Origin of the sequence: Streptosporangium becharense, assembly GCF_014204985.1 — a bacterium.
GTDB classification, from domain to species: Bacteria; Actinomycetota; Actinomycetes; order Streptosporangiales; family Streptosporangiaceae; genus Streptosporangium; species Streptosporangium becharense.
This window is the reverse complement of the sequence record NZ_JACHMP010000001.1, coordinates 1,662,752-2,124,124: the sequence shown is the minus strand read 5'-3', so window position 1 is coordinate 2,124,124 and position 461,373 is coordinate 1,662,752. Positions and strand designations below refer to the sequence as shown.

Genomic DNA, 461,373 nt, shown 5'->3' with positions numbered 1-461,373 from the left:
GAGACGGTCGTCAGGACGGTCCGGCCGGTCAGGTCGGCCGTGGCATGGCGCGGTACGCGGAAGTCGGAACGGGTCAGGACACGCCCGTCGAGCGCCTGGCCGAGCCGCCGGGCGGTGCGGTAGACGACGTCACCCTCGGGCATGACCCGTCACCGCCGCCGGGCGCGGAGGGCGGCGGCATGCCGGGCGCCCGCCGCGGTGACCGTGCCGGCCCCGATCGCCTGACCCGCCGCGCCGGCCGGGGCCACCGCGGTCACGAGGACCGTCATGGTCGAGGGGACCGCCATGGTCAGTCCCACGCCGCGGGGTCGGCGGCCAGATCGCGGACCCGGGCGGGCAGGAGGCCGGTGGCCACGTTCTCCAGCGTGACCTCCTCGAGGATCGCCCGTTCGCTGGCGCGCAGCGCGATCCAGACCTGCTGCAGCGACTCGGCGGGGCCGCGGTAGCCGACGTGCTCGGGGCGCTCACCCCGCACGTTGGCGAGCGGGCCGTCGACGGCGCGGATCACGTCGGCGAGGCTGATCTCGGATGCCGGGCGGGCCAGCACATAGCCGCCCTCGGGGCCGCGCTGGCCGCGTACCAGCCCCGCGCGGCGCATCTGGAGCAGGATGTTCTCGAGGTACTTCGGAGGCATGTCCTGCTCCTTGGCGAGCTCGCCCACGGTGGTAGGTCCGTCGCCGGCGGCGGCGAGTTCGGCGGCGGCACGCAGGGCATAGTCGACACGAGCAGATAGACGCATGTAACCGATTATCCCGCCTGCTATTGGTCCTTTACCCGCCAGGGCCCGGACGGGCCGGGCCCTGGCGGACGCGAGACCTCGGACGGGCCGGGTCTCGGCGGACGCGAGAGCCCGGCCGGCGCCCACGGCGGGAAGGGGCTGCGGGGGGCGCCCACGTGGCCTCCCGTGCCCCCTTCGCAGGGCTAAACTATCAGGAAGCTTTATTAATGAATACCACCGCTATTCTTGCTTGAATGTAATTGCGGCGGGAAACGGCGAACAAGAGAGCATGCGTATGGAGCGACGTCCTGGCGTACCCAGGTTGCTGAGAGAGATCAACGACCGAGCCGCGCTGGAGTTGTTGCTCGCCTCCGGACCGCTGACCAGGGGGCAGATCGGGGAGCTCACCGGTCTGTCCAAGGTGACGGCGTCCCAGACGCTCGCCCGGCTGGAGGAACGCGGGCTCGTCGAGGTCGCCGGAGAACAGGCCGGAGGACGCGGCCCCAACGCCGCGCTTTACGGGGTCATTTCCTCCTCCGCTTATGTGGCGGGCCTCGATGTGGGCCCGGAATTCGTCACCGCCGCCATCGCCGATATTCACGGGGACATCGTGGCCGAGGTGCGCACCGCGCCGGATGGGGACGACGACCTGGTCGCCCTCGTGCACGGCGCGCTCGTCAAGGCGTGCCGGACGGGCAAGGTCGCGCTCTCCAAACTACGGGCCGTCGTCATCGGCACCCCGGGCGTGGTCGACCCCCGCACCGGAGACGTCCGGTTCTCCTTCGATCTGCCGGGCTGGCACGAGGGCATCCACGAGGCCCTCTCGCGTGACCTGCGCCGCGATGTGAAGATCGAGAACGACGTGAACCTCGCCGCCGTCGCTGAACGCACCCTGGGAGCCGCCCGGGACGCCGATGATTTCGTGCTCCTGTGGGTGGGGCGTGGCATCGGCCTCGGCGTCGTGCTCGGCGGTCGGCTCCACCGTGGCCGGTCCGGCAGTGCGGGTGAGATCGGTTACCTGCCGGTGCCGGGTGTGCCGCTCGCCGAGGACGTACGGGCCGTCCCCGGCAGGCTTCCGTCGCTCGCCGGAGGACTCCAGTCGCTGGTCAGCGCCGAGACGATCGTCGAACTCGCCGGCACCTACGGTTTCGCGGGGGGAAGCGCCGCCGAGTGCGTCGCCGCCGCGGCCATGGCGGGAGAGCCGGGGGAGCCGTTGCTGGACGAGGTCGCCGGTCGGCTGGCGCTGGGCGTGGCGTCGGTGTGCGTCGTGCTCGACCCGGGGCTCGTGGTGCTCGGCGGCGAGATCAGCCAGGCCGGGGGCGAGGTGCTCACCTCCCGCATCGAGGAGGCGGTGGCCCGGATCTGCCCGGTCCGGCCGCGGGTGGTGGCCAGCGAGGTCACCGGTAACCCGGTGCTGCGCGGCGCCGTCATCGCCGCGCTGGAACAGGCCCGGGAGGAGATCTTCGTCTCCTGAGCACCGTCCCCCCGGCCTTTCCTCATGAGTGCCGTCCTCCCGATGCCGTTTTCCCGGCCCGTCCTCGTGCGTACCGTCCGCCCCGGGCCCGTCAGACGCCGAGCAGCTCGGCGGCGGCCTGGGCGTTGGCGCGAGCGGCGCCGTAGGTGGCCAGATAGGTGACGCCCGCGGGACGCCAGATCGGCAGGCCCATCTCCACCACGGTGGCGTCCGGGCGGGAGGCCAGCAGCGCGGAGACCGCCGACCGGCTCGTCTCGTAGCGGTGGGCGTCCTTGACCACGACGATCAGGGACCGGCCGGTGGCGCGGCGCAGGATGCCCGGCAGGTCCGCGGCCTCGGGCCTGACCCGGACCACCTCGGCCCGCGACGGCAGCGGCGTGAAGCCCCACGGCACGTCGCCGACCGCGATGGTCGGTGGCGTGTCCATCTCGACCACCAGTGGATCGATCATCCGGGAGACCGGTCCGGTGAGGCGGACCGCGCGGCGGGCGGCGGCGAGCCCGATCATGCTCCCTTCGCCTTCGCCGCTGCGGGAGGCGCCGAACCAGGCGCGCAGACGGGCCACCCGCTCGGCGGCCTCCTCCAGGCGGGCCGCCGGCAGTCGCCCGTCGCCGACGGCCTCGACGATCGCGTCGGTGATCCGGCGGACGTCGTCCGCGGTGGGAGTGGGGCCCAGGCAGAGCAGATCGGCTCCGGCGGCGAGGGAGAGCACCGCGCCGCCGGCCAGACCGTAGGCGCCGGCGACCGCCCCCATGTCGAGCGCGTCGGTGACGACCACGCCGTCGTAGCCGAGCTCGCCGCGGAGCAGACCGGCGACGGCGGCGGGGGAGAGCGTGGCGGGCACGTCGCCGGTGACGGCGGGAACGCGCACGTGAGCGGTCATGACGGACCTGACCCCGGCTTCGACCGCGGCGCGGAACGGCACGAGTTCGCGCTCGTGCAGCAGCTCCCGGGAAACGTCGACGAGCGGCAGCTCCAGGTGCGAGTCCTGCCGGGTGGCGCCGTGGCCGGGGAAGTGCTTGACGCAGGCGGCCACCCCGGCCGACTGCAGGCCCTGCACGGCGGCGACGGTGTGCCGGGCGACGAGCGCCGGGTCCGCCCCGAACGAGCGGGTGCCGATCACCGGATTGTCGTCGGCGGTGTTGACGTCCGCGGACGGGGCCATGTCGAGGTTGACGCCGCAGCCGGCCAGCTCGTCGCCCATCGACCGGTGGACACGCCGGGTCAGCTCGATGTCGTCCACCGCGCCGAGTGCGGCGCTGCCCGGATACGGGCTGCCCACGTGGTACGCGAGCCGGGTGACGTCGCCGCCCTCCTCGTCGAGCGAGACGACCGGGTCCCCGGCCTCGCGCAACCGGGCGGTGAGGGCGGAGAGCCGGGCGGCGTCGGCGACGTTGAAACCGAAGAGGGTGACGCCGCCGAGGCCGTCCTGCAGGCCCCGCAACACCCAGTCGGGGGCCTCGGTGCCCTGGAACGCGGCGAGCAGCGTGCCGGCCGCGAGACGGCGCAGTTCCCGGTCGCCGCGGCCCGCGGTGAGCTCAGACATGTGGTGGGTGTTCCTTACCTGGGGTCGGGTGAGGTGTCGGATGTGAGAAGGGGCGTCACGGCCCGGGGCCGGCCGGTGCGGGCCGCGTACGCCGCCAGGGCCCGCGTACCGCCGTCGCGGCGCCCGGGTCCGCGTTCGTCGTCACGGCCCGGGGCCGGCCGGTGCGGGCCGTGACGACGCCGGTGGGGTCAGCCCTTGACGGCGCCCGCGACGAGACCGGAGACCATCCGCCGCTGCACCAGGAGGAAGAAGACGACGACCGGGATGGTCATCAGGGTGGAGGCGGCCATGATCGCGCCCCAGTCGACCGATCGCTGGCTGACGAAGTAGCGCAGCGCCACCGGCATGGTGAAACCGCTCTGGTCGCTCATCAGCGTCAGCGCGAAGACGAACTCGTTCCACGCGGTGATGAACGAGAAGATGCTCGTCGCCACGAGGCCGGGGGCCACCAGCGGGAAGAGCACCCGCCAGAAGGTGGTGAACCGGCTCGCGCCGTCGATCCAGGCGGCCTCCTCCAGTTCCTTGGGAACCGCCGCCACGAAGGTGCGCAGCATCCAGATGGCGAACGGCAACGTCAGCGCGACGTTCACCACGATCAGGCCGAGGAGCTGGTCGTACAGCCCGGCCCGGCGGATCATCATGAACAGCGGGATGAGCAGTGCCTCGCCCGGCACCATCTGCACGATGAGCAGCAGGATCAGGAACGAGGTGCGTCCGCGGAAGCGGAAGCGGGCCACCGCGGTCGCGGAGAGCAGGGCGAAGACCGCGCCGACCACGACCGTGCCGAGCGCCACGATGGCGCTGTTGAGCAGGTAGCGCCAGACGGAGTGGCCCGCGACGCCCTCGGTGAAGACCCGCTCGACGTGTTCCAGCGTCGGGTCCGTCGGGAACGGGATGAACTGGGTGGTGAAGATCTGCTGGTTGCTCTTGAAGGCCGTGCTCACCATCCAGTAGACGGGGAACACCGCGAACACGAACACCGCGACGGCCGCGGTGTTGAGGCCGATCCGGCCGAGCCGCTTGCGGTTGCTGAGCTGCCGCCGCGTCCTGGGACGCGCGGGCGCCCGAAGAACGGTCATCGCACGTCCTCCGTTTTCACGATCTGGCGGACGTAGAAGAAGGTGATGACGAGCAGGATGACGGTCAGCACCACCGCGATCGCCGCGCCCATGCCCATCTTGACCGGTGCGCTGAACGCCTGGGTGTAGGAGAACAGCGACAGGTTGAACGCCTCCCGGTTGGACGTGCCCCCGGCCAGCACGAAGAGCTGGGTGAAGACCTTGAAGTCCCAGATGATCGACAGCACCGTCAGCACGGCGAAGACCGGCTTGAGCAGCGGGAACGTGATCCGCCAGAAGATCCGCCACGCGGAGGCGCCGTCGACCCGGGCCGCCTCGTACAGCTCCTGGGCGATGCTCCTCAGGCCCGCCAGCACCGAGACCGCGATGAACGGGAACGACGCCCAGACGACCATCAGGATCAGGATCACGTAGATGCTGACCGGGTCGTTGAGCCACGGCTCGCCGCTCCAGTCGGCGCGGCCGAACAGCAGGGTGGACAGCCAGTCGGGCAGCGCGTTGAGCGCCCAGTTGATGACGCCCGACTCCGCGTCGAAGAGCCAGCGCCAGATGATCGCGCTGGCGATCTGCGGGGTGGCCCAGGCGGCCATGATGCCGACGACGAGGAAGGTCGACATCGCCTTGCTCAGCTTGTTCAGCAGCAGGCCGACCAGCGTGCCGAGGATGAGGGTGAGCGCCACCGTGACGGCGGCGAAGACGACGGTGTTGCGGAGCGAGGTCCAGAACAGCTCCGTCTCGAACAGCTTGGTGTAGTTCTCGAAGCCGACGGACTCGGCCGGCGCGCCGCGGACCTCACGCAGCCCCACCTTCTGGAAGGACATGACCGCCATCTGGAACAGCGGGTAGAGCAGGAGCCCTCCGATGACCAGCAGGCCCGGTACGAGCAGCACGTAGGGGATCACCCAGGCCGGCAGGCCCCCCCGCTTGCGCGGGGGCGTGTCGTCCCGGTGCCCCCGCGCCGGGGCGGGGGAGGCACCCCCGCCCCGGGCGATGGTTGAGGTGTTCGCCATGGTTACTGGTTCAGGATCTCTTCGAGTTCCTTGTTGGCGTCGGCCAGCGCGGTGTCGACGTCCTTCTTGCCCTCGATGACGGCGCGGGCCGCGCTCTGCAGGACGGCCTTGGTGTCGTTGGCCTCGGCCCAGTTGGTGTCGTTCGGGAAACCCTTAGCGATCTTGAAGGTCTCGGCGAACGGCGCCTGCACCGGGTCCGTGGCGTACTCGCTCAGGGCCTCCGGGTAGAGCGGCAGCAGGCCGCCCTCCTTGGCGTAGCGGGTGCCGAACTCCTTGCCGGCGGCCAGCTTGAGGTACTCGGCGGCCAGTTCGACGTTCTTGGCGTCCTTCCAGATGGCGATGTCGTTGCCGCCCTGGAAGGCCGGAGCCGGGCCGCTGCCGTCCTTGGACGGGACGGAGAAGAAGGCCATGTCCTTGTCGGCGATCTTGCCGCCGCTCTGTTCCTTGATGGTGGTCAGGTCCCAGGCGCCGGTCACGTACATGCCGACCTTGCCGTTGGCGAAGCGGGTGGCGATGTCGGTCGAGTTCTGGGTGAGGGCGGACTTGCGGGAGATGCCGTGCTTGGCGACCAGGTCGGTGTAGTACTGGAAGCCCTCCTTGAAGCCGGGCTGCGTCAGTTTGCCGACCCACTTGCCGCCCTCGAAGGCCGCGAAGTCGCCGCCGGCGGACCAGACGAACGGGGAGAGCGACATGTTGGCGTCGGCGCCGCCGTTGAAGGCGAAGCCGTCGACGTCCTTGCCCTTCTTCTCGACGATCTTCTTGCCCGCCGCGACGAGGTCCTCCCAGTTCTTGGGGGTCTCGATCTTCAGCTCGTCGAACCAGTCCTTGCGGTACAGGACCGCGCGGGTGCCGCCGCCCCACGGGGTGGCGTAGATCTTGCCGTCGACCGTCTCGTAGCTCCACAGGTTCTGCGGGATCTGCTGGAAGTCGGGGTGGCTCTTGACGATGTCGGTGATGTCGGTGAGGGCGTCCTGCGCGACCCAGGCGGCCACCTGGTCGTTGCCGAACTCCGTGACGTCCGGGCCGTCGCCGCCGGCGAGCGCGGCGGTCCACTTGGCCTGCGCGTCCGGCCACGGCACCCACTGAAGCTTGACGTCGGCGCCGGTGAGCTCCTTGAACTTGGCGTTCAGGTCGTTCATGAACGCTGTCTGCTTGGAGTCGGGGGCGCCCAGGCGCCAGACGGTCAGCGTCTGGCCGGCGAACTTCGGTCCGGAGGCCGGTGCCGACGTGCCGGCGTTCTGCGCCGGCGCGGTCTCGGCGCCACCACAGGCGGCGAGACCCAGGGCGAGGGCGGCGGTGACTGCCGTCGTGGTGGCGATTCTCGCGAACTTCACTGGAGTTCTCCCTTTCAGGCTTTCGCCGGGATCTTTCGCTCGTCGGTAATCGGCTGGGGTCCCCCGTGACCCTCTGGACTCAACTGGGAGCGGTCAGAACTGCCGCGGCCCGTGGGGCAGATCGCTTGCCCCTGGGCCGACCATGGTTAAACTAACAAGAAACTTTCTTAAAAGAAACGATCGTTAGCGGATCGTGACGGGGAGGGGCACCGTGTCCAGACGTCCGGGGACGCCTCGGCTGCTGCGTCAGCTCAACGACCGTGCGGCGCTGGAGCTCCTGCTGTCCGTCGGTCCGCTCACCCGGTCCGAGCTGGGCGAACGCACCGGTCTGTCCAAGGTGACCGCGGGACAGCTCCTCGCCCGCCTTCAGGAACGCGGCCTCGTCACGGTGGTCGGCGAACAGGCGGGCGGACGGGGACCGAACGCGGCCCTCTACGCCGTCGTGCCGTCGTGCGCGTACGTGGCGGGCCTCGACGTGCTCCCCGACCGGATCGCCGCGGGCGTCGCCGACATCACCGGTGAGATCGTCGCCGAGGTCGCGGTCGACCCGAGCGGCCACGACGACCCGGTACGGCTCGTGCGAAGCGCGGTGCGCAAGGCGTGCGCGTCGGCGGGCATCGGCGCCGACCGGCTGCGCGCCTTCGTGATCGGCACCCGTGGCGTCGTCGACCCCGGCACCGGTGACGTCCGCTTCTCCTTCGACCTGCCCTCCTGGCACGCGGGCGTGCTCGCCCAGCTCCGCCGGGACCTGGACATCCCCGTGACGATCGAGAACGACGTCAACCTCGCCGCCCTGGCCGAACGCGCGCACGGCGCCGCCCGGGACGCGGACGACTTCGTACTCCTGTGGGCCGGAGTGGGGCAGGGCCTCGGCGTCATGCTGGGCGGCCGGCTGCACCGCGGCGCCACCGGCGGCGCCGGTGAGATCGGCTGGCTCCCGGTCCCCGGCGAACCGCTCCCGACCCAGGTGAACGAACCCCAGTCGGGGTCGTTCCAGCGTCTCGTCGGCGGCGACGCGGTGACCGGCCTGGCGCACGCCCACGGCATCGTCCCCGCCCTGGCCGCGGCTCCCGCCCCCGCGGGCGGCCTGTCCGCGCCGGCCCTGGCCGCCGGCTCCGGCTCGGTGGGTGACTACGTCCGCATGGCGGTGGACGGGGGAGCCGACGCGTTCCTGGAGGAACTGGCCGGGCGGCTGGCCGTCGGGGTCGCGGCCGTCGCCGTGGTGCTCGACCCCGGGTTGATCGTGCTCAGCGGCGACGTCGGCCGGGCCGGGGGAGAGGCGCTCGCCGTCAGAGTGGAGGAGGCCGTGGCCCGGGTCTGCCCGAGCCGTCCCAGCGTTGTGATCACCGAGGTCCGGGGCAATCCCGTGCTGCGTGGCGCCCTGGTCTCGGCCCTGCAGCAGGCACGGGAACAGGTGTTCTCCGACACGGTGTGACGCCTCGGGGAGGGCGGCGTCTCCGGGACGGTGTGACGCCTTGGGAAGGGCGGCGTCTCCGGGACGGAGGCGTCTGGGGGAGAATTGCCGTCATGCGCGACATCGTTCTGATCTCCGACCCCCGGGTCGTCTCGATCCCCGTCGAGGAGTCCGGTGAGCCGTTGATCGACGTGCGGGGGCGGCTGCGTACGGACGGCCGGCTGGCCGATCCAGAGGGGGCGTTCGCCCACCTGCGGCAGGGCCTGCTCGCCCGGCTGGAGCAGGCGCAGGAGCACCTTCCCGACGGCTACCGGCTGCTGGTCGTGGAGGGGTACCGGCCGGTGACGACGCAGCAGCGGATCTTCGACGAGTACTCGGCGGAGCTGGCGGCGCTGTATCCGGACATGCCGCCCGACGAGCTCCGTGCGGCGGCGAGCCGCTACGTCTCGCCCGTCGAAGTCGCCCCGCACACCGCGGGCGCGGCGGTCGACCTGACCCTGTGCGCCGAAGACGGGTCCGAGCTCGACATGGGTACCCCCGTCAACGCCACCCCCGAGCAGAGCGACGGCGCCTGCTACACCGACGCCCCCGGTCTGTCAGCCGAAGCACGCCACCACCGCAAGCTGCTCGGCGTCGCCCTGGAGGCGGCCGGTCTGGTCAACTACCCCACCGAGTGGTGGCACTGGTCATACGGCGACCGCTACTGGGCCATGACCGTCGGGGCCTCCGGCGCGCTCTACGGCCCGGTCACCCGCTGACCGACCCGCGGATCGGACGGCGGTGCCGCACGAATCGGCGGCTCCAGGACGAATTCGCGGCATCGGGACGGGATCGCGACCCTCAGAAGGAGCCGCGGTGCTTCAGGAAGAAGCTGTGGCTTCAGGACGGGGCCGCGGCGCTCAGGACGGGGCCGCGGTGACCGGCGAGGTCGGCCTGTCTCCGACCTTGAGCACCAGGATGGCGATGTCGTCGTTGGGCAGGCCGGACTGGAACGTCAGTATCTCGTCCATCAACCGGGCGGCGATGCTCGCCGCGTTCCCGCTTCTGGCGGCGACCAGCACGTCCTGCATCCTGCCCTCACCGAACATCCCGTCGTCGCCCCGCGCTTCGACGACACCGTCGGTGTAGAAGACGATGACGTCCTCCGGGAGGAGGTCGATGTCGATGTCGGTCAGGCTGACCTTCTTCAGGATGCCCAGCAGGGTTCCGGGACGGCCGATCCTGCCCAGCCCGTCCCCGGAGATGTGCACGGGGGAGGGATGACCGCCCAGGGAGAGGGTGAGGTGGAAGTGGTTCTGCGCGTCGTGGGAGATCTGTGCGTACGCCGCCGTCAGGAACCGGCCCGCCTTCTCTCTCAGCAGCACCTGGTTCAGGCTGGTGAGGATCGCCGCGGGGCTGTCCTCCCGGAGGGGTGCGGCGCGTAGGGCGTAACGGGCCAGGCTGGTCACCACGGCCGCCTCCACCCCCTTGCCGCATACGTCCCCGATGGCCAGTGCCCAGCCGCCCTCGGTCTCGTGCATGTCGTAGAAGTCGCCGCCGACCTCGTCGCCCCGGCCGGCGGGCCGGTACATCCCGGCGACGTCCATCCCGGGGATGCGGGGCAGCGCCGGTGGGATGAAACTCTTCTGCAGGGTCTGGGCGAGCTCACGCGCCTTCGCCTCGGACTGCTCGGCCCGCTGCCGTGCGCGCAGCAGCTCACGTTCGTACTCCCGGCGATCGGTCGCGGCGAACACGCAGATCCGGACCAGCTCCGGCCGGTGCGGCGTCCTTTCCTTCGTCACCGCGTTGAGCAGCACCGGCAGCCTGGTCCCGTTCGCGCACCTCAGGTCGATCGCGACCTCCCGGACCACCGCCTGCATGGCCAGGAGCGGAGCGAAGTGCGTCTCGTAGAAGATCCGGTCGCCGATCGGCAGCAGGTCGTGGATCCGGGCCCGGCCGACCAGTTCCTCCCTGGAGTAACCGGTCAGGGTGAGTATCGTGCGGTTGGCCCGGATGATCGTCCCGTCGACCCGCGTGGAGAGGTAGCCGCACGGCGCGTCCTCGTACAGCTCCTCGAAGTCGTCCTCGGCCATGCCCGCCTCATCACGCCCGGTCATCGGTCCTCCGGTTACAGGAACGCCTTGATCGCGGTGACGGTCTCCTCCGGGGCGCTCAGGTTGGGGCAGTGGCCGGTCGCTCGCAGCCGCACCAGCTCGCTGTCGGGGATCGCCCGGTGGACGTACTCACCCACCTCCACCGGGGCGATCACGTCGTCGGAGCACTGCAGGATCAGTGAGCGCACCGGGACCTTGGGGAGGTCCGCCCGGCAGTCGGACAGGAACGTCACCCTGGCGAACCGCCTGGCGATCTCCGGGTCGGTGCGGCAGAAGCTGTTGGTCAGCTCGTCCCCCAGCTCCGGGCGGTCCGCGTTCCCCATGATCACCGGAGCCATCGCGCTCGACCACCCCAGGTAGTTGCTGTCGAGTGACTCCATGAGTTCCTCGATGTCGGCGGTGCTGAAGCCGCCGACGTAGTCACCGTCGTCGATGTAGCACGGTGACGGGCCCACGAGCACCAGTTGGTCGAACCTGTGCGGCTCCCGGATGGAGGCCAGTGCGCCGACCATCGCGCTGACCGAATGCCCGACGAAGACAGCGCCGGTCAGATCCAGTTCCTCGCAGATGTCGATGACATCCTGGACGTAGCCCTCAAGGGAGGAGTAATGCTCGGGGGAGTAGGCGGAGACGACGGAGTTTCCGGCTCCGACGTAGTCGAACAGGACGATCTTGTATTCGTCCGTGAAGGCGGGGGTCACCAGGCGCCACATGTTCTGGTCACAGCCGAACCCGTGGGCGAAGATCATAGGCTTCCCGTCGGGACGGCCCGAAACCTTGACGTTGTTACGAACTGTGACATCCACGCTGGCTGACCGCCCTGTCGTCGGGAGTGCTCCACCGAGATGATCTTTATGTGATCACGCAGGGTGATGTCGAGCAGGTCCTTTCATGCCCAATTCGGTTGGACAGTAGGAGGGTACCCGCTCTTCCAGAAAAGGATGTTATTCACATAATTTGCCATCTTTGTCAGTTTTCGAGGGGTATCACGAAATCCATGGAAGTTCAACGCGTCCAAATGACGTCTCACCCCGGATTCGACGATCAAGCTTTTGCAGGCTGCGGGCATCCCGCAGGGCACTCCCAGCGTGACCGCGGACCGGCTCCGAGGCAGCCGGCCTTCGAAGCGCGTCGTCCTCCGCGGCACACCGGCCTACGACACGCGCCTGGCCTTTGAGACGCCCCCGACCTGTCCGCGGGCACGGTCAGGCGCGCAGACGCAGGCCCCGCGGGGTCGGATGGAACCCGGCGGCCTCCAGAGCAGCGGCCAGGGGTGAGTCGTTGATGGCGGTGCCGTCGGCCCGCTCCACGGTCAGCTTGCCCAGAGCGCCGTCGCGCACAGCCAGCGCCAGGGCGTCGACGGCGGGCCGGAGACGGTCGTCGTCGGCGAAGGACAGCAGGGTCTTGCCACCACGTTCGACGTAGAGCGCCAGGTGCCCGTCGACCAGCACCACCAGGGCGCCCGCCTTCCGGCCCGGCTTGTGCGACACGTCACCCGGATGGGCGGGCCACGGCAGGGCCGCGCCATACGGGTTGGCCGGGTCGGCCGCCGCCAGCACCACCGCCCGCCTCGCGTCTGCGACCGGCCGCCGTGGGCTCCACGGACCGGCGGCTCCCATGGCCGCGTCCCATGAACCGGTCCCCGGCGCCGTATCCCACGAATCGTCCGGCGACGCCCCGCGCCGCGGATCGGCTTCCGCTTCCGGCGCCGTCTTCCCCGGGTAGGTCTCCGACGTCCCGCTCCACGGGGTGGTCGTGGGTGTCCGGCTCCATGGGTCGGCCGCCGGTGTCCTGGCCTCCGGGCCGGCCGTCGGTGCCGCGTTCCCGGGCGGGGCGGAGGCGGCGCGCATCCGGTCGACGGCACCCGGTAGGGCGAACTGGGCACCCCCCAGCCCGTCGACGAAGTAGCCCCTGCGGCATCGGCCGCTCTCTTCGAAGGCACGCAGCACCGGGTAGACCGCGGCGAACCCACCCGCCAGCCGTTCGGCGACGACCGCGCCCTTGGTCACCACGCCGTGCCGTTCCAGCAGCACCTCCGCCTGAGCGTGTGCCCGCTGGGTCGCGTCGTCCGCCGGGCTGGGCAGCAACCACCAGCGTCCGCCGACCGTCGGCGGTCCGCTTCTGGTCGGCAGCACCGCCCGCCGTCTGCGCGTGGCGGCGGGACGGTGCGCGGGGCGTCCCGTGCCGAGCACCGCCCGCAGTGGCGCCAGCGTGTCACCGGTGATCCTCCCTGACCACACCAGATCCCACACCGCGGCGACCAGCACCCTGTCGTCCAGTACCGAACCGGCCCGGACGGCCAGTTCCCGGAAGAACAGCGCACCCCCGCCGCCAAGGGCCTCCAGCACCGCCTCGTGCACCGGCGTCATGGTGACGGCACCCGGTTCGGGCATCAGCAGCGGCGCGGTCTCGGCGAAGTAGAGCGCCACCCAGCCGTCACCGCCCGGCAGTGACCCCTGCCCGGCCCAGACCACCTCGCCGGAGGAGGTCAGCTCGTCCAGCAGTGAGGGGTCGTAGCCGGACACCCGCGAGGGCAGCACCAGGGTCTCCAGCGCGGAGGCGGGCACCGCCGCCCCCTGCAACTGCTCGATCGCGGACACCAGAGCGTCGACCGGCGGCCTGCCTCGCTGCGGGGAGCCGCTGATGCCGTGCCAGGCGGGTGTGAAGGCCGCAAGGGTCTCCGGCGAGACCGGCTCCACCTCCTTGCGGAGTCTCGCCAGCGACCTGCGACGGAGCATCCGCAACACCCCGGCGTCGCACCACTCCTCGCCCCGGCCACCGGGCCGGAATTCTCCGCTCACCACCCGCCCCGAGGCGGCCAGGCGGCGCAGCGCGTCGGCGACGACCGCCGGGCCGAGGCCGAAACGGGCCGCGGCGGTGTTCGCCGGGAAGGGGGCGCGGGTGCGGGCGTGCCGGGCGAGCAGGTCGCCCAGCGGATCGTCGACCGGCTCCAGGAAAACGTGCGGCACCCCCACGGGCAGCGGCACGCCCAGCGCGTCGCGCAACCGGGCGGCGTCCTCGATCGCCGCCCATTGCTCCTGCCCGGCCACCCGAACCCGGATCGCCCGCCGGGACTCCTCCAGCGCGGCGAGCCACGCCGGGTCACCCCCGCGGACGCTCACATCGTCGGCGAGCAGCGGGCCGTGCGAGCGGAGCAGGTCGGCCAGATCCTCGGCGTCGCGCAACGGCCGGTCGAGCCTGGCCAGCTCGCGGTCGGTGTCGGCGATCACGTCGGGGTCGAGCAGTTCGCGCAGGTCGGCCTGGCCCAGCAACTCGGCCAGCAGGGTCGTGTCGAGGGCGAGCGCCTGAGCGCGCCGCTCCGCCAGCGGGGCGTCTCCCTCGTACATGAAAGCGCCGACGTAGTCGAACAGCAGCGACGCCGCGAACGGCGACGCCTGGGAGGTCTCAACCTCCACCAGCCTGACTCGCCGCGCAGAGATGTCCCGCATGAGCCGGACCAGCCCCGGCACGTCGAAGACGTCCTGCAGGCACTCGCGCATCGTCTCCAGCACCACCGGAAACGACCCATAGCGCCCGGCGACGGCCAGCAGGTGCGAGGCCCGCTGCCGCTGCTGCCAGAGCGGAGTCCGCTTGCCCGGCGTGCGGCGCGGCAGCAGCAGGGACCGCCCGGCGCACTCCCGGAACCGCGCCGCGAACAGCGCCGAGCCGCCGAGCTCCTCGGTGACGATCTGCTCGATCTCGTCCGCGTCGAAGACCGCCACGTCGGACGGGGGATCGGAGAGGGTGTCGGGGATGCGCAGCACGATCCCGTCATCGGAGTGGACGGCCTGCACGTCGACGCCGTAGCGCTCCCGCAGCCGCCGTCCGATCGCCAGCGACCACGGTGCGTGCACCCGTGCCCCGTACGGGGAATGGACCACGACCCGCCAGTCGCCCAGCTCGTCGTGGAAACGCTCGACCAGCAGCGTCCTGTCGTCCGGCACGTATCCGGTGGCCTGGCGCTGCTCGGCCAGGTAGGAAAGCAGGTTGGCGGCGGCGAAGTCGTCCAGCCCGGCCGCCCTGACCCGGTCCAGGGCCCCGGTGCCCGCACCCGCCGCCGACATGTCGCGCAGGAACGCGCCGATGGCCTTGCCCAGCTCCGCGGGACGGCCCGCGGTGTCGCCGTGCCAGAAGGGAAGCTTGCCCGGCTGTCCCGGGGCGGGCGTGACCAGGACCCGGTCGGCGGTGATGTCCTCGATCCGCCAGGAGGTCGCGCCCAGCACGAAGACGTCCCCCACCCGCGACTCGTAGACCATCTCCTCGTCCAGCTCACCGACCCGGGACGCCTTCTCGCCGACCAGGAAGACTCCGAAGAGCCCACGGTCGGGGATCGTGCCGCCGTTGGTCACCGCCAGTCGCTGCGCGCCGGGACGGCCCTGCAGGGTGCCGGTGACCCGGTCCCAGACGATACGGGGCCGCAGCTCGGCGAACTCCTCGCTCGGGTATCGCCCGGCGAGCATGTCGAGCGTCGCCTCCAGCGCGCTCCTGGGCAGCGTCCGATAAGGGGCGGCGCGGCGCACAACGGTCTCCAGCTCGTCGACCGTCCATTCGTCCAGCGCTGTCATCGCCACGATCTGCTGGGCGAGTACGTCGAGCGGGTTGCGTGGATACCGCAGATCCTCGATTTCACCGGTTCTCATCCGCTCGGCCACCACGGCGGTCTGAACCAGGTCACCGCGGTACTTGGGAAAGATCACGCCCCGGGAGACCGCCCCCACCTGGTGCCCGGCCCGGCCGATGCGTTGCAGACCGCTCGCCACACTCGGCGGTGCCCCCACGCAGGCGACCAGGTCGACCGCGCCCATGTCGATGCCGAGCTCCAGGCTGGAGGTGGCGACCACGGCGGGCAACCGCCCCGACTTCAGCGCCTCCTCGATCTGAGCGCGCTCCTCCTTCGAGACCGAGCCGTGGTGGGCCCGCACGATCTCCGGGACCACCCCCTTGGCGGCTCCGGCCTGAGCCATCATCTCCGCCGGGGTCGCGGTCGAGGCGGGCGGGACGGGGAACCCGCCCGCCCAGTGCACCGGCCCGCCCTCCGCCTCCGCGGCACCCTCGGCGGCCTGCCCGACTCCCGTGGAGCGGCCGGACGAACCGCCCTCCGGGGCCCGCCCCCGTGCTCCGGCCCCCGCGTCGACGTCGGTCTGCCCGGTGCCGGGGGACCGGCGCTCCCAGGCCAGCTCGTTGAGGCGAGTGCACAGCCGTTCGGCCAGCCGCCGCGAGTTGGCGAACACGATCGTCGACCGGTGACCGCCGATCAGGTCGAAGAGCCGCTCCTCGACGTGCGGCCAGATCGAGCGCCTCGCCGGAGGCTCGATCAGCCACCGGTCTTCGTCGGGCACGTCGGCGGGCGAAGGGGAGGGAACGGGGGCGTCGAGCTCGGTCATGTCCTCGATCGGCACGACGATGTCGACCTCGATGGTCTTCTCCGCGGGCGGCTGAACCACCACCGCCGGTCGCGATCCGCCGAGGAAGGCGGCCACCTCGCTGACCGGGCGCACGGTGGCCGACAGGCCGATCCGCTGGGCGGGCCGCTCCAGCAGAGCGTCGAGCCGCTCCAGGCTGAGGGCCAGATGCGCGCCGCGCTTGGTGGCCGCCACCGCGTGCACCTCGTCGACGATGACGGTCTCCACCTCACGCAGCGCCTCACGGGCCTGGCTCGTCAGCAGCAGGAACAACGACTCGGGGGTGGTGATCAGGATGTCGGACGGCCTGGTCGCGAACCGGCGTCGCTCCTCGGGCGAGGTGTCACCCGACCGGATCGCCACCGTTATCTCCGGCACCGGGAGCCCGAGCCGCCGCGCGGTCTGCTTCACCCCCGCCAGGGGCGCCCGGAGGTTGCGCTCGATGTCGACGGCCAGGGCCTTGAGCGGCGACACATATAGGACACGGCACAGCCTCGTGGGCCGGTCGTCCTTCGCGCGTGGGCGCCGCCCGGCGCCTTCCGCCCGCCCGGCCGCACCGCGATGCGCGCCGCCGTCACCCGCGCCGTCACCCCCGGTGCCACCGCCGCCCGTGCCGCCCTCACCGGTGCCGCCACCGGTATGAGCCCTCTCGACGTGATCGGCCGCGAGCCGGTCGAGCGACCACAGGAAGGCGGCCAGCGTCTTGCCCGATCCGGTCGGCGCGACCACCAGTGTGTTGTCGCCCCGGGCGATCGACGCCCACGCACCCTCCTGGGCGGCGGTGGGGGCGGCGAACGCCCCGGTGAACCATTCCCTGGTCACCGAGGTGAAATGGTCGAGCGCCCCGTCCGTGTTGGTGGTCTCCTCCATCGCTGGCCTCCTCGCCCCGACTCGACCGGCCACCGGCTGACCGCCCCATACTGCACGGTCCCACCGACAGAATCGCCCGGCCCCGCAGGCGGGGATCCGCCACACCCACCTGCGGCGGAACCGTGCCGGGTGGTCCGGGGGAAAACCCGGCCGGGGCGATACCGCCATCATGGCCTGACGTTCAAGATAGGTTGGCTCCCTCTCGTCACGGAGATAGAGCCTGACGAACACACGATGCATTGAGCGGTGAACGACGATGAGCATCGACTATCCGGCCATCGAGGCGACACGCGAGCGGATCAGGGCCCAGCACCTCAGGGAGCATCGGCCGCCCAGCAGCGCCAGAGGGCTGCACCATTTCGCGCTGATCTCCTCGGACGTCGAGGCCACGATCGCCTTCTACCAGGACCTGTTGGAGTTCCCCCTCACGGAGATCTTCGAGAACCGTGACTACCGCGGCTCGAACCACTTCTTCTTCGACATCGGCAACGGGAACCTGCTGGCCTTCTTCGACTTCCCCGGCCTGGACCTCGGCCCCTACAAGGAGATCCTCGGCGGGCTCCATCACGTCGCCATCTCCGTCGACCCGTCCACCTGGGAGCGCCTGCGCGGCAAACTGGAGGCCGCCGGCGTACCCCACCAGGTCGAGAGCGGCGCCTCCATCTACTTCGCCGATCCCGACGGCGCCCGTCTCGAACTGCTCGCCGATCCCCTCGGCGAGATGTACGGATCCCACGTCATCTGACGGTGCGACCGTGGTGAAGCGTCTCCCGTGTGCGCTCGGCCGGTCATCCGGCCCCGTGGTGTTCCCGGCCGGTCCGGCGGCCCCGGGCCGGAGGCGCTCGTCCGCGCTCACCGGACGCGGCGGACGGCCGCCGCACACCGGGGACGGACCCATACTTGGGTCATGCGCCTGTCCGAGTTCTGGAGACGGATGAAACTGCACTTCGGTGACCAGTACGCCGAGTCGTGGGCCCGTGACTACGTCATCGCCGAACTCGGGGGCCGGACGGTCGTCCAGGCCCTGGCCGACGGGATCGGGGCCAAGGAGGTCTGGCAGGCCGTGTGCAAGGTGACCGAGGTCTCCCCCAAGCTGCGCTGAGTTTTCCCGGCCGGAGCCGAGTTCCGCTGTGCGCCGTGTGCCGGGCCGCGGGACGCTCCGGCGTCGGCACGGCCCGGTCGGAGCGATCCGGCGAGGCGGGTCTTTCACGTGCGCGGTCCTCACGCAGGTCCCGCATGACCGTCTTCCGGACCGTCGCCCCCCGGGGCGCCGGGAGAGTCGGGAGGGCCGTCTCCCGCGAGGCCGTCCGCCGGGTCGAGGAGCCTGCTGATCATCTCGGCTGTGTGCGCGGGATCGGCGGCGTCCTGCTGACCGTCCGGTGACCACAGGAAGAACCAGCCGTCCATCGCGGGGGTGGCGAAGACGACCGTCTGCCGGAGGCTCCCCGGATGCCACACCCATAGGACGGGAGCGGTGGCTCCGACCTTGCGGCTGGTCAGCCCCCGGTGCCGGAGTTCGGCCGCCAGGGAGTCGAGATGGACGAGACGCTGCTGCAGGAACGCGTTCGGCACGCCGGGCACCTCGGAATCGTTTTGCCCTCAGGATCACCTCCGGGCGGGCGGGCGGCAACGGATCCGGGGGGTGCTTGAGAATGTCGTCCGCGAGACGAATCCGTTGCCCCGGCGGTACGAGGCGGCCCGCGGGCGGGATCCGGTCAGGAGTCCGACCGGCGGGCACCGGACCCCGCCCAGGGTTTTCGCAGGAGCCGTCTCCGGGTCCCGGCGAGGGTCGCCTTCGTGTTCCGGCGGGAGTCCGCGCCGGGTTCCGAGGTCCGTCGGGCCCGGTGTGCCGACCGGCGGCGATCGAACAGTCGTTCGGCTATATTGAACAGGCCACCACTCCTGGCGTGCCCTCCCGAAAATGTCGGTGGCACACCGTAGCTTTCTGGCAACCGATCCAAACCGCGACCTCCAGGGGGGCTCCCATGGCATCCAACGACCGCGAGAAGGCGCTCGAGACCGCGCTCGCTCAGATCGAGCGGCAGTTCGGCAAGGGGTCCATCATGCGCCTGGGCGACGAGACCCGGGCGCCCATCGAGGTGATCCCCACCAGCTCCATCGCGCTCGACGTGGCACTCGGCATCGGCGGGTTCCCGCGGGGCCGCATCGTGGAGATCTACGGCCCCGAGTCCTCGGGTAAGACGACGGTCGCCCTGCACGCCGTGGCCAACGCCCAGCGCGCCGGCGGCATCGCCGCCTTCATCGACGCCGAGCACGCCCTCGACCCGGAGTACGCCCAGAAGCTGGGCGTCGACACCGACGCTCTGCTCGTCTCCCAGCCCGACACCGGTGAGCAGGCGCTGGAGATCGCCGACATGCTGATCCGCTCCGGCGCGGTCGACCTGCTGGTCGTCGACTCGGTCGCGGCCCTCGTGCCCAAGGCCGAGATCGAGGGCGAGATGGGCGACAGCCACGTCGGTCTTCAGGCCCGCCTGATGTCCCAGGCGCTGCGCAAGATCGCCGGTGCGCTCAACAGCACCGGCACCACCGCCATCTTCATCAACCAGCTCCGCGAGAAGATCGGCGTCATGTTCGGCTCGCCCGAGACCACGACCGGTGGAAAGGCGCTGAAGTTCTACGCCTCGGTCCGGCTCGACATCCGCCGCATCGAGACGCTGAAGGACGGCACCGAGGCGGTCGGCAACCGCACCCGGGTCAAGGTCGTCAAGAACAAGATGGCTCCGCCCTTCCGGGTGGCCGACTTCGACATCCTCTACGGGGTCGGCATCTCGCGTGAGGGCGGCCTGATCGACATGGGTGTCGAGCATGGCTTCGTCCGCAAGTCAGGCGCCTGGTACACCTACGAGGGCGACCAGCTCGGCCAGGGCAAGGAGAACGCGCGAAACTTCCTGCGTAACCACCCCGACATGGCCAACGAGATCGAGAAGAAGATCAAGGAGAAGCTCGGCATCGGTCCGCGCCTCGACAACCCCGCGACCCCGCCGGCCGCACCCGCTTCCGCCGCCGCTCCGGCTCCCGCAGCTTCCGGCCGCGGTTCCAAGGCGGCGGCCAAGCCGGGTGACGCCTGATCTCGGCTGAGCGATGACAACGGGTCCTGATCCCGGTCCGGCCGGTGCGGCCGGATCGCGAGACTGGGGTGCCTGGCCCGATGAGCCGGAGACGGCTTCGCGATCCAGGGTGACCCCGCGGTCTGAGGCGGCCTCTCCCGGTACGAACCGATCTCAGGAGCCAGGCGCAAGCCGGTTCCAAAGACGCCGGGAGAGCAGGCCGCTCCGGAAGGGCACACCAGGCGCGGAGAATGTGTCAAGTGCGGAAAACGCGCCGCGTCTGGGAGACATACCCGGTTTGAGAAGTGCTTCGAGTTTGGGAGGCATCCCGGGCCTCGAGGGCGGCTCAGACGCGGAGGGTGCTTCGAGCCTGGGCGGTGCTCCACGCCCGGATGGCATGCCGGGCTCGACGGAAGACAGGCCACGAGAAGGAAAGGCTCGCTCGTCCCGGCGCGGGACCCGCCGATCGCGGGGCGGCTCTCCGGGGTTCCTGCCCGACGGCCCGGCCGACGAGGGGTCCGCGGCCGGCCGAGGGCCGGATGCCGACCCCCAGGCGGTGGCACGGGCGATTTGTCTGCGGCTGTTGACCATGGGTCCGCGCACCCGGGCCCAGCTGGCCGAGGCACTGCGCAAGCGTGAAGTGCCGCAGGAGGCGGCCGACGCGGTGCTGGAACGCTTCTCCGAGGTGGGGCTCATCGACGACGAGGCGTTCGCCGCCGCATGGGTGAGTTCACGTCACGCCGGGCGTGGCCTCGCCCGCAAGGCGCTGGCCTCCGAGCTTCGCCACCGCGGTGTGGACGAAGACACGGTGAAGGAGGCGGTCGAGCAGGTCGACCCCGAGCAGGAGGCTGAGACGGCCCGCCGACTGGTGGAGCGCAAGCTCCGTGCGACGCGTGGCCTGGATTCCGCGGTCAGAACCCGCCGGTTGGCCGGCATGCTCGCCCGGAAGGGATACGGCCCCGGATTGGCCTTTCGTGTGATTCGAGAGGCTCTGGAGAACGAAGAGACGGAAGACCCCTCAATCTCCGCTGACCTGGACCATCCGTTCGACTGACTCAAGGCAGCTGACGCAGGTCTTTGCTTGCTCGTTACCTCTCTGACGCTTAACCTCAACGGCAGTGAGGAGTTACTCCGCGCCGTGCGGATTGTCATAGCGGTGTATTACGGGCAAGTAGGTTTGGCGGATAAGGAGGGGAGCGGCAGACCGGTTGGCGTAGCCGGTGTGCGGTCTCGCCTGGATTGACATCTGTCCTGATGGTGCCGCCGCTTGAGCTTTCCGTGCCGTGTGTGTGACACCTCGTGTGCTTGATATTTGCGACGCGAGGAAGGTGGGCCACGCATGGACCCCGGTGTGGTCGTCATGTTGGCAGTGGCGGTTGTGGCTCTTGCCGTGATGACGATAGCCGTTTCGGTCGTGCTCCTGCGTCGTGTCGGCGCAACCGGCGGCAGGCTCAAAGGCCCTACCGTTGAGCAGGAGGCCCAGTTCCAGACCTTGCTCGACGAGGCCAAACGTGAGGCGGACGAGATCCGCGCCAAAGCTGAGGGCGACGCCGAAGAGCTTCTGCGCCGTTCGGAGGCGGCGGTCGAGGCTGCGGCCGAGACGCGTAAGGAGGCCGAGGCCGAGGGCCGGGTGCTGAAGTACGAGCTCAAGGAGCTCCGGGCCGATCTCGAACGCCGGGAGCATCGACTGGCCGAGCGCGAGCAGCGTCTCGACGAGGAGGCCAGGCGCCAGGCCGAGCGGGCCCGCAAGCTCGCCGAGACGGAGATCGAACTGGCCGATCGCCGTGAGGAGCTCGAACGGGTCGCCGAGGAGCGCAAAGCCGTCCTGGAGCGGGTCGCCGGCCTCACCGGCGACCAGGCCAAGGCGGAGCTCGTCCGGGAGATCGAGAACCAAGCCAAGCGCGAGGCCGCCTTGATCGTCCGGGAGATCGAGAGCCAGGCGCGTAAGGAGGGGGAGAAACGGGCCACCAAGATCGTCACGTTGGCGGTGCAGCGTGTCGCCACCGAGCAGACCGCCGAGTCCGTGGTCAGTGTCCTCCACCTACCGGGTGACGAGATGAAGGGCCGAATCATCGGCCGGGAGGGGCGTAACATCCGCGCCTTCGAGTCCACCACCGGGGTCAACCTGATCATCGATGACACGCCTGAAGCGGTGTTGCTGTCGTGCTTCGACCCGGTTCGCAGGGAGACCGCGCGACTGACCCTGGAGAAGCTGGTCCTTGACGGCCGCATTCATCCGCAGCGTATCGAGGAGGCTCACGAGCGCAGCAAGGCAGAGGTGCAGGAACTCTGCGTGCGCGCCGGTGAGGACGCCCTCATGGAGCTCGGCATCACCGACATGCACCCTGAGTTGATCACTCTGCTCGGCCAGCTGCGCTACCGCACGTCCTACGGCCAGAACGTGCTCGGCCACCTCATCGAGTCCGCGCACATCGCGGGAATCATGGCGGCCGAGCTCCGGCTCGACGTGCCGCTCCTCAAACGTTGCACGCTTCTGCACGACATCGGCAAGGCTCTCACCCACGAGGTCGAAGGCAGCCACGCGCTCATCGGCGCCGAGATCGCCAGGCGGTACGGCGAGCACGAGGATGTCGTCCATGCCATCGAGGCCCATCACAACGAGGTGGAGGTCAAGACCGTCGAAGCCGTCCTGACTCAGGCCGCCGACGCGATCAGCGGCGGCCGTCCGGGGGCCAGGCGTGAGTCGCTGGAGGCATACGTCAAGCGGCTGGAGCGCCTGGAGGAGATCGCCACCTCCTACGACGGGGTCGAGAAGGTGTTCGCGATGCAGGCCGGCCGGGAGATCCGGGTCATGGTGAAGCCTGACGCGGTCGACGACATCCAGGCCCAGGTGATCGCCCGTGACGTCGCCAAGCAGATCGAGGAAGAGCTGACCTATCCCGGTCAGATCCGCATCACCGTCGTCCGTGAGTCACGGGCCACCGAGTTCGCCCGCTGACCCCGGTTCGTCGTGCTCGGTACCGGGGTTCGTCGCCTCTGGCTCTGGTTTGCCGTCTTTGGGCTGGGGGTTCGTTGTTCTTGGTTCTGGGTGTGCCGTCCCTGGCCCTGATTTGCCGCCCTTGAGCCAGGGGACGTCGTTCTCGGCTCGGGGGTGTGCCGCCCGCGGCCCTGGTTCGTCGTTCTCGGCTCGGGGGTGTGCCGCCCGCGGGTCCGGTTCGTCGTTCCTGGCCGCGGTCGCCCTTCCCGGTACCGCTCGGTGGTCCTGGTCCTGTCCGCCGCTACTGACCCACGCTTCGGCATCGTCGCTCCGGCACCGCCGAAGCGTGACGAGACCACTGAAGCGTGACGAGACCGCCGGATCTCAGCTGTGGAAGATCTGCTGGTAGAAGGCGAGTTCGGTGGCCAGGGCGGCGCTGCGGGTCTCGGCACGGCGGAATCCGTGCGCCTCGCCCTCGAACGTCAGATAGGTGCAGGGCACTCCGCGCTCGGCGAGGGCGTCGGCGAACGCCTGCGACTGGGCCGGAGGAACCACGGGGTCCGCGAGGCCCTGGAGGAGCAGCATCGGGCAGGTGACCCCCCCGACCTGGGCGAGAGGCTCACGTGCGGCGTACAGGGCGGGGTCTTCGGGGCCGATCAGCCATTCGACGTAGTGCGACTCGAAGTCATGGGTGGTGGTGACGAACGGCGCCAGCGAGCTCACCCCGAAGTAGGAGACGCCGCCGGCGAACACGTCGGACGCGCAGCAGGCAGCCATGACCGTCCACCCGCCCGCGCTGCCGCCCCGGATCGCGATGCGCGCCGGGTCGGCCAGGCCCTCGGCGGCCAGCCATTCGGCGGCGCCGACGGCGTCTTCGACGTCGACCACGCCCCACTGGCCCTTCAGCCGCTCGCGGTAGGCGCGGCCGTATCCGGTGGAGCCTCCGTAGTTGACGTCGAGCACGCCGATGCCCCGGCTGGTGAAGAACGCCTTCTCCAGATCGAGCGCTCCGGTGCTGTGGCCCGTCGGCCCACCGTGCACGAACACGACGTACGGCGGGGCGCCCGTGCCGCGTGCCCGCGGGTGTGTCGGCGGATAGAGGTACGCGTGCACGAGGCGGCCGGACCGGCTCTCCATCCGCAGGGCCCGGGGGCGTGGCAGGTAGGCCGCCTCGGGCAGCTCGTCGACATCACGGCGGAGCTCCTCCACCTGCCCGGTGCCGAGGTCGATTCGGACGACCGAGCGGGGTGACGTGGGACCGTACCCGATCCCGGCGATGGCGCGGCCGTCGGTGGCCAGCACCGGGAGCCAGCCGTCGTAGCGGACGTCGAGGTCGCGCAGCACGCCGCGGTCGGGGTCGAGGACACCCAGGCGCAGGTCGCCCTGTCCGTGCAGGACCGCGAGCCTGCCATCGGCCAGCTTCGCGTACGGTGCGCCGCCGAGTTGCCACAGTGGTCCGGCGAACTCCTCCTCGGCCGGGTGGAGGGCCTGCGGCGGGGAACCGTCGATCCCGGCCCGGTAGAGGTTCCACCAGCCCGACCGGTCGGAGACCAGGTAGAGGGTGTGGTCGTCTCGCCAGCTCGGTGCGAGCACCGACTCACCGGGACCGCCCGCGATCGTCCGGCAGGCGCCGTCGGCCAGGCGGAACACGCGCAGCTCGGTCCCGTTCCACGGCATACGCGGGTGATCCCAGCAGACGAACGCCAGGTGTGCGCCGTCAGGTGAGATCGCGAGGGAGGCGTAGAAGTCGCTGCCGCCGACCCGTTCGCGTGGTTCCCGCCGGGCCGCGTCGTCCCCGCTATCTGCACCCTCCGCTGCGTCTCCGTCGTCTCCGGCGTTCCGGTCGTCTCCGACGGTCTCGCCGTCGCCGCGGTTCCCCTCGTCCTCGCTGTTCCCGTCATCCCCGCCGTCCTCGGCGGGCAGCGGAATCGACACGATCGAACGGCTCACCGTGCCGTCCGGGTGGTGCCGTTCCCGTACACACCAGATCTGCCCGTCGTGGAGGATCATCTCGGCGTACCGGAGCGCGGCGGGCTGGTCGGGCTCCGGCGTGAGAGGGTGCGGCTCGCCGTCGGAGGGCAGCAGGTAGAGGCGCTGATCGGTGAGGTTGGCGAACACCACGCCCCGGCCGGGCACGACGGCGTACGACTGCCCGCCGTACTCGTGGACCCTGGTCCTGGCGCTCCAGGGTGCCCTGAGCAGTTCGCGGCGGGTGCCGTCGGCCCCCCGGTGCATGATCGTGGTCCGGCCGCCCTCGGCGGGGCGGTCTTCGGTCCACCAGACCTCATGGCCGAGCACCGTCGGGAAGCCGAGGTGCAGCCCGGAGCGGGCGACGTCGGACGTGGAGACCGGCGAAGGCCAGGTGGCGTACGGTAGGACGACCTGCTCGGGGGACATGGCGTAATCCTGCCTGATAACCCGGCGTGTGTCGCCGGTATGACGCTCACATCGAGCGAGACTCGTGGCCGGTGGCCGGAGCAAGTGCAACAAACCCGAGCGAAGGGGTGTCCCGGTGTCCGCCCGGATTCCCGCGGCTGTGGCGTGGATCCGCCACAGGCCGCACGAGCCTCCCCGGCGCCGCCGTTGCCGTTCGCGGCCGATCTTCCGCGGCTCGGAGGACGTGTCCTTCCCGGCCCTCCCGGGTGGGGCGGCAAGGGTGCCCCACCCGGCTGTCCCGCCCGGTCATGACGCTGTCACATCGTGGGTCTCTTCGGATGTCCTTCGACCGCGTCCGATGAGTCGGGATGGACGATCGGCTGGGCGATCGCTTCGACCGCGCTCGGTGAGCCGGGGCGGGCGATCGGCTGGGCGGCCGTCTTCCTGCTGCGGCGGCTGCGCCGCTCCAGCCAGACGGCGACGGCGCCCACGGCCAGGTTGATGATGATGTAGACGATCGCGATGACGATCACCGACGGGATGATGTTGTTGAAGTTGGAGGGCAGCACCCGTGCCCCCGCGTTCAGCAGATCTTCGAAGGACACGATGAAGCCCAGGGCGGTGTCCTTCAGGAGCACGACCAGCTGCGCGACGATCGCCGGCATCATGGCCGTGACCGCCTGCGGCAGCAGGATCATCCACATCACCTGGCTCTTGCGCAGGCCGATGGCGAGCGCGGCCTCCCCCTGCCCCCGGGGGACGGCCAGGATGCCCGCCCGCACGATCTCCGCCAGCACCGAGCCGTTGTACAGGACCAGGCCGACCACCACCGCGGTGAAGGGCGTCACGGTGAGCCCGAAGATCGCGCTTCCGCCGAACATCACCGCGAAGATCATGATGAGCAGCGGGATGGCCCGGAAGAACTCGACGACCGCCCCGGCCGCGAGGCGGATCACGGCGTGTTCCGAGAGCCGGGCGATGCCGAAGACGAACCCGAAGGGCACCGCGATCAGGGAGGCGACCGCGGCCGCGGCGAGGGTGTTCAGCAGGCCGGGCACGATCAGGTTGACCCACACGTCGCCGCGGAGGAAGGGCGTCCACAGCGCGGGGTCGAGCTGTTTCTTCTCACCGAGCTTGGTCACCATCACGTAGACCGCGAACAGCACGGCGAGGATGACCAGGACGGTCAGTACGTTGTTGCGTATGCGTGCCCGGGGGCCCGGGACGTCGTAGAGGACGTTCATGGGATCGGAGCCCTGGACGCGTCTGCGCGCCGGCCGCCGTTCGCCGGTCACCGCGGTCATCGGATCACCGCCAGGCGCTTGGAGAGCCAGCTGAACAGCAGGCCGGTGGGCAGGGTCAGGACCAGGAAGCCCAGCGCGAACCCGCAGAAGATCGGCACGACCGCGTCACCATGCCTCTCGAACAGCGCCTTCATCGTCAGGGACGCCTCGGTGACGCCGATGGCCGCGGCGATCGTGGTGTTCTTGGTGAGCGCGATCAGGATGCTGCCGAGCGGGGCGACCACCGCGCGGAACGCCTGCGGCAGCACGATCAGTCTCAGGTTCTGACCGAAGGTGAGCCCGATCGCGCGGGCCGCCTCGGCCTGGCCGACGGGCACCGTGTTGATGCCCGCCCGGATCGCCTCGCAGACGAACGCCGCCGTGTACGCCGACAGGCCGATGATGGACAGCCACATGTAGTTGGTGGACAGGCTCGTGGAGAACGAGACCTCCAGCACCGTGCCGAGGCCCAGCCCGCAGAACACGATCACCAGCGTCAGCGGGGTGTTCCGCACGACGTTCACGTACACCGTGCCGACTCCGCGGAGCACGGGCAACGGGCTGACCCGCATCGCCGCGAGGATCGTCCCGAGCACCAGCGCCACCGCCCCGCTGGCGAGGGTGAGCCGTATCGTCAGCCAGAAGGCCTGCAGGATGACCGGGAATTCGTCGATGAGTGCCTGCACTCATTCCTCCAGTGGTCACCGGCCGGGGCGTCCGCGAGCCCCGGCCGAGGGGTGACCGGATCAGTAGCGTTCGACGGCCGGCGGGTTGGCGAAGAACTTCCCGAACTCGCCGAAGTTGGCGTCGACGGCCTTCTTCCAGCTGCCGTCCTGGAACATCTTCTCGATGGCCGCGTTGATCTTCTCGCGGGTGTCCTTGTCCTCCAGCTTCACGCCGACGCCGTACTTCTCCTCGGAGAAGGTCTTGCCGACGAGGCGGAACTTGCCGGGCGACTGGGCGGCGAAACCGGCCAGGATCGTCGCGTCGGTGGAGATCGCGTCGACCTGCTTGTTCTCCAGCAGCGGCAGGCAGGCGCCGTAGCCCTGCTGCTCGGTGAGGTACTGGTCCTTCCACGCCGCGCCGAACTTGTCCGCCAGGCGCTGGGGCGACGACGAGCCCTGGGCACCGCAGACCTTCTTGTTCTTGAGGTCCTCGACACTGTTGATCGTCGTGTCGTCGGCGCGGGTCAGGATGTCCTGGCCGGTGACGAGGTACGGCCCGGCGAAGGCGACCTTCTTCTTGCGGTCGTCGGTGATCGAGTAGGTGGCGATCACCATGTTGACCTGACCCTGCTGGATGAACGACTCACGGTTGGCCGAGATGGCCTCCTTGAACTCGACCTTGTCGTCCGGGTAACCGAGTTCCTTGGCGATGTACTTGGCCACGTCGACGTCGAAACCCTTGAAGGAGCCGTCCGGCTGCTTCTGGCCGAGCCCCGGCTGGTCGAACTTGATTCCGACGACGAACTTGTCACCGCCACCGCCGCTGCCGCCGCCACAGGCGGAGAGGCCGGCGACCGCCGCGGCTGCCACCACCACGGCTCCAATACGACGCATACGCATTTTCGCTACCTCGTTCTTTCCTCAGGGGTGAGCCGTCAGTGAGTGAGGATCTTGGAAAGGAAGTCTCTGGCCCGGTCGGTCCGGGCGTTGGTGAAGAACTCGTCGGGAGTGTTCTCCTCCACGATCTGACCCTCGGCCATGAAGACCACCCGGTTCGCCGCGCGGCGGGCGAAGCCCATCTCGTGGGTGACGACCATCATGGTCATACCCTCCTGGGCCAGGCCGATCATCACGTCGAGCACCTCCTGGACCATCTCCGGGTCCAGCGCCGAGGTCGGCTCGTCGAACAGGATCATCTTGGGATCCATGGCCAGGGCACGGGCGATGGCCACGCGCTGCTGCTGACCGCCGGAGAGCTGCGCGGGATACTTCGACGCCTGGGCTCCGATGCCGACCCGTTCCAGCAGTTCCATGCCCCGTCGCTCGGCGACGTCCCTGGCGGTGCCGCGGACCCTGATCGGCCCGAGCGTCACGTTCTCGAGGATCGTCTTGTGCGCGAACAGGTTGAAGGACTGGAACACCATCCCGACCTCGGACCTGAGCCTGGCCAGTGCCTTGCCCTCCGCCGGAAGCGGCCTGCCGTCGAAGACGATCGTGCCCTCGTCGATCGTCTCCAGCCTGTTGATCGTCCGGCACAGGGTCGACTTGCCTCCGCCCGAGGGGCCGATGACCACGAGGACCTCGCCCCGGGAGATCGTCAGGTTGATGTCGCGCAGGACGTGCAGGCTGCCGAAATGCTTGTTGACACCTTCCAGCACGACAAGTGGAGTCTTGTCCCCGTTCTCCGTCATGCTGCACAACGTAATTCTGTAAAGGCCACCTCGGGCTAACCCTGGGGTACCGATCAGATCACGGCCGTCTCACGCCTTGGTCATCGAATCTGGCTCAACGCGGCCGGGTCGAGGGTGAGCTTGAACGGTTCGGTCAGGTCGACGGTCGTTCCTGCGGCCACGCGATGAATGAGCTGGTATTCGCCGGCCTCGTCAAGTGAGTACGTGAAAATCACCGGAAGCTCGTCGGATCCCTGTCCACGGAACGGCCGCATCTCGACGCGCCAGAAGTGAGGGATGCCAGCCTCGGCATATTTGGCGTGTTTGACGGTCCGGTCGGTGGCAGTGGTGGACTTGGAGACGATCTCAACCACCAGATGGACCCATTCGGGCAGGGCGACTTCGGCTCCGTCTTCGAACGGTGCCAGCTCTACCACCATCAGGTCGGGGATCACCCCGGGCTTGTGGTCAAGGAGGAGGCCCGTCGCGGTGACGGGGATCATCTCTTCCGGTGCCATGGTCTCCAAATAGGTCTGGAGCCGGTCTCCGATGCGCTGATGTCTGAACGGTGGGGCGGGGGACACGATGAGGCTCCCGTCGATGAGCTCGTAACGACCGCCGTCATCGCGGGAGTTGAGCTCGAACCACTCTTCGACACTGAGCTCACCGGGCGTCTCCCAGACGCTCGTTTTCGGCGCCGCCTTCTTGTGCGGCTTCCTGGCCTTCACGGGCGCCTCCGAGGTCTGCATGAGCATTGCCATCGTGGCTCACCACTCTCAGCGGTCGGACGAGTCTCATTCTCGCATGTGGCTCTGGAGCCCCAGGTTAGCCACACCTTTCACTCTTCGTAACTGATTCATCACTGAATCCTCGGAAGGTAGGCGTCGTCCCCGCGGCTCGGCGGAGCGCCTACCCTTGTCTGTGAGATGACTGCCACCGTGGAGAGCGCCCGCACGTACGAGGTACGTACCTACGGGTGCCAGATGAACGTGCACGACTCCGAGCGCCTGTCGGGCCTGCTGGAGGACGCCGGATACGTTCCGGCCGCACCGGGCGAGACGGCCGACGTGGTCGTGTTCAACACCTGTGCCGTGCGGGAGAACGCCGACAACAAGCTCTACGGCAATCTCGGGCACCTGCGACCCGCGAAGGTGGGCAACCCCGGCATGCAGATCGCCGTGGGCGGCTGCCTGGCGCAGAAGGACCAGGGCGAGATCGTCCGCAGGGCACCCTGGGTGGACGTGGTGTTCGGCACCCACAACATCGGCTCGCTGCCGGTGCTGCTGGAGCGGGCACGCCTCCAGCAGGAGGCCCAGGTCGAGATCAGGGAGTCGCTGGAGACCTTCCCGAGCACGCTGCCGACCAAGCGGGAGTCCGCCTACGCGGCATGGGTGTCGATCTCGGTGGGGTGCAACAACACCTGCACGTTCTGCATTGTGCCGTCGTTGCGCGGCAAGGAGAAGGACCGTCGGCCGGGCGACGTGCTCAACGAGGTCCGTACCCTCGTCGGCCAGGGCGTGCTGGAGGTCACCCTCCTCGGCCAGAACGTCAACACCTACGGGGTGGAGTTCGGCGACCGGCTCGCCTTCGGCAAGCTGCTGCGGGCCTGCGGCGACGTCGAGGGCCTGGAGCGGGTCCGCTTCACCAGTCCGCACCCGGCCGCGTTCACCGACGACGTCATCGCGGCCATGGCCGAGACGCCCAACGTGATGCACCAGCTCCACATGCCGTTGCAGTCCGGCTCCGACCGGGTGCTCAAGGCGATGCGCCGCTCCTACCGGGCCGAGCGTTACCTGGGCATCATCGAGCGGGTCCGTGCGGCCATGCCCGACGCGGCCATCTCCACCGACATCATCGTGGGTTTCCCCGGCGAGACCGAGGAGGACTTCCAGGCCACCCTGGACGTGGTGCGCGCCTCCCGGTTCGCCAACGCCTTCACCTTCCAGTACTCCATCCGGCCCGGCACCCCCGCCGCCACCATGGACGACCAGGTGCCCAAGGAGGTCGTGCAGGAGCGCTACGAGCGGCTCGTCGCCCTGCAGAACGAGATCTCCTGGGAGGAGAACCGCCGGCAGGTCGGGCGGACGGTCGAGGTGCTGGTCGCCGAGGGTGAGGGCCGTAAGGACGAGGCGACCCACCGCATGTCCGGCCGGGCCCCCGACAACCGCCTGGTCCACTTCGCCCCCGGCGCCGAGGTGCCGCGTCCGGGCGACATGGTGAGCGTCGAGGTCACCTACGCGGCACCGCACCACCTGGTGGCCGACGGGCCCGTGCTGAGCCTGCGCCGCACCCGCGCGGGCGATGCCTGGGCGGCCCGGCAGGGCGTCGCGGCGGGCACCGGTCCGGGAGTCATGCTCGGTATGCCCTCCATCGGGCGTCCCGCGCCGCTGCCCCAGGTCTCCGGCTGCTCCGTCACGCGCTGACGACTTCGCGGTGGCCGGAGCCCGCCCCGGCGGCCTTCTCGGCCGATCTCGCCGGTGGAGGCCGCGGCGGCCGGTGCGGCCCGGTTCCGTCGCCGGGCGGGGCCGGGGCCGGCGGCTCCGTTAGGCTGACCGCGTGCTTGTCGCCGCAGCCATCTGCCCGCATCCGCCGCTGCTGATCCCCGAGCTGGCCGGTGCCGCGGCCCCCGAGCTGGATGATCTCCGCGCCGCCTGCGCGACGGCGGTGACGGCGCTGCGCGAGGCGGCGCCCGACGCGGTCGTCGTGGTCGGCGGGGCCGACCGGACCGCGACGTACGACGCGGACGCCGCCGGGAGCCTGGCGCCATGGGGCGTCGACGTCCGCGCGGGCGAGGGGGAGCCGGTCCTGCCGCTCTCCCTGACGATCGGCCGCTGGCTCCTCGACCGGGAGGGGCCGGCCGCCTCGGCGTTCCACGCCGTCTCCTTCGACGCCCCGCCGCGGGAGTGCGCCGTCCTCGGTGAGCGGCTGGCGGGCACGGCCGGGCGGGTGGCCATGCTGGTCATGGCCGACGGCTCGGCCCGCCTCACCGAGAAGTCGCCGGGTTACCTCGATCCCCGCGCGGAGCCGTACCAGCGGGCCCTCGTCGAGGCGCTCGCCCGGGGGGAGGTCCCGCCGCTCGACCCGGATGAGGCCGCGGAGCTGTGGGTCGCGGGCCGCGCGGCCCTGCAGGTGCTCGGCGGAGCCGGCGCCGCCCGGCGGGCCGAGATCCTCTACGACGGCGCGCCGTACGGCGTCGGCTACGTCGTCGCCCGCTGGAGGTGACCGTTGCGGCGGGGGACGGGAACGCGGAGCAGGTCCCGGGCCAGGACGATGTCCCCGTCGTCGCCGCCGAACGCCTCACCCGCCTCCGCCAGGAACCGGGGCTCGTCGCGGGCGTCGTACCGTTCGGAGATGTGGGTCAGCACGAGACGGCGGGCACCCGACTCGGCGGCGACCCGGCCCGCCTGCGCGGCGGTGAGGTGGCCGTACCGGGAGGCGAGTGTCGACTCCCCGGACAGGAACGTCGACTCGATGACCAGCAGGTCCACCCCTTCGGCCAGGGCGAAGACCCCGTCGCACAACCGGGTGTCCATGATGAAGGCGGCGCTCTGGCCGGGGCGGGGTTCGCTGACCTCCTCCAGGCGGACGACGGTCCCGTCGGGGCCGGTGACGGCGCCCGCGCGTTGCAGCTCGCCGACCCGGGGGCCGTGGACCCCGCGCTCCCGCAGCCGTTCGGGGACCATCCGGCGCCCGTCCGGCTCGTCCAGGCGGTAACCGTACGACTCGACGGGGTGGGAGAGCGGCCGGGCGGTGAGCGTCACCGGCCCGGCGTCGAGACGGGTGAGCTCTCCGGAGACCGGCCGTTCGACGATCACCGAGGTGTCCGCGAAGACGGTCGCGTGGCGCAGCCGGCGCCAGTACGTCTCCCCGCTCGCCGGATAGGCCGCCTGGACGGTGTGCGTGACGCCGTCCCGGGCGATGCGCTGGACGATCCCCGGGACGCCCAGGCAGTGGTCGCCGTGGAAGTGTGTGACGCAGATCCAGGTGACGTCGTGGGAGCCGACGCCGGCGTGGACCATCTGGCGCTGGGTGCCCTCCCCGGGATCGAACAGGAAGCCCTGGCCGTCCCAGAGGAGGAGGTACCCGTTGTGGTTACGGTTGCGGGTGGGGACCGCGCTTGAGGTGCCGAGGACGACGAGTTCGCGAAGGGACACGAGGCCCATGGTAGGAACGGTGGCGTTCGGGAGCGTCCCGACGCGGTTGGGGGAGATGGTCGTCGCCGTGACCGAGGACGGCGTGGTGAGCGTCTCCTGGGGCGGTCTGGACGACTTCAGGGGGCGGGTGCTGGGCCGGCTCGGCATGGCGGAGGTCGACGACCCCGGCAGGACGGCCGCGGTCCTGGGGGAGCTGGGCGACTACTACGCGGGGCGGCTGCGGGTCTTCAGCGTCCCGGTCGACTGGCGGCTGACCTCGCCGGTGCAGCGCAGGGTGCTGGGCACGTTGCGGGAGACGGTCCCCTACGGCAGGGCCGTCACCTACGGGGAACTGGCCGCCCGCAGCGGGACGGGCGTCCCGGCGCGGGCCATCGGGTCGATCATGGGGGCCAACCCCGTGCCGGTCATCGTGCCGTGCCACCGGGTGGTGGCGGGGAACGGGCTCGGCGGGTTCAGCGGGGGTGAGGGCGTGGAGTCCAAGCGGTGGCTGCTGACCCTGGAGGGATACCTGCAGCCGACGCTCGACTGGGACTGACCCGGCCCGCGCGAAGGCCGGTTCCGGCGCGACGGCGCATCGCCCTGCTCGACCGCCCCCGGTGACTTGGCAGACTTGTCCCCGTGTCTCAGCCACCTGTCATCGCCGTCGTCGGCCCCACCGCCGCCGGGAAGTCCGACCTGGCCGTGGATCTCGCTCTCGAACTGGGAGGCGAGGTGATCAACGCCGACTCCATGCAGCTCTACCGCGGCATGGACATCGGAACGGCGAAGCTGCCTGTGGCGGAACGGCGCGGGGTGCCCCACCACCTGCTCGACATCTGGGACGTGACCACGACGGCCAGCGTCGCCGAGTACCAGGCGCTGGTCCGGCCGCTCATCGACGATCTGCGGTCCAGGGGGGTCGTGCCGATCCTGGCGGGCGGGTCCGGGCTGTACGTACGGGCCGCGCTCGACAACCTGGAGTTCCCCGGCACCGACCCCGAGGTGCGGGCCCGTCTGGAGGCCGAGGTCGGCCGCGTGGGCACGGCCCCGCTTTATGAGCGGTTGCGCGAGCGTGACCCGAGGGCCGCCGAGACCATCCTGCCGAGCAACGGCCGCAAGATCGTCCGGGCGCTGGAGGTCATCGAGATCTCCGGACGTCCGTTCTCGGCCACCATGCCCTCCTACGACGCGGTCTACGACAGCGTCCAGCTGGGGGTGGAGGTGCCGCGGGAGGTGCTGGACGTCCGGGTCGAGGCCCGGGTCGGGCACATGTGGGAGGCCGGGCTGGTGGACGAGGTCCGTGTCCTCGCCGCCCGGGGTCTCGCCGAGGGCCGCACGGCCAGCCGGGCGCTGGGTTACGCCCAGGTGCTGCGCTTTCTCGACGGCGAGTGGACGGAGAAGGAGGCGCGTGACGAGACCGTCCGGGCGACGCGCAGGTTCGTCCGCCGCCAGGAGTCGTGGTTCCGCCGCGACCCCCGGGTGATCTGGCTCCCGCAGCTGGAGCCGCGCCTGCTGGATCGCGCGCTCGCCGTGGTACGCCGCTGATCCGGACGGGGGAACCGGTTGCCGGAGCGCGCCGCCCCCCGTTCGCCGGAGCGCGCCGATCCGGACGGTGCTCCGGTGGCCCGCGCCGGCGAGCCGGTGGGTCGGTGGGCGGGATGACGTGCCGGGGGCCGCGACCAGCGTGGATAGAGTTGGGGGATGCGATTCGCAAAAGGCCACGGCACCGAGAACGACTTCGTCATCCTTCCCGACCCCGACGCTGAGCTGGAGCTGTCGGCGACGTTCGTGGCGGCGGTGTGCGACCGTCGCGCGGGGATCGGCGCGGACGGCGTGCTGCACGTGGTGCGGACGAAGCTGAGCGCCGAGGTGGCCGACCAGGCGGACGAGGCGGAGTGGTTCATGGACTACCGCAACGCCGACGGCAGCCTCGCGGAGATGTGCGGGAACGGGATACGGGTGTTCGCCCGCTACCTGGTGGACACGGGGCTGGCCGGAGCGGGCGAGTTCGGCGTGGCGACCCGTGCGGGGGTCAGGCGGGTGCGCCTGGAGGAGAGCGGTGACGTGAGCGTGGACATGGGCCTGCCCCGGGTCCTGGGCACGAGCCGTACGAGCGTGTCGGGGCGTGAGTACGAGGGGCTCCACGTCGACATGGGCAACCCCCACCTGGCGTGTGTGATCGGTGACCCGGTGGCCCAGCTCGACCTGGGGCGTCAGCCGGTGTTCGACCCCGAGGTCTTCCCCTCCGGGGTCAACGTCGAGCTGCTCAACCCGGTCGGTCCGCGCCGGATCGTGATGCGGGTCTTCGAGCGGGGGTCGGGCGAGACGCGGTCCTGCGGCACCGGCACGGTGGCCTCGACGGTGGCGGCGGCGCACCTCGCCGGGGAGTCCACCGGAACCTGGACGGTGGAGGTGCCGGGCGGCACGGTCACGGTCACCCTGGACGAACGCACCAGCCATCTCACCGGCCCGGCGGTCCTGGTCGCCTCGGGCGAGCTCGATCTGTGAGGACGCCGTACGGCCGGACAGTTGCCGAATGATGTTCTTTCCGGCAATGCTGGGTTCCTTCAACAGACCTAGGAGGCCCGCATGGTCGATCCACAGGTGACGGCGGCAAGGGTGAAGGCGCCGATCGGGGCGCTCGGCGGCGGTTTCATGATCTCGCGGGAGGCCAAGGCGCTGTGTGAGCGAACCGGCCTGCCCGCCCGGGCGATGTACTTCCGGGGACGGTGCGGGGTGCTCGGCGAGGTGTCCGCCGACGTCGTCCTCGCCGCCACTGTCTTCTTCCCCGCCGAGCACGTCAGGGAGAACTGGGAGGCGGGCCGCGCACTGCCGGTCGCCGAGGCCGTCGAGCTCTACGCCGGTGCCTGCCATGACTGGGGAAGGCGCCGGTTCGGCTCCTTCGCGGGCGCCGCGCGCCTGGCCGAGCTGCTGCAGCCGGTGGTGGCAGGCGCCGACGTCCTGGGCGCCCCGCTCTTCGCGGGCTGGCGGGAGGTGCCGCTGGCCGACGATCCCCCCGCCCGCGCCGCCCAGCTGCTGCACCTGGTCCGTGAGCTGCGCGGCGGACTGCACGCGGTGGCGGTCCTGGCCGAGCGGCTGTCCCCGCTGGAGGCCACGCTGCTCGCCGCTCATGACGGCACTCCGCTGGGCCTGTCCACGGGCGAGACCATGGCGCGGTTCTTCTCCTGGCCCGAGCCGTTTCCACAGCCGGGACCGGAGGCGGCCGAGCGCCGCAGGCGCGCCGAAACGCTCACTGACGTGCTGATGGCGCCCGCGTTCTCCGTCCTCGGCGAGGCGGACTCGGCTGAGCTGGTCGAACTGCTCGACAGGGCGGGATAGCCGAGTCGTTTTGGGCACGCCCGCCGACCTGGCAGACTGACGTCTCATGGACGTGGACATCTGGGCCTGGGTCGGCGACACCCAGCGGCAACTGCACGAAGCAGGAAACACCGGTCTGGCCATGGCGATCGGAGACGTGCCGGCGCAGGCGCTGGAGGGCCGTTACCCGCAGCTCGACGTGATCGCCCCGGCGATCGCACAGCAGGCGGAGGGCCTGCAGCTGCCGTGGCTGGAGTTCTACGCGCGCTACTGGCACCTGATCGGCCGCATCGGCAACCGCGCGCAGGGCGCCGTCGCGATCGCGGACGCCGAGACGCTGGCGGAGTTCGCCGAGCGCGACGACGTCCGCGACTGCCCGTCCGCGCCCGGCGCCGTCGTGGCGTTGGCCATCGCCCAGGCCAACACCGACGGCCCCGGCTATGCCGCCGACCGGGTGGCCGCGCTTTCGGCCCTCGACGTCCCGCCCTCCTCGCCCGCCTTCGCCGCCGTCGCCGAGCAGCAGGTCGCGGCACTGGTCGACGCCGGCCGGGTTCAGGAGGCCATCGCGCACGCCGAGGCGGCCGTGGAGGCGCTGGGCGGTGCGGGCCGCGAGGCCAGCTGGGAGCTGGGAGCCGCCTCCGCCCGCGCGCTGCTCGCCGCCGGTCGCACGGAGGACGCGCTCAGCGCGCTCGACTCCGCGAGCGGCTTCAAGCCCGACGACCCGGTGGCCAAGGAGCACCGGGAGGGTGTGCTCCGCGCTCTCCTGCTCGCCACCCTCGGCCGGGTACAGGAGGCCGTCGACGCCCTCCCCGACCTCGACGTGGTCGGCGACCACCCGCGCGTCTGGGTGGAGTGGTCGCGTGCGGTCCACAAGCTCGCCGGGTCGGAGCAGATCACCAACAGCTGGCAGCTGGGCCGGGTGATCAAGCAGTGGATCGACTACTTCGCCATGATGGGCGGCTACCGCGCTCGCGCCGAGCTGGCGCTGGTCGCCGGTCACCTGGCCGTGGCCCGCAAGGGCGTCTGGCAGGCCCGCCTGCTGGCCGACCTCGCCGAGTCCGCCGTGGGCGAGCTGCGGAGCCCCGGCGATCTCGCCGAGCGGATCGCCGAGCTGCGCACCGCCGCCGACCAGACCGTTCCGCTTCCGGCGCCGGGTCCCGACGCCGAGCTGGTCGCCTACTTCGACGCCGCCGACGGCTTCAACGCCGACCCCGAGCGCTGGGTGGGCTGGCTGGCCCCGCTGTCCGGTCAGGACTTGGAGGCCACCCGCCGCCACACCACCACGGTGGGTTTCCTCGGCTACCCCGCCAAGGGCGTCGACATCTACTGGGCCATGCTGGTGGAGTCCGGTGAGATCGAGACGGCCGACCCGCAGGACGTCACCTACCTCACCGGTCTGCTGATCGAGGCCCGCCAAGACGAGCGGCTGGAGCAGATGGCCGAGCGGCTTCCCGCCGCCCAGCGTCACATGGCCCTGGGCCGGCTGCACCGCGCGCGCGAGCGCTGGGAGCAGGCCGCGGCCGAGGGCGAGGCCGCGGTCGCCGCGGGTGTGGGCGTCGAGGCGAACCGCCTGTGGTCGGCCGCGGTGCAGCAGCTCGGGGACAACGCCAAGGGCGCCGCCATCCTGCGGGACGTCCTCGACTCCGAGGAGATCGAGCACCCGGACATCTGGCGGATGATCACCATGGCGACGGCGGCGGAAGACTGGGAGACGGTGCGTCTGGGGGCCGCCAAGATCGGAATGCCGCTGCAGTCGGCCGAGGGGCCGATCGAGGAGGACATGGGCCTGGTGCGCATCATCCTGCCCGCCCCCGACGGCAGCCAGCGTCAGGTCCTCAGCCTGCGCACCGGCCCGGCGACCGCGCGCCTGGCCATCCCGCAGCCCCCCGGGATGGACTACAACGCCGGCGACCTGGTCGTCTTCGAGCCGCAGCTGCTGGAGCCGATCCCGGAGAGCGCCGAGGAGCAGGAGCACTTCGTCCCGCCGTTCGCCGCGGTGAGCATGCTGCGTCCCGGCGGCTACACCAGCTGGTTCTTCGACGGAGCCGCTCCCAGCGAGGCCGACTGGACCGAGTTCAACGACGTCCTGGCCGAGCGCGGCTGGCCGATGTGGGTCTACAGCGACGAGAACTACAAGGTGACCCACCCGAGCACGGGTGAGCCGCTGCCCGGCGTGTTCGGCTGGATCGCGGTCCCGCCGGAGGTCTCCCCGGTCGAGGTCGACGCGCTCCTGGACGACGCCACCGAGCGCTGGGTGCACCCGCTGGCCTGGCTCGACCTGGCCAAGGCCGTCGACATCGAGGTGGAGCGGCACGAACGGATCGTCAAGGAGTACGGACTGTAGGACCGCGCGCGATCCGCGCCACGACGCCACGACGCCCGCGGGGATCCCCGCGGGCGTCGTGGCGTCATGGCCCTAGAATCTCATTCGGTGCGTTCTGCGGATGAGGGAGGCCCGGATGCTGGAGCGGTTCCGGCTGGACGGCAAGGTCGCGATCGTCACGGGGGCCTCCTCCGGGCTCGGTGTCGCGTTCGCCAGGGGGCTGGCCGAGGCCGGTGCGGACATCGTGATCGGTGCGCGCAGGAAGGACCGCCTGGAGGAGACCCGCGGCCTGGTCGAGGAGACCGGCAGGCGGTGCGTCGCGCTCGCCACCGACGTGTCCCGGCCCGAAGACTGCCAGGCCCTGGTGGCGGCGGCGGTCGCCGAGTTCGGCACGGTCGACGTCCTGATCAACAATGCCGGCGTCGGCACGGCGGTGCCCGCGCTGAAGGAGACACCCGAGCAGTTCCGTCAGGTCGTCGACGTCAACCTGCACGGCACGTACTGGATGGCGCAGGCGTGCGCCGGGGTGATGCGGCCGGGTTCGTCGATCGTCAACATCGGCAGCATCCTGGGCGAGACCACCGCGGGCCTGCCGCAGGCCGCCTACAGCGCTTCCAAGGCGGGGGTCGTCGGCCTCACCCGTGACCTCGCCCAGCAGTGGACGGGACGCCGCGGCATCCGGGTCAACTGCCTCGAACCCGGTTTCTTCGCCTCGGAGATGACCGACCAGTACGCCGAGGGCTATCTGGAGTGGCAACTGCAGCATCGGGTGCTGATGAGGCGGCCCGGCGACCCGGCCGAGCTCGTCGCGGCGGCGATCTTCCTGGCCTCCGACGCCTCCTCGTACGTCACGGGCGCGGTGATCCCGGTGGACGGGGGGATCCTCATCACCTGAGCCGCACTGTTTCCTTCCCCGGCGCGGCGGCATGCGGCTTTTAAGATTGAGAAAGTTTTCTGGGGTAATTTGCCGCTTCAGATGTGAAAAACGTGGGCGGGGAGGGCGAGGGTGCGGGCTGCGCTGGAACGAGGTGCGGTCGCCGCGGTGATCGTGCTCGCGGTGGCGGGCTGCGGCCCGGAGGGCGGTTTCGGCGGCGGTTTCTCCGGCGGAGGCGGGAGCGGCTCCGGGAAGTCCGCGCCTGCCGCATTGAAGGAGCTGGAGAAGCTGGAGGTCAAGGGCCGGGCTCCGATGACCGGGTTCGACCGCGACGAATTCGGCACGGCCTGGGCGGACGTCGACAAGAACGGCTGTGACACCCGCAACGACATCCTCCGCCGTGATCTGGAGGAGGAGACCTTCAAGAAGGGCGACGAGTGCATCGTGCTGACGGGTGTCCTCCACGACCCGTACAGCGGCAAGACCATCACGTTCGAGCGCGGTGCGCGGACCAGCATGGCGGTTCAGATCGACCATGTCATCGCGCTCGCCGACGCCTGGCAGAAGGGTGCGCGGCAGTGGTCCACGGCCAAGCGGAAGGCGCTGGCCAACGACCCGCTCAACCTGCTCGCGGTGGACGGGCCGTTGAACAACCAGAAGGGGGCCGGGGACGCGGCGACGTGGTTGCCCCCGCGCCGCGCCTACCGGTGCCCCTATGTCGCACGTCAGATCGAAGTGAAGGCCAAGTACGGCCTGTGGGTGACGGCCGCGGAGAAGGACGCCATGAAGGCCGTGCTCACCTCCTGCTGAGCGGCCCGGCCGGGCCCGCCACGGGACGGCCGGGCCCGTCCCGTCAGTCCTCGTAGTCGCGCTCGAACGCGACAACCTTCCCGTTCTTCACCGACACGTGGACCTCGTACTCCCAGCGACCCTTCTCCAGCTCCACCTTCCAGGTGCGGTGACCGCGCTCCCACTCACGGTCCACATCGGTCACCCGCGCGCCGGGAACGCGTTTCTCGGCGATCTGCACCGCCCTGCGGGAGGAGATGCCCGCCGTAGCGGAGGTGCCGGTCGCGCTGCCGGCCGTGGTGGTGCCGGTCGTGGCGCCGGTCGTGCCCGCCGCGTCGGCGGCGGTCTGGGCGGTCTGGGCGGCGGCGAAGGCGGGTCCGCCCCCGCCGGCCAGCAGGGCGGCGGCTCCAAGGGACACAACGGTGATTTTGGCGATGTGCTTCATGCGCCAAGCTTTTCGGTGATCGTGATAGGACCACGCTAAGAGACGGTTAACCCGCGGTGTGCCCGTACGACGTGCCCCGGAGCACGGTGCCGTACGCATCCGGAGGCGGCGGGACACGAGGCGGCGGGCGGGGAGACACCCGGCGGCGGGGCTACGCCAGCAGCATCCTCAGCCGGACGCGTGAACCCTCCGGTCTCCGCTCGATGGTGAACTCGTCGCAGAGCTGTCCCATGAGCCACAGGCCGAAGCCGCCCGACGCGCCGACGGCCGGCCGCTCACGGCATGTGTCGCCGGGACGCAGCAGGCCGCAGCGGTCGACCACGTCGACGGTCACGTACCTCTCGTCGTGCCACACGGTCACCGTGCCCTCGCCGCCCCCGTGCCGCAGGACGTTGACGGTGGCCTCGTGAGCGGCCAGGAGCAGGTCGTCCAATCGCCTGCCGTTCAGCCCCGCATCCGCGGCGTGGTGCGAGATGTTGCCGCGCAGGGTGCTCAGTTCACGGCTGATGGCCCATCGGTGGCGGATCCGGGTGTCCACACGCCCTCCCTCGCAGCGCCATGGCCGGCATCACATGACGGGTGGCCGCGGTCGCCCATGCGGGTGTTCCCAGTGCTCCATGCCAGGGCCCCTACCCGCGATACCGGCCGTGACGCACCACCGGCGTGGCCGGGCGTACCGGCGGCGCCGGATCAGGCCGGAGAGACGCCGCGGTCGCCCACCAGGCGCCGGGCGACCTCGTGCACCTTCAGGTGGGAGGTCTGGGAGACCCTGCGCAGTTCGGCGAACGCCCGGTCGGCGTCACACCCCAGAGCCTGCATGATCATGCCTTTGGCCTGTTCGATGGGCCAGCGGCCGGCCAGGACGGCACGTACCCGGCGGACCTGCCGCCGGGCGGCGTCCGACGTGTCGAGGGCGGTGACCAGGGCGGCGGCCTGCCCGGCGAGGACGGCGAGCGTGCCGGCCCCGCTCCCACCGGATACGGCCGGCCGCAGACCGTATGCGGCCACCACGACGGTGACGTCCGGCCCGCGCGCGGCGACGGCCGTGCAGGTGCGGACGCCGTGACGCAGCGACGCCAGGGAGTGTTCCGGCCAGCGCCGGTCACGGAGGGTGTCGCCGACGTGCACCGGGCCGCCCTCCGCCCGCGCCTGGGACAACGGGCCGCCGAAACCGGTGTCGCTCTCGGCGATCTCCCCCAGGTCGGGGTGTGAGGCGACCAGCAGGCCGGCCGGCCCGCCGGGCCCGCCCTCCCCGTCGCGCCACATCGCGACCGCGGCGCCACAGCAGGACACGGCGTCGCAGACCTGGTCGGAGAGGCCGCTGAGCAGCGTGATGGGTGTGGCGTCCGGTTCTCCGTCGTCGGCGCGCATGTCCTCGGCCTCCCGTCCCCGCGGTGGCAGTGCTGACCAGGAATGAGGCACCTACCCCCAGGGAACGTGGTCAGACCAGGAAAGCGGTGATGGGGGAGCGTGAACGGTATGACTGATCCGGATGCTCTCGGCCGGGAGTGCCGCCGCCTCCGGGCACGCCTGGACGAGTTACGGAGCTCCTGGCTTCTCGCACGGGGCGGCCCGGAGACCGAGGCGATCGCTGAGGCGGCGTTCCTCGAACTGGACGCCGTCTGCGAGGCGCTGCGGGCATCGCGGGAGAACGCCGGCGAGCCGTCGGCCGAGATACCGCCCGCCGAGCCGGTGGCGGAGCGCGACAGGCGGCTGCTCCGGGCCGCGTTCATGCAGTCGCCCGTCCCCGCTCTGCTGCTCGAGGGGGAGGAAGGCGTCGTCACGTGGGCCAATGACGCCGCGCTCGGCCTGCTCGGCCAGTCCCGCGCCTACCTCGGCGGCCGTCCGCTGGCGGTCCTGGTGGACCTCAGGACCCGCGCCGCCTTCCGGTCCGCCCTCACCGCGGTGGCGCGCCTCGGTGGACGGCGAGAGCTGGACGGCCGGCTCGTCACCCGCCTGCGACCGGTCCACACGCGGATCCTGCTGACCAGGCTGGAGGCCCACGGCGCCGACCGGCCCCAGATCCTGGTGACGGCACCGGGGACGGTGCCCGCCGAGTCCGCCGAGTCCGCTGGTTCTTCGTCGCGGCCGCTGGACGACATCGTGTCGCAGACCCGCCGCGCCGATCTCCTCGGCTCCGTCGCCGGTGTCCTCGCCGACGCGGGTCTCGGTGCCCGCGACCTGCTCGACCGGGTCGTCGAGCTGCTCGCCGGGGAGTTCGGCGCGTTCGCCGCCGCCGACGTCGTGGCGGGGGAGGAACTGCGCAGGGTGGCGGTGCACGGCGGCGGGGAGGGGGAGAAGACGCTGTGGCTGACGGAGACCGGCCGGGGCATGCTCGACCTCCCTGGCCGGGTCCGGGCGACCGGCCGTACGGTGATCAAGCCTCACTTCGACGACGCCCGGATGCTGGGAACCGACGGTGAAGGAGTCCCGGTGGCGGCCCGGCTGGACGCGGTCTCCCTGGTCTGTTCCCCACTGGGAGTGGGCGGCGACGCGCCGGGTGTCGTCACCGTGGTCTGGCCTGCCGCGGCCGGCCCGTGCGCCATGGCGGAGGCGGCGCTGGTGGAGGAGGTCTGCGCTCTGACCGGGCGGGCGTTGCGCTCACGTCCCGGCGGACCGGGATGAGCCGTCCCGGGCTCGCGGCGGGGTCCGTCGGCCGGGGCCCACGGCGGTTACGCTCCGCCGTCCGGCCGTGGGTTCCGCCGGGGTCCGTCCGGAGGCGGGCACACCGGACTCCGGGGAAATCTCGCAGGAACCCGCATGCCCGCTCCGGAAGGGGGTAGTGCCAGCTTCGGCTGACCAGACATGCCATCCTTGTCCGTCCGTCACCGCTGCGAACCGGCGCCCGGTGTCGCAACGGTGCCCGGCACACCCTGGTGTCCATCCAGGTGGGAACGGTGAACCGCGCCGCGTGGCGACACGCCCCGGCACCGCTTTCGCCGTACGCGCCTTCCCGGCACCCGACGTCGCCCGTCGTCCACGCGGCGCGTGAGACGCCCGCACCTTTGGCGACGGCCGCGTACGTCCGGTCGCGCGGCGGCATGGTCCACGTCCTGTGGCGGGGGCCGGCGGGGGCGTCACGGTGCGAGCCCGGCAAGGACCCGAAGCAGGACCATCAGAGGAGCTGTTCGTGACCTTCAACCCGTTGCAAGAACGCGGCATCCCGCTGGACCGGCAGTTGCGCAACTGGAGTGAGCTCAACGTCACCCCGATCGATCCCGACCACGTCGACCCGTACACCCGGTGCCGGATCATCGCCATGAACGGCATCGAGGTCGAGGCGATCCTCTTCAGCCACCAGTTCACCCGGCGCTGCCCCGACCCGGCCGTCAAGCAGCAGCTGGCCCAGGTCCGCTACATCGAGGCGCAGCAGCAGAAGGCGGTCAACTGGCTCCTGCCGGGGCTGGCCTCCGTGCTGGAGACCACGATCGCCTACGAGCAGGTCGCGGTCGACCTGACCGCCTGGGTGGCGCGGATGGAACCCGACCCGTACCTCAAGCAGGCCTACCAGTTCGGCGTCCTGGAGGACTTCGACCACCTGTACCGCTACGCGAACCTGTACGAGATGATCGAGCACCGCAAGGCGGAGAAGATCGTCGACAACCTGACCGAGGTCACGCCGGGCAGGCCCACGTACCTCCACCACCGTCATCCCATCGACAACCTGCGCCAGCCCTACGACAAGACGGCCACCGAGCCGATCTCCAAGCTGCACGCCCTGACGATCATGGCGGCCGAGCAGCAAACGATGAACTTCTACATGAACGTGGGCCCCACCTACATGGAGCCGATCGCCCGGCAGCTCTACCAGGAGATCGGTCTGATCGAGGAGGAGCACGTCACGCACTACGAGTCGCTGGTCGATCCGGGGGAGACGTGGTGGGAGCAGCTGCTCGACCACGAGTACAACGAGTGCTACCTGTACCACTCGTTCATGGAGACCGAGTCGGACCCGAAGGTCAGGGCGATCTGGGAACTGCATCTCAACATGGAGCTGGAGCACCTGCGCCTGGCCGCCGAGCTGTTCAAACGGTACGACGGCCGTGACCCCCAGGAGGTCGTCGCCCCGGCCCTGCCCGCGCCGGTCACCTTCGAGCCGAACAAGGCCTACCTCCGCGAACTGCTGGAGACCCAGATCGACTTCACCACCATCGGCACCGGCTACGTCCAGGAGGCGCACGAGCGGTTCGAGCAGCTGCAGGCACAGATCCACGGAGGCGAGGCGCCGCCGAGCGAGCGGGTCATCGACGAGAACCGCGCCAAGTCGGGCCGCGAGTACCGGCTGGAGACCGAGGGGCCGCACCCGGTCCCCAGCCTGCGCGCCGACCGTTAGCGGGACCGGGGCCGCCGGCCGGAGGGGTCACTTCCGGCCGGCGGCCCTCCGGTTTCCCGCGCCAAAGGTGCCTCCGGTTTCCCGCGCTGAAAGTGCCTCCGCGGTCTCCCGCGCCAAACATGGGGCCCACCGGTTCGCCGTGCTCAACGTGGGGGACGGCCCGCCGCCGGGGAGACGGCGGGCAACAGGACGGCCACCTCCGCCCCGCCCTGCGGGGACGTCCCCAGCCGCAGCGAGCCGCCCGCCGACTCCGCCGTGCGGCGGGCGATGTCCAGGCCCAGCCCGGTCGATCCCGCGCCGCTCTCGCCGCGCTCCAGGGCGGTGGACGTGGCGAAGCCCGGCCCGGCGTCGGAGACGGTCAGCAGCGCGCCGTCGGTGGCGGACTCCAGCCGCACGGAGAACGACGCCCCTTCGGGCGTGTGCGCGAAGACGTTGCCGAGCAACGCGTCCACGCAGGCGGCCAGGTCTCCCGCGGAGACCGCGACGGGCAGCGGACCGGGGGCCAGGTCGAGCGTGAAGTCACGACCCTGGTCCTCGGCGAGCACGGACCAGAAGGCGACCCGGGCCCCGGTCACCGCCGCCGCGTCGCACTCGGCCCGGCCCTGGGAGCGACGCCTGGCCTCGTTGATCACCGCGGTGACGGCGCGCTCCAGGGCGTCCACCCTGGCCTCGATCCTGGACGCCTCCTCCGGGTCGGCCAGCGACTCGGCCTCCAGCCGGAGACCGGTCAGCGGGGTGCGCAACCGGTGGGACAGGTCGGCGACGTTCTCCCGCTCCTCGTCGAGCAGGTCGGTGATGCGTCCGGCCAGGTGGTTCAGGGCCAGGCCGACCGCGTGGACCTCCGGGGGACCCTCGGGCACGGTCCTGGCGGACAGGTCTCCGGCGGCGAGCCGGTGGGAGACCGCCGCCAGCGACATGATGGGCCTGATCACCGCGCGGGCGAGCCGGTCGCCGACGAGGATGCCCAGCCCCACCAGGGCCAGCCCGAGCGCCGCCAGGCCGATCCACACCTGGGTGACGCCCCTGGTCAGCAGGTCGTCGCTGAGGAACACCCGGACCACGGCCGTGCCGCCCGGAGCACCCCGTACCGCGACCAGGATCTCCCGCCCGCCCGGGGCGGTGGCGGTGACGCTGCGGCCCCGGGCGGCGAGCCGCACGGCCGCGGAGCGGGGGGCCGGGGCGCCGACCACCTGCCCGCCGGGCAGGAAGACCGTGACCGGGTGCGCCAGCTGCTCGGTGGTCAGCTGCAGGGTCTCGGCGTCCAGCGCGCCGACCGCGGCAGCCACGGAATCGGCCTCCGCCTGGGCCTCGCTCACGGCGCCGCTTTCGGCGACCGTGCGGACCAGCAGGGCGAGCGGGACGAGCAGGGCGACCAGCACCAGGGAGGTGGTGGCCGCGACCAGCAGGGCGAGCCAGCGCCTCATGCCGGGGCGGCCAGCCGCACGCCGACGCCGCGCACGGTCTGCAGGTAGCGGGGCTCCTGGGACGTCTCACCCAGCTTGCGGCGCAGCCACGACAGGTGGACGTCCACTGTCTTGTCGGCACCCCCGTACGGGATCTGCCAGACGTGGGTGAGCAGCTCACGTTTGGTGATCACCTCGCCGGCCCGCGCGGCCAGGTAGTGGAGCAGGTCGAACTCCCGGGGGCTGAGGTCCAGCGGCGCGCCGTCCAGGGTCGCCTCCCGGGTGCGCGGGTCGATCCGCAGCCCGCCGACGGTGACCGAGCTGTCGGCCCGGCTCTCCCCGGCGCGCCGCAGCACCGCCCGGATCCGGGCATCCAGCTGGGCCGCGCTGAACGGTTTGACCACGTAGTCGTCGGCCCCCTCGTCCAGCAGCCGGACCATCACCGTGTCGCCGTCCCGCGCGGTCGCCACGATCACCGGGACCCGGCTCACCGCGCGGATCATGCGCAGCAGGTCCAGCCCGTCCATGTCGGGCAGTCCGAGGTCCAGCACGACCAGGTCGGGCCGTTCCTCGACGGCGAGCCGCAGGCCGTCGAGGGCGGTGGGTGCGGACGACACGGCGTGGCCGCGGTCGCGCAACCCCCGGGTGAGCGAGGTGCGGATCGCGGCGTCGTCCTCGATGAGCAGCACGTTCGACATCGGATGCCACGTTAGCCCGCCCAGGAGCCACGTCGAAAGCGCGTTATCCGCCCCTTAACCGTGTCTTATCGTTGCGGGTGGCACAGTGGACGCGTGCGCAGGCGTCTTCCCCTTGTCGTGGCCGGATGGCTGGTCACCGGAGTTCTCGCGACCGGAGCGGGAGTGGCGGTGACCAGCGGGCTGAGTGAGCCCCTGACGGACGGCGGCCTCCGGCCGCTCTCCGCGGCCGAGGTCGACGAGGCGCTCCGTCTCGCCACGTCACCCGCCGCGTCCGCCGTCCCCGGCGGCACCGCCGCGTCCACGCCGGGTCCGGGCGGCCCGGCGGGCACCGACGCTCCGACGACAGCTCCCTCCTCTCCGACGGCCGCGTCCCCCTCGGCGTCCCCCCCGGTATCTCCCTCGGCGTCCCCCTCAGTGCCCCCTTCGGCCGCCCCGCCCGCCGCGTCACCGTCCGGCAGGAGCCGGGCGATCGACACGCCGGGCGGCAGCGTGATCGCCCGGTGCGAGAACGGCCTGGTGACGCTCCGCTCCTGGAGGCCGGCGCAGGGCTTCCAGACCGATGACGCCGAGCGCGGCCCGGCCCGGCAGGTGCAGGTCGAGTTCGAGGCGGAGGAGAGAGACGTCCAGGTCGAGATCAGTTGCTCGGCCGACGGAGTCCCCGTCCACCGCCTCCAGCCCTGACGGGCCACGGACCACGGGTCGCGGACCGGTCCGGGGGGCCGGGACCGTCAGCCGCGGTCGTCGGGTTCCCACTCGCGGCACCCGGCGCTCCCCGCGCCGGGTGGGGGCGGAACGCCGGACGCTAACCGACCGGTATCCCCAGCCGGAAGCCGTTGCGGTCGCGGACGACGCCGCCGGACGCCTCGCCGATGGCCAGGGCGAGCCGCTCGGCCTGCTCGACCACGGCCGAGGTGATCGGCCCGTGCGCCACCGACACCTCGTAGTCCACCTCCCCGTCCTCGCCGCCGCAGAAGGTGATCTCCAGAGGGTTCCGGTCTGCGGACAGCAGAGTGATGTCGAACCCCGGCACCGTCCTGGGACGCGCACCCGGCAGCAGGCCGGTCAACCGCTCCAGGGGCAGCGCGCCGCCGGTGACGGTGAACAGGTCGGGAGAACGCGCGGGGTGGCGCGGGCAGCACAGGCCACCGAGCCGCTCGGCCAGCCCGGCCACGACGGTGGCGGGGTCGGTCTCGCGCTCGGTGCCCGGAGCGTCCACCACGTAGGCGACCGGCCAGCCGACGGGCAGCCCGGTCAGGAGCGCCAGTTCGCGGCAGACGGAGTAGGGGCCGCGCAGCCGCACCCCGTCCCCGGTCCTGATCGCTCCGCCCTGTGACGCGGCCTCGGGGCTGCGTAGCCGGACCGCCTCCAGCACGTCCTGGGGCGTGACAGAGGACGGCAGCAGCAGGGTGGGGCCGCGCCGGAGCCGCCTGGCGAGCAGAAAATCGAACACTCCCATGACGCCGGAGTCTTCCAGCGCCGACTTGCATGTCACTGGTATCCGGCCGGACACGTGTCCGTCCGCTCTTGTGGCGGGCTTGCGTCGCAGGTGGGCGGACCATTCAGGGCCGCGGGCAGGCGGACCGTCCCGGGTCGCGCGCGGGGTGACCGGCCCGGCCTGCGGGCGGGCGGCGCTTGCGGGCCGTGGGACGCGGGCGGCGCTTGCGGGCCGCGGGCGGGTGAGCGCGGGACGCGCGGCGAGGAGCGGACCGGCCGCCCCGGGCCTCAACCCGCCGGACCGGCCGCTCCGGGCCTCAACCCGCCGGACCGGCGGGGCCCAGCTCCGCGCCGAATTCGCGGGCGATCCGGCGCATGCCCTCGGCGAGATCGAGGCGGTCGAGCGCGTCGATCCGCTCGGCCGGGCCGGACACCGACATCGCGGCCACCGTCCGCGACCCGTCGCGTACGCCCACGGCCAGGCAGTGCACGCCCAGCTCCTCCTCGCCGAGGTCCATCGCGTACCCGTTCTGACGCACCCGGGCCAGCTCGGTCAGCATCGAGGGCAGGTCGGTGATCGTGTTGGCGGTCCGCCGGGGCATGCCCGTCCGCTCCACCAGCGACGCCACCTCGGCGTCCGGCCGGTCGGCCATCAGGACCTTGCCCACCGCCGTGCTGTGCGGCAGCACCCGCCTGCCCACCTCGGCGAACATCCGCAGCCGCCGCGGGGAGGGGACCTGGGCGACGTAGACCACGAAGTCGCCCTCCAGCACCGCGAGGTTGGCCGTCTCGCCGGACAGCTCGACCATCCTCGTCAGGTACGGCTGTGCCCACACGCCGACCATGCGCTCGGCCACGCCGCCGAGCCGGACCAGCGCGCCTCCCAGGGCGTAGCGGCGGTCGGACTCCTGGCGCACGTAACCCCGCACGAGCAGCGTGCGCAGCAACCGGTGGATGGTCCCGTACGGCAGGCCGGTGCTCGCCGCGATCTCCGACAGGGCCGCCTCCCCGCCCCGCTCGGCCAGCGCCTCCAGAACGTCCAGTGCCCGGTCGACCGACTGCACCCCGCTCATCCGTCCCCCTCTCTCCCGGTGGTCCCGGGCTCGTGAACCCGTCGTGTCGCCGTGCCCGTCGTGTCGCCGTGCCCGTCGTCCCGTCCGCTCACGGCACCTTCGCCAGACCGCGCAAGGACGCGTCGAGCACCTGGGCGGTGTGCGCCACCGGGATCGGCGCGACCCCCCGGCGGCGGATCGCCGCGGAGATCTGCATGGTGCAGCCGGGGTTGGCGGAGACCAGCAGACCGGCGCCGGTGTCGAGGACCCGCTCCGCCTTGCGGTCGCCGAGATCCCTGGCGGTCTCCGGCTCGAACAGGTTATAGGTCCCCGCCGAGCCGCAGCAGATCGACGACTCCGCGATCTCCCTCAGCTCCAGGCCGGGGATCGCGGTGAGCAGCGCGCGCGGCTGGGAACGCACCCGTTGCGCGTGGGCCAGGTGGCAGGCGTCGTGGTAGGCCGCGACGACCGGCAGCGGGTGCCGTTCGGCCACCGGGCCCAGCTCGACGAGGTACTCCGCCAGGTCGACGGTCCTGATGGCCCGGGCCCGGTCCGCCCACGCCCCGCCGAGGATCTCCGCGTAGCCCTTCATCGTCGAGCCGCAGCCCGCCGCGTTGACCACGATCGTGTCCACGCCCGCCCGCTCGAAGGCGGTGATCGTCCGCCTGGCGAGGCGCACGGCCTGCTCCTCCCGCCCGGAGTGCAGGGACAGTGCCCCGCAGCAGCCCTGCGACGCGGGGACGACCACGTCGCAGCCCTCCATCGCGAGCACCCGGGCCGTGGCCGCGTTGACCTGCGGGAAGAACTCGCCCTGCACGCATCCGGTGAGCATCCCGACCGTGGCCCTGCGTGGCCCGCGTGCGGCGATCCTGCCCGGCAGCCGCACCCGTGCCCGCACCGGCGGCGCGAGGTCGGCCATCGCGGCCAGGGACGGGCTGATCCGTTCCAGGCCCGGCGCGAGACGGCGGCGCAGCCCCGCGCTGAGCCGGAGCGGCAGCCGCAGCGCCCGCAACCGCCGGGGGTAGGGGAGCAGCTGGAACACCGAGGCCCGCAGCATCCGGTCGCCGGGCCGCCTGCGGTGCGCACGCTCCACCTCCGCCCGGGTCTGCTCGATCAACCGGTCGTAGCGCACCCCGGACGGGCAGGCCGGCACGCACGCCATGCACCCCAGGCACGCGTCGAAGTGCCCGGCCATCTCCGGGGTCAGCGGTGTGCCCTCGACGTGCTGCTTCATCAGGTGGATCCGGCCGCGCGGGGAGTCCATCTCCTCACCCCACAGCACGTACGTAGGGCACGAGGGCAGGCAGAACCCGCAGTGCACGCAGTCGCCGATCAGTTTCGGGTCCATGCCGGCTCCCTCCCACGGGCCATCGGCGGACGCATGTCAGATCCCGCCCACGAACCGGCCGGGGGACATCCGCCTGCCGGGGTCGAACCGCTCCTTGATCCGCCGCATCAGCGGTTGCGCGCTCGACGGGCCCCAGCGGTCGACCCCGTCCGCGAGTCCCGGTGGCGCGGCGAGCACCGTCAGGCCGCCGCCGAACGGGTGCAGCCCGGCGCGCACGCCCGTGACGAGGCCGGTGAACGCCTCCCGGTCCATCCCGGCCGGGAAGGACATCCGGAGCACCGCGGAGGCCGCCGACCCGCGCACGCGCGCGGGCAGCCCGTACGCGGCGATCACCCGCAGCGCGTGGTGCGTGCAGGCGGGCGGGACCCGCAGTTCGAGCAGCGTGTCCTCACCCGGCGCCGCCGCCCACCATTCGGGCGCCTCGGTGCGCAGCCACGCCGTCCCGTACGCGCTCATCAGCTCGCGCAGGGCCTCCGCCCGCGCGCCGGCCGACACGCCCTCGACGAGGACGGCCACGGTGAGGTCGTGTCGCGGGCCCGGCCAGTCGATCTCGATCGCGCTCGGCTCGGCCTGGGCCGACGCCAGCGCCGTGACCAGGCTGTCCAGCCGGCCGAACCCGTCTGATCCCGGCGGGAGCCCGCCCGGCCGGTACGCCTGCCCGCCCGGGGTGCCGCCGGTCCGCGGCGCGGGCAGGTCCACGCCGGCCCAGCGGCGGTCGGCGGGCACCGGATGGAGGCGGAAGGTCGCCTCGGTGATGACGCCGAGTGTGCCGTACGAGCCGGTGAAGAGCTTGCCCAGGTCGTAACCGGCGACGTTTTTGACGACGGCGCCGCCGGAGCGGGCGACCGTGCCGTCGGCCAGCACCACTGTGACGCCGATCAGCAGGTCTCGGGCGGTGCCGTAACGGAACCGGCGGGGCCCGGCGGTCGCGGTGGCGAGCGTGCCGCCGACGGTACCGCCGACGGTGCCGGCGCGCGGGACGCCGTCGAGGGCGAGCTCCTGGCGGGACCCGGCGAGCATGGAGTTCAGGGTGCCGAGGGCGAGCCCGGCGCTCACCCGTGCCACCAGGTCTCCGGCGGAGTGCTCGACGACCAGGCCGTCGCCGAACGTCAGCCCGCGGGTGTCGAGGAGCAGGTCGCACCGCTCGGGAGGGTTCCCCCAGTCCAGTTTGGTCCGGTCACCGGCCGGCACCACCGCGAGGTCGCGCGCCGCCGAGACGCGCATCAGCGCGGCGACCTCCCCGGTGTCGCGGGGGGAGGCCACCCAGCGCGGGGCGACCCCGGCCACCGCGTCACCGGGGGCCGCATCCCGGATCACCGCCCCCGTCGCGCGCAGCGCCTCCATCGCCTCGGGTGCCTCCGGCGGGCCCCCGGTGCCCGTCGCGTCCGTCACGCCCATCAGAACTGCTCCGCCAGCCCGGCCTCGACCAGCGGGTGCGCGCCCCTGCGTACCCCGGGCGCCTCCCCGCACAGGCGCGGGGTCGGGAAGACCTTGCCCGGGTTCGACAGGCCGCGCGGGTCGAAGGCGCAACGGACGAGCTGCATGGTGTCGAGGTCGTCCGCGGAGAACATCTTCGGCATGTAGCGCGCCTTGTCCACTCCGACACCGTGCTCACCGGTGATGGATCCGCCGTGCTCGATGCACAGGTCGAGGATCCGCCCGGAGACCAGTTCGGCCCGCTCGGCCGCACCGGGCTCGGCGTCGTCGAACAGCACCAGCGGGTGCAGGTTGCCGTCGCCCGCGTGGAAGACGTTGGCCACCCGGATGCCGTACTCGTGGGAGAGCCGGTCGATGCTCGCCAGCACGCCGGGGAGCGCGGTGCGGGGGACGACCCCGTCCTGGACGATGTACGCCGGGCTGATCCGGCCCACCGCGGCGAAGGCCGACTTGCGGCCTTTCCAGATCGCCGCCCGCCGCTCGGGGTCGTCGGCGACGCGCAGCTCGAACGCCCCGGCCTCCCGGCAGAGCCGCGTCACCTCGCCGAACTGGTGGGCCACCTCCTCGGCCGGGCCGTCCAGCTCCACGATCAGCACGGCACCCGCGCCTTCGGGATAGGCGCAGGCCACCGCGGCCTCGGCGGCCTCGACGGCGAGGGCGTCCATCATCTCGATCGCGGCGGGCACGATGCCGCCGCCGATGATCGCCGAAACCGCCCGGCCGCCCCGCTCGACGTCCTCGAAGGCCGCCAGCAGCGTGGTCACCGTCTCGGGTGCCCGGCTCAGCCGCACGGTGACCTTGGTCGCGATGCCGAGGGTTCCCTCCGAGCCGACGAACGCTCCCAGCAGGTCGTAGCCGGGGCCGCTCTCCGACAACTCCACGATGTAGCCGTCGGGGGTGACGATCTCCAGGCCGAGTACGTGGTTGACGGTGAAGCCGTACTTCAGGCAGTGGGCGCCGCCGGAGTTCTCCGCCACGTTGCCGCCGATCGTGCAGACCTGCTGGCTGGACGGATCGGGTGCGTAGTAGAAGCCCAGGCCGCGCACCGCTTCGGTGATCGCCAGATTGGTGACGCCGGGCTCCACCGTGGCCCGCCGGTTCGGCAGGTCGATCGAGAGGATCCGCCGCATCTTCGCGGTGACGATCAGCACCCCGTCGGAGCGCGGCAGGGCCCCGCCGGACAGGCCCGTCCCGGCGCCACGGGCGACGAACGGCAGATCGTGCTCGTTGCAGATCCGGACCACGCCGGCGACCTGCTCGGCGGTGTCCGGCAGTACGACGACGCCGGGGGTGACCCGGTGGTGGGTCAGCCCGTCGCATTCGTAGGTGCGCAGCCGGACGGGATCGGTGATCACCGACCGGGGGCCGAGGAGCTCCTCGAACCTGCGGGCCGGCCCGTCCAGCGGTCTGATCGACATCGTTCCTCCTCGGATGTGCGGGGCCGCCCGGCGGCCCCGCACCGGTTCTTCCCGGGTGCCGTTCCCCGCCGGAGCCGGCGCCCGGGAAGGAGCGTTCGTGTCACGGCATGCGCGCGTAGGCGGGGAGAGTGAGGAACTCCGCGAAGTCGTCGTCGAGGGCGACTTCCTTGAACAGGGCGACGGCCTGGTCGTAGCGGGTCTCGTCGTAGCCCGGCTCGGCCTTGATCCCGGCGAGTTCCTCGTCGATGATCCGCTCGACCAGTTCCCTGGTGACCGTCTCGCCGGTGTCGGCGAGCTCGATGCCGTTGTGGATCCACTGCCAGATCTGGGAACGGGAGATCTCGGCGGTGGCCGCGTCCTCCATCAGGTTGTGGATGGCCACCGCACCCAGCCCGCCCATCCAGGCGGCCAGGTAACGCAGGGCCACGTCGACGTTGTTGCGCAGGCCCGCCTCGGTGATGTCACCGGGGGTCTTGGAGACCGCGAGCAGGTCGGCGGCGGAGACGGAGACGTCCTCGCGCAGGCGGTCGAGCTGGTTGGGCCGGTCGCCGAGGACCGCGTCGAAGACCTCGCGGCAGACCGGGACCAGGTCGGGGTGGGCCACCCAGGAACCGTCGAAGCCGTCGCCCGACTCGCGGGTCTTGTCGGCGGTGACCTTCTCCAGGGCGACCTTGTTGATCTCGGGGTCGCGGCGGGAGGGGATGAACGCCGCCATACCGCCGATGGCGTGGGCGCCCCGCTTGTGACAGGTGCGGACCAGCAGCTCGGTGTAGGCGCGCATGAACGGGGCGGTCATCGTCACCGCGTTGCGCTCGGGGAGCAGGAACTCCCGGCCACGGGTGCGGAACTTCTTGATCACGCTGAAGAGGTAGTCCCAGCGGCCGGCGTTGAGCCCCGCGGAGTGGTCGCGGAGCTCGTAGAGGATCTCCTCCATCTCGAACGCGGCCGGGTAGGTCTCGATGAGGACGGTCGCCCGGATCGTGCCCTGCGGGATGTCGAGCAGGTCCTGTGCCCGGACGAAGACGTCGTTCCAGAGACGGGCCTCCAGGTGCGACTCCATCTTCGGCAGGTAGAAGTAGGGCCCCTTGCCCTTGGCCATCTGCCGCTGCGCCGAGTGGAAGAAGTAGAGACCGAAGTCGACGAGGGACCCGGACAGCGGGGCGCCGTCGAGCGTGAGGTGTTTCTCCTCCAGGTGCCAGCCGCGGGGGCGGACCACGATGGTGGCCAGTTCGGCGTCGGGCTTGAGGGTGTAGCTCTTCCCGCCGGCGGAGAAGTCGATGGTCCGGTCGAGCGCGTCGCGCAGGTTGATCTGACCGTTGACGGTGTTCTCCCAGGTGGGAGCGTTGGCATCCTCGAAGTCGGCCAGCCAGACCTTGGCTCCCGAGTTGAGCGCGTTGATCGTCATCTTCCGGTCCACCGGGCCGGTGATCTCAACCCGGCGGTCGACCAGGCCTGGCGCGGGCGGGGCGACGTGCCACTGCGACTCGCGCACGTGCCGGGTCTCCGGCAGGAAGTCGAGGGTGCCGCCCGCCGACAGCTCCGCCTGCCGTGCCTGGCGGGCCTGGAGCAGCTCCACACGCCGGAGGCCGAACTCCCGCTGGAGGGCGGCCAGGAAGGCCAGGGCCTCCGGCGTGAGGATCTCGTCGAACCGGTCGTGCGAGGGGCCGTTGATCTCAACGCTGTCCATGAGCTCTCTTTCCATAGAGTGGAAAAATAGTTCTGAATTGTGGAATCGAAGCTACTTTACGGCTCCTCGCCGGTCAAAGAACAGGGGCTTCCTCAGGGCAGTCTCGGGGGCTTCCCGGATGATCGGCGGCAGGAGCTCGTGGACAGTGGGACATGCCCCGCGCGAGGGGCCCGCCGTGACGGGAAGCGACAGGGAAGCGAACGGCTTCCCGAGAACCGAGGATTGAGCGCATGAAGAAGAACCTGCTCGTCGCCGGAGCGCTACTGGGCTCGGTGTCCGTCCTCTCCGGCTGCCAGTTCGGCCTGGACTTCCGCGAGCGGGAGCAGGACGTCATCTCCTACGACGTCACAGACAAGGTGACCGTCCTGGACGTCGACAGCGGCGCGGGGGACATCGTGGTCACCGAATCGAACCGGTCCGGCGTCCACGTCACCGAGACGATCCACTGGCGCGGCAAGCGGCCGGTCACCGCGCACCTGGTGGACGGCGACCGGCTCAACCTGCACTACCGCTGTGACGGGTCCGACTGCTCGGTCGACTACAGGGTCGAGATCCCGCCGGGCCTGGCCGCCACGCTGAACAGCGGCTCGGGAACCCTCACGCTGCGCGACCTGAGCGGAGAGGTCACCGCCGTCAGCGGCTCCGGCGACATCGACGCCTCCGGGCTGCGCGCCAGGCGGTTCCGCGCCGAGGCCGGATCCGGCGACGTGGAGGCGGGGTTCAAGGAGACGCCCGACCACGTGGAGGTCGAGACCGGTTCCGGTGAGGCCACGGCGTATCTGCCCGGCGGGAAGTACGACGTGACCCTCGAAACCGGCTCCGGCGACAAGACCGTCCAGGTGACCGACGACCCGTCCTCGCCGCGCAAGATCACGCTGCGGACCGGCTCCGGCGACGCCGGGGTCCTGCTGAGCTGACCCCCCGGCCCTTCCCCCCGGGGGGTCGATAACCAGATGATGGCCGGGGGGTTCGCGTGGCACCATCGGAGGGAAGAGACCGGGGGTGCTCGCGCGTTCACTCATATGAGAAGAACGTGTTACGGACAACCATTTGAATGGGAGCGACGACATAGACACTCGTGAGCCGCTGGACATCGACCGATTCGACGACCTGCCCGACATCGGCGAGATGGAACTGGCCGAGCGCCAGGCGTTGCGCCGGGTGGTGGGGCTCTCCACCGAGCTGGAGGACGTCACCGAGGTCGAGTACCGCCAGCTGCGACTTGAGCGGGTCGTCCTGGTCGGTGTCTGGACCTCGGGTACGGCGATCGACGCCGAGAACTCACTCCTGGAGCTCAAGCTCCTCGCCGAGACCGCGGGTTCCCAGGTGCTGGAGGGTGTGATCCAGCGCAGACAGAAGCCCGACACGGCGACCTACATCGGCTCGGGGAAGGCCCTGGAGCTCGCCGACATCGTCTCCGCCACCGGTGCCGACACCGTGGTGTGCGACGGCGAGCTGAGCCCCGGCCAGCTCCGCCAGCTCGAGGAGGTCGTCAAGGTCAAGGTCATCGACCGCACGATGCTGATCCTCGACATCTTCGCCCAGCACGCCAAGAGCCGCGAGGGCAAGGCCCAGGTCGAGCTCGCGCAGCTCAACTACCTGCTGCCGCGCCTGCGGGGCTGGGGTGGCAACCTCTCCCGCCAGGTCGGCGGACGCGCCGCGGGCGGCGTCGGCATCGGCGGCCGCGGCCCCGGTGAGACCAAGATCGAGCTGGACCGCCGCCGGATCCGTGAGCGCATGGCCAAGCTGCGCCGTCAGATCGGCGAGATGACCACGGCGCGCGAGACCAAGCGGGCACGCCGCCTGGCGCGCGAGATCCCCGCCGTGGCCATCGCGGGCTACACCAACGCCGGCAAGTCCTCGCTGCTCAACCGGCTGACCGGGGCGGGTGTGCTGGTCGAGGACGCGTTGTTCGCCACGCTCGACCCGACGGTCCGCCGGGCGCGCACGGCCGACGGCCGCCCGTTCACGCTGGCCGACACCGTCGGATTCGTCCGGCACCTGCCGCACCAGCTCGTCGAGGCGTTCCGCTCCACGTTGGAGGAGGTCGGCGACGCCGACCTGATCCTGCACGTGGTCGACGGCTCGCACCCCGATCCGGAGTCGCAGCTCGCAGCCGTGCGCGAGGTGTTCGCCGACATCGAGGGCGCCCGCGACATCCCGGAGATCGTGGTCATCAACAAGGCCGACGCCGCCGACCCGGTGGTGCTCGCCCAGCTGACCGCGCGGGAGAAGCCCGCGGTCGTGGTCTCGGCCCGCACCGGCGCCGGGATCGAGGAGCTCCGGGCCGTCATCGAGCGGGAGCTGCCCCGCTTCGACCAGGAGGTCAAGGTGCTGGTGCCGTACCAGCGCGGAGACCTGATCTCCCGGGCGCACCGGGAGGGCGAGGTCCTCGACGTCGAGCACACCGAAGACGGCACGATCCTGCACGCCAGGGTCCTGCCCGGTCTCTACGCCGAGCTGGAGCGGACCGCCAAGCCGGTCGAGACCGTCTGATCCGATGCCGTCCGGCCCGCACGCCGGCCGCGCCGCCCCCCTGGGGAGCGTGGCCGGCGTGCGGGCCGCGGTGTCCGGAGAATCCGGCTCAGCCGGCCGCCTCACGACGGAACATGACCAGCGCCACGTCGTCCTCGCGGGCGCCGAACCGCGCGATCAGGCGGTCGCAGAACGCCTCCAGGTCGCAACCGGTGTCGTCCGCCAGGCGGCGCGCGATCTCCAGGCTCTCGTCCAGCAGCTTGTCGCGGTCCTCGACGAGCCCGTCGGTGAACATCAGCACGGAACCGCGCTCGGGCAGCGTCAGCGAGTCGACCCGGTAGGTCTCCTCGGCCACGCCGAGCAGCAGGTTGCCCATGTTGTGGTAGACGGCCTCCCCGGTGCCGATGAGCAGCGGCGGGATGTGGCCCGCGTTCGCGATCTCCAGCTCGCCGGTCGCCGGATCGAGCAGGGTCAGGCACACGGTGGCGGTCATGCCCGGGTGGTAGCACCGCAGCACGTTGTTGAGCAGGGCCATCGACGCACCCAGGTCCGCGTTCGCGATGACGGACGCGCGCAGCGCGTGCCGGAGCTCCGCCATGACCGTGGCGGCCAGCAGTGAGTGCCCCTGGACGTCGCCGATGGCGATGAGCACCCGATGATCCAGTTTCAGGACCTCGTAGAAGTCGCCGCCGACCTCGACGTTGTCGACCGCGGGCTGGTAGCGCCAGCTGATCGTGAGCCCCGGGATGTCGGGAATCCGGGCGGGCAGCAGGCTGCGCTGCAGGGTGAGGGCGATGGTGTGCTCCTCGGTGTAGGCGCGCAGGGCGTCCACGGTGAGGGCCAGGGCCTGGCCGAGCTGGCGCAGGATGTTGATCTCGTCCTCGTCCAGCGGCGGGACCGCGTCGATCCCGAGGTAGACGGGCGGCCTGCCGACCTTGGTGCGGCAGAGCACCGACATGACGTCGCCGCTGATGTCGGCGTCCGGCACCAGCTTCAGCCACTCGTCGATCGACGTCGTGAAGACCCGGGTGCCCGCCGCGCCGTCCAGGGACATCGCGCTCAGCCTGGTCAGCGTCTCCGGAGGCGCGACCTTGGAGACCGCGGTGTCCGCCGCGGGGCGGGCGCTGAACCTCCGGGTCCGGCCGTCCGGCGGCAGGGCGAGGGTGCCGGCGGTCCGCCCGAGGATCCGCGAGGTGCCCTCGACGGCCGTGGCGAGCAGGTCGTCGAACGTCTCGGCGGCGTTCATGGCCAGCGTGACCTCGGTGAGCGCGGTCAGGCGGCGGGCCATCCGCTCGGCCCGCTGCCGCGCGCGGTAGTACCGCAGGGTGGCCTCGACCGTCGCCGCGAACTCGTCCGGCTCGACCGGCTCGGCCAGGTAGGCGTCGGCTCCCCGTTCCAGGCCCTGTGCCCGGTCGGCGGGGGTGACGGCCGCACCGGAGATCTGGATGACCGGGATCGACGACGTCGTCTCGTCGGCCTTGATCTGTTCGCAGACCTCGTAGCCGGTGATGTCGGGCAGCCGTACGTCGAGGACGACCAGGTCGGGCTGGAGCTCCCTGACCTTGGCCAGCGCCTCCACGCCGCCGGTGGCCTGCACGACCTGGTGACCCGCGCGCCGCAGCCAGCTGGACAGGATGTAGAGCTTGGTCGGCGTGTCGTCCACGACCAGCACCGTCGCCTCGTTCTGCTGGCTCTCACTCATCGCCGAGCCCCAGGGCGATCCTGACCGCCTCCAGCAGGCCGTCGCGACGCAGTCCCTGCTTGGGGAGGACCAGGCGGGCCCGGCCGGGTGACTCGTCCGGCGCGCCGGTCACGACGATCACCGGAACCTCCTGCAGCCGCTCGTCGTCGGCCATCCGCGCCATCAGGGCGGTGCCGTCCAGCCGGGGCATGAGCAGGTCGATCAACGCCAGGTCGGGCGGATCCCCCGCCATCGTCTCCAGCGCCACCAGGCCGTCGGGGGCCTCGTCGACGTGCCGGGCGAACCCGGTGAGCATCCGCCGCACCGTGGCGCGGAACTCCTCGTTGTCGTCCGCGACGAGCACCCGGTCGACCACCGGCTCATCGCCGTGGTGGTACGGCAGCCGCAGGGTCACCGTGGTGCCGCGCCCGACGGTACTGGTCAGCTGGAGGGTGCCGCCCAGCGCCTCGGCCAGCCTGCGCGCGTACGGAAGACCCAGACCGGTGCCCCTGGCCCGCACCGGGACCGGGACCGGTCTGGGCACCTGGAAGAACTCCTCGAAGACGCTCTCCAGGTGCTCCTCGGGGATACCGATCCCGGTGTCGCTCACGCTGAAGATCACATCCTGGGTGGCCGCGTCGAGGCACACCTCCAGCCGCACCTCGCCCTCCTCGGTGAACTTCAGCGCGTTGGACAGGAGGTTGCGCAGGATCCGGGTGAGCATCACCTCGTCGACGACGATCTCCGGCGGCGCCTGCGACACCTCCATGGTCAGCGTCACCCTGTCGCTGCCGGTGGTCGGGCCGAGGGCCATGCGCAGCTGCTCGGCCAGCACCACCGGGTCGACCGGGGAGGGCTGCGGGTCGAGCCGCCCCGCCTCCGCCTTCGCCATGTCGAGCAGCTCGCTCACCAGGCCGAGCAGTGTCTCGGCCGAGGAACCGATCAGCTGGATCTGGTGGCGCTGCTCGTCGGCCAGCGGTTCCCCGCCGGGCCCCACCAGGAGGCGGACCAAGCCGATGATCGAGTTGAGCGGGGTGCGCAGCTCGTGGCTGACCGTGGCCCAGAACCTGTCCTTGCTGGCGCTCGCCGCCCGCAGTTGCGCCGACTTCTCGTCCAGCTCCGCGTAGAGTGCGACGACGCCGCGGTTGGTCTGCTCCAGCTCCTCCGACAGCTGGTTGTAGAGCGCCATGACCCCCTGGTTGGTCTCCTGGAGCTCCGTGTTGAGCTGCAGGACCTCCTCCAGGGTCGCGGCGAGCTCCTGGTTCTGCTGGCGCAGCTCGTCGAGGGCCGTAGCCGGTGTCACCTTGGCCAGCCTGGCACGCATCTCCTGCGCGGAGGGCGTCGGGCGGCCCTGCGGAAGCCGTTTGACCATGCTTATTCTTCCCCCGGCGGGATCAAGCCTGATCAGGTCGACGAGACGTCCCGCCAGCATCACGCCGTCAGCCGAAGCGATGTCGTTCTTCGCCGGGAAGTCGATGGTGACGAGCAAACCTTCCCTCCCCAGCAGGAAGGCGACCGAGGCGCCGTCGGTGCCCTCGCCGAGCAGTTCCCTGCCGATCTCGCTCAGCGCGGTGGCCACCCGGATCTGGTCCTGGGCCTCCAGGCCGACGGTCTCGGCCACCTCCCGCCCCAGCTTACGCATGGCGAAGATGTCCTGGTCATCCCGGATGTGGATTCTGATCAGCTCGTCGGCGTTCATACGCCCGGCCTCAGGGCGACCACGCAGGCGTCGTCTCTGCGCGTTCCGGCGTCGCGCAGCAGTGTGGCGGCGATGACGGAGGGCAGCCGCGTGACCAGACCCGGATAGGTGGTGATGTCCCAGCGCTCGGAGAGCCCGTCGGAGTGGAGCACGACGACGCCGTGCGGAGGCACCGTGTACTCGTACTGCCGTAGGGTCCTGGCCTGGTGGCCCGCGATGCCCGGGACCGAGACCATGCCCTGCCGGCCGTCCTGGTGGACGATCCACGCCGAGACGTTGCCGAGACCGGCGAAACTCGCCTTTCCCGCCGCCCTGTCGACGCGGGCGACGGCGACGGCGCCGCCCCTGGTGTGGTTCAGGCCCCGGTGGATCCGTTCCAGGAGGGCGACCGGGGTGGGATCGGTCTCGGCGTGCTCGGCGAAGATCCGCGCGGCCTGCTGGGACGCCTGGGCGGCCGCGCCGCCGTGGCCGAGCCCGTCGCAGAGCATCGCGGTCATCGTGTCGCCCGTCTCGGCGATCACAAAGGCGTCGCCGCAGACGCTCTCCACGCCGATCGGCCGGGTCACCCCGCTGGCCAGCGAGGCGGGATGCGGGGAGTCGTGCGCGACGAAGTACATGCCGAGCACAGTGCCCCGGCCGGGTATGGAATGAACCTCATAACCGCTGGCCATCCGGGTGATTCCCCCCAGCCCGATGCCGAGGGTTCCGGTCGTGGAGTAGCCGTCGCGCAGGGCCCGGGCCACGTCTCCCATTCCCGGCCCCCGGTCGACCGCGAGGACCTCCACCGCCGTGTCCAGCTCAGGGTGCGGCCGGATCAGCATGATGCCCTCGACCGCGTGCTTGACGAGGTTCGACGCCGCCTCGCTCACCGCGACCGCCACCCGGCCGACGTCCTCCTCACCGAACCCGCGTCGTCCGGCGAGCGCCACGGCCGTCCGGCGCAGCGCGCCGATGGCGCTGGCGTCCTCGGCGCGCACCCAGACGTCGTTCTGCGAGCGGATCAACGTGCCCACTTGGTCACCGTGATCCGGGTGCCCTCACCGGGGGCCGAGGTCAGGTCGAACTCGTCGACCAGACGGCGGGAACCGCTCAGCCCGAGGCCGAGGCCGTTGCCGGTGGTCCACCCGTCGGTGAGCGCCTGCTCGATGTCGGGGATGCCGGGCCCGTCGTCGCTGAACGTGAGCTTCAGGCCCCTGCGCAGGCCGTTGTCCACCACCTCGATCCGCACCTGCCCGCCTCCCGCGTAGACCAGCGCGTTGCGCGCCAGTTCACTGGCCGCAGTAACGATCTTGGTCTGGTCGATCAGGGAGAGCCCGATGTTCACCGCGGCGGTCCTGACGTTCTGGCGGACCAGGACGACGTCGCCGTTTCCGGTGATGGGCAGTTCGCCGGAAGCCGTCACTGCGAGGCCGCGACGATCTGCGAGTTCTCGATCTGGTTCAGCAACGCGACGCCCTTCTCCAGATTCAGCGCCGTGCGTACGCCGCCGAGGGAGAGGCCCAGCTCGACGAGGGTGATCGCGACCGCTGGCCGCATGCCGACGACGATGGTCTCGGCGTCGAGCATGCGGGAGATCGCCGCGATGGTGGCCAGCATGCGGCCGATGAACGAGTCGACGATCTCCACCGCGGAGATGTCGATGATCACGCCTCGCGCTCCGGTCTCGACCACCTTCTCCGACAGGTCCTCCTGGAGCACCAGCACGCTCTGGTCGTGCAGGTCGATCTGGATGGAGACGATGAGGACGTCACCGAGCTTGAGGATGGGGACCCGGTCCATCATTCCTCCACCGTCCGCATGGCGATGCGCGACTGCCTGCCCTTGAGGAACTGTACGCCGCTGGCCCGCAACGTGTGGGCGAGGGCGTCGGCGAGCGTGGCCTTGGTCACGATGTCGCCGAACTCGATGCCCAGGGTGACGATGGTATGGGCGATCTGCGGGCGGATACCGGAGATCACGCACTCGGCGCCCATCAGCCGGGCCGCGACCACGGTCTTGAGCAGGTGCTGGGCCACCTCGGTGTCCACGGCGGGCACACCCGTGATGTCGATGACGGCGTGCTCGGAGCCGGTGTCGACCAGCGTCTGCAGCAGCTTCTCCATGACCACCTGGGTCCGGGCCGAGTCGAGCGTGCCGACCAACGGCACCGCCACGATGCCCTCCCACAGCTTCACCACCGGGGTGGACAGCTCCAGGAGCTGTTCCGCCTGGTCGGCGATGATCTTCTCCCGGGTCGCCGAGTAGGTCTCGATGGTGAAGAGCCCCAGGTCGTCGATGACGCGGGAGAACCAGATGAAGGCCTTGGCCGCCTCGGGGGAGCCGTCGTCCTCGATCACCCCATGCAGTGCCTCCTTCAACCCGAAGACCACGATCGCGGTGTCGGTCGGGGTGAAACCCTGGCGCGCGCGTGTCTGGGAGAGTTCGGCGAGCAGGCCGCGCAGGTCGCTGAAGTCGCCGGAGTCGCCGAGCGACCGGCGCAGCGCCTGGTAGATCTCACGGAGCTGACCGGGCAGCCCGGCCCGGTCGGCCTGGCCGCCGGCCGAGTTGCCGGCGATCTCAAGCCATCGCTTGAAAACGCGGTCCTCCTGTTCGTGAAGGAGTTCTTCGATGCGACGCCGGCCGGCGTCCGCGTGGATGGACAAGGTGACTCCCATGCGTGCGACCTGTCGAAATCTCGCACGAAAGCGTACACGGGACGCCCTGCTTGAGACCTTCGCCCGCAGGCCGGCGACCGCGATCCGGCGGGCCCGCAGGCGCGGAGGAGCGGACGAGGCCGACGTCGCCGGACCCCGAGCGCCCCGTTTTCCAGGCTAAATCGATCATGGGTGATGCTTCAACACCTCTCCTTGTGCGATGGAGGGTGTCTGATGTGCACTGTGAGTCTTGCGAAGTGCGCAAACGACCATAAAAACGACAGTGGTCGGCCTAGGTTTAGATTGCTACCATAAGGCAAATCTAGTGAGATGTTACTACTCAAGTTGCTCTGGCGACCGCCGTTGTGGGCGGGGAAAAAGGGGCTTGAGCTGCGAAAAGGCACGTGGTCTCGGATATGGCCGCCAGGCCGACGGGTGGGGCGTGGTCGTGGTCGGGCGGCGTTCTTCTCAATTAGCCTGTACAACCGGCTCGCTTGTGAAATAACGTAACTGAACTGAAATCGCCCGATCATGATCCTGGCGATACTGTCGCCGCACACAGATACGCGGATGAGAGCAGGAGACCCCCGATGCCGTCCGGATTCAGAACGGGCCTGACGGGTGCGGTGCCCGGCAGCGTCTGGGTCCGCCGGCTCCATCCGGGCATGGTCCCTTCCCGAGCGTCTTCCCCTGCGCACAAGGCGGTGATGCGGTGACGGTCCGCCTTCTGACCAACATCGGCCGGCTCTGGACTGGAAACGACGTATTCAGTAACGCGGCGATCCTCGTCCACAACGACCGGATCGCCTGGGTCGGCCGCGCCGCGGACCTGCCCCAGAGCGTTCCCGGCGTCGTGGACGACATCGTCGACGTCGACCATGTGGAGAACCTGGGCGGTGCGCTGGTCACCCCCGGCCTCATCGACGCCCACACCCACCCCGTCTACGCCGGCAACCGCTACGCCGAGATGGCGATGCGATCCGGCGGCTCCACCCCGTCCGCGATCACCGCGGCGGGCGGCGGCATCGGGTCCACCGTCACGGTGACCCGCGGGACCGACCCGTGGACGCTCTGCAACGGCGTCCGCGAGCGGCTGCGCGCCTGGCTGCTCAACGGCACCACCACGGTCGAGGCCAAGACCGGCTACCACCTGACCCGCGACGGGGAGCTGGCCGACGTGCGGCTCCTGCGCGAGCTGGAGAAGGAGCCGATGATGCCGCGGGTGCACGTGACCTTCATGGCCGCGCACGTCGTCCCGCCGGAATACTTCGGCCGCCAGCGCGACTACGTCGAGGCGGTGGGCGCCTGGTGCGCCGACGCCGCCGCGGCCGGCGCCGACAGCGTCGACGTCTACTGCGACGAGGGTCACTTCACCGCCGAGGAGGCCCACTGGGTCCTCGCCTCCGGGCGTAGCGTCGGCCTGCTGCCCCGCGTCCACGCCGGCGCCTACAGCCGTCGCGGCGCCGTCCAGCTCGCCGCCGAGCTCGGGTGCGCCTCGGCGGACCTGCTCCACCACACCACCGACGAGGACATCGCCGTCCTGGCCCGCTACGGGGTGCCCGCCGTGGTCTGCCCGGGGACCGCACTCCAGCGCGGCAGCCTGCCCCCGGTCCGCCGGATGCTCGCCCAGGGTGTCACCGTCGCACTCGGCAGCGACCACAACCCCGGCCACTGCGGGATCACCTCGATGTCACTGGTGATCAGCCTCGCCGTGGCGGCCTTCGGGATGAGCGTCGGCGACGCCCTGCGGGCGGCGACCCTCGGCGGCGCCACCGTCCTGGGCGTGCCCGACCGGGGCGTGCTGACCCCCGGCCGGCTGGCCGACATCGTCCAGTGGGACGCCGACCACGAAGGCGCCTTCGCCTGGGCCTTCGGTCTCAAGCCGCGCCGCGTCTGGCGCGGCGGCACCCCCGTTCAATAACCCGGCCGGGATCGCGGGCGACTCGGCAACCCGGCCGGGATTCCGCGTGGCCTGGCGCTCCCGGCGTCGGCCGGCGCGGGAGCGGACGGGACCGCCCGTCGCCCGGCGTCGCCGGGATGAGCCGGTCGCCGGGCCCTTCCCGGGGTGATCCCGGCTGGATAACCTCTGGACATGTCCCCGTCGGTCACTGTTGTCACGGATTCCACCGCTTACCTGCCACAGGAGGAGGTTTCCCGCCTCGGGATCGTCGTGGTGCCGCTCCAGGTGATCGTGGGCGGCAGGCCGTTCGACGACGTCGTGCCGCTTGACGGTGTCGCCCGAGGTGACAGTGCCGCGCGGAGCCGGGGTGGCAGTCGGGCCGACGGCAGGGGCGTGATGGAGGCGCTCGGGGAGCGCGGACCGGTGACCACCTCCAGGCCCGCACCCCGGCGTTTCGCCGACGCCTACGCCGAGGCGGCGGCCCGGGGCGCGACCGGCGTCGTCTCCGTTCACCTGTCGGCGGAGATGTCCGGCACGGTGGAGGCCGCCCGCATCGGGGCCGCGGACTCTCCCGTACCGGTCGAGGTCGTCGACAGCAGATCGATCGCCATGGGGCTCGGTTTCCCCGTCCTCGCCGCCGCGGAGGCCGCCGCCGCGGGGGCGACCCGGACCGAGGTCGCCGACGCCGCCCGCCGGTGCATGGAGTCGGTCCGGAGCTTCTTCTACGTGGACACCCTGGAGTACTTGCGCAGGGGAGGCCGCATCGGCGCGGCGGCGACCCTCCTCGGGTCCGCCCTGATGATGAAACCGCTTCTGCACATCTCCGGCGGTGTGGTCGTCCCCCTGGAGAAGGTCCGCACGGCCGGGCGTGCCATCGCCCGGCTGGAGGATCTCACGGCCGAGGCCGCGGGCGCCGCCCCGGTGCGGGTGGCCGTCCAGCATCTCAGGGCCGAGGCCCGTGCCGAAGCCCTGGCCGCGCGGCTTCCCCGGCGCATTCCCGGCCTCACCCGGGTCACGGTCGTCGAGGTCGGCGCGGTCGTCGGTGCGCACACCGGTCCCGGCATGCTGGGGTTGACCGTCTCGCCGGCGACCTTCTGACGTCCGGGGCTCCCGGCTGCGCGAGGCCGTCTCCGGCGGAGCCCGTTTCCCTTACCCCGCCGCCCCTCTCTCCCGGAGCCCGTGCTTCTCCGGTGCGGCCCCGTCTCCTCGCGGGGAGCCCGTCCTTGCGGGGAGCCCGCCTTTCCGAGGGCCCGTCCTTCCGGGAAGTCCGTCCTTCCGGGGAGCCCGTCCCTCTCCCACGCGGTCCGTTCTCCTTCCCGGGAGCCCGTCCTCCTCCTGTGCGCTCCTTCTCGCCGGCCCGGTTGTCCACAGCCGCGCCACGGGCCGGCGTGTTATCCCCAGAACCGGGTTCGGGGCAGAGCTGCCCGATGATGGAGACCTAACGTCCTGGGGGTGCGGACCACAGGCCAGACCACTGAGCGGTTACGAGCCGAGTCGCGGCTCCGGATCCTCATGGGGCACGACCGTTTCTCCGTCATGTCGTCCCCGCGTCTTCCGGCGCATCCTTCCCCGGCCGATCCGCTGGAGTTCCCGGCTGATCCGACGGGGGATGACACCGTCCGTCCCGGTCCCGGTTCTGAGACCGGCCCTGGTCCCGGCTCCGGCTCCGGTCCCGGCTACGGTTCCGACTCCGGCCGTGGTGCCGGTTCGGGGGCCGCTCGCCTGAGCCGCCCCGGCGGCATCCGGCCAGACGGCACGCTGCCCCCGCTTCACGTCGTCCGTCCGGCCGGGCCGGGGTTCGAGCCCCGCGACCACCGGCCAAGCGTCCGCGATACCGGATCCAGCCCGGACCGGGAAGAAAATTCGACGGGCCCGTCTCCCGTCATGTGGCCGGACGGCTTGCGGGAGGCCCCCTGGCCGGCCGCGGGCATGCGTTCCACGCCGATGCCCCCGTCGTTCGAGAAGCTTCGCGGGGTCGTGACCGGCCAGGGCGGGCTGCGCGCGGTCATGGCCGACCACGATGGTGCGCTCGTACCCGGCCGCCCCGGGCTGCGCATCCTCATGATCGTCGCGGTCGTCGCCATCGTCGCCGGAGGGGCCTACGCCTGGTGGGCCCAACCGCAGCCCGAGCCCCTGACCCCGCCCGCGCCGCTCTCCGGGCCACCGCTTCCGGCGCCGCTCACCACGCCGGGAGCCCACCCTTCGTCCGCCGCCGAGCTGACCGTTCACGTCACCGGCAAGGTCCGCCGCCCCGGGGTGATCACGTTGCCCGGCGGGTCCCGGGTGGCCGACGCGGTTCGGAAGGCCGGAGGGCTCCGCGGCAGGGCCGCCGCGGCATCCCTCAACCTGGCGCGCAGGCTCGTCGACGGTGAGCAGATCGTCGTCGGAGCCCCCGGGGGCGGCGGGGCCTCCGGTCTTCAGGGTGCTCCCGGCCCCCTCGACCCCGGCCTCACCGGGGCATCCGTCCCTACGGACCCCGCCGGGGTCATCGACCTGAACACCGCCACTGTGGAGCAGTTGGAGCGGTTACCCGGGGTCGGCGAGGTGCTCGCCCGCCGTATCGCCGAATACCGCGAGGCCCACGGCGGTTTCCGAACGGTGGATCAGCTTCGCGACGTCAGCGGCATAGGTGATCGCAAGTATGCCGAGATGCGGGAGAAGGTCCGCGTATGAGGTGCCCTCCCATCCGGGAACGGACATCCGGATATGTAAGGCGTGCCCTACAGGCCGCTATGACAGGGGCCCAGGTGTCCGGAACACCGGGCGAAAGCGCTGCCGTGAAAAGGGGCGGGGCCACAGGGGGAGACGGCCCCGGGCCGGAGGGCGGCGGCGTAGGAGGTGGAACCGCAGGAAAGGGCGGAACCGCGCACGCCCTTCATCTGGTGCCACCGGCCGCCGTCTCATGGGTGACCGCCCTCGTGCTGCTCGGTTGCCCGGCCGGTGCTGGAGCCGCCGCCGCGGCGGTCATGGCCGGGGGTGCGCTGGCCGTGGCCGTCACGGTGCCGGCCACCAGGATGAAGGGCCTTCGCACCATGGTGCTCGCGGTGCTGGTGTGCGCGGCGGCGGTCGCGGGGTCGGTGGCCTTCCGGGTTTACGCCGTCACCACCGGGCCGGTGTCCGAACTCGCGGAGAGACGGGCCTCCGCCATGGCCGAGGTCGTGGTGACCGACGACCCCCGGGAGGTGACGAGGAAGAGCGGGCCGATACGCCGGGAGAGCTTCGTGGTCCCCGCACGGGTCGAGTCCGTCGAGACACCGGCGGGCCGGGTGACGCTCCGCGTCCCGGTTGTGCTGTTCGTCTCCGGAGGGGAATGGCGCCCCTTGCTCCCCAGCCAGCGGATCGCGGTCAGCGGGCGCTTCGCTCCGGCCGACCCCGGAGAACTGGTCGCCGGGGTGGTGCTCGTCCGGGGCGCCCCGAGGGTCCTGAGCGGGCCCTCGTGGGAACAACGCGCGGCCGAGGCTCTCAGGTCCGGGCTGAGAGAGGCCGCCGGGGTGCTGCCGCCGGCACAGCGCGGGCTGCTTCCCGGCCTGGTGGTCGGAGACGTGTCCCGTATGGACGATCAGGTCAAAGCCGATTTCAAGGACGCCGGGCTCACTCACCTGCTCGCGGTCTCCGGCGCGAACCTGGCGATAGTGGCCGGGGCTGCGGTCGCGCTGGGCAGGGCGGCAGGGCTGCCTCTCGCGGCGCGCGCGGTGCTGGCCGTCGCCGCCATGGTGGCCTTCGCGGTCGTCGCGCGTCCCTCGCCCAGTGTGCTCAGGGCACTCCTGATGGGCGGTGTCGCCGCCGTCGCGCTCGGCACAGGCCGTCGGCGTGACGGTGTCGCGGCCCTGTCGGTGACGGTCCTGGGGTTGATCCTCTTCGTCCCCGGCCTCGCCCGGTCGTACGCATTCGCCCTGTCGATGTTCGCGACGGCGGGAATCCTGGTTCTCGCCCCTCGCTGGCGCGACCGGCTCTCGGCCCGCATGCCGCGATGGCTGGCCGAGGCGATCGCCGTCGCGGCGGCGGCGCAGGGAACCGTCACCCCGGTTCTGGTCCTCATGTCAGGACAGCTGGCACCGGTGGCGGTCCCGGCCAACCTGCTGGCCGGTCCGGCGGTCGCACCCGCCACCCTGCTCGGATTCGCGGCGGCACTGGTCGCGCCCCTGCACATGGGGCTCGCCGAGTCGCTGGTCCGCCCAGCAGGGCTGGCCACCGGATGGATCGTCACGGTCGCCGAGTACGCCGCCCGGTTCTCGCTCGGCACCCTTCCCTGGCCGGGCGGCGTCACCGGCCTCGTGCTGCTGGTCGCCGCGTTCCCGGTTGCGCTGCTCGTGCTGCGGCACAGGTGGTCACGCCGGATCACCCTGGCCCTCCTCGCCGGCGCCGTCGCCGCCGCGACGGTGGCCGTGCCTCTCGTGGTCCGCTGGCCGCCTCCCGGATGGCTGCTGGTGGCGTGCGACGTCGGTCAGGGAGACGCCTTGCTGGTCGCCGCCGGCCCCCGGCGGGCCGTGGTGGTGGACACCGGGCCCGACCCGGTGCTCATGGACCGGTGCCTGCGCTCCACGGGGATCGAGGAGGTGCCGCTGATCGTTCTCACCCATCCGCATCTCGATCACGTCGGAGGGCTCGCCGGGGTCTTCCGGAGGCGCCGGGTGGGGGCGGTGGTGGTGACCCCGCATGGCGCCGATGGGCGGGAGAACGCGGCGTTGAACGCGGACCTCACCCGCCGCCGCGTCGTCGCGTGGGCGGCACGCCCCGGTACGAGCTGGCGGTTCGGTCCCTCCGAGCTCACGATCATCGCTCCGGGGCCCGAGGCGTCCCCGCCGGGGGCGGGGGAGGGGTCGGCCGCCAACAACGCCAGTGTCGTGGTGTACGCGAGGTGGGCGGCCGGAGCCGCGCTGCTCAGCGGTGACATCGAGACCGAGGCCCAGGAGGAGTTGGTCCGACGCGGGCTGCCGCCCGCTGCGATCCTCAAGGTGCCCCATCACGGCTCCGGGCGGCATGATCCAGCTTTCTTCGCCGCGGTCGGCGCCCGCGCGGCGCTGATCAGCGTGGGCGCCGACAACGGGTACGGCCATCCCGCCTCCTCGACTCTGGCCCTGCTTCACCGGCTCGGTGTCCGCGTCCACCGGACGGACCTGTCAGGCGATCTCGCGGTGGTGGCTCATGCCGGATCGCTGGCGGTCGTCTCCCGAGGCCGCCGAGGCTCGAAGTGAGACCGCCGAGGTCAAGTGACGGATGGATATGGGCGAAGGGGAGCGAAGCGGACGGTGGTGACGGGGGGGACGGCGGACGGGGTGCCGATGACGGGCTCACCGAGGTCAGATCCCGGTGCCACGATGGCCGGGGCGTAGTGCTCCCGTCCTGTGGCATACTTACCGTACGTCGTACGGTAGCTAGTACGTGCAATGCGTCTGATCTCACAGACGTGATCGGCCTGACGGCAGGTGCATCGGCGAGATGTCGTCCACGAAGGAGCGAAGAATGACGGAAACGCAGGGGTCCCCGTTCGGCAGCGGTTCTTTCACCCCCACCGCGGAGGATCTGGCGAGCGTCGAGGCGTGGTTCGCCGAATACGACGCCCACAGTGCGAAGGTCGACGTCGAGCGCATGGCCGACATGGCGATGTTTCCGCTCAACGTGGTGACGGACAGCCCCGGAGGAGACGGTCTGGCCGCGCAGTGGACGCGTGAGCAGTTCATGCGCACGATGGCGCAGGCTATGGGCGGCGCTGAGACCGGCGACGGCGAAACCGGCAGGGGTGAGACCGGGGGCGGCGAAACCGGCAGGGGTGAGACCGGGGGCGGCGAAACCGGCGGTGGTGAGACCAGGGAGAGCGAAACCGGTGGCGGTGAGACCGGTGGAATGGAGATGACGTCGACGCGTACACCGCACTTCCTGACCGGGAATCTGGTCGTCGTCGTCACGGACGCCACGGTGACGATGAACGGTCAGACGTACGACATGCGTTACGCCGACCTGCTCGTGAAATCCGGTGGCCGGTGGGTCTTCCAGACCATGGTGCAGGGAGGCTGGGCCCACGTCTGGAACGCGGCGCCACAAGAAGCCTGAACAAGGACCGCGGGGTGGGCCTCATCGCCACATGAGCGAAGGGGCCGGCCTGCGTCGCGCGAGCGCCGGTGACATGGACCGTAGCGGGACGCCGAGACCGTAACCGGACGCCGATGTCGTGCGCCACGGATGCGGCCATGTGCCGCGGACGTGGCCTGTGCCACAGGTGTGGTCATGCGGCGCCGGTGCTGCTTCGGGGGCCGGTGCCGAGGTGCCGATGGGGCGTGGTGGATGCTCGCGGGGCTGATGTCTGCGGTGTGGGTGGTGTGATCTTCACCGCAGGTGTGGTCATGCGGCGCCGGTGTCGCGGGGCACCGGCGCGGTGCGATGTCGTCGTGTGCCGTGATCCCCGGATGCCGGGGCGGCGGGACTCAGACTCCGGTCGTGGCCGGACGGCGGAACTCGGTGTCCACGTCGGCGGCGTAGACCGAACGGCTGCAGCGCGCGCAGCGGTACACGATCGGGCCCTCGTCAAGAGACGTCCCGCAGCGGGGACAGGCGTGGCGGCAGATCACGGACTTCGTCATTCTTGATACCTCCTCTACTGAGGAAAGGGTGCCCCGCCGCACCTGCAATCGGATTGCGAACGGCTTGACGGTTGGGCCCCTGCCGCCGAGACGTGGCATGCTGCTCGACATGGCGGCAACCGACCTGGCACCCGTGACCCTGATCCTCGGTGACGAGGAGCTGCTGGCCGACCGCGCGGTGAGTGAGGTGGTCGCCGTGGTCAAGGCCGCCGATCCTGCTGCCGAGGTGCACGACCTGCCGGGAGCCAAGGTGGAGGCGGGAGAGCTGACCCGGATGACGTCGCCCTCGCTGTTCGGCGACAGGTCGGTGGTGGTCATCCGTTCGGCCCAGGACCTCGGAAAGGACGTCATCGCCGAGGTCGTCTCATACTCGGCGCGTCCGGCCGAGGAGACCGTCCTGGTCCTCGTCCATCCCGGAGGGGTCAAGGGCAAGGCCCTCGTCGACGGGGTGAAGAAGGCCGGTGCGCGCGTCGTCCCCGTGGCCAAGCTGACCAAGCCGGCCGAGCGGCTCGCCTTCATCAAGGCTGAGCTGAGGCGGGCCGGGCGCACCATCGGGGCCGAGGCCGCCGAGGCGCTCCTCGACGCGGTGGGAAACGACCTGCGGGAGCTCGCAGCAGCCTGTAGCCAGCTTGCCTTCGACACTCCGGGCAAGGCCATCGACGAGGCCGCCGTCGCCCGATACCACCGGGGCCGGGCCGAGGTCAGTGGTTTCACCGTGGCAGACTCGGCCGTGGAAGGGCGCCTCGGTGATGCCCTGGAGCAGTTGCGCTGGGCCCTCGCCACCGGAACGGCACCCGTCCTGCTGGTGAGCGCGGTCGCCGGGGGCCTGCGTTCGCTGGCGAAGGTGGGCGGCGCGCCGCGTAACCTGCGGGGCGCCCAGCTCGCAAGTCATCTGGGCATGCCGCCCTGGAAGATCGAGCGTGTCCGGCGGCAGCTGAACGGCTGGGGGCCGGAGGGGCTGGCCCGCGCGCTCCAGGCCGCCGCGACCGCCGACCAGCAGGTGAAGGGCGGCGGCGCCGACCCCGCCTACGCGCTGGAGCACATGATCCAGACCGTGGTCGCGAACCGCACCGGAAGTTAGGTCGTAGGGGCTTGGCGGTCGCACCGGGAGTTAGGTCGTAGGGGCTTGGCGGTCGCACCGGGAGTTAGGTCGTAGGGGCCTGGCGGTCGCACCGGGAGTGCGCTCGACCGGCGTCGTGCCCACGCCCCGCACGCAGGTCATGGCTCCGCGCGTGGTCATCCCATGGCATGGCGTGATCCGCCGCCATGCTCGTTCATCTCATGGCATGGTGTGGTCCGCCGCCATGCGGGGTGACACGCCGGATCCCGGAGTCATCGGCTCCGCGTCGTCTCATGTCCGACGGGAGATCTCCGGGCGTCGATCGTCCGGGCGGACCGGACGCGTGCGGGGCCTGAGCACCGGCGGCGCCGGAAGCTGGCCGAGAACGGTCGCGGTGAGCGCCAGGGCGAACCCGGTGAGCTGGAGCGGGCTGAGCGCCTGCCCGAGGGCCAGCCAGCCGAGCAGCGCCGCGGTGAGCGGGCTGAGGGCCCCGAGCAGGGAGACCCGGAGGGCGGGCAGCCGGGCGACGCCGCGGAACCACAGGGTGTAGGCGACGGCCGTGCCGACGAGTCCCAGCCACAGGTAACCGCCGACGGCGGCTCCGTCCAGCGTGGACGGCATGCCCTCGACGACGAAGGTCAGCGGGGCGATCAGCAGACCACCCGCGGTGAGCTGCCAGCCGGTGAGGGCCAGGTCGCTCACCCCGTCGGGCTTGCCCCACATGCGGGTGAGGACGAGTCCTGCGGCCATGCCGGCCGCACCGAGAAGACCCGCGGCGACGCCGACGGCGTCGAGGGCGGCGTCGGCTCTGAGCACCACGAGGCAGACGCCGGCCGTGGCTGCGATCCCGGCCAGCACACGATGAACAGGGACGTTCTCACGGAGCGCGGCGCGGGTGAGCGCGGCGACGATGAGCGGCTGGAGGGCGCCGAGCACCGCGGCGACGCCGCCGGGTAGCCGGTAGGCGGACAGGAAGAGCAGGGGGAAGAACATGCCGATGTTCAGCGTCCCCAGTACGGCGGCCCGCCACCACCAGCCGCCCCCGGGGAGCGTCCGGGTCACCGCGACCAGAAGCAGCCCGGCCGGTAGCGCCCGGACCAGGGCGGTGAACAGTGGACGGCCGGGAGGCAGGAACTCCGTGGTCACGGCATAGGTAGTGCCCCACACCGCCGGGGCCAGGGCGGTGACGGCCACGAGGCGCGGGGTGGACATGAGGGCTCCTTCAATAGCTCAACACAAAGTAACTTACCATCGAGATATTTAGCGTCAAGCTATAGTGTGGGCATGACGGAGGACCCGGTCGACCGGATCGTGCAGCAGTGGCAGCGGGAACGACCGGATCTGGAGCCATCCCCGATGGGGATCTTCGGGCGGATCTACCGCATAGCCCGTCTCATGGGCGACCGGATGGAGGCGGTCTACGGGTCCTACGGCATCGGCCGTGGCGAGTTCGACGTCCTCGCCACACTCCGCCGAGCCGGTGAGCCGTACACGCTGTCCCCGGGCGCGATGACCGCCACGCTCATGCTGACCTCAGGCGGTATGACAGGGCGGCTGGACCGGCTGGAACGGGCGGGGCTGATCGCCCGCAGCCCCGATCCCGATGATCGCCGAGCGTTGCGCGTCAGCCTGACCTCCGAGGGGCTGCGGCTCATCGACGAGGCCGTGGCCGCAGGGCTGGGTCCACAGCATGAGACGCTGGCGGTGCTCTCGCCGGAGAGGCGGGAACTCCTGGCCGGCTTGCTCAGGGACGTGCTCGGAGAGCTTGAGCGGCCTCGGGGCGGCGCGGCCCGGTGAGGACCTGCCGGCGTGGTATCCCCGCGGAAGGACGCCGGAGCGAGCGGCGGGGAAAGCAGGCGGAGTAGCCGACGGGCAAGACTGCCGGAATGAGCGGCAGACGAAGCGGCCACTCCGACGGGCAAGACTGCCGGAATGAGCGGCGGGCGAAGCGGCCACTCCGACGGACAAGGCCGCCGGGGTGGCCGACCGGCAACCGGAGTGGCCGACCGGCAAGCGGGGTGGCGGCTGTCGGGCAGAGCGGCCGGGGTGGTCGACCGGTAACCGGAGTGGTCGGCGGCTGGAGCGACCGGAGTGGTGGCTGTCGGGCAAGGCGGGCGGGCGAAGCAGGCGGGGAAAACGCCTGGGAAAAGCAAGAACGCCGCACCCTCAGAGGGTGCGGCGTCCGCAGAACCCGGACTACTTGGCGACCGACAGGGCGGCCACGCGCTGGGCGATCGCCGACTTGCGGTTGGCGGCCTGGTTCTTGTGGATGACGCCCTTGCTGGCGGCCTTGTCGAGCTGGCGGGCGGCGGCGCGCTGGAGCACCAGGGCCTCGTCGACGTTGCCCTGCTCGGCGGCCTCGCGGAACTTGCGGATGGCCGTCTTGAGGGAGGACTTGACAGCCTTGTTACGCAGCCGGGCCTTCTCGTTCTGCCGGTTGCGCTTGATCTGGGACTTGATGTTCGCCACGAAGAAGCCTCGGTGAATGTCGTCGGATGGGGCGCGCGGGCAGAGAGGGCGCGCCACACGCAGTTGACTAGGCTACCAACTGCCCGAGTCGTCGCTCAAATCGACGAGCCGCGCAGAGGGATGCTCGACAACTGTACCCTGCGCTCCCTGTGACGTGAGCCGTATTCATGGCTTGAACCAGAATTCCCGATACTCGTCCCAGTCCTCCTCGGTGGCCGCGAAGTCGACGTAGAGCGCCAGGCCGAACCGCTCGCGCTGCCTTCCGTACGCGGTCAGCGCCAGCCTGGCGCCGCGGGCCGCGTCCTTGACGCTCTCCGCCTCGTCCCCCCATCCGACGTCGTGGTCGTGATAGGCCGGGGCGCCGATGAGCAGCGTCTTCTGCTCGGGGACGAGATCGAGCGCGAGCGTGCCCTGCCGCACGACGTAGCCGCCGTACATGGCGGGGAACGGCAGGTAGGAGTCGTAGGTCATGATCGCCACCTGGTCGGTCAGGCTCGCCACCTGGCGGAAGTAGTCGGGCGACCAGTACTTGTCGTGACCGATGACGGCGCGGGCGACGGGGCGGGTGAGCGGGAACGGCTCGATCTGCGGGGTGGAGGTGGACAGCAGGCCGTCGCCCACGACCGCGCGGGTCTTCGCCAGCAGGTCGAGGAAGTCGGTGTCGCCGTCGCCGATCGGCTCGAAGTTGTAGTGGACGCCGTCGAAGCCGAGCGCCATGATCGCGCGGGCGCCGTCCAGCACCCGCTGCCGGGAGGCCGGGTCGTCGAGGTCCAGGACCCCGTCGACCTTCTGCCCGAGCCAGGCCGACACCCTCACCTCGGGCAGCTCCGCGCGCCACCACTTCAGGAAGTCGGCCGCCTTCGGATGATTGGCGGCCGGCAGTGCCCCGTCGGAGTCGAACGGGCCCGAATGGAGGTACACGTCCCTGACGCCCGTCTTGCGGAGTCGCTCCGCGAGTTTCCGTACGTCCTTCTCGGTGCGGCGGCCGTCCACCCACGCGTGGCCGAGCCACAGGGCGTCGTGACCGGTGGTCTTCGCCCAGGAAGCCGGTGTCCCGGTAAACTGCAGGGTGAGGGTGGCCACGGCCACTCCGGGAAGGGCGATGAGCAGGGCCGCCACCATCGCGAGAAAACGCAGGCCACGTCGTGCTCTGGTCCGGGCAATCACCTGGACATGTCACCATGGAAGACGGCTGGTATGCCAGCCATAGATCGTCATTCATCCCGTCGAAACGGACACCGGTGCGCATTCAGCCTGGCCAGACCGATCCCGCGGTGATCCGCAACTTCTGCATCATCGCGCATATCGACCACGGAAAGTCGACCCTCGCCGACCGCATGTTGCAGATCACCGGTGTGGTCGACGACCGCTCCATGCGTGCCCAGTATCTCGACCGGATGGACATCGAGCGCGAGCGCGGCATCACCATCAAGTCGCAGGCGGTCCGGCTGCCGTGGAAGGTCGGCGACACCGAGTACGTCCTCAACATGATCGACACGCCCGGCCACGTCGACTTCACCTACGAGGTCTCCCGGTCGCTGCAGGCGTGCGAGGGTGCGATCCTGCTCGTCGACGCCGCGCAGGGCATCGAGGCGCAGACCCTGGCCAACCTCTACCTGGCCATGAACGCCGACATGACGATCATTCCGGTCCTCAACAAGATCGACCTTCCCGCGGCCCAGCCGGAGAAGTACGCCGCGGAGATCGCGCACCTCATCGGCTGCGAGCCGGAGGACGTGCTGAAGGTCTCCGGCAAGACCGGTGTGGGCGTCCGCGAGCTGCTGGACCACGTGGTCGCCAGCGTCCCAGCGCCGGTCGGCGACGCCGAGGCGCCCGCCCGCGCGCTGATCTTCGACTCGGTGTACGACACCTACCGCGGTGTGATCACCTACGTCCGGGTCGTCGACGGCCACCTGGGCAGGCGCGAGCGCATCCTGATGATGTCCACCACCGCGGCCCACGAGACGCTGGAGATCGGCGTCATCTCGCCGGAGCCGAAGATCGCCGACAGGGGGCTGGGCGTCGGCGAGGTGGGTTACCTGATCACCGGCGTGAAGGACGTCCGCCAGTCGCGGGTCGGCGACACGGTGACCTCCGTCGCGCGACCGGCGGCAGAGGCCCTCGGCGGCTACGAGCACCCCAAGCCGATGGTCTTCTCCGGCCTCTACCCGATCGACGGCGACGACTACCCCGAGCTCCGCGAGGCCCTGGACAAGCTCCAGCTCAACGACGCCGCCCTGGTCTACGAGCCGGAGACCTCCGCGGCGCTGGGCTTCGGCTTCCGCTGCGGCTTCCTCGGCCTGCTCCACATGGAGATCGTGCGTGAGCGCCTGGAGCGGGAGTTCAACCTCTCGCTCATCTCCACCGCGCCCAACGTGGTCTACCGGGTGATCATGGAGGACGGCAAGGAGGTCACGGTCACCAACCCGTCGGAGTTCCCCACCGGCAAGGTGGACAAGGTCTTCGAGCCGGTGGTGAAGTCGACCGTGCTGGTCCCGTCCGAGTTCATCGGGGCGATCATGGAGCTCTGCCAGAACCGCCGCGGCAACCTCCAGGGCATGGACTACCTGTCCGAGGACCGCGTCGAGATCCGCTACACCATGCCGCTCGGCGAGATCATCTTCGACTTCTTCGACCAGCTCAAGTCCCGCACCCGGGGCTACGCCTCGCTCGACTACGAGCCCTTCGGCGAGCAGGAGTCCGAGCTGGTCAAGGTCGACATCCTGCTCCAGGGCGAGGCCGTCGACGCCTTCAGCGCCATCGTCCACAAGGACAAGGCGTACGCCTACGGCGTCGAGATGGCCAAGAAGCTGCGCGAGCTCATCCCGAGGCAGCAGTTCGAGGTGCCGATCCAGGCCGCCATCGGCGCCCGGGTCATCGCCCGGGAGAACATCCGCGCCATCCGCAAGGACGTCCTCGCCAAGTGCTACGGCGGTGACATCTCCCGTAAGCGCAAGCTGCTGGAGAAGCAGAAGGAGGGCAAGAAGCGGATGAAGATGGTCGGCCGTGTCGAGGTGCCGCAGGAGGCGTTCGTCGCGGCGCTGTCCACCGAGTCCTCCGCCGACAAGGCCAAGAAGTAGCCGGCGCGCGAACGTGCGTGCGGGGCCGCGGATCCGGGATCCGCGGCCCCGCGGTGTGAGCGGTCGGCTCAGCGCAGGACGCCGTAGAGCGCCGAGGTGAGCGAGGCTTTGGCGTCGTCCTGGTCGACGGACCACAGCATGGAGCCGCCGAGCCCCTTCAGCCGGATGTACGCGGCCTTCTGGACCAGCGAGGCCGGGTCGTCGTAGGACCAGAACTCGTTGCCGTCGTAGAGCCAGAGGGAGCCGGTGCGCAGGTCGCGGTAGCGCTTGCCGGGCTTCTTCGCGAGGACCTCGTAGTCTTCGCTGCCGGGGGCGTGGGTGCCCGGCGCGGGACCGGTGGCGGTTCCGTACAGGCCGTTCCTGCCGCCGGTGACACCGGTCCAGCCCTGCCCGTACGCCGGGACGCCGACCACGAGCTTCCTGGCCGGGGCGCCGCGTGCCAGGTAGTCGCGGACGGTCTGGTCCACGCTGTACTTCACCGGGTTGGGGTCGTGCCGGTCGGTGAACAGGTTGCCGTTGTGGCCGGTGACGGTCTCCCACGTACCGTGCAGGTCGTAGCCCTGGATGGTGGCGAAGGTGAGCTGCCTGAACACGTCGCGGACCTCGAAGCCCGCGTCGATCTTCGCCGCCGCGGCCGGCAGGAAGGCGGTCAGTTCGGTGCGCCGGTCGAACTCGTTCATCTGACGGCGCAGTTCGGTGACGAACAGGGTGAAGTTGCGCTTGTCCTCGGGCCGGATGACGTTGCCCTCGGCGCCGGCCGAGCCCGGCCATTCCCAGTCGAGGTCGATGCCGTCGAAGACGCCCGCGCCGGTGCCGGGTGCGGTGCCGGGCAGGTTGCCCCGAAGCCACAGGTCGATGCAGGAGGTGGCCAGCCTGGCACGTCCCTCGGGGGTGAGCACCGCGTCGGAGAAGTACTTCGAGCCGGTCCAGCCGCCGAGCGAGATCAGCACCTTGAGTCCGGGGTGCTTGGCCTTGAGCTTTCTCAGCTGGTTCAGGTTGCCGTTCAGCGCCTGTCCCTCGGCGTCCGCGACGCCGTCGACGCTCTGCTCGGCGGGCACCGGGCGCTGCCAGTCGGCCCACGCGTCGGCGGAGACGCAGTCGCCCGCGGCGTCCACGAAGCCGAAGGCGTAGTTGATGTGGGTGACCTTGCCGGCGGCGCCGCTGGTGTCCATGTCCTTGACGTGGTAGTCGCGGGCGTAGACGCCCCACTGGATGAAGTAGGCGACCCGTTTGAAACGGTCGCCGTGGCCGGAGGCGGCCTGGGCGGGGGCGGGGGCGGACAGCGCCGCGAGACCTGTGGCGAGGGTCACCGCGATCACATGACGGAGGAGTCTCTGCACGGGCTTCTCCACTGCTCGGGATAGCAACTTATAGGAAAGTTTCCTGTAAGTTTTCCCGGATCGTAGACCTGGCCGATCGGGGCGTCAACGGTCCGCGACGTTCCGGCGGACGGCCTCCCGAGCGCCGGCTCCCGGCGTACCGGGCATCACCGCGAGAGCGGCAGACTTGGGGACGTGCCATCCACACTTCCCGACGGGGACCCCGTACCGGCCTCGGGCGAGCTTCCGGCGAGCGCGCTCGAAGGGCTCGGCGGACGTCCCTTCGGCTTCTACGTCCACGTCCCCTTCTGCGTGACCCGCTGCGGCTACTGCGATTTCAACACCTACACGGCCGCCGAGCTGGGACCCGGCGCGTCGCGGAAGGACTACGCGGACACCGCGATCGACGAGGTGCGGCGGGCGCGGGCCAACCTCGGGGAGGCGGACCTGCCGGTCGAGACCGTGTTCTTCGGCGGCGGCACCCCGACCCTGCTGCCCGCTGCGGACCTGGTCCGGATCCTGGACGCGATCGGCGAGGAGTTCGGGCTCGCCCCGGGGGCGGAGGTGACCACCGAGGCCAACCCCGAGTCGGTCGATCCCGCCTACCTGGCCGAGCTGCGCGCCGGCGGGTTCAACCGGGTGAGCTTCGGCATGCAGAGTGCCCGCGAGCACGTGCTGCGGGTGCTCGACCGCCGGCACACTCCCGGTCGTCCGGCGCGGGCCGTCCGGGAGGCCAGGGACGCGGGGTTCGACCACGTCAACCTCGACCTGATCTACAGCACGCCGGGGGAGAGCGACGACGACTGGCGTGCCTCGCTGTCCGCCGCGATCGAGGCGGGGCCCGACCACGTGTCGGCGTACTCGCTCATCGTGGAGGAGGGCACCGCGCTGGCGGCCAGGGTCAGGCGGGGCGAGCTCGCCATGCCCGACGACGACGTGGCCGCCGACCGCTATCTCATCGCCGACGCGATGCTGGCCGAGGCGGGATTCGAGTGGTACGAGGTCTCGAACTGGGCGACCTCGGAGGCCGGGCGCTGCCGGCACAACCTGCTCTACTGGACCGGTGGCGACTGGTGGGGGGTCGGCCCCGGAGCCCACAGCCACGTCGGCGGCACCCGCTGGTGGAACGTCAAGCACCCCGCGGCGTACGCCCGGCGCCTGGCCGCCGGGGTCTCGCCCGCGCACGCGCGTGAGGTGCTGACCCCGCAGGACAGGGCGGTGGAACGGCTGATGCTGGAGCTGCGGCTCGTCCGGGGCTTCCCGGTGCGGGATCTCGAACGGCCCCCGGTGGTCGCCCGCGCGCTGGCCGACGGCCTGCTGGAGACCGAGGCGTTCAAGGACGGCCGCGCGGTGCTCACGCTACGCGGCCGGCTACTGGCCGACGCCCTGATCCGCGACCTCACCTGACGCCCGCCGGCGCCCGTGAGGCCGACGCCCGGGATCAGCTGACGAAACGGATGTTCATCGGATAGCGGTACCTGTCTCCCCGGTTGGCCGCCACCGCGGCCATGACCGTGAAGACGAGCGACCCGATCCAGACGAGGGGGAACAGCAGGAAGCCGATGAGCAGGAACGCGAGGAACATCGAGACGAAGTAGGCGATCATCAGTGTGATCTGGAAGTTCAGCGCCTCGGCCGCCTGGTCGCGCACGTAGGGGGAGTCGTCCTTCCTCATGAGGTAGATCACCAGCGGTCCGAGGAAGGAGGTCAGCAGGCCCAGCAGGTGGGCGATCATCGCCATGGTGGTGTCATCGCTGCCGGGCCGGGGGCCGTACCCTCCGGCGGGCGCCTGCTGGCCGTAGCCGTAGCCGTAGCTCGCCGGCTGGGCGTACGGGTCGGGCTGCGGGTATCCGGACTGGTAGGCACCGTAACCGCCCGCGTCGTAGGAGGGCTGGGCATCGTAGCCCTGGTTCGCCTGGGGGTAGCCCTGGCCCGGCTGGGTGTGGCCCTGGAACCCCTGGCCCGGTTGGGTGTAGCCCTGATTCTGCTGGGTGTGGCCCTGGCCCGGCTGCCCGTAATCCTGGAACCCCTGGTTCGGCTGGGTGTGGCCCGGCCCGGCGGGGTGCCCGGGATCCTGGACCGGTCCGCCGTAGCCGTAGCCGTAGCTCTGGCCGGGCTGGGTGTGACCGGACTGGGGGTGGCCGAACTGGGTGTGGCCGGGCGACGGCTCGCCGGCGCGGCGTGCCTGGTCGTCCGCCGGTGAGGTTTCGGGATGCTCGCTCATGGCCCCTCCTGGGGGGTTAAGGAATCAATGATCTTCATCGGGAGCCGTCACGAAGTCGATCAGCTCTTCGACCGGGCCGAGGAGTTCCGGCTCCAGGTCGGCATATGTCGTGACTGCTCCAAGAATGCTGCGCCATGCGTCGCCAGGTTCGGCGTCCCAGCCCAGGGCGGCGATGACACCCTCTTTCCAGGGTATGCCGCGCGGCACCGACGGCCAGGCCGCGATGCCGAGCGTACGGGGCTTGACCGCCTGCCACACGTCCACGAAGGGATGCCCGACGACCAGCACGTGGGGTGAGGAGACCCGGGCGGCGATCCTGCTCTCCTTCGAGCCGGGCACCAGGTGGTCGACGAGCACGCCCAGGCGCCGGCCCGGCCCGGGGCCGAACTCCTCGACGATCGAGGGCAGGTGGTCGACGCCTTCCAGATACTCCACGACCACCCCCTCGACCCGCAGGTCGTGACCCCAGACCTTCTCCACGAGCGCGGCGTCGTGCACGCCCTCCACGTAGATCCGGCTCTCCTGGGCGACCCGCGCGCGCAGGCCCTCCACCGCGATGGAACCCGAGGCGCTGCGCCGCGGCGCGCGCGGCGCGGCGGCCGGCCGCACGAGTGTGACCACTTTGCCCTCCAGGAGGAACGCGGCGGGCTCCAGCGGGAACACCCGCCGGCGCCCGAACCGGTCCTCCAGGGTGACGGCCTCCTTGTCGCACGCCACCACGGCGCCGCAGAAGCCGCCGTCGGCATCCTCGACCACCAGGTCGAGCTCCGCGGGAACCTGAGGGATCTTCCCTTTCAGGGGACGCCGCCAGTCTCCCGCCAGAACGTCACGCTCGTACATCACCGACCGCCCACCGTCTCGTACCAGGGATCATGTGGACGGTAGCAAAGGCGACCGTCAGCTACCGTACGGACGGGTCTGCCCCCACGGTCCCGCCGAGTGGGCGGGGGCCGCCGCGGCGGCCTGGCGCTTGCGTGCGCGGCTCCGCTTGACCAGTACGACGATCGTCACGACGATCGCCAGCAGGATGCCCACCAGGGGGATGCCGAACCCGGCGACGACGCCCGCCACCGCACCGGTCACGAACTCCCGGCCCACACCGAACTTGGTGGTGTCCGCCTGGTCCGCGACGCAACGGACCTGGTAGTCGCCCGCCTTGTCGATCCCGATCCGCAGCCCCTGCTCCCAGACGACGCCGTTGAGCGTCACGGTCTGCGTGCCGACCGACTTCTCCAGCCGGGGCTTGTCGGCCTCGCTGGCGCCCTGGAGCGAGCACTCGTACTTGGTCGGGGCGGAGGTGGATATGTAGATCGCGGGCTTGTTCGCGGGGTCGAGCGAGACCGTCACGGTCTCGCCGGAGGCGAAGGACTCGGTGGGGGCGGCGTCGGCGACCGCCTTGACGAGGCCGACGCCGCCGCCGACGATGGCGACGATCCCGATGATGACGCTGACGATCGCGAGGAACCAGGCGCCGAAGATCCAACCGAGGCTGGGCTTGACCTTCGTCGCGGCGGGCGTTCCCTGCGGAGTTCCATAGTTGGGCGGGGGGTATCCGCCGTAGGACGGGCCGCTCGAGTACTGCTGACCGTACGGCTGCTGAGGGGCGCCGTAACCAGGACCACCCGGGGTGCCACCCGGGAAAGATCCATAATTATTAGACATACACCAATGGTGACGTGTGGTACTTGGATCGCGATAGCAGTTGACTTGCCAACGACTTGGCCCGGTCGTCCACACCTCCTGCTTATCGCGCCTTCCGGGCGGGGGCCGTACACTTGGCACTCGGGAACACAGAGTGCCAGGCCTCGTGTTTCCCCTTCGGACGCAGGCAGGAGGTGACCACGTTGGTCGACGACCGGAAGCTCGCCGTGCTGCGCGCCATCGTCGAGGACTACGTGTCCACCAACGAACCGGTGGGGTCCAAGGCTCTCACGGAGCGGCACAACCTGGGCGTGTCGCCGGCGACCATCCGCAACGACATGGCGGTGCTGGAGGAGCAGGGCTACATCGCCCAGCCCCACACCAGCGCGGGCCGGGTGCCCACCGACAAGGGCTACCGGCTCTTCGTCGACAGGCTCTCACAGGTGAAGCCGCTGTCGAGCGCCGAGCGGAGGGCCATCGAGAGCTTCCTCGCCGGCGCGGTGGACATCGACGACGTCGTCACGCGCACGGTGCGGTTGCTGGCCCAGCTCACCCGGCAGGTCGCGGTGGTGCAGTACCCCACGATGAGCAACTCGACGGTACGGCACGTCGAGCTGGTGCCGCTGAGCGAGCGCCGGCTGATGTTCGTGCTCATCACCAACACCGGCCGGGTCGAGCAGCGCGTGATCGAACTGCCCGACGCCGTGGACGACAACCGCGTCGCCCACCTGCGGGCGGTGCTCAACGCGTCGCTCGACGGCTGCGGGCTCACCAGCGTTCCCGACAGGGTCGCCGACCTGCCCGGCCGCCTGCCCCCCGAAGACCGGCCGCTGGCGACCACGATCCTCTCGGTGTTGCTGGAGTCACTGGTGGAGCGGCGCGACGAGAAAATCGTCTTCGCCGGGGCGGCCAACCTCGCCGGAGGCGACTTCACCGTCGGGCTCCGCGAGGTCCTGGAGGCACTGGAGGAGCAGGTCGTGCTCATGCGGCTGCTCGACGAGACCGCCGGCCAGTCGTCGGTGACGGTGCGGATCGGCTCGGAGAACCCCTACACCGGGCTCCGGGGCACGTCCATCGTCGCCGCCGGGTACGGTTCGGGGGACAAGCAACTGGCCCGGCTCGGTGTGCTGGGTCCGACGCGAATGGATTATCCGGTCACGATGGGCGCGGTGCGCGCGGTGGCACGCTACGTCAGCCAGATCCTGGCTGCATCCTAAGAGGTCAACGAAAAGTGGCTAAGAGCGACTACTACGGCACCCTCGGGGTGCGCCGCGACGCCAGTCCGGAAGAGATCAAGAAGGCGTACCGCCGCCTGGCGCGCGAACTGCATCCCGACGTCAACCCCGACCCCGAGACGCAGGAGCGCTTCAAGGAGATCACGCAGGCCTACGAGGTCCTGTCCGACTCCGGCAAGCGCCAGATGTACGACATGGGGGCCGACCCCTTCTCCCCGGGCGGCGGCGCCGGCGGGTTCGGAGCGGGTTTCCCGTTCAGCGACATCATGGACGCCTTCTTCGGCGCCGCGGGTGCCGGCGGAGGCCGCGGCCCGCGCTCCCGGGCCCGTCGTGGCCGCAACGCCACCATCAGGGTCGAGCTCGACCTGAACGAGACGGCCTTCGGCACCACGCGTGAGCTGGTCGTCGACACCGCCGTGGTCTGCGAGGTCTGCTCGGGCGCCGGGGCCGCTCCCGGCACCCACCCCGACACCTGTGACATGTGCCACGGCCGCGGCGAGGTCTCGCAGGTCACCCGCTCCTTCCTCGGGCAGGTCATGACCTCCCGGCCGTGCCCCCAGTGCGGCGGCTTCGGGTCGATCATCCGTCACCCCTGCCAGGAGTGCTCCGGCGACGGCCGGGTCCGCACCCGGCGGACGATCAAGGTCCGTATCCCGGCCGGCGTCGAGGACGGCACCCACATTCAGCTCGCGGGCGAGGGCGAGGTCGGCCCGGGGGGCGGCCCTCCCGGCGATCTGTTCCTGGAGATCGTCGAGCGTCCGCACGAGATCTTCGAACGTCGCGGCGACGACCTGCACTGCACCGTGCAGATTCCCATGACCGCGGCGGCCCTCGGCACCACGCTGACCATGGAGACGCTCGACGGCGCCGAGGAGCTGGACATCCGGCCCGGCACGCAGTCGGGGCAGACGATCCCCCTCTACGGCCGGGGCGTGCAGCGTCTCAACGAGACCGGCCGCGGTGACCTGATGATCCACGTCAACGTGGAGACCCCCACCCGCCTCGACGCGGCCCAGGAGGAACTGCTGCGGGAGCTGTCCCGGCTCCGTGGCGAGGAGCGACCGCCCGGCAGGTTCGCCCCCGGCCAGCAGAGCTTCTTCTCCCGGCTGCGGGACGCCTTCAATGGTCGCTGACGGCCTCGCCGGCCCCGGCGGGACCGGCGGCCGATGACGGTCCCGGTCTTCCTGGCCGACCCCGCCGACCTGGCCAGGGCGGAGTTCGCCTTCGGCGGCCCCGAAGGACGTCACGCGGCGGCCGTACGCCGGCTGCGGGCCGGGGAACGGCTCGACCTGACCGACGGGGCCGGCACCGTCGCCGAGTGCGTGGTGCTCGACGCGGGCAGAGACTCGCTCCGGGTCGAGGTGCTGCGCCGCTACGACGTGCCGGTGCCCAGCCCTCGCCTGGTCGTCGTCCAGGGGCTTCCCAAAGGCGACCGGGGGGAGCTGGCGGTGGAGATGATGACCGAGGCCGGGGTCGACGTGATCGTCCCGTGGGCGGCGGCCAGGTGCGTCACCCAGTGGAAGGGCGAACGGGGGGCCAAGTCGCTGGCCCGCTGGCGTTCCACGACACGCGAGGCGGGCAAGCAGTCGCGCCGTTTCCACCTGCCGGAGGTGACCGAGCCCGCCACGACCGCGGCGGTCGCCACGCTGCTGTCGGCGGCGGCGCTCGGCGTCGTCCTGCACGAGGAGGCGTCCGCTCCGCTCTCCACCCTGCCGCTTCCCGTCGGAGGCGACATCGTCGTGGTGGTCGGCCCCGAGGGCGGGGTCAGCGAGGAGGAGATCGCCGCGTTCCGCGCCGCCGAGGCGGTGCCGGCGCTGCTCGGGCCCACGGTGCTGCGCACCTCGACGGCCGGGGTCGCCGCGGCAGCCGTCCTGCAGGCGCGTACGGGGCGTTGGTGAGGCGTACGCCCGGCGGGCCCGGTGGGCCCACCGGGCGGCCGGCCGGAGCCGGCACGGAACACCGCTGACGGCCCGGCGCGCGGCCCGGGCCTAGCCTCCGACCGGGGTCGGGGCGCCGTCCTCGACCGGCAGCGGCGGCGACGAGTCGTCCGGTGACGGGCAGTCGTCGGACGGGCATCCGCTCGGAGAGGGGGTGGTCGGCTCCGTCGGCGTCGGCGCCGGTTCGCCCTCGTCGCACCGCGCGGTGGGCCCGGCCGGTTCGGCGGGCTCGCCCTGCACGGCCGTGGGACAGGGCGTGGGCGTCGGGCTGGGTGTGGGGGTCGCCCTGGGCGTCGTCGGCCTCGGACTCGGCGACGTGCTTCTGGTCGGTGTGGGCGACGGTGTGGCCGACGGCGCGTTCGTGGGCCTGGAGACCGCCGGGAGCGGGGTCGGGGCCGGCGGCGCCGGAGGCCGTGAGGTGGCCGACAGGTCGGGCGGGGTCGACTCGGTGAAGTTGACCTCACCGGTGCTGACCTCGGGGATCACCTGCTCGCGGAGCTGGGGGACCACCATGACGACGGTGGCCGCGACGAGAGCCGCTCCCGCGACGGAGGCCCCGACGCGCCACCACATGAGGTTGCGCAACCCGCGTCGCTCGATGCGGGCGCGAATGATCTCCAGTCCGTCCGGGGAGGGAACGACCGAGTTCGCCTCCGCGTTGAGCGCACGGCGGAGCAGCTCGCCGTACTCATCCGGGGAGTCGGTCATGACAGTTGCTCCAGTGCAGTCCGTAGGGCGGCCATGCCGCGAGCCGTGTGACTCTTGACCGCGCCCTTGCTGATGCCCATGGCGTGGGCGATCTGCGCCTCCGACAGGTCTCCGTAGTAACGCAGGACCAACGCCTCCCGCTGGCGTGTGGGAAGGCCGCGGAGCGCCTCGATCACGGCGGAACGCTCGAACTCGCCGATCGCCCCGTTCTCGGCGCTCGGCGCGTCGGGCATTCCCTTGGGCGCGTACTTCTCAACGACCGCCCGGTGCCGCAGCACCGAACGTGATCGGTTGACGACCGACTGACGCAGGTAGGCCAGTGCCTTGTCGGTGTCACGCAGGCGGCGCCAGGCGCCGTGGATGGCGACGAACGCGTCCTGCACGACCTCCTCCGCGGTTGCCATGTCGCGGACGAGCAGCACAGCGAGACGCACAAGAGACCGGTAGTGCGCGCTGTAGAGCGCGGTAACGGCCATGTCGGCATCCCATCCGACGGGCACCGCCCCGAGCGACCTGTCGGCCACGAGGGTCTCGGTGGTCACATCAGTGGGACGCTCGGCCTTCCCCGAGGGTTTACGCTCTTCCGGTTCATTAGGGGGCATGACCCAGTCGTGTCCTCGCCAGGCGGCCTTATCGCGCTGCGCGCAACGGTCTGTCGTTGGTTGAAGTTTTGCACACCCACCATATCCATGCGGATCTTTGTATGCGGACGGGGAACCATCACCGATTCACAACGGCCTCGGCGATAAGGTGCGTGCATGGTAAGTGAAACGAACTGCCTGTTCTGCAAGATCGTGGCCAAGGAGATTCCGGCCGAGGTCGTCCACGAAACCGACCGCACGTTGGCATTCCGCGACGTCAACCCGCAGGCGCCCACGCACGTCCTGGTGATTCCCAAAGATCATTATCCGACCGCCGCCGCCCTGGCCGCCGCCGACGACGGTCTGGCCGACGAGGTCCTGCAGGCCGCGCATGCCGTCGCCGAGCAGGAGGGCGTCGCCGAGCCGGGTTACCGGCTGGTGTTCAACACCGGTCTCGGGGCCGGTCAGACCGTCTTCCACGTGCACGGACACGTCCTCGGGGGACGCGACTTGACGTGGCCGCCCGGGTGAAAACCCGCAAGCATGATTGCGAGGATCGCGGATACGATGGCGTAGAAGTCCGACGCCTATATCTGGAGGCGAACAGGCCGTAAGGCCCGCCCATGTCCGAGACACACGATTCCAGCAGAACCCCACTGAAGTCCAACAGCCCCAGCCGGACACAGGCGAAGGTGGTGATTCCGGACGATCAGTCGATGGTCAGCCTGCTGGGCTCACGCGACGAGCTGCTGCGCGTCATCGAGGGGGCCTTCCGCGCCGACATCCACGTCCGGGGCAACGAGATCACCGTCACCGGCAGCCCCGAGGAGAGCAGCACGGTGGTGCGTCTCTTCGAGGAGATGTCCGAGCTGGTCCGCGGAGGCGCGCAGCTCACGGCCGACGCGGTCGAGCGCAGCATCGCCATGCTGCGGATGTCCTCCGATCGTCCCGCCGAGGTGCTCTCCCTCGACATCATCTCGTCGCGGGGCCGCACCATCCGCCCCAAGACGGTCAACCAGAAGCGCTACGTCGACGCGATCGACAAGTTCACGATCGTCTTCGGCCTCGGTCCTGCGGGCACGGGGAAGACCTACCTGGCCATGGCGAAGGCCGTCAGGGCCCTCCAGGAGAAGAAGGTCAACCGGATCATCCTCACCCGCCCCGCGGTGGAGGCCGGTGAGCGGCTCGGCTTCCTGCCCGGCACGCTCTACGAGAAGATCGACCCCTACCTCCGCCCGCTCTACGACGCGCTGCACGACATGCTCGACCCCGATTCGATCCCCCGGCTGATGGCCGCGGGCACGATCGAGGTGGCCCCCCTCGCCTACATGCGAGGTCGCACGCTCAACGACGCCTTCATCATCCTCGACGAGGCCCAGAACACCTCGCCGGAGCAGATGAAGATGTTCCTGACGCGGCTGGGCTTCAACTCGAAGATCGTCGTCACGGGCGACGTCACACAGGTCGACCTGCCCAGCGGCACGCTGAGCGGCCTGCGGGTCGTCCAGGAGATCCTCGACGGTGTGGGCGACATCCACTTCAGCCGTCTGACCAGCGCCGACGTCGTACGCCACAAGCTGGTGAGCGACATCGTCGACGCCTACGGGCGCTACGACGAGGCGCAGCGGGAGAACGCGGCGCAGCCGATCAAGGGCGTCGTCAAGCGCCCCCGGGGGAGAACATGAGCGCGACCGCGGCACTCGGTCGCGGTGAACGAGGAGCGGTGAGCGACCGATGAGCGGGGAGCGAGCCCGACGCAGTGCGTGGAGTGGGTCGCGAGGTACGAGTGGGCCGCGGAACGAGCGAGGAGCGGTGAGCGACCGATGAGCGGGGAGCGAGCCCGACGCAGTGCGTGGAGTGGGTCGCGAGGTACGAGTGGGCCGCGGAACGAGCGAGGAGCGGTGAGCGACCGATGAGCGGGGAGCGAGCCCGACGCAGTGCGTGGAGTGGGTCGCGAGGTACGAGTGGGCCGCGGAACGAGCGAGGAGCGGTGAGCGACCGATGAGCATCGAAGTCAACAACGAGTCGGGTGCCGAGGTCGACGAAGGTCTCATCGTCGCGCTGGCCGGGCACGTGCTGGAGCGGATGGGCATCAACCCGCTGGCCGAGCTGTCGATCCTGGTGGTCGACGAGGAGGCCATGGCGGTGCTGCACGAGCAGTGGATGGGTGAGCCCGGCCCGACCGACGTGCTCGCCTTCCCGATGGACGAGCTGCGTCCCGGGGCCGGTGCGGGAGCCCGGCAGGAGGGTGACGCGCCCGCCGACCCGGCGCTCCTGGGCGACGTGGTGCTCTGCCCGCAGGTGGCGGCCAAGCAGGCGGCCGAGGCGGGGCACAGCACCGAGGCGGAGCTGGAGATGCTCTGCACGCACGGCATCCTGCATCTGCTCGGCTACGACCACGCCGAGCCCGAGGAGCACAAGGAGATGTTCGGCCTGCAGGGCGAGCTTCTGGAGTCGTGGCAGGAGGTGCGCACCCAGCGGTGAACCTCGCCAACGGGTGGTTGTTCTCAGCCGTCGTCCTCGTGGTGGTCGGCGGTCTGATCGCCAGTGCGGAGACGGCCCTGACCCGTATCTCGCGGGTGCGGGCGGAGGAGTTCGTCCGTGAGGATCGCCGCGGCGCGGTGCGCCTGCAGGCCATCGTCGCGGACCCGCCGCGTTACCTGAACCTGCTGTTGCTGTTGCGGCTCAGCTGTGAGCTGCTCGCCACGGTGATCGCCACGCTGCTCTTCATCGACTGGCTCGGCGATCGCGGCTGGGCCTACACCGCCGCCGCGGCCGTCATGATCGTGATCAGTTATGTGATCGTCGGGGTCTCCCCCCGCACCCTGGGCCGCCAGCACGCGGAGCCGATAGCGCTGGCCAGTGCTCCTGTGGTGTACGGGCTGACCAGGATCTTCGGTCCCCTGCCGAAGCTGCTCATCCTGCTCGGCAACGCGGTGACCCCGGGCAAGGGCTTCCGGGAGGGGCCGTTCACCTCCGAGGCCGAGCTGCGTGACCTGGTCGATCTGGCCGAGGAGCGCAGGGTCATCGAGCCCGACGAGCGGGAGATGATCCACTCGGTCTTCGAGCTCGGCGACACCCTGGCCCGGGAGGTCATGGTGCCCCGCACCGACATGGTGTTCATCGAGCGCGGCAAGACGTTGAACCAGGCCTTGTCGCTCGCCCTGCGCAGCGGCTTCTCCCGGATCCCCGTGGTCGGTGAGAACGAGGACGACGTCATCGGCATCGTCTACCTCAAGGACGTCGCGCGCCGGGTGCAGGACGCCGGTGACGACGGACGCGCCGCGCAGGTGGAGTCGATCATGCGTCCGGCCACCTACGTGCCGGAGAGCAAGCCGATCGACCAGCTGCTGCGGGAGATGCAGGCCCGCCACATCCACCAGGCCATCGTCATCGACGAGTACGGCGGCACGGCCGGCCTGGTGACCATCGAGGACATCCTGGAGGAGATCGTCGGCGAGATAGCCGACGAGTACGACCAGGAGGTTCCCCGGGTCGAGCAGCTGGACGACGGTTCGGTCCGGGTGACCGCCCGGCTCCCGGTCGGTGACCTGGCCGATTTGTTCGACATCGAGCTTGAGGTCGACGACGTCGAGACCGTCGGCGGCTTGCTGGCGCACGCGTTGGGCCGGGTGCCGATCGCCGGATCCCAGGCGGTGGTGGAGGGGCTGAGCCTGACGGCGGAGAGCCTCGCCGGGCGCCGCAACCGGATCGGCACGGTTCTCGTCACCCGGACCGCTCCGGCCGAGCCCGACTCGGTCTCGGCCTCCGCCGAGCAGGGGTAGTCGTTGTCTCCGTCCGCGGGCCGCGCTTTTCCCGCAGTCGTGTCGTTGCGGGCTTTCCGGGTGGGAGGGGGAGGCTCGCCCGGTCGTCCGCGGAGCGGAGGACGGCGCGGGAGCCTCCCCAAGTCGTCTTCAAGTGGCCTGCAAGCGGGGTACGCCATCGTCGTCACTGGCACCCGGTCGCGCGGGTGTCAGTGGGGGGTTCCGGACGCCGGGAGGGGTTCGCGGTGTCGGAGCCGCCTCGCGGGGAGAAATGAGTTACGCAGGGCTCCGAGGCTGTCCTGCGTCGCTCGCTTGAGGGTGTTCTCGACCGTGAAGTGCGGTTGGGGGCACCCTTAGGCGTTTCTGGATGATTGCCGTTTTTGCCGAGCGGGAAGAACGTCGATCGGTGAGGGTGGGGTGCCTCGTACATGACATCGGGGGAATGGTCATGACGCGAATGATGGGTATTGTCGCTTTTCTTCCTTTATGTGGTTTTCTCGCGGCGATCTGCGCGGGATGCGGCGGCGGGGCCGGATACGGGGGCGGCGCCGACGCGAACGCGGAACGGGCCCGGCTGCGCGGACTCCTCGGCGAGGCGCGGAACCTGCCCGACGGATTCTCGGCCCGGCCGCGCGACGGGTGGCGCGCTCCGTTCCGGTCCGCCGACGAAGACTGCCGACTCGTCCTGGACGCCGCGGCGGCCGGGTCGGCGCAGGCGGTCGCGGGGGTACGGGTGGCCGTGACCTACCAGGGTGACCGGGTGGGGGAGCTGGCGGGGGTCGGCCTGACCTCCTACGCGGGGGACACCGCCGAACGGCGCTTCGCCGAGCTGACCAGGGCACTGGGCGACTGCGCCGTCGTCAAGGGGGGCGTAGCGGGCCGGAGCACCACCTTCACCGTCTCCCCGCTCGACCTGCGCGGAGTGGGCGGTGACGTGCAGGCGCGGCGGTTGAGCGGCCGGTTGAACGGATACCCCTACGAGATGCATCTGGTCTTCGCTCTCAGCGGCCACACCGTGGTCTCGCTCGTGCACACCGGGATGGCCGCCGTGGACGTCGAGCGCACCCGGCAGCTCACCCGCTTCCTGGTCGGCCGGACCGCGGCCTGAGGGCTCTTGAGGCGTCTTGAGGGCCTCAGGTGCAGCCAGGGGGGTTCAAGAGGCGCCGAGGGGTGTGGGGGTGCTTGAAAAGCCCGGAGAGGCCCGGAGAGGGGCGTCCGCCGGTTCGCGGCCGATCCGGCGCGGCCGATGTCGATCCGGTGCGGTGCGGTGCAGGCGACGTGGCGCGGGCGACGTGGCGCGGCCGAGCCCGTGCCCCCGTCGCCGTGGCCGGTGGGGGCTGAATACCCTTGGACTGTGAGTGACGCGACCCTCGACCCCGAGGACAACAAGATCATCGTTCTGGCCCGATCCGCCCGTGCCCGCAACGGTGCCGCGGAGGGTGCGGCCGTACGCGACGAGACCGGCCGGACGTACGCGGCGACGAACGTGGCGCTGCCCTCGTTGACGCTTTCGGCGCTTCAGGTCGCCGTGGCGATGGCCGTGTCCAGCGGTGCCGAGTCGCTGGAGGCCGCGGCGCTGGTCACCGCGGGGGAGGGGCCCGCCGAGGCCGACGCGCGGGCGGTCAGGGAGATGGGCGGCACTACCCTGCTGGTGGCGGGCCCCGACGGCACGCTGCGCCGGGGCTGAGCGGGCACGCTGCGTCAGAGTCGAGGCCGGTATCGGGGACAATGGGTGACGTGAGTTCCTCAGCCGCTGATTTCCATGCCGGATTCGCCTGCTTCGTCGGCAGGCCCAACGTCGGCAAGTCCACGCTGATGAACGCGTTGGTCGGCACCAAGGTGGCGATCACCTCGTCCAAACCGCAGACGACCCGCCGGGTCATCCGCGGCATCGTGCACCGCCCCGACTCCCAGCTCGTCATCGTCGACACACCGGGCCTGCACCGCCCCCGCACCCTGCTCGGTGAGCGGCTGGACAGCCTCGTGCTGTCCACCCTCACCGAGGTGGACGTGATCGGCTTCTGCGTGCCCGCGAACGAGCCCGTCGGCAAGGGAGATCGGTTCATCGCCGAGAAGCTCGCCGGCGTCAAGAAGACGCCGGTCGTCGCCGTGGTGACCAAGTGCGACCTGGCGACCCGTGACCAGATCGCCGCGCAACTGCTCGCGGTCTCCGGGCTTGCCGAGTTCGAGGATGTCGTCCCGGTGTCGGCGCAGTCGGGGGAGCAGCTCGACGTGCTGTCCGGCGTGCTCGTCCGGCACCTGCCGGAGAGCCCGCCGTTGTACGAGGGCGGGCAGCTCACCGACGAGCCCGAGCAGGTGCTCGTGGGCGAGCTGATCCGCGAGGCGGCCCTTGAGGGCGTCCGCGACGAGCTGCCGCACTCGATCGCGGTCGTCGTCGACGAGATGCTGCCCAGGGAGGGTCGCGACGACCTGCTCGACATCTACGCGCACATGTTCGTCGAACGGCCGTCGCAGAAAGCCATCGTGATCGGGCACAAGGGCTCCCGGCTCAAGGAGGTCGGCACCCGCGCACGCAAGCAGATCGAGGCGCTTCTCGGCACCCGGGTCTACCTCGACCTGCGCATCAGCGTCGCCAAGGACTGGCAGCGCGACCCCAAGCAGCTGCGCCGCCTCGGCTTCTACGACTGACCGGCGGGTGGCGTCCGGCGTTCCCCCGCCTCATCCCCGCCCCCCGCCTCCCGGTTCTCCACGACCGGCCGGCACCGGACCTCCCCCGGCGCCGGCCGGTCGTTCTGTTCTCCGCATGTGTCCGCGACGTCTCGCGCACTTGTTTTCGACTGAACAGTTGTTTACTGTACTGAACATGTGTTCAGCACGTGACGAACGGACCGCGCGGGCGATCATCCGCGACCGGGCCCTGGAGTTGTTCGCCGCCCACGGGCCCGCCCAGGTGACCGTCCGCCGGATCGCGGCGGCGGCGGGAGTGTCACCCGCGCTCGTCATCCATCACTTCGGTTCCAAGGAGGGGTTGCGCGCCGCGGTGGACGAGCACGTCTCCTCGATCTTCGACGGGTTGCTGGAGCGGGCGGCCGGCGGCGGGCTCGACACCTCCGACGGGGCGTCCTTCGCCCAGGCGCTGCTGCGGGAGCTGCCGCCCGGCTCGCCCGTCCCCGCGTACCTGCGCCGGCTGTTGTTGTCGGACGACCCGGCGGGCACCGGGGTGTTCCGCCGCTGGTTCGAGGTCAGCCGGGCGACGGTCGAGGAGCTCGCCGCGGCCGGGGTCATGGCGCGGGGCCGGGATCCCGAGGTCCGGGCGGCCTTCGTCATGGTCAACGACCTGGTGCTGCTCCTGGTCCGCGAGCAGCTCGCCGACGTGCTGGGCACCGATCCCCTCGGGCCGGAGGGAGCCGCCCGGTGGGCCGAGGAGGCGCTGGCCGTCTACCGCGACGGGCTTTTCACCCGTGAAGGAGAACCGGAATGAGAGTTCTGATCTGTGGGGCCGGGATAGCCGGTCTCACGCTGGCCTGGTGGCTGCGGCGGGCGGGCGCCGAGGTGACCGTGGTGGAGAAGGCGACCGGGCCGCGCAGCGACGGCTACATGATCGATTTCTTCGGCTCCGGCTACGACGTGGCCGAGCGGATGGGAATCCTCGACGCCCTGGGCGAGGTGGCCGCCGACATCACCGAGCTGACCTACGCCGATCGGCACGGCCGGCGGAGCGGCGGCCTGTGTTACGCCTCCTTCACGGCCATGCTCGACGGCCGGGTGTTGAGCCTCATGCGCGGCGACCTGGAGGCGACCCTGCGCTCGGCGCTCGACGACGGCACCGAGATCCGGTACGGCACCAGCGTCTCGGCGGTCCGCGACGTCCCGGGCGGGGTGGACGTCGAGCTGACCGACGGTGACGTGCGCCGGGCCGACGTGCTGGTCGGCGCCGACGGAATCCACTCCGTCGTACGGAGACTGGTCTTCGGCCCGGAGGAGGGGTTCCTGCACCCGCTGGGCTACCACACCGCCTCCTACCTGTTCGATGACGCCGAGCTGGCCGAGGAGGTCGGCCGCCGGTTCCTGCTGGTGGGTGTGCCCGGTCGTCAGGCCGGGCTGTACCCGACGCGAAGCGGCGCGCTGGCGGCATCCCTCGTCCACGCCTCAGCCGCGACGGGGCCGCCGGCTCGCCCGCGCGCCGAGGTCCTGGCCGCCTATCGTGGACTGGGCCCGATGATCGACCGGGTGCTGGCGCACTGTCCGGAGGACCCCTACTACGACCGTGTCGCCCAGATCCGGATGCCCGGCTGGAGCAAGGGCCGGGTGACTCTGCTCGGTGACGCCGCCCACGCGGTGTCGCTGATGGCGGGGCAGGGCTCGTCGATGGCGATGGGCGGGGCGTACACGCTGGCCACCGAGCTGCTCGGGGCCGGCGTCGAGGCCGCCCTCGACCGCTACGAGCGGCGGATGCGACCGTTCGCCCTGGACAAGCAGCGGAGCGGACGCAACACCGCCGAATGGATGGTCCCGCACCGGGCCTGGCGGATCACCGTGCGCAACCGCCTGTTCGGCCTCGCCGAGCTGCCCGGCGGGACCGCCGTCATGGGCCGCGGGCTCAAGCGCCTGGGCTCCAGTGTGGTCACCGCGGCGAAATGACCTGCAAGGCCCCGGTCCGGAAGGCCCCGGTCCGGCGGCCGCAGGTCCGAAGGCCCCGGTCCGGGAGCCGCCGCGGCTCGGCGGCGGCTCCCGTGGAGCGGTGAGGACCGGGGTGGTGGTCCTCACCGGAGTGCTCAGCGCATCCGGAAGGTGGTGAGCACCGCCGCGTGGTCGGAGGTCCACGCGTTGTCGGCATGGCCGGGGACGGGGGCCGGGGTGCCCTCGACCAGGGTGCGGGAGTCCAGCACCCGGAGCCTCCCGGCGTAGTGCACGAAGTCGATGCGGTCCTGCGGCTCGGGCTCGCCCTTGTGGCCGTCGTGGCCGTAGCCGCCGGTGAAGGTCGGGTAGACCGGCGACCAGGTGGTGCCGGGGGCGGCGACCGGGTCGGGGTGTGCGACGCGGAAGGAGTCCTTCAGACCGGCCTTCTCCGGCAGCACCGAGGCGGGCCAGGGCACGGAGCCGTACCCGCAGCGCCGGACGGTGTCGGTCCAGTCGAGGTGGGACGGGGCGTTGAAGTCGCCGACCAGCAGGACCGGAGTCCGCCGGGCGGCGGCCAGGTCGGCCTTCATCGCGCCGAGGATCGCGGTGATCTGCGGGGTGCGTCCGGAGGAGACCTCGTTGGCCAGCAGCTGCTCACGGGTCATCTTGCCGAAGCAGGCGTCGTAGGGTCCGTAGGGCGAGTGGCCGAGGTGCACGTTCCAGACGGAGACCTCCTGGTCGCGCCGGTCGTCGAGCCGGACCCTGACGTTGACCGCGGGCAGGCCCGACTCCGACGGCAGCGGACCGCGACCGGTGATCGGATAGCGGCTGACGACGCCCAGGTCGGGCCCCGCCTGGAAGTGGTCCCAGCCCAGCGCCTCGGCCAGCTCCCTGGCCGAGGTGGAGGAGGTCTCCTGCATGCCCACCACGTCCACGTCGTGGTCGAGCAGGAACTTCAGCTGCTTGTCACGGGAGCCGTTGACCCGGCTGCCGCCGTGCCAGAGGTTCCAGCTCATCGCCTTGAGCTCGGGCACCAGCCTGGTGCCCGGCACCTTGACCTCGATCGTGGCGGTCGCCGACGTGACCTGCCCGGCGCCGTTGCGCGCCTCGATCCGCACGGCCGCGGGGCGGAGCGCGTCAGACACGCGCGGGGTACCGGTGACCGAACCGTCCGTGCCAACCGTCACCCAGCGGGGCCCGGAGACCTTGTGGAACGTCAGCCCCGCGGTGTCGCCGCGGACGAGCCCGCCGACGGTCGCCGCGTACGGCTTCAGCGCGCGGGCGTTGCGCAGCGGGATGTCGTCGTTGACGAAGCGCGGGGGCCGGGGGTCGGTGAGCTTCAGCTTGACCGGCCGGGCGAGCCAGGCGTAGCCGTCCTTGGCCAGGGCGTAGGCGACGTAGTCGCCGGGTTCGAGGCCGTCGGTGGGCAGCGTCGCGGTGCCCGACCCCTTGGGGATGTAGACCCACTTGAGGGAGGAACCGACGTAGGTCTCATTGACCGGGCCGTTGCCGGGGTCGGTGTACAGGCCGATCCAGTTCTTGGGGTCGGGTCGGGGGGTGGAGTAGGTCAGGGTGATCGGCTCGCCGACCTTCACCGATGCCGAGGCGAGGCTCAGCGTTCCGTCCGCCTCGGCCGTGGCGGGGGTGATCGACAGGCCGAGTGCCAGTACGGCTGTCGCCACCATGAGTGACCGGCGCATCCAGGCTCCTTGTGTGGTTCTTGAGGCGGGACAAGCCTGGAGTGCTCCGGTGAAGACGTGGTGTATGACAGCTGTCGTTCTTATTGCGCGCACCGGAAAGCTATTGCTGCTGCTCACAAGCTTTGTAGCGAGCCAGTTGTCTGTACAGGTGCGCGCAATCTGGCGATGCTGACCGGTTTTCGTGCGGGTCCTGATGGTTTGTGGTTCACCGTCTGGTCCGGTTCTCCCGGGCGGGAGAACCGTTCGATCACTTGTTGGTGAAGGGTCTCCCCTTCGCCGCCCGCGGCGGCATAGCCTGCCTGACAAACGGAGTCCGGGGGTGTCATGACGGAGAAACCTGCGGACGGGGGAGCGCAGACGGAGGAGGCCGCGGCCTCCGGGCGGAGACCGGAGCGGGAGCCCGGCTCCCCGTCCGGTGCCGAGGCGGTCCGGCGCGAGCGGGGGCGTGAGCCCGACGACCGGTCGCGGTACGAGGACGACGAGTACGGGCACGAGGACGACGACCGGCGTGACCGGTGGCGGGACGACGATCATGAGTACCGCACCCCGGAACCTCCGGGTTCCGGGGTGCGTCCGCGTCGTGTCCGCCGGTTCCGGTTGGCCGCGTGGGTCATGTTGATCCTCGCCGCGGTCGTCGTCGGTGTGTCCGTGGTCTGGGTGAACGGCCCGCCCACCGAGGCGGAGCTGCGGGAGAAGGCGGGCCTGTTCAACAAGGAGAGGCTCCGGATCGGCGTGAAGTCCGACACCCCGGGCATCGCCCTGCAGGAGCAGGGCGGTCGGCGGATCTTCGAGGGCTTCGACATCCAGATCGCCTACATGGTCGCCGCGGATCTGGGATTCCCGCCGGACAAGGTCGACTTCCTGGCCATCGAGACCGAGGACCGGGCACGCATGCAGGCGCTGGACGACAACGGGCGGTTCGTCAAGGTGGACCTCGTGGTCGCCACCTTCAGCGTCACACCCGCCCGCAAGGCCGACCCGTCCGTCGGCTTCTCCACGCCCTACCTGTTCACCGAGCAGTCGGTGGTGACCACGTCCGACCACCCCGGCAGCATCACCTCGCTGGGACAGCTGGAGGGCAAGAAGGTGTGCACGCTCGGCACCTCCACCTCCGAGAGCGAGTTGTCCAGGGCGACCCGGGCCGTCATCACCGGCAAGAACCTGCTCAGCGACTGCGTACAGGGGCTCAAGGACGGCGAGTTCGACGCGGTGACCACCGACGCGGCACTCCTGGCCGGGTTCGTCGCGCAGTCGGACGGCAAGCTCCGCCATCACGACATCGCGCTGGAGAAGACCGAGATGTGGGCGGTCAACGTCGGCTCCAACAACGCGCTGCGCACCCTGGTCGACCTGTCGCTCTACCGCTCCTACGCCGACCCCCACGACCAGCGCTGGGAGCAGGCGTACCGGACCCACCTCGATCCGCTGCTGTCGGCCAGCCCGCGCGTGAACGTGGCGCAGGCGGAGCAGCCGTGTGCCCTCCCCCCGCCGGTGCGCCGCTGGCCCTGGGAGCGGACTCTCCCCGTCCAGGAGTGCCCGTCCCGGTGAAGACCGACCGGGGCCGGGAGGACGACGCGCGGGAGGGGGACGGGCGGAACGACCCGCCCGCCGGGCGCGTCAGGCGGGTCAAGGACGCGCCGAGGAACCAGGAGTGGCTGCTCACGCTGCTGCCCGCCTTCCCCCTCGTGCTGCTGGTGATGCGGCTGTGGTACGCCAGCAGGCAGGACACCCAGACGCTGCTCCTGCTCGTGCAGACCATCAGTCCGCTGGGCCTGCTGAGCGCGGTCCTGCTGACCACCGTGTGGGTCCTGCCCGCGCTCGTCCTCGGCGGACGCCTGCTCGGCACCCTGCACTGGCTCAGCACCGGCCGCTCCTCGTGGCTGGTCCGCGCCGCCGAGCGGCTTCCCGGCTGGGTCGTGGTCCTGAGCGTCGTCGTCGGGCTGTGCACCTGGCAGCTGCGCTTCCTGCCGACGCTGGCGATGATGTCGCTGGCCGTGGCGGGCCTGACGGTGCGCGACCGGTATCCCGGCCACGAAGGGCTCCGGGCGGTCGTCTGCTACGCGCTGCCGGTGGCCGTGGCGGTGCTGTCCTACGTGCTGCTCTGGCCGGCCGTCGTCGCCGCGTTCACCGCGCGGGACGTGGCCACCGCGATCCTGCTCACGCTCCCGCCGGGGCTCGGGGTGCTGCTGACCGGCCCGGTGCCCGGGGCGTCCGCCGGAGTGCTGACGCACGGCATCGCGATCGGGATGTCGGTGATCACGCCGTTCCTGGTCGGCGTGGTGGTGATGAAGGCGCCGATCCTCCCGCTGATCGCGTTGCAGATCGAGGAGAGAGAAGCCCAGGAGGTGGTCGTGGGCTACCTGGTCGCCAGTGACGATCAGATGTCCACGGTTCTCGGCCGAGAGGGTGCCGTACGCTTCATCTCGAACGACCGGATCCGGTCGAGGGTGCTGTGCCCCGACCCCGGCGAGGTGCCCAGGACGTGGGTGAACCTGCACGGCTGGTACGTCGAGCAGAGCGTGCTGTCCTGGCTGGCCCCGACCGCGCAGCCGGAGCCGGTGGACCAGCGGTGCCAGGGCCGCGCCGTCGACGACCCCGTGTCCGGCTGACGCCCGCCGTCGCCCGGCCCGCCGTCACCGCCCGCCTCGCCGTCACCGCCCGCCCTGCCGTCATCGCCCGTCCGGCCGGCTGAGGCACGCCGCCGCGTGGCTCGCCGGGCGGCTACTGCCGGTAGCCCTCGACCTCGTCGATGGGGCGGGGAGCCGCGGCGTCGGGGTCGTCACCGAACTCGCGGCGTGCGCGACGCTGCCTGAGCAGGTCCCAGGCCTGGTCGAGGGCTTCTTCGATGTTCCTGATCCGGTTGTTCTCCTCGTGGGAGGAGATCGAGTGCGCGGCGAGCCTTTGCCGCAGCTCCCGTTCCTCGGCGATGAGCTCATTGATGTGGGTGAGGATGTCGCGATCCTTCATATCCGTTCCCCCTGTCAGAGTTCTTTTGGACTGTATCGGATCAGCCGCGGCCGCCTCCGGTAGGCCGGGTCGGGCGTGCCACCGTCGCGCAGGTGACCCTTCCGGCTATGGCCGAGGCCGACGGAGACCGGCGGAGACCAGCGTGTTCCGCTATGTGAGACCGCGGCTCAAGCATCGGAAGGCGTCTGCTAACGTGCTATGCATGCTGCGCGGGCTGCTTCTTAGCTGCCGCGACGAGGGCCTGTAGAGGCCGGCCCCCTCGTCGCGGAGCGAGTCATGCGCGTCGGCCGCGATTGTTTTCCAGTCGAGGAGCCTTGCATGTATTCGCAGCAGCAGCCCAGCCCCATGCCGTTCCACCGCTATCAGCCTTTCCAGCCGGTCAAGCTGACCGACCGCACCTGGCCCGACAAGGTCATCGACAAGGCCCCCCGGTGGTGCGCGGTCGACCTGCGTGACGGCAACCAGGCGCTGATCGACCCGATGGACTCCCACCGCAAGCTCAAGATGTTCGAGCTGCTGGTGAAGATGGGTTACAAGGAGATCGAGGTCGGCTTCCCCGCCGCCTCGCAGACCGACTTCGACTTCGTACGGCAGATCATCGAAGAGGGCCTGATCCCCGACGACGTCGTGATCCAGGTCCTGACCCAGGCCAGGGCCGAGCTGATCGAGCGCACCTTCGAGTCGCTGCGCGGGGCCAAGCAGGCCATCGTGCACCTGTACAACTCCACCTCCACCCTCCAGCGCCGGGTCGTCTTCGGCCAGGACCGCGAGGGCATCACCGCGATCGCGGTCGAGGGCGCCAGGCTCTGCAAGAAGCTGGCCGCCGAGATGGACGACACGGAGATCTACTTCCAGTACTCCCCGGAGTCCTTCACCGGCACTGAACTGGAGTACGCCGTCGAGGTGTGCAACGCGGTCAACGACGTCTGGCAGCCCACCCCCGATCGCAAGGTGATCGTCAACCTGCCCGCCACGGTCGAGATGGCCACCCCGAACGTCTACGCCGACCAGATCGAGTGGATGAACCGGCACCTGGCCTACCGCGACTCGATCGTGCTGTCGCTGCACCCGCACAACGACCGGGGCACCGCCGTGGCCGCCGCCGAGCTGGGCTACATGGCCGGGGCCGACCGGATCGAGGGCTGCCTGTTCGGCAACGGCGAGCGCACCGGAAACGTGTGCCTGGTCACCCTGGGCATGAACCTCTTCTCCCAGGGCGTCGACCCCGAGGTCGACATCTCCGACATCGATGAGATCCGCCGGATCACCGAGTACTGCAACCAGCTGCCCGTGCACCCCCGCCACCCCTGGGGCGGCGAGCTGGTCTACACCGCCTTCTCCGGTTCCCACCAGGACGCCATCAAGAAGGGCTTCGAGCACCTGGAGCGCGACGCCGCCGCCGCGGGGGTCCCGGTCGACGACTTCACCTGGGCGGTGCCGTACCTGCCGATCGACCCCAAGGACATCGGCCGCACCTACGAGGCGGTCATCCGGGTCAACAGCCAGTCCGGCAAGGGCGGGGTCGCCTACATCATGAAGGCCGACCACCAACTGGACCTGCCACGCCGCCTGCAGATCGAGTTCTCCCGCACCGTCCAGGCCCGCACCGACGCCACGGGCGGCGAGGTCAGCCCGGAGCGGATGTGGGAGATCTTCACCGACGAGTATCTGCCGAACCCGGCCAGCCCGTGGGGCCGGCTGGGCCTGCTCGCGCACCGCACCACCTCCCGGGGCGACGGCGAGGACGCCATCAGCGCCGACCTGCGCGTCGAGGGTGAGATCCGCGAGGTCGAGGGCGTCGGCAACGGCCCCATCTCCGCCTTCTGCGACGCCCTGTCCAAGGTCGGCGTCGAGGTGCGCGTCCTCGACTACGCCGAGCACGCCCTGAGCGCCGGAACCGACGCCAAGGCCGCCTCCTACATCGAGTGCGAGATCGACGGCCGGAGCCTCTGGGGCGTCGGCATCGACGCCAACACCACCACCGCCGCGCTCAGGGCCGTCATCTCCGCCGTCAATCGCGTCAACCGCGCCGACCACTAGGAGACCGCGGGAGACCACGGCCGCGACGCGGCCACCGCAAGCCCACCGAGCTGCGCCGCCCGGCACGACCTGCCGGAGTCACGGCGCCCGACGACAGCCCACAAGGCATCCGTGTCGTGCACCCGACCGCGTCCGCGTGAACCTCGCGCGGGCGCGGTCGCGTCATGGGTGAACCGGTCGCGTCATGGGCAGGCCGGTCGGCTCATGGGCGGGCCGGTCGGCGAGAGATGATCTGGGTGAGCGACACGGCGGGAGACGACCGCCGTGCCGCGTGTGACATGGCCCGGATATGGAGAGGCGCGGCATGAGCGGACGGCGGGGCAACTGGGCTGGCAACATCACCTACGGCGCCGCGCGGTTCCACCGCCCCGGCAGTGTCGAGGAGCTGTGTGAGCTGGTCGCCGGGAGCCGTGCCGTGCGGGCGCTCGGCACACGGCACTCCTTCAACGAGATCGCCGACTGCCCCGGCGGTGACGCCGTCTCACTGGACGGTCTGCCCGGGGCGCCGGAGCTCGATCCAGCACGCGGCACGGTCACGGTCGGCGCCGGGACGCGCTACGGCGAGCTGAGCCGGTGGTTGCACGGCGAGGGCCACGCGCTGCGCAATCTCGGCTCGTTGCCGCACATCTCGGTCGCCGGTGCCTGCGCCACCGCCACCCACGGTTCCGGTGACGCGAACGGCAACCTGGCGACCGCGGTGGCCGCCGTCGAACTCGTCACCGCGGACGGCGAACTCGTCACCCTGAGCCGGGAGAAGGACGGCGACCGTTTCGCCGGAGCCGCGGTCGCCCTCGGCGCGCTGGGCGTCGTGACCCGGCTCACCCTGGACGTGGTCCCGGCCTTCGAGGTGCGGCAGTACGTCTACGAGAACCTGCCGTGGGAGAGCCTGGAGGAGCACTTCGACGAGATCACGTCCGCCGCGTACAGCGTGAGCCTGTTCACCGGCTGGCGCGGCCGGGTGATCGACCAGGTGTGGGTGAAACGGCGTGCGGGCGACTCCGGGGTGTGGGAGCCCACACCCCGCTGGCTGGGTGCCGTCGCCGCCACCGCCGACCTGCACCCGCTGCCGGGCATGCCCGCCGTCAACTGCACCGCCCAGCTCGGCGTGCCCGGCCCGTGGTACGACCGGCTGCCGCACTTCCGCCTGGACTTCACCCCCAGCAGCGGGGAGGAGTTGCAGTCGGAGTACCTGCTGCCGCGCCGCCACGCGCTCGCCGCGCTCCGCGCGCTGGACGGGATCAGGGACGTCGTGGCTTCGGTGCTGCAGGTGTCGGAGATCCGCACCGTCGCCGCGGACGACCTGTGGCTGAGCCCCGCGTACCGGGAGGACGTGGTGGGTGTCCACTTCACCTGGAAGAAGAACTGGCCGGCCGTGCGCCGGGTGCTCGGCGTGGTGGAGGAGGCACTGGAGCCCTTCGAGGCACGCCCGCACTGGGGCAAGCTCTTCACGACGCCCACGGGGATGGTGCGTTCCCGGTACGCGCGGCTTGGCGACTTCCGGGAGCTGGCGGTCGAGTACGACCCGGCGGGGAAGTTCCGCAACCCGTTCGTCGACGACCTGCTGTTCGGCGGGGAACACCGGGGTTGAGGGCGTGCCGGTGGTCGTCTCACCGATGGCGCCGGACGCCTCCCGCGATGCGGCGAGGGAAGGGGCCGGACTGCGTTGGGCGGCACCGGAAGGTGTCGGGTTCGTGCCGGAGACCGTGAGGCTTCCCGCCGCGAGGCTTCACTCGCCGCCGGGGGTGACGGTCAGCCGAAGGCGCCGTCCTTCACGGCCGTGAGGAACGCACTCCATTCGCCGGAGCCGAAGACCAGGACGGGACCGTCCGGGTCCTTGCTGTCGCGGACACCCCGGCGACCGCGGGAGAGGGAGGCGACCTCGACGCAGTTACCGCCGTCGGGCCCCGACAGGGTGGACCTGCGCCATGTGGTGGAGGTGATCTCCTGGGTCAGTTCGTCCATCGCGGTAGCGTCTCCTTGATCAGCTCTAGGGACTCGCGCTGTGACAATGCTTCGGAACGAATCCCCTCATATCTATATATCAAGGTGCGGACATCTTCTGGTCGTTCCGTCACCCGGCTCATTACTCCGGCGGATTCGACATATGCCGTGTCGAAGGCACCCTGCGTTTGTGCGATGGCGAATCCTCCGGCGAGGCCGGTCGTCGAGTAGGCGTTGAGGGGAAGAACCTGAATGGTGAGCCGGGGAGTCTGCCCGGCCGCAAGGAGGTGCTCCAGTTGGGCCGCCATCACCCTGGGGCTCCCGATCGGGCGGTGGAGGACCGCTTCGTCGATCACCACCCAGAAGAAGGGCGGTCTGGGACGTCTGAGAATGGACTGACGTTCCATCCGGGTGGACACCTGCTCCTCGACCTGCTCGGGAGTCACCCCGATCTCGCCGCTGAGAATGGCCCTGGCGTACTCCTCCGTCTGGAGCAGGCCCGGCATGATCAGCGGTTCCCAGGTGCGCAGCGCCTCCGCCGTCGCCTCCACGTCGAGCCACGGACGGAACCAGGGCGGGGCCGAGGCGTGGCTGACCATCGGCCAGAGCCGCATCAGCGCTCCCTCCGCCTCCAGTGCCTCATCGCAGTGCCGGGCGAACTGCTCCGACGGTGACCGTTTCGCGGTCTCGATCATGCTGATCGTTCCCACGGAGTAGGGTACGGCCTTCGACAGCCGGATCTGGGACCACCCCCGGGTCTTGCGGTGCCTCCGCAGTTCGAAACCGAAAAGGGCGGTGGGGGAATCGGATGGGCACAGGTCGCTTTCCTTCGGCATTCCGCCTCCCGGGGGAATCGGCGTTTCAACATGCCTTTCACCGAAACTGTTCATAGCTGATCGAATTCGATCCGCTACCGAATGTGGCGACTGTTTGGGATCGCCGGAGGGTCAACCGGGGAATGTCTCCCCGAATGGATCTCCAAGTGGGTGAAGCCATGAAAACGGCGAGTCCGGGGCCGAGGATCGTCGGCCGGATCGACCTGCCCGGTGTCCGCGAGCCGGTCCCGCGTGCCCGTTCCGAGGTGCGCGGGTGGCTCGGGGACGACCATCCCGCGATCGACGACGTCGTGCTGGTCACCTCGGAACTGGTGACGAACGCGACCAGGCACTCCGGCGCCGGGGCGGGTGATCTCATCGGTCTCACCGTCACCGCGACGGCGGACGTCGTCCACGTGGAGGTCGGCGACCCGGGTTCGGCGTTCTCCGCGCCTCACGTCCGGAGGGCGGCGGACGCCGAAGACGGTCGCGGCCTGCTGATCGTCCGGGAGGTGGCGCTGGAGTGGGGGACGCGCGAGCGCGGGCGGGGTGAGGGCCGCACGGTCCGGTGCATCGTCCGGGCTGTCCCCCTCGACCACGTGCCCGCCTGCGGATCGGCGGCCGGTCAGGGGCGCCGACGGTCCGGTGCACCGTCCGGCGGGACGTCAGGGCACGGTGACCAGACCGCGGTTGATGGCCTCCTCACGGAGACGTTTCAGCGGGATCGCGACGCCGTCGCGCTCGATCCGCCAGACGTCCCAGCCGGCGCACGCCCTGGTCCCGGCGACCGCGGCCCCGGCGGCCGACAGGGAGGGGAAGGGCTGTCCGGTGTCCAGCCGGATCGTCCCGTCCTCCTCGACGGTCGCGAAGTGGACCTCGCCCTTGACCGTACGGAAGATCTTGGCGTTCGGCGGTATCAGGCCAGCCGCGATCAGGTCGGTGACCTCGACGCCGTAGCGGCGGCGGGCAGTGGGGCGTTCGGCGGGAACCCCGATCACCGGCAGCCGGAACCCGAGTCTGTCCGGGTTCCAGATCTCCTCGCAGAGGAGCCGGTAGAGGTGCTGCCGCAACTCGATCTCCCGGACGCCGAACTCCGGGCAGGGCCGGAACGCGCTGTCCAGGCCTGAGGCCTTGAGATATTTGGTGAACGGTGTGTTCCGCAGGCGGCTCTTGGGGTGCAGGGAGGCCGCGAGCCTGTTCTCGGCGTAGTAGTGCTCCAGCTTGCGCTCGTAGGGGTCGTCCCGGAAGCTCGCGTTGACCGACTTGGGCAGCAGGAGCAGGGCACCGAGGCGGTTGCGCCGGAGATGGAACTCCGCGGTGGTCTCGACCTCGGCGCGGTAGCGCTCGAAGCGGTTGGCCCAGATGTGCTCGATCTCGTAGTCGCGACGTCCCTGGAGGAAGTCGTAGTCGTGGTCTCCCCCCTCGCACGCGCGCTGGACGTGGGCGGTCATCCGCGCGAGCAGGTAGCGGACCAGGCGGCGGTTGTTCGCCCGGAGCCCGAAGGAGACGATCTCCCGGAAGTCGTACTCCAGCAGGGAGGTCTCCCGGCCGAGGACCGCGGCGACGTCGTCGGCCGTCCGGCAGATCCGCAGCAGCGGGATCAGCCGCCGGACGATCTGGTCGAGGTCCCGGCGCTGCACCGGCAGGTTGTTGACGCACCGGCGCACGTAGACGAGATCGAGGAACGCCGCGGCCATCGAGCACTTCTGGAGGAAGACCGCGTCGGTGTCGTCGGGGGAGACGACGGAGAGCAGCAACGTGAACTGGTCGTCGATGCCGTTGTACCCGTTGAAGAAGACGGCGGCGAGGTCGGGCCGGTAGTCCTGGCGGGCCCGGAGCAGCACGCAGTAGCGCTCGGAGACCTCGGTGAGCCGCTCGACGAAGTCCCGGGCGCCCGCCGGGTGGTCGAGGCCGAGCTGGACCTCGTTGCGAAGGATCCACTCGTGGGCGGCCCGCCCGATCTCGGCGGCGTCCGCGGACGCCTCGTCGAAGTGCGCGTACCGCGCCAGGAGGAAGGAGCGGACGTAGGCGCTGGGTGTGCCGGCGTCGGGGGAGTCCGTCTCCGCGGTGGTGAGGCGGGCCAGCATGTCGGCCCACGCCCTGCCCAGCTCCTCGCGTGCCCGCGGGCTGACCCGCCGGAACAGGTGGCCCTTCAGCAGGTCGACGTGGCTCAGCCGGAGCCCCCGGTCGTTCATGGACACGAAGATCTCGCGGCCGTTCTCCTGGTCGAGGGCCCGGATGCCGACCAGGCACACCCGGTCGAGCAGCCACCGGACGAACGGGACCAGGGCCTCGTCGCGCAACCTCTCGGGGAAGTCCTCGTCGATCTCCCTGCTCCGGTCGTGCAGGTTCCGCACGGAGACGTGGGCGTCCTCGGGCAGCGTGAAGCCCTTCAGCCCGTTCCAGTCGGTGACCAGGGAGTTGAGCAGCTGCGCGCGGGCCAGCTCCTCGGAGCTGCCGACCTTGAAACTCCGTTTGCCGTGCCGGGCCGTGTAGGTGAGCCCCTCCAGTTCGTCAGCGTAGATCCACTTCTCCTGGTCGAGCAGCAGCTGCCGGAGGTAGATCAGCAGGAGGTGCAGCGTCGTGACGCGTTGCTGGCCGTCGACGAGGAACGTGCGGCCGTCGCTCTCGTGGTAGACGTAGGGGCCGAGGAAATACGGGGCGTAATCGCCGACCTCGTCGTTTTCCCGTAAGGGGTCCCACTGGTCGAGGAAGCGCCGGCTGAGGTCGTCGATCAGTGTGCCGACCTCGTGACGGGTCCAGGTGTATTCCCGCTGGTAGTAGTCCAGTGCGAAGGAATTCCGCTCGAAGAGCGCGCGGACCGTGACGCCTTCGCCGTGAATGGGACTGTCCACCATGGAATCGGATACGCCTCTCACCTATGGGGAGTGTCCCTCTGCGGGCCGATTCATTTCATCTATCACGTCAGACGCGAAAACGGCGTGAATCCCATAGAAGTCATCGTCTGATCGCGGACCATGCGTCGCGGACCGTGCGCCATGGACGGTGTCGCGGACAGCGCTGCGGCACGGCTCTTCCGCGCTGGAAGCGGTCATGCCGCGGAGTCGTCGCGGGGTCTACCGGGCGGGCAGGCCCAGGGCGGCGGCGTGGCAGCGCATGGCGTAGTCGAAGGCCGCGGCGCGGTCGAGGATCGCGTTGTCGAACTGGCCGAAGAGTTCGAAGCTGATCCAGCCGAACAGGCCGGTCCAGGCGTTGAGGGCGAGGACGATCACCTCGTCGGGAGCGCCGGGGATCATCTCGCGCACCCGGGCGGCGTCCTCGGCGAAGGACGGCGGGGTGGGCGGATGGGGAGCCGGCGGGTTCAGGGTTCCGGCGTGGAGGGCGTCGGCGACGATCCGGCCGTAGACGAGGGTGTCGCGGGTGGCCGGGCCGACGGTGTCCTGCGGGGCCTGGTAGCCGGGGACGGGTGAGCCGTACAGCAGGGCGTACTCGTGGGGGTGGGCCAACGCCCAGTCGCGTACGGCGTGGCAGACCGCCAGCCACCGGCCGGCGTGGTCCTCGCGGGGCAGGGCGGCGTCGGCCTGCTCCACGACCTCGCCGACGGCGTTGTAGCCGTCGATGATCAGGGCGGTGAGCAGATCGTCCCGTGACGGGAAGTAGCGGTAGATCGCCGAGGAGACCATGCCCATCTCCCGGGCGACCGCGCGCAGCGACAGCCCGGCGGCGCCTTCGGCGGCCAGTTGCCTGCGTGCGACGTCGGTGATCTCACGGGTCAGCTCGGCCCTGACCCGCTCTCGCGCGGTACGGCTCACACTCATGGCCCGACCTTAGCAGAGCGCTGAGAAAAAACGAGAGCACTGCTCTTGACGAACGGTGCTCCAAACAGAGAGCATTGCTCTCGAAAGGGAACGGCAATCTCCAAGGAGCTCCCGTGACGGTGCCCGTCTCGAAGGAGACGGGACTCTCCTCGACACGGACGGCACTCCCCTCGAAGCAACGGAAAGGAAGAACACCCATGACCAAGCACGTGATCGCGGGCGCCGGACAGGTCGGCTCCCAACTCGCCGGGCTGCTCGCCGGACAGGGGCACGAGGTGGTCCTGATCAGCAGATCGGGATCGGGGCCCGACCTGCCCGGGATCCGGCGGGTCGCCGCCGACGCGGCCGACCGGGAACGACTGACCGGCCTGACCCAGGACGCCGCCGTCCTCTACAACTGCGTCAACCCGCCCTACCACCGCTGGGCGGGCGACTGGCCGCCGCTCGCGGCCTCACTGCTGGCGGCGGCCGAGGCCACCGGCGCCGGATACGTCATCCTCGGCAACCTCTACGTCTACGCCGCCCCCGACGCGCCGATGACGGAGGACGACCCGCTGACCCCGCCCAGCGTCAAGGGCGGAATCCGGGTCCGCCTGTGGGAGGAGGCCCTGGCGGCGCACCGGGCCGGGCGGGTCCGGGTGACCGAGGTGCGCGCCTCCGACTACTTCGGGCCGGGCTGCCTCGACCAGTCGCACCTGGGCGACAGGTTCGTCCCGAAGCTCCTGGCCGGAAAGCCCGTCCGCTTCGTCGGCGACCCCGCCCAGCCGCACAGCTGGACGTACGTGCCCGACGTCGCGCGGGCCCTGGCCGCGGCCGGTGCGGACGACCGCGCCTGGGGCCGGGCCTGGCACGTCCCGACGGTCGACCCGATGACGATACGCGAGGTCGCCGAGCGCCTGTGCGCGATCGCCGGGGTGCCGAACCCCGGGGTCCGGGCCATGCCTCATTGGCTGCTGCGCGCCGCGGGCGTGTTCTCCACGATGATCGGCGAGATAGAGGAGATCCGGTACCAGTTCACGCGTCCCTTCGTCGTCGACTCCACCGCTTTCCGATCCGCCTTCGGGATGGAGCCGACCCCGATGGACGAGGCGCTGGCCGAGACGGTCACCTGGTGGCGCGGACGCCTGGCGGCGGCGGCCTGAGCGGTGCCGGGACTTCTCTCCCGCGCAGGTCGCGCTGCGTGCGCTGAGCACCCGGTTGCGGGGGCTGCACCTCGACAAGGGCCGGCCGAGCCTGCGCGACCTCGTGACGCGGATCGACGAGCAGATCGGTGAGGACGCGGTCGGTCCGACCACGGTGCGCACGGTTCTGTACGGCACCGCGGTACGGCCGGTCACCGAGGCGTCGGTTGCCGGAGCACCGGACGCGGTACCCGCGTGGCGCCGGGCGGCGCGCGCCGTACGCTTCGGGTATGAAGATCGCCGTCATCGGCCTGGGGGACATCGCGGAGAAGGCGTACCTGCCGGTCCTCGCCGCGACCCCCGGCCTCGACCTCCACCTGTGCACCCGTGACCGCGCCACGCTCGACCGCCTGGGCGACGCCTACCGGGTGGGACGCCGGTTCACCTCGGTGGCCGGCGTGCTGGACGCGGGGGTCGAGGCGGCCTTCGTGCACGCGGCCACCGGTGCCCACGTCGAGGTCGTGGAGCCGTTGCTGCGGGCGGGCGTCCACGTCTACCTGGACAAGCCGATCGCCTACACCTTCGCCGAGTGCGAGCGCCTGGTCCTGCTGGCGCGGGAGACGGAACGCTCACTGTTCGTCGGGTTCAACCGCCGCAGGGCCCCGTCCTACGCGGCCCTGCGCGACCTGCCGCGCGACCTGGTGATCATGGAGAAGAACCGGGCGGGCCACCCCGACGATCCGCGGATCGTCGTCTACGACGACTTCATCCACGTCGTCGACACGCTCAGGTTCCTGGTCCCCGGTGAGGTGCGGCACACCGGCATCCGCACCCGGGTGGTCGACGGCCTGCTGGAGCACGTGACACTGGAACTCTCCGGTGACGGTTTCACCGCGTTCGGCGTCATGAGCAGGGTGAGCGGCAGCGCCGAGGAGACCGTGGAGGTCATGGGCGGCGGCGTCAAGCGCCGGGTGGTCAACCTGGCCGACGTGATCGACCACACGGGCGGCGAGACCCTGACCCGCCGCGGCGACTGGACCCCGGTCGCCCGGCAGCGCGGCATCGAGGGGGCCTGCCTCGCGTTCCTGGACGCCGTCCGCTCCGGCGCCGTCGTCGACGCCGGCGACGCCCTGGTGACCCACGCGATCTGCGAGGACATCGTCGCCGCCTGCGCGGGGGAGACCTCGGCCGGATACGACCCCGTCTGAACGGGCCCGTCCGGCCGGTCCCGTCCACGACGCGGCGGCGCGGTGGGTCAGCGCTGGGCCAGGTACTCCCGGCCCAGCGCGCGCAGCCGGTCGTGGGCCGACTCGTAGACGGCGGGTCCGCCGAGGACGGACTTGGGGAGCCGGGCGACCATCGTGTAGTTGGTGTCGCAGACGTTGCCGACCGGGGCCTCGCCGATCTGGCTGACCAGCTGGTAGGCGTCCAGGACGTCCAGGCCGGTGAGGTAGGCGGCCCAGGTGACCAGGTCGTGCTGGCTGATCCGGTAGGCGTCCTCCAGCGGGCGGGCCGAGCCGGTCGACATGAGGTGGGCGTCGTCCTCCATCCGGGGCCACGGGGTGATCACACCCTTGATCAGCTCCACGGCGACGACGGTGTTCATCGCCGTCTCCACGGCCGTGCCGCACACCTCGCCGTGCCCCTGGCGGGCGTGCCCGTCGCCGATCGCGAACAGCCCGCCGGAGACGTTGACCCCCAGGTAGACGGTCACTCCGGCGCGCAGTTCGGGGGAGTCCATGTTGCCGCCGTGGGCGTCCGGGGTGATGGTCATCCGCGCCTCGGACGCCCCGGGTGCGACGCCGACCGTGCCGTGCATCGGGTCGAGCGGGAGCTCGGCGGTGAAGTCGCTCCTGCGGGCGTGGTAGCGGACCACCCCGGCGGCGACGTCCACGTCGTAGAGCCAGACGACCTCGTCCAGCGGAGGGGTCAGCATGGCGGTGGTGTGGGTGCCGGTCAGCGCGCCGAAGTGCGGGAAGGTGGTGGAGACCGCCCAGTCCCTGGCGGGTTCGACGCAGACGAGGTGCAGCGCCAGCGTGTCGCCGGGTTCGGCGCCATCCACGTGGAAGGGGCCCGTCACCGGGTTGAGGTAGGGGAAGTCGCAGACCCGCGAGGGCAGGTCGTCGACCGAGGTGACCCGGCCGGCGAAGCAGTCCTCGGTGTACATCTCGACGATCGTGCCCGGCTGGATCCGGGCGACGGCGGGACGCCCGCCGAAGGTGTAGGCGAGTTCCTCCGGCTTCGGGCGGTAGGAGACGACGTTCATCGGGCACCTCCACGGGGATCGGACGTGCCGGACGGGTCCGGGGCGTCGGTGAGCCCGGCCAGGGTGGGCCGGTGGCCCGACGCGTAGGAGACGGCGAGCAGGACCAGCCCGATGCCGAGCCAGAGCAACCCCAGCGTCTGGGCCGCGATGCTGGCGTTGATCACGACGTAGACGAGGATCGCGAAGCCGATGACCGGGGCGATCAGGTGCCGCCACCAGTCGCGGCTGCCGCCGCGTACGACGTAGTGGACGACCACCGAGACGTGCAGTGCGAGGAAGGCGCTCATCGCGCCGAAGTTGACCAGGCTGCTGATCAGCGGGATGCCGTCCTCCCGGGTGGTCAGGTAGAGGCCGACGACCAGGGAGACGGCGGCGACCATGAGGGTGGCGTTGACCGGCACCCGGTGTTTGGCGTCGACCCTGGCCAGGAAGTGGGGGAGCTGGCGGTCGCGGGCCATGGCGAACAGCAGGCGGGAGGTGGCCGCCTGGGCGACCAGGGAGTTGGCGAAGCCCCAGGCGATGGCGGTGGCCACCGCGGTCAGCACCCCCAGCCAGGGGCCTCCCGCGAACGCGGCCATGTCGTAGAAGGCGCTGCCCTGCGGGTCGCCCTCGGCCAGCAGCCGGCTCCGGTCGGGGGTGAGCAGCGCGGCGATCCAGGTCTGGGCGATGAACAGCACCCCGGCGAGGACCAGCGCGGCGACCATCGAGGCACCCAGCCGCCGGGCGGTCTCCCGGCTCTCCTCGGCCAGCATCGAGATGCCGTCGAAGCCGAGGAAGGAAAGGACCGCGATCGAGACCGCGCCGAAGACGAGCGGCCAGGAGAACGTCGAGGGGTCGAAGAGCGGGCTGAGCGCGCCGGCCTGAGACCTGCCCCGGGCGATGGCGGCCAGTCCGACCACGATGAAGATCGCCAGGACGATGAGCTCGCCGACCAGCATGATCTTCGTGACCCGTGCGGTCATCTGGATGCCCGCGTAGTTCACGATCGTGTTCAGCACCACGAACGCCACCAGCCATCCCCAGACCGGGATGAAGGGTACGAACGACGCCATCGCCGCGCTCGCCACGAGGTACAGCAGGGCGGGCACCAGCACGTAGTCGAGCAGGATCACCCACCCGGCCAGGAATCCGACGGGGACCGCGATGCCGCGACCGGCGTAGGTGTAGACGGAACCGGCCATCGGGAACGCGCGGGCCATCTGCGCGTACGACAGGGCGGTGAAGGCCATCGCGACCATGCCGATGGCGTAGGCGAGGGCGACCATGCCGCCGGAGGCCTGGAAGACGCCGCCGAAGATGCCGAACGGCGCGATCGGCACCATGAAGATCAGGCCGTACACGAGCAGGTCGGTGAAGCTCAGGGACCTGCGGAGTTCCTGCTGGTAGCCGAACTGCTCAAGGGAAGGCTCGGTGGTCACGGCACCGCCTCCTCGAAGAGGGCCTCTCGAAGTAGGTGCAGCCGTACCCAGAGCCCGGGGCTTCAAGGGAAAGAGCCTTCCTCGAAACCTTTGGCGGAAAATGACGAGGGCCGGAGCCGGGCGCCGTCCAGCGCCCGGTTCCGGCCCGCCGAGGTGCCTCCCGGCTCAGCGCATGCGACGCGGGTCGTCGTCGACGTCCCCCTCGACGTCGATGCGTTCCTTGCGGACCTGTCCGGAGACGGTCTGGTTCTCGGTGACCTCTTCCTTGGTCATCCGGACCTGCTCGACCGGCACGGCCTCGGTGGTGACCACCGGCCGCTCCTCGTGCAGCGTCACCTCGTGCTCGGACTCGGTGATGTCCGGACCGCTCAGCGCGTCGCCCCGGTTGGCGTCGGTGATCGGCTCACGCTCGATGCGGACCTCCTCCCGGGTGACCGGTACGGTGACCTGCTCCTCGTCGGTGACGACGTACTTGCGCAGCCGGGCCCGGCCCGTCTCATGGGTCTCGGTGCCGGCCCGCAGCTGCTCCTCCGAGCGGGTCATCGCGTCGCCGGACGCCGTACCGCGGCCCATCGAGGTGGTCTCCCCGGTGATCCCGGTTCCACCGGCCATCGGCGCCTGGCCGGCCATCTCGCCCGCGCGGCCGAGACGCTCCTGCTCCCGCAGGCCGCCGGAGTGGGCCCAGCCGCCCTGGCCGGGCTCGTTGGCCTGCTGCCACGACTCTTCCCAGCTGAGCTCGTAGTAGCGGTAGAGCTCGCGCTCCTCCTCCGCCGACAGGTGCCCGCCCGACTCGACGTCGACGTTCGGGGCGTTCTTGATGCGGGCCTTGTCGTAGCCGACTTCGACGTGGTCCTCGACCACGTTGGCATCGCGGATCGGGACGAAGGTCTCCTTCATCCCGAAGAAGCCGGTCTTCACACACAGCCACTCGGGCCGGCCGGTGGCGTCGTCGAGGTAAACGTGCTTGATCTCGCCGACCTTGTCGCCGTCGCGGTCGTACAGCGGGTGGTCGATGACCATGGGAATCTGCTCTCGCGTGATCATGCTGTCTCCTTCCGGGTGAAAGCCCTGACTGCCATACCGCTGAGGCGACGGAGGAAACCGAACTTAAGAGATAAAGTGCTCAACTCCTGATAAATGGCATTTTTTACGGCATGGTGCAGGCGTTGCCGCCGCCCGATAACCGGGCGGCGGCGTCAGGAGTTCGGGAGTACGGCATCACGCGCCGGCGCCACCGACCCGGACCCCGGGGCACCGGGATCCGGGGCCCGGTAGCACGGATCCCGGGGCACCGGGAGCACCGGGCCGGGCGGCGTCAGGAGTGCGGCGCCGGGCGGCGCCGGTGCTTGGAGACCCGCGGTGTCAGGAGCACAGGCCGCGCAGGCGGTGGGCCTCGGCGACGCGGCCGACGCCGACCAGGTGGGCGGCCTGGCGCAGGGTGGTCCCGTGCTCGGCCGCGACCGCCGCGACCGTGTCGGAGGTCTCCTCCACCAGGCGGCGCAGCCTCGCGTCGATCTCCTTCGCGCTCCAGGAGCAGGCGTGCAGGTTCTGCTCCCGCTCCAGGTGGGAGACGATCACGCCGCCGGCGTTGGCCAGGATGTCGGGGACCACGGTGGTGCCCGCGTCGGCGAGGATCACGTCGGCCTCGGGGGTGACGGGGCCGTTGGAGCCCTCCACGACCAGGCGGGCACGGACCCGGGGGGCGTTCCCCGCGCTGACGGCCTCCCCGGTGGCCGCGAGGACGAGCACGTCCACGTCGAGCTCCAGCAGATCCTCACGGGACAGCGAATCGGCGTGCCGGTGGCCGCGGACTCCGCCGTTCTCGTCCGCCCACGCCGACAGGGCACCGACGTCCAGGCCGGAGGCGGCGGCAACGGCGCCGGTGCCGTCGGAGACCGCGACCACGCGGCAGCCCGCGTCCGCGAGGTGGCGCGCGGCGCGGGCGCCGATCCTGCCGAAGCCCTGGACCGCGACGGTGCGGCCCTCGGGGGAGCCGGGCAGGGCCTTGAGCGTCGCGGTCGCCAGGCCGCGGGAGGCCGCCTCGGTCCGGCCGCCGCCCGGCGCGACACCGGTCACCGCGCCGCTCGCCGGGTGGCCGCCGGCCGGGTAGCCGTCCAGGAGCCAGGTCATGGTCCGCTCGTCGGTGCCGAGGTCGGGGGAGGGGACGTCCTGCTCGGGGCCGAGTACCGGCAGGATCTCGCCGGCGTAGCGGCGGGTGAGCCGTTCCAGCTCGCGTCCGGTCAGCCCGGCCGGGGTCACGCACAACCCGCCGGCGGCGCCGCCGTACGGGATGCCGACCAGCGCGCACCGCCAGGTCATCGCCATGGCCAGCGCGGTGATCCGGTCGAGGTCGGCGTCGGGGTGGAACCGGACGCCGGTCATGGCCGGGCCGCGGGCGGTGTTGTGCTCGACCCGGAAGCCCCGCACCACCTCCATCCGGCCGTCCTCGCGGCGGACCGGCACCGAGACGGTCAGCGCGCGGCGCGGGGTGGCGAGCATGGTGCGCAGGCCGTCGTCCAGCCGGAGGCGGTCGGCAGCCTGGCCGAGACGGGACAGCGCGGAGTCGAGGGCCTGCCGGCCGGGGGAGACGGTGGTTGCCGGCGTCGTCGACGGCACCGTGAGCGTCATGGAAGGAACCTCCGTACAGTGGGCGGAGCGCCGTTGCCCCGCCCGGGGGCGGATCGTCATGATCAGGCTAGGTCCGGTTCTTTGCCCGGAGGGACGGGTCGTGTTTCGTTCTGGTGACTGACCGTCATGTGACCGGCTTCTGGGTGTTCCCCCACTTCGAGAGTGATGTGTTGTTATCAAAGTGGGCTTCCGGGCACTGTTGGGGAATGCGCCAATATGGCGGTATCCGCGTGGGATGTCCGCCGGTGTGTAGTGGCTGAGGGGATGGACGTGCCGGAACTTGTGGTCGGTCCGATGCTGCGTTACGTGGATGAGACGAGCGCGTCGGTGTGGGTGGAGACCAGCGAGCCGTGCCAGGTGGCGGTCGAGGTCGGCGGGGTGCGTTCGGAGGCCCGGACGTTCACCGTGCACGGTCACCACTACGCCCTCGTCGACGTGGAGGGCGGCGGAGCCTACCGGGTCACCCTGGACGGGGAGACCGTCTGGCCGCTGCCGGACCACCCGCCCAGCCGCATCCGCCTCCTCGGGCCCGGCGGTCCGGGAAAGGTGCTGTTCGGCTCCTGCCGGACCAGCGTGCCGCACGACACGCTCCACACCCTCTCCCACGGGGTCGACGTGCTGCGTTCCTACGGGTGCAGCCTGATGGAGCGGCCCGAGGACGACTGGCCCGACCTGCTGCTGCTCCTCGGCGACCAGGTCTACGCCGACGAGCCGTCCGCGGAGATGCTGGAGTTCGTCAGGAACCGCCGCCAGGAGGAGCCGCAGAGCGAGGTGGTGGACTTCGAGGAGTACGCCGAGTTGTACCGGCAGGCATGGACCGACCCGGAGATCCGCTGGATGCTCTCGACCGTCCCCACCGCGATGATCTTCGATGACCACGACCTTCGCGACGACTTCAACACCTCCGCCACCTGGCGCGAGCAGATGGACCAGGTGCCCTGGTGGCGGCGACGGGTGATCTCCGGGCTCGGCAGCTACTGGGTCTACCAGCACCTGGGCAACATGTCGCCGCAGGAGCGCGCCGCGGACGAGGTGCTCACCAAGGTGTGCGCCGCGGAGGGCGACGCGGCGCACATCCTCGACGCGTTCGCCGAGCACGCCTACCAGGTCCCCGCCGACAGCCGGTGGAGCTACGCCCGCGACCTCGGCGACACCCGCCTGGTCATGCTCGACTCCCGCTGCTCCCGGCAGCTCGATCCCGCCGACCGGCGGATGCTCGACCCGGTGGAGTGGGAGTGGCTCACCGACCAGCTCCGCAGGGGCGGCGCGGAGCGCTTCGTGATCGGCTCGTCGGTGCCGTTCCTGCTGCCCGCGGGCATCCACCACATCCAGACCTGGAACGAGGCCCTGGCGCGTGGCGCGTGGGGCAGGCTCGCGGCCCGCTGGTCGGAGATACTCCGCCAGGCGGTCGACCTGGAGCACTGGTCCGCCTTCCGCCGCTCGTTCGACGACCTGTCCAGGCTGCTGGCCGGGCTCGGCAAGCCGGTGATCATCCTCTCCGGCGACGTGCACTACTCCTACGTCGCCAAGGCGGACAGGTTCCCCGTCTACCAGCTGGTGTGCTCGCCGATCCGCAACCCGCTGAGCCGCACGCTCCGCTTCGCCAACATCGTCGCCCAGTTCGGCATCGCCACCCTGGTCGGCGGCTGGGTCGCCCGTCTGGCGCGGATCCCCAAGCCCCTGTTCAAGTGGCGGATCACCAACGGCCCGTGGTTCTCCAACGCGATCGCGACCCTGTCCCTGGACGGCGGCCCGGTCGTGGCCCGCTGGGACACCGCGACCGCCTCCGAGGTCTCGGAGATCACCACGGTGGAGCTGCCGGAGGTCTCCCCGGCCCACTGACCGGCCCCGCGGCCCGCGGCCGTCGTCCCGTGGGGCCGTCGTCCCGTGGGGCCGCTCGTCCCGTGGGGCCGCTCGTCCTGCGGGGCCACTCGTCCGATGGACCGGCCCGGCCCGGCCCGGCGCTCGTCGTCCCGGCGCACCCGGCGGCCCCGCGGAGTCCGCTCCGCGGGGCCGCGGGACGTCAGGCGGAGAGCTCCGCGAGGACGTCGGCGAGCCGGTCGACCGCCCAGGAGAGGTCCTCCTCGGTGACGACGATCGGCGGAGCCAGGCGGATGGTCGAGCCGTGGGTGTCCTTGGCCAGCACGCCGTGGCGCATCAGCGCCTCGGAGACCTGCCGTCCGGTGGCGAGGGACGGGTCGATGTCGACGCCCGCCCACAGGCCGCGGCCCCGTACGGCGACCACACCCCTGCCGACCAGGGCGTTCAGCCGCTCGTGCAGGACCGCCCCCAGCTCCGCGGCCCGCCTCTGGTACTCGCCCGTGCCGAGCAGGTCGATGACGGCGGACGCGACCGCGCAGGCCAGCGGGTTGCCGCCGAAGGTGGAGCCGTGCTGGCCCGGCTTGATCACGCCGAGCACGTCGGCGTTCGCGGCGATCGCCGAGACCGGGACGACGCCGCCGCCCAGGGCCTTGCCCAGCACGTAGACGTCCGGCACGACGTTCTCGTGGTCGCAGGCGAAGGTGTCGCCGGTGCGGCCGAGCCCGGACTGGATCTCGTCGGCGATCATCAGGATGTTCTCCGCGGTGCACAGCTCCCGCACCTGGGTGAGGTAGCCGTCCGGCGGCACCAGCACGCCGGCCTCGCCCTGGATCGGCTCCAGCAGCACCGCGACCGTGTTGGCGTCGACCGCCTCGCGGATCGCCTCGATCGAGCCGTACTTCACGACCCTGAAGCCGGGCGTGTAGGGGCCGAAGCCGTCGTGGGCGTCCGGGTCGGTGGAGAAGCTGACGATCGTGGTGGTGCGGCCGTGGAAGTTGTCCTCCATCACGATGATGTTGGCCTGATCCGCGGCCACGCCCTTGACCTCGTAGCCCCACTTGCGGGCCACCTTGATCGCGGTCTCCACGGCCTCGGCGCCGGTGTTCATCGGCAGGACCATGTCCTTGCCGGTGAGGTCGCCGAGACCGGCCGCGAAGGCGGCGAACTGGTCGTGGAAGAAGGCGCGGCTGGTCAGCGTGAGGCGGGCCAGCTGTGCCTGCGCCGCCTCGATGATCTTCGGGTTGCCGTGCCCGAAGTTCAGCGAGGAGTAGCCGGCCAGGCAGTCCAGGTACCGCCTGCCCTCCACGTCGACGACCCAGGCGCCCTGCGCCTCACGGATCACGACCGGGAGCGGGTGGTAGTTGTGCGCGCTGCGGCGCTCGCTGAGCTCGATCAGCTCGTTCGTGGTGGTCATCCGATACTCGCCGTTCCTTGGTTCTCGGCCGTCCCGCCCGGCCCTTGCTCTCGGCCGGATGCCCGGCCCCCTGCTCCTCGGCGCCGCTCGGCGCTCCCCGGTCGTGCCGGTCGTCAGTCCCTGATCTCCAGGGTGCAGCACTTGGGCCCGCCGCCCGCCTTGCGCAGCTCCGACAGGTCCACCGGGATGACCTCGAAGCCCTGGCGCTTGAGTTCGAGCTGGAGGCCGGCCGCCTCGGCGTTGATCACCACGTTCCTGCCGTCGCTCACCGCGTTGAGGCCCAGCACGGCCGCGTCGTCCTCACTCGCGATCACGGCATCGGGGAAGAGGTTTCGCAACACCTCCTGGCTGCTCGGAGAGAAGGCTCCCGGGAAGTATGCCACGTTATGTCCGTTTAGCGGGAAGAGTGCGGTGTCCAGGTGGTAGAAACGCGGGTCCACCAGGTGCAGCGTCACCACGGCCCGGCCGAGGAACTCCTGGGCCTCCCGGTGCGCGGTGACGTCGGTACGGAAACCGGTCCCGGCCAGGATCAGGCGGTCGAGGGTGAGGAAGTCGCCCTCGCCCTCGTTGGTGAAGGTGGCCTCCAGGGCCCGGTCGTAGCCGTTGGAGGTGAACCACTCCAGGTACGCCGGTCCCTCGGCGGCGCGCTGCGGATGGGTGAACCGAGCCCCGTACACCCGGCCGCCGACGACCAGCGCGCCGTTCGCGGCGAAGACCATGTCGGGCAGGCCCTCCAGCGGGTCGATGAGGCTGACCCGGTGCCCCAGCTCCTCGTAGGTCCGCTTGAGGGTCTCCCACTGCCGGACCGCCGCCTCGCGGTCGGCACCGGCCTCGGGGTCCATCCAGGGGTTGATCGCGTACTCGACCGCGAAGTGGTCAGGCCGGCACATCAGGTAATGCCTCGTCATGGATAACCCCGCAGAGATACGTCGTGATGATGGCGTGGAGGTGGCCGCCATCGGCGTACCGGTGGCGGCCACCACAGCCTAGGAACGGCATTCCCGCAGGCCAAGAGCCTGATCTTGCGTGACTGCGCAGGTCTTTTGCGTCTTTCAGAGGATGAACGCGGATTCGTTGTGCGGGCCGATGAAAGGCTCGTGCCGCGAGGTCACCAGCGGCGCCTCGATCAGCCGGGAGAGCACGATGGAACTCTTGGTGCGCACCACGAACGGCTCGGCGGCGATGCGCTCGATGACCCGCTCCACGTGCCGCACGTCGGTGGCCCGGATGTGCAGCAGCGCGTCGGCCTCCCCGGTGATGGTGCACGCGGAGACCACCTCGGGATGGCGGCCGACGGCCACGCCGATCTCCGCAGGAGAGGTCTTGCCCGCGCAGAACAACTCCACGTACGCCTCGGTGGTCCAGCCGAGCGCGGCGGGTTCCACCCGGGCGGTGAACCCGGTGATCGCCCCCGTCTCGCGCAACCGGTCGACGCGGCGCTTCACCGCCGACGCCGACAGGCCCACCCGGTGCCCGATCTCCGCGTACGTCGCGCGGGCGTCCTCGACGAGCGCCTTGATGATGTCACGATCCAGCCGGTCCAGTTCCACGCTGCTTTGTAACACACGGAAAGGGCCGCGACGGTCGTCGCGGCCCTGTGGTGCCCGCCCCGGAGCGCCGGTAAGCGCTCGCGGGCGGGCGGGGTGCCCCGGAACGCCGGGGCCCGGGTGGTCGGGGTGGCCCGGATCAGGTGGGCTGGTCCTCGCCGACGGCCTGCTCCTGCGCCTCCTCGGGGGACGCCTCCAGGTCGTCGCCGGCCTGGGCGAGCGCCGACTCCTTGTCCAGGCGCACCCAGCTCGTCACGCTCTCGACGGCGAACAGCACACCGAGGTAGAGGGTGAGCGCGGCCAGCACCCAGGTCAGCACGCCCAGCGCGGCACCGGCTCCGATCAGCAGCAGCCGGAGCTCCCAGCCCAGGCCCGCCTGGAACACCCAGGGAGCCGGCCAGATGCTCTGGCGCGTCCGGTAGACCGTGTCGTAGGTGTGGTAACCGATCACGTAGAGCAACACGAACAGCAGCCACCGGGGGGCGTCGGCGGCCAGGCCGACCAGGATGATGGTGAGGAACTCGGTGCCGCGGATGAGCGGCGGCACCAGCCAGTCGAGCTTGCCCAGGTGCGAACGGGGGGCGGTGGGCAGCACCAGCACGACCATGACCAGCACCGGGACGAGCAGGACCGGCCCGTTCGTGAGGATCCCGGCCGCCGCGATCGCGACGATCGCCAGCAGCGCGGCGAGCGCGGCCGGCACCGGCGGCAGCCCTGGCCCGAGCTTGCCGCGCAGCGCCATCACCAGCGGGCCGTCGTCGCGGTAGGCCAGCAGGCGCGCGGTCTGCACGCGCAGCCGCTCCTCGTACGGATCCGGGACGGGCGGGGTGGTCTGCGGCTGGGTGATCATGCGAGGGACCTCATCAGGCGGCCGGTGAGCGAGTAGACGGCGCCGACGGCGCCCCAGGTGATCAGGACCAGGAAGGTGACCCTGGCGTCGAACAGAGCGCTGACGATCGCGATCGCGGCGAAACGCTCACCGATCGGGAACACGATCATCTTGCGGGCCCAGTGGACGGTGCGGTACTTGCCGGCCTTGCCCCACATCTTCAGCAGGCTGCGGATGCCGCCGGTGTTGCGGGCCATCTTGCGCTCCTCCAGCGCCTGGCGCAGGCCGGTGTCGGGGCTGACCGACAGCGGCACCGAGGGCAGCGGCGACGGAGGCTTGCGCCGGTTCGCGGCACCGTAGGCGAAGTCGAGCAGGTGCCTGATGGACTGCACGGAGAGCGCGATCAGCGCCAGGACCCAGACGTCGCCCACACCGGAGACCGCGGCGCCGACCGCCAGGCCGGCGAAGACCACGTACTCCTTGAAACGGTCGAAGGTGGCGTCCAGCCAGGCGCCGAGCACACCGAACTTGCGGGCGTACCGGGCGACCTGGCCGTCCACGCAGTCGAACACGAACGCGAAGTAGATCAGCACGCCACCGGCGATCATCCCGGCCCGCTGGCCGGTGGCGAAGCACAGCGCCGCCGCCACACCGAGGGCGATCGAGATCAGCGTGACCTGGTTGGGCGTCAACCCCCGCCTGGCCGCCCAGCGGGCGATGAACCGGGAGTAGGTGCTGACGAAGTACGTCGTGAAGAAACCGTCGGCGCCCTTGACCGCGTTGTTCAGCCGCGCGCGGTCCTCGTTGAACGTGGACATCTCGGCGACCGCCTCGGCGGCCTGCACCGGGTCGGAGATCCGGCGGAAGAACAGGTCGCGGCGGCCCCGGACGCCGACCGAGACGCCCCGGCGCACCAGGCAGAGCACCAGGAGCTGGACCAGGTCGTCGTCGGGGCCCAGCAGGTGGGCCATGTCCGCCAGTTCGCGGCAGGCGTCGGCCAGGGTGGCCGCGTGCTTGTGGTGCAGGTGCAGCGGGCCGAGGATGACGGAGTTGGGCCGGGTCACGGCGTGGAAGGCCGAACCCACGGAGATGACACGGGACTTGCGGGCCCGCACCCGGACCGGCAGGCCCTCCAGCCGGCGGTCGCCGATCTCCGGCAGCGCCTCGTCGATCGGGACGTCGGCGACGACGGTGTCGCCGTTCTCGTCCTCCTCGCGGGGCTCCTTGGTGATGAGCGCGAGCGCTCCGCGCTTCGACTTGGTGATCTGGTAGATCAGCTCGTCGTGGATCAGGGAGTTCGTCGGCAGGAAGAGCAGGTTCTCCGTGGAGTGCTCGATCGCGTCCGCCACGGCGCGCAGATCGCCGGCCAGGTCGGAGGTCGTGACGAGCTGGCCGGGAAGTCCCCGGTAGAACGTGGCGTCACCGGAACGGACGATCGTCACCGGTGACGGATCGATCGAGGCGATCTGGCCGTGCAGCTTGCCGATCACCGTGGGACAGCCGGGAAGCGCGGGCAGGGTCAGCGCGGCGGGCGGCGCCACCTGGCCGGGAGCGATATCAGGGCTGGGCGATGAGCCCAGCAGGACCACGCGGGGCATGGCACCCTTTCGAGCGGAGACGGGCGTGAGGCGGTAGAACGCGGGCGGGATTTCGCCAGGAGCCAAAGTTTAGTGAGTTTTGGGTGAACAACACGCACCGGTGATCCATCCGTGTCGCTTGATCATGATTCCACCGATGCCACGCGGGCCGTCCCACTAGACTGGGCGGGTGAGTCTGTACCGGGACGACGGCATCGTGCTGCGCACCCACAAGCTGGGCGAAGCCGATCGGATCGTCACCGTCCTGACCCGGCGCACGGGCAAGATCCGGGGCGTCGCCAAGGGCGTCAGGCGTACGACATCACGATTCGGCGCACGCCTCGAACCGTTCACCCACGTCGACGTCCAGCTCCACACCGGCCGCACCCTCGATGTGATCACCCAGGCCGAGACCATCCGCCCCTACGGCGAGTCGCTGGTGGCCGACTACCCGCGCTACACGGCGGGCGTCGCGATGCTGGAGACCGCCGACAGGCTGGTCATGGGGGAGAAGGAGCCCGCGCTCCGCCAGTTCCTGCTGCTGGTCGGCGGCCTGCGCACGCTGGGCTCGGGGGAACACGAGCCCAGGCTCGTCCTGGACGCGTTCTTCCTGCGCTCCCTCGCCGTCGCCGGATACGCCCCGGCCCTGGAGACCTGTGCCCGCTGCCGGACGCCCGCGGTGCGGGCCTTCGCCATCGTGGCCGGCGGCGTGGTCTGCGGAGCCTGCCGCCCGGCGGGGGCCGCCGTGCCGGAGGGGGAGACCCTGGCCCTGATGACGGCGCTGCTGAAGGGCGACTGGGCCACCGCGGACGCCTCCGCGGCCCGGCACCGCGCCGAGTGCAGCGGTCTGGTGGCCGCCTATCTCCAGTGGCACCTCGAACACGGCATACGCTCTCTCCGACACGTAGAAAGGGAGCTCGCCACGTGAACGTCCGCCCACCCGCCCCCCACCCCTCGGGCGCCACCCCGCCCCCCATCCCCCGCGGCCTCGTGCCCCGGCACGTCGCGATCGTGATGGACGGCAACGGCCGGTGGGCCAAGCAGCGGGGCCTGCCCCGCACCGAAGGCCACAAGGCGGGCGAGGCGTCGCTGTTCGACGTGATCGAGGGTGCGATCGAGCTGGGCATCCCCTACCTGTCGGCCTACGCCTTCTCCACCGAGAACTGGAAGCGCTCCCCGGACGAGGTCCGCTTCCTGATGGGCTTCAACCGCGACGTCATCCGCCGCCGCAGGGACCAGCTCCACGCGATGGGGGTGCGCGTCCGCTGGGCCGGCCGCCCCGGCCGGCTCTGGAAGAGCGTCATCCAGGAGCTGCAGGACGCCGAGCGGATGACCGAGGGCAACTCCACGCTGACGCTGCAGTTCTGCGTCAACTACGGCGGCCGTGCCGAGATCGTCGACGCCGCGCTGCGCCTGGCCCAGGACATCGCCGAGGGACGGGTCAAGCCCGGCCGGGTGAAGGAGGAGACCTTCGCCCGCTACCTCGACGAGCCGCAGATCCCCGACGTCGACCTGTTCGTGCGCTCCTCGGGGGAGCAGCGCGTCTCCAACTTCCTGATCTGGCAGACGGCCTACGCCGAGATGGTCTTCCTCAACCGGCTCTGGCCCGACTTCGACCGCCGCGACCTGTGGGAGGCGTGCGAGATCTACGCCAGGCGCGACCGCAGGTACGGCGGCGCCGTACCGAACGCCGTGCCGAGCGCCGCCCGGGACACAGTGCCGACCACAGTGCCGACCACAGCGGCGGACGCCGCGCCTGGCGCAGCCGCCCGCGCGTAGGCGGCTCGGACACGACTGCGGGCCAGGACCGGTCTCGGCCTACCGTTCAACTGTCGGAGCCTCGCCGCCGGTCCGTCAGGCGCGGCGGCGGGCCCGGTAGGCGGCCACGTGCATGCGGTTTCCGCAGGTGCGGCTGTCGCAGTACACGCGGGAGCGGTTGCGCGACTCGTCCACGAAGACGTGCCCGCAGTCGGGGGCCGAACAGGTGCGCAGGCGTCCCCACTCGCCCTCGACGAGCAGATGGGCGAGGGCGACCCCGAGGTCGGCGGCCAGGTGCTCGTGGAGCGAGGCGCCCGGGGCGAAGTAGTGGACGTGCAGGGGGTGACCGTCGTGCTCGGTCAGCCGGGGTGTGATGCGGGTGCTGCTCAGCAGGGTGTTGAGCCGGATGACCGCGGTGGCCTGGTCGGGGGCGGTGAAGACCTTGTGGAACGCCTCGCGCAGGGTCCGGATCTGGGTCAGGTCGGTCTCGCCCAGCACCTCGACGCCGCTGACGTGGTGCCGTTCGACGAACGCGCCGAGCTGTCGCAGGTCGGTCAGGGTGTCTTCGCCCCCGGTGGACGGCGAGGTGTTGATCAGGTCGACCACAGTGGCGAGTGAGTGCACCATGTCATGTCCGAATGGCATGTTGACTCCTGTCGAAGAGTTCTCGCGTGGGGGCGCGTACGGCGTATCACCGTGTCGGAAGCGTATCTCTCCCGTGGACCGGTCGGGCTCTTCCACACGTGCGCATCGTCGCATCTCCGCACTTGCGGAACATGACAAGTCGCCTTTATTTGCTTTTATCCGCTCAATCTCGCTGTTACGGTCATGCCGTAGCCGCTCGTCGCGGCAGGAGGAGCCCCTTCCGCCCGCGTCGGCCGGGGGTCACTCCTCCCGCACCCGCCCCGGATCAGGCGGAGCCCGCGGCGCCGGCCGCGCCCGGCGACCCGGACGGCTCGGCGGTGGTGGAGCAGCCGGCGCAGGTGCCGAACACCTCGACCGTGTGGGTGATCTCGGTGAAGCCGTGCTCCGTGCCGACCGCCTCGGCCCAGCGCTCCACCGCCGGCCCGGCCACCTCCACCGTCCGCCCGCACTTGCGGCAGACCAGATGGTGGTGGTGATGACCGCTGGCGCACGCCCGGTAGACCGACTCCCCGTCGTCGGTCCGCAGCGTGTCGACCCGTCCGGTCTCGGCCAGCGCCTGGAGCGCCCGGTAGACGGTGGTCAGTCCGATCTTGGCGCCTTCCGCGCGCATCTCCGCGTAGACGTCCTGCGCGCTGCGGAAGCCCTCGCTCTGCTGGAGGACCGCGTGGACGGCATCACGTCTGTTGCTCATTGGTGGACTCCTGAGGTCGGCTTCGGCGTACGAATCTACCGAGCCCGAGGGCGAGGACGAACCCCGCCAGGGCGACGATCACGATGATCGCACCCGGAGGCACCTCCACGTAGAAGGAGGAGGTCAGGCCGCCGACCGTGGCGATCATCCCGAAGACCATGGAGAGCAGCATGGTGCTCCTGAACCCCCGGGTGAGCTGCTGGCTCGTCGCCACCGGCACCACCATCAGGGCACTGACGAGCAGCAGCCCCACCACGCGCATGGCGATGACCACGGTCAGCGCGGCGGTGACGGCGATCATCAGGCTGAGCAGGCGCACCGGCAGGCCGCTGGCCCGGGCGACCTCCTCGTCCTGGCAGAGCACGTAGAGCTCCCGGCCGAACACGGCCACCACCCCGAGCACCGCGACCGCCAGCAGCCCGATCACCCACACGTCCTCGACGGTGACGCTGCTGATCGAGCCGAACAGGTACGACATCAGGGTGGCGTTGCTGCCGCCGGGGGCCAGCGAGATGAGCAGCACCCCTCCGGCGATGCCGCCGTAGAACAACAGCGCGAGCGCGACGTCGCCGCTGGTCCTGCCCCGCGCGCGGACCAGCTCGATCGCCACGGCGCCGAGCACCGAGACCGCCACCGCGGTCAGCACCGGGGCGGTGCCGGTCAGGAAGCCGAGCGCCACCCCGGTCAGCGCGACGTGCCCGATGCCGTCACCCAGCAGGGCCAGGCGGCGCTGCACGATGAAGGTGCCGATGGCGGGGGCCGCCAGGCCGACCAGAAGCGCGGCGATCAGTGCCCGCTGCATGAAGTCGAACCGCAGGAGCTCGATCATGACGCGGGCCTCCAGTCGAGCGGGCTCGCCGGCTTCTCCTCGGCGTGCGGGTGGACGTGGTCGTGGCCGGGCAGCGCGTGCGTGCCGACCGCGTGCGGCGGCGGGCCGTCGTGACAGACGCAGCCGTCCCGCAGGACCACGGCGCGGGTGATCAGAGGCTCCAGCGGGCCGAGCTCGTGGGCGACCAGCAGGACCGTCTTGCCCTGCTCGACCAGCGAGGTGAGGGTGTCGGCGAGCAGTTGCTGGCTCGCGGCGTCGACGCCCGCCGTGGGCTCGTCCATGACGAAGGTGTCGGGTTCCCCGGCGAGGGCACGGGCGATGAGCACCCGCTGCTGCTGCCCGCCGGACAGGGCCTGGACCGGGTCGGAGGCGCGGTGGGCCAGGCCGACGGTCTCCAGCGCGCGCGAGGTCGCCTCGCGGTCGGCGGCGCCGGTCGGCCGCAGCCGCCGCTGCCGGGCGATCCGGCCGGAGGCGACGACCTCCCGGATCGTGGTCGGCACGCCGCCGCCCACCGACAGCCGTTGCGGCACGTAGCCGATCCGCCACCACTCGCGGAACCGGGCCGGGGGAGTCCCGTACAGGAAGGTGCCGCCGCCGGACAGCGGGACCAGGCCGAGCAGCGCGCGGATGAGGGTGGACTTGCCCGACCCGTTCGCACCGAGCACGGCCACGGCCTCACCGGGCCGGATGGTCAGGTCGATCCCACGAAGCACCGGACGGCGGTCCAGGTGGACCTGGCCGCCGTTCATGGTGAAAACAGTCTGGGTGGATGTCACAGATGGCCTTTACGAGCAGCTGAGCGCCGCCTTGAGTGCGGTGAGGTTCTGGCGCATGGCGGACAGGTAGTCGCCGTTCGCCGGCTTGCTTTCGACCGGGTCGAGGACCGCGGTCTTGGCACCGACCTCCTGGGCGAGAACCTCGGCGACCTTGGGGCTGACGAGTGTCTCGGTGAAAATCGTAGTTACTTTCTCCTCCTTGGCGATTTTCGCCACCTCCGCGAGACGGGCGGGGGAAGGCTCGGCGTCCGGGTCGATGCCGCTGATGCCGATCTGGTGGAGCTTGTAGCGGTTCGCGAGGTAGCCGAACGCGGCGTGGCTGGTGACGATCGCGTCCGAGGCGCACGTGCCCAGCCCCTTGGCCAGTTCGCCGTCGAGGGTGTTCAGCTCGGCCGCGGTCGCGGCGGCGCGGTCCTTGTAGCCCTGCGCGTGCGCGGGGTCGGCGGCGGCGAGCTTCTCGCCCAGCTGGGTGGCGACCGTCGCGAAGCGGGCCGGGTCGAGCCAGATGTGGGGGTCGTAGTCCACGTCGTGCGTGTGCTCCTCCTCACCCTCGTGCCCGTGCTCCTCCTCGCCCTCGTGGGCCGCCTCCTCGGCGCCGTGCTCGTCGTGCCCCTCCTCGGACGCCGGGAGGGTGGTGACCGCGGTGGCGGCGTCGAAGCCCCGGTCGGCGGCGTGCTGTTCGACCGCCTCGTCCACGGCGGGCTGGACACCCTTGATGTAGACGATGAGCCTGGTCTTCTCCAGCCCGGCCACCTGGACCGGGGTCAGCTCCAGGTCGTGCGGCTCGACTCCGGGCTCGGTCAGGCCGGTGACGGCCACGTCAGGGCCGCCCACCCGCTCGGTGAGCCACTGCAGCGGATACATCGCCGCGGTGACGCCGGTCTTCCCGGGCGCCGCCGACCCTCCCGGCGAGCCACCGCCCTGCGCGGCACCCGAGTCGGTGCCGCAGGCGGCGGTGGCGGTGAGGACAGCGGTGACGGCGAACACGCCTGCGGTACGCATGCGGATACGTCGGGATGACTCGGACATCATGCCGACCAGTATGCGGGTAAATGAAAATGGTTGTCAAAATCGCAACCCATCACCTTTGTCCGAATCAGACTCGGCCGATGTCGCACCCGGGGCGGGCGGGGACGGGATACGGGGTGGGTGTGCAGGAGACGCAGGCGAGGCGTCGGCGGAGGCGAGCAGGGTGTGAGCGCGGCACCACGGAGAGGCGGTACCCCGAGGAAGGGTCAGAAGGCGCCGAAACGGTCGGCGGCCACCAGGATCAGGAAGGTCAGCAGGGCGACACGCATGATCCGCCCGCCGGTGCCCAGCGACGGCCACGACATGTAGGCCAGCCAGCTCACGAACGCGATCACCGGTAGCACCGCGAGGCCGCCCCAGAAGGACGACACCGCGAAGGCCGCCAGCATGAGCGCCACCAGCACCGCCGGGGCGATCCACCGGGGCAGCTGGAACAGGAAGACGAGCGGGGCCGCGCTGCGCAGCTCGATCTTCCGCCGCAGCCCGGTCGCACCCGGCGTGAAGAACTGCTCGCCCGGCGGCAGCGGACGCCGGCCCTGCCGGGGACGGCCGTCCTGCCGGGGACGGCTCTGTGCCAGCGGGTGTGCGGGGCGCTCCCCGCGCTTGTCGGCCACGGTCCGAGCCTAACCCGCCGGGCGGGCTCTGGCATGCTGGGCGGATGCTTGCTCTCATCCGCTACTCCGTGCCGCAGGACCGCACCGAGGAGTTCACGGCCCGGGCGTACGAGATCGTCGACGCGTTCGCCGGGCAGCCGGGGTTCGTACGCGGCCGGGTGTCGAGGTCGGTGGACGAGCCGGAGCTGTGGGCGCTGGTCAGCGAGTGGGACGGCGCGGGGTTCTACCGCAGGGCACTGAGCGCGGCCCGGATGGTCATGTATCCGCTGATGACGCTGATGGTCAACGAGCCGAGCGCGTTCGAGGACGTCGACCGTCCCTGAGCCGCCGGGCAAGCTTTGCCGGGTCGAGGCCCCCATCATGGTTTATGGGCATGTCCCGCCCTCCCGACTCCCCTAAGCTGGATGCCCAGTCAATTCCTCGCCGACCTCCAGCCGGATGGAGATTCCCTTTCATGGCACGCCGTACGGACATCATGGACACCATCGTCAGCCTCGCCAAGCGACGCGGGCTCGTGTACCCCTCCAGCGAGATCTACGGCGGCCTGCGCGCCTCGTGGGACTACGGTCCACTGGGCGTCGAGCTCAAGAACAACGTCAAGCGCCAGTGGTGGAAGGCCGTCGTGCAGGGCCGCGACGACGTGGTCGGCCTCGACTCCTGCGTCATCCTCGCCCGTGAGGTGTGGCAGGCCAGCGGCCACGTGGAGACCTTCACCGACCCGCTGACCGAATGCCAGTCGTGCCACAAGCGCTTCCGCGCCGACCACCTCGAGGAGGCGTACGCCGACAAGCACGGCAAGCCCCCCGCGGGCGGCCTGGCCGACATCACCTGCCCCAACTGCGGCACCAAGGGCGCCTTCACCGAGCCCAGGCAGTTCAGCGGCCTGCTCAAGACCTACCTCGGCGCGGTCGAGGACGAATCGGGCCTGGCCTACCTGCGGCCGGAGACCGCCCAGGGCATCTTCATCAACTACCTCAACGTCCAGCAGTCGGCGCGCCGGAAGATCCCCTTCGGTATCGGCCAGATCGGCAAGTCGTTCCGGAACGAGATCACCCCGGGCAACTTCATCTTCCGCACCCGCGAGTTCGAGCAGATGGAGATGGAGTTCTTCGTCAAGCCGGGCACCGACGAGGAGTGGCACCAGTACTGGATCGACGAGCGTTTCCGCTGGTACACGGACCTGGGCATCAACAAGGACAACCTGCGCATCTACGAGCACCCGCAGGAGAAGCTGTCCCACTACTCCAAGCGGACCGTCGACATCGAGTACCGCTTCAACTTCACCGGCAGCGAGTGGGGCGAGCTGGAGGGCGTCGCCAACCGCACCGACTACGACCTGACCGCGCACGGCAAGGCGTCCGGCACCGACCTGAGCTTCTTCGAGCAGGACACCGGTGAGCGCTACGTCCCGTACGTGATCGAGCCGGCCGCCGGTGTCGACCGGGCCACCCTCACCTTCCTGCTCGACGCCTACACCGAGGACGAGGCGCCCAACGCCAAGGGTGTCATGGAGAAGCGCACCGTGATGCGCCTCGACCACCGCCTCGCGCCGGTCAAGGTCGCAGTGCTGCCGCTGTCGCGCAACGCCGACCTGTCGCCGAAGGCCAAGGACCTGGCCGCGCGGCTCCGCCGCCGGTGGAACGTCGAGTTCGACGACGCGGGTGCGATCGGCCGTCGCTACCGCCGCCAGGACGAGATCGGCACGCCGTTCTGCGTTACCGTCGACTTCGACACCCTCGACGACCAGGCGGTGACCATCCGTGAGCGCGACTCGATGGCCCAGCAGCGCGTCGCCCTCGACCAGGTCGAGTCCTACCTGCGCCAGCACCTCAACGACTGACCCGACGGCGACCGGCCCCGGCCGGCCCGCCCGGTAACCCGATCCGACCGTATCCGCCCGGCGGCTCACCACGAGCCGCCGGGCGGACGCGGTTCGGCCCGGCTTGCGACGGCCGGTGGCCCCTGTCACGGGGCCGCCGGCCGTCGTCTTCGCCCCCCCGTTCTCCCTGTCCTTCTGGTCCTCCTGCCCCCTTCTCCGCTGTCCGCCTGCGCGGAAGCCTTCTGCCCGCCCGCGCTGGAAGCCCCGTCCGCCTGCGCGGAAGCCTTCTGCCCGCCCGCTCCGGAGGCCCCGTCCATCCGCGCCGGAGGCCGGATCCGGCGGGCGGTGCGCGGCCCCGGACGAGCGCTGAACCTTCCGTGAACGTGTTTGAATGCTGAGACAATTGGTTTATACCAATTGGTATAAACCAATTTTTCGTCTGATGGATATGGTTGCGGATTTGACGGTTATTTGAAGTGGATTAGACCGGTATGTAGGCTCTGAGCTGCGAAGATGCGATGTCCATCGGTGTGTGCCGTTTCGGTATCTTCTTTATCGGTAGAGTCCGAGAGAGGCGGAACCAGACGTCGCTTGAAGTCGCAGAAGGAGCAACCGTGCCCAAGTACGTTTACGACTTCACCGAGGGCAACAAAGATCTCAAAGATCTGCTCGGCGGTAAGGGGGCGAACCTCGCCGAGATGACCAATCTCGGACTGCCGGTGCCCCCCGGCTTCACCATCACCACCGACGCGTGCCGCAGCTTCCTGGCGGACGCCGCCTTCCCCGACGGCCTGGAGGAGGAGATCTCCGAGCATCTGGCCGCGCTGGAGGCCCGGATGGGCCGCCGGCTGGGCCAGGCTGACGACCCGCTCCTGGTGAGCGTGCGCTCCGGAGCGGCCTTCTCGATGCCGGGCATGATGGAGACCGTCCTCAACATCGGCCTCAACGACGACTCCGTACGCGGACTGGCCAAGCAGGCGGGCGGCAACGAGCGCTTCGCCTGGGACTCCTACCGTCGTCTCATCCAGATGTTCGGCAAGACCGTGCAGGGCATCGACGGCGAGCTGTTCGACGACGCCCTGGAGGAGCTCAAGGACGGCCGCGCCGACCTCGACCTCCAGGCGGCCGACTTCCAGCGCCTGGTCGCCACCTACAAGGACATCGTCCGCGCGCAGACCGGCGAGGACTTCCCCGCCGACCCCCACCGGCAGATGAACATGGCGGTCCGGGCCGTCTTCGAGTCCTGGAACGCCCCGCGGGCCGTCCTCTACCGCCGCCAGGAGCGCATCCCCGCCGACCTGGGCACGGCGGTCAACGTCTGCTCCATGGTCTTCGGCAACTGCGGCATGGACTCCGGCACCGGGGTGGCCTTCACCCGCGACCCGGGCACCGGCCACCAGGGCGTGTACGGCGACTACCTGCAGAACGCGCAGGGCGAGGACGTGGTCGCGGGCATCCGCAACACCATGTCGCTGCAGGAGCTGGAGGGCATCGACAAGCCCGTCTACGACGAGCTGCTGCGCATCATGGACACCCTGGAGAACCACTACCGGGACCTGTGCGACATCGAGTTCACCGTCGAGCGCGGCAAGCTCTGGATGCTCCAGACCCGCGTGGGCAAGCGCACCGCGGGCGCCGCGTTCCGCATCGCGGTCCAGCTCGTCGACCAGGGCGTGATCGACCTCGACGAGGCGGTGACCCGGGTCTCCGGCGACCAGCTCGCCCAGCTCATGTTCCCCCGCTTCGCCAAGGACACCGGCGGCACGGTGATCGCCAAGGGGATGAACGCCTCGCCCGGGGCGGCCGTCGGAAAGGCCGTCTTCTGCACCGAGCGGGCCGTCGAGCTGGCCGGGCGGGGGGAGGCCGTCATCCTGGTACGCCGCGAGACCAACCCCGACGACCTCGCCGGGATGATCGCCGCCCAGGGCGTCCTGACCAGCCGCGGCGGCAAGACGTCGCACGCCGCGGTGGTCGCCAGAGGCATGGGCAAGACCTGCGTGTGCGGCGCCGAGGAGCTTGAGGTCTCCACCAGGGAACGCAGGTTCACCGCGCCCGGCGGCGTCGTGGTCTCCGAGGGAGACGTCATCTCCATCGACGGCTCCAGCGGGCTGGTCTACCTGGGCGAGGTGCCCGTGGTCCCCTCACCGGTGGTGGAGTACTTCGAGGGCACGGGCGACCTCGACGACGAGCTCGTCCGCGCCGTCGACCGCATCATGTCCCACGCCGACGCCCGCCGCCGGCTGCAGGTGCGCGCCAACGCCGACAACGCCGAGGACGCCGCGCGGGCCCGCAGGTTCGGTGCCCAGGGCATCGGACTCTGCCGGACCGAGCACATGTTCCTCGGAGAGCGCAGGCAGCTCGTCGAGGACCTGGTCCTGGCGTCCTCCGACGAGGAGCGCGAGCGCGCGCTCGCCGCGCTGGAACCGCTCCAGCGGGCCGACTTCACCGAGATCTTCCAGGCGATGGCGGGCCTGCCCGTCACGATCCGCCTGATCGACCCGCCGCTCCACGAGTTCCTGCCCGACTACACCGAGCTGGCGGTGAAGGTCGCCCTCGCCGGCGACGCGGCCGAGGAGAAGGACCGCAGGCTGCTGGCCGCGGTCAAGCGGCTCCACGAGCAGAACCCCATGCTGGGCCTGCGCGGCGTGCGGCTCGGCCTGGTCATCCCCGGCCTGTTCGCCATGCAGGTGCGGGCGATCGCCGACGCGGCCGCGGCCGTGCCGGGCGCCCGCGCGGAGATCATGATCCCGCTCGTCGGCGCGGTCCAGGAGCTGGAGCACGTCAGGGACGAGGCACGGCGGATCCTCGCCGAGGCCGGAGTCGAGGCGCTGGTCGGGACGATGATCGAGGTGCCGCGCGCGGCGCTGACCGCCGGGCAGATCGCCGAGGCCGCCGAGTTCTTCTCCTTCGGCACCAACGACCTCACCCAGATGACGTGGGGCTTCTCCCGCGACGACGTCGAGGCGGCGTTCTTCTCCAAGTATCTGGAGCTGGGCGTCTTCGGCGTCTCCCCGTTCGAGACCCTCGACCGTGACGGCGTCGGCAGGCTCGTCGCCCTCGCCGCGGAGGAGGGTCGCAGGACCCGCCCCGACCTGAAGCTCGGCATCTGCGGCGAACACGGCGGCGACCCGGCCTCGGTCCACTTCTGCCACCAGGTCGGCCTGGACTACGTGTCCTGCTCGCCGTTCCGCATCCCGGTCGCGCGTCTGGAGGCCGCCCGCGCGGCTCTGGTCTGCGCGGGCTCCGACACCCGCTGATCTCTTCTGTCCCGTCGCGGGGCCCCGGTCTCCCGGCGCGTCCGGAACCGGGGCCCGCGTTCTTTTCGGGGCGCCTCCCCCGCGCAGGGCACCGGGGCCGTACCCTGCGCGGACCGCCGATCCGGCGGAGGGCACGCGCCGGTGAGGCCGGTCGCCACCCCCGCGCAGGGCTTGTGCTGGTCAACAGGTGTTTTCCCACCGTTCGGAATGATCACCGGCATCGCGGATAAAATCAGGGCACTTATGCATGGCTACGACGAGCGTGATCAGGCCAGATGGGTGCCGGAACCACCCGGCAACCCGCGCAGGAGCCCGTTCGGGCGTGACCGGGCCAGGGTGCTGCACAGCGCGGGGCTGCGGCGGCTCGCGGCCAAGACCCAGGTCGTCGGCCCGGGGGAGACCTTGGGCAGCGGTCACCACGTCGCCCGCACGAGACTGACCCACTCCCTGGAGTGCGCGCAGATCGGCCGGGAGATGGGCGAGGCCCTCGGCCGCGACCCCGACCTGGTGGAGACCGCCTGCCTGGCCCACGACCTCGGCCACCCGCCGTTCGGGCACAACGGGGAGGCCGCGCTCAACGAGCTGGCCGCCGGGTGCGGCGGCTTCGAGGGCAACGCGCAGAGCCTGCGCCTGCTGACCCGGCTGGAGGTGAAGGTCCTCACCGAGGACGGCCGCAGTGCCGGGCTCAACCTCACCCGCGCGTCGCTGGACGCCGCCGTCAAATACCCGTGGACCCGGGAGCGCGGTCCCAAGTACTGCGTCTACGCCGACGATCTTCCGGTCTTCGAATGGATCAGGGAGGACGCGCCGGCGGGGCGGGTCAGTTTTGAGGCGCAGATCATGGACTGGGCCGACGACGTCGCCTACTCGGTGCACGACCTGGAGGACGCCCTCCACTCGGGCAGGGCCGAACTGGAGGCGCTGCGCGACCCGGCGGAGCGCCGCGAGATCTGCGCCGTCACCCGTGACTGGTACGCGCCCGACGCCGACCCCGGAGAGCTGGAGGAGCTGTTCGGACGCCTGGTCGCGCAGCCGCTGTGGCCCCGCCACTTCGACCGCTCCCTCGCCGGACTCGCCGCGATCAAGGGGCTCACCAGCGCGCTCATCGGCCGTTTCTGCAGGTCGGCGGAGTTCGCCACCCGGGAGGCGTACGGCACCGCCGCCGGTCGCCACAGCGCCGACCTGATCGTGCCTCGGGCGGCCCGGCTGGAGTGCGCGCTGCTCAAGGGCGTCACCGCCCACTACGTGATGACCAGGGACGACCACCACGCCAACCAGGCCAGGCAGCGTGAGCTGATCCACGACCTCGCTCACCTGATCATGCTGGGCGCGCCCGGCACCCTGGAGCCCGCGCTGCGTTCCGCCTTCATCCGGGCCGCGGGCGACGCCGAGCGGCTCCGGGTGGTCGTCGACCAGGTCGCCTCGCTCACCGACACCTCGGCCGTCGCCCTGCACCGTGAGCTCTCGGGACGCTGAGACGGTCGGCTCGGTGCCCTGACGCTGAGCCGGCCGCCTCGGCGCCGGCACGACGTCCTTGACGGGACGCCGGCTGACGGGACGCCGGCTCACCCGCCTGGGGCAGCCGCTCCGAGACGGCCCGTCCGGCTCCGGTGCGGAGGTCCCGGGAGAGGCCGGTGCGGCCGGGCCGTCAGTCGCCCCCGTTCAGCGGGATCTGCTCGGGCTGGCTCGGCCTCGGCTTCGGCTTGGGTTTCCGGGTGGGCCCGGGGGTGGGCTGCGGTTTGGACGCGCACAGGGTCACGCACCCGGGCGCCGCCCCCGTCCGCTTGCGCACGGCCAGCATCGCGGCACGCGGGGAGAACGTGGGGTTGCCCTCCCGCCAGGCGTCCAGGTAGTCCCACGGCTCCACCATGCCCCGGCGCACCCACCACAGCGACGGGTCGGCCTTCCAGGAGATCGCGAAGTAGAGGTTGCTCGCGGTGGAGCGGGCATTGCCCGAGTTGCCGATCCGGCCGAGAACCTGGCCCGCGTTGACCTTCAGGCCCGGCCGGACGCCCTCGGCGACGGTGTCCAGGTGGCCGCCGAGGTAGCGCACGCCGTCGTCGCCGATGACGGTGACGAAACGGCCCTCGCGGTCCGCTCCGCGGTCGGTGGACGGTTTCCACCGGTTCTTGACATTGACCTCGTCGACCACGCCGTCCACCGGGGAGACGAACGAGCAGCCCTTGGCCGCCCAGATCGTGGTCTTGGGCAGCACCAGCAGCCGGCGCTCGTAGGTGACCCGGCAGTCCTTCACCGGGAAGACGTAGGTGTGGTCGGAGACCTTGGGCGGCGGGACCCGCACCGGCGGGTCGGGCTTGGGCCGGTCGACCGCAGTCGGCGGGGCGGGGGTCTCCGAGGTTTCCGCGGTGGGGGTCTCCGAGGTCTCCGGGGTGGAGGTCGCCGGGCTCGTCGCGGCGACCGTGCCCACTGTGCCCACTGTGCCCATTGTGCCCGCCGTGTCCACCACACCCGCCGCGCCTGTGTCCGGCCCCGGGGACGGCGTGCCGATGCCCGCCACCCCGATCGGGGACGCGCAGCCCGCGGTGACGAGCACCGCACCGGTCACGATGGCCAATCGTGCTGTATGCCCCGATCGCATGATCTCCACCCGCATAAGATTATCGAGAATGCGTCTTTACCTTTGTAACCGACCTGGTGGTTGGTCATGACCTCTTCGGGAAAGTCGGTGTTCCTCCTGTCACGTCCGTCTCCGTCGTACCGCCCCGACCTGTCGGAGGCCGGGGCTAGACTCGCCGCGTGGCAGGCCGGATCAGTGACGAGGACATCGCGCTCGTACGAGAGCGCTCACCGATCGCCGACATCGTGGGCGAGCACATCCAGCTACGCAACGCGGGCGGCGGCAACCTGAAGGGGCTGTGCCCCTTCCACGACGAGAAGAGCCCCTCGTTCAACGTCACCCCCGCCCGGGGTTACTGGTACTGCTTCGGCTGCGGTGAGGGCGGCGACGTCATCACCTTCGTCCGGCGCCTGGAGCACCTGTCGTTCGCCGAGGCCGTCGAGCGCCTGGCCAACCGCGCCGGCATCCAGCTCCGCTACGAGCAGGGTGGTTACGTCCCCGGCCGCGAGCAGGGCGAGCGCAGCCGCCTCATCGAGGCCCACCGGGCGGCGGCGGAGTTCTACGCCGCGAAGCTGTCGGCGGCCGAGGCCGCACCCGGGCGCCGGTTCCTGTCCGAGCGCGGGTTCGAACGGGTCGACGCCGAACGCTTCGGTGTGGGTTACGCCCCGGCCGAGTGGGAGGCGCTCGCACGTCATCTGATGGCCCGGGGGTTCACCGCCGCCGAGCTGATCAAGGGCGGGCTGGCCAAGGAGGGCCGTCGCGGCCCGATCGACCGCTTCCGCGGCCGGCTGGTCTGGCCCATCCGCGACATCACCGGCGACGTCATCGGATTCGGCGCCCGCAAGCTCAACGACGCCGAAGACGGGCCGAAATACCTGAACACCCCGGAAAGTCCGCTGTACCGCAAGAGCGAGGTGCTCTACGGGGTCGACCTGGCCAAGCGTGAGATCTCCAAGCGTTCCCAGGCCGTGATCGTCGAGGGCTACACCGACGTGATGGCCTGCCACCTCTCCGGTGTGCCGACGGCCGTGGCCACCTGCGGCACCGCCTTCGGCGAGGAGCACATCAAGGTGCTGCGCCGGCTGCTGCTCGACCAGTCGGGGTCCCGCGGCGAGGTGATCTTCACGTTCGACGGCGACGCGGCGGGCCAGAAGGCGGCGTTGCGGGCCTTCGCCGAGGAGCAGAAGTTCGTCACCCAGACCTTCGTGGCCGTGCAGCAAGACGGTCTCGACCCGTGTGACCTGCGCCTCAAGCACGGCGAGGCGGCCGTGCGCGACCTGGTCGCCAGCCGGGAGCCGCTGTTCGCGTTCGCCATCCGCAGCGTCATCTCCCGCTATGACGTCAGCACCAACGAGGGCCGGCTCTCCGCGCTCGACGCGGCGGCGCCCATCGTGGCCGGGATCAAGGACCGGTCCCTGCGCCAGCTGTACGCCGTCGACCTCGACCGCTGGCTGGGTTTCAACAACGAGCGCTTCGTCGTCGACCGGATCGCGGAGATCTCCGCGACGGCGGCGCCGGCACGCCCGCAGCGCCCGGCCGGACCGCGCCGGGTCGCCGACCTCACCGATCCCGGCGTCCGCACCGAGGCCGAGGTGCTGCGACTGGCCGTGCAGCGTCCCGCGCTGCTCGGAGCGCGCTTCGAGGCGATCGGAGCGGAGGCGTTCACCCTCCCCGAGCACGTCGCGCTGCACAGGCTGATCATCGACGCCGGCGGCACCGCCGCGGCCGGACCGGGCGGGCGAGAGTGGGTCGACCGCCTGCTCGCCGAGGCCGACGAGTCGCTGCGCGGCATGGTCACCCGGTTCGCCGTGGAGGAGCTCCGGGCCGACCTGACGAGCGAGGAGCGGTACGCCTCGGCCATGCTGGCGGCCCTGGAGATGATCTCGGTGACGCGGGCCATCGAGCAGTTGAAGTCGCGGATGCAGCGCACCAATCCCGTCGAGGAGCAGCAGGAGTACAACCGCCTGTTCGGTGAGCTGGTCGCGCTGGAACAACAGCGGCGCGTCCTTCGGGAACGCGCCGCCGGGAGCTGACGGCGTAATTCTCTTTGATATCCGCGGCTCGATTCCGCCAAACCCCGAAAAGGTCTCGATCCGATAATGATCGGGATCTTACCTTGGGTGACAAAAATGGGTCTGCCATTTAGCGGTGCCAATACAGCAGACTGTCCCTCGTGGGTGCATCGGTGCTGCCAAGTGGGCCGCCATCGGTAGACCAGGTGGCCGACCTCGTTGCGAAGGGAAGGGAGCGCGGCAGCGTCACGGTCGACGACGTGGCCGCCGCTCTCGACAGATCCGAGCTGCCGTCCGACGCGCTCGAACGCGTCGCGCGCATGCTCGCCGAGCACGGAGTGGAGGTCCTCGAACCCCAGGGGGACGAGGAACCCGCCCGCGCCGATGAGGAGGATGTCGGTAAGAGGGCCCCGACCAGCGATCTCGTCCGCATCTACCTGCGGGAGATCGGCCGGGTGCCGCTGCTCACGGCCGAGGAGGAGGTGGAGCTCGCCAAGTCGATCGAGGCGGGACTGTTCGCCGAGGACAAACTGACCGGCGTCGCGTCGCGCATGGTCTTCCCGGAGTTCAAGGAGCTCGTCTGGCAGGGAGCGCGGGCCAAGCAACGGCTGATCGAGGCCAACCTGCGGCTGGTCGTGTCGATCGCCAAAAGATATGTGGGACGGGGGATGCTGTTCCTGGATCTCATTCAGGAGGGCAACCTGGGGCTCATCCGCGCGGTGGAGAAATTCGACTACACCAAGGGTTACAAGTTCTCCACTTATGCCACGTGGTGGATTCGTCAGGCGATCACCAGAGCCATCGCCGACCAGGCGCGTACCATTCGCATTCCGGTGCACATGGTCGAGACGATCAACAAGCTGGTGCGGGTCCAGCGGCAGCTCCACCAGGATCTCGGTCGCGAACCCGTGCCCGAGGAGATCGCGCTGGAGATGGACCTGCCGATCGAGCGGGTGATCGAGATCCAGCGGATCGCCCAGGAGCCGGTCTCGCTCCAGTCGCCGATCGGCGAGGAGGACTCCGACCTCGGTGACTTCATCGAGGACGCCGACGCGGTCGTGCCGATGGAGGCGGCGGCCTTCATCATGCTGCAGGACCAGCTCGACGACATCCTTGCGACGTTGTCGGAACGCGAGCAGCGCATCATCCAGCTGCGCTTCGGGCTCGCAGACGGGCATCCCCGTACCCTGGAGGAGGTCGGCCGGGAGTTCGGCGTGACCCGCGAACGCATCCGGCAGATCGAGTCCAAGACCCTGGCCAAGCTCCGCCACCCGACCAGGGCACAGATGCTCCGCGACTACCTCGACTGAGGCGGCGAGCCGAGCGGACCCCCTCCGCCGAGGCGGCGAGCCGAAGGGCGACATCGCGCCGGTGAGCCGAAGGGCGACGACCAGACCGGGTTCCGGGTCGTCGCCCTTCGGCTTGTCCGGGCGGAACCTCCGGGTGGAACCTCCGTGGAACCTCCGCGGAACCTTCACACGGAACCTCCGGGTGGAACCTCCGCGGAACCTCCGGGTGGAACCTCCGCGGCACCTCGGGGCGGAACCTTCGCACGGAACCTCCGGACGGAACCTTGGGCCGGGAGCCCATACCACGTCTTCCTGAAAGCCACCCTGGTTGACGCTGTGAAGTAAGGGAAGGCTAAGTTAGGGACGCCTAACCGATATAGGAGCCTTCATGTCCCCCACCACCCGCGCACTCGCCACCTGCGGCGTTCTCGCTCTCGCCATCACCGCCTGCAGCTCGGCCGACGACGGAGCCGACGGTGGGTCCGCGAGCGGCAGCGGCAGCGCCGCCGTCGCCCCCCAGGCGGCTCCGACCGGCGCGGTGACCGAGACCGTCGACGTCGCGGCGACGGACACGACGTGCGTCGCCGCCAAGACCGCCCTGCCCGCCGGCGTCGTCGGCTTCAAGCTGAAGAACGACGGCAAGGAGCCGACCTGGCTCTACCTCTACCGCGCCGACAAGACGGTGGTCGGCGAGCGCGCCAACATCGCCCCCGGCGCCAGCGGGGACCTGGTCGTGGAGCTGCCGGCGGGCACGTACCAGCTCGCCTGCAAGCCCAACCACGAGGGCGACGGCATCCGTCAGGAGATCACGGTCTCCGGTGAGCTCGCCGCCCAGACCGACCCTCGTGTCACCCGCGCCGTCGACGAGTACCGCGCCTATGTCGAGACCCAGGTCGACGACACCATCGCCAAGACCGAGGACTTCGTCGCCGCGGTGAAGAAGGGCGACGTGAAGAAGGCCAAGGCCCTCTACGCGCCGAGCCGGGTCGGCTGGGAGCGGATCGAGCCGGTGGCCGAGGCGTTCGGTGACATCGACCCCAAGGTCGACCTGCGCGAGGCCGACCTGGAGGACGGCCAGAAGTGGACCGGCTGGCACCGCCTGGAGAAGGCACTGTGGGAGGCCCCGAAGACGGTCAAGAAGGAGGCCGAGTACGGTGACGTGCTCCTGGCCGACCTGGACGCGCTGAAGAAGAGGCTGCCCACCGCGGAGATCACCGCCAGCTCCATGGCCAACGGCGCCAAGGAACTGCTGGACGAGGTGGCGACCGGCAAGGTGACCGGCGAGGAGGAGGCGTTCTCCCACACCGACCTGTGGGATTTCAAGGCCAACGTCAACGGCGCGTTCAAGGTCTACCAGCTCCTCACGCCGATCGTGATGGAGCGGAACCCCGGGCTGGTCACCACCCTCGACACCGAGTTCGCCGAGCTCGACGCGCTGCTCGCCAAGTACGGCAAGGGCGACGGGTTCGTCTCCTACACCGAGCTGTCCAAGGAGCAGGTCAAGGAGCTCGCCGACGCCGTCAACGCCCTCGCTGAGCCGCTGTCCGGCCTGGCCGCGGTGGCCGCGGGCTGACCCGCCCGCGTTCCCGCACGTCCGGATCACACGTCCGGGCTGTGAGCCCTGGTCGTGAACCCGGACTGCGCGTCCGGGCCGCCGGGCCACCGGGTTCCGAGCTCCGAGAGAACGAGAGAGAAGAGGGGGACACATGGCCGATCTCAGCCGGCGCAGGCTGCTGACCGGTGCAGGCATCGCCGTGGGTGCGGGGGCCGCGGCGGTCGCCGGCGCGGCGTTGGTGAACCAGGACCGGCCCCATCCGCGGGCCGAGCCGGTCCTCGCCGCCGCCTCGGGCGGGGTGATCCCCTTCCACGGCGCCCACCAGGCCGGCATCGCCACCCCCGTCCAGGACCGGCTGCACTTCGCCGCCTTCGACCTGAGCACCGACTCCCCGGAGAAGGTGGCGGCGATGCTTAAGGCGTGGACGGCGGCGGCCGTCCAGATGACCTCCGCGCAGGAGGTGGGCCGAGGGGCGACCGGGGCCGCGCTGGCCCCGCCCGACGACACAGGTGAGGCCATCGGGCTGCCCGCCTCGCGGCTGACGCTGACGGTCGGGTTCGGCCCCTCCTTCTTCGACCGCCTCAAGCTGCCCCGGCCGGCCGGGTTCGAGGAACTGCCCCGCTTCCGCGGTGACAGGCTCGACCCGGCCCGCAGCGGCGGTGACGTGTGCGTCCAGGCGTGCGCGGACGACCCTCAGGTCGCGGTGCACGCCGTGCGCAACCTCGTACGCATCGGTTTCGGCACCGCCTCGGTCCGCTGGTCGCAGCTCGGTTTCGGCAAGACCTCCTCGACCACCCCGGAGGCGCAGACCCCGCGCAACCTGATGGGGTTCAAGGACGGCACCAACAACATCGCGGCCACCGACCGCAAGAAGTTGGACGACCACGTCTGGGTGGGAGACGAGGGGCCGCAGTGGCTGCGCGGAGGCTCGTACCTGGTCGCCCGGCGCATCCGCATGCACATCGAGACCTGGGACCGCACCTCGCTGAAGGAGCAGGAGGACATCTTCGGCCGCACCAAGCGCGAGGGCGCCCCCTACGGCGGTACCCGCGAGCACGACCCCGTGGCGGTGGAGAAGCTGCCCGCCGACTCCCACGTCCGGCTGGCCCATCCGGACTCCCTGGGCGGGGTGACGATCCTGCGCCGGGGTTACTCCTTCACCGACGGCACCGACGGTCTCGGACGTCTGGACGCGGGCCTGTTCTTCCTGGCCTACCAGCGTGACCTGAACAAGGGTTTCATCCCGATCCAGCGCGCTCTGGCGGCCAAGGACCTGCTCAACGAGTACATCCAGCACGTCGGTTCCGGCGTGTACGCCTGCCCAGGCGGGGTCGCGTCCGGCTCCTACTGGGGGGAGGCGCTCCTGAACCAGGCCTGACGCGCCGCCCCGGTCACCGGTCGGCTCCAGTCACCACAGCCTCATTTGCGGCGTATTCGGGAAAACGGGGCTGTTCTGGTGGCCTGTGGAGGCGCAAACTGGGCGAATGGAGGCGCGAGCAGCGGTGGACGACGCCGCTCTCGGGCGTGAGGCCTGGTCCGTGCTCACCGCGAACTGGACGGGGTCCGCCACCGTGCCCGCCCCCGGCCTCTACCCCCACCAGTGGAACTGGGACTCGACCTTCGTCGCGATCGGCCTGGCCCGCTGGGACACCCGCAGGGCCGGGGCCGAGTTGGTCAGCCTGCTGGCGGGGCAGTGGCGTACCGGGATGGTCCCGCACATCGTCTTCCGCCCGGCCCACGCGGAGGGGTACTTCCCCGGCCCCTCCGTCTGGCGTTCGGAGGACCACCCGGATTCGCCCCACGGTGTGCGCACCTCCGGGCTGACCCAGCCGCCGCTGCACGCGTTCGCGCTGTGGTGGGTGTGGCGGTACGCGACCGACCGCGACACGGCCGCCGCCCTCGTACGGCGCCTCTACCCGATGCTGGCCGCCCAGCACGGCTACCTCGCCGCGGCCAGAGACCTCGGCGGGGGCGGGCTGGCCGCGATCGTGCACCCGTGGGAGTCCGGGATGGACGACAGCCCCGCCTGGGACGCCCCGCTCGCGGCCCTGACGCAGGTCCACCGGACCCACCGGAGCGCCGGGCCGCCCGGACGTCACCCCGGCAGCAACCCCGACCGCTACGTCTGGCTGGTCCTGCGGTACCGGGACGCGGGCTACGACCCGGCGTACCTGAGGCAGGAGCATCCGTTCGCGGTCGAGGACCCGATGTTCAACGGGATCTGGCTCGCCTCCTGTCAGGCCCTCGTCGAACTGGCGCCGGTGGCCGGCGCGGATCCGGGGCCACACCGGGAGCAGGCGGAGCACATCCGGTCGGCGCTGCTGGAGCGGCTCTGGGACGACGGAGCCTTCCACGCCCGCGACCTGCGCGGCGGGCGGCTCGTCCCGGTGTGCACGGTCGGCTCCTTCGGCCCGATGCTCGACCCGGGGCTGCCCTCCGAGAGGGTGGCACAGCTGGCGCGGGTGCTGGAGTCGCCCCGTTTCATGGGCGCCGCCGGATATCCGGTGCCGAGCTGTGAGATCCGCGCTCAGGAGTTCGACCGGTCGTGCTACTGGCGCGGGCCGTCCTGGGTGAACACCAACTGGCTGCTGCGGCGGGCCGCGGCCGTGCACGGCCTGACGACGCTCGCCCACGTGCTCGGCACCTGCACCCTGCGCCTGGTGCGGCAGGGGGGCTTCCGCGAGTGCTTCGACCCCTTCGACGGCAGCGGCCGGGGCAGCCGTGACTTCTCCTGGTCGGCCGCGCTCACCCTCGATCTGCTCGCGGGCGACGGCGGATGATGCACCGGACCGCCGGGCACGGGGCGACACGCCGGATGCCGGGTGATGCGGTGGGCATCGGCGGTGTGCGCCGGACGTCGGCGGTGCGGTGGGCGTCACGCCGGACGTCGGCGGTGCGGTGGGCGTCGCGCCGGGCGTCGGGGCAAAAATGGAGCAAGGCGCCGGATAACGTTGGGACATGAGGCTCTTCAACCGCATGCCCGCCGAGGTCCGCGCGGCGGTCGACCCGGCCGACCGGGTGCTCACCTACGCCGAGGGGCCGGACGGCTATGTGATCGCCGCAGACCGGGCCCTCTACCTGGCCGGGACCCGCATGCCCTGGTTCCACGTGGACCGCGGCGTGTGGGACGAGGAGGGGCTGACGGTCGTCACCACGGACGGCCGATCGCACCGGGCACGCCTTCCCGAACCCGGGCGGGTCCCGGAAGCCGTGCGGGAGCGGGTGACCGCCTCGATCGTGGTCAGCCAGTACGTCCCGCTGGACGCGCGCGGGGGAGTGCGGCTGGTGGCGCGGAGGGCGGAGGACGACCGGCTGGTGTGGGAGTTCGTCTTCGACTCCGGCCTCGACCCGGACGATCCGGGGTTGCGGGCCACGGCCGAGCAGGCGCTGGAGGAGACGCGCCGCAGTTTCGGGGTCTGACCGACCCGCGGGCCCGCGGATGGAACGTTCCGCGGGCCCACAGCGCCGGTCGGTAGCCGGTCGGTAGCCGGTCAGTAGGGTGCCGGGGTGGTCTTCTGGCCCTCCGGCCAGCCGGTGCCGCTCTCGTCGTGCTTCTCGGTCTGCCAGTCGTCACCCGAGCGCATGAACGACAGCCGGTTCTTCGCCACGTCGCTCACCTTGGCTCTGGCCACGCCGGTCGCCCGGGAGACCTTGGCGCCCACAAGGCCGGCGGTCTCCTGGATGGTGGGGTTGTCCGACACCCGCTGGGCCATCCGTTTGATCTCCTCATAGCGCTCCCGGCCGGCGCGGCTCCCCAAGATGTAGCCGATCGCGAGACCCACCCCGAACATCAGTCGATAACGCATGTCCACCTCCACAAGCAGGCTCCGCCGACCTTGATCCTTCATCATCCGCGGAGTGCAGTCGACTCGGGACTACCCCGGAGTATCGATGCGACACGCACCCCCCGAGTGCGCTAATCTATTCATGCGCCGCAAGGAACGGGGAGAAACCCCGCCGAACAGCGCAAACGCACGATCCCGTGTAGCTCAATCGGCAGAGCAGCCGGCTGTTAACCGGCAGGTTATAGGTTCGAGTCCTATCGCGGGAGCCAGTCTGAAGGCCCCGGGAGCCCAGCTCCCGGGGCCTTTCGCGTCTCCTGCGCCGGTTCCGGGGACAAATCCCGGTGAATCCCGGAAAATAGGGGTCGCCGCGCGCGGTGTCCCTCCGATCGCCCTGTGTGATCCGGTGGGCCGGACACGCCGGTGCGCGTTCGCCGCGGACCACAACGAGCACAGCGGGGAAGGGCCGCTGTGCCCAGGGCACCGTGCCGCCCGGAACGGCCGTCGTGCCCGTGAGCCACCTGGGTGGTTGTTGCAGTGCTGACCTGGCGGAGATCACGGCACGGCGGGCCGGAAGCGGTTCGCGGCGTCCGTACGGAGGGGCCGGAGCACGCGGTGCCTCCCGTCGACATGACGGCGGCCGAGGACTATCTGAGGCTCTTCCACGCGGAGAACCCCGGCGCGGGGGACCTACGTTCGCGCCTGCGCGAGGTGCGCGCGGAGATCGCGCGGACGGGGACGTACACCCACACCCCCGGGGAGCTGACGTTCGGCGCCAGGGTGGCCTGGCGCAACAGCGGCCGGTGCATCGGGCGGCTCTACTGGCGCTCGCTGCGCGTACGCGACCGGCGGCACGTCGACACGCCCGAGGGCGTCGCCGTCGAGTGCGTCAACCACCTGCGGGACGCCGCGCCGGGCCGCCGGATCCGTCCGACGATGACGGTGTTCGCCCAGGACCGCCCCGGGGCACCGGGCCCGCGGATCTGGAACGAGCAGCTCATCCGGTACGCCGGGTACGCCATGGACGACGGGTCGATCGTCGGTGACCCCCGCTACGCCGACTTCACCACGATGGTGGGCAAGCTCGGCTGGCCGGGCGGTCCGGGGAGTCCCTTCGACGTGCTTCCCCTGGTGATCTCGATGGGCGACGGGCCGCCGCTGTTGTCGACGATCCCCGGCGACGCCGTGCTGGAGGTCGCGCTCTCCCATCCCTCCCACCCCTGGTTCGCCGAACTGGGGCTGCGCTGGCACGCCGTGCCCGCGATATCCGGCATGTGCCTGGAGATCGGCGGTGTCTGCTACCGGTCGGCGCCGTTCAACGGGTGGTACATGGGCACCGAGATCGGTGCCCGCAACCTGGCCGACGCCGACCGCTACGACCTGACGTCGCTGATCGCCCATAGGCTGAACCTGGACACTGGCACGGAGCGCTCACTCTGGCGTGACCGCGCTCTGGTGGAGCTGAACGTGGCGGTCCTGCACTCCTTCGACCGGGCGGGGGTGACGATCACCGACCACCACACCGAGTCCCACCGTTTCCTGACCCACCTGGAGCGTGAGGAACGAGCCGGACGGGTCTGCCCGGCCGACTGGACGTGGATCGTGCCACCCATGTCGGGCTCGGCCACGCCGGTCTTCCACCGCTACTACGACGACGTGAGCCTGTCGCCGAACTTCACCTACCACCCCGACTCGCTGGAGCGGGCCCTCGGCCGCTGGGACGCGCCGGGAGGGTGATTACGGCAAGCGGCCGGGCGGAACCGGTCCGGCGTCTCGGCGAGTCCGGTACGGGATCGGGGGCCGGTCCGACGCCCGGGGACCCCGGTACGGGATCGAGACCGGTCCGACGCCCCGGCGGACCCCGATACGCCGCGCGCTGTCGCCGGAGGGAGAAAAAGTGTAGAACTATATTCTGCGGCGTTCCGGTCCGGAACGCCGGACGGGGACGCCCCCGCACAGGGCGAGGGCTCCCAGGAGGGAGTCGGGATGCTGGACCTGGTTCTGCCGTCCGTCGAACAGGGCGTGCTGACGCTGACGTTCAACCGGCCGGACCGGCTCAACGCCTGGACCGACGAGATGGGGCGACGCTACTTCGACCTGCTGGCCGAGGCGGAGAAGGATCCCGAGGTCCGGGTGATCGTCGTCACCGGCGCGGGCAGGGGCTTCTGCGCCGGAGCCGACTTCCAGACGCTCCACGCCATCCAGGACGGCTCCTACGACTCCCGGCCGGACCCGCGTCCCACGACCTTCCCGGCCACGATCCGCAAGCCGGTCATCGCGGCGGTCAACGGTGCCTGCGCCGGCCTCGGCATGGTCCACGCCCTGGTCTGCGACCTGGTCTTCACCGCGGCCGAAGCCAAGTGGACCACAGCTTTCGCCCGGCGCGGCCTGATCGCCGAGTACGGTCTGTCGTGGATCCTGCCCCGGTTGGTGGGACAGGCGAAGGCGATGGACCTTCTGCTGTCCGGCCGCACCTTCACCGGTGCCGAGGCGTTCGAGCTGGGGCTGGCCGCCCGGTCGGTGCCGGGGGAGGGGCTGCTCGCCGAGACGCTGGCCTACGCCCGTGAGCTCGCGGTGTACAGCTCTCCGGCCTCGATGGCCGTGATCAAACGCCAGGTCTGGGGTGACTGGCGGCGCAGCCTGGAAGAGGCCGAGTCCGCGGCCGTCCGCCTGATGGCGGAGTCCTTCTCTCGGCCCGACTTCGCCGAGGGCGTCGCGAGCTTCGTCGAGCGCCGCGCCCCCGAGTTCCCGCCCCTGTAGGCCCGGCGCACCCGCGGCGCGCAGATGTGCCGGGCTCGGGTGGTCCGGGCCGGTCGGCGAGGGACGCGGATCCGGGGTGTGAGGCTCGGGTGGTCCGGGCCGGTCGGCGGGGGCCGCGGATCCGGGGTGGGCGGGCCGGGCTCAGGTGACCCGGGCCAGCCAGTGGGGCGCCGCGGATCCGAAGGGGGCGGCACCGGCGCCGACGGCCTCCAGCAGCCGGTCGGCGGCGGCACGGGCGTTCTCGACGACGTCGGGCGGGTAGGCGTACCGGACCCGGTGCTCCTCGAACTCGTCCTCGTCGTCGAGGAAGACCCGGCCGTTCCCTCGCATTCGGATCACGTCGAGGTCCAGATCGACCATGGTCACCTCGCCGTCGCTCCACCGCGGCACGGTGGAGACGTCGCAGTAGATCTCGACGTCGTTCGGGGCGGCGTTGAAGACGGCGGTCCACCAGCCGTCTCGGGGGAAGAGCATCACGAACGCGTAGGGCCATACGACCGGGGGCCCGTCACCCTTGTGGCCGCTGGAGCCGGCCACGCAACCGGTCCAGACGCCGTGTTCGTCCTCGCCGAGCAGCAGGCCGCGGTGGTGCCAGTGCAGCGATCCGTCGTACTTGCGGTAAACCACTCTCACGCTCTCGTGTGACATGCCCTGACCATACGGCTTGACAATGATCCATGTATTTCCTACCTTATAACTAGGTTAAGAGCGTCAGCGTGAGGCCCGGCCGGCTGACCGGCGTCCCTCCCACCACGGCGGGACGCCCCGGGAAGACCTGGCGGCACGGCAGGCGTGCCGCGAGTGCGCGGACCCGTCACGGGGCCACCGAGGCATGCCTGGAGCGACGACATGTCAGAGATCACACTGAACACGGTCCCCGCCTTCCTCGGCACCCGCGGCTGTCGCCGTCCGGGCCTCCCGTCCCCCCTCCCCGGGAACGCCGGTTCCGGCGCGGTCCCCGTTCCCGGGGAGGGGGGCGGTGCCCGGCGGCTCCGCGGCGCGCCGCTCCACGCAGGCCGGGACGGGGCCCGCCGCAGAGCGGCCGCGCTATGACCGCCTCGATCGCCGTGATCGGCGCCGGCCCCGCGGGCACCTGCCTGGTGGAACAGATCTGCGCCAACGCCTCCGGACTGCTCGGCCTGCCACCGCTGGACCTGCACGTCGTCGACCCGCACCCCCCGGACGAGATCCGGGGCCGGGAGCGGACCGATCTGTTACGGGCGGCTCCCCGCGGGGTCCGGGTACACGTGCACGTCACCCGGGCGGTCGACCTGGTCGACGTCCCCGGCGGGCAGGCGGTCCGGTTGGAGGACGGCCGGACGCTCGACGTCGACGCCGTGATCCTCGCGGGGGAACACCATGACCCGACCTCCGCCCGGCAGGAGCACGGGCCAGCCCCGGTCGGGCAGGGGGACGGGCGGACCTCGGTCGGGCAGGAGGACGAGCCGGACGCCCGGATCGCGTGCACCGGCCCGGACCGTCCGCCCACCCCACACGCGGCGAACCTCGACCCGGACGGGATCCCCGCCGGCGAGCCGGTGATCATACGCGGTCTGGGGGCGGCTTTCACCGACCTGACGACACTGCTCACCTCCGGTCGCGGCGGACGCTTCTCCCGCGAGTACGACGGCGAGCTGGTCTACCTGCCCAGCGGGCGGGAACCCCTGCTCCACACCGGGTCGCACCGCGGAGTGCCGTACCGTGCCCGGACCGGCCGTCTCCTTGCGGGCGCCCGCCCGCCGGCGCCTCGCTTCCCCACCGTGCGGACGGCGGGTGACGGGCCGTGGAACTTCCGCAGGGACCTCTGGCCGCTGGTCGCCAAGGAGCTGACCTTCGCCTACTACCACGAGCTGATCACCGCCCATCCCGAGCGGTCCTGCCTCGCCTGGCCGGGATTCGAGGAGGCGTTCGCCGCGGAGGAGTGGCGCAGTCCCGAGATGCGCAAGCTGATCCGCACGGCCGTTCCCCGGCACCGGGACCGGCTTGACCTCGAGCGCCTGGACCGGCCCCTGGAGGGCATGCGGTTCGGTGACGCGGCCGGGCTGCAGAAGTGGATGCGCGGCTACCTCGCGGCCGACCTGGAGCGGCGCGCCGACCCCGGGCACAGCGCCGACCACGCCGTCGTCCTGGCCCTGTTCCCGGTTCACGGTGTTCTCGCCGCGCGGGGCATCCACGACCCGTGGTTCCAGAGCTTCTTCGACCACGTCACCGGCGGACCGCCCGGCTCCCGCCTGGAGGAACTGCGCGCGCTGGTCAGCGCGGGCGTGCTCACCTTCCTCGGCGCCGGCCTACGCGTCGAGCACCACGAAGGACGGTGGCTGGCGCAGAGCCCCACCGTGCCCGGCACCGTCCGGGCGGAAACCTTGATCGAGGCCCGATCGTCCGTGTCCGGCGTGAGCGGGGCCCGATCGTCCGCGTCCGGCGTGAGCGGGGCCGCCGACCCGCTGATCGCCTCCCTGCGGGGGCGGGGCGAGGTCACGGAGGAGTCCGGCCTGCTCGGGGTGCGTCCGGCCGACCATCGGGTGCTCGACCAGTCCGGCATCCCCCACCCTCGCAGGTTCGCCTTCGGCCCCCGGACCTCCGGCGGCCCGGCCGACGACGGCTTCACCCGCCCTGGCACCGACGCCCCACTCCTCCGCCACACCGACGCGCTCGCCCGGATCGTATTGTCCGAAGCCGTCGGCACCCACCTCCACCACGTCGCTTGACAGTGAGCCTGACCGCGAGGACGCGGAGGTGCCTCCCGGCGGTTCAGGCCCGTCAGGCCCGTCCCCTCCCGCGCCGTCGCGGCCGTCCCGGCGGGAGGGGAGGCATTCCCGGCCCTGCGGCGGCACCGCCCGGGAACCGGTGTCCGGGACCGGAACCGGCCCGGCCCCGGTGCTCCGGCCCCGGTGCTCCGGCCCGCAGGCCGGAGAGCGCGTCAGGCGACGCCTGACTCGGCGGCCCGGCTGGGCAGATTGTCGCCGGAACCGGTCCGACTGGACGGGTCGTCGGAACCGGCCTGGCTGGCCGGGGCGCCGGGACCGGTCCGGCCGGGCAGGTCGCCGTCCGTGCCGGTCCGGTCGGGGTGGTGGTCCTCCGCGTCCCTCATGCCGAGGTCGCGGATGTCCGGCAGCAGCAGGACGCCCAGGGAGGAGATCGCGATCACGGCCGCGGAACCGTACAGGGTGACGGCCGTACCCGCCGCGTCGGCCAGCGGACCGGCCAGGGCCATGCCGAAGGGCATCAGCCCGAGGGAGAGCATCCAGTCGTAGGCGGACACCCGTGAGACCGCCTCGGCGGGGATGTGCTCCTGCACCGCGGTCTCCCACAGCGGAGCCATGAACGCCAGCCCGCCGGTCATCATCCCGTACGCCGCCGCGACGACCAGCGCGGGCGCCCCAGCGGCGAGCGCGACCAGCGGCAGCGCACCCAGCGCGAGACCGATGTTGGCCGCGGCCAGGGGCCTGCGGGGCCTGACGCGCAGCACCAGGAGGGCGCCGCACAGCGCGCCGATCGTGCCGCCCTGCACGATCGTCCCCCACGCCAGCTCACCGCCGAGGCTGCCGACGGCGATCACCGGGCCGACGGTGATCAGCACACAGCGGCCCAGGTTCCACAACGAGTGGCCGATCAGGTTCGTCCAGTACCAGCGGTGGCGGCCCAGCTCCAGCCAGCCGTCGGCGAGCTGCCGGACGAACGGCTCGTGCGGTGCGGCCGGAACCGGCGGGATCCGGAGCCGTCCCAGCAGCACGGCGCTGACCGCGTACGTCACGGCGTCTAGCAGGAGTGCCCAGCCGGGCCCGGCGGTCAGCGCGATGGTGGTCGCGATGCCCGGTCCGAGCAGCATCGCCCCGCGCTGGGCGATCGCCATGAGCGCGTTCGCCCGGGGCAGGAGCTCGGGCGCCACGGTGGCGGGCACCAGACCGGTCGTGGCGGGCAGGAAGAACGCCGAACCGGCGCCGGAGACGGCGGCGAGCACCGCCAGGTGGACGATGTCCACCGTGCCGGTGACCAGCTCGATGCCCATCACGGCGTGGGCGATCCCGCGGACCACGTCCGCGGTCAGCATCACGCGATGGCGGGGGAGCCGGTCGGCCCAGACTCCGCCGGGGAGCATCAGCGTCACCGTGGCGACCGACTGGGCGGCCAGCACGATGCCGAGGTCGGTGGCGGAACCGGTCGCCTTCACGATCGCCAGCGCGAGGGCGACCGCGGTGATGGCGTCACCGACGTGTGAGAGCGTCTGGCCGCTCCACAGCAGCAGGAACCGGCGGTCGCGGAGGGGCGCCCAGATGTCTCTGAGAGGGGTCATGGGGTGAAAATTTACTACGAAATAAGAATATATGCATCCATAATAAAATGATCTTCGTCATGGGCCGGGCAGGGGAGGGGCGGGCGAGGGCGAGAGCGGTGCCGGGACGGCCGTTACGCTGTGGGCATGGCCGAGCCGGACTCCATCGACCGACACATCGCGCACTGGTCACGCGAACTGTCCGACCTCGACCCCCAGGCCGAGGGGATCATCACGCGCATGCAGATGCTCATGCGCCTGCTCAAGCGCAAGGAAGAGGCCTGGCTGACGGCGAGTGGGTTCAAGCCGTGGGAGTACAAAGTGATCCACTACCTGGTCGCGGCGGGGCCGCCCTACCGGGCGACGCCGTCCCGGCTGGCCGAGTGGCTGGACACCCACCCGGCCACGATGACCAACCGGCTCGACCGGCTGGAGCGGGCCGGGTACATCGAACGTGCCCACGACCCCGGCGACCGCCGCCGCCTCCTCGTCGCACTCACCGACGCGGGACGCGCGGTGTGGGAGGAGCGCATGGCCGAGGGCGACCGGTCGGAACGGGCCCTGCTCTCCGCCCTCGACGCCGGCGAACTCGAACTGCTCGACGGCCTGCTGCGCCGGATGGTGCGCGCCGCCGAGGCCGACGGCACACCGCTGATGCCCGATTGGTCTGCGGACCGGAAACCGACCGTCGCCCCTCGGGAGTGACCTCGGAAGGCTGCGGCGCCCCCTCTCCACGACCGGCTCGTCATGCCGGAGGCGGGGGACAGGGCCCTCGGGCCGGTCCTCGGGCCGGCCCGTGAGGTCGGGTTCTCGGACCGGTCCGCGGGGCCGGGTCCTTGGGCCGGTTCGCGGGGGCGGGCCCTCGGGCCGGTCCGCGGGGCTGGGTTCTCGGGCCGGTCCGCGGGTCGGCGTTCCTGGACCCCTGGACCGGCCGGTGGAGGTACGGCTCTCAGGTCAGCCGGCGGGCTCCCGCCGCCGGGGTCGCCGGGTAGATCTCCGGCGCGGCCCAGCCGCGTTCGGCGTAGGCGCCGGTCACCGACTCCCGCACCGATTCCACCCGGTCGTCGGCCACCAGCGCGATCGCCGACCCGCCGAACCCGCCGCCGGTCATCCGCGCACCACGGGCACCACCCTGCACCGCCGACTCCACGGCCACGTCCAACTCCACACAGGAAACCTCGTACTGGTCGCGCAGCGACAGGTGGGAGGCGTTCAGCAGGGCCCCGACCTCGCGCACCGCCCCGGCCCGCAGCAGCCCGATCACCGCCTCGACCCGGTGGTTCTCCGTCACGACGTGCTGAACCCGTTTGCGCTCGTCACCGCCCAGCTTCGCCAGGGCACCCGCCAGGTCGGTGACGTCGCGCAGCGCGTCGACGCCCAGTCGCTTGGCGGCGTTCTCACAGTCCTGCCGGCGGCGGGCGTACTGCCCGTCGGCGAGTTCGTGATGAACCCCGGTGTTGATGATCAGCAGCTGGAGGCCGTGCTGCGCCAGGTCGAACGGGATGTTCCTGGTGCCGAGGCTCCGGCAGTCCATGAACAACGCCTGACCCTCCTGCGCGAGGGCCGAGGCCGCCTGGTCCATGATCCCGCAGGGCATGCCCACGAAATCGTTCTCGGCCTTCTGGGCGGCGAGGGCGACCTCCATCTTGGACAGGCCCAACCCGTACAGCTCGTTGAGCGCCGTGCCGACGACCACCTCCAGCGCCGCGCTCGACGACAACCCCGCTCCCTGCGGAACGTCCCCGTCGATCACCACGTCCGCACCCCCGGCCCGGTGCCCGGCCTCACGGAGCACCCAGAACACGCCGGCGGCGTACCTGGCCCAGCCCTCGGCCTCGTCGGGGGACTCCAGGGTCACCGGGGCACCCGTCTGCAGCGACCGCAGCCGGACCACTCCGTCCTCGCGCGGTGACACGGCCGCGGTGACCCCCCACGGCACCGCGAAGGGCAGCACGAAACCGTCGTTGTAGTCGGTGTGCTCCCCGATCAGGTTGACCCGGCCCGGAGCATGCCAGACGCCCACCGGCTCCGCGCCGTACGACTCCCGGAAAGCTTCAACAACGCGCATGATCCAACACTCCTCAACAAGGTCCTACATCAGGGTAGCGAGTCCATCGGAGGGCGGTCCCGCCGTCCTCCCCGGATTCGACCCGTCAAGGTCACATCTTGAACCCGGCACGCCCGGCGGATGTGCGAATGCCACGTACCTTTGGTTGAATGCCCCAGTACGGCGTGCACGAGGGGCGGTAGCTCAGCCGGTTAGAGCAGGGGACTCATAATCCCTGGGTCGCGGGTTCGAGTCCCGCCCGCCCTACCTCTTGTGAACTGCGGATATACAGTTTTCTTGATCGATTTCGTGTCTGCTTCGGTGTCTGATGGACACGCGGCGGGCGCACGATGGTCCACTGCTGGCCCATCGGACGACTCCCCGTTCCACTGTGGTCATTGATCAGTTTCAGATGTGGACCGGGGCATGATCGCGGCCACGGCCTCGGCGGCGGCCTTGGGTACCTCCAAGAAGATGTGCTGGTAGTTGTGGACGGTAGGCCAGGCGCCGAACTCCTCAAGCATCTCCTGCCACTGCCCGCCCGTCCTGAACCGCCAGATCACGCCCTCGAACTGCTGTCGCAGCCGCTCGAGGTACGGGCCGAACCTGTCGATCGGCAGGTAAGGCTCGATGAACTCCCACTCCTCGTCCGTCAGTTGGACCCGCGTCATACAAGATGACCTACCGGGTCAGGTGCCGCCACAAGGGCGAACTCCCCGATTGATCGCAACTCGATGCGCACCCTAGCCGAGGCCACGGGCATCACCACGCCCGTCCTGTTCTAGCCGCCAAGCGCTCGACGCGAGGCTGACTTTCGCGAACTCGATGGTGTTCCCGAGGTCCCCGTATCCATGGCCGTCCGCACTCTCATCGGTGATGGCCTCGCCGGACCCATCTGGCTGCCCTGCGGATCGCAAGGACCACGACAGCGGCTGGCCGAGCTGGGTAAGGTCTCGTCGTGCCCCCGACGTGCTGAATTCGTTGATGCACTGAATGGCGGGACACACCGACGAGCAGGGGAATTCAATGTGATGGTAGGCATACAATCCGCACCTGTGTGATGTGGGCATGTGACGGTGGTGCTTTATGGGCGAGTCGGCCCTGTCATCGCATCATGCGAAAGGGCTGTGAGCGGCAAGAGCTGTTCATGAGGGGAGGTCAAATCAGTTTCATAGAACGCATCGGTGGCCATATTATGGCAACACTCCTGATGGATTGGTTCGCGGTTGCCTGGTATTCATTCGCATGGCCTCGCTATGAGGTTGTTCAGGAGATCGCGGGAAGTGAATTCGGCTTTGCGTATTGATGATAATCAGACTCTTCGTGGAGGCCTGTTCCTTATCGTTTTGGATCATAAAACGACTCCCTGTCGTCTCTCAAGTCTGTCATCCTGGTGAGCCACCCTGCGGTGTCCAGACAACCGGGTGAGGAGGTGGGGTTGACGTGCAAGATCCTGTTCTTCGCTGAAGGAGATTCCTCCATGACTGACAGCAGGAAGAAGATATCCGCTTTTGAGGAGCGGTTAGTTGCGTGTGCCGACGAGCGATCCTTCAAGGTCTCGAAGAATCCGACGCTGTACTATATCGAGCTTGAACACACCAGCAGGAGCCGGGTTGTCTATCTCGACCGCCGTAAGGCGCTCCTCAATGCCATTGCAGTATCCGTTTCGCCTGAGAGTGACCTCGGATGTTTGGCCTCCATCCCGGGACTCGTCATTCCCGTAGAATTTCGCCATGGCTCCGGTATGACCAGGTTCCCCAAGCGTGCGAACAAGGGGGAGAGGCCCATCCACTATGGATATCTGATTATTTGTGCGGATATCGGCGCCTACGGTCGGCTACTCAAATGGGTGGCTGACGAAGGGGCGGACACCGACTGATCGGTTTCCAGCGGCCGGAGAGCGCGTCTTCTCAACGGCCGCCAGCTTGGACGCGGCCGCCCAGATCATCGAGAAGCCTGTCGAGCAAGGGCCGGAGGTGTGGGGTGCCGAGGGTTTTCAAGATGCGGGGCACGTTCACTCCGACACCGGTGAGCCTTGCGATCGGAGCGCCGTCGAGGCGGCGCAGGACGACATGGTCCGGCTCGATGTCCCGGTCGGCGGCGAAGAGGATGTACGCGGTGGAGGTCTCCTCCCTGTTCGCCGCCTGGCCGTAGACGAAACTCTGGTAGAGGTCGGCTGATGCGATCGTCCGGTCGCCGTAGAGCTTGTATTTGACGTCGACCGGACGCCGCCAGGCACTCGGGCCGTGTCCCCGAATGAGCTGGATGTCCGGAGTGATCGAGGTGTAGTGACGGCCGTCGGGACGGCTGATGCTGCGCGACAGGCTCTCCTGCGCATGCACAGCGACGCCGGTACGGTGCGTGGCCTCGCGGAGCAGCCGCGTGGCGAAGGCCTCGAACAAGCTGTTCATATCCAGCAGGAAAGTGCGAGATGACGGCCCGGCGGTGGAGAAGAGATCGACGAACCCGGGCGCCTGCAGTAGGAGCAGCGCCCATCGGTGTGCCTGGCGGTAATGCTCGTTGTGACGGTGGTAGACCAAGTGCTGCGCGGCTTGGCGCGCGTCGAGACTTTCCGCGGTGCAGGCTGCGGAGAAGTCGCTCGCCACGCGGCGAGCCCGGGTTCGTACGGCTCTGTCCCGAGCGGTACGGGCGGCCATGTGGAGGGCGGCCACGCATACTTGATTGTCGAGGATGTCGCCGTCGAACTCATCGAAGCGGCACTCCAGCGCATCCAGACGGCCGAACCGGCGCAGTACCTGCCGATCGGCGAGCAGACGGCCGCGCATCGCGGGCAGTGTCTCCTGCCGCCGGACGTAGTCGCGCCGCAGCCCACGCCGTACCAGCCCCTCGCATTCGAGCGTCAGCAGCAGGCAGATCAGATCTCGCAGGTCGTGCCCGCTGTCCGGAAGGTCGCGCAGGCGGTCCACCTGCCGGAACGCTGGCAAGCCACTCGCATAGTCGAGCATCTTCAGCACGGCCAGCTCGCGGCCGACCAGCTTGGGGCGAATATGGATCGTGACGCAGTCTAGGGCGACGACTCCTACGTGCGAAGTCGCCTCTACTTCCAGCTTCCCGCTCGCCAGCCAACGTAGTTTCAGCCGACCTCCGAGAACGTCGGAATCGGCCGCCGCCCGGTCGGCAGGACTCGGTGTCAGACCGCTGATAAAGATCTTCCGATACTCGTCCACGACCTCGGTTCTCATCAGCCGCCCCCGTCCACCTGCAGTTCGGCGTAGAGCGCATCGATGAGTTTCTCGTCGTCGATGTCGTTGATGCGGTGCTCGACGTCGTCGACGATCTCAGGCCCGAGAAACCGGACGAGCATGGAGTAGTCGTCGTAGGCGTACTCCTGCAGCAGAGGCAGCACCTCGTTATGGATCACGGCGGCGAGGGTGGCCTCGTCCTGTACGGGTTTCCCGTCGAGGAGAAAGAACGAGTGGCCGATCTGACGCTCACGGCCCAGTTCCTTGAGCACGCGGCGGTTGAGCTCGTCGAGCAGGTCACCGAGGTCGATCTTGCCTATGAAGGAGCCCTGGAGCAGGGCGGCGTCCGGAAGCAACTCCTCGAAGGCGAACCGCCTGCGCAGCGCGGAGTCCAGCAGCCGGATGCTGCGGTCCGCGGTGTTCATCGTGCCGAGTAGGTAGACGTTCGGCGGGACGCTGAAGTCCTCGCCGCTCTGTGGGAGGACCACGCTGAGGCCGCGTTTGTCCTTCTCCAGGAGAGTGATCAGCTCTCCGAAGATCTTCGGTATGTCGCCGCGGTTGATCTCATCGATGAGCAGCAGATACGGATGGTCAGGATCTTGCTCTGCGGTCCGGCAGATGCGTTTGAAGACACCGTCCACGAGGGACAGATGTAGGCCTGAGCCCTGGCCTTCGACTGGACGGAAGCCCTCGATGAAATCCTCGTAGCCGTACGCCGGATGGAAGGTCACCTGGGTGAGGTGGCCTGCCGGTCGCCCGTCGCGCCGGGACAACTCGGCCGCCAACTGGTGGATGGAACCGCCGTCGGGGTCGGCGTCGGACTCCAGTCCGAGCTTCTCCGAGAGCCACCAGGCGGCGAAACGTAGGGAGGTGTACGTCTTACCGGTGCCCGGCGGGCCGAACAGCACGAGTTGCCCCTTGCGGGTAAGCGCTGTGGCGAGCCTGGAGAGCTGCGGATCCGCCTGCGGCACCACCGGGCCGTTTCCTCGTCCGGGGACCGGTTCCTTCCGAGTGCCGGTTCCCGCTTTAATGATCTTCCATAGGCGGGTCGGCACGCTGGCCACGGTGACGACACCCCAGCGGTTCTCCGGCCCTGGAAGCGTCTGGGCATAGGAGATGTCCCACTCCACGGCCACCGTATGCCGGAACTCGGGGCGATCCTCGCGCCAGGCGTAGCCGGTTTCGGTGACGTGTCCGACGGCGAGAACCTGTCGGATGCCCTTGTTGGCGACGATCAGATCACCGGGCTGGAGCTGGGTCAACCGCCACAGTTCCCGAGCCTTCGTTGTGATCTTGGATTGCTTGTCCTTGTACTCCTTGCCGTAAGTCGTTCGGAACGCTTCGAGGAAGTCGTCCTCCGACGGGTAGGCGGTGAGGTCTCCGACGCCGTCCCAGCCGACGCAGATGTATCCGCCCTCCAGGCACTCCTGCCAGTACTGCGCGTCCGGCCCAGGTGCGATCTTGACTATGGCCGCGCTCTGCCTGGGATCGCTCCACCAGTACAGGAAGCTCGCTATCTCTCTGCCGTGCCATCCACGGAAGTGATCGATCTGGTCGACCAGCTGTTTCAGTCGTGCATGGGCCTCGAACGGTTCCAGCTTCGAGGCATCCTCGCCCGACAGCAACGAGATGAAGTGGCGGACGTGCTCCCGGCCGTAGATCGGCAGCATGCGGTCCGGGAAGTGGACGTAGAGGGTCTTCGCCGTCAGGCTGGGGCCCGAACGGAGCGCTTTGATCCCGTTGACCGCCGCGATCTCGCCTTTCTCCGCCAAGGCGAACGCGTCGAGGAACCCTTGCCGTAGATGTGTCCACGCCTCCTGCTCGTTGTCGAAGGCGGGGTCGTGGTACCAGCGCTGGTCCTTCTTCTGACGGAAGATCATGTGTTTGCGGGCGCTCCCACCGCCGATGCCGCCCAGTCCTGCGGTGCCGAACTCCATCTGGTAGCAGAAGGTGTTCCTGTAGTCGGCGACTCCGAGTGCATACCGTTCGAGTGGCATGTCGGCCCAGGCCGTGAGAGGAAATTCTTGGCGGACCCGCTCGAGCTCGGAGACGGCTCTGGAGACATCGTCCACGGCGGTGGACCGGTCGAAGGCCACAAGGGCCTCGGCCAGGGTCATGCGAATCGGACGCCCGTCCTCGGTCATCGGGACCTCCCTCAAGATGCAGTCGTCACAGGCGTCGGTGATCGGTTCCCCGACGCCGTTGAGCAAACCGTGTACCCGGGCGAACTCCCGGCGGCTGTCCCGATCGCTCGACGGAGCGGAGTCGAGGAGACGGCGCCAGGTGAGACCGTCGGGATCGTCGTACAGCCGCCAGCCGGACCGGTCGCCGCCCCGCAGATGCCGACAGTCCTCGCTGTGGTGCATGCTCTTGCCGCTCCTGGAGCAGATGACCTTCCGCGGTGATGGTGCCAGCCTGTAGTTCCTGCCTCCGTACTCGATGATCTCGGGCATGGCATTGGGCATCCGGGCTCCAGGTCGGGGGAACGAGGCGGCCTACGGTGCTGGGGCCCGTTTGCCGTAGGGGGGGCGGGCGTCACTACGATGATCGATTCTCTCTGTAAGAGATACATCACCGGCCGCTGTGGGCGATGGATAAGCGGAAAACTTCCACCATCGATGGGAACTGCTCCTGGAGGTATGGGGGCACGGCGTTTTCAGAGGGTGAAGCGGTGATGCAGGGCTTTGAAGGCTCCTTGGCCGAGCGGGCTCCGAGCATCAGCGTCGATCATCTGGCAGATGAACGGTTTGAGCTCGTGAGACACGCAGGGCAGTCAGCGGGCCGTCAGTTGCGAACCATTGGGAGCCACCGTTGGATCAGGTGCCGGGGGATAGCGGCATCGACATGCCACAGCCTCCTCGTCCCGCACCAGCCAGGACGTATGCCAGCAGCGCGTACCACGCCCTTGAACTCGTCCTTCTCGTTGAAGGGGACGTGTATGTAGAGCCGTCCGTCCAGCACATCGCCCGCCCTGACGTCGGAAACCCGACCGGATTCAGGCCCGGCAGCAGGCGGTACCTGCTTCCAGGTGCGAGCGGGGCGTTCCATCCGCGCGCGGTCGACGATATGACGGACCTGTCGGCAGGAGGATGGGTCGGTGATCCGCATCATCAGGTCAGTGGCGCCCGTGTTGGCGAGGAGGTTGAGTGAACCGTGCCAGAGCACGGTGTCGTCGACAATCATCACTTTCTCGTGCATGCGCTCACGTATGGCGACCAGGCAACCGGCCGCCTCCAGTTCCCGTACCAGATCGCGCCTGCGCGGGTCATCGGCCTGGTCCCGGGTGTGGATGGTGACTTGGACCCCCTCACCGATACGCGGGGTGAGGTGCCGCAACCATTTGCCGACAGGAACGGGGTCCAGGAAGGCGCAGTAGATTTCGATGCTGCGCTGAGCCCGTTTGATGTCCCACTCGACGGCGAGGGGTACCTCGTCGGCGGGAAAGAAAGCAGGCCGGGCCAGGTCGTCCTCGCTCAGCCCCGCCAGATCGGCCGCACCGCGGAAAGGTACGAGGTCGTCGACCGAGAGTATCTGCGCATGCCGCTCCAGGTGGGTGAGCATCCGGGAGGCTTCACTGCCCGGACTGAGATTGTCGTGGAGGAACCGGGTGTCGGCCACGACGACGAGATGGTCCTGCGCTCGACTGAGGGCCACGTTGAGCAACCGGCAGGTGGAGGATGACAGCCCTGTCCCCTCGTAGAAGTAACCGAGTCTGTCGCCTGCTCCGGCGACGGTGTCGATCACTACGAGGGGACGCTGGCTGCCCTGGAAGCGGTGGACGGTGTCCACCAGCCCTTCGTAGCTCTCGCCGAACCGGTAGGACAGGCTGTTCCGGAGCGCCTTCACCTGATCCCTGTACGGAGCGATCACGGCCAGCCGGTCGGCAGGCCGCTCTCCGGCGACGAGGTCCACCCATTTGCGAGCGGGCAGGACCTCGTCGTACTGCAGACCGCGCACGAGCTCGTGAATGACCGCTTCATGCACAGCGTTGATCTTGTGCCCGTTGCGGCGGCCCTTCGGATTGGGCAGGCGGCGGGGGGTAGTGTCGACGAGAACCAGCGGCCCGTCAATCAGCGGTGAAGGTGGGAGGAGATCGCTGCGGTCACCACGTGCGGTGTGCAGGGGCGCGTCAGGGTAGGCGACGATATTGACTATCTCGCATATCGACGGGCGCATGCGGTACTGCGTGTCCAGGCAGACCATCCGGCGGTCCTGGCGAGCCGAGCCCGATGGATCCACTAGCCCGGCCGCGGTGAAGACATCGCGGTCCATCCAGAGCCCGGCGTGCTGCCTGTCCTCGGGTAGGGCGTACTGATCGCCGGACGCCCTCGTCACCGCAGGAAGTTGCCGGAAATCGCCGGCGACGATGACCCGCCGGGCGGCGAGCCCGGCGGCGCACCATGCCGAAGGAGTGTTCACCATGCCGACCTCGTCGATGACGACCGCGTCGATCGAGTCGAGCAGTCTGCGAGACTGCAACGCCTTGGCGACGGTGGTGCCCATGACACGGCAGTTGGCCCGGACCACTTCGGTGATCTTCCGCTGTTCCTGTTCCAGCGCAGTGAGCTGCTGCTGGAGGCTCTCCACGGCGTTCCGGAGAGGACCGGCCGCGGGAACTCCTCTCAGCCGGCCTTGCAGCGCGGCCAGTTCCGGTTCGAGCCTGGCGATCTCGACGGTACGGTTTCGCTGGACGGCCTCCGCGGCGTGCAGTTGCCGGTCGAGCGCGGCGATGGCGTGCTGATACTCCCGATGCGCGCGGTTGAGGTCGTCGAGTTGGGCCTGCTTCTTCTTGGCGAAGAGCCCGTAAGGGGAGCCGATCTCGCGGATCCGCTGTTCGATTCCGCTGAGGGAGACTTGCCCGGTCTGGATCTGGTGGTGCAGAGCTACAGCATGCCGTCCGGCCTCATCGCGTTGGGTGCTCAAATCCCGCAGTTCGCCCGAGACATACTCGGCCTCGGTGTGGAGGGCGAGATCCTGCCGCGCCGAGTCCAACAGCTCGCGTGTCCCGTTGATCTGGGCAGTTACGGCGTCGGCAAGCCGTGCGACGATCCGTCCAGTGCTGATTTGCTCACCGAACTTGGTGGACAGGGAAGTGAGCTCGATGTCTCCGGCGCGCTGCACGAGCCCCGTGTCGAAGCCCTCGTCATCGGAGAGCAGGTCGCAGATCCGCTCCAGCGCCTGATCTACGGCCACCTTGGTCGGTGCAACGAAGAGCACCCGCATCCCCTGCCGGTAGCAGCCCTCGACGATGGAGGCGACGACATCGGTTTTTCCAGTTCCCGGCGGTCCCCAGATGAAAGTGAGCTCACTACCGAGGGCCTGCTCGATCGCCTGCCGCTGTCGAGGGTTAAGCCTACGTGCGCGGTATTCCCGGATGAAATGTTCTGGAGTGGTGCAACGGCCGATATTCGGGCGTCCCTGACCCAATATCCAGCCCGCAGTAGTGAGATTGACCAGGCCGTCGCTCTCACCAGCCGACTCCACTCGCTCGGCGAGGGCTTCCATCCCCGCCGACTCGTCTTTGCGTAGCTGAGCGTTACCCGGCTGGCTGCCTAGATCGGCCGAGGTGCGGACCGTGATCTTGCCGTCGGCCATCCGTACGGCTTCGGCACTCGCCCACGGGTCGCGGGAACGTGAGAGCCGGACGAGTAGCTTCTCTCCGGAGAATGTGTCCTTCCAGCTCCTGCAGGAGAACAGATACTCCTGGACCTCCCCGTCGTCTCCGACCTTGCGTCCAGCGGTCAGGGATACCCTCTCTCCGTCACCGTCGCTGCGGAGCTCAGCGTTGATCTCCAGATGTACGGCCCGTAACAGATCATCGATGGGAAAAGGTTTCTGCCGTGTGCTTGTCATCGCGCTCCCTCGGAGGTAAGGAGATCGGCGTGTCCATGATCGGAAACTTACCCTTTTCGGGCAGGGGATGAAGAGTACTGCTTTTGCTGATGCTCAGCAGGGTCGTCCACTGAGGTTGAACTCGGGGTGCCATAGGTCTTGATGTACCTGACTACCGGGTACATCGGCACCATGGGGTATGTCCAAGGCGGAGAACTGTCCGCCGAGCGAAGAGCGTTCCGCGAAAGGCTGCGGCTACAGATAACTGAAAGGTTCGTCCGAGAGGAATCCGGCACGGCCGTCGCCTGGGACCTGCGGATCAATATCCGATCCATTCGGTGCTGAAGAAAAGATTGAGACCGGCAGGCCGGAGCGCTGCGCTTGCACGGGTCGGTCCCCCTACCCTGGCTCGGCAAGCGGCAACTCGCCGCGCAGGAGCAAGAACTGATCGAGGGGCCGATCGCGCATGGTTGGCCGGATCGGCACTGGACCCTACCTCGTGACCTGCAGAAACGTCCCTATTTGAAACCCTGGTGCTCGCCCCGGCGGTGATCCCGGCTGGAAGCGCCTCATTCCAACGAGTCTTGGAAGGGCTGATCATCACAGGGGGAGCACAGGTGGGAAACATGTCGCCTTTCCGGATCCGCCTCCGCAGAATGGGTGCGGAGGGCAGAAGAGGAGAGCGGCCGTGGTGGCGCAATCAGGAGAGGTGACCACGCTCTGGAGACCAGCCGGGCCGGAGGAGCTGGAGTTGGTGCGCCGGTCGGGGTGGCGCAGGTGGCCGCCGCGCCTGCCGGAGCAGCCGATCTTCTATCCGGTGTTGAACGAGGGGTACGCGGTGAGGATCGCCCGGGACTGGAACGTCCCGTACTCGGGCTCCGGTTACGTCACCCGCTTCCGGGTCGACAGTGGCTTCGTCGCCCGTTACCCGGTCCGGCAGGCGGGCGGCAGGGACATCCTGGAGCTGTGGGTGCCGGCCGGGGAACTGGAGGAGTTCAACGACCACATCGTCGGCCTGATCGAGGTCGTGCACGAGTTTCACCAGGTAGGGAGCGGGCCGTGACGGGCGCCGTCTCCTGTTTCGAGCCGGAATGAGGGAGACCACGCTCATGACCGGCCTCCGAAGTGCCGCAGGGGGGCAGGCCCGATGACGACGGGCGGCGGCCGGAGGCGGTGCGAGGGCCGGCTCGCGATGGGTACGCAGAGATGACCGAACCCACCGCGAACACCAGGGGGAATGTCATGAGCAAACCGGTTCTCGAACCGGCGGCGCAGGAGATCGCGGACACCACCTCGAACCCGCCGTTCCTGTACGAGCTGGGTGTGCAGGGTGCCCGTAAGGTCCTCGACGACATCCAGGCCGCGCCGGTCGACAAGCCCGAGGTCGACGAGAAGTGGATCACGGTGCCGGCCGAGGTCGGGGACGTACGGGTGCGGATCGTCAGGCCCCCGGGGGCGGACGGCGTGCTACCGGTCGTCCTCTACGTCCACGGAGGCGGGTGGATCCTCGGCAACGCCGGCACCCACGACCGGCTCGTCCGCGAGCTCGCCGTCGGCGCGAACGCCGCGGTCGTGTTCGTCGAGTACGACCGTTCCCCGGAGGCCCGGTATCCGGTCGCGATCGAGCAGGCGTACGCCACCGCACAGTGGATCACTCGGCACGGCGCCGGCGAAGGGCTCGATTCCGCCCGCCTCGCGGTCGCCGGTGACTCGGTCGGCGGCAACATGACCGCCGCGCTGACCATCCTCGCCAGACAGCGCGGTGACGTGACCTTCGTGCACCAGTCGCTGTACTACCCGGTGACCGACGCCGCCCAGGACACCGCCAGCTACCGGGAGTTCGCCGACGGCCCGTTCCTGACCGCCAAGGCCATGGCCTGGTTCTGGGACGCCTACGCCCCCGATCCCGGGCAGCGTGCGGAGATCACCGCTTCACCGCTGCGCGCGAGCCTGGAGGAACTCGCCGGACTGCCGCCCGCCTTCGTCGTCGTCGACGAGAACGACGTGCTGCGTGACGAGGGCGAGGCCTACGCCCGCAAGCTCACCGAGGCCGGGGTGGTGACCACCAGCGTGCGCTACAACGGCATCATCCACGACTTCATGATGCTCAACCCCGTCCGCACGACCAACGCGGCCACCGCCGCCGTCGAACAGGCCGTCCACGTCCTCCGTAAGGCCCTCGGGAGCGCTTGACGGCGTCCGGGAGGTTCCGGCCCACGTGCGGTGGGGCCAAGGGGGCCCTGCACCCTTGGCCCCGCCGTCCGGGCACCGTCTACACGTGGGGAAGCAGGGCCGCGCCCGGGAAACGGGGAGATCCAGAAGAGCGAACCGTATCGGGGGGGGCGGGACCACGCTCGGGGGAACGGTGCCGGAGGTGACGTCCGCTCAGCCGCCGGTCCTGACGTAGCGCATGAACTGGTCCTCGTACTCCTTGGCGTTGGTGCTGGTGGCGAGCACCCGTTTCACCTGACCCTTGAAGTCGATGACCACGGCTTCATGGACGGAGCCGCGCTTACGCCAGGCGACGATGTGGTTATCGTCGTACCAGCCGATGACCCGCTTGGTCGCGAACGGGATCCGGGCCTTCGGCTCACCGTCGGCGACGGTGGACCAGGTGCAGATCTCCTGTTCGGTCCCCTTGCAATAGGTCATGATCAACGTGCCGGACGGGTTGACCTCCTCCGCTTCGACCGGGAGCGGGGTACCCGCGTCCAACAGAGTCTGCAGGATGGTGCCCTGCGGGTCGTAGAAGCGGATGCGCTGGGTGTCGCCGTTGATCGCCCAGGTGCCGATCGCCTTGCCGTCGCCCCGCCAGAAATAGGCCCAGTCCCCGACGTCCTTCTCCTTCACCCGGACGACCTTGGCCTTCTTCGTGGCGACGTCGATGACCGCGAAGCCGTAGGGCTTCGGCGGGGCGTTGTTCTCGCCCGCCTCGAGCAGGGTCAGCAGACCCTTGGTGCCGTCCGGTGACCAGTACGGGTAGAGCCCGTAGACCGGTGACTTGGCGATCTTCACCTTGCTCTCCGCGCCGGTGCCGTGGTCGACGATCGTGACGACCTCGTAGTTGTCCGTGCTGTAGTAGAAGTCCGTGGCGAGGGCATGGGTGCCCGCCGGGTTCGGCGTGTAGTGACGGTACTTGTCGCTCTTGACGAACTCGTCGGTGTCGGTCTTGCGGACGTAGAGGTTGTTGGTCTGTCCCGTCAGGATGGTGTAGGAGGCCAGCTTGATCGGGTCCTTGTCGCTCTCGTGGACGGTGAGGGAACTGCCTGGAAGTTTGATCTTCCGGTCCGCTGGGGGTATCGCGGGAACGGACGGGGTGGGCGTGGGGGTGGCGGTGGGGGACGTGGTGACCCTCTTCGTGTCGGAGGCCCGTGTGTCCGTGGCTCCGTTCCGTACCACCAGCGTGATCGTCACCGCGACGAGGGTGAGCGCGAGCCCGGCGCCGACCACGGCCCAGATCCGGCGCATGCGCCGACCGCCGTCCGGCCTGGGCCCGTGCCCCACCGGATAGGTCGTCTCGTGCGGCACGAACCCGTGCGGCAGCGGGTAGCCGCCGGAACCGGCCTGCGGGTAGCCGCCGAGGCCGGCCTGGTGCGGCGCCGCGGCCAAAGGCCCGCTCTGGTGGGGGTGGTTGTCGAAGCCCGGCTGGTAGGACACGCCCTGCGCTGCGGCGGGATAGGTCGCATGACTGTCCGGGCCGGTCTGGTACGGCGGGGTGGCCTGGTACGGGGAGGCGGTCTCGTATGGCGGGGTGGCCTGGTACGGGGAGGCGGTCTGGTATGGCGATCCGCTGTGGTAGGGCGATTCGATCTGGGCGTCGGTTCGGGGACCGGCCTGGTACAGGGAGGCGTCCGGACCGGTGTGCTGGGCCGCCACAGCCGACCCTTCGGCGAGGATGCCCTGCGACGCGGCCGGCAGCGCCGAACCGGTGCTCGCCCCGCCGGTCATGCCGCTCGCCCCGGTGGCGTGGCCGAGCAGCCGCATCAGCGCCTCGCTCGCGGTGGGTCGCTGGGCCGGGTCCTTGGCCAGGCAGTGCCCGACCAGCTCGCGCAGCGCCGGATCGGTGATGGCCGACAGGTCCGGGGTCAGGTTCATGATCCGGTTGAAGATCGCGGCCAGGCTGTCGGTGCCGAACGGCGGCGACCCGGTGGCGGCGAACACCATGGTGCAGCCCCAGGCGAACATGTCGGCCGGTGATCCGGCGTTGTCGCCGGCCAGTTGTTCGGGGGTCATGTAGGCGGGGGTGCCGATCGCGGTGCCGGTCAGGGTGGAGGTGCGGTCCAGGGCCTTGGCGATGCCGAAGTCGATCACGCGGGGGCCGTCGGGGGCCAGCAGCACGTTGGAGGGTTTGAAGTCGCGGTGCACGATCTCGGCCTGGTGGATGGCCACCAGCGCGGTGACGGTGCCGATGGCCAGCCGGTGCAGCGCCGAGCCGGTGCGCGGGCCCTGGCCGGTGACCACCTCCTGTAGCGTCGGCCCGTCGATGTACTCGCTGACGATGTAGGGGCGTTCGTGCTCCACGCCGGTGTCGAGCACGGCGGCGGTGCAGAACGGGGAGACCCGCCGGGTGGTGCTGACCTCGCGGACGAAGCGTTCCATGGCCTCGGCGTCCTGGGTGAGGTCGGCGCGCAGCAGCTTGACCGCGACGCGGGCTCCGGTGGGGGACTCGCCGAGGTAGACCGTTCCCTGGCCGCCCTCGCCGAGGCGGGCGGTGAGTCGGTACTCCCGCACGTGCTCGGGGTCCTCGGGCCGCAGAGGCGCAAGGTCCGGCATAGTGACACCCTCCCGTACAGACATTCAGCCCCCCGTTTTCCGGGGAAAAGATGATGGTTCATGCGTGGTGGCCGACACCGCTGATGGCATCTGCCTCGCCGGCCGTGTCGGTGGAACGGGCGGTGAGCGGGACCATTCTCCCTGGTCTGACCTGATTCGCCCTCGACCGCCGTGGCGCAGGGTGCTCGTCGTCCCGGTTCCCCCGCTGCTCACCCGGGTGGAGGCGGGCGTCTGGTTGCGCGGAGGCCGGTTCCGGCAAGAAGCCATGACCCCCATGAAGCCTCCTGTGTCTCAGCGCTGGGAGTCCAGATTCACAGAACGCACTTGTGTCTCACTTGTACGTGACCCGGAAAGCACCCTGCCCCGGACGAACGCTGCCCGGTGTGAACACCGGCGCTCGGCCGGGCTCGTACGACACCCGGTTCGAATCCCGCCGGAGGGGGTGGGGTCACGCGTCCGGGAGATCCCGGAGTCCACACCGGAGACCTCCACGTCCTCCCCGGGAAAGTTTCGGGTCGCGCATGAAGTGCTCTGCCGGGTTTCACCTGGGCGGACGGTGTTCCGACGAGGCGGGTGGCCCGGTGCCGGCGAGGCCGGGTGAGATCCGGCGCTTGACCCGTACCTTCCTTGGGGCGTACAAGTGCGAAAAGAGTTGGATAGCGCTTTCCCACACTTCGTCCCAGCGCGTCGCCACGGATCCGCCTTCGCGTTTCGCCGGAGGCTCGGCCGCGTCCGGAGCCCCTCGCCAGGGGGCGGCGGACCGGCTCCTGCGGCGCCTGGGGACACCGCTCGCCGGGGCCACCGGCCGGTCGGCGTGTGCTCGCAGAGTGCGGCCACGTCGGCGTCGCCGGTTCCGGTCCTGGTGTGAGGCCATGGTCCGGCCGAGCCGCAACGTGGTCGGTCGGCGCCGACGGAACTGGAGGTTCCACAGTGCGAAGAAGGAAAGGCCGCAACACCGGCTCGTTGTTCGTCGCGTTCACGGTGACCGTCGCCGTCACGGTGCTCGGAGCGCTGGCGCTGCTGGCGGTGCCCAGCGCGTTCGCCGCGACGCTGTTCGGCGACGACTTCGAGGACGGCAACGCCACAGGATGGTCGAAATCCGGGGGAAGCTGGTCGGTGGCCGCCGACGGCTCCCAGGTTTACCGGCAGTCCGGCACCGGCGCGGACGCCAGGGCGGTGGCCGGTGCCGGATGGTCGAACCAGGCGGTGCAGGCGCGGGTCAAACCGACCGCGTTCAACGGCAACGGCAGGTACGCCGCGGTGCTGGCCAGGGCCCAGAGCACCAGCAACTACTACTTCCTCGGGTTGAGCAACGCGGGTTCGGTCATCCTGGGCAAGCGGGCCGGTGGTGGTCCGACGACTCTGGACTCGGCTCCGGCGACGGTGACCACAGGCACCTGGTACACCCTCAGGCTGGAGGTGTTCGGCTCGACGCTGCGTGGCTTCGTCAACAACGTCGAGGTCGTCTCGGCGACGGACACCGCCTTCGCGTCCGGCAAGGCCGGCCTGGCCGGATACTACGCGAGCGCCTCGTTCGACGACGTGCTGGTGACCGACGTCGGCGGGCCCAGCCAGACGCCGACGGTCACCCCCACGGTCACCCCCACCGTGACCCCCACGGTCACACCCCCGCCGGGCTCCTGTCCCACCTCGGGGACGCCCACCGGGTTCGCCTCGGCGAACGCCTGGGGACAGAACGGCACCACGGGAGGCGCGGGCGGACCGACCGTCGAGGTCGACACGGCGAGTGAGCTGATCTCCGCGATCGGCCAGAGCGGACCGCTGAACATCTGCGTACGCGGGACGATCACGGTCCCGGCCGGGATGCACAACGTCGCCTCGGACAAGACGATCGTGGGCGTCGGCTCGGACGCCGGCATCAGCGGCGGCGGGCTCAACATCGGTCTGCCCCTGGACAACACGATCACCTCGCCGCCCGCGAACGCCGTGCACAACGTCATCATCCGCAACCTGTCGTTCCGCAACGCGACCGACGACTCGATCAACGTGCAGATGTTCTCCCACCACGTCTGGATCGACCACAACGACCTGTGCTGCGGCTACGACGGGCTGCTGGACATCAAGCGCGGTTCCTCCTACATCACCGTGTCGTGGAACCACACGCACAAACACACCAAGAACATGCTGCTCGGCCATGATGACGGCAACGCCGCGCAGGACGTCGGCCAGCTGAAGGTCACCTACCACCACAACTGGTTCGACCAGACCCCGCAGCGTAACCCGCGGGTGCGGTTCGGGGAGCCGGTGCACGTGTTCAACAACTACTACTTCTACAACACCGACACCGGTGTGGCCTGCCAGGCCAACGCAGGCTGCATGGTCGAGGGTAACTACTTCGACCGGGTCGAGGAGCCCGTGACCAACTCCTACGCCGGGCCGGACGGCAGGTGCGTCGCGCGCAACAACGTGTTCGTCAACGAGTCGGGCCAGCCCGACTGCAGTGGCAGCGTGCAGGAGCCCAGCACCTACTACAGCTACACGCTGGACGACCCGAACTCCGTGAAGGCGATCGTCACCGCGGGGGCCGGGGTCGGGAAGATCGGCGGCTGACGGCCCGGAGGTAGGTGAGCGTCTCCCGGTGGGCCCGCGGGCCCGTGGACCCGCGTGGGCCCGTGGACCCGGCCCGCGGGCCTGTGGACCCGGCGCGCGGGCCCGTGGACCCGGCGCGCGGGCCCGTGGACCCGGCGCAGGGGCCCGGCAGAACCGGCCGGCCCCTGCCGGGAGACGCTCTCCCCCGCCCGCCCGGCGCGGATCCGTCCTCACTTCCATCGGCACCTTCCACGCCTCCGGTCACGTCGTCACCGGCGCCGTCTTCCCACCGCCACCAGGGGCTGGCCGCGTGGCAACGGCAGATCATCCGCCTCACCGTCCAGGGCTGACCAGCCGGGAGATCGGTGGGCGGTTTTCCTTTTTCCCGCACGGTTGATTTACGCGTTTATCATAGATTTTCGTGAATTGTGGCCGTTGTTGGGGGCCGGTTCCGTGGCCTCATGAACGTGCAGGACTCCGGGAGACGTGTACGGCCGCCCCGTGACTTCGCCGGTGCGGCGGATTTTGTCGGAGGCGGCGTTCACACTGGTCGACGTCTTTCCATTCCTTCCGGAGTTCCCCCGGAGTCGTTTTCCGGACGCTCCCGTTCGGAGCCCCCCTTCTGGAGGTCGCGATGGCGAAACGTAGGTCCCCGGCACGGAGACGCGGCACCCGCCGGAGCCGGAAGCGCGAGGTCAGCCCACTGTGGCTGGTCCTCCCGGTGGTCGTCCTCCTCGCGGCGCCCAGGGTGCTCGACGTCACCACGTCGGCCTGGACGACGCTGCTCGCCGCCGTCGCGGGACTCGCCGTCCTGTCGGCCGCCGCCGTCGTCGCGGCGCGGCGCATGGGCGCGGCCTACCGCAGGGACGCGCTGCGACGCGCGCAGCTCGACCGGCTGGATCCGCGGCGGTTCGAGGAACTGGCCGCCGAACTGCTCCGGAGAGACGGTTTCCGTGGGGTCCGGGTCGTCGGCGGGGCCGGTGACCGCGGGGTGGACGTGGTCGGCGTCGCGCCGGACGGCCGGTCGTACGCGATCCAGTGCAAGTACTACACCCGTGCCGTCGGCCCCGGCTCGGTGCGTGATTTCGTGGGCGCCCTGCAGGCCAGGCCGTATCAGGGGCACCGAGGCGTCCTGGTGACCTCGGACCGTCTCAGCGCGCAGGCGGCGGCGACGGCGCGTGAGCACGACATGGTCGTCGTCGACCGCGACCTCCTGGCCGACTGGTTGCTGGGCGCCTACCACCTCGGTTCGCGGCGGAGGTCGTCGCCGGCCTGGCTGGTCCGGCTGCGTCGTGGCCGTGCGGCACGGGAGCATCCGGAACCGGAGCCGCTCCCGTGAGCCGGCGACGCGGGTGCGGGTGACCGGGCTGAGGCACGGGACCGCTCCGGAGCGCCGGAGCCCCGGAGCGGCGCAGCGGCGGAGCCCCGGCGTGTCGAAGCGTCAGAGCGCTGCAGCCCCGGAGCGCTGCAGCCCCGGAGCGCTGGAGCGCTGGAGTTGTTGGAGGGTCGGAGTGGCGGAGCGGCGGAGTGTCGAAGCGTCAGAGCGCCATGTAAGTCAATATTGCCGTATTTATGAAATGCGACTCCGGCGCATTGTGGTGATGCTCGCACCTTAATGCTATTTCTCCTTATGGAAGGATGAATCTGGACATAAAGAAAGTCGTCGTTGACAGTCCTGTGAGGGTGCGACATTTTGTCGGAGGAAGTTCCGGCAATTTGTTTTCCGTCGCCTGCCCCGCTGCGCACCCGGTGTCGCGAGGCGCCGCGGTCACCGTGGTGCGCGGCATTCGGGTTTCGCGGTTCCGGCGGTGTCATGGATCCGCTGAAAGGAATTCGTACGTGAAACATTCTCGTGCGCGCAGTCGCGCACTGGCCTGTCTGGCGATGTTCCCCCTGGCTGTGGCACCGGTCGTGGGCCAACCCGGCGTCGCGTCGGCGGTGTCCGGTTCCGCGGAGGTGGTGTCCGGTTCCGCGGGAGTGGTGTCCGGTTCCGCGGGAGTGGTGTCCGGTTCCGCAGGGGTGGTGTCTAGCGCCGCGGGGGCGCCGTCGGCTCCCAGGGTCGTCTTCGCGGAGGACTTCGAGAACGGTCGGGACGCCACACCGATCCTCGTCACCGGCTACACCGGCGCGGCCCCCCTCAACCAGACCTACACCGCCGACCCCGCGTGGCTGGCCAACTGCAACGGCTGGCTCGTCTCGCAGCAGGCCCCGGCGGCCGTTCCTCCGGCCACCGGCTGTGGTGGGTGGTGGGCCACGGTCAAGCAACTGGCGGGTTCGCTCGGCCAGTGGGCGGGCGGCGACCAGGCGACCAACCATGCCGTCACCGCCTTCACCCATGCCGACCCCGGCGTGGGCAGGATCCAACTGGAGACCGGCTCACCGGTAGGAGTCGGCGCAGGTAAGCGGTTCCTCACCTTCTCCGTCGACGCCGCCGAGGTCAACTGTCACGGCAACCACGCCAAGCTCGGCTTCCACCTGCTCGACGGAGCCACCGCCATCCCGACCTTCACCACCCCCATCGAGCCGTGCGTCGACTCTGAGACGGTGCTGAACGGCATCTCGGTGGGCACTTACACCAGTGACGCCCCGGTGCTCTTCGGCGGTTCCGCGGTCGGGCTTCGGCTGGTCAACCTCCAGGGCAGCGGTTATGGCAACGACGCCGCGTTCGACAACGTGCGCGTCCTCGACGTCACCCCCCGGCTCGGTCTCGGGTTCGCTCCTGTCTCCGCGGAGGTGGGTGACCCCTCCACGTTGACGTTCACCGTCACCAACACCAGTGAGCTGGCGGTCAAGAAGGGGTGGGCGTTCACCGAGAACCTGCCCGCCGGTCTCAAGGTGACGGGAGCCGCCCCGGTGACCGACTGCGCGGACGCCGCGGTGACCGTTCCCCCGGACGGCGCGAAGATCACCGCGACCGGAACCCTCCCCGAGGGCAAGGCGTCCTGCGCCGTGAAGGTGCAGGTGACGGCGGCACGGGCCGGCACATACCCCGTCTGTCCCGACGACCTGAGTGCCATGGCCGGGATCGATCCGCCGGAATGCGCCGAGGTGACGTTCGTCCCGCCGATCCTGGCCTTCGACGCGCACGCCCACGGCGGCAGCCTCACCACCCCGCTGGTCACCGTCCCGCCGCTCGCCCCGTCCGACCTCACCTGCGTCACAGGTGCCGGCGCCGACGACGCCACGCTGGCCACCGCCACGCTGCCCGGCCTCGGCTCGCTGGGAGTGATCACGACGAAGGCGTCGGGCCAGATCGACGCGGACGGGCTCCGCACCGCCGCGGCCACGGCCAAGACGGCCCGGATCCGCCTGCTCAACGGTCTGGTCACCGCGGACGAGATCACCAGTACGGCGAAGGCCCGCAGTGACGACTCCGGTGATGTGACCACCACGGGCGAGGTGGATCTCGTCAACCTGAAGGTGAACGGGGTCTCCATCACCGAGCCCGGCGTCAGCCGTACGATCGAGATCCCGCTGGTGGCCAAGGTCGTGATCAACGAGCGGGTGGCCACCGCAGGCGGCGACGGCATCGCGGTCAACGCCCTCCGCATCCGTACGGTGGCCGGTGTCGACCTCGTCGTCAGCCACGCCAGGGCCTCGTTGACCACGCCAGGGCAGCCCTGTCCGGCCCTCTGACTCCCTGGTCCCTGACTTCCTGCCCTCCCTGCCCGCTGACCCTCTGAACCTCTGCCCTTCCTGACCCTCTGACCCCCTGACTGTCCCGTGCGTCCACGGGCCCGCCCGCGCAGAGCGCGCCGGCGGGCCCGTTCATGTCGAGTGTGGTGGCCGGCCTGCCCGCGTTGGGAGCAGTGACCGGCATGTCCACGTCGAGTGCGGTGGCCGACCCGTTCATGGCGAGACGGCACTCACCCGCTCATGGCGAACAGGTCCGTCGGCATCGGCCGGGCCTGCGCGCTTGTGCACGCCGTCGGCGGAGCCGACGACACGGACGGCGGGTTGTAAGGAATCTTCGCTACATTGGCCACCGGATACCGGCCCGGCCCGGACCGGTTCCGTGGGGATCCGTAGCGCAGTGGTCGTCGTGCCACCCTGCAAAGGTGGAAGACGCCGGTTCGAATCCGGCCGGATCCCACGGCTCCTCGGGGAGCCCGTAACGCAGTGGCTGTCGCATCCGCCGTCCTCGGCGGGAGCACATGAGACGCTGGTTCGCCCCCGTCCGGGCTTCATCCCAGGAAGGACGGATGGACGAAGAGAGCGTCTCGGCGGTCATGCGGATGCTCGGTGAGGCGCGCAGGCTCCCGGCGGACGATCAGGACCGTCTCCGGATCGAGCACACGGCCCTCTCGCTGGTCCGCGACGGGCAGCGACGCCGCAAACGGGAGCGTGAGCGCGCACTGCGGGAGGCGGACGCGGCGGTGCTGGCCGCGACCGCGATGGGCTCGCCGGACCGGGTGGCCGACGCCCCCGTCGGCGGGTCGCCGGAAAGCAAGTGGCAGGAAAGCGGGTTGCCGGAAGGCGGACTCCGGGAAAGCGGGTCGGCGGAGAAGGCGCCGTCGGAAGACGGGCTGCGGGGAGGTACGGCGCGGGAAGGAGGGCCATCGGAAGGCGGACTCCGAGGAAGCGGGTCGGCGGAGGAGGCGCTGTCGGAAGACGGGCTGCGGGGAGGCACGGTGCGGGGGGACGGGCCGTCGGAAGGCAGGGCGGGGGGAGGCGGGTGGCAGGGGCGGCTGGGCAGGGCACGGCGCTGTTACATCTGCAAGGGCCCGTTCGACCAGGTGGGCGGCCTGTACCACCAGCTCTGCCCGCCGTGCGCCGCCTCGAACGCGGCACGCCGCGCGGCCCGCACCGACCTGCGGGGACGGCGTGCCCTGGTGACCGGAGGCCGGACGAAGATCGGGCACCATCTCGCGCTGAAGATGCTCCATGACGGTGCACACGTCACGGTGACCACCCGGTTCCCCTGCGACGCGGCCCGGCGTTTCGCCGCGGCCGGTGACTGGGACGGGCGCCTGGAGATCGTCGGCATCGACCTGCGCGACCCCCGGCAGGTCGTCGCGCTCACCGACCGTTTCCTGACGGCCGGTGATCCTCTCGACATCCTGGTCAACAACGCCGCCCAGACCCTGCGCCGCCCACCGGCGGCCTACGCGGCCCTGGTCGAGGGGGAGCGGCGCGGGCTGCCGCATGGAGCGCCGGTGTCGACGGCGCCCGGCTTCACTCCGCTCTTCGAGAGGTCTTCGGAGTTCCAGAGGTTCCCGGGGGTCGAGGGGTCTCCGGGGAAGGCGCCGGTCGTTCAGGACGGGGTACGGATCGTCCAGGGCGGAGGACCGGTCGTGTGGGATGGGGCACCGGTCATGCGGGACGGGTCTCCGGTCGTTCGAAATGGGGGACCGGTCGTGCGGGACGGGGTGCCGGTCGTTCAGGACAGGGTACGGATCGCCCAGGGCGGGGGACCGGTCGCGCGGGACGGGTCTGCGGCCTTCCCGGACGCGTCCCAGGTGCCGGACGTCTCGGGTCTGCTCCCGGACACCTCCTCACGGAACTCGTGGACGGCCCGGATCGGGGAGGTCGACCCGGCCGAACTGCTGGAGGTCCAGCTGGTCAACGCGGTCGCGCCGTTCCTCCTGATCGACCGGTTGCTGCCGCTGCTGCTGAAGGCTCCCGCGCCGCGCCGCTACGTGGTGAACGTCTCGGCGGTGGAGGGCCAGTTCACGGTGGCCAACAAGACCGGCCGCCATCCGCACACCAACATGGCCAAGGCCGGGCTGAACATGCTGACCCGTACCAGCGCCGCCGATCTCGCACGGCGGGGCGTCTACATGTGCAGCGTGGACACCGGCTGGATCACCGACGAGATCCCCGGGCCGATCCGCGACCACCTCGACCGCAGGACCCCGCTGGACGTGATCGACGGGGCCGCGCGCGTCTACGACCCGATCGTGCGCGGCGAGGCCGGCGACCCGGTCCACGGGGTCTTCCTCAAGGACTACGCGGAAGCACCCTGGTGACCGGGAACAGAGCCGCGAGCAGTAGCCGGGAACAGGGGTGTCCCCCCGGTCAGGGCGTCAGGAGTTCCACTGTGCCGCGCTCGCCGTCGACCCGGATCCTGGCACCGTCGCGCAGGCGCATGGTGGCGTTGCCCGTGCCGACGACGGCGGGGATCCCGAGCTCCCGGGCGACGATGGAGGCGTGTGACAGGGGTGCCCCCATGTCGGTCACCACGGCGGCGGCGCGGGGGAACATCGGGGTCCAGCCGATGTTGGTCAGGGTCGTCACGAGGATCTCGCCGGGGGCGAGACGGTCGCCCTCCTCGGGGGTGGCGATGACGCGGGCCACGCCCTCGACGACACCGGGCGCTCCGGGGAAGCCGGTCACCGTGTCGCTCACCGGGGTACCGTCACCGCGGGCGTCGAAGACATCGCTGCGCCGGGCGGGGTCGGCCGCCCAGCGGACCGGATCGAACCGGCCGACGATCAGCATGGGGTACGGGGGCAGGGCGGCGTAGCGCTCGTAGGTCGCCCGCCGGATCGCCACCCGGGCCGGCGGCGGGGCGTCGCCGCCGCGCAGGACGGCGAGGATCTCCTGGATCGACAGGAAGAACAGGTCATCACCGTGGCCGGTCAGCTCCCCGGCCCGCAGAACGAAGGCACGCAGTGCCCAGAAGGCACGGACCACCTCGGAGCGGGCCGTCTCCCGGTCGCGGACGATCGCGTTCCACCGCTTCACCAGGTCGCGCGTCTTCGCCGCCCTGCCGGGACTGCGCCGCTCGAACCGCCGCCAGGCCGCTTCCCGGGCCTCACGCTGACGCTCCAGCAACGCGCCGGTCCGTTCCCCGGACACGGTCGACGCGGCGAGTTGGGCGTCGATCCACGCGGGGTCCTCGCCGGGGCGGGGGAGGGAGACCTCGAACTCGTGCGGGCCGCGATGCCCGTAGTCGCGGGCGAACGTCTCCCGGTCGATCTCACCTCCGGCGAGTTTCCGCAGGCCGATGATCGGCCCGAGGCTGGCCAGTTCCCCGTCGGCGCCGACCCCGGTGAGCATGGCTTCGGCGTCGGTCTCGCCCACCATCTTGCGCAGTCTGTCGCGGGTCATGACCAGGGTGTTGCCGCCCTGTCGTCCGGCGGCCTCCAGCACCCGGCAGGACTGGACGTAGTAGGGCAGCAGTTCCTTCTCCCACAGTTCGGCCAGCTCACCCGGGGTGCCGGCGGCGGCGATCCGCTCGCGCAGCTCCGTGTTGCGCCGCCGTGCCGTGGCGAGGAAGGCGGGCATGTCCCGGAGGGTGGCCGTCACACGCCTGCGCAGGGTGACCACGGTCGGCAGCAGGGCCTTGACGATCCGCCAGCGGGAGACGGGCAGCAGCGGCACGTCGAGGCCGGGGGGTAGTTTGCCGAAAACCTGCTCGACCGCGCCGAGCCGCCCTCCCATGCCCACCGCCCGCGCGACGGAGACCACCACGCTGAGGTTCATGTAGAAGCGTCCGCCGATGTTGCCGACCATGGGAAACCCGGGGATCGGCAGGGACGCCATGGCCTCGCCGATGAAGATCTGGACGAGTGACCATGTGCACGGCGTCATCACGTCGGGGATGGCCTCGCCGAGGTTGGAGCCGGTCCACAGGTAGTCGCCGATCAGGCTGTCGTTCCACTCCTCGACCGGCTGCCTGAGCCCGGTGATCGGGCGGGCCTGCACCACGGCGAACTTCCCGTCGCGCAGTGTCCACTCCACGTCCATGGGGGTGCCGTACAGTTCCTCGATCCGAGTGCCGAGCCGCGCGAGCCGCAGGGCCCGGTCGCGGTCGAGCACGGGGCGGCGGCGCAGTTCCTCGGGCACCGGTTCCTCCCGTGTGCCGCCGGGGACGCGGACGGTCATGACGGCCTTGTCACCGACGTGTTCCTCGACGATCTCGCCGCCGGGCCCGCCGACCACGACGGTGTCGGGCGTCACCTGCCCGCCGACGACGGCCTCGCCCAGGCCCCACGAGGCGTTGATCACCACTCTGCCGCGGTCCCCGGTGACGGGGTCGGCGGTGAAGAGCACGCCCGCCGCGTCGGCGGGCACCAGTTCCTGCACCACCACCGCGATCGCCACCTCGTCCTGCGGGACGCCGTTCGCGGACCGGTAGGCGATGGCGCGCGCGGTCCACAGCGACGCCCAGCAGCGTTTGACCGCGTCCGGCAGGGCGTCGTCCGAGACGTTGAGGTAGGTGTCCTGCTGCCCGGCGAACGACATCCCGGGAAGGTCCTCGGCCGTGGCGGACGACCGCACGGCGACCGGCACGTCATCGCCGAGCCTCGCGTACGCCGCCCGTATCTCCCCGGCGGTCTCCGGCGGCATCTCGCGGTCGGCGAACAGGGCGGCGATGTGCGCGGCGGCCCGGTCCGGGGGTGAACCGGCGACGGCCTCCATGATCAGGTCGTGGAGGCCGTCGCGGGAGACGAAGTCGCGGTAGGCGTCCGTGGTGACGTGGAAGCCGGCGGGAACCGGCAGGCCGGCGCGGGCCAGCCGGGCCAGCGAGGCGCCCTTGCCGCCCGTCAACGCGAGATCGGCCGCCTCGTCGGCGAGGGGGAGGACCTTCATGTCGCACCTTTCTCGGAGCCGAGGGACGCGTGCAGCTTCCGCCGCGCGGCCTCCACGGCGATGTCGACGTACTCCAGGGTCGCCCGTTTGATCATGTGGGCTCCGTCGGGCGGGACGGTGACGCCGGACTCCACCGCCCGGCTCGCGGCGTCGGCGAGCAGCTCCGCCAGCCGGTCGTCGGAAACCCCGTGACCCTCCGGTGTCATCCGCGGGGCGAGCAGGAACCCGTACATCACCGAGGTGAGCACGGTCACGTGCTCGGCGGGTGAGAGGTCGGTCCGCAGCGTGCCGTGCTCACGCAGTACGCCGAGGTAACGTCCGAGCCCGGCGCTCGGCTCGGTGTCCGGAGCGCGGTCACGCTTGTCGCGGATGAGCCTGCCCAGCACCTCCGAGTCACCCAGGACGCTCGCGCGCATCAGCGGCCGTCGCATCAGCTCGGAGGCGAACAACCGGAGCAGCTCGCGGAGCGTGCCGGAGCCCTCCTCCAGCCGCCGCCGCACCTCGACGAGCATCTCGACCCGTTCACGGCGCAGCAGCGCGGAGAACATCTCCTCGCGTGTCCGCCAGTGCAGGTAGATCGTGCCCTTCGCGACGCCGGCCCGCCGGGCGATGTCCTCGACGGTGGTCTTGTCGTATCCCCAGCGCAGGACCAGGTCACCGGTGATGTCGAGGATCCGGTGCGCTCGCGCGAGCCGGTGGGAGGGATCTCGGGGTGGCCGCCCCGCCTTCCTGGCCTGTGCCGCCATGTCTCATCCCCCGTTTTCCATAACAATGACCAGATATCATCATACGGTCATTTAATTGAACCACGGGAGGCGGTCCCCGTCTTCCGGTGGTGAGCCGGGGCCCCGGGCCGTGGTCAGGCGCGGGGTCTGAGCTGTCGCAGGGTGTAGCCGTCGCCCGCCGGGTCCAGGGTTCTGGTGGCCTGCTTGAAGAGATACTCGGCTCGCTCGTAGGACAGGCGGCGGCGGCCCGTCTCCGGGCACAGGTCGGCCCGCGCCGGCATCCGGGCCGGGCCGGGCCGCCGGTCGGAGAGGAACAGCGGACCCCGGGCCCGGCCGGCCACCAGGAGAGGGAGGAGCCGGGCGGTTCCGGAACGCCAGCTCACCCGGGCGTCGTCCGCGCCGCCCCGGCGGCCGTCCAGATCCAGGTCCTCGACGTTCAGGGACAGCACCGCGGTCACCCTGGCCGCCGACTCGTGCAGGAGCCGCCACAGGGTCCGTTCCCGCAGGGACAGACCGGGGCGGTTCCACAGCGCCTCCAGCTGCGCCGGGCCGATCGGCTCCGTCCGGCCGCGGGCCTCGGCGCGCCGGTCGAGCTCCGCGGCGAGGTCGTCCAGGGACGCCCAGGCGCCGAACGACCGGACGGCCGACCGGTGCCGGTTCCAGGTGGCGGCAGCCACCCCGCCCCAGGCCGTCGCGAACACCCGCGCCACCTGGCCGGCGGTGAGGGACGCCAGCGGTGTCTGATCGCCCAGGCTCAGGCGCAGCCGCCGCAGGGTCTGCCCGTACGACCGGATCGTCCCCGGGTCCAGATCGTCGCGTCCCAGGAAGTCCTGAACGGCCCGCGCGAGAGTGACTCCCGGCGCACCGGGGGCGGAGATCTCGTCCGCGCGGCGGCGCAGGAAGGCGCGCTCGGCGACGTTCGCGGTGAGAGACGCGGCCCGCTCGAACTCCAGCCGTGCCTCCTCGTGCCGCCCCAGCCGGATCAGGAGGTCACCCCGGACGCCCGGGAGAAGGTGGTAGTCGCGCAACGCGGGGTCGGCGGTCAGGGAGTCGGCCAGGGCGAGCCCCTCCCGGGGGCCGTGTGCCATTCCGACCGCCACGGCCTGGTTGAGCCGCACGACCGGCGTCGGCAGCAGCCGGGCCAGCGCCTCATATAGGGCCGCGATCCGCACCCAGTCGGTGTCGTCGGCGGTGCGCGCCTGCGCGTGGCACACGGCGATCGCCGCCTGCAGCACGTACGGGCCGGGGGTGCCGCCCACCTCCCGCGCCCGCAGCATCGCGGTGAAACCTCGGCGGATGAGCAACTGGTCCCAGCGTCCCCGGTTCTGCTCGTGCAACCGGACGGGCTCGCCCGCCGGCCCGGTCCGCGCGGCCGTGCGGGACGCCTGGATCTCCATCAGCGCGACCAGCCCGTGCACCTCGGCTTCGTGCGGCGCCAGCGCGGCCAGCATCCGGCCCAGGCGCAGCGCTTCGAGGCAGAGCCCCGGCCGCATCAGGTCGTCCCCGGACGTCGCCGAATACCCCTCGTTGAAGATCAGGTAGATGACCCCGAGTATCGACGACAGGCGCTCGACCACCTCCGAGCCGTCCGGCAGCTCGAACGGCACCCGCTCCTCGGCCAGGATCCGCTTCGCCCCGGCGACGCGCCGGGCGATCGTCGGCTCGTCGACCAGGAACGCCCGCGCGATCTCCGCGGTCGTCAGGCCGCCGAGCAGACGGAGCGTCAGCGCGACCCGTGCCTCGGTCGGCAGCACGGGATGGCAGGAGACGAACATCAACCGCAGGACGTCGTCCTGCTCGGCCTCCTGCTGCCGTTCCAGCTCGTGGGCGAGCTGCCCCTGCTTGCGCTCCAGACGTTGCGAGCGCCGGATGTGATCGACGGCGCGGCGTTTGGCCACGGCCGTCAACCAGGCGCCGGGGTTGTCCGGGACCCCCGACCCGGGCCACTGTTCGAGCGCGGAAACGAGCGCGTCCTGGGCCAGCTCCTCGGCGAGGCCGACATCGTGCACCATCCGCGTGAGCCCGGCGACGATCCTGGCCGATTCGAGTTTCCAGACCGCGTCGACCGTGCGATGGACCTCCTCCGCGGCAACCGTCACAGCACCGATGACAGCACCACCCCCGCTCGCCCGCAAACCGGGGCGGTGCCGCCGGTGGTGCCGTCAACGGTGCCGGTACCACCGTCAGCGGTGCTGTCAGCGGCGTCGGTACCCCGTCAACGGTGCCAGCACCACCGTCAGCGGTGTTGTCAGCGGCGTCGGCGGTGCCCGGTACCCCGTCAGCGGCGTCGGCGGTGCCGGTAGCGCCGTCAGCGGTGCCGCTGACGGCGCCGCCGGCGGTTCAGGGGCCGAAGACCTGCCGCATCACGCTCTCGCCATCGCCGACGATCCTGCGGAAGCGGCGGCCCAGCTCGATCGCCTCCTCCTTGGAACGGACCTCGACCAGCGCGAAGCCGGCCACGGCCTCCTTGGCCTCGGCGAACGGCCCGTCGGTCACCGTGATCTCCTCGCCGGAGGACGTGATGCGGACGCCGCCCGGTTCGAGGCCGCCGGTGGCCAGCAGGACGCCCGCCGCGGTCAGCTCCTCGACGAACTTGGCCATCTCGGCGTACAGGTTCTCGTCGGGGACGGTGTCGGACGCCATGGACATCATCAGGTAGCGCATGTGGTTTCTCCTTTTCCTTCTTCGTTCTGCCTACACGTCGAACGAACGATGTGACAGGGAATGCCGCAGTTCCCGGTCAGCGCCGGCAGGGGCGGGCGGTCCGCCGGGCCGTGGAGCGGCGATCGGTCACGTGGGGGACGACGTCCGGTGCCCCGTCACCTAGATTTCCCGGCTCAGCCCCGCCCGGTTCCGGCGCGGGCAGGACGCAAGGGAAGGTCTCATGTCGGTACTCTCCGATCCGCTCAGGTTCCGCCGGTCGGCGGCCGGGCTGTGTCTCATCGCCGCGCCGCTCGTCTACGTCGTGGGGATCGTGGTGGATCCCAACCTCCGGCTGGGAGGGGTGGAGGAATCCCTCGGGATCTACGGCAGATATCCGGAGCAGGTCTCCGTCAGCGCCTCGCTGCTCCACTGGAGCTGGGTGCTGCTGATCCCGGGGATCATCGGAATGATCCATCTGATCCGGCGCCGCGCCGTGGTCTTCGGTCACATCGCCGGCGGCATCGCGCTGCTCGGCATCGTGAACCTCTCCGGACTGATGCTGGGCGACTTCTTCTACTCCCGGCTCGAACGCGACCTGCCACCCCAGCAGGGGGCGGACCTCGCCGACCTGGCGTTCGCCGACCCGGGGGTCCTGATCGCCTTCCAGATCCCGGCCTTCACCGGGTTGCTGGGCCTGCTCCTGCTCGGCCTGGCCCTGGCGTACGAGGGCCAGGCACCGTGGTGGGCGCCTGTCGCGATGGTCGTGGGAAGCATCGGCGCCACGGTCTTCCCGATCGGCACGGTCGTGGGCGGCCTGCTCTACCTGGCCGGCTCCGGCGTGATCGGGCTGCGGATGCTGAGGATGAGCGACGCCGAGTGGGCCGGGGAGGCCGCTCCTCAGCCGGTCTCCGTCGCGGTGCCGAGCGGGAACCGGGCGGCCACCCGGTAGCCGCCACCGGGGAGGGGGCCGGCGGACAGGTCGCCGCCGTGCATCGCGGTCCGTTCGCGCATGCCGATCAGACCGTGTCCGCCTGTGCCGTGTCCGCCCGTGTCGTGTCCGCCTGTGCTGTGTCCGCCTGTGCTGTGTCCGCCCGTGTCGTGCGCGGTGCCCGGAGCGGGTCCCCCGCCTGCGCCGTCATCGGTGACCTGCACGTTCAGCTCGTCCGGGCCGTAGTCGACGACGACGTCGGCCCGGCCGGCGCCGGCGTGCTTCAGCACGTTCGTCAGGGCCTCCTGGATCACCCGGTAGGCCGACAGGTCCAGTCCGGGCGGCAGGGGCCGCGGCTCACCGATGATCCGGAGACGCACGTCCGGCCCGGCCTCCCGGACATGCGCGACAAGCCCCTCCAGGCGGCTCAGCCCCGGCCGGACGGTCTCGGGGACGTGGTCGCCGGCCTCGCGGAGCACCCCCAGCATGAGCTGGAGTTCGCCGACCGCCTCGCGTCCGGCCTGCTCGGCCGTGAGCAGCATGTCCCGTTCCCGTTTCCGCTCCCGGTCGTCGTCGAGCAGCATCCGCACCCCGCCCGCGTGCAGGGTCATGACGCTCACCTTGTGCGAGATGACGTCGTGGAGCTCCCGGGCGATCCTGGCCCGTTCCTCCGCGACCGCCCGCCTGGCCCGCTCCTCGCGTTCCACCTCCAGCCGGGTGGTGCGCTCGGCGAGCCGTAGCGTCTGGTCGATCTGGCGGCGCAGCAGGATGCCGCTGCCGTACGCCACGCTCATGAAAACGGCACTGATCAGCACCTCGGCGATGTCGTTCGTCTGCAGCGTCTGCAGGTAGGCGTACGCCGTCAGCACGCACCCCAGGCCGACGCCCCCGCGGTAGCTGCGCAGTTCCACCGTGCTGGCCACGGTGTGGACGAGGATCAGGGTGGAGTAGAAGTGCCAGGCGGCGTAGTAACCGGTGCCGACGGCCTCCCGTACGGCCAGGCCCACCGCGATCAGCGTGAGGAGCATGGCGATCGGGGACCTGCGGCGCAGCAGCACCGCCGCCGCGGCGGCGACGGCTCCCGCCGCCATCGGCACCGGGTGGCCGATCTGCTCCTGCCGGCCGAACGACTCCACGAGGCCGGCGACTCCCACGGCGAGGGCGAGGAGCAGGTCCAGCCAGGTCGGACGCCAGTCGCCGAGCAGTCTCCTCAGCACGGCCGTTCGCGCCGCCGGTCACGCTGCCCGGCCCGGACGATCCCGGCCTCGTAGGCGAACACGACGGCCTGAGTTCGGTCCCGGAGGTCGAGTTTCCGCAGGACCCGGGCGACGTGGGTCCTGACGGTGGCCTCACCGATCTCCAGCTCCCCGGAGATCTCCAGGTTGGACAGGCCGCGGGCCAGCAGGCGCAGCACGGCCAGTTCCCGCTGGGTGAGCGCGGCCAGCTCGGGCGGGGCGGCCGGCTCGTGCAGGGCGGCGAACGAGGCGATCACCCGGGTGGTGGCCGCCGGGTCGATGAGCGCGTCACCCGAGGCCACCACCCGTACCGCCTCGATCAGTTGCTCCGGCGGTGAGGTCTTCAGCAGGAAGCCGTTCACTCCCGCGCGCAGTGAGGCGCGCAGGTTGTCGTCGGTGTCGAAGGTGGTGAGCATGATGATCTTCGGTGGGTGCGGGTCCGCGAGCAGCCGCCGGGCGGCGTCCAGCCCGCCCAGATGGGGCATCGCGATGTCCATCAGCAGCACGTCCGGACGCAGCCGCCGGGTGACGGCCAGGGCTTCCTCCCCGTCGGCGGCCTCCCCGACGACCTCGATGCCGGGTGCGGTCTCCACGACCATCCGTAACCCGGCGCGAATCATGGCCTGGTCGTCCGCGATGACCAGTCTGATCATCGTGAGCGGTCCCCCGTCCTACCCGGCATGACCGCAGGCTACCGAGATCCGCCGTGTACCGGCGACCCTCCGCGTAGGGGGCGGGGGCCGGGAACGGGTCCGCCGCGCGGCGGATGCCTGGTCAGCCGTGTGACGGGTGCCTGGTCAGCCGCGTGACGGGTGCGCCTCCGCCTTTTCATCATGTTGAACGTCTGTTTTGCGAAGGTGGGCGAGGGCGTCGATACGATCGACAGAGATCGCCGGGAGACCGGCTCCGCACGGGCGGCCGGTGCGCCGGGCGGTGAACCCGCGCGGACGGCCGATGCGCCGGGCGGCGAGGCGGCCGAGCGGGCGGACGGAGCGGTCGAGCGGGGCGGGCGGGGGCCGGGTCCGGACCCGCGGCCCGCCGATGGTTTCGCACCGTGCCGTGTGGTGACCGCGACGGCCCCGGCGGAACCACCGAGGAGACTCCAATGGACGAAGCCAGGCTTCAACAACTCGTGGAACAGGTCGTACTCGACATGGGAGCCGCCTACGGCGCGGCGACGGTCATACTCGGCGACCGGCTGGGCCTGTGGCGGGAGATGGCCGGGGCCGGGCCGCTCAGCGCGGGGGAACTGGCCCGGCGGACCGGAACCAACGAGCGTCTCATCGCCGAGTGGCTCGCCGCCCAGGCCGCCGCCGGATACGTCTCCTACGACGACTCCCAGGACGGAGGCGCCTACACGCTGACCGAGGAGCAGGCGACCGTCTTCGCCGACGAGTCCAGCCCGGTGTTCATGACCGGGCTCGCGGAGATCGCCTCCTCCGTCTTCCGCGACGAGGACAAACTGGTCGAGGCGTACCGGGGTGACAAGGGCATGGCCTGGTCCGACCACGACCGCGCACTGTTCCGCGGGACCGAGCGGTTCTTCCGGCCGGGGTACGCGGCCAACCTGCCGACCAGTTGGATCCCCGCCCTCTCCGGTGTCGAGGAGAAGCTGGCCGCCGGTGCCCAGGTGGCCGACGTCGGCTGCGGGCACGGCGCCTCGACCATCGTGCTGGCCCAGGCGTACCCGAACTCGCGCTTCACCGGTTTCGACTACCACGGGCCCTCCGTCGCGCGTGCCCGCGAGCTGGCCGACCAGGCCGGGGTGGCCGACCGGGTGGCGTTCGAGACGGCCGCCGCCGACGACTACGCCGGAACCGGCTACGACCTGGTCTGCCTGTTCGACTGCCTGCACGACATGGGCGATCCCGCCGCCGCGCTGCGGCACGTCCGCTCCACCCTGGCATCCGACGGCGCGGTGCTGCTGGTCGAGCCGTTCGCGTACGGGCGGCTGCCGGACGACCTCAACCCGGTGGGCCGGCTGTTCTACAACGCATCGGCGACGATCTGCGTGCCCAACGCCATCTCGCAGGGCGGCGTGGAGACCCTGGGGGCCCAGGCCGGGCAGGAACGGCTGTTCGCGCTGGCCCGGCAGGCGGGGTTCACCCGCACGCGCCAGGCGGCCGCCACCCCGTTCAACCTGGTGCTGGAGCTGAAGGCCTGACCTCCCCGCAGGTGGACACCGGCGGGGGAGCGGGATGCCGTGCGGTCCCCGGCCGGTGCGGGCACCTGCGCGTGCGCCGAAGGCCACTGCCCGGGTGGGCGCCTAATGTTGAATATGTCGATGTCTAATGAAAAAAAGGCGGTCATGACGCATCCGGCCTCCGTCCGCCCATACGTGAGGCGCGACGGCGAGGGCGACACCTTCTGGTTCCTCGGCAGCCTCGTCACGGTCAAGACCACCGGCGCGGAGACTCACGGCCGCCTCACCATCGCCGAGTTCGTCAACCCGCCCGGCTTCTCCCCTCCCCTCCACCGTCACCTGGCCGAAGACGAGCTGTTCTACCTGCTGTCCGGGGTGGCGACCTTCCACTGCGACGGCGAGACCTTCACCGCCGGCCCCGGTGACCTGGTGTTCTTCCCGATGGGGCTGCCGCACAGCTTCGTCGTCGGACCCGACGCGCCTCTCCGGTCGTTGCAGATCACCACGCCGTCCGGCTTCGAGCACTTCGCCGCCGCCGTGGGCGAGCCCGCGTACGAGCGGCGACTGCCGGGCCCGTTGCCCGTCGACCCCGCGGCCCTCGGCCACGCCGCCGCCCGGTACGGGATCGAGGTCCTGGGCCCGCCCCCCGAGCCTCCGCCGGGCCGCTGACCCGTCCGTCCGGCGGAGCCTCCCGGACCGGGCCCCGCACGCCACCGCGTTCTCGTCGTACGGCCCCGCCGAACCCCCGTAGGGTGGGGCGGAATTGCCGGATTCGGAATCGATGGCGGGAATCGTGGGTGGTTGGGAAGGAACTCCGGCGGTGCTCGCCGGCCGGTACCGGCTGGACGAGCTGATCGGCCGTGGCGGGGCCGGCGAGGTGTGGCGCGGCCACGACCTGCAGCGGGACTGGCCGGTGGCGGTCAAGCTGCTGTCGCTGGAAGCGGCCGACATCTCGATGCGTGAGCGGTTCGCCGGAGAGGCGCGGACCGCGGCCCGGGTCGTCCACCCCAATGTGGTGGCGGTCTTCGACGTGGGCGAGCACGAGGGCCGGCCGTTCCTGGTGATGGAACTGCTGACCGGCCGGGACCTCGCCGCCGAACTGGCCGAGACGGGCCCGCTGAGCGTCGTGGAGGTGTGCCGCCTCGCCGGGCAGGCCGCGCTCGGCCTGGACGCCGCGCACCGGGCCGGGGTCGTGCACCGCGACGTCAAACCGGCGAACCTGTACCGCACCGCGAACGGCGCGCTCAAGGTGGTCGACTTCGGCACGGCCCGGGTGGCGACCGCCGCGGCGATGCGGCTGACGTCGGCGGGGAGCGTCATCGGCACGGCCGCCTACCTGTCGCCCGAGCAGATCCTCGGTGAGCCCGGCGACGCGGCGTCCGACCTATACTCGCTCGGCTGCGTGTGCTACGAGCTGCTGTGCGGACGGCCCCCGTTCACCGGCCCGGCGGGGGAGGTGCTCTCCCAGCACGTCAGCGCCCGTCCCGACCCGCCCAGCCGATACCGTCAGGCCATTCCGGCGGAGCTGGAGAGGCTGGTGCTGGCCCTGCTGGAGAAGGACCCCGCGCGACGCCCCGCCAGCGCCGAGGTGGTCCGGCAGGTCCTGGCCGGCATCGGTCACCGGCCGGTGCCGCCCGCCCGTGACGCCACGCTCAGGCACCCACCGGGTTCCTTCCCCGCTCCGCCCGCGCCGCAGGGGCGGCCCGCGTTCCACAGGGAGTCCGTGCCACCGGCGCCGCCCGCGCCGCAGGGACCACCTCCGCCATCGGGACGACCGGCGCCGCAGGGGCGGCCCGCGTTCCACAGGGAGTCCGTGCCACCGGCGCCGCCCGCGCCGCAGGGACCACCTCCGCCGCCGGGGTCGCCTCCGCTGCCGAGGTCGCCCGCACCGCCGGGGCAGCCTTCCGCACCGGCTCCCGCGCCGGTGTCGTCCGCCTCCTCGCAGGGGGCCGGACCGGTGCCCGGGGACGGTACGGCGGTGTACGGTACCGGGCCGCGCCCGGCGGGACTCGTGGACGGGATCCTGCGGGGAGGCCCGGGGAGAAGACAGATCGGAATCGCGCTGGGTGCGGTCGCCGTGCTCGTGGTGGTGGTGGTGCTGTGGGCTTCGGCGGGGTCGGACCCGGACGGCGCGGCCACCGCCGCGACATCTCCGGTGACGGCGTCCGCCCCGCCGTCCTCCGCTCCACCCCGAACCCCGACCCCAACCCCGACCGTGACCGTGACTCGGACCCCGACGCCCGTCCCGACCCCGGCCTCTCCGGTCCCCACCCCGGTGGCGACCGGGTGGCAGGCCCGGCTGGTGGCCTTCAGCCAGGCCGTCCTCAAGCAGGAACACCAGAGAGGCATCCATCCCGAGGTGGCGCGGAAGGTCCGCGAGCGGATCGTGAAGATGGCCTGGCACATCCAGAAGGGGGAGGAGAAGGGCGCCCGCAAGGAGTTGCAGAGGATCGCCCGGGAACTGGCCGAGGCACGGCGCAGGGGCGAGCTCGCCCCGCACGGACCGCTGATCGACTTCCTCCGCGCCTTCGGCTTCTCCCTCCAGGGGGACGACCGGGACCGCTGGCGGGGCGGCCACGAGGACGACGAGGACGACGAGGACGACGACTGAGTGGCCCTGTTGTCATGCCGCCGCCGCAGCCGCAGCCGCTGCCGCCGCAGCCACGGGCTCGGGCTCGGGTGTGGGCGGCGCCGCCTGCGGGGTAGGGCTGCCCGTATGAGCGCAGAATCGAAGGACACGCTGGCCGACCTGGACCCCTTCGACCTCTTCGACACCGAGGCGGCCCGGCTGGATCGGTATTTCGCGAGTCTCGGCGACGAGGAGTGGAACCGCCCCTCGCGGGCCGCGGGATGGTCGGTCCGCGACGTCCTCGCGCACCTCGCCGGGGAGGAGCTTTACAACCACGCCTGCCTGGACGGCGACCTGGCGGGGTTCACCGCGCTGCTCGAACGTGAGGGGATCGCCGGTTTCAGCGACTTCAACGAGTGGTGTGTGCGACGCCGCCGGGATCTCCCCGTCGGGGAGGTGCTCGAGGAGTGGCGGAGGGAGAACGGGGAGACCCGCGAGCGCATGCGGGCTCTCGGTCGCGACGCGTCGCTGGAGACCTCCGCCGGGCCGTACCCGGTGGGCCTGCAGACCTTCCACTACTACTCCGAGTACGCCACCCACGCCGACGACGTGGGAGCCCCCGTCGCGGAGGACGAATACGACGAGCGGGCTTGGCGGCGGGCCCGCGTGGGGGCGTTCGTCCTGCGGGAACAGGGGTCGCAGGCCCAGGTCGAGCTGACCGCCGACGGGGTGTGGGTGCACGCGGCCGGTACGAGCACCCAACTGTCCGAGGCCGCGTTCGTCGAGGCGACGGTGGCCCGGCTGCCAGAGGACCACCCGCTCGATCGCGGGCTCAGGGCGGTTCTGCGCTGCCTGGCCTGAGCGCGCCGCCTGGCCTGAGCGACCGCGGGGACGGTACTCCCCGGCACTCCCCGATCTCGATCGGCCTGTTCTTGACCGGCCTGTTCTTGAGCGGCCTGTTCTCAACCGGCGGGCCTCCGGCCGTGGCCGGGCCGTCCTTCTCCGGCCCGGCTCCCGTCCGATCGCTCCTCCGCCCCGTCCCGCTGCCCCGGCTCCTGCGTTTCCCCTCCCTGCTCCCGCTGACCGTCTCGTGGCTGGGCCTGCCGCCTGTGGCCCCGGTGCAGGGTGCCCGCGTGAGCGCGCTCCTCGGGGTGCTCGCGCACTCTGCGCAGGCTGACGAGGACGGTGACCAGCAGCACCACGAAGATCACACCGAGCGAGACCGGAGTCGGCACCTCGGGAAAGGACTCCGAGACGTCCTGGTGCAGGAAGGCCAGGATGAGCTTCAGACCGATGAACCCGAGGATCACCGCGAGACCGATCGACAGGTAGACCAGGCGTTCCAGCAGGCCCTCGATCAGGAAGTACAGCGCTCGAAGTCCGAGCAGCGCGAAGGCGTTGGCGGCGAAGACGACGAGTGGGTGCCGGGTGACGCCGAAGACCGCGGGGATGGAGTCGAGGGCGAAGAGCAGGTCGGTGCTCCCGATGGCGAGGAAGACCACGAACAGCGGTGTGGCCATCCGCTTGCCGTTCTCCCGGACCAGCAGCCGCCCGCCGCGCATGTCGTCGGTCATCGGAAAGATCTTGCCCGCCCGGCGGACCAGGGGATTGCGGTCGATGTCGGGGTCCTCGTCGCGGTGCCGGACGAGCTGGACCGCCGTCCAGATCAGCAGCAGGCCGAACACCACGAACGTGAAGGAGAACAGGGAGATGGCCGCCGCGCCGATCACGATGAGGACGGTGCGCATCGCCAGGGCGGTGGCGATGCCGAACAGCAGCACCTTCTGCTGGTACTCCGGCGGCACCGAGAACCGCGCCATGATGATGACGAAGACGAAGAGGTTGTCGACCGACAGGCTCTTCTCGACCATCCAGCCGGCGAAGTACTCCGTCGCGAGCCCGGCTCCGGCGACCCACCACAGCACCAGCCCGAAGACTATGGCCACGCCGATGTAGAAGACCGTCCACGCGGTGGCCTCGCGCATGCCCACCGCGTGCGGGCGACGCGCCGCCACGACGAAGTCGAGGACCAGCAGTGCGACCACCACGCCGCTGACCACGATCCACGCGCCCGCCGAATCGATCGTCATCCGCGTCCCCCTTGCCGCCGAGACTCCTCGCCGTACCCCTGGCGCGCACCCCCACACCCCCGTGCCCGGGGGTGCGGGGGTGCTCTCCGAGCTCAGGACGTACGGGGGGGCGGAGCGGTCGGCACGGGACGGGTTCAGCGGGCGGCGCAGCCGATGAACGCCGTCGCGATGGCGGCCCGGTCCGAAGCCGCCGGCCACGGCGGGCCCGGCCTGATTCAGCATCGAACACCTCCGGTGTGAGGCCCTGGGCCTCCGGCGCCGGGGGAGCCGGATCTTGCGGATCTCGAACTCCATCGCATTTCTCAAGCTGGGGTGTTGCGACGCCCCTTAGAAAGGGGCCATCGCGGAGGGGGGCGATTTTCGTGTTCCTGAACGCTAGGGCGTGGGTGTGGTGGCGGCGAGCAGGGTGCGCAGGCGGGTTTCGGCCTTCTGGACCGCTGCGGTGAGGGCATCCGCGTGGGCTTCGGGGAGATCGTCCCTTGGCGCAGCTGGTGGCGGTTGTACCGCTCCCACGCCCGGCTGTTGACTGATCGGGGTCGGCCGTCACGCCTTCTCCTGCGAGTGAGGGTTCACGCGATCTCGCTGCAACAGCCATAGGTCGCGAAACAGTCCGGGCCGGGCCGTCAGCTCCGTGAACGTCCCCCGGTCGATGACGCGTCCGGCTTCCATGACCACGATCCGGTCGGCGACCATCGTGTTGGACAGGTTGTGAGTGACCAGGACGACCGCCCGGTCCTTCGCGAGCTCGCGCAGCCCGGTGAAAATCCGGTGCTCGGCGCGTGCGTCCAGGTCGGAGGTGGGCTCGTCCATCACCAGCAGACCGGCGTCGCGGTGGATCGCGCGGGCGCCCGCGATGCGCTGCCACTGGCCCGACGACAGGGCCACCCCGCCCCACCATTCGCGGGCCAGCAGCGTGTTCAGTCCGCTGCGCAGCACCGCGATCACCGCGTCGGCGCCGCTGGTGACCGCCGCGCGCCGTACCGCGTCGTCGGCCTCGGGGCGGGGCTGGCCGAGGGTGATGTTCTCCCGGGCGGTCATCGGCCAGCGGGCGAACTCCTGCGGCACGACCGCGCACTGCCGCCACAACGCGTGCGGGTCCAGGTCGCGGGTGCTGACACCGTCCCAGGTGACCACCCCGGCGGTGGGGAGGTTGAGGCCGGACAGCAGTTTCATCAGGGTGGTCTTGCCGGAGCCGTTCTCGCCGACCACGGCGACGATCTCCCCTTGGCGGACCTCGAAGTCCACCTCGTGCAGGGTGTCCTGGTCGGCCTCGGGGTAGCGGTAGGTGACCTGGTGCAGGGCGACATGCCGGGGACGGCCCGGCACGATGCTTCCGCGATCCAGCCGCTGCCCGCCCGCCTCGGCGATGAACTCCTCCCAGTCGTCCAGGTACCGGCCGGTGCGCATCAGGTCGGTGCCGTAGCCGACGATGCCGTGCAGCCCGCCGGCGGCCGAGCGCAGCGCGAACACCAGCGTGCCGGCGACGGCCGCGCCGATGGCGCCGGTGCCGAGCAGCACCATCACCCCGGCCCACATCAGCGCGGCGGCCAGGCCGCTGACGGCTGATCCCAGCAGGCTGATCTTGGCGCGCTGCCAGGCGGCCTCGTCGACGGTGCGGTCCACCCGCGCGCCGCTGGCCCGGTACTTGTCCAGCAGGTAGGGGGCCAGGGTGTCGGTGCGGATCTGGTCGGCCTGTTCCTTGTGGGACAGGTGCCAGCGCAGCATGCTCAGCATCCGCCGGTCATGGAAGGTCCGCAGCGTCGCCAGGTAGGTGACGCGCTCGCCCGCGACCGACGCCAGCGCCTGCGGCACCGCGGTCAGCACCAGCAGCGGCAGCAGGATCGGTGCCAGCGCGGCGACGACCACGGCCGCGGCGGCCAGCGTGGCCGCCGAGGACACCAGGTTCTGCGACTGGCCGATCATGTCGCGGCTGACCTCGACACCCCGGTCGGCCTTGTCGTAGCGGTCGTTGAACCCGGGATGGTCGTAGGCGGCCATCTCGGCGCCGGTGGCCGCGTGGAGCATGCGGTACTCCGCCTCCCGGGAGATCCGCGGACCGAGCCGGTTCGACAGTGCCTGGATCGCGATCCCGAGCACCGCGCGCAGCCCGGCAGCCCCGGCCAGCACCGCCACCGACGGCAGGGCCGCGACCAGGTTCGCGAGGTCGTGGGCGGACTGGATCAGCGCGCTGAGCGCCGCCGTGGTGGCGAACAGGCCGAGCGCCTCCAGCAGGCCGGAGATCACCTGGCAGGCCAGCAGGGCGATCGTCGAGCGCCGGTCCACGGCCCAGGCCAGGGCGAAGGAGCGGCGCACCAGCGCCGGCAGGCGGGCGGCCAGGCTGCGCCCGGTCAGGTGCCGGGCCAATTCGGCGGTGTCGCCGCCACTGAAGTTGAACGTCAGTTCTTCGCCGTGCTGCCGGGGGGTGACCTCGTTGTCGGTGACGGCTGTCTCGTCAGCCACGTCAGCGGCTCCTGTTCCAGTGTCGGGGGTTGACCGGTGGGGGCGAAGGCGCGGTGCGCCGCGTCGGCGAGGTGATCGCCAGCGGTGGGGGTGGTGGGGCAGAGCCGTTCCGTGGATTCCCGGTGCCGGCGCCGCGGGCCTGCATAGGTGCATCACCTCTCTTGATGGTGACGGTTGGTGCTCGTGATTGTGCTGTGGGTAACGGTCTCAGATGGCGCCGACATTTTCCTCGCGCGCCGGAGGCGGCACAGGCTGTCCGGCCATAGGCTCCACGCCCGGACCAGGTCTTGCTGTCCTCCCCGGTGCCGTGTCCACGCAGTAGCTCACCGCCGGACCGTGGGGCTCGTCGTCGGTGATGTGGTGGACGCGGGTGGCAAAACGAGTGATCGGCCGCGGCGGCTGGATCAGGGTGCGCAGGACCGGCTGCGGCACCGCCTGGTGGGCGTCGCCGCCGCCCACGTCCAGGACCCGCTGCGGTTCGGCGGGCAGGTGCTCACGCAGCGCGCGGGCGACCAGGGCGTGACGCAGCGCGCCGCGCAGCGTGCCGGCGTGGCGGGCGTACCCGGTGGCCAGGTCAGCCCCGGAGTCCGACGTCCAACTGTTGGTCACGATGCCTCCATGAGATCGATCAAGGGGTTGAACACGTGCGGATGCTGTAACACCAGCCGGATCGACAGGTACCGGGTCCGCAGCAGGTTCCGTAGGAGAAGAGCCTGCGGCGTGTCGGGCAGGGTGCCGTCGCGGATCGCGCCGCGCAGCGTGAGCGGGTGCGGCAGACGCGCTTCGAGCTCCCCCAGGTCCACGAAGCCGCCGCTGTGCCAGGCGTGGAACCGGTCGGTGGTCATGGCCTCCCACACCACCGTGTCCCGCCACGTGCGCTCGGGCCCCTCGACGGTGACCGGGTGCGGCACCCGGCACAGGTGCGGGCCGGGCAGCGGCGGCGCGACAGGGCTCGTCACGCACGCCCCGTACAGACCGCGACGGCACCGTATCGCGTGCAGGTGCCCAGCGAAGGTCACCGCCAGCCCAGCGTCGGGTAGGGGGACGTCGGCGGGGATGACGGTCATCGCGGCGGCCCGGGAGCGGCGGGCTGCGGCGAGCACGATCCACATCGCTGTCACCGGGGCGGACGCCGGGTAGCAGAGGCGCCGCTTACCGCTGGTACCAGGATCGCCGTCGGCGCGCTCGGCCCGCGGGGCGACGGCCTGGGTCTGTTGCCCGACACGGACGCCGACTGATCCGCCGGAGCCGGCCGGCGGCGCGCCTTTGGATGCCCGCCGGTCTTCCCGGGAGCGGTGAGCGCGGTTCGCCGTCCGGTGTCCGGTGTCCGCCGTGGCCCAGCGGGGTCCTTCCGTGGTGCGTCCGGGGCCGGTCGTGGCCCACCAGGGTCCCTCCGTGGTGCGTCCGGGGCCGGTCGTGGTTCCGGTTTCCCGCTGGATGTACAGAATGTACGTTCCCTGTTGTGATCGGCACCGTGACAGTCCTTTGCGGGCCCGGTCGTCCTGGGGCGACCCGGGCCGGCTCCGCTCCGTCCGCGCGACGGCGGCGGATGGAGCGGGGGATCTCATGACGTCCCGTCCCGCCCCGTACGAGCCCGTGCTCGCCCTCGTCCCCGGCGACCCGGAGCCGCTGGCCGAGGTGATCCACCGCGAGTACCGCGACCGGCTGCTCGTCCGCGATCTGGCCGCGGTGCTGGCCGACAAGCGGCCGGGCCGCCGGCTGCTCCCGATCTTCGATCTCCTCCCGGTGCGGACGGACGTGTGGGCCGAGCTGCAGGCATGCCTGCTCCAGGAGTTGGTGCTCCGCGGGATGCGGCTCTCCCGGGTGCCCGCCGCGGTGCGGTGCGCCGAAAGACTCCGGGAACTGGGCCACCCCCTGGCCGGGCTGCCGCTGAAGCGGAGCAGGGGCGAACGCCGGTTGAACGTGCCCGTGTACGACGCCCCCAGGTGGGATGGCATCTGGACCGTCCACGTGCCCGAGCCTTCGGAACCGCCCGACGTCTCGGCCCTCTCCACTCGTCCGACCGGCAGCCCCGACCGGAAGAAGGCCGCCGCCGCCCGTCCGGAGGACATCGTCGACGGCGGCGACCCGAAGCTGATCGTCGCGGCGGTCGCGCACTGGGGGCCCACCCTCGCGACGTTGATGAGGCTTCCCCGGCACGTCGCCCCGGCGGACCTTCTCGCGCCGATGGCGGTCAACCGGTTCCTGCCAGGGGGGCTGCGGGAGGGGGTCGTGCTCAACGGCGTGCGGACCGGCCTGGAGTCGGTGGTGGCCGACCTGCTCACCGCGGCCTACCGGAACGCCACCTACGAGGTGGGGCTGCGCGGCGGCTACGGCAGGGTGGCGGTCTGGCGCTCGGTGGCCGGTCTGGTCGGGGCCCCCGGGGACGCGTCCGTGCACCGGGTCAACGAACTGGCGGCCCGCTGGCACTGGCTGGCGTTCCGGGTCACGCGGCGGGAGCGCTACTGGGTGGACCAGGAGCTCGCCGTCGGCGCGCTCAGCCCGCGCGGCGACCGGCTGGGCCTGCTGATCGCCCACGACACCGACTGACCTCCGGAAGGAAGGCGCCGCCGCGACGTCTCCAGCGGGATGTGAGCGTTAACAGCCACGAGTGCCCACCATTCAAACCGTGTGTGGGCGGTGACGTCAAGAGCCCCTTGGCGACGATTCCCGCGTGATCGGACCGTAATGTGACAGGAGCTTGACGAGAGGGCTTGTTAACGCTCACAGTCGGTGCGAAGCCATCGTGAGGAGATCCCGTGAGCCCGAGCCAGGACCGCCGCCAGCCGGTGATGGCCGACGTGGCCGTGCGTGCCGGCGTGTCGCACCAGACGGTCTCGCGGGTCCTCAACGGCCACCCCAACGTGCGCGCCGAGACCCGCGACCGGGTGCTGCAGGCCATCCAGCAGCTGGGCTACCGCCGCAACATGGTCGCCCGAGCCCTCGTCACCAGGCACACGCGCACGCTCGGCGTGGTCAGCTTCGACACCACCCTGTACGGCCCGGCCAGCACGGTCTACGGCATAGAGCGGGCCGCCAGGGCGGCGGGCTACTTCGTCAGCATGGTCAGCCTCCGGACCATCGACCGGGACGGGGTGCGCGACGCTCTCGACTACCTGGCCGAGCAGGGGGTCGATGGCGTCGTCGTGGTCGCGCCGCAGCGCTCGGCGGCCCAGGCGCTCACCGGCATGCCCACCGGTGTCCCCGTCGTCGCCGTCGAGGGCGGCCACGCGGGCGACGTGTCGGTGGTCAGCGTCGAGCAGGTCCAGGGTGCCCGGCTGGCCACCCGCCACCTGCTCGACCTCGGCCACGAGACGGTGTGGCACGTCGCGGGGCCCTCCGACTGGCTGGAGGCCGAGGGGCGGATGCAGGGCTGGCGTGCCACGCTGACCGCGGCGGGCCGCCCGGTCCCCGAGCCGCTGCCCGGCGACTGGAGCCCGCGCTCCGGATACCTGGCGGGGCTGCGCCTGGCGGAGACCCCGGGCGTCACCGCGGTTTTCGTGGCCAACGACCAGATGGCTCTCGGGACGCTCCGGGCCTTCGCCGAGCGCGGGGTGCGGGTACCCGAGCAGATCAGTGTCGTCGGGTTCGACGACATCCCCGAGTCCGAGTTCTTCACGCCTCCGCTGACCACCGTCAGGCAGGACTTCGGGGCGGTAGGGAGGTACAGCATCGAGGTGTTGCTGCGGCAGATGGAGGCGGGGCCCGGGTGGTCCCACGAGCGACACGTCGTGCCGCCGGAGTTCGTGGCCAGGGCCAGCACCGCCGTGGCCCGTTCATAGGCCGTCGCGGGCCCCGCGGGGAGGGTGCCGCATCGAGTATGTGATGTTAGCGCTAACAAGAGAGGACCCCCACCGTGTTCAAGAGGATGTCGGCGCTGTTACTCATCGGCGCCACCGTGCTGACCGTGGCCGGCTGCGGCAGCGGAGGATCGAGCGGCGCCGCGGGCGACGGAAAGATCACCATGGGGTTCGCCCAGGTGGGTGCGGAGAGCGGCTGGCGCACGGCCAACACCACGTCGGTGCGGGAGGCGGCCGGGAAGGCGGGCATCGAGCTGAAGTTCTCCGACGCCCAGCAGAAGCAGGAGAACCAGATCAAGGCGATCCGCTCGTACATCCAGCAGAAGGTCGACGTCATCGCGTTCTCACCGGTGGTGGAGTCGGGCTGGGACACGGTGCTGAAGGAGGCCAGGAACGCGAAGATCCCGGTCATCCTCACCGACCGCGCCGTGGACTCCACGGACACGAGCCTCTACAAGACCTTCCTCGGTTCGGACTTCGTGGAAGAGGGCCGCAAGGCCGGCAAGTGGCTGGTGGAGGAGTACGGGGACTCCAAGGACCCGGTGAACATCGTCGAGCTGCAGGGCACGACCGGTTCGGCTCCGGCCAACGACCGCAAGGCGGGTTTCGCCGAGGTCATCGGAGCGGACCCGAAGTTCAAGGTGGTCGCCTCGCAGACCGGTGACTTCACCCGGGCCAAGGGCAAGGAGGTCATGGAGGCGTTCCTGAAGTCCAACCCGGACATCGACGTGCTGTACGCGCACAACGACGACATGGGACTTGGTGCGATCGAGGCGATCGAGGGTGCGGGCAAGGTCCCCGGCAAGGACATCAAGATCATCACGATCGACGCGGTCAGGGACGGCATGCGGGCCCTGGCCGACGGGAAGATCAACTACATCGTCGAGTGCTCCCCGCTGCTCGGCCCGCAACTGATGGACCTGGCCAAGAAGGTCGTCAAGGGCGAGCAGGTGCCCGCCCGGGTGGTGACCGAAGAGACCACCTTCACCCAGGAACAGGCCAAGCAGGCCCTGCCCACCCGCCAGTACTGACCTTCCGGCGGGCCGCTCCGGGCGAGAGCGCGGAGCGGCCCGGCCCCGTCGAGGAAAGGGACGCCGCATGGCCGCACCCGATCCGATCCTGCGGGTGAGCGGGATCTGCAAGCAGTTCCCGGGCGTCAACGCCCTGACCGACGTGGACTTCCGGCTCCTGCCGGGTGAGGTGCACGCGCTGATGGGGGAGAACGGCGCCGGGAAGTCGACGCTCATCAAGGTGCTCACCGGCGTCCACGACGTCGACGCCGGCGAGATCGAGCTGGCCGGGACGCGGGTCGCCTTCGCCGGCCCCCTGGAGGCGCAGCGCGCCGGGATCAGCACCGTGTACCAGGAGGTCAACCTCTGCGCCAACCTCTCGGTCGCGGAGAACATCTTCATCGGCCGCGAACCGCGCCGCCTGGGCCGCATCCGATGGAAGGAGATGCGCCGCAGGGCCGCCGAGCTGCTGGCCCGGCTGGAGCTGGACGCCGACGTCTCGGCGCCGCTGGCGGCGTGCTCGCCGGCCGTGCAGCAGATGGTCGCGATCGCCAGGGCGGTGGCCGTCGACGCCAGGGTGCTGATCCTCGACGAGCCGACCTCCAGCCTGGACGCCGGGGAGGTCGCACAGCTGTTCCGGGTGATGCGGCGGCTCAAGGAACAGGGGATCGCCATCCTGTTCGTCTCGCACTTCCTCGACCAGGTCTACGAGATCTCCGACCGGATGACGATCCTGCGCGACGGCAGGCTCGTGGGGGAGTACCTCACCGCCGAACTGAGCCAGGTCGAACTGGTCGGCAAGATGATCGGCAAGGAACTCGCCGACCTGGAGCGGCTCGACGGCAAGCCCAAGGAGCCGAACGAGGCCGCCGTGCCCGTCGTCGAGGCGCGGGGGCTCGGCCGGGCCGGGGCCGTCGAGCCGTTCACCCTCGCCATCCACGAGGCCGAGGTGGTCGGGCTGGCCGGGTTGCTCGGCTCCGGCCGCACCGAGGTCGCCCGCCTGCTCTTCGGGGCCGACCGCGCCGACACCGGCGAGGTGGTGATCGACGGCACGCCGGTGCCGCTGCGCACCCCGCGCGCCGCGACGGGTCACCGGATCGCCTTCTGCTCCGAGAACAGGCGCACCGAGGGGCTGATCGCCGACCTCACCGTGCGGGAGAACATCATCCTCGCCCTGCAGGCCGCGCGCGGCTGGTCCAGGCCCGTCCCGCGCCGCCGCCAGGACGAGCTGGTCGAGAAGTACGTCCGCGCACTCAAGATCAACCCGCCTGACCCCGACCACCTGGTGAAGAACCTCAGCGGTGGCAACCAGCAGAAGGTGCTGCTGGCCCGCTGGCTCATCGTCGAGCCGCGCCTGCTCATCCTCGACGAGCCCACCCGGGGCATCGACGTCGGCGCGAAGGCGGAGATCCAGCGGCTGGTCGCCGAACTGTCCGACGGGGGCATGGCCGTGCTGTTCATCTCCGCCGAACTGGAGGAGGTGCTCCGGCTCAGTCACCGGGTCGCCGTCCTGCGCGACCGGCGGCTGGTGGCCGAACTGCCCAACGATGCCGACCTGACCACCGACGTCCTCATGCGGACGATCGCGAGCGGAGCCCGTTCATGAACGCCGCCCTCAGGCACCGGCTGTTCTGGCCGGCCCTCGTCCTCGTCCTGCTGATCCTGCTCAACGTGCTGTTCACCGACGGCTTCCTGTCGATCCAGATGCGGGACGGCCACCTGTACGGCAGTGTGATCGACATCTTCAGGTTCGGCGCTCCGCTGATCCTGGTCGCCCTCGGCATGACGCTCGTCATCGCGACCGGCGGCATCGATCTGTCGGTGGGCTCGGTCGTGGCCGTCTCCGGGGCGCTGTCCTGCCTGTGGATCAGCGGGCTCGACGACCAGGACAGCGTGGGCGGCGTCCTCGCCGCGGTCGGCCTGGCACTCGCCCTCTCCCTGGTGCTGGGGGCATGGAACGGCCTGCTCGTCGCCGGGGCGGGCATCCAGCCGATCATCGCGACGCTGATCCTCATGGTCGCCGGGCGGGGCCTGGCCCAGCTCATCGCCGACGGGCAGATCATCACCGTCAACAGCGACCCGTACAAGCTCATCGGCGGCGGTTACCTGCTGACGCTGCCGTTCGGCGTCATCGTCGTGCTGGCCGTGCTGGCGCTGACCGCGTTCCTCACCCGTCGCCTCGCCCTCGGCCTGCTCGTCGAGTCGGTGGGCGGCAACGCCGAGGCCAGTCGCCTGGCGGGCATCCGCTCACGGGGCGTCATCGTCATGGTCTACACGTTCGCCGCCCTCTGCGCGGGCATCGCCGGGTTGATGATCAGCTCGAACGTGTCCAGCGCCGACGGCAACAACGCGGGCCTGTGGATCGAGCTCGACGCCATCCTCGCGGTCGTGATCGGCGGCACCTCGCTGTCGGGAGGCCGGTTCTCGCTCGGCGGCACGGTGCTGGGTGCGCTCATCATCCAGACGCTGACCACCACGATCTACTCCATCGGCGTTCCGCCGGAGACCACGCTGCTGTTCAAGGCGCTCGTGGTGACCGTCGTCTGCCTGCTGCAGTCCCCGGCCTTCCGCGCGAAGGCGTTCCGCCGCCGCGGGCGCCCGCGGGCGACGCGTCCGGCGGCCGGGGAGAAGGCGAGGGTCCCGGCATGAGGCCCGCCGCCACCGCGCCGGAGAGCGCGGCGTCCGTCACCGTGCCGGAAGGCCCGGTGTCTGTCACGGTGCCGGAGGGCACCGTGTCCGTCACCGCGCCGGAGAGCGCGGCGTTCGTCACCGTGCCGGAAGGCCCGGTGTCTGTCACGGTGCCGGAGGGCACCGTGTCCGTCACCGCGCCGGAGAGCGCGGCGTCCGTCACCGTGCCGGAAGGCCGGGCGTGCGTCACCGCGACGGCGGGCCCGGTGTTCGCAGGCGCCGAACCGAGGAGGAGGAACCGGTGACCACCATCCCGCTGACCGGTGGTCGGCAGATCCCGCGCAAGTACCTTCCCGTGCTGGTCACGGCGGCCTTGTTCGCCGCGATGTTCGTCGCCGGCGGCATCCGCTACGAGGGTTTCGCCACCGGCCAGATCGTCCTCAACGTCCTCATCGACAACGCGTTCCTGCTCGTCGTCGCCGTCGGCATGACGTTCGTGATCCTCACCGGCGGCATCGACCTGTCGGTCGGCTCGGTCGTCGCGCTGTCCACGATGATCTCGGCGAGCCTGGTCACCGGCCTGGGGTGGCCGCCGCTGCCGGTGATCGCGCTGGTGCTGGCCGCCGGGGCGGCGCTCGGCTTCGCGATGGGTGCGATCATCCACTACTTCGAGATCCAGCCGTTCATCGTGACGCTGGCCGGCATGTTCCTGGCCCGCGGCCTGTGCTACACGATCGGCACCGACTCCGTCCCGATCACCGACGAGACCTTCACGGCGTTCGCGCAGACCCGGCTCGACCTGGTCGGTGAGGCGTGGATCTCGCCCAGCGTGGTCATCGCCGTCGCGGTGGTGCTGGTCGCGGCCTATGTGCTGCACTACACCCGCCTGGGCCGCAACGTCTACGCGCTCGGCGGCAGCGAGCAGTCGGCGCTCCTCATGGGGCTCCCCGTGGCCCGGACGAAGATCGCGGTCTACACGATCAGCGGTCTCTGCTCGGCCCTCGGCGGAGTGCTTCTCTCCTTCTACATGCTCTCCGGGTACGGCCTGCACGCGGTCGGCATGGAACTCGACGCGATCGCCGCGGTCGTCATCGGCGGCACGCTGCTGACCGGAGGATCGGGCTACCTGCTCGGTACCGTGCTCGGTGTGCTCGTCCTCGGGCTGATCCAGACGATGATCAGCTTCGAGGGCACCCTCAGCTCCTGGTGGACCAAGATCTTCATCGGCCTGTTGCTCTTCGCCTTCATCGTGCTCCAGCGCCTCGGCGCGGTGCGCCGTCCCTGACCCCCACACCCCGGTGCGGGGGCGCCCGCGCCGGGATCCAGATATCCAGGAGTTCTATGTGAACGCTAACAACAACAGTTACGTGGTCGGAGTCGACTTCGGCACGCTGTCGGGCCGCGCCGTGGTGGTGCGCGTCTCCGACGGCGCGGAGGTGGGCACCGCCGTGCACGAGTACGCCCACCGGGTGATCGAGGACCGGTTGCCGGGCACGGGCACGCGCCTGGGGCCCGACTGGGCGTTGCAGTCACCCGAGGACTGGCGCGAGGTGCTGCGCGTCGCGGTGCCCCAGGCGGTGGCCGCGGCCGGGATCTCCCCCGAGCAGGTGATCGGCCTGGGGACGGACTTCACCGCGTGCACCGTCCTGCCGGCCACCGCCGACGGGACGCCGCTGTGCGAGGTCGAAGGGCTGACCGCCCGCCCGCACGCCTGGCCGAAGCTGTGGAAGCACCACGCGGCCCAGCCGCACGCCGACCGGATCAATGAGGTGGCCGCCCGCCGCGGGGAGGCGTGGCTGCCCCGCTACGGCGGCAGGATCTCCTCGGAGTGGGCGTTCGCCAAGGGCCTGCAGGTGCTGGAGGAGGACCCGGAGGTCTACCGGCGCGCCGAGCGGTGGATCGAGGCCGCCGACTGGATCGTCTGGCAGCTGACCGGGGTGGAGACCCGCAACGTGTGCACCGCCGGGTACAAGGCGATCCACCAGGACGGCGCCTACCCCTCCGAGGACTTCCTGGCCGAGCTGAATCCCGCGTTCGCCGCCTTCCCCGCCAAGCTCGGCCGGGAACCGGCTCCGCTCGGCGGCCTCGCCGGGCGGCTGACGTCCCGGGCCGCCGGGTGGACCGGGCTGCCCGAGGGGATCGCGATCTCCGTGGGCAACGTGGACGCGCACGTCACCGCCGCCGCGGCCGACGCGGTGCGGCCCGGCCAGATGGTGGCCATCATGGGCACCTCGACCTGCCACGTCATGCCCGCCGAACGCCTCGCCGAGGTGCCGGGCATGTGCGGGGTGGTGCGCGACGGGATCGTGCCGGGGCTGTGGGGCTACGAGGCCGGGCAGTCGGCGGTCGGCGACATCTTCGCCTGGTTCGTCGAGACGTCGGTGCCCGGATCGTACGAGCGCGAAGCCGGACGGCGCGGTCAGACCGTGCACGAGTACCTGACCGAGCTGGCCGCCGCCCAGCCGGTCGGCGCGCACGGACTGGTCGCGCTCGACTGGCTGGGCGGCAACCGCTCGGTACTGGTCGACCACGACCTGTCCGGCGTCGTCGTCGGCCAGACGCTGGCGACCCGGCCCGAGGACACCTACCGGGCACTGATCGAGGCCACCGCGTTCGGTGCCCGCATGATCGTGGAGACCTTCGAGGCGTCCGGGGTGCCGGTCGGGGAGTTCGTCGCCGCGGGCGGGTTGATCAGGAACCGCTTCCTGATGCAGGTGTACGCGGACGTGCTGCGCCGGCCGATCTCGGTGATCGGCTCCGAGCAGGGCTGCGCTCTGGGGTCGGCGATCCACGCCGCGGTGGCCGCGGGGGCGTACGCCGACATCACCGAAGCCGCCGGCGCGATGGGCAAGCGCACCGAGGCGGCGTACCTGCCCGACCCCGCACGCGCGGACGTCTACGACCGGCTGTACGCGGAGTACCGCCGGCTGCACGACCACTTCGCCGACGGGGCGATGCTCCACGGCCTGCGTGCCCTGCGCAACGAGACGAGCGCGCCGGCGGGCGGGACGGGCACACCGGTGAACGAGACGATCGAGGAGAACGCGTGACCGAGCGCAAGCCGCTGAGCGACGCCGTCGGGAGACTGCGGGAGACGGTGTGCCTGCTCCACCGGGAGCTGGTGCGTTACGACCTGGTGGCCTGGACCGCGGGCAACGTCTCCGGCCGGGTGCCCGGGGAGGACCTGTTCGTCATCAAGCCCTCCGGCGTGTCGTACGACGAGCTGACCCCCGAGTCGATCGTGGTGTGCGACCTGGACGGAGAGCTGGTCGAGGGTGAGCTGTCACCGTCGAGCGACACCGCCGCGCACGCCTACGTCTACCGGGCGATGCCGCACGTGGGCGGGGTGGTGCACACCCACTCGACGTACGCCTCGGCCTGGGCGGCGCGCGGGGAGGCGATCCCGTGCGTGCTGACCGCGATGGCCGACGAGTTCGGCGGCGAGATCCCGGTGGGGCCGTTCGCGCTGATCGGCGGCGACGACATCGGCAAGGGCGTCGTCGCCACCCTGGAGAACCACCGCTCCCCGGCGGTGCTGATGCGCAACCACGGCGTGTTCTCCGTCGGCCGCGACGCCCGCGCCGCGGTCAAGGCCGCGGTGATGTGCGAGGACGTCGCGCGCACTGTGCACGTGGCCCGCCAGCTCGGCGAGCCGCTGCCGATCGCCCAGGCCGACATCGACAGTTTGTACGACCGCTACCAGAACGTCTACGGGCAGAGGAGTCCGCGTTGAACCCGCAAGAGCGTGAGATCTGGTTCCTGACCGGGAGCCAGGGACTGTACGGCGAGGAGACCCTCGCCCAGGTCGCCGAGCAGTCCCGCCGGATCGCCGGGGAACTGGGCGGGCGCCTGGCGTTCCGACTGGTGTGGAAGCCGGTGCTCACCGACGCCGCCGCCATCCGCCGCGTCTGCCTGGAGGCGAACGCCGACGACTCCTGCGTCGGCGTGATCGCCTGGATGCACACCTTCTCCCCGGCGAAGATGTGGATCGCCGGCCTGGACGCGTTGCGCACCCCGCTGCTGCACCTGCACACGCAGGCCAACGTGGAGCTGCCGTGGGCGTCGATCGACATGGACTTCATGAACCTCAACCAGGCCGCCCACGGCGACCGGGAGTTCGGCTACATCCAGTCGCGGCTCGGCGTGCCCCGCAAGACGGTGGCCGGGCACGTCAGCGACCCCGTGGTGGCCGCGCGGATCGACGCCTGGGCTCGGGCCGCGGCCGGACGCGCCGAGGTGGGCTCGCTGCGGCTGGCCCGCTTCGGCGACAACATGCGCGACGTCGCCGTCACCGAGGGCGACAAGGTGGAGGCCCAGCTCCGCTTCGGGGTCTCGGTCAACACCTACGGCGTCAACGACCTGGTCGCCGCGGTCGAGGCCGCCGCCGACGCCGAGGTCGACACCCTGGTCGCCGAGTACGAGGACACCTACAAGGTCGCCTCCGAGCTGCGCGCCGGCGGGGAGCGCCACGACTCGTTGCGTTACGCCGCCCGCATCGAGCTGGGCCTGCGCCACTTCCTGACCGAGGGCGGCTTCGGGGCGTTCACCACCAACTTCGAGGACCTGGGCGGGCTGCGCCAGCTGCCCGGCCTCGCCGTGCAGCGGCTGATGGCCGACGGGTACGGCTTCGGCGGTGAGGGCGACTGGAAGACCTCGGTGCTGGTGCGCACGCTGAAGGTCATGTCCGCCGGGCTGCGCGGCGGCACCTCCTTCATGGAGGACTACACCTACCACCTCGCCCCCGGCCAGGAGCTCATCCTGGGTGCGCACATGCTGGAGGTCTGCCCCACCATCGCCGCGGCGGTGCCCTCGTGCGAGATACACCCGCTGGGCATCGGCGACCGGGAGGACCCGGTGCGGCTGGTCTTCGACGCCGAGCCGGGGCCCGCCGTGGTGGTCGGCCTGGCCGACATGGGGGAGCGCTTCCGGCTGGTGGCCAACGAGATCGACGTCGTCGCTCCCGCCGAGCCGCTGCCCAACCTGCCGGTGGCCCGCGCGGTGTGGCGGCCCCGGCCGAACCTGCGCACCTCCGCCGAGGCGTGGCTGACCGCCGGAGGCCCGCACCACACCGTGCTGTCGGCCGCCCTCACCGTCGAGGAGCTCACCGACTTCGCCGACATGCTCGGCGTCGAACTGCTCGTCATCGACGCCGGCACCACCCCCCGCCAGTTCGCCAAGGAGATCCGCTGGAACCAGGCGTACTACCGCCTGGCGCAGGGCTTCTGACCCGCCGCCGCGCCCGCCGACCGGCGGGCGCGGCCCCCGGGGCGGCCGTCAGGGTGCGCGCGGAGGCGCGGTGGAGGCACGGACGACGAGTTCGGCGCCGACGACGTAGCGGCGCGGTTCCAGCTCCTGGCCGCCGACCGACCGCAGCAGCAGTTCGGCGGCGAGCCGACCCAGCTCGCGGGCGCCCGTGTCGACGACGGTGATCGCCGGGTTCCACCACTCCAGCAGCGGCGTGTCCTCGAACGCGACGACCGACAGCGCGCCCGGCACCTCGACACCCGACCCGGCCAGCACCGGCAGTGCCCCGTAGGCCGCTCCGTTGCTGCCCAGCACCAGCGCGGTCGGCGCCGGTTCCACCGCCAGCAGCCCGCGCATCGCCCGTGCCCCGAACGCCCCCTCGGACGGGCCCCGGCATACCAGCGCCGGGTCGGGGGTCACTCCCGCCTCGGCCAGTGTCTGGACGAACCCGGCGTAGCGGTCGTGGCCGGCGGCGGTGCCCGGTGGGCCGCCCACGAAGGCGATCCGCCGGTGTCCCTGGGCGAGCAGGTGACGGGTGGCCGTCACCGCCCCCTCGCGGTCGGCGGCGAGCACGGCGGGCCCCCGGGAGCCCTCCGCCCCCCGGATGAGGTCTATCACCGTGATGCCGGCCGCCCGCAGCTCGTCCACCCCCTTCACGTTCTCTCCCGTGCCCGCGATCAGCACGCTGTCGACCCGGTGGTCGCGGAGCAGCCGCAGGCAGTCGGCCTCCACCGCCGCGTCGGCGTCGGTGACGCAGAGCAGCGCCTGGTACCCCGAGGCGCGCAGGTGCCGCTGCACCGCCTCCACGACCGTGTGGAAGGTGGTGTCACCCAGGTCGCCGAGCACCAACCCCACCAGTCCGGAACGCCGGGTGCGCAGGCTGGCGGCGGCGAGGTTGCGCCGGTAGCCCATCGATCGGGCGGCCCGGGAGACCCGGCGGCGGGTGCCCTCGGAGATCTCCGGGGAGCCGGAAAGCGCGCGGCTCGCCGTGCTCACCGACACTCCGGCGGCTGCGGCGACGTCACGGAGCGTGGCGGCCATCCCTTCCCCGTTTCCTCAAGCCCTCTGTCCGGCGGTCCGGTCCCCTAAATGATCATTTCGGATGATACGACCCTTGTGGCCCGGGGTCACGGTGCGAAGGCGCGCGGCACCCCGGTCGCGGGCCGTGCGATCCCGGGCACGGGGCCGCGGGATCCCGGGCGTAGAGGTCGTGCGATCTCGGGTACGGGGTCATGGGATCCCGGGTACGGGGTCATGGGATCCCGGGTACGGGGCCGCGGGGTCGCACGCCCCACGGGGCCGGATGATCCGGGGCATGGAGCCGAAGCCGACCCGCGTCGGCCGGCCCGACGTCATGCAAACGATTCCGTTTACCTCTTCCATGTATGGGCGGGTTTGGATAAAACAAGCAGGTGGCAGCGGGTGACAGGACTCGCAATCGTTTCCGGAAGACGCGGGCAGGGGGAGCCGACGTGGGGCAGGACGAGCTCGTACGGCACGGGCGCCGGATGCCGGGCACGGGGGACACCCCCGGGGCGTGGGAGCGGCACGCCCGGCCGGACCGCCTCCCTCCGGGCGGTCCCCGTGACTGAACCGGCCGGGCACGTGGAGATCCTGATCGACGGAGTCCCGATCAGCGCGCGTCCCGGCACGTCGCTCGCCGCGGCGATGATCGCGGCAGGTCGCTGGCACCTTCGTGCGCACCCGGTCACCGGCGTCCCCCGCGGGCCGTTCTGCGGCACGGGCGTGTGCTTCGAATGCGAGGTGCGCGTCGACGGCCGGGACGCCCGGCGCGCGTGCATGGTCACCGTGACCGGCCCGGCGACCGTGGAGACCGGCATGGGCACGCGCCCGTGACCGGCCGGGACGCCGGGCAGCCGGCGCTGCGGGCGGACGTGGCCGTGGTCGGCGGTGGCCCGGCGGGGATGGAGGCCGCCCTGCGGTGCGCGCAGGCAGGGCTGGCGGTGGTCGTGCTCGACGAGCACGAGGAGCTGGGCGGCCAGTACTTCCGGCGGCGGCACCCCGCGATCCGGGAGGTCCACGGCGACCACCGGCCGGAGGGCACCGTGCTGGCGGCGGCCGTGCGGGAGTCGGGTGCGCGCGTGCTCACCCGGCACGCCGTCTGGGGTGTCGACGGCCGGGACCTCCTCGTGCACGACGAGGAACACGACCGCGCGCTGCGGGTGCGGGCCGCCCACGTCGTGGTGGCGACCGGCGCCTACGAGCGGGTGCTGCCCTTCCCCGGCTGGGAGCTGCCCGGCGTCGTCACCGCCGGGTTCGCCATGCACCTGGCCACCGTGGACCGCGTCGCGGTGGGCGAGCGGGTGCTGCTGGCCGGGTCCGGGCCGTTCCTGCTGCCGGTCGCCTGCGCTCTGCTGGAGGCCGGCGCACGGGTGGCGGCCGTGGTGGAGGCGGGCAGGCCGTACCGTCCCGCGGGGCCGGGGGTGCGCGGCGGCGTCGAGGTGATGCGGCACCCCGCCCGCCTGGCCGAGCTGGGCGGTTACCTCACCCGGCTGGCCAGGCACCGGGTGCCGCTCCTGCAGGACCGTCTCGTGGCCGAGGCCGTCGGCGGCACCCGGGTCACCCGGGTCCGCACCGTGCGGACCCGCGGCGGGGGCGACCGCGAGTTCGAGGTCGACGCGCTCGCGGTCGGCTTCGGCTTCCGGCCCTCCACCGAGCTCGTGCGGCTGCTCGGTGCCCGTACGACCGTCGACGCCCGCACCGGGGACGTGGTGACGGCGACCGACGACGACGGCGCGACCAGCGTCCCGGGCCTGTACGCCGTGGGCGAGCTCGCAGGCGTCGCCGGAGCGCACGCGGCCCGGCTGCGCGGCCGGCTCGCGGCGATGAGGATCACCGCCGCCGCGGTCGGCGAGACCCCGGCGGACGGGCGCGAGCGCGAGCGGCTGCGGCGGAGGCTGCGGCGGCTGGTCGCGTTCGCGACGCTGACCGGGCGGCTCTACCCGCCGCCCGTGGAGATGGTCGACACACTCCCCGACGAGGTGCACGTCTGCCGCTGTGAGGCGGTCACCGCGGGCCGGGTGCGGGTGGGGGCCCGGACCGGTCTGCACGACGTCCACGCGCTGCGGAACTGGAGCGGGGCGGGCATGGGCATCTGCCAGGCCCGCGAGTGCGGCACGGCACTGTGGCGGCTGGCCGGCGCGAGCGGCGCGACCCCCCCGCTGCCGGCCAGGATGCCGGTCAGGCCGGTCCCGGCGGGTGTGGTCGCCGACATGGAGGGCGGCCGGGCGGGTGATCCGCCCGGGAGATGAGCGGCCGGCCGGTCTTCCGGGGGAGGGACCGGGCCACCCCTCACGCGGCCGGGAGGAGGAGTGGCCGGCCGGTCTTCCGGGGGAGAGGCGGGCACCCCACACGGCCCGGCCCGGGGGCTGGAGGGGGAGCGGTCAGCCGGTCTTCTGGGGGAGGACCGGGCCCTCGCTGGCCTGGACGAGGACGAACCCCTGCCCCTGGAAGGCCAGCTGGGCGGCCTCCCCGCTGCCGCGTCCGATGAGGGCCCCCATCTTCATGGTCCGGTTGACGCCCACCTGCAGGTGCGCGCTCCAGCACACCGCCGACTGGCCGTCGACGAAGGTCGGCATGCGGGAGGTGTCGAGCAGCACGGGGGAGCCGTGCGCGGTGACCGCGACCCAGCCGGTGCCGCTGACCGTGGTGTTGAACAGGCCGCCGGTGGCCATGCCCGCACCCTGCACCCGCTGGATGTCCCAGGTCAACTGGGGGTCGAAGGCCAGCAGGTTCGTGCCGTTCACGGTGAGCGCCTCGTTCTCCAGGTAGAACAGGTGCACGTCCTGAGCGTTGTCGGCGAGGAACAACGGGCCCTGCCCGCGGACCCGCATCAGCGGCGCGCCTTCGCCGGTGACCATCTTCTTGAACATCCGCCCGACTCCGCCACCCTCGTAGTCGAAGTCCATCTGCCCCTGGAAGGCGACCATCGAGCCCTGCCGCGCCAGCACCTCACCGTTCAGCTGCACCAGCAGCATCTTGGAGTTCTGCAGGACGAAATGGCCGGGAGCCGTGCCCTGGTCGAGGTTGCCGAAGAAGGAACTGCGCATGGGGATATGCCTCTCGATGTCGAGGTGGTCGTACGGTCAATGACGAACCATACGGTCGCGTAGTTCCCGCCCCCTCCCCGCCCCGCGGAGGTGCGGGACAGGGGACGGGCGTCGCCGCCCCCCGACGGCGGTGCAGTACGATCGGCCGGTGCCCGAACCGGGAGGCGGAGCGTGCGCGGACGCCCTTACGTACTGCTGAGTTGCGCGATGTCCGTCGACGGATACATCGACGACGACACGCCCGAACGACTGCTTCTCTCCAACGACGAGGACTTCGACCGGGTCGACGCGGTCCGCGCCGGATGCGACGCGATCCTGGTCGGGGCGGGCACGATCCGCCGCGACGACCCCCGGCTGCTGGTCCGTTCGCCCGAACGCAGGCGGGACCGGGTGGCGCGGGGCCTGCCCCCGTCCCCGGTGAAGGTGACCGTGACCGCGTCCGGCGACCTCGACCCGGCCGCCGCCTTCTTCGCCGCCGGTGACGCCGACCGGATCGTCTACACCGGGTCGGGGGCCGCCGCCCCGCTGACCGCGCGGCTCGGTGGGACGGCCACCGTGGTCGACGCCGGCGACCCGGTCGACCTGGGTCGGGTCCTGGGCGACCTGGCCGGGCGGGGGGTGCGCCGCCTGATGGTCGAGGGCGGCACCTCGATCCACACCGGCTTCCTGCGGGCGGACCTCGTCGACGAGATCCACCTGGTCGTCGCCCCGTTCTTCGTCGGCGACCCCGCCGGCCCGCGCTTCGTCGCCGGCGGCGGCTTCCCCCGGGACCGGCGGCGGCCCATGCGGCTGGCGGAGGTCCGCCCGATGGGTGACGTCGTACTGCTGCGTTACCTCATCGACTGATGCGCCGCCTGTGGGGAGGAACCGGATGAACGATCACGACTGGCTTCGCCTGGCCTGTGACCTGGCGCGACGCTGCCCGCCCTCGGAGACGGCCTTCTCGGTGGGCGCCGTGGTGGTCGGCGCCGACGGGCGGGAGATCTCCCGCGGACACTCGCGCGAGGGCGGCGACCCGCACGTCCACGCCGAGGAGTCGGCGCTCGGCAAGATCCCCCCGGGAGACCCCCGGCTGCCCGGCGCCACCGTCTACAGCAGCCTCGAACCGTGCAGCAGGCGCAGTTCCCGCCCCCGGACCTGCACCCGGTTGATCATCGACAGCGGTGTCCGCCGCGTGGTCATTGCCTGGCGGGAGCCCCTGATCTTCGTCGACTGCCACGGGGCCGAGGAACTCGCGGCGGCCGGGGTGAGCGTGGTGGAGCTTCCCGAGCTCGCCGCCTCGGCCCGCGAACCCAACGCGCATCTCCTCGCGGGCTGAAGGTCCCCCCGGTACCCGCCCCTCTCCCGTACGCCGGTGTGAACCACGCAGCCCCCGCCGTCATCTGAAAGAGTGCGCCGCCCCGCGCGTACGGCACCGGCGGACACCGGCACCGGCACCGATGCCGGTGCCGGTCCGGTGCCGGACTCCGGGGCCGGCGACCCCGCAGGACGCCCGCACCGAGGAACAGGACGGCACCCCCGATGAGCGACCTCCCCCACGTCACAGACCTGTTCGACCCACGGGACCTGGAGGCCGCGATCGCCTCCGGGTACGTCCGCAGCCGATCTCACCCGTCGGAGCCGCTGCGGATCCTCAACTACACCGAGAAGGCCCAGGTCGACCGGGCCTGGAACGCGGTCACGCTGGCCTGCCGCGGACTGATCCTCGACGCCCGCGACCGGGTGGTGGCGCGGCCGTTCCGCAAGTTCTTCAACTACGGCGATCCGCTGGCGGGGGAGCTGGACCTGTCGGCCGAGGTCGTCGTGGTCGACAAACTGGACGGCTCGCTGGGTGTCCTCTACCCGACGTCGGCGGGCCCGGCCGTGGCGACCAGGGGTTCCTTCACCAGCGACCAGGCCACGCACGCCACGGACCTGCTTCGTGCCCGCTACGGTGGATTCGTCCCGCCGGAGGGGCTGACGATCCTGTTCGAGATCGTCTATCCGGGCACCCGGTTGGTCTGCGACTACGGCGACACCGACGACCTGTTCCTCCTCGGCGCGGTCGAGACGGCCACCGGCGCGATCCTGTCGCCCTCCGAGGTCCCCGGCTGGCCCGGCCCGTCGGCGCGGGTCCTCGCCGCCCCGTCGCTGGCCGGGGCGCTCGCCCTGCCGCCCCGCCCGGGTGCCGAGGGGGTCGTCGTACGGCTGGTCGAGACCGGCCGGATGGTGAAGGTCAAGCAGGCCGACTACCTGGACCTGCACCGGGTCCTCGCCGGTCTCAACGCCCGGGTGGTCTGGGAGGCACTCGACGCGGGCAGGACCGTGGCGGACGTCTGCGAGGACCTGCCGGACGAGTTCCACGGCTGGGTCGCCGACCTCGCCGGGCGGCTCAGGCGCGAGACCGACGAGATCGTCGACGGAGCGCGGGCGGCCCACGAGCGGATCCTGGCCGGGTTGCCGGAAGGCTGGGGCCGGGGCGACTACGCCGCCGCGGCGTCGGGGTCGGAGTTCCGGCAGTGGCTGTTCATGCTCCTGGACGGCAGGGACCCGCGTCCGGCCGTCTGGCGGTCGCTGCGTCCTTCGGGGGACGACCGTCCCATCCACCTCGGCGGGGAGACGGCGTAGACGGCGGAGCGGCCGGGGAGACGGCGTAGACGGCGGGGCGGCGCCCGTGGGGGGTGTCCGGTTCCGGTGTCCCGAAGCCCTGAAAGCGGCCGGCGGGAAGTTTTTCACGTCCGGGTGCTATAAGGCGGCGCGCATCGGATAGCGGACTCCCGTCACGTCTCCCGGACGACTCCGGCCGGAGCCGCCCCAGGAGACTGTGACGTGCTCAGGATGAGAAGACCCGCCGAAGGATGGGGGATCACGATGACCGAGACCGATCCGGAGATGGACGATCCTCCGGCCCAGGTGCCGGACGACAGGCAGGACGCGGGGGGCGACACCGCGCCGGGCGGGGACCGCGAGGGTCCGCCGGCGCAGGTTCCCGACGACCGCAAGAGCGCTCCCGGCTCCGGGAACCAGTGACGCGTCCTTCCCCGCGCCGGGGGAACCGGTGACGCGTCCTTCCCCGGGCCGGGGGAACAGGAGAGCGGGGGCCGCCGTGCGGCGGCCCCCGCTCCGGCTCCGGACGCGTGTGACCCGACTGACCCGTGCGGGTCAGTCGGAGGTCACAGCCTCCATCAGGTCGCCGACCGGGGCGTCCGGCAGCGCCTTGGCGACATCGGCCAGAGCCACCATCCCGACCAGGCGGTGACCGTCGATCACCGGAAGCCGGCGTACCCGGTGCGAGGACATCGTCCGCAGGATCTCGCGGGCGTCGTCGTCGGCGCCGATGGTGACGGCCTCGCCCTGGGCGAGGTCGCCGGCGTGGGCGGTCTTGGGGTCCTGGCCCCTGGCCAGCACCTTCACCACGATGTCCCGATCGGTCAGCATGCCCTTGAGCCGGTCGTCCTCACCGCAGATGGGCAGGGCGCCGACGTCCAGGCGGGCCATCTTCTCGGCCGCGTCGAGGACCGTCTCATCGGCCCTCACGCACTCGGGATCCGGTGTCATGATCTCGCGCGCGGTTGTCATGCTCGCTCCTTTCGACAGGTGTGGATCGACGGACGCAGAGTCGTTCCGCTGCCCCCGACCGGCGGATTGAAACCGCCCCCGGGGACGGGGTCAGCCCTCGACTCCGGTCGCGTGGTGCGGGGCTCCGACGGGTTTGGACTCCGGGGACCCGCGCTGGCGCAGGTAGACGGAGAGGACGACCATCGACAGCACGGCGAGGAACTCCGACTGCCAGTTCTGCAGGGTGCGGTTCCAGAAGTCGGCGGACACGACGTACTCGCCCCAGCTGACCGGGTCCTGCAACTGGGCGAGCTGGTCGGTGTTGTAGCCCGCCACACCCGCCACCGACTGGGCCAGCCACGACAGCAGGAAGATCGTTCCCATGACCAGGCCCAGCGAGTTGCCGTACAGGCCCTGCCGCAGCCCGTACGTCCGGGCCCAGGACGGGCTGTCCTTCTCGGCGTGCCGCCCGACCTGCTGTTCGGCGTCGCTCTCCCCGCCTTCCTTGCCGGGCTCCTTCGACTCGGGGGAGCCGCGCTGTACCAGCCAGACCGTGGCCAGGATGAACAGCAGGAACTGGAGGTACTCCGACTGCCAGTTCTCCGCGACGTCGACGGCGAACTCGGAGGAGGTGACGTAGTCCGTCCAGGAGACCGGCGCCCCGCCCTCGGCGATCTGCCGTTCGTTGGCGACGGCGTGCCCCGCGACGGACTGGCCGGCCAGGGCGAGCACGAACGCGACCAGGAAGAACAGGCTGAGCGCGTTGTCCTTGATGAAACGTCTCATTGCGCTCCCCTACCGGTGCAGCAGGCCGATGGTGAAGAAGTAGGCCAGCCCGATCGTGATGATCGTGAGGGTCGTGACGAACATGACGCGCATCTTCAGGTCCTCACCTCACAGTCGTAGGGAAGGTCACCGCGGGACCGGCACCCCGCACCGCGTACCAGCCAGCCGGCGGGGAAGCGATGCAGGAAGACGGTGTCGCGGGTCAACCTCACCTGGGCCTCGTCCCCCCAGACCTGGACGCCCAGCACCTCGCCACCCGGCAGGTCGAGCTGGGCGACGGCGGCGGCGCAGGTCTCGCCGCCGGTCCGCAGGCTCTCGGCCGCCTCCGGGGCGAGCAGCGCGCAGGCCCGTTCACCCTGCCCGCCCTCCACCGCCCCGTAGAACCGCAGGGCCGCCTCCCGCGCGGGGACGTCGTCAGCGGAGGCGCAACCGGTCAGAGACGCCGTCAGCGCCGCGACGGCCACCAACCCGTTTCTGATCTTCATCCGCCTTCCCTACCCCCACCGGCGCGGATGTCACATCCCGGCCGTTCCCGCCGTGCGAGCCGACACGGGCGAGACGTCCGCGACGCGGTGGAGCAGGAGGTCCCAGTCGGCCAGGAAGCGCTCCAGGCCGTAACGTCCGAGGGCGGCGGCGCGGGCGGCCTCACCCGCCCGCCGGGCGGCGCCGGGGTCGGCGACGAAGGCCCGCAGGGCGGCGGCGAGGGTGCCGACGCGGGTGGAGACCACCCCGGCCTCCGGCGGGACCGCCTCCACGGCCTCGGTGGTGGCCGGGGCGACGACGGGCATGCCGAGCAGCATGGCCTCGATCAGCGACAGGCCGAGCGAGGTCCAGCGGTAGGGGTGCAGGTAGACGCGGCGCCGGGCGAGCTCGGTGTGCATCGCCGCCTGCGGCGGGTTCTCGAAGGTTCCCACGGGCACCCCCAGATGCTCCGGCAGGCCGGTGACCCCCATGCCGAAGACGTCGAGGGGGGCCGCGGCGGCGAAGGCCGGCAGCAGGTCCGTCCCGGCGACGCGCCCGCGCCGGACGGGTTCGTTGACGACGACGCCGGCCCGGGGCAGCTCACCGGTGTAGCGGTGCCCGGGGTCGACGACCCCGTGCTCGATGACGTGGACGGGGGCTCTGCCCGAGTCCCAGAACAGCGCGTTGAAGTGGGTGACGTGCACCAGCGGGATGTCGGCGCGGCCGGCCAGCGGGTGCCGGGTGCGGGGGACGTCCCCGGCGGGGGTGTTGTGCTCGACGTAGACGGCGGGCACGTCACGCCCGGGGACACGCCCCAGCCAGGCGCGCGCCAGCTCCTCCTCGTGCGGGCGTTGCAGGACGACCACGTCGACGTCCTCGCCGGCGAGCCGGTCCCACGGCACCTCGCGTACGGTGCCGGGCCACGGGTAGGTCAACGCCCGGCCCCGGCCGTCGGGCCCCCGGCCGGGCACCAGCGGAACCAGGTAGTCGTGGCGTCCCCGGACGAACGCCGTCGTCCACGACCCGTGCACGTGCCACAGCAGGATCCTCACGCCGTCCTCCCGCCGCCGGGGCCGTACCCGGCCGGTTCCGCGGCGCCCGCGCCGCCCCGGGCCGGTGCTCCGGCGGCGGGACCGCGTCCGGGCGGGTTTCCGCCGGCCGCGCCGTGCCGGGCCGGGGGGGCCGCGTCCAGGATCAGATCGACCGCGGCGCGCAGGTCGCGTGCCACCTCGCCGGCCGCCGAGACCTCGTGGGCGAGGGTCAGGGGGGTGGGCACGAGGATGCCCCGGGCCCCGGCCGCGCGGGCGGCCTCGACGTCGCGGCCGATGTCCCCGATCACCACGCAGTCGCGGGCGTCCACCCCCAGCGACCGCGCCGCCGCGAGCACCAGCCCCGGGGCGGGCTTGCGGCAGCCGCACCCGTCGTCCTCGCCGTGCGGGCACACCGCCCAGACGTCGAACGGCCCCAGGAGCTCCTCCACCCTGGCGTTGACCGCGGCCACGTCCGCGGCGTGGACGAGTCCTCTGGCCACCCCCGACTGGTTGGTGACCACGCCGGTCGGCACACCCGCCCGGCGCAGCCGCGTCAGCGCGGGCAACGCGCCGGGAACAGGTTCCACCCGGGCCGGGTCGCCGTTGTACGGGACGTCCGCGATGAGGGTGCCGTCCCGGTCGAAAAGGACGGCGGCCGGTCGTTCACGACCCATCGCCGAGCACCTCCTGTCCGTGCTTCCCCGTGCTTCTGCCGTGCTTTCCCGTGTTCCCGGGCTTGCGCCGTGCTTCCCCGTGTCCGCGTGTTCCCGCCGCCCCCCGGCCGGTGTCGCCGCCGTGTCTTCTCGTCCCCGCCGGCGGCGGTGTCCGCGATACCCGGCGGGCCGAGTCGGCAAACTCCGGAAAAATTACGGAGAGTGACAAAGTCTGGGCTAAATGCCGTGTAGCAGGGATTATGTCCGTTTTCTCCGTTTGAGAAGCGCTTCTCTCGGTAGTCACTAGGTATCGGATGAGAGGTCAATCCATGAGATTTCTCGGGATCAACGCGATCTTCCACGATCCGGCCGCCGCCCTCGTCGTCGACGGCGAGGTGGTCGCCGCCGCCGAAGAGGAACGCTTCAGCCGCCGCAAGCACGGCAAGCGTCCCGTCCCCTTCTCGGCCTGGGAACTGCCGGAGCGCGCCGCGGCCTGGTGCCTGGAGGCGGCGGGCCTGCGGCCGGAGGACCTGGACGCCGTCGCCTACTCCTACGATCCCGCTCTCGTACGACCGGACGGGCCCGGCCAGGACGAGCGATGGGAGGACCTGCGCACCGCCTACGCGTGGCGCGCGCCGTCCTTCCTGGCCACCGCCCTGCCGGGCCTGGACGCCGCCCAGGTCCGCTATGTGCCGCACCACGTCGCGCACGCGGCCTCGGCTGGCCTCGCCGCGCCGTACCGGGACTCGGCGGTGCTGGTCTGCGACGGACGCGGCGAGGCGGTCTCGCACCTGGCCGGGCACTACCGCGACGGCGAGCTGACGATCCTGGCCACGCAGGAGCTGCCGCACTCACTGGGCCTGATGTACGAGGAGATCACCGAGCACCTGGGCTTCCTGCGCTCCAGCGACGAGTACAAGGTCATGGCCATGGCCTCCTACGGCCACCCCCGCCACCTGGGAGAGTTACGCGAGCTGATCCGCTCCGACGGGGAGGGCGGGTTCCGCGTCGAACCCGTCGACTGGGGCGGCTACGCCAAGGCGTTGCGCGCCGGTGAGCCCTGGACCGAGGAGCACGCCGATCTCGCGGCGAGCGTGCAGCGCCGCCTGGAGGAGGTGCTGCTCGACCTCGCGCGCTGGCTGCACGGCAGGACCGGCGACCGCCGCCTGACCATGGCCGGCGGCGTGGCGCTCAACTGCGTCGCCAACACCCGGCTGCTGGCCGAGGGCCCCTTCGAGCACCTGTGGGTGCAGCCGGCCGCCGGGGACGCCGGCACCGCGCTGGGCGGGGCACTGCACCTGGCCCGCGCCTTCGGCGAGCCCGCCGCGCCGATGCCGGGCGCCGATCTCGGCCGCGGGTGGACCGAGGAGGAGCTGGCAGCCTGGCTGCGGGTGGCGCGGGTGCCGTACGAGCGCCCCGCGGACCTGCCCGCCGCGGTCGCCGCGGAGCTCGCCGCCAACGGGATCGTCGCCTGGTTCCAGGGGCGTAGCGAGTACGGCCCACGGGCGCTGGGGAACCGCTCCCTCCTGGCCCATCCCGGATACGCCGCCAACACCGAGCGGCTGAACGACGTCAAGGGCCGCGAGCAGTTCCGCCCGGTCGCCCCGATGGTACTGGCCGATCGCGCCTGCGAGATCTTCGAGCGCGGCCCGCTGCCCAGCCCCTACATGCTCTTCGTGCACGACGTGCGTCCCGAGTGGCGCGAGCGGATCCCCGCCGTCGTGCACGTCGACGGCACCGCCAGGATCCAGACCGTGGACCGGGCCGGCGACCCGCTGCTCGCCCGGACGCTCCAGGAGTTCGAGCGTCGCACCGGTCTTCCCGTGGTGGTCAACACCAGCCTCAACACGGCGGGACGGCCCATGGTCGACGATCCCCGGGACGCGCTGGAGTGCTTCGGGTCCTCGCCGGTGGACCTGCTGGCGCTGGGGCCCTTCCTGATCCGCAGGGGGGAGCTGTTCACCTCATGATCACCGTGGTGGTTCCCACGATCGGCCGGGCCGGCCTCGCCGCGACGCTCGCGGCGCTGGATGAGGACCTCGACGTCATCGTGGTCGACGACCGGCCGGGCCGGCGAGGGGCCGACGCACCGCAGGGAGCCGGCGCGCCACGCGGGTCCGACGCGCCGTACGGGTTCGGTGCCCCGCACGGGGCCGGTGCGCCGGCGGACGACCCGGTCGCCGCCGCGGTCGCCGCCGCACCCCGGATCCGGGTGCTGCGCTCCGGAGGGAGGGGACCGGCCGCGGCGCGCAACGTCGGATGGCGGGCCGCGCGCACCCCCTGGGTCGCCTTCCTGGACGACGACGTGGTGCCCCGGCCCGGCTGGGCGGACGCACTCCGCGCCGACCTCGCCGGCCTGCCGGAGGAGGTCGCCGGCAGCCAGGGACGGATAGAGGTCCCGCTGCCGCCCGACCGGCGTCCCACCGACGCCGAACGCAACACGGCCGGTCTCGCCGCGGCTCACTGGATCACCGCGGACATGGCCTACCGCCGGTCCGCGCTGGAACGCGTCGGCGGCTTCGACGAGCGCTTCCCGCGCGCCTACCGGGAGGACGCCGACCTGGCGCTGCGGATGCTCGCCGCCGGGTACCGGCTGGTCAGGGGGGAACGGGTGACGCTGCACCCCATACCGGACGGCGGCCTGTGGCACAGCGTCCGCCTCCAGCGAGGCAACGCCGACGACGCGCTGATGCGCCGCCTGCACGGCCCGCACTGGCGGGCCGCCGTCCGCGCGCCGGGGCGGCTGCGCAGGCACGCCCTCGTCACCGGGCTCGGCGTGCTCGCGCTCGGCGCCGCCGCGCTGCGGTCACCCCGGACGGCCGCCCTGGCCGGGGCCGCCTGGGCGTTGCTCACCGCCGAGTTCGCCTGGGCCCGCATCGCCCCCGGCCCCCGGACCGGGCGGGAGATCCGGTGGATGGCGATCACCTCGGCGGTCATCCCGCCGGTCGCGTGCGCCTACCGCGTCCGCGGCGAGCTGAGGGTCAGGCGATGACCGGCCCGGCCGGGGACGGTGCCGCAGGGGACGGTACCGCCGGGGCCGGCACCGTCCTCGTCGCCCGCCCGGACAACGCGGGCGACGTCCTGCTCGCCGGGCCGGCGATCCGGGCGGTCGCCGCGGGCGCGCGCGAGGTCGTGCTGCTCGCGGGACCGCACGGCCGGGCCGCGGGTGAGCTGCTGCCCGGCGTGTCACGGGTGGTGGAGTGGCGGACCCCCTGGATCGACCCGGCCCCGCCGCCGATGACCGGGTCGCATGTTCTGCGCCTGCTGCGGATCGTCCGGGAGGCGGCCCCGGAGCAGGCGCTGATCCTCACCTCCTTCCACCAGTCGCCGCTGCCGCTGGCCCTGCTGCTGCGGCTGGCGGGGGTGCCGAGGATCGCCGCCATCTCGGCCGACTACCCCGGCTCGCTGCTGGACGTGCGGCACGTGGTCGACGAGGACGCGGACGTGCCGGAGGCCGAGCGCATGCTCGGCCTGGCCAGGGCGGCGGGATTCGACCTGCCGCCCGGCGACGCGGGCGGCCTCGCCGTGCGGCACCCGCTGCCCGAGGTCGGCCACCTGACCGGCCCGGCCGGATACGTCGTCGTACACCCCGGGGTCTCCGCCCCCGCCAGGTCGTGGCCGGCGGAGAGCTGGACCCGGGTGGTCCACGACCTCGTCCGCGCGGGCCGGCGCGTCGTGGTAACCGGCGGCCCCGGTGAGCGGGCCCTCACCGCCAGGGTCGCCGGCGGCGCCGGGCTGTACGGGCTGTCACCCGGCCCCGCCTTCCCCGGTGGCTGGCCGGCCGGCGGTCCCGCCCGCCTGCCCGGCTGGCCCGGCGTCCACCCCGGCGGGCCCGCTCCGGACGGCGGCCCGGCCGGGACCGGGACGGCCGTCGCACCCGGGCACACACCCCAGGAGGCGGGGCGGGAACTGGCCGAAGTCCTCGGGGACGCGACGGGGCCCGCCGGCAGGTCCGTCGTCGACCTGGGCGGACGGACGGACCTGGCAGAGCTGGCCGCGGTGCTCGCCGGGGCCGCCGCGGTGGTCGTCGCCAACACCGGCCCCGCCCACCTCGCTGCGGCCGTCGGCACTCCCGTGGTCAGCCTCTTCGCCCCCGTGGTGCCGGCCGGGCGCTGGGCACCGTACGGCGTGCCGGTCGCGCTGCTCGGCGACCAGCAGGCCCCCTGCCGGGGGAGCCGGGCGAGGGTGTGCCCCGTCCCGGGCCACCCGTGTCTGTCATCCGTGCCAAGCACCCAGGTCGTCGAGGCGGTGAACCGCCTGACGTGCGTGAAGGAGGCCGTCACATGAGGATCGCTCTGATATCGGAGCACGCCGATCCCCTCGCGACCATCGGCGGCGTCGACGCGGGAGGGCAGAACGTCCATGTCGCGGAGCTGGCCGCGGCACTGGCCCGGCGGGGGCACGAGGTCGTCGTCCACACCCGGCGAGCCGCCGCCGACGAGCCGGAGCGGGTGCCTCTGGGGCCGGGCGTGAGCGTGGAGCACGTGCCGGCGGGTCCCGCCACCGCCCTCCCCAAGGACGAGTTGCTGCCGTACATGCCGGAGTTCGCCGAGCACCTCACGCGCAGGTGGGCGGTGAACCCGCCCGACGTGGCCCACGCCCACTTCTGGATGAGCGGCCTGGCCGCGCTGTCCGCCGCCGAGGTCACCGGGGTGCCGGTGCTGCAGACCTTCCACGCGCTGGGCACGGTCAAGCGGCGCTGGCAGGGGGCCGCGGACACCAGCCCGGACCGGCGGATCGCCGCCGAGGCCGACATCGGGCGCCGGGTCCACGCGATCGTCGCCACCTGCACCGACGAGGTGAACGAGCTGCTGCGGATGGGCGTGCCCGGCGACCGGATCACCGTCGTGCCGTGCGGCGTCGACCTGGGGCTCTTCCGGCCGGAAGGTCCCGCCGCACCCCGCGGGGCACGGCGGCGCGTCCTCAGCCTCGGCCGGATGGTCCCCCGCAAGGGCGTGGACACCGTCGTGCGGGCCATGCGGCACCTGCCGGACGCCGAACTGGTCGTCGTGGGCGGCGAACCCGGCGACGGGGAGGTGGCGCGGCTGGCCGCCATGGCCGCCGCGTACGGGATGGCGGACCGGGTCCACCTGATCGGCAGCGTCGGCCGGGCCGAGGTGCCGGCGCTGATGCGCTCGGCCGACGTCCTGGTGACCGTGCCCTGGTACGAACCGTTCGGCATGGTCCCGCTGGAGGCGATGGCCTGCGGCGTGCCGGTGATCGCCTCCGCGGTGGGCGGTCACCTCGACACGGTCACCGGGTGCGGTGTGCTGGTGCCGCCGCGCCGCCCGAGTGCCCTGACCCGGGCCCTGCGCGACGTGCTGGACCGTCCCGGGCTGCGGGGATCGCTCGCGGCGGCCGGGCTGCGGCGTGCCCGGTCCGGATACGGCTGGCCCCTTGTGGCCGAGCGCACCGAGGCCGTCTACCTCGACGTGCTCACCGGCCGCCGGGCGGGTGTCGCCGCGGCGGGGGGGTGACCGTGCACCCGCATCTGTCCCGCCTGGCCAGCGCGCTCTCCGCCGTGGACGCCAGCACCCCGACGATCTCCGTCTGGGGACGCAAGCTCGCCGCCGTGCTGAGCGGCGGCGGCAGGCTGCTGGTCTGCGGCAACGGCGGTTCCGCTGCGGAGGCCCAGCACCTGACCGCCGAACTGGTCGGCCGCTACCGCGACGACCGGCGCCCGTACGCGGCCATACCGCTGCACGGCGACACCTCCTCCCTCACCGCGATCGCCAACGACTACGGCGCGGAGGAGGTCTACGCCCGCCAGGTGCGGGCCCACGGGCGGCCCGGCGACGTCCTGCTGTGCCTGTCGACCAGCGGTTCCAGCCCGAACGTCCTGGCCGCCGCGTTCGCCGCCCGCCAGTGCGGCGTCACTACCTGGGCACTGACCGGCCCGGCGCCCAACCCGCTCGCCGGGATCTGCGACGACGCCCTGCCGGTCCCCGCCCGGGACACCTGCACTGTGCAGGAGGTGCACCTCGCGGTGATCCACATGCTCTGCGAGTCGGTCGAGGAGGTCCTGCGATGAGGCTCTCAACCACCGGCCCGGGGACGGTGCGCCGGTGAGCGGCGCCGGCCCGATGGTCGTCATCGGGGACGCGCTGCTCGACGTCGACGTCGAGGGGGACGCCGACCGCCTGTGCCCGGACGCGCCGGTTCCCGTCGTGGCGGGCGGGCGCGAGTTCCGCCGTCCCGGCGGCGCCGGCCTCGCGGCCGTCCTGGCCGCCGGGGACGGTGCCGAGGTGGTCCTGGTCACCGCCGTGGGCGACGACCCGGCCGGGCGGAGCCTGTGCGGCATGCTCTCCGGGCGGGTGGAGGTGGTGCGGCTGCCGCTGCGCGGCAGCACGGTCACCAAGACGAGGGTGCGTGCCCGCGGTCAGACGCTGCTGCGGATCGACACCGGCGACGGGCGGCCGGGCGGCGTCCCGGACGCCGCCACGGCCCGCCGCGCCGCCCGGCTGCTGAGGAACGCGAGCGCGGTGCTCGTGTCCGACTACGGCCGCGGTGTCGCCGACGTGCTCGGGCCCTTCCTGCGGGACCTCCCGGTGCCGCTGGTCTGGGACCCGCACCCGCGCGGTCCGGCACCGGTGCCGGGGTGCGCGCTGGTCACGCCGAGCGAGTCGGAGGCGAGGCTGCTCAGCGCCCGGCCGTACGCCTCGCCGGGGCAGACCGCGCGCCACCTCGCCCGCCTGCTGCACGCGCGGGCGGTGGCCGTCACCCTGGGCGAGCGGGGAGCCGTGGTCGCCGGACCGGGCGGCCGGTTCGCCCGGATACCGGCCCCGGCGTGCCCGGCGGGGTCCGACGCCTGCGGGGCGGGCGACCGGTTCGCCGGTGCCGCGGCCCTGGCGCTGGGCTCGGGTGCGACCGCCGAGGACGCCGTCACGGCCGGGGTCCTGGAGGCCGCCCGTTTCGTGGCCGCCGGCGGGGCCGCGTCCGTGCGCGACCCCGCCCCCGCCGTCCCCGCCGTCCCCGGTGACCGCCCCCGCACCGCCCTGGAGGTCGCCGGCCTCGTCCGGGCCACCGGCGGCAGACTGATCGCCACCGGAGGCTGCTTCGACCTGCTGCACGCCGGGCACGTCAGCCTGCTGCGCCGCGCCAGGGCACTGGGCGACGCGCTGATCGTCTGCGTCAACTCCGACGCGTCGGTCCGGCGGCTGAAGGGGCCCGGCCGTCCCGTGGTCGGTGAGCAGGACCGGGTCGAGGTGCTGCGCGCGCTGGAGTGCGTGGACGCGGTGGCGGTCTTCACCGAGGACACCCCCGAGGCGCTCATCGAGCGGCTCAGGCCCGACGTCTGGGTCAAGGGCGGCGACTACGACGCCCTCGACCTGCCGGAGGCGGAGAGCGTGCGGAGGGGCGGCGGGGAGACCGTGATCCTGCCGCAGGTGTCCGGGCGCTCCACGACCAATCTGATCGCCGCCGCACGGGCGGCCAGCTGACCCGGGGAGAGACACCCATGCTCGGAAACATCCTGATCACCGGTGGCGCGTCGGGTCTCGGCCGGGCGTGCGCGCTCACGGTCGCCAAGGAGGGGGGCCGCCCGCTGGTCGTCGACGTCAACCCGCCCGACGACGGCGTCGACCACGTGATCGCCGACCTCGCCGACCGGGCGGACGCCGAGCGGGCGGTGACGGAGCTGGCGGAGCGGGCGGGCGGCCTGGACGCGGTCGTGACCGCGGCGGGCGTCGACGCCTGCGGGCGGCTCGCGGACGTCTCCGCCGACGCCTGGGAGCGGGTGATCCGGGTGAACCTGCTGGGCACCGCCTCGGTCGTCCGGGCCGCGCTGCCGTACCTGACCGCCTCCCGGGGCAGGATCGTCACCTGCGCCTCCACCCTCGGCGTGCGGGCGGTGAGCGACGCGACGGCCTACTGCGCGTCCAAGTTCGGCGTGGTCGGCTTCACCCGTGCCCTGGCCGCCGAACTCGCCGGCCGGGTCGGGGTGACGCTGCTCATCCCGGGCGGCATGCGCACCCACTTCTTCGACGACCGGGCCGAGCAGTACCGGCCGGGCCCCGACGCGCGCCTCAACCAGCCCGAGGACGTCGCCGCGGCCGTCGTCTTCGCGCTGGGCCGGCCGGAGGGGTGCGAGGTGAGGGAACTCGTGGTGTGCCCGGCCACGGAGACGTCGTGGCCGTGAGCGCACGGGGGCCGGTCCTGCTGGTGCTGCGCGGGCTCGGCCTGGGTGACCTGCTCACCGCGGTCCCCGCGCTGCGCGGGCTGCGGCGGGCCCACCCGGGGCACCGGATCGTGCTGGCCGCCCCGCGTGCCCTGACGCCCCTGCTGCCGCTGACCGGCGCCGTGGACGCGCTGCTCGACGTGGCGGGGCCGGGCCCCGTCCCGGCGGGGCCCTCCCCGGACATCGCCGTCAACCTGCACGGCGGCGGCCCGCAGAGCGTCGCGGCACTGCACGCCACCCGCCCGGGGCGGCTGCTCAGCCACGCCCACCCCGGCTTCCCCGGCGTGCGCGGCCCGTCCTGGCGGCGTGACACGCACGAGGTCCGCCGCTGGTGCGACCTGCTCGCCTGGTACGGCGTCCCCGCCGACCCCGCGGACCTGGCACTCGCGCCGCCACCCGGACCGGCCGTCCACGACCGGACCGCGGTGCCGTCCGGCGGCGCCCGTCCGGTGGTGGTCCACCCGGGAGCCGCCTTCCCCGCGCGCCGGTGGCCCGCCGACCGGTTCGCGCGGGTGGCGGCCGGACTGCGGGAGGCAGGGCACGAGGTGCTGATCACCGGGAGCGCGGCCGAGCGGCCGATCGCCGAGGAGGTGGCCGCCCGCGCCGGACTGCCGGGGGAGTGCGTGCTCGCCGGTCGCACCGGCCTGGGGGAACTGGCCGCGCTGGTGGCGGGGGCCCGGCTGGTCGTCTGCGGCGACACCGGGGTGGCCCATCTGGCGACCGCGTTCGCCACCCCCTCGGTGGTCCTGTTCGGGCCGGTGGCGCCGGCGCTGTGGGGGCCGCCGCGGCGGGGGCCGCACGTCGTGCTGTGGGCCGGGCGTTCCGGCGACCCTCACGGTGACCGCCCCGATCCGGGCCTGCTGGACATCGGCGTCCGGGACGTCCTGGACGCCGCCGCCGATCTGCTGGAGGTACTCAGATGAACGCGCAACGGGTCGTGGTCACCGGCGGAGCCGGGTTCCTCGGGTCGCACCTGTGCGAGCGGCTGGTCGGGGAGGGGGCCGAGGTCGTCTGCATGGACAACTTCCTGACCGGGTCGCCGCACAACGTGGAGCACCTCCTGGGGCGGCCGTCGTTCCGGCTCGTCGAATGCGATCTGACGGGTTTCGTCCACGTCGTGGGGGACGTGGACCTGGTGCTCCACTTCGCCTCCGCGGCCTCCCCCGTGGACTACATGCGGCTGCCGATCGAGACGCTCAAGGTGGGCAGCCTCGGCACCCTGCACGCCCTCGGGCTGGCCAGGGAGAAAGGCGCCCGCTTCCTGCTGGCGTCCACCAGCGAGGTGTACGGCGACCCGCTGGAGCACCCGCAGCGGGAGACCTACTGGGGAAACGTCAACCCCGTCGGCCCGCGGAGCGTGTACGACGAGGCCAAGCGCTTCGCCGAGTCGCTGACGACGGCCTACCGGAACTCCCGGGGGGCCGACACCGCGATCGTGCGGATCTTCAACACCTACGGGCCGAGGATGCGGCCCCACGACGGCCGGGCCATCCCCACCTTCATCCGCCAGGCCCTGGGCGGCGAGCCGATCACCGTGGCCGGCGACGGGACGCAGACCAGGTCCGTCTGCTACGTGGACGACACGGTGGAGGGGATCCTCACCCTGGCCCGCAGCGGTTTCGAGGGCCCGGTCAACATCGGCAACCCGGCGGAGATGACCGTCCTCGCTCTGGCCGAGACGATCCGGGACCTCGTCGGCTCGCGGTCGCCGATCCGGTTCGTCGAGCGGCCGGTGGACGATCCCGAGGTCCGCCGCCCCGACACCTCGCTGGCCGCCGCGCGCCTGGGGTGGCGGCCCCGGGTCGACGTCGTCGAGGGGTTGCGTCGCACCATCTCCTGGTTCGCGCGGGAACTGCGCGGGCCCGGGGAACTGGTCGACCGCTGAGGAGCCCGCCCCGGGCCCCGGGAGGGGGGTGGACCGCTGAGGAGCCCGCGCCGGGGCGGGGGCTCAGTCCCCGCCCCGGTCGTCGGCGCGGACGAGCCGCAGGAACGCCTTGAGCCCGGCGATCACCTCGTGGTTGTCGGTGAGGCCGTCCACCGTGTCCTCGAAGCGGCGGGCGAGGCCGGTGATCCGGCGCTCCAGGGCCTCGTCGCCGGTCCGCAGGTCGGCGCGGAGCACCTCGGTGTCCTGCCGGAGACGTTCGACGGCCTCGGTGAGCGCGGCCGTCTCGGTCGCCAGGCCGTCCACCTTCGCGACGAGGGAGACGACGTCCTCGCGCGGGTGACGGGCCTCGCTCATCAGGGTGGCGACCCGCTCGCGCTGGTGGGACAGATAGGCGCCGGCGGGCCGGAAGAACGTGCTGAGCAGGTAGAACCCGACGAAGTAGTAGCCCACGTCGGCGCCGGAGAAGTAGGTGATGACGGCGAGGACGGCGGCCGAGACGAGATGGCCGCCGACCGCGAACCGGCGCATGCGCCGGGCGATCTCGGACGCCTCGGCCTCGTGCCCCTCAGGCACCTCGATCCCGCGCTCGCGCGACACGTGGATCTCGTGCACGACCTGGCGCGCGCCGAAGTAGAGGTTCCACGGGACGGTGAGGAGCACGATCAGCCAGATGAGGCTGATCGCGCCGAGCGCCAGCGACAGGAGGGTGGACAGGGGGACGTCCGCGTACACGAGCAGCCACCCGGCCACCACCGTGGTGACCAGCGCGACCAGGAAGATCCACCATTTCATGACGAGAGTGTCCCGCAGGCCGGGGACCCGGGGGAGAGGACGGGAACTCAGCCCCGGCTGGGCGTTCCTACTCAGATCGCCCGTTCCCGCTGGGATCCTCCCGCCCTTGCCCGGGTCCTGTTCCTGCCCGGATCCTCCCGCCCTTGCCCGGGTCCTGTTCCTGCCCGGATCCCCTGGCCCTCGCCCGGCTCCCCCGCTGCGGGGGCGGTCAGGCGGTGGCGAAGGACTCGTCGACGGTGCCCGGGGCCAGGACGTGCTCGATCACCATGACGGCGGCGCCGACGACGCCCGCGCGGTCGCCCAGCTCGCTGGCGGCGATCGTCAGGTGCTGGGTGGCCAGGGGGAGCGAGCGGCTGTAGATGACCTCGCGCAGGCCCGCGAGGACCTGCTCGCCGGCCTCGGCGATGTCGCCGCCGACCACGATGACCGAGGGGTTGAAGAAGTTGACGATGGAGGCGAGCACGTCGCCCACCTCCCGCCCGGCCTGCCGGATGAGCTGCACGGCCCGGGTGTTGCCGCCGCGGACCAGGCGGATCACGTCGCGGCTGTCACGGGCCTCCACCCCGTCGGCGCGCAGTCTGGCGGCCAGTGCGGCGCCGCCGGCGACGGCCTCCAGGCAGCCGACGTTGCCGCAGCGGCAGACGGTGTCGAGGGCCGACGTCACACGGATGTGCCCGATGTCGCCGGCCGCACCCTGCGCTCCCCGGTGGAGCCGGCGGCCGCTGATGACCCCGCAGCCGATACCGGTGCCGATCTTGATGAAGATGAGGTGGTCCGTCGCCGGGCGGGCGGCCCAGTGCTCGCCGAGGGCCATGATGTTGACGTCGTTGTCGACGAGGACGGGGGCGTCGAACCGCGAACCCAGCCATTCGGGCACCGGGAAGCCGTCCCAGCCGGGCATTATCGGTGGGTTGACCGGTCGTCCCGAGCTGTGCTCCACCGGGCCGGGGAGCCCGACGCCGACGCCGCAGACATCCCGCCGGGTCCGGCCGGTTCCGGCGAGCATCTCCTCGAACGTGCGGTGCAGCCGGCCCAGCGTCTCCTCCGGCCCGCGGTCGACGGCGATCTCCGCACTGTGCTCGGCCAGGATCTCGCCACCGAGGTCGGTGACCGCCACCCGGGCGTGCGTGGCGCCGAGGTCGGCGGCGAGGACGACGCGGGCGCCGCGGTTGAAGGCGAAGGCCACGGCGGGGCGGCCTCCGGAGGAGACGGCCTCGCCGGCCGGGAGGATCCACTCCCGGCTGACCAGGGCGTCCAGGCGCTGCGTCAGGGTGGACCTGGCCAGCCCGGTCAGCTGGACCAGCTCGGCTCTCGTCCTGGGCCGGCCGTCACGCAGAATCCGTAGCAGCACCCCCGCGCCGGCGTTCGAGCCGTTCCCCTCGCGAACCATGTGCCCAGTCAACACCGCCTGTTTTGGCGGCGTCAAAACGACTTACGCTTACCGCCCACCCCTGTTACGCCTGGTAGTCACCCGCTTTTGGTTGATCATCGCCGTATTCAGGCCGGCGGACGCCGGAAGAAGGCGGCCACCGCGTACGGGTCGACGGGGTCGGCGAGCAGCGCCCGCATCTCCTCCGCGCGCGCCGGATCGACCTTGAACGGGTGGCCGAACACGTGCGGGCCCGATCCGTCGCCCAGCAGCCTGGTCAGCATCAGGTCGCCGGGCACGGCCTGCCGGGAGAGCAGCGGGTCGCGGAGCGTCACCCGCTCCTCACCCTCGCCCACGGTCACCTCCTCCCCGGTCACCGCCACGACCTCCCACAGGCGCAACGGTGTGCGCCGCCACGACTCCAGCAGCTCCACCTCGTCGTCGCGCAGCCACTCGGCCCGCGCGTCCAGGAACTCGCCGACCACGTCGTGCTCGAACAGCGCCAGATCCGCCAGCGCGGGCTCGGCCACCCGGACGCTCAACCCGACCAGATCCTCGATCAGGCGGCGGCGGGCCGGCCGGTAGGCGTAGACGAGCAGCTGCCGGAACAGGTGCTCGGCCCGTTCGGGCAACGGGGCGCCGGGCTCGGTGCGGCACGCGGCGTACTCGGCGGCGTCCCGCTCGGCCGGGGCGAGCTCCGGGGCGAGGGACAGCGCCTCGGAGACCAGCCCGGACGCCTCGAACGAGCGGCCCTGGCCCTCGGCCGACCTGGCGAGCAGCAGCAGCGCGGCCGGTTCGGTGCGGGGAAGCGCCTCGGCCAGCGCCGGGCCGAGCGGTTCGCGCTCCACCTCGTCGGCGATCCGCTCCAGCACGGCGTCCGACCGGGACAGGTAGGTGACCGCCTTGGACAGGTCCGCACCCTCGCCGTAGGTGCGCAGCGCGCTGCGCACCAGGGCCAGCCTGATGACGTCCAGCGGCGCCAGGCCCGCCACCGACTCCGGCTCCCACGGGGCGCCCACGATGCCCACCCGGCCGCCGCGCAACTCCAGCGAGGCGCCCGCCAGCAGCGGGGCCAGTGGCGGGAGCGGGTCGGCGAAGGTCTCCGGCGCCTTCATCAGCAGTTCCAGGACCACCACGTCGATCGGTACCCCGGGGCTGGGCTCCAGCCCTTCGGCGAAGGCGCGCAGCGTGTCGAGAGCCTGCTCGCCGAACTCCTGCACCACCCGGAGCGCCCGCTCGGCGGGGACGTCGTCCAGTGCGACGACCGACAGCTCGAAGGCGCCGCCGCGCAGCCGCAGCGCGACCGCCTGCTCCGGCTCCACTCCGGCCAGCCAGCCCTCCGGCCCGGTCAGCACCGGCTCGCCGGTCTCGACCGAGGTGCGCACCCGCCCGCCGCCGGCCAGCGGCACCCCCGCGCCGTCGGCCAGTCGCGCCCACAGCCGCAGGTCGTCGGCGGCCAGGAGGACCCCGTCCGCCAGTTCGGCCCGGGTGACGAGATGCGTCAGGACCGCACCCTCGCTCAGGGTCAGAAGCTCGTTCATCCCCCCATTCTTCTCGACCCCGGGGTGTGACGGAGCCCGGCGCCGGGGGAGCACCGCGGTGCCCGGTCCGCCGTCAGCGGGAGGTGCCCAGGCCGGGGTTGTCGGCCAGCCAGACGGCGTACCGCCTGCTGCGCCGCACCGCGTCGGCGTGCGCGGCCTTGGCGTGCTCGAAGATCGACGGCGCGGCGCCCGCGGCGGGTGATTCCGGGTGCCAGCCGAACAGCTGCCGCCAGCGCAGCGGAGCCCCGGCGAGCGGCACCAGCCGCAGCCCTTCGGCGGGCTGGAAGGTGGCCTGGCAGAGGGCGGCGGCCCGGCCGACCTGGGCCAGGTGCATGCAGGTGGCCACGTCCGTCTCGTAGATGGTCCGGGGTGTGAAGCCCGCGCGGGCGCAGGCCGTGGCGAAGCAGTCTCCGAAGCAGCTGTCGCCGGGAGTGACCGTCCACTGCTCGTCGGCCAGCTCGGCCAGGTCGACCTCCGCCCGGCGGGCCAGCGGGTGGTCCTCGTTGAGCAGCACGAAGACCGGGTCGATGCCGACCGTCAGCCACACCACCGGCCCCTCCGCCGGAGGCAGGCTCTCCCCGCAGGCGCCGGTGAACACGAAGTCGAGCTTGCCGAGTATCACCATGCCGGTCAGCTCACGGGCCGACCAGGAGGTGTGCGTGCTCACCGGCGTCGACGGCCAGGCGGTGGCCAGGCGGTCCATGAGGCCGCCGAGTATCGGCCCGTTGGTGGCGCCCAGGCGGTATCGGGGGATGTCGGCGTTGGCGTTGGCCAGCCGCCGCGCCTCCTCCTGGAGCTCCCTGGCGGCCGGGAGCAGCACCATCGCCCTCGACAGGACGAGCTCGCCCAGCGGGGTCGGTCGTGCGCCTTGGTGGTCGCGGTCGAAGAGGGTTCCGCCGAGCAGCCGCTCTATCCGTTTGAGCTGTGCCGTCAGCGCGGGCTGGGCCAGGCCGAGATGACTGGCCGCCTTGGTCACGCTGCCGGCCTCGGCGACCGCGCGGACGATCCTGAGGTGTCGGAGCTCAAGGTCCATCGGGTTCGCGCGGAGGGAACCGCCCGCCGTGGCCGGCGGGGCAACCCGCGCTCCCTCCCTTCGGGTTGTGTCGGCGCGGGCCGATGGCGGTGGCTGTCGGCGGGGCGGAGACGAACACGGCGATCACTGTTTCGCGCAGGGCGGGACACGCCCCTTACGAGGCCGCAGGGGCCACTCTGTGAGCAGCCGCTCTCTTCAAGGGACGGAGGAGCCACACCGGGAAGGTAAATCCACGGCGGTATGCCTGCAATGCAATCAAGTAAGGAAATTTGACCTAATTTTGTGTAGTCGTCGGTATCGGAATTGCGGACCGATGAAAGGCGCTCTTTCGGCCATCCGGCCGTTCATTCCGGCGAAACAGCCGGGAAAGGCCAGGTGGGGCGAGTGAGGGGGTGGGTGGGCCGGGTTCGCGGCCGCTGGCCTCTGTGACGCCCGTGACGCCCGTGACGCCCGGCGGGGTGACCCCGCAGGCCGCCGTCATGGCCGGCGGGGTTGTCGTACGCCATCGGTCACCTGCCCGGCCACACGGCGATCACCGACGCCGGGGGCGACCGCCGCCGGGTGCCGTGAGGCCTTCCAGCTGGGATGCCGGGGAGGGGGCGCCGGACCGGTTGTCGATCTCGGTGTGCGGCACCGCGGGAGGCTCGTCCACCCGGATCGCCCGCAGATAGTCGTCGAACCGGTCGAGCTTTCCCGCGTCCCGGGGCAGCCCCCTGGCGACCAACCGGGAGCGCAGGGTGGGGGAGTCGGAGCGGACCCAGAGCAGGTGCACCGGGGGCCCGCCCAGGTCCCCGACCCAGCGCTCCCACACCGCCGCGTCGTGCACCTGGGTGGTGAAGGGCCCCTCCAGCACGACCGGGCAGCCGTGGGCGCGGATCTGCCGGGCGAGCGCGGTCAGCCCCTCGTACTCGTGCCGTTTGACGTGCTCGTCGTACCAGGGCCCCTCGCGCTCACCCTGGTCCCGGCCGTGCGCGCGCAGGGTGGCCGCCACGAACCCGCCGTAGACGGTGTCCTTGTCGAGCAGGGCGGGCACCGGGTCGAGCAGGGCCAGCAGCGCCGCCGCCACGGTCGACTTCCCCGCGCCCGGCGGCCCGCTCACCACCCACAGCGCCGCGGGTCCGGTCGCGCCGCGGCCGGCCGGATCCCGTTCCGCACCCACGGCCCTCAGCCCTTCCAGACCCCGGCCACGCTCTCCGTGACGGCGGACGCCTGGGCGAGACCGGCCGCGAACGCGGGGCGCCACAGCTCCGGGTCGAGGACGTCGACGCCGAACACGGCCACGGCCGCCTCGTCGGGGACCACATGGGCCAGCGCGGTACCGTCGAGCGCGGCGATCTCGGTCTCGAAACGCCGCCGGGGGGTGAGGTGCGCCAGCGGCTCCAGGACGACCGCGGCGCAGGCACCGGCCGCCAGGTCGGCGTTGGTCGTCGAGCGCACCCCGCCGTCCATGTAGTGCCGGCCGCCGATCTCCACCGGCGGGAAGACGCACGGGACCGCGCAGCTGGAGGCGACCGCGGAGACCAGCGACGCACCGGAGTCGCGGTCCCAGACCACGAACTCGCCGCTCCCCGCGTCGACCGCGGTGATGAGCAGGCGGCGCTCCGGCCACTCCTTGACGGGCAGCCGGTCGCCGATCGTCCCGATCCTGACGCCGGTGTCCTTCACCCCCAGGGCCAGCTCGCCGACCCGGCGCCGGGCCTCCCGGGGTTCGAGGGACGGGTCGTTCAGGATGCCGAAGGAGGCCATGACCGCCTCCATGTCGACGGCCGAGACGGTCGCGGTCTCCGTCTTCGCCTGGGAGGCGACCGCGCTCTCCAGGTCGGCCCCGGTGGCGATCAGGGCGGCCACCACCGATCCGGCCGAGGTGCCGACCAGCAGGTCCGCCTCGCCCAGATCCACGCCCTCACGGCGCAGGCCGGTGACGATCCCCGCCTCCCAGGCGATGCCCGCCACGCCCCCGCCGCCCAGTACCAGTGTTCTCGTCATGCGGCCCATTGTGACCCGTTTCATGGTCCGCCGTAGTTGATCACCCTTTAAGCCCGGACCGGGAGATGCCCTCGATGACCCAGCGCTGGGCGACGAGGTAGAGCGCGATCACCGGCAGGCCGGCGATCACCGCGCCGGCCATCAGCAGGTCGTAACGGATGTTGTTGGCCCCCTGGAAGTTGCCCAGGCCCGCGGGGAGCGTCAGGGACTCGGGGCTGAGCAGTACGTAGATCGGCCACAGGAAGTCGTTCCAGTTGGTGAGGAACGACAGCAGGAAGAGCGTCACCAGCGCCGGGCGCGCCAGGGGCAGCGCGACGGCGGTGAAGATCTGCCAGCGGTTGCAGCCGTCCAGCTCGGCGGCCTCCTCCAGCTCGCCCGGCAGGGTGAGGAAGAACTGCCGCAGGAAGAACACTCCGAACGCCCCTGCCGCGGCGGGGACGATCACCGCGGGCAGGCTGTCCACCCAGGCCAGCTCGTTGACGATCAGGAAGTTCGGGATCAGCAGCACCACGGGCGGCACGAACAGGGTCGCCACGATCGCCGCGAAGATCGTGTTCCGGCCGTGGAAGCGGAGCCTGGCCAGCGCGTACGCGGCCGGCGTGGCCGTCACCAGGACCAGCGCCGCGTGCGCGGTCGCGGCGGCGAGGCTGTTGACGAACCAGCTGACGATCGGGCTGTCCGCGCTGTTCAGGATCTCCCGGTAGGCGTCCAGGGTGGCCGGGCCGGGAATCCACCGCGGGGTGGTGGCCCCCGCGTCCTCGCGGGTCTTGAACGAGGTGGAGACCATGTAGACCAGCGGGCTCAGGTAGAGCGCCGCGATCACCGCGAGGACCAGGTGGAGCAGTGCCCGCCGGAGCCGGCGGATGTCACGGGTCATGTCCTGTCCCTCTCCCGGAAGGCGCCGAAGACCAGAGCGCTGGCGGCCATCAGGAAGGCGGCGAGGACGAAGCTCATCGCCGACGCGGTGCCCATGTCGAACTGGCGGAGGCCGGTCTCGGCGATGAGGTAGATCGCGGTCTTCGTCTGGTCGGCCGGGGCGCCACCGGTGATCAGGTACGACTGGCCGAACATGTTGGCCGAGGCGAGGATCGTGGAGTTGACCACGAAGACCATGACAGGCCGCAGCCCCGGCAGCGTCACCGCGCGGAACCGGTGCCGGGCGGAGGCGCCGTCGACCATCGCCGCCTCGTGCAGTTCGCGCGGGATGTCCTGGAGTCCGGCGAGGAAGATCACCGAGTTCAGGCCGAGCGTCCACCACACCGTCACGCCCACCAGCGCGACCCAGGCGGGCGGCACGTCGGTGGTCCACTGCACGTCGAGACCGAGGTAGTGGTTGACCAGGCCGATGTTGCCGTCCAGCAGGAAGCGCCAGACGAACCCGACGACCGCCACGCCCAGCACGTACGGCGTGAAGTAGACGGCGCGGTAGACGTTGCGGCCCCGGAAGCGGCCGTTCATCAGCAGCGCGGTGAGCAGCGGCAGCACGATGAGCAGGGGCACGGACGCGACCGTGAAGATCCCGGTGGCCCGCATGGCCGTCCAGAAGCGGGAGCCGTCCACGCTGCCCGGGTCGAACAGGTCGGTGTAGTTCTCCACCCCGACGAACGGCTTGCGCGGGAGGTTGACGTCCCACTCGTGCAGGCTCGTCCAGAACCCGAAGCCGATCGGCAGCACCATGAAGACGGCGAACAGGGCGAGGTAGGGGGCGAGGAACGCGTACGGGGTCCAGGGACGCATCCTCCGTGCGGCCCCGGCGGGCGGCCCGTCCGGCACGTCGGCGCCGGGCGGGCGCTCCTTCCGGGTGAGCACGCTCATCCGCCGTACTTCCGCTTGTTCTCGGCGAGCAGCTTGTCCGCGGTCGCCACGCCCTCCTTCAGCGCGTCCGCCGGGGACGCCTCCTTCAGCACGGCCTTGGCCACCGCCAGCTCCAGTGCCTTGGACTGCACGTCGCCGACGCCGGGCAGGGCCGGCAGGAAGTGGAAGGCGTTCACGTCGGCGGCCAGTCCGATCTGCGGCAGGCCGGCGACGGCCGGGTCCCGCCGGACGGAGTTGCGGGCCGGGATCATGCCGGCCCTGGCCCACTCGGTCGACCGGCGGCTCATGTGATCGATGAAGAACTTGGCCGCCTGGACCTTGGCCGGATCCTTGCCGGCCTGGGCGGTCAGCACGAAGTTGTGCGAGGAGGCCCAGACCGCCGCGGTGCCGCCGATGTTGGGCACCGGAGCCAGATCCCACTTCAGGGACGGGGCGTTGGCCTTCAGGTCGTTGATCTGCCAGATGCCGTCCCAGGTGAAGCTGACCTTGTCGTTCTTGAAGGCGGCGTACTGGCTGTCCTGCGCCACCTTGGCCGGGCTGAAGCCCTTGTCGATCTGCTCGACCATCCAGGCCAGGGCCTGCGCGCCACGGTCGGAGCCCCACAGTGCCCGGGTGCCGTCCTCGCTGTAGAGCTCGCCGCCGAACTGCCACAGCAGGCTCATGAACATCAGGTGGGCAGGCCACTTGCTGGGCATCCAGAAGGGGTTCTCGATTCCGGCGTCCTTGAGCGCGGCCAGGGCGTCCTGGTATCCGGCCCTGTCCGCCGGGGCCGCCTTCAGCCCGGCTTTCTCCAGGTGGGCCCGGTTCCAGTAGTCGCCCAGGCTGTGCACGTCCAGCGGCACGCTGTAGCGCCTGCCGTCGTAGACCCCGGCGTTCCACACGGCGGGGATGAAGTCGGACTCGCCGAGCCGCAGCGCGCCGACCACGTCGTCCAGCGGGATCAGGGTCCGGCGCGCGGCGAAGGTACCGATCCAGTCGTTGTGGATGACGGCCACGTCCGGGCCCTTGCCCGCGCTGATGGCCGTGGGCATGGCGGGGTAGAGGTCCTCCCAGCGCCGGGTCACGTTGCGGACCTCGATGCGGCCGGAGTACTCCTTGTTGAACGCCTCCAGCATGGCCCGCATGTGCGGGCCGTCGCCGCCGGTGAAGCCGTTCCAGTAGTCCAGGGTCACCTTGGGCCCGGTGTACTCCCCACCCGCGAACGACGGCGCCGCCGAGGCCGCGGGCGGGGAGTCCGCGCCGATCCTGGTGCCGCCCCCGCAGGCGGTCAGCGCGGCGGTGAGGCCCGCGGCGCCGGTCAGGCCCAGGAACGAGCGGCGGGACAGGGGACTGGTCATCTTTACTCCTGGGGGGAATCGGGGGCGAGGCGGATGACGCTCCATGAGACGGGCGGAAGGGTCAGGGACGCCCGGCGTCCCCGGAGCCGGAGGCCGGTCCCCGGCCTGGGTCTGACGCGGTCGGGTGTCTCGGCGGTGTTGACCGCCGACAGGTCGTCGTCGGTGAGTTCGAGGTGCTCCACCGGCCGCAGCTCCCCGGGGAGCGCGACCTCCAGCGCGCAGGGCTCCCGCCGGTCGCGGTTGACCACGAACAGCGCCAGCTCGCCGGTCGTCTCGTCGTACGTGGCGGTCGCCCAGATCGCGGGCACGTCGCCGTGCTTCGCGGTCGCGATCGTCGCGCACTCCGGTTCCACCCGGAGCACCTGGCCGCGGGCGTGCCGGGCGGTCAGCGCGAACGGGTGGAAGATGCTCTGCCGCCAGGCGGGACCGCCCGGCTCGGTCCTGATCGGCGCGATGACGTTGGCGAGCTGCGCCTGGCAGGCCACCCCGACCCGGTCGGCGTTGCGCAGCAGGGTGATGAGGAGGCTGCCGACCACCACCGCGTCGGTGACGTCGTAGGCGTCCTCGATCAGCCGGGGCCGCTCGGTCCAGTCCAGCGCCGCCTCGCCCGGGAAGCGGCTCTGGTACCAGACGTTCCACTCGTCGAAGGAGAGCTTGATCTTCTTCCGGCTGCGCAGCCTCGCCCCCACGTGGTCGGCGGTCGCGGCGATCGAGCGGATCATGTGGTCCATGTCGGCGCCGCTGGCCAGGAAGGAGTCGACGTCCCCGTCGGACGGGTCGTAGTAGGCATGCAGCGAGACGTGGTCGACCATCTCGTACGTCGCCTCCAGCACCTCCGCCTCCCACGCGCCGAAGGTCGGCATGGCGCTGTTGGAGCTGCCGCAGGCCACCAGGGACAGCCCGGGGTCGAAGCGCTTGAGCGCCCGCGCGGTCTCGGCGGCCAGGCGGCCGTACTCCGCGGCGGTCTTGTGCCCCATCTGCCAGGGGCCGTCCAGCTCGTTCCCCAGACACCACAGCCGCACGTCGTGCGGTCTGTCGAAGCCGTGCGCGCGGCGCAGGTCGGACAGCCGGGTGCCGCCGGGGTAGTTGGCGTACTCGACCAGCTCCAGCGCCTCGGCCACCCCCCGGGTGCCCAGGTTGAGCGCCATCATCGGCTCGACGCCGGCCTTCGCGGCCCAGACCATGAACTCGTTGAGCCCGAAACGGTTGTCCTCCAGGCTCCGCCAGGCCAGGTCGAGGCGCGCGGGCCGGTTCTCGACCGGCCCGACGCCGTCCTCCCAGCGGTAGTTGGAGACGAAGTTGCCGCCGGGGTAGCGCACCAGCGTCACCCCGAGCTCCCGCGTCAGCTCCAGCACGTCGGTGCGCAGGCCGTCGGCGTCGGCCGCCGGGTGACCGGGTTCGAAGACGCCGGTGTAGACGCAGCGGCCCATGTGCTCCACGAACGAGCCGAAGAGCCGGGGCTCCACCGGGCCGATCCGGAAGGCGGGGTCGAGGGTGAGACGGGCGGTGGTCGCCAAGACACGGCCTCTCTGTCGGGGCGGTGATGCGGGTAGGTGCGTTTGTACAACGTTGTTTCAACGTTGTAAACAGTGGCCGACGCGTCGATACCGCGGCGTTACGATCGACGGTGCCGGATCTCCGCATGGTCGCCGGCGACCGCTCCCGGCGGTCGCGGTGCGGCGTCCCGGCGGTCACAGGGCAGGAAGAGGTGGGCAGGTGGGAGCCAGTCTGCGCGACATCGCGCGCCTGGCGGGGGTCTCGGTGAAAACCGTCTCCAACGTCGTCAACGGGTACGCCCACGTGTCACCGGCCACGAGGGCCAAGGTCGAGGAGGCGCTCTCCCGGCTCGACTACCGGCCCAACCTGTCGGCGCGGAACCTCCGGCAGGGCCGCACCGGCGTGATCGCCCTGGCCCTGCCCGAGCTCGACTCGCCCTACTTCGCCGAGCTGTCGCGCTTCGTCATCGACGCCGCGGCCGAGCTGCGGTGGCTGGTCGTGATCGAGCAGACCGACGGCCGCCTCGACCGGGAACGGCGGATCCTGGACGGGGTCCGCGACCACCGGGTGGACGGTGTCATCCTCAGCCCCATCGCGATCGGCGCCGACGAGCTCGCGGCGCGCACCGACGACACCGCGCTCGTCCTGCTGGGCGAGCGCATCCACGACGGCCCGGCCGACCACGTGGCGATCGACAACGTCCGGGCGGCACGCGACGTCACCGAGCACCTCATCGGCCTGGGCCGCACCCGCGTCGCCGCCCTCGGCGCGGAGGACAACGCCGCCAGCGGCACCGCGCCGCTCCGCCTGGCCGGATACCGCGAGGCCATGGCCGCCCACGGCCTGCCGGAGACGGTCGCCAAGGTCGAGCGCTACCGCAGGGACCAGGGGGCGGCGGCGATGGCCGCGCTGCTGGCGCGTCCCGAGCCGCCCGACGCGGTGTTCTGCTTCAACGACCTGCTGGCGCTCGGCGCCATGCGGACCGTCCTGTCCGCGGGGCTGCGGGTCCCCGAGGACGTCGCGCTGGCCGGGCTCGACGACATCGAGGACGGCCGGTTCAGCACACCGACCCTGACCACGGTCGCACCCGACAAGGCGCAGCTCGCCCGGATAGCGGTCGACCTGCTCAAGCGGCGCATCGACGGCGGCCCCGGGGCCCTGCCCCGGGAGGTCGGCGCGGGGTACCGCCTCATGGTGCGGGAGAGCACGACCGGAAGGGGAGGCGGGGGTGCCGCACGGTGAGGCGGCCGGTCCCGGCCGCCGTGGTGCGGCAGGGCGGCGGGCCCGGGTGGTCGCCGTGCGGTGGGGTCGGTGGGTCCGGGCGGTCGCCGTACGGTGGGGCGGCGGGCCCAGGGGCCACTGTGCGGTGGGGCGGCCGGTCCCGGCGGTGATCCCAGGTGTGATGATCCCGGAAACCTGGACCTTGGTCGAGGTGGCGGTAGGCTGGGCCATGCCCAACTCGGAGTTGACCGTCGGCCAGCTCGCCGCGCGCAGCGGGGTCGCCGTGTCCGCCCTCCACTTCTACGAGGCCAAGGGCCTCATCCGCAGCCGCCGCACGGCGGGCAACCAGCGCCGTTTCTCCCGCGACACACTGCGCAGGATCGCCTTCATCCGGGTCTCGCAGCGCGTGGGGATCCCGCTCAAGGCCATCCGGGAGGCGCTGACCGCCCTCCCCGACGAGCGCACCCCCACCAGGGAAGACTGGGCGAGGCTCTCGGCGGTCTGGCAGGACGAGCTCGACGACCGCATCAGGCAGCTCGAACGCCTCCGCACCGGGCTGACCGACTGCATCGCCTGCGGTTGCCTCTCCCTCGACCGCTGCACCCTGGCCAACCCCGACGACGTGGCCGCCGCCCGGGGGCCGGGATCGCGGCTGATGCTTCCTCCCCGGCAGGACCACGCCGGGTGCGAGGCGGAGGTCTAAGGCGCTCGGTGGCCGCGGGCTCATTAGTTGCTGGTCCAAACTATTGACGGGCCGGGGTCCGGCGTGTGACCCTCTGGGCGTTCATGCACGCGCATCATGGGCGGTCGAAGGTCAGGGTCCCGTCACCTGATCGTGCATGGCGGTTTGTCCATTGCGTAGCGAAGGGAAGCCGTACATGCGAAGAAGGCTGTTCAGCATGCTCGCCGCCGTGGCGGTGGCCTGCGCGCCGGCCGCCGGGGCCGTCACGGGCGGGCCCGCGGCGGCGGCGTCGGGAAGCGCGGAGCCGGCGGTCGCCGCGGAGTCGTACGAGTGGCGGAACGTCAGGATCGACGGCGGCGGGTTCGTGCCGGGGATCGTCTTCAACCAGACCGAGAAGAACCTGATCTACGCCCGCACCGACATCGGCGGCGCCTACCGCTGGGAGCAGTCCACCAGGACCTGGACACCGCTGCTGGACTGGGTGGGCTGGGACAGGTGGGGCCACAACGGCGTGGTCAGCCTCGCCACGGACCCGGTGGAGACCGACCGGGTCTACGTCGCCGCCGGGATGTACACCAACAGCTGGGACCCCGGCAACGGCGCCATCCTGCGCTCGGCCGACAAGGGCGCCACCTGGCAGGCCACCCCGCTGCCGTTCAAGCTCGGCGGCAACATGCCCGGCAGGGGGATGGGGGAGCGGCTGGCCGTCGACCCCAACGACAACAGAGTCCTCTACCTGGGGGCACCCGACGGCAACGGCCTGTGGCGCAGCACCGACAAGGGCGTCACCTGGGCGAAGGTCGCGAGTTTCCCCAACCCGGGGAACTACGCGCAGGACCCGGCCGACCCCAATGGTTACCTCAGCCACCGTCCCGGCGTGGTCTGGGTGACCTTCGACCCCACCTCGGCGACCGCCGGCGACACGACGCAGAAGATCTACGTCGGCGTCGCCGACAAGGAGAACACCGTCTACGCCTCCGCTGACGGCGGCACCACCTGGAGCCGCGTCCCCGGGCAGCCCACCGGCTACATCGCGCACAAGGGCGTGCTCGACCACGACAACCACACCCTCTACATCGCCACCAGCGACACCGGCGGCCCGTACGACGGGAGCAAGGGGGACGTGTGGAAGCTCGACACGCGGACCGGCGCGTGGACCCGGATCAGCCCGATCCCGTCCACCTCGGCCGACGACTACTTCGGCTACAGCGGCCTCACCGTCGACCGCCGGGACCCGGGCACGCTCATGGTCGCCACCCAGATCTCCTGGTGGCCGGACGTGATCTTCTTCCGCTCCACCGACTCCGGGGCGACCTGGACCCGGATCTGGGACTTCACCTCCTACCCGAACCGTAGCTTCCGCTACAAGATGGACATCTCCTCCTCGCCGTGGCTGAGCTTCGGGGCCAACCCGCAGCCACCCGAGGTCTCGCCCAAGCTCGGGTGGATGACCGAGTCGCTGGAGATCGACCCGTTCGACTCCAACCGCATGATGTACGGCACCGGCGCCACCATCTACGGCACCGAGGACCTTCTCAAGTGGGACACCGGCGGCCAGATCACCATCAAGCCCATGGTGAAGGGCCTGGAGGAGACCGCCGTCCTCGACCTGGTCAGCCCACCTTCCGGCGCTCCGCTCGTCAGCGGCCTGGGCGACATCGGCGGGTTCCGGCACACCGACCTCGACGCCGTCCCGCCCATGATGTTCACCTCGCCGAACTTCACCTCCACCACCAGCCTCGACTACGCCGAGACCAACCCGTCCGTCATGGTCCGCGCCGGCAACTTCACCGACTCCGAGCGGCCGGGCGACAGCCACGTCGCCTTCTCCACCGACGGCGGCGCCAACTGGTTCCAGGGCACCGAGCCCGCCGGGATCGACGAGGGCGGCACCGTCGCGGCGGCGGCCGACGGCTCACGCTTCGTCTGGGCGCCGAAGGGCGTCGCCGTGCACCACTCGGTGGGGTACGGCAACACGTGGAAGGCGTCCACCGGCCTGCCCACCGGGGCCGTGGTCGAGTCCGACCGGGTGAGACCGGGGACCTTCTACGGCTTCAGCGGCGGGAAGTTCTACATCAGCACGGACGGCGGCGCCTCGTTCGCCGCCACCGCCGCGACCGGGCTGCCGGCCGAAGGCAACGTCAAATTCAAGGCCGTTCCCGGCCGCGAGGGTGACATCTGGCTGGCCGGCGGCACCGGCGGCACCTCCGGCGTCTGGCACTCCACGAACGGCGGCGCGTCGTTCACCAGGCTGCCCGGCGTCACGAGCGCGGTCAACATCGGGTTCGGCAAGGCCGCACCCGGCAGGAGCTACCAGGCCCTGTACGCGGTCGCCACGGTCGGCGGCGTGACCGGTGTGTTCCGCTCCGACGACACCGGCGAGAGCTGGGTGAGGATCAACGACGACGCGCACCAGTACGGCAACATGGGCGAGGCCCTCACCGGCGATCCGCGGATCCATGGTCGCGTCTACCTCGGCACCAACGGCCGCGGCATCCTCTACGCCGACAAACAGGGCACCGTCCCGCCCGACGACACCGTCCCGCCGACCAGGCCCGGCACCCCGGAAGCCTCGGCGATCACCTCGACGGGCGCGAAACTGGCCTGGACCGCCTCGACCGACGCCGTCGGGGTCACCGGCTACGACGTCTACCGCGAGGCGGGGGCGACGGACGTCAAGGTCGGCTCGCCGTCCACGGCGTCGTTCACCCTGACCGGGCTGACCCCGGAGACCTCCTACACCTTCTATGTGATCGCCCGTGACGCCGCGGGGAACAGCTCCACCGCCTCCGGGCCGGTGACCTTCACGACCCCGCCCGGGTCGTCCGGCGGGGACGGCTGCACCGCGGCCTACAGGGTGACCGGCTCCTGGCCTGGCGGTTTCCAGGGTGAGGTCACCGTCAGGAACGCCGGCACCTCGCCGATCGGCGGCTGGACCGTGAAGTGGTCGTTCCCGGACGGCCAGAAGGTCACCCAGCTCTGGGGCGGCGCCCACACCCAGACCGGGGCCGACGTCACCGTGCGGAACGCGAGCTGGAACGGCACCCTGGCCGCGGGGGCCGCCACGGCCTTCGGCTTCGGCGCCACCTGGACCGGTGCCAACGGCGTCCCGGCCACGGTCACCTGCACCGCCTCCTGACCCGCCGGTCTCCCCCGGCGCGGGTGACCGTGCCGGGGGAGACCCGTACTGGGGGTGACGGGGGAGACTCGTGCTGGGTGAACGGGGGAGACTCGTGCTGGGTGATACGTCCTGCAAAGCGGTATGTTCGCACCAGGTATCCCGGCTCGCGGTGTGATCGCACGTCTCTCCGGTAAGGAGCACGTAATGCCGCGGCGGGAGCCCGGCCGGCCGGCCGACCTTATTCTGGAAGAAACCGACTGTCCGGGGGAGAGCATGGCGATCTCAGACGGGGCGCGAAACCCTCGGGACGCGACCGCGCAACCGATCGAGACCGGTGAAACGTCGCGGGAGGAGGCGGCTCCCCGCTCCGGCATCCACGGCTGGCTCGACGGCATCAGGTCCACCCGCACCGGCCGCCTCACGCTGAAGATCGTCATCGGGGTCATCGGCGCCGTGCTCGTCGTCGGCGGCCTGATCATGGTGCCCTTCCCCGGCCCCGGCTGGCTGGTCGTCTTCGCGGGCCTGGCCGTGCTGGCCACCGAGTTCCATTGGGCCCACCGCGTGCTGGAGTTCGGCAAGCGGACCCTGTCGGGCTGGACCGCCTGGCTCTCCCGCCGCGGCTGGACGGTCAAGATCCTGGTCGTCCTCGTCGCCGCGGCCACGGCCACGGCCATCGTCTACTTCGGCCTCAAGCTCAGCTTCGACCTCGACTTGATCGTCGAGGCCCAGAAGCTCCTCACCCGCTAGTCCCCGCACGGGCCGACGCCGTCGCCGTCCTGCGGGGCCGGCACGGCCGGTGATCGGCACGGTTGCGTACACGACGCGTCGGGCCGGGCACGGCGGCCTCCCAGGGGCGATCTTCAAAGCTTCCACCCGCGGCGGGCGGCCGTTCCCCTGCATGCCACCGGGGCGCCACATGCGGCCACCACGGTGCTACGCGAGATCGTGAGCACCTGGAGAACCCCATGGAAGACCCCTCCCGCCCCGACGTCGGGCGTCGTTCCCTGCTGTGGGCGGCGCTGGCCGCCCCGGCGGTCGCCGCCGCCTCGACGACCGCCGTCGCGCTGGACGCGGCTCCGGCGAGCGCCGCCGGAGCCTCCGTCCGAACCGGCCGTTTCGACGAGGACGACCCGCGCTTCGCGATCGGCGTCCTGCCGGACACGCAGTACCTCTTCGACGAGGACAGCTCCGACCCGACCCCGTTGCGGGCGACCTTCCGCTACCTGACCGAGCAGCGCAAGGCCCGGAACATCGCCTTCATGACACACCTCGGCGACGTGACCGAGCACGGTAGCGAGCACGAGATCGAGCTCGCGGGCGACACGTTCCGCGCGATCGACGGCAAGGTCTCCTACAGCGTGCTGGCGGGCAACCACGACGTCAGGTCGTCCACCGACGACCAGCGGGGCGACAGCGCGTATCTGCGGGCCTTCGGACCGGCCCGGTTCGCCGCGATGCCGACCTTCCGCGGCGCCTCGCCGGACGGGTACAACAGCTACCACGTGCTGCGCGCCGCAGGCCGCGAATGGCTGGTGCTCGCGCTCGACTGGCGGGTCTCCGACAAGGGCCTGGCGTGGGCACAGGGTGTCGTCGACGCCAACCCGAAGCTGCCCATCATCCTCACCACGCACGACCTGGCCTGGTCCGACGAGGCCGGTACGGCCTCCCTGTCGGACTTCGGCCGGCGCCTGTGGGACCGTTTCATCCGGCGCAACGACCAGATCTTCCTCACCCTCAACGGCCACTACTGGCCGCCGGGCCGTACCGTCCTGAAGAACGACGCCGGCCACGACGTGCACGTCCACATCGCGAACTACCAGGACCGTTACTACGGCGGCGCCGCGATGATCCGCCTCTACACGTTCGACCTCGCCCGCAAGGTGATCGACGTCGAGACGTTCTCGCCCTGGCTGCTCGACCGCGACCCGGAGGACCGGACCCCGCTGGAGGCCGAGAACCTCGAACTGACCGGTCCGGCCGACCGGTTCAGCCTCCAGATCGACTTCGACGAGCGGTTCGCCGGCTTCGCGCCGCGGGTGCTCCCCGAGCCGCGACCGGCGAGCGCGGTGATGCCGAGGGGAACGGTGGCGTACTGGCGTTTCGACGCCTCCGGGCTGCAGAGCGCGGGGACGGACGGCGGCGTCGTCCCGGCCGGCGCCGTCGCGCGGGACCTGACCGGCGGCGGCAACGACCTCACCGTGGAGCTGCTGCACGCCAGTGCGGCGGAGGTGCTGAAGTGGTCGGCCGAGCACCACGAGGGCCAGCCCGCGCACGCGAGCCTCCGTTTCGACGGCGGCAAGAACCCCGACCGCGGCGCGGTCCTGCGTACCGGGCCCGCCGCCCCGCTCAACAGCATGAAGTTCGAGTCGGGATACACGATCGAGGCGTTCATCAAGCTCCCCGAACCCTTCGAGGGCGACCACGCCTGGATGGGCATCCTGAGCTGGGAGGGCCGCAGCGGCGACGCGGGCAAGACGAGCGGCTGGTCGCAGGACGAGCCGACCTGCAGCCTCAACCTCTCCCCGGAGCGGTTCCTGCAGTACGTCGTCTACCCCACCGACCGCGACGCGGACCCCACGTCGTGGAGTCACGCGCTGCCCGTCGGGCGGTGGACGCACGTGGCCGTCGTCAACGACGGGCGGCGCACGGTGGTCTACGTGGACGGGTCGAAGATCGCTCGCAACCCGACGCAGCGGTCGAAGGGCATCTCCACGCTGGGCAAGCCGTTCGCGATCGGCGGCACCCAGTTCGCCCAGAAGTACGGTCAGGGGTACTACGGGTGGATCGGAGACGTCCGCATCGTCTCCCGGGCGCTCAGGCCTCGCGAGTTCCTGACCCCGTTCGATTCCTGACCCGGTCAGGGGTGTTCGATTCCTGACCCGGTCAGGGGTGTTCGGTTCCCGACCGGGTCAGGGGCGTGTCCGGCTTCCGATCAGCTCGGCCACCCCGTCCAGGATGCGTTCCAGGCCGAAGGCGAGCGCGTGGGCGGGGTCGGCGACCGACTGGTACGCCTCGCCCGCGGCCTGCCCGACGCGCGAGGCGACGGGGAAGCGGGCCGCGTCCATGACCTTGGCGAGCAGCGGGGCGCTGGACACCCACCACTCGGCGTCGGTCATCCCGGTGTCCCGCTGCACCTGCGTCTGGTTGACCTTGGTCCTGGCGGTGCTCTCGACATGGCTCAGGACCAGGGTCAGGACGGAGTCCATCTCCACGTCGGACAGGCCGATGCCGTCCAGCGGGCGTAGTTCCGCCTCGTACTTGAGCGTGGCGTTCGGGCCGAGGGTGGAACGGAGGTCGGCGATCTGCATCAGCCAGGGGTTGCGCTGGTAGAGGTCCCAGTTGCGGGCGGCGACGAACGAGAGCGCACCCCGCCATCCGCCGGGCTGCCGCGAGGGGGCGTCCACGTCGGTGTAGAGATCCCCGTACGCGGTGTCGACCATGAGGTCGACCAGCTCGCCCTTGCCGGGGACGTGAGTGTACAGGGACATGGTCCCGACCCCCAGCCGTTCGGCGACCTGGCGCATGGAGACGGCGTCGAGCCCCTCGGCATTGGCCAGCTCGATGGCCGCCAGCACGATCGAGCGCACCGTCAGCCCGGATCGCCCCGGTTTGTTATGCGACCCCCAGAGCAAGGCCAGGCTGCGTGCCGGATCGGCCTCCGACGCTTTCTTTCCACTCACGGGAACAGTCTCCACCTTCTCGACGTCAGGACCACCGTAGCTGAGTCGTACTGCGTACGGTACGGTCCGCGTGAGGGGATGTCGACCGGTGATGTCCAGCCGCCTCCCGATCGGGAATCGCGTGCCGGAGTTCTTCCTTCCCGGCCCCGGAGATTATGCTTCCCGGGATATGGGGGGTCCGTAAAATGTGGTGCGGGCGGCGTGAAATTCGTGACCGCGAAATTCGTGACCGTTAAATCGCCGTCCTGTGCGGACCGCCGCCTTTTGCGGACCGGCGTCCTTTGTGGGCCGCCGCCCTGTGCCGGCCGGCGTCCTCGCCGGGCCCGTCGGCACCGCCGGATCCGATCTCGGGTCAGGGGCCGACTGTGCCGTCGTGCCTGGCCGCGTCGTCCCGGAGGGGTTCCGCGCTCGGAATGGGTTATTCCGGCCGCCCGGTTCCCGCGCACTTCCCGCCACTTGGGGATTCAATCGGTTAATCGCCGGAACATCACCGGTGATCGTGGGATTCACACTTCTCCCAACCGGTTTGTTCTAGATCAAGATCTTGCCGGATTTCCGTCCTAGGATGCCGCCGTGGCTGTGACTCCTGGGATTTACCGGTTGCTCGCCTTTTCCGTCATCGCGGTCCCGGTGGCCGTGTCGGCCCCGCCGGCCGCGCACGCCGCCCCCGTCGACCTCGCGCTCCCCGGCACCCGGGTGACCGTCAGGGAAGACTCCGCGGACCCGCTCAGGGTGACCTCCTACGGTTTCGGCAAGGCGGCCTACCTCCGCAAGGGCGCCGGGTTCACCTTGCAGAGCGCCTATCAGGAGATCACGACCGCCCCGAAGGGAGGCAAGGCCCTGGCGGTCCCCGCCTCCTACAACGGCGGGTACGACTCGGTCGTCCTGCTCGACCCGGCGACCTCCAGGGGCACCAGGATCCGCACGGTCCGCAAGCCCCTCGTCGCGCACTACGTCCACTGGAGCCGGAACGGGGCCAAGGCGGTGCTGACCGTCGAGCGGAAGAGCGGCACCGCCTGGGTGACCTCCGGGTTCGTCATCGTCGACGCGGTCGCGAAGACCGCCAAGACCGTGACCGTGGCGAACGTCGACCCGGCCGCGCGGTTCCGGTGGAGCTCCGACGGCGCCGAGCTGGTGGCCGAGTACCGCGGCGGCACCCGCTTCTACGGGCCGGACGGCGAGGTCCGCCGCACGTTCGCCAAGACCGGACGGCCCGGCGGTGGTGAGGACGTCTTCACCCCCTCCGGACGCGGGCTGATGACCTGGTGCCCGTCCACCTACGCCGAGCACGTCTGCGTGTGGGACCGCACCTCGGGCAAGCTCGCCGCCAAGGTGCCCGGTATCAAACCGAAGGCGCTGTGGGGCTGGTGGGACGAGAAGCACTTCATCGCGGTCGTCCGCGCGGGCGACGTCTACCGCGTCGTCCTGTCCGACCTCAGGGGCACCCCCACCCGGGTGCTGGCCGCGATGTCCGCCGACGACTGGAACCGCCGGGTCTACCTCAGCTACACCCGGCGGTGACGAACCACCCGCGCGGGCGGGGTCGTGTCCGCAGAGCGGGTGCGCATGGCGCCGCGAGAGACGCGGAACGGCTGAAAGCGCGCTGCAAGAAAGGCGCAGGGCGGGGAGCCTAGGGTCCTGCCGTGATCGAGATGCGATACGCGAAGACCTTCCGCCCCTTCCTGCTCATCCCCGGCCTGCACATCATGTGGCTGCCGGTGGGCGTCGGCTTCCTCGTCCCCGAGCTGCTGGGCCATCGGCTCTCGACGGGGAGTGGGACGGACATGGCCGTGGGGGTCGTCGCCTGCTCCCTCGGGGCGGTCGCCGCCGTCGTCACCGTCGCCCTGGCCGTGCACTTCGGCAGGCGCGATCGCGAGCGGCGGTTCCTGGGCGAGTACGGACTGCGGGCCAGGGGCGTCGTCACCGGGATCTACGACGGCCACGGCAGGATCCAGGGACGGCGGCTGATGCGCGTGCACATCGAGTCGCCCGAGGTGCCCGGCCTGTCGTTCAAGCACCTGACCTTCACCCCGCCCCCGCGGGGCAGCGAGCTGACCGTGGCCTACGACCCCGCGGACCTGCGCAGGGGAGTGGTGGTCGGCCGGTGAGCCGGGTGCCCGGGGCGTGTCACAGATACAGGCCGGTGCCGTTGTCGGTCTGCTGGGTGGCGATGGCGTGCAGGTCGCGCTCGCGCATGACCAGGTAGATCTGCCCGTGGACCTCGACCTCGTACTGGTCTTCGGGATTGAACAGGACCTTGTCGCCCACCTTGACCGTGCGGGCGTTCTGGCCCGCGCCGCAGACCTCACCCCAGACCAGGCGGTTGGCCATCTTCACCGTCGCCGGGATGACGATACCGGCGGTGCTGCGCCGCTCTTCGGCCTGCTGCTCGGTCTTGACCATGACGCGGTCGTGGAGCATCTGAATCTCGAACTTCGGGTCACCCACGGCTAGAAGTTTATGGGAACGGGGGAAGCGCACCGGCTTGTCCCCAACTCCGGGTGACAGGCCGTGGTCGGTGCGGTGAGGTCTGCCGATCTCTTCGGCGCGGAGTGTTCTCCGCCGCGGTACGGATGCGATAGAAGATCATTGCACCTACTGTCTCCCCTTGAGGTATACGTGAAGAAGCTCCTCCGAGTTCTCGCGGCTCAGCTGTTCGCCGCTGCTTTCGTCCTCACCGCGCTCTCCGCCCCCGCGCACGCCGGCACCGCCGACACCGACCCCGTGCTCGCCGCCGAGTGGCAGACCACGTGGGACACCTACAGGTTCTCCGACGCCTCGCCGCCGCCTCTGCCGGGCTCGGGCCGCGAGCGGGTCAAGACCAGCATCTCCATCGAGATCGCCGCCCCGGCGGAACAGGTGTTCACCGCGTACTCGAACATCAACAACCACCTCGGCATGCACTCGTTCCTGAAGCGGGTCGTCACCCACAAGGACTGGTGCCGGGACGACACGCGTTACATCAACTTCACGGCCGTCGAGGAGATCCCCTATCAGGGCCAGATCGTCGTCAGCAACACGCACGCCCAGCAGCGGATTCACCAGGACGAGCTCTACTACGAGACGGACACCTGGTCACAGCCCAACGTCGTCACGCACCAGAAGATCGTCTTTACTCCGCTGGACGGCGGGAGGACCAAGGTCACCGAGCACCTCACCTTCGACGCGGACACCTCGCTGATCGACTTCGCCGTCACCAACGGCGTCGCCTCCCATGAGGTGACGCAGGCGGCGCTCAAGCAGGCGATCGAGAGCGGCGAGCTCTGATCCGGGCCGGGGCGGGGTACGCGTCCGCGCACCCCGCCCCGGTGCCGGGATCCGCGTCCGCGTCCCGGTGCCGGGGCCGACCCCGTCCGCGTCTCGATGCCGGGATCCGCACCCGCCCCGGCGGTCGGGGCCGCCTCCCGTCCCGGTGCCGGGTGCTCCGGCGTCAGGTCCGGGTTCGCGCGCGGACCTGACGGCGCGACTCGGGGACGATCAGCGGGGTACCGCTCTGCGGGTCCTCGATGATCTCGCAGCGCAGGTCGAAGACCTTCTCCACCAGCTCGGCCGTCACCACCGAGGCGGGGTCGCCCTCGGCGACGATCCGGCCGTCGCGCATCACGATCAGGTGGGTGGCGTAGCGGCAGGCCTGGTTCAGGTCGTGCAGCACCGCCACCAGGGTCCTGCCCTGCTCGTGCAGGTCGGCGCAGAGGTCGAGCACCTCGATCTGGTGGGCGATGTCGAGGAAGGTCGTCGGCTCGTCCAGCAGCAGGATCGGCGTCTCCTGGGCCAGGGCCATGGCCAGCCAGACACGCTGGCGCTGGCCTCCGGAGAGCTCGTCCACGCAGCGGTCCGCCAGGTCCGTCACATCGGTCGCCGCCATCGCCGTGGTCACCGCGACCTCGTCCTCGCGGGACCACTGGCGCATCATCCGCTGGTGCGGGTAGCGGCCCCGGCCCACCAGGTCGGCGACCGTGATGCCGTCGGGCACGATCGAGCTCTGCGGCAGCAGGCCCAGCCTGCGCGCCACCTCCTTGGAGGGCAGGGAGGTGATCACGCTCCCGTCCAGATGCACCGCTCCCGCGCGGGGCTTGAGCATGCGGGCCAGGGCACGCAGCGTGGTGGACTTGCCGCACGCGTTGGGCCCGATGATCACGGTGAACGACCCGTCGGGGATGGTGACGTCCAGGTCGGTGGCCACCACGCGCTTGTCGTAGGAGAGCGTCAGGCCGCTTCCGTACAGTCTCAACGTCGTTCCCTCCGGAGCAGAAACACCAGGTACGTGCCGCCGATCGCGGCGGTCATGATCCCGACCGGGAGCTGGACGGGCGCGAAGAGGCGCTGAGCGGCCAGGTCCGCGCCGACCAGGAGCACCGCGCCGGTCAGCGCGGACGCGGTCAGCGTGATCCCGGCGGAGCGGGTCAGCCTGCGCGCGAGCTGCGGCGCGGCCATCGCCACGAAGATCACCGGGCCGGCTGCGGCGGTGGCGACGCCGCACAGCAGGACGCCGGCCGCGATGGCGACCGCCCGGATCGGCTCGACCCGGACGCCCATGGCCTTGGCCGCGTCGTCCCCCATCTCCAGCATCCGCAGCGGACGCGAGAGCCACGCGCACACGGGCAGCAGCACGACCAGCGCGGCGGCCACCGGGAGCGCGTGGTCCCAGCCGCGTCCGCCGAGGCTGCCGGTGATCCACGATCCGGCGGTCGCGGCGTCGTTGATGTTGGCGCGGGTGAGCATGTACCAGGAGGCGGAGACCAGCAGCGCGTTGACGCCGATGCCGACGAGGATCAGCCGGTAGCTCTGCACCCCGTTCCGGAAGGCCAGCGCGTAGACCAGCAGCGCGCAGGCGACGCACCCGGCCAGCGACGACCCGGCGATCTGCCAGGCGGAGCCGCCCAGGATCACCGCGGCGACGCCGCCGGCGGAGGCGCCGGAGGTGAAACCGATGAAGTCGGGGCTGCCGAGCGGGTTGCGGGTCAGGCTCTGGAAGATCGCCCCGCTCAGTCCGAACGCGGCGCCGACCAGCAGGCCGGTCACCACCCGGGGCGCCCGCAGCCGGCCGACGATCAGTTCGGCGGCCGGTGGCCCGTCGCCGAGCAGCGCGGCCACGATGTCGGGGACGGGGACGGTGAACTCACCGGTCGAGAGCGCGAGGAGACTGACGGCGACACCCAGGACGGCGAGGGTGGCCCCGACGGCGAGGCCGCGCGGGGAGAGCCGCAGCGACCAGGCGCGCAGGCGGAGAACGGTCATGGTGCGGTGGGCCTCCGCGGAGGTACGGACGGGGGCTGGGCGGCCGGTGGTGCGGGGGGCGGCACGGAGCCGGGCCGGGGGATGTCTCCCGGCGGGGGCTGGTCGGTCATAGGGCGGCGAGCCTCCGGCGGCGGGCGAGCAGGATGAAGACCGGGGCACCGAGCACGGCGCACATGATGCCGACCTGCACCTCGCCGGGGGCGGCGATCACCCGGCCGGCGACGTCCGAGGCGAGCAGCACCGCGGGAGCGAGCACGACGGTGTAGGGCAGCATCCAGCGCTGGTCGGGGCCGGTGAAGGCGCGTACCGCGTGCGGCACGGCCAGGCCCACGAACCACAGCGGCCCCGCCGCGGCGGTGGCGGCCCCGCACAGCAGGGTGACGGCGACCGCGGTCAGTCCGCGCGTGCGGGCCACGCCGACGCCGAGCGCGCGGCCGGCCTCGTCGCCGAGGGCGAGGGTGTTGAGCGGCCTGGCCAGCAGCAGCCCGAGGACCAGCCCCACCGCCAGGAACGGGGCGAGCCGCAGCGCGACGTCGGGGGTGACCCCGGCGAGCGAGCCGGTGAGCCAGAACCGCATCCGGTCGAAGGTGGCGCTGTCGATCCGCAGGATCGCCGAGGAGGCCGCCTGGAACACCATGCCCAGCGCGACCCCGGCGAGCGTGAGCCGGACCGGGCTCGCCCCGGAGCGTCCGGCCGATCCGAGCGCGTAGGCCAGCGCGGCCGTGACGGCCGCCCCGGCGAAGGCGAACCAGACGTACACCGAGGGGTCGCTCAGCCCGAACAGCCCGAGGGCGAGGGTCACGCCGAACGCCGCGCCGTGGTTGACGCCGAGCAGTCCCGGGTCGGCGAGCGGGTTGCGGGTCAGGCTCTGCATCAGCGCGCCGGCCAGGCCGAGCGCGGCGCCCACGCCGATGCCGATCAGTGTCCGCGGTACGCGCAGGTCGCGGACGACCGTGTGGTCGCTCGATCCGTCGGGTGCGAGCAGGGCGTCCAGCACCGTGGACAGCGGCACCGAGCGTGACCCCACCGCGATGCTGACCAGCGCCAGCAGCACCAGCAGTGCCACGCCGGCCACCAGTCCGGCGGCCAGCACCGCGGGGCGCCCCGTCCGCCGTGGTCGCGTCCCGTCCGGCTCCCCGGTCTCCTCGGACGCGGCCGTCGTCACACCGGCCGTGCTCACCCGGTCCCCTCTCCCTGTTGTGATTAGGTAAGGCTAATCTAATGCAATACCCATTTAGGTAAGCCTATCCTTTGGAGGGGGAAATGTCGCTATCTGCTCTGCCGCGGCGAGACTTCCTGGCAGCCGGTCTCGGCCTCATGTTCGGCCTCACCGCGTGCGGGGGCGGTTCCGGCACCACCCCCGCGGCTCCGGGCGCCTCGGCGGCCTCCCCGGGGGCGGGCCCGTGGACCTTCACCGACGACCGGGGGAAGAAGATCGACCTCCCCGCCCGTCCCAGCCGTATCGTCGCCCAGGTCGGCGCCGCCGCGGCGCTGTGGGACTTCGGCATCCGCCCGATCGGCGTCTTCGGACCGCACAAGCTCAAGGACGGCGGCAAGGACCCGCAGGTCGGCGAGGTCGATATCACCAAGGTCGAGTCCCTCGGCAACGTCTGGGACGAGTTCAACGTCGAGAAGTACATCTCCCTCCAGCCCGAGCTGCTGATCAGCGGCATGTACGACGACAAGGCCCTCTGGTACGTGCCGGAGAAGTCCAGCGCCACCATCGAGCAGGTCGCCCCCACCCTCGGCGTCCGCCAGACCGGCCGGTCGCTGCCCGAGATCATCGGGAAGTACGCCGAGGTCGCCGCCGCCCTCGGCGCCGATGCCAACGCCCCCGGGGTGGCCGCCGCCAAGACCCGGTTCGAGACGGCCTCCAAGGCGCTCGTCACCCCCGAGATCGCGAAGCTGAAGGTCATGATCATGGCGGGCGGCCCGGAGTCCCTGTGGGTGGCCAGTCCCGCCGACCATCCCGACGTGCGCTACTTCAAGGAACTGGGGCTGGACGTCGTGGTGCCGGAGAAGGTCGATCAGGGCGGGTTCTGGCAGACGCTGAGCTGGGAGAACGCCGACACCTACCCGGCCGACGTGATCCTGACCGACGCGCGTGCCCAGTCGATGCAGGCCGAGGAGATGAAGAAGAAGCCGACCTTCGCCGACCTGCCCGCGGTCAAGGCAGGGCAGGTCTACCCCTGGCTCGCCGAACAGCGTTACAGCTACCAGGGCTACGCCGACGTGCTGGAGCGGCTCCACGCCGCCCTCGCCGCGTCCAAAAAGGTCTGACCCCGCGCTCCCCGAACGCGCGGCGGTACTCCTGCGGGCGCCTGACCCCGCGTGGTGGGCGGCCGGGGGTCAGAGGAAGGTGCCGCGGACCTCGACGATGTCGGCCAGCGGGAACTCCAGGTAGTCGCCGGCCTCCTCGCACCACGCGTCGAGCACGCCGCCCCGCAGCTCGCCGTGGCTGACGGTGGCGGTGAGGCCGTCGGCCAGGGTGATCGCCGCCCGCACGCCGCGATCGACGACGAAACCGAGCAGCGACTGCTGGGCGGTCGGCAGGCGGGAGGCCATGCGGCCGATGACCGCCCAGGTCCTTCCGGCCGGCCGGACCGCCTCGCCGTCGGCGGTGAGCAGCCGCCGGGCGTGTTCCCGAGGGTCGGGCGGCGGCTCCGCCGGAGGATGCGCCTGCTGCTCCAGCTCGGCCACCCGGCCCCCGGGCAGCAGGATCAGCCGCCCGTGCCGCGGCTCCTCGATCCGGGCCCGGCGGACGGTGACCTCCCCGGTGTCCTCCACGAGGACGGGGACGTAGCCGTTCGCCCTCAGCGCGGCCAGGGTCTTGTCGGCGGGCAGCGCGCCGACCAGCACGGTCGGGGCGAGCAGGCGCAGCCCCAGCCCGTCCAGCCGCCGGTGTCCGGCGATCTCGGCCAGCAGCGCGGGGTCGGAGGCCTGCACGATGCAGGCGACCGAGGTCACGGTGACCTCGCCGTGCCGCCTGGCCACGTCGCGCACCAGATATTCGAGGGGCTGCGGCACCGAGCCCACCGCGGACAGGTCGGCCAGCAGGCCCTCGGCGGTGTAGCCGGAGTCCATCGCCCGGCGCACGCTGGCCGGGGTGAACCGCCACACCGAGGCCGTGCCGCGCGACTCGCGGTCGGCGGCCCGGTCGAGCAGTTCGGCCAGCTCCCCGGCGGGCGGCCCGGTCACCACGGCGGTGAGGTCGGCGCCGAACAGCGCGCTCCGCCGCACGCTGGCCAGTGCCCTGGCCGAACACTCCACCAGGGCCGGGTCGTTCTCCACCGCCGGTGCGGCGTCGTCCGCCTCGTGGCCGGCGTGGGCGTCCAGCGCGGCCAGAGCGCGACCGAGGTCGGTGATCGTGTCGAGCGCGACCAGCCCGAGCATCCGGGCCTCCTCCAGCACCGCGGGGGCACACTCGTCCAGGAGCGGCCGGTCGAGCAGCGGGGAGTGCCAGTGCGCGGACGCGACCAGGCCGGCCAGGTCGGTGCACGCCGTGCTCGCGGGCAGCCGGGCCAGCACGCCGAGCACCGCCCGCCTGACACGGGCGACCTCGGCGCCGGCCGGGTCGTCGCCCAGCACCGTGCCGTACCTGCCGCCGATCCTGCGCAGCGACGAGCGTTCCATCCGCCACCAGGCCGACAGCAGCACCCGGAGCCTGGCCGCCGCGTCGTCCAGCCGCCAGCGGTCGAACTTCTCGGTGGGCACCAGCCCGCCGGCCGACTCGTCCCAGGCCAGCAGCCTGGCCACGGCGCAGATCTCCAGCAGCAGCCGGGTCTCGTCCTCGTCGCAGCCGGTGTCCCTGGCCACCCGCCGGACCTCGCGCACCCCGACTCCGCCCGCCCGAAGCAGCGGCAGCGGGACCTTGGCGGTGTTCTCCAGCATCGCCGCGCAGCGCTCCACCACATGCGGCGCGGCCAGCGTCATCAGGTGGTCGACGGCCTCCGGGTCGACCGGGACCGTGGCGAGGTCGGGCGGGACGGGGGTGAAGGGCGGGCGGTGGCCGGGGCCGCGCGGCGCGTCGGCGTCGGCGGTCCGGAAGGCCGGGTGGCGGGCCGGCGGCTCACCCGGCCCGCAGGGGGTGTCCCACCGGCGGGCGAGTCCGGCGGCCACGTGGACACGGCCCTCGGCGTCCGGCCACGCCAGCGCGTGGTCGTGGAGCAGGCCGAGCCAGGGCGTCACCTCGGCCTCCGGCACGCCCAGGAACCGGGCGACCGCCCCCGGCGTCGCCTCCTCGCCGAGCGCCAGCGCCACCTGCGCGACCTGGAGGGAGGGCAGCGGCAGACCCCGTATGACCTCGATCGTGGTGGGCCCGCCGCCCAGTCGTTGCGCCAGGGTGTCGAGGCGGCGCGGCCACGGCGGAGCGATGGCGTCCAGCCGGTTGGCCAGCACCCGGGCGAGCCGTTCTTCGTCGAGGGTTTTCAACCAGCCGAGCAGATGATCGTCCATCTCGCAGCTCTCTCAGGAACCTCACGCGGGGACTCTCCGTGAGCCATGAACAACCACGGTAATGCAGAGGGCCGCGCCGACGGCATGCACAACGCAGAATGCAACACGTTATAAGGCCGTCCCATCCCGCCGGTCCCGGGACCGGCGGGGCTGGAGGGGGTGGTCCCGGGACCGCGGGGTGGGAGGGAGGGCGGTCCCGGGACCGGCCGGCGCCGGATGAGGGGAAGGGGCGGCGCCGTCGGAGGGTGGCTCGGTGGGCCGTCCGGTCAGGGACGCCCGGGGCGGTCCGGAGCCTCGCAGGGGACCGACTGCAGGACAGCCCAGACGATCTTGCCGTACGGGGCGAGGGGGGCCCAGCCCCAGCGCAGGCTCAACGACTCGACGATGTGCAGTCCGAGGCCGCCGACGTCGAGGGGGGAGGACTCGCGAAGCGCGGGAAAGCCCGCTCCGGGGTCGTTGAGCGTGCAGGTGACCAGGGAGTCCCGGCGGATCAGCGAGAGCCGGATCGGTTCCTTGGCCCGCGCGCGCTCGGCTAGCCGCAGGCCGTGCCGGAAGGCGTTGGTGGCCAGCTCCGAGACGACGAGTTCCATGTTCTCGCCCAGCTCGGTGAGACCCCAGCCGGTAAGGGTGCCGGTGGTGAAGCTGCGGGCGGAGTGGACGGATTCGACGTGCGGAGGGAGGACGAAGGTGGCGCTGGCCGTGGCTTCCGGCGATCCGGGGAGGAGATCACGAGCGGAGTCGGGCCACCAGCCGAGCGGGGGCCACCAGTCGAGCGCCGTCCAGGACGTTGACGCTCGGCGGGGCGCGGTTTGGGCGGACTGCACAGTCGCAATCATGGTCCAAACTCCTGTGCAGGTGCAAGAGCGAATGCACGTGCATAAGGTGTGTGCAACCGCTACCGTTACCCCTGATCCGACAACTCCACAGGAAGGGGATCTTGGACGCGGCCAGGGGATCTTGGGCCGCAGAAGTGACAAACTGTCGATCAGGAAAGCGAGCGAGGAGCACCACGTGTCCATGGACCCGCCCGGTACCGGTTCCACCGTTCGGCGCATCATGCTCGGCGCGAGCCTGCGCCGGCTGCGTGAGGAGAAGGGGCTCACCCGCGAGGCGGCCGGATTCCACATCCGGGCCTCCGAGTCCAAGATCAGCCGCATGGAGCTCGGCCGCGTCGGTTTCAAGACGCGTGACGTCGAGGACCTGCTCACCCTGTACGGCGTGCTCGACGACGCGGAACGGCGCGGCCTGCTGGAGATGGTCCGCGAGGCGAACACCCCTGGCTGGTGGCACAAGTACGGCGACCTGTTGCCGAACTGGTTCACCACCTATGTCGGGCTGGAGGAGGCGGCGAACATGATCCGCACCTACGAGGTGCAGTTCATCCCCGGCCTCCTGCAGACGTCCGCCTACGCGCGCACCGTGATCCGGTTGGGCTACCCGGACGTGCCGGAGGCGGAGATCGAGCGTCGTGTGCACATGCGTATGCAGCGGCAGGATCGCCTGACGAAGAAGGAGGGCCCCCGACTGTGGGCCGTCATCGACGAGGCTGCCCTGAGACGCCCCATCGGAGGCGGGGAGATCATGCGTGAACAGCTCCAGCATCTGCTGGAGGTGACCACGCTGCCCAACATCACCATTCAGGTGATGCCCTTCCGGTTCGGTATGCACGCGGCCGAGGGTGGCGCGTTCAGCATCTTACGGTTTCCTGAGTCCGACCTGTCGGACGTCGTCTATGTCGAGCAGCTCTGGGGTGCCCTCTACCTCGACAAACGTGAGGATGTCGATCCGTACCTCACGGCCATGGAGCAGCTGTGCGTGGAAAGCACCACGCCTGGGGGCACCGCCGAGATCCTCGGCGACCTTCTCAGAGAGATGTAAATGGAGAAGACCTACAACGGCATGCCCGCAGCCGACCTTGCCGGGGCCAGCTGGCGTAAGAGCCGCTACAGCAACTCGACGGGCAACTGCGTCGAGCTCGCCGAGTTGCCGGACGGCAGCATCGCCGTCCGCAACTCGCGTTTCCCGGAGGGGCCGGCCCTCATCTACACGCGTGACGAGATCCGTGCCCTCGTGCTCGGGGTGAAGGACGGGGAGTTCGACAGTCTTACGGTGTAACACCGTTTTTACATCCGGCCGCTCGTCTTAACGGCGGCGCGCCGATGATGTAACCGGGGGAGGGGGTCGGCACGGCAGAGTTCGAGCCCGGAGAGATTGGGGGCTCAAGACCGTGCTCGACCAGATGACCTTGTATCCGGTGGCCGACGACGTGCTCTTCGCACCGGGCGGACGCGTCGTGATCCGCACGTACGGCGTCGCATCGGCGGCCACGGAGGACGGCGCGACCACTCCGGTGTCCTACCGCACATGGGTCACCGGGGTGCGCGACCAGCCCCGCTACTGGCACTGGGGTCACTTCGAGGACGCCTGTCACGGCCACCGCAAGGTCCTCGAATGGCTGACCGGCCGGGGGCCCCAGCCCGCGACCGCGGCCGCCTGAGGGCACCCGCCGGCACCTACCGGTATCGGCGGATACCTACCGGCACCGACCGATACCGCCAGCACCTGCCGGCGCCCGGCGGTACGGGCCGGCACGGGTCGGCACGGGTCGGCACGGGTCGGCTCTGTACGGGGTGATCCTCCTCGACTATGGTGCCAACCAAGCAACCGCTTGGGTCGAGGAGGCGCTCATCGTGCGGCGAGGCATCTACCTGATCGAAGAGGTCGACTTCCGGCCGATGAACTCCCGCAAGCCGCTGGAGTACCTGAGCTGGCTCACCCGCTACAAGGATGAGGACCGGCTTCTCGACGCACCCGAGCTGACCCGGGGCCTGTCGATCAGGTCGCGGCAGATCGACCTCGCCGGCGCCTTCTACGCCGTCGGCATCACCGGGCACCCCCAGTTCAGGGCCGTCACGCTCTGGGACTGCCACGGCGGCTGGGACGGCGGCTGGCGCCAGATGATGGAGATCTACGACGGCGTCGACGGCAGGCTGTTCCTGTCCGACATCGACGACCTGCGCTTCTCGGCGTTCTCCCGGCCGCTGGGCGCCGTGCGCGGCAGCCCGGCGTTGGCCGACCTCGCCGCGGAGGGCTACGCCGCCCCCTTCTACCTGTTCGAAAGCGCGCAGGTCCGTCCCGGCGCCGCCCTCGACTACCTCGACGCCGTCCGCGAGGAACGTGCCCCGCTCCTCGCCGACCACGGCCACCGGCCCGTCGGCCTGTACGAGGTGCTGTTCTGCGACACCGAGGTCGTTACCGTCTGGGGTACGTCCCTGGACGACCACCTCGCCCTCCAGCGGGCCAGGGACGCGGCCCTCGGCCTGGACGACGAGGCCGAGCCGGACGGGCGGTTGCTCGACTGGAGCAGGCGGGCCAGGGACTTCCTGACGGGCCCGTGGCGGGAGACCCTGCTCGCCCCCTTCCCCGGCTGCCGCCTGTCCCCGCTCCCGGCGGCCGGCCGGGAGCGGGAGGCGGCGGCCGGTCCGGAGCGGGAGGCGACGGCCCGTCCGTGACGAAGCGGGTCGCGCTGGAGCGGGTCATCGACCTGGACATCCGGTTCGACGTCCACCGGCCCTCGATCACCCGGTTCGATGTCCACCGGCCCTCGATCACCCGGTGACCGTCGCGGGGAACGCTCTCGGTCAGACGGGGGCGTTCCAGGTGAGGGTGACCGGCTCGCCGTGCTCGAAGCCCAGCCGGGAGTAGGTTCCGGTGTCCAGGCGGAAGAGACGGCCGTCCTGCGGGGGCAGGCCGAGCCAGCGGGCGCACAGCACCCGCAGGAAGTGCCCGTGGGCGACGAGCGCCACGTCGCCCGCGACGGCCCGCGCGCGGGCGATCACCCGGTCGGCGCGGGCGCCGACCTGTTCGGCGCTCTCGCCGGGGTGGGCGGTGTCACCCGGGACGACGCCGTCACGCCACAGGTACCAGCCGGGGCGGGTCTCGCGGATGGACGGGGTGGTGATGCCCTCGTAGCCGCCGTAGTCCCACTCCCACAGGTCCGGGTCGGTCTCGTAGTCGCGTAGACCGGCCAGGTCGGCGGTGTCCCTGGCCCGGCGGGCGGGGCTGACCAGGACCAGGTCGAAGGCGCGGCCGTCGACCAGCGGCGCCAGCGCCCGCGCCTGGCCCTCGCCCCTGGCGGTCAGCGGCAGGTCGGTGCGTCCGGTGTGCCGGCCGTCGCGGCTCCACTCCGTTTCGCCGTGTCGCAGCAGAATCATCTGGTTCATGATGGGACCATCATGCCGGTGCCTCCCGCGCCGCGTTCCGGCCGCCCCGCCGGTCCCGCCGGTCCCGCCGTCTCCGCGTTCCGACCGCCCCGCCGGTCCCGCGCGCGGCGGTCAGCGTCCGGCGAGCTCCTCGACGACCGGGCTGAAGGCGTCCAGGTCGCGCTCATGGTGGAGCACGAAGTACGACAGGTCGTGCGTGTCGCGCCAGTGGCGGAGCTTGTCCACGATGTCGCGCCGGGTGCCGAGCAGCACCTGGGGCGTCTCGTCCTGCCGGGAGGAGTCGGCGGCGCTCCACGGCTCGCCCTCCCTGCGGACGCCGAGTTGCTGGACGCTCGTGCCGAGCTCGATCCGGTCGTAGCGGCCGGTCGCGGCCTTCCGCACCACGTCGATCTTGGCGAGGAAGGCGGCCAGGCCGCCGTCCGTCCCGTCCGGGCCGGTGCCGTCGGCGCGCACCCGCATGCCGAGGTTGATCACGTCGGCCTCGCGGGCGGCCAGCCGCAGCATGCGGGGTCCGCCGCCGCCGAGCAGCAGGCGCGGGTGGGGGCGGCGCCACGGCTTGGGAGTCTGCTCCAGACCGGTGATGCGGTAGTGCTCGCCGTGGAAGGTGAACGGGCCGTCCGCCCACAGCCCCTTGAGCACGGTGATCGCCTCGGCCAGCCGGCCGACCCTGACGCCGGGGGGCTCGAACGGCAGCCCGGCGCCGGCGTAGTCGGCGGCCATCCAGCCGGTGCCCAGGCCCAGCTCCAGCCGGCCCTCCGACAGCAGGTCGACGGTGGCCGCCTCCTTGGCGAGCACGGCGGGGTGGCGGAAGTCGTTGGCGACGACCAGGGTGCCGACCCGCAGCCGGGTGGTGGCGCACGCGGCGGCGGTCATCGCCGCGACCGGCGCGAAGCGGGGGCCGACCAGGTGGTCGGGGACGAGCAGCGCGTCGAATCCGGAGCCCTCCAGACGCCGGGCGGTCTCGGCCCAGGCCCGAGCCGAGGGGGCCCCGCGGATCACGGCGGCGAACCGGAACGGGCGGTCCATGGGCACTCCCCGGGTTGTCACCAAGCGCTTGTCGGCCACTATCCGGGAAACCCGCCGCGGACTCAACCTGTCATTACCAAGCGCTTGCTTTAGTGAGCCGGAAGGTCCGACACTGAGCCCATGGCTGACAACCCCCCGGTTCGTGACGTGACCGACGACGAGGTCGCCTTCTTCCAGGACAACGGCTGGGTGCGCCTGCCGTGCCTGGTCGAACCCGGCCGCGTGGCGCTGCTCCGCGACCGGGCCGCCGGCCACCTGCGTGCCCGCCCCCAGGCGGTCGCCTCCAGGGTCTCCAGAGTCGATGAGGCGTTCGGCCAGTCCAGGGACATCGCCGGGACCGACGAGCACTTCAGAGCCCTGGCCTTCGCCCCGGCGCTCGGCCGCGGCGCCACCCGGCTGCTGCCCGGGGTGACCGGGGTGCGGATCCAGGTGACCAACCTGCTGATCAAGGAACCGGGCGGCGGGCACGGGGCCACCGGGTTCCACCAGGACTTCCCGTGGATGCCGATGGACCGCTCCGCCATGCTGACCGTCTGGCTCGCCCTGGTGGACGTCCCGGCCGACATGGGATCGCTGCGCTTCGTCAGCGGCTCCCATCGCCACGGCCTGCTCGGCCGCTCCTTCGCGAGAGACGGTGACGACCAGCTCAGCCAGCACCCCTGGCTGAGGGAACTCCGGGTCTCCCCGCCGCTGGACCTGGCCGCGGGCGACGCCACCGTGCACCACGCGCTGACCGTGCACGGCGCTCCGGCCAACCACGGCAACACCCCCCGGCTGTCGTTCACGGTCACCTACTTCGACGCCGACGCCCTCTACACCGGCACCCCGTACCGGCAGACCGACGGCCTCGGGCTCACCGTCAACCAGCCGTTCGACCACCCCGCGTTCCCCCTCGTGGCGCACACGTGACGGCCGTCGAGACGGTCGGCGGACCCGTCGCGGACCTGGGAGCCACACTCATGCACGAGCACGTCTTCGGGCTCAGCCCGGAGATCCTGTGGAACTGGCCGGACATCCCCGAGGGGTGGGACCAGGAGCGGCGGGCCCGGGAGGCGGCGGCCGAGCTGGACGACCTCAAGCGGCACGGCATCGACTCCATCGTGGACCTGACCGTGGTCGGTCTCGGCCGTTATGTGCCCGCGGTGCGGCGGGTGGCCGAGCTGACCGACGTCAACATCGTGGTCGCCACCGGCCTGTACACCTACGACGCCCTGCCGCCCTACTTCGGCAACCGGGGGCCGGGCTCGTTGTTCGGCGGCGTGGACCGGCTCGCCGAGTTCTTCGTCCGGGACATCACCGAGGGCATCGGCCGCACCGGCGTGAAGGCGGCCGTGCTCAAGTGCGCCTCCGACCACCTGGGCATGACGAAGGGCTGCGAGCGGGTCTTCCGCGCGGTCGCCGAGGCGCACCTGGAGACCGGGGCGCCGATCTCCACCCACTCGCACAGCGCCTCGGCCGGGGGCCTGGCCCAGCAGAGGCTGCTGGCCGGGATGGGCGTGGACCTCACCAGAGTGGTCATCGGGCACGCCGGGGACTCCACCGACCTCGCCTACCTGGAGGAGCTGATCGCGAACGGCTCCTACCTGGGCATGGACCGGTTCGGCATCGACACGATCAGCTCGTTCGAGGACCGGGTGTCGGTCGTCGCCGAGCTCGCCGCCCGCGGCCACGCCGACCGGATGGTGCTGTCCCACGACTCGTACTGTTTCAACGACCGCTTCGACCGCGACGTGGTCCGGCGGCGCCACCCCGACTACCACCTGCTCCACATCTCCCGGGACGTGCTGCCCGAACTGCGCAGGCGGGGCGTCACCCAGGAGCAGATCGATCTGATGCTCACCGTCAACCCCCGGCAGATCCTCGCCCGGCGAGGGCCGTCCCGAGAGGCACGTCATGATCACCGCTGAGGACTTCGACGTCAGCGCGGCCTGGCACGTCGCCGCACCCTACGACTTCCTGCGCCGACTCCGTCACGAGCGTCCCGTCTTCCGCAGCGAGCACCTGGGTGCCCACGTCCTGACCCGGTACGAGGACGTGCGCGCCGCCTACGGCGACCCGCGGCGCTTCTCCTCGGCGGGTTCGCTGACGATCTCACGCAGCCTCGCCGACGGGACCAGGCGGGTGCTCGGCGAGCACGGCTCGTTCCTGTCCAGCTTCGTGGCCAACGTCGACCCGCCCGTCCACACCCGGCTGCGCCGTTCGGTCTCGCGGGCCTTCACCCCGCGCGCGGTCGCCGCCCTGGAACAGCGCTTCCGCGACCTGAACGAGGAGGTGCTCGACCGGGTGGCGTCCCGGGGCGGCGGCGACCTGGTCGCCGAGATCGCGCACATCCCGTCCATCAAGCTCACCGCCCGTTTCATCGGCGTCCCCGAGGAGGACGAGCGGTTCGTCCAGGAGCACGTCAAGGACTGGTTCCAGCTCTTCCTGTCACCGCAGCCACCGCAGCGCCAGCTGGTGCTGGCCGAGAGCTTCCTGACCTACCTCGACTACGTCGACCGGCTCGTCGCCGCCCGCGCCGCCGAGCCGGAGGACGACTTCGTCTCGCTGATGACGGCCCTGATCGGCACCGAGCTGTCACACCGGGAGGTCGTCGAGCTGATCTCCACGATCCTGCTCGGCGGCAACGACACCGTGCCCAACCAGCTCGGCAACAGCGTCCTGCGGCTGCTGCGCGAGGGCGTCTGGCCGGTGCCGCCCGAGCTGGTCCGCAACGCGGTCGAGGAGTGCATGCGCATCGACGGCGCCAGCCTCGGCTCCTTCCGCCACACCACGGTGGACGTGGAGCTGCACGGCGTGACCGTCCCCGCGGGATCCCTCTGCCTGCTGTCCACCGACTCCGCGGCCCACGACGAGACCGTCTTCGACGAGCCGGAGCGGTTCGTGATCGACCGGGGCAACGCCGACGCGCACATGACACTGGGCTACGGCATCCACTTCTGCGTCGGCGCCGCGCTCGCCCGGCTGCAACTGCGCACCGCCCTGGAGGTGCTGGGCCGGCGCCTGCCCGGCCTGCGCCTGGACCCGGACGCCCCGCCGCCCGCCTACCGCACGTCCATCGTGGGCCGTGGCCTGACCGCGCTGCCCGTCCGGTGGTGACCTGCCCCGCGGCGCGTCACGGCGACCCGCCGGGTGACGGCGGCGGCCCGGCCGGACCGCCGCGCACCGGCCGGAACACGCGATCAGGGGGCGGGGGCGTGAGAAACTGAAGCGGTGACGGTATCTGTGGGCCTGGTCGGCGCCGGGCCGTGGGCGGAGATGGTGCACGCGCCGATGCTGGCGGCCGGGCCGAACACGCGCCTGGCAGGGGTGTGGGCCCGCCGCCCCGAGGCGGCCGCCCGGTTCGGGGCCCCGGTCTTCGAGCGCGTCGAGGAGCTGTTCGACAACTGCGAGGCGGTCGCGTTCTCCGTCCCGCCCGCCGTCCAGGCGGAGCTCGGCGTACGGGCCGCCAAGGCGGGCAAGGCGCTGCTGCTGGAGAAGCCGCTCGCGGCCGACCTCGACGGGGCCCGCCGGCTGGCCGAGGCGGTCGCCGAGGCCGGGGTGGCCTCGCAGATGGTCCTCACCTGGCGCTACTCGTCCGCCATCCGCGCGTTCCTGGCGAGGGTGTCGGCCATCGAGCCGTTCGGCGGGCGGGCGGCCAACATCTCCGGCGCGATGCTCGGCGGAGCCTTCGCCACCTCGTGGCGCCTGGAACGCGGCGCGGTGCTCGACGTCGGCCCGCACATGATCGACATGCTGGACGCCGCACTCGGCCGGGTCGTCGGGGTCCGGGCCCACGGCAACCCGCTGGGCTGGGTCGGTCTGCTGCTGGAGCACGAGAGCGGCGCGGTCAGCGAGGCCTCGCTGTGCATGAGCGTGCCGGGCGAGTCGCCGCCGGCCAGCGTGGAGGTCTACGGCCGCCTGGGCCGGGAGGCCGTCGACGGCACCCGTCTCGGCTCCGACGTCTTCCCGCAGATGCTCGCCGAGTTCGCGGTGACCGTGCGGCGCGGGGGTCACCCGCTGGACGCCGCGCACGGCCTGCGGCTCCAGGAGATCATCGCCGCCGCCGAGGAGCAGCTCGGCTGAGCCGCCACCGGGACCCTTGACTCCGGGCCGTCCGGAGCGATTGATAGCGTTCGTTCGACGCGCAGCGAGAGCGAAGTCCGGTGTGAGTCCGGCGCTGTCCCGCAACTGTCATGGCCCCGACGGGCCGAGCCAGGTCGCCTCCGCCGCGCCGACGCCGTCAACCCTCGTGGAAAAGGGTGACCCGTCCGTGTTCCCGGGTCTCTCGGTTCCGGCAACTGAAAGGACCTCGTGTGAGGCCCCTGTCCACCGCACTCGCCGGTGCCCTGTTCGCCGCCCTCTCCCTGGCCGGATGCGGCGGGCAGGGCACCGCCCCCGCCCCGTCCGGCGCCTCCGCCCCGCCCGCGGCCCCCGCCCCGTCCGGCGCCTCCGCCCCGCCCGCGGCCCCCGCCTCGCCCGGCGCGGCCGGGTTCCCCGTCACGGTCGAGGCGGGCAACGGATCCGTCACCGTCGCCGCCCGGCCCGAGCGGATCGTCTCCCTGTCGCCCACCGCGACCGAGAGCCTGTTCGCCATCGGCGCCGGGCCGCAGGTGGTGGCCGTGGACGACCAGTCCGACCACCCCGCCGAGGCGCCGAAGAGCGACCTGTCCGGTTTCAAGCCGAACGTGGAGGCGATCATCGCCAGGAAGCCCGACCTGGTCGTGCTGGCCAACGACGTCGACGGCGTCGTGGCCGATCTGGGCAAGGTGGGCGTCCCCGTACTGCTCGAACCCGCCGCCACCAAGATCGACGAAGCCTACGACCAGATCGCCGACCTCGGCGCGGCCACCGGCAACACCGCCAAGGCCGCCGAGGTCGTCGCCGGGATGAGGAAACGGCTCGGCGAGCTCGCCGCCGCGGCGCCAAAGGATGCGAAACTCACCTACTATCACGAGCTGGACAGCACGCCCTACACGGCGACCTCCGCCACCTTCATCGGCCAGGTCTACGCGCTGTTCGGCCTGACCAACATCGCCGACAAGGCACCCGCCGCCGCCGGCGGCTACCCCAAGCTGGCCGCCGAGTTCGTCCCCAAGGCCGACCCGGACCTCATCTTCCTGGCCGACACCAAGTGCTGCGGTCAGTCGAAGGAGACCGTCGCCAAGCGACCCGGCTGGTCCGGGCTCTCGGCCGTCGAGAACGACCAGGTCGTCCCGCTCGACGACGACATCGCCTCCCGGTGGGGGCCGCGCGTCGTCGACCTCGCCGAGCAGGTCGCCACGGCCGTCGAGAAGGCCGCGGCCGGGTGACCGTCCGGCCGGGCACCGCGGAGCGCCGGCCGGACGGACGGCGGGCGGCGCCCCGGGCGGCGCCCCGGGCGGCCCGGCTCAGTCCGTGGGTCGCGCTGGGCACGGCAGGAGCGCTGCTGGCGAGCATGCTCACCGGGCTGCTCGTCGGCGCCGCCGAGATCCCCCCGGGAAGCGTGCTGCTCCAGCTGCTCGACTGGCTGCCGCGCGTCGAGGTCGACTCGGGGCTCGACCAGGGCGAGCTGGGGGTGCTCGCCGAGCTGCGCCTGCCCCGGGTCCTGCTCGCCGCGACCGTCGGCGGGCTGCTGGCCATCGCCGGCGCCGGCTACCAGGGCGTCTTCCGCAACCCGCTGGCCGACCCCTACCTGCTGGGCGCCGCCGCCGGCGCCGGCCTGACCACCACGGCGGCGATCGTCTTCACCCGGGGGGACGGGGAGGCGTTCCTCATCCCGGCCTCCGCGTTCGCCGGGGCCGTCGGCGGCGTCATGCTCGCGTACACGCTGGGCAACACCGCGGGCCGGGGCGGCGGCGTCGCCACGCTCGTCCTGGCGGGGGTGGCGGTCTCGTCCTTCCTCGCCGCCGTCCAGACGTTCCTGCAGCAACTGCGGGTCGAGGAGCTCCAGCGGATCTACGCCTGGATCCTCGGGGACGTCGGCGGAGGCTGGGAACAGCTCGCGCTGATCGCCCCGTACGCCGCCGTCTCGACGGTGATCCTGCTGCTCCACGGCCGGTTGCTCGACGTCCTCTCGGTCGGCGATGACGAAGCGGCCACCCTGGGGCTGAACGCCGCCCGGGTCCGGCTCGTCGTGCTGTTCGCCGCGTCCCTGGCCACCGCGTCGGCCGTGGCGGTCAGCGGACTGATCGGCTTCGTCGGGATCGTCGTCCCGCACGCCGTCCGGCGCCTGGCGGGCGGCTCCTACCGGGTCGTGCTGCCGCTCTCGCTGATCGGCGGCGGCGCCTTCCTGGTGCTCGCCGACCTGATCGCCCGGACCGCGCTCGCCCCGGCCGAGCTGCCCATCGGCGTGGTGACGGCCTTCGTCGGCGCGCCGTTCTTCGTGGTGGTGCTGCGCATGACCAGAAGGGCGGAGATGTGAGCGCCGGGGAACAGGAGGAGACGGTCGCGGGGGAGCAGGGAGAGGCGACCGCGGAGACGGCGGAAGACACGGCCGTGACCGCGGGGAGGCGGGGGGACGGGCCCGTGGCCGACGGAACGCCGACAGACGGCCGCCGGGCGGGCGGCCTGCGGGTCACGGGCCTGTCGGTCGTCCTGGACCGGCGGACCGTGCTGTCCGACGTCGGGTTCGACGTCCGCGCCGGAGGCTGGCTGGCCGTCGTCGGCGCCAACGGCGCGGGCAAGTCCACCCTGCTGCGGGCGGTGGCCGGAGTGCTGCCCCACGCGGGGGAGGTGCTCGTCGACGGCGCGCAGGTCCGGCGGCTGTCCCCGAGGAGGCGGGCCAGGCTGATCGCCTACGCCCCGCAGTCGCCCGCCCTCCCGGCCGACATGACCGTGTTCGACTACGCCCTGCTCGGCCGCACCCCGTACATCCCCTACTTCAGCCGTGAGGACCGCCGCGACCGGGAGGTCACCGCCTCGGTGCTGGAGCGGCTGGACCTGACGGAGCTGGCCGCGCGCCGACTCGGCCACCTGTCGGGCGGCGAGCGCCAGCGGGTCGTGCTCGCCAGGGCACTGGCCCAGCAGGCCCCGGTGCTGCTGCTCGACGAGCCCACGACGGCCCTGGACCTCGGGCACCAGCAGCAGGTGATGGAGCTCGTGGACCGGCTCCGGCTCGCCGACGGGCTGACCGTCGTCACGACCCTGCACGACCTGAGCCTCGCCGGCCAGTACGCTGACGCGATGGTGCTCGTCTCGGGCGGCCGGATCGCCGCCGCCGGCGCTCCCGCCGAGGTGCTGACCGGGGAGCTGATCGGTGAGCACTTCGACGCCCGCGTCCGGGTCTCGACCGGCCCGGGCGGCAGGCCCGAGGTCCATCTGGAGCGCCCGTGAGAGCGGGTCGCGCACAGCCGCTCCGGGCACCTTCGGCGCCGGATCCCGCGGCAGGGGGCGTCACCTCCCTCGAAACCTCCCCCGGAGCACCCGTGAAGCTGAGCCACCGCGTCGAGGACGGGGCCCGGCTGGCCTCGCTGCTGTGGGAGTTCGGGCCCGGCCGGCGGGCGATCTCCTCGGCCGTGCTGGGCGGCGGCATCGGCCCGGTCTCCTGGGCGCTCAACGCGCAGGTGGTCGCCGGGTACTCACGGATGGACCCGGTCGCGCACCTGCGGGAGCTGGCACCGCCCGGTCCCGGCGTCGGCATGCTCACCGCGGCCTCGGTCGAGCGGTTCACCCGGGCGTGCGACGGGGGAGCCGAGGCCGTGGCGACCGTCGGCCTGCGCGTCCCCACCTGGGCCGCCGCCCCCGAGGGCGTCCCCGACCCCGAGCCGGCCCCCATGCGTCTGCCGGGCACGATCAACATCATCGTCGCGGTCCCGGTCTCGATGAGCGACGCCGCCCTGGTCAACGCGGTCATGACGGTGACCGAGGCCAAGGCGCAGGCACTGGCGGAGATCGGCTTCCCTGGTACGGGCACCGCCTCCGACGCCGTCTGCGTGGTCGCCCTCGACCGCGTCCCCGCAGGCCCCGAGGAGCCCTTCGGCGGCCCCCGCTCCACCTGGGGAGCCCGGATCGCCCGCGCCGTCCACGCCGCGGTGCTCCGGGGAGCCCTCGACTGGGCGGACCGTGACGGTTCGGCTACCTGAGGTGAGGTGATTATCGGAAGTAGCATGTGCGTGGAAGCGAGACTCCCGATACTGGGCAGGTGACCGCGATGGCGACGACGGAGCCGACGACCAGGCGGACGGTTCTTCAAGGAGAGCCGCCGTTCACTGTCGACGACCTGCTGAGGTTCCCCGACGACGGGAACCGTTACGAGCTCTTCAACGGGAGCCTACTGGTGAGTCCCTCTCCCACCCCCATGCATCAGTTTGTGAGCCTACGTCTCGTTCGGATTCTGGAAGACGCCGCACCGGCGGAGTTCCAGCCCCTCCAGGAGGTCAACCTCCGGGTGGGCCGCCGTGACTTCTTCATCCCCGACCTGGTCGTGGTGCCCGCGGCGGCGGTCGCGGAGACGGAGCTGATGTTCCGGCCGGAAGACGTCCTGCTGGCCGTCGAGATCGTCAGCCCGACCACCGAGGCACGCGACCGCCACCTCAAGAGGGCCGCCTACGCCGCCGCGGGCATCCCCGTCTACTGGCGGGTCGAGCTGGGGGAGGGGCCGTCGATCCACGTCCACGAGCTGGCCGGTGACGAGTACAAGCCCGCGGAGAGACACGAGGCGGGGGAGACGGCGGCCCTGCTCGCCCCCTTCGAGGTGCGGTTCGACCCCGGAGCGCTCCTCCTGCCCCGGACGTGAGCCCGGTGGGCAGCCCGGTTGGCGCGGCCGCGTCGCGGGTGCGCCGGCGAGGGGGAGGCGTGCGCGGTCACGGGGGAGTGCGCAGGCCGGTGCCGTCGGGGCGGAGGACGACGCCGTAGTCGGCCAGGGCACCCGCGGGGGTGACGCGGCCCGTTTCGAGGTCGGCCACGACCTCCGCCACCGGGCGTTCACGCGGCGGGCCGATGCCGCCGCCGCCGGTCGTCTGGATCACGAGGGCCTCCCCGGCGGCGAAGCGGGCGTTGTTGACCTTGGAGGGGAGGCGTTCCAGCGAGCCGTCGGGGTGCCGCCGGTAGAAGCCGCCGAGCCTTCCCGGCAGGCCGCCCGACCGGCCGGGCGGGGCGTTGCGCAGCCGGTCGCCCCGGGTGGTGACGTGGGCGTCGGCCAGGAAGCGGATCACCGTCCGGGAGCCCAGGCCGCCGCGGTGGCGACCGGGTCCACCGGAGTCGGGGACGATCTCCACCGATTCCACGACCAGCGGGCAGCGGGTCTCCACCGGTTCGACCTGCGGCACCGAGTTGCGGCCGACGCCGAAGTGCACGCCCGTGGCGTCCGGCCCGTCCTTGCCCTGCCGGGCGCCCACCCCGCCGAAGTCGTAGGACAGGTGGATCCAGTACGGCGCCTCGACGGCCGCGACGGAGAAGGGTTGCAGGATTCCGCTCGCCGCGATGGCCCGCTCCGGCATCGCGTCCGACAGCGCCTGGAAGACCGCCTCCATCGCCGCGTAGATCGGGACGAACCGGCCGCCGCACGGGTAGGGGGAGCGCGCGTTCAGCAGCGAGCCCGGCGGCAGCCGCACCTCGATCGCCCGCAGGCAGCCGTCGTTCATCGGGATGGCCGGATCCAGGAAGCAGCGCATCGCGAACACCGCGGCGGCCAGTGACTGCGACGCCGAGGCGTTGATCGCCGCGGGGACCTGCGGGCCGGTGCCCGCGAAGTCCAGCACGGCGGCCCCCGTCTGCGGGGTCAGGGTGACCGCGACCCTGACCGTGTGCGGGGTGGCCGGATCGAGGCCGTCGTCGTCGATCGGGTAGGACGACTCGTGGCGGCCCGCGGGCAGGGCGGAGAGGGCCGCGCGGGTGCGGGTCTCGGTGTGGTCCAGGTAGTCGTCGACGCCCCTGGCGAGCCCTTGCGGGCCGTACTCGGCGAGCAGCGCCTCCATCCTGGCGGCGGCGACCGCGGTGCCCGCGACCAGGGCCCGCACGTCGCCCACGACCTTGTCCGGGGTGCGGCTGTTGGCCCGCAGGATCGCCTCGACCGCGGGTTCCGGGCCGTGCGCGGTGGCCAGCCGGACCGGCGGGAGCTGCAGGCCCTCGGCGAAGACGTCGGTGGCGAGCGGGGCCATCCCGCCCGCGGACAGACCACCGAGGTCGGAGACGTGGATCATCGTGGCGGTGAAGTAGGCGGGTGCCCCGGCGACGAAGACCGGCCGGTAGACGAGCAGGTCGTTGGTGTGCACCCCGCCCCGGTACGGGTCGTTGAGCGCGAACACGTCGCCGGGACGCATCGAGGCGGCGGGGATGTCCGCGAGCAGCTCGGGCAGGGCGACCTTCAGGGCCATGCTGTTCATGAGCGTGGTGGCCGTCGACTGCGCGACCAGCCGTCCGCGCGCGTCCAGGATCGCCGCCGAGGCGTCCGACCCCTCGACGATGAACGTCGAGTAGGCCGACCGCACCACCACGATGCTCGCCTCCTCCGCCGCCACGACCAGCGCGTTGCGCAGCACCTCGGCGGTCAGCGCCTCGGCCGCCGCGCTCATGTGCCCGCCCCGGTGAGGACCACGGCGTCCTTCCGCCCTGGCCGGGCCGTCCACCCCGGCGGTACCACGATCGTCGACTCGGCGTCCTCGACGATCGCCGGCCCGGTGACCGCCCCTCCGGGCGCCCGCGCGAGACAGGCCCGGGTGAGCACCGGCACCGGGACGTACCCGCCCGCCTCCGGGAAGTACGCCCGCCGCGTCGCCGGAGGCCACGGCGGGTCCGGGCGGCGCCGGGGGTGCGTGGGCGGGGGCCGCCGGGCGGGCGGGGGATCGGGGGCGGCACGGGTGACGCGGACGCGGTAGCTCACGATCTCGACGGGTCCCTCCTGCTCGATCCCGTACACCTGCCGGTATCCGGCGAAGAAGCGCGCGGCCAGTTCGCCGGGGGAGTCGCTCCAGGGCACGGTCAGGTCGTGGGCCTGCCCGGCGAAGCGGACGTCGGCCGAGCACGTGACGGACACGCCGGGGGAGCCGAGGTCGGCGTCCAGGTCCGCCGCGGCCGCCTCGGTCAAGGAGGCGAAGACCCGCGCGGGGTCGGCGTCCAGGGCGGACAGCACCCGGTCGGCGGACAGGTCCGCGGTCAGCAGGCCGGCCGCGGAGCCGACGCCGCAGTACGCGGGCACGACCACGGTGGAGATGCCGAACCGGGAGGCGACCCGGGCCGCGTGCATCGGTCCCGCCCCGCCGAAGGCCACCATCACGAACCCCCTGGGGTCGATGCCGCGCTGCACGGTCACCACGTGGACGGCCGACCCCATCGAGGCGTTGGCGATCTCGTGGACGGCGTACGCGGCCTCGGCCCGGCCGACCCCCAGCGGTCCGGCCAGGTGGCGGTCGACGGCCTCGCCGGCGAGGTCCGCCGACAGCGGCACCGTCCCCGAGGCGAAGGACGCCGGGTCCAGGTAGCCGAGCACCAGGTTGGCGTCGGTCACCGTCGGCTCGTCACCGCCCAGCCCGTAGCAGGCCGGGCCGGGCTCGGAACCGGCCGAGCGCGGCCCGGCCCGCAGCGTGCCCGCCGCGTCCACCCAGGCGACGCTCCCGCCGCCGGCTCCCACCTCGGCCAGGTCGACGGCCGGGGTCTTGATCGGCACCCCCGTCCCGGCGCGGCGCCCGCCGAAGCTGCCCCGGCCGCCGACGTGGAACTCGTGGGTGATCTCCGGTCTGCCGTCCCTGATCACGCAGGTCTTGGCGGTGGTGCCGCCCATGTCGAAGGAGATCGCGTCCGGGTACCCGGACGCGGCGGCGGCCAGCACCCCGGCGGCGGGTCCGGACTCGATCGTGGCCACGGCACGGCGGGCGGCCAGTTCCGCCGACATCACGCCGCCGCCGGAGTCCATGACGTGCACCGGGGCGGTGATCCCGATGCCGGCCAGCCGCGAGGCCAGGCGCCGTAGGTATCCGGCCATGACCGGCCCGACGTACGCCGACATGATCGTGGTGGTCGCCCGCTCGTACTCACGCAGCTCGGGCCAGACCTCCGAGGAGATCACCACGGTCGGAACCGAGACCCGAAGGATCCGCGCGACCCGCTGTTCGTGGGCCGGGTTGGCGTAGGAGTGCAGCAGGCAGACGGCGGCCGTGGTGATGCCCCGCCGGGCGATCTCCGTGCCGACCCCGGCCACGGCCGCCTCGTCGAGCGGTTCGAGCACCTCGCCCCGGCTGCCGATCCGTTCGGGCACCTCGAAGCAGTCTCCGGCGGCGACCGGCGGGGCGGGCGGGTCGAACCACAGGTCGTAGCGGTCCTCCTCGACCCGGGCGTACCGGCCCAGGGGGATCGCCGAGCGGAAACCGCGGGTCGTGACGTAGGCGACCCGGACGCCCCTGCGTTCGAGGATCGCGTTGGTGGCCAGTGTGGTGGCGTGCACCACCCGGGTCACCGAGGAGGGGGCGGTGTCACCGAGGACGGCGGTGATCCCCGCGACGACCCCGTCCGCCGGGTCGCCGTGGGTGCTCAGGCGTTTGGCCACGGAGATCTCGCCTCCGGGCCCGCTGAGCACCACGTCCGTGAACGTTCCCCCGACGTCGACCCCGATCGCGTGGCTCACCGGCGCTCCCCGTGATGTCCGAAGGTCCCGACGAACGGCAGGCTATTTCCCTAGCAAGCGCTTGTCTATGAGATGGGAGGTCCCGGACCGCGAGACGGAAAGAAAGCCAAGCCTTCATGCTCAGACGGTTCACTTATCGACTCCTCTTTGCGACCCTTGTCCTAGCCCACGTTGGGAGCGGCGATGCGGCGATTCGGTCCGGCACTGGTGGTGGCCGGTGGTCTCTGTCTGGCGGTCACCGCGGTGGCGCCCGCCCTGGCGCACGAGCACCCCAGCGGGATCACCGACCTGGTGACCCCCGCGGTGGTCCGGATCGAGGCCACGGCGAAGATCGACGTCACGCTGCTCGACCACCTCGGCGAGCTCATGCACGTGGAGCGCTCCTACGAGGTCCCGGTCGGCGTCGGCAGCGGCACCGTGGTCAGCCCCGAAGGGGGCATCGTCACGCTCACCGGCGTGGTCAAGAGCGACCGCGACATGCGGATCCACGCCGCCAACAAGATCTTCGCGGAGCACTTCAAGGTCGACATCCCAGGCGACTTCGAGCGGCACTCCGTCAAGGACGACCAGCTCAACCGTCACCTGCAGCAGTGCTACCCGCCCAAGGTGCCCACCGCCACCTGCATCTTCGACGTCACCACCGAGATCAAGGTCTTCCCCAACATCTTGCCCCCTGACAAGGAGGGGTTCACGGCCGAGATCGCCCACACCGGAAGCACCCCCGACACGCCAGCGGTGCTGAAGGTGACCGGGCACGCCGACGGCGGCGCGGGACTTCCCACGGCGCCGCTGGCCGCCGGGGTGCCGTCCAAGGAGGGCTCGCCGGTCGCGGTCGCCGGGTTCACCGGGCGTCCCGCCGCGAACCTGAAGGAGACCGTCGACATCGCCCACCTGCGGGCGGGCGGCTCCGGTGAGGGAGGCCGGGGGTTCAAGGACCCGGAGAACAAGGTCGACGAGCCCAGGAAAATCGGTGCCCTGGTCGACCGGGGATTGCGCGGCGGCCCGGTCATCGAGGACAAGAAAGGCGAGGTCGTCGGCCTGCTGATCGGCGGCGGCGGGGACGCCCGGATGATCGGCGTCCGCGAGGTGACCAAGGCGCTCGGCGAGGCGGGCGTGGTGCCCCGGCGCGGGCCGATCGACGTCGCCTTCGAGCAGGCGCTGACCCGTTTCCACACCAAGTACTACGGTGACGCGGTGCCGGCCTTCCAGCGGGTGCTGGAGCTCTACCCGGGGCACACCGTGGCCGCGGCGCACCTGAAGACGTCCCAGGAGAAGCGCGGCACCGCCGAGGATGAGGGGGTGAAGGCCGCGGTCCCCCGCGACACCCGCGCGCTGATCCCGCTGTGGCCGTTCCTCGCCGGTGGCGCGCTGGTGCTGGCCGTGCTCGGGATCACGGTGCTGCTGTGGCGCCGCAGGTCGGCCGGGCCCGAGCCCGAGGCGGAGCAGCCCGTGCCGGTCGGCGCTCACCCGTCCGCGCCGCCGGGAGCGCCGCCGCCGATGCCGCGGCGGCCCGCCTTCGACGAGAAGGCCGACCCCACGATCGTGGTCGGCCGGTCCTTCCCCTCGCTGCCCAAGGTCTCCACCTCACCCGGCCAGCCCGTGCTGGTCGCCCGCGAGGCCGACGCCAAACCGGTCGAGACCCCGGTGCAGAAGTACTGCACGGGCTGTGGAATGCGGCTGGGCCCCGCGCACAGCTTCTGCGGCTTCTGCGGCCAGTCCGCCAAGGCGTGATGTCCGTGAACGACAGAGCGCTGATCGGGCAGGAGATGGCCGGGTATCACATCGAGGACATCATCGGCAAAGGCGGCATGGCCGTCGTCTACCTCGCGGTCGATCCCCGGTTGAACCGCCGGGTGGCGCTGAAGATCCTCAACCCGCTCCTCGGCGAGGACGAGCGGTTCCGCCAGCGGTTCGTCCTCGAATCCCGCACGGTCGCGAGCATCGACCACCCCAACATCATCCCGATCTACGAGGCCGACGCCGCCGACGACGGCACGCTCTACATCGCGATGCGCTACGTCAACGGCCCCGACCTGCGCAGGCTCTTCTATGACCGGGGCCCGATGCCGGTCAGCCAGGTCAACCGGATCTTCGCCCAGGTGGCCGCCGCGCTCGACACCGCGCACGCCCACGACCTGGTCCACCGCGACGTCAAGCCCGCCAACATCCTCATCGCCGCGCACACCGAGGGCGACCACGCCTACCTCACCGACTTCGGCATCACCAAGCACCGCACCTCGATCTCCGGGCTGACCCAGACCGACCAGTTCATCGGCACCCCGCGGTACATGGCGCCGGAGCAGATCAACAAGGAGCGCATCGACGGCCGTTGCGACCAGTACGCCCTGGCGTGCGTGGTCTACGAGGCGCTGGCCGGGCGGTTGCCGTTCGAGCGCGACAACGAGATCGCCCTGCTCTGGGCCCACCTGGCCGAGCCGCCCACACCGCTCACCACGCTCCGTCCCGAGCTCCCGCTCCAGGTGGACGGCGTCATGATGCGAGCCCTGGCCAAGTCGCCCGAGCAGCGCTACGACACCTGCACCCGCTTCGTCGCCGAACTGCGCGACGCGATCAGCGGCTCCGACCACCCCTACCGGCTCGCGCGGCCCGAGACGCCGCAGAAGGCGCCGGCGGAGCGGAAGCCGGGCAGGCGGAAGAGGAAGGACGCGCAGACCGTCCCGGAGCCGGCCGGGGTGGCCGGTACGGCGGCCGGGGGCGGTGCGGCGGGCGCGGCCACGCGCGCGTCCGGCGCGAAGACGGGCAGGCGCGGCGGGAAGGGCGTCCTCGTCGGCGCGGGTGCGGCGGTGGTGGCGATCGTCGCGCTGGTGGCGCTGCTGGTGACGTTCCTGCAGGGTGGTGACGGCTGGAAGTCCTACCCGGGGTCACCGGCGGTGCCCATCGCGTTCCAGTACCCCGAAGGCTGGACCCTCCAGCAGCAGGCCGACGTGTTCGTGGTGGCCTCGCCCCGGGTCGAGGAGTTCCGCACGCTCTTCGGAACCCCGGTCACCGCCGACTGGGCGACCGTCAACGAGACCATCAAGAGCTCTCCCGAGGAGGCCACCGGCCTCTACTCGCAGACGCTCGACACCCTCGACCCCCGCGGCGGGCCCCAGCAGCTCCAGGAGACCCTGCAGTCGTCGCTGCCCGGCACGGTCAGTGTCTTCTCCGAGGTCGTCCAGGTGAGCGTGGGCGGGCAACCCGCCGTGCGCCTGGAGGGGTCGATCACCGACCCGCAGCGCGGCGGGCAGCTCGACTTCACCGGGTGGGCCGTGGAGCTGCCGGAGGAGCCCGCGCTTATGATCTACTTCTGTGCCCCGGGGAGATGTGACGACACGGTGGCCAACCGGTTCATACGGAGCGTGTCGTTCGGGCGATCCTGACTTGCGGCAGACTTGTGAGCGGCTTGGCTGGGCGTTTTGTCCTGTATGCAAGGCTGTCGTGAGGGTTTAGTCTCCCCGCATGGCGGTTTCCGTGCCCTCTCCCCGGTATCTGCGCGTGATGCCGGGATCCGGTGCGCCGATCGGGCGAACCCGGGTACGAGGCGCCGAGCCGCCCGGCAAGGAGGAGAAGTGAGCATCCGTATCGTGATCGCCGACGACCAGGCGATGGTACGCGCCGGGCTCAAGCTCGTCGTGGAGAGCGAGTCCGGGATGGAGGTGGTGGGCGAGGCCGCCGACGGGATCGAGGCCGTCGCGGTGACCCGCCGCACCAAGCCGGACATCGTGCTCATGGACATCTCGATGCCGCGCATGGACGGACTGTCCGCCGCCCGGCAGCTGCTGGACTGGCCGGACCCGCCGAAGGTCGTCATGCTCACGACCTTCGACACCGACGAGAACCTCTACGCCGCCCTGCGTGCCGGGACCAGCGGCTTCCTGCTCAAGGTCTCGCCTCCCGAGCAGCTCGTGGAGGCGATCCGCGTCGTGGTCGGCGGCGACGCCCTGCTCGACCCGGCCGTCACCACCCGGGTCATCGCCTCCTTCGCCGGACGCCACGACCCCGCGCCTCCGCCGCAGCTGTCGGAGCTCACCCCGCGTGAGCTGGAGGTGCTGCGCTTCCTGGCCCGCGGCCTCACCAACGCCGAGATCGCCGCCGAGCTGTTCGTCGGCGAGGCCACGGTCAAGACCCACGTGGCGCGGGTGCTGATGAAGCTGCACCTGCGCGACCGGGCCCAGGCGGTGGTGTTCGCCTATGAGTCGGGCGTCGTGCGGCCGGGTGCGTCCGTCAGATAGCGGGCTCACCGCTCACCGCCCGCCGGGGCGTGAGCCCGGTCGGCGGGGCCGGTGTGGGAGATCCAGTGCTCCCGGCCCATCCGGAGGACCGTCACTCCGATCCACACCGTGAGGAGCAGCGGGATGAAATCCAGCACCGGCCGTATCGTCACCAGGACGAGCAGCAGCAGGAAGGTCACCGCCAGGTAGGGGGCCAGCGTCACGGCCGCCCAGATGGCGGGGACCAGCCAGTGGACGATCCCTGCCCGCCACAGGCCGACCACCAGGATCAGCGTTCCGGCCGTGCCGAGCAGTGACGGCAGGAGAACGGCGACCTCCGCGAGCGGGTGGTCCTGCTCGTAGAGCGCGCGCGCCGCCTCCACCCCGAGTGCGTCCAGCAGGATCAGCCCCCAGAGGAGGGCGTTGCCGGCGACGGCCAGCCAGCCGCCCAGCCGCCAGAACACCGCCCGGTGCCGCACCAGCCGCAGCAGGCCGATGAGGGCGGCGACCGTCACCAGGACGCTCCCGAGGGACAGCACGTCCTCGAGCGTGGCGTACACCGAGTCCTTCTGCGGCGGGACGGGGAACAGCCAGATGAGGGCACCGAGCAATGGGCCGACGATCAGCAGTACGCCGGTGGTGACGCGCCAGAGGTCGGCGGTGTCCTTGATCATCTGACTTTCCTCGCCTGTGTGGGGCCGTGACCGGGACGGTAGGCCGCCGGCCCCCGCCGGGTCGTCCGCCGCGGGGGTGATTCGCCGTCCCCCGCGTGAGGTAACCGCCCTGCTCCGCTGTCCGCCCGCCGTCCCCTCCCAGGGGCCGCCCGCCGTCCCCTCCCAGGGGCCGCCCGCCGTCCCCGCCCAGGGGCCGCCCGCCGTCCCCGCCCCGGTGTCCGCTCGCCGTCCCGCCCCGTCCCGGTGCCCGGACCCGTGCGATGCCGATGCAACTTCGGCGGACATACCGTCACGGCACTTCGGCTGACCGGCCGGGCTCCGGCCACGTCTCCACGAGGAGCACACAATGACGGCGGACCTGCAAGCGGCATCAGACGTCCTGACCAGACAGGACCTACTCCGGTACTACCGGGTGATGCGCACCGTCCGGGAGTTCGAGGAGAGACTGCACATCGAGTTCGCGACCGGGGAGATCCCCGGCTTCGTCCACCTGTACGCGGGCGAGGAGGCGATCGCCGCGGGTGTCTGCGCGAACCTCCGCGACGACGACTACATCGCGAGCACGCACCGCGGCCACGGTCACGCCATCGCCAAGGGCTGTGACGTCAGGGGCATGATGGCCGAGATCTACGGCAAGGCCACCGGGATCTGCCGGGGCAAGGGCGGCTCGATGCACATCGCCGACCTCGCGGTCGGCATGCTGGGCGCCAACGGAATCGTCGGCGGCGGCCCGCCGCTGGTCTGCGGCGTCGGCCTCAAGGCCAGGGTGACCGGCACGGACCAGGTGGCGGTCTCGTTCACCGGGGACGGCGGCTCCAACCAGGGCACGTTCCTGGAGAGCCTCAACCTGGCCGCGGTGTGGAACCTGCCGACGATCTTCGTGGTGGAGAACAACGGCTACGCGGAGGCCACCTCGCCGATGTTCCACCAGGCCGGGATCGAGATCGCCAAGCGGGCCGACGGCTTCGGCCTGCCCGGCGCGGTGGTCGACGGGCACGACTTCTTCGCCGTGTACGAGGCGACGCGCGAGGCCGTGGAACGTGCCCGCTCGGGCGGCGGCCCGTCGCTGATCGAGTGCAAGGTGCTGCGTTACTACGGGCACTTCGAGGGCGACCAGCAGACGTACCGGGATCCCGACGAGGTCCCGGACGCCCGCGCGAACAAGGACTGTCTCCTGCTCTTCGAGCGGCGGGTGACGGGCGACGGGCTCGTCGGCGCGGACGAGCTGAGGGCGATCGACGGTGAGATCGCGACGTTGATCGACGAGGCGGTCGCCGAGGCGAAGCGGGCACCCGAGCCGGCTCTCGACGCCGTCCTGGCCGACGTCTACGTCTCGTACTGACGGGAGATCCCGATGACACGCAAGATCACGTACCAGCAGGCGATCAACGAGGCGCTCGCGCAGGAGATGCGCCGCGACCCGACCGTCGTCGTGTTCGGCGAGGACGTCGCCGGCGGCATGGGCACCGACCAGGAGAAGGACGCCTGGGGCGGCGTGCTCGGCGTCACCAAGGGACTGTGGCCCGAGTTCCCCGACCGGGTGCTGGACACCCCGATCAGCGAGTCCGCCTACATCGGGGCGGCGGCGGGCGCGGCCTCGGCCGGTCTGCGTCCGGTCGCGGAACTCATGTTCGTCGACTTCATGGGCGTCTGCTTCGACCAGATCTTCAACCAGGCGGCGAAGTTCAGATACATGTTCGGCGGCAAGGCGGAGACGCCGATGGTGATCCGCACCATGTACGGCGCCGGGATCCGGGCCGCCTCGCAGCACTCGCAGAGCCTGTACCCGCTCTTCACGCACATCCCGGGCCTCAAGGTCGTGCTGCCCTCCACCCCGTACGACGCCAAGGGCCTGCTGATCCAGGCGATCCGGGACAACGACCCGGTGATCTTCTTCGAGCACAAGGTGCTCTACACGATGCAGGGCGAGGTACCTGAGGAGGCGTACGTCGTGCCGTTCGGCGAGGCCGCCGTCGTCCGCGAGGGCGACGACGTCACCATCGTGGCGCTGGGACGCATGGTGCACATGGCCGCCGAGGCCGCGGACACGCTCGCGGCCGAGGGGGTGAGCTGCGAGGTGATCGACCCGCGCACCACCTCGCCGCTCGACGAGGAGACCATCCTCGAAAGCGTCGAACGCACCGGCAGGCTCGTCGTCGTGGACGAGGCCGGCCCGCGCTGCGGCATGGCGGCCGACATCGCCTCACTCGTCGCGACCAGGGCCTTCGAATTCCTGCGTGCCCCGATCCGCACCGTGACGCCGCCGCACACCCCGGTCCCGTTCAGCCCGGTCCTGGAGGACGTCTACGTGCCGGACGCCGCCTGTGTGACGGAGGCCGTCCGCTCGGTCACCGTGCGGCAGTTCACATGAGCGGCGGGTGCGGCGGCGCCACGCGGGCGCTTCCCGGAGAGGAGAAGGCATGAGCGACGTGCAGCCGGTCGGCATGCCCAAGTGGGGGCTGTCGATGACACGGGGCCAGGTCGGCGCGTGGATCGTCGACGTGGGTGACGAGGTCTCCGTCGGCGACGACGTCGTGGAGATCGAGACCGAGAAGATCAACGGGGTGGTCGAGTCCGCGGTGAGCGGCGTCGTGCGCCGGCGCGTCGTCGACACCGGCGCCTGGGTGCCGGTCGGCGGGCTGCTCGCCGTGGTCGCCGACCCGTCCGTGCCGGAGGAGGAGATCGACCGGTTCGTCGAGGAGTTCCAGGCCGGGTTCGTCCCGGAGGAGGAGGACACCGAAGACGGTGAGGCCGGCCCGGAGACCGTCGAGGTGGGCGGACGCGCCATCCGGTACGCCCGGTGGGGCGAGAGCGGAGACCCGGTCGTCCTGGTGCACGGTTTCGGCGGCGACCTCGGCAACTGGCTGTTCACCGCCCCCGCCCTGGCGGAACGGCACCGCGTCTACGCACTCGACCTGCCCGGGCACGGCGGTTCCGCCAAGAACGTCGAGCCGGGGGATCTGGCCTCGCTCGCGCAGACGTTGCTCGGTTTCCTGGCGGTGAACGGCATCGACCGGGCACACCTCGTCGGGCACTCCATGGGCGGGCTGGTGGCGATGGCGGCGGCGCTGCGGGATCCGCGTCGCGTCGCGTCGCTCGCCCTGATCGGCAGCGCCGGGTTCGGCACCGAGATGGACGGCGCGTACATCGACGGCTTCGTCGGCGCCGGCAGCCGCCGGGAGCTCAAGCCGGTGCTGCAACGGCTGTTCGCCGACCAGGGGCTGGTCACCCGGCAGCTCGTCGACGACGTCCTGAAGTACAAGCGGCTCGACGGCGTCGGCGCGTCGCTCCGGCTGCTGGCCGACGAGCTGTTCCCCGGCGGAGCGCAGCGGCACGTGCTGGCCGGCGACGTCGGCGCGCTCGGGCTCCCGGTCCTGGTCGTGTGGGGTGACCGGGACCAGGTCGTCCCGCCGTCGCACGCCGCGAACGCCCCGGCGGGTGCCCGGGTCAGCGTGCTGGAGGGTGCCGGGCACTCCCCGCACATGGAGCGGGCCAACGACGTCAACCGCCTGCTGGAGGGCTTCCTCTCCGGCGCGTGACACCGCCCGCCGGCGGGACCGGCCCTCAGCGGCCCCGCCGGCGGCACGTCACTCACACCCATGGGCCGTCAGGCTCCGCAAGAGGGGTTCAGAGACATGAGAGCTGCCAGATTCCACGGTCCCGGTGACATCCGCGTCGAGGAGGTCCCAGAGCCCGAGGTCCGCCCGGGAACGGTGAAGGTGCGCGTGGAGTGGTGCGGCATCTGCGGCACCGACCTGCACGAGTATCTTGAGGGACCGATCTTCGTCCCGCCCGCGGGGAGCCCGCACCCGCTCACGGGCGAGGAGCTTCCGGTGATCATGGGGCACGAGTTCGCCGGTGTCGTCACCGAGGTCGGGCCGGGTGTCACCGGCCTCGCGGAGGGCGACCGGGTGGCGGTGGAGCCGTACCACACCTGCGGGAAATGTCCCGCCTGCCTGGCGGGCCGGTACAACACCTGCCGTTCCCTCGGCTTCGTCGGGCTCTCCGGCGGCGGCGGGGGCTTCGCCGAGTACTGCGTGGTGGACGCCGCCAGAGCGCACCCGCTCGGCGAGATCCCCACGGACCTCGGCGCGCTCGTCGAGCCGCTCGCCGTCGGCTACCACGCCGTGCGGCTGTCCGGCGTGCGGCCCGGTCAGACCGCGGTCGTCTTCGGTGCCGGGCTGATCGGGCTCGTCACCGTGGCCTGCCTGCGCGCGGCCGGGGCCGGGCGGATCGTCGTCGTGGAACCGGCGGCGGCGCGCAAGGCGAAGGCGCCCGGAGCGGGGGCGGACGTCGTGCTGGACCCGGCCGTGACCGACGTGCCCGCCGCGGTGGCGGACCTGACCGGGGGAGCCGGCGCCGACGTCGCGTTCGAGTGCGCCGGGATCGACCGCGTGCTCGCCCAGGCGGTCGCGTCCGTGCGGGCGGGCGGCACGGTGGTGAACGTGGCCATCTGGGGCCGACCGGCGACCGTGCAGATGAACGACCTGGTGATGAAGGAGGTCAACCTCCTGGGCACGCTCGCCTACTGCGACGACCACCCCGACACGATCCGGCTGCTGGCCGACGGGAAGATCGACGCGGAGCGGTTCATCACCGCGCGGGTCCCGTTGGACGACATCGTCGACGGGGGCTTCCGTGAGCTGATCGGCAACAAGGAGGAGCACGTCAAGATCCTCATCCGGCCGTGACCGGGACGCCGCACCGGGCCGGGCGACGTGCTCCGGGCCGGTGCGGCCCGCCTCCTTCCGGCCCGGGGCGGTGCTCCGGGGCCGGTGCGGCCCGCGTTCCGGGACGTCCCGGGAGACGGCCGCGTCAGCGCGGCCGTCGTGCGAGCGGGTCGCCGGCGCCCGGCCTCGGCCGGGAATGTCGCAGCCGCTGAAGCAGACGGGCCTCGTGCGCCGCCTGCGCGCACAGGCGGTCGTACCGGGCGACGACCGCGGCCCGCCGCGGGTCCGCGGGCGGAAGCAACCTCAGCAACCGGGACAGCGCCTCCAGGTCCTCCCTGCCCTCGTCGAGTTCCGTCCAGCGCAGTACGGCCGCCGCGTCGCCGCGGTCGATGACCGTCCGCCGGACGGCGGCCGTCAGCTCCTCCCGCTCGTCCCGCACCGCCGGTGCGTCCGACATCGGCAGCAGGGCACCCCGGTACGCCCCGAGGACTTCCGCGGCACATCCCGTGCCGAGCAGGTTCCGGATGGTGACGAAGTCCGCCTCGACCGCCGCCACCAGGCGGTACGGTTTCGCCTCGACGACACCGCTGAGCAACGCGCGCAGACGGTGCATCTCGGCGCGTACGGTCACCGGGTTCCCCGCGTCCCCGTAGAGGTGGGCGGCGAGTTGGTCGGCGGTGAGCCCTCTGGGGTGCAGCGCCAGCATGGCGAGCAGTTCGGCGTGCCGCAACGTCAACGGCGTGGGCCGCCCGGAGAGCACGGCCATCGGCGGTCCCGCGCCGAGGAAGGTGAGCTTCAGGGCGGGTCGGGACGCCTGTGCGGCGTGTCCCGGTTCCGCGGCCCGGACCAGGAAGCCGCCGCGGATCGGCTCGGCGATCGCGAGGTCACCGCTCGGCAGCAGGCATTCGCCGCCCTCCGCCGGGATGTCGAGGCGACCCTCGGCCCATCCCGCGGGCGAGGTGGCGAGGATGCGTCCCGACGCGTTCAGGAGCGCGCCGGGCGTGCCGCGCAGCCGGTCGAGGTGGGCCATGTTCCGCTGGCGGAGCCGTTCGTCACGTGCGGCCATCCGGATGCGCAGGTGTTCCTCGGCGAGCCGGGCCGCCGCGTTGACGAGCGCGGACGTCGCGGGGTGGATCGTCTGGAACGGCCCGCTGACGTCCACCACCCCGAGTATGGCGCCGGTGTCGGGGTCGTGGACGGGCGCCGCCGCGCACGTCCAGACATGCTGGCCGCTGGCGTAGTGCTCGGAGGCGTAGATCTGCACGGGGCTGTCGATCGCCAGCGCCGTACCGATCGCGTTGGTGCCCACGGTCTCCTCGGCCCACCGGACGCCCTCGACGAACTGGAAGCGGTCGGCCAGCCGCCGTACCTCCGACTGGCCGTCCATCCACAGCACGTGCCCCTGCACGTCGGTGACGACCATGACGTGCCGGGCCTCCTCCGCGACGCAGAGGAGGGTGGAGCGCAGCAGCGGCAGCACCTGGGCGAGCGGATGCCCGGCCCGCATCTCGTAGACGGTCTTGGGGTCGAACGGGCTCAGCGACCGCTGCCTGTCCGGGTCGAGGCCCGCGCGCAGGCAGCGCCGCCACGACTCGGAGACCACCGGGCGGGGAACCACCGGGGTGCGGTCACCGCTGAGGACGGCATGTCTGACCTCGGCGAGGAGCGGGGCGAGGCCCACCGCGTCGGTCGCGATCCGGACGGCGGACAACTGCTGGTCTGAGCCCATCGATACCTCCCCACCTCAGGGTGTGACCGAGGCGACACTCATGGAGGCCCCGATCAGTCGATGATGACTCCCCCGTAACACCGCCGACAAGACTCCGCAACGTGGATGCAACCTTGCCGACCTGCCGAGACCGCTGTGCGCCGGGGCTGAGCACCGCTGTGCACCGGGGCCGAGCACAGCCGGTCGCCGGGGCTGAGCACCGCTGTGCACCGGGGCCACCTGCCACCGTACGCCGGGTCCGCGCATCGCCGGTCGCCGGGTCCCCGTCCTGCCGTGCGGCGGGGCGGGCGGTCCCGGCGTCGGCGTCCGCCGCGGGTGGCCCTGGCGTCGGCGTCCGCCGCGGGTGGCCCGCCGGTGTCCGCCGAGGCGACCCGCCGGCCGGGTCGCCCCCGGCTCCGGAACCCCCGGCCCGGCCGGAGGATTCTCTCCCGGAGGACCGGATCCACCGTAAGGGATGTGTCCAAAACTGGAGGGAATGTGTATATTTTCCGTCGTTAGGTCTGATGTGAGGGAGGATTTACCGTGACGGCTTTCCCGCGGGTACTTTTCGACGAGGCACACAGCGAGTCGTGGACCATCCGGCGGGATACGGCCGAGACGATGAACCCCGGCCATCCCGACGACAGCAGCTACGCCCGCGCCGCCGAGACCCTGCGCCGTCTCGGTCACACCGTCGCCGCGCACACCGAGGGTCCGCTGACCCCGGCCCTGCTCGGCTCGGCCGATGTCTTCGTGATCGCGCACCCGTCCGCCGAGCGCTGGGAGCGCACCACCGGCCTGGGCAGCCCCGTGCTGGCCGTCGAGGAGCTCGACGCGATCGAGGAGTACGTCGCCGCCGGCGGCGGCCTCGTCGTCCTCGCCGAGTACGAGCAGGACAAGTACGGCAGCAACCTCACCGACCTGCTCGGCCGCTTCGGCGTGGGGGTCGAGCACACCCTCGTCCAGGACCCGGGGAAGGCCCACAACGGCGTGGCCGCCTGGGTCCTGGGCGTCCCCGGCGACACCGCCGCCGGTGCCGCGGCCGGCCAGGATCTCCTCGCGGGCGCCCGCCGCGCCTGCTTCTACCGGTCCGGCGTGCTCACCGCCCCCGCGGACGCGACCGTGCTGTTCCGGACCTCGCCCACCGCGACGCCCGCGGACCGCCCCCTGGCGGTGGCCGTGCGGCACGGCCGGGGCCGGATCGTGGTCGTCGCGGACTCCGACCTGTTCGGCGACGACTCGATCGGCGACTACGACCACGCCACGCTCTGGGGCAACCTCGTCACCTGGGTGGCGCGCGTTCCCGCCCCCGCGGCCGAGGCCGGGCCCTCGCGCGCGCGGGAGGCCTTCGCCGGGCTCAAGGACGCGATCGAGCGGCTCAAGCCGCTGCAGGCCAAGGACGGCTCCGTCGAGGGCGACCGCGAGACGGCCGCGGCGCTGGTCGCCGAGATCGCCGACCACGTGGTGCGGCTCGCGCCGAGCTTCCCGCACGACGCGGCCTACCTCGACGCCGTCGTCGCCGACCTGCGCAAGTGGGTGGAGCAGGGCCTGGGCGTGCCCGACTTCCTCGACTCGCTCGACGCCTTCCACCCCGACACCCAGCGGGTGGACGGCCTGGAGCACCTGGTCGTCTTCCCGATGTACACGCAGAACGGCACCACCTTCCGCTACCTGGAGGCTGTGTGGATCCGCACCATCTGGCCCGAGTGGCTGGCCGAGCTGGAGCGGACCCGCTACGACAATCCGATGTTCGTGCCGATCGCCTTCGAGGACTTCACCTCCGGCTACGACACCAACTCCGCGGTGCTCTTCCCGGAGACCGTCGCCGTCCGGCAGACCCCGTCCCGCTTCACCTGGGGCGGCATCTTCGCCGACCGGGAGGCCGCCCGGTTCCGCGCGGTCAGCGGGGCCGCCGCGGAGACGCTCAAGCTGGCGCTGCCGCCGGACGCGGCCAGGCTGATCGAGTCGCAGGAGCTGGCCCAGGACACCTTCGTGCTCTGGGACCTCGTCCACGACCGCACGCACAGCCACGGCGACCTGCCGTTCGACCCGTTCATGATCAAGCAGCGCATGCCGTACTGGCTGTACTCGCTGGAGGAGCTCCGCTGCGACCTGACCGCCTTCGGTGAGGCGGTCAAACTGGAGCAGGAGGGCGTTCCGCACGCCCGTTACGTGCAGCTGGCGATCCTGTTCGACCGGCTGTTCCGCTTCCCGATCACCGGTGACCGGGTCCGCAACTACGACGGCCTGGGCGGGCAGCTGCTCTTCGCCTACCTGCACCGCAACGACATCGTCCGGTGGACCGACAACCGCCTGAGCGTCGACTGGGCCCGGCTCGCCGACGGCGTCGCCGATCTGCGGGCCGAGGTCGAGAAGCTCTACCGCGACGGCATCGACCGCTCCAAGCTCGCCCACTGGCTGGCCGCGCACCAGCTCGTCGCCTCCTACGTCGAGCCGCACCCGGCGTCGGTCTGGAAGGGCGGCGCTGCCGCGCTCCCGACGGAGGGCTTCCCGAAGGCCGTGGTCGACGCGGTGCTGCCCGACGAGTTCCCCCTGAGCATGTTCTACGAGGCCCTGCGCCGTAAGCTCGGCGATGTCGTCGAGTCCACGAAGGGTATCCGGGCATGATCATCCTTGTCGCCGGCGCGGCCGGCCCCACGGGCCGGGCCGTCACCCGCCGGTTCACCGAGCAAGGCCACACCGTCATCGGCGTCGACCGGTCCGGTGCCGACGGGACGCTCCCGGTGGACCTGCTGGACCTCGAGGCCGTGCGGGAGCTGGCCGGGCGGATCGAGGCCGAGCACGGCCGCCTCGACGGGATCGTGCACCTGGTCGGCGGCTGGCGGGGGTCCAAGACCTTCGCCGAGACGTCACTGGACGACTGGGCGTTCCTGCACGACCTGCTGATCCGCACCCTCCAGCACGTCACGCTCGCCTTCGAGCCGCTGCTCAAGGCGAGCGAGCGCGGCCGGTTCGCCATCGTCTCGGCGAAGGCCGCCGAGCACCCGACCCAGGGCAACGCGGCCTACGCCACGGCCAAGGCCGCCGCCGAGGCGTGGACCCTCGCCTTCGCCGACGCCCTGAAGGACACCCCCGCCACCGCGAACATCCTGGTCGTCAAGGCGCTGGTGCACGACGGCATGCGCGCGGCCGCCCCGGAGAAGACCTTCCCCGGGTTCACCGACGTCGACGACCTCGCCGTGGCCGTCGAGCGCCTGTGGGACACCGACGCCAACGGCACCCGGGTGGACCTCACCGGCTGACCCGGCGGGCACCACGCACAGCACACGAGCACGACGAGCACGACGAGCACGACGGCGGCCGGGTGCGGGCACCCGGCCGCCGGACGAGGAGAGACGACGTGACGGACGCGATCCGCAGGCACGACCCGCTGGTGAAGGGCTTCGCCAGCGACAACTACGCCGGGGTGCACCCCGAGATCCTCCAGGCGATCGCGCTCGCCAACGGCGGCCACCAGACCGCCTATGGCGACGACGTCTACACCGAGGCGCTGCAGAAGATCTTCCAGGAGCACTTCGGGCCCACCGCCGAGGCGTGGCCCGTGTTCAACGGCACCGGTGCCAACGTGGTCGCGCTCCGTTCGATGACCGCCCACTGGGAGGCGGTGGTGTGCGCCGAGTCGGCCCACGTCCACACCGACGAGGGCGGCGCGCCGGAGCGGTCCGGGGGGCTCAAGCTGTTCACGGTGCCCACCCCGGACGGCAAGCTCACCCCCGAGCTGATCGACCGGCAGGCATGGGGCTTCGGCGACGAGCACCGGGCACAGCCCAAGGTGGTCTCGATCACCCAGAGCACCGAGCTGGGCACGCTCTACACGCCCGAGGAGATCAGGGCGATCTGCGACCACGCCCACGGGCTGGGCATGACCGTCCACCTCGACGGCGCCCGCGCCACCAACGCCGCCGCGGCGCTGGACGTGCCGCTGCGCGCGTTCACCACGGACGCGGGCGTGGACGTGCTGTCCTTCGGCGGCACGAAGGCCGGTCTGATGTTCGGGGAGGCGGTCGTGGTGCTCAACCCCGACGCCGTCCGCGGCCTGCGCTACCTGCGCAAGACCGCCATGCAGCTGGCTTCCAAGATGCGGTTCGTCTCGGTGCAGTTCGAGGCGCTGCTCGCCGGGGACCTGTGGCTGCGCAACGCCCGCCAGGCCAACGCCATGGCCCGGCGGCTCGCCGACGCGGTGCGCGACATCCCCGGTGTGGAGATCACCCGCCCGGTGGAGGCCAACGCGGTCTTCGCGATCCTGCCCCGGGACGTCACCGAGCGCCTGCAGAAGCGCTTCCGCTTCTACACCTGGAACGAGGCCGTCGGCGAGGTCCGCTGGATGGCCGCGTTCGACACCACCGAGGCCGACGTGGACGCGTTCGCCGCCGCCGTGGCGGAGGAGCTATCCTCGATCTCATGAACAAGCACAGTCTGGGTCTGTGGCGGGCCGCCTTCCGGCGGGTCCGCTAGCCAGTCCCCGACTGCGCACCGAAACGACCGCCGTTCACCGGCGGTCGTTCTCGTTTTCCCTGCCGCCGGTGCGGGGCGGTCCCTCTTCCCTGAGGAGTGACCATGACCAAGCGTGTCTTCTCGGCGTTCAAGCCGACCGGCCGCCTGACGCTCGGCAACCTGCTGGGTGCGATCATGCCCGCCGTCCGGCTCCAGGACGAGGCCGACTGCGTCTACGCCGTCGCCGACCTGCACGCTCTGACGATCAAGCATGATCCGGAGCGGCTGCGCGTCCGCACCCGCGAGGCGGCGGCCCTGCTGCTCGCCTGCGGGCTCGACCGTTCCCTGCTGTACGTCCAGTCGCAGGTGCCCGCGCACACCGAGCTGGCGTACCTGCTGGAGAGCACCGCCCACTTCGGGGAGATGCGGCGGATGATCCAGTTCAGGGAGAAATCGGCGCGGCAGGAGGAGGTGCGGCTCTCGCTGCTCACCTACCCCGCGCTGATGGCCGCCGACATCCTGCTGCACCGGGCCGACCTCGTGCCGGTGGGGGAGGACCAACGCCAGCACGTCGAGCTGACCAGAGACCTGGCGCTGCGGTTCAACCGCCTCTACGGTGAGACCTTCACCGTGCCGGAGGCGGTGCACCCGCCGTTGGCCGCCCGGGTCATGGACCTGACCGAGCCCACCTCGAAGATGGGCAAGTCGGACGGGTCGGATGCCGGGACGGTCTACCTGCTCGACCCGCCCGCCGACGTCCACCGGAAGGTCATGCGCGCGCTGACGGACTCGGAGGCCGAGGTGCGCCACGACCCCGAGGGCAAGCCGGGGGTGTCCAACCTGCTCACCGTGCTGGCGGCCTGCACCGGGAAGCCGGTGGGGTCGCTCGGGTACGACACCTACGGCGCGCTCAAGCGCGCGACGGCGGAGGCGGTGGTGGAGACGCTGCGGCCCGTCCGGGAACGGTACGCCGAGCTCTCGGCGGACCAGGGCGAGCTGTCGCGCCTCCTCGCGGCCGGGGCGGCTCGGGCGGCCGAGCGCACCTCCGGCCTGCTGACCGCGGCCAAGAGAGCGATCGGCCTGCCGTGAAGAGGTGAGCCGCCACGGTCCGGGCGGCCGGAGGCGCGACGGGGCGGCCCGGCCGTGCTGCCGGGTGGAGGTGCGGCGGGGCGGCCCGAGGACGGCGGGACGGCCCGGCCGTGGCGGGAGGCGGGAAGGCGGCGGGGGGACCGGCCGGGGTCAGTTCTTGCGGCCGGTCTCCTTCTCGTACGCGGTGAGCTGCTGTTCGAGGGCCTTCATCAGCTCGAACACCTGGCTCGGGGGGATGCGGATCCGGCTGACGATCCGGGTCGGCACACTGACGAAGTGCTGCCCGGAGGACGGGTCGTTGGCCAGCTGGGGCGGCCTGGTGATCACCGCGAAGTCGAGGACGAAGCCATCCTCGGTGTGCCACACCGAGGCGAAGTTTGCGTACTGCCCCATCTCTACTTCGGCGGAGATGCTCACCTCCAGCCGGTTCTCCGGCTCGTCGTGCACCATTCCTCTTCCTTCGGCCAGGCCGGCCCCACGCTGTCCCGGCAGGGAACCGGTCGTGCGGGGACGCGCCGTAGCCGGCTGTCGGTCGTTGTCGGTCGTGGTCAGAGAGTGTCGTGGTCAGAGAATGTCCTGATCAGAGAATGTCGTGATCAGAGGACGTCGAGGTCAGAGGATGGAGGGCAGCGGCTGCCCGCCGCGCTGCCGCAACATGTCGGTCATCAGGGCGATCTCTCCTGCCTGACCGTTGACGATGTTCCTGGCCATGGTGGCCACCTCCTCGCGGTCGGACAGTTTCAGCAGGGACTGTGCCATCTGCACGCCGCCCTCATGGTGACGGATCATGAGCTGCAGGAAGAGGATCTCCTGGTCCTTGCCCGCGGCCCTGGTGAGCTCTCCGAGCTCGTCCCCGCTGGCCATGCCGGGCATCGTGGCGGGGGCCCCTGGTGCCGCCGGAGAGGAGTGGCCGTGACCGGCCATCCACGCCATGGGCGGCCGCTCCGTCGACTGGTTCAGCCCCCACTGCTGGAGCCAGCCCATGAAGATCCCGCGCTGGGCCGTCTGCGTGACGATGATGTCGTAGGTCAGCGTGCGCAGCGCCTCGTCTTCGCTCCCGTCTCTGGCGATGAAGGACATCTGGACGGCCTGGGCGTGGTGGACGGCCATGTCACGCGCGAAACCCGCCTCGGGCGAGGCGTCGGTCGGAGCCGTCGTCCTGCCGACGACCAGCAGCAGCAGCGCACCGGCCAGGACGAGGCAGCCCAGCAGCACGCCGAGCGCCGGGCCACGCCGGGGCTTGGGGGGATCTTCGACGGCGGTTTCCATCGCAGCCCAGAGTACCCACTGTCAGGAAACGTTGGGCTATCACAGTTCATCAACGGCTTATTCTCCGCATACGCCCATAGGGCATAGGGTGACCCGGAGATATTCGCTGGCTGGAGGGCAGATGAAGGAGAAGGCGCAGGCGAGGCGTGATCATCTCGCTCGGATGCGCGCGGAGCAGAAGCGCAAGGAGCGCCGGGCCGCGTTCCTGATGTGGGGCGTCGGCGGCGCCGTCATCGTGCTGCTCGTCGGCGTCGTCGGCTTCTATCTGGTCAATGATCGGGCGACGAACTCTCTCGACGGCGTCACCAGCGCGAACTACCCCGCGGCCCAGCACGTGCTGACGAAGGTCTCCTACAAGGAGAACCCGCCGGTCGGCGGCGAGCACCACCCGTCCTGGCAGAACTGCGGCGTCTACGACCAGCCGATCAACAACGAGAACGCCGTCCACTCGCTGGAGCACGGCGCCGTGTGGATCACCTACCGGCCCGACCTGCCCACGGCGGAGGTCGACCGGCTCAAGAAGCTGGCCTCCTCCGACTACATGCTGCTGAGCCCGTACCCGGGGCTGCCCGCCAAGATCGTCGCCAGCTCCTGGAACAGGCAGCTCACGTTCGACAAGGCCGACGACCCGCGCCTGCCCAAGTTCATCGCCAAGTACAAGAACGGGCCCGACACCCCCGAACTGGGAGCCTCCTGCGACGGCGCGGTGGGCACCACCACCGCCGAGGCCCCGATCCCGACGGCCACGCCGAGCGCGTCGCCCAGCCAGAGCGGGAGCGCCGCCCCCGAGACGATGCCCGGGTCCCCGGCGCCCTCCGCCTCGCCCAGCGGCACCCCGGCGCCCTGAGGCGTCAGGTCAGCGCACTCTCCAGGGGCACCGCCTCCAGCCCGTGGGCCTCGGCCACGGGAAGGTTGGTCAGGTGCCCCTCGTGCGTGTTCAGGCCCAGGGCCAGCGCCGGGTCGCCCCGCAGCGCCTCCCGCCACCCCAGGTCGGCGATCGCCAGGGCGTAGGGGACGGTCACGTTGGTCAGCGCGTACGTCGAGGTGTGCGGGACCGCGCCGGGCATGTTGGCCACGCAGTAGAACACCGAGTCGTGCACCCGGTAGATCGGGTCGTCGTGGGTGGTGGGCCGGGAGTCCTCGAAGCAGCCTCCCTGGTCGATGGAGATGTCCACCAGCACCGAGCCGGGCTTCATCCGCGAGACCAGTTCGTTGCTGACCAGCTTGGGCGCCTTCGCACCCGGCACGAGCACCGCGCCGATGACCAGGTCCGCGGCCAGTACCGCCCGCTCGATCTCGTACGTGTTCGAGGCGACGGTCTTGCAGTGGCCCTGGTAGATCACGTCCGCCTGGCGGAGCCGGTCGATGTTGCGGTCGAGCAGCAGCACCTCCGCCTGCATGCCCAGGGCGATGACGGCCGCGTTCATACCGGAGACCCCGGCGCCGATCACGACCACGTTGGCCGCGTGGACACCGGACACGCCGCCCATCAGCACGCCACGCCCGCCGCCCTGGCGCATCAGGTGGTACGCGCCGACCTGCGGCGCGAGCCGTCCCGCCACCTCGGACATCGGGGCCAGCAGCGGCAGGAAGCCGTTGGGGCTCTGCACCGTCTCGTAGGCGATGCCGGTGACACCGGACCCGAGCATGGCCTCGGTGCACGCCCGTGACGCGGCCAGGTGCAGGTAGGTGAAGAGCACCTGCCCCTTGCGCATCCGGTGGTACTCCTCGGCGACCGGCTCCTTGACCTTCAGGACCAGGTCGCCCTCGGCCCACACGTCGTCGGCGGAGTCGAGGATGACGGCCCCCACGCTCTCGAAGTCGGCGTCGGGGATCGACGACCCCACCCCGGCGTCCTTCTCGACGAAGACCTGATGACCGTTCCTGACGAACTCATGGGCTCCGGCGGGGGTGAGAGCCACGCGGTACTCGTGGTTCTTGACCTCGCGGGGAACTGCGATCTTCACGGCTCCTCCAGGGGTCGTGCCTGTTCTCCTCTCACTGTGCGTTCCCAGGAAGGCGGTCACCACGCACAAGGTGCCATGAATCGGTCGAGGTTGATGACAGCATGTCAGAGCTTTCGCGAAGCCGGCTTTCCGGGCCGCTCTTGACTTTCCGGTTACCGGCTCCTTGCGGTGATCGGTAGGCTCGCCGCGAGCGAGTGTGAGCATTGCGGGGATGTGACGATGGGCAAGCACGCGGGTCCGGGCGGGTCCTCCGGGCCTCAGGGGCCTCAGGCCGGGTCGTTCGACCCGTTCGCCGGTGCGCCGGGGCCCGCCTCAGATCCGCGTACCCGCGGTCACTCCGACCCGGCGCACGGCTCGCCCGTCCTGGCCGCGCCAGGCCATGCCCACCCCTCCGGTCCCGCGGGTCCGGGGCCCGGCGGATCCGGTCCTACCGAGTCCGGCGTGGGCACGCCCGGCGGACCCGGTGAACCCGGGAGGTCCGGCGTATCCGGCACCGATGCTTCCGGCGTGGCCGGAGCCGGCGCGCCGGGGGGACCCGGAGCAGGGGGTCCCGCCGGGTACGGAACTCCCGGCGGGCCCGGGATTCCCGGTGGGTCCGGAGCGGCCGACGGGGCTGGGAGTCCCGGAGCGGCCGGCGGTCAGGCGCCGGGCGTCCCTGGCGGTCAGGTCCCCGGAGCACCTGGCGGTCAGGCGCCGGGCGCCCCAGGCGGGCGGCGGTCCGGTGGGCGGCGGCGCAAGACGACGAAGAGCGGCACCCCGGCGGTGCCGGGCCCTCCCCAGGCGAGCCGGGCCACCACCGCGATCCTGGTGACCGCCCTGGTGGTCGTCGTGCTCGTCACCGGCGTGCTCGGCACCATCGCGGTGCTCATGACCCGCAACCCCGACATGCCCCTCGGCGGCAAGCTCCCCATGGCTCTGGCGACCCCCATCCACTTCGCCCCGGTCCTCGAGGCGAAGGCCGGACCCTGCACGGCTCCCGACACCTACCCCGACGACCCGGGGCAGACCTGCTACACGGTGGACGCCGGGGTCACCGTGAACGCCGTACGGAAGATCGAGGCCGTCCAGGAGAAGAGCGGCGCGTACTCGGTCAGGATCGCCTTCGCCCCGGTGTTCCGCGAGCAGATCAGCGACCTGACCCAGGAGATCGTCAAGCAGGAGATCCCCGTCCGGCAGCAGATCGCCATCGTCGTCGGGCAGAAGGTGGTGGCCGCCCCGCGGGTCGCCCAGGCGATCACCGACGACAGCCTCAGCATCGCGGGAGCCCTGACCAAGGAGCAGGCGGACGCCATGGTCGCCCGTCTGCTTCCCCCGAGCGGCACCGCGAGCACACCGCCGGCCGGGCCGCAGCCGAACTCCTCGATCTTCACCCCCTCGGACCCGGCCCAGCCGGGCACCGGTACCCAGCCTGGTACGGGTACTCAGCCGGGTACGGGTACTCAGCCGGGTACGGGTACTCAACCGGGTACGGGTACTCAGCCGGGTACGGGTACTCAACCGGGTACGGGTACTCAGCCGGGTACGGGTACTCAACCGGGTACGGGTACTCAGCCGGGTACGGGCACTCAACCGGGTACGGGCACTCAACCCAGCACGGGCACTCAGCCCGGCACCGGCACCCAACCGGCTACCGGCGCTCAGAGCGGTGCCGGTGCACAGCCCACCTCCGGCGGGCGGTCGAACGCCGATCCCGACGCGCCGATCGCCCCGGCCTCGGGTGACCTCGACCCCAGGTACCGCACTTGCAGGGCCGCCATCAAGAACGGCTACGGCCCCTACTACCGGGAAACCCACCCGGAGTACGCCTGGTACATCGACGCCGACAAGGACGGGGATACCTGCGACAAGTGACGCCTCCGCGTCCGCCCCGGCTCCGCTCCCCGGCGCGCTGTGATCACGGTGAGGCGGATCCGCACCTCCCGGCCGGCTCAGGCGAACAGCGCTCTGACGGCCTCGACGGCGAAGTACAGAATGAAGATCGCCGTGACCGCCCAGAGCAGCCAGGGAATCCGCCGGACCCGTCCCAGCGCCGCCTGGACGACGGTGTAGGCGATCACCCCGGCGCCCACGCCGTTGGTGATGCTGTAGGTGAACGGCATCAGGGCGATCGTCAGGAACGCCGGGACCGCGATGGCCAGGTCGTCCCAGGGGATGTTCTTGACCTGCGTCATCATCAGCGCACCCACCAGCACCAGCGCGGGGGCCGCCGCGGCGGCAGGGACGACCGTGGCGATCGGCGTGAACAGCAGCGTCAGCGCGAACACCGTGCCGGTGACGACGGCGGCCAGGCCGGTCCTGGCCCCCTCGCCGACCCCGGCCGCCGACTCCACGAACACCGTGTTGGCCGAGGAACTGGTGACCCCGCCCAGGGCTCCGGCCACGCCGTCCACCGTCAGGATGGCCCCCAGCCGGGGCACCCGGCCTTCCTCGTCCACCAGGCCCGCCTCGTCGCTGACCCCGATGATGGTGCCCATCGCGTCGAAGAACCCCGACAACACCAGGGTGAACAGCACGACCGTCGCGGTGATCGCCCCTGCGCGGGTGAACCCGCCGAACACGTCCACCTGGCCGACCAGCCCGAAGTCCGGTGCCCCGACGACGGCCTCGGGCACCCGGGGCACCACGACCCCCCACCTCTCCGGGGGGATGGTGAAGACCGTGTTGACCAGCACCGCCAGCACCGCGGTCGCCACGATGCCGATCAGGATCGCTCCCCGGACCCTGCGCACGTACAGGACGACCATCAGCAGCAGGCCCACACAGAACAACGTCACCGGCCAGCCCGTCAGGTGCCCGGTGGCGCCGAGCTGCACGGGCGAGCCGGTGCCCCGCCCGACGAAACCGGCGTCCACCAGCCCGATCAGCGTGATGAACAGGCCGATCCCCACGCTGATGGCGTGCTTGAGCGCCAGCGGGATGGAGTTCATGATGATCTGCCGCAGTCCGGAGACGGCCAGCAACACGATGATCAGCCCTTCCAGCACGACCAGGCCCATCGCCTGTGCCCAGGTCATGTAGGGTGCGGCCTGGTAGGCGACCACCGCGTTCAGCCCCAGCCCCGCCGCGACCCCGAACGGCGCGTTTCCCACCAGGCCGATCAGCAGCGTGCTCAGCGCCGCCGCGAGGATGGTCGACGTGGTCAGCTGGGGGATCGACAGCTTCGCCCCGGTGACGTCGGCCGCCCCGCCCAGGATGATCGGGTTCAGCAGGATGATGTAGGCCATCGCCATGAAGGTGGTGATTCCGCCGCGCACCTCGCGGCCGATCGTCGTCCCCCGCGCCGACAGCTCGAAGAACCGATCCACGGCTCCCCCTTTCCGACAAGGGGGATGGACGGTTCCTACCCCTTCAACGCGATGTCATGGGGGCGGATCGGCACGCGGGTCAGCGGCAGGCCGGTGGCGTTCCGGACCGCCGTGGCCACGGCCGGGGGCGACGACAGCGTCGAGGTTTCACCCGCGCCGCGCAGGCCGTACGGGGCGTGCGGGTCGGGTCGTCCGGCGGCAGGGTGGCGAGTTCGCGCAGCATCTCGGCCAGCGGCGCGGGGGAGTCGATCACCTGTCCGGTGATCGGCGCGGACCCCTGTGAGACCGCGTTGCGGACGCGCACCTCCACCGGGGAGATCCCGCACGCCCCGGCCGGGCGGCGGGGATGGCCATCTCCTCCGCGGGCAGCGGGCCCTCGGCTCCTCGTCCCTCTCGGCTCCTCGTCCCCCGTCGCCCGGGCGGCCGCGCACCGGCCCCGGGACGCCGACGTGTAAATCTTCTCCATGGAATCCGGTGCTCACCGCGACGGTTGTTCCGGTCTCATCCATAGGGCCTCCGCGCGCGGGCGGGAACGGCGCAGCGAAGTCGTCGAGAATCGACCTGTCCGATTATTCGGGGACGGCTTTCCCGATTTTTTGTTCAGTGCCGTCGGCCGGTGTTCCGGAGACGGCGAGTCTTTGCCGCGATTTCGGTGACGGAGATTTCCCGTTGACGTTCGTCGGACATCGGAAAAGCGACTCGGGATGAGCCGATCCGCCGGGAGCCGGTTCCGGGCCGGTCATGTTATTCCCGCCGTCGCGGCCCGAATGCCCGCCCGGAACCCACTCCGCGTCCCGACGCGCTCCGACGTGCTCCACCGTGCCGGCCGTGTGGCGGCGCACGACCCGTGACACACGGCCTGCCGCCGCGATGCGGTCGTCGGTGATCAGGAGGTTCTCGGAGATCGGCGGCCCGGCTCTCGGTTCCGCCGCATTCAGGGAACCGGCGAATTCGGACGGTGAGCCGGTGACGATCGTCAACCGCGCGTCCGGCGGGACGGTGACGGGGTGAAAGAGCACGACATCGCCCCCCGAACCCGGCAGGAGTGCAGATATGTCGCCTCTCGTGGGCGAGCATGGCTTTCGACGTCGCGCCGGGCCCGAGATCCCTCTTCCATCGCAGGAGAGACTGGAGAAAACGGCCATGCCCTCCACCGTCCTGTAGCCCCGGACGCGTGGTGATGTGCCGGGCATCTGTGTTCCCACACGAAGAAGCAGTATGTGGTGGCTGTTCGCGTGTTTTACGGATTGTCGGGGAGTTCCCGCCGTCCCTCTCGCGGGCGCCTCTAAAGATCATCCGGAGACGCCCACGGATGCCGCCAGGCCCGAGGGGCACCTCGCGCGGGGTCGACCCGGGCGGCCTGGCCGCCGACCCCGTCGCTCCGGCCTGCGTCCGCCGTCCGCGTCCGGCGTCACGACTCCGGTGTCATCGGGACGGGCGTGGACGTTCGGCGCGTTCGCGGAGCATGTCTCGTGCGGCGCCCGAGCCGAACGCCCATGCGCCGGTGCCCGCGTGGCGCGCACCGGCTCCGCCTCGTGGAGCGGTCACCGGTGGAAGCCTTCCGTACCGGTGTATGAACAGGGTCTTGTCCGCTCCTGTGTTCTATGGGCAAGCTGAGTCGTCGATCAGTCCGGGCCGTTCCAGCCCAGGTTGATCTCGTTCTCCCAGTGCAAAGAGTACTCACCGGGGTCTTTCGGAGGGGCAGACGAATCAGCACTCGCGGTCGTAACATTGCCAGTGATGGCAAAAGAGGCCGCAAATAGCGCGGAGAGGGCAGACAAGGCAAGACGTCGGCGCACGGGGAGACTCCTGTCGTGGGTTCTGCTGTTCAAATGATATCTTTCAAGGGGTAACGTGACTGGTCAAGACTTGGTCGGGCAGCGCATCAAGATCGTTCGTCGTCAGCGCGGTCTTTCTCAGGCGCAGCTCGCTCACCCCGAACTTTCTGATAGTTACGTATCCCTTATCGAGAGCGGTAAGCGTACTCCGACGCCGGCCGTGCTGGAGCTGCTGGCCGAGAAGCTCGACTGTTCCCTCACCTATCTGGTCAACGGTGTGACGGCCGAGCAGATGCAGGAGATCGAGCTCGCGCTCGGTTACGCGCGGCTCGCCATGGAGAACGGCGAGGTCGCCGAAGCCCGCACGCGCTACGCCGAGCTTCTCGCCGACGACTCCCTGGCCGGCCTGCCCCAGCTGCGGCAGGACGCCGAGTACGGCCTGGCCCTCGCGACCGAGGCCTGCGGCGACCTGGAGCAGGCGATCGCCCTGCTCGACCGGCTGCACGAGAACGACACGGGGACGATGTCCTCCGAGCGCCACATCGCGGTCGCCGTCGCGCTCTCACGGTGTCACCGGGAGCGAGGAGACCTGTCCCAGGCGGTGCGAGTCCCCGAGCGGATCCTCGGTGAGGCGGTTCGGCCGGCCTGGACCGACGGCCTGATGAGGCTGGGCAGCCAGCTTCTCATCGCCTACGTCGGCCGCGGTGACCTGCTGCGGGCCCGTCAGTTCTCCGCGGAGCTGCTGGACGCCGCCGAGATGCTCGGATCGCCGCTGTCGCGCACCCTGGCGCACTGGGGAGCCGCGATCGTCGCCGTCGAGAGCGGCCTCGCCGAGGAGGCGGTCACGCACGTCGAGCGGGCCATGGCCATACAGTCCGAGCACGGCGATCCGCGTCGGCTGGCCCGGCTGCGCGGTGACTACGCCCAGGTCATGCTGACCGTGCGGCCCATGGAGGCCGAAGCGTGGCGCGACGTGCTGGTGAAGGTGGAGACGGAGCTGTCGGAGAGTTCGGCCAACCCGATGGACAAGATGCGCTGCGCGATGAACCTCGCCCGCGCGGAGTTGCTGCTCGCCCGGCCCGATCGAGCCGCCGAGCACGTCCGGACGGTCTGTGATCTGCTCGACGGGATGCCGAAGGCTCTGCAGACGGAGGCCCGCCTCCTGTTCGGCGAGGCGCTGGCCGAACTCGGCATGCGGGAGCCGGCCTTCCGGGAGATCCTGATCGGGGTGGAGTTCCTGGCGCAGGCACCGGCCACCCGGAACACCGCCCACCTGTGGCTGACCGCCGCCCGCGTCCTGGAGCGCATCGAGGAGCGAGACCGCAGCGTCGACGCCTACAAGCAGGCGCTGGCCTGCGTCGGGCTGTAGGCCGACACGGACCGGGACGGGGAGGTCGAGACCGGGTGAGGGCGTCGGTAGCCTTGTGGTTGCCATGAAGACTTCCCCAGTCGCGGTCATCCTCGCGCTTCTCGCCGCCTTCGTCCTCGGCACGGCCTTCGCCTCGCCGGCCCTCGCCCACGACCGGCTCAAGAGCAGCGATCCGGCCAAGGGCACCGAGGTCGAGAGCCTGAGCGAGGTGAAGCTGACGTTCACCGCCTCGGTGCGCTTCCCCGCCGTGGTCGTCCGTTCCGGAGACGACTCCTGGCAGGAGGGCAAGGCGACCACCGACGGCCCGGTGGTGGTGCAGAAGGTGCGCGAGGGCCTCCCGCCCGGCGAGTACGTCATCGCCTACCGGGTGGTCTCCTCCGACGGCCACCCGATCGAGGGTGAGATCCCCTTCACGCTGAAGGGTTCCGCCGAGGCCACCCCGTCCCCGTCCTCGCCGGAGGCCGCCGGGAGCGTGTCCGCGCCGCCCGCCCAGAGCCCGGCCGCCGGCCCGGCGGAGAGCCCCGCGGCCACCGGTCCGGCCGGGGGCACCCCGGACGCGGCGATCAGTCCGGCACCCGCGGCCCGCGCCGCGGACGAACCCGGCTCCTCCGGCGGCGTCCCCGCCTGGGCCTGGGTCGTCGTCGGCGGCCTGACCGGCGTCGGCATCGGGCTGTTCCTCAGCATGCGCAACAAGAAGCGGCCATGACCAGGACCGCGCGGCCCGCGCCGGCCGAGGAGCGCGGCGACGGCCGCCCGGTCCGGCTCGCGCTGGCCGGCGGGGCCGCGGCGGTCGGCGCGCTGGTGATCGCCATGGTCGCCGGTGGCGCGGCCAACCCGCGCATCATCCCCGGCCTGCCCGACCAGGGAGTGATCACCCGCTGGGGGCTGCCGCTGTCGAAGCTCGCGATGGACGTCGCGGGCGTGCTCACCGTCGGTGTGCTGCTCACCGCCGCCTTCCTGCTCCCCAACGACAAGGGCCTGCTGGGCAAGCCGGCCCTCGGCTACGTCAAGGCGGCCTCCTGGTTCGCCCTCGGGTGGGCCGGGGCCGCCGCCGCGACGCTGATCTTCAGCCTCTCCGACGCGCTCGGACTGCCGGTCGCCGACGTGCTCGCCGGCAACGAGCTGACCAGCTACGCCAGCCAGGTCTCCCAGGGCATCGCCCTCACGTTGGTCGTGCTGTTCGCGGTGGCCATCGCGCTGTTCGCCCGCGGGGCGATCACCGCCGGTTCGGCCGCCGGGCTGCTGGTCCTCGCCCTGGTCACCCTGCTCCCTCCGGCGCTGACCGGCCACTCCTCCTCCTCGCCCAACCACGACCTGGCCACCACCGGCGTCGCCGTCCACCTGGTGGTCCTCGCGCTGTGGGTGGGCGGGCTCGCGGTGCTCTGCGCGCACGCGCTGGGCCGCCGACCGCACCTGGAGGTCGCCGCCGCCCGTTTCTCCTCGGCGGCCCTGTGGTGCTTCGCCGGGGTGGGGCTGTCCGGCCTGTTCAGCGTCATGGCCCGGCTCACCTCGGTCTCCGAGCTCTTCACCTCTGCCTACGGCCTGCTGCTGCTGGCCAAGACCGCCGCGTTCGCGCTGCTCGGCGCGGCCGGCTGGTGGCATCGCAGGCGCACCATGCCGCTGCTCGCCGCCGGTGGTGCCGGCGCGTTCGTCCGCTTCGCCACCGGTGAGCTCGTCGTCATGTTCGCGGCCATCGGGCTGGCGGTCGCCCTCTCCCGGACCGCGCCGCCGCCGGCGGTGCTGCCGGTCGATCGGGCCTTCGAACTGCTCGGCTACACCATGCCGCCGGAGATCTCTCTGGGCAACCTGGTCTCGCTGTGGTGGTTCGACCTGTTCTCCGGCACGCTGATCGCCCTGCTCGGCGGCTTCTACCTCGCCGGTGTCGTACGCCTCAGACGGCGCGGCGACTCCTGGCCCGCGGGCCGCACCGCCGCCTGGTTCACCGGCGTGCTGATCCTGCTGGTCGCCACCCAGAGCGGCGTCGCCCGGTACGCGAAGGTGCTGTTCAGCGCGCACATGGCCGAGCACATGACGCTGTCCATGATGGTTCCGATCTTCCTGGTGCTCGGCGCGCCCGTCACCCTGGCCCTGCGTGCCCTCAAGCCCGCCGTCCGCCGCGGCGACCGCGGGCCCCGCGAATGGCTGACGACGATCCTGCACAGCCGGTACGTACGCTTCATCACCCACCCGGCCATCGCCACCGCGATCTTCATCGTCTCCACGTACGCGCTCTACTTCACCCCGTTGTTCGCCGCGGCGATGGAGGAGCACCTCGGGCACATCGCCATGACGGTGCACTTCCTGGTGAGCGGTTCTCTGTTCTTCTGGGTGATCATCGGTATAGACCCCGCTCCCCACAAGCTGCCGCACGTGGCCAGGCTGGTCCTGCTGTTCGTGACGATGCCCTTCCACGCGTTCTTCGGCATCGCGTTGATGAGCATGACCGCCGTGCTCGCCGCCGACTGGTACGACCAACTGGGCCGCACCTGGGGCGCCTCCGCGATCTCCGACCAGCAGACCGGCGGCGCCATCGCCTGGGGCTTCGGTGAGATCCCGACACTGGTGGTGCTCATCGCGCTTGCCTTCCAGTGGTGGCGTGACGACGACCGCAGAGCGCGGCGTGCCGACCGCCGGGCCGACGCCGCCGCGGCCCGTGACGGGGGAACCGGCGATGCCCAGCTCGACGCCTATAATGACTACTTGGCCAAACTCAACAAGCGAGACAGCGGACGATAGCCGGACGGCTACCGCTCCGTGTCTCACGGCCACCACTGCGGCGTCCCGGTAGCCTGGTGGGCAGGGGGCCCGTGCCCGCCTCGGCGCGCGCTTCGACGCCGCGCGCCATACCCAGCCACCCAAGCAGCCCGGGGCAGGTGTGGTTGTCATGTGCATCAGGAAGGTTGAGCGGTGTCCGAGGAACTGCGCATACGTGACGGCCGGAGCCTGAGCCTGGCCCAGGCCCTGGAAGAGCGCCTGGCCGAGTGGTCCGAGCGGACCGGCATCGCGGTCGAGATCTGGGCACGGCCGGGCCAGGACGCTCCACCCAAGATCGCAAAGGCCGTCCTGGCCGTTCTCGAAGAGGCGCTCGCCAACATCGAACGGCACAGCCGGGCACGTGTCGTGTCCGTCGCCGTCACCATCGGCCGCGGCGGTCTGCGCATGACGGTCAGCGACAACGGCGTCGGTTTTCTCGGTGTGGCCCAGGGCCGGGGCGTCACCGCCATGCAGTCCCGCTTCGCGGAGCTGGGAGGTTCACTCAGCGTCAGCGGTGTGCCCGGTGAGGGCACCACCGTCACCGGAGTGGTGCCCCGCCGCCGCTAGACGCCTCACGGCACACTCCGGCCGGGGCCCGGCCGGAGCGCGCGAACCGCGACTCCCGCGTCTCCCCGCAGGTCAGGGAAGGGACCTTCCCGCAGGTCGGAGAAGGGGCCTTCCCGCAGGTCAGGGAGGGGTAGGAGCTCGTGGCCGGGGTCAGGGAAGGGTCAGGATCTCGTGGCCGGTCTCGGTCACCAGCACGGTGTGCTCGAACTGGGCGGTCCGGCTGCGGTCCTTGGTCACGGCGGTCCAGCCGTCGGGCCAGATGTCGTACTCGATGGTGCCGAGCGTCAGCATGGGCTCGATGGTGAACGTCATACCCGGCTCCAGGGTGACCGCCAGCGACGGGTCGTCGTAGTGCGGGACGATCAGGCCGGAGTGGAACGTGGTGCCGATGCCGTGCCCGGTGAAGTCGCGCACCACGCCGTAGCCGAACCGCTTGGCGTAGGCCTCGATCACCCGGCCGACCACGTTGAGCTGGCGGCCCGGAGCGACGGCCTTGATGGCACGGCTGGTCGCCTCCCGGGTGCGCTCGACCAGCAGCCGCGACTCCTCGTCCACCTCGCCGACCAGGAAGGTGGCGTCGGTGTCGCCGTGCACCCCGCCGATGAAGGCGGTGATGTCGACGTTGACGATGTCGCCGTCGCGCAGCACGGTGTCGTCCGGGATGCCGTGGCAGATCACCTCGTTGATCGAGGTGCACAGCGACTTGGGGTATCCCCGGTAGCCGAGCGTGCTCGGGTAGGCCCCGTGGTCGCAGAGGAACTCGTGGCCGATCCGGTCGAGCTCGTCGGTGGTGACGCCGGGGGTCACGTGCTTGCCGACCTCTTCGAGCGCCTGGGCGGCGATCCGGCCGGCGACCCGCATCCGCTCGATGACCTCGGGGGTCTTGACGTCGGACTCACCGGTTTTCGGGGTTTTCTTCCCGACGTACTCCGGCCGCGGGATGTGGGCGGGAACCTTGCGCGTGGGCGATATCCGACCGGGCTGGAGCAGTGTCGTCATGGTCCCCCAGTCTAGTTGCGCTTCTCACTGGGCAGGATTGCCGCATGAGTGATCAATGGTGGTTCTGTCTCAAGCACATGGCCGTCGAGCCGGAGAAGGGTTGCCCGAACAAGGACCGGATGGGGCCCTACGAGACCCGGGCGGCCGCGGCCGACGCGTTGAAGGCCGCGGCGGATCGCAACGAGGCGTGGGCGGAGAAGGACCGGGCCTGGGAGGAGGACGACTGACGGCGCTCGCGGCCTCTCGCGCAATCCGCGTCGGCCCGGGGTGTCCGGCCCCCGTGCAGCCCCGGGCCGGCCGCGTTCCCGCGCCGCCCTGGGCGGGCCGCGTCCGCCCGCCCCACGCCCCACGCCCTGGGCCGGTCGCGTCCGCCCGCCGCCCTATCCGCCGACGACGGCGTACGCGCGGACGGGGAAGGTGCCCATTCCCGCCACCATCGGCGGGGCGGCATGGAACCGGAACCCCTCGTCGGGCAACGCGGCCAGCCCCGTCATGTGCTCGACGATCGGGATGCCGGCACCCAGCAGCACCGTGTGAGCGGGACGTTCCCCGCGGGGCGGCGTGTCGTCGATGTTGAGGCTGTCGATGCCGACGAGCGCCGCACCCTGCTCGGCGAGCCACCGGGCCGCGTCCGGTTCGAGGTAGGGGTGGCCGTGGAAGTACTCCTCGGTGCCGAAGTGGCGGTCCCACCCGGTGTGGACGAGCACGGCCCTGCCGCGCACGTCGAGCCCGGCGAACCGCTCCGGGCCGACCGAGGGCAGGCCCTCGGCCCGTACGACCAGTCCGGGCAGGTCGGCGATCGCCTCCAGCGGCACCCCGGCCAGGTCGGGGCCGTCCGGGTAGCGGTGGTGGGGGGTGTCGAGATACGTGCCGGTGTTGGCGACCAGTTCGATGCTGCCGATGTGGAACTCGGTGCCCGGCGCGTAGACCTCCCGGGAGTCCTCCCGGCTCAGGTGCACGCCCAGTCTGGGCGTGGGGACGCCCGGGTAGGTCACCATGCCTTCGGTGATGCGGTGGCTCAGCTCGATCAGACGGCGCACCGGTGCACCTTCCTTCCTGCGGGACGGGCCGTGGCGCGGGCCCGGCCGATGGGGGAGACGGGACAGGACACCGGGTCAACCGCCGGTGGGGAAGGAGAGCATGGGGCCTATGATTTCCGGCCTCGTATCTGAAGCGCAAATCAAGCCCTCTTGATCGCTGCGTAAGCTGACCTGCATGGACATTGATCCCCGGCGGCTTCGCGTGCTCCACGAGGTCGCCCGGCGCGGTGGCGTGATGCGGGCCGCGGAGGCGTTGCACCTGACGGCCTCGGCGGTCTCCCAGCAGCTCGCGCTCCTGGAACGGGAGGTCGGGCTCGCGCTGATCGACCGGTCGCAGCGCCGGGCCGCGCTCACCCCGGCGGGCCGGGTCCTCGCCGGGTACGCCGAGCGCATCGACGAGGAGCTGGCCGAGGCCAGAAGAGAGCTCATCGGTTTCACCGAGCGGCTGGCCGGGCCGGTCTCGATCGCCGCGTTCCCCACGGTCATCCGGCATCTGCTGGTGCCGGTGCTGGGCAAGATGGCCGAGCGCCACCCCCAGATCACGCCGCGCATCCGGGAACTCTACGGCTCGCCCGCGCTGCGCGAGCTCCGGCTCGGCACGGTGGACCTGGCCCTCACCGAACAGGACGCCGACATGGCCGCTCCGGCGCGGCAGTCGATCATCTCGCACCCCCTCTACGTGGACGAGTACCGCATCGTGGTGCCGCCGAGCTGGACGGAGGTCCCGCGTGACGTCGCGGACCTGGCCGACGCCCCCTGGGTGGCCGGCCCGCCCGACCAGGCGTGCGGGCGGGCGATGGAACGGCTCGCCACCCTGCACGGCTTCACCCCCCGCCGGGTGCACTTCGTCCAGGAGTTCCCGCCCACGCTCGCCCTGGTCGCGGCGGGGCACGGGGTGGCGATCGTGCCGTCGCTGGCCTTGCTCGACGTGCCGGACGGCGAGGTCGTGGTGACCGGGATCACCGATGTGGGGGCACGCAGGCTTGACGCGGTGACCCGTCTCGGCCGTGCCCGCTCGGGCGAACCCGACCCGGTGCAGGCGGTGGTCATCGCCGCGCTCCGGGAGGCGGCCGACGAGCTGACCGTACGGCTCGGCGAGCGTTGGACGGCACGCTGAGGACAGCACTCCGAAGACGGCACGCTGAAGGCGGCATCGCCGGAGACGGGGCACTGCCCGAAGCAGCGCGCCGGAGACGGCACTCCGGAGACGGCACTGCGAAGGCGGCCCGCTGAGAACGGCGCCGTGGCCGGGAGGGCGGTCCCGGTTGCCGTCAGTCGGCGACCCGGGGACCGCTGATGCGCTCCAGCAGCGCGGCCAGCCGTTCGCGCAGGCCGCGCCGCCGCTCGACCTCGCCGGCCGCCATGCTCACCAGGTGCTGGGCGCCGTCGAAGGAGAAGGGCGCCCGTTCGGGGACCGTCAGCGCGTCGTGCGCCAGACCCGTCAGCTCGGGGTCGCCGCCGTCCAGGGCCAGGATGGTCGCGCCGGTGCGGCGGGCGTCGCTCACCCGCTCCAGCAGGGTCTGCGGGGCGGGTTCCTCCGCCACCACGAACAGCGTCTCGCCCCGTCCGGCCTCCTCGATCCGCTCCAGCCCGACGCGCAGGTGGGCGGGGGCGCCCGGCGGGGGAGCCCAGCGCACCAGGGTGGGGGCGAGTTGCGGCAGCCCGGAGAGCCTGGCCTCGTCGCCCAGGTGCGCGGTCAGGTGCCAGGGTTCCTCCTGCGGGGTGCCGACCAGCAGCAGCCCCCCGGGCGAGCGCGTCGCGCGCAGCGCGAGACCGAGCTCCCGGGTGCGCTCCACCCAGCCGGTCGAGTCGAGGATCTCCCGCAGCAGTGTCACCGACCTGGTGTCCATGGGCTCCATCGTGCCCCAGACGACCCGGAATGGTCCTCCGAACGGGGGCCTGACATGATCGGAGCAGGCTGAGGACGACGAGGAGTGGCGAGTGAGCACTGACATTCCGGATGTGAGCGGCATCACGATCGGGATCCTGGGCGGGACCGGTGACCAGGGCAAGGGCCTCGCCCGGCGGTTCGCCCTCGCGGGGCACACCGTGCTGATCGGCTCGCGGAGCGCGGAGCGGGCCCGGGACGCGGCGGCGGGCATCGGCGCCGAGAGCGGCGCCGGAGGCGCCGGGGGTGCCGGGGGTGCCGGGGGTACGGTGCGCGGCGCGGACAACGCGACCGTGGCGGCCGAGGCCGACGTGGTGATCGTGGCGATCCCGTGGGACGGGCACCGGTCCACCCTGGAGTCCCTGCGGGCCGAGCTGGCCGGGAAGATCGTCGTCGACTGCGTCAACCCGCTCGGCTTCGACAAGCAGGGGGCCTACGCGCTCCCGGTCGAGGAGGGAAGCGCCGCCCAGCAGGCCGCCGCGGTCCTGCCGGACAGCCGCGTGGTCGCCGCCTTCCACCACGTCTCGGCCGTGCTGCTGCTGGACCCGGAGGTGGCCGAGATCGACCTCGACGTGCTGGTGCTGGGCGACGACCGCGAGGCCACCGACCTCGTGCAGGCGCTGGCCGGCCGGATCGCCGGCGTGCGCGGGGTGTACGGCGGGCGGCTGCGCAACGCCCACCAGGTGGAGGCGCTGACGGCCAACCTGATCTCGATCAACCGCCGCTACAAGGCCCACGCCGGGCTGCGCGTCACGGACGTCTAGGCGTACCGGGCCCGCCCCCGCTCCCGCGTGCCGGACGCTCCGGGAGCCGGCCCCGCGTGTCGGACGCCCCGCGAGCCGACGGTGCCCCGCGAGCCGACGGCGTCGCGTCCGCGATCGCGGCCGGCGGTCCGGGGGCCGGAGGGCGTCAGATCCAGCCGGCGTCCTCGGCGATGCGGACGGCGTCGATCTTGTTGCGGGCGCCGGTCTTGGCGATGGCGCCGGTCAGGTAGTTGCGCACGGTCCCGGCGGACAGGTGGAGCCGCCGGGCGATCTCCTCGGCGGGAGCGCCGCGCGCGGCCTCCCGGAGCACGGTGGTCTCGCGGGGCGTCAGCGGGCTCGCACCGTACTCGACGGCCGCGGCGACCAGTTCGGGGTCCAGCACCCGCAGTCCCCGGGCGGTGCGCCGGATCGCGTCGGCCAGACGGTCACCCGGGGCGTCCTTGACCAGGAACGCCTCGATGCCCGAGGCCATCGCCCGGCGCAACTGGCCGGGCTGCCCCATGGCGGTCAGGATCAGGACCCGGCAGCCGGGCAGCCTCTCGCGCAGCTCCACCGAGGCGGTGATGCCGTCGATCCCCGGCAGGTCGATGTCCAGCACCGCCACGTCCGGCCGGGAGCGCAGCGCGGCGGGGACGATCTCGTCGCCCCGGGTGACCTCGGCGACCACCGCGATGTCGCGTTCCAGCCTCAGCAGCGCGCCGAGGGCGGCGCGGATCATGTGCATGTCCTCGGCGAGCAGCACGTTGATCATGCGGGCACCTCCACCGCGAGCCGGAAGCCGCCGTTCCCGGTGCGTTCCGCGCTCACCGAGCCGCCCAGGCCGGCGGCCCGCTCCCGCAGCCCGGTCAGCCCCCCGCCGTCCGCTCCGGGCTCCGGGGCGCCGTCGTTGACCAGCTCCAGCCGCACGGTGCCGCCGTGCGCGGAGGTGCTGATCGAGCAGGTGGTCGCGCGGCTGTGCCGCACCACGTTGGTGGTCCCCTCGCGCACCGCCCACGCCAGGGCCTCGTCGACTCCCCGGGGGACCTCCAGCCCGGCCAGGTTGGTCTGGCAGCTCACCCCGGACGCCTCCAGCAGGGCGACCGCCCGCTGCACCTCGTCGGTCAGCGACATCGTCCGGTAGCCCCGGGCGACCTGCCGCACCTCCTGCGCGGCGTCCCTGGCCACGTGCACCAGCTCGGTGAGCTCGTGCTCCGCCGCGCCGGGGTCGCGCTCGACGAGCCGCCGCGCGAGGTCGCCCTTGAGGGCGATGGCGGCCAGGCTGCCGCCCAGCCCGTCGTGCAGGTCCCGGGAGATCCGTAACCGCTCGCGCAGCACCGCCGCCTCGGCCAGTTCCATCCTGGCCTGCTCCAGCTCCCGGCCGATGACCACCAGCCGGACCACGCAGTAGATCACGAAGCCGGTCAGGAAGAGCGTGGTGGCACCCTGCAGGGCGTACAGCGGGTCGAAACCCCGCGGGTCGGCGGCCCCGGCGGCGACGAACTGGAGCACGGCCATCAGCACCGTGACGGGCAGGGCGAGCGGCGGACGCAGGCGCAGCAGCACCGAGCCGAGCAGGATGGTCGGCGCACCCCACCACAGCGCGCCGAGCCCGTCCGGCAGGAGCGGGATCGGCGCGTAGGCGGCCACGGCCTGCACCAGGAGCGCCACCCCGGGGCCGCCCGGTTCGGCGCCGCGCAACGCGGCGCGGACGTGCAGGTAGTGGGGGACGAAGAAGGCGACGAGCGCGACCGCGAGCATGGCCGTCCCGACCGGTCCGCCGCCCCGGGCGATCAGGACCACCGGGGAGATCATGAAGCCCACGGAGATCAGGACGATCAGGCCGACGGCCAGCCGCTGTGGAGACACCCGCATGCCGTCGAACCTACGGCTTCCGCGTTTCCCAGCGAAACCAGCGCCGGATCACGAGAAGGGCGGCGACGGCCCAGACGGCCAGCGTCAGCGCCGGCACGGCCGCCGCCCGCAGGTCGCCCACGAGGGTGCCGCCGGCCGCGTACGCGACGCGGGACGCCTCGACGATCGCCGCGGTGGGCAGCAGGTCGAGCACCGACCTCACCCAGCCGGGGAGCAGTTCCGTCATCGGGCCGAACCCGCCCGCGCCGAGCCCGGACAGCAGGAAGAACGGCATGGTGACGACCGCGGCGACCTCGGTGCGCGGGATGATCACGGTGATCGCGGCGCCGAGCAGGCACAGCACCGTGCAGCCCGCGACCACGGCCGTCAGGTACAGCAGCGGGTCGCGCGGCGGGCGCAGGCCGGTCAGCGTGTACAGCGCCACCGAGACGACACCCGTCAGCAGGGTCGTCTGGACGACCAGGTTGGCGATCTCCCCGCCGAGGATGTCGCGGTCGGCCAGCCCGGTGGCCCGCATCCGCTTGAGGAGCAGCTGGTCGCGCCGGGCGGTGAGCGTCACCGCGATCTGGCTGAACGTCGCGATGGTGAGGATCATCGCGAGCACCCCCAGGTGCTGGGCGAGGACCATCTCCGGATGCCCCGGGCGGATGCGGTCCATCATCAGCGGGAGCCCGATGCCGAGCCCCAGGGAGAGCGCCACGGACGTGCTCAGCGCCACCTTGTCGCGCCAGTACAGGCGGGCACCGAAACGGCCCACCGCCGCGAGTTCGCGTGCGGCCACGGTCACGCCACCTCCTTCGCGTCCTCGCGCGCGGCGAGGTCGAGGAACAGGTCCTCCAGGGTCGCCGTGCGGACCTGCAGGCCGCGTAGGCGCAGGCCGCGCTCGCCCGCCCAGCTCAGCAGGGTCTGCGCGGCGAGGTCGGGGTCGGGGACGCGGCACACCGCGGTGCGTCCCTCCATCGCCGTGACGGGCACCGGGAGGTCGCCGGGCGCGACGGAGTCGGGCAGTTCGAAGGCGACCCGGCCGGTCCGGGCGGCCAGGGTCTCGGCCATGCCGCCGGCGGCGACCGCGACACCCCTGTCCATGATCAGCATCGTGGAGGCCAGGTGCTGGGCCTCCTCCAGGTAGTGCGTGGTGAGCAGGACGGTGATGCCCTGCTCGGCCAGGTCGCCGATGACCTCCCAGGTGTTGCGGCGCGCCTCGGGGTCCATGCCCGTCGTGGGCTCGTCCAGGAACAGCAGGTCGGGGCGGCTCAGCAGGGCCAGGGCCAGGTCCAGGCGGCGTTTCTCGCCGCCGGAGAGCTGGCGGACCCTGGTGCCGGCCCGGTCGCCCAGCCCGGCCAGCTCCAGCGCCTCGTCCCGGGGCCGGGCGGCGGGGACGAAGTCGCGCCAGGCGTCCACGGTCTGCGCCACCGTGAGGTCGGGGAAGAACCCGGCCTCCTGGAGCATGATCCCGGTCCGGGCGCGCAGCGCGCCGCGATCCTCGACGGGGTCGAGCCCGAGCACCCGCACGGTGCCCCCGTCGGGCGGCTGGAAGCCCGCAAGCACCTCCATGGTGGTGGTCTTCCCCGCGCCGTTGCGTCCGAGCAGGGCGAAGATCTCACCCTCGGCCACCTCGAAGGAGACGCCCCTGACCGCGGGGAAGTCCCCGTAGCTCTTCCTGAGCCCGTCCACGTGAATCGCTGCCATGCCCCCGATCCTGGCGGCGGGCCCGATCGGGGCACAGTGAGAAATTCACGATGTGCCGGGCGTCCGCCCGCGACAGGCGGGTCTCACCGGGCCGGATCTGACAAGCAGCCCATTAACCGGACATTCTTGACACATGACTGATTACCATCCGGAGACCCGTACCGTTCACCTTCCCCAGCCCACACTGGACGGCAGCCGCCCGATCGCGGTGCCGCTCTACCAGACCTCGGGGTTCGTCTTCGACGACCCGGCCGTCTTCGCCGACGGGATGGGCCGTCCCGACGGGCCCTTCGTCTACGGGCGCCTTTCGAACCCGACGGTCCGCTCGCTGGAGGAGGCCGTCGCCGGGCTCGAGGGCGGGGTCGCCGCGGTGGCCACCGGCTCCGGCATGGGCGCCATCAACTCGGTGCTGCTCGGCCTGCTCCAGCCGGGCGACCACCTCATCGCGCAGAAGGCACTCTACGGCGGCACCGCCGCGATGATCAACGACCTGACCGAGCGGTTCCGGATCTCGGTCTCCTACGTCCCCGAGGACGACCCCGCCGCGCTGCGCGACGCGGTCCGGCCGGAGACGAAACTGGTCTACCTGGAGACCATCGCCAACCCGGTGACCCAGGTCGCCGACCTGCCGGGGATGTGCGCCGCCGCCCGCAGGGCGGGCCTGGTCTCGGTGGTCGACAACACCTTCGCCTCGCCGATCCTGTGCCGCCCGCTGGAGCACGGCGCCGACGTGGTGGTCCACTCCACGACCAAGTATCTGAGCGGGCACGCCGACGTGCTCGGCGGGATCGCCGTCTTCGCCGACGAGGAGCTGCACCGCAGGGTGTGGTCCTTCGCGATCGAACTGGGTGCCACCGCCGATCCCTTCGCCGCGTGGCTCACCCTGCGCGGCATCCAGACGCTGCCGCTGCGGATGGAGCGCCACTGTGCCAACGCCCGTGAGCTGGCGCTGCGGCTCGACGCCCACCCGGCGGTCTCCGCCGTGCACTGGCCCGGCCTGCCGTCGCACCCCTCCTACGAGCTGGCGGCCAAGCTGCTGCCCGACTTCGGCGGGGTCTTCTCCTTCGACCTCGCCGGAGGCCGGGCCGCGGGGGAGCGGTTCATGAGCTCGGTGCGGCTGGCGCTGCTGGCCCCGTCCCTGGGCGGGGTCGAGACGCTGATCCTGCATCCGGCGACCACCTCCCACCGCGCGCTGTCGGCCGAGGAACTCGCCCGGCACGGAATCGCCGAAGGCACCGTCCGGGTGGCGGTCGGCATCGAGCACATCGAGGACCTGTGGGCGGACTTCGAGCAGGCGCTCTCCGGTTCGGAAGGGGCACACGCGTGAGTGTGTCGATCGGGGACGTGGAGCGGGCCGCCGCGCGGATCGCGGGACGCGTCCGGCGGACGCCGGTGCTGGAGGTCTCACCCGGGCTGTTCCTGAAACTGGAGGGGACCCAGCACGCCGGGTCGTTCAAGACGCGGGGCGGGTTCAACAGGGCACTGTCGGCGGGGCGGCTGCCCGAGACCGGGCTGATCGCGGCCAGCGGCGGCAACCACGGCCTGGCGGTGGCGTACGTGGCGCGGAGCCTGGGCGTCCGGGCCGAGATCTTCGTGCCGACGGTCGCCAGCCCGGTCAAGGTCGAGGGGTTGCGCGCGCTGGGTGCCGTGGTCACCCAGACCGGCGCCGTCTACGCGGAGGCGTACGAGGCGTCCGCCAAGCGCGCGGGTGAGACCGGCGCGCTGGACGTCCACGCCTACGACCAGGCCGAGGTCGTCGCCGGGCAGGGCACGGTCGGCCTTGAGGTGCTGGAGCAGACCGGCGGGGTCGACACCGTCCTCGTCGCCGTCGGCGGCGGCGGGCTCATCGCGGGGATCGTCGCGGCGGTCGCCGGCCGGGCCCGCGTGGTCGCCGTCGAGCCGGAGCTCATCCCCACCATGCACCGGGCCCTGGCGGCCGGTGGGCCGGTCGGGGTCGAGGTCGGCGGGGTGGCGGCCGACGCGCTGGGCGCCAGCCGTCTCGGCGACATCGCCTACGAGATCGCCGGCGCCGCGGACGTGCACAGTGTCCTGGTGCCGGACGAGGCGATCGTCGAGGCGCGGCGCGAGCTGTGGCGGACCTGCCGGGTGGCCGCGGAGTACGCCGGGGCCACCGCCTACGCGGCCCTGATGACCGGCGCCTACACTCCCGCCCCGGGGGAGCGGGTGGCCGTGGTCGTCTGCGGCGCCAACACCGACCCCGCCACCCTGGTCTGATCCGGTCCGCCCGCCCGCCCGCGCGGGCGGACCGGACCGGAGCCGGTGGACGCCCCGCACCGGGCCCGCGCGGACGCCCTGCACCGGGCCCGCAGGGAGGGCGGGCCCGGTGCGGGAGCGGTGGTCAGCGGTAGCTGTGCTCGGCGGCCGGGAAGGCCCCCGTGGAGACCTCGTCGGCGAAGGCCCGCACCGCGCGGTCCATCTCCTGGGCGAGGTCGAAGTACTTCTTGACGAACTTGGCGGGACGGGCGGTCAGGCCCATCAGGTCCTGCCAGACCAGGACCTGGGCGTCGGTGCCCGGGCCCGCGCCGATACCGATCGTCGGAATGGACAGCGAGGAGGTGACCCGCTCCGCCAGCTCCGTGGGCACGCACTCCAGGACCACGGAGAAGGCCCCGGCGTACTCCAGGTCCTTGGCGTCGGCCATCAGCTCGTCCCCCGCCTGGCCGCGGCCCTGGACCCGGTAACCGCCGAGCGCGTTGACCGACTGGGGCGTCAGGCCCAGGTGGGCCATCACCGGGATGCCGGCCGAGACCAGCGCCTCGACCTGGGGGAGCACCCGGCGCCCGCCTTCGAGCTTCACCGCGTGTGCCCCGGCCTCCTTCATGAACCGGGCGGCCGTCTCCAGCGCCTGCTGCGGGGAGGACTGGTAGGAGCCGAACGGCAGGTCGGCGACCACCATCGCGCGGGACGAGCCGCGCACCACGGCCGCGGTCAGCGGCATGAGGTCGTCCACCGACACCGGGAGCGTCGAGTCGTACCCGTACACGACCATCGCGGCGGAGTCGCCGACGAGCAGGACCGGAATGCCGGCCTCGTCGAAGACCCGGGCGGTCATCGCGTCGTACGCGGTGACCATCGGCCACTTCTCGCCCCGCTCCTTGGCGGCGGCGATGTCACGCACGGTGATCCTTCGACCGGCCTGGCCGCCGTACAGAGTGGTGGGCCGGCTGATGACGGAGGGAGAGGACATGTGGGACCTCCAGGAAAGTCTCGAGGCGCCCCAGTGGCGTCCCCGGACGGTTCCGATGATGGCACGCGTTCGACAGGTGCAACAGACCCGGGTCGCGCGGTAATCCGGTGGCGGGCACCTCGGTGGGATACGACACAATGCTGGCGGAGGTAAGTAATAAAAATGGCTTTGGACCCTTACCGTCGTCTGCTGGGCATCCCGGGCGTGCGGTCGTTGCTGCTGGTGGGCATGTTCGCGCGCATCCCGTCGACCGCGGTCGCCATCACGCTGACGTTGCACGTCGTGGAGGAGCTCCGTCTGGGCTTCGGCGCGGCCGGCCTGGTGACGGCGGCCGCCACGGCGGGGATGGCCGTCGGCTCGCCCCTGGCCGGGCGGGTCGTCGACCGGCGCGGCCTGAGACCGGTGCTGGCGGTGACGACGCTGGCGCAGCTCGCCTTCTGGGCGACCGCGTGGGCGATGCCGTTCCCGGTGCTGCTGGTGGCCGCGGTGCCCGCGGGGCTGCTGAGCCTGCCGGTGTTCAGCGTGATCCGGCAGTGCCTGGCCGCGCTGGTCCCCGTCGAGCAGCGCCGGATAGGTTTCTCCCTCGACTCGGTGATCGTGGAGCTGTCCTACATGGCCGGTCCGGCGCTGGCGGTCGCCGGGGTGACGTTCATCGGCAGCGTCCCGACCATGGGCCTGGTGGCGGTCGGCCTGGTCGCCTCCGGGACGACGCTCTTCGTGCTGAACCCGCCCATCCGGTCCGCCGCGGAGCTCAAGGAGCCGGCGGTGAAGGTCTCCTGGCGCCAGTGGCTCACCCCGGCCCTGTTCGGCCTGCTCGGCATGACCGCCGCGGCGACGTTCGTGCTGGCGGCCACCGAGCTCGCCCTGGTGGCGACGATGAAGCAGGCCGGCGACACCGCGTGGGTCGGGTTCGCCATCGCCCTGTGGTGCGCCTACTCGCTGCTCGGCGGCCTGGTCTACGGCATGCTGCCCCGGGGCCTGTCGCCGCTGGTCCTGGTCGCCGCCATGGGGCTGCTGACGGTCCCCGTCGGGCTGGTGGGGGGCGACTGGCACTGGCTGATCCTCGCCCTGCTGCCGGCCGGCATGCTGTGCGCTCCGGCGCTGTCGTCCACGGTCGACACCGTGAGCCGCTGGGTTCCCGCCGGGGCCCGCGGCGAGGCGATGGGCCTGCACGGCACGGCGCTGCTCATCGGGGGCGGTGTCGCGGCGCCGATCGCCGGCGCGATCATCGACGGTCACGGTCCCGGCTGGGCCTTCGCCTTCGCCGGGGCCGTCGGCGTGGCGATGGTGCTGCTCGCCCTGCCGTTCTGGCGGCGTACGGCGGCTCCCGAGGAGGAGACGCTTCCGGCCGCCGCCTGATCCCGGCGTTTCTTCGGGGCTCGCGTGGTGTTTCCCGGGGAGTCCGTCCGGTGTTCCCCGGGCGTCCGCCCGGCGCCGCTCCCGCCGTGAGTCCGCCCGCGCGGCGGGCGCCGGGGAGCCGCCGTCACGTGTGCCCGGGGCCGGGTTCCGTTCCCCGGCGGTATCCGCCGGGGTTCCCGGCCGGCACGTTAACTCCTCGTAAATACGAAACGATACTGTTGCGTATCGGAACGACTGCCGCTACGGTAGCGTTTCGAAACTAGAGCGTATCGAAAAACGGGGACCCCTGTGGAACGGCAACTCGGCCATCCCAGACGATGGCAGATTCTCGGAGTGCTGGTGTTCAGCCTCCTGGCGGTCGTGCTCGACAACACGATCCTCAACGTCGCACTCAAGACGATCGCCGACCCCGGAGAGGGACTGGGGGCCACCCAGGGCGAGCTGGAGTGGGCGATCAACTCCTACACCCTGGTGTTCGCCGGCCTGCTGTTCACCTTCGGGGTGATCGGCGACCGGACCGGACGCAAGCGGATGCTGATGACCGGCATGGTCCTGTTCGGCCTCGCCTCGCTGGCCAGCGCCTACGCCCAGGACCCCATGCAGCTCATCGTGGCCCGCGCCTTCATGGGCGTCGGCGGCGCCGCGATCATGCCGGCCACCCTGGCGATCATTTCCAACGTCTTCCCGCCGCAGGAGCGCGGCAAGGCGATCGGCATCTGGGCCGGCGGCGTGGGCCTGGCCGTGGCGATCGGCCCCATCACCGGCGGCCTGCTCATCGAGAACTTCTGGTGGGGCTCGGTCTTCCTGATCAACCTGCCGATCGTGCTGGTCAGCATGGCCCTGATCGCGTTCGTCGTGCCCGAGTCGCGCGACCCCAAGCCGTCCAGGCTCGACCCGGGCGGTGTGATCCTGTCCATCGTGGGTCTCGTCGCCCTCACGTACGGCATCATCCGCGGCGGCGAGCTGGGTACGGTGGCCAGCGTCCAGGTGCTCGGCCCGACGATCCTGGGCCTCGCCGTGCTCGCGGCCTTCGTCTGGTACGAGCGGCGCATCGACCACCCGGCCTTCGACGTCACCTACTTCCGTGACCCCCGCTTCGCCACCGCGGTCGGCATGATCGGCCTGGTGTTCTTCGCGATGATGGGGGCGACGTTCTTCCTGGTCTTCTATCTCCAGATCGTGCTGGGCTTCAGCGCGCTGGAGGCCGGAGCCCTGATGATCCCGTTCGCCGCCGCACAGCTCATCTTCGCCCCCCTGAGCCAGCAGCTGACCGCGCGCTTCGGCGGCAGGCTCACCGCCACCGTGAGCATGGTCGTCGCGGGCGGCACGCTGGGCTCGTACGCGCTGATGGACCAGCACACCCCCGTGCTCGTCCTGGAGATCGTCTTCTTCGTCCAGGGGGCCGCGATGGCCGTCATCATGCCGCCCGCGACCACCGCGATCATGGAGTCGCTCCCCAGGGAGAAGGCCGGCGTCGGCTCGGCCATGAGCAACACCGTCCGTCAGGTGGGGGGTGCGCTGGGCGTCGCGCTGCTCGGCTCGCTGCTGTCGGCCACCTACCGAGACGAGATCGCGCCCGCGCTGACCGGCCTGCCCGAGCAGCTTCGGCACATCGCCGGCGAGTCGCTGACCGGCACGATCGGCGTGGCGCAGAGCCTCGGTGAGCGCGGTGCGGCGCTGCTGGAACCCGCCAAGCTGGCCTTCATCGACGGCATGCACGTCACCGCCCTCGCCTCGGCCGCGATCGCGCTGGCCGGTGCCCTGGCGGTGTTCCGCTGGCTGCCCGGCAAGCACGCCGTCGCCGCTCCTGTCAGTGGCGAGAACCATGACAAGGAACCGGCGGTAGTGTAGGCACCACCATGACCACGACGGATGAGACGCGGCCCGCCCGCCCCACGGGCCGCCCCCGCAGTGTCAGGGCGGAGGCGGCGATCATCGACGCCGCCCTCGATCTGATCGGCGAGGGCATGACCTTCGCCGAGTTGTCGATCGAGGCGATCGCCGCCCGGGCCGGGGTGGGCAAGACGACGATCTACCGGCGCTGGTCCAACAAGGAAGACCTGGTCATCGACGCGCTGACCAAGCTCAAGGCGCCCCTGCCGAAGCTGGAGGGCGAGTCGGTCCGGGAAGATCTGATCGCCTACCTCCGGATCGTCCAGCGCGACGCGTGCGACGCGCGCAGCCGATGTGTGATGAACATCGCGATGAACGACGCCGAGCGGCATCCGCGCCTGGCGGAACGGTTCCGCCAGGCGGCGCTCGAGCCGCGCAGGGCGGCGATGGCGGCCATGCTGCGGCGGGGCATGGCGACCGGCGAACTCAGGGCGGACCTCGACGTGCCGATCGCGATGGCGATGCTGGCCGGCACCATGATGTGGTACATCCGGGGCGTGGAGTCGGGCGGGGACGGGGAGATCTCGCAGGACACCGCCGAACGCATCGTCGACCAGCTCCTGGCCGGCCTCGGCCCCCGCTGACCCCTCCCGCGCGGTCCATGCGGCGCGGGAGGCGGCGGGAGTGTGTCAGCGAGCCGTCTCGCGCCAGCGGTTGGTGATGGGCAGCCGGCGGTCGCGGCCGAAGTTCTTCGGGGTGATCTTCGGGCCCGGCGGGTACTGGCGACGCTTGTACTCGGCGAGGTCGACCAGGCGGATGACCCGGGCCACCAGGTCCGGGTCGTGGCCCGCGGCGACCAGCTCGGCCGAGCCCATGTCCTTCTCGACGTAGTCGTCCAGGAGCCGGTCGAGGATGTCGTACTGGGGCAGTGAGTCGGTGTCGCGCTGGTCCGGGCGAAGTTCCGCGCTGGGCTCCTTCTCGATGGAGTTCTCCGGGATCGGCGGCACCGTGAACCCGTGCAGGAAGTCGCCCGACGTGCCCGCCTGGGCGTTGCGCCAGCGGGAGAGCTCCCAGACCAGGGTCTTGAGCACGTCCTTGATGGGGGCGAACCCACCGGCCGAGTCGCCGTAGAGGGTGGAGTAGCCGGTGGCCAGCTCGCTCTTGTTGCCGGTGGTCAGGACCAGATGCCCCTCCTGGTTGGACAGGCCCATCAGGATCATGCCGCGCACCCGGGCCTGGAGGTTCTCCGCGGCCAGGCCGGACAGCTCGATCTCCTTCTCGAAGGCGCTCACGATGTCGGCGATAGGCACGACGCGGGCGTTGATCCCCTGGCGGGCGACCAGCTCCTGCGCGTCGCCCAGCGAGTGGTCGGAGGAGTAGCGCGAGGGCATCAGCACCGCGTGCACCCGCTCGGGGCCGATGGCGTCGGAGGCGATCGTGGCGGTCAGCGCCGAGTCGATACCGCCGGACAGGCCGAGGATGACGGACTCGAAGCCGTTCTTGGCGACGTAGTCGCGGACGGAGAGCACCAGCGCCGCGTACACCTCGGCGGTGTCGTCGAGGTACGGGGCGATCGTGGGAGGCTCGGGCTCGTACGGTTCGACGGGCGAGGACGACAGCTCCAGGCGTTCCACGGTGATCACGGTGCCGTCGCCGGCGTCCACCTGGAACGTCCCCAGGCCGCCGAACCGGGCCTCGGGCAGCTCCAGGTCGGTGACCAGCAGCTCCTCGGAGAAGCGTGCGGCGCGGGCGACCAGCTCGCCGGAGGCGGAGACGACGACGGAGTCGCCGTCGAAGACCAGTTCGTCCTGACCGCCCACCTGGTTGACGTAGGCGAGAGCGCACCCGGCCTCCTTGGCGCGCCGGCGGACCAGGGAGAACCGTACGTCGTCCTTGTCCCGCTCGTACGGGGAGGCGTTGGGCACCACCAGCAGCCCGGCGCCGACCTCGGCCACCACCGCGACCGGGCCGCCCTCCTGCCACAGGTCCTCGCAGACCGCGATCGCCACGTCGACGCCGTGCAGCCGGAAGACGGGCAGCCGGTCACCGCGCACGAAGTAGCGGTACTCGTCGAAGACCCCGTAGTTCGGCAGGTGGTGTTTGGCGGTCCTGGTGACCACCCGTCCCCGGTGGAGCAGCGCCGCCGCGTCGAGCGGGGCGCCCTTGGGCTGCCCGACGCGCGGCGCGAGGTCGGCCCGGTCGACGTAGCCCACGACGACGGGGACGTCGCCCAGCCCCTCCTCGGCCAGCCGCCGCGCGACGTCCTCGACCGCGGCGACGGACGCCTCCACGAAGGAGCTGCGCAGCACCAGGTCCTCGGCGGGGTAGCCGGTCAGGAACATCTCGGTGAAGACCACCAGGTGCGCGCCGCGCTCGGCGGCGAGGCGGGTCCACTCGACGAGCTTGTCGGCGTTGGCCGCCAGGTCTCCGACGGCGGGGTTGGTCTGGGCCAGGGCGATCCGGAGTTGAGCCACGGGCCCATCTTATGGGGACGCGGCCGGCGACTACCGGTCAAGCGATTCGTGTCGCCCTGTTTTCCTTACATAACCGGAAATAGAGGAATATGTGGTTCCCAGCCGCCCCCGCCGCGCGGCCGGAGACTACTCCAGCACCCCGACCAGGCCGAGAGCGCGGACCTTGGCGGGCTCGGGCAGGCGCTGGAGCTCCTTGCCGGAGGGGGAGAGGATCACCAGCGTGCCGGCGGCGCTCCCCCCGGTGTTCCCCCTGACCCGGACCGCGAGGCGGCCGTCGCGCAGGTAACGGGCGCCCAGCAGCCGGCCCTTGACCGGGATGGCGATCTTCGCACCGGTCCTGGTGTCGTAGACCGACGGGGTGAAGGACATCGGCCAGGAGCCGTCGCCGCCCGGCGCGTCCGGGCCGATGGCGTTGACCACGACCCTGCGGGCGTCGGGGGAGAGGCTCTCCACGTGGTTGGCGAGCTTGACACCGGGGACGCGGACGGAGACGCGCCGGCGGGTGTCGAGCAGGTGGACCCCGGCGGTGTCGCCGGCGTACCCGGCGAGCGTCCGGCCGTCGGCCGACCAGGTCAGGTGGCAGGGACCGGACGTCCGGCCGCCGACGGAGCGGCCCGTCCCGTCGGCGCCGACCACCGCCACGGTGGTGGCGGCGCCGGAGCCGCCGCCGACCGGGTACGCCAGTCGCTTGCCGTCGGCCGTCCAGGCGGGGGTCATGCAGGGCGCTCCGGCGGCGGCGTTCCTGGCGACCACCTTGTCCGTGCCTCCGGCGCTGACGTGCAGGCGTCCCCCGTCGTCGATCCAGGCGACCCGCAGGCCGTCCGGCGCCACGGCGAACTGCCCGGTGAAGCCGGCGCCGCCGGCGGTGTGGCTGGTCCATCCGCCCCGGTGGACCAGCACCTTGACGCCGCCGGCGCGATGGCCGACGTAGACGGCGCCCGCGACGGGAGCCGCCTGCCGCGAAGCCGGAACGGCGGCGCCGACGGCACCCGCGACGCCGGAGGGGGCGGCGGCGAGGGCGGGGGCGGCGGTGAGGGCGGCCGACACGGCGAGTGCGGCGCCGACGGCCAGGGCCCGGTGTTTCAAGGAGATCTCCTCAGCTGAATTCTCTGACGGAGATAAGAGCCCCGAGCGGCGGAGAAGGTTTACACGCGGCCGGTCGGCACCGGGACGGACTCCGGCGACCCCGCCGGGGCCGGGACGGACGGGATCGGCAGCACGGCCTCCACCACCGTGCCCCCTCCGGGAGCCGGCTCGATCACGCAGCTGCCGCCCAGCTCGGCGGCCCGCTCGCGCATCGACAGCAACCCGATCCCCGAGCGTGACTCCTCGGGAAGGCCGTGCCCGTCGTCCCGGATCCGCACCACCAGCGACTCCCCGCGCGTCAGCGAGACCACCGCGGAACGCGCGCCGGCGTGCTTGCGGATGTTGGTGAGCGCCTCCTGCGCTATCCGGTAGGCGGCCACCTCGACCGCCGCGGGCAGGTTCGCCAGGTCGCCCTCGATCTCCACGGCGACCCGCGGCGTGCCCTCGACGGCCAGCGTCCGCACGGCCCCCGCCAGGCCGAGTTCGTCGAGGGTCGGCGGACGCAGGCCGTACACCAGTTCGCGGATCTCCTGGCTGACCGCGTCCATCCCGCCGCGCAGCTCCAGCAGGAGCCGGTCGGCCGAGGCCGGGGCGGTGCGCAGGTTGATCATGGCCATGTTGATCGACATGGCCATGTCGGTCAGCGCGTGGCCGAGCCCGTCGTGCAGGTCCCGGCGCAGGCGGCGGCGCTCCTCCTCCCGGGCGGCGAGGATGCGCTCCCGCGAACGCTGCAGGTCGGAGGTCATCCGCACGGCGTGCGCCACGTCGGCGACGTACGGGGCGGCCACGGCGATCAGGCGCTCGTTGTGCGCCGCGGCGAACCTGCGGGGGCCGGGGGAACCGAGGATCAGCCGTCCGACCGGCTCACCGTGCCAGACCAGCGGCATCTCGCGCGGCGCCGGGCCCAGCAGGCCGACCTGCACCTGCCTGGCCCCGGGTTCGTACACCTCGACCGCGACCCCGGTGACGCTCAGCCCGTCCTTGACCACCGCGGCGACGGAGGCCAGCGCGTTGGCCGGCTCGGTCACCCGGACCTCCCGGGCCAGCCGGGCGGCGAACGCCCGCGGGTCGCCGTGCGTGCCGTACATGAGCCGGTCGACCAGACTGCGGAGCCGCCGCCGGAGCGGATGGAAGATCACTCCGGCGAACAGGGCCGCCACCAGGCCGCCGATCCGGTCGTAGCCCGACAGCGCGAGACCGGCGACCGCGCCGACCACGTAGATGCCGCTGACCACGGCGAGGAGACCGGCGGCGACGAAGGCGCGGCTGATCACGGTGTCGATGCCGTAGAGCCGGTAGCGGAGCACCGAGAAGGCGATGGCCAGGGGGATGACCGGGGCCCACAGCGTGCCCGGCAGCCACGTGTGCTCCTGGCCCACGATGAAGATGACGTAGACGGCGAACGCCGACAGCGGCCAGGCGATCTGGCGGCGCAGCAGCGGCCCGGCCCGCCGGAACCGCAGGATCAGGGACGCCAGGGCCAGCATCGCCAGCACGACGGTCGCGACGATGGGGAACTGGTTCAGAGCCGGGGCGTAGGGGGCGAGCGCCTCCACCCCCAGCGGGTTGGGGATGACCCGCGGCCAGGGGTAGTCCGCCGGGTCGGGGTCGGGGCGGAGGAGCGAGGCGAGGCTGTGGATCACGACCATCGCCGCGGTCGCCGCCACCACCGGCCGCCATCGCCGCGAGGGCAGTCGCCCGTCGGGGGAGTAGAGCGGAAGCAGGACCGCGAGCACGGCGGCGCCGAGCACGTAGAAGATCTGGGTGGCCCAGCGGAAGTACCCGGCCGTCGCGAGGTCTCCGCCGGCCGCCGTGCCGAGCGTCATCGCCTCTGCGAAGGCGGTGAGCGCGCTCATCAGCCCGCCGGCGCACATCAGCCACGCCGTGGCCGGGCGGGCACGGTGCGACAGCAGGAACGCCCCCACCACCGGGAAGGTCAGCCCCGCCGTCAGGCTGGGCGTGGCGGGCAGGGACGGTGCCCACGCGGCGGGCAGGCCCCTGACGATCACGAAGGCGGCCACGGCGAGCCCGATCGAGACGACGGCCACCGCGGCGGAGGCCAACCGCACCGCCGAACCGGGCAGGCGGTACGTCAGCGGCACGGCGGGCCCCGCGGCGGTCACGGCGACCGCGTCCAGGGCCCGCCGGGGCACGCCGTCCGCGCCGGCGAGGACCCGGACGCGGTCGCGCATCCGCATGTCCATTCGCTACCTGCCCGTATCACCCGGATTGACCAGGCCCGACTCGTACGCGGCGACCACGAGCTGGGCCCGGTCGAACAACCCGAGGTGATTCAGCAGTTTGATCACCGACTGCGCGACCGACCGCTCGGATACCGCCAGGGTCTCCGCGATCTGCCGGTTGGTCAGCCCCCGGGCGACCAGCTTCATCAGGTCCAGGTCCGCGTCACCGAGACCGGTCAGGCCGGGCGGGGCGGCGGGGTTGGTACGACCGGCGAAGGCCGCGATCAGCCGGGTGGTGACCGCCGGGTCGATCAGCGCGTCACCGGCCTGCGCCGCCCGCATCGCGGTGATGAGCTGCTCGGGGGCCGAGGTCTTGAGCACGAAACCGCTCACCCCGGCGCGCAACGCCGCGTAGAGGTTGTCGTCCGTGCCGAACGTGGTCATCATGACGACCTTCGGCGGCGCCTCGTCGGCCAGGATCCGCCGGGCCGCGGTCAGCCCGTCCAGCCGGGGCATCTGAATGTCCATCAGCACCACGTCGGGGGAGGTCTCCCGGACGAGCGCGATCGCCTGCTCGCCGTTCTCGGCCTCGCCGACGAGCTCGAAGCCCGGTTCGCTGTCCAGCACCACGCGCAGCCCGGTGCGGACCAGCGCCTGGTCGTCGACGATCACGACCCGCAGCGCCGGCAGGGCCCGCGTCTGTTCGTCGGCCGCCGCGGCGCGGGGGGTGGCGGGCTCGGCCGGCCGCGCGGCCGGCGTCCCGGCGGGCTGGTCGAGGTGGACCGCCTGGGCCAGCATGTCGCCTTCCAGGCGCTGCAGGGCGGGGCTGAGGTCGAGGCCGAGCTCGTCGCGGAGCATCGTCCTGGCCCGGCGGAGCGCCCCGAGTGCGTCACCCTGCCTGCCGTTGCGGTACAGGGCCAGGGAGAGCAGCCGCCACGCCTCCTCGCGCAGCGGGTGGGCCGAGGCGTGCGCCTCCAGGTCGGGGACCAGGGCGCCGGAGTGGCCGAGCACGAGCCCCGCGGAGGCACGGCGCTCGACCGCGATCAGCCGCAGCTCCTCCAGCCGGCCCGACTCGGTCACCGCCCACGGCAGGTCGGAGAACTCTGCCAGCGCCGGGCCCCGCCACAGGGCGAGGGCCGCCTCCAGCCGTTCCCACATCTCGGCCGGTGTGCCGTCGGTCTTGACCGCGCTCTCGAATCTCCAGGCGTCGACCTGCCCGGTGGAGGCGCGCAACGCGTACCCCGGCGGAGCGGAGACCAGTACCTCGGCCTCCTCGCGCGGGGCACGGTGGGGTTCCAGGGCACGGCGCAGGCGCGAGACGTATCCCTGGATCGTGGACAGGGCCTGGGCGGGCGGCTCGCCGGGCCAGAGCTCGTCGATGAGCGTGCTCACCGGGACGGCACGGCCACCGGCGACCAGAAGCCGGGCCAGCACCGCCATCTGGCGTTGCCCTCCGAGGTCGAGCACCACGTCACCGTGGCACGCCTGGAAGGGGCCGAGAGCGCGAAATGTCAGCATTGCAGGCGCAAGGGTAGAGCTACCTGGGACAACGTCATAGGGCAATACCCGCCATCGTTCGCATGCCGTAAGAAATCATCGGTGGTCAGATCCCTACATTCAAGTTCACCGGAAGCACCGCTTCAACCATCGTGCCGCCCTCCGGGGGCGATGTGATTATGCAGGTTCCGCCCAGTTCCGCGGCACGCTCACGCATCGACGCCAGCCCGACCCCGGAGCGCCGGTCCACGGGGACGCCGACCCCGTCGTCGCTCACCCGGACCGCCAGGTGGTCCCCGTCCCGTTCCAGCGACACCCGCACGGTCCGGGCCTCGGCGTGCTTGCGGACGTTGGTCAGCGCCTCCTGGACGATCCGGTACGCCGCCACCTCGGCCGCCGCCGGCAGCCCGGTCAGATCTCCCCTGACCTCGACCGTGACGCCCGGCCCCGCCATCTGCTCCACCGCCCTGGCCAGTCCGAGGTCGTCCAGAGCGGGCGGACGCAGACCGTAGACCAGGTGCCTGATGTCGCTGGTGACGGTGTCCATGCCCGAGCGCAGCTCGACCAACAGGCGCTCGGCGACCTCGGGCGAGGCGTGCAGCGAGAGCCGGGCCGCGTTGATCGACATCGCCATGCCGCTGAGCGACTGGCCGAGGCCGTCGTGCAGATCACGGCGGAGACGGCGACGCTCCTCCTCGCGGGTGGTGACGATCCGCTCCCGGGAACGCCGCAGCGCGCCGACCAGCCGGACCGCGTGGGCGGCGTCGGCCACGTACGGGGTGAGGGCGGCGATGACCCGCTCGTTGTGCGCCGCGGGCAGGCGCCGGACGCCGGGCGGGCCGATGAGCAGGCGGCCGACGGGCTGGCCGTGCCACACCAGCCGGATGTCGCGGGCCACCTCGTCCAGCGTGCCCGCGACGGTCTCCTCCGGCCAGCCGTCCTGGAAACGCACCCCGGTCCCGCTGACCGCCAGCCCCTCGCGGAGCACCTCCAGGGTGGCGACCAGGCCGCCCACCGGGTCGGTCCGCTGCAACCGCCGCCGCAGTTCCTCGGCCAGCGCGACCGGGTCGCCCTTGCTGCCGTAGAGCAGCCGGTCGGCGCCGCGCTGGAGCAGCCGCCGCATCGGGTGGAAGAACGCCCCCGCGCACAGGGCGGCGATCAGGCCGCCGATCCGGTCCACATCGGACAGGAACAGGCTGGAGGCGGTGCCCACCGCCACGTACACGCCGCCGATCACGCCCACCAGACCGGCCCCGACCAGGGTCCTGGTGATGAGGGTGTCGATGCCGTACAGGCGGTGCCGCAGCACCGAGAAGGTGATCGCGACCGGGACGAGCGGGATGGTGAACGAGGCCAGCCACCACACCGAGCTGCCGATCACCCAGGGGACGATGACGGTGGCGATCGCGATCAGCGGCCAGAGGATCTGCCTGCGCTCCTCGGTGCTCGCCTTGCGGAACCGCACGGCCAGCGAGACGAAGGCCAGGATCATCGCGAGGTCGGTGAGCTGGTTGAGGGCGGTTCCCACACCGTAGCCGGACGACTGCGGGGCCGAGACGTCGAACGGCAGGAACTCCGAGGAGAGCGTGCCGGCGGTCAGCACCGCGAGTGTGAACCAGATCAGCGGGCGCCAGCGCGGCGAGGGAAGCCTGCCGTCCGGGTAGAGCAGCGGCAGCAGCACCGCGAGGAACAGGATGGTCAGCTTCCAGCTCACGTCGGCGACCGTCCAGACCGCGTCCGGCAGGAGCATCCAGTCCATCGTCGCGTCGAGGGAGGCGAGGTTCATCGTGAGGCTGTTCAGCGCGGAGCACAGCCCGCCCAGGCAGAGCAGCCAGCCGATGACCAGCCGGGGCCGCTGGAAGACCAGCAGCGCGCCGATGATGGGGAACGCCGTGCCCGCCACGTCCTCCGGGGAGAACGGCAGCGGGGTGTAGGAGGGCTGCGGCAGCTGGGCGGTGACCCAGATGTTGACGCACTCCATGGCGACCGACACGGTGGTGATCAGCACCGCGATGATCCGTGCCCGTACAGGCGACAGCGTGGGGAACACCCGGCTCAGCCCGCGCATCGCCTCGGCCCTTTCATGTCGTACTCAAAAGGACCCTAACCGCCTTCGGCAACAAAACTATCAATAAGTGCTTAATGCCGAATCGATCCCATGCGCCGGCGCAGGGCCGGGCCGATCGCGAGCACGGCCGCCGCGGCCACCAGTTCGATGGCGCCGACGGTCACCCAGAGCGCCACGGGGCTCACGTCCAGCATCCGGGTGCCCAGCAGCGGGGCGAGCGCCGTCCCGCCCGACCAGGCCAGGCCGTACAGCCCGGAGTAGCGCCCGCGCAGGTGGGCGGGGGCCAGGGCGGCGACGATCGCGCCCGCGATGCCCGCGGTGACGATCTCACCCACGGTCCACACGACGATCGTGACCGTGTATCCGGCGACGCTGGAGACGGCCGCGGTCAGCGCGAAGCCGACGCCGATGATCGCCATTCCGGTGGCGAGCACGACGCTGTGGTCGCGCCTGCCGAGCCAGTCACCGGTCAGCGGCTGGAGGAGGACGATCAGGACGCCGTTGACCGCGATGGCCGTGCCGTAGGCGGTGGACGGGAAGCCGGCGCGGGCCATCGCCATCGGCAGCGTGGTGAACGCCTGGATGTAGACGAGGGTGGAGACCACCGTGATCAGCGTGAAGGCGACCATGAGCCGGTCGGAGAGGACCGCCGCGAAGCCCCCGCGCCAGGCGCGCCGGCCCGCCCCGGCCTCCCGGCCGGTCGCGGTGCCCGCGGAGTCGCCGACGCCCTCGTCTTCCCCGGTGTCGCGGGCGGGCAGGGTCTCCGGAACCGCCCGCCACACCAGCGCGCCGAAGGCCAGCGCGGTGGCGGCGTTGATCCCGAACATCCAGCCGTACCCGGCCTGGGCCAGCCAGCCGCCCGCGACCATCGCCACCGCGAAGCCCAGGTTCATCGCCCAGAAGAGCAGACCGTAGGCGCGTGCCCGGTCGTGCCGCGGGACGAGGTCGGCGACCAGCGCGTTGGCCGCGGGCCGGTAGGCGTCCACCGCGACGCCGAGCACGAACATCATGGTCACGAGCGCCGGCAGCGAGGTGCTGTAGCCCAGCGCCACCATGGCCGCCGCCGTGGCCAGCATGCCGCCGGTGAGGGTTACCCGGCGGCCGAACCGGTCGGCGAGCCATCCGGCGAGGACCTGTGACAGCAGCGACCCCGCCCCGAACACCGCCATGACCGTGCCCGCCGCCGCGTACGACATGCCGCGCGCCTGGGTCAGGTAGACCCCCATGAACGGCTGGACCATCATGCCGGTCCGGCTGACCAGTGTGCCGGTCCACAGTGCCCAGAACGCCCTGGGCAGGCCGCCGATCTTCGAGGTGAGGAAGGTGTTCCGGGCGAGGGTCGTGGTGCTCATGCGACCAAGGTTCGACAGACGCCCCCGCTGTCGCCAATCCTTTAGCCATGTCTAAAACGTGCCGTCAGGTCGAATGGATCTTCACACCGGAGGACGTGGCCAGGATCCGCTTCGCCTTCTCGCCCATCTGGGAGCTGGTGATAAGCCTGCGGGCCGTCCGCGACCCGGCCCGGCACTCCCTCCACCTGCCGTGGGTGCGAGCCGTACGGCCCCGCCTGGCCGGTCTCGACCTGACGGAGCTGTTCGCGCTCGTCCCGCCCCAGGGATACGTCGTCGACTTCCTCACCCCGCCCCCGGAGAGCCCGATGCCCGACTTCGCCGCGGACCTCGAACGGGTGCGCCGGGCCGACCCGGAGCGCGCCGCCGCGGAGGCCGTCCGGGCGAACGGCTCCGCGTCGGGGGGCGTCGCCCGCTTCGTGGCCGACCCCGAGGCGGGCGTGGTCAGGGTCGCCGACACCCTGGAGCGTTACTGGGCGATCGCCTTCGCCGAGTTCTGGCCCCGCATCCACGGCCTGCTGGAAGGGGACGTGCTGCGGCGGGTCCGGCGCCTGGCCGCGGGCGGGGCCCGGGAGCTCTTCGCCGACCTGCACCCCAGCGTGCGCTGGACGGGTGACAGACTCGCCGTCACCCGCCCGCGGCAGTACTCCGAGCCGCTGGGCGGCGAGGGCCTGGTGCTCGTGCCGAGCGCCTTCTACTGGCCCGACGTCGCGGTGATGATGAAGCCGTACCGGCCGATGCTCGTCTACCCGGCCACCGGCGCGGGCACACTGTGGGACGAGGGTCCGCCGCCCGCCCCCGGTGCCCTGGCCGCGCTCGTCGGGCGGACCAGGGCACAGATCCTCATCGCCCTGGCCGAACCCGCCACCACCTCGGTGCTCGCCCGGCGGATGTCGATCACCCCCGGGGCGGTCAGCCAGCACCTGGGCGTCCTGGCCGACGGCGGCCTGGTGACCCGCCGGCGTCTGGGACGCGAGGTCGTCTACCGCCGCACGCCGGTGGGCGACTCGCTGGTCTGCGCCTCCTGAGGGGCCCGTCTCCGGGACCGCCGCCGAGGCCGTTTCCAGGGCCGTCGCCGGTCCCGCCGCCGGGACTGCCCCCGGGGCCGCCTACGGGACCGCCTCCGGGGCCGCAAGGCCCCGCCCGTCGTACCGGCCGGACTCCAGAAGCCACTCCAGCTGGGCCCGCGGCGCCGCGAGGAACGCGTACGCCACCCGGCCGATCTGCCGGGACTGCCCGGCCGAGAGCCCGAACCGGTCGAACAGCGCGGGTAGCCGCCCGGTCGCGGCCCGCAGGTCGCCGGCCCGGCGGGCGATCCGCCGGTTCACCCACGCCACCGCGCCGCCGTCGGACAGGCCGAACGCCGTGGCGGCGACCGTCACGTAGTTGTGCACGTCGCCGTTGGCGCGCTCCTTGGGGTGGGAGGCGACGTCGTTGCACCAGGCGGTGACGTCGTTGCAGGCGTCCACGAGGATCCGCCAGGTGACGTTCCAGCGCAGCCGCGCGGGCACCTCCACCCCCAGGCAGGGCTCCACCAGTTCGAACAGGTACGGTCCCGCGGTCCCCCGGCGCAGCCGGGGATACTCACCCGGTGAGGGCACCCGGCCCGCGCACCGGTTCTCGGCCTCCGCCCGGCACGCCCGCCCCTGCGCGGCGAGCCCCGCCAGGAAACGGCGGCGCCACCGGGGGCTCATCCGGCCCGCGGTGGCCTCCCACAGGTCGGCGAAGGCCGTCTCGACGGGAGAGCGGGGCGTGAAGCGGTCATCGCCGGGGGGCCGGGAGCCCGCGGGAGGGCCCGCGATGCGGGCGAGCCGCGCGAAGGCGTTCTCGACGGTCTCCGCCACCCGCCCGGCGGGCTTCTCATCCCATTCGTCGTCGAAGTGGAACAGCCAGGTGAGCCACTTGGCGAACAGCAGCACCGCGTCCACGCCGGAGTCGGCGAAGGCACGCCCCGCCATTCGTTCGAACCCGGCGCTCGGGTGCGTCTCCAGGCCGAACCCGCGGGCCCAGCGGGCGAGCTCCACCCCCACCTCGTCGACCGCCGGATGCATGGGACACGGCGCCGCCAGGCCCGGTACCGACTCGGTGAGGGGCAGCAGCAACGTCGCGGCGGACACCGGGCCGTCGCCTCCACGCTCTCCGGGACGGGCCGCGGGCGAGGGCGGGAGCGGGTGCTCGGGACGGGGCGGGACGGGGCCCGGCGGGCGGGCCGGGACCTTGGACCGCGGGCGGGCGTGGACGGGCGGCCGGGGCCCCGCCTGGGCGGCGGGCGGAACCCGGCCCGGTGGTCCGGGCGCGGCCTGGGGCTGCGGCCGGGCCGGTGCCGGGGACAGGGTCCGGGTATGGGCCCGCGGGGCGGCGGCCGGCACGGGCCGGACTTGGGACTGGGGCTGGGCTGCGGATCGCGACAAGGTATGGGTCTTGGTAGAGGGCTGGGACGGGGGCTGGGGTTGGGGCCGGGATCGGGGCGGAGACTTGCCGAGGGCCGGGACGGACGTCACCGCAGCGGCCCGAGCAGGCGGTCGCCGGCCGCCTCCGGATCGGAGGCCGGCTCGGGGCCGGGTGCCGGTGCGTGGTCGCGAAACCTGGTGTTCATCGTTTACCTCCTGGTTACCGGGTGAACGGTGATCGTTACTCTAGGTGACGATACCGAGACGATTCCAGGAGCCACTCCAGGTAAGCCCTGGGGATGGTCAAGAAAGCGCACGCCACCCGCATCACCTCCCGGGAGGCGCCGAACCCGAGGCCGTGCCCGTCGAGGAGCAGCGGGACGGCCCGTGCCGCCGTCCACAGTTCCTCCATCCGGTCGCCGACGCGGTCGACCAACCGTTCCGGGAGCGCGTCCCGGGAACGTTCCAAGAACACGCCCGCGACGGGTGCGCGGTCGCCTCCGGAGACGAGGTCCACGCACCAGGCGGCCACGTCGGCGCTCGCCTCGACGACCGCCCGCCACTGCCGGCTCGCGCGCACCGGCTCCGGGACCCGTACGCCGGCGCAGGGCTCCGCCAGGTCGAGCAGGTAACGCCCGAAGGCGTCACCCCCGGCCCGCGCGGGGCGGCCGGTCGCCGCAGCCGGGCCGGCGGCGGCCGGCGCCTCGCGCTGGGCGGCCAGCCCGGCCAGGAACCGCGCGCGCCACGGGTCGTCCATGCCGGCCGCGCAGGTCTCCCACAGGCCGGCGAAGGCCCGCTCCAGCGGTGTCCGGCCCGGTTCGCCGCCTTCGGCCGCCGCGATGACCGCGGGGATCGCCGCGGGCCGTTCGCGGACCCGCGAGGTCCAGACCAGCCAGCGGGCGAACGTCTCCGCCGCGTCGGGTTCACCGTCGGCGAACGCCCGGGCCGCCAGCCGGTGGAGGGCGGGGTCTCCGGGGCGGGCACCCAGCCCCGCCCGGCGTGACCACCCGGACACCGCGGCGCCGATGCGGTGCGCCGCCGGATGCGCGGGGCGAGGCACCGCCATCGCCGCCAGTCGCTCGACGAGCCGCGCCAGCGGCTCCGCGCCCGGCGCGGCGGGGTGCGGTGGCCGGTCGGTCTCGGTGCGCATCGCCCTCTCCCCGGGATGGAACTTCCAACGGTCCGGTCGCACACTGTAAGAGGAGAAAGGGCCGGTCACGGGGAGGCGCGACGAGCCCGATGCCGCGCCTCACCGCTCTTCCCCGTAACGTGTGCGAAACACCGAGCGGGCAAACTGAAAGACCGTCAGGCGTGTCGCACCGCGCCGGAACGAAGGAGAAGCCTTGGACCGCCAGCAGGAGTTCGTTCTCCGCACCCTCGAGGAGCGCGACATCCGTTTCATCCGGCTGTGGTTCACCGACGTGCTCGGGTTCCTGAAGTCGGTGGCCATCGCCCCCGCCGAGCTTGAGGGCGCCTTCGCCGAAGGCATCGGCTTCGACGGCTCGGCGATCGAGGGGTTCGCCCGGGTCTACGAGTCGGACATGCTCGCCAAGCCCGACCCGTCGACGTTCCAGATCCTGCCCTGGCGCAGTGAGACGCCCGGGGTGGCCCGCATGTTCTGCGACATCCTCATGCCCGACGGCTCCCCGTCCCACGCCGACCCGCGCTGGGTGCTCAAGCGCATCCTGGCCAAGGCCTCCGACATGGGTTTCAGCTTCTACACCCACCCGGAGGTCGAGTTCTTCCTGCTGAAGAACCGCCCCGAGCGCGGCGGGCGTCCGGAGCCGATCGACGACGGCGGCTACTTCGACCACACCCCGCACAGCTCGGGTCACGACTTCCGGCGTAATGCGATCATGATGCTGGAGTCGATGGGCATCTCGGTGGAGTTCAGTCACCACGAGGGGGCCCCGGGCCAGCAGGAGATCGACCTGCGTTACGCCGACGCCCTCACCACCGCCGACAACATCATGACCTTCCGCCTGGTCATGAAGGAGGTCGCGCTGGAGCAGGGCATCTGGGCCTCGTTCATGCCCAAGCCCTTCACCGAGCACCCCGGCTCCGGCATGCACACCCACATGTCGCTCTTCGAGGGTGACCGCAACGCCTTCTACGAGCCCGGCGCGGAGTACCAGCTCTCCAAGATCGGCCGGTCCTTCATCGGCGGCCTGCTCGCGCACGCCGCGGAGATCACCGCCGTCTGCAACCAGTGGGTCAACTCCTACAAGCGGCTCTGGGGCGGCGCCGAGGCGATCGCCGGGGCCGGCGGCGAGGCGCCCAGCTACGTCTCCTGGGGCCACAACAACCGCTCCGCCCTGGTCCGGGTGCCGATGTACAAGCCGCACAAGAGCGGTTCCACCCGCATCGAGTTCCGGTCGCTCGACTCCGCCTGCAACCCCTACCTGGCCTTCGCGGTGATCCTGGCCGCCGGGCTGAAGGGCATCGAGGAGGGCTACGAGATGCCGCCCGGCGCCGAGGACGACGTCTGGGCGCTCACCGCGGCCGAGCGGCGGGCGCTGGGCATCCAGCCGCTGCCGCAGTCGCTGGACGAGGCCATCACGGTCATGGAGCGCAGCGAGCTCGTCGCCGAGACCCTGGGCGAGCACGTCTTCGACTACTTCCTGCGCAACAAGCGCAGCGAGTGGAACGACTACCGCCGCCAGGTCACCGAGTTCGAACTGGGCCGCTACCTGCCGGTTCTGTAGTCCGCGGCCGGCCCCGGCGGGAGTTTCGGGCGTCTCGGGCTCCCGCCGGTCACGGCTTTCCCGCCGAGCCCGGCGGTGGCGTATGTCATGGCGGCCGGATACCGGAAAAGCCGTGACGGATCAAGATGGGGCGTGTACTGTGTCGCCTCCGCCGGAACGTCATACCTGCGTCACCGCCAGCTGATGGAAGCGTCATCGACCCCGAGTTGGCTGTATGTACAAGCACTCCGGTAAAATTGGTTGTCCGTTTAGCATGATTTCCGAGGATTAATCGCCGCTTAGGCGACAGGAGGTGTGGCATGACGACGGCTGCCGAGCTGCAGACGGTGCTGACCGTCCCCGCGCGTTTCCGCGGGCCCGAGGGCATCGCGAACGGCGGCTGGATCGCCGGTACGGTCGCCGAGGCGTTGCACGGTGCCCGGCACGACTCGGCCGTCGAGGTCACGTTGCACGCACCCACCCCGCTCGACGCCGAGCTGTCCCTGCGGCACCTGGCCAACACCGCCACCCTCACTCACGACGACACCCTGCTCGTCGAGGCGATCACGGTCGCCGAGCGGTTCGACGCCCCGGCCTTCGTGCCCTTCAACGAGGCGGCGCGGGCCGAGCGCGGTTTCGCCGGCCTCATCGAGCACGCCTTCCCCGGCTGCTTCGCCTGCGGCCTGCGCGAGCCCGGCGACGGGCTGCGGATCTTCCCCGGTCAGGTGCCGGGCACCGACCTGGTCGCCGCCGGCTGGCGGGTGCCGTTCACCGTGACCGACGCCGACGGCGTCGTACCCGACGCGATCGTCTGGTCCGCCCTCGACTGCGCCACCGGCTGGGCACACTTCGGCCCCGGTGAGTCCGCCCTGCTCGGCCGGCTGACCGCCCGGGTGCACCGCCGGATCTACCCCGGCGGCACCTACTCCGTGGTCGCCCGCGCCACCGGGCGTGAGGGCCGCAAGCTCTTCGGTGAGAGTGCCCTCTACGAGGTCGACGGCACCCTGGTCGCCACGGCCAAGGCCACCTGGGTCACCCCCGCCTGATCCTCCGCTCCGCCTCCCCGCCCTCCCCGGCCCGCTCCGGCGGGGGAGGGCGTCGCCGTGCGGGCGTGGGGCCCGGACCCTCAGCGGGTGAAGCGCTCGGCCAGCAGCTTGGCGCAGCGGTCGTCGAAGAGGATCGTGTAGTGGTTGCAGTCGTCGACCACCTCGTCCTCCAGCGCGGGCAGCCGCGCGGTCCAGGCGGCGGCCAGCTCGTCGGGCATCATGCCGACCGGCTGGTTCAGCAGCCCCCGCGGGGCACGGAGCAGCGACAGCGGGGACGTGATCGAGCCCAGCGCGGCGCCGATCGCCTCCCCCTCGGTGAGCATCCACCGGCCGTCCTGGCGGACCGCCTCCTCCCGTGCCCGGGAGCGCACCGCCCCCTGTGGGCCGGACGCGTCGTAGCGGACGTACTCCTCCGCCTCGGCGGACCAGGCCCCGGCGAAGCCCGGGTGCGCCTTGAAGAAGTCGACGTAGGCGTCGGCGGTCGGGAAGTTCCGGCTCAGCCGGTCGATGGCCGGGCCGAGCGTGCTCTCCAGCACCGCGTCGGGGTCGGCGCCGGCGGGCAACGGCATCGGCAGGCCCCCGTCGACCAGCACCACCCTGGCGTAGTCGTGCCCGGCCGCGGCGAGGGCGGTGACGTAGGCGCCCATCGAGTGGCCGACCAGCACGATGCCGGCCTCCGCCCCCACCGAGCGGGCGACCAGGTTCACGTCCTCGGCGTGCCGCGGCAGGCCGTACGGGCCGGGCAGCCCGGCGCTGTGGCCGCGGCCGCGCAGGTCCATCGCGACCAGCGACCACTCGGTGGGCAGGTGGCGCGCCACACCGGTCCAGGACATCAGCGAGGCGGTGATGCCGTGCACGGCCACGATGACACGCGGGCCGGTGCCGAACCGGGCGACGCGCATCGCGCCGCCGGGGACCTCGACGTCGCCGAAGACAGGGTTCAAGGGGGTCTCCTCGGGGATCGGCTGGGAAAGGGCCAGTCTGCCACCCGCCGGACCGGTGCTGGATCGTCGGGTTCCGGTGCCGGAGCATGCCCGATTTCCGCCCATAATTCATTGCATGAGAATCACCGTCATCGAGCACGAGGCCGACGCCGGTCTGGGGTTCTTCGCCGGGTGGCTGGCCGAGACCGGTGCCGTGTGCGAGGTCGTCCGGCCGTATCTGGGGGAGACGGTGCCCGGCCGGGCCGCGGACGGGCTGATCGTCCTCGGCGGTGAGGCGGCGGCCTGGGAGGACGAGCGGTTCCCCTGGCTGCCCGCCACCCGCGAGCTGATCAGAGTCTGCCTCGAGGAGGGCGTGCCGACGCTGGGGATCTGCCTGGGCGCCCAGCTCATGACGCTCGCGTGCGGAGGTGCCGTCGAACGGGGCGGTCCCGGCCTGGAGGTCGGCGCGGCCGAGGTCGTGCCGCTGCCCGCCGCGGCGGCCGACCCCCTGTTCGCCGGGCTCGGGCCCGCCCCGGCCGTGCAGTACCACCGCGACGCGATGACGGAGCTCCCCCCGGGCGCGGTGCCGCTGGTCACCGGGGACCCCTACCCCAACCAGGCGTACCGGCTGGGGGAGCGGGCCTGGGCGGTGCAGTTCCACCCGGAGGCGACCCCGGACATCTTCGCCGGTTGGACGGCCGGGACGGCCGACCATCTGACCGACCTGGGGCACTGCGTCGACGACCTCAACGCGGGCGTGAAGGCCGCCGAGGAACGTCTCATCGCCGCCTGGCGACCGCTGGCACAGGCGTTCGCCCGGGTGGCGGCGGGCGGCTGACCGGCTCCCGACAAGTGATCGGCCGGTGAGCTCCAAGACGATCATGGTATACCGGCGGCATGAGTGATGAGATCCCCCCTCTGAGCCGTAGCGAGGAATCCGTGTCGCGGGACCCGGAGGAGCCCGCCGGCGGTTCAGGAACGCCCGCGGCCGGGCCCGAGGTACCTCTCGACACCTCTCTGCCGGACGTGTGCCGGGAGAGGTCGTGCCTCGCGCGCCACGTCCGGTCGGAGGGCGGCATGGGCTCCCTCCTGGGCGGCCTGGCGTTGCAGTGGGGGTTCTTCGTCGGGCTGGGGGCGATCGCTTCGTTCTGGACGTCACCGTGGGCGATCGCTGTGGCGCCGGGGGTGATGGCGGTGATGCTGCCCGTCGGGCTCGTGCTCGGGCGGATCGACGGACACCGGGGCTGGTGCTGGTTTCTACGCTCGCTGGACGCCGTGGAGATCGCCGACGGGCTCTCTCAGCTGTTCCCTCTGCTCGTGGCTTTTCTCTTCTCCCGGTTGCTGCGGCCTTTCCTGTCGCTCCTGCGGCCGCTGAGCCGGCTCTCAGCACCCCTTCGCCGGCTCCTGGCGCCTTTCCGCCGGCTCCTGCCGGCTCTGCGCTGGTTCGTGCACTGGTCCCCCGGATCCGCACACTCCTCCTCACACCCGGAGGAGACCGCCGACGGGCGGTGACCCACGCCGGGACGGCCGCCGGATCGCGCGTCCCTGATCGTCCGGGGTAGAAATGGGGGAGACCGCCCGTGCGTGTGATCGAGGACGAGGAGGGTCGGTGGACGCCGCGCCGCGGATGCAGACGACCGCCGGGAGACTGGCCCGGCTCGGCTTCGCCGACGGGGCGAGAGCCGAGCGCCTGCTGGACGAACTGGGCCCCGAGGCCGCGGGAGACGTCGCCCTGCTCGGCTCGCTGGTCGGCACGGCCGATCCCGACCTGGCGCTGACCTCGCTCAACCGGCTGGCCGAGCAGGACCCCGATGTCCTCGGCGCGCTCCGCGCCGATCCCGGCCTGCGGGCCAGGCTGCTCGGGGTCTTCGGCGTCAGCGCCGCGCTCGGCGACCACGTCGTCCGGCACCCGGAGCACCGGCGCCTGCTCGGCGGGGCGGCGGCCGTGGAGAGCCCGGCGGCGGCGGAGCTCCGGGCGGAGCTGCTGCTCGCGGTCGGCGCCGACCCCGGCGACGCGGAGCCGGTGGCCGCCGACGACTCCGTCGCCACCCTGTCCGCGCTGCGGGTGGCCTACCGGGGCCGCCTGCTCCACCTGGCCGCGCGTGACGTCACCGGCGCCGCCTCGCTGGCCGAGGTCACCGCCGAGCTGTCCGACCTGGCCGCGGCGGCGCTGGAGGCGGGGCTCGCCGTCGCCCGGTCCCGGCATCCGGAGGCGGGGGCGGTGCGACTGGCCGTCATCGGCATGGGCAAGTGCGGGGCACGCGAGCTCAACTACGTCAGCGACGTCGACGTCGTCTTCGTCGCCGAACCGCGTGAGGACGCGGACGGGGCCGTCGACGAGCACCGGGTGGTCCAGCTCGCCACCAGGCTGGCCCAGGGCATGATGCGCGCCTGCTCGGCGACCACCCCCGAGGGGTCGCTGTGGCAGGTCGACGCGGCGCTGCGGCCGGAGGGCAAGGCCGGGCCGCTGGTCCGCACCCTCGCCAGCCACCAGGCGTACTACCGGCGCTGGGCCAAGACGTGGGAGTTCCAGGCGCTGCTCAAGGCCCGGCCCGTGGCGGGCGACACCGCGCTCGGCGGGCAGTACGTCGAGGCGATGAACGAGATGGTCTGGCAGGCGGCCACCCGCGAGAAGTTCGTCGAGGACGTGCAGGCCATGCGCCGCCGGGTGGAGGCCCACATCAGGGCCGGGGAGGCGGAGCGCCAGCTCAAGCTGGGCCCCGGCGGGCTGCGCGACATCGAGTTCGCCGTCCAGCTGCTCCAGCTCGTCCACGGCCGCCTCGACCCGCTGCTGCGCCGCCGCGCCACGCTCCCCGCGCTGGCCGCGCTCTCCCGGGGCGGCTACGTGGGCCGGGACGACGCCAAGGCGCTCGCCGAGGCGTACACGTTCCTGCGCCGGGTCGAGCACCTCATCCAGCTGCACCGGCTCCGCCGTACGCACGTGGTGCCCGAGGAGGCCGCCGACCTGCGCCGTCTCGGCCGGAGCCTCGGCATGACCGCCGACCCGGTGGGGGAGTTCACCGCCCGCTGGAAACGGCACGCCGTGGAGGCGCGGCGCCTGCACGAGAAGCTGTTCTACCGGCCGCTGCTGCAGGCCGTGGCCCGGCTGCCCGAGTCGGAGGCCCGGCTCTCCGCCGCGGCGGCCCAGGCCCGCCTGGAGGCGCTGGGGTACGCCGACCCGGCCGGGGCGTTGCGCCACATCGGCGCGCTGACCAGCGGCGTGTCCCGCCGCGCGGCGATCCAGCGGACCCTGCTGCCGGTCATGCTCGGCTGGTTCGCCGACGCACCCGACCCCGACGCGGGACTGCTCGGCTTCCGCCAGGTCTCCGACAAGCTCGGCGCCACCCCCTGGTACCTGCGGCTGCTGCGTGACGAGACCGCCGTGGCCGCCACCCTGGCCAGGGTGCTCGGCACCAGCCGCTACGTGACCGGGCTGCTGATGAACGCGCCCGAGGCGGTGTCGATGTTCGGCTCCGACGCCGAGCTGGTCCCCCGGCCCGCCCGGGCGCTCCTGTCGGAGGCGCGCACCGTCGTCGGCCGCCATCCGGGGGAGGCGGAGAGCGCGGTGGCCGCGGTGCGCGGGCTGCGCCGCAGGGAGCTGCTGCGCACCGCCGTCGCGGACCTCTCCGGGGTCATCGGCATCGAGGAGGTCGGCCGGGCGCTGTCGGCGCTCAACGACGTGACGATCCAGGCCGCCCTCGACGCCGCGGTCGGCAAGGTCGAGATGGAGCGCCGCACCCCGGTGGGCACCAGGTTCGCGGTGATCGCGATGGGACGCCTGGGCGGATTCGAGTCCTCCTACGGCAGCGACGCCGACGTGATGTTCGTGCACTCGCCGCTCGCGGGGGTGCCGGAGCGCGAGGCGACCGAGGCGGCCTTCGCGGTGGCCAACGAGCTGCGCCGCCTGCTGGCCCTGCCCGCCCCGGACCCGCCGCTGCTCATCGACCCGGATCTGCGGCCGGAGGGCCGCCAGGGGCCGCTGGTCCGCACCCTCGCCTCCTACGCCGCCTACTACGGGCGCTGGTCGTCGCCCTGGGAGGCGCAGGCGCTGCTGCGTGCCCGGGTCTCCGCCGGGGACGTCGAGCTCGGGACCGGACTGCTCCACCTGGCCGATCCGCTGCGCTACCCGGCCGAGGGCATCCCCGACTCCGCGGTGCTGCACATCCGCAAGCTCAAGGCCCGGATGGAGGCCGAGCGCCTGCCCCGCGGCGCCGACCCCGCGTTGCACACCAAGCTCGGCCCCGGCGGGCTGTCCGACGTGGAGTGGACGGCCCAGCTGCTCCAGCTCCGGCACGCCGGGCGTCTGCCGTCGCTACGGACCACCCGGACCCTGGAGGCGCTGGGTGCGGCCGTGACGGAGGGCCTGCTGGCGGAGGCCGACGAGGCCGTGCTCGCCGACGCCTGGCGGTTCGCCTCACGCATCCGCGACGCCATCATGCTGGTGCGGGGCAGGGCGGCCGACTCCATCCCGGTGGACGCCCGCGAGCGCACGCTCATCTCCCGGGCGCTAGGTTACCCGCCCGACGGGACGGAGGACTTCGTGGACGACTACCGCCGCGCCACCCGCCGCGCCCGCCGGGTCGTGGAGCGCGTCTTCTACGACGACTGACCCGCGTGGGAGAGCGCGCCGGGGCGGGGCGCCCGCGCGGGGAAGGACGCCGGAGTCGTCCGGTTTCGCCGATCGCGTTGCGGTGCCCGGTACGGGCGTGTATCAACGGTCCGGGTGATCCTTTTGATATCGGTTTACATCGACCTGGCCATCGGGCTGGTCCTGGCGTTCCTCCTGCTGTCGCTCCTGGTGAGCGGGGTCAACGAGGGGATCGTCCGGCTGCTCGGGATCCGCAGCAAGTTCCTGTGGGCCTACCTGCGCGACACGCTGGACGGCGGCTCGGCGGACGGCGGGTCGTGGATCCCGGCGAGGATCGCCGACGTCTTCGCCAGGCTTCCCTTCTCCCGGCGTGATCCGCGGCCGGTGCACAGCCCCGACCCGGCCCCGGCCGTCGTCGAACCGGTGCCCGTCGAACCGTTGTCCGCGGATCCGGTGCCCGCCGGGCCGTTGTCCGCGGATCCGGTGTCCGCGAATCCGGCCGGTGACCGGCCCGGCCCGGAGGCCGGGTCCGTGTCGCCGGTCGACATGACCGCGCGGCTGTACGAGCGGCTCCAGGAGATCGACCATCCCAAGGGGGCCCGCACCAGCATCGCCTACATCCCGCCCGAGCGGTTCTCCGGGGCGGTGCTGGAGCTGGTCGCCGCCGAAGGCGACGGCGTGGAGGGGCTGCTGGCCAAGCTGGAAGCCGTCGGCAGCCCGCTGGCCGGGCACCTCAGGGGCGTCTGGGAAGGCGCCCAGCGCGACATGCAGCGTTTCCGCAAGGGCGTGGAGAGCTGGTTCGACGGTGAGATGCAGCGCCTGTCCGGGTTGTACGCCCGCTACGTCAGGTGGGTGCTCCTCGCGCTGGGCGTGCTGCTGACGTTGCTGTTCAGCATGGACTCGCTGGAGTACGGCAAGACCCTGCTGCGTGACAACGCCTACCGCGCCGGGGTGGTCGCCATCGCCGGGGGCGGGCAGGAGGGGTACGCCGCGCTGCGCGACAGGTGCGCCGGAGGCGGGACGGGCCCCGCCGAGCCGTACGCGTGCGTGACCGAGGCGCTCAGCTCCCCGGCGCTGGTGAAGATCTTCGACCACGCGGTGGTGAGCGTCGCGATCCCGCCCGAGGGCTCGGGCGGCCCGTCCTTCCGCTGGAACGGCGCCGCCTGGTGGGACCGGCTCACCACTGCGGGGCACTGGCCCGGTTACCTGGTCACCGTGGTCGCGCTGCTGTTCGGGGCCTCGTTCTGGTGGGACGTGCTGCGCCGGCTGACCGGCGTCCGCGGCCACCGTCCGTAGCCGCGGACGCGCCTTCTAGCGGAGCTCCGCCAGCAGCAGCTCGACCTGGGGCAGCGGGTCGGGCCCGAAGGGACGGACCACCACCGTGTCGGCGCCCGCCTCCCACAGGGACCTGACCGCGTCGGCCGCCGCCGAGGGGGAGCCCACCGCCTGGGTGACGTCCTGGGGCGGGATCCCCAGGAAGGCGGCGGAGTCCGCCGCGAGGGCGGCGCCGACGGAGGCGTCCTCGCCCACGTACAGGTGGGTGAGGAGCACCAGCTCGTGGTCGTCCCCGCCGACGAGCTCGCGGACCTCCTCGACCCGGTCGGGGCCGGTCCCCTCGGGCAGGATCGTGCCCTGGGCCACCCGCGCCGACAGCTCCAGTGAGCGGGGCCGCATCACGCCGGCCAGGACGGTCGGCGGGTCGGCGGGGGGATGCACCAGGCCGACTCCGTCCAGGTGCACCGCCCGGCCCTGGAGCGTGACCGTCTCGCCGCGGAGCAGCCCGCGCACCGCCGTGATCGTCTCCTCCAGGAGCGCCAGCGGCGAGGGGGCGAGGGCACCGACCTGACGCATCCAGTCTTGGACCCCGTGCCCGATGCCGGCCGCGAGCCGGTGCGGATGCACCCGGGCCAGGTTGCCGAGCTCCATGGCGAGCAGGGCCGGGTTGCGCAACGGGGCGGGGGCGATGCCGATGCCGACGCGGAGCCGCTCGGTGACGGCGAGGGCGGTGGCCGCCGAGGAGATCGCCCCGGTCCAGCCGAGATCCTCCACCACCCAGACGTCCTCCACCGCCAGTTCGTCGAGGTGGCGGCAGAACGGGATGAGTGTCTCGGGGGCAAGACCTCGGTCGAACATGACGCCCAGGCGCATTTCTCTCCTAACGGGGTTTCACAGGTAGCGGAAGTAGCCGGCGAAGTCCTCGATGACCGTCACCGGGTCGATCCGGATCTCGGTCCCGGTTCTCAACGCGTTGACCATTCTGCCCTGGCCGACGTAGACGCCGACATGGTGGGTGCTGATCTCGTCGCGGCCGACCGTGCCGTAGAAGACGAGGTCTCCGGGCCGGGCCGCCGCGGCGGGGACCCTCGTGAGCCGCCTGACGTGGTCGTCGGTGTTGCCCGGCCCGAGCACGTCGCGCCCGTAGGCCAGGTGGTAGACCCAGCGGGCGAAGCCGGAGCAGTCGAGGCCGAGGGTGCTGGTGGCCGGGCAGGGCCGGATCGAGCCCCGGTAACCCTGGCAGGTGCCGAAAGAGGGGCCGGGGGTCTCGGCGTGACCGCCGCCCCAGGAGTACGGGATCCGCCCGCCCCACCAGCCCGGCTGGTGCCGGCCGGCCTCGATCGCGTACGCGATGACGGTGATCCGGTTGAGGGAGGCGGGCAGGACCGGCGCGGAGGAGACGGCGACCGTGAGAACCGTCAGGAGCGCGGTGGCGACCGCGAACCGGCGGCGGTGGGCGGATCCCACGCTCGTCGTCCGCGTCACGGGGGCGTCAGTCACAGTCGTCGATGTCAAACTTCTTCTTCGGCTTCCGTGTCGAGGTACCGGCTCCGGGGCTCTTCGGTCCCTTGGTGGCCGCCGCGGCGGCCACGTTCGTGGTATCGCCCCCGGCGGCGCACACCTCGCCGCCGGCGGTGCACGCGACGAGCGAGGAGAGGACGACGGCGACGGCTGTGGTGACGCCTGCGGCGGTGCGGAACACGATGATCTCCCGGAGATGCGGTCTCTTACGCACCATTCATAGGAGGAACCGGTTGTGATGCACTATTGACTGACTTGATGGGCAGTTCAGGCGGTATGTCCAACCAGTCGGGCGGGCCCCGCGGGACCAGGCCGGTGCAAGGGCCGGCCGGCTCCCGCGGAATCGGGCCGGTGCGCGGGCCGACCGGGTCCTGCGGAACCGCCGGCCGGCGGCGTCACGCCGGGGAGGGGGCGACCAGGTGCCGTTCGAGCCACCGCACGACGTTCCCGATGAAGGTCTCCCGGTTGACGGTCCGCCGGATCTCGTGCCCCTCGTCCTCGAACAGCAGGTAGTCGCAGGTCACCCCGCGTCCCCGTGCCGCCCGGACCACCTGCTCGGCCTCGTGGACCGGGACGTTGGTGTCGCGGGCGCCGTGCACCACCAGCAGCGGAGCGGTCAGCCGGTCGAAGGAGTGCAGGGGCGACAGGGCCCGCAGCAGCTCGCGGTCGGCGACCGGGTGGCCGTACTCGCTGACGGCCGCCGCGGCGATCCACGGCTCGGTCCGCTCGTAGAAGGTCGCGAAGTCGGCCATGCCGCAGACGTCGATCCCGGCCCGGAAGACGCGCGGGTGGGTGACGAGGGCGGCCAGCGTCAGGTAGCCGCCGTACGACCGGCCCATGCAGGCGATCCGAGCGGGGTCGGCGACGCCGAGCCGCACCAGCTCGGCGGCGCAGTCGGCGACGTCGTCGATCGCCCGGAAGCGGCGGGCGTGGTTGTCGGCGTCGCGGAAGGCACGCCCGAACCCGGTCGAGCCGCGGACGTTCGGTGCGAGCACCCCGATCCCGGCGGCCAGCAGGGCCCGGAACAACGGGTTGAAGGTGGGCCGCTCCTGACTCTCCGGGCCGCCGTGCAGATAGACCACGAAAGGGGCCGGAGCCTGAACTCCCGGGACCGGGTGAAGCCAGGCGGTCAGCTCCACGCCGTCGCGCGCCGGGAAACGCAGCAGTTCGGTCCCGGCCCCGCCGGGGAGCCGCCCGGCTCCCTCGACCCGCCGGTAACCGCCGGTCTGCAGATCACACAGCAGGACATGGGAGGGCAGGTCGGGTCCCTCGGCCGCGAGCACGGCCAGGCGGCCGTCCAGGGACATCCTGACCGAGGACACCACCTCGGCGGGCGGCGGCGGGAGCGCGCGCGCCACACCGGCGCCCGTCTCCACCAGCTCCAGCTCGGACCGGCCGGAGACGTTCCAGACCAGCACCGCGCGGCGGCCGTCGGCGCTCAGCGCGAAGCGGTCGAGCTCGGCGTCCGGCCGCTCGGACAGCACGGTGACCTCACCGTCCGCACCCGCCGCGAGCAGCGCGGCCCGGTCACGGCCGGCGTCGGACAGCAGGTAGGCGGTCGTCCCGTCGGGGGACAGGACGCCGTGGTCGGTGGAGCCGGGCAGCCCCGCCAGCAACGGGTGTTCCCCGGGGCCCGGCGGGTCGCCCGCGTGCCCGTCCGGAAGACCGCAGGCGCCGGGGAGAGCCGGGCCGCTCCGGGCCGGGCCGGTGGCCGCGGGTCTCCCCGCCGGGATGGGGGCCAGGTACATCCGCCGTACCCCGCGCGGGCCGCGCCGCAGCAGCATCCGCCGGTGGTCCCGGCTCACCGACGCCGGGTGCGTCAGCACCCCGGCCGCGACGACCTCCCGGTTGCCGGAGGCCGCGTCGACCAGCACCGCCTCGGTCCGGCCCGACGCGGAGACCTCGGCGACGAGCAGGACGTCCCCCTGCCCGGTCCAGCGGACGAACGACGCCGATCCGCCCTCGGGTGCGGCCAGCGGACGCAGGTCACCGCCGTCGGGCCGGACCGTCCAGACCTGCGTGTGCTCCCCGCCGCCCGGGACGACGAGCACGGCCAGCCGCCCGGTGCCGGGCGACCAGCTCACGTCGGCGACGGGCTCCGGGCCGGTGTCGACCGGCCACGCCCGCGCGTCCCGTCCCAGGGGCCGGACCCAGACGCGCGGCGAGCCGTCCCGGTCGCTGACGAAGGCGACGGCGCCCGCGTCGGGCGCCAGGGCGGGCGCCCAGCAGCTCCAGGCGGTGCGACCCGTGCCCGCCGGCGGATGGGGACGGGTGCCGACGATCTCCGACATCAGACTCCTCGCGCTTGCAACCACAGCTCCAGGAGTCCAACCTGCCACAGCGCGTTGGCCCCCAGGGTCGTCCGGTGCTCGTCGGGCGCGGCGAGCAGCCTGTCCACGTACGCCCGGTCGAACAGGCCGCGGGAGCGGGCGGCCGGGCCGGTCAGCGCGTCGCGGACGAGCTCCAGGAAGGGCCCGTGGATGTGCCGGACGGCGGGCACCGGGAAGTACCCCTTGGGGCGGTCGACGATCTCGGCGGGCAGCAGACCCCGGGAGGCCTCCTTCAGGACGCCCTTGCCGCCGTGGGCGAGCTTCAGCTCCGGAGGGCAGGCCGCCGCCAGCTCGACCAGCTCGTGGTCGAGGAACGGGGTCCGGGCCTCCAGCCCGTAGGCCATCGTCATGTTGTCCACGCGCTTGACGGGATCGTCGACCAGCATGACGGAGGTGTCCAGGCGCAGCACCGCGTCGAGCGCGGTGTCGGCGCCGGGCGCCGCCAGGTGGCGCCGGACGAACGCGCCGCTGACGTCCTCGTCCACCAGGTAGTCGGGGGTCAGGATCTGGGCCAGGGCGTGGTGCGGCCGGTCGAAGAACTCCCCGGCGTACACGCCGGCCGCCTCCTCACGCGCCACCCCGGCCAGCGGCGGGTACCAGCTGTAGCCGGCGAACACCTCGTCGGCGCCCTGGCCGGACTGCACGACCTTGACGTGCCGGGAGACCTCCTGCGACAGCAGGTGGAAGGCGACGCAGTCATGGCTCACCATCGGCTCGCTCATCGCCCCCACCGCGTGCTCCAGGGCGGGCAGCAGGCGCGAGTCGTCGACGGGGATGCGGTGGTGGTCGGTGCCGAACCGTTCGGCCACCAGGTCGGAGTAGGCGAACTCGTCCCCGGACTCGCCGCCCGCCGCCTGGAACCCGATGCTGAAGGTCGACAGTCCCCGCTGCCCCTCCTCGGCCAGCAACGCGACGATCATGCTGGAGTCGAGGCCGCCGGAGAGCAGCACGCCCACGGGGACGTCCGCGACCATGCGCCTGCGCACCGCCGTGCGCAGCCGGTCGAGCACGGCCTCGTGCCACTCGCCGGCGGTCAGCCCGGCGTACTCGGGCAGGGCCGAGCGGGTGAAGGGCGGCCGCCAGTAGCAGTGGTCGGCGGTCGTGCCGTCGGCCTCGACGGTCCGCACGGTGGCCGGGGGGAGTTTCCGCACCCCGGTGAGGATCGTCCGCTCGGCCGGCACCACCGAGTGGAAGGTCATGTAGTGGTGCAGGGCCACCCGGTCGATGTCGGTGTCGACCCCTCCGCCGGCCAGCAGCGCCGGCAGCGACGAGGCGAAACGCAGCCGCTCGGCGTCCCGGGCGACGTACATCGGCTTGATACCCAGCCGGTCGCGGCCGAGCGTCAGCCGGCCGGTGTCCCGTTCGAGGACGGCGAAGGCGAACATGCCGGTGAAACGGCCGACGCAGTCGGGCCCCCAGCGGTGGAACGCCTTCACCAGCACCTCGGTGTCGGAGGTGGAGAAGAAGCGGTACCCCTCGGCCCGGAGCTCCTCGCGCAGCTCCCGGTAGTTGTACAGGCAGCCGTTGAACACCGCCGCCAGGCCGAGCGCGCTGTCCACCATCGGCTGGGCGGCCTTGTCGGACAGGTCGATGATCTTCAGCCGCCGGTGGCCGAGCGCCACCGGTCCCTGCGACCACAGCCCCGACCCGTCGGGGCCGCGCTCGTGCATCGCATCGGTCATCCGGCCCACGGCGCCGATGTCGGCCGCGCGCCCGTCGAACCGGATCTCACCGCTCAGTCCGCACATCAGTCCTCCTCCGCCAGCCAGGTGTCCTTCGCGCCTCCACCCTGGGAGGAGTTGACGATCATGCTGTCGGCCGGCGCGACCCGGGTCAGCGCGGCCGGGGGCACCACCGGGCTCTCCCCGAAGCAGACGAACGCCCGCAGGTCGACGACGCGGGGGCTCAGCCGCTCCCCGTCGAAGGCCGGGTGGGTCGACAGCCGGACCGTCTCCTGGGCGACCCACCCGTCGGGCGAGGCGAGGATCGTCTCGGCGACCTCGCGGAGCTCCTCACGGGAGGCGTCGGGCCCGACGACAACGCCCTGCCCGCCGAACCCGTCCACCGGTTTGACCACCAGCTCGGCCAGCCGGTCGAGCACGTGCTCGCGGTCGTCGGGGTCGCGGCACAGGTAGGTGGTGACGTTGTCGATCAGCGGCTGCTCGCCCAGGTAGTACTCGATCAGGCGGGGCACGTACCGGTACAGGCACTTGTCGTCGGCCACGCCGTTACCCGGCGCGTTGGCCAGGACGACGGCGGAGCGTTCCACGGCGTCCAGGACGTCCGCGCCGGCGGGGCCGGAGAGCAGGTCCTCCTCATCGATCCGGCGGTAGATCACGTCGATCCGGCGCCCGGCGACCTCGACGTAGCCGTTCCTGACGGTGAGGTCCTCCGGAACGGCCAGCACCGCCCCCATCTCCTCGGCGAGCATCCGGTGCTCGTAGTGGGCGGAGTCGCCCGGTCCGGCGGAGACCACGGCGATGGTCCGCGAACCGTCCGCGCCCGCGGCCAGCAGCGCCTCCCGCAGCGTCCCCAGGGCCTCGCGCGGGTCGGCGAACCCCTCGCCGGGGGCGAGCTCTGGCAGGGCGTCCTCCATCAGGCGCCGGTTGGCCACGGCGTACCCGATGCCCGACGGCACCCGCAGGTTGTCCTCCAGCACCGCCCACCGGCCGACGTCGTCCCTGACCAGGTCGAGCCCGGCCACGACGCAGCGTACGGCGTCACGCGGCACCCGCCGCCCGGTCTCCCGGTAGCCGGGGGACTCATCGACCACCCAGGCCGGGAGCACACCGTCGCGGATGACCCGGCGCTCGCCGTACACGTCGCGCAGGAACGCCTCCAGTGCCCGCACCCGCTGCGGCAGGGCCTGCCGGATCCCGGCCCACTCACCGGGCGGGACCAGCCGCGGGACCAGGTCGAACGGGATGATCCGTCCCTCCTGCTCGCCCTCCACCTGGAAGGTCATGCCGTTGTCGCGCTGGAAGCAGTCACGGCGGAGCTCCCGTTCGCGCAGACCGCCGGCCCCCAGCCGGTCGAGGACCCGCAGCACCGGCTGGTAGGGCTCGCGCACCGTGCCCTCGATGACCACCTCGTCACCCGGGGCGTCGTAACCGTCGAGCAGGCCGGTGCGCATCCGCGGCGTCGGCCCGCCGAAGGCGGTCTCCCACTCCTCGGACCGGGTCTCGGTCAGGATGAGGTCGACCACGTCGGACAGCCGGCCGCCGCGGGCGAAGGCCCGCCGCTGGCGGGCCGAGGAGCTGCCCCGCGCCAGCGCGTCGGAGGCCAGGGACGTGACGATCTCCCAGTCGCCGGCCTCCTCCAGGTGGGGCCGCAGGTCCTCCAGCATCCGCCGGATCACCTCGGCGGCCGGTCGCGGGACGCCCTCGGTGGGATCGACGAGCTCGCCCTCCAGGCCGGAGCGCGCCGCCCGCCACGTCGCGGCGCGGACCATCTCCAGCCGGACCGTGCGGCCGGGGTCCCGCTGGACCGCCTCAAGCTCCCGGGCCACCAGGGCCCGGAACAGCCCGGCGATCAGCACGACGTCGTCCACCCGGGGACAGCCGTCGCATATCCGCAGCTCCACGGTGGGGAGATGCGCCGAGGGCCGGATGTCGAAGTAGATCATGCCGGGGTCGGTGATCACCCCTGAGCGCACGAGCTCGCCGACCACCCGGTCGTACTCCGCGGCCGAGGAGAAGGCGGCCACCGGCCCGGTGGTGGGCCAGCGCTGCCAGATGAGCGGGCGGTAGCTGGCGTACCCGGTGTCGGACCCCAGCCAGTACGGCGAGCTGGAGCTCAGCGCGAGCAGCGGGGGCAGCCAGGGGGCCAGCCGGTGGGCGACGGCCACCGCCAGGTCGCGGTTGTCGACCTCGGCGTGCACCTGGGTCCCGCAGATCAGCTGCTCGCGGGTGAGGAGCTGGTAGTCGGCGAGCATCTGCTCGTAGCGGGGGTCCGGGGAGATCTTCAGGGCCTCCAGGTCCACCAGCGGCACGCTCCCGGCCGCCGCGATCCCCAGGCCCACCCCGTCGGCCGCGCCGATGACGGTGCGGCGCAGCGCGGTCAGGTCGTGCCCGAGGTCCTCCAACCGCACGAAGGGCCTGCTGTTGGCCTCCACCACCGAACGCTGCAGCTCGTGGGTGAACCGGTCCGCCGGCAACTGCTCCAGCAGGACACCGGCCCTGGGTACGAGATGCCGGGTGTCGAGGTCGACGACATGGAACTCCTCCTCGACACCTACCGCGATCGGTCCCGCGAGACCCGCCATTGATCACCACTCCAGAAGTGCGCCGCTTTACACGGATTTTTCGCTCTCTTCCCAAAGAAAGAGCTTTCGCACTTCAGCGGCCGTACGAAGACGGCAGAGAGACGAAGCACACACGAAGGGCCGCCGACCGGATCTTGATCAGACGGCCGGTCGGCGGCCCCTCAACGGAACCGCCCGCCCCGGACACGTCCGGAGCGGGCGGCGAGCCCGGAACGGGTGGCAACACCCCCCGTCCTACGGCGTCACACGTCGTAGTACAGCTCGAACTCGTGCGGGTGCGGACGCAGCCGGATCGGGTCGATCTCGTTCTCCCGCTTGTAGGAGATCCAGGTCTCGATCAGGTCCGGCGTGAAGACGCCGCCCTCCAGCAGGTACTCGTGGTCGGCCTCGAGCGCGTCGAGCACCTCGGCGAGCGTGCCCGGCACCTGTGGGATGTTGCGGGCCTCCTCCGGAGGAAGCTCGTAGAGGTCCTTGTCGACCGGCTCGACCGGCTCGATCTTGTTGCGGATGCCGTCGATGCCCGCCATCAGCTGGGCGGCGAAGGCGAAGTACGGGTTGCACGACGGGTCCGGCACGCGGAACTCGATGCGCTTGGCCTTCGGGTTGGAACCCGTGATCGGGATGCGGATGCACGCCGAGCGGTTGCGCTGGGAGTACACCAGGTTGACCGGGGCCTCGTAGCCGGGCACCAGACGGTGGTAGGAGTTGACCGTCGGGTTGGTGAAGGCCAGCAGCGACGGGGCGTGCTTGAGCAGCCCGCCGATGTAGTAACGGGCGGTGTCGGACAGCCCGGCGTAGCCGACCTCGTCGTAGAAGAGCGGCTCGCCGTCCTTCCAGAGCGACTGGTGGCAGTGCATGCCGGAGCCGTTGTCACCGAAGATCGGCTTGGGCATGAAGGTGACCGTGTGGCCGTGCTCCAGCGCCGTGCTCTTGACGATGTACTTGTACAGCATCATGGTGTCGGCGGCCTTGAGCAGCGTGTTGAAGCGGAAGTCGATCTCCGCCTGGCCGGCCGTTCCCACCTCGTGGTGCTGCATCTCGACCTCGATGCCGGCGTCGATGAGCCGGCGCACCATCTCCGAGCGCAGGTCGGTGAAGTGGTCCATCGGCGGAACCGGGAAGTAGCCGCCCTTGAAACGCGGCTTGTAACCGAGGTTGCCGCCCTCCTGGGCCTTGCCGGTGTTCCAGGCGCCCTCGATGGAGTCGATGTGGTAGTAGCTGGCGTGCGCGCTGGTCTCGAACCGCACGTCGTCGAAGATGTAGAACTCGGCCTCGGGGCCGAAGTAGACGGTGTCGGCGATGCCGGTGCCCTTGAGGTATTCCTCCGCCTTGCGGGCGACGTTGCGCGGGTCACGGCTGTACGCCTCGCCCGTCAGCGGGTCGTGCACGAAGAAGTTGATGTTGAGCGTCTTGTGCTGGCGGAAGGGGTCGAGCACCGCCGTCGACGGATCGGGCAGCAGGAGCATGTCCGACTCATGGATGGCCTGGAACCCACGGATCGACGACCCGTCGAACATGAGACCGTCGGTGAAGACACCGGCCCCGAAGTTCTCGGAAGGGAAGGTGAAGTGGTGCGTCGTCCCCGGCAGGTCGGTGAACCTGACGTCAACGAACTGCACGCCTTCGTCCTTGATGAACTTCAGGACCTCATCGGCGGAGTTGAACACGCGAACCTCCCATGGGGCACGGGTAATCAGACTTAAGGTATGCCTTCGCCGTTTCTGCCCCGTGTCCCGTTTGTTTCACCCTTGTTAAGGGGGAGCCGCCTTCACGCTAGCCCCCGGTGCGGGACGCACACCCCCTGACCTGCTGTTCTTTGCCCGAGTTTCACGTCATGGCCGGGCGTGGGGGCCGCCGCCCCCGCCCTCGACGCCACCAAGGCGTGAGAGCCGCGGGGGACGCCCGTGTCGTGTGGCTCGCGGGATCCTCCGGGCCCGGCGCCGGCCCGTACGGGGCTCACCGAATCATCCGGGTCACCGGCGCCGGACTCGGCGCCGGGCCCGGCACCGGGCGAGGGCGGGGGGCGGCGCCGGGCGAGTGCGGGGGGCGGCGCCGGGCGAGTGCGGGGGCGGAGCTCCGGGCGGCTACCGTTGAGGTCATGAGCAGCAGGCAGCAGCCCCGTTGGACCCAGACATGGCTCGGTGGCGTCCGGTCGGCCGGAATCGACCTGGGATACCCGGGTGAGCGGCTCGGGCTGCCCCAGGAGGGCAGCGGCTCGGTGGCCGGGTTCGGCCGCAGGATCGGTGCCGTCCTGGTCGACTGGCTGATCTGCACCTGGGCCATCACGCAGGGCTTGCTGCGGCTCGACCCCACCAGGGAGCCGTGGGTGCCGGTGCTGATCCTCGCGGCCGAGTATCTCCTGCTGGTCGGCACCATGGGCATGACCTTCGGGATGCGCCTGTTCGGCGTCCGGGTCGCCGCGCTCGACGGGGGGCAGCCCCGCTTCGTCCCCGTGCTGGTGCGCACGTTCCTGCTGTGCCTGGCCGTGCCCGCCCTCATCTGGGACCGCGACCAGCGGGGCCTGCACGATCGCGCGGCGAACACCGTGGTCGTCCGTCTCTGAACCGGTCACCCGGGCCGAACCCGGCCGTCCGTCTTCGAACCAGCCATCCCGGACTGAACCCGGCCGTCCGTCTTCGAACCAGCCATCCCGGACTGAACCCGGCCGTCCGTCTTCGAACCGGCCGCACGGACCGGTCTCATGGGCCCGACCCGGCCGCACGGACGAACGCACGGACCCGACCGGCCGCGCGGCCCCGCGACGTGACCTCCCCGTCCGTCCCGCGGCGGGGAGAGCCCGGACGTGACCTCCCCGTCCGTCCCGCGGCGGGGAGAGCCCGCACGACGAAACGGCCGCGTCCTCCACCCCGTCGCGGGGCGGAGACGCGGCCGTGTGCGGCTCGGCGCGTCTAACGCGTGTCCGGCGCGCCTAACGCGTGCAGCTGAAGATCGCGGTGCCGGGCAGGTGACGGCCGCGCAGCGGGCTCCAGCCGCCCCACTCACGCTCGTGGCCGCTCGGCCACTCCGGCTCGGTCAGGCTCCGCAGCACCAGCCCGGCGGCGGTGATGAGCCCCACCCAGTCGCCCAGCGTGCGGTGGTGCTCGACGTAGGACGGCTGCCCGTCGTCGCCCATCTCCACGTACGGCGACCGGTCGAAGTAGGACCGGTCGGAGGTCAGCCCGGCGGGGCCCGGGTCGTCGGGGAAGGCCCAGCGGATCGGGTGGGTCACCGAGAAGACCAGCAGCCCCCCCGGGCGCAGCACCCGGCGCGCCTCGGCCAGCACGGCGCCCGCGTCGGCCACGAACGGCAGCGCGCCGAACGCCGAGCAGGCCAGGTCGAACGAGCCGTCGGCGAACGGCAGAGACTCGGCGTCGGCCTGAACCACCGGCAGCGAGGAACCGGTGTCCAGGTCGATCCGGCGGGAGTGCTGGAGCTGGCGGAACGACAGGTCGAAACCGGTCACCCTGGCGCCCCGGCCCGTCAGCCACCGCCCGCACTGGCCGGCGCCGCAGCCGATCTCCAGGACGTCCTTGCCCGCCACGTCGCCGAGCAGGCGGGCGTCGGTCTCGTCCAGGCCCTCGGGGCACCAGACGAAGCCGGAGTCACGCAGGAACTCGCCGTGCTCGGCCTGGTACTCGTCGGAGGAGCGGTCCCACCAGCCGCGGTTGGCCCGGGAGGTGACCGTCGCGTCGACCGCGTGGCGGCTCACCCCGGCGAGAGTCATCAGCGAATCCTCGGCCTGGGCATCTTCGCCCCGCGCGGCAGCGGGCCCTTGGGCATCGGCAGCGTCTGCGGCAGCGCCTTGAGCCGGTTGTTGACCTCGTAGATCGCGGGCTTCTTCAGGTTGCGGGGCAGCTTCATCAGGTGCCGCTGGAGCTTGGCCAGCGGGATCTGCCCCTCGCCGTCACCGGACTGGATGTCGTAGACGGGGATGTCCAGCGCGATCCGCTGGATGCGCTTCTTCTCCGCCACGAGCATCTTCTGCACGCGGTTGCCCGGCCCCTCGGAGACCAGGACGACACCGGGGTAGCCGACCACGCGGTGCACGATGTCCTGGTCGCGGGTGACCGCGACGGCGGGGGTGACCTGCCAGTTGCCGCGCATGCTCTGCAGGATCGCGGCGGCGGCGCCGACCTGGCCGTGCAGCATGGAGTACTGCGCCTTCTGCGCCAACTGGCCGAAGACGACGAGGCCGACGGTCATGGCCAGCATGATCCCGATGAACAGCAGGTACCAGAACCAGCCGGTGACCAGCCCGATCACGATGCACAACGCCAGCGTGCCGAGCGCCGAGGCGTAGACGATCGGCATCCCCTTGGGATTGGCCTGCTTGATGATCTGCGCGATCATGCGGAGCTGCTTGACGCGCCCCGGGCGCTCTGAGTCTTCGGGCTTCTTGGCCATGTTCTGAAGGATACAAATCCCGGGGTCAAGAAGTGAAAACGTGACCTGCCGACCGGCCCGCGGGACCCCGGGCGGACGACACGCGGATGGCCCGGGACGGCGCGGGCGGGCGTGCGCGGAACCCCCGGCGGGTGCCGCGGGGGCCCGCAGACGCGTGACGCCCTCCCCCGTACCGGCGCGGGGGAGGGCGTCCGCGACGGGTCAGGCGCGCTGACGGGCCTCGACGGCCTGCTTGTAGAGCCGCCCGGCCCGGTAGGAGGAACGGACCAGCGGGCCGGACATGACACCGGCGAAACCGATGGCCTCCGCCTCCTTCTGGAGCTCCACGAACTCCTCGGGCTTCACCCAGCGGTCCACGGGGTGGTGCCGGGGGGTGGGACGCAGGTACTGGGTCACGGTCAGCAGGTCACAGCCGGCCTCGTGCAGGTCGCGCATGGCCTGGACGACCTCCTCGCGCTCCTCGCCCATGCCGAGGATGAGGTTCGACTTGGTCACCAGCCCGGCCTGGCGGGCCTTGGTGATCACTTCCAGGGACCGCTCGTAGCGGAACGCCGGCCGGATGCGCTTGAAGATCCGCGGCACGGTCTCGACGTTGTGCGCGAAGACCTCGGGCCTGGCGGAGAAGACCTCCTCCAACTGGGCCTGGTCGCCGTTGAAGTCGGGCACCAGCAGTTCGACGCCGCAGCCCGGCAGGAGGTCGTGGATCTGCCGCGCCGTCTCGGCGTACAGCCACGCGCCACCGTCGGGCAGGTCGTCGCGGGCGACACCGGTCACGGTCGCGTAGTTCAGGCCCATCTGCCGCACCGACTCGGCCACGCGGCGCGGCTCGTCGGTGTCGTACGCCTTGGGCTTTCCGGTGTCGATCTGGCAGAAGTCACAGCGCCGGGTGCACTGGTCACCACCGATGAGGAAGGTGGCCTCACGGTCTTCCCAGCACTCGGAGATGTTGGGGCACCCGGCCTCCTGACAGACCGTGTGCAGGCCCTCGCGCTGGACGAGCGCCCGCAGCTCGGTGTGGTTGGGGCCGGTCCGGAACCGGGTTTTGATCCACTCAGGCTTCTTCTCGATGGGGGTCGCGGCGTTGCGGACCTCCAGACGGAGGAGCTTTCGGCCTTCGGGGGCGACGGTCATGCGAGCTCCTTCATCGGTCGCCGGACCGAGGTGCTGTACGTCGAGGTGCTGTCCATATCGTCACGCTCGCTCACCTCCCCAGCTTATGTCCCGCCGGAGGCCGCGCCGACAGGGGGCTCACCGCCGGAACAGCTCCTCCTCCGGCAGCTCGAAGGGCTGCGCGCCGAGCGCCTCCGCCAGGTGCTTCTCGGCGTACGGCAGGACCTCGTCGACCACGATCCGGCGGCCCGTCTCCGCCGACAGCGAGGAGACCCCGGCGTCGCTGATCCCGCAGGGGACGATCCGGTTGTACCAGCTCGGGTCGTTGGAGCAGTTGAGCGCGAAGCCGTGCATCGTCACCCCGCCGGAGACCCGGATGCCGATCGCGCCGACCTTCCGGTCGGGCAGCCCGTGCGAGGGGTCTCCGGCCACCCAGACGCCGCCGCGGCCCTCGACCCGGCCCGCCTGCACCCCGAAGTCGGCGCAGACGTGGATGAGCGTCTCCTCCAGCAGCCGGACGTAGGAGGTGACGTCGAGCCGCTCGCCGAGCTTGACGATGGGGTAGCCGACCAGCTGACCGGGGCCGTGCCAGGTGATCCGGCCACCGCGGTCGACGTCGATGACGGGGGTGCCGTCGGTGGGCCGCTCGTGCGGGGCGGTGCGCCTGCCGGCCGTGTAGACGGGCGCGTGTTCAAGCATCAGGCAGGTGTCGGGGATCTCACCGGCGACCCGCCGGGCGTGGATCCGCCGTTGGAGGTCCCAAGCCTGCTCGTAGGGGAAGTCGACACCGAGACGGACGAACGCCAGCTCACTCACGCATCAAGAGTAATTGACCCGCCGCTCATCAAGACGTGAGAAGCCGAGGCTCGATGCGGAACTCCTTGGCCCCTCCCGCCCCGTCGTGCTCGACCCGGTAGGCGTAGGCGTCACGGTCGACGGCGACGGCCTGGATGAACTCGGTGCCCACGTAGTGGAGGCCCACCCCCTCGTCGGCGGCGTAGCCGTCGGGCAGTTCGCCGGAGGCCACCGACTCGTGCAGCAGCCTGCGGCGCTGCGGGTCGGAGTCGTAGTGCACCCCGCAGGCGTACGGCAGCAGGCCGAGGCCGTCGGCCCACACCCGCAGTGTCGGCCCGAAGGAGTCGGTGTTGCCGCCCACGTGCCAGCAGAGCGCGCCGGCGCTCTGGCCGGACAGCACCACGCCGGCCCGCCACGCCTCCTCGAAGATCTCGTCCAGGCCGTGCAGCCGCCACAGGGCGGCCAGGTTGGCCACGCTGCCGCCGCTGACGTAGATCATGTCCTGGCTCAGGACCCACTCCCGGGGGTCGTCGACGTTGGGCATCGGGAAGACCGTCAGGTGGCTGACCTCCACGTCCCACTCGCGGAACGCGCCGTACATCTTCAGCAGCCACTCCGAGTCGTCACCGGTGGCGGTGGCCAGCAGGCCCAGCCGGGGGCGGTCCTGGCCGGTGAGGTCGAGGGCGTACCTGAGCAGGGGGCTCGCCTCGATGAACCCGTAACGCGCGGACGGGCGGAAGGAACCGCCCCCGATCGCGAGAATGTGCGACTGCCCGGACCTGCCCATATCGTTCTCCCACTGCTCCATCGGTGAACAGGCCCCCTAGAGTACGGCGGCCAGTGCGTCACCGAGGCGCATATGCCGGAACGTGTGGCCGTCGTCGAGCAGGCGCCGGGGGAGCACCCGCTGGCCGATCAGCACACCTTCCCCGGCGAACCCGCCCATGGCCGCGCGCAGCGCCGCGCCGGGCACCGCCAGCGGCATCGTGGGCCGACGCAGGACTCTGCCGAGCTCGCGGGTGAACTCCGCGTTGGTGACCGGCTCGGGGGCCGTCAGATTCACCGGGCCTGACATCTGCGGATTCCGCAGGATGTGCCGGACGGCGTGGACCCAGTCGTCGATGGAGATCCACGACCAGTACTGCCGCCCGGAGCCCAGGGGGGCGCCCAGACCGAGCCTGAAGACCGGCAGCATCTTCACCAGCATGCCGCCCCGCCCGCTCAGCACCAGGCCGGTGCGCAGCCGGACCACCCGCACGCCCGCCTCCTCGGCCGGCGCCGTCCGCTCCTCCCAGGGCACCACCACCTCCCGGGCGAGGAACCCCTCGCCCGGCGGCGCCGTCTCGTCCACCGCGCGGTCTCCGGTGTCGCCGTAGAAGCCGATCGCGGAACCCGACAGCAGCGCCGGAGCGTCACCTGCCAGGTCCGCGAGCGCGCCGGCGAGGGTCTCGGTCCCCCGGACGCGGCTGCGGACGATCTCGCGCTTGTAGGCGTCGCTCCAGCGGCGGTCGCCGATGCCCGCACCGGCCAGGTGGACCACCGCCTCCGAGCCCTCCAGGACCGCCCGGTCGACGACACCCTTCTCCGGGTCCCAGAACGACTCGTCGTCGCCCCGCGGCGGGCGCCGCACCATGCGGACCACGCGGACGCCGTCGGCCCGCAGGGCCCGCACCAGAGCCGATCCCAGCAGCCCGGACGAACCGGTCACGATGATCGTCATGTCGTTCAATGTAACCGACCTCCCACCGGAACCTTCGGAGGCGGACACCCGCCGGACTCACCACGGAGCGGAGACCCCGGAGACGACGACCGGGCCGGCCCACGCGTCGCGGACCGGCCCGGAGGAGGCGGGAAAGCCGGGAGTTTACGCGTTGAGCCCCAGCTGGTTCTCGAAACGGCCCTCCTCGAGACGACGCTTGATCGTCGTCAGGAAGCGGGCGGCGTCGGCGCCGTCGACCAGGCGGTGGTCGTAGCTGAGCGCCAGGTACACCATCGAGCGGACGGCGATGACCTCACCCTCGGGGGTGTCGAGGACCACCGGCCGCTTGACGACCGCGCCGGTGCCGAGCATGCCGACCTGCGGCTGGTTGAGGATCGGCGTGTCGAACAGCGCGCCACGGCTGCCGGTGTTGGTCAGCGTGAACGTGCCACCGCCGAGCTCGTCCGGGCTCACCTTGTTGGTGCGGGTGCGCTCGGCGAGGTCGGCGATCTTACGGGCGAGGCCGGCGATGTTGAGGTCACCCGCGTCCTTGATCACCGGAACGATCAGGCCGCGCTCGGTGTCCGTCGCGAAGGCCAGGTGCTCGGCGTCGAAGTAGGTGACCTCGTTGGTCTCGCTGTTGATCGTGGCGTTCAGCTTCGGGTGCTGCTTGAGCGCCTCGATGGTGGCCAGGGCGAAGAACGGCATGAACGAGAGCTTGACGCCCTCGCGCCGCTGGAACTCGGCCTTCGCCTGCTCGCGCAGCCGGGCCACCTTGGTGACGTCGACCTCGACCACGGTGGTGAGCTGCGCCGAGACCTGGAGGGACTCGACCATGCGCTTGGCGATGGTCTGGCGCAGGCGCGACATCTTCTCCGTACGGCCGCGCAGGATGGTGTCGACCGCGACCGGCTCGGGCGCCGGGGCGGCGGCCTGCGCCGGGGCGGCGGCCTGCGGAGCCGCGGCCTGCGCCGGGGCGGCGGCGCGCTCGCGCTGGGCACGCGCGGCCTCCAGGACGTCCTGCTTGCGGATGCGTCCGCCGACGCCGGTGCCGGTCAGCGCCTCCAGGTCGACGTCGTGCTCGGCGGCGAGCTTGCGCACCAGCGGCGTGACGTACGGGCTCTCGCCGGAAGGCGCCGCAGCGGCCGGGGCCGCGGCGGGGGCGGCCGGGGCGATCGGGGACGGCGGGGCGGCCTGCGGAGCGGGAGCGGCCTGGACCGGAACGGGCTGCGGCGCCGCCTGCGGAGCGGGAGCGGCCTGCGGAGCCGGGGCCGCCTGCGGGGCCGGGGCGGGAGCGGCCTGCGGGGCCGGCGCCGCCTGCGGGGCGGGCTGCGGGATCGAGGAGATCGGCTGCTGCGGGGCGGGCTCCGGCTCCGGCTCGGGCTGGGGCTCGGGCTCCGGCGCCACAGCGGCGCCCTCGGTGGCGTTCTCGTCGATGACGGCGAGCTCGGCGCCCACCTCGACGGTCTCGTCCTCGGCGACGACGATCTTGGTGAGGATGCCCGCCGCGGGCGACGGGATCTCGGTGTCGACCTTGTCGGTGGAGACTTCGAGGAGCGGCTCGTCGGCCTCGACGCGCTCGCCCTCCTTCTTCAGCCAACGGGTGACGGTGCCCTCCGTGACGCTCTCACCGAGCTGGGGCATCTGTACGGACTTCGGCATTGGTGTCTTCTCTCGCGTTCCGGGGAGGGCTTACTTAGTTGTGGACGTGCAGCGGCTTGCCGGCCAGCGCCAGCATCGCCTCGCCGACGGCCTCGGACTGGGTCGGGTGCGCGTGGATGAGCTGCGCCACCTCGGAGGGGAGCGCCTCCCAGTTGTAGATCAGCTGACCCTCGGTCACGAGCTCGCCGATACGGCGGCCGACCATGTGGACACCGAGCACCGGGCCGTCCTTCTGGGCGATGACCTTGACCGCACCCTGCGTCTGCAGGATCTGGCTCTTGGGGTTGCCCGCGAGGTCGTAGGTGAACTCGACGATCTCGTGACCGCGCTCCCGGGCCTGTGCGGAGGTGATGCCCACCGAGGCGACCTCGGGGTCGGAGTAGGTGATCCGCGGCACGCCGTCGTAGTCGATCGGCACGGGGTTCAGGCCGGCGATGTGCTCGGCCACCAGGATGCCCTCGGCGAAGCCGGCGTGGGCCAGCTGCAGGGTCGGGATGAGGTCGCCGACCGCGTACACGCCCGGAACGCTGGTCTGGCAGAACTCGTCCACGGTGACGGTGCCGCGCTCGATCGCGACGCCCGCCTCCTCGAAACCCATGCCGGCGGTGACGGCGCCGCGACCGACCGCCACGAGCAGCAGCTCGGCGTCGATGGTCTTGCCGTTCGCCAGGGTGACGACCACGCCGGTGTCGGTGGTCTTGACGCCGTCGAAGAAGACGCCCAGCTCCTGCTTGATGCCGCGGCGGCGGAAGGCGCGCTCCAGCAGCTTGGAGCTGGACTCCTCCTCGAGCGGGAGCAGGTGCGGCAGGGCCTCGACGATGGTCACCTCGGCGCCGAAGGAACGCCAGATGCTGGCGAACTCGACACCGATGACGCCGCCGCCCAGGACGACCACCGAGGTGGGCACCCGGTCGAGCCTGAGCGCGTGCTCGCTGGTGATGACCCGCTCACCGTCGATCTCCAGGCCGGGCAGCGACCTGGGCGCCGAACCCGTGGCCAGCACGATGTTGCGGCCCTCGTACACCTCGGAACCGACGGCCACCCGGTTCGGGCCCGCGAGGCGGCCCTCGCCCTCGACGATCGTGATGCCCTTGCTCTTGAGCAGGCCCTGCACGCCCCGCCAGGCGCGACTGACGATCTTGTCCTTGAACGCGTGGACCGAGGGCACGTCGATGCCCTCGAACCGGGCCTTGACGCCGAAGGCCGCGCTCTCCCGGGTCTCGTCGGCCACTTCCGCGGAGTGCAGAAGAGCCTTGGTGGGGATGCACCCCCGGTGCAGGCAAGTGCCGCCGATCTTGTCCTTCTCGATCAGCGCGACCGTCTTGCCCAGCTCGGCCGCCCGCAGGGCACAGGCGTACCCACCGCTACCGCCACCCAGGACGACGATGTCGTAGGGGCCGCTGCCATCAGCCACAGGAAAGCTCCTTGTCGGATCGGAATACCGTGTTCACGGTCGCGCCCGGCCCGGACCCGAGCCGGCCTCGCGGATCCTTGATCGTATCCATGGCGCGGCCGGGTCCGGCTCGACGCTGCGCCGGTGCCCGCTCTCGGCCTGGCCCCGGCAACCGCATCTTTTCATCTGTCTACGTCGTATGTGACCCGCTTGCGCGGCGACGACTACGACGTCATGCCCGCATAGCGCTCGGCGAGACCGACGAGCGTCCGGGTGATCGCCCCGGTGCCGCCCTTCGGCGTGTAGCCGTGGGCCTCACCCTTGTTGAAGGCGGGACCGGCCATGTCGATGTGGGCCCAGCGGACTCCCTCCGGCACGAACTCCCGCAGGAAGAGGGCCGCCGTCAGCATCCCGCCGAAACGCTCGGGGTGCAGGTTGGCGATGTCGGCCACGGGGGAGTCGAGGCCCTTGCGGAGCTCCTCGGGCAGGGGCATGGGCCAGGCGGCCTCGCCCTGCTCGCCGGCCACGGCGACGACCTCGTCGCGCAGGTCGTCGTCGTTGCCCATGACGCCCGCCGTCCGCCAGCCCAGCGCGACGATCTGCGCGCCGGTGAGGGTGGCGACGTCGACGATGACGTCCGGGTCGTCCTGGCCGGCGCGGGCGATGCCGTCGATCAGCACCAGGCGGCCCTCGGCGTCGGTGTCGAGCACCTCGACCGTCTTGCCGGCGAAGCTGGTGAACACGTCGGAGGGACGCTGCGCGGTGCCGCTCGGCATGTTCTCGGCCAGGCAGAGGTAGCCGACCGCGTTGATCTTCAGGCCCAGCCGGGCGATCGCGAGGAGCGCGCCGAAGACGGCACCCGCGCCACCCATGTCGGACTTCATCCAGTCCATCGAGGCCGACGGCTTGAGCGACAGGCCGCCCGAGTCGAAGGTGATGCCCTTGCCGACGAACGCGAGCGTCTTGGCCGCGTCGGGGTGGCTGTAGGCGAGGCGGACCAGCCGCGGCGGGTTGGCCGAGCCCTGCCCGACGGCGAGGATGCCGCCGTAGCCGCCCTCCTTCAGGCCCTTTTCGTCGAGGACCTCGACCGCGAGGCCGGCCTCGGTGCCCACCTGCTCGGCGATCTCGGCGAACCGGGCGGGCCACAGGTCGGACGGCGGGGTGTTGACCAGGTCGCGGACCAGCGAGACCGACTCGGCCAGGGTGGTGGCGCGCCCGACCGTGGCCTCGGCGCCCTCGGCGCGGCTCAGCACGGTCACCTCGCCCACCGGGGCGGCCGTGTCGTCGCCGGTGCGGTACTTGGTGAAGGAGTAGGCGCCCAGCAGGCCGCCCAGGGCCACCGCTCCGGCCTGCTCGGCGTTCGCGGCGGGCAGGGCGAGCGCCACCCGGGCGGTGCCCGGCAGGGTGCGGACCGCCGCGCCGGCGGCGCGGCGCAGGGCTTCGGCGTCGTAGTCGCCCTCGGGGGCGTCGCCCAGGCCGACGACGACCAGCAGCGGCGCGGTCAGCGCGCCGAAGGTCGGGATCTTGGAGACCTCTCCGGCCTGGCCCTTCGCGCCGACGCTGCCGAGCGTCGCCGCGAGTCTGCCGCCGAGCGCGTCGTCGAGGCCCTCGGCCCCCGGGGCGGTCACGAGGCCGTCCGGTCCGGTGTGGACGCCGACGACCAGGGCGTCGGTGTCGAACGAGACAGCGTTGTCAGTTGGGTTCAGCCGCACAGTGGTCACGTAGGCCGATGCTAGTCCCGCTTGCTCAGTACGCATAAACGAGGGTTCGTCCTACGAATCGTGCCGCCCCGATGGTGCTATCAGGAGTGGCACCATCGCGGAAAATAGTGCTAATGTCGCTAGCATCATGTTGCTCACCTTAGATCTCCACGATCCCCGGCCCCTGCACGAGCAGGTCGCCGAGGCGATCAGGCGCGCCGTCGCCGAGGGGTCGTACGCTCCGGGCGACCGGCTTCCGCCCGCCCGTGACATGGCCGCGGCGCTCGGCGTCAACGCCAACACCGTGCTGCGCGCTCTGCGCGAGCTGCGCGACGAGGGGGTGCTGGAGTTCCGCCGCGGCCGCGGTGTGAGCATCCTCAGCCGTCCCGACCCGCGCAGCGTGATCGAGGAGAAGCTGCGCGCTCTGCTCGCCGAGGCGGTGCAGTACGGCTACCGCCACGACGACGTCATCGAGCTCATCAGGGAGCTCTCATGACCGGGCCCGGCGCCCGGTCCCCGGAAGGAAAGATCGCTATGGGTCTGCGAGGCCGTTTTCTTGTCATGGCCACCGTCTGGTTCGCGCTCGTGACCATCACGTTGGTGGCCGTCCCGTTCGCGCTGCGCGACCGGCTGCCCGACCCGGTGGCCGTCCACTGGGGGCTGTCGGGCGCCCCTGACCGGTCGGCGTCGTTCGCCGTCGCGCTCCTGGTCGGGGTGGGCCTGTGGGCGGCGATCATGATCGCCGCCTGCACGTCGGCCGTCGGCCGGGCACGGGTGCTCGGGCGGCGGGCGGGTCGCACGGCGGTCGGCGCCATGCTGGGCGGCGGCGGCCTGTTCGTCCTGGGGCTGCAGGCGGCCACGGTCTGGGCCAACCTCGACGTCCCCGACTGGCGGGAGGCAGGCGACCTCGCCTGGGGTGCGGCGGTGCCGTTCGCGGGACTGCTCGCCGGTGCGGCCCTCGGCGCGCTCGTCGCACGCCCCGGGCCCGACGAGGTGTCACCGTCGGCCGGAGTCCCGGAGCGCCGGATCCGGCTCCGCGGCGACCAGCGCGCCGTGTGGGTCTCCTCACTGCGCAACGGCTGGCTCACCGCGGTCGGCGTGGCCGCCCTGACCGCGGGCGCGGCGCTGTGCGTGTTCGCCCTGACCGGCGACGACCGCACGCTCCTGATCCCGGCGGGGATCACGCTCGTCGTCGGCCTCGTCGGCGTGACCTTCAGCTCCGTGCAGGTGCAGATCACCGACGACGGCCTGTCCGTCTCCCACGGGCCGCTGCGCCTCCCCCGCCGGCGCATCCCGCTCGCCAAGGTGGAGCGGGCCTGGTCGGAGGAGCTGTTCCCCTCCCAGGTCGGCGGCTGGGGCATGCGGGGCCTGCCCGGGTCCTCCACGGTGATGCTCCGCGGCGGAGAGTGCCTCGTCGTGGGTTACGTCTCCGGTGGCCGGTTCGCCATCTCGGTCGACGACGCGGACAGCGGCGCCGCGCTGCTCAACACCCTGGTCGCCAAGCACGCCACCGGTTCCGCGTCCCGGCACTGACCCGGCTCCGCACTCCCGGACCGCTTCCGTACCCGACCCTCCGGCCCGTTTCCCCGTCGAGCCCCGCTCGACCCTGAGCCCTGCCGGTTCCTGCCCCCGCCCCCCTTGAGCCCTGCCCGTTCCCGTGCCCGCGGCGGAGAGCCGCGTGAAAGGAGATGCCCGATGCGAGGAGATGGCGTGTCCCGCCGTCCAGCCGAGCTGTGGCTGTTCCTGCTCGTCGCGTTCGGCCTGTCCTGGCTGTTCGCCCTTCCCGTCTGGCTTGCGGACCACCCGCTGGGCTCGCCGACCCTCACGCTCGCCGCCCTGGCGATGATGTTCACCCCGGCCCTCGGTGTTCTCGCCGTGTGGCTGTCCGGCAGACGACGCGGCGAGCCCGGGACGACCTGGCGAGAGTGGGCCCGGAGCACGGGGCTGACCCTGGGGGAGCGCCGGGGACGCACCGTCGCCCTCGTCGCCGTGGCGTGGCTCGGCACCCCAGTGCTGGTCATCGCGGCGATCGCGCTCAGCGCCGCCCTCGGGGTGCTCTCCGTCGACCTGCAGGGTCTCAGCCTGTTCCGGCGGAGCCTCGAGGCCGCCTCGGGCGGGCAGGCGATCTCCCTGGACCCATGGGCGCTGGTCGCCGCACAGGTGGCGTCGGCCTTCCTGATCGCCCCGCTGATCAACACGATCGCTGCCTTCGGCGAGGAGTGGGGATGGCGCGGCTGGCTGCTGCCGTGGCTGGCGCCGCTGGGCACCTGGAAGGCGCTGCTGGTGTCCGGGCTGATCTGGGGGCTGTGGCACTTCCCGCTCACCTTGCGCGGATACAACTACCCGGAGCTCGGCGCGTGGGCCGCCCCGACGTTCATGATCTTCTGCGTGGCCTTCGGCGCACTGCTCGGCTGGTCCCGTCTCCGCTCCGGCAGCGTCTGGCCCGCGGCGATCGGTCACGGTTCCCTCAACGGCTCGGCGGCCCTCGTCCTGCTCGTCGGCGACGCAGCCGAACCGCCCAGCCTGGTCGTCGCCGGGATCACCGGGCTGGTCGGCTGCGTGCTGGTCACGGCGGTCACGGTGGTGCTGTTCAGGATCAAGCCGGTCGGGCGTCCCGTCTCCCAGGAGGTCTGAGGGGACGAGCGCGGGCGGTCAGAGCGGTTCCCCGAGGCGGGCGGCGGGGCGGGTCGCCGCGCGGGGGCGGCGGGTGGGACCGCCAGCTTGTGAGGGGCGTCAGCGCGAGCCCCGGGGCGTCAGCGCGAGCTCCAGGGCGTCAGCGCGAGCCCCGGGGCGTAACCGCCGAACGGGTCGGGCTGGGCCACGGCCTGTGGGGGACGTCAGCCCACGAGGACGGCACACGCCAGCAACGTCATGGCGGTGGCGATCTCGACGACGGCGCCGAGCACGTCCCCGGTGACACCACCGAGTCGTCGCACCGCCCTGCGCCGTACCATCCAGGCGGCCAGCAGCCCCGCGAGCACGGCCGCGGGCAGGCCCCACACGGCCTGCGGCACCCCCGTCCAGGGCAGGAGCATGGTGCTCACCGGGCCGGGGGCCTCCGCGGCGGATGACACGGCGATCTCCCGGGTCATCCGGTAACCGTCCTCCAGCCAGCCGAGTAGAAGAGACCGGACGAACGAGTCGGACAACCACGGGCCGAAGACCGTGTCGCGGTCGGGCAGGGCCAGGAGCGCGGTGAGCGCGAGCACCAGGGCGGTGACGATCGCCGCGACACCCCGTCGCACGGTGCCCGCCACCATTCTGCCGAGCCCGTCGGCACGGGCGGCGGGGACGCCCGTGCGGCAGGCCCAGGTGAGAGCCAGCCTCCCGGCCGTGCAGGCCGTGACCATCGCGATCGGGCCCGCCCCCGTGGCGGTGAGCTCCGCCAGGGCCGCCACCTGCGCCAGCACGGTGAACAGCAGTGTCACCACACCGAACGGGCCGATGTCGGAGCGCTTCATGATCTCCAGCGCGCGTTCGGCCGGTCTGCCGCTGCCCAGCCCGTCGGCGAGGTCGGCCAACCCGTCCAGGTGCAGTCCCCGGGTCAGCAGCGCCACGGTCGCGACGGCCAGCACCGACGCCAGGAGCGGTGTCGTCCCCAGCCACATCGCCACCGCGAGCACCAGCCCGCCGCAGATTCCGATCGCCGCTCCCACCATCGGGGCGACCGCCATCGCGATGCCCCCGGCCCGGCGGTCGACGATCCCCGGCCGGACCGGGAAGACGCTGAGCGTACCGATCGCGAGACGCACCCCGTCGGCGAACGACGACGGGGTCTCCGGGGGCTGGCTGCCAGACACGATCGACGATCGTAGCCTGCCGTCCCACCGGGAACGCGCTGCCCGCGCCGGGCGGAAGCGGACCATGACGGGGTGAGGGCGACGACGGGGTGAGGGTGGCAGTGGCGAGGCCGATGGTGGCAAGGACGTCAGCGGGGCGGGGCTGTCGGTGGGGGAGGCCGGAGGGAGGTCGGCGGCGGGATCAGGCCGTGGGGCGGGCTGACGGTCGGGCCAGGCCGGGACGATGGGCAGGTCAGACCGGGAGGGGGATGGAGGAGCCAGACCGGGAGGTCAGACCGGGAGGGGGATGGAGAAGCCAGACGGAGAAGTCAGATCGGGAGGGGAAGGAGGCGGCCGGCCACGACGAGGGCGACGTCCTCGGACTCCCCGGCGAGGCGCTGGTTCAACCGGCCCAGGGCGTCGCGGAACAACCGGCCGCCGGAGGTGGCGGGCACCACGCCGAGACCGACCTCGTCGGAGACCGCCACGACCCGGACCCGGGCCCGCCGCCAGGCGTCGACCAGTTCGTCGAACCGGGCCGCGACCGCGTCCCGGCCGTTCTCGCCGGACCAGGCGTCACACTCGTCGAACACCGCGGCCACCCAGGTGCCGAGCCCGTCGATCAGCAGCGGGATCGTGGCAGACCGGAGCAGGCCGGCGAGGTCGGTGGTCTCGGTCGTGCCCCAGTGGGCGGGCCTGCGGTGCCGGTGCGCCTCGATCCGGCGCAGCCACTCGGGGTCGCCCTCGCCCGACGGCCCGGTCGCGACGTACAGGACCCCGGGTTCGGCCGCCAGCCGCAGCTCGGCCTCGGCGGACTTGCCGGAACGGCTGCCACCGAGCAACAGGGTCCGGCGGGGCACGGGGGCCGGGGCGGGCGGGGCCTCACCGAGGTCGACGACCGTGCCGTCCGGCACGACGCGCACCCCCCACAGCGCCGCCCGCCGGGCCAGCTCGGCCTCGGTCGGCACCCGGTGGTCGACGTCCACGGCGATCACGTGCGTCCGCGGGCCGACCAGACCGCGCCGCCGCAGGTCTCCCAGACGCTCCGGTCGCTCCAGCACGTCCGCCAGCACCAGGTCCGGCGCCGGGCCGCAGCCGTCCTCCCCGCCTCGCGAGCCGGTGGGACGGTCGTCCGGTGAGGGAAGGGCTCGCCTGCCGTCCTCTCCGCCGCACGGGAGGAGGAGACCGTCCTGCGGGGTGGCGGGCCCGTCCTGCGGGACGGGGGAGCGGAGTGGGGCGGCGTACAGGACGCGACGGCCGCCGGGGGTGGTCACGGTGAGTCCGTCAGGACCGGATGAGGCCCGGTGACCGGAGGGGAACGGGCCGGTGGGCGGGAGACGCACGGAGCCGCTCAGGACGACCGAGGTGGGACGGCGGTGGCCGGGGTCGAGCCGGCCGCAGGAGGCGCACTCGCAGCCCGGGGACGGCCACCCGCCCGCACCCGCCGTACCGGAGATCAGGACTTTCACCCCGGCAGCGTACGCCGGGCGGCGGGACGGCCGGACGGGCCTGTCCGAAGGTCACGCAGGATCCTCACGCGTCCGGCGGCGCGGCGGGTCCGGGCGAACGGCCTCCCTTCACCGTCCTCGGCCGCCTCGGAGAGGTAGGGTTCGCTGAGCTGTCGAGGGGCACCGGCAGGACCCGCGAAAGGAGCGCATGGCATGACGTGGCACTGGCGTTACGAAAACGCGAACGGCGGCGAGGTCACCGATGGTGTCTCGCCGTCGGACACGTTCCCGAGCCAGGCCGACGCCGAGTCGTGGCTCGGTGAGAGCTGGCGGGAACTGCTGGCCGCCGGAGTCGACGCGGTCACCCTGCTGGAGGGCGACCGCGTCGAGTACGAGAGCATGTCGCTGCGCGCGGAGTGACATCCTCCCGGCCCTGCCGGTGACGGCCGCCGGGTGACGACCCGGTGGCCGTCCCGTGATCCGACGGCCTCCGCGGCCGGGCGACCGTCCCGTGATCCGAGGGACCCTGCGGCCGGTCGCTCGTCCGGCGGCTCCCGTAGCCGGGTGGCCGTCTGCGGACCCCGCGGCCGGGCGGCCGTCTCGGCGCCGAAGGCGGAGGTCAGGGGCGCTTCGGCGGGCTGACGGTCTTGGCCGGGTCGCGCTCGACGACCGGGTCGAGGATGTCGTCGATCCTCTTCAGCACCTCGGCGTCCAGCTTCACACCGGATGCCTTGACGTTGTCGCGCACCTGCTCGGGCCTGCTCGCTCCGATGATCGCCGAGGCCACGTTGGGGTTCTGCAGCACCCAGGCGACGGCGAGCTGGGCCATGGTCAGGCCGAGCTCGTCGGCGATCGGCTTGAGCTCCTGGACCCGGGTGAGCACGTCGTCGTCGAGCATCCGGGAGATGAAGCCGCTCCCGGAGGGGTCGGTGGCCCGGGAACCCGAGGGCGGGGGCTGACCGGGCAGATACTTACCGGTGAGCACACCCTGGGCGATCGGCGACCAGACGATCTGGCTGACGCCCTCCTCCTGGCAGAGCGGCACGACCTGGCTCTCGATGACCCGCCACAGCATCGAGTACTGCGGCTGGTTGGAGACTAGGCGGTCGAACCCCATCTCGTCGGCGATCTTCAACGCCCGGGAGATCTGCTCGGCGTTCCACTCGCTGACGCCGACGTAGAGGACCTTGCCCTGCCGTACGAGATCGTCGAAGGTCTTGAGAGTCTCCTCCAGCGGTGTCTCGTGGTCGAAGCGGTGGGCCTGGTACAGGTCGACGTAGTCGGTCTGCAGGCGCCGCAGGGAGCCGTGGATGGACTCGGTGATGTGCTTACGTGACAGGCCGCGGTCGTTGGGGCCGGGACCGGTCGGCCAGTAGACCTTGGTGAAAATCTCCAGAGACTCCCGGCGGACCCCCTTCAGCGCGCGGCCGAGAACCTCCTCCGCCTTGGTGCCCGCGTACACGTCGGCGGTGTCGAAGGTGGTGATTCCCTCATCCAGCGCCGCCCGCACGCACTCTTTGGCGGCGTCCTCCTCGACCTGGGAACCGTGGGTGATCCAGTTGCCGTAGCTGATCTCGCTGACCATGAGACCGCTGCGGCCAAGGTGACGGAATTCCATGGTTCGACCCTAGTAGGTGCCATGGCGTGGGCCGATTCGGGATACTCTGCCCGGCGTGTCGCGGTTGATCACCTCTCGTTGGTTCCGGTTCACGCTCGCCGCCGTAGCGGCGGCGGCGATCGTCGTGGCCGTCGCGCGCCTGCGCCGGCGGCCGTACGGTCTCCGGACGGCTTCACCCGGTGAGGGGCCGTCGGCAGTCCCCCGGTCCGGTACCGGTACCGCAAGCACGACCGGCGCGGGGAACGCGACCGGGGCCGGTGGCATCTCCGGAGTGAGGGCCGGCGGAGAGCGCAGGATCGTGATCCGCAGGACCGGGACCGGTGGAGCGGGGACCGGGAGCCGCGGGACGGGGACTGCGAACCGCAGGACCATGACCGTGAACCGCGGGGCCGTGACCGGCAAGCGCGGGGCCGTGACCGTGAACCGCGGGGCAGCCGGGACCGATGCCCGGCGGCGGCCCGCGACGGAGTGGACACCGGCTTCCACACCGGACACCGCCCCCCCTGTTCCGGCCGTTTCCGCCTTCACCGTGCCGGACGACGTTCCCGTCTCGGACGTCGCAGCTTCTGTCGCGGCTGTTCCGGCTTCCGCCGCCCCGGGTGCTTCCGCCGGTGCCCTCGAACGTGACGCCTCCACGGCCTCTGAGTCCTCCACGGCCTCTGAGTCCTCCACGGCCCCGGGGAACGTCGCCGGAACCGTGGCGCGGGGATCCTCACGCCGGGCCGTCCGGCGTCGCGTGCTCCGCTGGGGCGCGGTCGGGCTGGGGGTGTGCGCGCTGATCTTCGGAACCCAACTGCTGGAGATCGTGCCTCCCTTCGGGGACGCGGGGACGCGGGTGGCCGGCTCCACTCCGCAGCCGACCCGGAGCACCGCGGAGACGAACCGGGACACCGTGGAGGCCGGTCTGGTCCGTGACGAGTACTGTCATCCGCGTGTCGGCACGCCGAGGGTGCGGCCGGTCAGTCCGAAGGTCACCCGGGCGGTGAACCGGCAGTGGCGGCGGATCGAGCGGTGGCTGCGGGTCAATGCCCCCGAGAGCCGCCGGACCCTGGGCAGGCCCGGCAGGGCCCGGACGATCGCGATCGCCGAGGCGCAGATGGGTGTGCGCTTCCCCGATGATCTGCGCGCCTCGCTGCTCCGTCACGACGGGGCGGTCCCCACCGCGTCCGCTCGTGGGTTCGGCTTCCTGGGGAAGGTGAACCTGAGCGTCCGCGGGATCCGCGACACCTGGCGGCAGCTGTGCGGGGTGCACGACGAGGTGAAGAACGGTCAGCCAGGAGACGGAGCACACGGGGAACGGTGGCACGGGCGGATGATCCCGTTCGGTGCCGACGGGAGTGGCGGCCACCTGGTGATCGACTCGTTCAGGCGCGATGTGGGGAGGGCGGGCCGCGACGGGGGAGTCATGAGCCTCACGTCCGGTGAGACCCCGATCCGCTCCTATTACGCCCTGCTGAAGGCGACGGCCGACGCCCTCGAGACGGGCGGGCCGGTGGGGGACTGGAAGCCCGGCGCCACCGGCGGCGAACTCAGGTGGGACCTCACCAGGGCCTCCTGACCGCGGTCCGGACGCATCAGGCCGGCCACGCCGTCCTGGCGGCATGGGCCGGCCATCGCTGTCCCGGACGGGCCGGGCGATCACCGCGGTCTCCGGGACGCACGAGACCCCGCCGCTCCGTGACAGGAGGGACGGGGTCTCGGTGAAACTCACACGGTCCCCGGGAAAGGCTCCGGGGACCGGTGGACTGCCTCAGTTCTTCGGCGGGACGGGCTTGCCTCCCGGGAGCACGGCCGGGGGCGGGAAACGCAGCTTACGGATCTGCAGCGCGCGCATGGCCGCGTAGAAGCCGACGCCCCTGGTGTTCTCACCGGGGAACTTCTCGGCCACGAGCTTCTTGACCTTCCACGACACCCACACCGAGGTGAGCAGCACGCCGACCATCATGACGGGCCAGCCGATCGTGATGACCGCCAGGTAGACGTAGCCGCGGATCTGCACCGGGAAGGGAATCCAGGTGAGCAGCAGGATGAGGATCGAGAACGGCAGGAAGTACTGGCTGACGATGCGGCGCGAGTCGACCCAGTCGCGTGCGAACTTCCTGGCGGGCCCCCGGTCGCGGGCCGGGAAGTAGCGCTCGTCGCCGCGGAGCATGCCCTCGCGCGCCTTGACGCGCTCCTGGGCCTGGCGCTCGCGGAGCTGCCGGTAGGCCTCCTTGCGGTTCTGCGGGGCGTTCACCGGCTGACGGCGACGGCCCTCGGCGTCCCGCCGCTTGGGTGTGGGACGCCCCTTGCCCACGGGCTTAGGATCGTTAGCGGAGGTGGGGGAGTCGTCCGCGGTGGTCTGGGTACGTCGGAACACAGCGTCAGCCTACCGGGAGTGCAACTTAGTGACGCCCCCGCTCGTTATGCGTAGGGTGAACCCTATGGTGGCTCCGGCGCTTTTTCGGGGGCTGGAATCGCTCGGGGTGGTCCGAAGCGCACGTGAAGAAGGGGACGGCCGACGCGCATGAGCGTGATGAAGAGACTTTCGCTGATCTTCAGGTCCAAGGCGAACAACGCGTTGGACAAGATGGAAGATCCTCGCGAAACCCTTGACTACTCCTATCAGCGTCAGCTGGAGCTGTTGCAGAAGGTACGTCGGGGCGTGGCCGATGTCGCCACCTCGCGCAAGCGGGTGGAGCTCCAGATCAACCAGCTTGAGGCCCAGTCGCGCAAGCTTGAGGACCAGGGGCGCAAGGCGCTCGGTGTCGGCCGGGAGGACCTCGCCCGAGAGGCCCTGACCCGCCGGAGCGGACTGCAGACCCAGATCGCCGACCTGCGCGTACAGCATGACAACCTGCAGGCCGAGGAGGAGAAGCTCACCACGGCCTCCCACCGCTTGCAGGCCAAGGTCGACTCCTTCCGCACCCGCAAGGAGACGATCAAGGCGACCTACACCGCGGCCGAGGCACAGACGCGGATCAACGAGGCGTTCTCCGGCATCTCCGAGGAGATGGGTGACGTCGGCCTGGCGATCCAGCGCGCCGAAGACAAGACGGCCGCCATGCAGGCCCGTGCGGGTGCCATCGACGAACTGCTGGCCAGCGGTGCGCTCGACGACTTCAGCGGGCACCGCGGCGACGACATCCAGGCCGAGCTCGACCGCATGGGCGGCGGCCGGGACGTCGAGCTGGAGATCGCCCGGATGAAGGCCGAGCTCGGCCAGGGGCCCGCGCCGCAGGGCGCCATCGAGCCCGGTCCGGCCTACCCTCAGCAGCAGCCGCAGCAGCAGCCCCAGCAGCAGCCGCACCAGGCTCCGTCGAACCCCACCCAGCAGTACCGTCAGCAAGGGGAGGGCCTGTGATCGTCCGCATCATGGGGGAGGGGCAGGTCGAGATCGGGCAGGACGATCTCGACGTGCTGAACGCCCTCGACGGCGAGCTGGAGGCGGCCATCGAGGCGGGCGAGGAGGAGGCCTTCCGCGAGCGGCTGCACGCCCTGCTCGACAAGGTGCGCCACGTGGGCAAGGCACTGCCGGACGACAGCCTGGCGTCCTCCGAGCTGATCCTGCCGCCGGCCGACGCCTCGATGGACGAGGTGCGGGAGATGCTCGGTGACGAAGGGCTGATCCCCGGTTAGTCCGGATGCCATCGCGTAGGCCCGGGGCGTGGAGTGAACCCGGGCCGCACGGCACAGGCCCGGTTCAGGGCCGATCGGGGGTACGGCGTTCACCCCGCGTCCTCACGCGGGGTCACGCCGCGCAGTGCGTTCTCCCCCTGCCGGGTCGTGCGGTGTCCCCGCCGTCCGCCCCCCGTCGCCGGTGTCGCCGATGCGTCCGGTTCCCCGTCGACGGCGTCCATTCCCGCGTCCGGTTCCCGTCGACGGCGTCCGGCTGTGTGTCCGGATTTCCGCCCCCGGCAGTCCGCTCCCGGCAGGTGGGACGGGGTCGGCCGGGGGGCTTCTTCCCCGGGTGGCTTCTTCGCAATTCAGGTGCGGCGCGTATGTAAATGGGCCGGTGGTGTACGGGGCGTGGAAGGCGGCGGTCCGAAGCGCGGCCGTGGTGCCGTTTCCCGCTCATCTGATCTTTGACCTGGGGCTTTCTGCGGGAAAAACCGTCGAATGTGCCATTTTGTGACCGTCCGACTTGTCGGTTCATGCACGTCCTGTGATTCTTTGCCCTCACAATGGTCCCAGGAATCCATCAAGGAGAGGGTGTGGTCATGGCGGACCTCGCGTCCTTGCGACCTGGGGATCCCGAGTACGTACGGGAGTACCGTCTCACCGCACGGCTTGGCGAGGGCGGCCAGGGAACGGTCTACCTCGGCGAGTCCCCCACCGGAGCCCGCGTCGCGGTCAAGCTGCTGCGCGCCGACCTCACCCAGGACGCCGAGGCCATGGAACGCTTCGTCCGCGAGGTCAGCACCACCCGGCGGGTCTCCCCGTTCTGCACCGCCGCGGTGCTCGACACCGGCGTGGAGCACGAACGCCCCTACATCGTCAGCGAGTTCATCGACGGGCCGACGCTGCACGAGGTGGTGACCGGCGAGGGCCCGCGTGAAGGCGCCGCGCTGCACCGGCTGGCCATCGGCACCGTCACCGCGCTGGTGGCCATCCACCAGGCCGAGATCGTGCACCGCGACTTCAAGCCGACCAATGTGCTGCTGGCCCCCGACGGCCCCCGCGTGATCGACTTCGGTATCGCCAAGGCCCTGGACCGCACCTCGACGCTGACCGCGATGGCGATCGGCACGCCCGCCTACATGACCCCCGAGCAGTTGGAGGGGAAGAACGCCGGGTCGCCGGCCGACATGTTCGCCTGGGGCTGCACCATGGTGTTCGCGGCCACCGGGTCGCCGCCGTTCGGCACCGACAGCCTGCCGGCCATCTTCAACCGGATCATGAACCTGACCCCGGACCTGTCGGCCATCACCGATCCGGCGCTGCGCGAGCTGGTCGGGCAGTGCCTGGCCAAGGATCCGGCCCAGCGGCCCACCGCGGGCGAGGCGCTGATGCGGCTGCTCGGCCACGCCACCGGGGCGAGCACCGGTTCGGCGCTGCCGGCCGCGCCGCAGGGCATCCTCGCCGAGGGGTCGGCTGTGGCGGCCCAGTACACCGGTCCCGGTCCGGGCGGATACCCGCCCGGCACCATGCCGGGCGGCGCGCCGTTCAGCCCGAACCCGCCAGAGGTCGCCGACCGCACCTGGTATGGCGGGGCGTCCACCGGCGGATATCCGCACGCGGCCGAGCCGTACGGCCCCCCGCAGCAGCCCGGCACCGGCGGCTACCCGATGCAGACCGGGCCGCAGGGTTACGCCCGGCCGGACGGTTTCGGCCCTCACGGCGGCGGGCAGACGGGATACGCCTCGCAGTCCGACCCCCGCGGCTACCCGCCGCAGCAGGGGCATGGTGTCACCGGGAACTTCCCGCCGCAGCCCGGTCACGGCACCACCGGGAACTTCCCGCCGCAGAGTGGTTACGCCACCGCCGGGTATCCCCCGCAGCCCGGTCACGGCACCACGGGGAACTTCCCGCCGCAGAGTGGTTACGCCACCACCGCCGGTTACCCGCCGCAGCAGGGGCATGGTGTCACCGGCAACTTCCCGCCGCAGCAGGGGCACCCGGTCGGCCCCGCGCACCAGACCTACGGCAACGGCCCGACCTTCCCCTCCAGTGCGGTGCACCAGGGGGTCCAGAGGGGTCCGGCGTACCCGCCGCAGGCCGCGCCGGTCAAGAAGCGCGGGCCGTGGCTCGCCGTCGCGGCCGGCGTCGCCGCGACCATCCTCGTGATCGCGGGCGTCGTGGCGGTGCTGAACAGCGGTTCGTCGGACACCCGGGCGGGCGGGTCCGACAGCTCCGGCACCGCGACGCCGACCCCCAAGGCCGCGTCGGTCCCCGCGGCGAGCAACGAGATCAAGCTGCCCGGCGGTGCGGTCACGTTCTACGAGAGCGACCTCGACCCGATCCGGCTGACCTCGTACAGCATCGACAACGGCGAGACCCTCTACATCCGCAAACCCGGCACGGACCAGTTCACCAAGAACGACAAGTACTTCGAGTACGTGCCCAACGTCGCCGACACCCAGGCGCTGGCCATCGACAGGCAGTTCGACTCGGCCGGTTACTGGATCGTCTCGGTCGTCGACCAGCAGACCGGTGCGGCGAGCAAGATCAGGATCACCAAGTCGCCGATCTTCCCGCGCCTGCCGCAGTGGTCGCCGGACGGCAAGTTCGGTCTGGTCACCCTCACCGAGGCGGCCGGCGAGAACGAATTCAAGCCGTACGGCTTCGCCGTCATCGACATCGCGGCGAAGAAGGCCAAGCTCGTCCGGATCAACCAGGCGGACGCGAGCGAGTGGTCCTACTTCTGGCGCAGCGACGGCCGGGCGGTCGGTAGCTGGGTGCTCACCGAGAAGACCCAGCGCATCCGCTTCTACGACCTGGAGGGCACCATCCTCCAGACTCTGCTCGACGTGGGCTCACCCGTCGCCGTCGAGGGCTACGACGTCTCACCGTCGGGCTCGTCGATCGTGACCTACTGCAAGGGGACCACGAAGGAGATCTGCGTCTGGTCGGTCACCTCCGAAGGCCCCGCGCAGGCCCGGATCCCGTTCGAGACCGACCGGCTCATCGGCTGGTACGACGACAAGCACATCGCCGGCTGGCGGCGGAAGGGCTCCGGCTACGAGGCCGTGGTGTTCGACCTGAAGGGCAAGGTGCAACGGGTGATGGCCACCACCAAGGCCCAGGTGTACGAGAAGCAGTTCATGATCTTCACCCGGAACGGCTGACCGGGCGGTCCGGCCGGAAGATCAACGTACGGCCCGTAGTCCGATCAAGACACGGCAGGTCACGCGGGCGGCTCCCCGGCCGGGCCGCCGCCCCGTGCTGCCATGTGGTTATGATCAAGATGTCACATGCCGTGGCCGCGGCCGTGCTCGCCTCCGCGGGCCTGTTCGCCGCTCCGGCACTCGCCGACTCCGGTCCCCCGAAGGTGATGGTGGAGGACGAACGCCCGCAGGTCACGGTCGTGGGGGAGGGCAGCGTCTCCTTCGCCCCCGACGTCATGCGCCTGAACGTCGGTGTCGAGGTGCGACGCGGCACCGCCGGGGAGGCGTTCACCGCCGCGCGCGGCTCCGCGGCGGCGCTCACTCAGGCGCTCACCCGGGCCGGCGTCGCGGTCAAGGACATGCGGACCAACGAGCTGTCGCTCGGCCCCGAGTACGACACCTATCCCAAGGTCTCCGGCTATCGGGCGGCGCAGGGCGTCGAGGCGGTGATCCGCGACCTCGACGCCGCGGACGACATCGTTGACGCGGTGGCCGCGGTCGGCGAGGACGTCCGGCTGAACGGCGTCGCCTTCGAGGTGTCCGACCCTCGCAAGGCGCTCGCGGCGGCGCGTGAGGCCGCCTTCAGGGACGCCGAGGCCCGCGCCAGGCAGTACGCCAGGCTCGCGGGACGCGAGCTCGGCCGCGTCGTGAAGATCAGTGAGGAGAGCGCCGCCGCGCCGCCGCGCGTCATGGAGGACCGCGCGTTCGCGGGCAAGGCGTCGATCAGCGCCGGCCGGCAGGAGATCTCAGCCGTCGTCCGGGTGGTCTTCGCGCTGAGGTAGGTCGCACCGCGGGCCGCGTCGTCGCGCCGGTGCGGTCTCCGGGCACGCGGTGGGTTCCGGCGGGCGGGTGGTCCGCCCGCCGGCGGGCGTTTCGTCCGCCCCCGGGGCCCCGGGAGTGGACGGCGCGGAGAGGGGATCAGGGGAGGGCGAGCATCCGGTCCAGGGCGACCTTCGCCCAGTGGGTCGTGTCGTCGTCCACCGTGATCTGGTTGACGACCTGACCGGCGGCGAGCGACTCCAGTGCCCACACCAGGTGAGGCAGGTCGATCCGGTTCATGGTCGAGCAGTAGCAGACGGTCCGGTCGAGGAACGTCACGTGCTTGTCGGGGAACATGGCCCCCAGGCGCTTGACCAAGTTCAGTTCGGTGCCCACCGCCCACGAGGAGCTGGCCGGTGCCTCGGCGAGCCTGTTGATGATGTACTCGGTGGAGCCGACGTAGTCGGCCTTGGTGACCACCTCGTGCCTGCACTCGGGGTGGACGAGCACGTTGACCCCGGGGATCCGCGCGCGGACGTCGTCCACGCACTCGGCGCTGAAGCGGCCGTGCACCGAGCAGTGCCCCTTCCACAGGATCATCTTGGCGTTCTTCAGCTGCTCGGCGGTCAGGCCGCCGTTCGGCCGGTGCGGGTTGTAGACGACGCAGTCGTCCAGCGACAGGCCCATCTCCAGCACCGCGGTGTTGCGGCCCAGGTGCTGGTCGGGCAGGAACAGCACCTTCTCCCCGCGGGAGAAGGCCCAGTCGAGGGCACGCCTGGCGTTGGAGGAGGTGCAGACCGCGCCGCCGTTTCGCCCGCAGAAGGCCTTGATGTCGGCGCTGGAGTTCATGTAGGTGACCGGGACGGTCACCTCGGCGATCCCGGCGTCCTGGAGTGCCTCCCAGCACTCCTCCACCTGGTCGAAGGTGGCCATGTCGGCCATGGAGCACCCGGCCGCCAGGTCGGGCAGCACCACCCGCTGGGAGTCGGAGGTGAGGATGTCGGCGGACTCGGCCATGAAGTGCACGCCGCAGAAGACGATGTACTCCGCCCCGGGGCGGGCCGCGGCCTCACGGGCGAGCTTGAACGAGTCACCGGTCACGTCGGCGAACTGGATCACCTCGTCGCGCTGGTAGTGGTGGCCCAGAACGAAGACCCTGTCGCCCAGCGCCGCCTTGGCCCGCCTGGCACGCTCCACGAGCGCCGGGTCGGAGGCGGGCGGCAACTCGCCGGGGCAGTCGACGCCGCGCTCGCTGTGCGGGTCGGTGCCCCTGCCGAGGACGAAGAGCGGCAGCCCGGTCTCGGTGGTCGTCACGACCACACCCCCTTATCGTCGAAGTGACGACTAATGATGACACACGGCAATGGGGGATTTATTCCGGGGAGGGGTGTCTGGCCTCCCGGCGCCGGGCGACCGGCTCCGCACCGGAGGGTGGCGCCTTCGCTGCGGGAGCCGTGCGAGGCCCCAGGAATGTGTAGCGGTGGGCCGGTGTTGGTAGCGTCTAAGAAGGACGTCACAAACAGACAGCCGCTCCCGGTGAGCGGTTGACGCAGACGCGGGAGTCACCACATGTCGGTTGAGAGCACCGAGACCACGGCGAAGGGCCTGATTCTTACTTCCGCCGCCGCGGCCAAGGTCAAGAGCCTGCTGGAGCAGCAGGGCGAAGAGGGCCTGCAGCTGCGGGTCGCGGTGCAGCCCGGTGGCTGTTCCGGCCTGCGCTACCAGCTCTTCTTCGACGACCGTTCGATGGACGGCGACGTCGTCTCCGACTTCGACGGCGTCAGCGTGGTCACCGACCGGATGAGCGCGCCGTACCTCGTCGGTGCCACGGTCGACTTCGTCGACACGATCGAGAAGCAGGGCTTCACGATCGACAACCCGAACGCCACGGGCTCCTGCGCCTGCGGCGACTCGTTCAACTAAGCCCTACCGCCAAGGCCCTCCGGAGCGACCCTCGTCGCTCCGGAGGGCCTTCGCGTGCCGACGGTGTCGCGTATCCTTGCGTGGCCCGCACGCCCAGCTGGATGCTGACAACGAGGAGAAGAACCCCGTGCGCATCGCCGTAACCGGCTCAATCGCGACCGACCATCTGATGACCTTCCCCGGGCGCTTCGGTGACCAGCTCATCGCCGAGCAGCTCGACCGGGTCTCCCTGTCGTTCCTGGTGGACGAACTGCAGATCCGCCGCGGCGGTTGCGCGGCCAACATCACCTTCGGCATGGCCTGCCTGGGGCTGCGTCCGATCCTGGTCGGCGCGGTCGGCGCCGACTTCGCCGACTACCGCTCCTGGCTGGAGCGGCACGGGGTCGACTGCGACTCGGTTCACATCTCCGAGATCCACCACACCGCCCGTTTCCTGTGCACCACGGACGACGACCACAACCAGATCGCGTCCTTCTACACCGGGGCGATGGCGGAGGCGCGGCTGATCGAGCTCGGCCCGATCGCCGAGCGGTTCGACGGCCTCGACCTGGTGCTGGTCAGCCCCAACGACCCCGAGGCGATGCTCCGGCACACCGACGAGGCGCGCCGGCGCGGCATCCCGTTCGCCGCCGACCCCTCGCAGCAGCTCGCGCGGATGCCCGGTGAGCAGATCCGCCAGCTCATCGACGGCGCCGCCTACCTGTTCAGCAACGACTACGAGAAGGGGCTCATCGAGCAGAAGACCGGCTGGTCCGACGAGGAGATCCTCGACCGGGTCGGCGTCCGCGTCACCACGCTCGGCCCCAAGGGTGCCGTCATCGACCGCAAGGGCGAGCCGTCCGTGCATGTGGCCCCGGCGCCCGAGCTCGGCAAGGCCGACCCCACCGGGGTCGGCGACGCCTTCCGCGCCGGCTTCCTGGCCGGTGTGGCCTGGGGCCTGTCTCCGGAGCGCTGTGCCCAGGTGGGCAACCTCACCGCCACCCACGTGCTGGAGCAGGTCGGCTGCCAGGAGTACGAACTGGGGCAGAAGGTCTTCCTGGAGCGTTTCGCCGACGCCTACGGCGCCGAGGCCGCCGCCGAGGTCGGCCGCTTCGTCAAGTGCTACCACGCCTGAGCGGCCGTCAGACCCGGGCCGTCGCGCCACCCCGGGCCGTCACCGTGCCCGGGCGGCCGTCGCGTCCGTGTCGTCGCCGTACGGGCACCGCGTCCGGGGTTCCGCGTGCCGGCACCGGGTCCGGGCCGTCGGCGGTGCGGCGGCCCGGACCCGCAGGTCAGTAGTTGCGCCGTACGTGGATGGCCCAGCCGCGCTGGGGCAGCTCGTAGCTGGCCACGTGGTGGTGGGACTTCAGCCGGCACCACGCCGGGATGTCGGTGACGGCGGCGGGGTCGTCGGCGAGAACGGCGACGATCCCGTTGAGCGGCACGTAATTGATCTGCTCGGCCAGCATGATGATGGGGATCGGGCACTTCTTGCCCAGCGCGTCGATGGTCAGCGCCGGGGGCTGGGTCGATCCCGCCGGGGTGGCCTGGCCGGACGTCATGACGTCTTCACTCCCTGCGTGTCGGTCACTGTCTGATCCCCGCCTCCTCACGGATCCCGCGCACCGCTCCGGGCAGGACGGCGAGGAAGCGGTCGACCTCCTCCGCCGAGGTGCCCCGGGGCAGTGACACGCGCACGTTGCCGTGCGTGAGCACGCCCATGGCTTGCAGAACGTGCGATGGACGAAGCGTACTCGCCGTGCAGGAACTGCCGGACGATACCGAGAATCCGGCCTTGTCGAGTTCAGTCAGCAACGCCTCACCTTCCACGTAAAGACACGAAAAGGTGACAATATGCGGGGCCCGTGCGACCGGGTCGCCGATGACCTCGACATCCGGGACGAGCCTGGGCACCTCGGTTCTGACGCGTTCGACGAGCGCCGAGAGCCTGGCGGACTCGCGGGCCGACTCGGCGACCGCGGCCCGCAGCGCGGCGGCGGACGCGACGATCGCCGGCACGTTCTCGAAGCCGGGCACCCGGCGCCGCTCGCGGTCGTCCTCGGGCAGCGGGGCCCGCCACCGCACACCCTTGCGGACCACGAGCACGCCGACCCCGGCCGGGCCGCCCCACTTGTGCGCGCTGGCGGTCAGCACCGACCAGCCGCCGGGGAGCGGCATCCGGCCCGCCGTCTGGGCCGCGTCCACCAGCAGCGGCACGCCCGCCTCGGCGCAGGCCGTCGCCGCCTCGGCGACCGGCTGGAGCGTGCCGACCTCGTGGTTGGCGCTCTGCAGGCAGGCCAGGGCCGTGCCCTCGGCGAGGACGGCCTCGCGGAAGGCGCCCGGGTCGACCGCGCCGGTGATGCCCACGCCGACCGTCTCGACGGAGCCGCCCTCGTGCTCGTGCAGCGCCGCGGCGTGCAGCACGCTGGAGTGCTCCACCGCCGATGTGGCCAGGCGCCGGCCCGCCCGGCGCCGCCCCCGCAGCGTGCCGAGGACTCCCAGGTGCACGGCCTGGGTGCCCGAGGAGGTGAAGGACACCTCGTCGGCCCGGACGCCGAGCGCCTCGGCGACCTCGGCCCGCGCCTGTTCCAGTAACATCCTTGCTCGGCGGGCGGAGCCGTAGAGCCTCGCGGGGTCGGCCCAGCCGGCGTCGAGGGCCGCGATGAGAGCCTCGCGCGCCTGGGGGTGCAGCGGCTCGGTGGAGGCCGCGTCGAAGTACGCCACATTCCCATCGTCGCACCACGCGCGGCGCAAGCGGGGGCTGCGGGGGAGGGCGGGGGTGGTCCGCGCTAATGTGTCCCCCAGCGTGAAGCTGTGAACTACAACCTTTGAACATGAACAAACAACCGCTCAGGAGTGACTCCTGGGCTCCATCTGTGGGGTAGGCGATCCGTGAGTCCGACCCGCCGTTCTGCACGGCGTCCGTTGGCCCGCCGCCGGGTGCCACGCGCTGCCGCTCTGGCGCTGCTGCTGGTGTCCGTGACGGCGTGCAGTGCCGAAGAGTGGTCCCGAGGCGGCTTGCCCAAGGGGGTCACCGAGCAGTCCGACGCCGTCCAGAGTCTCTGGAACGGGTCCTGGATCGCCGCCCTGGCCACCGGTGTGGTCGTGTGGGGCCTGATCCTGTGGTCCGTGGCCTTCCACCGCAAGAGGAAGAACTCCAAGGAGCAGCTGCCGCCCCAGGTGCGGTACAACCTGCCGATCGAGATCCTCTACACGGTGATTCCGATCATCATGGTCGGTGTCTTCTTCTACTTCACCGCGCGTGACCAGAACTACATCACCTCGGTGTCCGGCAAGCCCGACGTGAAGGTCAAGGTCGAGGCGTTCCAGTGGAGCTGGCGCTTCACGACGGAGTACAACGGCAAGTCCGTCCAGGTCGTCGGCCTGCCCGTCAACGACTACACCAAGGGCCCCCAGCTGGTGCTGCCGGTCGAGAAGAACATCGAGTTCGACCTCACCGCGCCGGACGTCATCCACTCCTTCTGGGTGCCGGCGTTCCACTTCAAGCGCGACGTCATCCCCGGCGTCAAGGACAACAAGTTCGAGGTGAAGACGCTCGGCCAGACCGGTGTCTTCGCCGGCCGCTGCGCGGAGCTGTGCGGTGTGGACCACAGCAAGATGCTCTTCTCGGTGAAGCTCGTGCCGCAGGCCGAATTCGACCAGTACATCGCTAGCCAGGCGGGTGCCCAGTGACCGCGCACAACGAAGCCCTCTCCCCTCAAGCGGTGCCCTTCCGTAAGGGGTCGGTCGTCGTCAAGTGGATGACGTCCACCGACCACAAGATCATCGGGCACCTCTATCTGATCACTTCGTTCGTCTTCTTCCTGATCGGCGGCGTCATGGCGCTGATCATGCGAGCGGAGCTGGCGCAGCCGGGCCTGCAGATCACCACCAACGAGCAGTTCAACCAGCTGTTCACCATGCACGGCACGGTCATGCTGCTGATGTTCGCGACGCCGCTGTTCGCCGGCTTCGCCAACGAGCTGATGCCGCTGCAGATCGGCGCGCCGGACGTGGCGTTCCCGCGACTGAACATGGTCAGCTACTGGCTCTTCCTGTTCGGCAGCACCATCGCCCTGTCGGGGTTCCTCACCCCCGGCGGCGCGGCCAGCTTCGGCTGGTTCGCCTACACCCCGCTGTCGAACGCGATCAGCTCGCCCGGCATCGGCGGTGACCTGTGGATCATGGGCCTGACCATCAGCGGTCTGGGCACGATCCTCGGCTCGGTGAACTTCATCACCACGATCATCTGCATGCGCGCTCCCGGCATGACCATGTTCCGCATGCCGATGTTCACCTGGAACGTCCTGCTCACCTCGATCCTGGTGCTCATGGCCTTCCCGGTGCTCGCCGCCGCGCTGCTCGCGCTGGAGGCCGACCGCAAGTTCGGCGCCCAGATCTTCGCCCCCGAGACCGGTGGCCCGATCCTCTGGCAGCACCTGTTCTGGTTCTTCGGCCACCCCGAGGTGTACATCATCGCGCTGCCGTTCTTCGGCATCGTGACCGAGATCCTGCCGGTCTTCAGCCGCAAGCCGCTGTTCGGCTACATCAGCCTCGTCGGCGCGACCATCGCCATCGCCGGCCTGTCGATCACCGTGTGGGCACACCACATGTTCCCGACCGGCCAGGTGCTGCTGCCGTTCTTCTCGTTCATGACGTTCCTCATCGCGGTGCCCACCGGGGTGAAGTTCTTCAACTGGATCGGCACCATGTGGCGCGGCCACCTGTCGTTCGAGGCGCCGATGCTCTTCTCGATCGGCTTCCTGGTCACCTTCCTGTTCGGCGGTCTGACCGGTGTCATCCTGGCCTCGCCGCCGCTCGACTTCCAGGTGTCCGACTCCTACTTCGTGGTGGCCCACTTCCACTACGTGGTCTTCGGCACCGTCGTCTTCGCGATGTTCGCGGGCTTCTACTTCTGGTGGCCCAAGTTCACCGGCAAGATGATGAACGAGGCCCTGGCCAAGGTGCACTTCTGGACGCTGTTCATCGGCTTCCACGCCACGTTCCTGGTCCAGCACTGGCTGGGTGCGCAGGGCTTCCCGCGCCGGTATGCCGACTACAGCCCGATCGACGGGTTCACCGACCTGAACATGGTCTCCTCGGTGGGCGCCTTTCTGCTCGGCGCCTCCACGCTGCCGTTCCTCTACAACGTGTGGAAGACCCACAAGACCGCTCCGCAGGTCACCGTGGACGACCCGTGGGGCTACGGCAACTCGCTGGAGTGGGCGACCTCCTGCCCGCCGCCGCGGCACAACTTCACCTCGCTGCCGCGCATCCGTTCCGAGCGCCCGGCGTTCGACCTGAAGTACCCGCACATCACGCCGGCCCGTGAGCTGGAGGAGGTCTCCCGATGAAGGTTCAGGGCTGGTTGTTCATCCTCTGCGGCGCCTTCTTCGCCGCGGTGGACGTGGTCTACTGGTTCTGGTCCAAGGAGCCGGTCGGCACGACGGCGATGGCCATCTCGGTGGGCTTCGCCTTCATGATCGGCTACTACCTGATGTACACGGCCCGCCGCATCGGCGAGCAGCCGGAGGACAACAAGCAGGGCGAGATCAGCGACGGCGCCGGAGAGCTCGGCTTCTTCAGCCCGCACAGCTGGTGGCCGCTCTTCGTCTGCCTGGCCGTCGCGCTGACCACGGTCGGCTTCGTCATCGGCTGGTGGCTGTTCCTGATCGGCGTGTTCGCGATCATCATGAGCATGATCGGGTTCGTGTTCGAGTACTACCGGGGTCACTTCTCACACTGACCTTCGCGTACCTCGCTTCTCACACCACGTGTGACAAGCCCGGAAAGCGGGCCATGGAGGCTTCCATGGTCCGCTTTTTGGGCTTTATTGGACACATGGGCAGGTCATCTTATGGAGCTGATCGCTCACTCCGGGTAATAACTGACAGAGGAGATCAGTCCGGAACAGGGGAGTTCATGTGGGACACGCGATCCGTCGTTCGGTCCGGGGAGCGGGATCGCTGGTCCTGGCGCTGGCGACCGTCTCCTGCTCCGGTACCACCGCCCCGCGGAGCGAGGGCACCTCCCAGACTCCTCAGTCCTCCGCGGCCGCCGTCATCAGCGTCGCACCCCTCGACAGGACCACGGGAGTGCCGACCGACACGCCCGTCCTGGTCGCCTCCCGGGGCGGCACCCTGCAGAAGGTCGTGGTCAGGGCCGTGAAAGGCGCCAAGGGCTCCCTGCCGGGCGTGCTGAGCGCCGACGGCACCCAGTGGCGCAGCCGGGGCACGACGACGCCCGGGGCCTCCTACGAGGTCTCGGCGACCGCGGTCAACGAGGCCGGTGCGGTCACCGAGACGACCTCCACCTTCTCCACGGTCAGGAGAACGGCCACCTTCACCATCGACGGCATCATGCCGAGCGCCGAGACGACGGGTCTGACCGTCGGCGTCGGCATGCCGGTGATGATCACTTTTGACCGGGACATCTCCGACCGGGTCGCCGTCGAGCGGAACCTGCTGGTCACCGCCTCCAAGCCGGTCATCGGCGCCTGGCACTGGTTCGACAGCCGGACGGTGCACTTCCGCCCCAAGCACTTCTGGCCCGCCCACACCCGGGTCAGGGTCGAGGCCCGCCTGGCGGGCGTACGCGGCGGCGCGGGCCTGTACGGCGCGGCGAACCGGACCATCGACTTCAGGATCGGCCGCTCCCAGATCACCCGGGGCAGCGTCCTGACCCACCTGCTGACCGTGCGCCGCGACGACAGGGTCGTCCGTCGCATGCCGATGAGCGCCGGCCAGGGCGGCGTCTGGAAGTACCACACGACCAGCGGCATACACCTGGCCATGTCCCGTGAGCCGGTCACCATCATGGTCTCGCCCGGGATCGGGCCCGGCTCTCCCGGCTACTACCGGATGACGGTCTACAACACCGTCCGCATCTCCAACAGCGGCGAGTACGTCCACAGCGCGCCTTGGTCGGTCGGGTCGCAGGGGCACGCCAACGTGAGCCACGGCTGCGTCAACGTCAGCCCCGCCGACGCCAAGTGGTTCATCGACAACACCCTGATCGGAGACCCGATCATCATCACGGGCTCGCCGCGCAGGCTGGAACCCACCAACGGCTGGGGCCACTGGCAGGAGGACTGGAAGCAGTGGCTCAGGTGGAGCAGCCTCAAGCACTTCACCACCGACGATGCCTGACCGCTGGCTCTGGAGCCCTCAACGGCCCGTACGGACGCCGCCCGCCCGCCCGTGAGGAAATTCCTCCGCTCCGAGCGGCGCGCGGCCCAGCGTGGCACCGGGGGCCGGGAACGGGGCGGCGGCCGGACACCGGACGTCGGGGACCGCGAACGGAACGGGGCCCGGATGCCGGGGGCCGGAACGCAACGGGCCCGGACGTCGGACGCCGGGAACGGCACGAGGCCCGGACACCGTGGTGTCCGGGCCTCGCAGTGTGGCCTTCAGCTTCCGTCGCCGGTCAGCGGGTCAGTGACTTCTCGTCCCCGCCGTGGCCGACCGCCGAGTGTTCCTCCTCGTGGTGACCGTCGCCGTGGCCGTCACCATGACCGTCGTCCAGCGGGATCTTCTCACCGCCGTAGTTCTTGCTCATCGTGGCCTTGAGCTTGCCGAGCGGGCCGCGCATCCCCTTGGGCGGGATGCCGTCGCCGTCGGCGTCGGCCCCGGCGATGACCGGGATCGGCGTCTTGCCCCGCATGTGGGCCTCGATGCCCTCGTTCGGCGGCACGTGCACCTCGATGTACTCACCGTGGGGCAGCCGCTTGATCACACCGGACTCCACGCCGTGGCCGATGATGGCCGCGTCGCTGCGCTGCAGGCCGAGGCAGATCCGGTAGGTGACGATGTAGGTCACCAGCGGAGCGGCGAAGACCAGGAAGCGGCCGACGTAGGTCGTCCAGTTCAGCGAGACCTGGAAGTACGAGGAGAGCTCGTCGTTGGCGCCGAGCAGCCACAGCACACCGTAGAACGAGATCGCGGCCATGCCGATCGAGGTGCGGTGCGGGTTGTTGCGGGGGCGGTCGACGACGTGGTGCTCACGCCGGTCGCCGGTCACCCACTGCTCGATGAACGGGTACAGCGCCAGACCGGTCATGATGATGCCCATCGGGACGAGCGCCGGGATGAGCACGCTCAGCGCGAGGGTGCCCCCGGCGGTCCCGAAGAGGTTGATCTCCCACGACGGCATCAGACGCAGCGAGCCCTCCAGGAAGCCCATGTAGAAGTCGGGCTGCGAGCCCGCCGAGATGTCTGCCGGAGTGTAGGGGCCGAACAGCCAGATCGGGTTGATCTGGGCGAACGTCCCCAGCGCCGCGATGACGCCGAACGTGAACATGAAGTAGGCGCCGGCCTTGACCATGAAGGCGGGGTAGAACGGGGAGCCCACCACGTTCTCGTTCGTGCGGCCCTTACCCGGCATCTGCGTGTGCTTCTGCACCCACATCAGGATCATGTGGGCCGAGATCAGCGCCAGCAGGATGCCCGGGATGAGCAGGATGTGCAGCGAGTAGAACCGTGCGATCACATCCTCGCCGGGGTACTCCCCGCCGAAGAGGAAGAACGTGATCCAGGTGCCGACCAGCGGCAGCGAGATCGCCACGCCCTCGGTGATCCGCAGACCGGCGCCGGAGAGCAGGTCGTCGGGGAGGGAGTAGCCGGTCAGGCCCTCGGCGAGGGCCAGGGTCAGCAGCAGGACGCCGATCAGCCAGTTCAGCTCGCGCGGCTTGCGGTACGCCCCGGTGAAGAACACCCGGAGCGCGTGCACCATCATGCCGCCGATGAACAGCAGGGCCGCCCAGTGGTGCATCTGGCGCATCAGCAGGCCGCCGCGCACGTCGAAGCTGATGGACAGCGCCGACGCGTACGCCTCGGACATCATGACGCCCTTGAGGGCGTCGTAGGAGCCCTGGTACTCCACGTGGCCCATGCCGGGCTTGAAGAAGAGCGTCAGGAACGTACCGGTCAGCAGCAGGATGATGAACGAGTACAGGGCGATCTCGCCCAGCAGGAACGACCAGTGGTCGGGGAAGACCTTGCGCAGGTTGCGCTTGAGGAAGTTCCCGGCGCCCAGGCGCTCGTCGATGAAGTTGCTCGCACCCGCGATGGGCTTCGGAACCGTTCCGGTGCTCACGCGTGGCCTCCGTTCTCACGGACCTCGGCCTCGGCGTCGCCGCGCTCCCAGAAGCTCGGACCGACGGGGACGGCGAAGTCGCCCGTGGCGACGAGGTAGCCCTCCTCATCCACACCGATCGGAAGCTGGGGCAGGGGCCGGGCGGCCGGACCGAAGACGACCTTGGCGCCGTCGGCGGCGTCGAAGGTCGACTGGTGACAAGGGCACAGGATGTGGTGGGTGCTCTGCTCGTACAGGGCCGCGGGGCAGCCGACGTGCGTGCAGATCTTGGAGTAGGCGATGATCCCGTCGTGCGTCCAGTTCAGGTTCGTCCCGGACTTGATCTCGTCCGGACGGAGCTTGATCAGGATCAGGGTCGCCTTGGCCAGCGCGTTCAGGTCGTGCTCGTACCCCTCGGGCACCACCGACAGGATGCCGCCGGGGGAGTTGAAGTCCGCCGCCCGGATGGGGTCGCCGGTGCCCTCGATGACGAGCTTGCGGGGCTTGCCCTCCTTGGTCTTCTCCCCCCAGACGGTGTGCCGGAGCTTGGCGGGGAAGTCCTTGTAGGCCGGGCCGAGGTCGCGCAGGAGGACCAGCGGGGCCAGTCCCAGCGGGGCGGCCGCGGCCAGCAGCGTGCGGCGCAGCAGCGGCCGCTTGGTGAGGCCGCTCTCCTCCGCACCCTGCAGGAAGGTCTCGCCGACGTAGGCACGCGCCTCGCCGCCGGAGACCATCGGGTGGCGCTCCTGGACCAGGTTGTACTTCGGCATGACCATGCGGACCCAGGTCACCATGCCGGAGGCCAGGGCGAGCAGGGCCACCGCGAGCGAGCTGCCCAGCGCGAAGTTGGAGGTCGCCGTCGAGTTGATGTCGCCGACCTGGAAGACCACGTAGGAGACGACGAAGGCGATGCCGGCGAGGAAGGCGACGATGAAGCAGAGCGCGGTGATCCGCTCGCCCTTCTTCGCCGTCTTCTCGTCCTGCGGGATCACGCCGGGGACCTGCCGCGTCCCACCGCCCGCGGGAGCCTCGGTGCCGAGCAGCGAGGTGCTCGCGGCCGGCGAGGGTGTGCCGATGACGCGCTTCGGCGAGCGTTCTTCCGGCTGCTCTATGCCGTGCTTGATGTCAGTCATTTGGCCTGTCGCCTCTTCGCGGTGATCCAGATGGCGGCCAGGGAGAGCAGGCTGAGGCCGACGACCCAGGCCACCAGGCCCTCGGTGACCGGGCCGATGCGGCCGAGGCCCGAACCGCCCGGGTCGACCTGCTGGCGCACGCCCACGATGTAGGCGATCATGTCCCGCTTCTGGTCGGGGGTGATGATGCTGTCGTTGAACACCGGCATCGCCTGAGGCCCGGTGATCATGGCCTCGTAGATCTGCTCCGGAGTGGCCGGGTTGAGCTGCGGGGCGTACTTGCCCTGGGTGAGGGCGCCGCCGGCGCCGACGAAGTTGTGGCACTGGATGCAGTTGGCCCGGAAGAGCTCGCCGCCCTTGGCCGCGTTGGCCTTGCTGGTGTCGACGTCCGCCTTCGAGACGGCGGTCGGACCGCCGCCCAGGGACTGGATGTAGGCCCCGAGCTGCTCGATCCTCTTCTCGCCCTCCTTGCCGACGGCCCAGGGTGCGGGCTGCTTGCGCGGGGCCTGCGAACCGGGGTTGGCCAGGGGCATGCGGCCGCTGCTGACCTGGAAGTGCACCGCGGCCGACCCGACGCCGACCAGGGTCGGCCCGGTGGAGGTGCCCTCGGCGTTGAGCCCGTGGCAGCTGGAGCAGCTCTGCTCGAAGAGCTTCTTGCCCTCCGCCACGTCGTCGGCCCGGCCCGACGCGATGGCCGCGTCGGCCCGCTGGCCGGAGGAGACCGCCAGGGCGACGGTGTAGAACCCGCCGATCAGCCCCAGGGCCAGGAGCAGGACGGCGTATCTCGCGAGGGGATGCCGCCGTCCAGCGGTGATCCTATTCACAGAGATCCCCGATTCCTTATTGGATGCCATAGATGGTCACGAAAAGCCCGATCCAGACCACGTCGACGAAGTGCCAGTAGTAGGACACGACGATCGCGCTGGTCGCCTGTTCACGGGTGAAGCGCTTCGCGGCGTACGTGCGTCCCAGCATGAAGAGGAACGCGATCAGACCACCGGTCACGTGGAGGCCGTGGAAGCCCGTCGTCAGGTAGAACACCGAGTCGTACGCGGAGTGCGACAGGGTGTGCCCCTCGTGGACCAGCTCGCTGTACTCGTACAGCTGACCGCCCACGAAGACGGCGCCCATCAGGAAGGTGACGATGTACCAGGCGCGCAGCTTGGCGACCTGGCCCTTCTCGGCCGCCCACACACCGAACTGGCAGGTCACACTCGACGCGACCAGGATGATCGTGTTGACCAGGGAGAACGGGACGTTCAGGTGAGCCTCGGGCCACGGCTTCTCCAGGCCGATGCTCACTGACCGGATGGTGAAGTACATCGCGAACAGCGCCGCGAAGAACATGAGTTCAGAGGACAGCCAGATGATCGTCCCGACGCTGACCAGATCAGGTCTGCGGGACGAGTGCGCTGTCGTCGTCGTTGAGGTTGCGGATGCTGTCGCCACGGGCAGCATTATTGCGGCTCGCCTGGTCGGGTCGGCGCACGACCCCCCGATAGGGTGCCCAAACGTAACCCTAATGCGGATCTATGGGGCAATTCACCCAGCTGTGCCGCTGCCCTGGGTAGGCGGGCGAGGCGACCGGTAGCATCCCAGGTGACCATACATCGACGAGGGATAGTGAGCGCGACCGTGACCACCGACGACAAGATGAGGGTCCTCGTCTACAGCGACGACGCGAGCACCCGCGAGAAGGTGCGCCAGGCGATCGGCCGTCGTCCGGCGGGCGACGTGCCCCTCGTGGAGATCGTGGAGTGCGCCACCCACCCCAAGGTCGTCCAGCACTTCGACTCCGGCGAGATCGACGTCGCCGTGCTCGACGCCGAGGCCCAGCCGGCCGGCGGGATGGGCGTGGCCCGGCAGGCCAAGGACGAGGTCCACGACTGCCCGCCCATCTGCCTGCTGATCGCGCGCCGCGACGACCGCTGGCTGGCCGAGTGGTCGCGGGCCGACGCCGTCGTGCCGCAGCCGATCGACCCGGTGACCCTGGCCGAGGCCGTCGCCGGTCTGATGCGCCGCCGCCTCTCCACCCGCCTGACCGCCGGGTGACGACCCTTCCGACCGTCCGGCAGAACCCTTCTGGAGATCCTCATGGACGCGCGCACCACCTGGCCAACGCTGTTGTCGGCCCTGCTCGCGGGTGAGCACCTGACGGCCGACGAGACCGCCTGGGCGATGAACGAGATCATGTCCGGCTCCGCCACGTCCGCGCAGATCGCGGCGTTCGCGGTGGCGCTGCGCGCCAAGGGGGAGACCGCCGCGGAGGTGACCGGCCTGGCGCGCACGATGCTGGAACGGGCCACCCCGCTGTCGGTCGAGGGGCCCGTCGTCGACATCGTCGGCACCGGCGGAGACAGGGCCCACACCGTCAACGTCTCCACGATGGCCGCGATCGTGGCCGCGGCCGCGGGTGCGCGGGTGGTCAAGCACGGCAACCGCGCGGCGTCCTCCTCCTGCGGGGCCGCCGACGTGCTGGAGCACCTGGGCGTCGTGCTGGACCTGGCGCCGGCCGACACCGCCAGGGTCGCCGTCGAGGCCGGCATCGCCTTCTGCTTCGCGCCGGTCTACCACCCGGCGCTGCGCTTCGTCGGCCCGCCGCGCAAGGAGATCGGCGTCCCGACCGTCTTCAACTTCCTGGGCCCGCTCACCAACCCGGCCCGGCCCGCCGCCCAGGCGATCGGCATCTTCGACGCCGGGATGCTGCCCGTGGTCGCCGGCGTCTTCGCCGAGCGCGGGGTGTCGGCGCTGGTCTTCCGGGGCGACGACGGGCTCGACGAGCTGACCATCGCGACGACCTCCACGGTCTGGGTGGTGCGCGACGGCGACGCCGAGCAGACCGTCTTCGACCCCGCCGTCCTGGGCATCCCCAGGGCGGGGGCCGACGCGTTGCGCGGCGGTGACGTGGCGTTCAACGCCCAGGCCGTCCGTGACCTGGTCGGCGGCAAGACCGGGCCGGTCCGCGACGCGGTGCTGATCAACGCCGCCGCGGCGCTGGTCGCCCTCGGCGAGACCGGCGACGACCTGAACACGGCGATGGCGGCCGGCTACGAGCGCGCCGCACACGCCGTCGACTCGGGGGCCGCGGCCACGACCCTCGACCGATGGATCGAGGTCAGCCGCTCGCTGAAGCGGTCCTGACCTCCGTGGCGGCGTCCCGACCCAGGGCCGTGACCGGGGCGACCGGCGACGACCGGCCCCGTCCCGGCGGGCCTGCCTCCCCTCGCGGGCGGATGGAAGGTCCGCCCATGAGGGGATGTAACTCCTGATGCGGCCGATCTACATTGCGCTCATGTGGCGTGTTGACCCCTCCTCCGGCCAGGTGCTGACTGTCCTGGTCCCCCTCGTTGCCCTCGGCCTCTGCCTGCTCGTCGGATTCCTGCTGTACGAGCGCAGGCGGTTGCTGCTGAGAGTGCGGTCCGGGGAGGCCACGCTGGCCGTCCAGCAGGACGCGCTGGCCCGCGCCACCTACACCGAGCAGCGGGCACGCATCGCCAGGGAACTGCACGACGTGGTCGCCCACGGGGTCAGCATGATGACGCTCGGCGTGGGGGCAGGCCGGATGATCATGGAGAAGGATCCGGCGCGGGCCAGGGAGACCCTGCGGGTGGCCGAGGAGTCGGGCCGCCAGGCGCTCATCGAGCTCCAGCGGACCCTGGCGCTGCTCGACACCGGTGGTTCGTCCGGCGGCAGGACCCCGCAGCCCAGGCTGTCGGACCTGCCCGACCTGCTGACCCGGATCCGCACGGCAGGCCTGCGGGTGGAGATGGCGGAGGACGGCGTCCCCGCCGAGGTGGGGCTCGCCCTGGAACTGTCGGCCTACCGGATCGTCCAGGAGGCGCTGGAGAACACCCTGCGGCACTCCGGGGCCCGTTCGGCCCACATCATGCTGCGCTGGCGGCCGGGTTTCCTGGAGGTGCTCGTGCGTGACGACGGCCGGGCCGCCCGACCGGCGCCTCCCGGACGCGGGCTGCTCGGTATGCGCGAACGCGCGATCCTCTTCGGCGGCACGCTCGACGCGGGGATCCTGCCCGAAGGAGGGTTCGAGGTGCGAGCCCGGCTGCCGACGACCGGCGAGGCGAGGTCCGGGCAGGCCGACTCCGACGAGACGCGGCTCATCCTCGCCCGGTCGCCCGCCGCCCGGCCCGGCACCGCGGAGACGGACGCGGCCCGCCCGGGCCCGCTCCTGCGGGGCGGTGCCCGGCCCGGTCCGGCCTAGCCGGGCACCGCCGAGGTCGTACGGCCGTGCCCGACCGGCCGACGCGCCCGTGAGGCGGAACCGGAACCGGCCGGGGCGTGGTCAGTCGAGGACTCCGGAGGCGGAGCGTGCCCCGGAATGTCAGTCGGTCTCGCCGAGACCGATCGAGAAGGCGGCGTCGAGATCGTGCCGGGAGTAGGTGCGGAAGGCGATGTGGGTCTCGGTGTGCAGCACACCGGGAACCTTGTTCAGCCGCCCCGGGATGACCTCGGCGATCTCCTCGTAGGCGGTGACGCGGACCATGGCCAGCAGGTCGTACTCGCCGGTTATGGAGTAGACCTCGCTCACCCCGTCGATCTCGGCGATCGTCTGGGCGACCTCGGGGATCTTGTCCACCTCGGCGTTGATGTGAACGATCGCGGTGATCACGAGCTTCCTCCTCATTGAGTGCAGCCTTGCCGTGTACGAAATTATCAGCGCGGTGGACGGCCCTCACGTGAGCGGCGTGGTTCGGCCACCCGGTAGGCCCGGTCGATCCGGTCCCTGAGCCGGCCGGCCCCCGTCACGGGCAGGCTCCAGGAGCCCTCCACCTGCACCAGCCGCACGCCGGGGCTCTCCAGCCAGCGCAGGACGCACTCGGTCTCCTCGGCGCCGGCGGCGTGGACGGGCCCCGGACCGGGGACGACCGTCTCCGCGGTGGCCGTCAGCGCCTCGACGAACGCGTCGGGATGGGCACCCTTCGGCATGACCCCCGCAGAGGCGAGCCGGCCGTAACGGACGACGTGGATCTCCCAGGCCCCGTCGGCCACCGGGGCCGCCGCGACCATCTGGGGGATCGAGGTCAGCGACCGCAGCCGCTGCATGCGCGCCGAGGTGCGGACGTAGGCGGCGAGCCGGTCGCGGTCGGCCGCGGCCTCCTCGTAGCGCTGGTCGAGGGCCAGGCGCTCCATCCGGGCCTCGACGGCGGAGAACACCGGAGCGGCGTCCAGCTCCATCACCCGGCGGGCCGTCGCGACGTGCACACCGTACTCTTCGACGCTCTGGCGCCCCTCGCACGGCGCCCCGCACTTGCCGATCTCGGCGAGCGCGCAGGCCGAGCGCCCGCGGCCGGGAGTGATCCGCTCGGTGCACTGCCGCAACGGGACGGCCTCGTGCAACGCGGCACGGGCGTCCTCGGCGGCCCGGGTGCTGGTGAACGGACCCAGATAGGAGGCGCCGTCGTCCCGCACCTCGCGGACGATCGACAGCCGGGGGAAGTACTCGTCGGTGAGCTTGATCCAGAACATCTTCTCCGGGAAGCGCGACCTGCGGTTGTAACGCGGCTTCGCCGAGCCGATCAGTCTCAGCTCCCGCACCTCGGCCTCCAGCGCGGTCGCGCAGGCGATGGACCTGATCCGCGCGGCGACGCCGACCATCTCCCGGATGCGGGGCCGGGTCTCGGCGGCGGTGAAGTAACTGCGCACCCGGTTGCGGAGGTTGGTGCTCTTGCCGACGTAGAGCGGGTCGCCCCCTTCGTCCTCGAACACGTAGACGCCGGGACCGGTCGGCACCGAGTCGGCCAGGTGCCGTTTGCGGCGCTGCTCGGGGCTGGGTGCGCGGGCGAAGCTCCTCAGCTCCTCCAGGGTGTGCACCCCGAACGAACCCGCCCGCTCCAGCAGCGCGTGCAGCACGTCGACGGTGGCCCGGGCGTCGGAGAGCGCCCGGTGGCAGGGCTCGGTGTCGCTGAACATCCTGGCCAGCGTGGACAGCTTGCAGTTGGGTGCTTCGTCGCGGGTCAGCAGCTTGCGCGCCAGGTCGACGGTGTCGACCACCGGGTGGGTGGGCGGAGGGTAGTCGTGCGCGGCGCAGGCCGCCTTGATGAAGCCGACGTCGAACCCGGCGTTGTGCGCCACGAGGGCGGCCCCGGAGGCGAACTCCAGGAACGCCGGCAGCACGGCCCTGATCTTCGGCGCCGCCGTCACCATGCCGTCGGTGATGCCGGTCAGCACCGAGATGAACGGCGGGATCGGCGAGCCCGGGTCGACCAGGGTGCCGAACTCGCCGAGCACCTCACCGCCCCTGACCTTCACCGCCCCGATCTCGGTGATCGCATGCTCGGCCGCCGAGACGCCTGTGGTCTCCAGGTCGAACACGACGAAGGTGACCTGGCTGAGCGGAGTGCCCAGCTCGTCGAGTGTTCCCTGCACCGCGTAGTCCACGGTTCCCGACCATAGAAGCCCTCACCGACATTTACCGACGGGGGACCGCCGGTGAACGAGGGCGGACGGCCCGGTGTGCACAGGGGGACGCGGGGATCCGGCGGGCACGGAGGACGGAGGCAGAGGGCCGGGGACACGGGGGCACGTGGGCACTGGGGTGGTGCGGCACGGGGACAGAGGGGCCGGAGCGCGGGGTAGAGGGGCCGGAGCGCGGGGTAGAGGGGCCGGGGACGCGCGGCACGGGACGCGGCATCGTCAGGGACGACGGCGGGCGCCGTCCAGCATGCGCTCGATCGACGCCCGGTGCAGAACCAGGTCGTCGGGATCGCCGGGCATGGGCTGCTCGCCGAAGTGGATGCGGCGCCGCCAGACCCGGGCCATGATGACGCCGTGCCTGAGCGCGGCGTACATCTCGTAGAAGTCGAGGTCGCGAGGGGTGTGACCGGTCATCTCCCGGTAGGCCCGGCACACGTCCTCGCGGCGCATGAACCCCGGTAGCCCGGGTAGCCCCATCATCTCGGCGACGTCCTGGAAGAAGCGGTGCAGGAAGATCATCCATCCGAGGTCCGCCTCGCGGGGGAGCACGGCGGCCATCTCCCAGTCGAGCACCGCCACCGGAGTGAAGTCGCGGTACATCACGTTGCCGATCCGGGCGTCACCCCAGTTCAGCACGTCCGGGCCCGGGGCGTCCGGCCAGTGCTCCTCCAGCCAGTCGAAGGCCCGTTCCAGCACCGGGATCCGCAGTGAGCCGTGTGCCCACTCGTAGTAGGCCCGCTGGTCGTCGACGTGCCGGCGCAGCGCGGAGGAGTCCCGCCCCGGGGGCTCGAACGGGCGTAGCTCCCGGGCGGTGAACGGGGTCTCGTGCAGCCTGGCCAGGATCTCGACGCTGCTCCGCTGGAGCCGCTCGCGGTCGGCGGGCGAGGCGTCGAGCAGCCAGCCCGCCATGGTGTAGGGCGTCATGTCCGGCGGGACCTGCCCGCGCAGGCGCTCCATCACGAGGAAGGGTGCGCCCATCGGCTCCGGGTCTGGTTCGAACCACATGGTCCGGGGCACCGCGATCGCCGTGCGCTCCCCGACCAGCCGCATCACCTCGAACTGCCGGCCGAGATCGTAGGAGGGGAAGACCGGCACCGCCTCGCTCGCCGGGGCCATCCGGGCCACGCACCGCATCGTCCGGCCGTCCCCGGGCGACGCGCGGCGGGCGTCGAAGATCAGTGTCTCGCTGGACAGGCCGTTGCCGGCCGGCCGGGACAGCGGGGAGACCTCGACGGGCGAGCCCAGACGGCGGGAGAGCCAGGCGCGCATCCGGTCGCGTAACTCGGCGAGATCGCGGGTGGAGGTCCGCATCCTCCCGGCCTGCCCGCGCTGTCGTTGCATGTATCGTCTCCCGGGTGATGTGCGTCACAAAGCGGTGTGCACAGTCGTATACCTGAGATCAAGCGCTTGTCCATGAACGGTTCATCCCGGGGTCGGCCGTCGTCCGCATTCGGGTCAGGTCGGGGTCAGGGTCAGGTAGCCGTACCCTTGACGTGAAGACCGATCCGAGTAGGGGCCGTGATGAGTTCAGCCGGAGAGGGCCTGTCTCGTCCGCTACCCGAGCAGGTTCGTTTACACGTCGTGGAGCTGGCGTCCCAGGTTCTGGGGTCGATGCCCGCGGCTTCGGTGCCCGCTCCCCTGCGGGGGATCGCCAGGTTCGATCCCCGCAAGCGGGCCAAGCTGGGGAGCGCGCCGATCGCGGCCCAGCTGGAGACCGACAAGAAGTTTCGTGAGCTGGTCGCCGAGGCGGTGACGGCCGGCTGGCCCGAGCTGGCCGAGAGCCTCGCCGAGGGGTCGGTGCCCCCGGCCGCCGAGCCCGTCCTGGTCGCCGCCGCCGCCTATCTGACCCGCCCGCCGGGCTGGGTGGGCATGGTGGAGACCGCCCGCGCGGATCTGGAGCGCTCGGCCGTGGTGGCCGAGGGCACCGCGCAGGAGCAGCTGCTCGCGCGGTTGCGCGAGCAGCTGGCGGCGCAGAAGGCCGCGGCCAAGGAGGAGGCCGACCGGCTGCGCGAACAGCTCAAGTCGTCCCGCTCGGAGATCTCCGACCTGCGCCGCAGGCTGCACGACGCCCGCGAGCGCGCCAGGGCCGCCGAGGCGCGGGCCGCGGAGGTCCAGGCGGAGGCCGAGGAGGCCAAGGCCGCCGTGCTCTCGGCGGGCAACACGGCGGACGGTGAGCTGCGCCGTCTGCGTGAGCGCCTGGCCGACACCGAGCGCCAGCTGGAGGCGACCCGCCGGGCCGCCAGGGAGGGCCGCAGCGTCGAGGACACCAAGGTGCGCATGCTCCTCGACGTCCTCCAGGACGCCGCCGCCGGTCTGCGCAGGGAGCTCGCTCTGCCGCCCAGCATCCACCGGCCCGCCGACTCGGTGACCTCGGTCGTCCCGGGTGGGCAGGGGGTCCAGGCGGTGCCCGCGCGGGCGCTCGCCGATGACGACCCCGCGCTGCTCGACCAGCTGCTCGCGCTGCCGCAGATCCACCTGATCGTCGACGGCTACAACGTGACCAAGACGGGGTACGGCACGCTCACCCTCGCCGACCAGCGCAACCGCCTGCTGACCGGTCTCGGCGGGCTCTACGCGCAGACCCGCACCGAGTTGACCTGCGTCTTCGACGGAGCCGAACTGAACGGCCCGGTTCCGGTCTCGGCTCCCCGGGGGGTGCGGGTGCTGTTCAGCTCGCCCGGACAGATCGCCGACGACCTGATCCGCCAGCTGGTGCGCGCCGAACCCCAGGGGCGGGCGGTCGCGGTGGTCTCCTCCGACCGTGAGGTCGCCGAATCGGTCCGCAGAATGGGCGCCCGCCCGGTGCCCTCCATGCTGCTCCTGCGCCGTCTGGGGCGTGGCTGACCGGCGGTCAACCACGGCGCTTCCACATTCTCCACAAGATACGTAAACCTTTTGCGGCCGTGGCGCATCGGATCACGCAGGAGGTCGATTCGATGAAGAAGATCATAGCGCTCGCCTGCGTCGCCGTCGCCGTGGCCGTTCCCGCCGCGTCCGCGATCCCCGCGGCCGCCGTCGCGGCGCCCGCCATCCCCAAGGGTTTCCTGCTGTACGAGAAGGACGCCGCCAAGAAGGACGACGACCCCGAGACGAACTGGAAGGTCAGCCACTCGGTCAAGGCCAAGCTCGCCGTCAATCCGTGCGACAGGGGCAGCCTGGCCAGAGTCGGCCGGGTGGCGGCCCGCACGGTGACCTTCACCGGGGTGCCCGACTTCATGAAGGTCGAGCAGGTCGTCCTGTACGCCTCGCCGGCCGACGCCGCCAAGGCCGTCACCCAGGTGCGGTCCGCGCTGGCCGCCTGCGGGACGACGACGAGCGCCGGCTCCACCTACCGGTACGTCCCCACCCCCGTCACCGGTCTCGGCGACGAGGCGCTGAAGGTCTCCGGGCAGGTCTACTACGGCAAGAAGGCCGGGGTGGGCGGTGACCGCAGCGTGCTGGTCAGGAAGGGGAACGCCGTCCTGGTCTACCTCTGGGCGGGGGAGTACAGTGCGCCGGCCAAGGCCGACTGGGCCACCCAGCTCCGCGACGCCAGGAGGATGACGGCCAAGATCTGCGCCATCGCCGCCTGCCGCTGAGGAACGAACTTGGCGAAAAGGTGAGCTGGTCCTTACTTCTTCTGTACTATTTCGCCGCAGTCGATGCGTTCGGGAGGCGTTGTCGTGGCCGTGGCGGGTATGCCGGGTAGGTTGGTTCGGATTCCGGTTGCTGCCGGGCTCGCTTTCGCGCTCGTGATGGCCGTTCCCACCGGCAGTGCCGGTGCCGAGCCGAAGCCGACGCTCGCCCAGGCGAAGAAGAAGCTGGACAAGCTCAACGAGCAGGCTGACCAGGTCGTCGAGAAGTACAACCAGGCCTCCGAGAAGTGGAAGCGGGCCAGGAAGAAGTACCAGACGCTCAACGCCGACCTCACCCGGCAGAGCGAGCGGGTCGCGGGCCTGCGCAAGGAACTCGTCACCATGGCCGTCAGCAGCTACCAGTTCGGAGCGGTCGGCGGACTGGAGAACCTGGTCAGCCAGGCCGACCCCGGCGCTCTGCTGAGCGGGCTGGCCACGGCCGACCAGATGTCCGCCACCCGTGCCCAGTCCCTGAACGCCTTCGACGAGGCCACCAAGGAGCTGCGGGACAGCCGCGACAAGGCCAAGCAGGCGTTGGACGAGGCGGACCAGACGCGTGACGAACTGGCCGGGGAGAAGGCCAAGGCCGAGAAGATGATCAAGGCGCAGAAGAAGCTCCTGCGGGAGCTCGGCGCCTACAACCCCGGCGACCCCAACAGCGCCGGCATCCAGTACAACGGCCCGGCGTCGGGCAACGCCCGTGCCGCCCTGGAGTTCGCCTTCGCCCAGATCGGCAAGCCGTACCAGTACGGCGGCACCGGCCCGGGCGGCTGGGACTGCTCCGGCCTGGTCCAGGCCGCCTGGCGCAGCGGCGGCGTCAGCCTGCCCCGTACGACCTGGGAGCAGTGGAGCTGGGGCGCCGCGCGCAAGGTCTCGCTGAACGAGCTTCAGGCGGGCGACCTGATCTTCAGTGAAGGGCTCGGCCACGTCGGCATGTACACCGGAGACGGGCGGGTCGTGCACGCCCCGCAGACCGGCGACGTCGTCAAGGTCGTCCCCCTGTCCGGTTACGGCCGCCGCCTCGTCGGAGCCGTCCGCCCCTGAGCCGTCCCGGGTTCACCGCTGGACACCGTCCCTCCCTGGGCGGCCTTGGATTCGCCGCTGAGCGCCTTTCGTTCTTTTCGGGCGGCTTGGGACCGATGGTGGGGGACCGCGCTCCATTCCGGGCTGTGGGGCCGGCCGGTGGTGGCGGGGAAGCGCGCTGCGGGCCTCGGTGATCCGCGCCGTGCCTGGCCCGCATCGCCTGCCGGTGCTCTGCTGCTCGTCGGCGGTCTGCGACGCTCGCCGATGGTCTGCGACGGCCGCTCTCGTTCTCCGCTTCTCCGCGCACCTTGCTCCGCGCACCGTGCCCGGTTCCCTCCACCGCCGCTCCCGAACCGATGTGTCCGTGCCCTCGCCGGGTTCGGGAGCGCCGCGCCTGCCGCGGCGCTGGCCCCGGGCGGGTGCCTTGGAGTGCCCTTGGGTGCCTTCAGGGCCGAACTGGGTGTCTCCCGTTCCGGCGGGGAACAAACCAAGATCTACATCACTGTGACGCATGTTACATATGGGGCGATCTCTACGGTGTGGTGCGAGGAATGTGACGAGGATCATATCTCGTTACTATAAATATGCATTAAGCAGGGATAACGGGTAGATCACGAAGCCATTTTCGATCTACACGGTTGGGGAGACCTTTGCCGGATGTTGAGGATCCGGGTACCTTCTGGCCTCGCGGCTGCAAGCCATGCTGCCGCGGTCGAGACCGGCCTCCGGGCCGGTTCCCGCATAGAGAATCCAACCGGCCACCGTTCCCTCTGCCCGGGGGTACGCCCCCACGCGGTGGCCTGCCGAATTCGTGCAGCCAGGAGGCACGAAACCGGGGACCCAAAGGGCCCGCGAAAGCATGGCCAGGGGTGAATCGGCAGTTCCATGCCGTAGGGCATCTTCCAAGCCCGAATCCGTCAGCTAACCCGGTAGGCATCAATGGAAGTCCCAAGGAGAAATCCTGTCTACCACCCTGCACAACCCCCGTCGTTCGCATCTTCTCCGCCTCTCCCTCGGCGGGTTCGCCCTCACTCTGACCGCCTCAGCCGGAGCGGTCACCCTGGGGCCCATGACGACGAATGCGATGGCGGACAGCGCGCCCGCGCTTCAGGTCAACGGCACCGCGAGCGGTTCCGAGCAGGCCGGGAACACCGAGGGCACCGCGAGTGCCGCGAGTGCCGGAAGCGCCGACAGCGAGGGCAAGGCCGAAACCGACGCCAAGGCCGAGAGCAAGGCCAAGAGCGGCGAGAGCAGGGCCAAGGCCAAGCTGAGCAAGGCCGCGCTGCAGAAGATCCGGGCGGGCAAGGCCGTCTCGGTGGCCAAGAAGCAGATCGGCGATCCGTACCGGTGGGGAGCCACCGGCCCCGGCGCGTTCGACTGCTCCGGGCTCGTCAAGTACGCCTGGGGCAAGGCCGGCGTGACCCTGCCCAGGATCACGCACAGCCAGTACCGGGCGATCAGGAAGAAGGTCTCGTGGAGCAATCTGCGCCCCGGTGACCTGCTGTTCTTCAGTGGAAAGGGCCATGTCGGCATGTATGTCGGCAAGGGGCGGATGGTCCACTCGCCGAGCAGCGGCAAGACGGTCCGGATCGTGAAGCTGAAGGGGCACTACCGGTCCTCCTTCGCCGGAGCGGCCCGGCCGGGAGCCTGATCGGCGGATGACGGCCCCGTCCATCCTCCGGGAGGGACGGGGCCGATCCACGTCCGCCGGTCTTCGAGCCGATCCACGTCCGCCGGTCGGTCCGGTCTTCGAGCCGATCCACGTCCGCCGGTCGGCCCCCGTCTCCGGGCAGGCGTCCCCGCGTCGGCCCGACTGCGTTCGCCGCCGTGTCATCACCGTCGGCGTCGCGCGGCGCGTCCCGGCCGGATCCGTGACCGTCAAGTAGTATCGAGCCGTATGTCCACCCCGAAAGGGCGCCGCGCCGTGCTCGCCGGGATGCTGGCGCTGATGAGCGCCGGTTCGCTCTCCGGGGCCGGGCCGCTGCACGGCGGTGCCGGGTGGTCCTCGCGCGAGCCGGACACCGCACCCGATGCCCCGGGAAGCCCCCGGGCCTCCGCGCCGGAGACCCCGCCGGGCGGCCCCCGCGTCCTCCCCGGGTTTCCCCGCGACCTCCGCGACCTGCCGCCCGACCTCCGTGACCTGCCACCGGACGTTCCGGGACTATGGCCCGGTGAGGTCACCGCCGTCCGGGGCGAGCACTCCCTGGTGCTCGGTCACCGGGTCCCGTCCACCGCCCTGCGTGACCTGGCGGTCCGGGCCGACCAGGCCCGCCGCGCGGTCGGGGCCGTCTGGGGGCCGGTGCGGGCCCTGGTCCTGTTCCCCGCCACCGACGCCGAGGCCGCGGCGCTCGCCGGGGCCGGGAGCACCCGGGGACTGGCCGCGATGGCGACGGCCGACCGGGTGATCGTCCTGCCCTCGGGTTACGCGCGGCTCACCCCGACCGGCCGGGACGTGGTCGTCGCCCACGAGCTCACCCACGTGGCCACCGGCGCGACCCGGGGCGGCCGGGTGCCGGTGTGGCTGTCGGAGGGGTTCGCCGACTACGTGGGATACCGCGACGCCCCGATCCCGGTCCGCGAGGCCGCCGCCGAACTCGCCACGGAGGTGCGCGCGGGCACCGTCCCCGTCCGCCTCCCGGTGTCCGCCGACTTCGCCCCCGGCGCCCCCCGCCTCGCCCAGGCGTACGAGGAGGCGTGGCTCGCCTGCCGGTTCATCGCGGAGCGCTTCGGCGAGAGGGCACTGGTGAGGCTCTACGGTAACGATGTCGGGAGCACGCTGGGCCTGCCGGAGGCCGGGCTCACCGAGGCATGGCGCGACTACCTCCGGAGGGAACTCACCTGATGCCGATCACGACGGAGAAGCCCGCGGGCACGCGCGCGGCGGGGTGGGCGCTGGCCGCTCTCGGAGCGGTCACGCTGGCGGTGGTGGCGTTCACCACGCCCTGGCGGACGCTGCCCGGGAACGCGCCGCAGGTCGCTCCGGACCCGGCCCGTGACTTCACCCCCGCCCAGATCGCCCGGTCCGAGACCTTCGACGCGCTGGTCGGCGTCCCCGGCTACCTGTCACTGGGGCTCACCCTGGTCGTCGCCGGGGTGCTGGTGGCCACCCCGCTGGGCGGGCGGCTGGTCGGCCGCCTGCGAGGGCCGTGGTGGTGGCGGGCACTGCTGGGCGTCGTGGCGCTGTCCGCGGCGACCGAGGCGCTGCGCTGGCCGCTGGGCGTGTGGTCGGAGACCTACCTGCGTGACTTCGGGCTGTCCACCCAGACCTGGCTGACCTGGACGGCCGACCGGCTCAAGAACATCGGCGTCAGGACCGCGCTGATCGCGATCATGGTGCTGGCCGTCATCGCGCTGGCGCGGCGTTACCGGAACTGGTGGATCCCCGCGGCGGCCGGTGCGTTCGGGCTGACCCTGCTGGCGTCGTTCGCCTACCCGGTGGTGGTCGAGCCGCTCTTCAACGACTTCCGGCCGATGCCCGCCGGGCAGCTCCGCGACGATCTGCTGGCCATGGCCGCCCGCGACGGCGTGCCGGTCGACGACGTGCTCGTCGCGGACGCCTCCCGCCGGACCACCGCGCTCAACGCCTACGTCTCCGGGTTCGGCGCGACCCGCAGGATCGTCGTCTACGACACCCTGCTTCAGGCCCCCGCCGACGAGGTGGAGCTGGTGGTGGCGCACGAGCTGGGTCACGCCGAGGCGGGTGACGTGCTGGCGGGCACACTCATCGGCGGTCTCGGCTCGGCCTTCGGCGCCTGCCTGCTCTACGCGGTGACCTCGGCGGGGGCGGTACGGCGGCGGACCGGGCTCTCCTCACTCGGCGACCCGCGGGCGGCGGCCCTGCTGACGGGGGCACTGAGCCTGGCCACGGTCCTGTCGGGGCCGGCGACGAACCTGGTCAGCAGGCACATCGAGGCCCGTGCCGACGCCCACGCGCTGGACCTCACCCGGGACCCGGCGACGTTCGTCGCCATGCAGAAACGGCTTTCGGTCACCAACATCTCGGACCTGTCGCCGGACGTCGTCGAGTATGTGCTCTATGTCTCTCATCCTCCGGCGCCGGAGCGCATCGCCATGGCGCGCTCCTGGGCCCTGCTGAACGGGTTGCGGGAGCCGTGAAACGTACGCTCGTCGTCACGAACGACTTCCCGCCCCGGACCGGTGGCATCCAGTCGTTCGTGCACGGCCTCGTCTCCCGGCTGCCGCCGGACAGCGTGGTCGTCTACGCCCCCGACTGGCCCGGATGCGCGGACTTCGACCTGCGCCAGCCGTACCCGGTCGTGCGGCACCCCACCTCGCTGATGCTGCCCACGCCCGCCGTCGCACGCCGGGCCGCCGGCCTGATCGCCGAGTTCGGGTGCGACACCGTGGTCTTCGGGGCGGCGGCCCCGCTCGGGCTGCTCGCACCCCGGGTACGCGCGGCGGGGGCGGACCGGGTCGTCATGGTCACGCACGGCCACGAGGCGGCGTGGGCCGGGTTCCCGGCCGGCCGCCGCCTGCTCGCACGGATCGGCGCGCACGCCGACGTCGTCACCTACTTGGGCGAGTACACCCGCAGGAGGCTGGCCGGGGCGATCCCGGAGGGCAGGCTCGTCCGGCTCGCGCCCGGAGTCGACACCGCGGTCTTCCACCCCGGCGCGGACGGAGCGCGGGTGCGCGCGGTGCTGGGGCTGGGCGAGCGGCCGGTGGTGGTCTGCCTGTCGAGGCTGGTGCCCCGCAAGGGCCAGGACACGCTGCTGCGCGCCTGGCCCGCGGTACTGCGCGACGTGCCCCGGGCCGTGCTCCTGATCGTCGGCGGCGGCCCCTACCGCAGGAAGCTGGAACGGCTGGCCCGGCCGCTGGGCGGGTCGGTCAGGATGACCGGCCCGGTGCCGGAGGCGGAGCTGCCCGGTCACCTCGCCGCCGGAGACGTGTTCGCCATGCCGTGCCGGACCCGCCTGGGCGGCGCCGACGTCGAAGGGCTCGGCATCGTCTACCTGGAGGCGTCCGCCAGCGGGCTGCCCGTGGTGGCCGGCGCGTCCGGCGGGGCCCCCGACGCCGTACGGCACGGGGAGACCGGCCTGGTGGTCGACGGCAGGTCCCCCCGGGAGGTCGCCGCGGCGCTGTCCGGGCTGCTGAGGGACCCGGTGCGGGCACGGGCCATGGGAGAACGCGGCCGGGAGTGGGTCGCGCGCGAGTGGAGCTGGGACCTCGTCGCCTCCCGGTTCGCCGGGCTCCTCGAACCGGCGTAGACCTCCCGGCCGCGGGGGAGCCGGTCAGCCGTAGAGGGAGTCGATCTCCTGGGCGAAGTCGCGCATCACGAGGTCGCGCTTCACCTTCAGCGACGGGGTGATGTGCCCGCTCTCCTCGGTGAGGTCGGTGTCGAGCACGACGAACTTCTTGATCTGCTCGGCCTTGGAGACGGACCGGTTGGCCTCGTCCACCGCCTTCTGGATCTCGGCGAGGACGGCCGGGTCGGACCGGAGCTCGGCGAGGGCGGCCCCGGACCTGCCGTTGGCGCTCTTCCACTGCTCCAGGGCCTCGGGGTCGAGCGTGACCAGCGCCGCGACGAAGGGACGGTCGTCGCCGACCACCATCGCCTGGCTGACCAGCGGGTGGGCCCGGATGCGGTCCTCCAGCGGGGCCGGGGCGACGTTCTTGCCCGCGGCGGTGACGATGATCTCCTTCTTGCGGCCGGTGATGCGCAGGTAGCCGTCGTTGTCGAGCTCGCCGATGTCACCGGTGTGGAACCAGCCGTCGGCGTCGATCACCTCGGCGGTGGCCTCGTCGTTGTTCCAGTAGCCCGCGAAGACGTGGCGGCCCTTGACCAGCACCTCGCCGTCGTCGCCGACGGCGATGGTGACGCCGGGGAACGGCTTGCCGACGGTGCCCACCTTGTTGGCGCCCGGTATGTTCACCGAGGACGGCGCGGAGGTCTCCGTCAGGCCCCAGCCCTCGAAGACCTCGATGCCCACGCCCCGGAAGAAGTGGCCCAGCCGCTCGCCCAGCGCGGAGCCGCCGCACACCGCGGCCGACAGCCTGCCGCCGGTGGCGGCCCGGAGCTTGGCGTAGACGAGCTTGTCGAACAGCGCGCGCTTGAGGGTGAGGAGCAGCCCGGCGCCGCCGGACGACTCCGCCCTGCTCCAGTCGATGGCGGTGGCGACGGCGGCGTGGAAGATCCGGCTCTTGCCCCCGGCGGCGGCCTTCTGCTCGGCGGTGTTGTAGACCTTCTCGAACACGCGGGGCACGCCGAGCAGGAACGTGGGCTTGAACGACTGCAGGTCGGGGCCGACGTTGCGCATGTTGGGGGTGTGCGCCATGACCGTGGCGGTCTCGACCAGCACGATCTGGATGATGCGCGCGAAGACGTGCGCGAGCGGGAGGAAGAGCAGCGCCGCCCTGCCCTGCACGGTGAACAGCCGCTCCAGCGGGCCGCGCGCCACGTTCCTGGCGGTGAACAGCAGGTTGTCGTGGGTCAGCCGGCAACCCTTGGGCCTGCCGGTGGTGCCCGAGGTGTAGACGATCGTGGCCAGGTCGGCGGCGACGCGGCCGGCCCTGCGTTCGGCCAGCGTCTCGTCGGAGACCTCGGCGCCGTCCGCGGCGAGCCGCTCCAGCCCGCCGCCCTCGATGCGCCAGACGTCCTTGAGCTCCGGCAGCTCCGACGCGCCTTCGCGGACGGTCGCCTCGTGCTCCTCCAGTTCGACGAAGACGGCTCTGGCCCCGCTGTCGGAGAGGATCCACCCGACCTGCTCGGCCGAGGAGGTCTCGTAGATCGGCACGCCGACCGCCCCCGCCGCCCAGACGGCGTAGTCGACGACGGTCCACTCGTAGCGGGTGCGCGACATCAGGGCCACCCGGTCGCCCGGTTCCACACCTGCCGCGATCAGGCCCTTGGCCACCGCCACGACCTGGTCACGGAACTCGGCCGCGGTGACGGCGGACCAGTCGTCCCCGACCCTGCGCCGCATGACCACGGTTCCCGGCTCCTTTTCGGCGCGCTGGAACACCGTGTCGGTCAGGTTGGCGGAGGCGGGGACATCCACCATCACGGGGACGCTGTACTCGCGCACGGGGTCACTCCTGAGGACGCACGATTCGATGGGCTGCCTGGAAGCTATCGCGATGAGTTACGCATGAGTAGATTCGTCACCCAGGCGTTATGGAGGGAGGTTTCACCGTACCAAGCCTCCTCGTGTGAAGATCTCCGGCCGCGCCGTCGCCGCCCCCGTCCCTTCCCTGTCCCTTATGCCGGTATTCATCGATGGTTAGGATCTCCGCATGCGGGTTCATGTCGTCAGTGATGTGCACGGAAGAGCCGACGCCCTGGCCCGTGCGGGAGACGGGGCCGACGCGCTGATCTGCCTCGGCGACCTGATCCTCTTCGTCGATTACGACGACCACTCGCAGGGCATCTTCGCCGAGCTGTTCGGGGCCGAACGCGCCTCGGAGTTCATCGGGTTGCGCACGGCCAAGCGGTTCGACGAGGCCCGCGCGATGTCCGCCGCCCTGTGGGCCTCGCTGGAGGGCGACCCCCGCGACCACATCGAGCGTTCCGTGCGGCGGCAGTACGGTGAGATATTCGCCGCGATGCCGACCCCGGCCTACCTCACCTACGGCAACGTGGACCTGCCGCGCCTGTGGCCGGAGTACGTCAGGGACGGGCACCGGGTGCTCGACGGGGAGACGGTGGAGATCGGCGGCCTGCGGTTCGGGTTCGTCGGGGGCGGCCTGCGCACCCGGTACCGGACCCCCAACGAGATCGACGAGGAGGAGTTCGCCCGCAAGGTCGAGGCGGTGGGCGAGGTGGACGTGCTCTGCTGCCACATCCCCCCCGCCGTCCCCGAGCTGCTCTACGACGTGGTGGCCCGGCGTTTCGAGCGGGGCAGCGAGGCCACGCTGGAGCTGATCCGGCGGACCCAACCGCGCTACGCCCTGTTCGGTCACGTTCACCAGCCCCTGGCGAGCCGCACCCGTATCGGCAGGACCGAGTGCCTCAACGTGGGGCACTTCCGCGGCCGGGGTGTGCCCTTCGCGCTGGAGTGGTAGCGGCCCACCGGGGTCCCGCGGTGGAGCGGTCGCGGGACCCCGGCGGTCCCCGGGCACCCGGCCCCGCCCGGCGCCGCCGGAGTGCGGTTTCCCAGCCAGGTCCGGCGCCGCCGGACGTACGCGGGCGATCGTGAACCGAGTACGGTTAGCCCATGGCTGATCGCACCACTTCCAGCATCACGATCGGCGCGGACCGGTCGACCATCATGACGGTCATCGCCGATTTCCCCTCCTACCCGCAGTGGGCGGGTCAGGTGAAGGCGGTGCAGGTGCTCTCCACCGGGGAGGACGGCCGTCCGGCCACCGTCCGTTTCGTCCTGGACGCAGGTGTGATCAGTGACGAGTACACCCTCGGCTACACCTGGCACGACGACGAGTCCGTCGAGTGGAGCATCGTCGAGGGCGGCAAGATGGTCTCGGGGCTCACCGGCAGCTACCGGCTGGCCGGGACGGGCGGCGGCACCGAGGTGACGTACGAGCTCGCGGTCGAGCTCAAGGTCCCGATGATCGGCATGATCAGGCGCAAGGCGGAGAAGGTCATCATCGACACCGCCCTGAAGGGGCTGAAGAAGCGCGTGGAGGCCCCGTGAGCGGGCCGGCCGCTCCGCTACGGTCCCGAAACCGGGACCCACGCCACCCGGCCGGGTGAGCGGGGTCCGGGCCCTGCCCGCCGCGCAGGTCCGCGGGGCGGGTGCGCGACGCGGCGCTCCGAGAAGGGTTTCTCCGGGTACGGTTCGATTCGGGAGGGCCTGATGACCGATAACACGAACGACGCAGGAAAGACGCGCAAGCCGCGGACGCCCCGGAAGACCGCGGGGACCGAGACGTCCCCGGTGACGTCCACAGCCTCCGGAACGCCGGCCACGCCCGGGGAGGCGGTGGCTCCCGGGGAGGCGGCGAAGGCCCGCACGCCCGCGAAGGGCGGGACGGCGAAGAGGACGACGAGGAGCGGGACGACCGCGAAGGCGGCGGGCGCCGCGGCGAAGGCCGCCCGTACCGCGAAGGCGGCCGACGCCCCCAAGCCTGCGGGTGCGGGCAGGACCACGGGTACGGGCAAGACCACGAGGACCGGCGGAGCCGGTGGTTCGGGCAAGGCCGAGACCGCGGGCAAGGCCGATGAGGCGGCGACCCCGGGCGGGCCGCAGGCCGGGCATGAGACACGGGCCGCGGAAGAGGCTGAGCGTGCCGCGCGGGAAGAGGCCGAGCGTGCCGCGCGGGAAGAGGCCGAGCGTGCCGCGCAGGCCGAGCAGAGGGCACGTGCCGCCTGGTTCGAGCGCGCCGAGCGCGCCGCGCGCGAGACGAGGTCCTGGCGTGCCACGGCGTCTCCCCGTACCGGTCACGCGGAGCGGTCGCCCCGGGCCCAGCACGCGGAACGCGCGGAACACCCCCGGCACGCGGAACGTCCCCGGCACACCGAGCGGCAGCGGAGCGACGAACGCGCCGGGAGCGACCGCCGGTCGCCGGGGGAGGCGCGGTCGGCACGGGCCGGCGACCCGCTGGGCAGCGCGGTCGAGGAGGCGTCCAAGCTTCTGGAGGCCCTGCAGCGCAGAGCCGCCAGGGAGCTGGGCAAGGGTCTGATCAAGGGCACGATGAGCGGGTTCGGCGGCGCGTTCTCCGGTGGCGGCCGCAGGAGAGACCGGGACGTGTGGGAGGAGGCGGTCTCCGATCACGAGGAGTACATCTGCCGGGCCTGCCCCGTCTGCCGCGCCATGGCCGCCCAGCGCGAGTCGGGCGGCGCCGTCACCGAGCACCTCGTACAGGCCGGCACGGAGTTGTTCGCCGCGTTCAAGTCGGCCGTCGACGGGCTGAACAGCCCTCCGCCGGGCCGCCGGGCACGGGAGCGCGGGCGAGAGGAACCCCCCGTGGAGCACATCGACCTGGGGTGAGCCCAGGGGGAAAGGGTGAGTGGACAATGGCGCTGACCATCGGCGTTGACATCGGCGGGACGAAGGTCGCGGCGGGAGTGGTCGACGAGGAGGGCCAGATCGTCGAGCATCTTCTGCGGCCCACTCCGGCCGACAATCCCGATCAGGTCGCTCATACGGTCGCCGACGCGATCCTGGAACTCGCCAAGAGCCGGGAGATCGAAGCGGTGGGGCTCGGTGCCGCCGGGTTCGTCGACGAGACCCGGTCCGTGGTGCGGTTCGCCCCTAACCTCGCCTGGCGCGAGGAGCCCCTGCAGAAGAAGGTGTCCGACCTCGTCGGTCTGCCCGTCGTGGTGGAGAACGACGCCAACGCGATGGCGTGGGGTGAGGCGCGGTTCGGCGCCGGACGCGGTGAGAGCCACGTGGTGTGCGTGACCGTCGGCACGGGCATCGGCGGCGGCATCGTGTTCGACGGCTCGCTCTACCGGGGCCGCTGGGGCATGGGCGCCGAGCTGGGGCACATGCAGACGGTCCCCGAGGGGCGGTTGTGCGGCTGCGGCAACCTCGGCTGCTGGGAGCAGTACGCCAGCGGCAACGCCCTCGCCAAGGAGGCCAGGAGGATGGCCGAGCACGACCCGGAGCGGGCCGCCACGCTGCTGGAGATCGCCGGAGGCACCCCCGACCGGATCGACGGCAACGAGGTCACCGAGGCCGCCCGCCAGGGTGACCCGGTGGCGCTGGACGCGTTCTCCTGGATCGCCCGCTGGATCGGCCAGGGCCTGGCCGATCTCGCCGCCGTCCTCGACCCGGGCTGCTTCATCCTCGGCGGCGGCGTGTCGACCGCCGCCGACATCTGGTTCGACCAGGCCAGGGAGAGCTTCCTCCGCTCGCTGACCGGGCGGGGGCACCGTCCGCCGGCCGACGTCCGCCTGGCCGAGCTCGGCGCCTCCGCGGGACTGGTCGGCGCGGCGGACCTGGCACGGCATCGCTGATCCCGCACCGCCCTCCCGCGTTCCGCGGGGCCGCGTACGCGCGGGGCGGCTCCCCCTGCCGGACGCGGGCGTCGGCGGGAGGGTGACGCGGTCACGCCCGCGGTGTCCACCGGTGAAGTGGAGTGGTCGCGTGGTGCTCAGGGTCGCCAGCTACAACGTCCGCTCGATGAAGGACGACGTCGGGGCGCTGGAGCGGGTGGTCGCCGCGCTCCGCGCCGACGTGCTGTGCGTGCAGGAGGCACCCCGCTTCCTGCGCTGGCGCCGCAAACGCGTGCGGCTCGCCGCCTTCGGCGGGCTGAGCGTGGTGGCGGGCCGCCGCAGGGGCGGTGTCGCCGTCCTGGCCGGGCCCGGGGTGAGGGTGGTGCACGGGGAGGGACACCTGCTGCAGCCCTTCCTCGGCCTGGAACGGCGCGCCATCGCCATCGGCGTGGTGGAGTCCGACGGATGGCGTGCCGCCGTGGGCTCCGTCCACCTGGACCTGGACGAGACCGCCCGGGTGCGCCACGCGGCCGAGGCGCTGGCGCTGCTGCGGGCCACGGCCGACCGGTTCGACGCGCTGCCGGTGCTGGCCGGGGACATCAACGAGCAGGCGGACCAGCCGGGCTGGCGGCATCTCACCGAGCGGCTGACCGACTGCTATCCGGTCTCGCCGCGCGGCGCGGGTCTCACCTTCCCGGCCCGCGGTCCGCACCTGCGCATCGATGCGATTTTCGCGGCGCCGGACCTGTCCGTGGTCTCCTGCGGCGACGCCGGGGCCGACCCCGCCGACTTGGTGGCCGCCACCGACCATCTTCCGGTGATCGCCGAGTTGACCTGCGCTGATCCGGGTGGGATCGGCGGTGCGGGCGAAGCGGCCCGGGACCTCGGAAGCGGTCTCGGGCGGCACGGCGCCGGTGAGAATCGGTAGATCGTCTTTCCCGATCGTGACCATCATCTGGCCGGAGCTGCACGCGACGATGGGAAGCCGCCCGTACCATTTGGTGCATGACCCGTCGCCTTCCGCGGCGTGCGCTGGCTCTGTGCGCGGGAGGCCTGCTCCTGCTGTCCTCGCACCCGTCCGTCGCTCACGCCGACCCTGTCAGCCCGCCCGTGGCGGAGGCGTGGCAGGCTCCGGCCAGCGCCGGGTTGAGCAAGGACGGCTCGCTGTCCGACGTGGCGGCGGTCTCGGCCACGAGCATCTGGGCGGTCGGCCAGCAGAGCGTCTGGGACGTCTGGCAGAGCCGCGGCGCGATCACCCACTGGGACGGCTCGTCGTGGAACGAGGTCGGCATCCGCAACGACCCCACCGGGGCGGGATCGCTGCGTTCCATCGCGGCGGCCTCCGCGGACGAGCTCTGGGCGGTGGGTGAGGGCCACGACGGCCTGCCGTACCTGGCCAGGGGAGACGGGGCGTCCTTCGACCGGGTCGTCCTCGACCGGCTGCACGTGGGCGACTGGCTCGGCGGCGTCGCCGCCGTCTCAGGCAGGGTGACCGCCGTCGGCCGCCGCGACGGGCAACCGCTGATGGTGACCGGTGCCGACGGGAAGTGGAAGCTGACCCACCTTCCCGACCGGGGCACGCTGTACGGGGTGTCGCTGTCCGGGAAGAGCGAGGGCTGGGCGGTGGGCGACGCCGACGGCAAGCCGCTGATCATGAGGCAGTCCGACGGGCGCTGGAAGCCGTTCAAGACCCCCGACATTCCCGGCGGCTACCTGCGCGACGTCCACATCGACGGCCCCAGGCGGGCCCTGGCCGTCGGCGGGGTCCACCAGAGCGGCGGCGAGGTCGTCCCGCTGGTCCTGTCGTGGAACGGCAGGAAATGGTCCCGGGTGACCCCGCCGCCCGGGGACGTCCGTCTGTACGGGGTGACCGGCGACCGCAAGGGCCACTTCTGGATCTCCGGGGTCGATCTCGGGCAGCCCGGAGAGGCGTTCCTGGCCCGCTACGACGGCCGCACGGTCGAGCCGCTGCGCGGCCCCGAGGCGGACACCTCCCGGACGGTGCGCCTGCAGTCGGTGGCCTACCTGCCGGGCACCGGCACCGTGTGGGCCGTCGGCCACGTGGTCGACGCCTCCGGCAGGTACACCGACGTGATCGAGCGCTTCGGCGTCCCCAAGCCGTAGCCGTAAGCCGCACCGGGTCGTAACGGGCTGGGCCGTACCGAGCCGGGCCGTACCGGGCTGGGCCGGGTCGTGCGGCGCCGGAGCGTGCGGCACGGGGACGGCGATGCTCAGACGACGGCGCCGTCGTCCCAGCCGGAGCCGCCGGGCGGGCCGTCACCCATGCGGACCACCAGCGCCACGAAGCCGCCGATGAACGCGGCGACCGCGGTGAACAGCATCCAGCCTTCCAGATGCCAGTTCAGCGCCGCGCTGAGCAGCAGATAGGCGGGACCGCCGAACAACGCCAACCACGCGATCTTGGTGGTGGTGTCGGTCTTGGGCAACGGAGGCGGCGGTGGCGGCACGTAGTGCCCCTCGTCGTCCGCGTCGGCCTGCTCACCCTCGGACTCGTGTCCGGGCGTGGGAAGGTCGTCCTCCCGCAGGAGCTCTTCCTCGTCCGACTGCTTGATCACCCGTCGCGGAGGTTCGGCCGGCAGATTCTCGCTGTCCGGCCAGGGCTGATCGCCCGAGGCGCGCTCGGCGGTGTCGTTGAAGGAGGCGACGATCTGACGCCAGACCTCGTCCTCATCGCTTTGAGGTGTCACTTAGCTGGGCCCGTTGCTCATCGGCCGATCACTTTCTCCCGGAGACCGCGCATCCCCCGCTCGCGATCAGTCTCCCTGCAAGGGTACAGACGCGTACGTCCTGATGAACTCCAGGCTCCCGGCAAAGATCCGATCGGCATCGTTGTCAAGCGTCGCGACGTGGTAGCTGTCGGCGAGCTCCACCACATTCAGATTCCCCCTGGTCAGCTTTTCCCGCAGAATACGCACACTGGTCGGTTTCACCACATGGTCCTGCGGGCTGTGGAAGACCAGTACGGGCTGGGTGATCTTTTCCAGCTCGGACCGGGTCAACGCCCACAGCCGGGGCAGGGAGGCCGCGGCCCTGACCGGCGTGCGAGTGTAGCCGAGCTCGGCCGCCCCCTCCTTCTTGATGTCTCCGGCCACCCCCGGGACCGAGGAGATCACGAACTTCAGCACCGGCGCCAGCTTCAGCAGCGGCACGTCGTTGGCCACCGACGGGTTGACGACCACCACCCCGGTGATCCCCGCACCGTGCACCTCCGCCAGCCGCAGCGCCAGGCAGCCCCCGAGCGACAGGCCCATGACGAAGACCTCGTCGCAGCGCCCCCGCAGATCGCCCAGGGACCTGTCGAGCTCGGCGTACCAGTCTTCCCAGCGGGTGCGGCTCATCTCCTGCCAGGTGGTGCCGTGGCCCGGCAGCCGGGGGAGCGCCACGGTCATGCCGGCCTCGGCCAGATACTCGGCCCAGGGACGCAGAGACTGCGGCGACCCGGTGAATCCGTGGCAGAGCAGGACGCCGATCCGCCCTCCCTCGTGGTGGTACGGCTCGGCGCCGGGCATGACTGGCATCGCGGCTCCTTGTCAGGTTCGACCGATCGTCGCATGACTGGGACGTGTTTTGCGAGAGGTCGTTTTGGGCGCTTCTGTGGGGTAGGTGGGTACCCCCGGAGATGGGAGGATAATTCCAGGTTCCCGCCCGTCTACCAAAGGAGCATCGAGTGTTCTACTGGGTGGTGAAGGCCATCCTCTCGCCCCTCCTCCATGTGATCTTCCGTCCGTGGGTGGAGGGCCTGGACAACGTGCCCAAGCAAGGACCGGTGATCCTGGCCGGGAACCACCTGTCGTTCGCCGACCATTTCTTCGGTGCGCTCTTCCTGCGGCGGAAGGTCATCTCCCTCGGCAAGTCCGACTATTTCACCGGCCGCGGCCTCAAGGGCATGCTCAGCAGGGCCTTCTTCAGTGGGGTCGGCACCGTCCCCATCGACCGCTCCGGCGGCAAGGCGAGCGAGGCGGCCCTGCGCACCGGCAAGCGGATCCTCGCCGAGGGGCAGGTGCTCGCCATCTACCCGGAGGGCACCCGCTCCCACGACGGCCGCCTCTACAAGGGCAAGACCGGCGTGGCCCGGCTGGCGCTGGAGTCACGCGTCCAGGTCGTCCCGTGGGCGATGGTCAACACCTTCGAGATGATGCCTCCCGGCAGCCTCGTCCCCAAGCTGGGCATCCGGCCGGGCGTGAAGTTCGGCAAGCCGCTCGACTTCTCCCGCTACTACGGGATGGAGGAGGACCGCCTCGTCCTGCGCGCCGTCACCGACGAGATCATGTACGCGTTGATGGAGCTGTCCGGGCAGGAGTACGTCGACAAGTACGCCGCCAGCGCCAAGGTCGAGGCCACCCGCGCCGCGATGGAGGCCAAGCAGACCGCCAAGGACACCCGGGGGCCCCGGGGGCGCGGCTGACGGCCGGCCATCGAGCCGGGCCCGTCTCAGCGCGTCTCATGCCGGGTCCGTCGCGCAGCGTCTCGTGATGCCCGTGGTGCCCGGTGGCACTTCGTGATGCCTCATGGCGCCGGAGGGGAGCGCTCAGCGGGTCGACTCGCGCACGACCAGCTCCGGCTGGAACATGATCTGCTGGTGGGCGTGCGATCCGGGGTTGTCGCACTCGTCCAGCAGTAGCTCGGTGGCGACCCGGCCGAGCCGGTGGGTCGGCTGGCGGACCGAGGTGAGCGAGACCGCCGAGGCCGACGCGAAGTCGATGTCGTCGTAGCCGACGAGGGAGACGTCCTGCGGGACGCGCACGCCCGCCTGGAGCAGCCCGCGCAGCAGGCCCAGGGCCAGCAGGTCGTTGGCGCAGAACACGGCGTCCGGCAGGTGGCCCTCCGCGAGCAGCTTCTCCGCCGCCTGCTGACCGGACCTGGCGTTCATCGCGCCCATGGGGATCTCCTTCAGCGACTCCCGGGGGTCACGTCCGGCGTCGGTCAGCGCTCGCTCGGCGCCGACCAGCCGGTCGGCGCACTGGCGGACGGTGAGGGGGCCGGTGACGTACGCGATCCGCTCGGCGCCGGAGGCCAGCAGATGGGAGACGGCCATCGCGCCGCCGGTGACGTCGTTGACCGCCACCGAGCACTGGTCGGGACGCTCGGCCGGGTGGTCCACCAGGACGACGCTGATGCCGCGTTCCCTGAGCCGGTCGACCTTGGACATGTTCTCCCCGGCGGGAGTGATGAGCACCCCGCGGACCCGCTGTTCGGCGAAGACCAGCAGGTTGCGCTCCTCCTTGAGGCGGTCGCCCGAGGAGTTGCCCAGGATCACCGCGTAACCGCGCTCGCTGGCCACCTCCTCCACTCCGGCCGCCACGTCGGTGAAGAAGGGGTTACCGATGTCGATCACCGACAGTCCGACGGTGCGGCTGTGCCCGGCGCGCAGGCTGGAGGCGGAGCCGTGCCGGACGAACCCGAGCTCTCGGATGGCCTCCTCGACCCGGCGGCGGGTGGTCGAGGCGACCTTCTCCGGGCGGTTGAGCACGTTGGACACCGTCCCGGGCGACACCCCGGCCCGAGCGGCGACTTCCTTGATGCTCACCGAACTCATGGCTCTAGATTAAAACGTAATAACAGTTTGCGCGCCAGGAAACCGCGATGATGCACGCGATTTCGCACCGCCGCGTATCCGGCGAGGGGTAAAACGTTTCATGGGGAAATGGGGTGGAGTCGTATTCCGCCGGCGGTGTGAGGGGCCCGGCGGGGCGGCGGCACCCGGCCGGGCCCGGAGCCTACCGGGCCAGCAGCTTCCCGGCGGTCCTGAGGTGTTCGGCGACCTGGTCGGAGGCGCCGCCCTCGTGGCCGTTGAAAGCCCACACCTTGATGTCCTTGGGGCCCGCGTGGTGGTTGTAGGCCGCGAAGACCGTGGAGGCGGGGGTGACGCCGTCGCGCAGGCCCACCGAGAAGAGAGCGGGGGTGGTGTTGCGGGCGGCGAAGTTCAGGCCGTCGAAGTGGTCGAGAGTGTCGAACACCTGGTCGACACGGTGACGGTGCGTCTTGAGGAACCGGCCGAGCTCGCCGTACGGGTCCTCGTCGGTGATCTCGGCGGCGCGGCGGAGGTGGGACATGAACGGCACGTCGATGAAGGCGAACAGCAGGCCGGGCACCAGCGCGCTCACCGCCTGGGCGATAGCCCCGCCCTGGCTGCCGCCGGAGACGACGACGCGGGAGGCGTCCACCAGGGGGTGCGTGCGGGCCGCCTCGACGGCGCGGACGCCGTCGGTGTACAGGCGCCGGTAGTAGTAGTCGTGCGGGTCGAGTACGCCCTGGGTGAGCTTGCCGCCGACCTGGGGCCCGGTGCCGCCCACCGGGTCGGCGGTGTCGCCGGCGCTCCAGCCCCCGCCCTGGCCGCGGGAGTCCATCACGAAGACCGCCCAGCCGGCCGCGGGCCAGGTGAGCCAGTCGTGCGGCCGGCCGCGGCCCCCGTTGTAGCCGATGTACTGCACCACGCACGGCAGCGGTCCGTCGACCGCGGCGGGCACCAGGAACCACCCCTTGATCTCGTGCCCGCCGAAGCCCGCGAAGCGGACGTCGAAGCAGCGCACCAGCGTCAGGCCGGTGTCCACCTCGGTGAAGACGGCGCCCAGGTCGTGCTCGCGGGCCTCGGCCAGCGTCTTCTCCCAGAAGGCGTCGAACCCGGCGGGCTCCCGGCGCTCGGGCCGGTACTCCCTGAGCTGGTCGAGGGGCATGTCGATGAACAAATGATCTCCCGAGATCGAGACGTTCTCCGGCGGAGGGCGGCGGGCCGGCCGCCCGTCGCCGGACGTGCCTGGCGCTCCGGGCGACGGGATGGGGCATGACGCGGCCGGGGCACCGGCCTCATTGTGGCGATTCCCCGCGCGTTCCGCCACGCCGCCCCTTCCGCTTCCCGGGTGCTGTGCCACGTCGCCTCCTCCGCTTCCCGTGCGCTCCGCGGCGCCGCCTCCGGCGCCCAGCTCGGTGAGCGTGCCCCCGGCCGCCGCCGAGACGGACCGCGGTGATAAAAACGTGCTAATCAAATGAGGGTACGGAGTGGCCTGGTCGGTCTTCTATGGCATGCGTAGCGCCACACTTCGTGCTTAAAACGTTTTAGAAACGGAACCCGTGTGACGCGTCCACCACCGGAGCGTGGACGTCGCACGACGAGTGAGTGGAGAGATGCCATGCCTTCGTCGCCTTCGTCGCCTTCGTCGCCTTCGTCGCCTTCGCCGGTTGAGGAGCTGTTGCGGCGGTCGCACGCGTTGGGTGCCGATCCGCGCAACACGAACTTCGCGGGTGGGAACACCTCGGCCAAGGGCACCGCGGTCGATCCGGTCACCGGCACGCCGGTGGAGCTGATGTGGGTCAAGGGCTCCGGCGGTGACCTGGGCACGCTGCGCGAGGCCGGGCTGGCGGTGCTGCGCCTGGACCGGCTGCGCGCGCTGACCGGCGTGTACCCGGGGGTGGACCGGGAGGACGAGATGGTCGCCGCGTTCGATTTCTGCGCCTTCGGGCCCGGCGGGGCGGCGCCGTCGATCGACACCGCGATGCATGGCCTGATCCAGGCCGCGCACGTGGACCACCTGCATCCCGACGCCGGTATCGCGATCGCCACCGCGGCCGACGGTGAGGAGCTGACCACGCGGATCTTCGGCGACCGGGTGGTGTGGGTGCCGTGGCGGCGGCCCGGGTTCCAGCTGGGCCTGGACATCGCCGCGATCCAGGCGGCGCATCCGCAGGCGATCGGATGCATCCTGGGCGGGCACGGCATCACCGCCTGGGGGGAGACCTCGCAGCAGTGCCAGGCCAACTCGCTGGAGATCATCCGCACCGCGGAGGCCTACCTCGCCGAGCACGGCCGCCCGGACCCGTTCGGGCCGGTGCTGGCCGGTTATGAGCCGCTGGGCGAGCAGGAGCGGCTGGCGCGGGCCGCGGCGCTGCTGCCGGTGGTCCGCGGTCTGGCCTCCACCGACGCCGCCCAGGTGGGCCACTACACCGCCACCTTCGAGGTGCTGGACTTCCTGTCGCGGGCCGAGCACCGGCGGTTGGCCGCGCTGGGCACCTCCTGCCCGGATCATTTCCTGCGTACCAAGGTGGCGCCGCTGGTGCTGGACCTGCCGGCCACCGCCCCGCTGGAGCAGGCGATCGAGCGGTTGCGCGAGTTGCACGCCGCCTACCGGGCCGACTACGCCGCCTACTACGCCCGGCACGCCACCGCGTCCTCGCCGGCGATGCGCGGCGCGGACCCGGCGATCGTTTTGGTGCCCGGGGTGGGCATGTTCTCCTTCGGCAAGGACAAGCAGACCGCCCGGGTGGCCGGGGAGTTCTACCTCAACGCGATCAACGTGATGCGCGGTGCCGAGGCGGTGTCGGCGTATGCGCCGATTGAGGAGGCGGAGAAGTTCCGCATCGAGTACTGGGAGCTGGAGGAGGCCAAGCTGCGCCGGATGCCGGCGCCGCGGCCGCTGGCGGCGCGGGTGGCGCTGGTCACCGGCGGCGGGTCGGGGATCGGTGCGGCCACCGCGCGCCGGTTGGCCGCGGAGGGGGCGTGCGTGGTGGTGGCCGACCGGGATGTGGCCGCCGCCGAGGCGGTGGCCGGGCAGATCGGCGCGGGTGCGCATCGGGTGGCGGACGTGGCGGTCGCGGTGGAGGTGGACGTCACCGACGAGGCGCAGGTGATCGCCGCGGTGCGGGCGGCGGTGCTGGCCTTCGGCGGGGTGGACCTGGTGGTCAACAACGCCGGGTTGTCGTTGTCGCGGTCGCTGCTGGAGACCAGTGTGGCCGACTGGGACCTGCAGCATGACGTGATGGCCCGCGGGTCGTTCCTGGTGGCGCGGGAGAGCGCCCGGGTGATGATCGAGCAGGGCATGGGCGGGGAGCTGGTGTACATCGCCTCGAAGAACGCGGTGTTCGCCGGGCCGAACAACGTGGCCTATGGGGCGGCCAAGGCCGATCAGGCGCATCAGGTGCGGTTGCTGGCCGCGGAGCTGGGCCGGTACGGGATCCGGGTCAACGGGATCAATCCGGACGGGGTGGTGCGCGGGTCGGGGATCTTCGCCTCGGGGTGGGGGGCCAACCGGGCCGCGGTGTACGGGGTGGCGGAGGAGGAGTTGGGGGAGTACTACGCGCAGCGCACGTTGTTGAAGCGGGAGGTGCTGCCCGAGCATATCGCCGGGGCGGTGTTCCAGCTGACCCAGTTGACCCAGACCACCGGGTTGCACATTCCGGTCGATGCCGGGGTGGCCGCGGCGTTCCTGCGCTGAGGACCCCCCGGGGGGTTCCGGTCCGGGGGTGGGGGTGGGGGTTCGGGGGCCGGAACGGCCACCGCGCTTCCGCGCCGAAAGGGCTCCGTCCCGGGGCTCCGTCACCCCCGGGCCCGGCCCCGGCGCCACCGCGCCGAGGTCTTTCCGCAGTCTCGGTGTGCGCCGACGGCACGCACCGAGACCACGGCCGGCACGGCCCCACGGGGGTGGGGCCGTGCCGGCCTGACGGTCCTCGCGGGGACGGCCGTCTCAGACCGGTCCCGGCCCGACGAGGTGGGAGCGGATCTGGCGGATGTGCTCGGGAGTGGTGCGGCAGCAGCCGCCGACGAAGGCCGAGCCGGCGGCGATCCACCCGACCGCGGCCTCGCCGAACTCCACCGGGTCGGCCAGCCCCAGCCAGCGGCGGTTCTCCGGGTCCCAGGTCTCGCCGGAGTTGGGGTAGACCATGGCGGGCTTCCCCTCGATCCGGGAGATCAGGCTGATCATGTGGCGCGGGGCGGTGCAGTTGACGCCGACCGCCATCACCTGGGGGTCGCCGGTGAACAGGGCGGCGGCCTTCCGCAGCGGGGTGCCGTCGCTGATGTGCTCGCCGTCGCGGCAGGAGAAGCTCACCCACGCCCGCATGCCCGGCGTCTCGGCGAGCAGCCGCTTCAGCGCCCGGGCCTCCAGGTAGGACGGGATCGTCTCGCAGGCCAGCAGGTCGGCCTCGCTGTCGGCGAGGATGTGCCAGCGGTCGCGGTGCCAGTCGGCCAGGCCGTCCTCGTCGAGGTCGTAGTCACCGGTGTACTCCGCGCCGTTGGCCAGGTGGGCCCCGTAGGGGCCGACGCTGGCGGCCACCGCGCCAGATCCGTGGGCGTCACGGGCCTGGGCCGCCAGGTGCACCGAGAGCAGGATGAGATCCTCGGCCTCGGCGGCGGTCAGGCCACGTCGCAGGAACGCCGGAATGCTCGCCTGGTAACTCGCCGTGATCGCCACCTCGGCGCCGGCGGCGAAGTAGTCGAGATGCGCCTGTCGGATCACCGAGGGGTTCTCCAGCAGGAGTTTCGCCGACCACAGCTCGTCGCGGAGGTCCGCTCCCAGGGTCTCCAGATGGGTGGCCAGGCCGCCGTCCAAAATCACCATCCCGCTACTTTACGTGCAACGGTCCGGCCTCCGTCCCGCCGTGCTTTCCCGGGTTCCGTCCGCGACCCGTCGGCTCGCGGATCGGCCCGGAGGCGGCCCGGCGCGGCCGGTCGACCGCGCCGGACCGGGGTTCAACGCTTCCAGAACGGGCGGCGCTTGACGGGACGGACCAGTGCCTCCAGGCCCTCCACCGCCCGCCGCCACAGCGTCTCCACGTCCCCGCCGGCCTGCAACTCCTCGGCCAGGGCCGCCAGTTCGGCGTGGCCGCCGAGGTGGGCGGCCAGGGCCGCCAGGCGACTGCCCAGGTCCTGCAGCATCCGCAGCCGTTCGGCGGCCGGGAGGGACACGGCGGCGCGCAACCGCTCCAGCTCCTCGGTGAGCTGCTCACGCGGCGGCTCCTGCGACCTGCCCCGGCGGGCCGACGGGGCAGGTGCGGGGACGCCGCCGTACCCGCCCGGAGCACCGCTCGGCGGAGGGCCACTTCGCGCCGGGGCGCCGCCGTACCCGCGCGGGGCGCCGCTCGGCGGAGGGCCGCCGTACCCTGCCGGGGGGCCGCCGGCCGGGGCGCCGTACCCGCCCGGGGCGCCGCCGTACGCCACGGCCCTCATCGGAGCCGCCGCCGGGGCCGGGCTGCCCCAGCCGCTGGGCGGCTCCACCGGCTGGATCACCCGGTGCCCGGGGCCGCCCTCGGCCACCGTCCGCGTGTCGGCCGCGACGAACGCGGTGAAACGGCAGAGCACCCCGTACCGCAGCGACGTCTTGACGATCTCGTCCTCCAGCCAGGGGCTGCCGGTCGCGTAGCGGTCCTCCAGCGTGCGCAGCCGGGCCCGTGCCCAGATGGCCCGGGTCGCCGGGTTGGCCGCGACCGTCGCGGTGACCCGGTGCTCCCACGGCCGTCCTGCGGCGTCCAGGCCACGCGCGGTCAGGGCCCCGCCGCCCGCGCCGCGGTAACGGCCGAGGACGGTGAGGGGGACACCCGGGTAGATCGAGCCGATGTGGCCGACCGTCTCCGTGATCACGTCGAGCCCGTCGGCCTCGACGGAGAGGTCGGTGACCAGGGGGGCGCCGATGCGGCGGTGGATGTGCTCCATCGCCTCGTCCAGCCGGTCCTCGGACTCCACCAGCTCGCACCGGCCGCCGCCCAGCCCGGCGAGCCTGCCCAGGAAGCCGGCGTTGACCGCCCGGTCGATGCCGACCGTGTGCACCCGCACCCCGCGCAGCCGGGTGCCGAGCGCCTTCAGGATCCGGTCCTCGTCGCCGACCTGCCCGTCGGTGACGAGCACCAGGACCCGGTCGCCGCTCGCCCCGGCCAGCAGTGTCGCGGCCCGCTCCAGCGGGTCCAGCATCTCGGTGCCGCCGCGCGCCTCCAGCCTGGCCAGGTGTTCCACGGCGCGGTAGCGGTTGCGGTCGGACGCCTCGACCAGGCCACCGCCGAGTTTTTCGGGGTGCTCGACCACATCGTCGAACGACAGCACCGCGAACCGGTCCCGTGAGGTGAGCGTGTCGACGATCCGGGCCGCGGCGCGCCGGGCGGCCACCATCTTCCAGCCCGCCATGCTGCCCGAGCGGTCGAGCACCAGCACGACGTTCCTGGGGGTGGTGGTGGCCGGCGCCGGGTCGGGGACGACGGTCAGCGTGAACGTCCCGCCCTCGCCATCGTCGTCGGGGGCCAGCGCCAGCGAGGTCGAGGCGTCGAAGAGGAGACGCAGGACGAAGTCGCGGTCGAGCCGCTCGCCCGGCCGCAACCGGACCGTCGTGCCCTCCTCCCGGACCACGTGCAGGCTGGAGCACATCTCGCGCAGTTCCAGTCCGGCCGGATCGACCGAGACGGCGAGCGAGAGCCGGACCGGGTTGGGGAAGCCGGGCAGCAGCACCGGGGGAGTGATCCGGGAGGCGTCGGGGGCCGCGTCGGTATCGGATGACCAGCCGTCCCCCGCCTGTTCGCCGTCGAGCGGCGTCCCGGGGATGTAACGGGGGGCCACGACCAGCGGGAAGCGGAACGTGGCCGCGCCGTCCTCGTACGGGAGCGGCTGGTTCAGCGTCAGGTGCACGGTCACGCGCTCGCCCGGCACGATGTTGCCCACCCTGATGGTGAAGACGTCGGGCCGGTCCTCCTCGGCGATCGCGGCCCGTCTCCCCTGCGCGAGCGCCTGGTCGTAGTCGGCCCTGGCCTGTCCGCGCTCCTTGAGGACGCCCTCGACGACCCGCCCGTCGGCCTCCATCCTGAAGGCGGTCACCGCGGCGCGGTCGGGCAGCGGGAAGACGTACGTCGCCTCCAGCGCCACGTCGTGCGGGTTGCGGAACCCCTGGACCACCTCGACCCCGGCGACGAGGCCGGACACGGCGGCGGTGACGTCCACGCTCTCCAGCGGCAGGTTGCCGCGCGCGGTGGACAGCGCTCCCAGGCCGGCGTCCGGCACGGGGGGGCATTCCTCCGGCCGCAACGTGGTGATCGAGCTCAACATGGGTGCTTTCCCTTCGAAGATGTGAGGCCGCGGTCGCGGAGCAGTTTCAGGAGCGCCTCCGACGCGACGGCGATCTCGGCGAGGTCGTCGGAGGACGGGGCGTGGCCGGCGCCGTCGAGCACCAGCGTGACCCCGGGTGCGAGCCGCACGCCGTGGACGAGCGCGGCGGGTGCCGCGCGCGGGGCGGTGCCGGCCGGGTGGGGACCGGTTGAGGCGACCGGATCCGGGACCGCCGGGGACGCGGCCCAGAAGCGGGCCCGGGGTGCCCCGGCCGCGGAGGGGGAGGCGGCAGGGGCGGGAGCGGGGGTGGTGCTCGCGGGTCCGGGGGGGCTCACGATGCCGTCACCGCCGTCACCGTCGTCGGCTCCGTCGGGGGTCGTGGGGGCGGGGAGGTCGGCGATCGACTCCAGTGCCCTGTCGGTGGCGCCGGTGAGCTCGGCCTGGATCTCGGCGATGGTCCGGCCGTCGGCCTGTCGGCGCTTGACGGCGACGAGCTGGAGCAGGTGGCGCCTGCCGTACAGGGCGACGCGGCCCCGGCGGGCCAGGGGCGGGTCGAGCAGGCCGATCGTGGAATACCACCTGATCAGACGCTCGTTGGGCACGTCCCGCACCCGCCCGTTGGGCCGGGTGGTGGAGGACAGCGCCGCCGAGGCGTGCTCGATCAGTTCGCCGATGGTCCATTCCATGTCCCGATAGTGACACTGTCATAGTGACAGTGTCAACAAGGCGGGAGAGTTTCGGTAGTTAGGGAAGGAGGTGGGGGGTATGGGGTGTTTCACCACAGCGAGAGAACTAATGCCGAACTAAGGGGGAGGCATACCTCATGTCCGCTATCACCAGCCCGCTCAACCCCGAGGCCCAGAAGGTCGTCGCCGCAGCCCTGCAGGGAGCCCTCGTCGACCTCCTCGACCTGTCGCTCCTGGGCAAGCAGGCCCACTGGAACGTGATCGGCCACAACTTCCGCTCGCTGCACCTGCAGCTCGACGAGATCGTCGCGGCGGCCAGGGAGCACGCGGACACCGTCGCCGAGCGGGCGGTCGCCATCGGCGCCAACCCCGACGGCCGCTCGTCCACGCTGGCGAAGACGACCGAGGTGCACCAGCTGGAGGCGGGCTACATCAACGACGGCAAGGTCGTCGCCGCGCTGACGGACATCCTGGAGTCCATCGTCCGCAGGATGCGCGAGCGCATCGAGGCCACCGACGAGCCGGACCCGGTGACCCAGGACATCCTCATCGCGATCACCCAGGACCTGGAGAAGCACCACTGGATGCTTCAGGCCCAGCGCTGACCGTCCCCGCGACGGGGAAACGGTGAGGGGGACGCCGCGCGGCGTCCCCCTCACCGGCGGGCGCCCCGGTCACCCGGCCGGGGCGCCTTCGTGTCTCCGATCCGGCCGGCCGCAGGGCTCTCCCGGCCAGACGAGATCGGAGCGAAGCCTCGACGCGGCACTGCGGGCGCTTCGCCACTGACCGAACCCGCGACCGGTCACGCCGACGGTCACGGCCGTTCCTCCCGGCAGTACCAGCCCGTACACGTCGTGGCTCCCGGGCGAACTGGGTGAGGCCGCACCCGAGCTGCTGGTCGCGGAGCCGCTGCCCATGATGACCTTCGGCCTGGTCGAGGCGAGGACCGGCCGCCGGGCCGTCCGGCGCCGCGACACCGTCGCTGTCAGGCCGGTTCCCGAGGACGTCAGCTCAGTGCTCGGAGTGGAGAGCGGCCCCGGGGCCGACCTGTTCCGCCGGATGTTTGCGCTCTGGTTTCCGCAAAGTTTGGGATCGCGCGGACTCCACGTTCACATGGGTTCGATCGACTGGCGGCGTACCGAGAGGGCGAGGAGGAGGGGCCATGCCGCGCCGTACGTCCGTGCGCACCGGGGGGCCGGCCGCGGGGGCGGCTCTGAGCGGATCACTGTGGCGGGGCGCCGCGCACACCGGATCGTACGGCTCCACAGGCCCGTACGATCCGTCCGGCACCGGTGGCCCGTACGGTCCGCCGCGCGCGCCGGACGCCAACGGGATCGCGCTGCCCGAAGGTTTCACCAGCCGGATCGTCGCCCGCACCGGCCGCCGGGTCGGCGGGGTGCTGTGGCACCCGGCGCCGGGCGGCGGGGCGTGCTTCCCCGACGGCGACGGTTGGATCTACGTCTCCAACTCGGAGATCCCGCTGCTCGGCGGGGCGTCGGCGATCAGGTTCGGCCCGGACGGCGACATCGTCGACGCCTACCGGATCCTGTCGGGCACCAACCTCAACCGCGCCGGCGGACGCACCCCCTGGGACACCTGGCTGTCGTGCGAGGGGATCTTCCGCGGCCGGGTCTTCGAGTGCGATCCCCACGGCTCCCGTGCCGCGATGCCCCGCCTGGCCATGGGCCGCTTCAGGCACGAGGCCGCGGCCTGTGACCCGGAGCGGCAGGTCGTCTACCTGACCGAGGACGAACCGGACGGCTGCTTCTACCGGTTCCGGCCGGCCCACTGGGGTGACCTGACCTCAGGGCTGCTGGAGGTGCTCTGCGCCGACGGCACCGGCTCGGTGACCTGGCGGCGGGTGCCCAACCCGGCCGCACTGCCGGTGCCGACCCGCGAGCAGGTCGCCGGGGCCAGGCGCTTCTCCGGCGGGGAGGGCTGCCGCTACTCCGGCGGCGTCTGCTTCTTCACCACCAAGGGTGACAACCGGGTGTGGGCCTACGACGCGCGGGAGGAGCGCCTGCGGGTCGTCCGCGACGCGAACGCCCCGCAGGCCGGGATCGACGACATCACCGGCACTTCTTCGGGCGACCTGTACGTCGCCGGGGACGGCGGCGACATGGGGATCGATCTCATCACCCCCGAGCGGGTCGTCACCCCGTTCCTGCGCGTCTCCGGCCACCCCGAGTCGGAGATCACCGGCCCGGCCTTCTCCCCCCGGGGGGACCGTCTCTACTTCTCCTCCCAGCGCGGCACCCGGGGCGACGCCTCGGGCACCGGTGGGATCACCTACGAGGTCGGCGGGCCCTTCCGCCACTGAACGGAGCCGCCGTCCTTCCGTGGCCGCCCTGACATCCCTCCGTGCCCGCCCCGTGCCCGCCCTGTGCCCGCCCTGTGCCCGCCCCGTGTCCCCGCGCGTCCGCCGGGGACGGCCGCTCCCCGGCCCCGGCCGGTGGGCAACGGGGGCGACCCCGGGCGGGGGCGGTGCGTGGCCGCCCTCCGGCTGCGCTACCTTCGCAGACTGGCCCAGAACGAATGACAGGGCGGCGCGTGCCGCCCCGACGGCGGCGGGAGCATGATGGCTGAGGTTGCGTACATCGGCGGATACACCCCGGACACCGGCGGGTCCGGGCCCGGGATCACCCTGGTGGAGCTGGGGGGCCTCACGCGACTCGGCACGACGCCGGCTCCCGGCCCGTCCTTCCTCGCCGCGCACCCCCGCCTGCCGGTCGTCTACGCGGTGGAGGAGAGCGAGCGGGGCACGGTCGGCGTCTTCGCGCGCGCCGCGGACGGAGGGCTCACCCCGCTCGCCCGGCACTCCAGCGGGGGAGCGTCCCCCTGCCACCTGGCCGTCGACCCCACCGGCACGCGGTTGGCGGTCGCCAACTACGGCGACGGCACGGTCAGCGTCCACGGCATCGACGACGCCGGCCTCCTCACCGACGTGTGGACCTTCCCCCACCGCGAGGGGACCCACGCCCACCAGGCGGTCTTCGGCCCCGACGGCGTCCTGTACGTGACAGACCTGGGGGCCGACGAGGTCCGCCGCTACCTGCCGACCGGGGACGGGGTGGTCGCGCACCCCGGTGGCCCGGTGCGGCTCGCCCCAGGCATGGGCCCCCGGCACATGGCCCGCGCGGGCGGCCACTGGTACGTGGCCGGTGAACTGGACGGCACGGTCCGCGCCTACGACACCGGATGGCGCGAGGTGCTGGCCGTCCCCGCCAGTGGCACCGCGGGCGAGAACCACCCCTCGCACCTGGAGGCGCACGACGGGTTCGTCTACGTCGCGAACCGCGGCCCGGACACGATCTCGGTCTTCACCGCGTCCGGCCTGGAACGGGTCGCCGAGGTCTCCTGCGGCGGTGTCTGGCCGCGCCACTTCGCCGTCGTGGACGGCCGCGTGTACGTGGCCAACCAGCGTTCCGGGACCGTCGTGGTCCTCCCGCTGAAGGACGGCGTCCCCCAGGCGGAGGACGGGTGCCTCGCCGTCGGCACCCCCTCGTGCGTACTGCCGCTGACCCGCTGAGAACCCTTTCGGAAACCGACCCCGCCGGGCTCCGCCCGGCGGGGTCGCGACGTTTTCTCTTACCCGTGGAAATCGTTTGCCAACCCCGGTTAAGGAAATGTGAGGAGTCCTTTTACTTGGTCTAGACCATTGGGCCGATCGGGAGGCAGAATGCGTCTCGTCGGCGATGGAAATCCCTCGCCGGCCGCACTACCCCACTTAGTCTGGCCATCTTGCCTCGGAACACCACCGGAGGATGCCATGCGTATCGGAGTGCTGACAGGGGGCGGCGACTGCCCCGGCTTGAACGCTGTGATCCGCGCCGTAGTTCGCAAGGGCGCGACCGTCTACGGACACGAATTCGTCGGATTCCGCGATGGCTGGCGCGGGCCCCTGGAGGGCGACACCATGCCCCTCGACATCCAGGCCGTGCGCGGCATCCTGCCCCGTGGCGGGACGATCCTCGGTTCCTCGCGGACCAACCCCATCAAAATCGACGGCGGTGTCGAGAAGATCAAGGAGAACCTGGCCGCGGGCGGGGTCGACGCGCTGATCGCGATCGGCGGTGAGGACACCCTTGGAGTGGCCAAGCAGCTCTTCGACAGGGGGGTGCACGTCGTCGGCGTGCCCAAGACGATCGACAACGACCTCAACGCGACCGACTACACCTTCGGCTTCGACACGGCCGTCAACATCGCCGTCGAGGCGATCGACCGGCTGCACACCACCGCCGAGTCGCACCACCGCGCGCTGATCTGCGAGGTCATGGGCCGTCACGCGGGCTGGATCGCGCTGCACGCGGGCATGGCGGGCGGTGCCAACGTCATCCTCATCCCGGAGAAGCCCTTCGACATCGACCGCGTCTGCGCCTACGTGGAGTCGCGCTTCCAGACCAGGTACGCGCCCATCGTCGTGGTGGCCGAGGGCGCGCACCCGATCGAGGGCCAGATGACGCTCCAGGCCGGTGAGCTGGACTCCTTCGGGCACGTACGGCTGGGCGGCATCGGCGAGAGCCTCGCCAAGGAGATCGAGAAGCGCACCGGCAAGGAGGCCCGCACCACCGTGCTGGGCCACATCCAGCGCGGCGGCACGCCCACCGCCTTCGACCGGGTGCTGGCCACCCGCTTCGGCCTGCAGGCCATCGACGCCGTCCACGCCGGTGACTTCGGCACGATGGTCGCACTGCGGGGCACCGACATCGTCCGGGTCGGCCTCGACGAGGCGACCAGGGAGCTCAAGACCGTCCCGGTCGGCCGCTACGAGGAGGCCGAGGTCTTCTTCGGCTGACGGGGCGGTCCTCGGCCGACGAGGCGATCTTCGGCTGACGGGGTGGTCTTCGGCCAGTGGGGCGGTCCTCGGCTGACGGGGCGGTCCTCGGCCGGCGGGCGGTAAGGTCCTGCCGGTGACGGGAATCGAGGGTCCGTTCTGGCGGGCGATCGCGGTCTTCCGCGTCGCGTCCCTCGTCTACGCGGTGGTCCTGCTCGCCCGAGCCGGAGGGTACGCCCATCCGGCGACCGGCTGGCTGGTGATCGGCGTCATGGCGTTGTGGACGGCGGCGACGGTCTTCGCCTACTCCGTCACGGAGTTCCGCGGGCGCCCGCTGCTGGCCGCCGACATGCTCGTCACCGTGGGCTGCCTGCTCGCCACCCCGTTCGTCCAGGGCCCCTACCAGCAGGGCAGCCTCCCCATCACCGCCACCTGGATGGGCGGGGCGGTGCTCGCCTGGGGCGTCCACGGCGGGCGGCGGCTGGGTGCCCTGGCGGCCCTGGCCGTCTCCCTGGCCGACCTGGCGGCGCGCGCGGCCGGCGCGTCCGGCCCGCCCGGCGTCGAGGCGGTCCCGATCAACGGGGTCGTGCTGCTCTTCCTCGCCGGGGTGCTGGTCGGGCACACCGCCAGGCTGGCGAAGAAGGCCGAGGAACGCATGCAGCAGGCGGTCGAGATGGAGGCCGCCGGACGGGAACGGGAGCGGCTGGCGCGGGGCATCCACGACTCGGTGCTCCAGGTGCTCTCCCTGGTCCAGCGGCGCGGGCAGGAGATCGGTGGGGAGGCGGCCGAGCTGGGCAGGCTCGCGGGCGAGCAGGAGGCGGCGCTGCGCGAGCTGGTCAGGCTCCGCCCCGTGGAGCCCGCCGCGGGCACCGCCGACCTGCGTACCCTGCTCCAGCGGTACGGTTCGGCCACGGTCACCGTCTCGGTCCCGGCGACCCCGCTGTCGCTGCCGGCCGGCGCCGCCCGGGAACTGGCCGCCGCGGTCGGCGCCGCCCTGGACAACGTCACCCGGCACTGCGGGCCGCAGGCCCCCGCGTGGGTCTTCGCCGAGGGCGACGATGGAACGATCACCGTGACCGTCAGGGACGAGGGGCCGGGCATCGCGCCGGGCCGCCTGGAGCAGGCCGCCGCCGACGGGCGCCTCGGTGTCTCCCAGTCGATCCGGGGCCGGGTCGCCGACCTGGGCGGCACGGTCACCATGGTCTCCGCCCCCGGCCGGGGCACCGAGATCGAGATGGCCGTCCCGGCCCCCGAAAGTTCGGACGTTCCCCACCAAAACCCCTAAGGTGGGCGGGTGCGTGTGATGGTGGTGGACGACCACCCGATGTGGCGGGACGCGGTGGCCAGGGACCTGGCCGAGGCCGGGTACGAGGTCGTGGCCACCGTCGGCGAGGGCCGGCAGGCCGTCCGGGTGGCCCCCGCGGCCCGGCCCGAACTGGTGGTGCTCGACCTGCAGCTGCCCGACCTGTCCGGTGTGGAGGTGGCCCGCCGGCTGGCCACCGTGCAGCCGCCGCCCCGGGTCCTGGTGCTGTCGGCCAGCGGAGAGCAGGACGACGTGCTGGAGGCGGTCAAGGCGGGTGCGTCCGGATATCTGCTGAAGTCCGCGAGCAAGGAGGAGTTCCTCGACGCGGTCCGGCGCACCGCCGCGGGCGACGCCGTCTTCACCCCCGGGCTGGCCGGGCTCGTCCTGGGGGAGTACCGCCGTCTGGCCGCCCAGTCCGTTCCCGACACCACGCCCCGCCTGACCGAGCGGGAGACCGAGGTGCTCCGCCTGGTCGCCAAGGGCCTGTCGTACCGGCAGATCGCCGAGCGCCTCACGCTGTCCCACCGCACCGTGCAGAACCACGTGCAGAACACGCTGAACAAACTCCAGCTCCACAACCGCGTCGAGCTCGTCCGCTACGTCATCGAGCAAGGACTCGACGAGTCATAGCCCCTACTAAAGTGACAAAGTCGAGACGCGTTCTCACGCGGTCCCGCGCGACACTTGACGTATCCCCACGTCCCCTCGAAGCTCCACCGGAGGTTGCACCATGACCATGTCCGCCCTGGGCGAGCCCTGCGTTCTGCTCAAGCTGGGCGAGGTCGTCCTCAAGGGAAACAACCGGGAGCTCTTCGAACGGAGGCTTCAGGGCAACATCAGGGCCGCCCTGAAGGACGTCGGCGTCAAGGTCGACCTGCGGCAACGCCACGGCGTTATCGCGCTCCTCCTGCCGGACGGCACCGGTGCCGAGGTCGCCGACGCCGTGGCCGAGCGCGTCTCGTACGTCCCCGGCCTCGTCTGGATCCACCGCGCCTGGCGGGTCGCCAAGGACCCCACGGCGATCACCAAGGCGGCGATCGAGCTGCTGGCCGACCGCGACGACGTGCGGCGCGGCGTCTCCTTCGCGGTCCGCTCCCGCCGCCGCGACAAGCGTTTCCCGCTCACCTCGATGCAGCTGGACCGGTCGGTCGGCGGGGAGCTCAACGACATCTACGGCCTGCCGGTCGACCTGAAGAAGCCCGAACTGGTGGTCTCCATCGAGATCGACCGCGACGAGGCGTTCGTCTTCACCGGCGGCCAGCCGGGGCAGGGCGGGCTGCCGGTCGGCACCAGCGGCCGGGGCCTGGTGCTGATGTCCGGCGGCATCGACTCGCCCGTGGCGGCCTACCGGATGATGCGCCGCGGCCTGCGGGTCGACTTCCTGCACTTCTCCGGCATCCCCTTCACCACCTCCGAGTCGATCTACAAAGCGTACGCGCTGGTCAGGGCACTCGACAGGTTCCAGGGCAAGTCCCGGCTGTGGGTCGTCCCCTTCGGCAAGGCGCAGCAGTCCATCAAGGCGTCGGGCCAGGACCGCCTCGCCGTCATCGCCCAGCGCCGTCTGATGCTCAAGACCGCCGAGGAGGTCGCCCGCCGGCTGCGCGCCGGAGCCCTGATCACCGGCGACTCCCTGGGCCAGGTCTCGTCGCAGACGCTGCAGAACATCACCGCCCAGGACGACGCGGTCGACATGCCGATCCTGCGTCCCCTGATCGGCCTCGACAAGACCGAGATCATGGCTGAGGCCCGTCGCATCGGCACTCTGGAGATCTCCGAGCTTCCCGACGAGGACTGCTGCACCCTCCTGGCGCCGCGCCGCGCCGAGACCGCCGCCAAGATCGCCGACCTGAAGCAGATCGAGCGCCGCCTGGACGCCGAGGAGCTCGCCGTGCAACTGGCCGGCTCCCTGCAGGAGTACCGCCTCGACGGCTGACCCCGACCGCTCGGCCGGCCGTGACCGGATCGACCGGTCACGGCCGCCGTGGCCGGTCACGGTGGAACCGGCCGGCCACGGCGGCGGCGATCAGGCGGAGACCAGGGCGTCGGCGGCGGCGGTCTTGCCCAGCATCGGCGGGAACTGGGCCATCACCCGGGCCAGCTCCTCCAGGTCCCTGTCGACCAGTGCCTGGGGGCCGTCGCACAGGGCCTGCTCGGGGTGCGGGTGGACGTCGATGATCACGCCGTCGGCGCCGACGGCGAGGGCCGCGCGGGTCAGCGGCAGCACCAGGTCGCGCCGGCCGCCGGAGTGGGAGGGGTCCACGATGACCGGCAGGTGCGACAGGCGCTGGGCGACCGGGACCGCGGAGATGTCCAGGGTGTTGCGGGTGGCGGTCTCGAAGGTGCGGATGCCGCGCTCGCACAGCACGATGTCGAGGTTGCCGCGCTGGGCGATGTACTCGGCGGCCATCAGCCACTCCTCGATGGTGGCGTTCATGCCGCGCTTGAGCATGACCGGCTTGCCGGCGGCGCCGACGGCCTGCAACAGGGCGAAGTTCTGCGCGTTGCGGGTGCCGATCTGCAGCATGTCGGCGTAGGAGGCGACCAGGTCGACGTCGTGGGCGTCGACGACCTCGGTCACGACGGGCAGCCCGGTTTCGGCGCGGACGTCGGCGAGGATGCGCAGGCCCGTCTCGCCCAGCCCCTGGAAGGCATAGGGGGAGGTGCGGGGCTTGTAGGCGCCGCCGCGCAGCAGGGTGGCGCCGGCGGCCCGCGCCATGCGCGCGGCGGCCAGGGTCTGCTCCGGGGTCTCCACCGCGCAGGGGCCGGCGATCAGCGTGACCGTCCGAGGCCCGATGGGCACGCCGCCGACCCGGACGGTGGAACGTTCCGGGTGGTGGTCGCGGCTGACCAGCTTGTAGGGGGTGCTGACCCGTATCACGTCGGCCACGCCGCTCATCCCGCGCAGATCGAGCGTGGCGAACCGGTCGACGTCACCGACCAGGCCGATGATGGTGCGGCTGACGCCCCGGCTGACGAACGCCTCACCCCCCGCCGCGCCGACGGTCTGCGCGACCGCCTCGACGTCCGCCCTGGTGGCGTCGGGCCTCATGACGATGACCATGTCTTTCCTTCTTTCGGTGAGATGGCTTCGATGACTTCGGTGGAGAGGAGCCGGAGGGACCCGGGAAAAGCAGAAGGCCCCGGGTCCGAAACGGACCCGGGGCCTTCTGTTCGCCAGGCTGTCAGCGCAGCATCTGGAGGCGAACGGTCCCACCCGCGGGTCCGTCGCCATACCAAAACCAGAACGCAGTACGCATAGCCGCAAATAGTAGCGCACCGTCGGGGTACGTCGACCCGATGTTCCGGCATGTTCCACCGGGCGCCCTGCCCGGGGAAGCCCGGAGCCGCAGTGGAGCGCGTCGTCGGAGGGCCCGGGGCACCGGCGGAGCGTCCCGTCCGGGTGGCCCGGGGTGCCGGTGGAGCGTCCCGTCCGGGGTGTCGCATCCAGGGGCGGTGACGGGCGGGGGTTACCCTGTGGCCGCGGTCGGTGGACACGCGGGACCGGGGGAGACGAGGGAGGCCTCATGAGGCGGTGGGAGGCCTTATCCGGTGGCCGCCGCGATGCCGTAGGGCGGGCGATGGCAGGATTGCCCCGTGCCGTCGGCCAACCGGCGAGGGGAGTGATGGTGGAGCAGCCCGAACCTCCGGGCGAGGAACCTCGCCTGCCTCCGGGGCAGTATGTCCCTCGTGGACGTCCGGTCATCCACTACGGCCGGGTGCCCACGTTCCGCCCGGCCACGTGGGAGCTGCGCGTCATGGGGGCCACCGCCTCGGGCGAGCAGCACCGCTTCACCTGGCCCGAGTTCTCCGCGTTGCCGCGTACCACGGTCATGGCCGACTTCCACTGCGTCACCAAGTTCTCGGTCATGGGCAACGAGTGGGGTGGGGTGTCCACGGCGACGCTGATGGAGATCGCCCCGCCCGCCCCGGGCGTGAAGCACGTGATGATCTGGGGGGAGTACGGCTACAGCGCCAACGTGCGGATGAGCGACTTCACCCGCCCGGAGACGCTGTTCGTCCTGGAACTGGATGAGAAGCCCATCTCCGCGGAGCGCGGTTTCCCCGTCCGGATGGTCGTCCCGCACCTTTACGCCTGGAAGAGCGTCAAATGGGTGCGTGCCGTGGAGTACATGCTGGAGGACAGGCGTGGCTTCTGGGAGGAACGCGGCTATCACAACATCGCCGACCCATGGCGTGAACAGCGCTATTCCTATCAGGAGGAACCCGGAGAGGGCCCACCGTGATCGTCGTCCTCCCCGGCCGCCCCGCGCGGTGCGGACGCGTGGGCCCCTGCCGGATCCGCGATGAGGACTACGGCCCGGCCTCGGCGGTGACATCACGCGGGGACTACGGCCCGGCCTCGGCGGTGACACCGCGCGAGGGCACCGCGATGCGGTTCGGCGTGTCCAAGGTTCCCCTCACCAGTAGCTATTTGTAGTCAAACTATTACCCGAAGTTGCCATGACGGTTGCGGCGAGTGTGGTTCACGAGGCAGCGTGGGGCCATGTTGCGAGTCCTGGCCGTTGACGACGAGGTCCCCGCTCTGGAGGAGATCGCCTGCCTCCTGAGCCAGGACCCCCGGATTGAGCGTGTCGCCACCGCCGTCGGCGGTGTCACGGCGCTCCAGGACATGGTCCAGATGATCGGCAGGGGTGAGCGGCTCGACGGGGTGTTCCTCGACATCCGCATGCCCGGCCTGGACGGCCTCGACCTGGCCAGGCTCATCGCGGGCTTTCCCAACCCGCCTCGCCTGGTGTTCGTCGCCGCCGACGAAGACTGCGCGGTGCAGGCGTTCGAACTGGAGGCGGTCGACTACCTGCTCAAGCCGCTCAGGGCCGACCGGCTGGCCGAGGCGGTACGCCGCCTGGAGGCCGCGGTCCCCGCCGTGGCCGGTCCCGCCCCGGAGGACGTCATCCCGGTCGAGCTCGCCGGTCGCACCAGGTTCGTGCCCCAGCAGGCCGTCTGGTTCGCCGAGGCGCAGGGTGACTACGTCCGCCTGCACACCGACGAGGGCAGCTACCTGGTGCGGATGCCCCTGGCCTCGCTGGAGAGACGCTGGGCCGATTCCGGGTTCATCCGGGTGCACCGCAGCACGCTGGTCTCGGTGCGCCATGTGAGCGAGCTCCGCTTCGACGGGGGCCGGGTGATGATCCAGGTCGGCACCGAGACGCTGCCGGTCAGCCGCCGCCATACCCGTCAGGTCCGTGAGCAACTCGTCCGCCGGTTCCGCGACCGACCGACCGCTCCCGGTGCGGCGAAGGGCCGCCCGGTCCGCTCCGGCGCTCCCGGATAACTGCGAAAACGAAATCCGGCCGAAGAGGGAATTCCCGGGAAGTCGGCCCGCCGTCGAGGTCGGCGGGTCGGAATTTCGTTATGTGGTGGGTCGCCCTCGTATGGTGCGGGTGATCTGCCGCATAAGGCGAAATGATTCGGTGATGATACCGGGAAAACCTGGTTGTAATTGTTGTGCCGTATTATTCGCCCTTTTTGGGTCCTGTCGCTTTGCTGGGGAATCTTGGGAAACGGTCACCGCGCCGGGCGTCGCCCGGTGGCCTTTCGGGCCCGCCGTCCGAATCCTCTCCGCCGCGACGAAGTGATTTCGCGGCCGGTTCACCACTGGCGGTGAATCCTCACCCGTGCCTGTCCGGGCCTGTCCGGGCCTGTCCGTGCCGGCCGGCGGGTCCTGGGCGTCGCCGACGACCTCGGTGCGCCGCCTGCTTCGTGCGGCCTGAAACACACCACCTGCTTCGTACGGGCCTGGAACGCGGGGCCTACCGCGTGCGGGCCTGAAACCGGGAACCGGCCCTGGCCGTTTCACCGTCCCGGAAGGGCTCCTCCATCGTGCGCAGCTGAGCCGGCGAGTGGGCCCGGAGGGGATGGCGCTGTGTCACCGGGGCTCTTCGAGCCCCCTCGCGGACCGTTCGTCGTCTGTCGCACACCGCTCGTCGCGCGAACACTCTCCGTACATCGACGACTATCCGCCGTTAATCGTGTCGCTCGGAAAGCGGCCCGCACGCGTTCGGGCGGGCCCTTAGTGTTCCCTCATCGGAGAGCGAGCCCGCGACATCAGGGGGGACAGGGCCGAAAAGGCCCGCACACGACCTGGCGCGTGGGCTCGGGTGGTCGTCGAGACACGATCACCCGGCCACCGGGTCCTGACCGGGGGGTGGGGCCCGGCGACCTCTGATACGACGGGACGCCCGCGTCAGCCCGCGGGCCGGACCGTGATCCGGCCCGCGGGGGCGGTCGGATCATGAGAACGGGCGTCCCGTCCGTTCCCGGCCCGGCTGTGTGGTCTGTTCCCGGCCCGGCTGTGTGGTCTGTTCCCGGGCCGGCCGTGCGGTCTGGCGGTCTGGCGGTGCGGCCGGACCGCACCGGTCACGTGAGGGAAATGCCGTCCGTCGGGGATCCGGTGTCGCGGAGCTTCTTGAGCAGCTCGATGTCCTCGCGGTGTTTCTCGGCGCCGCCCGGCGTCTCGATGCAGAGCGGCACCCCCGCGGCCACCGGGTGGCGCATCAGGTCGGCGAACGGCTGCGCGCCGATGTGGCCCGCGCCGATGTTCTCGTGGCGGTCCTTCTTGGAGTCGCACACGTCCTTGGAGTCGTTGGCGTGGATCAGCTTCAGGCGCCCCGGCGCGATCGCGTGCAGGGCCTCGAGGGTCTCCCCGACCCCGCCGGGGGCCGACAGGTCGTGGCCCGCGGCGAAGGCGTGACAGGTGTCGAGGCAGACACCCGCCTTCGGGTGCCACTCCAGGGCCTCGAGATAGGGCTCCAGATCCTGGACGGTGGCGCAGAGCATCGACCCCTGCCCCGCCATCGGCTCCAGCAGCAGGTCGGGACCGTCGTCGGGGATCTCCTCCAGCAGCGGCAGGAGATGCTCGTGCAGCTGCCGCATGGCGTCGTCGCGCGACTGGCTGACCGCCGACCCGGTGTGGATCACCATTCCCTTGGCGCCGATGTCTCTGCCGCGCCGCAGGCCGTGCCGCACGGTGGCCACCGACTTCTCCAGCGTCTCGGCGCTGGGGGAACCCATGTTGACCAGGTACGGCGCGTGCACGAAGGACAACATGCCTGATTCGAGCAGCTTGGTGTCCTGTGCGCGGTTGCCCACGGCGAGCGCCCAGCCGCGGGGGTTGGTGACGAAGACCTGGATCATCTCGGCACCGATGTCTGAGGCGTACTGCAGCCCGCCCTTGGCCAGGCCGCCGATGACGGAGACGTGTCCGCCGATGGGAGAGAGAGGAGTCATGTTGACGTCAGTGTAGGTGTTGCGCGGGACCGTTTCCGGTTCCGCACCGCGGTTCCCCGGGGGCCGTATCGCCCGGCCCATCCCGGTGGCCGTGCCGTCCGGCCCGTCCCGGTGGCCGTATCGCCCGGCCCGTCCGGCCCGTCCGGACCGCCATGCCCGCTGTGCCCGCCGCCCCTCCGCCACGCCCTCGGCCCTCCGGCCGTGCCGGGGCGCTCCGCACGGGGGGTCGCCTGGTCGCGGCGGGGCGGACCGAGGGGCGGCGGGTCCGCGCCGTCGATGGCCTGGCCGACGGTGACCGGCTCCACCCGCTCCAGGAGGCGTTCGTCGAGTGCGGCGCCGTCCGGTGCGGTTTCTGCACGCCCGGTCTTGTCGTCCAGGCCCACGACCTCCTCGAACGGGTACCGCGGCCGTCCGGTACAGAGACCGGTACGGAGATTCGCCTACGCCGTGACCGGCCCGGTGCGGACCCTGGTCTTCGGCACCCGGCGGCCGCCGCCGGCCCGGCTGCCGGTCGGAGGCGAGACCGTCGTCGAGGACGACGAGCTGCGTACGGTCGCCCAGGACCGGCTGGGCCGCGCGGGCGCCGAGGTGCGCCGCCGCCTCATGCGCCTGGCCGGGGAACAGATGTGATGATGGTCGTCCATCGCACCGGATTCCGGCACGCGTCCCGGGCCGCTCGCACCGGCGGGGAAGGCGTGCCCGCCGATCCTCCACCAGGGAGCAGGGTTGTTTAAGTCGGGATATGTCGTTATTGCTCCGGACAAGTTCAAGGGGTCGCTGACCGCCGCGGAGGTCGCCACGCGAGTGGCCGCGGGCCTCGGACCCGGGGTCGACGCGGTCGTGCTGCCGGTGGCCGATGGCGGGGACGGCACCGTGGACGCGGTCGTGGCCTGCGGGTTCACCCGGGTCGAGGTCGAGGTCACCGGTCCCGTCGGGGAGCCGGTCACGGCCGCCTACGCCTGGCGCGACGCCCGCGCCGAGGGCGAGGTGCCGACGGCGGTCGTCGAGCTGGCCGAGGCGTCCGGCCTACGGCGCCTCCCGGCCACCCCCTCGCCCGCTCCGGGCACGACCGGGCCGGCCGAGGCGGCTGCCGGGCCGGCCGGGGAGCCGGGCTCGCCCGCCCACCGGGGCGTCGCACTCGCCCCGCTCACCGCGACCAGCCGGGGCGCCGGCGAGCTCATCGCCCATGCCCTGCGGCGCGGTGCCCGGCGCGTCGTGCTCGGCCTCGGCGGCAGCGCCTGCACCGACGGCGGCTCGGGCATGATGGGGGCACTCGGCGTCCGTTTCCTGGACGCCTCCGGGCAGGAACTCCCGCCGGGCGGAGCAGCCCTGCGCGATCTGGAGCGGATCGATGTCTCCGGGCTCGTCCCGCTCGACGGGGTCGAGTTCGTCGTCGCGGGCGACGTGGACAACCCGCTGCTCGGCCCGAACGGCGCCGCGGCCGTGTACGGCCCGCAGAAGGGTGCGAGCCCGCAGGACGTGAGGACGCTCGACGCCGCCCTCGCCCGGCTCGCCGCCGTCGCCGCCCACACCCACGGCCTGGTCGGCGCCGTCGAGCACGACGGTGTCGTGCGCGCGATGGGAGTGGCCGGACAGCCCGGCGCCGGCGCCGCCGGCGGGGTGGGCTTCGCCGCGCTCGCCTTCCTGTCCGCCGGATTCAGGCCCGGGATCGACTACCTGCTCGACCTTCTCGGCTTCCGCGACCGGCTCGCCGGTGCCCGCCTCGTCATCACCGGCGAGGGGTCGCTGGACGAGCAGACGCTGCGCGGCAAGGCCCCGGCGGGGGTCGCGGCCGCCGCCGCCGAGGCCGGTGTCCCGGTCGTCGCGGTCTGCGGCCGGCGCACCCTCGGTGACGCGGAGCTGGCCGCGGCGGGCATCACGGCGGCGTACGCGCTCACCGACATCGAGCCCGACCCCGCCGTGTGCATGGCCAAGGCCGGCCCGCTGCTCGAACGGCTCACCGGGAAGATCGCGGAGAACCACCTGTAGCGGGGCGCCCCGTACGGCGGCCCCCGCAAACCTCGGCCCCGGAAACCGTGACCCCCGGAGACCGCGACCCCTGGAGACCGCGGATCCCGGTCCCGGAGCCCCGGACGGGGCCCGGAACCGGGATCGGGAAGGGACGCTCAAGGCCAGATGGTCATCTCAGTGCCAGATGGTCACCTCGGTGCCGGAGGGAGCCGGCTGACCGCCCGCCGGGGTCTGGGCCAGGACCCGTCCCCGGCCCAGGGCTTTTTTCACCTTCACCCGCATCCCCGCCGTCTGAAGTTCCTGGGTGGCCGCCTTGACGTCCTTGAACACGATGTTCGGGATGACGACGACGTTCCCGCCGGGCTCATTGGGGTTCTGCCCGTTGTTCTCCCAGGGCCAGTGCCATTCGGGGTTGCTGCACTGTGAGAGGGTCAGCCGGACCACGGCACCCCGGTCGACCTCCGCGCCGGGCTGCGGGTCCTGGGCGATGACGGTGCACGGCTGGGCGGCGTCGACCTGCTCGACGAACTCGGGGACGAAACCCGCCGCGCGCAGTGTCTGGTCGGCCTGGTCACGCGGCATGCCCTTGATGTCCGGCATGACGAGGCCCGCGCTGACGACCAGATTGACCTTGGTGCCCTCCTTGACCTGGTTGCCCACGGCCGGGCTGGTGCGGATCACCTGGTCGCGGGGGACGGTCTCGTTGGGCTGCCTGCGGACGCTCCCGGGGACGAGCCCCGCCTCCGACAGCTTGACGCGGGCCTCCGGAGCGCTCAGCCCCACCACGTTGGGCACGGCGATCCGCTTGGGGCCCGCCGAGGCGATGAGGATCAGCTTCGCCCCCGGCTCGGCCTCGGTGCCCGAGGCCGGTTCGGTGCGCAGCACGTTGCCCTTGGGCACCTTCTCGTCGTGCTCGGCCTTGCCCTCCTCGACGACGAAGCCGCGCTGCTTGGCCTCGGCGACGGCGAGGGTGATGTTCTGCCCGATCAGGTAGGGCACCTTGATCGAGGTCTCCTGCGAGAACAGCCAGCCGGTCACGCCGACCGCGGCCACCATCACGACGGCCAGCGCGATCAGGAACCACCGGGCCCGCGGGCCGCGGCGCTCCCTGGCCGGTGCCGCCGGGACCGGCGCCGGTGGCGCCGCGGGCGACGCCTGGCCGCCGGCGGGGCTGGTGAGCAGCTCGGCCCTCGGCTGGATGAGGGTGTGGTTGACCGGCGCGGGCGGGGTGGACGCCGGGTGGACCTGCGTGGCATTCGACGGGCCGGCGACGGGGGGGATCGCCGGCACCGGGCCGCTCTCCCTGGGGAGCATCCGGTGCGCCTCGACGGCGGCGACCAGCAGCGCGGTGGCGTCGGCCGGCCGACCGGCCGGGTCGCGCGCCGTCGCCTGGGCCACCAGCGTGTCGAGCAGCGGGGGCGAGCCGGGCAGCAGCGCCGAGGGTGCGGGCACGGTGTCGTGCACATGCCGGTAGGCCACCGACATCGGCGTGTCACCCTCGTACGGCTGGCGGCCGGTCAGCAGCTCGAACAGCATGATGCCGGCCGCGTAGACGTCGCTGCGGGCGTCGGCGGCACCGGCGGTCACCTGCTCGGGCGACATGTAGCCGATGGTGCCGATCATGACACCGGTACGGGTCTGGTTGGTCGCCTCGATCGCGCGGGCCAGGCCGAAGTCCACGACCTTGACCCGCCCGTCATCGGCGATCAGCACGTTCTCCGGCTTCACGTCGCGGTGGACGAGGCCGGCCTGGTGGGCGGCGCCCAGCGCGGCGAGGATCGGGATCATCACCTCGAGCGCCTCGCGGGCGGGGAACCTGCCCCGGGCACGGAGCACGTCGCGCAGGGTGCGCCCCGGGACGTACTCCATCGACAGGTAGACGTTGCCGCCGTCCGTGCCCTGGTCGAACACGTGCACCACGTTGGGGTGCGAAAGGCTCGCCACCGACTTCGCCTCACCGATGAAACGCCGCACGAAGGCGGGATCCTCGGCCAGCGAGCGGTGCATGACCTTCACGGCGACCGTGCGGTCGAGCCGGATGTCCAGGGCCAGATAGACGGTCGCCATGCCGCCCCGGGCGATCCGGGACTCGACGCGGTAACGCCCGTCGAGGAGTTTCCCGACCAGGGGGTCAGTAAGCGTCGTGTCCACGTGCCCGAGTTTACGGGCGATTTGAGGGCCGCCGGGTCCGCGAATCCCAAACCGATGCCGAGACGTGGTCGTTTTCTATCGATGAAGCGGTGAGGACGCCTCCGCGTAGCGACGCCGGGGTATCCGCCCGGCCAGGCGGGCCGCCCGGCCCGCGCCGACCGCCGACCGCATGGCCTGCGCCATCAGCTCCGGCTGCCGGGCCCGGGTGACCGCCGTGGCGAGCAGCACCGCGTCGCAGCCCAGCTCCATCGCCAGCGCCGCGTCACTGGCCGTGCCGATCCCGGCGTCCAGGATGACCGGCACGTTCGCGAACTCCACGATGAGTTCGATGTTGTGCGGGTTGCGGATGCCGAGCCCGGAGCCGATCGGCGCGCCCAGCGGCATCACCGCCGCGCAGCCCGCCTGTTCCAGCCTGCGCGCCAGCACCGGGTCGTCGCCGATGTAGGGCAGCACCGTGAACCCGTCGGCGACCAGGCGTTCGGCGGCGTCGAACGTCTCGATGGGGTCGGGCAGCAGGGTGCGCTCGTCGGCGATCACCTCCAGCTTCACCCAGTCGGTCTCCAGCGCCTCCCGAGCCAGCCGCGCGGTCAGCACGGCCTCCCCGGCCGTGAAGCAGCCCGCGGTGTTCGGCAGGACCTTGATGTCGCGCCTGCGCAGCACGTCGAGCACCGAGCCGCGGGCGGCGGGGTCGAGCCGCCGCATCGCGACCGTGGTCAGCTCGGTCCCGGAGGCGGCGAGCGCGGCGTCCAGGACCTCCAGGGAGGGTGCGCCACCGGTGCCCATGATGAGGCGGGAGGAGAACTTCTCCCCGCCGATGATCAGATCGTCGTTCATGTCCGTCACCCTCCCTGCACCGCCGTCAGCACCTCGACCCGGTCGTCCTCGGCGAGCGCGGTGGAGTCCCACCCGCCCCGGGGGACGACCTCGTCGTTCACCGCGACGGCCACCCCGCTCCTGTTCTCGGTCAGTATCAGCACGGCCTGCGCGACGGTCGCCCCCGCGGGCAGTTCGTGCGCGATCCCGTTGACGGTCACTTTCATCGGCGCTCCTGGAAACGGAGGGGAGAGCAGATCGCGGAGAGCTCCGGATCGGCCGTGTCCGAGCAGAGGTCGGCGGTGAGCGGGGCGAGCAGCACCCCGCCCCGGTGGTGGCCGGTGGCCAGCCACAGTCCCGGCACGGCGGCCGGGCCGACGAGGGGCAGGTTGTCCGGGCTGCCGGGGCGTAGTCCCGCCACCACGTCGGTCACCTCGAACTCCGTCACGCCGGGGACGAGCTCCCGCGCGTCGCGCAGCAGCTCCCACAGCCCGCCGGCGGTGACGCGGGTGTCGAAGCCCATCTCCTCCTGGGTGGCGCCGAGGACGACCTCCCCGTCCCCCCGCGGCACCAGGTACACGTACGAGCCGTGCACGGTCCCGCGCACGCATCGCCGCAGGATCGGCGCGGAGGAACGCAGCCGCATGATCTGGCCCTTGACGGGACGCACCGGGGGCAGCGCCTCGGGGGGCAGTCCGTCCAGGGTCGCCGACCACGCGCCGGCCGCCAGCACGACCCGGTCGGCGCCGACGGTCTCGCCGGTCTCCAGCCTCACCCCGGTGACGGTGCCCGCCGTCGTGACCGCCCCGGTGACACGGGTCCGGAGCAGGGTGCCCCCGGCGCGCTCCAGCGCGGACAGCAGGGCCACGACGACCCTCCTGGGGTCGACCCAGGCGTCTTTGCCGGCCAGCATGCCGCCGCGGACGGCGGGGGCGAGCATGGGTTCGAGGCGGCGGCACTCGCGGCCGGTCAGGCGTTCGGCGGGCAGCCCCAGCTTGGCGACGAAGACGGCCAGGTCGTCCAGCGCGGCCAGGTCGTCGGAGCCGAAGGCGACGTCGAGGGTCCCCTCGGTGCGGTAGTCGACGTCGTGCCCGCTCGCCTCGGCGAGCTCCGCGGCGAAGGCGGGCCACCGCTCCAGGGAGGCCAGGCCCAGCCGGAGCAGCGGTTCCTCGGTGTAGGTGACCTCGCTGACCGGCGCCAGCATGCCCGCCGCCGCGTGCGAGGCCCCGGTGCCCGGCTCGGGGTCCGCCACCGCGACCCGCAGGCCGCGTCCGGCCGCGCGCCAGGCGACCGACAGTCCGATCACGCCCCCGCCGATGACGAGGACGTCGAAATGATGTGCCATGCGTACTCCGCTCCCTTCGCCGGTATGACCCGGATCAGGTTCCTGGCGGTCGAGGGCTCGCCCGCGGTCTCGCCCGGATCCCGCGTCCCGTCCCGATACCGTCCCGGCCGCGCGCTCGCGCGGCGCGGTCTCCGGCACACCGGTGGTCCGCTGGGGTCCTCGCGCCCGCAGCCCTCCTCTCAGCCCGGTGCGTATCCGGGCTCCCGCGCGTCTTCCTCCTCCACCCTAAGGGCTCGCGTACCGCACCTAGCGCGTGGGATGTGAGCTAAATACCGTTTTCGTTACCAACGACCGTTGGTAGGAGGTACCCGCTGGCGCTTATCGTCGTGAAGTGTGAATCATGTCGTGGTGGTTGGGGCCGGCCTCGCCGGTGTGCGCAGCGTCGAAGCCTTACGGGCCCGCGGGTTCGGCGGCACGATCACGATGATCGGTGAGGAGCGGCACCGTCCCTACGACCGCCCGCCCCTGTCCAAGGGCGTGCTGCTCAGGGAGACCGACTCCACGATCGTCGACTCCGACCTCGACGCGCTCGAGGTCGACTTCCGTCCCGGCGTGGTCGCCAAGGGGCTGCACTCCGGTGTGGTCGAGACCACGGAGGGCGAACTGGCCTACGACGGCCTGGTGATCGCCACCGGCGCGCGGCCGGTCCGGCTGCGCGGCGACGGCCCCCAGCACGTCCTGCGCACCATCGACGACGCGCTCGAACTGCGCTCCCTGCTCACCGCGGGAACCTCGGTCGTGATCATCGGCGCCGGCTGGATCGGCGCCGAGGTGGCCACCGCCGCGCGCAGGGCGGGCTGCGCCGTGACCGTCGTCGAAGCCGCCGCCGCGCCGCTCGCCGCCGCGCTCGGCCAGGTCGGCGCGCACACCGTCCCCTGGTACGCGGAGGCGGGCGTCGACCTGCTCCTGGGTTCCCTGGTCGCCTCCGTCGACCAGGGCGGCGTCACCCTGGCCGACGGCTCCGTGATCGAGGCCGAGGTGGTCGTCACCGGCGTGGGCGTACGTCCCGCCACCGACTGGCTGGCCGGCTCCGGCATCCGGCTGGACAACGGGGTCGTCACCGACGAGCACCTGCGCACCTCGCTGCCGGACGTCGTCGCCGCCGGAGACTGCGCCGCCTGGTGGTCACGCCGTTACGGCCGCCGCCTGCGCGTCGAGCACTGGGACACCGCGCTGAGCGCCCCCGAGGTGGCCGTGGCCACCTTGATGGGCGCGGCCGCGGTCTACGACCCGGTCCCCTACTTCTGGTCCGAGCAGTTCGGGAACATGGTCCAGTACGCCGGTGACCACGACGGTGCCCGCATGGTCGTGCGCGGCGACCCGGCGGCCCCGGGGAAGGCCAGGTGGGCGGTGTGCTGGGTGACCGGCGACGACCGGCTCGCCGCCGTCCTGGCGGTCAACCGCCCCCGCGACCTGCTCCAGGGGCGCCGTCTCATCGAGAGCGGCCAGCGGCTCGACACCGGCCGCCTGGCCGATCCCGCGGTGCCGTTGCGCGACTGCACGCCGGTCTGACCCCGCTGCCAGGTGTTTGGTACGGGGCGTGATGTGGTAGTGGTGGGTTCGTGACGCTTTCTGTTGCGCAGATCGACCGGGAGACCGACCAGCTGGTGGGCGAGTGGCTCACCCTCACCGAGGTGGCCGCCAGGCTCAACCTCAGCACCGGTCGCGCAAAGCAACTTCTCAAGGACCACAAGCTCATCGGGGTACGCAGGGACGGTGGGGGGCCACAGGTGCCCGCGGCGTTCATCGCCGGAGGCGATGTCGTCAAGGGGCTGCCCGGCACCCTCACCGTGCTGCTCGACGCCGGATACGACGACGTCGAGGCCCTCCGCTGGCTCTTCACCCCGGACGACACCCTGCCGGGTTCGCCGGTCGACGCGATCCGCGCGGGCCGCCACACGGAGGTCAAGAGACGTGCCCAGGCCCTCGCTTTCTGACGCGCGGCTGTACCTGTGCACCGACGGGCGGCGTGAGCGGGGCGACCTGGCCGACTTCCTCGACGCCGCCCTCTCGGGCGGGGTCGACATCGTCCAGCTCCGGGAGAAGGGCCTGGAGGCGCGGCAGGAACTGGAGCTGCTGTCCGTCTTCCGCGAGGCCTGCGACCGGCACGGCGCGCTCCTGGCCGTGAACGACCGGGCGGACATCGCGTACGCGGTCCGCCCCGACGTGCTCCACCTCGGCCAGGACGACCTGCCGGTGGCCGTCGCGCGCGACCTGCTCGGCGACGACATCCTCATCGGGCGTTCCACTCACGCCCCCGAGGAGGCGTCCGCCGCGGCCGTCGAGCCCGGCGTCGACTACTTCTGCTGCGGCCCGATCTGGCCCACGCCCACCAAGCCCGGCCGGGCCGCACCCGGCCCCGACCTGCTCAGACACGCCGCCGCGTTGCCGACCGGCCGACCCTGGTTCGGCATCGGCGGCATCGACCTCGCCAACCTGGACGAGGTCATCTCCTACGGCGTGCGACGGGTCGTCGTCGTACGGGCCATCACCGAGGCCGACGACCCCAAATCGGCGGCCGAGGAGTTCAAACGGCGCCTGGCCGCCGCCTGACCCGCGTCCGGGCGGCCCCTCCGGCCGCCCGGACCCCGCCATGTCCCGCCATGTCCCGGGTGTCCCGGTGGATCCGCGGTGTCGTACTCCGCCCCGCTCGCGGCCGGCCGGCCGGTCAGGTGCGGCGCGAGGTCGCGGCCACGGCCAGGCCGGCCAGGGCCGCCCGGGCGTCGTCCGCGATCGGGGAGCCCTCCAGCGAGACGAGCGCCTCCTCCAGATAAGCCTTGATCATCTCCTCGCACGCCGCGAGGGCGCCGGTCTCCTCGATGATCTGCCGCAGCCGGTCGACCCCGGCGGCGTCCAGCTCCGGGTCGCCGAGCGTGTCGCGCACCACCGCGGCCTGCTCGGGGGAGGCTGCGGCGAGCGTGCGGGCGATGAGCATCGTCCGCTTGCCCTCCCGCAGGTCGTCGCCCGCCGGCTTGCCGGTCTCCTCCGGATCGCCGAAGACCCCGAGGACGTCGTCGCGGAGCTGGAAGGCGATGCCCACGCACCGCCCGTAGTCCTCGCAGAGCCGGTCGATCCACGGCCGCCTGCCCTGTGCGGCGAGCACGAGGCCGAGCCGCAGCGGCTGCTCCACGGAGTACTTGCCGCTCTTGAACAACGCCACGCGCAGCGCGCTGTCGAAGGTGTTCTCGCCGTGCGCCTGCTCCAGCAGGTCCAGGTACTGGCCGCACATCAGCTCGGTGCGCATGTCGTCGTAGACCTGCTGGGCCGCCTCCAGCGAGGCCGGACGCAGCCCGCTGGTCCGCCACATCTCACCGGACCAGATCAGCATCAGGTTGCCGAGCAGGATGGCCGCCCCCTCGCCGAACTGTTCGGCGGACCCGCGCCAACCGGCCTTCCTGTGCAACTCCTCGAACCTGCGGTGCGCCGAGGGCATGCCCCGGCGCAGGTCGCTGGCGTCCATCACGTCGTCGTGCACCAAGGCGCTGGCCTGCAGCAGCTCCAGCGACGCGGCGGCGGCGAAGATCGCCGGATCGTCCGCGTCGCCGCCAGCGCCACGCCAGCCCCAGTAGCAGAAGGCGGGCCGTAGCCGCTTGCCGCCCGACAGGAAGTCCTCCGCCGCGGCGACCACGGGCGCCAGCTCCGGGGCACCCACCTGAGGACGCTGCCGGTCGACGAACCGCCGGAGAGAACGCTCGACCTCGGTGCGGATGAGGTCGAGCGCGGCTACAGAAGCGATCATCGAATCTCCTTGAGCGTGGAGACCCCGGGCCTCGGCCCTGGGCAGGGAACGCGGCATGGCGCCGTCCGGCGGATTTCTCGAAAGTCTGAACAACCTTGGCATATGGGGCGTTGCATTACGTAACGTGACGCAGCTCGTGAAGCATACGGACAATCTTTGTTTCTACCCGATTCCTCCGAAGTCAGGAGAACCTGCCCGGGTATCCGGCCGTGGGGGAACGGCCATCCGCGCGATGAGACCAGTACCCTGGACCCATGGCTCTGGGTCGCCCGTCCGTTCTCCCCGATCGCGTTCCCACCGTCCGCGAGCTTCTCGCCGCCGGTGCCCGGTCGTTCTCCTTCGAGTTCTTCCCCCCGAAGACCGACGAGGGGGAGCGGCAGCTCTGGCGCGCCGTCCGTGAGCTGGAGGCGCTGCACCCCACCTTCGTGTCCGTCACCTACGGTGCCGGCGGCAGCACCCGCGACCGCACGGTCGACATCGTGGAGCGCATCGCCCATGAGACCACGCTGACCCCGGTCGCCCACTTCACCGCCGTCAACCACTCCGTCCGCGAGCTGCGCCACCTGGTCGGCCGGTTCGCCGGGGCGGGCGTGCGCAACATCCTCGCCGTGCGGGGCGACCCGCCCGGTGACGTGACGGGCGAGTGGGTGCGCCACCCCGAGGGCGTCCTGTACGCCGAGGACCTGGTCCGGCTGATCCGCCAGGCGGGCGACTTCTGCGTGGGCGTGGCCGCCTTCCCGTACAAGCACCCGAGGTCGGCCTCGGTCGAGTCCGACACCGAGTACTTCGTGCGCAAGTGCCGCGCGGGCGCCGACTACGCGATCACGCAGATGTTCTTCCGCGCGGACGACTACCTGCGGCTGCGCGACCGGGTGGCGGCCAGGGGCTGCGACACCCCGATCATCCCCGGCATCATGCCCGTCACGCAGCTGAGCACGATCGCCCGGTCCGAGCAGCTCTCCGGCGCGCCGTTCCCGCCCGAGGTGGCCGCCAGGTTCGAGGCCGTCGCCGACGATCCCGCCGCGGTGCGCAGGCTGGGCATCGAGCACGCCGCCGAGCTCTGCCAGACCCTGCTCGACGAGGGCGCTCCCGGCATCCACTTCATCACCTTCAACCGCTCCAGCGCGACCCGCGAGGTCTTCCAGGCGCTCGACCCCGTGCCGAGCGCGGCCTCGCTGCCCGCCTGAGCGTTCCGGCGCGCTCCAAGCCGCCCGTCGCCGGCCGTCCCGCCGGGCCGTCCGCCGTCGAGGAGGGCGGCCCGGAGTGCGAGTGCCCCCGCCGCCCACCGGTGCGCCGCCGGCTCAGTCGCGCAGCGGCAGCACGGTGCCCAGGATCGCGTAGTGCTCGTAGCCGCCGGGGAAGACGAACCGGGTGAGCAGGTCGACGAAGCCGATGCTGCGGTAGAGGTGCCGGGCCGCGGTGGGCCGGTCACGGGTCGACAGCACGGCGGTGCGCTCCGCGCGGTCCGCGCACAGGCCCCGCACCAGCCTGCGGCCGATGCCCTTGCCCTGGTAGTCGGGGTGCACGTGGATCTCGGCGAGTTCCAGCGCGTCGCCCAGCCACCCGCGGGCGCTCGCCTCGCCGTTCTGCTCCGCGAGGGCCCGGCTGACCACGTCGTGCCACCACTGCCCCGGGACGCCGTGGAAGCCGTAGGCGACGCCCACCGGCGTGCCGTCGGAGCGTTCGGCGAACAGGCACGCGAACCCGGGGTTGGCGGCGTGGTTGCCCATGATGACCTTGCGGCCGGCGATCTGGTCGGCGGGCGGGTTCATCGCCGCCACGTAGACGTCGAGGACCGCGTCCAGCCGGAGGGTGAACTCATCGGGGTCGATCCGTCGCAGTCCGATCACGCGTCGCACCCTAGCAAAACAGACATCTTGCCGGTCAGTAGGAGGTATGAAAGCGACGTTCAGCGTTTTTTATGGGATTTTTGGCAGGGTTTTCGGTAGCCGCGTCCGCCGCCCGCCGCGCCGTGACGGCGGGTGCGGCGGGCGGCGGCGCACGGCGGCGACCGGCGTCACTCGACCTCGACGGGGGTGCCCCCGGTGAGGCGGACGAGCTCGTCGAAGGACGTGGGGAAGACCGTGTGCGGGTGACCGGCGGCGGCCCAGACCACCTCGTGCTTGCCCAGCCAGGTGTCGACCAGGGTCCGGATCGGGGAGGGATGGCCGACCGGGCCCACACCGCCGATGACCTGGCCGGTGGCCGCGCGGACGAAGTCAGGGCTCGCCCGCCGCACCTTCGCCGCGCCGACGGCCCCGGCGACCAGGTCGGTGTTCACCCGATGGGCTCCGCTGGTCAGCACCAGGAGCGGCTCGCCGTCGGCGTCGAACACCAGGCTGTTGGCGATGGCGCCGACCTCGCAGCCGAGCTGGGCGGCCGCCGCGGCGGCGGTGGGTGTGGCCTCCGAGAAGACCACGATCTCCCCGGGGACGCCGTGCTCCCGCAGGACCGCGGCGACCCTCTCGACGTTGGGATGAAACTTTTCTGGCACGTGGCCACTCTAAACAGATTGACCGCCGATCGCCGCCCCGTGAACCGCGGCGGACGCGGGGGTCCGTCCTGATCCGATCGCTAGCGATACGAGGAGTTGGTGCAAGGTGAGAGGTGGACGGCGACTCGGGGCGGCCGCGCTGATGACGGCCGGAGCGGTGCTGCTCTCCACGGCGGGCGCCACCGCCGCCCAGGCCGTGACGCCGGCCACGGCACCGGCGGCGACGGCCGTCGCGGGACAGGCGGACACGCAGGCCGAAGCGTCCCTGTTCGCCGCTCCCGGCAAGACGCTCAAGCTCGGGGCGAAGGGTTCGGCGGTGAAGACGCTCCAGACCCGCCTGGCCGAGCTCGGCTACGCGCCGGGCCGGATCGACGGCAACTACGGCGGGGCGACCCTGGCGGCGGTCTGGGCCTTCCAGAAGGTCAACGGCATCACGCCGACCAGCACCGTGGCGCGCAGGACCTGGGACGCACTGGAGACGCCGCGGGCCCCGAAGGTGCTCGTCCCGGGCGGCAAGCCGACCCGGGTGGAGGTGAACCTCGCCACGCAGGTGATGGTCCTCTACGTCGGCGGCGCGGTGAAGCTGGTCAGTCACACCTCCTCCGGCAGCGGGATCCCCTACTGCGAGACGGCCACCTGGGAGGGGAAGACCCAGAGGTTCTGCGGCGACGCCCGCACGCCGACGGGTGACTACAAGACGACCTGGCGCCGCGACGGCTGGCACCGCTCCTATCTGGGCCAGCTGTACAACCCGATCTTCTTCAACGGCGGCATCGCCTTCCACGGCGCGCTCTCGGTGCCCCTGACACCCGCCTCCCACGGATGCGTCCGGCTGCCGATGCACGTGGCGGAGGTCCTTCCCGGCCTGCTCGGCACGGGTGTTCCGGTGCACGTACGGGGCAGGTTCGCCCGGTAGCCGCGCCGGCCGCGGACGAGGCCCCGGGAGATCTCTATCTCCCGGGGCTTTCTCGTTCTCCGGGAGATCGAACTTTTGTTCGTGGTTTCACTTGACACCTTTAGTGATCGAATTTATGTTCGATGTAATGACGCGGGGCTCGCGGCCCGTGTCCAGGGCGGTAGACCGGGCCCGTCGTCGTCGGCGGCGGCGATCGGGCCGGGTCACGCCGGACGGGGAGAGGGGAAGCTCCTCGTCCGGCCGCCCGGCGAATTGTCGGTGAGGTCTGCGAGTGTGGTATCACCGGCGAAAACGCTGGGAGCCGCTTGCGACCAAGGAGGCTGAAGCACATGACCCCTCGGCCCGGCGATTCAGGTGGGCCCCGGCTGTCACCCACGGTGCGGGCGCATCTAGCCGACGCGCGCGACTGCCTTGAAGAGGCCGCCGCCGCCAAGACCTCTGCCACCCGTTACGTCGCCGCGCACATGGCGGCGCTCAGGGCTGCCGCGGCGGTCCTGGCCGCGCGGCCACGTCCCATGCAGGGCCGCAGGCGCAGGCTGCGCAGCGCCTGGGAGCTGCTGCCGGAGGCCGAGCCCCGGCTGGCCGACTGGGCGCCCTACTTCGAGACCAGCGCCGCCAAGCGGGCCTCGGCCGAGGCCGGGGTCACCCGGGTGATCTCTCCGCGAGACGCCGAGGAGCTCATCTCCGAGGCCGAGCGCTTCGTCACCGAGGTGGAGACGATGCTCGGCGTGCCCGCCCAGCCGATGCTACCGGCCCGCGTCCCCCTCGCCGGATAGCTCCCCGGCCGAACAGTCCCCCGCCGGTCATCGGACCGCCCGTCGGCCGCCGGGCGGTTACCGCGGGACAGTCCGCCCCCGTCGGCCGCCGGGCGGAGCCCCCGGCCGGCTCTCCTGCCGACGTTCCCGCCCATCTCAGGCGGCCGAGGAGCTCTCGCGCGCCGCCCGGTGGCGCAGCAGCAGCATGGCCGCGTCGTCGCCCAGCGGCCGTCCCACGTGGCGCAGCAGGTCCGCGCGGAGCGCGTCGAGCGAGCCCTGCGGGTCGTCCCCGCTCAGCAGATGCGCTCTCGTCGCCAGCGGGTAGAACCGCCCGCTCCCGTCGCGGGCCTCGATGACCCCGTCGGTGTAGAAGAGCACCTGGTCGCCGGGTTCGAACGGCACGATGTAGGGCACCGGGTCCACCGCCTTCAGCGACCCCATCCCCAGCGGCAGCGCCTCGTCCGGCGGCTCGGCGAACCAGCGTCCGCCCTCGGCGTCGAGCACCATGGGCGGCGGGTGGCCGCAGTTGATGACCGTGATCGTCGATCCGCCGTTGATCTCGGCCAGCACGGCGGTCACGAACTGCTCGCCCGACAGCTCCCGGGTCAGGGCGTTCTCCAGCCGTGCCACGACCCCCTGGAGCCTGCGCTCGTCGTGGGCCGCCTCGCGGAAGGCGCCGAGCACCACCGCGGCGGTCTCCACCGCCTCCAGGCCCTTGCCCTGGACATCCCCCACGATGACCCGCACCCCGTGCGGAGTGGTGACGACCTCGTACAGGTCGCCGCCGATCCGGGCCTCGGCGGTGGCGGAGGTGTAGGAGACGGCCACGCCGATCTCGGGTCCCGCCCGGCGCGGCACCGGCCGCAGCAGCACCCGCTGGGCGGCCTCGGCCACCGAGCGCACGTCGGCGAGCTGCCGCTCGTGGCGGAGCCGGCCGGCGCTGGCCAGCACGCTGGCCACCGTGACGCCGAGAATGGCGATCATCGTGATGTTGGTGCGCGGAGACCAGAGGATGTCGTTGTAGACGCCGAGCACGACGCACAGCGCGAGCGCGATGACGCCCACCGCCGTGGTGCGGGCCAGCCCGCAGGCGACACTGGCGAAGGCGGGACCGAGGGCGAGGAGGGGGAGGAGCCCGGCCGTGGGACCGGAGGCGAAGTCGATGAAGGCCACCACGGCCATCACGACGAACGGCAGGAGTTTGAGCGTCTCCTGGGTCTTACTGGTGCCGATCGACGTCAGCAGCCTGAGGAAGGCGCGGGTCCTGGTCGATCCCAGGGACGCCATGACGGCGCGCAGACGGCTCTTGAGGCGCGCTTGAGAGTGATCGTGCCGATCCTCCCCGGGGGCCATGTCCACCACATCTCGCTAAGTGCATGTTTGCCTTTTCCTACCACAGCGACGGTCGTCTGCGGCGGCGTGAAGGCCACGTTTAGCTGAGAGCAAGATTTTCGGCGGGGTGGGCACGCCGGCCCCGGCGCACCCACGACCGGACGGGCCGTCAGAAGGACTCGACGGCGCGGCGCGCCTCGGGGTCCAGCACCCCCCAGCCGATGAGTTCCTCGGTCAGTTCGCTGGGGGACTTGTCGTAGATCACGGCGAGGGAGCGCAGGTCCTCCTGGCGGATGGACAGGACCTTCCCGTTGTAGTCGCCGCGCTGGCTCTGGATGGTCGCCGCGTAGCGGGCGAGGGCACCGGCCTTCTCCTTGGGGAGCTGGGCCAGGCGCTCAAGGTCGATCACGAGCTTCGGCGTCGGGCCGAGGGGGCTCGGGGCGGCGCCGCCGGGAAGCAGCTCCGAGACCGGCACCCCGTAGAAGTCGGCCAGCTCGGCGAGCTTCTGCACGGTCACGGCGCGGTCGCCGCGCTCGTAGGAGCCGACCACGACCGCCTTCCAGCGCCCGCGGGACTTCTCTTCGACCCCGTGCAGGGACAGGCCCTGCTGGGTGCGAATCGCGCGGAGTCGTGCACCCAGCGACTTGGCGTACTCAGACGGCATCGTGTTGGCCCCCCGGCTCTCTATGTACTGCTCTCACATTGATTGTGCTACCTCGCAACTTATGACCCGACCACCGGGCCGGTGCCTGGGGTAGGCACCATCGGTGACCGGAGCGTCGGGGTTCACCCGATAACGCCGCGAGGTGTGGTTACGGACAGTGACGGTAAAGCTGTGGGCGCCTAAGGTCAAGCTGATTGGAAAAAAGATGGCGATTCCGATCCGATGCGGTCCGCCTTAAATGTCAGACTTGTCCTATTCGACATGGTGAATCTTCGCTCTTCCCGGTCTCACGGGCGGATCCGCGTTTCCGGAGCGGGCCGGAGTCGAGATCGTCGCCGGCCCGGCGGAGGAGTATGATCTTCATGGACGTGGCGCGGTGAGACGTCCGGATGCGACGTTTCCGCCGTCCGGTCCGGGTCAGATCCCGTCGCGTTCGAGCGGGCAGCTCATGCAGCGCGGGCCGCCCCGGCCCCGGCCGAGCTCGCTGCCCCGGATGGTGATCACCTCGATCCCGTTGGCGCGCAGGTGGTTGTTGGTGGTGGTGTTGCGCTCGTACGCCACGACCACGCCCGGCCGTAGGGCCAGCACGTTGCATCCGTCGTCCCACTGCTCCCGCTCGGAGGCGTAGACGTCCTGGGTGGGGGTGAGCACCTTGATGTCGTCCAGGCCGACGGCGTGCGCGATGGCCCGGTGCATGTCCTCGGGGGCGTGGTCGGTGATCTTCAGCTCCTTCTCGCTGTCGCCGGGCTCGACCGTGTAGGAGGGCAGCATGCCCAGTCCCGCGTACTTGGTGAAGACGCCCACGTCCACGTTCGTCATGACCGTGTCCAGGTGCATGAACGCCCGGGCCTTGGGCATGTCCAGCGCGACGATCCTCCTCGCGGCCCCCCGGGCGAACAGGTTGCGCGCGAGCATCTCGACCGCCTGCGGCTGGGTGCGCTCGCTGATCCCGACCAGCACCGCGCCCCGGCCGAGGACGAGCACGTCGCCCCCCTCGATGGTGGCGGGCGCGGCGGGCGTGCCCGGCATCCAGACGTCGTAGCCGCCCTGCCGTGCCCGGTCGTACCCCGCGGCGAAGAGCGGGTGGTAGCGGTAGACCGCCTCCATGTTCACGGTCTCGCGGCGGCGCGCCTTCTTGCGCATCGCGTTGACGGAGACGCCGCCGTAGATCCAGCAGGAGGGGTCCCGGGTGAACAGGTGGTTGGGCAGCGGGGGGAGCACGAACTCGTCCGGGCCGAGCGTGTGGAAGGCGAGGCTCGCCGGGTCGGTGCCCGCCTCCACCAGCTCGCGTTTGGTGATGCCGCCGATGAGGTAGCGCTGGAGCTCGGCGGAGTCCATCGCGTCGAGGGCGTTGCGGATCGCGTCGACGGCCATCGGCCCGAAGAAGCGCTCGTCGACGATGCCGTCCAGGATGTGCTTGCGCGCCTCGGGGATCTCCACCGTCTCGCGGAGCAGGTCGCCCAGCAGGTGGACGGTGACGCCCTGGCCGGCGAGCACCTTCTGCCACTCCTCGTGCTCCTCCACGGCACGCTGCACCCACAGCACGTCGTCGAAGAGGAAGTCGTCCTTGTTCGACGGCGTGAGCCGTTTCAGCGCCAGATCGGGCCGGTGGATCAGGACCTGGTGGAGCCGGCCGACCTCGGAGTCGACGTGAAAGGTCATCTCTCTTCCTCCGCAGTCCTTCGCAGTCCTTCGGGGCGGTGACGGGATCTCCGGGAGGCGCCGCCCGGCGTCGCGCCGGGCGGTCGTCCGTCGCACCTCACACTGATCTCGTCTGGTCTCATGGTGGTATCGCCGGGTTCCACGGTGGCGCCGGTGCGGAATCCGCCGTGGGACGGTGCGGCGGGCGGGGATCCCGGACGGTGCCGGCATGGAACTCCGGAAGATGCGGACACCGAACGCACTACCCGGTGAGTACCCCGGGAAGCCGGGGAAGATCGGATTATTTATCCCCATTTATGGGAACAAGCCACCGTCTCCTCGTCGGCCGCGTGCGCCGCCGCCGTCCGTCCGCGCGGTGCCGGGCGGCTCCCGGGCGCCGTTCACCGAGGTCGCGGCGGGGAGGGTCGGTTCGGAGCAGCCGTCGCGCGGCTGATACCGTGAGGTCATCGACTTCCTTTAAGACCCGTCCCGTGAGGCGGGAAAGGCGGTGTTCCCCTTGGCCGATGCCATTTCGCATGCGCGCGGCGGCGCGCGTGCCGTCCTCGACGGGCCCGACATCAACCGGGCCCTCATCCGTATCTCCCACGAGATCCTGGAGCGGACCAAGGGCGGTGAGAACGTCGTCCTGCTGGGCATCCCCACCCGGGGCGTGCATCTGGCCCACCGCCTGGCCGCCCACATCAGGCAGTTCGAGGGCCGCTCGGTCCCGGTCGGCTCCCTCGACGTGACGATGTACCGCGACGACCTGCGCCTGCGTCCGGCCCGCGCGCTGGGCCGCACCGAGCTGCCCGCCGACGGCATTGACGGCAGGCTCGTCGTCCTCGTCGACGACGTGCTGTACTCCGGCCGCACCGTCCGCGCCGCGCTCGACGCGCTCAACGACCTGGGCCGCCCGCAGGCCGTGCAGCTGGCCGCCCTGGTCGACCGCGGTCACCGGGAGCTGCCCATCCGCCCCGACTACGTGGGCAAGAACCTGCCGACCTCCAAGGCCGAGAGCGTCAAGGTCTACCTGGAGGAGAACGACGGTCGCGACGCCGTCCTGCTGCTGAAGGAGGAGGACGGAAGGTGAGACGGCACCTCATCTCGGCGGCCGACCTGAGCCGCGACGACGCCCTGCTGATCCTCGACACCGCCGACGAGCTGGCGAAGATCTCGGAACGCTCCATCAAGAAGCTGCCGACCCTGCGCGGCCGGACGGTGGTCAACCTCTTCTTCGAAGACTCCACCCGGACCAGGATCTCCTTCGAGGCCGCGGCCAAGCGCCTGTCGGCGGACGTCATCAACTTCTCCGCCAAGGGCTCCAGCGTGTCCAAGGGCGAGTCGCTCAAGGACACCGCGCTGACCCTGGAGGCCATGGGCGCCGACGCCGTGGTGATCCGCCACAGCGCCTCCGGCGCGCCGCACCGGCTGGCCGGCTGGGTGCGCGGCAGCGTCGTCAACGCGGGCGACGGCACCCACGAGCACCCCACCCAGGCCCTGCTCGACGCCTTCACCATGCGCCGCCGCCTCGGCTCGCTGGAGGGCAGGCGGGTCGCCATCGTCGGCGACGTGCTGCACAGCAGGGTCGCCCGTTCCAACGTGCTGCTGCTGGCCACGCTCGGCGCCGAGGTGACCCTGGTCGCCCCGCCGACGCTCTTCCCGGTCAGCGTCGGCTCCTGGCCGTGCGAGTTCTCCTACGACCTCGACGCGGTGCTGCCCAAGTCCGACGTGGTGATGATGCTGCGCGTGCAGCGCGAGCGGATGAACGCGGCGTTCTTCCCCACCGAGCGGGAGTACAGCCGCCGCTACGGCCTCGACCGCGACCGCGTCGCCCGGATGCCCGACCATGCCCTCGTGATGCACCCCGGCCCGATGAACCGGGGGATGGAGATCGCGGCCGAGGTGGCCGACTCGCCGCGCTCGACGATCGTCGAGCAGGTCGCCAACGGGGTGACCGCACGCATGGCCGTCCTTTATCTGCTGCTCGGCGGGGCCGAACTCGGGGGAGAGAACTGACATGAACGACCGCACCCAGAACTCCGCCGGGGGGCGTGGCGGCTTCCTCATCAGGGGCGCGCGGCTCCTGGGCGGCGAGGCGACCGACATCCTGGTCCGCGACGGCG

The 461,373-nt window shown here is 71.6% G+C and carries 399 protein-coding genes, 3 tRNA genes, 3 pseudogenes and 2 riboswitches (2 of these 407 only partly in view); of the genes and pseudogenes, 216 read left to right on the top strand and 189 right to left on the bottom strand.

The genetic code is table 11. The features are described 5' to 3' along the window. The 3 genes in view from F4562_RS09110 to F4562_RS09100 are tightly spaced (at most 6 nt apart) and all read right to left on the bottom strand, a layout consistent with a single transcriptional unit that may run on beyond the window. A protein-coding gene (locus tag F4562_RS09110; protein ID WP_184542557.1) for an Fpg/Nei family DNA glycosylase crosses the window boundary here: on the bottom strand, positions 1–143 show its start. 649 nt of this gene lie to the left of the window's left edge; the window shows 143 of its 792 coding nt (coding positions 1–143); it begins with the start codon at positions 141–143; the stop codon falls past the left edge of the window. Between the two features lie 6 nt (positions 144–149). After that, on the bottom strand, positions 150–287 hold the full coding sequence (locus F4562_RS09105; RefSeq protein WP_184854769.1) for a hypothetical protein: 138 nt from the start codon (positions 285–287) through the stop codon (positions 150–152). 2 nt (positions 288–289) lie between these two features. Further along, complete coding sequence (locus F4562_RS09100; protein WP_184542555.1) at positions 290–739, bottom strand: RrF2 family transcriptional regulator; 450 nt, start codon at positions 737–739, stop codon at positions 290–292. 274 nt (positions 740–1,013) lie between these two features. On the opposite strand from F4562_RS09100, the gene F4562_RS09095 reads away from it, so the two are divergent. Then, positions 1,014–2,192 carry an ROK family transcriptional regulator gene (locus F4562_RS09095; RefSeq protein ID WP_184542553.1) on the top strand — a complete coding sequence of 393 codons (1,179 nt, stop codon included), beginning with the start codon at positions 1,014–1,016 and terminating at the stop codon, positions 2,190–2,192. Positions 2,193–2,283: 91 nt separating this feature from the next. On the opposite strand, the gene F4562_RS09090 is transcribed toward F4562_RS09095, so the two are convergent. From F4562_RS09090 to F4562_RS09075, 4 genes are all read right to left on the bottom strand, one after another. Continuing rightward, positions 2,284–3,738: a glycoside hydrolase family 3 protein gene (locus tag F4562_RS09090; RefSeq protein WP_184542551.1), complete on the bottom strand. Its 1,455-nt coding sequence runs from the start codon at positions 3,736–3,738 to the stop codon at positions 2,284–2,286. A 188-nt stretch (positions 3,739–3,926) separates the two neighbouring features. Continuing rightward, a complete protein-coding gene (locus tag F4562_RS09085; RefSeq protein ID WP_184542549.1) occupies positions 3,927–4,817 on the bottom strand; it encodes a carbohydrate ABC transporter permease in 891 nt (296 codons plus the stop codon). After that, a complete protein-coding gene (locus F4562_RS09080; protein WP_184542547.1) occupies positions 4,814–5,827 on the bottom strand; it encodes a carbohydrate ABC transporter permease in 1,014 nt (337 codons plus the stop codon). Before F4562_RS09080 ends, F4562_RS09085 begins: the two co-directional genes overlap by 4 nt. Before the next feature lie 2 nt (positions 5,828–5,829). Then, a complete protein-coding gene (locus tag F4562_RS09075; protein WP_184542544.1) occupies positions 5,830–7,161 on the bottom strand; it encodes an extracellular solute-binding protein in 1,332 nt (443 codons plus the stop codon). Between the two features lie 211 nt (positions 7,162–7,372). Between F4562_RS09075 and F4562_RS09070 the strand changes: the two genes are divergently transcribed. Next, positions 7,373–8,596, top strand: coding sequence for an ROK family transcriptional regulator (locus F4562_RS09070; RefSeq protein ID WP_184542542.1), 1,224 nt, complete (start codon positions 7,373–7,375; stop codon positions 8,594–8,596). Positions 8,597–8,688: 92 nt separating this feature from the next. Then, positions 8,689–9,333, top strand: a complete 645-nt coding sequence (locus F4562_RS09065) for a M15 family metallopeptidase (RefSeq protein WP_184542540.1) — start codon at positions 8,689–8,691, stop codon at positions 9,331–9,333. Positions 9,334–9,474: 141 nt separating this feature from the next. Here F4562_RS09065 and F4562_RS09060 read toward each other — a convergent pair whose 3' ends face one another. The 3 genes from F4562_RS09060 to F4562_RS09050 form a co-directional block, all read right to left on the bottom strand. Then, the gene (locus tag F4562_RS09060; RefSeq protein WP_184542537.1) at positions 9,475–10,671 is read right to left on the bottom strand and encodes a PP2C family protein-serine/threonine phosphatase; all 1,197 of its coding nucleotides are present in this window, start codon (positions 10,669–10,671) and stop codon (positions 9,475–9,477) included. A gap of 11 nt (positions 10,672–10,682) precedes the next feature. After that, positions 10,683–11,417, bottom strand: a complete 735-nt coding sequence (locus tag F4562_RS09055; protein WP_184542535.1) for an alpha/beta fold hydrolase — start codon at positions 11,415–11,417, stop codon at positions 10,683–10,685. Between the two features lie 456 nt (positions 11,418–11,873). Further along, positions 11,874–16,940, bottom strand: coding sequence for an Lhr family helicase (locus F4562_RS09050; protein ID WP_246473391.1), 5,067 nt, complete (start codon positions 16,938–16,940; stop codon positions 11,874–11,876). A gap of 256 nt (positions 16,941–17,196) precedes the next feature. On the opposite strand from F4562_RS09050, the gene F4562_RS09045 reads away from it, so the two are divergent. Next, positions 17,197–17,685 (top strand): VOC family protein, encoded by a 489-nt coding sequence (locus tag F4562_RS09045; RefSeq protein ID WP_184542533.1) that lies wholly within the window; start codon positions 17,197–17,199, stop codon positions 17,683–17,685. Positions 17,686–17,847: 162 nt separating this feature from the next. Then, positions 17,848–18,042, top strand: a complete 195-nt coding sequence (locus tag F4562_RS09040) for a DUF3046 domain-containing protein (RefSeq protein ID WP_184542531.1) — start codon at positions 17,848–17,850, stop codon at positions 18,040–18,042. A 119-nt stretch (positions 18,043–18,161) separates the two neighbouring features. Here F4562_RS09040 and F4562_RS09035 read toward each other — a convergent pair whose 3' ends face one another. Then, the gene (locus F4562_RS09035) at positions 18,162–18,512 is read right to left on the bottom strand and encodes a hypothetical protein (protein ID WP_184542529.1); all 351 of its coding nucleotides are present in this window, start codon (positions 18,510–18,512) and stop codon (positions 18,162–18,164) included. A gap of 413 nt (positions 18,513–18,925) precedes the next feature. Here F4562_RS09035 and recA point away from each other — a divergent pair, with 413 nt between their 5' ends. The 3 genes from recA (at position 18,926) to rny (ending at position 22,967) form a co-directional block, all read left to right on the top strand. Continuing rightward, complete coding sequence (gene recA / locus F4562_RS09030; RefSeq protein WP_184542527.1) at positions 18,926–20,029, top strand: recombinase RecA; 1,104 nt, start codon at positions 18,926–18,928, stop codon at positions 20,027–20,029. Positions 20,030–20,042: 13 nt separating this feature from the next. Next, positions 20,043–21,062 (top strand): recombination regulator RecX, encoded by a 1,020-nt coding sequence (gene recX, locus F4562_RS35730; RefSeq protein WP_260315988.1) that lies wholly within the window; start codon positions 20,043–20,045, stop codon positions 21,060–21,062. 339 nt (positions 21,063–21,401) lie between these two features. Beyond that, positions 21,402–22,967 (top strand): ribonuclease Y, encoded by a 1,566-nt coding sequence (gene rny / locus F4562_RS09020; protein ID WP_246473389.1) that lies wholly within the window; start codon positions 21,402–21,404, stop codon positions 22,965–22,967. A 363-nt stretch (positions 22,968–23,330) separates the two neighbouring features. Here the strand turns inward: rny and F4562_RS09015 are convergent, their stop codons facing one another. The 6 genes from F4562_RS09015 to F4562_RS08990 all read right to left on the bottom strand — a co-directional run bounded on the left by F4562_RS09015 (position 23,331) and on the right by F4562_RS08990 (position 29,701). Beyond that, positions 23,331–25,343: a S9 family peptidase gene (locus F4562_RS09015; protein WP_184542520.1), complete on the bottom strand. Its 2,013-nt coding sequence runs from the start codon at positions 25,341–25,343 to the stop codon at positions 23,331–23,333. A 296-nt stretch (positions 25,344–25,639) separates the two neighbouring features. Next, positions 25,640–26,626 carry an amino acid ABC transporter permease gene (locus F4562_RS09010; protein ID WP_184542518.1) on the bottom strand — a complete coding sequence of 329 codons (987 nt, stop codon included), beginning with the start codon at positions 26,624–26,626 and terminating at the stop codon, positions 25,640–25,642. Beyond that, positions 26,623–27,291, bottom strand: coding sequence for an amino acid ABC transporter permease (locus F4562_RS09005; RefSeq protein ID WP_184542516.1), 669 nt, complete (start codon positions 27,289–27,291; stop codon positions 26,623–26,625). The genes F4562_RS09010 and F4562_RS09005 overlap by 4 nt, the downstream gene beginning before the upstream one ends. A gap of 60 nt (positions 27,292–27,351) precedes the next feature. Beyond that, on the bottom strand, positions 27,352–28,170 hold the full coding sequence (locus tag F4562_RS09000) for a glutamate ABC transporter substrate-binding protein (RefSeq protein WP_184542514.1): 819 nt from the start codon (positions 28,168–28,170) through the stop codon (positions 27,352–27,354). 35 nt (positions 28,171–28,205) lie between these two features. Continuing rightward, positions 28,206–28,961 (bottom strand): amino acid ABC transporter ATP-binding protein, encoded by a 756-nt coding sequence (locus F4562_RS08995; RefSeq protein ID WP_184542512.1) that lies wholly within the window; start codon positions 28,959–28,961, stop codon positions 28,206–28,208. 80 nt (positions 28,962–29,041) lie between these two features. Next, entirely contained in the window at positions 29,042–29,701 is a 660-nt protein-coding gene (locus F4562_RS08990; protein WP_184542510.1) for a Uma2 family endonuclease, read from the bottom strand. Positions 29,702–29,866: 165 nt separating this feature from the next. Between F4562_RS08990 and miaB the strand changes: the two genes are divergently transcribed. Continuing rightward, complete coding sequence (miaB, locus tag F4562_RS08985; protein ID WP_184542508.1) at positions 29,867–31,363, top strand: tRNA (N6-isopentenyl adenosine(37)-C2)-methylthiotransferase MiaB; 1,497 nt, start codon at positions 29,867–29,869, stop codon at positions 31,361–31,363. 133 nt (positions 31,364–31,496) lie between these two features. After that, positions 31,497–32,162, top strand: coding sequence for a class III extradiol dioxygenase subunit B-like domain-containing protein (locus tag F4562_RS08980; protein ID WP_184542506.1), 666 nt, complete (start codon positions 31,497–31,499; stop codon positions 32,160–32,162). Here the strand turns inward: F4562_RS08980 and F4562_RS08975 are convergent. Continuing rightward, entirely contained in the window at positions 32,138–33,094 is a 957-nt protein-coding gene (locus F4562_RS08975; protein ID WP_184542504.1) for a ribonuclease Z, read from the bottom strand. The two genes, F4562_RS08980 and F4562_RS08975, sit on opposite strands and share 25 nt — an antisense overlap. A gap of 19 nt (positions 33,095–33,113) precedes the next feature. Here F4562_RS08975 and F4562_RS08970 point away from each other — a divergent pair, with 19 nt between their 5' ends. From F4562_RS08970 to F4562_RS08940, 7 genes are all read left to right on the top strand, one after another. Further along, positions 33,114–33,629: a methylated-DNA--[protein]-cysteine S-methyltransferase gene (locus F4562_RS08970; RefSeq protein WP_311734032.1), complete on the top strand. Its 516-nt coding sequence runs from the start codon at positions 33,114–33,116 to the stop codon at positions 33,627–33,629. Between the two features lie 83 nt (positions 33,630–33,712). Next, on the top strand, positions 33,713–34,618 hold the full coding sequence (gene miaA, locus F4562_RS08965; protein WP_184542500.1) for a tRNA (adenosine(37)-N6)-dimethylallyltransferase MiaA: 906 nt from the start codon (positions 33,713–33,715) through the stop codon (positions 34,616–34,618). A 156-nt stretch (positions 34,619–34,774) separates the two neighbouring features. Then, positions 34,775–35,581 (top strand): diaminopimelate epimerase, encoded by an 807-nt coding sequence (dapF, locus tag F4562_RS08960; RefSeq protein WP_184542498.1) that lies wholly within the window; start codon positions 34,775–34,777, stop codon positions 35,579–35,581. Between the two features lie 81 nt (positions 35,582–35,662). Beyond that, positions 35,663–36,412, top strand: a complete 750-nt coding sequence (locus F4562_RS08955; protein ID WP_246473388.1) for an SCO6745 family protein — start codon at positions 35,663–35,665, stop codon at positions 36,410–36,412. 46 nt (positions 36,413–36,458) lie between these two features. Further along, positions 36,459–38,735, top strand: coding sequence for a tetratricopeptide repeat protein (locus F4562_RS08950; RefSeq protein WP_184542494.1), 2,277 nt, complete (start codon positions 36,459–36,461; stop codon positions 38,733–38,735). A 115-nt stretch (positions 38,736–38,850) separates the two neighbouring features. Further along, the gene (locus tag F4562_RS08945) at positions 38,851–39,609 is read left to right on the top strand and encodes an SDR family NAD(P)-dependent oxidoreductase (RefSeq protein WP_184542492.1); all 759 of its coding nucleotides are present in this window, start codon (positions 38,851–38,853) and stop codon (positions 39,607–39,609) included. 111 nt (positions 39,610–39,720) lie between these two features. After that, on the top strand, positions 39,721–40,398 hold the full coding sequence (locus tag F4562_RS08940) for an HNH endonuclease family protein (RefSeq protein ID WP_311734031.1): 678 nt from the start codon (positions 39,721–39,723) through the stop codon (positions 40,396–40,398). A gap of 43 nt (positions 40,399–40,441) precedes the next feature. Here F4562_RS08940 and F4562_RS08935 read toward each other — a convergent pair whose 3' ends face one another. The 3 genes from F4562_RS08935 to F4562_RS08925 form a co-directional block, all read right to left on the bottom strand. Further along, positions 40,442–40,795 carry a PepSY domain-containing protein gene (locus F4562_RS08935; protein WP_311734030.1) on the bottom strand — a complete coding sequence of 118 codons (354 nt, stop codon included), beginning with the start codon at positions 40,793–40,795 and terminating at the stop codon, positions 40,442–40,444. A gap of 178 nt (positions 40,796–40,973) precedes the next feature. After that, the gene (locus F4562_RS08930; protein WP_184542488.1) at positions 40,974–41,360 is read right to left on the bottom strand and encodes an ATP-binding protein; all 387 of its coding nucleotides are present in this window, start codon (positions 41,358–41,360) and stop codon (positions 40,974–40,976) included. A gap of 152 nt (positions 41,361–41,512) precedes the next feature. Then, positions 41,513–42,193, bottom strand: a complete 681-nt coding sequence (locus F4562_RS08925; RefSeq protein ID WP_184542486.1) for an ANTAR domain-containing protein — start codon at positions 42,191–42,193, stop codon at positions 41,513–41,515. Between the two features lie 108 nt (positions 42,194–42,301). Here F4562_RS08925 and F4562_RS08920 point away from each other — a divergent pair, with 108 nt between their 5' ends. Next, the gene (locus tag F4562_RS08920; protein ID WP_184542484.1) at positions 42,302–43,447 is read left to right on the top strand and encodes a PAS domain-containing protein; all 1,146 of its coding nucleotides are present in this window, start codon (positions 42,302–42,304) and stop codon (positions 43,445–43,447) included. A gap of 505 nt (positions 43,448–43,952) precedes the next feature. Continuing rightward, the gene (locus F4562_RS08915; RefSeq protein ID WP_184542482.1) at positions 43,953–45,155 is read left to right on the top strand and encodes a hypothetical protein; all 1,203 of its coding nucleotides are present in this window, start codon (positions 43,953–43,955) and stop codon (positions 45,153–45,155) included. 143 nt (positions 45,156–45,298) lie between these two features. Here F4562_RS08915 and F4562_RS08910 read toward each other — a convergent pair whose 3' ends face one another. After that, positions 45,299–46,579, bottom strand: coding sequence for a HAMP domain-containing sensor histidine kinase (locus tag F4562_RS08910; RefSeq protein WP_184542480.1), 1,281 nt, complete (start codon positions 46,577–46,579; stop codon positions 45,299–45,301). Further along, a complete protein-coding gene (locus F4562_RS08905; RefSeq protein WP_184542478.1) occupies positions 46,576–47,256 on the bottom strand; it encodes a response regulator transcription factor in 681 nt (226 codons plus the stop codon). The genes F4562_RS08910 and F4562_RS08905 overlap by 4 nt, the downstream gene beginning before the upstream one ends. 93 nt (positions 47,257–47,349) lie before the next feature. Here F4562_RS08905 and F4562_RS08900 point away from each other — a divergent pair, with 93 nt between their 5' ends. Then, positions 47,350–47,937, top strand: coding sequence for a hypothetical protein (locus tag F4562_RS08900; RefSeq protein WP_184542476.1), 588 nt, complete (start codon positions 47,350–47,352; stop codon positions 47,935–47,937). 121 nt (positions 47,938–48,058) lie between these two features. Here F4562_RS08900 and F4562_RS08895 read toward each other — a convergent pair whose 3' ends face one another. The 6 genes from F4562_RS08895 to aceB all read right to left on the bottom strand — a co-directional run bounded on the left by F4562_RS08895 (position 48,059) and on the right by aceB (position 55,632). Then, positions 48,059–48,748: a hypothetical protein gene (locus tag F4562_RS08895; RefSeq protein WP_184542474.1), complete on the bottom strand. Its 690-nt coding sequence runs from the start codon at positions 48,746–48,748 to the stop codon at positions 48,059–48,061. 259 nt (positions 48,749–49,007) lie between these two features. Then, a complete protein-coding gene (locus tag F4562_RS08890) occupies positions 49,008–49,763 on the bottom strand; it encodes an IclR family transcriptional regulator (RefSeq protein ID WP_184542472.1) in 756 nt (251 codons plus the stop codon). Positions 49,764–49,851: 88 nt separating this feature from the next. After that, the gene (locus tag F4562_RS08885; protein WP_184542470.1) at positions 49,852–51,090 is read right to left on the bottom strand and encodes a (Fe-S)-binding protein; all 1,239 of its coding nucleotides are present in this window, start codon (positions 51,088–51,090) and stop codon (positions 49,852–49,854) included. A 36-nt stretch (positions 51,091–51,126) separates the two neighbouring features. Further along, entirely contained in the window at positions 51,127–52,488 is a 1,362-nt protein-coding gene (locus tag F4562_RS08880) for an FAD-binding oxidoreductase (RefSeq protein ID WP_246473387.1), read from the bottom strand. Continuing rightward, positions 52,488–53,945, bottom strand: coding sequence for an FAD-linked oxidase C-terminal domain-containing protein (locus F4562_RS08875; protein WP_184542468.1), 1,458 nt, complete (start codon positions 53,943–53,945; stop codon positions 52,488–52,490). The genes F4562_RS08880 and F4562_RS08875 overlap by 1 nt, the downstream gene beginning before the upstream one ends. Positions 53,946–54,045: 100 nt before the next feature. After that, on the bottom strand, positions 54,046–55,632 hold the full coding sequence (gene aceB / locus F4562_RS08870) for a malate synthase A (protein WP_184542466.1): 1,587 nt from the start codon (positions 55,630–55,632) through the stop codon (positions 54,046–54,048). 230 nt (positions 55,633–55,862) lie between these two features. On the opposite strand from aceB, the gene F4562_RS08865 reads away from it, so the two are divergent. Next, positions 55,863–56,549, top strand: coding sequence for a DUF4097 family beta strand repeat-containing protein (locus F4562_RS08865; protein WP_184542464.1), 687 nt, complete (start codon positions 55,863–55,865; stop codon positions 56,547–56,549). Between the two features lie 211 nt (positions 56,550–56,760). Continuing rightward, positions 56,761–58,128 (top strand): GTPase HflX, encoded by a 1,368-nt coding sequence (hflX, locus tag F4562_RS08860; protein ID WP_246473854.1) that lies wholly within the window; start codon positions 56,761–56,763, stop codon positions 58,126–58,128. A gap of 88 nt (positions 58,129–58,216) precedes the next feature. Here hflX and F4562_RS08855 read toward each other — a convergent pair whose 3' ends face one another. The 6 genes from F4562_RS08855 to F4562_RS08830 are packed head-to-tail and all read right to left on the bottom strand — an operon-like array spanning position 58,217 to position 64,141. Beyond that, entirely contained in the window at positions 58,217–59,809 is a 1,593-nt protein-coding gene (locus F4562_RS08855; RefSeq protein ID WP_184542460.1) for a SpoIIE family protein phosphatase, read from the bottom strand. Next, complete coding sequence (locus F4562_RS08850; RefSeq protein ID WP_184542458.1) at positions 59,802–61,487, bottom strand: ATP-binding response regulator; 1,686 nt, start codon at positions 61,485–61,487, stop codon at positions 59,802–59,804. The genes F4562_RS08855 and F4562_RS08850 overlap by 8 nt, the downstream gene beginning before the upstream one ends. Continuing rightward, positions 61,484–62,500, bottom strand: coding sequence for a SpoIIE family protein phosphatase (locus F4562_RS08845; protein ID WP_184542456.1), 1,017 nt, complete (start codon positions 62,498–62,500; stop codon positions 61,484–61,486). The genes F4562_RS08850 and F4562_RS08845 overlap by 4 nt, the downstream gene beginning before the upstream one ends. Continuing rightward, complete coding sequence (locus tag F4562_RS08840) at positions 62,488–62,889, bottom strand: anti-sigma regulatory factor (RefSeq protein WP_184542454.1); 402 nt, start codon at positions 62,887–62,889, stop codon at positions 62,488–62,490. The genes F4562_RS08845 and F4562_RS08840 overlap by 13 nt, the downstream gene beginning before the upstream one ends. Beyond that, positions 62,886–63,266: an STAS domain-containing protein gene (locus tag F4562_RS08835; protein ID WP_221207100.1), complete on the bottom strand. Its 381-nt coding sequence runs from the start codon at positions 63,264–63,266 to the stop codon at positions 62,886–62,888. Before F4562_RS08835 ends, F4562_RS08840 begins: the two co-directional genes overlap by 4 nt. Then, on the bottom strand, positions 63,266–64,141 hold the full coding sequence (locus F4562_RS08830; RefSeq protein ID WP_184542450.1) for an STAS domain-containing protein: 876 nt from the start codon (positions 64,139–64,141) through the stop codon (positions 63,266–63,268). The genes F4562_RS08835 and F4562_RS08830 overlap by 1 nt, the downstream gene beginning before the upstream one ends. A 691-nt stretch (positions 64,142–64,832) precedes the next feature. Between F4562_RS08830 and hutI the strand changes: the two genes are divergently transcribed. From hutI to F4562_RS08805, 5 genes are all read left to right on the top strand, one after another. After that, on the top strand, positions 64,833–66,041 hold the full coding sequence (hutI, locus tag F4562_RS08825) for an imidazolonepropionase (RefSeq protein WP_184542448.1): 1,209 nt from the start codon (positions 64,833–64,835) through the stop codon (positions 66,039–66,041). A 171-nt stretch (positions 66,042–66,212) separates the two neighbouring features. Beyond that, positions 66,213–67,118, top strand: a complete 906-nt coding sequence (locus tag F4562_RS08820; protein ID WP_184542446.1) for a DegV family protein — start codon at positions 66,213–66,215, stop codon at positions 67,116–67,118. A gap of 831 nt (positions 67,119–67,949) precedes the next feature. Beyond that, entirely contained in the window at positions 67,950–68,693 is a 744-nt protein-coding gene (locus tag F4562_RS08815; RefSeq protein ID WP_184542444.1) for a ComEA family DNA-binding protein, read from the top strand. 233 nt (positions 68,694–68,926) lie between these two features. After that, complete coding sequence (locus tag F4562_RS08810; RefSeq protein WP_311734029.1) at positions 68,927–71,215, top strand: ComEC/Rec2 family competence protein; 2,289 nt, start codon at positions 68,927–68,929, stop codon at positions 71,213–71,215. 268 nt (positions 71,216–71,483) lie between these two features. Beyond that, on the top strand, positions 71,484–72,071 hold the full coding sequence (locus tag F4562_RS08805) for a nuclear transport factor 2 family protein (RefSeq protein WP_184542440.1): 588 nt from the start codon (positions 71,484–71,486) through the stop codon (positions 72,069–72,071). 371 nt (positions 72,072–72,442) lie between these two features. On the opposite strand, the gene F4562_RS08800 is transcribed toward F4562_RS08805, so the two are convergent. Then, positions 72,443–72,598, bottom strand: a complete 156-nt coding sequence (locus F4562_RS08800) for a hypothetical protein (RefSeq protein ID WP_184542438.1) — start codon at positions 72,596–72,598, stop codon at positions 72,443–72,445. Between the two features lie 109 nt (positions 72,599–72,707). On the opposite strand from F4562_RS08800, the gene holA reads away from it, so the two are divergent. Continuing rightward, a complete protein-coding gene (holA, locus tag F4562_RS08795) occupies positions 72,708–73,679 on the top strand; it encodes a DNA polymerase III subunit delta (protein WP_221207098.1) in 972 nt (323 codons plus the stop codon). Between the two features lie 270 nt (positions 73,680–73,949). Here the strand turns inward: holA and F4562_RS08790 are convergent, their stop codons facing one another. Continuing rightward, a complete protein-coding gene (locus F4562_RS08790; RefSeq protein ID WP_184542433.1) occupies positions 73,950–74,870 on the bottom strand; it encodes an EamA family transporter in 921 nt (306 codons plus the stop codon). A 72-nt stretch (positions 74,871–74,942) separates the two neighbouring features. On the opposite strand from F4562_RS08790, the gene F4562_RS08785 reads away from it, so the two are divergent. Beyond that, positions 74,943–75,455, top strand: coding sequence for a MarR family winged helix-turn-helix transcriptional regulator (locus F4562_RS08785; RefSeq protein WP_184542431.1), 513 nt, complete (start codon positions 74,943–74,945; stop codon positions 75,453–75,455). Positions 75,456–75,854: 399 nt separating this feature from the next. Here F4562_RS08785 and rpsT read toward each other — a convergent pair whose 3' ends face one another. Next, on the bottom strand, positions 75,855–76,127 hold the full coding sequence (gene rpsT / locus F4562_RS08780; RefSeq protein ID WP_184542429.1) for a 30S ribosomal protein S20: 273 nt from the start codon (positions 76,125–76,127) through the stop codon (positions 75,855–75,857). 165 nt (positions 76,128–76,292) lie between these two features. Then, entirely contained in the window at positions 76,293–77,294 is a 1,002-nt protein-coding gene (locus tag F4562_RS08775; RefSeq protein WP_184542427.1) for a glycoside hydrolase family 18 protein, read from the bottom strand. Between the two features lie 74 nt (positions 77,295–77,368). Between F4562_RS08775 and lepA the strand changes: the two genes are divergently transcribed. Beyond that, positions 77,369–79,207 (top strand): translation elongation factor 4, encoded by a 1,839-nt coding sequence (gene lepA, locus F4562_RS08770; RefSeq protein WP_184542424.1) that lies wholly within the window; start codon positions 77,369–77,371, stop codon positions 79,205–79,207. Positions 79,208–79,275: 68 nt separating this feature from the next. Here the strand turns inward: lepA and F4562_RS08765 are convergent, their stop codons facing one another. Further along, on the bottom strand, positions 79,276–80,547 hold the full coding sequence (locus F4562_RS08765; RefSeq protein WP_184542423.1) for a glycoside hydrolase family 18 protein: 1,272 nt from the start codon (positions 80,545–80,547) through the stop codon (positions 79,276–79,278). Between the two features lie 174 nt (positions 80,548–80,721). On the opposite strand from F4562_RS08765, the gene hemW reads away from it, so the two are divergent. After that, a complete protein-coding gene (gene hemW / locus F4562_RS08760) occupies positions 80,722–81,933 on the top strand; it encodes a radical SAM family heme chaperone HemW (protein ID WP_184542421.1) in 1,212 nt (403 codons plus the stop codon). Between the two features lie 34 nt (positions 81,934–81,967). On the opposite strand, the gene F4562_RS08755 is transcribed toward hemW, so the two are convergent. From F4562_RS08755 to F4562_RS08745, 3 genes are read right to left on the bottom strand one after another with little or no spacing between them, the layout of a single operon-like run. Further along, on the bottom strand, positions 81,968–82,750 hold the full coding sequence (locus F4562_RS08755) for a DUF4870 domain-containing protein (protein ID WP_184542419.1): 783 nt from the start codon (positions 82,748–82,750) through the stop codon (positions 81,968–81,970). 24 nt (positions 82,751–82,774) lie between these two features. Then, positions 82,775–83,590, bottom strand: coding sequence for a DUF3097 domain-containing protein (locus F4562_RS08750; protein ID WP_184542417.1), 816 nt, complete (start codon positions 83,588–83,590; stop codon positions 82,775–82,777). A gap of 57 nt (positions 83,591–83,647) precedes the next feature. After that, complete coding sequence (locus F4562_RS08745; protein WP_184542415.1) at positions 83,648–84,412, bottom strand: hypothetical protein; 765 nt, start codon at positions 84,410–84,412, stop codon at positions 83,648–83,650. Positions 84,413–84,594: 182 nt separating this feature from the next. On the opposite strand from F4562_RS08745, the gene hrcA reads away from it, so the two are divergent. The 3 genes from hrcA to F4562_RS08730 are packed head-to-tail and all read left to right on the top strand — an operon-like array spanning position 84,595 to position 87,524. After that, entirely contained in the window at positions 84,595–85,608 is a 1,014-nt protein-coding gene (gene hrcA / locus F4562_RS08740) for a heat-inducible transcriptional repressor HrcA (protein ID WP_184542805.1), read from the top strand. A gap of 14 nt (positions 85,609–85,622) precedes the next feature. Further along, positions 85,623–86,759 (top strand): molecular chaperone DnaJ, encoded by a 1,137-nt coding sequence (gene dnaJ, locus F4562_RS08735; RefSeq protein WP_184542413.1) that lies wholly within the window; start codon positions 85,623–85,625, stop codon positions 86,757–86,759. A 33-nt stretch (positions 86,760–86,792) separates the two neighbouring features. Further along, positions 86,793–87,524 (top strand): 16S rRNA (uracil(1498)-N(3))-methyltransferase, encoded by a 732-nt coding sequence (locus tag F4562_RS08730; protein ID WP_184542411.1) that lies wholly within the window; start codon positions 86,793–86,795, stop codon positions 87,522–87,524. A gap of 90 nt (positions 87,525–87,614) precedes the next feature. Here F4562_RS08730 and F4562_RS08725 read toward each other — a convergent pair whose 3' ends face one another. Then, positions 87,615–88,271, bottom strand: coding sequence for a hypothetical protein (locus tag F4562_RS08725; RefSeq protein WP_184542409.1), 657 nt, complete (start codon positions 88,269–88,271; stop codon positions 87,615–87,617). Further along, entirely contained in the window at positions 88,268–88,747 is a 480-nt protein-coding gene (locus F4562_RS08720; RefSeq protein ID WP_184542803.1) for a SigE family RNA polymerase sigma factor, read from the bottom strand. The genes F4562_RS08725 and F4562_RS08720 overlap by 4 nt, the downstream gene beginning before the upstream one ends. 282 nt (positions 88,748–89,029) lie before the next feature. Between F4562_RS08720 and F4562_RS08715 the strand changes: the two genes are divergently transcribed. From F4562_RS08715 to F4562_RS08675, 9 genes are all read left to right on the top strand, one after another. Next, on the top strand, positions 89,030–89,383 hold the full coding sequence (locus F4562_RS08715) for a histidine triad nucleotide-binding protein (protein WP_184542408.1): 354 nt from the start codon (positions 89,030–89,032) through the stop codon (positions 89,381–89,383). Positions 89,384–89,475: 92 nt separating this feature from the next. Then, positions 89,476–90,537, top strand: coding sequence for a PhoH family protein (locus tag F4562_RS08710; protein WP_184542406.1), 1,062 nt, complete (start codon positions 89,476–89,478; stop codon positions 90,535–90,537). Positions 90,538–90,853: 316 nt separating this feature from the next. Then, complete coding sequence (ybeY, locus tag F4562_RS08705) at positions 90,854–91,336, top strand: rRNA maturation RNase YbeY (RefSeq protein ID WP_184542404.1); 483 nt, start codon at positions 90,854–90,856, stop codon at positions 91,334–91,336. Next, positions 91,333–92,637: a hemolysin family protein gene (locus F4562_RS08700; protein ID WP_184542402.1), complete on the top strand. Its 1,305-nt coding sequence runs from the start codon at positions 91,333–91,335 to the stop codon at positions 92,635–92,637. Before ybeY ends, F4562_RS08700 begins: the two co-directional genes overlap by 4 nt. A gap of 427 nt (positions 92,638–93,064) precedes the next feature. After that, positions 93,065–93,724, top strand: a complete 660-nt coding sequence (locus F4562_RS08695; protein ID WP_184542400.1) for a hypothetical protein — start codon at positions 93,065–93,067, stop codon at positions 93,722–93,724. A gap of 246 nt (positions 93,725–93,970) precedes the next feature. Continuing rightward, positions 93,971–94,303 carry a cytidine deaminase-like protein gene (locus F4562_RS08690; RefSeq protein WP_184542398.1) on the top strand — a complete coding sequence of 111 codons (333 nt, stop codon included), beginning with the start codon at positions 93,971–93,973 and terminating at the stop codon, positions 94,301–94,303. 41 nt (positions 94,304–94,344) lie between these two features. Continuing rightward, the gene (gene era / locus F4562_RS08685; RefSeq protein WP_184542396.1) at positions 94,345–95,265 is read left to right on the top strand and encodes a GTPase Era; all 921 of its coding nucleotides are present in this window, start codon (positions 94,345–94,347) and stop codon (positions 95,263–95,265) included. A gap of 175 nt (positions 95,266–95,440) precedes the next feature. Then, entirely contained in the window at positions 95,441–96,058 is a 618-nt protein-coding gene (locus F4562_RS08680) for a TetR/AcrR family transcriptional regulator (RefSeq protein ID WP_184542394.1), read from the top strand. Continuing rightward, positions 96,055–97,218: an FAD-dependent oxidoreductase gene (locus tag F4562_RS08675; protein WP_184542392.1), complete on the top strand. Its 1,164-nt coding sequence runs from the start codon at positions 96,055–96,057 to the stop codon at positions 97,216–97,218. The genes F4562_RS08680 and F4562_RS08675 overlap by 4 nt, the downstream gene beginning before the upstream one ends. A 134-nt stretch (positions 97,219–97,352) precedes the next feature. Here F4562_RS08675 and F4562_RS34175 read toward each other — a convergent pair whose 3' ends face one another. Further along, on the bottom strand, positions 97,353–98,897 hold the full coding sequence (locus tag F4562_RS34175; RefSeq protein WP_221207093.1) for an endonuclease/exonuclease/phosphatase family protein: 1,545 nt from the start codon (positions 98,895–98,897) through the stop codon (positions 97,353–97,355). A gap of 324 nt (positions 98,898–99,221) precedes the next feature. Here F4562_RS34175 and F4562_RS08665 point away from each other — a divergent pair, with 324 nt between their 5' ends. Beyond that, positions 99,222–100,445 carry a transporter substrate-binding domain-containing protein gene (locus F4562_RS08665; RefSeq protein ID WP_184542390.1) on the top strand — a complete coding sequence of 408 codons (1,224 nt, stop codon included), beginning with the start codon at positions 99,222–99,224 and terminating at the stop codon, positions 100,443–100,445. Then, on the top strand, positions 100,442–101,506 hold the full coding sequence (locus tag F4562_RS08660; RefSeq protein ID WP_184542388.1) for a hypothetical protein: 1,065 nt from the start codon (positions 100,442–100,444) through the stop codon (positions 101,504–101,506). Before F4562_RS08665 ends, F4562_RS08660 begins: the two co-directional genes overlap by 4 nt. A gap of 112 nt (positions 101,507–101,618) precedes the next feature. On the opposite strand, the gene F4562_RS08655 is transcribed toward F4562_RS08660, so the two are convergent. After that, entirely contained in the window at positions 101,619–101,864 is a 246-nt protein-coding gene (locus tag F4562_RS08655; protein ID WP_184542386.1) for a DUF2630 family protein, read from the bottom strand. 318 nt (positions 101,865–102,182) lie between these two features. On the opposite strand from F4562_RS08655, the gene leuA reads away from it, so the two are divergent. Both leuA and F4562_RS08645 read left to right on the top strand, forming a co-directional pair. Next, complete coding sequence (leuA, locus tag F4562_RS08650; protein WP_184542384.1) at positions 102,183–103,904, top strand: 2-isopropylmalate synthase; 1,722 nt, start codon at positions 102,183–102,185, stop codon at positions 103,902–103,904. A 304-nt stretch (positions 103,905–104,208) separates the two neighbouring features. Then, the gene (locus tag F4562_RS08645; protein ID WP_184542382.1) at positions 104,209–105,492 is read left to right on the top strand and encodes an FAD-binding protein; all 1,284 of its coding nucleotides are present in this window, start codon (positions 104,209–104,211) and stop codon (positions 105,490–105,492) included. A gap of 161 nt (positions 105,493–105,653) precedes the next feature. On the opposite strand, the gene F4562_RS08640 is transcribed toward F4562_RS08645, so the two are convergent. Beyond that, the gene (locus tag F4562_RS08640; RefSeq protein WP_184542380.1) at positions 105,654–105,866 is read right to left on the bottom strand and encodes a DUF397 domain-containing protein; all 213 of its coding nucleotides are present in this window, start codon (positions 105,864–105,866) and stop codon (positions 105,654–105,656) included. Continuing rightward, positions 105,854–106,681, bottom strand: coding sequence for a helix-turn-helix domain-containing protein (locus F4562_RS08635; protein WP_246473851.1), 828 nt, complete (start codon positions 106,679–106,681; stop codon positions 105,854–105,856). The genes F4562_RS08640 and F4562_RS08635 overlap by 13 nt, the downstream gene beginning before the upstream one ends. Positions 106,682–106,803: 122 nt before the next feature. Between F4562_RS08635 and F4562_RS36630 the strand changes: the two are divergent. Beyond that, positions 106,804–107,223, top strand: a pseudogene (locus F4562_RS36630) (ATP-binding protein); the annotation flags it as partial. Positions 107,224–107,325: 102 nt separating this feature from the next. Here F4562_RS36630 and F4562_RS08625 read toward each other — a convergent pair. Both F4562_RS08625 and F4562_RS08620 read right to left on the bottom strand, forming a co-directional pair. After that, positions 107,326–109,515, bottom strand: a complete 2,190-nt coding sequence (locus F4562_RS08625; RefSeq protein WP_184542376.1) for a GmrSD restriction endonuclease domain-containing protein — start codon at positions 109,513–109,515, stop codon at positions 107,326–107,328. A gap of 222 nt (positions 109,516–109,737) precedes the next feature. After that, positions 109,738–110,439 (bottom strand): TetR/AcrR family transcriptional regulator, encoded by a 702-nt coding sequence (locus F4562_RS08620; RefSeq protein ID WP_184542374.1) that lies wholly within the window; start codon positions 110,437–110,439, stop codon positions 109,738–109,740. Positions 110,440–110,636: 197 nt separating this feature from the next. On the opposite strand from F4562_RS08620, the gene F4562_RS08615 reads away from it, so the two are divergent. Next, positions 110,637–111,581, top strand: coding sequence for an NAD-dependent epimerase/dehydratase family protein (locus tag F4562_RS08615; RefSeq protein WP_184542372.1), 945 nt, complete (start codon positions 110,637–110,639; stop codon positions 111,579–111,581). Positions 111,582–111,850: 269 nt separating this feature from the next. Next, positions 111,851–112,768, top strand: a complete 918-nt coding sequence (locus F4562_RS08610; RefSeq protein ID WP_184542370.1) for a Gfo/Idh/MocA family protein — start codon at positions 111,851–111,853, stop codon at positions 112,766–112,768. Between the two features lie 47 nt (positions 112,769–112,815). Here the strand turns inward: F4562_RS08610 and F4562_RS08605 are convergent, their stop codons facing one another. From F4562_RS08605 to F4562_RS08590, 4 genes are all read right to left on the bottom strand, one after another. Continuing rightward, on the bottom strand, positions 112,816–113,826 hold the full coding sequence (locus tag F4562_RS08605) for an acetamidase/formamidase family protein (protein ID WP_184542369.1): 1,011 nt from the start codon (positions 113,824–113,826) through the stop codon (positions 112,816–112,818). Then, complete coding sequence (locus tag F4562_RS08600) at positions 113,823–115,244, bottom strand: APC family permease (protein ID WP_184542367.1); 1,422 nt, start codon at positions 115,242–115,244, stop codon at positions 113,823–113,825. Before F4562_RS08600 ends, F4562_RS08605 begins: the two co-directional genes overlap by 4 nt. 165 nt (positions 115,245–115,409) lie before the next feature. Then, positions 115,410–116,288, bottom strand: coding sequence for a DUF2382 domain-containing protein (locus F4562_RS08595; protein ID WP_184542365.1), 879 nt, complete (start codon positions 116,286–116,288; stop codon positions 115,410–115,412). Between the two features lie 318 nt (positions 116,289–116,606). Then, the gene (locus F4562_RS08590) at positions 116,607–117,872 is read right to left on the bottom strand and encodes a Glu/Leu/Phe/Val family dehydrogenase (protein ID WP_184542363.1); all 1,266 of its coding nucleotides are present in this window, start codon (positions 117,870–117,872) and stop codon (positions 116,607–116,609) included. Between the two features lie 270 nt (positions 117,873–118,142). Between F4562_RS08590 and F4562_RS08585 the strand changes: the two genes are divergently transcribed. After that, positions 118,143–119,714, top strand: a complete 1,572-nt coding sequence (locus tag F4562_RS08585) for a DUF7800 domain-containing protein (protein ID WP_184542361.1) — start codon at positions 118,143–118,145, stop codon at positions 119,712–119,714. Between the two features lie 181 nt (positions 119,715–119,895). On the opposite strand, the gene rocD is transcribed toward F4562_RS08585, so the two are convergent. The 5 genes from rocD to F4562_RS35720 form a co-directional block, all read right to left on the bottom strand. Continuing rightward, positions 119,896–121,107, bottom strand: coding sequence for an ornithine--oxo-acid transaminase (rocD, locus tag F4562_RS08580; protein ID WP_184542359.1), 1,212 nt, complete (start codon positions 121,105–121,107; stop codon positions 119,896–119,898). Positions 121,108–121,220: 113 nt separating this feature from the next. Beyond that, positions 121,221–122,066, bottom strand: a complete 846-nt coding sequence (gene ddaH, locus F4562_RS08575) for a dimethylargininase (RefSeq protein WP_375782475.1) — start codon at positions 122,064–122,066, stop codon at positions 121,221–121,223. 93 nt (positions 122,067–122,159) lie between these two features. Continuing rightward, on the bottom strand, positions 122,160–122,657 hold the full coding sequence (locus F4562_RS08570; protein ID WP_184542800.1) for an Lrp/AsnC family transcriptional regulator: 498 nt from the start codon (positions 122,655–122,657) through the stop codon (positions 122,160–122,162). A 136-nt stretch (positions 122,658–122,793) separates the two neighbouring features. Then, positions 122,794–123,504 (bottom strand): DUF5941 domain-containing protein, encoded by a 711-nt coding sequence (locus F4562_RS35725; RefSeq protein WP_184542355.1) that lies wholly within the window; start codon positions 123,502–123,504, stop codon positions 122,794–122,796. Next, positions 123,501–125,081, bottom strand: a complete 1,581-nt coding sequence (locus tag F4562_RS35720; protein ID WP_184542353.1) for a CDP-alcohol phosphatidyltransferase family protein — start codon at positions 125,079–125,081, stop codon at positions 123,501–123,503. The genes F4562_RS35725 and F4562_RS35720 overlap by 4 nt, the downstream gene beginning before the upstream one ends. A 169-nt stretch (positions 125,082–125,250) precedes the next feature. Between F4562_RS35720 and recO the strand changes: the two genes are divergently transcribed. Both recO and F4562_RS08550 read left to right on the top strand, forming a co-directional pair. Next, on the top strand, positions 125,251–125,988 hold the full coding sequence (gene recO, locus F4562_RS08555) for a DNA repair protein RecO (protein ID WP_184542351.1): 738 nt from the start codon (positions 125,251–125,253) through the stop codon (positions 125,986–125,988). Continuing rightward, positions 125,985–126,839, top strand: a complete 855-nt coding sequence (locus tag F4562_RS08550; RefSeq protein ID WP_311734028.1) for an isoprenyl transferase — start codon at positions 125,985–125,987, stop codon at positions 126,837–126,839. The genes recO and F4562_RS08550 overlap by 4 nt, the downstream gene beginning before the upstream one ends. 75 nt (positions 126,840–126,914) lie before the next feature. Here F4562_RS08550 and F4562_RS08545 read toward each other — a convergent pair whose 3' ends face one another. The 6 genes from F4562_RS08545 to F4562_RS08520 all read right to left on the bottom strand — a co-directional run bounded on the left by F4562_RS08545 (position 126,915) and on the right by F4562_RS08520 (position 131,402). Then, complete coding sequence (locus F4562_RS08545) at positions 126,915–127,463, bottom strand: CGNR zinc finger domain-containing protein (protein WP_184542349.1); 549 nt, start codon at positions 127,461–127,463, stop codon at positions 126,915–126,917. 265 nt (positions 127,464–127,728) lie between these two features. Then, positions 127,729–128,154 carry a Fur family transcriptional regulator gene (locus F4562_RS08540; protein WP_184542347.1) on the bottom strand — a complete coding sequence of 142 codons (426 nt, stop codon included), beginning with the start codon at positions 128,152–128,154 and terminating at the stop codon, positions 127,729–127,731. Next, positions 128,138–128,983 (bottom strand): metal ABC transporter permease, encoded by an 846-nt coding sequence (locus tag F4562_RS08535; protein ID WP_184542345.1) that lies wholly within the window; start codon positions 128,981–128,983, stop codon positions 128,138–128,140. Before F4562_RS08535 ends, F4562_RS08540 begins: the two co-directional genes overlap by 17 nt. Continuing rightward, on the bottom strand, positions 128,980–129,732 hold the full coding sequence (locus F4562_RS08530; protein ID WP_221207191.1) for a metal ABC transporter ATP-binding protein: 753 nt from the start codon (positions 129,730–129,732) through the stop codon (positions 128,980–128,982). The genes F4562_RS08535 and F4562_RS08530 overlap by 4 nt, the downstream gene beginning before the upstream one ends. 36 nt (positions 129,733–129,768) lie before the next feature. Further along, positions 129,769–130,761, bottom strand: a complete 993-nt coding sequence (locus tag F4562_RS08525) for a metal ABC transporter substrate-binding protein (RefSeq protein WP_184542341.1) — start codon at positions 130,759–130,761, stop codon at positions 129,769–129,771. 233 nt (positions 130,762–130,994) lie between these two features. Next, on the bottom strand, positions 130,995–131,402 hold the full coding sequence (locus F4562_RS08520) for a DUF6703 family protein (protein ID WP_184542339.1): 408 nt from the start codon (positions 131,400–131,402) through the stop codon (positions 130,995–130,997). Between the two features lie 44 nt (positions 131,403–131,446). Between F4562_RS08520 and F4562_RS08515 the strand changes: the two genes are divergently transcribed. The 4 genes from F4562_RS08515 to F4562_RS08500 all read left to right on the top strand — a co-directional run bounded on the left by F4562_RS08515 (position 131,447) and on the right by F4562_RS08500 (position 137,954). After that, complete coding sequence (locus F4562_RS08515; protein ID WP_184542337.1) at positions 131,447–131,725, top strand: antibiotic biosynthesis monooxygenase family protein; 279 nt, start codon at positions 131,447–131,449, stop codon at positions 131,723–131,725. Positions 131,726–131,856: 131 nt separating this feature from the next. Continuing rightward, complete coding sequence (locus tag F4562_RS08510) at positions 131,857–133,242, top strand: glycine--tRNA ligase (protein ID WP_184542335.1); 1,386 nt, start codon at positions 131,857–131,859, stop codon at positions 133,240–133,242. Positions 133,243–133,835: 593 nt separating this feature from the next. Then, the gene (gene ppdK / locus F4562_RS08505) at positions 133,836–136,478 is read left to right on the top strand and encodes a pyruvate, phosphate dikinase (protein WP_311734027.1); all 2,643 of its coding nucleotides are present in this window, start codon (positions 133,836–133,838) and stop codon (positions 136,476–136,478) included. A 243-nt stretch (positions 136,479–136,721) separates the two neighbouring features. Then, a complete protein-coding gene (locus F4562_RS08500) occupies positions 136,722–137,954 on the top strand; it encodes a deoxyguanosinetriphosphate triphosphohydrolase (RefSeq protein ID WP_184542331.1) in 1,233 nt (410 codons plus the stop codon). A gap of 172 nt (positions 137,955–138,126) precedes the next feature. Here F4562_RS08500 and F4562_RS08495 read toward each other — a convergent pair whose 3' ends face one another. Continuing rightward, positions 138,127–139,044 carry a M23 family metallopeptidase gene (locus F4562_RS08495; protein WP_312872202.1) on the bottom strand — a complete coding sequence of 306 codons (918 nt, stop codon included), beginning with the start codon at positions 139,042–139,044 and terminating at the stop codon, positions 138,127–138,129. A gap of 191 nt (positions 139,045–139,235) precedes the next feature. On the opposite strand from F4562_RS08495, the gene dnaG reads away from it, so the two are divergent. The 6 genes from dnaG (at position 139,236) to F4562_RS08465 (ending at position 147,332) form a co-directional block, all read left to right on the top strand. Further along, the gene (dnaG, locus tag F4562_RS08490; protein ID WP_184542329.1) at positions 139,236–141,089 is read left to right on the top strand and encodes a DNA primase; all 1,854 of its coding nucleotides are present in this window, start codon (positions 139,236–139,238) and stop codon (positions 141,087–141,089) included. A gap of 185 nt (positions 141,090–141,274) precedes the next feature. Further along, on the top strand, positions 141,275–142,378 hold the full coding sequence (gene rpoD / locus F4562_RS08485; RefSeq protein ID WP_311734026.1) for an RNA polymerase sigma factor RpoD: 1,104 nt from the start codon (positions 141,275–141,277) through the stop codon (positions 142,376–142,378). Positions 142,379–142,745: 367 nt separating this feature from the next. Continuing rightward, the gene (gene efeO, locus F4562_RS08480; RefSeq protein ID WP_184542327.1) at positions 142,746–143,930 is read left to right on the top strand and encodes an iron uptake system protein EfeO; all 1,185 of its coding nucleotides are present in this window, start codon (positions 142,746–142,748) and stop codon (positions 143,928–143,930) included. Between the two features lie 133 nt (positions 143,931–144,063). Further along, positions 144,064–145,290: an iron uptake transporter deferrochelatase/peroxidase subunit gene (gene efeB, locus F4562_RS08475; protein ID WP_184542325.1), complete on the top strand. Its 1,227-nt coding sequence runs from the start codon at positions 144,064–144,066 to the stop codon at positions 145,288–145,290. A 106-nt stretch (positions 145,291–145,396) separates the two neighbouring features. Further along, on the top strand, positions 145,397–146,692 hold the full coding sequence (locus tag F4562_RS08470; RefSeq protein ID WP_184542323.1) for an MGH1-like glycoside hydrolase domain-containing protein: 1,296 nt from the start codon (positions 145,397–145,399) through the stop codon (positions 146,690–146,692). Positions 146,693–146,870: 178 nt separating this feature from the next. Next, positions 146,871–147,332, top strand: coding sequence for a hypothetical protein (locus tag F4562_RS08465; RefSeq protein WP_184542321.1), 462 nt, complete (start codon positions 146,871–146,873; stop codon positions 147,330–147,332). 71 nt (positions 147,333–147,403) lie between these two features. Here F4562_RS08465 and F4562_RS08460 read toward each other — a convergent pair whose 3' ends face one another. Beyond that, complete coding sequence (locus F4562_RS08460; protein WP_184542319.1) at positions 147,404–147,718, bottom strand: YtxH domain-containing protein; 315 nt, start codon at positions 147,716–147,718, stop codon at positions 147,404–147,406. Positions 147,719–147,890: 172 nt separating this feature from the next. Between F4562_RS08460 and F4562_RS08455 the strand changes: the two genes are divergently transcribed. The 3 genes from F4562_RS08455 (at position 147,891) to F4562_RS08445 (ending at position 150,454) form a co-directional block, all read left to right on the top strand. Continuing rightward, positions 147,891–147,966 (top strand) — tRNA-Asn (locus tag F4562_RS08455). Positions 147,967–148,309: 343 nt separating this feature from the next. Next, entirely contained in the window at positions 148,310–149,431 is a 1,122-nt protein-coding gene (locus tag F4562_RS08450; protein WP_311734025.1) for a nitric oxide synthase oxygenase, read from the top strand. A gap of 249 nt (positions 149,432–149,680) precedes the next feature. Next, the gene (locus F4562_RS08445) at positions 149,681–150,454 is read left to right on the top strand and encodes an enoyl-CoA hydratase-related protein (RefSeq protein ID WP_184542317.1); all 774 of its coding nucleotides are present in this window, start codon (positions 149,681–149,683) and stop codon (positions 150,452–150,454) included. A gap of 141 nt (positions 150,455–150,595) precedes the next feature. On the opposite strand, the gene F4562_RS08440 is transcribed toward F4562_RS08445, so the two are convergent. Then, positions 150,596–151,087 (bottom strand): DUF402 domain-containing protein, encoded by a 492-nt coding sequence (locus F4562_RS08440; RefSeq protein ID WP_311734024.1) that lies wholly within the window; start codon positions 151,085–151,087, stop codon positions 150,596–150,598. Positions 151,088–151,154: 67 nt separating this feature from the next. Further along, positions 151,155–151,264, top strand: a riboswitch (SAM riboswitch). Positions 151,265–151,503: 239 nt separating this feature from the next. On the opposite strand from F4562_RS08440, the gene F4562_RS08435 reads away from it, so the two are divergent. Then, positions 151,504–153,162 (top strand): FAD/NAD(P)-binding protein, encoded by a 1,659-nt coding sequence (locus F4562_RS08435; protein ID WP_184542313.1) that lies wholly within the window; start codon positions 151,504–151,506, stop codon positions 153,160–153,162. Between the two features lie 212 nt (positions 153,163–153,374). Here the strand turns inward: F4562_RS08435 and F4562_RS08430 are convergent, their stop codons facing one another. Beyond that, on the bottom strand, positions 153,375–154,748 hold the full coding sequence (locus F4562_RS08430; protein WP_184542311.1) for an MFS transporter: 1,374 nt from the start codon (positions 154,746–154,748) through the stop codon (positions 153,375–153,377). Between the two features lie 126 nt (positions 154,749–154,874). Between F4562_RS08430 and F4562_RS08425 the strand changes: the two genes are divergently transcribed. After that, complete coding sequence (locus tag F4562_RS08425; protein ID WP_184542309.1) at positions 154,875–155,432, top strand: MarR family winged helix-turn-helix transcriptional regulator; 558 nt, start codon at positions 154,875–154,877, stop codon at positions 155,430–155,432. Positions 155,433–155,676: 244 nt separating this feature from the next. On the opposite strand, the gene galK is transcribed toward F4562_RS08425, so the two are convergent. After that, positions 155,677–156,795: a galactokinase gene (gene galK, locus F4562_RS08420; protein WP_184542307.1), complete on the bottom strand. Its 1,119-nt coding sequence runs from the start codon at positions 156,793–156,795 to the stop codon at positions 155,677–155,679. 172 nt (positions 156,796–156,967) lie between these two features. On the opposite strand from galK, the gene F4562_RS08415 reads away from it, so the two are divergent. Then, a tRNA-Ile gene (locus F4562_RS08415) sits at positions 156,968–157,041 on the top strand. A 221-nt stretch (positions 157,042–157,262) separates the two neighbouring features. Here the strand turns inward: F4562_RS08415 and F4562_RS08410 are convergent. Next, positions 157,263–157,445: pseudogene (locus F4562_RS08410) on the bottom strand (transposase); the annotation flags it as partial. Between the two features lie 809 nt (positions 157,446–158,254). Here F4562_RS08410 and F4562_RS08405 point away from each other — a divergent pair. Then, positions 158,255–158,653, top strand: coding sequence for a hypothetical protein (locus F4562_RS08405; protein ID WP_184542305.1), 399 nt, complete (start codon positions 158,255–158,257; stop codon positions 158,651–158,653). Between the two features lie 31 nt (positions 158,654–158,684). Here F4562_RS08405 and F4562_RS08400 read toward each other — a convergent pair whose 3' ends face one another. The 3 genes from F4562_RS08400 to F4562_RS08390 all read right to left on the bottom strand — a co-directional run bounded on the left by F4562_RS08400 (position 158,685) and on the right by F4562_RS08390 (position 165,830). Next, positions 158,685–159,977 carry an McrC family protein gene (locus F4562_RS08400; protein WP_184542303.1) on the bottom strand — a complete coding sequence of 431 codons (1,293 nt, stop codon included), beginning with the start codon at positions 159,975–159,977 and terminating at the stop codon, positions 158,685–158,687. After that, positions 159,977–162,442: an McrB family protein gene (locus F4562_RS08395; RefSeq protein WP_184542301.1), complete on the bottom strand. Its 2,466-nt coding sequence runs from the start codon at positions 162,440–162,442 to the stop codon at positions 159,977–159,979. Before F4562_RS08395 ends, F4562_RS08400 begins: the two co-directional genes overlap by 1 nt. Before the next feature lie 319 nt (positions 162,443–162,761). Then, positions 162,762–165,830, bottom strand: coding sequence for an AAA domain-containing protein (locus F4562_RS08390; RefSeq protein ID WP_184542299.1), 3,069 nt, complete (start codon positions 165,828–165,830; stop codon positions 162,762–162,764). Between the two features lie 667 nt (positions 165,831–166,497). On the opposite strand from F4562_RS08390, the gene F4562_RS08385 reads away from it, so the two are divergent. Together F4562_RS08385 and F4562_RS08380 are read left to right on the top strand one after the other, a co-directional pair. After that, positions 166,498–166,872: an ADP-ribosylation/crystallin J1 gene (locus tag F4562_RS08385; protein WP_311734023.1), complete on the top strand. Its 375-nt coding sequence runs from the start codon at positions 166,498–166,500 to the stop codon at positions 166,870–166,872. Positions 166,873–167,051: 179 nt separating this feature from the next. Further along, positions 167,052–168,002 carry an alpha/beta hydrolase gene (locus F4562_RS08380; protein ID WP_184542297.1) on the top strand — a complete coding sequence of 317 codons (951 nt, stop codon included), beginning with the start codon at positions 167,052–167,054 and terminating at the stop codon, positions 168,000–168,002. A 192-nt stretch (positions 168,003–168,194) separates the two neighbouring features. On the opposite strand, the gene F4562_RS08375 is transcribed toward F4562_RS08380, so the two are convergent. Then, entirely contained in the window at positions 168,195–170,582 is a 2,388-nt protein-coding gene (locus F4562_RS08375) for a serine/threonine protein kinase (RefSeq protein WP_184542295.1), read from the bottom strand. Positions 170,583–171,512: 930 nt separating this feature from the next. Here F4562_RS08375 and F4562_RS36255 point away from each other — a divergent pair. The 5 genes from F4562_RS36255 to F4562_RS34745 all read left to right on the top strand — a co-directional run bounded on the left by F4562_RS36255 (position 171,513) and on the right by F4562_RS34745 (position 179,101). Continuing rightward, a complete protein-coding gene (locus F4562_RS36255) occupies positions 171,513–173,153 on the top strand; it encodes a pectate lyase family protein (RefSeq protein ID WP_221207091.1) in 1,641 nt (546 codons plus the stop codon). 613 nt (positions 173,154–173,766) lie between these two features. Next, positions 173,767–174,471, top strand: coding sequence for a restriction endonuclease (locus tag F4562_RS08365; protein ID WP_184542293.1), 705 nt, complete (start codon positions 173,767–173,769; stop codon positions 174,469–174,471). Between the two features lie 500 nt (positions 174,472–174,971). After that, positions 174,972–176,768: a choice-of-anchor P domain-containing protein gene (locus F4562_RS08360; protein ID WP_184542291.1), complete on the top strand. Its 1,797-nt coding sequence runs from the start codon at positions 174,972–174,974 to the stop codon at positions 176,766–176,768. Positions 176,769–177,151: 383 nt separating this feature from the next. Further along, positions 177,152–177,224, top strand: a tRNA-Cys gene (locus tag F4562_RS08355). Positions 177,225–177,334: 110 nt separating this feature from the next. Further along, positions 177,335–179,101, top strand: a complete 1,767-nt coding sequence (locus F4562_RS34745) for an SDR family NAD(P)-dependent oxidoreductase (protein WP_246473385.1) — start codon at positions 177,335–177,337, stop codon at positions 179,099–179,101. Between the two features lie 49 nt (positions 179,102–179,150). Here F4562_RS34745 and F4562_RS08340 read toward each other — a convergent pair whose 3' ends face one another. From F4562_RS08340 to F4562_RS08325, 4 genes are all read right to left on the bottom strand, one after another. After that, complete coding sequence (locus F4562_RS08340) at positions 179,151–181,670, bottom strand: PEP/pyruvate-binding domain-containing protein (protein ID WP_184542289.1); 2,520 nt, start codon at positions 181,668–181,670, stop codon at positions 179,151–179,153. Next, positions 181,667–182,416: a TetR/AcrR family transcriptional regulator gene (locus F4562_RS08335; RefSeq protein WP_184542287.1), complete on the bottom strand. Its 750-nt coding sequence runs from the start codon at positions 182,414–182,416 to the stop codon at positions 181,667–181,669. The genes F4562_RS08340 and F4562_RS08335 overlap by 4 nt, the downstream gene beginning before the upstream one ends. A 113-nt stretch (positions 182,417–182,529) precedes the next feature. Beyond that, entirely contained in the window at positions 182,530–184,494 is a 1,965-nt protein-coding gene (locus F4562_RS08330; protein ID WP_311734022.1) for a sigma-70 family RNA polymerase sigma factor, read from the bottom strand. Between the two features lie 241 nt (positions 184,495–184,735). Then, positions 184,736–185,059 carry a YciI family protein gene (locus F4562_RS08325; protein WP_184542283.1) on the bottom strand — a complete coding sequence of 108 codons (324 nt, stop codon included), beginning with the start codon at positions 185,057–185,059 and terminating at the stop codon, positions 184,736–184,738. A gap of 220 nt (positions 185,060–185,279) precedes the next feature. Between F4562_RS08325 and F4562_RS08320 the strand changes: the two genes are divergently transcribed. Further along, the gene (locus F4562_RS08320) at positions 185,280–185,987 is read left to right on the top strand and encodes a hypothetical protein (protein ID WP_184542281.1); all 708 of its coding nucleotides are present in this window, start codon (positions 185,280–185,282) and stop codon (positions 185,985–185,987) included. On the opposite strand, the gene F4562_RS08315 is transcribed toward F4562_RS08320, so the two are convergent. Continuing rightward, entirely contained in the window at positions 185,936–187,183 is a 1,248-nt protein-coding gene (locus F4562_RS08315; protein WP_184542279.1) for a sensor histidine kinase, read from the bottom strand. The two genes, F4562_RS08320 and F4562_RS08315, sit on opposite strands and share 52 nt — an antisense overlap. Beyond that, positions 187,177–187,854, bottom strand: a complete 678-nt coding sequence (locus tag F4562_RS08310) for a response regulator (protein WP_184542277.1) — start codon at positions 187,852–187,854, stop codon at positions 187,177–187,179. The genes F4562_RS08315 and F4562_RS08310 overlap by 7 nt, the downstream gene beginning before the upstream one ends. Before the next feature lie 452 nt (positions 187,855–188,306). On the opposite strand from F4562_RS08310, the gene F4562_RS08305 reads away from it, so the two are divergent. From F4562_RS08305 to F4562_RS08290, 4 genes are all read left to right on the top strand, one after another. Further along, positions 188,307–189,365, top strand: coding sequence for a class I SAM-dependent methyltransferase (locus F4562_RS08305; RefSeq protein ID WP_184542275.1), 1,059 nt, complete (start codon positions 188,307–188,309; stop codon positions 189,363–189,365). A 120-nt stretch (positions 189,366–189,485) separates the two neighbouring features. After that, on the top strand, positions 189,486–190,013 hold the full coding sequence (locus F4562_RS08300; RefSeq protein WP_246473384.1) for a quercetin 2,3-dioxygenase: 528 nt from the start codon (positions 189,486–189,488) through the stop codon (positions 190,011–190,013). Positions 190,014–190,164: 151 nt separating this feature from the next. Beyond that, positions 190,165–191,955 carry a serine/threonine-protein kinase gene (locus F4562_RS35715; protein WP_184542273.1) on the top strand — a complete coding sequence of 597 codons (1,791 nt, stop codon included), beginning with the start codon at positions 190,165–190,167 and terminating at the stop codon, positions 191,953–191,955. A gap of 105 nt (positions 191,956–192,060) precedes the next feature. Next, entirely contained in the window at positions 192,061–192,774 is a 714-nt protein-coding gene (locus F4562_RS08290; protein WP_184542271.1) for a maleylpyruvate isomerase family mycothiol-dependent enzyme, read from the top strand. Between the two features lie 101 nt (positions 192,775–192,875). Here the strand turns inward: F4562_RS08290 and F4562_RS08285 are convergent, their stop codons facing one another. From F4562_RS08285 to F4562_RS08270, 4 genes are all read right to left on the bottom strand, one after another. Next, positions 192,876–194,003 (bottom strand): TerC family protein, encoded by a 1,128-nt coding sequence (locus tag F4562_RS08285; RefSeq protein ID WP_184542269.1) that lies wholly within the window; start codon positions 194,001–194,003, stop codon positions 192,876–192,878. A 543-nt stretch (positions 194,004–194,546) separates the two neighbouring features. Further along, positions 194,547–196,463 carry an ABC transporter ATP-binding protein gene (locus F4562_RS36250; RefSeq protein ID WP_221207089.1) on the bottom strand — a complete coding sequence of 639 codons (1,917 nt, stop codon included), beginning with the start codon at positions 196,461–196,463 and terminating at the stop codon, positions 194,547–194,549. 207 nt (positions 196,464–196,670) lie between these two features. Next, positions 196,671–197,072 (bottom strand): hypothetical protein, encoded by a 402-nt coding sequence (locus F4562_RS08275; RefSeq protein ID WP_184542259.1) that lies wholly within the window; start codon positions 197,070–197,072, stop codon positions 196,671–196,673. After that, the gene (locus tag F4562_RS08270) at positions 197,069–197,584 is read right to left on the bottom strand and encodes a hypothetical protein (protein WP_184542257.1); all 516 of its coding nucleotides are present in this window, start codon (positions 197,582–197,584) and stop codon (positions 197,069–197,071) included. Before F4562_RS08270 ends, F4562_RS08275 begins: the two co-directional genes overlap by 4 nt. 445 nt (positions 197,585–198,029) lie before the next feature. Between F4562_RS08270 and F4562_RS08265 the strand changes: the two genes are divergently transcribed. The 10 genes from F4562_RS08265 to araA all read left to right on the top strand — a co-directional run bounded on the left by F4562_RS08265 (position 198,030) and on the right by araA (position 209,127). After that, the gene (locus F4562_RS08265; RefSeq protein WP_184542255.1) at positions 198,030–199,013 is read left to right on the top strand and encodes a DUF6183 family protein; all 984 of its coding nucleotides are present in this window, start codon (positions 198,030–198,032) and stop codon (positions 199,011–199,013) included. Positions 199,014–199,255: 242 nt separating this feature from the next. Then, a complete protein-coding gene (locus F4562_RS08260) occupies positions 199,256–200,245 on the top strand; it encodes a LacI family DNA-binding transcriptional regulator (protein WP_184542784.1) in 990 nt (329 codons plus the stop codon). 74 nt (positions 200,246–200,319) lie between these two features. Beyond that, positions 200,320–201,294, top strand: coding sequence for an ABC transporter substrate-binding protein (locus F4562_RS08255; RefSeq protein WP_311734021.1), 975 nt, complete (start codon positions 200,320–200,322; stop codon positions 201,292–201,294). 67 nt (positions 201,295–201,361) lie between these two features. Continuing rightward, positions 201,362–202,879: a sugar ABC transporter ATP-binding protein gene (locus F4562_RS08250; protein WP_184542253.1), complete on the top strand. Its 1,518-nt coding sequence runs from the start codon at positions 201,362–201,364 to the stop codon at positions 202,877–202,879. Next, a complete protein-coding gene (locus F4562_RS08245) occupies positions 202,876–203,922 on the top strand; it encodes an ABC transporter permease (RefSeq protein ID WP_184542251.1) in 1,047 nt (348 codons plus the stop codon). The genes F4562_RS08250 and F4562_RS08245 overlap by 4 nt, the downstream gene beginning before the upstream one ends. Beyond that, positions 203,919–204,206, top strand: a complete 288-nt coding sequence (locus F4562_RS08240; RefSeq protein ID WP_184854768.1) for a hypothetical protein — start codon at positions 203,919–203,921, stop codon at positions 204,204–204,206. The genes F4562_RS08245 and F4562_RS08240 overlap by 4 nt, the downstream gene beginning before the upstream one ends. Further along, positions 204,203–205,186, top strand: coding sequence for a galactofuranose ABC transporter, permease protein YjfF (gene yjfF, locus F4562_RS08235; protein WP_184542247.1), 984 nt, complete (start codon positions 204,203–204,205; stop codon positions 205,184–205,186). Before F4562_RS08240 ends, yjfF begins: the two co-directional genes overlap by 4 nt. 58 nt (positions 205,187–205,244) lie before the next feature. Then, positions 205,245–206,951: a ribulokinase gene (gene araB, locus F4562_RS08230; RefSeq protein WP_184542245.1), complete on the top strand. Its 1,707-nt coding sequence runs from the start codon at positions 205,245–205,247 to the stop codon at positions 206,949–206,951. Next, complete coding sequence (locus tag F4562_RS08225) at positions 206,948–207,634, top strand: L-ribulose-5-phosphate 4-epimerase (protein WP_311734020.1); 687 nt, start codon at positions 206,948–206,950, stop codon at positions 207,632–207,634. Before araB ends, F4562_RS08225 begins: the two co-directional genes overlap by 4 nt. Further along, entirely contained in the window at positions 207,631–209,127 is a 1,497-nt protein-coding gene (gene araA, locus F4562_RS08220) for an L-arabinose isomerase (RefSeq protein ID WP_184542243.1), read from the top strand. Before F4562_RS08225 ends, araA begins: the two co-directional genes overlap by 4 nt. 48 nt (positions 209,128–209,175) lie before the next feature. Here araA and F4562_RS08215 read toward each other — a convergent pair whose 3' ends face one another. Then, a complete protein-coding gene (locus F4562_RS08215) occupies positions 209,176–210,186 on the bottom strand; it encodes a LacI family DNA-binding transcriptional regulator (protein WP_184542241.1) in 1,011 nt (336 codons plus the stop codon). 543 nt (positions 210,187–210,729) lie between these two features. Here F4562_RS08215 and F4562_RS36245 point away from each other — a divergent pair. Together F4562_RS36245 and F4562_RS08205 are read left to right on the top strand one after the other, a co-directional pair. After that, positions 210,730–211,002, top strand: coding sequence for a (2Fe-2S)-binding protein (locus F4562_RS36245; protein ID WP_221207088.1), 273 nt, complete (start codon positions 210,730–210,732; stop codon positions 211,000–211,002). Continuing rightward, a complete protein-coding gene (locus F4562_RS08205; RefSeq protein ID WP_184542237.1) occupies positions 210,999–212,417 on the top strand; it encodes an FAD-dependent oxidoreductase in 1,419 nt (472 codons plus the stop codon). The genes F4562_RS36245 and F4562_RS08205 overlap by 4 nt, the downstream gene beginning before the upstream one ends. A 132-nt stretch (positions 212,418–212,549) precedes the next feature. On the opposite strand, the gene F4562_RS08200 is transcribed toward F4562_RS08205, so the two are convergent. Then, a complete protein-coding gene (locus F4562_RS08200; RefSeq protein ID WP_184542235.1) occupies positions 212,550–213,215 on the bottom strand; it encodes an AIM24 family protein in 666 nt (221 codons plus the stop codon). A gap of 171 nt (positions 213,216–213,386) precedes the next feature. On the opposite strand from F4562_RS08200, the gene F4562_RS08195 reads away from it, so the two are divergent. The 4 genes from F4562_RS08195 to F4562_RS08180 all read left to right on the top strand — a co-directional run bounded on the left by F4562_RS08195 (position 213,387) and on the right by F4562_RS08180 (position 216,224). Next, the gene (locus F4562_RS08195; protein ID WP_184542233.1) at positions 213,387–214,061 is read left to right on the top strand and encodes a RibD family protein; all 675 of its coding nucleotides are present in this window, start codon (positions 213,387–213,389) and stop codon (positions 214,059–214,061) included. A gap of 25 nt (positions 214,062–214,086) precedes the next feature. Beyond that, entirely contained in the window at positions 214,087–214,533 is a 447-nt protein-coding gene (locus F4562_RS08190) for a cytidine/deoxycytidylate deaminase family protein (RefSeq protein WP_184542232.1), read from the top strand. A 203-nt stretch (positions 214,534–214,736) separates the two neighbouring features. Then, positions 214,737–215,822: an RNA ligase gene (locus F4562_RS08185; RefSeq protein WP_184542230.1), complete on the top strand. Its 1,086-nt coding sequence runs from the start codon at positions 214,737–214,739 to the stop codon at positions 215,820–215,822. Between the two features lie 243 nt (positions 215,823–216,065). Next, positions 216,066–216,224, top strand: a complete 159-nt coding sequence (locus F4562_RS08180; RefSeq protein WP_184542228.1) for a hypothetical protein — start codon at positions 216,066–216,068, stop codon at positions 216,222–216,224. 132 nt (positions 216,225–216,356) lie between these two features. Here the strand turns inward: F4562_RS08180 and F4562_RS08175 are convergent, their stop codons facing one another. The 5 genes from F4562_RS08175 to F4562_RS08155 form a co-directional block, all read right to left on the bottom strand. Beyond that, on the bottom strand, positions 216,357–216,773 hold the full coding sequence (locus tag F4562_RS08175; protein ID WP_184542226.1) for a CBS domain-containing protein: 417 nt from the start codon (positions 216,771–216,773) through the stop codon (positions 216,357–216,359). Between the two features lie 90 nt (positions 216,774–216,863). After that, positions 216,864–217,538, bottom strand: a complete 675-nt coding sequence (locus F4562_RS08170; protein ID WP_184542224.1) for a DUF6766 family protein — start codon at positions 217,536–217,538, stop codon at positions 216,864–216,866. Positions 217,539–217,633: 95 nt separating this feature from the next. Then, complete coding sequence (locus tag F4562_RS08165; RefSeq protein ID WP_184542217.1) at positions 217,634–218,023, bottom strand: hypothetical protein; 390 nt, start codon at positions 218,021–218,023, stop codon at positions 217,634–217,636. A gap of 30 nt (positions 218,024–218,053) precedes the next feature. Then, complete coding sequence (locus F4562_RS08160) at positions 218,054–219,052, bottom strand: glycosyltransferase (protein ID WP_184542215.1); 999 nt, start codon at positions 219,050–219,052, stop codon at positions 218,054–218,056. Then, positions 219,049–219,705: a D-glycero-alpha-D-manno-heptose-1,7-bisphosphate 7-phosphatase gene (locus tag F4562_RS08155; RefSeq protein WP_184542213.1), complete on the bottom strand. Its 657-nt coding sequence runs from the start codon at positions 219,703–219,705 to the stop codon at positions 219,049–219,051. Before F4562_RS08155 ends, F4562_RS08160 begins: the two co-directional genes overlap by 4 nt. Before the next feature lie 308 nt (positions 219,706–220,013). Between F4562_RS08155 and F4562_RS08150 the strand changes: the two genes are divergently transcribed. The 9 genes from F4562_RS08150 to F4562_RS08110 are packed head-to-tail and all read left to right on the top strand — an operon-like array spanning position 220,014 to position 229,745. After that, positions 220,014–221,654, top strand: a complete 1,641-nt coding sequence (locus F4562_RS08150) for a carbamoyltransferase family protein (RefSeq protein ID WP_184542211.1) — start codon at positions 220,014–220,016, stop codon at positions 221,652–221,654. Further along, positions 221,651–222,676 carry a glycosyltransferase family 2 protein gene (locus F4562_RS08145; RefSeq protein ID WP_184542209.1) on the top strand — a complete coding sequence of 342 codons (1,026 nt, stop codon included), beginning with the start codon at positions 221,651–221,653 and terminating at the stop codon, positions 222,674–222,676. The genes F4562_RS08150 and F4562_RS08145 overlap by 4 nt, the downstream gene beginning before the upstream one ends. Continuing rightward, a complete protein-coding gene (locus tag F4562_RS08140; RefSeq protein WP_184542207.1) occupies positions 222,673–223,971 on the top strand; it encodes a glycosyltransferase family 9 protein in 1,299 nt (432 codons plus the stop codon). Before F4562_RS08145 ends, F4562_RS08140 begins: the two co-directional genes overlap by 4 nt. After that, entirely contained in the window at positions 223,968–225,161 is a 1,194-nt protein-coding gene (locus F4562_RS08135; RefSeq protein ID WP_184542205.1) for a glycosyltransferase, read from the top strand. The genes F4562_RS08140 and F4562_RS08135 overlap by 4 nt, the downstream gene beginning before the upstream one ends. Positions 225,162–225,163: 2 nt before the next feature. Further along, positions 225,164–225,715, top strand: a complete 552-nt coding sequence (locus F4562_RS08130) for a D-sedoheptulose-7-phosphate isomerase (RefSeq protein ID WP_184542203.1) — start codon at positions 225,164–225,166, stop codon at positions 225,713–225,715. Positions 225,716–225,749: 34 nt separating this feature from the next. After that, on the top strand, positions 225,750–227,123 hold the full coding sequence (gene rfaE2, locus F4562_RS08125) for a D-glycero-beta-D-manno-heptose 1-phosphate adenylyltransferase (protein WP_311734019.1): 1,374 nt from the start codon (positions 225,750–225,752) through the stop codon (positions 227,121–227,123). Between the two features lie 17 nt (positions 227,124–227,140). Beyond that, positions 227,141–227,821, top strand: coding sequence for an SDR family oxidoreductase (locus F4562_RS08120; protein WP_184542201.1), 681 nt, complete (start codon positions 227,141–227,143; stop codon positions 227,819–227,821). Continuing rightward, complete coding sequence (locus tag F4562_RS08115; protein WP_311734018.1) at positions 227,812–228,783, top strand: glycosyltransferase family 9 protein; 972 nt, start codon at positions 227,812–227,814, stop codon at positions 228,781–228,783. The genes F4562_RS08120 and F4562_RS08115 overlap by 10 nt, the downstream gene beginning before the upstream one ends. Continuing rightward, positions 228,780–229,745, top strand: coding sequence for a UDP-glucuronic acid decarboxylase family protein (locus F4562_RS08110; RefSeq protein ID WP_184542197.1), 966 nt, complete (start codon positions 228,780–228,782; stop codon positions 229,743–229,745). The genes F4562_RS08115 and F4562_RS08110 overlap by 4 nt, the downstream gene beginning before the upstream one ends. A gap of 63 nt (positions 229,746–229,808) precedes the next feature. Here F4562_RS08110 and F4562_RS08105 read toward each other — a convergent pair whose 3' ends face one another. The 10 genes from F4562_RS08105 to arfA form a co-directional block, all read right to left on the bottom strand. Continuing rightward, positions 229,809–230,537: a hypothetical protein gene (locus F4562_RS08105; RefSeq protein ID WP_184542195.1), complete on the bottom strand. Its 729-nt coding sequence runs from the start codon at positions 230,535–230,537 to the stop codon at positions 229,809–229,811. Positions 230,538–230,745: 208 nt separating this feature from the next. Then, on the bottom strand, positions 230,746–231,927 hold the full coding sequence (locus F4562_RS08100) for an ROK family transcriptional regulator (RefSeq protein WP_184542193.1): 1,182 nt from the start codon (positions 231,925–231,927) through the stop codon (positions 230,746–230,748). Positions 231,928–232,034: 107 nt separating this feature from the next. Continuing rightward, positions 232,035–233,447 carry a hypothetical protein gene (locus F4562_RS08095; RefSeq protein ID WP_184542191.1) on the bottom strand — a complete coding sequence of 471 codons (1,413 nt, stop codon included), beginning with the start codon at positions 233,445–233,447 and terminating at the stop codon, positions 232,035–232,037. A gap of 73 nt (positions 233,448–233,520) precedes the next feature. After that, positions 233,521–234,480, bottom strand: a complete 960-nt coding sequence (locus F4562_RS08090) for a LysR family transcriptional regulator (RefSeq protein WP_184542189.1) — start codon at positions 234,478–234,480, stop codon at positions 233,521–233,523. A gap of 532 nt (positions 234,481–235,012) precedes the next feature. Then, positions 235,013–235,639, bottom strand: coding sequence for a P-loop nucleotide/nucleoside kinase family protein (locus tag F4562_RS08085; protein ID WP_184542188.1), 627 nt, complete (start codon positions 235,637–235,639; stop codon positions 235,013–235,015). 5 nt (positions 235,640–235,644) lie between these two features. Then, positions 235,645–236,466 (bottom strand): patatin-like phospholipase family protein, encoded by an 822-nt coding sequence (locus F4562_RS08080; RefSeq protein ID WP_184542186.1) that lies wholly within the window; start codon positions 236,464–236,466, stop codon positions 235,645–235,647. A 40-nt stretch (positions 236,467–236,506) separates the two neighbouring features. Then, positions 236,507–237,343, bottom strand: coding sequence for a carbohydrate ABC transporter permease (locus F4562_RS08075; RefSeq protein ID WP_184542184.1), 837 nt, complete (start codon positions 237,341–237,343; stop codon positions 236,507–236,509). Next, positions 237,340–238,281 (bottom strand): carbohydrate ABC transporter permease, encoded by a 942-nt coding sequence (locus tag F4562_RS08070; RefSeq protein ID WP_184542181.1) that lies wholly within the window; start codon positions 238,279–238,281, stop codon positions 237,340–237,342. The genes F4562_RS08075 and F4562_RS08070 overlap by 4 nt, the downstream gene beginning before the upstream one ends. Further along, positions 238,278–239,618: an ABC transporter substrate-binding protein gene (locus F4562_RS08065; protein WP_184542179.1), complete on the bottom strand. Its 1,341-nt coding sequence runs from the start codon at positions 239,616–239,618 to the stop codon at positions 238,278–238,280. Before F4562_RS08065 ends, F4562_RS08070 begins: the two co-directional genes overlap by 4 nt. Before the next feature lie 2 nt (positions 239,619–239,620). After that, positions 239,621–241,135 (bottom strand): arabinosylfuranosidase ArfA, encoded by a 1,515-nt coding sequence (arfA, locus tag F4562_RS08060; RefSeq protein ID WP_184542178.1) that lies wholly within the window; start codon positions 241,133–241,135, stop codon positions 239,621–239,623. 199 nt (positions 241,136–241,334) lie between these two features. Between arfA and F4562_RS08055 the strand changes: the two genes are divergently transcribed. The 5 genes from F4562_RS08055 to F4562_RS08035 all read left to right on the top strand — a co-directional run bounded on the left by F4562_RS08055 (position 241,335) and on the right by F4562_RS08035 (position 248,991). Further along, positions 241,335–242,357 carry a LacI family DNA-binding transcriptional regulator gene (locus F4562_RS08055; RefSeq protein ID WP_184542176.1) on the top strand — a complete coding sequence of 341 codons (1,023 nt, stop codon included), beginning with the start codon at positions 241,335–241,337 and terminating at the stop codon, positions 242,355–242,357. Positions 242,358–242,517: 160 nt separating this feature from the next. After that, complete coding sequence (gene soxR / locus F4562_RS08050; protein ID WP_246473383.1) at positions 242,518–243,039, top strand: redox-sensitive transcriptional activator SoxR; 522 nt, start codon at positions 242,518–242,520, stop codon at positions 243,037–243,039. A gap of 175 nt (positions 243,040–243,214) precedes the next feature. Then, entirely contained in the window at positions 243,215–246,157 is a 2,943-nt protein-coding gene (locus tag F4562_RS08045; RefSeq protein ID WP_184542174.1) for a cellulose binding domain-containing protein, read from the top strand. Between the two features lie 255 nt (positions 246,158–246,412). Next, positions 246,413–246,886 (top strand): TIGR02611 family protein, encoded by a 474-nt coding sequence (locus F4562_RS08040; protein WP_184542172.1) that lies wholly within the window; start codon positions 246,413–246,415, stop codon positions 246,884–246,886. A 218-nt stretch (positions 246,887–247,104) separates the two neighbouring features. After that, positions 247,105–248,991, top strand: a complete 1,887-nt coding sequence (locus F4562_RS08035) for a laminin G domain-containing metallophosphoesterase family protein (protein ID WP_184542170.1) — start codon at positions 247,105–247,107, stop codon at positions 248,989–248,991. 57 nt (positions 248,992–249,048) lie between these two features. On the opposite strand, the gene F4562_RS08030 is transcribed toward F4562_RS08035, so the two are convergent. Continuing rightward, positions 249,049–249,819: a TetR/AcrR family transcriptional regulator gene (locus F4562_RS08030; RefSeq protein ID WP_184542168.1), complete on the bottom strand. Its 771-nt coding sequence runs from the start codon at positions 249,817–249,819 to the stop codon at positions 249,049–249,051. 573 nt (positions 249,820–250,392) lie between these two features. Here F4562_RS08030 and F4562_RS08025 point away from each other — a divergent pair. Then, positions 250,393–251,340, top strand: coding sequence for a hypothetical protein (locus tag F4562_RS08025; protein ID WP_184542166.1), 948 nt, complete (start codon positions 250,393–250,395; stop codon positions 251,338–251,340). 122 nt (positions 251,341–251,462) lie between these two features. Continuing rightward, positions 251,463–251,927 (top strand): hypothetical protein, encoded by a 465-nt coding sequence (locus F4562_RS08020; protein ID WP_184542164.1) that lies wholly within the window; start codon positions 251,463–251,465, stop codon positions 251,925–251,927. A 19-nt stretch (positions 251,928–251,946) separates the two neighbouring features. On the opposite strand, the gene F4562_RS08015 is transcribed toward F4562_RS08020, so the two are convergent. Continuing rightward, positions 251,947–252,267 carry a GroES family chaperonin gene (locus tag F4562_RS08015; protein ID WP_184542162.1) on the bottom strand — a complete coding sequence of 107 codons (321 nt, stop codon included), beginning with the start codon at positions 252,265–252,267 and terminating at the stop codon, positions 251,947–251,949. 171 nt (positions 252,268–252,438) lie between these two features. Between F4562_RS08015 and F4562_RS08010 the strand changes: the two genes are divergently transcribed. Then, on the top strand, positions 252,439–253,086 hold the full coding sequence (locus tag F4562_RS08010; protein WP_184542160.1) for an SRPBCC family protein: 648 nt from the start codon (positions 252,439–252,441) through the stop codon (positions 253,084–253,086). A gap of 163 nt (positions 253,087–253,249) precedes the next feature. Here F4562_RS08010 and F4562_RS08005 read toward each other — a convergent pair whose 3' ends face one another. From F4562_RS08005 to F4562_RS07995, 3 genes are all read right to left on the bottom strand, one after another. Then, on the bottom strand, positions 253,250–254,050 hold the full coding sequence (locus tag F4562_RS08005; protein ID WP_184542158.1) for an ABC transporter ATP-binding protein: 801 nt from the start codon (positions 254,048–254,050) through the stop codon (positions 253,250–253,252). Continuing rightward, complete coding sequence (locus tag F4562_RS08000; RefSeq protein ID WP_184542156.1) at positions 254,047–255,057, bottom strand: FecCD family ABC transporter permease; 1,011 nt, start codon at positions 255,055–255,057, stop codon at positions 254,047–254,049. Before F4562_RS08000 ends, F4562_RS08005 begins: the two co-directional genes overlap by 4 nt. Positions 255,058–255,163: 106 nt before the next feature. Beyond that, complete coding sequence (locus F4562_RS07995) at positions 255,164–256,237, bottom strand: FecCD family ABC transporter permease (RefSeq protein ID WP_184542154.1); 1,074 nt, start codon at positions 256,235–256,237, stop codon at positions 255,164–255,166. An 83-nt stretch (positions 256,238–256,320) separates the two neighbouring features. Here F4562_RS07995 and F4562_RS07990 point away from each other — a divergent pair, with 83 nt between their 5' ends. Next, the gene (locus F4562_RS07990; RefSeq protein WP_184542153.1) at positions 256,321–257,337 is read left to right on the top strand and encodes an ABC transporter substrate-binding protein; all 1,017 of its coding nucleotides are present in this window, start codon (positions 256,321–256,323) and stop codon (positions 257,335–257,337) included. 69 nt (positions 257,338–257,406) lie between these two features. Here the strand turns inward: F4562_RS07990 and F4562_RS07985 are convergent, their stop codons facing one another. Together F4562_RS07985 and F4562_RS07980 are read right to left on the bottom strand one after the other, a co-directional pair. Next, complete coding sequence (locus F4562_RS07985; RefSeq protein ID WP_184542151.1) at positions 257,407–259,512, bottom strand: helicase-associated domain-containing protein; 2,106 nt, start codon at positions 259,510–259,512, stop codon at positions 257,407–257,409. Positions 259,513–259,778: 266 nt separating this feature from the next. Next, entirely contained in the window at positions 259,779–260,348 is a 570-nt protein-coding gene (locus F4562_RS07980; RefSeq protein ID WP_184542149.1) for an ATP-binding protein, read from the bottom strand. 181 nt (positions 260,349–260,529) lie between these two features. Here F4562_RS07980 and F4562_RS07975 point away from each other — a divergent pair, with 181 nt between their 5' ends. The 4 genes from F4562_RS07975 (at position 260,530) to F4562_RS07960 (ending at position 263,024) form a co-directional block, all read left to right on the top strand. Further along, positions 260,530–261,390 carry a Sco1979 family transcriptional regulator gene (locus F4562_RS07975; protein ID WP_375782474.1) on the top strand — a complete coding sequence of 287 codons (861 nt, stop codon included), beginning with the start codon at positions 260,530–260,532 and terminating at the stop codon, positions 261,388–261,390. Next, complete coding sequence (locus F4562_RS07970; RefSeq protein WP_184542145.1) at positions 261,391–261,627, top strand: DUF397 domain-containing protein; 237 nt, start codon at positions 261,391–261,393, stop codon at positions 261,625–261,627. A 124-nt stretch (positions 261,628–261,751) separates the two neighbouring features. Beyond that, positions 261,752–262,009, top strand: a complete 258-nt coding sequence (locus tag F4562_RS07965; protein ID WP_221207085.1) for a hypothetical protein — start codon at positions 261,752–261,754, stop codon at positions 262,007–262,009. A gap of 193 nt (positions 262,010–262,202) precedes the next feature. Then, positions 262,203–263,024, top strand: a complete 822-nt coding sequence (locus F4562_RS07960) for a hypothetical protein (RefSeq protein ID WP_311734017.1) — start codon at positions 262,203–262,205, stop codon at positions 263,022–263,024. Between the two features lie 129 nt (positions 263,025–263,153). On the opposite strand, the gene F4562_RS07955 is transcribed toward F4562_RS07960, so the two are convergent. Further along, entirely contained in the window at positions 263,154–263,735 is a 582-nt protein-coding gene (locus F4562_RS07955; protein WP_184542141.1) for a histidine phosphatase family protein, read from the bottom strand. A 111-nt stretch (positions 263,736–263,846) separates the two neighbouring features. Beyond that, positions 263,847–264,761 carry a TIGR03621 family F420-dependent LLM class oxidoreductase gene (locus F4562_RS07950; protein WP_184542139.1) on the bottom strand — a complete coding sequence of 305 codons (915 nt, stop codon included), beginning with the start codon at positions 264,759–264,761 and terminating at the stop codon, positions 263,847–263,849. A gap of 120 nt (positions 264,762–264,881) precedes the next feature. Here F4562_RS07950 and F4562_RS07945 point away from each other — a divergent pair, with 120 nt between their 5' ends. The 9 genes from F4562_RS07945 to F4562_RS07905 all read left to right on the top strand — a co-directional run bounded on the left by F4562_RS07945 (position 264,882) and on the right by F4562_RS07905 (position 273,453). After that, positions 264,882–265,670 (top strand): phytanoyl-CoA dioxygenase family protein, encoded by a 789-nt coding sequence (locus tag F4562_RS07945; RefSeq protein WP_184542137.1) that lies wholly within the window; start codon positions 264,882–264,884, stop codon positions 265,668–265,670. Next, positions 265,667–266,668, top strand: coding sequence for a phosphotriesterase family protein (locus F4562_RS07940; RefSeq protein ID WP_184542134.1), 1,002 nt, complete (start codon positions 265,667–265,669; stop codon positions 266,666–266,668). The genes F4562_RS07945 and F4562_RS07940 overlap by 4 nt, the downstream gene beginning before the upstream one ends. Beyond that, a complete protein-coding gene (locus tag F4562_RS07935) occupies positions 266,655–267,857 on the top strand; it encodes a cytochrome P450 (RefSeq protein WP_184542132.1) in 1,203 nt (400 codons plus the stop codon). Before F4562_RS07940 ends, F4562_RS07935 begins: the two co-directional genes overlap by 14 nt. A 114-nt stretch (positions 267,858–267,971) precedes the next feature. Beyond that, positions 267,972–268,823 carry a Gfo/Idh/MocA family protein gene (locus F4562_RS07930; protein ID WP_184542130.1) on the top strand — a complete coding sequence of 284 codons (852 nt, stop codon included), beginning with the start codon at positions 267,972–267,974 and terminating at the stop codon, positions 268,821–268,823. A 230-nt stretch (positions 268,824–269,053) separates the two neighbouring features. Further along, entirely contained in the window at positions 269,054–270,049 is a 996-nt protein-coding gene (locus F4562_RS07925; RefSeq protein ID WP_311734016.1) for an ABC transporter substrate-binding protein, read from the top strand. Further along, positions 270,046–271,140: a FecCD family ABC transporter permease gene (locus F4562_RS07920; protein ID WP_375782473.1), complete on the top strand. Its 1,095-nt coding sequence runs from the start codon at positions 270,046–270,048 to the stop codon at positions 271,138–271,140. Before F4562_RS07925 ends, F4562_RS07920 begins: the two co-directional genes overlap by 4 nt. Next, positions 271,137–272,051 (top strand): ABC transporter ATP-binding protein, encoded by a 915-nt coding sequence (locus tag F4562_RS07915; RefSeq protein WP_311734015.1) that lies wholly within the window; start codon positions 271,137–271,139, stop codon positions 272,049–272,051. Before F4562_RS07920 ends, F4562_RS07915 begins: the two co-directional genes overlap by 4 nt. Positions 272,052–272,143: 92 nt before the next feature. After that, positions 272,144–272,800 carry an adenosylcobinamide amidohydrolase gene (locus F4562_RS07910; protein ID WP_184542126.1) on the top strand — a complete coding sequence of 219 codons (657 nt, stop codon included), beginning with the start codon at positions 272,144–272,146 and terminating at the stop codon, positions 272,798–272,800. Positions 272,801–272,868: 68 nt separating this feature from the next. After that, positions 272,869–273,453, top strand: coding sequence for a Uma2 family endonuclease (locus F4562_RS07905; RefSeq protein ID WP_184542124.1), 585 nt, complete (start codon positions 272,869–272,871; stop codon positions 273,451–273,453). 67 nt (positions 273,454–273,520) lie between these two features. On the opposite strand, the gene F4562_RS07900 is transcribed toward F4562_RS07905, so the two are convergent. Continuing rightward, the gene (locus F4562_RS07900; protein WP_184542122.1) at positions 273,521–275,230 is read right to left on the bottom strand and encodes a hydantoinase B/oxoprolinase family protein; all 1,710 of its coding nucleotides are present in this window, start codon (positions 275,228–275,230) and stop codon (positions 273,521–273,523) included. Then, on the bottom strand, positions 275,227–277,275 hold the full coding sequence (locus tag F4562_RS07895; protein ID WP_184542120.1) for a hydantoinase/oxoprolinase family protein: 2,049 nt from the start codon (positions 277,273–277,275) through the stop codon (positions 275,227–275,229). The genes F4562_RS07900 and F4562_RS07895 overlap by 4 nt, the downstream gene beginning before the upstream one ends. Positions 277,276–277,458: 183 nt before the next feature. Here F4562_RS07895 and F4562_RS07890 point away from each other — a divergent pair, with 183 nt between their 5' ends. The 3 genes from F4562_RS07890 to F4562_RS36240 all read left to right on the top strand — a co-directional run bounded on the left by F4562_RS07890 (position 277,459) and on the right by F4562_RS36240 (position 281,507). Continuing rightward, complete coding sequence (locus F4562_RS07890) at positions 277,459–279,006, top strand: S1C family serine protease (protein WP_184542118.1); 1,548 nt, start codon at positions 277,459–277,461, stop codon at positions 279,004–279,006. Further along, positions 279,006–280,655 carry a serine/threonine-protein kinase gene (locus F4562_RS07885; protein WP_184542116.1) on the top strand — a complete coding sequence of 550 codons (1,650 nt, stop codon included), beginning with the start codon at positions 279,006–279,008 and terminating at the stop codon, positions 280,653–280,655. Before F4562_RS07890 ends, F4562_RS07885 begins: the two co-directional genes overlap by 1 nt. A 189-nt stretch (positions 280,656–280,844) precedes the next feature. Further along, positions 280,845–281,507 (top strand): response regulator, encoded by a 663-nt coding sequence (locus tag F4562_RS36240; RefSeq protein ID WP_184542113.1) that lies wholly within the window; start codon positions 280,845–280,847, stop codon positions 281,505–281,507. A gap of 5 nt (positions 281,508–281,512) precedes the next feature. Here F4562_RS36240 and F4562_RS07875 read toward each other — a convergent pair whose 3' ends face one another. Further along, on the bottom strand, positions 281,513–282,160 hold the full coding sequence (locus F4562_RS07875; protein WP_184542111.1) for a hypothetical protein: 648 nt from the start codon (positions 282,158–282,160) through the stop codon (positions 281,513–281,515). A 346-nt stretch (positions 282,161–282,506) separates the two neighbouring features. Here F4562_RS07875 and F4562_RS07870 point away from each other — a divergent pair, with 346 nt between their 5' ends. The 4 genes from F4562_RS07870 (at position 282,507) to F4562_RS07855 (ending at position 286,851) form a co-directional block, all read left to right on the top strand. After that, positions 282,507–283,502, top strand: coding sequence for a thiamine pyrophosphate-dependent dehydrogenase E1 component subunit alpha (locus F4562_RS07870; RefSeq protein ID WP_184542109.1), 996 nt, complete (start codon positions 282,507–282,509; stop codon positions 283,500–283,502). Between the two features lie 12 nt (positions 283,503–283,514). Continuing rightward, positions 283,515–284,531 (top strand): alpha-ketoacid dehydrogenase subunit beta, encoded by a 1,017-nt coding sequence (locus F4562_RS07865; RefSeq protein WP_184542107.1) that lies wholly within the window; start codon positions 283,515–283,517, stop codon positions 284,529–284,531. A gap of 49 nt (positions 284,532–284,580) precedes the next feature. Beyond that, the gene (locus F4562_RS07860; RefSeq protein WP_184542105.1) at positions 284,581–285,699 is read left to right on the top strand and encodes an acetoin dehydrogenase dihydrolipoyllysine-residue acetyltransferase subunit; all 1,119 of its coding nucleotides are present in this window, start codon (positions 284,581–284,583) and stop codon (positions 285,697–285,699) included. Between the two features lie 96 nt (positions 285,700–285,795). Further along, positions 285,796–286,851, top strand: a complete 1,056-nt coding sequence (locus tag F4562_RS07855) for a 2,3-butanediol dehydrogenase (RefSeq protein ID WP_184542103.1) — start codon at positions 285,796–285,798, stop codon at positions 286,849–286,851. A gap of 124 nt (positions 286,852–286,975) precedes the next feature. Here the strand turns inward: F4562_RS07855 and F4562_RS07850 are convergent, their stop codons facing one another. Further along, a complete protein-coding gene (locus tag F4562_RS07850; protein ID WP_184542101.1) occupies positions 286,976–288,559 on the bottom strand; it encodes a GAF domain-containing protein in 1,584 nt (527 codons plus the stop codon). A 522-nt stretch (positions 288,560–289,081) separates the two neighbouring features. Between F4562_RS07850 and F4562_RS07845 the strand changes: the two genes are divergently transcribed. The 4 genes from F4562_RS07845 (at position 289,082) to trpS (ending at position 294,082) form a co-directional block, all read left to right on the top strand. Next, positions 289,082–291,166: a DUF6421 family protein gene (locus F4562_RS07845; protein ID WP_184542099.1), complete on the top strand. Its 2,085-nt coding sequence runs from the start codon at positions 289,082–289,084 to the stop codon at positions 291,164–291,166. Continuing rightward, positions 291,163–291,801: an SDR family NAD(P)-dependent oxidoreductase gene (locus F4562_RS07840; RefSeq protein ID WP_184542097.1), complete on the top strand. Its 639-nt coding sequence runs from the start codon at positions 291,163–291,165 to the stop codon at positions 291,799–291,801. Before F4562_RS07845 ends, F4562_RS07840 begins: the two co-directional genes overlap by 4 nt. A gap of 98 nt (positions 291,802–291,899) precedes the next feature. Next, positions 291,900–292,964 (top strand): threonine aldolase family protein, encoded by a 1,065-nt coding sequence (locus F4562_RS07835; RefSeq protein ID WP_184542095.1) that lies wholly within the window; start codon positions 291,900–291,902, stop codon positions 292,962–292,964. Positions 292,965–293,116: 152 nt separating this feature from the next. Beyond that, positions 293,117–294,082: a tryptophan--tRNA ligase gene (trpS, locus tag F4562_RS07830; protein ID WP_184542093.1), complete on the top strand. Its 966-nt coding sequence runs from the start codon at positions 293,117–293,119 to the stop codon at positions 294,080–294,082. A 150-nt stretch (positions 294,083–294,232) separates the two neighbouring features. Here the strand turns inward: trpS and F4562_RS07825 are convergent, their stop codons facing one another. Together F4562_RS07825 and F4562_RS07820 are read right to left on the bottom strand one after the other, a co-directional pair. Next, a complete protein-coding gene (locus tag F4562_RS07825; protein ID WP_184542091.1) occupies positions 294,233–294,532 on the bottom strand; it encodes a DUF3467 domain-containing protein in 300 nt (99 codons plus the stop codon). A 162-nt stretch (positions 294,533–294,694) separates the two neighbouring features. Next, complete coding sequence (locus tag F4562_RS07820; protein WP_184542089.1) at positions 294,695–295,351, bottom strand: DUF305 domain-containing protein; 657 nt, start codon at positions 295,349–295,351, stop codon at positions 294,695–294,697. Positions 295,352–295,472: 121 nt separating this feature from the next. Between F4562_RS07820 and F4562_RS07815 the strand changes: the two genes are divergently transcribed. Then, positions 295,473–296,198 (top strand): thioredoxin-like domain-containing protein, encoded by a 726-nt coding sequence (locus F4562_RS07815; RefSeq protein WP_184542087.1) that lies wholly within the window; start codon positions 295,473–295,475, stop codon positions 296,196–296,198. Between the two features lie 4 nt (positions 296,199–296,202). Here the strand turns inward: F4562_RS07815 and ald are convergent, their stop codons facing one another. Next, positions 296,203–297,318 (bottom strand): alanine dehydrogenase, encoded by a 1,116-nt coding sequence (gene ald, locus F4562_RS07810; RefSeq protein WP_184542085.1) that lies wholly within the window; start codon positions 297,316–297,318, stop codon positions 296,203–296,205. A 762-nt stretch (positions 297,319–298,080) separates the two neighbouring features. Between ald and F4562_RS36235 the strand changes: the two genes are divergently transcribed. Then, the gene (locus F4562_RS36235) at positions 298,081–299,169 is read left to right on the top strand and encodes an excalibur calcium-binding domain-containing protein (RefSeq protein WP_184854767.1); all 1,089 of its coding nucleotides are present in this window, start codon (positions 298,081–298,083) and stop codon (positions 299,167–299,169) included. Between the two features lie 77 nt (positions 299,170–299,246). On the opposite strand, the gene F4562_RS07800 is transcribed toward F4562_RS36235, so the two are convergent. From F4562_RS07800 to F4562_RS07790, 3 genes are all read right to left on the bottom strand, one after another. Then, positions 299,247–300,623, bottom strand: coding sequence for an NCS2 family permease (locus tag F4562_RS07800; RefSeq protein ID WP_184542081.1), 1,377 nt, complete (start codon positions 300,621–300,623; stop codon positions 299,247–299,249). A 79-nt stretch (positions 300,624–300,702) separates the two neighbouring features. Next, a complete protein-coding gene (locus F4562_RS07795) occupies positions 300,703–300,933 on the bottom strand; it encodes a hypothetical protein (RefSeq protein WP_184542079.1) in 231 nt (76 codons plus the stop codon). Between the two features lie 259 nt (positions 300,934–301,192). Next, positions 301,193–301,603, bottom strand: coding sequence for a hypothetical protein (locus F4562_RS07790; protein WP_184542077.1), 411 nt, complete (start codon positions 301,601–301,603; stop codon positions 301,193–301,195). An 874-nt stretch (positions 301,604–302,477) separates the two neighbouring features. On the opposite strand from F4562_RS07790, the gene F4562_RS07785 reads away from it, so the two are divergent. From F4562_RS07785 to F4562_RS07770, 4 genes are all read left to right on the top strand, one after another. Next, on the top strand, positions 302,478–303,770 hold the full coding sequence (locus F4562_RS07785) for a helix-turn-helix domain-containing protein (protein ID WP_184542075.1): 1,293 nt from the start codon (positions 302,478–302,480) through the stop codon (positions 303,768–303,770). A gap of 64 nt (positions 303,771–303,834) precedes the next feature. Beyond that, on the top strand, positions 303,835–304,476 hold the full coding sequence (locus tag F4562_RS07780; protein WP_184542073.1) for a copper resistance CopC family protein: 642 nt from the start codon (positions 303,835–303,837) through the stop codon (positions 304,474–304,476). Next, complete coding sequence (locus tag F4562_RS07775) at positions 304,473–306,506, top strand: bifunctional copper resistance protein CopD/cytochrome c oxidase assembly protein (protein WP_184542071.1); 2,034 nt, start codon at positions 304,473–304,475, stop codon at positions 306,504–306,506. Before F4562_RS07780 ends, F4562_RS07775 begins: the two co-directional genes overlap by 4 nt. A gap of 171 nt (positions 306,507–306,677) precedes the next feature. Then, positions 306,678–307,091, top strand: a complete 414-nt coding sequence (locus F4562_RS07770; protein WP_184542069.1) for a sensor histidine kinase — start codon at positions 306,678–306,680, stop codon at positions 307,089–307,091. A 150-nt stretch (positions 307,092–307,241) separates the two neighbouring features. Here the strand turns inward: F4562_RS07770 and map are convergent, their stop codons facing one another. Beyond that, positions 307,242–308,090 (bottom strand): type I methionyl aminopeptidase, encoded by an 849-nt coding sequence (gene map, locus F4562_RS07765; protein ID WP_184542067.1) that lies wholly within the window; start codon positions 308,088–308,090, stop codon positions 307,242–307,244. A gap of 44 nt (positions 308,091–308,134) precedes the next feature. On the opposite strand from map, the gene F4562_RS07760 reads away from it, so the two are divergent. After that, positions 308,135–308,317 carry a hypothetical protein gene (locus F4562_RS07760; RefSeq protein WP_184542065.1) on the top strand — a complete coding sequence of 61 codons (183 nt, stop codon included), beginning with the start codon at positions 308,135–308,137 and terminating at the stop codon, positions 308,315–308,317. Positions 308,318–308,470: 153 nt separating this feature from the next. Here F4562_RS07760 and F4562_RS07755 read toward each other — a convergent pair whose 3' ends face one another. After that, positions 308,471–309,130, bottom strand: coding sequence for a cyclase family protein (locus F4562_RS07755; protein ID WP_184542063.1), 660 nt, complete (start codon positions 309,128–309,130; stop codon positions 308,471–308,473). Positions 309,131–309,305: 175 nt separating this feature from the next. Here F4562_RS07755 and F4562_RS07750 point away from each other — a divergent pair, with 175 nt between their 5' ends. Next, the gene (locus F4562_RS07750; protein ID WP_184542062.1) at positions 309,306–310,247 is read left to right on the top strand and encodes a LysR family transcriptional regulator; all 942 of its coding nucleotides are present in this window, start codon (positions 309,306–309,308) and stop codon (positions 310,245–310,247) included. Positions 310,248–310,401: 154 nt separating this feature from the next. On the opposite strand, the gene F4562_RS07745 is transcribed toward F4562_RS07750, so the two are convergent. Then, the gene (locus F4562_RS07745) at positions 310,402–310,980 is read right to left on the bottom strand and encodes a hypothetical protein (protein ID WP_184542060.1); all 579 of its coding nucleotides are present in this window, start codon (positions 310,978–310,980) and stop codon (positions 310,402–310,404) included. A gap of 91 nt (positions 310,981–311,071) precedes the next feature. Here F4562_RS07745 and npdG point away from each other — a divergent pair, with 91 nt between their 5' ends. After that, a complete protein-coding gene (gene npdG, locus F4562_RS07740) occupies positions 311,072–311,782 on the top strand; it encodes an NADPH-dependent F420 reductase (protein ID WP_184542058.1) in 711 nt (236 codons plus the stop codon). A 145-nt stretch (positions 311,783–311,927) separates the two neighbouring features. Here the strand turns inward: npdG and F4562_RS07735 are convergent, their stop codons facing one another. From F4562_RS07735 to F4562_RS07720, 4 genes are read right to left on the bottom strand one after another with little or no spacing between them, the layout of a single operon-like run. Continuing rightward, positions 311,928–312,533: a response regulator transcription factor gene (locus F4562_RS07735; RefSeq protein WP_184542056.1), complete on the bottom strand. Its 606-nt coding sequence runs from the start codon at positions 312,531–312,533 to the stop codon at positions 311,928–311,930. After that, the gene (locus tag F4562_RS07730) at positions 312,530–313,633 is read right to left on the bottom strand and encodes a sensor histidine kinase (protein WP_184542054.1); all 1,104 of its coding nucleotides are present in this window, start codon (positions 313,631–313,633) and stop codon (positions 312,530–312,532) included. Before F4562_RS07730 ends, F4562_RS07735 begins: the two co-directional genes overlap by 4 nt. 10 nt (positions 313,634–313,643) lie before the next feature. Further along, positions 313,644–314,420 (bottom strand): ABC transporter permease, encoded by a 777-nt coding sequence (locus tag F4562_RS07725; RefSeq protein WP_184542052.1) that lies wholly within the window; start codon positions 314,418–314,420, stop codon positions 313,644–313,646. Next, complete coding sequence (locus F4562_RS07720; RefSeq protein ID WP_184542050.1) at positions 314,417–315,322, bottom strand: ABC transporter ATP-binding protein; 906 nt, start codon at positions 315,320–315,322, stop codon at positions 314,417–314,419. Before F4562_RS07720 ends, F4562_RS07725 begins: the two co-directional genes overlap by 4 nt. 133 nt (positions 315,323–315,455) lie before the next feature. Here F4562_RS07720 and F4562_RS07715 point away from each other — a divergent pair, with 133 nt between their 5' ends. Further along, the gene (locus F4562_RS07715; protein ID WP_184542048.1) at positions 315,456–316,649 is read left to right on the top strand and encodes a trans-sulfuration enzyme family protein; all 1,194 of its coding nucleotides are present in this window, start codon (positions 315,456–315,458) and stop codon (positions 316,647–316,649) included. Further along, the gene (locus F4562_RS07710) at positions 316,646–317,557 is read left to right on the top strand and encodes a threonine/serine dehydratase (protein WP_184542046.1); all 912 of its coding nucleotides are present in this window, start codon (positions 316,646–316,648) and stop codon (positions 317,555–317,557) included. The genes F4562_RS07715 and F4562_RS07710 overlap by 4 nt, the downstream gene beginning before the upstream one ends. A 124-nt stretch (positions 317,558–317,681) precedes the next feature. Here F4562_RS07710 and panB read toward each other — a convergent pair whose 3' ends face one another. After that, a complete protein-coding gene (panB, locus tag F4562_RS07705) occupies positions 317,682–318,530 on the bottom strand; it encodes a 3-methyl-2-oxobutanoate hydroxymethyltransferase (RefSeq protein WP_184542044.1) in 849 nt (282 codons plus the stop codon). A 162-nt stretch (positions 318,531–318,692) separates the two neighbouring features. Here panB and F4562_RS07700 point away from each other — a divergent pair, with 162 nt between their 5' ends. The 3 genes from F4562_RS07700 (at position 318,693) to F4562_RS07690 (ending at position 322,366) form a co-directional block, all read left to right on the top strand. Further along, a complete protein-coding gene (locus F4562_RS07700; RefSeq protein ID WP_184542042.1) occupies positions 318,693–319,889 on the top strand; it encodes an MFS transporter in 1,197 nt (398 codons plus the stop codon). A gap of 336 nt (positions 319,890–320,225) precedes the next feature. Further along, positions 320,226–321,740 (top strand): MFS transporter, encoded by a 1,515-nt coding sequence (locus tag F4562_RS07695; RefSeq protein WP_221207143.1) that lies wholly within the window; start codon positions 320,226–320,228, stop codon positions 321,738–321,740. An 8-nt stretch (positions 321,741–321,748) separates the two neighbouring features. Further along, on the top strand, positions 321,749–322,366 hold the full coding sequence (locus F4562_RS07690) for a TetR/AcrR family transcriptional regulator (protein ID WP_184542038.1): 618 nt from the start codon (positions 321,749–321,751) through the stop codon (positions 322,364–322,366). Positions 322,367–322,411: 45 nt separating this feature from the next. Here F4562_RS07690 and F4562_RS07685 read toward each other — a convergent pair whose 3' ends face one another. The 6 genes from F4562_RS07685 to F4562_RS07660 form a co-directional block, all read right to left on the bottom strand. Then, positions 322,412–324,196: an NAD+ synthase gene (locus tag F4562_RS07685; RefSeq protein WP_184542036.1), complete on the bottom strand. Its 1,785-nt coding sequence runs from the start codon at positions 324,194–324,196 to the stop codon at positions 322,412–322,414. 126 nt (positions 324,197–324,322) lie between these two features. Then, a complete protein-coding gene (locus F4562_RS07680) occupies positions 324,323–325,282 on the bottom strand; it encodes a TolB family protein (RefSeq protein ID WP_184542034.1) in 960 nt (319 codons plus the stop codon). A gap of 59 nt (positions 325,283–325,341) precedes the next feature. Then, entirely contained in the window at positions 325,342–327,474 is a 2,133-nt protein-coding gene (locus F4562_RS07675) for a sensor histidine kinase (RefSeq protein WP_246473382.1), read from the bottom strand. 15 nt (positions 327,475–327,489) lie between these two features. Further along, complete coding sequence (locus tag F4562_RS36230; protein WP_184542030.1) at positions 327,490–328,983, bottom strand: BTAD domain-containing putative transcriptional regulator; 1,494 nt, start codon at positions 328,981–328,983, stop codon at positions 327,490–327,492. An 85-nt stretch (positions 328,984–329,068) separates the two neighbouring features. Beyond that, positions 329,069–331,030, bottom strand: coding sequence for a sensor histidine kinase (locus F4562_RS07665; protein ID WP_184542028.1), 1,962 nt, complete (start codon positions 331,028–331,030; stop codon positions 329,069–329,071). Between the two features lie 71 nt (positions 331,031–331,101). Further along, complete coding sequence (locus F4562_RS07660; RefSeq protein WP_184542026.1) at positions 331,102–332,382, bottom strand: MDR family MFS transporter; 1,281 nt, start codon at positions 332,380–332,382, stop codon at positions 331,102–331,104. A gap of 47 nt (positions 332,383–332,429) precedes the next feature. Between F4562_RS07660 and F4562_RS07655 the strand changes: the two genes are divergently transcribed. After that, the gene (locus F4562_RS07655; protein WP_184542024.1) at positions 332,430–333,407 is read left to right on the top strand and encodes an ArsR/SmtB family transcription factor; all 978 of its coding nucleotides are present in this window, start codon (positions 332,430–332,432) and stop codon (positions 333,405–333,407) included. A gap of 81 nt (positions 333,408–333,488) precedes the next feature. Here F4562_RS07655 and F4562_RS07650 read toward each other — a convergent pair whose 3' ends face one another. Together F4562_RS07650 and F4562_RS07645 are read right to left on the bottom strand one after the other, a co-directional pair. Further along, positions 333,489–334,496, bottom strand: coding sequence for a terpene synthase family protein (locus F4562_RS07650; RefSeq protein WP_184542022.1), 1,008 nt, complete (start codon positions 334,494–334,496; stop codon positions 333,489–333,491). A 514-nt stretch (positions 334,497–335,010) separates the two neighbouring features. Continuing rightward, complete coding sequence (locus tag F4562_RS07645) at positions 335,011–335,919, bottom strand: isoprenoid biosynthesis enzyme family protein (RefSeq protein WP_184542020.1); 909 nt, start codon at positions 335,917–335,919, stop codon at positions 335,011–335,013. Between the two features lie 193 nt (positions 335,920–336,112). Between F4562_RS07645 and glnA2 the strand changes: the two genes are divergently transcribed. Continuing rightward, positions 336,113–337,474, top strand: a complete 1,362-nt coding sequence (gene glnA2, locus F4562_RS07640; protein ID WP_184542018.1) for a gamma-glutamylpolyamine synthetase GlnA2 — start codon at positions 336,113–336,115, stop codon at positions 337,472–337,474. Between the two features lie 299 nt (positions 337,475–337,773). Continuing rightward, on the top strand, positions 337,774–338,499 hold the full coding sequence (locus tag F4562_RS07635; RefSeq protein ID WP_184542016.1) for a hotdog fold domain-containing protein: 726 nt from the start codon (positions 337,774–337,776) through the stop codon (positions 338,497–338,499). An 80-nt stretch (positions 338,500–338,579) separates the two neighbouring features. On the opposite strand, the gene F4562_RS07630 is transcribed toward F4562_RS07635, so the two are convergent. Continuing rightward, positions 338,580–339,443, bottom strand: coding sequence for an alpha/beta hydrolase (locus tag F4562_RS07630; protein WP_221207081.1), 864 nt, complete (start codon positions 339,441–339,443; stop codon positions 338,580–338,582). Positions 339,444–339,558: 115 nt separating this feature from the next. Here F4562_RS07630 and F4562_RS07625 point away from each other — a divergent pair, with 115 nt between their 5' ends. The 4 genes from F4562_RS07625 to F4562_RS07610 all read left to right on the top strand — a co-directional run bounded on the left by F4562_RS07625 (position 339,559) and on the right by F4562_RS07610 (position 345,306). Continuing rightward, on the top strand, positions 339,559–340,260 hold the full coding sequence (locus tag F4562_RS07625) for a type 1 glutamine amidotransferase (protein ID WP_184542014.1): 702 nt from the start codon (positions 339,559–339,561) through the stop codon (positions 340,258–340,260). Positions 340,261–340,499: 239 nt separating this feature from the next. Then, positions 340,500–340,934 (top strand): hypothetical protein, encoded by a 435-nt coding sequence (locus F4562_RS07620; RefSeq protein ID WP_184542012.1) that lies wholly within the window; start codon positions 340,500–340,502, stop codon positions 340,932–340,934. A 115-nt stretch (positions 340,935–341,049) separates the two neighbouring features. Next, positions 341,050–344,031: a bifunctional [glutamine synthetase] adenylyltransferase/[glutamine synthetase]-adenylyl-L-tyrosine phosphorylase gene (locus F4562_RS07615; RefSeq protein WP_184542768.1), complete on the top strand. Its 2,982-nt coding sequence runs from the start codon at positions 341,050–341,052 to the stop codon at positions 344,029–344,031. A 114-nt stretch (positions 344,032–344,145) separates the two neighbouring features. After that, on the top strand, positions 344,146–345,306 hold the full coding sequence (locus tag F4562_RS07610) for a hypothetical protein (RefSeq protein ID WP_311734013.1): 1,161 nt from the start codon (positions 344,146–344,148) through the stop codon (positions 345,304–345,306). 15 nt (positions 345,307–345,321) lie between these two features. Here F4562_RS07610 and F4562_RS07605 read toward each other — a convergent pair whose 3' ends face one another. The 7 genes from F4562_RS07605 to glnA all read right to left on the bottom strand — a co-directional run bounded on the left by F4562_RS07605 (position 345,322) and on the right by glnA (position 355,067). After that, positions 345,322–346,158, bottom strand: coding sequence for an LLM class flavin-dependent oxidoreductase (locus F4562_RS07605; RefSeq protein ID WP_184542010.1), 837 nt, complete (start codon positions 346,156–346,158; stop codon positions 345,322–345,324). A gap of 18 nt (positions 346,159–346,176) precedes the next feature. Further along, positions 346,177–346,785, bottom strand: coding sequence for a C40 family peptidase (locus F4562_RS07600; protein ID WP_184542008.1), 609 nt, complete (start codon positions 346,783–346,785; stop codon positions 346,177–346,179). After that, complete coding sequence (locus F4562_RS07595; RefSeq protein ID WP_184542006.1) at positions 346,778–346,987, bottom strand: hypothetical protein; 210 nt, start codon at positions 346,985–346,987, stop codon at positions 346,778–346,780. The genes F4562_RS07600 and F4562_RS07595 overlap by 8 nt, the downstream gene beginning before the upstream one ends. A 214-nt stretch (positions 346,988–347,201) precedes the next feature. Further along, a complete protein-coding gene (locus F4562_RS07590) occupies positions 347,202–349,097 on the bottom strand; it encodes a S9 family peptidase (protein ID WP_184542004.1) in 1,896 nt (631 codons plus the stop codon). Beyond that, the gene (locus tag F4562_RS07585) at positions 349,097–350,884 is read right to left on the bottom strand and encodes an N-acetylglutaminylglutamine amidotransferase (RefSeq protein ID WP_184542002.1); all 1,788 of its coding nucleotides are present in this window, start codon (positions 350,882–350,884) and stop codon (positions 349,097–349,099) included. The genes F4562_RS07590 and F4562_RS07585 overlap by 1 nt, the downstream gene beginning before the upstream one ends. Next, complete coding sequence (locus F4562_RS07580) at positions 350,884–353,400, bottom strand: carboxylate--amine ligase/circularly permuted type 2 ATP-grasp protein (RefSeq protein WP_184541999.1); 2,517 nt, start codon at positions 353,398–353,400, stop codon at positions 350,884–350,886. Before F4562_RS07580 ends, F4562_RS07585 begins: the two co-directional genes overlap by 1 nt. Before the next feature lie 242 nt (positions 353,401–353,642). Next, on the bottom strand, positions 353,643–355,067 hold the full coding sequence (gene glnA / locus F4562_RS07575; RefSeq protein ID WP_184541997.1) for a type I glutamate--ammonia ligase: 1,425 nt from the start codon (positions 355,065–355,067) through the stop codon (positions 353,643–353,645). 431 nt (positions 355,068–355,498) lie between these two features. Between glnA and F4562_RS07570 the strand changes: the two genes are divergently transcribed. Next, positions 355,499–355,963, top strand: a complete 465-nt coding sequence (locus tag F4562_RS07570; RefSeq protein ID WP_184541995.1) for an RDD family protein — start codon at positions 355,499–355,501, stop codon at positions 355,961–355,963. Positions 355,964–356,329: 366 nt separating this feature from the next. On the opposite strand, the gene F4562_RS07565 is transcribed toward F4562_RS07570, so the two are convergent. The 9 genes from F4562_RS07565 to F4562_RS07525 all read right to left on the bottom strand — a co-directional run bounded on the left by F4562_RS07565 (position 356,330) and on the right by F4562_RS07525 (position 366,220). Then, positions 356,330–357,124 (bottom strand): class I SAM-dependent methyltransferase, encoded by a 795-nt coding sequence (locus F4562_RS07565; RefSeq protein WP_184541993.1) that lies wholly within the window; start codon positions 357,122–357,124, stop codon positions 356,330–356,332. After that, positions 357,124–357,804 carry a DUF4191 domain-containing protein gene (locus tag F4562_RS07560; RefSeq protein ID WP_184541991.1) on the bottom strand — a complete coding sequence of 227 codons (681 nt, stop codon included), beginning with the start codon at positions 357,802–357,804 and terminating at the stop codon, positions 357,124–357,126. Before F4562_RS07560 ends, F4562_RS07565 begins: the two co-directional genes overlap by 1 nt. A gap of 201 nt (positions 357,805–358,005) precedes the next feature. Continuing rightward, a complete protein-coding gene (gene lipA, locus F4562_RS07555; RefSeq protein WP_184541989.1) occupies positions 358,006–358,935 on the bottom strand; it encodes a lipoyl synthase in 930 nt (309 codons plus the stop codon). Positions 358,936–359,052: 117 nt separating this feature from the next. Next, the gene (lipB, locus tag F4562_RS07550; protein WP_184541987.1) at positions 359,053–359,730 is read right to left on the bottom strand and encodes a lipoyl(octanoyl) transferase LipB; all 678 of its coding nucleotides are present in this window, start codon (positions 359,728–359,730) and stop codon (positions 359,053–359,055) included. 28 nt (positions 359,731–359,758) lie between these two features. Then, entirely contained in the window at positions 359,759–360,496 is a 738-nt protein-coding gene (locus tag F4562_RS07545) for a Type 1 glutamine amidotransferase-like domain-containing protein (RefSeq protein ID WP_184541985.1), read from the bottom strand. A 36-nt stretch (positions 360,497–360,532) separates the two neighbouring features. Further along, positions 360,533–361,429, bottom strand: a complete 897-nt coding sequence (locus F4562_RS07540) for a TIGR01777 family oxidoreductase (RefSeq protein WP_184541984.1) — start codon at positions 361,427–361,429, stop codon at positions 360,533–360,535. Positions 361,430–361,573: 144 nt separating this feature from the next. Further along, positions 361,574–363,070 (bottom strand): 2-oxoglutarate dehydrogenase, E2 component, dihydrolipoamide succinyltransferase, encoded by a 1,497-nt coding sequence (gene sucB / locus F4562_RS07535; protein WP_184541982.1) that lies wholly within the window; start codon positions 363,068–363,070, stop codon positions 361,574–361,576. Positions 363,071–363,104: 34 nt separating this feature from the next. Beyond that, a complete protein-coding gene (gene lpdA, locus F4562_RS07530; protein ID WP_184541980.1) occupies positions 363,105–364,484 on the bottom strand; it encodes a dihydrolipoyl dehydrogenase in 1,380 nt (459 codons plus the stop codon). Between the two features lie 203 nt (positions 364,485–364,687). Further along, on the bottom strand, positions 364,688–366,220 hold the full coding sequence (locus F4562_RS07525) for a leucyl aminopeptidase (protein WP_184541978.1): 1,533 nt from the start codon (positions 366,218–366,220) through the stop codon (positions 364,688–364,690). Positions 366,221–366,311: 91 nt separating this feature from the next. On the opposite strand from F4562_RS07525, the gene F4562_RS07520 reads away from it, so the two are divergent. The 3 genes from F4562_RS07520 (at position 366,312) to F4562_RS07510 (ending at position 368,797) form a co-directional block, all read left to right on the top strand. Beyond that, positions 366,312–366,659 (top strand): GntR family transcriptional regulator, encoded by a 348-nt coding sequence (locus F4562_RS07520; RefSeq protein WP_184541976.1) that lies wholly within the window; start codon positions 366,312–366,314, stop codon positions 366,657–366,659. Positions 366,660–366,697: 38 nt separating this feature from the next. Beyond that, positions 366,698–367,696 carry a DUF1648 domain-containing protein gene (locus F4562_RS07515; protein WP_184541974.1) on the top strand — a complete coding sequence of 333 codons (999 nt, stop codon included), beginning with the start codon at positions 366,698–366,700 and terminating at the stop codon, positions 367,694–367,696. 177 nt (positions 367,697–367,873) lie between these two features. Continuing rightward, on the top strand, positions 367,874–368,797 hold the full coding sequence (locus F4562_RS07510; RefSeq protein ID WP_184541972.1) for a CPBP family intramembrane glutamic endopeptidase: 924 nt from the start codon (positions 367,874–367,876) through the stop codon (positions 368,795–368,797). 203 nt (positions 368,798–369,000) lie between these two features. Here F4562_RS07510 and F4562_RS07505 read toward each other — a convergent pair whose 3' ends face one another. Together F4562_RS07505 and F4562_RS07500 are read right to left on the bottom strand one after the other, a co-directional pair. Then, positions 369,001–369,963 carry an adenosylcobinamide-GDP ribazoletransferase gene (locus F4562_RS07505; protein ID WP_311734012.1) on the bottom strand — a complete coding sequence of 321 codons (963 nt, stop codon included), beginning with the start codon at positions 369,961–369,963 and terminating at the stop codon, positions 369,001–369,003. Between the two features lie 308 nt (positions 369,964–370,271). Further along, positions 370,272–371,411, bottom strand: coding sequence for a bifunctional adenosylcobinamide kinase/adenosylcobinamide-phosphate guanylyltransferase (locus tag F4562_RS07500; RefSeq protein ID WP_184541969.1), 1,140 nt, complete (start codon positions 371,409–371,411; stop codon positions 370,272–370,274). 192 nt (positions 371,412–371,603) lie between these two features. Between F4562_RS07500 and F4562_RS07495 the strand changes: the two genes are divergently transcribed. Next, positions 371,604–371,810, top strand: coding sequence for a hypothetical protein (locus F4562_RS07495; protein ID WP_184541967.1), 207 nt, complete (start codon positions 371,604–371,606; stop codon positions 371,808–371,810). 199 nt (positions 371,811–372,009) lie between these two features. Here F4562_RS07495 and F4562_RS07490 read toward each other — a convergent pair whose 3' ends face one another. Continuing rightward, positions 372,010–373,008, bottom strand: a complete 999-nt coding sequence (locus tag F4562_RS07490) for an aldo/keto reductase family protein (protein WP_184541965.1) — start codon at positions 373,006–373,008, stop codon at positions 372,010–372,012. A 697-nt stretch (positions 373,009–373,705) separates the two neighbouring features. On the opposite strand from F4562_RS07490, the gene F4562_RS35700 reads away from it, so the two are divergent. Then, positions 373,706–374,566: an SMI1/KNR4 family protein gene (locus F4562_RS35700; RefSeq protein WP_184854766.1), complete on the top strand. Its 861-nt coding sequence runs from the start codon at positions 373,706–373,708 to the stop codon at positions 374,564–374,566. Between the two features lie 192 nt (positions 374,567–374,758). On the opposite strand, the gene F4562_RS07480 is transcribed toward F4562_RS35700, so the two are convergent. After that, positions 374,759–375,367: a DUF3043 domain-containing protein gene (locus tag F4562_RS07480; protein WP_184541961.1), complete on the bottom strand. Its 609-nt coding sequence runs from the start codon at positions 375,365–375,367 to the stop codon at positions 374,759–374,761. Positions 375,368–375,514: 147 nt separating this feature from the next. Here F4562_RS07480 and F4562_RS07475 point away from each other — a divergent pair, with 147 nt between their 5' ends. The 4 genes from F4562_RS07475 (at position 375,515) to F4562_RS07460 (ending at position 380,596) form a co-directional block, all read left to right on the top strand. Continuing rightward, a complete protein-coding gene (locus tag F4562_RS07475) occupies positions 375,515–376,351 on the top strand; it encodes a PspA/IM30 family protein (protein WP_184541959.1) in 837 nt (278 codons plus the stop codon). Further along, positions 376,348–376,626, top strand: a complete 279-nt coding sequence (pspAA, locus tag F4562_RS07470; RefSeq protein WP_184541957.1) for a PspA-associated protein PspAA — start codon at positions 376,348–376,350, stop codon at positions 376,624–376,626. Before F4562_RS07475 ends, pspAA begins: the two co-directional genes overlap by 4 nt. Before the next feature lie 581 nt (positions 376,627–377,207). Continuing rightward, positions 377,208–379,775: a serine/threonine-protein kinase gene (locus tag F4562_RS07465; protein ID WP_184541955.1), complete on the top strand. Its 2,568-nt coding sequence runs from the start codon at positions 377,208–377,210 to the stop codon at positions 379,773–379,775. 110 nt (positions 379,776–379,885) lie between these two features. Next, positions 379,886–380,596 (top strand): SIMPL domain-containing protein, encoded by a 711-nt coding sequence (locus tag F4562_RS07460; RefSeq protein ID WP_184541953.1) that lies wholly within the window; start codon positions 379,886–379,888, stop codon positions 380,594–380,596. Between the two features lie 136 nt (positions 380,597–380,732). Here F4562_RS07460 and nadA read toward each other — a convergent pair whose 3' ends face one another. After that, the gene (nadA, locus tag F4562_RS07455) at positions 380,733–381,887 is read right to left on the bottom strand and encodes a quinolinate synthase NadA (protein ID WP_184541951.1); all 1,155 of its coding nucleotides are present in this window, start codon (positions 381,885–381,887) and stop codon (positions 380,733–380,735) included. 255 nt (positions 381,888–382,142) lie between these two features. Between nadA and erpA the strand changes: the two genes are divergently transcribed. Next, positions 382,143–382,496 (top strand): iron-sulfur cluster insertion protein ErpA, encoded by a 354-nt coding sequence (gene erpA, locus F4562_RS07450; protein ID WP_184541949.1) that lies wholly within the window; start codon positions 382,143–382,145, stop codon positions 382,494–382,496. Positions 382,497–382,623: 127 nt separating this feature from the next. Beyond that, positions 382,624–383,610 carry a carbohydrate kinase family protein gene (locus tag F4562_RS07445; RefSeq protein ID WP_184541947.1) on the top strand — a complete coding sequence of 329 codons (987 nt, stop codon included), beginning with the start codon at positions 382,624–382,626 and terminating at the stop codon, positions 383,608–383,610. A 157-nt stretch (positions 383,611–383,767) separates the two neighbouring features. Here F4562_RS07445 and F4562_RS07440 read toward each other — a convergent pair whose 3' ends face one another. Together F4562_RS07440 and F4562_RS07435 are read right to left on the bottom strand one after the other, a co-directional pair. Beyond that, the gene (locus tag F4562_RS07440; RefSeq protein WP_184541945.1) at positions 383,768–384,037 is read right to left on the bottom strand and encodes a sulfurtransferase TusA family protein; all 270 of its coding nucleotides are present in this window, start codon (positions 384,035–384,037) and stop codon (positions 383,768–383,770) included. Between the two features lie 25 nt (positions 384,038–384,062). Further along, positions 384,063–385,199: a cysteine desulfurase family protein gene (locus F4562_RS07435; protein WP_184541943.1), complete on the bottom strand. Its 1,137-nt coding sequence runs from the start codon at positions 385,197–385,199 to the stop codon at positions 384,063–384,065. 216 nt (positions 385,200–385,415) lie between these two features. Between F4562_RS07435 and ctaC the strand changes: the two genes are divergently transcribed. From ctaC to F4562_RS07415, 4 genes are all read left to right on the top strand, one after another. After that, entirely contained in the window at positions 385,416–386,168 is a 753-nt protein-coding gene (gene ctaC, locus F4562_RS07430; RefSeq protein WP_311734011.1) for an aa3-type cytochrome oxidase subunit II, read from the top strand. 68 nt (positions 386,169–386,236) lie between these two features. After that, positions 386,237–387,829, top strand: coding sequence for an aa3-type cytochrome oxidase subunit I (gene ctaD / locus F4562_RS07425; RefSeq protein ID WP_221207127.1), 1,593 nt, complete (start codon positions 386,237–386,239; stop codon positions 387,827–387,829). Further along, positions 387,826–388,221, top strand: coding sequence for a cytochrome c oxidase subunit 4 (locus F4562_RS07420; RefSeq protein ID WP_184541937.1), 396 nt, complete (start codon positions 387,826–387,828; stop codon positions 388,219–388,221). The genes ctaD and F4562_RS07420 overlap by 4 nt, the downstream gene beginning before the upstream one ends. A 178-nt stretch (positions 388,222–388,399) precedes the next feature. Then, positions 388,400–389,623 (top strand): L,D-transpeptidase, encoded by a 1,224-nt coding sequence (locus F4562_RS07415; RefSeq protein ID WP_184541935.1) that lies wholly within the window; start codon positions 388,400–388,402, stop codon positions 389,621–389,623. 277 nt (positions 389,624–389,900) lie between these two features. Here the strand turns inward: F4562_RS07415 and qcrB are convergent, their stop codons facing one another. The 4 genes from qcrB to ctaE are packed head-to-tail and all read right to left on the bottom strand — an operon-like array spanning position 389,901 to position 394,135. After that, the gene (gene qcrB, locus F4562_RS07410; RefSeq protein ID WP_184541933.1) at positions 389,901–391,568 is read right to left on the bottom strand and encodes a cytochrome bc1 complex cytochrome b subunit; all 1,668 of its coding nucleotides are present in this window, start codon (positions 391,566–391,568) and stop codon (positions 389,901–389,903) included. Then, a complete protein-coding gene (qcrA, locus tag F4562_RS07405; RefSeq protein ID WP_184541931.1) occupies positions 391,565–392,677 on the bottom strand; it encodes a cytochrome bc1 complex Rieske iron-sulfur subunit in 1,113 nt (370 codons plus the stop codon). Before qcrA ends, qcrB begins: the two co-directional genes overlap by 4 nt. Then, positions 392,674–393,501 carry a cytochrome bc1 complex diheme cytochrome c subunit gene (gene qcrC / locus F4562_RS07400; protein ID WP_184541929.1) on the bottom strand — a complete coding sequence of 276 codons (828 nt, stop codon included), beginning with the start codon at positions 393,499–393,501 and terminating at the stop codon, positions 392,674–392,676. The genes qcrA and qcrC overlap by 4 nt, the downstream gene beginning before the upstream one ends. 16 nt (positions 393,502–393,517) lie before the next feature. After that, complete coding sequence (gene ctaE / locus F4562_RS07395; RefSeq protein WP_184541927.1) at positions 393,518–394,135, bottom strand: aa3-type cytochrome oxidase subunit III; 618 nt, start codon at positions 394,133–394,135, stop codon at positions 393,518–393,520. 195 nt (positions 394,136–394,330) lie between these two features. Between ctaE and F4562_RS07390 the strand changes: the two genes are divergently transcribed. From F4562_RS07390 to F4562_RS07380, 3 genes are all read left to right on the top strand, one after another. Continuing rightward, positions 394,331–394,729, top strand: a complete 399-nt coding sequence (locus F4562_RS07390; RefSeq protein ID WP_184542764.1) for a response regulator — start codon at positions 394,331–394,333, stop codon at positions 394,727–394,729. 42 nt (positions 394,730–394,771) lie between these two features. Continuing rightward, the gene (gene trpD, locus F4562_RS07385) at positions 394,772–395,818 is read left to right on the top strand and encodes an anthranilate phosphoribosyltransferase (protein ID WP_184541925.1); all 1,047 of its coding nucleotides are present in this window, start codon (positions 394,772–394,774) and stop codon (positions 395,816–395,818) included. 151 nt (positions 395,819–395,969) lie between these two features. Next, the gene (locus F4562_RS07380; protein ID WP_184541923.1) at positions 395,970–396,896 is read left to right on the top strand and encodes a sensor histidine kinase; all 927 of its coding nucleotides are present in this window, start codon (positions 395,970–395,972) and stop codon (positions 396,894–396,896) included. Between the two features lie 120 nt (positions 396,897–397,016). Here F4562_RS07380 and F4562_RS07375 read toward each other — a convergent pair whose 3' ends face one another. The 3 genes from F4562_RS07375 to F4562_RS07365 form a co-directional block, all read right to left on the bottom strand. Continuing rightward, on the bottom strand, positions 397,017–397,304 hold the full coding sequence (locus F4562_RS07375) for an Lrp/AsnC family transcriptional regulator (protein ID WP_184541921.1): 288 nt from the start codon (positions 397,302–397,304) through the stop codon (positions 397,017–397,019). A gap of 44 nt (positions 397,305–397,348) precedes the next feature. Then, a complete protein-coding gene (locus F4562_RS07370) occupies positions 397,349–399,073 on the bottom strand; it encodes a DEDD exonuclease domain-containing protein (RefSeq protein WP_184541919.1) in 1,725 nt (574 codons plus the stop codon). A 255-nt stretch (positions 399,074–399,328) separates the two neighbouring features. After that, a complete protein-coding gene (locus F4562_RS07365) occupies positions 399,329–400,450 on the bottom strand; it encodes a phosphotransferase family protein (RefSeq protein ID WP_184541917.1) in 1,122 nt (373 codons plus the stop codon). 240 nt (positions 400,451–400,690) lie between these two features. Here F4562_RS07365 and F4562_RS07360 point away from each other — a divergent pair, with 240 nt between their 5' ends. From F4562_RS07360 to F4562_RS07330, 7 genes are all read left to right on the top strand, one after another. Further along, positions 400,691–401,953, top strand: coding sequence for an NYN domain-containing protein (locus tag F4562_RS07360; RefSeq protein WP_311734010.1), 1,263 nt, complete (start codon positions 400,691–400,693; stop codon positions 401,951–401,953). 92 nt (positions 401,954–402,045) lie between these two features. After that, a complete protein-coding gene (locus tag F4562_RS07355; protein WP_184541913.1) occupies positions 402,046–402,687 on the top strand; it encodes a sensor domain-containing protein in 642 nt (213 codons plus the stop codon). Positions 402,688–402,843: 156 nt separating this feature from the next. Next, a complete protein-coding gene (locus tag F4562_RS07350; RefSeq protein ID WP_246473380.1) occupies positions 402,844–403,767 on the top strand; it encodes a C40 family peptidase in 924 nt (307 codons plus the stop codon). Positions 403,768–404,537: 770 nt separating this feature from the next. Beyond that, positions 404,538–404,697: riboswitch (cyclic di-AMP (ydaO/yuaA leader) on the top strand. A gap of 118 nt (positions 404,698–404,815) precedes the next feature. Continuing rightward, on the top strand, positions 404,816–405,397 hold the full coding sequence (locus F4562_RS07345) for a C40 family peptidase (protein ID WP_246473379.1): 582 nt from the start codon (positions 404,816–404,818) through the stop codon (positions 405,395–405,397). A 246-nt stretch (positions 405,398–405,643) separates the two neighbouring features. Further along, a complete protein-coding gene (locus F4562_RS07340; protein ID WP_184541910.1) occupies positions 405,644–406,588 on the top strand; it encodes a gluzincin family metallopeptidase in 945 nt (314 codons plus the stop codon). After that, complete coding sequence (locus F4562_RS07335) at positions 406,588–407,862, top strand: M48 family metallopeptidase (RefSeq protein WP_184541908.1); 1,275 nt, start codon at positions 406,588–406,590, stop codon at positions 407,860–407,862. Before F4562_RS07340 ends, F4562_RS07335 begins: the two co-directional genes overlap by 1 nt. After that, a complete protein-coding gene (locus F4562_RS07330; RefSeq protein ID WP_184541906.1) occupies positions 407,859–408,974 on the top strand; it encodes a glycosyltransferase family 4 protein in 1,116 nt (371 codons plus the stop codon). Before F4562_RS07335 ends, F4562_RS07330 begins: the two co-directional genes overlap by 4 nt. Positions 408,975–408,998: 24 nt before the next feature. On the opposite strand, the gene F4562_RS07325 is transcribed toward F4562_RS07330, so the two are convergent. Then, a complete protein-coding gene (locus F4562_RS07325; RefSeq protein WP_184541904.1) occupies positions 408,999–410,792 on the bottom strand; it encodes an AMP-dependent synthetase/ligase in 1,794 nt (597 codons plus the stop codon). 232 nt (positions 410,793–411,024) lie between these two features. On the opposite strand from F4562_RS07325, the gene F4562_RS07320 reads away from it, so the two are divergent. From F4562_RS07320 to F4562_RS07295, 6 genes are all read left to right on the top strand, one after another. Further along, positions 411,025–411,768 (top strand): metallophosphoesterase family protein, encoded by a 744-nt coding sequence (locus F4562_RS07320; RefSeq protein ID WP_375782472.1) that lies wholly within the window; start codon positions 411,025–411,027, stop codon positions 411,766–411,768. Between the two features lie 152 nt (positions 411,769–411,920). After that, a complete protein-coding gene (locus tag F4562_RS07315) occupies positions 411,921–412,358 on the top strand; it encodes an SRPBCC family protein (protein ID WP_184541900.1) in 438 nt (145 codons plus the stop codon). 162 nt (positions 412,359–412,520) lie between these two features. Continuing rightward, positions 412,521–413,654, top strand: coding sequence for a hypothetical protein (locus F4562_RS07310; protein WP_184541898.1), 1,134 nt, complete (start codon positions 412,521–412,523; stop codon positions 413,652–413,654). A 26-nt stretch (positions 413,655–413,680) separates the two neighbouring features. Continuing rightward, positions 413,681–414,625, top strand: coding sequence for an ROK family glucokinase (locus F4562_RS07305; RefSeq protein WP_184541896.1), 945 nt, complete (start codon positions 413,681–413,683; stop codon positions 414,623–414,625). 130 nt (positions 414,626–414,755) lie between these two features. Further along, positions 414,756–415,532, top strand: coding sequence for an endonuclease/exonuclease/phosphatase family protein (locus F4562_RS07300; protein ID WP_184541887.1), 777 nt, complete (start codon positions 414,756–414,758; stop codon positions 415,530–415,532). 77 nt (positions 415,533–415,609) lie between these two features. Next, a complete protein-coding gene (locus F4562_RS07295) occupies positions 415,610–416,728 on the top strand; it encodes a hypothetical protein (protein WP_184541877.1) in 1,119 nt (372 codons plus the stop codon). Between the two features lie 107 nt (positions 416,729–416,835). Here the strand turns inward: F4562_RS07295 and F4562_RS07290 are convergent, their stop codons facing one another. Together F4562_RS07290 and F4562_RS07285 are read right to left on the bottom strand one after the other, a co-directional pair. Next, positions 416,836–417,312 carry a hypothetical protein gene (locus tag F4562_RS07290; RefSeq protein WP_184541875.1) on the bottom strand — a complete coding sequence of 159 codons (477 nt, stop codon included), beginning with the start codon at positions 417,310–417,312 and terminating at the stop codon, positions 416,836–416,838. Positions 417,313–417,378: 66 nt separating this feature from the next. Continuing rightward, positions 417,379–418,143 carry an alpha/beta hydrolase gene (locus F4562_RS07285; RefSeq protein WP_184541873.1) on the bottom strand — a complete coding sequence of 255 codons (765 nt, stop codon included), beginning with the start codon at positions 418,141–418,143 and terminating at the stop codon, positions 417,379–417,381. Positions 418,144–418,292: 149 nt separating this feature from the next. Between F4562_RS07285 and F4562_RS07280 the strand changes: the two genes are divergently transcribed. Further along, entirely contained in the window at positions 418,293–419,030 is a 738-nt protein-coding gene (locus F4562_RS07280; RefSeq protein ID WP_184541871.1) for a lysophospholipid acyltransferase family protein, read from the top strand. 123 nt (positions 419,031–419,153) lie between these two features. Here F4562_RS07280 and F4562_RS07275 read toward each other — a convergent pair whose 3' ends face one another. Together F4562_RS07275 and F4562_RS07270 are read right to left on the bottom strand one after the other, a co-directional pair. After that, entirely contained in the window at positions 419,154–420,161 is a 1,008-nt protein-coding gene (locus F4562_RS07275) for a LacI family DNA-binding transcriptional regulator (protein WP_184541869.1), read from the bottom strand. A gap of 181 nt (positions 420,162–420,342) precedes the next feature. Then, a complete protein-coding gene (locus F4562_RS07270; RefSeq protein ID WP_184541867.1) occupies positions 420,343–421,311 on the bottom strand; it encodes an acetylxylan esterase in 969 nt (322 codons plus the stop codon). Between the two features lie 441 nt (positions 421,312–421,752). On the opposite strand from F4562_RS07270, the gene F4562_RS07265 reads away from it, so the two are divergent. Next, positions 421,753–423,831 carry a bifunctional aldolase/short-chain dehydrogenase gene (locus tag F4562_RS07265; protein WP_184854765.1) on the top strand — a complete coding sequence of 693 codons (2,079 nt, stop codon included), beginning with the start codon at positions 421,753–421,755 and terminating at the stop codon, positions 423,829–423,831. A gap of 249 nt (positions 423,832–424,080) precedes the next feature. Here F4562_RS07265 and mmuM read toward each other — a convergent pair whose 3' ends face one another. From mmuM to F4562_RS07250, 3 genes are all read right to left on the bottom strand, one after another. Further along, positions 424,081–424,953, bottom strand: a complete 873-nt coding sequence (gene mmuM / locus F4562_RS07260) for a homocysteine S-methyltransferase (RefSeq protein ID WP_184543580.1) — start codon at positions 424,951–424,953, stop codon at positions 424,081–424,083. 131 nt (positions 424,954–425,084) lie between these two features. Further along, positions 425,085–427,418 (bottom strand): VIT domain-containing protein, encoded by a 2,334-nt coding sequence (locus F4562_RS35695; protein WP_184543582.1) that lies wholly within the window; start codon positions 427,416–427,418, stop codon positions 425,085–425,087. Continuing rightward, positions 427,412–428,104 carry a MerR family transcriptional regulator gene (locus F4562_RS07250; protein ID WP_184543585.1) on the bottom strand — a complete coding sequence of 231 codons (693 nt, stop codon included), beginning with the start codon at positions 428,102–428,104 and terminating at the stop codon, positions 427,412–427,414. Before F4562_RS07250 ends, F4562_RS35695 begins: the two co-directional genes overlap by 7 nt. 137 nt (positions 428,105–428,241) lie before the next feature. Here F4562_RS07250 and F4562_RS07245 point away from each other — a divergent pair, with 137 nt between their 5' ends. The 7 genes from F4562_RS07245 to thiI all read left to right on the top strand — a co-directional run bounded on the left by F4562_RS07245 (position 428,242) and on the right by thiI (position 436,114). After that, positions 428,242–428,709 carry a Dps family protein gene (locus F4562_RS07245; protein WP_184543587.1) on the top strand — a complete coding sequence of 156 codons (468 nt, stop codon included), beginning with the start codon at positions 428,242–428,244 and terminating at the stop codon, positions 428,707–428,709. A 557-nt stretch (positions 428,710–429,266) separates the two neighbouring features. Continuing rightward, a complete protein-coding gene (locus F4562_RS07240) occupies positions 429,267–430,424 on the top strand; it encodes an alkaline phosphatase PhoX (RefSeq protein ID WP_184543589.1) in 1,158 nt (385 codons plus the stop codon). Positions 430,425–430,682: 258 nt separating this feature from the next. Then, on the top strand, positions 430,683–431,633 hold the full coding sequence (locus tag F4562_RS07235; RefSeq protein WP_184543591.1) for a lactonase family protein: 951 nt from the start codon (positions 430,683–430,685) through the stop codon (positions 431,631–431,633). A gap of 240 nt (positions 431,634–431,873) precedes the next feature. After that, positions 431,874–432,899, top strand: a complete 1,026-nt coding sequence (locus F4562_RS07230; RefSeq protein ID WP_184543593.1) for a 6-phosphofructokinase — start codon at positions 431,874–431,876, stop codon at positions 432,897–432,899. 115 nt (positions 432,900–433,014) lie between these two features. Continuing rightward, positions 433,015–434,163 (top strand): MacS family sensor histidine kinase, encoded by a 1,149-nt coding sequence (gene macS, locus F4562_RS07225; RefSeq protein ID WP_311734088.1) that lies wholly within the window; start codon positions 433,015–433,017, stop codon positions 434,161–434,163. 18 nt (positions 434,164–434,181) lie between these two features. Next, on the top strand, positions 434,182–434,811 hold the full coding sequence (locus F4562_RS07220) for a response regulator (protein ID WP_184544084.1): 630 nt from the start codon (positions 434,182–434,184) through the stop codon (positions 434,809–434,811). 100 nt (positions 434,812–434,911) lie between these two features. Next, positions 434,912–436,114, top strand: a complete 1,203-nt coding sequence (gene thiI / locus F4562_RS07215; RefSeq protein ID WP_184543595.1) for a tRNA uracil 4-sulfurtransferase ThiI — start codon at positions 434,912–434,914, stop codon at positions 436,112–436,114. Between the two features lie 90 nt (positions 436,115–436,204). On the opposite strand, the gene aroF is transcribed toward thiI, so the two are convergent. After that, positions 436,205–437,242, bottom strand: coding sequence for a 3-deoxy-7-phosphoheptulonate synthase (aroF, locus tag F4562_RS07210; RefSeq protein WP_184543597.1), 1,038 nt, complete (start codon positions 437,240–437,242; stop codon positions 436,205–436,207). Positions 437,243–437,804: 562 nt separating this feature from the next. Between aroF and F4562_RS07205 the strand changes: the two genes are divergently transcribed. Together F4562_RS07205 and F4562_RS07200 are read left to right on the top strand one after the other, a co-directional pair. Then, complete coding sequence (locus tag F4562_RS07205) at positions 437,805–438,425, top strand: molybdopterin-dependent oxidoreductase (protein ID WP_184543599.1); 621 nt, start codon at positions 437,805–437,807, stop codon at positions 438,423–438,425. Between the two features lie 260 nt (positions 438,426–438,685). Beyond that, positions 438,686–439,474: a LytR/AlgR family response regulator transcription factor gene (locus F4562_RS07200; protein ID WP_184543601.1), complete on the top strand. Its 789-nt coding sequence runs from the start codon at positions 438,686–438,688 to the stop codon at positions 439,472–439,474. Between the two features lie 1,085 nt (positions 439,475–440,559). On the opposite strand, the gene F4562_RS07195 is transcribed toward F4562_RS07200, so the two are convergent. Continuing rightward, complete coding sequence (locus F4562_RS07195; RefSeq protein WP_184543603.1) at positions 440,560–441,429, bottom strand: deoxyribonuclease IV; 870 nt, start codon at positions 441,427–441,429, stop codon at positions 440,560–440,562. Positions 441,430–441,581: 152 nt separating this feature from the next. Here F4562_RS07195 and F4562_RS34685 point away from each other — a divergent pair. From F4562_RS34685 to F4562_RS07180, 3 genes and pseudogenes are all read left to right on the top strand, one after another. Continuing rightward, a pseudogene (locus tag F4562_RS34685) lies at positions 441,582–441,833 on the top strand (2Fe-2S iron-sulfur cluster-binding protein); the annotation flags it as partial. Positions 441,834–441,876: 43 nt separating this feature from the next. After that, positions 441,877–442,059 carry a hypothetical protein gene (locus tag F4562_RS07185; protein WP_246474682.1) on the top strand — a complete coding sequence of 61 codons (183 nt, stop codon included), beginning with the start codon at positions 441,877–441,879 and terminating at the stop codon, positions 442,057–442,059. 96 nt (positions 442,060–442,155) lie between these two features. Beyond that, a complete protein-coding gene (locus F4562_RS07180; RefSeq protein WP_184543605.1) occupies positions 442,156–443,418 on the top strand; it encodes a glycerate kinase in 1,263 nt (420 codons plus the stop codon). A 156-nt stretch (positions 443,419–443,574) separates the two neighbouring features. Here the strand turns inward: F4562_RS07180 and pknB are convergent, their stop codons facing one another. The 4 genes from pknB to thiO all read right to left on the bottom strand — a co-directional run bounded on the left by pknB (position 443,575) and on the right by thiO (position 447,709). Then, a complete protein-coding gene (pknB, locus tag F4562_RS07175) occupies positions 443,575–445,551 on the bottom strand; it encodes a Stk1 family PASTA domain-containing Ser/Thr kinase (protein ID WP_184543607.1) in 1,977 nt (658 codons plus the stop codon). Positions 445,552–445,626: 75 nt separating this feature from the next. Next, on the bottom strand, positions 445,627–446,385 hold the full coding sequence (locus F4562_RS07170; RefSeq protein WP_184543609.1) for a thiazole synthase: 759 nt from the start codon (positions 446,383–446,385) through the stop codon (positions 445,627–445,629). 5 nt (positions 446,386–446,390) lie between these two features. Continuing rightward, positions 446,391–446,591: a sulfur carrier protein ThiS gene (thiS, locus tag F4562_RS07165; RefSeq protein ID WP_184543612.1), complete on the bottom strand. Its 201-nt coding sequence runs from the start codon at positions 446,589–446,591 to the stop codon at positions 446,391–446,393. Beyond that, a complete protein-coding gene (thiO, locus tag F4562_RS07160; RefSeq protein WP_184543614.1) occupies positions 446,588–447,709 on the bottom strand; it encodes a glycine oxidase ThiO in 1,122 nt (373 codons plus the stop codon). Before thiO ends, thiS begins: the two co-directional genes overlap by 4 nt. A gap of 345 nt (positions 447,710–448,054) precedes the next feature. On the opposite strand from thiO, the gene F4562_RS07155 reads away from it, so the two are divergent. From F4562_RS07155 to thiE, 3 genes are read left to right on the top strand one after another with little or no spacing between them, the layout of a single operon-like run. Beyond that, the gene (locus F4562_RS07155; RefSeq protein WP_375782483.1) at positions 448,055–449,221 is read left to right on the top strand and encodes an NAD(P)/FAD-dependent oxidoreductase; all 1,167 of its coding nucleotides are present in this window, start codon (positions 448,055–448,057) and stop codon (positions 449,219–449,221) included. 50 nt (positions 449,222–449,271) lie between these two features. Beyond that, on the top strand, positions 449,272–449,646 hold the full coding sequence (locus F4562_RS07150; protein ID WP_184543618.1) for an Rv2175c family DNA-binding protein: 375 nt from the start codon (positions 449,272–449,274) through the stop codon (positions 449,644–449,646). After that, the gene (gene thiE / locus F4562_RS07145) at positions 449,624–450,262 is read left to right on the top strand and encodes a thiamine phosphate synthase (RefSeq protein ID WP_184543620.1); all 639 of its coding nucleotides are present in this window, start codon (positions 449,624–449,626) and stop codon (positions 450,260–450,262) included. Before F4562_RS07150 ends, thiE begins: the two co-directional genes overlap by 23 nt. Positions 450,263–450,377: 115 nt before the next feature. On the opposite strand, the gene F4562_RS07140 is transcribed toward thiE, so the two are convergent. Further along, complete coding sequence (locus tag F4562_RS07140; RefSeq protein WP_184543621.1) at positions 450,378–451,448, bottom strand: polyprenyl synthetase family protein; 1,071 nt, start codon at positions 451,446–451,448, stop codon at positions 450,378–450,380. Positions 451,449–451,702: 254 nt separating this feature from the next. On the opposite strand from F4562_RS07140, the gene metF reads away from it, so the two are divergent. Then, positions 451,703–452,635, top strand: coding sequence for a methylenetetrahydrofolate reductase [NAD(P)H] (metF, locus tag F4562_RS07135; protein ID WP_184543623.1), 933 nt, complete (start codon positions 451,703–451,705; stop codon positions 452,633–452,635). Between the two features lie 114 nt (positions 452,636–452,749). Here metF and F4562_RS07130 read toward each other — a convergent pair whose 3' ends face one another. Both F4562_RS07130 and F4562_RS07125 read right to left on the bottom strand, forming a co-directional pair. Then, the gene (locus F4562_RS07130) at positions 452,750–453,298 is read right to left on the bottom strand and encodes a GNAT family N-acetyltransferase (protein WP_184543625.1); all 549 of its coding nucleotides are present in this window, start codon (positions 453,296–453,298) and stop codon (positions 452,750–452,752) included. A gap of 167 nt (positions 453,299–453,465) precedes the next feature. Beyond that, positions 453,466–453,942 carry a YbaK/EbsC family protein gene (locus F4562_RS07125; protein WP_184543627.1) on the bottom strand — a complete coding sequence of 159 codons (477 nt, stop codon included), beginning with the start codon at positions 453,940–453,942 and terminating at the stop codon, positions 453,466–453,468. 106 nt (positions 453,943–454,048) lie between these two features. Here F4562_RS07125 and F4562_RS07120 point away from each other — a divergent pair, with 106 nt between their 5' ends. Together F4562_RS07120 and F4562_RS07115 are read left to right on the top strand one after the other, a co-directional pair. Next, complete coding sequence (locus F4562_RS07120) at positions 454,049–454,858, top strand: L,D-transpeptidase family protein (protein ID WP_311734090.1); 810 nt, start codon at positions 454,049–454,051, stop codon at positions 454,856–454,858. Between the two features lie 329 nt (positions 454,859–455,187). Next, positions 455,188–455,634 (top strand): SAV_6107 family HEPN domain-containing protein, encoded by a 447-nt coding sequence (locus tag F4562_RS07115; RefSeq protein ID WP_184543629.1) that lies wholly within the window; start codon positions 455,188–455,190, stop codon positions 455,632–455,634. Between the two features lie 135 nt (positions 455,635–455,769). Here F4562_RS07115 and F4562_RS07110 read toward each other — a convergent pair whose 3' ends face one another. From F4562_RS07110 to F4562_RS07100, 3 genes are all read right to left on the bottom strand, one after another. Continuing rightward, positions 455,770–456,900, bottom strand: coding sequence for a PP2C family protein-serine/threonine phosphatase (locus tag F4562_RS07110; protein ID WP_184543631.1), 1,131 nt, complete (start codon positions 456,898–456,900; stop codon positions 455,770–455,772). A 214-nt stretch (positions 456,901–457,114) separates the two neighbouring features. Continuing rightward, a complete protein-coding gene (bldD, locus tag F4562_RS07105) occupies positions 457,115–457,609 on the bottom strand; it encodes a transcriptional regulator BldD (RefSeq protein ID WP_030910010.1) in 495 nt (164 codons plus the stop codon). Positions 457,610–458,026: 417 nt separating this feature from the next. Then, positions 458,027–459,271: an arginine deiminase gene (locus tag F4562_RS07100; protein ID WP_184543632.1), complete on the bottom strand. Its 1,245-nt coding sequence runs from the start codon at positions 459,269–459,271 to the stop codon at positions 458,027–458,029. Positions 459,272–459,767: 496 nt separating this feature from the next. Here F4562_RS07100 and pyrR point away from each other — a divergent pair, with 496 nt between their 5' ends. The 3 genes in view from pyrR to F4562_RS07085 are tightly spaced (at most 1 nt apart) and all read left to right on the top strand, a layout consistent with a single transcriptional unit that may run on beyond the window. Next, positions 459,768–460,340, top strand: a complete 573-nt coding sequence (gene pyrR / locus F4562_RS07095; protein WP_221207371.1) for a bifunctional pyr operon transcriptional regulator/uracil phosphoribosyltransferase PyrR — start codon at positions 459,768–459,770, stop codon at positions 460,338–460,340. Continuing rightward, a complete protein-coding gene (locus tag F4562_RS07090) occupies positions 460,337–461,266 on the top strand; it encodes an aspartate carbamoyltransferase catalytic subunit (protein WP_184543634.1) in 930 nt (309 codons plus the stop codon). Before pyrR ends, F4562_RS07090 begins: the two co-directional genes overlap by 4 nt. Position 461,267: 1 nt before the next feature. Continuing rightward, positions 461,268–461,373, top strand: partial view of a dihydroorotase gene (locus tag F4562_RS07085; protein ID WP_184543636.1) — the start only. 1,232 nt of this gene lie beyond the right edge of the window; the window shows 106 of its 1,338 coding nt (coding positions 1–106); the start codon lies at positions 461,268–461,270; its stop codon lies off the right edge, out of view.

Excerpts from the sequence above, each read along its gene's own strand:
- F4562_RS09105 (WP_184854769.1), bottom strand. The coding sequence starts at position 287 with ATGGCGGTCCCCTCGACCATGACGGTCCTCGTGACCGCGGTGGCCCCG.
- F4562_RS09100 (WP_184542555.1), bottom strand. The coding sequence starts at position 739 with ATGCGTCTATCTGCTCGTGTCGACTATGCCCTGCGTGCCGCCGCCGAA.
- F4562_RS09095 (WP_184542553.1), top strand. The coding sequence starts at position 1,014 with ATGGAGCGACGTCCTGGCGTACCCAGGTTGCTGAGAGAGATCAACGAC.
- F4562_RS09090 (WP_184542551.1), bottom strand. The coding sequence starts at position 3,738 with ATGTCTGAGCTCACCGCGGGCCGCGGCGACCGGGAACTGCGCCGTCTC.
- F4562_RS09085 (WP_184542549.1), bottom strand. The coding sequence starts at position 4,817 with ATGACCGTTCTTCGGGCGCCCGCGCGTCCCAGGACGCGGCGGCAGCTC.
- F4562_RS09080 (WP_184542547.1), bottom strand. The coding sequence starts at position 5,827 with ATGGCGAACACCTCAACCATCGCCCGGGGCGGGGGTGCCTCCCCCGCC.
- F4562_RS09065 (WP_184542540.1), top strand. The coding sequence starts at position 8,689 with ATGCGCGACATCGTTCTGATCTCCGACCCCCGGGTCGTCTCGATCCCC.
- F4562_RS09060 (WP_184542537.1), bottom strand. The coding sequence starts at position 10,671 with ATGACCGGGCGTGATGAGGCGGGCATGGCCGAGGACGACTTCGAGGAG.
- F4562_RS09055 (WP_184542535.1), bottom strand. The coding sequence starts at position 11,417 with ATGATCTTCGCCCACGGGTTCGGCTGTGACCAGAACATGTGGCGCCTG.
- F4562_RS09050 (WP_246473391.1), bottom strand. The coding sequence starts at position 16,940 with ATGGAGGAGACCACCAACACGGACGGGGCGCTCGACCATTTCACCTCG.
- F4562_RS09045 (WP_184542533.1), top strand. The coding sequence starts at position 17,197 with ATGAGCATCGACTATCCGGCCATCGAGGCGACACGCGAGCGGATCAGG.
- F4562_RS09040 (WP_184542531.1), top strand. The coding sequence starts at position 17,848 with ATGCGCCTGTCCGAGTTCTGGAGACGGATGAAACTGCACTTCGGTGAC.
- recA (WP_184542527.1), top strand. The coding sequence starts at position 18,926 with ATGGCATCCAACGACCGCGAGAAGGCGCTCGAGACCGCGCTCGCTCAG.
- recX (WP_260315988.1), top strand. The coding sequence starts at position 20,043 with ATGACAACGGGTCCTGATCCCGGTCCGGCCGGTGCGGCCGGATCGCGA.
- rny (WP_246473389.1), top strand. The coding sequence starts at position 21,402 with ATGACGATAGCCGTTTCGGTCGTGCTCCTGCGTCGTGTCGGCGCAACC.
- F4562_RS09015 (WP_184542520.1), bottom strand. The coding sequence starts at position 25,343 with ATGTCCCCCGAGCAGGTCGTCCTACCGTACGCCACCTGGCCTTCGCCG.
- F4562_RS09010 (WP_184542518.1), bottom strand. The coding sequence starts at position 26,626 with ATGACCGCGGTGACCGGCGAACGGCGGCCGGCGCGCAGACGCGTCCAG.
- F4562_RS09000 (WP_184542514.1), bottom strand. The coding sequence starts at position 28,170 with ATGCGTATGCGTCGTATTGGAGCCGTGGTGGTGGCAGCCGCGGCGGTC.
- F4562_RS08995 (WP_184542512.1), bottom strand. The coding sequence starts at position 28,961 with ATGACGGAGAACGGGGACAAGACTCCACTTGTCGTGCTGGAAGGTGTC.
- F4562_RS08990 (WP_184542510.1), bottom strand. The coding sequence starts at position 29,701 with ATGGCAATGCTCATGCAGACCTCGGAGGCGCCCGTGAAGGCCAGGAAG.
- miaB (WP_184542508.1), top strand. The coding sequence starts at position 29,867 with ATGACTGCCACCGTGGAGAGCGCCCGCACGTACGAGGTACGTACCTAC.
- dapF (WP_184542498.1), top strand. The coding sequence starts at position 34,775 with ATGCGATTCGCAAAAGGCCACGGCACCGAGAACGACTTCGTCATCCTT.
- F4562_RS08955 (WP_246473388.1), top strand. The coding sequence starts at position 35,663 with ATGGTCGATCCACAGGTGACGGCGGCAAGGGTGAAGGCGCCGATCGGG.
- F4562_RS08950 (WP_184542494.1), top strand. The coding sequence starts at position 36,459 with ATGGACGTGGACATCTGGGCCTGGGTCGGCGACACCCAGCGGCAACTG.
- F4562_RS08945 (WP_184542492.1), top strand. The coding sequence starts at position 38,851 with ATGCTGGAGCGGTTCCGGCTGGACGGCAAGGTCGCGATCGTCACGGGG.
- F4562_RS08925 (WP_184542486.1), bottom strand. The coding sequence starts at position 42,193 with ATGCGCGCCGACGACGGAGAACCGGACGCCACACCCATCACGCTGCTC.
- F4562_RS08920 (WP_184542484.1), top strand. The coding sequence starts at position 42,302 with ATGACTGATCCGGATGCTCTCGGCCGGGAGTGCCGCCGCCTCCGGGCA.
- F4562_RS08910 (WP_184542480.1), bottom strand. The coding sequence starts at position 46,579 with ATGAGGCGCTGGCTCGCCCTGCTGGTCGCGGCCACCACCTCCCTGGTG.
- F4562_RS08905 (WP_184542478.1), bottom strand. The coding sequence starts at position 47,256 with ATGTCGAACGTGCTGCTCATCGAGGACGACGCCGCGATCCGCACCTCG.
- F4562_RS08890 (WP_184542472.1), bottom strand. The coding sequence starts at position 49,763 with ATGAGCGGGGTGCAGTCGGTCGACCGGGCACTGGACGTTCTGGAGGCG.
- F4562_RS08885 (WP_184542470.1), bottom strand. The coding sequence starts at position 51,090 with ATGGACCCGAAACTGATCGGCGACTGCGTGCACTGCGGGTTCTGCCTG.
- F4562_RS08880 (WP_246473387.1), bottom strand. The coding sequence starts at position 52,488 with ATGGGCGTGACGGACGCGACGGGCACCGGGGGCCCGCCGGAGGCACCC.
- F4562_RS08875 (WP_184542468.1), bottom strand. The coding sequence starts at position 53,945 with ATGTCGATCAGACCGCTGGACGGGCCGGCCCGCAGGTTCGAGGAGCTC.
- aceB (WP_184542466.1), bottom strand. The coding sequence starts at position 55,632 with ATGGACAGCGTTGAGATCAACGGCCCCTCGCACGACCGGTTCGACGAG.
- F4562_RS08865 (WP_184542464.1), top strand. The coding sequence starts at position 55,863 with ATGAAGAAGAACCTGCTCGTCGCCGGAGCGCTACTGGGCTCGGTGTCC.
- hflX (WP_246473854.1), top strand. The coding sequence starts at position 56,761 with ATGGAACTGGCCGAGCGCCAGGCGTTGCGCCGGGTGGTGGGGCTCTCC.
- F4562_RS08855 (WP_184542460.1), bottom strand. The coding sequence starts at position 59,809 with ATGAGTGAGAGCCAGCAGAACGAGGCGACGGTGCTGGTCGTGGACGAC.
- F4562_RS08850 (WP_184542458.1), bottom strand. The coding sequence starts at position 61,487 with ATGAACGCCGACGAGCTGATCAGAATCCACATCCGGGATGACCAGGAC.
- F4562_RS08835 (WP_221207100.1), bottom strand. The coding sequence starts at position 63,266 with ATGGACCGGGTCCCCATCCTCAAGCTCGGTGACGTCCTCATCGTCTCC.
- F4562_RS08830 (WP_184542450.1), bottom strand. The coding sequence starts at position 64,141 with ATGGGAGTCACCTTGTCCATCCACGCGGACGCCGGCCGGCGTCGCATC.
- F4562_RS08820 (WP_184542446.1), top strand. The coding sequence starts at position 66,213 with ATGTCCCCGTCGGTCACTGTTGTCACGGATTCCACCGCTTACCTGCCA.
- F4562_RS08815 (WP_184542444.1), top strand. The coding sequence starts at position 67,950 with ATGCGTTCCACGCCGATGCCCCCGTCGTTCGAGAAGCTTCGCGGGGTC.
- F4562_RS08805 (WP_184542440.1), top strand. The coding sequence starts at position 71,484 with ATGACGGAAACGCAGGGGTCCCCGTTCGGCAGCGGTTCTTTCACCCCC.
- F4562_RS08800 (WP_184542438.1), bottom strand. The coding sequence starts at position 72,598 with ATGACGAAGTCCGTGATCTGCCGCCACGCCTGTCCCCGCTGCGGGACG.
- holA (WP_221207098.1), top strand. The coding sequence starts at position 72,708 with ATGGCGGCAACCGACCTGGCACCCGTGACCCTGATCCTCGGTGACGAG.
- F4562_RS08790 (WP_184542433.1), bottom strand. The coding sequence starts at position 74,870 with ATGTCCACCCCGCGCCTCGTGGCCGTCACCGCCCTGGCCCCGGCGGTG.
- F4562_RS08785 (WP_184542431.1), top strand. The coding sequence starts at position 74,943 with ATGACGGAGGACCCGGTCGACCGGATCGTGCAGCAGTGGCAGCGGGAA.
- F4562_RS08755 (WP_184542419.1), bottom strand. The coding sequence starts at position 82,750 with ATGAGCGAGCATCCCGAAACCTCACCGGCGGACGACCAGGCACGCCGC.
- F4562_RS08750 (WP_184542417.1), bottom strand. The coding sequence starts at position 83,590 with ATGTACGAGCGTGACGTTCTGGCGGGAGACTGGCGGCGTCCCCTGAAA.
- F4562_RS08745 (WP_184542415.1), bottom strand. The coding sequence starts at position 84,412 with ATGTCTAATAATTATGGATCTTTCCCGGGTGGCACCCCGGGTGGTCCT.
- F4562_RS08730 (WP_184542411.1), top strand. The coding sequence starts at position 86,793 with ATGACGGTCCCGGTCTTCCTGGCCGACCCCGCCGACCTGGCCAGGGCG.
- F4562_RS08725 (WP_184542409.1), bottom strand. The coding sequence starts at position 88,271 with ATGACCGACTCCCCGGATGAGTACGGCGAGCTGCTCCGCCGTGCGCTC.
- F4562_RS08720 (WP_184542803.1), bottom strand. The coding sequence starts at position 88,747 with ATGGCCGTTACCGCGCTCTACAGCGCGCACTACCGGTCTCTTGTGCGT.
- F4562_RS08715 (WP_184542408.1), top strand. The coding sequence starts at position 89,030 with ATGGTAAGTGAAACGAACTGCCTGTTCTGCAAGATCGTGGCCAAGGAG.
- F4562_RS08710 (WP_184542406.1), top strand. The coding sequence starts at position 89,476 with ATGTCCGAGACACACGATTCCAGCAGAACCCCACTGAAGTCCAACAGC.
- ybeY (WP_184542404.1), top strand. The coding sequence starts at position 90,854 with ATGAGCATCGAAGTCAACAACGAGTCGGGTGCCGAGGTCGACGAAGGT.
- F4562_RS08695 (WP_184542400.1), top strand. The coding sequence starts at position 93,065 with ATGACGCGAATGATGGGTATTGTCGCTTTTCTTCCTTTATGTGGTTTT.
- era (WP_184542396.1), top strand. The coding sequence starts at position 94,345 with ATGGGTGACGTGAGTTCCTCAGCCGCTGATTTCCATGCCGGATTCGCC.
- F4562_RS08680 (WP_184542394.1), top strand. The coding sequence starts at position 95,441 with ATGTGTTCAGCACGTGACGAACGGACCGCGCGGGCGATCATCCGCGAC.
- F4562_RS08675 (WP_184542392.1), top strand. The coding sequence starts at position 96,055 with ATGAGAGTTCTGATCTGTGGGGCCGGGATAGCCGGTCTCACGCTGGCC.
- F4562_RS34175 (WP_221207093.1), bottom strand. The coding sequence starts at position 98,897 with ATGCGCCGGTCACTCATGGTGGCGACAGCCGTACTGGCACTCGGCCTG.
- F4562_RS08665 (WP_184542390.1), top strand. The coding sequence starts at position 99,222 with ATGACGGAGAAACCTGCGGACGGGGGAGCGCAGACGGAGGAGGCCGCG.
- F4562_RS08655 (WP_184542386.1), bottom strand. The coding sequence starts at position 101,864 with ATGAAGGATCGCGACATCCTCACCCACATCAATGAGCTCATCGCCGAG.
- leuA (WP_184542384.1), top strand. The coding sequence starts at position 102,183 with ATGTATTCGCAGCAGCAGCCCAGCCCCATGCCGTTCCACCGCTATCAG.
- F4562_RS08645 (WP_184542382.1), top strand. The coding sequence starts at position 104,209 with ATGAGCGGACGGCGGGGCAACTGGGCTGGCAACATCACCTACGGCGCC.
- F4562_RS08640 (WP_184542380.1), bottom strand. The coding sequence starts at position 105,866 with ATGGACGAACTGACCCAGGAGATCACCTCCACCACATGGCGCAGGTCC.
- F4562_RS08635 (WP_246473851.1), bottom strand. The coding sequence starts at position 106,681 with ATGCCGAAGGAAAGCGACCTGTGCCCATCCGATTCCCCCACCGCCCTT.
- F4562_RS08620 (WP_184542374.1), bottom strand. The coding sequence starts at position 110,439 with ATGAGTGTGAGCCGTACCGCGCGAGAGCGGGTCAGGGCCGAGCTGACC.
- F4562_RS08615 (WP_184542372.1), top strand. The coding sequence starts at position 110,637 with ATGACCAAGCACGTGATCGCGGGCGCCGGACAGGTCGGCTCCCAACTC.
- F4562_RS08610 (WP_184542370.1), top strand. The coding sequence starts at position 111,851 with ATGAAGATCGCCGTCATCGGCCTGGGGGACATCGCGGAGAAGGCGTAC.
- F4562_RS08605 (WP_184542369.1), bottom strand. The coding sequence starts at position 113,826 with ATGAACGTCGTCTCCTACCGCCCGAAGCCGGAGGAACTCGCCTACACC.
- F4562_RS08595 (WP_184542365.1), bottom strand. The coding sequence starts at position 116,288 with ATGATCACGCGAGAGCAGATTCCCATGGTCATCGACCACCCGCTGTAC.
- F4562_RS08590 (WP_184542363.1), bottom strand. The coding sequence starts at position 117,872 with ATGACGCTCACGGTGCCGTCGACGACGCCGGCAACCACCGTCTCCCCC.
- rocD (WP_184542359.1), bottom strand. The coding sequence starts at position 121,107 with ATGACCACCACGAACGAGCTGATCGAGCTCAGCGAGCGCCGCAGCGCG.
- ddaH (WP_375782475.1), bottom strand. The coding sequence starts at position 122,066 with ATGGCGGCCACCTCCACGCCATCATCACGACGTATCTCTGCGGGGTTA.
- F4562_RS35725 (WP_184542355.1), bottom strand. The coding sequence starts at position 123,504 with ATGATCACCCAGCCGCAGACCACCCCGCCCGTCCCGGATCCGTACGAG.
- F4562_RS35720 (WP_184542353.1), bottom strand. The coding sequence starts at position 125,081 with ATGCCCCGCGTGGTCCTGCTGGGCTCATCGCCCAGCCCTGATATCGCT.
- F4562_RS08545 (WP_184542349.1), bottom strand. The coding sequence starts at position 127,463 with ATGCCATTCGGACATGACATGGTGCACTCACTCGCCACTGTGGTCGAC.
- F4562_RS08540 (WP_184542347.1), bottom strand. The coding sequence starts at position 128,154 with ATGAGCAACAGACGTGATGCCGTCCACGCGGTCCTCCAGCAGAGCGAG.
- F4562_RS08535 (WP_184542345.1), bottom strand. The coding sequence starts at position 128,983 with ATGATCGAGCTCCTGCGGTTCGACTTCATGCAGCGGGCACTGATCGCC.
- F4562_RS08530 (WP_221207191.1), bottom strand. The coding sequence starts at position 129,732 with ATGAACGGCGGCCAGGTCCACCTGGACCGCCGTCCGGTGCTTCGTGGG.
- F4562_RS08525 (WP_184542341.1), bottom strand. The coding sequence starts at position 130,761 with ATGCGTACCGCAGGCGTGTTCGCCGTCACCGCTGTCCTCACCGCCACC.
- F4562_RS08515 (WP_184542337.1), top strand. The coding sequence starts at position 131,447 with ATGCTTGCTCTCATCCGCTACTCCGTGCCGCAGGACCGCACCGAGGAG.
- F4562_RS08510 (WP_184542335.1), top strand. The coding sequence starts at position 131,857 with ATGGCACGCCGTACGGACATCATGGACACCATCGTCAGCCTCGCCAAG.
- F4562_RS08500 (WP_184542331.1), top strand. The coding sequence starts at position 136,722 with ATGCATGGCTACGACGAGCGTGATCAGGCCAGATGGGTGCCGGAACCA.
- efeO (WP_184542327.1), top strand. The coding sequence starts at position 142,746 with ATGTCCCCCACCACCCGCGCACTCGCCACCTGCGGCGTTCTCGCTCTC.
- efeB (WP_184542325.1), top strand. The coding sequence starts at position 144,064 with ATGGCCGATCTCAGCCGGCGCAGGCTGCTGACCGGTGCAGGCATCGCC.
- F4562_RS08470 (WP_184542323.1), top strand. The coding sequence starts at position 145,397 with ATGGAGGCGCGAGCAGCGGTGGACGACGCCGCTCTCGGGCGTGAGGCC.
- F4562_RS08465 (WP_184542321.1), top strand. The coding sequence starts at position 146,871 with ATGAGGCTCTTCAACCGCATGCCCGCCGAGGTCCGCGCGGCGGTCGAC.
- F4562_RS08460 (WP_184542319.1), bottom strand. The coding sequence starts at position 147,718 with ATGCGTTATCGACTGATGTTCGGGGTGGGTCTCGCGATCGGCTACATC.
- F4562_RS08445 (WP_184542317.1), top strand. The coding sequence starts at position 149,681 with ATGCTGGACCTGGTTCTGCCGTCCGTCGAACAGGGCGTGCTGACGCTG.
- F4562_RS08435 (WP_184542313.1), top strand. The coding sequence starts at position 151,504 with ATGACCGCCTCGATCGCCGTGATCGGCGCCGGCCCCGCGGGCACCTGC.
- F4562_RS08430 (WP_184542311.1), bottom strand. The coding sequence starts at position 154,748 with ATGACCCCTCTCAGAGACATCTGGGCGCCCCTCCGCGACCGCCGGTTC.
- F4562_RS08425 (WP_184542309.1), top strand. The coding sequence starts at position 154,875 with ATGGCCGAGCCGGACTCCATCGACCGACACATCGCGCACTGGTCACGC.
- galK (WP_184542307.1), bottom strand. The coding sequence starts at position 156,795 with ATGCGCGTTGTTGAAGCTTTCCGGGAGTCGTACGGCGCGGAGCCGGTG.
- F4562_RS08405 (WP_184542305.1), top strand. The coding sequence starts at position 158,255 with ATGACTGACAGCAGGAAGAAGATATCCGCTTTTGAGGAGCGGTTAGTT.
- F4562_RS08400 (WP_184542303.1), bottom strand. The coding sequence starts at position 159,977 with ATGAGAACCGAGGTCGTGGACGAGTATCGGAAGATCTTTATCAGCGGT.
- F4562_RS08395 (WP_184542301.1), bottom strand. The coding sequence starts at position 162,442 with ATGCCCAATGCCATGCCCGAGATCATCGAGTACGGAGGCAGGAACTAC.
- F4562_RS08390 (WP_184542299.1), bottom strand. The coding sequence starts at position 165,830 with ATGACAAGCACACGGCAGAAACCTTTTCCCATCGATGATCTGTTACGG.
- F4562_RS08380 (WP_184542297.1), top strand. The coding sequence starts at position 167,052 with ATGAGCAAACCGGTTCTCGAACCGGCGGCGCAGGAGATCGCGGACACC.
- F4562_RS08375 (WP_184542295.1), bottom strand. The coding sequence starts at position 170,582 with ATGCCGGACCTTGCGCCTCTGCGGCCCGAGGACCCCGAGCACGTGCGG.
- F4562_RS08365 (WP_184542293.1), top strand. The coding sequence starts at position 173,767 with ATGGCGAAACGTAGGTCCCCGGCACGGAGACGCGGCACCCGCCGGAGC.
- F4562_RS34745 (WP_246473385.1), top strand. The coding sequence starts at position 177,335 with ATGGACGAAGAGAGCGTCTCGGCGGTCATGCGGATGCTCGGTGAGGCG.
- F4562_RS08340 (WP_184542289.1), bottom strand. The coding sequence starts at position 181,670 with ATGAAGGTCCTCCCCCTCGCCGACGAGGCGGCCGATCTCGCGTTGACG.
- F4562_RS08335 (WP_184542287.1), bottom strand. The coding sequence starts at position 182,416 with ATGGCGGCACAGGCCAGGAAGGCGGGGCGGCCACCCCGAGATCCCTCC.
- F4562_RS08325 (WP_184542283.1), bottom strand. The coding sequence starts at position 185,059 with ATGCGCTACCTGATGATGTCCATGGCGTCCGACACCGTCCCCGACGAG.
- F4562_RS08320 (WP_184542281.1), top strand. The coding sequence starts at position 185,280 with ATGTCGGTACTCTCCGATCCGCTCAGGTTCCGCCGGTCGGCGGCCGGG.
- F4562_RS08310 (WP_184542277.1), bottom strand. The coding sequence starts at position 187,854 with ATGATCAGACTGGTCATCGCGGACGACCAGGCCATGATTCGCGCCGGG.
- F4562_RS08305 (WP_184542275.1), top strand. The coding sequence starts at position 188,307 with ATGGACGAAGCCAGGCTTCAACAACTCGTGGAACAGGTCGTACTCGAC.
- F4562_RS08300 (WP_246473384.1), top strand. The coding sequence starts at position 189,486 with ATGTCTAATGAAAAAAAGGCGGTCATGACGCATCCGGCCTCCGTCCGC.
- F4562_RS08290 (WP_184542271.1), top strand. The coding sequence starts at position 192,061 with ATGAGCGCAGAATCGAAGGACACGCTGGCCGACCTGGACCCCTTCGAC.
- F4562_RS08285 (WP_184542269.1), bottom strand. The coding sequence starts at position 194,003 with ATGACGATCGATTCGGCGGGCGCGTGGATCGTGGTCAGCGGCGTGGTG.
- F4562_RS08265 (WP_184542255.1), top strand. The coding sequence starts at position 198,030 with ATGACGTCCCGTCCCGCCCCGTACGAGCCCGTGCTCGCCCTCGTCCCC.
- F4562_RS08260 (WP_184542784.1), top strand. The coding sequence starts at position 199,256 with ATGGCCGACGTGGCCGTGCGTGCCGGCGTGTCGCACCAGACGGTCTCG.
- F4562_RS08250 (WP_184542253.1), top strand. The coding sequence starts at position 201,362 with ATGGCCGCACCCGATCCGATCCTGCGGGTGAGCGGGATCTGCAAGCAG.
- F4562_RS08245 (WP_184542251.1), top strand. The coding sequence starts at position 202,876 with ATGAACGCCGCCCTCAGGCACCGGCTGTTCTGGCCGGCCCTCGTCCTC.
- F4562_RS08240 (WP_184854768.1), top strand. The coding sequence starts at position 203,919 with ATGAGGCCCGCCGCCACCGCGCCGGAGAGCGCGGCGTCCGTCACCGTG.
- F4562_RS08215 (WP_184542241.1), bottom strand. The coding sequence starts at position 210,186 with ATGGCCGCCACGCTCCGTGACGTCGCCGCAGCCGCCGGAGTGTCGGTG.
- F4562_RS08200 (WP_184542235.1), bottom strand. The coding sequence starts at position 213,215 with ATGCGCAGTTCCTTCTTCGGCAACCTCGACCAGGGCACGGCTCCCGGC.
- F4562_RS08190 (WP_184542232.1), top strand. The coding sequence starts at position 214,087 with ATGAACGATCACGACTGGCTTCGCCTGGCCTGTGACCTGGCGCGACGC.
- F4562_RS08185 (WP_184542230.1), top strand. The coding sequence starts at position 214,737 with ATGAGCGACCTCCCCCACGTCACAGACCTGTTCGACCCACGGGACCTG.
- F4562_RS08180 (WP_184542228.1), top strand. The coding sequence starts at position 216,066 with ATGACCGAGACCGATCCGGAGATGGACGATCCTCCGGCCCAGGTGCCG.
- F4562_RS08175 (WP_184542226.1), bottom strand. The coding sequence starts at position 216,773 with ATGACAACCGCGCGCGAGATCATGACACCGGATCCCGAGTGCGTGAGG.
- F4562_RS08170 (WP_184542224.1), bottom strand. The coding sequence starts at position 217,538 with ATGAGACGTTTCATCAAGGACAACGCGCTCAGCCTGTTCTTCCTGGTC.
- F4562_RS08165 (WP_184542217.1), bottom strand. The coding sequence starts at position 218,023 with ATGAAGATCAGAAACGGGTTGGTGGCCGTCGCGGCGCTGACGGCGTCT.
- F4562_RS08155 (WP_184542213.1), bottom strand. The coding sequence starts at position 219,705 with ATGGGTCGTGAACGACCGGCCGCCGTCCTTTTCGACCGGGACGGCACC.
- F4562_RS08150 (WP_184542211.1), top strand. The coding sequence starts at position 220,014 with ATGAGATTTCTCGGGATCAACGCGATCTTCCACGATCCGGCCGCCGCC.
- F4562_RS08145 (WP_184542209.1), top strand. The coding sequence starts at position 221,651 with ATGATCACCGTGGTGGTTCCCACGATCGGCCGGGCCGGCCTCGCCGCG.
- F4562_RS08140 (WP_184542207.1), top strand. The coding sequence starts at position 222,673 with ATGACCGGCCCGGCCGGGGACGGTGCCGCAGGGGACGGTACCGCCGGG.
- F4562_RS08135 (WP_184542205.1), top strand. The coding sequence starts at position 223,968 with ATGAGGATCGCTCTGATATCGGAGCACGCCGATCCCCTCGCGACCATC.
- F4562_RS08120 (WP_184542201.1), top strand. The coding sequence starts at position 227,141 with ATGCTCGGAAACATCCTGATCACCGGTGGCGCGTCGGGTCTCGGCCGG.
- F4562_RS08110 (WP_184542197.1), top strand. The coding sequence starts at position 228,780 with ATGAACGCGCAACGGGTCGTGGTCACCGGCGGAGCCGGGTTCCTCGGG.
- F4562_RS08105 (WP_184542195.1), bottom strand. The coding sequence starts at position 230,537 with ATGAAATGGTGGATCTTCCTGGTCGCGCTGGTCACCACGGTGGTGGCC.
- F4562_RS08100 (WP_184542193.1), bottom strand. The coding sequence starts at position 231,927 with ATGGTTCGCGAGGGGAACGGCTCGAACGCCGGCGCGGGGGTGCTGCTA.
- F4562_RS08095 (WP_184542191.1), bottom strand. The coding sequence starts at position 233,447 with ATGAACGAGCTTCTGACCCTGAGCGAGGGTGCGGTCCTGACGCATCTC.
- F4562_RS08090 (WP_184542189.1), bottom strand. The coding sequence starts at position 234,480 with ATGGACCTTGAGCTCCGACACCTCAGGATCGTCCGCGCGGTCGCCGAG.
- F4562_RS08080 (WP_184542186.1), bottom strand. The coding sequence starts at position 236,466 with ATGACGAGAACACTGGTACTGGGCGGCGGGGGCGTGGCGGGCATCGCC.
- F4562_RS08075 (WP_184542184.1), bottom strand. The coding sequence starts at position 237,343 with ATGACCCGTGACATCCGCCGGCTCCGGCGGGCACTGCTCCACCTGGTC.
- F4562_RS08070 (WP_184542181.1), bottom strand. The coding sequence starts at position 238,281 with ATGAGCGTGCTCACCCGGAAGGAGCGCCCGCCCGGCGCCGACGTGCCG.
- F4562_RS08065 (WP_184542179.1), bottom strand. The coding sequence starts at position 239,618 with ATGACCAGTCCCCTGTCCCGCCGCTCGTTCCTGGGCCTGACCGGCGCC.
- soxR (WP_246473383.1), top strand. The coding sequence starts at position 242,518 with ATGATCCCGGAAACCTGGACCTTGGTCGAGGTGGCGGTAGGCTGGGCC.
- F4562_RS08045 (WP_184542174.1), top strand. The coding sequence starts at position 243,215 with ATGCGAAGAAGGCTGTTCAGCATGCTCGCCGCCGTGGCGGTGGCCTGC.
- F4562_RS08040 (WP_184542172.1), top strand. The coding sequence starts at position 246,413 with ATGGCGATCTCAGACGGGGCGCGAAACCCTCGGGACGCGACCGCGCAA.
- F4562_RS08035 (WP_184542170.1), top strand. The coding sequence starts at position 247,105 with ATGGAAGACCCCTCCCGCCCCGACGTCGGGCGTCGTTCCCTGCTGTGG.
- F4562_RS08000 (WP_184542156.1), bottom strand. The coding sequence starts at position 255,057 with ATGACCGTTCTCCGCCTGCGCGCCTGGTCGCTGCGGCTCTCCCCGCGC.
- F4562_RS07990 (WP_184542153.1), top strand. The coding sequence starts at position 256,321 with ATGTCGCTATCTGCTCTGCCGCGGCGAGACTTCCTGGCAGCCGGTCTC.
- F4562_RS07985 (WP_184542151.1), bottom strand. The coding sequence starts at position 259,512 with ATGGACGATCATCTGCTCGGCTGGTTGAAAACCCTCGACGAAGAACGG.
- F4562_RS07980 (WP_184542149.1), bottom strand. The coding sequence starts at position 260,348 with ATGATTGCGACTGTGCAGTCCGCCCAAACCGCGCCCCGCCGAGCGTCA.
- F4562_RS07975 (WP_375782474.1), top strand. The coding sequence starts at position 260,530 with ATGGACCCGCCCGGTACCGGTTCCACCGTTCGGCGCATCATGCTCGGC.
- F4562_RS07970 (WP_184542145.1), top strand. The coding sequence starts at position 261,391 with ATGGAGAAGACCTACAACGGCATGCCCGCAGCCGACCTTGCCGGGGCC.
- F4562_RS07965 (WP_221207085.1), top strand. The coding sequence starts at position 261,752 with ATGACCTTGTATCCGGTGGCCGACGACGTGCTCTTCGCACCGGGCGGA.
- F4562_RS07955 (WP_184542141.1), bottom strand. The coding sequence starts at position 263,735 with ATGAACCAGATGATTCTGCTGCGACACGGCGAAACGGAGTGGAGCCGC.
- F4562_RS07950 (WP_184542139.1), bottom strand. The coding sequence starts at position 264,761 with ATGGACCGCCCGTTCCGGTTCGCCGCCGTGATCCGCGGGGCCCCCTCG.
- F4562_RS07945 (WP_184542137.1), top strand. The coding sequence starts at position 264,882 with ATGGCTGACAACCCCCCGGTTCGTGACGTGACCGACGACGAGGTCGCC.
- F4562_RS07935 (WP_184542132.1), top strand. The coding sequence starts at position 266,655 with ATGATCACCGCTGAGGACTTCGACGTCAGCGCGGCCTGGCACGTCGCC.
- F4562_RS07905 (WP_184542124.1), top strand. The coding sequence starts at position 272,869 with ATGGCGACGACGGAGCCGACGACCAGGCGGACGGTTCTTCAAGGAGAG.
- F4562_RS07900 (WP_184542122.1), bottom strand. The coding sequence starts at position 275,230 with ATGAGCGCGGCGGCCGAGGCGCTGACCGCCGAGGTGCTGCGCAACGCG.
- F4562_RS07890 (WP_184542118.1), top strand. The coding sequence starts at position 277,459 with ATGCGGCGATTCGGTCCGGCACTGGTGGTGGCCGGTGGTCTCTGTCTG.
- F4562_RS07885 (WP_184542116.1), top strand. The coding sequence starts at position 279,006 with ATGTCCGTGAACGACAGAGCGCTGATCGGGCAGGAGATGGCCGGGTAT.
- F4562_RS07875 (WP_184542111.1), bottom strand. The coding sequence starts at position 282,160 with ATGATCAAGGACACCGCCGACCTCTGGCGCGTCACCACCGGCGTACTG.
- F4562_RS07870 (WP_184542109.1), top strand. The coding sequence starts at position 282,507 with ATGACGGCGGACCTGCAAGCGGCATCAGACGTCCTGACCAGACAGGAC.
- F4562_RS07865 (WP_184542107.1), top strand. The coding sequence starts at position 283,515 with ATGACACGCAAGATCACGTACCAGCAGGCGATCAACGAGGCGCTCGCG.
- F4562_RS07860 (WP_184542105.1), top strand. The coding sequence starts at position 284,581 with ATGAGCGACGTGCAGCCGGTCGGCATGCCCAAGTGGGGGCTGTCGATG.
- F4562_RS07855 (WP_184542103.1), top strand. The coding sequence starts at position 285,796 with ATGAGAGCTGCCAGATTCCACGGTCCCGGTGACATCCGCGTCGAGGAG.
- F4562_RS07850 (WP_184542101.1), bottom strand. The coding sequence starts at position 288,559 with ATGGGCTCAGACCAGCAGTTGTCCGCCGTCCGGATCGCGACCGACGCG.
- F4562_RS07840 (WP_184542097.1), top strand. The coding sequence starts at position 291,163 with ATGATCATCCTTGTCGCCGGCGCGGCCGGCCCCACGGGCCGGGCCGTC.
- trpS (WP_184542093.1), top strand. The coding sequence starts at position 293,117 with ATGACCAAGCGTGTCTTCTCGGCGTTCAAGCCGACCGGCCGCCTGACG.
- F4562_RS07825 (WP_184542091.1), bottom strand. The coding sequence starts at position 294,532 with ATGGTGCACGACGAGCCGGAGAACCGGCTGGAGGTGAGCATCTCCGCC.
- F4562_RS07820 (WP_184542089.1), bottom strand. The coding sequence starts at position 295,351 with ATGGAAACCGCCGTCGAAGATCCCCCCAAGCCCCGGCGTGGCCCGGCG.
- F4562_RS07815 (WP_184542087.1), top strand. The coding sequence starts at position 295,473 with ATGAAGGAGAAGGCGCAGGCGAGGCGTGATCATCTCGCTCGGATGCGC.
- F4562_RS07780 (WP_184542073.1), top strand. The coding sequence starts at position 303,835 with ATGAAGACTTCCCCAGTCGCGGTCATCCTCGCGCTTCTCGCCGCCTTC.
- F4562_RS07775 (WP_184542071.1), top strand. The coding sequence starts at position 304,473 with ATGACCAGGACCGCGCGGCCCGCGCCGGCCGAGGAGCGCGGCGACGGC.
- map (WP_184542067.1), bottom strand. The coding sequence starts at position 308,090 with ATGACGACACTGCTCCAGCCCGGTCGGATATCGCCCACGCGCAAGGTT.
- F4562_RS07760 (WP_184542065.1), top strand. The coding sequence starts at position 308,135 with ATGAGTGATCAATGGTGGTTCTGTCTCAAGCACATGGCCGTCGAGCCG.
- F4562_RS07750 (WP_184542062.1), top strand. The coding sequence starts at position 309,306 with ATGGACATTGATCCCCGGCGGCTTCGCGTGCTCCACGAGGTCGCCCGG.
- F4562_RS07745 (WP_184542060.1), bottom strand. The coding sequence starts at position 310,980 with ATGGACACCAGGTCGGTGACACTGCTGCGGGAGATCCTCGACTCGACC.
- F4562_RS07735 (WP_184542056.1), bottom strand. The coding sequence starts at position 312,533 with ATGATCAACGTGCTGCTCGCCGAGGACATGCACATGATCCGCGCCGCC.
- F4562_RS07730 (WP_184542054.1), bottom strand. The coding sequence starts at position 313,633 with ATGCGGGTGTCTCCACAGCGGCTGGCCGTCGGCCTGATCGTCCTGATC.
- F4562_RS07720 (WP_184542050.1), bottom strand. The coding sequence starts at position 315,322 with ATGGCAGCGATTCACGTGGACGGGCTCAGGAAGAGCTACGGGGACTTC.
- F4562_RS07715 (WP_184542048.1), top strand. The coding sequence starts at position 315,456 with ATGACTGATTACCATCCGGAGACCCGTACCGTTCACCTTCCCCAGCCC.
- panB (WP_184542044.1), bottom strand. The coding sequence starts at position 318,530 with ATGTCCTCTCCCTCCGTCATCAGCCGGCCCACCACTCTGTACGGCGGC.
- F4562_RS07700 (WP_184542042.1), top strand. The coding sequence starts at position 318,693 with ATGGCTTTGGACCCTTACCGTCGTCTGCTGGGCATCCCGGGCGTGCGG.
- F4562_RS07690 (WP_184542038.1), top strand. The coding sequence starts at position 321,749 with ATGACCACGACGGATGAGACGCGGCCCGCCCGCCCCACGGGCCGCCCC.
- F4562_RS07675 (WP_246473382.1), bottom strand. The coding sequence starts at position 327,474 with ATGCGCGACCGCGTCCGGGTCCTCGCCGGCGCGGACGGCGTGCCCCGG.
- F4562_RS36230 (WP_184542030.1), bottom strand. The coding sequence starts at position 328,983 with ATGCTGACATTTCGCGCTCTCGGCCCCTTCCAGGCGTGCCACGGTGAC.
- F4562_RS07665 (WP_184542028.1), bottom strand. The coding sequence starts at position 331,030 with ATGCGCGGGCTGAGCCGGGTGTTCCCCACGCTGTCGCCTGTACGGGCA.
- F4562_RS07660 (WP_184542026.1), bottom strand. The coding sequence starts at position 332,382 with ATGAGCACCACGACCCTCGCCCGGAACACCTTCCTCACCTCGAAGATC.
- F4562_RS07655 (WP_184542024.1), top strand. The coding sequence starts at position 332,430 with ATGTCTAAAACGTGCCGTCAGGTCGAATGGATCTTCACACCGGAGGAC.
- F4562_RS07645 (WP_184542020.1), bottom strand. The coding sequence starts at position 335,919 with ATGCGCACCGAGACCGACCGGCCACCGCACCCCGCCGCGCCGGGCGCG.
- F4562_RS07635 (WP_184542016.1), top strand. The coding sequence starts at position 337,774 with ATGACGACGGCTGCCGAGCTGCAGACGGTGCTGACCGTCCCCGCGCGT.
- F4562_RS07625 (WP_184542014.1), top strand. The coding sequence starts at position 339,559 with ATGAGAATCACCGTCATCGAGCACGAGGCCGACGCCGGTCTGGGGTTC.
- F4562_RS07620 (WP_184542012.1), top strand. The coding sequence starts at position 340,500 with ATGGGCTCCCTCCTGGGCGGCCTGGCGTTGCAGTGGGGGTTCTTCGTC.
- F4562_RS07615 (WP_184542768.1), top strand. The coding sequence starts at position 341,050 with ATGCAGACGACCGCCGGGAGACTGGCCCGGCTCGGCTTCGCCGACGGG.
- F4562_RS07605 (WP_184542010.1), bottom strand. The coding sequence starts at position 346,158 with ATGCGCCTGGGCGTCATGTTCGACCGAGGTCTTGCCCCCGAGACACTC.
- F4562_RS07590 (WP_184542004.1), bottom strand. The coding sequence starts at position 349,097 with ATGTCGGAGATCGTCGGCACCCGTCCCCATCCGCCGGCGGGCACGGGT.
- F4562_RS07585 (WP_184542002.1), bottom strand. The coding sequence starts at position 350,884 with ATGTGCGGACTGAGCGGTGAGATCCGGTTCGACGGGCGCGCGGCCGAC.
- F4562_RS07580 (WP_184541999.1), bottom strand. The coding sequence starts at position 353,400 with ATGGCGGGTCTCGCGGGACCGATCGCGGTAGGTGTCGAGGAGGAGTTC.
- F4562_RS07570 (WP_184541995.1), top strand. The coding sequence starts at position 355,499 with ATGAGCAGCAGGCAGCAGCCCCGTTGGACCCAGACATGGCTCGGTGGC.
- F4562_RS07565 (WP_184541993.1), bottom strand. The coding sequence starts at position 357,124 with ATGACTCTCGCCGGGGTGAGCCGCCACGCGGTCGACGCGACGGTCACC.
- F4562_RS07560 (WP_184541991.1), bottom strand. The coding sequence starts at position 357,804 with ATGGCCAAGAAGCCCGAAGACTCAGAGCGCCCGGGGCGCGTCAAGCAG.
- lipA (WP_184541989.1), bottom strand. The coding sequence starts at position 358,935 with ATGACCGTCGCCCCCGAAGGCCGAAAGCTCCTCCGTCTGGAGGTCCGC.
- F4562_RS07545 (WP_184541985.1), bottom strand. The coding sequence starts at position 360,496 with ATGGGCAGGTCCGGGCAGTCGCACATTCTCGCGATCGGGGGCGGTTCC.
- F4562_RS07540 (WP_184541984.1), bottom strand. The coding sequence starts at position 361,429 with ATGACGATCATCGTGACCGGTTCGTCCGGGCTGCTGGGATCGGCTCTG.
- sucB (WP_184541982.1), bottom strand. The coding sequence starts at position 363,070 with ATGCCGAAGTCCGTACAGATGCCCCAGCTCGGTGAGAGCGTCACGGAG.
- F4562_RS07525 (WP_184541978.1), bottom strand. The coding sequence starts at position 366,220 with ATGCGTACTGAGCAAGCGGGACTAGCATCGGCCTACGTGACCACTGTG.
- F4562_RS07520 (WP_184541976.1), top strand. The coding sequence starts at position 366,312 with ATGTTGCTCACCTTAGATCTCCACGATCCCCGGCCCCTGCACGAGCAG.
- F4562_RS07515 (WP_184541974.1), top strand. The coding sequence starts at position 366,698 with ATGGGTCTGCGAGGCCGTTTTCTTGTCATGGCCACCGTCTGGTTCGCG.
- F4562_RS07495 (WP_184541967.1), top strand. The coding sequence starts at position 371,604 with ATGACGTGGCACTGGCGTTACGAAAACGCGAACGGCGGCGAGGTCACC.
- F4562_RS07490 (WP_184541965.1), bottom strand. The coding sequence starts at position 373,008 with ATGGAATTCCGTCACCTTGGCCGCAGCGGTCTCATGGTCAGCGAGATC.
- F4562_RS07475 (WP_184541959.1), top strand. The coding sequence starts at position 375,515 with ATGAGCGTGATGAAGAGACTTTCGCTGATCTTCAGGTCCAAGGCGAAC.
- F4562_RS07465 (WP_184541955.1), top strand. The coding sequence starts at position 377,208 with ATGGCGGACCTCGCGTCCTTGCGACCTGGGGATCCCGAGTACGTACGG.
- F4562_RS07460 (WP_184541953.1), top strand. The coding sequence starts at position 379,886 with ATGATCAAGATGTCACATGCCGTGGCCGCGGCCGTGCTCGCCTCCGCG.
- erpA (WP_184541949.1), top strand. The coding sequence starts at position 382,143 with ATGTCGGTTGAGAGCACCGAGACCACGGCGAAGGGCCTGATTCTTACT.
- F4562_RS07440 (WP_184541945.1), bottom strand. The coding sequence starts at position 384,037 with ATGACGTCCGGCCAGGCCACCCCGGCGGGATCGACCCAGCCCCCGGCG.
- ctaD (WP_221207127.1), top strand. The coding sequence starts at position 386,237 with ATGACGTCCACCGACCACAAGATCATCGGGCACCTCTATCTGATCACT.
- F4562_RS07420 (WP_184541937.1), top strand. The coding sequence starts at position 387,826 with ATGAAGGTTCAGGGCTGGTTGTTCATCCTCTGCGGCGCCTTCTTCGCC.
- qcrA (WP_184541931.1), bottom strand. The coding sequence starts at position 392,677 with ATGACTGACATCAAGCACGGCATAGAGCAGCCGGAAGAACGCTCGCCG.
- ctaE (WP_184541927.1), bottom strand. The coding sequence starts at position 394,135 with ATGCTGCCCGTGGCGACAGCATCCGCAACCTCAACGACGACGACAGCG.
- F4562_RS07390 (WP_184542764.1), top strand. The coding sequence starts at position 394,331 with ATGAGGGTCCTCGTCTACAGCGACGACGCGAGCACCCGCGAGAAGGTG.
- trpD (WP_184541925.1), top strand. The coding sequence starts at position 394,772 with ATGGACGCGCGCACCACCTGGCCAACGCTGTTGTCGGCCCTGCTCGCG.
- F4562_RS07380 (WP_184541923.1), top strand. The coding sequence starts at position 395,970 with ATGTGGCGTGTTGACCCCTCCTCCGGCCAGGTGCTGACTGTCCTGGTC.
- F4562_RS07365 (WP_184541917.1), bottom strand. The coding sequence starts at position 400,450 with ATGCAACGACAGCGCGGGCAGGCCGGGAGGATGCGGACCTCCACCCGC.
- F4562_RS07355 (WP_184541913.1), top strand. The coding sequence starts at position 402,046 with ATGAAGAAGATCATAGCGCTCGCCTGCGTCGCCGTCGCCGTGGCCGTT.
- F4562_RS07350 (WP_246473380.1), top strand. The coding sequence starts at position 402,844 with ATGGCCGTTCCCACCGGCAGTGCCGGTGCCGAGCCGAAGCCGACGCTC.
- F4562_RS07345 (WP_246473379.1), top strand. The coding sequence starts at position 404,816 with ATGACGACGAATGCGATGGCGGACAGCGCGCCCGCGCTTCAGGTCAAC.
- F4562_RS07340 (WP_184541910.1), top strand. The coding sequence starts at position 405,644 with ATGTCCACCCCGAAAGGGCGCCGCGCCGTGCTCGCCGGGATGCTGGCG.
- F4562_RS07335 (WP_184541908.1), top strand. The coding sequence starts at position 406,588 with ATGCCGATCACGACGGAGAAGCCCGCGGGCACGCGCGCGGCGGGGTGG.
- F4562_RS07315 (WP_184541900.1), top strand. The coding sequence starts at position 411,921 with ATGGCTGATCGCACCACTTCCAGCATCACGATCGGCGCGGACCGGTCG.
- F4562_RS07310 (WP_184541898.1), top strand. The coding sequence starts at position 412,521 with ATGACCGATAACACGAACGACGCAGGAAAGACGCGCAAGCCGCGGACG.
- F4562_RS07305 (WP_184541896.1), top strand. The coding sequence starts at position 413,681 with ATGGCGCTGACCATCGGCGTTGACATCGGCGGGACGAAGGTCGCGGCG.
- F4562_RS07295 (WP_184541877.1), top strand. The coding sequence starts at position 415,610 with ATGACCCGTCGCCTTCCGCGGCGTGCGCTGGCTCTGTGCGCGGGAGGC.
- F4562_RS07285 (WP_184541873.1), bottom strand. The coding sequence starts at position 418,143 with ATGCCAGTCATGCCCGGCGCCGAGCCGTACCACCACGAGGGAGGGCGG.
- F4562_RS07275 (WP_184541869.1), bottom strand. The coding sequence starts at position 420,161 with ATGAGTTCGGTGAGCATCAAGGAAGTCGCCGCTCGGGCCGGGGTGTCG.
- F4562_RS07265 (WP_184854765.1), top strand. The coding sequence starts at position 421,753 with ATGCCTTCGTCGCCTTCGTCGCCTTCGTCGCCTTCGTCGCCTTCGCCG.
- mmuM (WP_184543580.1), bottom strand. The coding sequence starts at position 424,953 with ATGGTGATTTTGGACGGCGGCCTGGCCACCCATCTGGAGACCCTGGGA.
- F4562_RS35695 (WP_184543582.1), bottom strand. The coding sequence starts at position 427,418 with ATGTTGAGCTCGATCACCACGTTGCGGCCGGAGGAATGCCCCCCCGTG.
- F4562_RS07250 (WP_184543585.1), bottom strand. The coding sequence starts at position 428,104 with ATGGAATGGACCATCGGCGAACTGATCGAGCACGCCTCGGCGGCGCTG.
- F4562_RS07245 (WP_184543587.1), top strand. The coding sequence starts at position 428,242 with ATGTCCGCTATCACCAGCCCGCTCAACCCCGAGGCCCAGAAGGTCGTC.
- F4562_RS07240 (WP_184543589.1), top strand. The coding sequence starts at position 429,267 with ATGCCGCGCCGTACGTCCGTGCGCACCGGGGGGCCGGCCGCGGGGGCG.
- F4562_RS07235 (WP_184543591.1), top strand. The coding sequence starts at position 430,683 with ATGGCTGAGGTTGCGTACATCGGCGGATACACCCCGGACACCGGCGGG.
- F4562_RS07230 (WP_184543593.1), top strand. The coding sequence starts at position 431,874 with ATGCGTATCGGAGTGCTGACAGGGGGCGGCGACTGCCCCGGCTTGAAC.
- F4562_RS07220 (WP_184544084.1), top strand. The coding sequence starts at position 434,182 with ATGGTGGTGGACGACCACCCGATGTGGCGGGACGCGGTGGCCAGGGAC.
- thiI (WP_184543595.1), top strand. The coding sequence starts at position 434,912 with ATGACCATGTCCGCCCTGGGCGAGCCCTGCGTTCTGCTCAAGCTGGGC.
- aroF (WP_184543597.1), bottom strand. The coding sequence starts at position 437,242 with ATGGTCATCGTCATGAGGCCCGACGCCACCAGGGCGGACGTCGAGGCG.
- F4562_RS07205 (WP_184543599.1), top strand. The coding sequence starts at position 437,805 with ATGGTGGAGCAGCCCGAACCTCCGGGCGAGGAACCTCGCCTGCCTCCG.
- F4562_RS07200 (WP_184543601.1), top strand. The coding sequence starts at position 438,686 with ATGTTGCGAGTCCTGGCCGTTGACGACGAGGTCCCCGCTCTGGAGGAG.
- F4562_RS07195 (WP_184543603.1), bottom strand. The coding sequence starts at position 441,429 with ATGACTCCTCTCTCTCCCATCGGCGGACACGTCTCCGTCATCGGCGGC.
- F4562_RS07170 (WP_184543609.1), bottom strand. The coding sequence starts at position 446,385 with ATGAACGACGATCTGATCATCGGCGGGGAGAAGTTCTCCTCCCGCCTC.
- thiS (WP_184543612.1), bottom strand. The coding sequence starts at position 446,591 with ATGAAAGTGACCGTCAACGGGATCGCGCACGAACTGCCCGCGGGGGCG.
- thiO (WP_184543614.1), bottom strand. The coding sequence starts at position 447,709 with ATGGCACATCATTTCGACGTCCTCGTCATCGGCGGGGGCGTGATCGGA.
- F4562_RS07140 (WP_184543621.1), bottom strand. The coding sequence starts at position 451,448 with ATGATCGCTTCTGTAGCCGCGCTCGACCTCATCCGCACCGAGGTCGAG.
- metF (WP_184543623.1), top strand. The coding sequence starts at position 451,703 with ATGGCTCTGGGTCGCCCGTCCGTTCTCCCCGATCGCGTTCCCACCGTC.
- F4562_RS07115 (WP_184543629.1), top strand. The coding sequence starts at position 455,188 with ATGACCCCTCGGCCCGGCGATTCAGGTGGGCCCCGGCTGTCACCCACG.
- F4562_RS07110 (WP_184543631.1), bottom strand. The coding sequence starts at position 456,900 with ATGGCGTCCCTGGGATCGACCAGGACCCGCGCCTTCCTCAGGCTGCTG.
- bldD (WP_030910010.1), bottom strand. The coding sequence starts at position 457,609 with ATGCCGTCTGAGTACGCCAAGTCGCTGGGTGCACGACTCCGCGCGATT.
- F4562_RS07100 (WP_184543632.1), bottom strand. The coding sequence starts at position 459,271 with ATGACCTTTCACGTCGACTCCGAGGTCGGCCGGCTCCACCAGGTCCTG.